The sequence below is a fragment of the Streptomyces sp. NPDC045955 genome, from assembly GCF_056430805.1.
Genome location: NZ_JBWKKY010000009.1, coordinates 1 through 401,373 on the forward strand (window position 1 = coordinate 1; position 401,373 = coordinate 401,373).

The 401,373-nt window shown below is 72.1% G+C and carries 349 protein-coding genes, 16 pseudogenes and 1 riboswitch; of the genes and pseudogenes, 162 read left to right on the forward strand and 203 right to left on the reverse strand.

The features are described 5' to 3' along the window. Both AC07F0_RS19660 and AC07F0_RS19665 read left to right on the forward strand, forming a co-directional pair. On the forward strand, positions 1-879 hold an 879-nt coding region (locus AC07F0_RS19660), incomplete at its 5' end, for a cytochrome c oxidase subunit I (protein WP_478980464.1). Next, entirely contained in the window at positions 876-1,232 is a 357-nt protein-coding gene (locus tag AC07F0_RS19665; RefSeq protein ID WP_478980466.1) for a hypothetical protein, read from the forward strand. The genes AC07F0_RS19660 and AC07F0_RS19665, both read left to right, overlap by 4 nt. Positions 1,233-1,291: 59 nt before the next feature. On the opposite strand, the gene AC07F0_RS19670 is transcribed toward AC07F0_RS19665, so the two are convergent. Beyond that, positions 1,292-2,182, reverse strand: a complete 891-nt coding sequence (locus AC07F0_RS19670; protein ID WP_478980468.1) for an NAD(P)-dependent oxidoreductase — start codon at positions 2,180-2,182, stop codon at positions 1,292-1,294. Positions 2,183-2,331: 149 nt separating this feature from the next. Between AC07F0_RS19670 and AC07F0_RS19675 the strand changes: the two genes are divergently transcribed. Continuing rightward, complete coding sequence (locus AC07F0_RS19675) at positions 2,332-3,342, forward strand: GlxA family transcriptional regulator (RefSeq protein ID WP_478981008.1); 1,011 nt, start codon at positions 2,332-2,334, stop codon at positions 3,340-3,342. Between the two features lies 1 nt (position 3,343). Here AC07F0_RS19675 and AC07F0_RS19680 read toward each other — a convergent pair whose 3' ends face one another. Then, a complete protein-coding gene (locus AC07F0_RS19680; protein ID WP_478980470.1) occupies positions 3,344-4,003 on the reverse strand; it encodes a TetR/AcrR family transcriptional regulator in 660 nt (219 codons plus the stop codon). A gap of 163 nt (positions 4,004-4,166) precedes the next feature. Between AC07F0_RS19680 and AC07F0_RS19685 the strand changes: the two genes are divergently transcribed. Next, positions 4,167-5,423, forward strand: coding sequence for a YncE family protein (locus AC07F0_RS19685; protein WP_478980472.1), 1,257 nt, complete (start codon positions 4,167-4,169; stop codon positions 5,421-5,423). On the opposite strand, the gene AC07F0_RS19690 is transcribed toward AC07F0_RS19685, so the two are convergent. Then, the gene (locus AC07F0_RS19690) at positions 5,416-7,275 is read right to left on the reverse strand and encodes a cellulase family glycosylhydrolase (RefSeq protein WP_478980473.1); all 1,860 of its coding nucleotides are present in this window, start codon (positions 7,273-7,275) and stop codon (positions 5,416-5,418) included. The genes AC07F0_RS19685 and AC07F0_RS19690 overlap by 8 nt on opposite strands. 82 nt (positions 7,276-7,357) lie before the next feature. Beyond that, entirely contained in the window at positions 7,358-9,331 is a 1,974-nt protein-coding gene (locus tag AC07F0_RS19695) for a GTP-binding protein (protein ID WP_478980475.1), read from the reverse strand. A 198-nt stretch (positions 9,332-9,529) separates the two neighbouring features. Here AC07F0_RS19695 and AC07F0_RS19700 point away from each other — a divergent pair, with 198 nt between their 5' ends. After that, positions 9,530-10,636 (forward strand): XdhC family protein, encoded by a 1,107-nt coding sequence (locus tag AC07F0_RS19700; protein ID WP_478980477.1) that lies wholly within the window; start codon positions 9,530-9,532, stop codon positions 10,634-10,636. Between the two features lies 1 nt (position 10,637). Here the strand turns inward: AC07F0_RS19700 and AC07F0_RS19705 are convergent, their stop codons facing one another. Both AC07F0_RS19705 and AC07F0_RS19710 read right to left on the reverse strand, forming a co-directional pair. Continuing rightward, positions 10,638-11,462, reverse strand: coding sequence for a class I SAM-dependent methyltransferase (locus AC07F0_RS19705; protein ID WP_478980479.1), 825 nt, complete (start codon positions 11,460-11,462; stop codon positions 10,638-10,640). 47 nt (positions 11,463-11,509) lie between these two features. Continuing rightward, on the reverse strand, positions 11,510-12,010 hold the full coding sequence (locus tag AC07F0_RS19710; protein ID WP_478980481.1) for a metallophosphoesterase family protein: 501 nt from the start codon (positions 12,008-12,010) through the stop codon (positions 11,510-11,512). A 209-nt stretch (positions 12,011-12,219) separates the two neighbouring features. Between AC07F0_RS19710 and AC07F0_RS19715 the strand changes: the two genes are divergently transcribed. Beyond that, positions 12,220-14,160, forward strand: coding sequence for a glycosyltransferase family 2 protein (locus AC07F0_RS19715; RefSeq protein ID WP_478980483.1), 1,941 nt, complete (start codon positions 12,220-12,222; stop codon positions 14,158-14,160). 4 nt (positions 14,161-14,164) lie between these two features. Then, on the forward strand, positions 14,165-14,773 hold the full coding sequence (gene rfbC / locus AC07F0_RS19720; RefSeq protein WP_478980485.1) for a dTDP-4-dehydrorhamnose 3,5-epimerase: 609 nt from the start codon (positions 14,165-14,167) through the stop codon (positions 14,771-14,773). A 655-nt stretch (positions 14,774-15,428) separates the two neighbouring features. Here rfbC and AC07F0_RS19725 read toward each other — a convergent pair. The 7 genes from AC07F0_RS19725 to AC07F0_RS19755 all read right to left on the reverse strand — a co-directional run bounded on the left by AC07F0_RS19725 (position 15,429) and on the right by AC07F0_RS19755 (position 22,574). After that, positions 15,429-16,232 carry a class I SAM-dependent methyltransferase gene (locus AC07F0_RS19725; RefSeq protein WP_478980487.1) on the reverse strand — a complete coding sequence of 268 codons (804 nt, stop codon included), beginning with the start codon at positions 16,230-16,232 and terminating at the stop codon, positions 15,429-15,431. After that, the gene (rfbD, locus tag AC07F0_RS19730) at positions 16,229-17,107 is read right to left on the reverse strand and encodes a dTDP-4-dehydrorhamnose reductase (protein WP_478980489.1); all 879 of its coding nucleotides are present in this window, start codon (positions 17,105-17,107) and stop codon (positions 16,229-16,231) included. Before rfbD ends, AC07F0_RS19725 begins: the two co-directional genes overlap by 4 nt. Beyond that, positions 17,104-18,084, reverse strand: coding sequence for a dTDP-glucose 4,6-dehydratase (gene rfbB, locus AC07F0_RS19735; RefSeq protein ID WP_478980491.1), 981 nt, complete (start codon positions 18,082-18,084; stop codon positions 17,104-17,106). The genes rfbD and rfbB overlap by 4 nt, the downstream gene beginning before the upstream one ends. Further along, positions 18,081-19,148: a glucose-1-phosphate thymidylyltransferase gene (locus AC07F0_RS19740; RefSeq protein ID WP_478980492.1), complete on the reverse strand. Its 1,068-nt coding sequence runs from the start codon at positions 19,146-19,148 to the stop codon at positions 18,081-18,083. The genes rfbB and AC07F0_RS19740 overlap by 4 nt, the downstream gene beginning before the upstream one ends. 104 nt (positions 19,149-19,252) lie before the next feature. Further along, on the reverse strand, positions 19,253-19,435 hold the full coding sequence (locus tag AC07F0_RS19745) for a hypothetical protein (protein WP_020272070.1): 183 nt from the start codon (positions 19,433-19,435) through the stop codon (positions 19,253-19,255). A 178-nt stretch (positions 19,436-19,613) separates the two neighbouring features. Continuing rightward, complete coding sequence (locus tag AC07F0_RS19750) at positions 19,614-20,033, reverse strand: CBS domain-containing protein (RefSeq protein WP_478980494.1); 420 nt, start codon at positions 20,031-20,033, stop codon at positions 19,614-19,616. Positions 20,034-20,123: 90 nt separating this feature from the next. After that, complete coding sequence (locus AC07F0_RS19755) at positions 20,124-22,574, reverse strand: SpoIIE family protein phosphatase (protein ID WP_478980496.1); 2,451 nt, start codon at positions 22,572-22,574, stop codon at positions 20,124-20,126. 186 nt (positions 22,575-22,760) lie between these two features. Between AC07F0_RS19755 and lanKC the strand changes: the two genes are divergently transcribed. From lanKC to AC07F0_RS19775, 4 genes and pseudogenes are all read left to right on the forward strand, one after another. After that, a complete protein-coding gene (gene lanKC, locus AC07F0_RS19760) occupies positions 22,761-25,397 on the forward strand; it encodes a class III lanthionine synthetase LanKC (RefSeq protein ID WP_478980498.1) in 2,637 nt (878 codons plus the stop codon). 55 nt (positions 25,398-25,452) lie between these two features. Further along, positions 25,453-25,569 carry a SapB/AmfS family lanthipeptide gene (locus AC07F0_RS19765; protein ID WP_010040504.1) on the forward strand — a complete coding sequence of 39 codons (117 nt, stop codon included), beginning with the start codon at positions 25,453-25,455 and terminating at the stop codon, positions 25,567-25,569. Positions 25,570-25,654: 85 nt separating this feature from the next. After that, positions 25,655-27,406, forward strand: coding sequence for an ABC transporter transmembrane domain-containing protein (locus tag AC07F0_RS19770; protein WP_478980500.1), 1,752 nt, complete (start codon positions 25,655-25,657; stop codon positions 27,404-27,406). A 425-nt stretch (positions 27,407-27,831) separates the two neighbouring features. Beyond that, a pseudogene (locus tag AC07F0_RS19775) lies at positions 27,832-29,127 on the forward strand (ATP-binding cassette domain-containing protein); the annotation flags it as partial. Positions 29,128-29,415: 288 nt separating this feature from the next. Here AC07F0_RS19775 and AC07F0_RS19780 read toward each other — a convergent pair. Next, positions 29,416-30,024 (reverse strand): LuxR C-terminal-related transcriptional regulator, encoded by a 609-nt coding sequence (locus AC07F0_RS19780; RefSeq protein ID WP_478980502.1) that lies wholly within the window; start codon positions 30,022-30,024, stop codon positions 29,416-29,418. Between the two features lie 320 nt (positions 30,025-30,344). On the opposite strand from AC07F0_RS19780, the gene AC07F0_RS19785 reads away from it, so the two are divergent. After that, positions 30,345-32,501: a PP2C family protein-serine/threonine phosphatase gene (locus tag AC07F0_RS19785; protein WP_478981010.1), complete on the forward strand. Its 2,157-nt coding sequence runs from the start codon at positions 30,345-30,347 to the stop codon at positions 32,499-32,501. Between the two features lie 501 nt (positions 32,502-33,002). On the opposite strand, the gene AC07F0_RS19790 is transcribed toward AC07F0_RS19785, so the two are convergent. Then, complete coding sequence (locus tag AC07F0_RS19790; RefSeq protein WP_478980503.1) at positions 33,003-34,445, reverse strand: S1 family peptidase; 1,443 nt, start codon at positions 34,443-34,445, stop codon at positions 33,003-33,005. Positions 34,446-35,189: 744 nt separating this feature from the next. On the opposite strand from AC07F0_RS19790, the gene AC07F0_RS19795 reads away from it, so the two are divergent. The 9 genes from AC07F0_RS19795 to AC07F0_RS19835 all read left to right on the forward strand — a co-directional run bounded on the left by AC07F0_RS19795 (position 35,190) and on the right by AC07F0_RS19835 (position 44,684). Continuing rightward, positions 35,190-35,405 carry a type A2 lantipeptide gene (locus tag AC07F0_RS19795; protein ID WP_086851420.1) on the forward strand — a complete coding sequence of 72 codons (216 nt, stop codon included), beginning with the start codon at positions 35,190-35,192 and terminating at the stop codon, positions 35,403-35,405. Between the two features lie 116 nt (positions 35,406-35,521). Further along, positions 35,522-36,328, forward strand: coding sequence for a biotin/lipoyl-containing protein (locus tag AC07F0_RS19800; RefSeq protein ID WP_478980504.1), 807 nt, complete (start codon positions 35,522-35,524; stop codon positions 36,326-36,328). Continuing rightward, positions 36,325-38,550, forward strand: a complete 2,226-nt coding sequence (locus AC07F0_RS19805; RefSeq protein WP_436730581.1) for an NHLP family bacteriocin export ABC transporter peptidase/permease/ATPase subunit — start codon at positions 36,325-36,327, stop codon at positions 38,548-38,550. Before AC07F0_RS19800 ends, AC07F0_RS19805 begins: the two co-directional genes overlap by 4 nt. A 1-nt stretch (position 38,551) precedes the next feature. Beyond that, complete coding sequence (locus tag AC07F0_RS19810; protein WP_478980506.1) at positions 38,552-41,374, forward strand: NHLP bacteriocin export ABC transporter permease/ATPase subunit; 2,823 nt, start codon at positions 38,552-38,554, stop codon at positions 41,372-41,374. A gap of 87 nt (positions 41,375-41,461) precedes the next feature. Beyond that, positions 41,462-42,469, forward strand: coding sequence for a Ppx/GppA family phosphatase (locus AC07F0_RS19815; protein WP_478980508.1), 1,008 nt, complete (start codon positions 41,462-41,464; stop codon positions 42,467-42,469). A 47-nt stretch (positions 42,470-42,516) separates the two neighbouring features. Beyond that, positions 42,517-42,705, forward strand: a complete 189-nt coding sequence (locus tag AC07F0_RS19820) for a hypothetical protein (protein WP_478980510.1) — start codon at positions 42,517-42,519, stop codon at positions 42,703-42,705. A gap of 103 nt (positions 42,706-42,808) precedes the next feature. Beyond that, on the forward strand, positions 42,809-43,822 hold the full coding sequence (locus AC07F0_RS19825; protein WP_478980512.1) for an iron-containing redox enzyme family protein: 1,014 nt from the start codon (positions 42,809-42,811) through the stop codon (positions 43,820-43,822). Then, entirely contained in the window at positions 43,823-44,497 is a 675-nt protein-coding gene (locus AC07F0_RS19830; protein WP_478980514.1) for a HemK2/MTQ2 family protein methyltransferase, read from the forward strand. Continuing rightward, a complete protein-coding gene (locus tag AC07F0_RS19835) occupies positions 44,478-44,684 on the forward strand; it encodes a CDGSH iron-sulfur domain-containing protein (protein ID WP_010040530.1) in 207 nt (68 codons plus the stop codon). Before AC07F0_RS19830 ends, AC07F0_RS19835 begins: the two co-directional genes overlap by 20 nt. 155 nt (positions 44,685-44,839) lie before the next feature. Here the strand turns inward: AC07F0_RS19835 and AC07F0_RS19840 are convergent, their stop codons facing one another. Further along, a complete protein-coding gene (locus AC07F0_RS19840) occupies positions 44,840-45,274 on the reverse strand; it encodes a protease inhibitor (RefSeq protein WP_478980516.1) in 435 nt (144 codons plus the stop codon). Between the two features lie 325 nt (positions 45,275-45,599). On the opposite strand from AC07F0_RS19840, the gene AC07F0_RS19845 reads away from it, so the two are divergent. Next, a complete protein-coding gene (locus AC07F0_RS19845) occupies positions 45,600-46,166 on the forward strand; it encodes a hypothetical protein (protein WP_436730574.1) in 567 nt (188 codons plus the stop codon). A 66-nt stretch (positions 46,167-46,232) separates the two neighbouring features. Beyond that, positions 46,233-47,402 (forward strand): lactate 2-monooxygenase, encoded by a 1,170-nt coding sequence (locus tag AC07F0_RS19850; RefSeq protein WP_478980517.1) that lies wholly within the window; start codon positions 46,233-46,235, stop codon positions 47,400-47,402. A gap of 59 nt (positions 47,403-47,461) precedes the next feature. Here AC07F0_RS19850 and AC07F0_RS19855 read toward each other — a convergent pair whose 3' ends face one another. The 3 genes from AC07F0_RS19855 to AC07F0_RS19865 form a co-directional block, all read right to left on the reverse strand. Then, positions 47,462-49,111, reverse strand: a complete 1,650-nt coding sequence (locus AC07F0_RS19855) for an RICIN domain-containing protein (protein ID WP_478980519.1) — start codon at positions 49,109-49,111, stop codon at positions 47,462-47,464. A gap of 288 nt (positions 49,112-49,399) precedes the next feature. Then, positions 49,400-49,777 (reverse strand): toxin Doc, encoded by a 378-nt coding sequence (locus AC07F0_RS19860; RefSeq protein ID WP_436731030.1) that lies wholly within the window; start codon positions 49,775-49,777, stop codon positions 49,400-49,402. Positions 49,778-49,780: 3 nt separating this feature from the next. Further along, on the reverse strand, positions 49,781-50,026 hold the full coding sequence (locus AC07F0_RS19865) for a hypothetical protein (RefSeq protein ID WP_029181219.1): 246 nt from the start codon (positions 50,024-50,026) through the stop codon (positions 49,781-49,783). 186 nt (positions 50,027-50,212) lie between these two features. Here AC07F0_RS19865 and AC07F0_RS19870 point away from each other — a divergent pair, with 186 nt between their 5' ends. Both AC07F0_RS19870 and qcrB read left to right on the forward strand, forming a co-directional pair. After that, positions 50,213-51,145, forward strand: a complete 933-nt coding sequence (locus tag AC07F0_RS19870; RefSeq protein WP_478980521.1) for a sigma-70 family RNA polymerase sigma factor — start codon at positions 50,213-50,215, stop codon at positions 51,143-51,145. Next, positions 51,142-52,635, forward strand: a complete 1,494-nt coding sequence (gene qcrB / locus AC07F0_RS19875; protein WP_478980523.1) for a cytochrome bc1 complex cytochrome b subunit — start codon at positions 51,142-51,144, stop codon at positions 52,633-52,635. The genes AC07F0_RS19870 and qcrB overlap by 4 nt, the downstream gene beginning before the upstream one ends. Here the strand turns inward: qcrB and AC07F0_RS19880 are convergent. The 3 genes from AC07F0_RS19880 to AC07F0_RS19890 all read right to left on the reverse strand — a co-directional run bounded on the left by AC07F0_RS19880 (position 52,595) and on the right by AC07F0_RS19890 (position 58,957). Next, the gene (locus AC07F0_RS19880; RefSeq protein WP_478980525.1) at positions 52,595-53,386 is read right to left on the reverse strand and encodes an alpha/beta fold hydrolase; all 792 of its coding nucleotides are present in this window, start codon (positions 53,384-53,386) and stop codon (positions 52,595-52,597) included. The two genes, qcrB and AC07F0_RS19880, sit on opposite strands and share 41 nt — an antisense overlap. Positions 53,387-53,463: 77 nt before the next feature. Then, the gene (locus AC07F0_RS19885) at positions 53,464-55,707 is read right to left on the reverse strand and encodes a glycoside hydrolase family 9 protein (RefSeq protein WP_478980527.1); all 2,244 of its coding nucleotides are present in this window, start codon (positions 55,705-55,707) and stop codon (positions 53,464-53,466) included. Positions 55,708-55,861: 154 nt separating this feature from the next. Then, positions 55,862-58,957 carry a glycoside hydrolase family 2 TIM barrel-domain containing protein gene (locus AC07F0_RS19890; protein ID WP_478980529.1) on the reverse strand — a complete coding sequence of 1,032 codons (3,096 nt, stop codon included), beginning with the start codon at positions 58,955-58,957 and terminating at the stop codon, positions 55,862-55,864. A gap of 258 nt (positions 58,958-59,215) precedes the next feature. Between AC07F0_RS19890 and AC07F0_RS19895 the strand changes: the two genes are divergently transcribed. After that, entirely contained in the window at positions 59,216-61,612 is a 2,397-nt protein-coding gene (locus AC07F0_RS19895) for a SpoIIE family protein phosphatase (RefSeq protein ID WP_478980531.1), read from the forward strand. A 117-nt stretch (positions 61,613-61,729) separates the two neighbouring features. Next, a complete protein-coding gene (locus AC07F0_RS19900; RefSeq protein ID WP_478980533.1) occupies positions 61,730-62,956 on the forward strand; it encodes an SLC13 family permease in 1,227 nt (408 codons plus the stop codon). Positions 62,957-62,968: 12 nt separating this feature from the next. On the opposite strand, the gene AC07F0_RS19905 is transcribed toward AC07F0_RS19900, so the two are convergent. Next, on the reverse strand, positions 62,969-65,077 hold the full coding sequence (locus AC07F0_RS19905; protein ID WP_478980535.1) for a ricin-type beta-trefoil lectin domain protein: 2,109 nt from the start codon (positions 65,075-65,077) through the stop codon (positions 62,969-62,971). 380 nt (positions 65,078-65,457) lie between these two features. Further along, positions 65,458-66,423 (reverse strand): helix-turn-helix domain-containing protein, encoded by a 966-nt coding sequence (locus AC07F0_RS19910; protein WP_478980537.1) that lies wholly within the window; start codon positions 66,421-66,423, stop codon positions 65,458-65,460. A 63-nt stretch (positions 66,424-66,486) separates the two neighbouring features. Here AC07F0_RS19910 and AC07F0_RS19915 point away from each other — a divergent pair, with 63 nt between their 5' ends. Further along, positions 66,487-67,326: a phytanoyl-CoA dioxygenase family protein gene (locus AC07F0_RS19915; protein WP_478980538.1), complete on the forward strand. Its 840-nt coding sequence runs from the start codon at positions 66,487-66,489 to the stop codon at positions 67,324-67,326. 132 nt (positions 67,327-67,458) lie between these two features. On the opposite strand, the gene AC07F0_RS19920 is transcribed toward AC07F0_RS19915, so the two are convergent. The 3 genes from AC07F0_RS19920 to AC07F0_RS19930 all read right to left on the reverse strand — a co-directional run bounded on the left by AC07F0_RS19920 (position 67,459) and on the right by AC07F0_RS19930 (position 70,025). Next, complete coding sequence (locus tag AC07F0_RS19920; protein ID WP_478980540.1) at positions 67,459-68,427, reverse strand: aldo/keto reductase; 969 nt, start codon at positions 68,425-68,427, stop codon at positions 67,459-67,461. Positions 68,428-69,001: 574 nt separating this feature from the next. After that, the gene (locus AC07F0_RS19925) at positions 69,002-69,538 is read right to left on the reverse strand and encodes a flavoprotein (RefSeq protein ID WP_478980542.1); all 537 of its coding nucleotides are present in this window, start codon (positions 69,536-69,538) and stop codon (positions 69,002-69,004) included. Positions 69,539-69,566: 28 nt separating this feature from the next. Next, positions 69,567-70,025, reverse strand: coding sequence for a nuclear transport factor 2 family protein (locus tag AC07F0_RS19930; RefSeq protein WP_478980544.1), 459 nt, complete (start codon positions 70,023-70,025; stop codon positions 69,567-69,569). Between the two features lie 74 nt (positions 70,026-70,099). On the opposite strand from AC07F0_RS19930, the gene AC07F0_RS19935 reads away from it, so the two are divergent. Then, entirely contained in the window at positions 70,100-70,264 is a 165-nt protein-coding gene (locus AC07F0_RS19935) for a hypothetical protein (RefSeq protein WP_478980546.1), read from the forward strand. A gap of 9 nt (positions 70,265-70,273) precedes the next feature. On the opposite strand, the gene AC07F0_RS19940 is transcribed toward AC07F0_RS19935, so the two are convergent. Then, entirely contained in the window at positions 70,274-70,474 is a 201-nt protein-coding gene (locus AC07F0_RS19940; RefSeq protein WP_356929129.1) for a ferredoxin, read from the reverse strand. Positions 70,475-70,486: 12 nt separating this feature from the next. After that, positions 70,487-71,683, reverse strand: a complete 1,197-nt coding sequence (locus tag AC07F0_RS19945) for a cytochrome P450 (protein WP_478980548.1) — start codon at positions 71,681-71,683, stop codon at positions 70,487-70,489. A gap of 349 nt (positions 71,684-72,032) precedes the next feature. On the opposite strand from AC07F0_RS19945, the gene AC07F0_RS19950 reads away from it, so the two are divergent. Both AC07F0_RS19950 and AC07F0_RS19955 read left to right on the forward strand, forming a co-directional pair. Continuing rightward, a complete protein-coding gene (locus tag AC07F0_RS19950) occupies positions 72,033-72,665 on the forward strand; it encodes a LysE family transporter (RefSeq protein WP_478980550.1) in 633 nt (210 codons plus the stop codon). 104 nt (positions 72,666-72,769) lie between these two features. Continuing rightward, positions 72,770-73,219 carry a nitroreductase family deazaflavin-dependent oxidoreductase gene (locus AC07F0_RS19955; protein WP_436730976.1) on the forward strand — a complete coding sequence of 150 codons (450 nt, stop codon included), beginning with the start codon at positions 72,770-72,772 and terminating at the stop codon, positions 73,217-73,219. Between the two features lie 307 nt (positions 73,220-73,526). Here the strand turns inward: AC07F0_RS19955 and AC07F0_RS19960 are convergent, their stop codons facing one another. Beyond that, positions 73,527-74,447, reverse strand: coding sequence for a cation diffusion facilitator family transporter (locus AC07F0_RS19960; protein WP_436730977.1), 921 nt, complete (start codon positions 74,445-74,447; stop codon positions 73,527-73,529). Positions 74,448-74,607: 160 nt separating this feature from the next. Between AC07F0_RS19960 and AC07F0_RS19965 the strand changes: the two genes are divergently transcribed. Further along, positions 74,608-75,633: a glutathione S-transferase family protein gene (locus AC07F0_RS19965; RefSeq protein WP_478980552.1), complete on the forward strand. Its 1,026-nt coding sequence runs from the start codon at positions 74,608-74,610 to the stop codon at positions 75,631-75,633. Between the two features lie 38 nt (positions 75,634-75,671). Continuing rightward, positions 75,672-75,968, forward strand: coding sequence for a DUF4235 domain-containing protein (locus AC07F0_RS19970; protein WP_397626100.1), 297 nt, complete (start codon positions 75,672-75,674; stop codon positions 75,966-75,968). 90 nt (positions 75,969-76,058) lie between these two features. Here AC07F0_RS19970 and AC07F0_RS19975 read toward each other — a convergent pair whose 3' ends face one another. After that, on the reverse strand, positions 76,059-76,451 hold the full coding sequence (locus AC07F0_RS19975) for a VOC family protein (protein ID WP_436726449.1): 393 nt from the start codon (positions 76,449-76,451) through the stop codon (positions 76,059-76,061). A gap of 79 nt (positions 76,452-76,530) precedes the next feature. Further along, on the reverse strand, positions 76,531-76,995 hold the full coding sequence (locus AC07F0_RS19980) for a pyridoxamine 5'-phosphate oxidase family protein (RefSeq protein ID WP_436726450.1): 465 nt from the start codon (positions 76,993-76,995) through the stop codon (positions 76,531-76,533). Positions 76,996-77,656: 661 nt separating this feature from the next. On the opposite strand from AC07F0_RS19980, the gene AC07F0_RS19985 reads away from it, so the two are divergent. Continuing rightward, entirely contained in the window at positions 77,657-79,387 is a 1,731-nt protein-coding gene (locus tag AC07F0_RS19985; RefSeq protein ID WP_478980554.1) for a hypothetical protein, read from the forward strand. 116 nt (positions 79,388-79,503) lie between these two features. Here the strand turns inward: AC07F0_RS19985 and AC07F0_RS19990 are convergent, their stop codons facing one another. From AC07F0_RS19990 to AC07F0_RS20015, 6 genes are all read right to left on the reverse strand, one after another. After that, on the reverse strand, positions 79,504-80,754 hold the full coding sequence (locus AC07F0_RS19990) for a cytochrome P450 (protein ID WP_478980556.1): 1,251 nt from the start codon (positions 80,752-80,754) through the stop codon (positions 79,504-79,506). Further along, positions 80,751-81,356 (reverse strand): GTP-binding protein, encoded by a 606-nt coding sequence (locus tag AC07F0_RS19995; RefSeq protein WP_436726453.1) that lies wholly within the window; start codon positions 81,354-81,356, stop codon positions 80,751-80,753. Before AC07F0_RS19995 ends, AC07F0_RS19990 begins: the two co-directional genes overlap by 4 nt. After that, entirely contained in the window at positions 81,337-81,708 is a 372-nt protein-coding gene (locus AC07F0_RS20000) for a DUF742 domain-containing protein (protein WP_037668707.1), read from the reverse strand. The genes AC07F0_RS19995 and AC07F0_RS20000 overlap by 20 nt, the downstream gene beginning before the upstream one ends. After that, positions 81,705-82,115: a roadblock/LC7 domain-containing protein gene (locus AC07F0_RS20005; protein ID WP_003994857.1), complete on the reverse strand. Its 411-nt coding sequence runs from the start codon at positions 82,113-82,115 to the stop codon at positions 81,705-81,707. Before AC07F0_RS20005 ends, AC07F0_RS20000 begins: the two co-directional genes overlap by 4 nt. A 5-nt stretch (positions 82,116-82,120) precedes the next feature. Beyond that, positions 82,121-83,848, reverse strand: a complete 1,728-nt coding sequence (locus AC07F0_RS20010; RefSeq protein WP_478980558.1) for a sensor histidine kinase — start codon at positions 83,846-83,848, stop codon at positions 82,121-82,123. Between the two features lie 249 nt (positions 83,849-84,097). Continuing rightward, positions 84,098-85,042: a GlxA family transcriptional regulator gene (locus AC07F0_RS20015; RefSeq protein ID WP_478980560.1), complete on the reverse strand. Its 945-nt coding sequence runs from the start codon at positions 85,040-85,042 to the stop codon at positions 84,098-84,100. Positions 85,043-85,113: 71 nt separating this feature from the next. Between AC07F0_RS20015 and AC07F0_RS20020 the strand changes: the two genes are divergently transcribed. Further along, positions 85,114-86,064, forward strand: a complete 951-nt coding sequence (locus tag AC07F0_RS20020) for an NADP-dependent oxidoreductase (protein WP_478980562.1) — start codon at positions 85,114-85,116, stop codon at positions 86,062-86,064. 283 nt (positions 86,065-86,347) lie between these two features. Here AC07F0_RS20020 and AC07F0_RS20025 read toward each other — a convergent pair whose 3' ends face one another. Then, positions 86,348-87,454, reverse strand: coding sequence for an NAD(P)-dependent alcohol dehydrogenase (locus AC07F0_RS20025; protein ID WP_478980564.1), 1,107 nt, complete (start codon positions 87,452-87,454; stop codon positions 86,348-86,350). 24 nt (positions 87,455-87,478) lie between these two features. Then, positions 87,479-88,933 carry an aldehyde dehydrogenase family protein gene (locus tag AC07F0_RS20030; protein ID WP_478980566.1) on the reverse strand — a complete coding sequence of 485 codons (1,455 nt, stop codon included), beginning with the start codon at positions 88,931-88,933 and terminating at the stop codon, positions 87,479-87,481. A gap of 103 nt (positions 88,934-89,036) precedes the next feature. Here AC07F0_RS20030 and AC07F0_RS20035 point away from each other — a divergent pair, with 103 nt between their 5' ends. The 3 genes from AC07F0_RS20035 to AC07F0_RS20045 all read left to right on the forward strand — a co-directional run bounded on the left by AC07F0_RS20035 (position 89,037) and on the right by AC07F0_RS20045 (position 90,864). Next, positions 89,037-89,474, forward strand: coding sequence for a MarR family winged helix-turn-helix transcriptional regulator (locus AC07F0_RS20035; protein ID WP_478980568.1), 438 nt, complete (start codon positions 89,037-89,039; stop codon positions 89,472-89,474). A gap of 238 nt (positions 89,475-89,712) precedes the next feature. Continuing rightward, the gene (locus tag AC07F0_RS20040) at positions 89,713-90,093 is read left to right on the forward strand and encodes an anti-sigma factor antagonist (RefSeq protein ID WP_436726461.1); all 381 of its coding nucleotides are present in this window, start codon (positions 89,713-89,715) and stop codon (positions 90,091-90,093) included. Positions 90,094-90,201: 108 nt separating this feature from the next. Beyond that, positions 90,202-90,864: a DUF4230 domain-containing protein gene (locus AC07F0_RS20045; protein WP_478980569.1), complete on the forward strand. Its 663-nt coding sequence runs from the start codon at positions 90,202-90,204 to the stop codon at positions 90,862-90,864. A gap of 3 nt (positions 90,865-90,867) precedes the next feature. On the opposite strand, the gene AC07F0_RS20050 is transcribed toward AC07F0_RS20045, so the two are convergent. The 6 genes from AC07F0_RS20050 to AC07F0_RS20075 are packed head-to-tail and all read right to left on the reverse strand — an operon-like array spanning position 90,868 to position 94,636. Continuing rightward, entirely contained in the window at positions 90,868-92,631 is a 1,764-nt protein-coding gene (locus AC07F0_RS20050) for a complex I subunit 5 family protein (RefSeq protein ID WP_478980571.1), read from the reverse strand. Next, the gene (locus AC07F0_RS20055) at positions 92,631-92,978 is read right to left on the reverse strand and encodes a sodium:proton antiporter (RefSeq protein WP_436726464.1); all 348 of its coding nucleotides are present in this window, start codon (positions 92,976-92,978) and stop codon (positions 92,631-92,633) included. Before AC07F0_RS20055 ends, AC07F0_RS20050 begins: the two co-directional genes overlap by 1 nt. Before the next feature lie 10 nt (positions 92,979-92,988). After that, entirely contained in the window at positions 92,989-93,729 is a 741-nt protein-coding gene (gene mbhE, locus AC07F0_RS20060; RefSeq protein WP_478980573.1) for a hydrogen gas-evolving membrane-bound hydrogenase subunit E, read from the reverse strand. Continuing rightward, entirely contained in the window at positions 93,726-93,980 is a 255-nt protein-coding gene (locus tag AC07F0_RS20065; RefSeq protein WP_436726466.1) for a hydrogenase subunit MbhD domain-containing protein, read from the reverse strand. Before AC07F0_RS20065 ends, mbhE begins: the two co-directional genes overlap by 4 nt. Before the next feature lie 24 nt (positions 93,981-94,004). Then, a complete protein-coding gene (locus AC07F0_RS20070; protein ID WP_478980575.1) occupies positions 94,005-94,457 on the reverse strand; it encodes a monovalent cation/H+ antiporter complex subunit F in 453 nt (150 codons plus the stop codon). Beyond that, a complete protein-coding gene (locus AC07F0_RS20075) occupies positions 94,454-94,636 on the reverse strand; it encodes a hypothetical protein (RefSeq protein WP_436726468.1) in 183 nt (60 codons plus the stop codon). The genes AC07F0_RS20070 and AC07F0_RS20075 overlap by 4 nt, the downstream gene beginning before the upstream one ends. A 207-nt stretch (positions 94,637-94,843) precedes the next feature. Between AC07F0_RS20075 and AC07F0_RS20080 the strand changes: the two genes are divergently transcribed. Beyond that, on the forward strand, positions 94,844-95,389 hold the full coding sequence (locus AC07F0_RS20080; protein ID WP_478980577.1) for a VanZ family protein: 546 nt from the start codon (positions 94,844-94,846) through the stop codon (positions 95,387-95,389). A gap of 84 nt (positions 95,390-95,473) precedes the next feature. On the opposite strand, the gene AC07F0_RS20085 is transcribed toward AC07F0_RS20080, so the two are convergent. Together AC07F0_RS20085 and AC07F0_RS20090 are read right to left on the reverse strand one after the other, a co-directional pair. Next, on the reverse strand, positions 95,474-95,710 hold the full coding sequence (locus AC07F0_RS20085) for a hypothetical protein (RefSeq protein WP_274821561.1): 237 nt from the start codon (positions 95,708-95,710) through the stop codon (positions 95,474-95,476). A gap of 67 nt (positions 95,711-95,777) precedes the next feature. Continuing rightward, on the reverse strand, positions 95,778-96,587 hold the full coding sequence (locus AC07F0_RS20090) for an SDR family oxidoreductase (RefSeq protein WP_478980579.1): 810 nt from the start codon (positions 96,585-96,587) through the stop codon (positions 95,778-95,780). Between the two features lie 144 nt (positions 96,588-96,731). On the opposite strand from AC07F0_RS20090, the gene AC07F0_RS20095 reads away from it, so the two are divergent. From AC07F0_RS20095 to AC07F0_RS20110, 4 genes are all read left to right on the forward strand, one after another. Further along, entirely contained in the window at positions 96,732-97,772 is a 1,041-nt protein-coding gene (locus tag AC07F0_RS20095) for a PHP domain-containing protein (protein WP_478980581.1), read from the forward strand. 51 nt (positions 97,773-97,823) lie between these two features. Beyond that, entirely contained in the window at positions 97,824-98,489 is a 666-nt protein-coding gene (locus AC07F0_RS20100) for an HAD family hydrolase (protein ID WP_478980583.1), read from the forward strand. A 415-nt stretch (positions 98,490-98,904) separates the two neighbouring features. Beyond that, the gene (locus AC07F0_RS20105; RefSeq protein WP_478981012.1) at positions 98,905-100,083 is read left to right on the forward strand and encodes an FUSC family protein; all 1,179 of its coding nucleotides are present in this window, start codon (positions 98,905-98,907) and stop codon (positions 100,081-100,083) included. 244 nt (positions 100,084-100,327) lie between these two features. After that, the gene (locus AC07F0_RS20110; protein ID WP_478980585.1) at positions 100,328-101,356 is read left to right on the forward strand and encodes an SDR family oxidoreductase; all 1,029 of its coding nucleotides are present in this window, start codon (positions 100,328-100,330) and stop codon (positions 101,354-101,356) included. A gap of 166 nt (positions 101,357-101,522) precedes the next feature. Here AC07F0_RS20110 and AC07F0_RS20115 read toward each other — a convergent pair whose 3' ends face one another. The 3 genes from AC07F0_RS20115 to AC07F0_RS20125 all read right to left on the reverse strand — a co-directional run bounded on the left by AC07F0_RS20115 (position 101,523) and on the right by AC07F0_RS20125 (position 106,159). Beyond that, on the reverse strand, positions 101,523-101,819 hold the full coding sequence (locus tag AC07F0_RS20115) for a hypothetical protein (protein ID WP_478980587.1): 297 nt from the start codon (positions 101,817-101,819) through the stop codon (positions 101,523-101,525). Between the two features lie 152 nt (positions 101,820-101,971). Next, positions 101,972-102,946 (reverse strand): phosphotransferase family protein, encoded by a 975-nt coding sequence (locus AC07F0_RS20120; RefSeq protein ID WP_478980589.1) that lies wholly within the window; start codon positions 102,944-102,946, stop codon positions 101,972-101,974. Between the two features lie 30 nt (positions 102,947-102,976). Next, positions 102,977-106,159: a cytochrome P450 gene (locus AC07F0_RS20125; RefSeq protein WP_478980591.1), complete on the reverse strand. Its 3,183-nt coding sequence runs from the start codon at positions 106,157-106,159 to the stop codon at positions 102,977-102,979. 151 nt (positions 106,160-106,310) lie between these two features. Here AC07F0_RS20125 and AC07F0_RS20130 point away from each other — a divergent pair, with 151 nt between their 5' ends. Further along, positions 106,311-106,955 carry a PAS domain S-box protein gene (locus AC07F0_RS20130; RefSeq protein WP_478980593.1) on the forward strand — a complete coding sequence of 215 codons (645 nt, stop codon included), beginning with the start codon at positions 106,311-106,313 and terminating at the stop codon, positions 106,953-106,955. On the opposite strand, the gene AC07F0_RS20135 is transcribed toward AC07F0_RS20130, so the two are convergent. Next, entirely contained in the window at positions 106,895-107,809 is a 915-nt protein-coding gene (locus tag AC07F0_RS20135) for a DUF3626 domain-containing protein (RefSeq protein ID WP_478980595.1), read from the reverse strand. The genes AC07F0_RS20130 and AC07F0_RS20135 overlap by 61 nt on opposite strands. An 84-nt stretch (positions 107,810-107,893) precedes the next feature. Between AC07F0_RS20135 and AC07F0_RS20140 the strand changes: the two genes are divergently transcribed. From AC07F0_RS20140 to AC07F0_RS20150, 3 genes are all read left to right on the forward strand, one after another. After that, positions 107,894-108,388, forward strand: coding sequence for an FBP domain-containing protein (locus AC07F0_RS20140; protein ID WP_478980597.1), 495 nt, complete (start codon positions 107,894-107,896; stop codon positions 108,386-108,388). 86 nt (positions 108,389-108,474) lie between these two features. After that, positions 108,475-109,728: an FUSC family protein gene (locus tag AC07F0_RS20145; RefSeq protein WP_478980599.1), complete on the forward strand. Its 1,254-nt coding sequence runs from the start codon at positions 108,475-108,477 to the stop codon at positions 109,726-109,728. A 117-nt stretch (positions 109,729-109,845) separates the two neighbouring features. Further along, a complete protein-coding gene (locus AC07F0_RS20150) occupies positions 109,846-111,042 on the forward strand; it encodes a lactonase family protein (RefSeq protein WP_478981013.1) in 1,197 nt (398 codons plus the stop codon). On the opposite strand, the gene AC07F0_RS20155 is transcribed toward AC07F0_RS20150, so the two are convergent. Continuing rightward, positions 111,010-111,753, reverse strand: coding sequence for a DUF2470 domain-containing protein (locus AC07F0_RS20155; RefSeq protein ID WP_478980601.1), 744 nt, complete (start codon positions 111,751-111,753; stop codon positions 111,010-111,012). The two genes, AC07F0_RS20150 and AC07F0_RS20155, sit on opposite strands and share 33 nt — an antisense overlap. 85 nt (positions 111,754-111,838) lie before the next feature. After that, positions 111,839-112,447: a TetR/AcrR family transcriptional regulator gene (locus AC07F0_RS20160; protein WP_478980603.1), complete on the reverse strand. Its 609-nt coding sequence runs from the start codon at positions 112,445-112,447 to the stop codon at positions 111,839-111,841. Between the two features lie 109 nt (positions 112,448-112,556). Here AC07F0_RS20160 and AC07F0_RS20165 point away from each other — a divergent pair, with 109 nt between their 5' ends. After that, entirely contained in the window at positions 112,557-114,053 is a 1,497-nt protein-coding gene (locus AC07F0_RS20165) for a cytochrome P450 (protein WP_478980605.1), read from the forward strand. Here the strand turns inward: AC07F0_RS20165 and AC07F0_RS20170 are convergent. From AC07F0_RS20170 to AC07F0_RS20220, 11 genes are all read right to left on the reverse strand, one after another. Then, complete coding sequence (locus tag AC07F0_RS20170; RefSeq protein WP_478980607.1) at positions 114,015-114,857, reverse strand: pentapeptide repeat-containing protein; 843 nt, start codon at positions 114,855-114,857, stop codon at positions 114,015-114,017. The two genes, AC07F0_RS20165 and AC07F0_RS20170, sit on opposite strands and share 39 nt — an antisense overlap. Positions 114,858-114,894: 37 nt before the next feature. Continuing rightward, positions 114,895-115,788 (reverse strand): RNA polymerase sigma factor SigJ, encoded by an 894-nt coding sequence (gene sigJ, locus AC07F0_RS20175; RefSeq protein ID WP_478980609.1) that lies wholly within the window; start codon positions 115,786-115,788, stop codon positions 114,895-114,897. 29 nt (positions 115,789-115,817) lie between these two features. After that, the gene (locus AC07F0_RS20180; RefSeq protein WP_478980611.1) at positions 115,818-116,552 is read right to left on the reverse strand and encodes a PIG-L deacetylase family protein; all 735 of its coding nucleotides are present in this window, start codon (positions 116,550-116,552) and stop codon (positions 115,818-115,820) included. A 52-nt stretch (positions 116,553-116,604) separates the two neighbouring features. Beyond that, positions 116,605-117,906, reverse strand: a complete 1,302-nt coding sequence (locus AC07F0_RS20185; RefSeq protein WP_478980613.1) for an alpha/beta fold hydrolase — start codon at positions 117,904-117,906, stop codon at positions 116,605-116,607. Positions 117,907-118,015: 109 nt separating this feature from the next. Further along, a complete protein-coding gene (locus AC07F0_RS20190; protein ID WP_354742973.1) occupies positions 118,016-119,041 on the reverse strand; it encodes a LacI family DNA-binding transcriptional regulator in 1,026 nt (341 codons plus the stop codon). 88 nt (positions 119,042-119,129) lie between these two features. Further along, positions 119,130-120,554, reverse strand: coding sequence for a BNR repeat-containing protein (locus tag AC07F0_RS20195; protein WP_478980615.1), 1,425 nt, complete (start codon positions 120,552-120,554; stop codon positions 119,130-119,132). 17 nt (positions 120,555-120,571) lie between these two features. Continuing rightward, entirely contained in the window at positions 120,572-120,892 is a 321-nt protein-coding gene (locus tag AC07F0_RS20200; protein ID WP_020272132.1) for an L-rhamnose mutarotase, read from the reverse strand. A gap of 17 nt (positions 120,893-120,909) precedes the next feature. Further along, positions 120,910-121,995: a rhamnose ABC transporter substrate-binding protein gene (rhaS, locus tag AC07F0_RS20205; RefSeq protein WP_086846005.1), complete on the reverse strand. Its 1,086-nt coding sequence runs from the start codon at positions 121,993-121,995 to the stop codon at positions 120,910-120,912. 30 nt (positions 121,996-122,025) lie between these two features. Continuing rightward, entirely contained in the window at positions 122,026-123,018 is a 993-nt protein-coding gene (locus AC07F0_RS20210; RefSeq protein WP_478980617.1) for an ABC transporter permease, read from the reverse strand. Then, complete coding sequence (locus AC07F0_RS20215; protein WP_478980619.1) at positions 123,011-124,051, reverse strand: ABC transporter permease; 1,041 nt, start codon at positions 124,049-124,051, stop codon at positions 123,011-123,013. Before AC07F0_RS20215 ends, AC07F0_RS20210 begins: the two co-directional genes overlap by 8 nt. Continuing rightward, positions 124,048-125,565 (reverse strand): sugar ABC transporter ATP-binding protein, encoded by a 1,518-nt coding sequence (locus tag AC07F0_RS20220; protein ID WP_478980621.1) that lies wholly within the window; start codon positions 125,563-125,565, stop codon positions 124,048-124,050. The genes AC07F0_RS20215 and AC07F0_RS20220 overlap by 4 nt, the downstream gene beginning before the upstream one ends. A gap of 270 nt (positions 125,566-125,835) precedes the next feature. Between AC07F0_RS20220 and rhaI the strand changes: the two genes are divergently transcribed. The 6 genes from rhaI to AC07F0_RS20250 all read left to right on the forward strand — a co-directional run bounded on the left by rhaI (position 125,836) and on the right by AC07F0_RS20250 (position 133,573). Then, a complete protein-coding gene (gene rhaI, locus AC07F0_RS20225) occupies positions 125,836-126,996 on the forward strand; it encodes an L-rhamnose isomerase (protein WP_478980622.1) in 1,161 nt (386 codons plus the stop codon). Between the two features lie 113 nt (positions 126,997-127,109). After that, complete coding sequence (locus AC07F0_RS20230; protein ID WP_478980624.1) at positions 127,110-129,149, forward strand: bifunctional aldolase/short-chain dehydrogenase; 2,040 nt, start codon at positions 127,110-127,112, stop codon at positions 129,147-129,149. Next, entirely contained in the window at positions 129,146-130,594 is a 1,449-nt protein-coding gene (locus tag AC07F0_RS20235; protein WP_478980625.1) for a rhamnulokinase, read from the forward strand. The genes AC07F0_RS20230 and AC07F0_RS20235 overlap by 4 nt, the downstream gene beginning before the upstream one ends. A gap of 71 nt (positions 130,595-130,665) precedes the next feature. Then, a complete protein-coding gene (locus tag AC07F0_RS20240; RefSeq protein ID WP_478980627.1) occupies positions 130,666-131,421 on the forward strand; it encodes a (Fe-S)-binding protein in 756 nt (251 codons plus the stop codon). Next, positions 131,418-132,929, forward strand: coding sequence for a LutB/LldF family L-lactate oxidation iron-sulfur protein (locus AC07F0_RS20245; RefSeq protein ID WP_478980629.1), 1,512 nt, complete (start codon positions 131,418-131,420; stop codon positions 132,927-132,929). The genes AC07F0_RS20240 and AC07F0_RS20245 overlap by 4 nt, the downstream gene beginning before the upstream one ends. Beyond that, entirely contained in the window at positions 132,926-133,573 is a 648-nt protein-coding gene (locus AC07F0_RS20250) for a LutC/YkgG family protein (protein ID WP_478980631.1), read from the forward strand. Before AC07F0_RS20245 ends, AC07F0_RS20250 begins: the two co-directional genes overlap by 4 nt. Here AC07F0_RS20250 and AC07F0_RS20255 read toward each other — a convergent pair. Beyond that, a pseudogene (locus AC07F0_RS20255) lies at positions 133,531-133,748 on the reverse strand (oxidoreductase); the annotation flags it as partial. The gene AC07F0_RS20250 and the pseudogene AC07F0_RS20255 overlap by 43 nt on opposite strands. Positions 133,749-133,909: 161 nt before the next feature. On the opposite strand from AC07F0_RS20255, the gene AC07F0_RS20260 reads away from it, so the two are divergent. Continuing rightward, positions 133,910-134,767: an AAA family ATPase gene (locus AC07F0_RS20260; RefSeq protein WP_478980632.1), complete on the forward strand. Its 858-nt coding sequence runs from the start codon at positions 133,910-133,912 to the stop codon at positions 134,765-134,767. Then, positions 134,764-136,122, forward strand: coding sequence for a vWA domain-containing protein (locus AC07F0_RS20265; RefSeq protein ID WP_478980634.1), 1,359 nt, complete (start codon positions 134,764-134,766; stop codon positions 136,120-136,122). Before AC07F0_RS20260 ends, AC07F0_RS20265 begins: the two co-directional genes overlap by 4 nt. 45 nt (positions 136,123-136,167) lie before the next feature. Here AC07F0_RS20265 and AC07F0_RS20270 read toward each other — a convergent pair whose 3' ends face one another. Genes AC07F0_RS20270 through AC07F0_RS20280 form a run of 3 tightly spaced genes read right to left on the reverse strand, consistent with a single transcriptional unit; the run spans position 136,168 to position 138,257 of the window. Continuing rightward, entirely contained in the window at positions 136,168-136,527 is a 360-nt protein-coding gene (locus AC07F0_RS20270) for a cupin domain-containing protein (RefSeq protein WP_478980636.1), read from the reverse strand. Positions 136,528-136,587: 60 nt separating this feature from the next. Beyond that, positions 136,588-137,568 carry a pyridoxal-phosphate dependent enzyme gene (locus AC07F0_RS20275; protein ID WP_478980638.1) on the reverse strand — a complete coding sequence of 327 codons (981 nt, stop codon included), beginning with the start codon at positions 137,566-137,568 and terminating at the stop codon, positions 136,588-136,590. After that, positions 137,565-138,257, reverse strand: a complete 693-nt coding sequence (locus AC07F0_RS20280) for a helix-turn-helix transcriptional regulator (protein ID WP_478980640.1) — start codon at positions 138,255-138,257, stop codon at positions 137,565-137,567. Before AC07F0_RS20280 ends, AC07F0_RS20275 begins: the two co-directional genes overlap by 4 nt. A gap of 173 nt (positions 138,258-138,430) precedes the next feature. On the opposite strand from AC07F0_RS20280, the gene AC07F0_RS20285 reads away from it, so the two are divergent. Genes AC07F0_RS20285 through AC07F0_RS20295 form a run of 3 tightly spaced genes read left to right on the forward strand, consistent with a single transcriptional unit; the run spans position 138,431 to position 141,077 of the window. Further along, a complete protein-coding gene (locus AC07F0_RS20285; RefSeq protein ID WP_478980642.1) occupies positions 138,431-139,351 on the forward strand; it encodes a metal ABC transporter solute-binding protein, Zn/Mn family in 921 nt (306 codons plus the stop codon). After that, positions 139,348-140,199, forward strand: coding sequence for a metal ABC transporter ATP-binding protein (locus tag AC07F0_RS20290; RefSeq protein WP_478980644.1), 852 nt, complete (start codon positions 139,348-139,350; stop codon positions 140,197-140,199). The genes AC07F0_RS20285 and AC07F0_RS20290 overlap by 4 nt, the downstream gene beginning before the upstream one ends. Then, positions 140,196-141,077: a metal ABC transporter permease gene (locus AC07F0_RS20295; RefSeq protein ID WP_478980646.1), complete on the forward strand. Its 882-nt coding sequence runs from the start codon at positions 140,196-140,198 to the stop codon at positions 141,075-141,077. The genes AC07F0_RS20290 and AC07F0_RS20295 overlap by 4 nt, the downstream gene beginning before the upstream one ends. Positions 141,078-141,097: 20 nt before the next feature. On the opposite strand, the gene AC07F0_RS20300 is transcribed toward AC07F0_RS20295, so the two are convergent. From AC07F0_RS20300 to AC07F0_RS20310, 3 genes and pseudogenes are all read right to left on the reverse strand, one after another. Then, entirely contained in the window at positions 141,098-141,313 is a 216-nt protein-coding gene (locus tag AC07F0_RS20300) for an amidohydrolase family protein (RefSeq protein WP_478980648.1), read from the reverse strand. 86 nt (positions 141,314-141,399) lie between these two features. Then, positions 141,400-141,828 (reverse strand): annotated as a pseudogene (locus tag AC07F0_RS20305) (amidohydrolase family protein); the annotation flags it as partial. Next, entirely contained in the window at positions 141,711-141,992 is a 282-nt protein-coding gene (locus tag AC07F0_RS20310; protein ID WP_478980650.1) for a hypothetical protein, read from the reverse strand. The pseudogene AC07F0_RS20305 and the gene AC07F0_RS20310, both read right to left, overlap by 118 nt. Between AC07F0_RS20310 and AC07F0_RS20315 the strand changes: the two genes are divergently transcribed. Together AC07F0_RS20315 and AC07F0_RS20320 are read left to right on the forward strand one after the other, a co-directional pair. Beyond that, positions 141,979-142,689, forward strand: a complete 711-nt coding sequence (locus tag AC07F0_RS20315) for a helix-turn-helix transcriptional regulator (RefSeq protein ID WP_478980652.1) — start codon at positions 141,979-141,981, stop codon at positions 142,687-142,689. The two genes, AC07F0_RS20310 and AC07F0_RS20315, sit on opposite strands and share 14 nt — an antisense overlap. 117 nt (positions 142,690-142,806) lie before the next feature. Further along, positions 142,807-143,379, forward strand: a complete 573-nt coding sequence (locus tag AC07F0_RS20320) for a MarR family winged helix-turn-helix transcriptional regulator (protein WP_478980654.1) — start codon at positions 142,807-142,809, stop codon at positions 143,377-143,379. Between the two features lie 152 nt (positions 143,380-143,531). On the opposite strand, the gene AC07F0_RS20325 is transcribed toward AC07F0_RS20320, so the two are convergent. Next, entirely contained in the window at positions 143,532-144,167 is a 636-nt protein-coding gene (locus AC07F0_RS20325; protein WP_478980656.1) for a sigma-70 family RNA polymerase sigma factor, read from the reverse strand. A gap of 177 nt (positions 144,168-144,344) precedes the next feature. Next, complete coding sequence (locus AC07F0_RS20330) at positions 144,345-145,013, reverse strand: hypothetical protein (RefSeq protein WP_478980658.1); 669 nt, start codon at positions 145,011-145,013, stop codon at positions 144,345-144,347. 160 nt (positions 145,014-145,173) lie between these two features. Between AC07F0_RS20330 and AC07F0_RS20335 the strand changes: the two genes are divergently transcribed. Beyond that, entirely contained in the window at positions 145,174-145,971 is a 798-nt protein-coding gene (locus AC07F0_RS20335; RefSeq protein WP_478980660.1) for an SDR family NAD(P)-dependent oxidoreductase, read from the forward strand. A 27-nt stretch (positions 145,972-145,998) separates the two neighbouring features. Here AC07F0_RS20335 and AC07F0_RS20340 read toward each other — a convergent pair whose 3' ends face one another. Next, entirely contained in the window at positions 145,999-146,844 is an 846-nt protein-coding gene (locus AC07F0_RS20340; protein ID WP_478981015.1) for a class I SAM-dependent methyltransferase, read from the reverse strand. Positions 146,845-147,036: 192 nt separating this feature from the next. Between AC07F0_RS20340 and AC07F0_RS20345 the strand changes: the two genes are divergently transcribed. From AC07F0_RS20345 to AC07F0_RS20385, 9 genes are all read left to right on the forward strand, one after another. Next, entirely contained in the window at positions 147,037-147,834 is a 798-nt protein-coding gene (locus AC07F0_RS20345; RefSeq protein ID WP_478980662.1) for a VOC family protein, read from the forward strand. A 54-nt stretch (positions 147,835-147,888) separates the two neighbouring features. Then, positions 147,889-148,425: a GNAT family N-acetyltransferase gene (locus tag AC07F0_RS20350; RefSeq protein ID WP_478980664.1), complete on the forward strand. Its 537-nt coding sequence runs from the start codon at positions 147,889-147,891 to the stop codon at positions 148,423-148,425. Positions 148,426-148,523: 98 nt separating this feature from the next. Next, a complete protein-coding gene (locus AC07F0_RS20355; protein WP_478981017.1) occupies positions 148,524-150,332 on the forward strand; it encodes an ABC transporter permease subunit in 1,809 nt (602 codons plus the stop codon). After that, positions 150,329-151,657: an MDR family MFS transporter gene (locus tag AC07F0_RS20360; RefSeq protein WP_478980666.1), complete on the forward strand. Its 1,329-nt coding sequence runs from the start codon at positions 150,329-150,331 to the stop codon at positions 151,655-151,657. Before AC07F0_RS20355 ends, AC07F0_RS20360 begins: the two co-directional genes overlap by 4 nt. A gap of 190 nt (positions 151,658-151,847) precedes the next feature. After that, positions 151,848-153,320, forward strand: coding sequence for a serine/threonine-protein kinase (locus AC07F0_RS20365; RefSeq protein WP_478980668.1), 1,473 nt, complete (start codon positions 151,848-151,850; stop codon positions 153,318-153,320). A gap of 89 nt (positions 153,321-153,409) precedes the next feature. After that, positions 153,410-153,594, forward strand: a riboswitch (cobalamin riboswitch). A gap of 30 nt (positions 153,595-153,624) precedes the next feature. Next, positions 153,625-154,326 carry an energy-coupling factor ABC transporter permease gene (locus AC07F0_RS20370; RefSeq protein ID WP_478980670.1) on the forward strand — a complete coding sequence of 234 codons (702 nt, stop codon included), beginning with the start codon at positions 153,625-153,627 and terminating at the stop codon, positions 154,324-154,326. Continuing rightward, positions 154,323-154,697 carry an energy-coupling factor ABC transporter substrate-binding protein gene (locus tag AC07F0_RS20375; protein WP_478980672.1) on the forward strand — a complete coding sequence of 125 codons (375 nt, stop codon included), beginning with the start codon at positions 154,323-154,325 and terminating at the stop codon, positions 154,695-154,697. Before AC07F0_RS20370 ends, AC07F0_RS20375 begins: the two co-directional genes overlap by 4 nt. A 5-nt stretch (positions 154,698-154,702) precedes the next feature. After that, positions 154,703-155,452 (forward strand): cobalt ECF transporter T component CbiQ, encoded by a 750-nt coding sequence (gene cbiQ / locus AC07F0_RS20380; protein ID WP_436726524.1) that lies wholly within the window; start codon positions 154,703-154,705, stop codon positions 155,450-155,452. Continuing rightward, positions 155,449-156,303, forward strand: coding sequence for an energy-coupling factor ABC transporter ATP-binding protein (locus AC07F0_RS20385; RefSeq protein ID WP_478980674.1), 855 nt, complete (start codon positions 155,449-155,451; stop codon positions 156,301-156,303). Before cbiQ ends, AC07F0_RS20385 begins: the two co-directional genes overlap by 4 nt. Positions 156,304-156,549: 246 nt before the next feature. Here AC07F0_RS20385 and AC07F0_RS20390 read toward each other — a convergent pair. Then, positions 156,550-156,690 (reverse strand): annotated as a pseudogene (locus tag AC07F0_RS20390) (FAD-dependent oxidoreductase); the annotation flags it as partial. A gap of 99 nt (positions 156,691-156,789) precedes the next feature. Then, on the reverse strand, positions 156,790-157,926 hold the full coding sequence (locus tag AC07F0_RS20395) for an amidinotransferase (RefSeq protein ID WP_478980676.1): 1,137 nt from the start codon (positions 157,924-157,926) through the stop codon (positions 156,790-156,792). Positions 157,927-158,100: 174 nt separating this feature from the next. On the opposite strand from AC07F0_RS20395, the gene AC07F0_RS20400 reads away from it, so the two are divergent. Both AC07F0_RS20400 and AC07F0_RS20405 read left to right on the forward strand, forming a co-directional pair. Then, positions 158,101-158,757 carry a maleylpyruvate isomerase N-terminal domain-containing protein gene (locus AC07F0_RS20400; protein ID WP_478980678.1) on the forward strand — a complete coding sequence of 219 codons (657 nt, stop codon included), beginning with the start codon at positions 158,101-158,103 and terminating at the stop codon, positions 158,755-158,757. A 374-nt stretch (positions 158,758-159,131) separates the two neighbouring features. Further along, the gene (locus AC07F0_RS20405) at positions 159,132-160,946 is read left to right on the forward strand and encodes an ABC transporter ATP-binding protein (RefSeq protein WP_478980680.1); all 1,815 of its coding nucleotides are present in this window, start codon (positions 159,132-159,134) and stop codon (positions 160,944-160,946) included. Between the two features lie 118 nt (positions 160,947-161,064). On the opposite strand, the gene AC07F0_RS20410 is transcribed toward AC07F0_RS20405, so the two are convergent. Continuing rightward, on the reverse strand, positions 161,065-161,259 hold the full coding sequence (locus tag AC07F0_RS20410; RefSeq protein WP_478980682.1) for an acyl carrier protein: 195 nt from the start codon (positions 161,257-161,259) through the stop codon (positions 161,065-161,067). A 154-nt stretch (positions 161,260-161,413) separates the two neighbouring features. Next, positions 161,414-161,500 (reverse strand): annotated as a pseudogene (locus tag AC07F0_RS20415) (hypothetical protein); the annotation flags it as partial. A 693-nt stretch (positions 161,501-162,193) separates the two neighbouring features. Here AC07F0_RS20415 and AC07F0_RS20420 point away from each other — a divergent pair. After that, the gene (locus AC07F0_RS20420) at positions 162,194-162,640 is read left to right on the forward strand and encodes an SRPBCC family protein (protein WP_478980684.1); all 447 of its coding nucleotides are present in this window, start codon (positions 162,194-162,196) and stop codon (positions 162,638-162,640) included. A gap of 403 nt (positions 162,641-163,043) precedes the next feature. Here the strand turns inward: AC07F0_RS20420 and AC07F0_RS20425 are convergent, their stop codons facing one another. Next, entirely contained in the window at positions 163,044-164,165 is a 1,122-nt protein-coding gene (locus AC07F0_RS20425; RefSeq protein ID WP_478980686.1) for a PP2C family protein-serine/threonine phosphatase, read from the reverse strand. A gap of 201 nt (positions 164,166-164,366) precedes the next feature. On the opposite strand from AC07F0_RS20425, the gene AC07F0_RS20430 reads away from it, so the two are divergent. After that, the gene (locus tag AC07F0_RS20430) at positions 164,367-167,114 is read left to right on the forward strand and encodes a SpoIIE family protein phosphatase (protein ID WP_478980688.1); all 2,748 of its coding nucleotides are present in this window, start codon (positions 164,367-164,369) and stop codon (positions 167,112-167,114) included. A gap of 133 nt (positions 167,115-167,247) precedes the next feature. Here the strand turns inward: AC07F0_RS20430 and AC07F0_RS20435 are convergent, their stop codons facing one another. The 3 genes from AC07F0_RS20435 to AC07F0_RS20445 all read right to left on the reverse strand — a co-directional run bounded on the left by AC07F0_RS20435 (position 167,248) and on the right by AC07F0_RS20445 (position 170,028). Next, positions 167,248-168,966 carry an acyl-CoA dehydrogenase family protein gene (locus tag AC07F0_RS20435; protein WP_478980690.1) on the reverse strand — a complete coding sequence of 573 codons (1,719 nt, stop codon included), beginning with the start codon at positions 168,964-168,966 and terminating at the stop codon, positions 167,248-167,250. Positions 168,967-169,046: 80 nt separating this feature from the next. Beyond that, entirely contained in the window at positions 169,047-169,613 is a 567-nt protein-coding gene (locus AC07F0_RS20440; RefSeq protein ID WP_478980692.1) for a PadR family transcriptional regulator, read from the reverse strand. A gap of 175 nt (positions 169,614-169,788) precedes the next feature. Then, positions 169,789-170,028, reverse strand: a complete 240-nt coding sequence (locus tag AC07F0_RS20445) for a hypothetical protein (protein ID WP_478980694.1) — start codon at positions 170,026-170,028, stop codon at positions 169,789-169,791. Between AC07F0_RS20445 and AC07F0_RS20450 the strand changes: the two are divergent. Continuing rightward, positions 170,021-170,164: pseudogene (locus tag AC07F0_RS20450) on the forward strand (substrate-binding domain-containing protein); the annotation flags it as partial. The gene AC07F0_RS20445 and the pseudogene AC07F0_RS20450 overlap by 8 nt on opposite strands. A gap of 100 nt (positions 170,165-170,264) precedes the next feature. Here the strand turns inward: AC07F0_RS20450 and AC07F0_RS20455 are convergent. The 7 genes from AC07F0_RS20455 to AC07F0_RS20485 form a co-directional block, all read right to left on the reverse strand. Then, positions 170,265-171,200, reverse strand: a complete 936-nt coding sequence (locus AC07F0_RS20455) for a D-alanyl-D-alanine carboxypeptidase family protein (RefSeq protein WP_478980695.1) — start codon at positions 171,198-171,200, stop codon at positions 170,265-170,267. Positions 171,201-171,644: 444 nt separating this feature from the next. After that, a complete protein-coding gene (locus tag AC07F0_RS20460; protein ID WP_478980697.1) occupies positions 171,645-172,328 on the reverse strand; it encodes a TetR/AcrR family transcriptional regulator in 684 nt (227 codons plus the stop codon). Between the two features lie 68 nt (positions 172,329-172,396). Beyond that, entirely contained in the window at positions 172,397-174,106 is a 1,710-nt protein-coding gene (locus AC07F0_RS20465; protein WP_478980699.1) for an allophanate hydrolase, read from the reverse strand. Further along, positions 174,103-177,699: an urea carboxylase gene (uca, locus tag AC07F0_RS20470; protein WP_478980701.1), complete on the reverse strand. Its 3,597-nt coding sequence runs from the start codon at positions 177,697-177,699 to the stop codon at positions 174,103-174,105. The genes AC07F0_RS20465 and uca overlap by 4 nt, the downstream gene beginning before the upstream one ends. Beyond that, on the reverse strand, positions 177,696-178,508 hold the full coding sequence (locus tag AC07F0_RS20475; protein WP_478980702.1) for an urea amidolyase associated protein UAAP2: 813 nt from the start codon (positions 178,506-178,508) through the stop codon (positions 177,696-177,698). The genes uca and AC07F0_RS20475 overlap by 4 nt, the downstream gene beginning before the upstream one ends. A 1-nt stretch (position 178,509) precedes the next feature. After that, a complete protein-coding gene (locus tag AC07F0_RS20480; protein WP_478980704.1) occupies positions 178,510-179,460 on the reverse strand; it encodes an urea amidolyase associated protein UAAP1 in 951 nt (316 codons plus the stop codon). A gap of 85 nt (positions 179,461-179,545) precedes the next feature. Beyond that, positions 179,546-181,144, reverse strand: a complete 1,599-nt coding sequence (locus AC07F0_RS20485) for an amino acid permease (RefSeq protein WP_478980706.1) — start codon at positions 181,142-181,144, stop codon at positions 179,546-179,548. 271 nt (positions 181,145-181,415) lie between these two features. Here AC07F0_RS20485 and AC07F0_RS20490 point away from each other — a divergent pair, with 271 nt between their 5' ends. Then, a complete protein-coding gene (locus tag AC07F0_RS20490; RefSeq protein WP_478980708.1) occupies positions 181,416-181,808 on the forward strand; it encodes a VOC family protein in 393 nt (130 codons plus the stop codon). A gap of 467 nt (positions 181,809-182,275) precedes the next feature. Here AC07F0_RS20490 and AC07F0_RS20495 read toward each other — a convergent pair whose 3' ends face one another. Further along, positions 182,276-183,916: a cytochrome P450 gene (locus AC07F0_RS20495; protein WP_478980710.1), complete on the reverse strand. Its 1,641-nt coding sequence runs from the start codon at positions 183,914-183,916 to the stop codon at positions 182,276-182,278. A gap of 194 nt (positions 183,917-184,110) precedes the next feature. Between AC07F0_RS20495 and AC07F0_RS20500 the strand changes: the two genes are divergently transcribed. Next, entirely contained in the window at positions 184,111-185,496 is a 1,386-nt protein-coding gene (locus tag AC07F0_RS20500; RefSeq protein ID WP_478980712.1) for an MFS transporter, read from the forward strand. 60 nt (positions 185,497-185,556) lie between these two features. Here the strand turns inward: AC07F0_RS20500 and AC07F0_RS20505 are convergent, their stop codons facing one another. The 4 genes from AC07F0_RS20505 to lnt all read right to left on the reverse strand — a co-directional run bounded on the left by AC07F0_RS20505 (position 185,557) and on the right by lnt (position 190,595). Beyond that, positions 185,557-187,503: a helix-turn-helix domain-containing protein gene (locus tag AC07F0_RS20505; protein ID WP_478980714.1), complete on the reverse strand. Its 1,947-nt coding sequence runs from the start codon at positions 187,501-187,503 to the stop codon at positions 185,557-185,559. Positions 187,504-187,576: 73 nt separating this feature from the next. Continuing rightward, on the reverse strand, positions 187,577-188,377 hold the full coding sequence (locus AC07F0_RS20510; protein ID WP_478980716.1) for a 3-hydroxybutyrate dehydrogenase: 801 nt from the start codon (positions 188,375-188,377) through the stop codon (positions 187,577-187,579). Between the two features lie 54 nt (positions 188,378-188,431). Next, positions 188,432-188,911 carry an NUDIX hydrolase gene (locus AC07F0_RS20515; RefSeq protein WP_478980718.1) on the reverse strand — a complete coding sequence of 160 codons (480 nt, stop codon included), beginning with the start codon at positions 188,909-188,911 and terminating at the stop codon, positions 188,432-188,434. A 67-nt stretch (positions 188,912-188,978) separates the two neighbouring features. Then, on the reverse strand, positions 188,979-190,595 hold the full coding sequence (lnt, locus tag AC07F0_RS20520) for an apolipoprotein N-acyltransferase (RefSeq protein WP_478980720.1): 1,617 nt from the start codon (positions 190,593-190,595) through the stop codon (positions 188,979-188,981). A 298-nt stretch (positions 190,596-190,893) separates the two neighbouring features. Between lnt and AC07F0_RS20525 the strand changes: the two genes are divergently transcribed. After that, complete coding sequence (locus tag AC07F0_RS20525) at positions 190,894-191,919, forward strand: O-antigen ligase family protein (protein WP_478981019.1); 1,026 nt, start codon at positions 190,894-190,896, stop codon at positions 191,917-191,919. A 12-nt stretch (positions 191,920-191,931) separates the two neighbouring features. On the opposite strand, the gene AC07F0_RS20530 is transcribed toward AC07F0_RS20525, so the two are convergent. Together AC07F0_RS20530 and AC07F0_RS20535 are read right to left on the reverse strand one after the other, a co-directional pair. Beyond that, the gene (locus tag AC07F0_RS20530) at positions 191,932-192,486 is read right to left on the reverse strand and encodes a hypothetical protein (protein WP_436728331.1); all 555 of its coding nucleotides are present in this window, start codon (positions 192,484-192,486) and stop codon (positions 191,932-191,934) included. Between the two features lie 73 nt (positions 192,487-192,559). Then, the gene (locus AC07F0_RS20535) at positions 192,560-193,345 is read right to left on the reverse strand and encodes a glutamate racemase (RefSeq protein WP_478980722.1); all 786 of its coding nucleotides are present in this window, start codon (positions 193,343-193,345) and stop codon (positions 192,560-192,562) included. Between the two features lie 39 nt (positions 193,346-193,384). Here AC07F0_RS20535 and AC07F0_RS20540 point away from each other — a divergent pair, with 39 nt between their 5' ends. Next, positions 193,385-194,578: a glycosyltransferase gene (locus tag AC07F0_RS20540; RefSeq protein ID WP_478980724.1), complete on the forward strand. Its 1,194-nt coding sequence runs from the start codon at positions 193,385-193,387 to the stop codon at positions 194,576-194,578. A 28-nt stretch (positions 194,579-194,606) separates the two neighbouring features. Here the strand turns inward: AC07F0_RS20540 and AC07F0_RS20545 are convergent, their stop codons facing one another. Beyond that, a complete protein-coding gene (locus tag AC07F0_RS20545; RefSeq protein ID WP_478981021.1) occupies positions 194,607-195,905 on the reverse strand; it encodes a TerD family protein in 1,299 nt (432 codons plus the stop codon). Positions 195,906-196,202: 297 nt separating this feature from the next. Between AC07F0_RS20545 and AC07F0_RS20550 the strand changes: the two genes are divergently transcribed. From AC07F0_RS20550 to AC07F0_RS20565, 4 genes are all read left to right on the forward strand, one after another. Beyond that, on the forward strand, positions 196,203-196,631 hold the full coding sequence (locus AC07F0_RS20550) for a DUF6643 family protein (RefSeq protein ID WP_356929377.1): 429 nt from the start codon (positions 196,203-196,205) through the stop codon (positions 196,629-196,631). Between the two features lie 45 nt (positions 196,632-196,676). Further along, positions 196,677-197,504: an MOSC domain-containing protein gene (locus AC07F0_RS20555; protein ID WP_478980726.1), complete on the forward strand. Its 828-nt coding sequence runs from the start codon at positions 196,677-196,679 to the stop codon at positions 197,502-197,504. 192 nt (positions 197,505-197,696) lie between these two features. Then, positions 197,697-198,302 carry an Rv1733c family protein gene (locus AC07F0_RS20560; RefSeq protein WP_356929378.1) on the forward strand — a complete coding sequence of 202 codons (606 nt, stop codon included), beginning with the start codon at positions 197,697-197,699 and terminating at the stop codon, positions 198,300-198,302. 228 nt (positions 198,303-198,530) lie between these two features. Then, positions 198,531-200,972, forward strand: a complete 2,442-nt coding sequence (locus AC07F0_RS20565) for a right-handed parallel beta-helix repeat-containing protein (RefSeq protein ID WP_478980728.1) — start codon at positions 198,531-198,533, stop codon at positions 200,970-200,972. On the opposite strand, the gene AC07F0_RS20570 is transcribed toward AC07F0_RS20565, so the two are convergent. Then, positions 200,942-203,335, reverse strand: coding sequence for a hypothetical protein (locus AC07F0_RS20570; RefSeq protein WP_478980729.1), 2,394 nt, complete (start codon positions 203,333-203,335; stop codon positions 200,942-200,944). The two genes, AC07F0_RS20565 and AC07F0_RS20570, sit on opposite strands and share 31 nt — an antisense overlap. A 282-nt stretch (positions 203,336-203,617) precedes the next feature. Here AC07F0_RS20570 and AC07F0_RS20575 point away from each other — a divergent pair, with 282 nt between their 5' ends. Further along, positions 203,618-204,448, forward strand: coding sequence for a DeoR/GlpR family DNA-binding transcription regulator (locus AC07F0_RS20575; protein WP_478980731.1), 831 nt, complete (start codon positions 203,618-203,620; stop codon positions 204,446-204,448). A 76-nt stretch (positions 204,449-204,524) separates the two neighbouring features. After that, entirely contained in the window at positions 204,525-204,992 is a 468-nt protein-coding gene (locus tag AC07F0_RS20580) for an SRPBCC family protein (protein WP_478980733.1), read from the forward strand. Positions 204,993-205,014: 22 nt separating this feature from the next. On the opposite strand, the gene cds1 is transcribed toward AC07F0_RS20580, so the two are convergent. After that, entirely contained in the window at positions 205,015-206,139 is a 1,125-nt protein-coding gene (cds1, locus tag AC07F0_RS20585; protein ID WP_478980735.1) for an L-cysteine desulfhydrase Cds1, read from the reverse strand. A 402-nt stretch (positions 206,140-206,541) separates the two neighbouring features. Between cds1 and AC07F0_RS20590 the strand changes: the two genes are divergently transcribed. After that, positions 206,542-206,865 (forward strand): hypothetical protein, encoded by a 324-nt coding sequence (locus tag AC07F0_RS20590; RefSeq protein ID WP_261682162.1) that lies wholly within the window; start codon positions 206,542-206,544, stop codon positions 206,863-206,865. Between the two features lie 183 nt (positions 206,866-207,048). Beyond that, positions 207,049-207,591: an ATP-binding protein gene (locus AC07F0_RS20595; RefSeq protein ID WP_478980737.1), complete on the forward strand. Its 543-nt coding sequence runs from the start codon at positions 207,049-207,051 to the stop codon at positions 207,589-207,591. 53 nt (positions 207,592-207,644) lie between these two features. On the opposite strand, the pseudogene AC07F0_RS20600 reads toward AC07F0_RS20595, so the two are convergent. From AC07F0_RS20600 to AC07F0_RS20610, 3 genes and pseudogenes are all read right to left on the reverse strand, one after another. Beyond that, positions 207,645-207,880 (reverse strand): annotated as a pseudogene (locus AC07F0_RS20600) (hypothetical protein); the annotation flags it as partial. 119 nt (positions 207,881-207,999) lie between these two features. Then, positions 208,000-208,777, reverse strand: a pseudogene (locus tag AC07F0_RS20605) (ABC transporter ATP-binding protein). Next, a complete protein-coding gene (locus AC07F0_RS20610) occupies positions 208,774-209,055 on the reverse strand; it encodes an SHOCT domain-containing protein (protein ID WP_478980739.1) in 282 nt (93 codons plus the stop codon). The pseudogene AC07F0_RS20605 and the gene AC07F0_RS20610 overlap by 4 nt, the downstream one beginning before the upstream one ends. A 187-nt stretch (positions 209,056-209,242) precedes the next feature. Between AC07F0_RS20610 and AC07F0_RS20615 the strand changes: the two are divergent. The 3 genes and pseudogenes from AC07F0_RS20615 to AC07F0_RS20625 form a co-directional block, all read left to right on the forward strand. Next, a pseudogene (locus AC07F0_RS20615) lies at positions 209,243-209,483 on the forward strand (TetR/AcrR family transcriptional regulator); the annotation flags it as partial. Between the two features lie 90 nt (positions 209,484-209,573). Continuing rightward, positions 209,574-210,121 (forward strand): annotated as a pseudogene (locus AC07F0_RS20620) (TetR family transcriptional regulator C-terminal domain-containing protein). A gap of 10 nt (positions 210,122-210,131) precedes the next feature. Beyond that, positions 210,132-210,359: a DUF4865 family protein gene (locus AC07F0_RS20625; protein ID WP_478980741.1), complete on the forward strand. Its 228-nt coding sequence runs from the start codon at positions 210,132-210,134 to the stop codon at positions 210,357-210,359. Between the two features lie 232 nt (positions 210,360-210,591). Here the strand turns inward: AC07F0_RS20625 and AC07F0_RS20630 are convergent, their stop codons facing one another. The 4 genes from AC07F0_RS20630 to AC07F0_RS20645 form a co-directional block, all read right to left on the reverse strand. Then, positions 210,592-211,014: a PPOX class F420-dependent oxidoreductase gene (locus AC07F0_RS20630; protein ID WP_478980743.1), complete on the reverse strand. Its 423-nt coding sequence runs from the start codon at positions 211,012-211,014 to the stop codon at positions 210,592-210,594. A gap of 18 nt (positions 211,015-211,032) precedes the next feature. After that, the gene (locus AC07F0_RS20635) at positions 211,033-211,923 is read right to left on the reverse strand and encodes an NAD(P)-dependent oxidoreductase (RefSeq protein ID WP_478980745.1); all 891 of its coding nucleotides are present in this window, start codon (positions 211,921-211,923) and stop codon (positions 211,033-211,035) included. A gap of 213 nt (positions 211,924-212,136) precedes the next feature. Further along, on the reverse strand, positions 212,137-213,378 hold the full coding sequence (locus tag AC07F0_RS20640; protein ID WP_478980747.1) for an ROK family protein: 1,242 nt from the start codon (positions 213,376-213,378) through the stop codon (positions 212,137-212,139). A 36-nt stretch (positions 213,379-213,414) separates the two neighbouring features. Beyond that, the gene (locus tag AC07F0_RS20645; RefSeq protein ID WP_478981022.1) at positions 213,415-214,056 is read right to left on the reverse strand and encodes an alpha-ketoglutarate-dependent dioxygenase AlkB family protein; all 642 of its coding nucleotides are present in this window, start codon (positions 214,054-214,056) and stop codon (positions 213,415-213,417) included. Positions 214,057-214,134: 78 nt separating this feature from the next. On the opposite strand from AC07F0_RS20645, the gene AC07F0_RS20650 reads away from it, so the two are divergent. Further along, positions 214,135-215,268: a methyltransferase gene (locus AC07F0_RS20650; protein ID WP_478981024.1), complete on the forward strand. Its 1,134-nt coding sequence runs from the start codon at positions 214,135-214,137 to the stop codon at positions 215,266-215,268. Here the strand turns inward: AC07F0_RS20650 and AC07F0_RS20655 are convergent. Then, a complete protein-coding gene (locus tag AC07F0_RS20655; protein WP_478980749.1) occupies positions 215,258-216,118 on the reverse strand; it encodes a class II fructose-bisphosphate aldolase in 861 nt (286 codons plus the stop codon). The two genes, AC07F0_RS20650 and AC07F0_RS20655, sit on opposite strands and share 11 nt — an antisense overlap. Before the next feature lie 13 nt (positions 216,119-216,131). Then, positions 216,132-217,013: an SIS domain-containing protein gene (locus AC07F0_RS20660; protein WP_478980751.1), complete on the reverse strand. Its 882-nt coding sequence runs from the start codon at positions 217,011-217,013 to the stop codon at positions 216,132-216,134. Positions 217,014-217,324: 311 nt separating this feature from the next. On the opposite strand from AC07F0_RS20660, the gene AC07F0_RS20665 reads away from it, so the two are divergent. Further along, positions 217,325-219,160 (forward strand): glycoside hydrolase family 15 protein, encoded by a 1,836-nt coding sequence (locus AC07F0_RS20665; protein WP_478980753.1) that lies wholly within the window; start codon positions 217,325-217,327, stop codon positions 219,158-219,160. Positions 219,161-219,201: 41 nt separating this feature from the next. Here the strand turns inward: AC07F0_RS20665 and AC07F0_RS20670 are convergent, their stop codons facing one another. After that, a complete protein-coding gene (locus AC07F0_RS20670; protein ID WP_478980755.1) occupies positions 219,202-220,161 on the reverse strand; it encodes a hypothetical protein in 960 nt (319 codons plus the stop codon). Positions 220,162-220,357: 196 nt separating this feature from the next. On the opposite strand from AC07F0_RS20670, the gene AC07F0_RS20675 reads away from it, so the two are divergent. Continuing rightward, positions 220,358-220,570: a heavy-metal-associated domain-containing protein gene (locus tag AC07F0_RS20675; RefSeq protein ID WP_478980757.1), complete on the forward strand. Its 213-nt coding sequence runs from the start codon at positions 220,358-220,360 to the stop codon at positions 220,568-220,570. Positions 220,571-220,792: 222 nt separating this feature from the next. Here AC07F0_RS20675 and AC07F0_RS20680 read toward each other — a convergent pair whose 3' ends face one another. Beyond that, a complete protein-coding gene (locus AC07F0_RS20680; protein ID WP_478980759.1) occupies positions 220,793-221,449 on the reverse strand; it encodes a class I SAM-dependent methyltransferase in 657 nt (218 codons plus the stop codon). 130 nt (positions 221,450-221,579) lie between these two features. Here AC07F0_RS20680 and AC07F0_RS20685 point away from each other — a divergent pair, with 130 nt between their 5' ends. Beyond that, the gene (locus tag AC07F0_RS20685) at positions 221,580-222,287 is read left to right on the forward strand and encodes a phosphatase PAP2 family protein (RefSeq protein WP_436728353.1); all 708 of its coding nucleotides are present in this window, start codon (positions 221,580-221,582) and stop codon (positions 222,285-222,287) included. A gap of 140 nt (positions 222,288-222,427) precedes the next feature. Here the strand turns inward: AC07F0_RS20685 and AC07F0_RS20690 are convergent, their stop codons facing one another. The 7 genes from AC07F0_RS20690 to AC07F0_RS20720 all read right to left on the reverse strand — a co-directional run bounded on the left by AC07F0_RS20690 (position 222,428) and on the right by AC07F0_RS20720 (position 228,957). Then, positions 222,428-223,021, reverse strand: coding sequence for a hypothetical protein (locus tag AC07F0_RS20690; protein WP_478980761.1), 594 nt, complete (start codon positions 223,019-223,021; stop codon positions 222,428-222,430). A gap of 5 nt (positions 223,022-223,026) precedes the next feature. Beyond that, the gene (locus AC07F0_RS20695) at positions 223,027-223,887 is read right to left on the reverse strand and encodes a carbohydrate ABC transporter permease (protein WP_478980763.1); all 861 of its coding nucleotides are present in this window, start codon (positions 223,885-223,887) and stop codon (positions 223,027-223,029) included. Beyond that, a complete protein-coding gene (locus AC07F0_RS20700) occupies positions 223,884-224,822 on the reverse strand; it encodes a carbohydrate ABC transporter permease (RefSeq protein ID WP_478980765.1) in 939 nt (312 codons plus the stop codon). The genes AC07F0_RS20695 and AC07F0_RS20700 overlap by 4 nt, the downstream gene beginning before the upstream one ends. After that, positions 224,819-226,102, reverse strand: coding sequence for an ABC transporter substrate-binding protein (locus tag AC07F0_RS20705; protein WP_478980767.1), 1,284 nt, complete (start codon positions 226,100-226,102; stop codon positions 224,819-224,821). Before AC07F0_RS20705 ends, AC07F0_RS20700 begins: the two co-directional genes overlap by 4 nt. 61 nt (positions 226,103-226,163) lie before the next feature. Beyond that, on the reverse strand, positions 226,164-226,925 hold the full coding sequence (locus AC07F0_RS20710; protein WP_478980768.1) for a cupin domain-containing protein: 762 nt from the start codon (positions 226,923-226,925) through the stop codon (positions 226,164-226,166). Next, entirely contained in the window at positions 226,919-227,845 is a 927-nt protein-coding gene (locus AC07F0_RS20715) for a DUF6807 domain-containing protein (RefSeq protein WP_478980770.1), read from the reverse strand. The genes AC07F0_RS20710 and AC07F0_RS20715 overlap by 7 nt, the downstream gene beginning before the upstream one ends. Continuing rightward, a complete protein-coding gene (locus AC07F0_RS20720; protein ID WP_478980772.1) occupies positions 227,842-228,957 on the reverse strand; it encodes a Gfo/Idh/MocA family protein in 1,116 nt (371 codons plus the stop codon). The genes AC07F0_RS20715 and AC07F0_RS20720 overlap by 4 nt, the downstream gene beginning before the upstream one ends. A 339-nt stretch (positions 228,958-229,296) precedes the next feature. Between AC07F0_RS20720 and AC07F0_RS20725 the strand changes: the two genes are divergently transcribed. The 4 genes from AC07F0_RS20725 to AC07F0_RS20740 all read left to right on the forward strand — a co-directional run bounded on the left by AC07F0_RS20725 (position 229,297) and on the right by AC07F0_RS20740 (position 233,570). Then, positions 229,297-230,361, forward strand: coding sequence for an alpha/beta hydrolase (locus AC07F0_RS20725; RefSeq protein WP_478980774.1), 1,065 nt, complete (start codon positions 229,297-229,299; stop codon positions 230,359-230,361). A 194-nt stretch (positions 230,362-230,555) separates the two neighbouring features. Continuing rightward, the gene (locus AC07F0_RS20730; RefSeq protein ID WP_436728368.1) at positions 230,556-231,539 is read left to right on the forward strand and encodes a Bug family tripartite tricarboxylate transporter substrate binding protein; all 984 of its coding nucleotides are present in this window, start codon (positions 230,556-230,558) and stop codon (positions 231,537-231,539) included. After that, positions 231,536-232,075, forward strand: coding sequence for a tripartite tricarboxylate transporter TctB family protein (locus AC07F0_RS20735; protein WP_478980776.1), 540 nt, complete (start codon positions 231,536-231,538; stop codon positions 232,073-232,075). Before AC07F0_RS20730 ends, AC07F0_RS20735 begins: the two co-directional genes overlap by 4 nt. Before the next feature lies 1 nt (position 232,076). Then, entirely contained in the window at positions 232,077-233,570 is a 1,494-nt protein-coding gene (locus AC07F0_RS20740) for a tripartite tricarboxylate transporter permease (protein WP_478980778.1), read from the forward strand. A gap of 5 nt (positions 233,571-233,575) precedes the next feature. On the opposite strand, the gene AC07F0_RS20745 is transcribed toward AC07F0_RS20740, so the two are convergent. The 9 genes from AC07F0_RS20745 to AC07F0_RS20785 all read right to left on the reverse strand — a co-directional run bounded on the left by AC07F0_RS20745 (position 233,576) and on the right by AC07F0_RS20785 (position 245,108). Next, positions 233,576-235,513: a DUF2264 domain-containing protein gene (locus tag AC07F0_RS20745; RefSeq protein ID WP_478980780.1), complete on the reverse strand. Its 1,938-nt coding sequence runs from the start codon at positions 235,511-235,513 to the stop codon at positions 233,576-233,578. 22 nt (positions 235,514-235,535) lie between these two features. Further along, positions 235,536-236,603, reverse strand: a complete 1,068-nt coding sequence (locus AC07F0_RS20750; protein WP_478980782.1) for a LacI family DNA-binding transcriptional regulator — start codon at positions 236,601-236,603, stop codon at positions 235,536-235,538. A gap of 31 nt (positions 236,604-236,634) precedes the next feature. Then, entirely contained in the window at positions 236,635-238,284 is a 1,650-nt protein-coding gene (locus AC07F0_RS20755; RefSeq protein WP_478980783.1) for an extracellular solute-binding protein, read from the reverse strand. A gap of 27 nt (positions 238,285-238,311) precedes the next feature. Continuing rightward, positions 238,312-239,199 carry a carbohydrate ABC transporter permease gene (locus tag AC07F0_RS20760; RefSeq protein WP_478980785.1) on the reverse strand — a complete coding sequence of 296 codons (888 nt, stop codon included), beginning with the start codon at positions 239,197-239,199 and terminating at the stop codon, positions 238,312-238,314. Then, entirely contained in the window at positions 239,196-240,050 is an 855-nt protein-coding gene (locus AC07F0_RS20765) for an ABC transporter permease (RefSeq protein ID WP_478980787.1), read from the reverse strand. The genes AC07F0_RS20760 and AC07F0_RS20765 overlap by 4 nt, the downstream gene beginning before the upstream one ends. A gap of 221 nt (positions 240,051-240,271) precedes the next feature. Next, complete coding sequence (gene efeB, locus AC07F0_RS20770; protein WP_478981026.1) at positions 240,272-241,543, reverse strand: iron uptake transporter deferrochelatase/peroxidase subunit; 1,272 nt, start codon at positions 241,541-241,543, stop codon at positions 240,272-240,274. A 50-nt stretch (positions 241,544-241,593) separates the two neighbouring features. Beyond that, a complete protein-coding gene (gene efeU, locus AC07F0_RS20775; RefSeq protein ID WP_478980789.1) occupies positions 241,594-243,642 on the reverse strand; it encodes an iron uptake transporter permease EfeU in 2,049 nt (682 codons plus the stop codon). A 210-nt stretch (positions 243,643-243,852) separates the two neighbouring features. Further along, positions 243,853-244,359, reverse strand: a complete 507-nt coding sequence (locus tag AC07F0_RS20780) for a MarR family winged helix-turn-helix transcriptional regulator (protein WP_478980791.1) — start codon at positions 244,357-244,359, stop codon at positions 243,853-243,855. A 143-nt stretch (positions 244,360-244,502) separates the two neighbouring features. Continuing rightward, on the reverse strand, positions 244,503-245,108 hold the full coding sequence (locus AC07F0_RS20785; protein WP_478980793.1) for a maleylpyruvate isomerase family mycothiol-dependent enzyme: 606 nt from the start codon (positions 245,106-245,108) through the stop codon (positions 244,503-244,505). A 71-nt stretch (positions 245,109-245,179) separates the two neighbouring features. Between AC07F0_RS20785 and AC07F0_RS20790 the strand changes: the two genes are divergently transcribed. The 4 genes from AC07F0_RS20790 (at position 245,180) to AC07F0_RS20805 (ending at position 250,413) form a co-directional block, all read left to right on the forward strand. Then, entirely contained in the window at positions 245,180-246,127 is a 948-nt protein-coding gene (locus AC07F0_RS20790; protein WP_478980794.1) for a LysR family transcriptional regulator, read from the forward strand. Positions 246,128-246,222: 95 nt separating this feature from the next. Further along, a complete protein-coding gene (locus AC07F0_RS20795) occupies positions 246,223-247,320 on the forward strand; it encodes a GDSL-type esterase/lipase family protein (RefSeq protein WP_478980795.1) in 1,098 nt (365 codons plus the stop codon). Between the two features lie 128 nt (positions 247,321-247,448). Continuing rightward, the gene (locus AC07F0_RS20800) at positions 247,449-249,083 is read left to right on the forward strand and encodes a cellulase family glycosylhydrolase (protein ID WP_478980796.1); all 1,635 of its coding nucleotides are present in this window, start codon (positions 247,449-247,451) and stop codon (positions 249,081-249,083) included. Between the two features lie 175 nt (positions 249,084-249,258). Then, a complete protein-coding gene (locus AC07F0_RS20805) occupies positions 249,259-250,413 on the forward strand; it encodes an acyltransferase family protein (protein WP_478980798.1) in 1,155 nt (384 codons plus the stop codon). Positions 250,414-250,426: 13 nt separating this feature from the next. Here AC07F0_RS20805 and AC07F0_RS20810 read toward each other — a convergent pair whose 3' ends face one another. Continuing rightward, on the reverse strand, positions 250,427-252,532 hold the full coding sequence (locus AC07F0_RS20810; protein ID WP_478981028.1) for a glycoside hydrolase family 36 protein: 2,106 nt from the start codon (positions 252,530-252,532) through the stop codon (positions 250,427-250,429). Positions 252,533-252,665: 133 nt separating this feature from the next. Between AC07F0_RS20810 and AC07F0_RS20815 the strand changes: the two genes are divergently transcribed. From AC07F0_RS20815 to AC07F0_RS20840, 6 genes and pseudogenes are all read left to right on the forward strand, one after another. Further along, positions 252,666-253,703, forward strand: coding sequence for a LacI family DNA-binding transcriptional regulator (locus tag AC07F0_RS20815; protein WP_478980800.1), 1,038 nt, complete (start codon positions 252,666-252,668; stop codon positions 253,701-253,703). Between the two features lie 86 nt (positions 253,704-253,789). Continuing rightward, entirely contained in the window at positions 253,790-255,121 is a 1,332-nt protein-coding gene (locus AC07F0_RS20820) for an ABC transporter substrate-binding protein (RefSeq protein ID WP_478980802.1), read from the forward strand. A gap of 2 nt (positions 255,122-255,123) precedes the next feature. Then, on the forward strand, positions 255,124-256,047 hold the full coding sequence (locus AC07F0_RS20825) for a carbohydrate ABC transporter permease (RefSeq protein ID WP_436730412.1): 924 nt from the start codon (positions 255,124-255,126) through the stop codon (positions 256,045-256,047). Beyond that, the gene (locus AC07F0_RS20830; protein WP_086851056.1) at positions 256,044-256,868 is read left to right on the forward strand and encodes a carbohydrate ABC transporter permease; all 825 of its coding nucleotides are present in this window, start codon (positions 256,044-256,046) and stop codon (positions 256,866-256,868) included. Before AC07F0_RS20825 ends, AC07F0_RS20830 begins: the two co-directional genes overlap by 4 nt. A 100-nt stretch (positions 256,869-256,968) precedes the next feature. Further along, positions 256,969-259,434: a CBM35 domain-containing protein gene (locus tag AC07F0_RS20835; protein ID WP_478980804.1), complete on the forward strand. Its 2,466-nt coding sequence runs from the start codon at positions 256,969-256,971 to the stop codon at positions 259,432-259,434. 143 nt (positions 259,435-259,577) lie between these two features. After that, positions 259,578-259,830 (forward strand): annotated as a pseudogene (locus tag AC07F0_RS20840) (sporulation protein); the annotation flags it as partial. A gap of 7 nt (positions 259,831-259,837) precedes the next feature. On the opposite strand, the gene AC07F0_RS20845 reads toward AC07F0_RS20840, so the two are convergent. Next, positions 259,838-260,224 (reverse strand): BlaI/MecI/CopY family transcriptional regulator, encoded by a 387-nt coding sequence (locus AC07F0_RS20845; RefSeq protein ID WP_478980806.1) that lies wholly within the window; start codon positions 260,222-260,224, stop codon positions 259,838-259,840. A gap of 142 nt (positions 260,225-260,366) precedes the next feature. Here AC07F0_RS20845 and AC07F0_RS20850 point away from each other — a divergent pair, with 142 nt between their 5' ends. Then, positions 260,367-261,020, forward strand: a complete 654-nt coding sequence (locus tag AC07F0_RS20850) for a hypothetical protein (RefSeq protein WP_478980808.1) — start codon at positions 260,367-260,369, stop codon at positions 261,018-261,020. Further along, complete coding sequence (locus AC07F0_RS20855; protein ID WP_478980809.1) at positions 261,008-261,259, forward strand: twin-arginine translocase TatA/TatE family subunit; 252 nt, start codon at positions 261,008-261,010, stop codon at positions 261,257-261,259. Before AC07F0_RS20850 ends, AC07F0_RS20855 begins: the two co-directional genes overlap by 13 nt. Positions 261,260-261,271: 12 nt before the next feature. Here AC07F0_RS20855 and htpG read toward each other — a convergent pair whose 3' ends face one another. The 7 genes and pseudogenes from htpG to AC07F0_RS20890 all read right to left on the reverse strand — a co-directional run bounded on the left by htpG (position 261,272) and on the right by AC07F0_RS20890 (position 269,260). Next, on the reverse strand, positions 261,272-263,170 hold the full coding sequence (htpG, locus tag AC07F0_RS20860; protein WP_478980811.1) for a molecular chaperone HtpG: 1,899 nt from the start codon (positions 263,168-263,170) through the stop codon (positions 261,272-261,274). 86 nt (positions 263,171-263,256) lie between these two features. Beyond that, a complete protein-coding gene (locus AC07F0_RS20865; RefSeq protein WP_478980812.1) occupies positions 263,257-263,988 on the reverse strand; it encodes a class F sortase in 732 nt (243 codons plus the stop codon). A 132-nt stretch (positions 263,989-264,120) separates the two neighbouring features. Further along, positions 264,121-264,840 carry a hypothetical protein gene (locus AC07F0_RS20870; protein WP_478980814.1) on the reverse strand — a complete coding sequence of 240 codons (720 nt, stop codon included), beginning with the start codon at positions 264,838-264,840 and terminating at the stop codon, positions 264,121-264,123. Between the two features lie 443 nt (positions 264,841-265,283). After that, a pseudogene (locus tag AC07F0_RS20875) lies at positions 265,284-265,436 on the reverse strand (IS5/IS1182 family transposase); the annotation flags it as partial. A 221-nt stretch (positions 265,437-265,657) separates the two neighbouring features. Then, positions 265,658-265,939: a DUF3040 domain-containing protein gene (locus AC07F0_RS20880; protein ID WP_478980815.1), complete on the reverse strand. Its 282-nt coding sequence runs from the start codon at positions 265,937-265,939 to the stop codon at positions 265,658-265,660. 567 nt (positions 265,940-266,506) lie between these two features. Continuing rightward, complete coding sequence (locus tag AC07F0_RS20885) at positions 266,507-267,970, reverse strand: arabinose isomerase (RefSeq protein ID WP_478980816.1); 1,464 nt, start codon at positions 267,968-267,970, stop codon at positions 266,507-266,509. A 30-nt stretch (positions 267,971-268,000) separates the two neighbouring features. After that, positions 268,001-269,260: an MFS transporter gene (locus tag AC07F0_RS20890; protein ID WP_478980818.1), complete on the reverse strand. Its 1,260-nt coding sequence runs from the start codon at positions 269,258-269,260 to the stop codon at positions 268,001-268,003. A gap of 208 nt (positions 269,261-269,468) precedes the next feature. On the opposite strand from AC07F0_RS20890, the gene AC07F0_RS20895 reads away from it, so the two are divergent. Next, complete coding sequence (locus AC07F0_RS20895; RefSeq protein ID WP_478980820.1) at positions 269,469-273,461, forward strand: glycosyl hydrolase; 3,993 nt, start codon at positions 269,469-269,471, stop codon at positions 273,459-273,461. Between the two features lie 176 nt (positions 273,462-273,637). On the opposite strand, the gene AC07F0_RS20900 is transcribed toward AC07F0_RS20895, so the two are convergent. The 4 genes from AC07F0_RS20900 to AC07F0_RS20915 form a co-directional block, all read right to left on the reverse strand. Beyond that, the gene (locus tag AC07F0_RS20900; protein ID WP_478980822.1) at positions 273,638-274,657 is read right to left on the reverse strand and encodes a LacI family DNA-binding transcriptional regulator; all 1,020 of its coding nucleotides are present in this window, start codon (positions 274,655-274,657) and stop codon (positions 273,638-273,640) included. 113 nt (positions 274,658-274,770) lie between these two features. Further along, a complete protein-coding gene (locus AC07F0_RS20905; RefSeq protein WP_478980824.1) occupies positions 274,771-275,547 on the reverse strand; it encodes a carbonic anhydrase in 777 nt (258 codons plus the stop codon). Positions 275,548-275,669: 122 nt separating this feature from the next. Next, positions 275,670-276,161, reverse strand: coding sequence for a pyridoxamine 5'-phosphate oxidase family protein (locus AC07F0_RS20910; RefSeq protein WP_478980826.1), 492 nt, complete (start codon positions 276,159-276,161; stop codon positions 275,670-275,672). Between the two features lie 234 nt (positions 276,162-276,395). Further along, positions 276,396-276,905 (reverse strand): helix-turn-helix domain-containing protein, encoded by a 510-nt coding sequence (locus AC07F0_RS20915; protein ID WP_478980828.1) that lies wholly within the window; start codon positions 276,903-276,905, stop codon positions 276,396-276,398. A 77-nt stretch (positions 276,906-276,982) separates the two neighbouring features. Here AC07F0_RS20915 and AC07F0_RS20920 point away from each other — a divergent pair, with 77 nt between their 5' ends. Genes AC07F0_RS20920 through AC07F0_RS20930 form a run of 3 tightly spaced genes read left to right on the forward strand, consistent with a single transcriptional unit; the run spans position 276,983 to position 279,696 of the window. Continuing rightward, positions 276,983-277,843, forward strand: a complete 861-nt coding sequence (locus tag AC07F0_RS20920; protein WP_478980830.1) for a class I SAM-dependent methyltransferase — start codon at positions 276,983-276,985, stop codon at positions 277,841-277,843. A gap of 51 nt (positions 277,844-277,894) precedes the next feature. Beyond that, the gene (locus tag AC07F0_RS20925; RefSeq protein WP_478980832.1) at positions 277,895-278,605 is read left to right on the forward strand and encodes a ThuA domain-containing protein; all 711 of its coding nucleotides are present in this window, start codon (positions 277,895-277,897) and stop codon (positions 278,603-278,605) included. Beyond that, positions 278,575-279,696 (forward strand): Gfo/Idh/MocA family protein, encoded by a 1,122-nt coding sequence (locus AC07F0_RS20930; RefSeq protein WP_478980834.1) that lies wholly within the window; start codon positions 278,575-278,577, stop codon positions 279,694-279,696. Before AC07F0_RS20925 ends, AC07F0_RS20930 begins: the two co-directional genes overlap by 31 nt. A gap of 19 nt (positions 279,697-279,715) precedes the next feature. Here the strand turns inward: AC07F0_RS20930 and AC07F0_RS20935 are convergent, their stop codons facing one another. Continuing rightward, positions 279,716-281,194, reverse strand: a complete 1,479-nt coding sequence (locus tag AC07F0_RS20935; RefSeq protein ID WP_478980836.1) for a glutamate-cysteine ligase family protein — start codon at positions 281,192-281,194, stop codon at positions 279,716-279,718. A 142-nt stretch (positions 281,195-281,336) separates the two neighbouring features. Here AC07F0_RS20935 and AC07F0_RS20940 point away from each other — a divergent pair, with 142 nt between their 5' ends. The 3 genes from AC07F0_RS20940 (at position 281,337) to AC07F0_RS20950 (ending at position 284,518) form a co-directional block, all read left to right on the forward strand. Further along, the gene (locus tag AC07F0_RS20940) at positions 281,337-282,506 is read left to right on the forward strand and encodes an MFS transporter (RefSeq protein WP_478980838.1); all 1,170 of its coding nucleotides are present in this window, start codon (positions 281,337-281,339) and stop codon (positions 282,504-282,506) included. A gap of 138 nt (positions 282,507-282,644) precedes the next feature. Next, positions 282,645-283,523 (forward strand): SDR family oxidoreductase, encoded by an 879-nt coding sequence (locus AC07F0_RS20945; RefSeq protein WP_436728141.1) that lies wholly within the window; start codon positions 282,645-282,647, stop codon positions 283,521-283,523. Between the two features lie 266 nt (positions 283,524-283,789). Then, positions 283,790-284,518, forward strand: a complete 729-nt coding sequence (locus AC07F0_RS20950; RefSeq protein WP_478980840.1) for a maleylpyruvate isomerase family mycothiol-dependent enzyme — start codon at positions 283,790-283,792, stop codon at positions 284,516-284,518. A 21-nt stretch (positions 284,519-284,539) separates the two neighbouring features. On the opposite strand, the gene AC07F0_RS20955 is transcribed toward AC07F0_RS20950, so the two are convergent. After that, entirely contained in the window at positions 284,540-284,935 is a 396-nt protein-coding gene (locus AC07F0_RS20955; RefSeq protein WP_478980842.1) for a MarR family winged helix-turn-helix transcriptional regulator, read from the reverse strand. An 86-nt stretch (positions 284,936-285,021) separates the two neighbouring features. On the opposite strand from AC07F0_RS20955, the gene AC07F0_RS20960 reads away from it, so the two are divergent. Next, entirely contained in the window at positions 285,022-286,503 is a 1,482-nt protein-coding gene (locus tag AC07F0_RS20960; protein WP_478980843.1) for an MFS transporter, read from the forward strand. A gap of 209 nt (positions 286,504-286,712) precedes the next feature. Then, positions 286,713-287,960, forward strand: coding sequence for an ABC transporter substrate-binding protein (locus tag AC07F0_RS20965; RefSeq protein ID WP_478980845.1), 1,248 nt, complete (start codon positions 286,713-286,715; stop codon positions 287,958-287,960). Positions 287,961-287,985: 25 nt separating this feature from the next. Here AC07F0_RS20965 and AC07F0_RS20970 read toward each other — a convergent pair whose 3' ends face one another. The 4 genes from AC07F0_RS20970 to AC07F0_RS20985 are packed head-to-tail and all read right to left on the reverse strand — an operon-like array spanning position 287,986 to position 291,581. Next, positions 287,986-288,726 (reverse strand): ABC transporter ATP-binding protein, encoded by a 741-nt coding sequence (locus AC07F0_RS20970; protein ID WP_478980847.1) that lies wholly within the window; start codon positions 288,724-288,726, stop codon positions 287,986-287,988. Positions 288,727-288,729: 3 nt separating this feature from the next. Then, positions 288,730-289,593 carry an ABC transporter ATP-binding protein gene (locus tag AC07F0_RS20975; RefSeq protein ID WP_478980849.1) on the reverse strand — a complete coding sequence of 288 codons (864 nt, stop codon included), beginning with the start codon at positions 289,591-289,593 and terminating at the stop codon, positions 288,730-288,732. Continuing rightward, complete coding sequence (locus AC07F0_RS20980; protein WP_478980851.1) at positions 289,583-290,575, reverse strand: branched-chain amino acid ABC transporter permease; 993 nt, start codon at positions 290,573-290,575, stop codon at positions 289,583-289,585. The genes AC07F0_RS20975 and AC07F0_RS20980 overlap by 11 nt, the downstream gene beginning before the upstream one ends. A 10-nt stretch (positions 290,576-290,585) precedes the next feature. Further along, on the reverse strand, positions 290,586-291,581 hold the full coding sequence (locus AC07F0_RS20985) for a branched-chain amino acid ABC transporter permease (RefSeq protein WP_478980853.1): 996 nt from the start codon (positions 291,579-291,581) through the stop codon (positions 290,586-290,588). Positions 291,582-291,695: 114 nt separating this feature from the next. Between AC07F0_RS20985 and AC07F0_RS20990 the strand changes: the two genes are divergently transcribed. Together AC07F0_RS20990 and AC07F0_RS20995 are read left to right on the forward strand one after the other, a co-directional pair. Beyond that, a complete protein-coding gene (locus AC07F0_RS20990) occupies positions 291,696-292,607 on the forward strand; it encodes an SAM-dependent methyltransferase (RefSeq protein ID WP_478980855.1) in 912 nt (303 codons plus the stop codon). A gap of 47 nt (positions 292,608-292,654) precedes the next feature. Then, the gene (locus tag AC07F0_RS20995) at positions 292,655-292,939 is read left to right on the forward strand and encodes a DUF6332 family protein (protein WP_478980857.1); all 285 of its coding nucleotides are present in this window, start codon (positions 292,655-292,657) and stop codon (positions 292,937-292,939) included. On the opposite strand, the gene AC07F0_RS21000 is transcribed toward AC07F0_RS20995, so the two are convergent. Together AC07F0_RS21000 and AC07F0_RS21005 are read right to left on the reverse strand one after the other, a co-directional pair. Then, positions 292,900-293,565 (reverse strand): response regulator, encoded by a 666-nt coding sequence (locus tag AC07F0_RS21000; protein WP_478980859.1) that lies wholly within the window; start codon positions 293,563-293,565, stop codon positions 292,900-292,902. The genes AC07F0_RS20995 and AC07F0_RS21000 overlap by 40 nt on opposite strands. 42 nt (positions 293,566-293,607) lie before the next feature. Continuing rightward, positions 293,608-294,831 (reverse strand): sensor histidine kinase, encoded by a 1,224-nt coding sequence (locus AC07F0_RS21005; RefSeq protein WP_478980861.1) that lies wholly within the window; start codon positions 294,829-294,831, stop codon positions 293,608-293,610. Positions 294,832-294,915: 84 nt separating this feature from the next. Between AC07F0_RS21005 and AC07F0_RS21010 the strand changes: the two are divergent. Then, positions 294,916-295,011: pseudogene (locus AC07F0_RS21010) on the forward strand (deazaflavin-dependent nitroreductase); the annotation flags it as partial. On the opposite strand, the gene AC07F0_RS21015 reads toward AC07F0_RS21010, so the two are convergent. After that, on the reverse strand, positions 294,995-296,239 hold the full coding sequence (locus AC07F0_RS21015; protein WP_478980863.1) for a geranylgeranyl reductase family protein: 1,245 nt from the start codon (positions 296,237-296,239) through the stop codon (positions 294,995-294,997). The pseudogene AC07F0_RS21010 and the gene AC07F0_RS21015 sit on opposite strands and share 17 nt — an antisense overlap. Positions 296,240-296,373: 134 nt before the next feature. On the opposite strand from AC07F0_RS21015, the gene AC07F0_RS21020 reads away from it, so the two are divergent. Then, entirely contained in the window at positions 296,374-297,729 is a 1,356-nt protein-coding gene (locus AC07F0_RS21020) for a M20/M25/M40 family metallo-hydrolase (RefSeq protein ID WP_478980865.1), read from the forward strand. Positions 297,730-297,790: 61 nt separating this feature from the next. Further along, a pseudogene (locus AC07F0_RS21025) lies at positions 297,791-297,997 on the forward strand (MBL fold metallo-hydrolase); the annotation flags it as partial. A gap of 173 nt (positions 297,998-298,170) precedes the next feature. On the opposite strand, the gene AC07F0_RS21030 reads toward AC07F0_RS21025, so the two are convergent. The 14 genes and pseudogenes from AC07F0_RS21030 to AC07F0_RS21095 all read right to left on the reverse strand — a co-directional run bounded on the left by AC07F0_RS21030 (position 298,171) and on the right by AC07F0_RS21095 (position 311,714). Continuing rightward, positions 298,171-299,256, reverse strand: coding sequence for an ABC transporter ATP-binding protein (locus AC07F0_RS21030; RefSeq protein ID WP_478980867.1), 1,086 nt, complete (start codon positions 299,254-299,256; stop codon positions 298,171-298,173). 26 nt (positions 299,257-299,282) lie between these two features. After that, on the reverse strand, positions 299,283-300,383 hold the full coding sequence (locus tag AC07F0_RS21035; RefSeq protein WP_478980869.1) for an ABC transporter ATP-binding protein: 1,101 nt from the start codon (positions 300,381-300,383) through the stop codon (positions 299,283-299,285). A 27-nt stretch (positions 300,384-300,410) separates the two neighbouring features. Next, complete coding sequence (locus AC07F0_RS21040; RefSeq protein WP_436728122.1) at positions 300,411-301,403, reverse strand: ABC transporter permease; 993 nt, start codon at positions 301,401-301,403, stop codon at positions 300,411-300,413. A 74-nt stretch (positions 301,404-301,477) separates the two neighbouring features. Beyond that, the gene (locus tag AC07F0_RS21045) at positions 301,478-303,154 is read right to left on the reverse strand and encodes an ABC transporter substrate-binding protein (protein ID WP_478980871.1); all 1,677 of its coding nucleotides are present in this window, start codon (positions 303,152-303,154) and stop codon (positions 301,478-301,480) included. Positions 303,155-303,232: 78 nt separating this feature from the next. After that, complete coding sequence (locus AC07F0_RS21050) at positions 303,233-304,264, reverse strand: ABC transporter permease (protein ID WP_436728120.1); 1,032 nt, start codon at positions 304,262-304,264, stop codon at positions 303,233-303,235. Between the two features lie 304 nt (positions 304,265-304,568). Then, positions 304,569-305,612: an NUDIX hydrolase gene (locus tag AC07F0_RS21055; protein WP_478980873.1), complete on the reverse strand. Its 1,044-nt coding sequence runs from the start codon at positions 305,610-305,612 to the stop codon at positions 304,569-304,571. Between the two features lie 143 nt (positions 305,613-305,755). Further along, on the reverse strand, positions 305,756-305,956 hold the full coding sequence (locus AC07F0_RS21060) for a hypothetical protein (protein WP_478980875.1): 201 nt from the start codon (positions 305,954-305,956) through the stop codon (positions 305,756-305,758). A gap of 67 nt (positions 305,957-306,023) precedes the next feature. Next, positions 306,024-306,260, reverse strand: coding sequence for a hypothetical protein (locus AC07F0_RS21065; RefSeq protein WP_436728117.1), 237 nt, complete (start codon positions 306,258-306,260; stop codon positions 306,024-306,026). 50 nt (positions 306,261-306,310) lie between these two features. Next, positions 306,311-306,585, reverse strand: a pseudogene (locus tag AC07F0_RS21070) (hypothetical protein). 139 nt (positions 306,586-306,724) lie between these two features. Then, positions 306,725-309,118 carry an ATP-binding cassette domain-containing protein gene (locus AC07F0_RS21075; protein WP_478980877.1) on the reverse strand — a complete coding sequence of 798 codons (2,394 nt, stop codon included), beginning with the start codon at positions 309,116-309,118 and terminating at the stop codon, positions 306,725-306,727. A 118-nt stretch (positions 309,119-309,236) separates the two neighbouring features. Further along, entirely contained in the window at positions 309,237-309,650 is a 414-nt protein-coding gene (locus tag AC07F0_RS21080) for a VOC family protein (RefSeq protein ID WP_478980879.1), read from the reverse strand. 10 nt (positions 309,651-309,660) lie between these two features. Then, positions 309,661-310,104 (reverse strand): helix-turn-helix transcriptional regulator, encoded by a 444-nt coding sequence (locus AC07F0_RS21085; RefSeq protein ID WP_478980881.1) that lies wholly within the window; start codon positions 310,102-310,104, stop codon positions 309,661-309,663. A 75-nt stretch (positions 310,105-310,179) separates the two neighbouring features. Further along, positions 310,180-310,647, reverse strand: a complete 468-nt coding sequence (locus AC07F0_RS21090; protein ID WP_478980883.1) for a hypothetical protein — start codon at positions 310,645-310,647, stop codon at positions 310,180-310,182. A 113-nt stretch (positions 310,648-310,760) separates the two neighbouring features. Further along, a complete protein-coding gene (locus AC07F0_RS21095) occupies positions 310,761-311,714 on the reverse strand; it encodes an ROK family protein (RefSeq protein WP_478980885.1) in 954 nt (317 codons plus the stop codon). A gap of 160 nt (positions 311,715-311,874) precedes the next feature. On the opposite strand from AC07F0_RS21095, the gene AC07F0_RS21100 reads away from it, so the two are divergent. Continuing rightward, positions 311,875-312,939, forward strand: coding sequence for a LacI family DNA-binding transcriptional regulator (locus tag AC07F0_RS21100; RefSeq protein WP_478980886.1), 1,065 nt, complete (start codon positions 311,875-311,877; stop codon positions 312,937-312,939). Between the two features lie 7 nt (positions 312,940-312,946). Further along, entirely contained in the window at positions 312,947-313,792 is an 846-nt protein-coding gene (locus AC07F0_RS21105) for a hypothetical protein (RefSeq protein ID WP_478980887.1), read from the forward strand. Here AC07F0_RS21105 and AC07F0_RS21110 read toward each other — a convergent pair. Both AC07F0_RS21110 and AC07F0_RS21115 read right to left on the reverse strand, forming a co-directional pair. Then, entirely contained in the window at positions 313,738-315,774 is a 2,037-nt protein-coding gene (locus AC07F0_RS21110) for a serine/threonine-protein kinase (RefSeq protein WP_478981030.1), read from the reverse strand. The two genes, AC07F0_RS21105 and AC07F0_RS21110, sit on opposite strands and share 55 nt — an antisense overlap. A 143-nt stretch (positions 315,775-315,917) precedes the next feature. Further along, complete coding sequence (locus tag AC07F0_RS21115) at positions 315,918-317,219, reverse strand: DUF6986 family protein (protein ID WP_478980889.1); 1,302 nt, start codon at positions 317,217-317,219, stop codon at positions 315,918-315,920. 194 nt (positions 317,220-317,413) lie between these two features. Here AC07F0_RS21115 and AC07F0_RS21120 point away from each other — a divergent pair, with 194 nt between their 5' ends. Further along, positions 317,414-318,319, forward strand: coding sequence for an endonuclease/exonuclease/phosphatase family protein (locus tag AC07F0_RS21120; protein WP_478980891.1), 906 nt, complete (start codon positions 317,414-317,416; stop codon positions 318,317-318,319). A 57-nt stretch (positions 318,320-318,376) separates the two neighbouring features. On the opposite strand, the gene AC07F0_RS21125 is transcribed toward AC07F0_RS21120, so the two are convergent. The 4 genes from AC07F0_RS21125 to AC07F0_RS21140 all read right to left on the reverse strand — a co-directional run bounded on the left by AC07F0_RS21125 (position 318,377) and on the right by AC07F0_RS21140 (position 321,389). Beyond that, the gene (locus AC07F0_RS21125) at positions 318,377-319,339 is read right to left on the reverse strand and encodes an electron transfer flavoprotein subunit alpha/FixB family protein (RefSeq protein WP_478980893.1); all 963 of its coding nucleotides are present in this window, start codon (positions 319,337-319,339) and stop codon (positions 318,377-318,379) included. A gap of 55 nt (positions 319,340-319,394) precedes the next feature. Beyond that, positions 319,395-320,183, reverse strand: coding sequence for an electron transfer flavoprotein subunit beta/FixA family protein (locus tag AC07F0_RS21130; RefSeq protein ID WP_436727811.1), 789 nt, complete (start codon positions 320,181-320,183; stop codon positions 319,395-319,397). A 217-nt stretch (positions 320,184-320,400) separates the two neighbouring features. Then, positions 320,401-320,892, reverse strand: a complete 492-nt coding sequence (locus AC07F0_RS21135; protein WP_478980895.1) for a flavin reductase family protein — start codon at positions 320,890-320,892, stop codon at positions 320,401-320,403. Between the two features lie 83 nt (positions 320,893-320,975). After that, positions 320,976-321,389: a TlpA family protein disulfide reductase gene (locus tag AC07F0_RS21140; protein ID WP_478981032.1), complete on the reverse strand. Its 414-nt coding sequence runs from the start codon at positions 321,387-321,389 to the stop codon at positions 320,976-320,978. Positions 321,390-321,467: 78 nt separating this feature from the next. On the opposite strand from AC07F0_RS21140, the gene AC07F0_RS21145 reads away from it, so the two are divergent. Continuing rightward, positions 321,468-321,884: a DUF4395 domain-containing protein gene (locus AC07F0_RS21145; protein WP_478980897.1), complete on the forward strand. Its 417-nt coding sequence runs from the start codon at positions 321,468-321,470 to the stop codon at positions 321,882-321,884. 185 nt (positions 321,885-322,069) lie between these two features. After that, a complete protein-coding gene (locus tag AC07F0_RS21150; RefSeq protein WP_020271694.1) occupies positions 322,070-322,798 on the forward strand; it encodes a lysophospholipid acyltransferase family protein in 729 nt (242 codons plus the stop codon). Positions 322,799-322,834: 36 nt separating this feature from the next. Here the strand turns inward: AC07F0_RS21150 and AC07F0_RS21155 are convergent, their stop codons facing one another. Next, complete coding sequence (locus AC07F0_RS21155; protein WP_478980898.1) at positions 322,835-323,407, reverse strand: transglutaminase domain-containing protein; 573 nt, start codon at positions 323,405-323,407, stop codon at positions 322,835-322,837. Between the two features lie 170 nt (positions 323,408-323,577). Here AC07F0_RS21155 and AC07F0_RS21160 point away from each other — a divergent pair, with 170 nt between their 5' ends. Further along, positions 323,578-324,948: a hypothetical protein gene (locus tag AC07F0_RS21160; RefSeq protein ID WP_478980900.1), complete on the forward strand. Its 1,371-nt coding sequence runs from the start codon at positions 323,578-323,580 to the stop codon at positions 324,946-324,948. A gap of 24 nt (positions 324,949-324,972) precedes the next feature. Here AC07F0_RS21160 and AC07F0_RS21165 read toward each other — a convergent pair whose 3' ends face one another. The 3 genes from AC07F0_RS21165 to AC07F0_RS21175 are packed head-to-tail and all read right to left on the reverse strand — an operon-like array spanning position 324,973 to position 328,228. Beyond that, the gene (locus AC07F0_RS21165; RefSeq protein WP_478981034.1) at positions 324,973-326,043 is read right to left on the reverse strand and encodes a threonine aldolase family protein; all 1,071 of its coding nucleotides are present in this window, start codon (positions 326,041-326,043) and stop codon (positions 324,973-324,975) included. Further along, a complete protein-coding gene (locus AC07F0_RS21170; RefSeq protein WP_436727818.1) occupies positions 326,040-326,789 on the reverse strand; it encodes an SDR family NAD(P)-dependent oxidoreductase in 750 nt (249 codons plus the stop codon). Before AC07F0_RS21170 ends, AC07F0_RS21165 begins: the two co-directional genes overlap by 4 nt. Positions 326,790-326,830: 41 nt before the next feature. Next, a complete protein-coding gene (locus AC07F0_RS21175; protein WP_478980902.1) occupies positions 326,831-328,228 on the reverse strand; it encodes a DUF6421 family protein in 1,398 nt (465 codons plus the stop codon). Between the two features lie 249 nt (positions 328,229-328,477). Between AC07F0_RS21175 and AC07F0_RS21180 the strand changes: the two genes are divergently transcribed. Then, entirely contained in the window at positions 328,478-329,161 is a 684-nt protein-coding gene (locus AC07F0_RS21180) for a glycerophosphodiester phosphodiesterase (protein ID WP_478980903.1), read from the forward strand. Here the strand turns inward: AC07F0_RS21180 and AC07F0_RS21185 are convergent. Next, positions 329,151-329,717, reverse strand: a complete 567-nt coding sequence (locus tag AC07F0_RS21185) for a GNAT family N-acetyltransferase (RefSeq protein WP_478980905.1) — start codon at positions 329,715-329,717, stop codon at positions 329,151-329,153. The two genes, AC07F0_RS21180 and AC07F0_RS21185, sit on opposite strands and share 11 nt — an antisense overlap. 281 nt (positions 329,718-329,998) lie before the next feature. Here AC07F0_RS21185 and AC07F0_RS21190 point away from each other — a divergent pair, with 281 nt between their 5' ends. Beyond that, the gene (locus AC07F0_RS21190; protein ID WP_478980907.1) at positions 329,999-330,391 is read left to right on the forward strand and encodes a VOC family protein; all 393 of its coding nucleotides are present in this window, start codon (positions 329,999-330,001) and stop codon (positions 330,389-330,391) included. A 2-nt stretch (positions 330,392-330,393) separates the two neighbouring features. On the opposite strand, the gene AC07F0_RS21195 is transcribed toward AC07F0_RS21190, so the two are convergent. Beyond that, positions 330,394-331,308: an N-acetyltransferase gene (locus tag AC07F0_RS21195; RefSeq protein ID WP_478980908.1), complete on the reverse strand. Its 915-nt coding sequence runs from the start codon at positions 331,306-331,308 to the stop codon at positions 330,394-330,396. 172 nt (positions 331,309-331,480) lie between these two features. On the opposite strand from AC07F0_RS21195, the gene AC07F0_RS21200 reads away from it, so the two are divergent. Continuing rightward, positions 331,481-332,239, forward strand: a complete 759-nt coding sequence (locus AC07F0_RS21200) for a VOC family protein (RefSeq protein ID WP_478980910.1) — start codon at positions 331,481-331,483, stop codon at positions 332,237-332,239. A 111-nt stretch (positions 332,240-332,350) separates the two neighbouring features. Next, the gene (locus AC07F0_RS21205; RefSeq protein WP_478980912.1) at positions 332,351-333,403 is read left to right on the forward strand and encodes an aldo/keto reductase; all 1,053 of its coding nucleotides are present in this window, start codon (positions 332,351-332,353) and stop codon (positions 333,401-333,403) included. 27 nt (positions 333,404-333,430) lie between these two features. Here the strand turns inward: AC07F0_RS21205 and AC07F0_RS21210 are convergent, their stop codons facing one another. Beyond that, the gene (locus tag AC07F0_RS21210) at positions 333,431-333,949 is read right to left on the reverse strand and encodes a MarR family winged helix-turn-helix transcriptional regulator (RefSeq protein ID WP_436727817.1); all 519 of its coding nucleotides are present in this window, start codon (positions 333,947-333,949) and stop codon (positions 333,431-333,433) included. Here AC07F0_RS21210 and AC07F0_RS21215 point away from each other — a divergent pair. Further along, positions 333,887-334,105, forward strand: coding sequence for a hypothetical protein (locus AC07F0_RS21215; RefSeq protein WP_478981038.1), 219 nt, complete (start codon positions 333,887-333,889; stop codon positions 334,103-334,105). The two genes, AC07F0_RS21210 and AC07F0_RS21215, sit on opposite strands and share 63 nt — an antisense overlap. Positions 334,106-334,215: 110 nt before the next feature. On the opposite strand, the gene AC07F0_RS21220 is transcribed toward AC07F0_RS21215, so the two are convergent. Beyond that, a complete protein-coding gene (locus AC07F0_RS21220; RefSeq protein WP_478980914.1) occupies positions 334,216-335,874 on the reverse strand; it encodes an FUSC family protein in 1,659 nt (552 codons plus the stop codon). 202 nt (positions 335,875-336,076) lie between these two features. Here AC07F0_RS21220 and AC07F0_RS21225 point away from each other — a divergent pair, with 202 nt between their 5' ends. The 5 genes from AC07F0_RS21225 (at position 336,077) to AC07F0_RS21245 (ending at position 340,057) form a co-directional block, all read left to right on the forward strand. Beyond that, the gene (locus AC07F0_RS21225) at positions 336,077-336,637 is read left to right on the forward strand and encodes a DUF5134 domain-containing protein (protein ID WP_478980916.1); all 561 of its coding nucleotides are present in this window, start codon (positions 336,077-336,079) and stop codon (positions 336,635-336,637) included. A gap of 99 nt (positions 336,638-336,736) precedes the next feature. Continuing rightward, positions 336,737-337,672 (forward strand): M56 family metallopeptidase, encoded by a 936-nt coding sequence (locus AC07F0_RS21230; RefSeq protein WP_478980918.1) that lies wholly within the window; start codon positions 336,737-336,739, stop codon positions 337,670-337,672. A gap of 147 nt (positions 337,673-337,819) precedes the next feature. Continuing rightward, positions 337,820-338,515 carry a phosphatase PAP2 family protein gene (locus AC07F0_RS21235; protein ID WP_478980920.1) on the forward strand — a complete coding sequence of 232 codons (696 nt, stop codon included), beginning with the start codon at positions 337,820-337,822 and terminating at the stop codon, positions 338,513-338,515. A gap of 9 nt (positions 338,516-338,524) precedes the next feature. Continuing rightward, positions 338,525-339,214 carry an HAD family hydrolase gene (locus tag AC07F0_RS21240; protein WP_478980922.1) on the forward strand — a complete coding sequence of 230 codons (690 nt, stop codon included), beginning with the start codon at positions 338,525-338,527 and terminating at the stop codon, positions 339,212-339,214. 156 nt (positions 339,215-339,370) lie between these two features. Continuing rightward, positions 339,371-340,057, forward strand: coding sequence for a TetR/AcrR family transcriptional regulator (locus tag AC07F0_RS21245; protein WP_478980924.1), 687 nt, complete (start codon positions 339,371-339,373; stop codon positions 340,055-340,057). On the opposite strand, the gene AC07F0_RS21250 is transcribed toward AC07F0_RS21245, so the two are convergent. After that, positions 340,045-341,547 carry an LVIVD repeat-containing protein gene (locus AC07F0_RS21250; protein WP_478980926.1) on the reverse strand — a complete coding sequence of 501 codons (1,503 nt, stop codon included), beginning with the start codon at positions 341,545-341,547 and terminating at the stop codon, positions 340,045-340,047. The two genes, AC07F0_RS21245 and AC07F0_RS21250, sit on opposite strands and share 13 nt — an antisense overlap. A gap of 174 nt (positions 341,548-341,721) precedes the next feature. Between AC07F0_RS21250 and AC07F0_RS21255 the strand changes: the two genes are divergently transcribed. Further along, a complete protein-coding gene (locus AC07F0_RS21255) occupies positions 341,722-342,375 on the forward strand; it encodes a DUF305 domain-containing protein (protein ID WP_478980928.1) in 654 nt (217 codons plus the stop codon). A 49-nt stretch (positions 342,376-342,424) separates the two neighbouring features. Here AC07F0_RS21255 and AC07F0_RS21260 read toward each other — a convergent pair whose 3' ends face one another. Beyond that, positions 342,425-342,889 (reverse strand): DUF6214 family protein, encoded by a 465-nt coding sequence (locus AC07F0_RS21260; protein WP_478980930.1) that lies wholly within the window; start codon positions 342,887-342,889, stop codon positions 342,425-342,427. Positions 342,890-343,098: 209 nt separating this feature from the next. Here AC07F0_RS21260 and AC07F0_RS21265 point away from each other — a divergent pair, with 209 nt between their 5' ends. After that, positions 343,099-344,442, forward strand: coding sequence for an FAD-dependent oxidoreductase (locus AC07F0_RS21265; RefSeq protein WP_478980932.1), 1,344 nt, complete (start codon positions 343,099-343,101; stop codon positions 344,440-344,442). Positions 344,443-344,496: 54 nt separating this feature from the next. On the opposite strand, the gene AC07F0_RS21270 is transcribed toward AC07F0_RS21265, so the two are convergent. Further along, positions 344,497-344,844, reverse strand: coding sequence for an ArsR/SmtB family transcription factor (locus AC07F0_RS21270; RefSeq protein WP_478980934.1), 348 nt, complete (start codon positions 344,842-344,844; stop codon positions 344,497-344,499). A gap of 119 nt (positions 344,845-344,963) precedes the next feature. Between AC07F0_RS21270 and AC07F0_RS21275 the strand changes: the two genes are divergently transcribed. Next, positions 344,964-346,043 (forward strand): NADH:flavin oxidoreductase/NADH oxidase, encoded by a 1,080-nt coding sequence (locus AC07F0_RS21275; protein ID WP_478980936.1) that lies wholly within the window; start codon positions 344,964-344,966, stop codon positions 346,041-346,043. 34 nt (positions 346,044-346,077) lie between these two features. On the opposite strand, the gene AC07F0_RS21280 is transcribed toward AC07F0_RS21275, so the two are convergent. After that, entirely contained in the window at positions 346,078-347,418 is a 1,341-nt protein-coding gene (locus AC07F0_RS21280; RefSeq protein ID WP_478980938.1) for an extracellular catalytic domain type 1 short-chain-length polyhydroxyalkanoate depolymerase, read from the reverse strand. A 468-nt stretch (positions 347,419-347,886) separates the two neighbouring features. On the opposite strand from AC07F0_RS21280, the gene AC07F0_RS21285 reads away from it, so the two are divergent. Then, entirely contained in the window at positions 347,887-348,867 is a 981-nt protein-coding gene (locus AC07F0_RS21285; RefSeq protein ID WP_478980940.1) for a pectate lyase family protein, read from the forward strand. Between the two features lie 56 nt (positions 348,868-348,923). Beyond that, positions 348,924-349,712, forward strand: coding sequence for a pectate lyase (locus AC07F0_RS21290; protein WP_478980942.1), 789 nt, complete (start codon positions 348,924-348,926; stop codon positions 349,710-349,712). Positions 349,713-349,792: 80 nt separating this feature from the next. Here the strand turns inward: AC07F0_RS21290 and AC07F0_RS21295 are convergent, their stop codons facing one another. Beyond that, positions 349,793-350,551 carry a PaaX family transcriptional regulator C-terminal domain-containing protein gene (locus AC07F0_RS21295; protein ID WP_478980944.1) on the reverse strand — a complete coding sequence of 253 codons (759 nt, stop codon included), beginning with the start codon at positions 350,549-350,551 and terminating at the stop codon, positions 349,793-349,795. 75 nt (positions 350,552-350,626) lie between these two features. Here AC07F0_RS21295 and AC07F0_RS21300 point away from each other — a divergent pair, with 75 nt between their 5' ends. Then, a complete protein-coding gene (locus AC07F0_RS21300) occupies positions 350,627-352,294 on the forward strand; it encodes an acyl-CoA dehydrogenase family protein (protein ID WP_478980946.1) in 1,668 nt (555 codons plus the stop codon). A gap of 116 nt (positions 352,295-352,410) precedes the next feature. Further along, positions 352,411-354,460 (forward strand): annotated as a pseudogene (locus tag AC07F0_RS21305) (HEAT repeat domain-containing protein). 134 nt (positions 354,461-354,594) lie between these two features. Here AC07F0_RS21305 and AC07F0_RS21310 read toward each other — a convergent pair. Beyond that, complete coding sequence (locus tag AC07F0_RS21310) at positions 354,595-355,179, reverse strand: Rv1733c family protein (protein WP_478980948.1); 585 nt, start codon at positions 355,177-355,179, stop codon at positions 354,595-354,597. 262 nt (positions 355,180-355,441) lie between these two features. Here AC07F0_RS21310 and AC07F0_RS21315 point away from each other — a divergent pair, with 262 nt between their 5' ends. The 4 genes from AC07F0_RS21315 to AC07F0_RS21330 all read left to right on the forward strand — a co-directional run bounded on the left by AC07F0_RS21315 (position 355,442) and on the right by AC07F0_RS21330 (position 359,416). Next, complete coding sequence (locus tag AC07F0_RS21315; RefSeq protein WP_478980950.1) at positions 355,442-356,539, forward strand: WD40/YVTN/BNR-like repeat-containing protein; 1,098 nt, start codon at positions 355,442-355,444, stop codon at positions 356,537-356,539. A 119-nt stretch (positions 356,540-356,658) separates the two neighbouring features. Beyond that, on the forward strand, positions 356,659-357,336 hold the full coding sequence (locus AC07F0_RS21320) for a uracil-DNA glycosylase (RefSeq protein WP_478980952.1): 678 nt from the start codon (positions 356,659-356,661) through the stop codon (positions 357,334-357,336). Then, positions 357,333-358,349, forward strand: a complete 1,017-nt coding sequence (locus tag AC07F0_RS21325) for an N-acetylglucosamine kinase (RefSeq protein WP_478980954.1) — start codon at positions 357,333-357,335, stop codon at positions 358,347-358,349. The genes AC07F0_RS21320 and AC07F0_RS21325 overlap by 4 nt, the downstream gene beginning before the upstream one ends. Positions 358,350-358,492: 143 nt before the next feature. After that, the gene (locus AC07F0_RS21330; RefSeq protein WP_356929170.1) at positions 358,493-359,416 is read left to right on the forward strand and encodes a sirohydrochlorin chelatase; all 924 of its coding nucleotides are present in this window, start codon (positions 358,493-358,495) and stop codon (positions 359,414-359,416) included. A 114-nt stretch (positions 359,417-359,530) separates the two neighbouring features. On the opposite strand, the gene AC07F0_RS21335 is transcribed toward AC07F0_RS21330, so the two are convergent. Then, a complete protein-coding gene (locus AC07F0_RS21335) occupies positions 359,531-360,556 on the reverse strand; it encodes a lactonase family protein (RefSeq protein ID WP_478980956.1) in 1,026 nt (341 codons plus the stop codon). Between the two features lie 190 nt (positions 360,557-360,746). Beyond that, the gene (locus AC07F0_RS21340; RefSeq protein ID WP_478981036.1) at positions 360,747-362,225 is read right to left on the reverse strand and encodes an FUSC family protein; all 1,479 of its coding nucleotides are present in this window, start codon (positions 362,223-362,225) and stop codon (positions 360,747-360,749) included. Positions 362,226-362,620: 395 nt separating this feature from the next. Between AC07F0_RS21340 and AC07F0_RS21345 the strand changes: the two genes are divergently transcribed. From AC07F0_RS21345 to AC07F0_RS21360, 4 genes are all read left to right on the forward strand, one after another. Next, positions 362,621-363,097 (forward strand): Lrp/AsnC family transcriptional regulator, encoded by a 477-nt coding sequence (locus tag AC07F0_RS21345; protein WP_478980958.1) that lies wholly within the window; start codon positions 362,621-362,623, stop codon positions 363,095-363,097. Between the two features lie 44 nt (positions 363,098-363,141). Then, entirely contained in the window at positions 363,142-363,837 is a 696-nt protein-coding gene (locus AC07F0_RS21350; RefSeq protein ID WP_478980960.1) for an HAD family hydrolase, read from the forward strand. A 121-nt stretch (positions 363,838-363,958) separates the two neighbouring features. Next, complete coding sequence (locus AC07F0_RS21355; RefSeq protein ID WP_478980962.1) at positions 363,959-366,790, forward strand: beta-L-arabinofuranosidase domain-containing protein; 2,832 nt, start codon at positions 363,959-363,961, stop codon at positions 366,788-366,790. Between the two features lie 142 nt (positions 366,791-366,932). Beyond that, complete coding sequence (locus AC07F0_RS21360; RefSeq protein WP_478980964.1) at positions 366,933-367,697, forward strand: DUF4142 domain-containing protein; 765 nt, start codon at positions 366,933-366,935, stop codon at positions 367,695-367,697. Positions 367,698-367,741: 44 nt separating this feature from the next. Here AC07F0_RS21360 and AC07F0_RS21365 read toward each other — a convergent pair whose 3' ends face one another. After that, the gene (locus AC07F0_RS21365; protein ID WP_478980966.1) at positions 367,742-368,533 is read right to left on the reverse strand and encodes a LysR family transcriptional regulator substrate-binding protein; all 792 of its coding nucleotides are present in this window, start codon (positions 368,531-368,533) and stop codon (positions 367,742-367,744) included. An 84-nt stretch (positions 368,534-368,617) separates the two neighbouring features. Between AC07F0_RS21365 and AC07F0_RS21370 the strand changes: the two genes are divergently transcribed. The 6 genes from AC07F0_RS21370 (at position 368,618) to AC07F0_RS21395 (ending at position 374,574) form a co-directional block, all read left to right on the forward strand. Then, positions 368,618-369,010 (forward strand): DUF5997 family protein, encoded by a 393-nt coding sequence (locus AC07F0_RS21370; RefSeq protein WP_478980967.1) that lies wholly within the window; start codon positions 368,618-368,620, stop codon positions 369,008-369,010. A 210-nt stretch (positions 369,011-369,220) separates the two neighbouring features. Further along, positions 369,221-370,540, forward strand: a complete 1,320-nt coding sequence (locus AC07F0_RS21375) for a sugar ABC transporter substrate-binding protein (RefSeq protein ID WP_478980969.1) — start codon at positions 369,221-369,223, stop codon at positions 370,538-370,540. Next, positions 370,537-371,448, forward strand: a complete 912-nt coding sequence (locus AC07F0_RS21380) for a carbohydrate ABC transporter permease (RefSeq protein ID WP_478980971.1) — start codon at positions 370,537-370,539, stop codon at positions 371,446-371,448. The genes AC07F0_RS21375 and AC07F0_RS21380 overlap by 4 nt, the downstream gene beginning before the upstream one ends. Beyond that, positions 371,445-372,389 carry a carbohydrate ABC transporter permease gene (locus AC07F0_RS21385; RefSeq protein WP_478980973.1) on the forward strand — a complete coding sequence of 315 codons (945 nt, stop codon included), beginning with the start codon at positions 371,445-371,447 and terminating at the stop codon, positions 372,387-372,389. Before AC07F0_RS21380 ends, AC07F0_RS21385 begins: the two co-directional genes overlap by 4 nt. A gap of 29 nt (positions 372,390-372,418) precedes the next feature. After that, positions 372,419-373,327, forward strand: coding sequence for a 5-dehydro-4-deoxyglucarate dehydratase (locus tag AC07F0_RS21390; RefSeq protein ID WP_478980975.1), 909 nt, complete (start codon positions 372,419-372,421; stop codon positions 373,325-373,327). Continuing rightward, complete coding sequence (locus tag AC07F0_RS21395; RefSeq protein WP_478980977.1) at positions 373,324-374,574, forward strand: glucarate dehydratase family protein; 1,251 nt, start codon at positions 373,324-373,326, stop codon at positions 374,572-374,574. Before AC07F0_RS21390 ends, AC07F0_RS21395 begins: the two co-directional genes overlap by 4 nt. A gap of 38 nt (positions 374,575-374,612) precedes the next feature. Here the strand turns inward: AC07F0_RS21395 and AC07F0_RS21400 are convergent, their stop codons facing one another. The 17 genes from AC07F0_RS21400 to AC07F0_RS21480 form a co-directional block, all read right to left on the reverse strand. Next, positions 374,613-375,506 (reverse strand): peptidoglycan-binding protein, encoded by an 894-nt coding sequence (locus tag AC07F0_RS21400; protein WP_436729454.1) that lies wholly within the window; start codon positions 375,504-375,506, stop codon positions 374,613-374,615. Beyond that, positions 375,506-377,050 carry a DUF6519 domain-containing protein gene (locus AC07F0_RS21405; RefSeq protein WP_478980978.1) on the reverse strand — a complete coding sequence of 515 codons (1,545 nt, stop codon included), beginning with the start codon at positions 377,048-377,050 and terminating at the stop codon, positions 375,506-375,508. The genes AC07F0_RS21400 and AC07F0_RS21405 overlap by 1 nt, the downstream gene beginning before the upstream one ends. A 60-nt stretch (positions 377,051-377,110) precedes the next feature. Beyond that, positions 377,111-379,273 (reverse strand): hypothetical protein, encoded by a 2,163-nt coding sequence (locus AC07F0_RS21410; RefSeq protein ID WP_478980980.1) that lies wholly within the window; start codon positions 379,271-379,273, stop codon positions 377,111-377,113. Continuing rightward, a complete protein-coding gene (locus tag AC07F0_RS21415) occupies positions 379,273-383,121 on the reverse strand; it encodes a putative baseplate assembly protein (RefSeq protein WP_478980982.1) in 3,849 nt (1,282 codons plus the stop codon). The genes AC07F0_RS21410 and AC07F0_RS21415 overlap by 1 nt, the downstream gene beginning before the upstream one ends. Continuing rightward, positions 383,118-386,228: a putative baseplate assembly protein gene (locus tag AC07F0_RS21420; RefSeq protein ID WP_478980983.1), complete on the reverse strand. Its 3,111-nt coding sequence runs from the start codon at positions 386,226-386,228 to the stop codon at positions 383,118-383,120. Before AC07F0_RS21420 ends, AC07F0_RS21415 begins: the two co-directional genes overlap by 4 nt. After that, positions 386,225-386,629, reverse strand: a complete 405-nt coding sequence (locus AC07F0_RS21425) for a GPW/gp25 family protein (RefSeq protein WP_478980985.1) — start codon at positions 386,627-386,629, stop codon at positions 386,225-386,227. The genes AC07F0_RS21420 and AC07F0_RS21425 overlap by 4 nt, the downstream gene beginning before the upstream one ends. After that, entirely contained in the window at positions 386,626-386,961 is a 336-nt protein-coding gene (locus tag AC07F0_RS21430) for a hypothetical protein (RefSeq protein ID WP_478980987.1), read from the reverse strand. The genes AC07F0_RS21425 and AC07F0_RS21430 overlap by 4 nt, the downstream gene beginning before the upstream one ends. Before the next feature lie 16 nt (positions 386,962-386,977). After that, positions 386,978-387,514, reverse strand: a complete 537-nt coding sequence (locus AC07F0_RS21435) for a phage baseplate assembly protein V (protein WP_478980989.1) — start codon at positions 387,512-387,514, stop codon at positions 386,978-386,980. A 41-nt stretch (positions 387,515-387,555) separates the two neighbouring features. Continuing rightward, positions 387,556-388,695, reverse strand: a complete 1,140-nt coding sequence (locus AC07F0_RS21440) for a hypothetical protein (RefSeq protein WP_478980991.1) — start codon at positions 388,693-388,695, stop codon at positions 387,556-387,558. Then, positions 388,688-389,053, reverse strand: coding sequence for a hypothetical protein (locus AC07F0_RS21445; protein ID WP_478980993.1), 366 nt, complete (start codon positions 389,051-389,053; stop codon positions 388,688-388,690). Before AC07F0_RS21445 ends, AC07F0_RS21440 begins: the two co-directional genes overlap by 8 nt. A gap of 7 nt (positions 389,054-389,060) precedes the next feature. After that, on the reverse strand, positions 389,061-389,747 hold the full coding sequence (locus tag AC07F0_RS21450; RefSeq protein ID WP_478980994.1) for a hypothetical protein: 687 nt from the start codon (positions 389,745-389,747) through the stop codon (positions 389,061-389,063). Continuing rightward, on the reverse strand, positions 389,744-390,436 hold the full coding sequence (locus tag AC07F0_RS21455) for a hypothetical protein (protein ID WP_478980996.1): 693 nt from the start codon (positions 390,434-390,436) through the stop codon (positions 389,744-389,746). Before AC07F0_RS21455 ends, AC07F0_RS21450 begins: the two co-directional genes overlap by 4 nt. 13 nt (positions 390,437-390,449) lie before the next feature. After that, complete coding sequence (locus tag AC07F0_RS21460; protein ID WP_478980998.1) at positions 390,450-397,247, reverse strand: eCIS core domain-containing protein; 6,798 nt, start codon at positions 397,245-397,247, stop codon at positions 390,450-390,452. Beyond that, a complete protein-coding gene (locus AC07F0_RS21465) occupies positions 397,220-397,498 on the reverse strand; it encodes a hypothetical protein (RefSeq protein ID WP_478981000.1) in 279 nt (92 codons plus the stop codon). Before AC07F0_RS21465 ends, AC07F0_RS21460 begins: the two co-directional genes overlap by 28 nt. Positions 397,499-397,575: 77 nt before the next feature. Further along, positions 397,576-399,402, reverse strand: coding sequence for an ATP-binding protein (locus tag AC07F0_RS21470; protein ID WP_478981002.1), 1,827 nt, complete (start codon positions 399,400-399,402; stop codon positions 397,576-397,578). A 653-nt stretch (positions 399,403-400,055) separates the two neighbouring features. Beyond that, positions 400,056-400,952, reverse strand: coding sequence for a Pvc16 family protein (locus AC07F0_RS21475; protein WP_478981004.1), 897 nt, complete (start codon positions 400,950-400,952; stop codon positions 400,056-400,058). Positions 400,953-401,021: 69 nt separating this feature from the next. Then, positions 401,022-401,261, reverse strand: a complete 240-nt coding sequence (locus AC07F0_RS21480; protein ID WP_478981006.1) for a hypothetical protein — start codon at positions 401,259-401,261, stop codon at positions 401,022-401,024. Between the last annotated feature and the right edge of the window lie 112 nt (positions 401,262-401,373).

A 401,373-nucleotide genomic window follows, 5' to 3' on the forward strand; every position in this document is an offset into this window, starting at 1 on the left:
ATCATCGCGCTACCGTTCTTCGGCATCATCTCCGAGGTCATCCCGGTCTTCTCCCGCAAGCCGATGTTCGGTTACACGGGTCTGATCGGCGCGACCATCGCGATCGCGGGTCTGTCCGTGACGGTGTGGGCGCACCACATGTACGTCACCGGCGGTGTGCTGCTGCCGTTCTTCTCCTTCATGACCTTCCTGATCGCGGTCCCGACCGGTGTGAAGTTCTTCAACTGGATCGGCACCATGTGGCGCGGAAGCCTCTCGTTCGAGACGCCCATGCTGTGGGCGACCGGCTTCCTCATCACGTTCGTGTTCGGCGGGCTCACGGGCGTGCTGCTGGCCTCGCCGCCCATTGACTTCCACGTCTCCGACTCGTACTTCGTCGTGGCCCACTTCCACTACGTCGTCTTCGGGACGGTCGTGTTCGCGATGTTCTCCGGCTTCCACTTCTGGTGGCCGAAGATCACCGGCAAGATGCTGGACGAGCGCCTCGGCAAGATCACCTTCTGGACGCTGTTCATCGGCTTCCACGGCACGTTCCTGGTCCAGCACTGGCTGGGCGCCCAGGGCATGCAGCGGCGCATCCCCGACTATCTGGCGGTGGAGGGCCTGACGACGCTCAACACGGTGTCGACGGTCAGCTCGTTCCTGCTCGGCATGTCGATGCTGCCGTTCTTCTACAACGTCTGGAAGACGGCGAAGTACGGCGAGCGGGTCACGGCCGACGACCCGTGGGGCTACGGCCGTTCCCTGGAGTGGGCGACCTCCTGCCCACCGCCGCGGCACAACTTCATCACCCTCCCCCGGATCCGCAGCGAGTCCCCGGCGTTCGACCTGCACCATGCGGACGTCGCGGCGGCGGAGCGGGAGCTGACGCTCCGATGACCGCGATGGAGGGTCTGCCCGCGGACGTGGACCTGCGGGCGTTCCACAACGAGGTCGAGGGTCATCTGCTCGCCGCCGCCGCGCACGAGGAGGCCCGCGCCGCCGCCGCACGTTTCGCTGCCCGGCTCGAACGGCTGCCGGAGGCCGAACGGGAGGAGGTGGAGCGGCTGTTCGCGGCCGAGCACCTCGCCCTCGCCCGGGCCTCGTGGCAGCGCACGGCGCGGCGCGGGCAGGAACTGCGCGGCGAGTACGAGGCGGTGTACCGCAGGCTCCGCGCACGGCTGCTGGCCGGCCTGCTGCTGGGATGCGCGCTGCTGGTGGCAGTGGATCTCGTGGTGCTGGTGTCGGTCTAGCCGGCGCCGGGCCCGCTGCCGGCCGGCCGGTGTCAGGCCCCGCTGCAGGCCAGGCGGTATCAGGCCTCGCTGCCGACGGGATTTCTCAGGACCTCGATCAAGCTGGCGTAACTGTCCTGTCCGTGGCCGGTGGCGGCGGCCTTCTCCATGGCGGACTTCAGGAGCTCGGGCAGCGCGTTGTCGACGCCGCGGGCCGCCGCCGCGTGGATGAGGTGGTCGATGGCCGCGATCTGCACGTCGACCGTGGCGTCGTCACCCGGGTAACGGCCCGCGTCCACCTGGGGCGCGTACGTGGTGAGGAAGCCCGCCACCGCGCTCAGCCAGCGGATCGCCACCGGGGTGAACGCGGTGGCGGACGTCCCCTCGGCGCCGACCAGCGCGGTGCCGTGCAGCCAGCCCGTCATGGTGGACCACATCAGTCCGAGCAGGGCGGCGTCGTAGAGGGAGGCGAGGCCAGGGTCGGTGCCCAGGTGGAGGGGGTCACCGAGAGACGCCAGGGTGGAGCGGTGGGCGTCGAAGACCTCCTGGGAGCCGCTGTAGAGGAACATCATGGCGGGGTCGCCGACACCGGGCGGGGTGGTCATGATGGCGCCGTCGAGGTAACCGGCCCCGTGGGAGTCGGCCCACTTGACCGCTTCCTGGGCCTGTTCGGGGGACCCGGAGGTGAGGTTGACCAGGGTTCTGCCCGCCAGTTCGCCGGCGGCCGGGTCGAGGACGGCGTACAGCGCCTCGTAGTCCAGCACGCAGGCGATGGTCAGCGGGGAGGCGGCGACCGCCTCCTGCGGTGTGCCGGCCAGGCGGGCGCCGCGGCCGACCAGGGGGTGAGCCTTGTCCGGGGTCCGGTTCCAGACGGTGGTCGGGTGGCCCCGGTCCAGCAGCGCGGCGGCCAGTGCCGAGCCCATCGAGCCCAGTCCGACGACGGTGACCGGCCGGCGATGTCCTGCGTTCATGCCCAACTCCTCGTGTTGCCTTGCCGAGTGACGTGTCATCACGTACGGCCACGCTCGCAGGGCACGAAGATCGGGGACAGTGACAGCAGTGACGGCCTCCACCAAATTCCTGCCATAGGCTGCGGAGCATGAGTGCCGGTTCTGTCGCCGTGGTCGTGACCGAGGAGATCGGGGTCCCCTCGTGGGATCTGTACGAACTGAGCATCCCGTGCACCGTGTTCGGCAAGCCGCAGCCCGATCTGGCCGACCCCTGGTACGACCTGCGGCTGTGCGGGACCGGAGCCGGGCCGGCGGAGGCGGACGGTGCGGCGGACGGCCACGGGCTGAGCCTGCGCACCCGCTACGGCCTGGACGACCTGGTCGGTGCCGACACGGTGATCGTGCCCTCGGTGCCCGACCCGTGCGTCGAGGAGGGCAGGCCGCTGCCCGAGGAACTGATCGCCGCCCTGCGCCGGGCTCATGAGGCGGGTGCCCGCATGGTCTCCCTGTGTACGGGTGCCTTCGCGCTGGCCGAGGCGGGGCTGCTCGACGGGCGGAGCGCCACCGCCCACTGGATGCACACCGCACAGCTGGCCGAGCGCTACCCGAAGGTGCACGTCGACGCGTCGGTGCTGTACGTGGACGACGGTGACGTGCTCACCAGCGCGGGACTGACCGCCGGACTCGACCTGTGCCTGCATCTGGTGCGGCGCGATCTCGGCGCGCATGTCGCCAACCAGTTGGCGCGCCGCATGGTGGTGCCCGCCCACCGGCCGGGCGGGCAGGCGCAGTTCATCGAGTTGCCCGTGCCGGCCGGCGACGACGGGGGGCTGGCGCCCGTCCTCGAATGGGCGAGGGCCAACCTGGACCGGCCACTGACCGTCGCCGACCTGGCGCGGCGGGCCGCGATGAGCCCGCGTACGTTCTACCGGCGGCTCCAGGCCGTCACCGGGACGACCCCGCTCCAGTGGCTTCTCGACCAGCGGCTCGGGCGCGCCCGGTCACTGCTGGAGTCGACGGACCTGCCCATCGAGAAGGTCGGAGAGCTCAGCGGCCTCGGCACGGCCAACAATCTCCGCCACCACTTCCTCAGGCACCTCGGGGTGTCGCCCGGTGACTACCGGCGGGCCTTCCCCGGAGCCCGGGCGAACGGCACCGGACGTACTCGTACACGGGTCTGAGTCATCTCCCCGGGCTCCACCCCGGCGGCCGCAGGATCCCCAGCAGCTGCCGGACGAGTTCGTCGACGACCTCGTCCAGGGTCGCGTCGACCCAGCCGGCGCTCCAGTCGTGCAGCAGGCCGTTGACGCTGCCGATGAAACCCGTCGCCGCGAGGTGGTAGTCGCGGGGTGCCGCCTCCCCGCGCGCGGCGGCCGCCCGGGCCTGGGCGCAGATGAGGTCGACCCAGCCGGCCCGGCGAGCGAGCCGCTGTTCCTCCAGGCGCGGGCTGACACCGATGATCTCGACGAAGGTGATGCGGATCCTGCGCGGATCGGCGGTGACGTTCCCGGCGTAGGCGCGGAAGACGGCGGTCGCGCGCTCGACGAGCGGCAGGTCCGCCGCACCTGCTGCCGCCTCCAGCACCGCCGCCTCGGCCCAGTCGTTGACCTGGAGGTGCAGGGCCGCGAGCACGTCCTCCAGGGTGCGGAACTCCTCGTAGAACTGACGGGTGGACAGCCCGGCCGCCTCGCTGAGCGCCGCGACGGTGGTGGCGCGGAAGCCGGGGGTGTCGCCGAACAGTTGGAGCGCGGCCTCCAGGAACCGCCGGCGCCGCTCGGCCTGCCGCTCCTCGGCGGTCTTGCCGCCGTAGCGGCCGGTCGGCGCTCTGAGTCTGCCCGGCACCGGCTCCCCCTCCGTCACTCGCACACCCGTCTTCGCCCTGAGGCGATTTTGTCGTGGCCGCGGTCTTGTAAAGAAGGCCGCCCCTTCCTTACTTTGCAGTAAGTTAACTCTGAAAGCACGCGTGTTCAGATTCCTCACCCCACCCGCAGAGGAGGGATCAGCCATGCCCGTCTTCCGACGACGGCACCTGTGCTCCCTGACCGCCGCCCTGGCGCTGACCGCCACCGTTCCCGCGACCGCCGCCCACGCGGACGCGCCCGACGCCTCCGCCGCGCTGCGCCAGGTGCTGTTCGTGGGCAACAACTGGGACGGCACCGCCGAAGTCATCAAGTCCACCGGGGACTTCGCGAAGATCGGCCGGATCAACGTCGTCCCCGACAAGGACGAGCGGATGGCGGAGATCAACGCCGATCCGATCAGATGGATCGCCTTCATGACGATCCGCAACAGCGTCGGCGAGGGACACGACCAGTTCGTCGACGACATGTACTCCACGCCGGACGGGAAGTCGGTGGTCGTCTCCCGGCCCAGCTTCGCCGACGTCGTGTCGATCGACCTCGCCTCCGGGCGGATCAACTGGCGCTTCCCGGTGTCCGGATTCCGCGCCGACCACATGGCCGTCTCCCCCGACGGCAAACAGGTCGCCGTGTCGGCGTCCACCGGCAACACCGTGCACGTCCTGGACATCGAGACCGGCAAGCAGCTCGGCAAGGCCACCACGGGTGACAAGCCGCACGAGAACATCTTCACCAAGGACGGCAAGTACATCTACAACATGTCGATCGGCGACGTGAACACGCAGACCGACGCGCCCTGGCTGGACTGGACGAAGGGCGACCGGCGCATCACCGTCATCGACGCGACCACGTATCAGCAGGTCAAGGTCATCGACATGCGCTCGCGCCTGGACGCGATCGGCCTGAAGGACTTCTCCGACGCGGTCCGGCCGGCGGTGTTCTCGCCGGACGAGTCGAAGCTGTACTTCCAGGTGTCGTTCTTCAACGGCTTCTTCGAGTACGACATGGCCTCCGACAAGATCACCCGCACGAAGACCCTGCCGAAGAACCCGGCGACCAGCGACGACCGCACCAGCTTCGTCAACGACTCCCGCCACCACGGCCTTTCGATGAGCCCGGACGGCAAGAAGCTGTGCGTCGCGGGGACCATGGACGACTACGCCACGGTCGTCGACCGCGGCACCCTCCAGGAGGGCCCGCTCGTCACCGCCGCCAAGCCCTACTGGGCCACGGTCAGCGGTGACGGCAAGAGCTGCGTCGTCTCCGAGAGCGGCTCCGACCAGGTCACGGCCATCGACTTCACCACCGGGAAGAAGACCGCGTCCGTGCCGGTCGGGGACCACCCGCAGCGCGTCCGGCTCGGTCATGTGGAGACCGGCTGGACGAGCCCGTCCGCTAGCTGACCTCCTTCGCCGCCCACGCCGCCAGCTCGGAGCGGGCCGTGTTCAGCAGATCCGCCGAGGGAGCCGTCGACCCGTTGGTCACCAGCGCGTAGTGCAGGACGCCCGAGTCCGGCGCGGTGAGCAGCAGGCGGCGGCTTCCCGTGCCGCCGGGCTCCTGGGCCACACCGATCGGGGTCGTCGAGGTGTACGCGGGCGGGGCGTGGGACGTGCCCAGGTCGGAGACGACCGTTGTGGAGGCGGTCGGGAAGCTCGCCGGCAGGTGCAGTTCAGTGGGTGCCCGGCCGCCGTCCGAGCGCCACAGCAGCAGCCCGTACTGTCCGGAGCCCACCAGCCGCTTCACGTTCGGCAGTGAGTCCGGCACCGGGTTCCAGGTCAGGGTCGTCGAACCGTCCCGGGAGCGGTCCTCGTAGGTGAAGCCGACGGTCTTCCCGGCCGTGGCGCTCGGGTAGAGGCGGTCCAGGAGCCGGGCGTCCTGGCGCAGCACCGGCTTGCCCGAGTCGTCGAGGCGTACGGCGGACAGGTCCTCGTCGTTCCAGGCGTCACCGGCGGTGAGCACCTTGCCGGGGTTGCCGTTCATCAGCTCGCGGTGGCGGCCGTTGTAGATGTCCCACTGCCATTGCGAGCCGGAGAGCACCGGCCCCGAGGCGGCGGGGTCGGACCACCAGTCGGCGCCCTTGAGGCGGGAGTCGAGCGCCTGGTACATCGCCTTGAGGACGGTGGGCGCCTTGTCGGAGACGTTGCCCGCCAGGGGATGGCCGAACTCGCTGACGACGGCGGCGGTCTGCGCGGCGGCCGCCCGGTCGCGGACCGTGCGGAAGTCGCCCGCGTACTGGCCGTCGGCCGCCTTGCCCCACATGAAGACGCCGGAGATGGCCTTCTGGTCGTAGAAGTGGGTGTTGAAGACGTAGCGCGGGCCGAGCTTTCCGGCGTCGAGCAGGCCGCCCTCCTGCTTCTGGAATTCGAGGTTGGCGTTCCAGAAGAGGTTCGGTTCCACGAAGGCGGGCTTGTCGCGCCAGCCGGCCGCGTCCATGCGGGCCCGGAACTTCTCGAAGAACGGCCACAGCACGTCCTTCTCCCAGGCGCGGCTGGTCTGCCCGGAGTCGTAGACGCCCGCATGCGGCTCGTTGTAGGGGTCGAAGCCGACGACGCCCTTGAACTGGTCGGCGTCCAGGTGCTGTTCGACGTACGCCATGGTCTTCTCGGCGGTGGCGAGGAAGGCGTCCTGCACACCGTGCGCGTTGTGCCAGAAGTCGTACGTGGCATGCTTCACGGCCTCGTTCTGGGTGATGTTCTGCCCCCAGAAGAGGCAGATCCCGCAGGACTCGTCCGGGTAGTTCCCGGCGTCCACCGCCCACTTGGGCGCGCCGTCGCCGGTGTACCAGCTGTCGGCGTCGAACAGGTGCCGGGAGTAGAGGTCCTGGTGGAAGTCGGGGTAGACGCGGATGCCGGCGTCGAGGAACGCCTTCATCTGGTCGGTGGCGGCGGCCAGGTAGGCGGTGTCCACCGTGCCGCGCTCGGGCTCGGCGTAGGCCCAGGAGAGCAGGAAGCGGACGGTGTTGCCGCCGCCGAGGGCGCGCAGGGCGGTCGCCGACGTGCGGGCGTCCGCAATGGAGGCGAAGGGCAGGCCCTTGTTCTCCGCCAGCTTGGTCTCACCGGAGACGTTGTAGCCGCGCAGGACGACCTCGCGGCCGGAGGCGTCGGTGAAGCGGCCGTTCTTCACGGTGACGGTCGGGTCGTCGAACCAGAGCGATCCGGGAGGGGGCGCGGCGGTGGCGGGCGGGACGCCCGCCACCGACAGGGAACCGAAGAGGACAGCCAGGACAACCAGCAGACGTACTCGGATAGTCGGCATGTCCACCACAGTCCGGTGATATCAGGACACCGTCAACACCCCTGACTCTGGAGTAAGTTCCCTCTCGGCCAGCGCGCACACCTCAACCGCCCACCCTTCGTGTCACGTTCAACAAGTACTCCTTCCTGTTCAGCGGGTTGTGGTCGGTGCGCGGACGCTCGGGAATCGTGCCGTGCATGACTGGCGCATAGTGGTCGAAGGCGCTCTCCAGTTCTCCCTCGCCGCGTGTCAGCCCCGGCAGTAGGTGTCCGAGGGCGTGCACCCGCGCCGCCGGCACGGTGCCTTCGAGGACGCACAGATCACCCCGGTTCCGTGTGGTCTCCGGTACGGCCGCGAGCCCGGCGAGGGCCGGCAGCAGGGCGCCGAGGGTGTCGGCCGGGGCCTCGATACGGAAGCGGTGCATCGGCTCGTGGACCCGTGTCCCGGCCCGCCGCAGCGCCTGGACGAGCACCAGCGGGGTGACCCCGCGGAAGTCGGCTCCGGTGCTCGACATGCTCTTGTCGAAGCCCTGGTGGGCGTGGCTCTGGCGGGGCGAGTAGCCGCTGTGGGTCATGGTGACCGTGCAGTCGGCGACCTGCCAGCCGTGCAGCCCCTGGCCGAGGGTCTCGCGCACGGTGTCCTCGACGGCCTTGAAGAAGGCGTACGGCATGGAGCCGAGCTCCACCTCCAGCCGGAAGCCGACGCCCGAGCCGGCCGGTGCGGGCTCGACGCGCAGGCCGACCGTCGCGAGGAACGGGTTCGCGTCCTTCTTGTTGAACTCCACGGCATGCCCGGTGCAAATGAGCCGTTCGACGCACAGCGGGGTGGTCTCGCGGAAGGTGACGTGGAGACCGTACTCGTCGGCCAGGGTCGCCTGGACGACCTCCTTCTGCACCTCGCCGTAGAGGGAGACGGAGGTCTCCTGCCGGCGTTCGTCGTGGCGCAGGCCGATCAGCGGGTCCTGCTCGGCGAGCTGGGTGAGCGCGAGGTGCAGTGCGCCTGTGTGCACATCGGGGCCGGGGACCACGACCGTCTCCAGGGTGGGCGGGGCGAAGACGTGCTCGTACGCCTTGCGGGGTTCGCCGATCGCGTCGCCGATCCTGATGCCGGCGAGACCCCACAGCCGGGCGATCTGCCCGGCGGCGACGGCGTCCGCACGGGTGTCCGTGCCGTGGCCGAAGACGCTGATCCCGGTGATCCGGCCTTCGGCGCCGTCCGCTCCGCAGGGGATCCGGTCGCGGGTGCGCAGCGTGCCGGAGAACATCCGGGCGTAGGCGACCTTCTCCCCCGCCGGGCCCCGCTCGATCTTGAACACGGTGCCCGAGACCGGCCCGTCCGCGTCCCCGTCGGCGGCCGGCAGCAGTTCCTCGATGCCGGCCAGGAGCGTGTCCACGCCCGCACCCGTCGCGGCGGAGCCGAAGTAGACCGGGTGGACCAGGGCCTCCCGGGTCTGCGCGACGAGTGATCCGCGCAGGAGGGCGTCCGTCACGGTGTCCTCGACGTAGGCGGACAGCAGGGTGTCGTCGTGCTCGGTCAGGACGTCCAGGGCGGCGGCCGGGCCGGGCCCCGACGTGAAGGTGGCCGCGCGCGTGCCGAGGCCGGTGGCCCTTCCCATCGGCACGATCGCGGGTGTCAGGCGAGCCGCGATCGACCGCAACACCTCCTCGTCCCGCGCCCCGCGCCGGTCGATCTTGTTGACGAAGAGCAGGGTCGGGATGCGCAGCCGCTGGAGGGTCCGCATCAGCACCCGCGTCTGCGCCTGCACGCCTTCGACGGCGGAGATCACGAGGACGGCGCCGTCCAGCACGCCGAGCACGCGCTCCACCTCGGCGATGAAGTCCGGGTGACCGGGTGTGTCGATGAGGTTGACCGTCACACCGTCGAGCGGGAACGAGACGACGGCGGACTTGATGGTGATGCCACGCTGCCGCTCCAGCGCGAGGGTGTCGGTACGGGTGTTCCCGTCATCGACGCGGCCGACCTCGTCGATCACCCCGGCCGAATGGAGCAGCCGCTCGGTCAGGCTGGTCTTACCTGCGTCGACATGGGCGAGAATTCCAAGGTTGAGCAACTGCACGAAGCGTCATGTCCTTCGGAGAGAGAGCCGTTCCTGTCTGGGGGGACATGGACGCAGTGCGCATCTGGGCTCCTCGGGACTCGGTGACGTCGTCGAATCGTCGACCCGTGCAGTGCAGCAGACCGGGCCGGTGCGTCACAACGGAATTAACCGCTGCCGGGGTACCCGGCGGGGGGCACGGAAGGAGAGGAGCCGGTCGTGCGTGACATCCTCCCGGTGCTCGGCCGCTGGTACGCGGCCGGGCTCCCGTTCGGGCTCGCGACGGTCGTCGAGGTCAGCCGCAGTGCGCCGCGCGACCCGGGCGCGGCGATGGCGGTGGGACCTGACGGGGAGGTCGTGGGCAGTGTGTCCGGGGGTTGTGTCGAAGGCGCGGTGTTCGAGCTGGCGCGGGAGGTCGCGGCGAGCGGTGAGGCCCGGCTGGAGACCTTCGGCTACAGCGACGAGGACGCCTTCGAAGTCGGTCTGACCTGCGGCGGTGAGATCACGCTGCTAGTGCGTCCCGTGACGCCCGTGCTGGATCCCGCCTTCGGCGTGGTCGTGGAGTGCGTCGCGGCCGGAGAGCCGGTGACGATGGCGACGGTGACCGACGGCCCCGCGCCGCGCGGGGCGGCGCTCGCCGTCCGGCCGGACCGGGTGTCGGGCACGCTGGGCGCGGCCGGCCTGGACGCGGCCGTCACCGCCGACGCGCGCGGCGAGCTTGCTCTCGGTGCCACCGGCCTGCGGCACTACGGGCCTCAGGGACAGCGCCGCGAGGACTCCGTCAGCGTGTTCCTGCAGTCTTTCGCGCCGCCGCCGCGGATGCTGGTGTTCGGCGCGATCGACTACGCGGCGGCCGTGGCCCGCATCGGGGACTTCCTCGGCTACCGGGTCACGGTCTGTGACGCCCGCCCCGTCTTCGCCACGCCCCGGCGCTTCCCCGAGGGCGTCGAGGTGGTCACCGAGTGGCCGCACCGGTACCTGAGGGACACGGACACCGACGAGCGCACCGTCGTCTGTGTCCTCACCCACGACCCCAAGTTCGACGTGCCGCTGCTGCTGGAGGCGCTGCGCCGGCCCGCCGCCTACATCGGGGCGATGGGCAGCCGCCGTACCCACGCCGACCGGGCGCAGCGGCTGGCCGAGGCCGGGCTCACCGAGCGGGAGCTGTCCCGGCTGCGCTCACCGGTCGGGCTCGACCTCGGGGCCCGTACGCCGGAGGAGGTGGCGGTGTCCGTCGCCGCCGAGATCGTCGCACTGCGCTGGGGCGGCACGGGGGCTCCGCTGACCGCGACGGAGGGAGCGGTGCATCCACCCCGCCCCCGGTGAGTCAGGGCCGGGGGCCGTCGCCGGCGGGCCGTCGGCCCCAGGCCGAGATCATCGGTGAGGTGGCGAGGTCGAGGCGCCCGGCCTCCACGTTGGCGAGGTGCCGCTCGATCTCCTCGTCCGTGGCGAGTCCCTCGGCGACCAGCTTCTCCCTCACCTGCCGGACGGTGGCCGCCTCCAGGACGTCGCACGCGGGCGAGGTGATCGGGAAGTAGGCATCGGCCTCGACGTCGGTGAGTCCGGCCTCGCGCAGCAGTCGCGGCAGCCTGCGTCCGTAGGAGAGGTCGGCGCCACGCTGTCGCAGCAGCTCACGGAAGCCGGTGCGGAGCCGGTTGGCCAGCTCCTGCTCGGGGCCGTACTCGTCGGGGCAGATCAGCGGCTGGAGCGCGGGGTCGGCGTCCTCCACCAGCAGCCGGCCGCCGGGGCGCAAGGCCTGGATCATGGTGCGCAGCGCGGCGTCGCGCTCGGACACGTGGACCAGGACGAGGCGGGCGTGGATCAGGTCGAAGGGACCGGCCGGGGGATCGTCGCGGCCGACGTCGTGGCGGAGCACCTCGACTCCCTCGGTGGCGGCCGCCTCGGTCCAGGACACGTCGATGTCGGTGGCGAGCACCCGCCCGCGTGGCCCGACGCGCTCGCGCAGCCAGGCGGCGACGCTCGGCCCGCCGGCCCCGACCTCCCAGCACCGCCATCCCTCGGCGATCCCGACCTGCTCGAAGTGCCGGAACGTCGAGGCGTCGAAGAGGGCGGCCAGCGCGTCGAAGCGCGTACCGGCCTCGGCCTGCCGGTTGTCCAGGAGGTAGCCCTTGTCCCGCTTGTCCCGCGCCATGCGCCGATCATGTCACGGCGGGGTTGCGGCGGTCGGGCCGGTTCGGGTCAGCGGGGCGGCAGCCGGTGCAGTTCGACGTCGGTGAGCCGGCCGTCGGCGACGGTGGCGGTCAGGTACGTGCAGTGCGGCTGGCGGCGGCGGTCCGTCGGGGAGCCCGGGTTGAGCAGGCGCAGGCCGGTGGGAGCCGTGGTGTCCCAGGGGATGTGGCTGTGGCCGAAGACCAGCACGTCGAGGTCGGGGAAGCGGGCCGCGCAGCGCTTCTCCCGGCCCTGGGCGGGGCCCGTCTCGTGGATCACGCCGAAGCGCAGCCCGCCCAGGTCCACGTACGCCACCTCGGGCAGCCGGGCGCGCAGGTCCGGTCCGTCGTTGTTGCCGTACACGCCGACGAGCCTGCGGCAGCGGTCCTCCAGCAGGTCGAGGGTGGCCGTGTCGACCCAGTCGCCGGCGTGGAACACGACGTCCGCGTGCGGGAGTTCGGCCAGCAGCGGGGCGGGCAGGGCCCTGGCCCGCTTGGGCAGGTGAGTATCGGACATGAAAAGCAGGCGCACGTCCTCACCCTAGAGGCTTCGCGCCGCCTTTCCCGGGAACCCGGCCGATCTTCGAACAAGCTGACTCCGCAGCTCAGTTGCCGGTGGCCGGAGATGATCACGGCCCGGTCTCGAAAGGTGAGGCGGCATCGCCGACCGGGTTAGCATCGGGCATCACGCAAGACAACAGGACGTCTACGGCAAGCGACCCGAAGGGGCCCGGAAACCCGATGCCGGTCAAGGTCAGCGTCATCGTCCCCGTGTACAACCCGGGGATCTACATCGAGGACTGCATCGCCTCGCTCCAGAGGCAGTCGCTGCCTCCCGAAGAGTACGAGGTGATCTTCGTCGACGACGGCTCGACCGACGAGACACCGGACCGGCTCGACGCGCTCGCGGCCGAGGACTCCCGGATGAAGGTCATCCACCAGGAGAACTCCGGCTGGTCGGGCAAGCCCCGCAACGTCGGCATCGAAGCCTCCCGCGGCGAGTTCGTCATGTTCGTCGACAACGACGACTACCTGGGCGACGAGGCCCTGGAGCGGATGTACGACTACGGCGTCGCCAACGGCGCCGATGTCATCGTGGGCAAGATGGCCGGCAAGGGCCGAGGGGTGCCGGTGGAGCTGTTCCGCCGCAACCATCCGCGCGCCACGGTCGAGAACGCCCCGCTCATCGACAGCCTCACCCCGCACAAGATGTTCCGCCGTGCCTTCCTGGACCGCATCGGCCTGCGCTTCCCCGAGGGCCGGCGGCGCCTGGAGGACCACGTCTTCATCGCCGAGGCGTATCTGCGCGCGGAGAACGTCTCCGTGCTCAGCGACTACGTCTGCTACTACCACCTCCGGCGCGACGACGGCTCCAACGCCGGTTTCGAACGATTCGATCCGGTCGGCTACTTCAGGAACCTCCGCGAGGCCCTCGACGTCGTCGAGCGGTACACCGAGCCGGGACCGGTGCGCGACAAGCTCTTCCGGCGTTGGCTGCGCGTGGAGATGGTCGAGCGGCTGCGGGCCCGGCGCTTGCTGAAGCTGCCGGACGACTACCGCAGGGAGCTCTTCACCGAGATCCACGAGGTCGTCGTCGAACGGTTCGGTCCGGGCGTCGCGGCCGGGCTCCAGCCGACGCAGCAGGTCGTCGCGGCGCTGACCGCGGCCGACCGGTACGACGACGTCGTGTCCTTCGCCCAGTGGGAGGCGGGTGTCGCCCCCAAGGCGTCCCCCGGGCACGTGGAGTGGCAAGGCGGCTCCCTCAGCATCGGCTTCACGGCCGAGTACACCTCCGGCGGCGAGCCGATGACCTTCCCCGCCGGCGCCGAGGCGACACCGCTGGACGACGCGCCCAAGGACGTCACGGAGGCGGTGGAGTGGGTGGCCGCGCAGACCGCCGCGCGCTTCGGCCAGGCCACCGCCGACCTGCTGCTGCGGGAGCGGTCCAGTGCCGCGCAGTACTTCCAGCCCGTGCGGTTCACCCGCGAGACCGTGCCCGTCGGCGACGGCGAGGAGGTCCGGCTGGTGCTGCGGGCGACCGCCACCGTCGATCCGGCCGACCTGCCGCGGGACGGCGTCTGGGACGCGCTCGTCCGGGTCAAGCTGGGCGGCTGGACCAAGGAATGCCGGCTCGGCCCGGCGCCGATGGCGAGTCGGCCCACGCCGGACGCCGGGGTCGTCGGTGGCCGTGCGGCGCTGCCGTACTGGACGGAACCGCACGGCAACCTCTCCCTGGAGCTCGGCCCGCGGGGCAAGCGCCTCGGGCTGGGCCGCGCACAGCAGTCCGCCGTCACCGTCACCGAGGACCAGGTGCGGGCGCGGCTTCCGCTGTACGTCCCTGGCGACACGGAGGTGCGGCTGCGGTTCGTCTCCGCCCAGCAGATCTTCGAGGCGCCCGGCACGCTCTCCCCCGCCGCGGGCGGGACGGGCGCGGTGCTGGCGGCGGCGCTGCCCGCGGAGAGCCGCTCGTGCGGGGTCTGGCGGGTGGCCCTGTGCCTGGCCCCGGACGCCGCCCGGCCGCTGTACACCGGGCTGCCGTTCGCGCTGCGCGCCGCGGGTGGGCGTGTGCAGGTGGCGCCCGTGCCGCAGCCGGGTGTCGCACTGCGGTTGGCGCGCCGTGCGCGGCGCGTGCTCGGTGCCGCGCGCCGGAAGGTTTCCCGTCTCAGGATCGGAGGGCAGTGACAGCATGCGACCACTGGGGATAGAGGGCGCCTGGGTTCTGGAGCCCAAGGTCTTCCCCGACGACCGGGGCAGCTTCCACGAGTGGTACCGGGGTGCGGAGTTCCGTGAGGCCACGGGCTACGACCTGTCCCTGGCCCAGGCCAACTGCTCGGTCTCCCGGCGGGGCGTGCTGCGCGGTGTGCACTTCGCGGATGTGCCGCCCAGCCAGGCCAAGTACGTGACGTGTGTGCGCGGTGCCGTCCTGGACGTGGTGATCGACATCCGCGTGGGCTCCCCCACCTACCGGCAGTGGGAGGCCGTACGGCTCGACGAGGACACCCGGCACGCGGTGTTCCTCGCGGAGGGGCTGGGCCACGCGTTCATGGCCCTGACCGACGACGCGACGGTGGTGTACCTGTGCTCGGCGGGCTACGCCCCGGAACGCGAACACGGCATCCACCCGCTCGACCCGGCCCTGGGCATCGAGTGGCCCGACGGAATCGAGCCGCTCCTGTCCCCCAAGGACGAGCAGGCGCCGACCCTGGCCGAGGCGGAACGCGAGGGCCTGCTGCCGTCGTACGAGGCCTGCCTGGCGTATTACGAGGAGCTGCGGGGGCGGCAGCGGGACGGCTGACGTCCACGTCCACGGCACCCCTCGGGGCGTCGCCACCCGGACCGGGCGCGACGCCCCGAGGGGGGTCCCGGGACGGGCCGGACAAGAGTCGGGACGCCCGAGGGTGACCCGGCCCGGGCCGGACCGGGCGCGTGCCGGGTCCCGGCGCGGGCCAGTTCCCGGCGCGGGCGCGCGCTGAACCCGCCCCGCCCCTGCGGACACCCCCGGCGGAGAACCGGGGCGGCCTCGTCCTGGTGCAGCGTGCAGTGCCCGAGGCCGAGCCGGACGGTCTGCGGTGTGTGCGGGCCGGGCGGCATGCGGTTCTTGAGACCGGCGCCCGCCGCAGCACGGAGAGGCTCACTTCGCCGACACGCCGTGAGGCCGGGCCGCGCAGCGCACGCGACACGCCGCCGGGCCAGTCCGCGTGGCACCCACATCACGTCGTAGGACCGGCCCGCCCGACGCCCGGACACGCCCCAAGGGGCCGGGCCGCGCGCCGCACGGGACACGCTGGGGGCTGCGCGGGCACTGCTGGGCTCGGAGCCCGGGGCCGGCAGCCGGTCCGGACGAGGCTGGTTCGGCAGGGCTCGGTCCGGTCCTCCCCGAAGGCCCGGGCGCGCGCAGCGCCCGGGCCCGGATCCGCAAGGCGTCGGGAAGGCCGACGGCGCCGGAGGGGTCAGCGGCTGACGCCCACCTGTTCCAGGGCCTTGCGCAGAGGCTCCCAGCCGATGGAGCGGGGCAGGCCGCGGTTGCGGGCCTGGACGAGGGGGCGCCAGAAACCTGCTTCCACGAGGGCCTCGGGGCGCACCGCACCGGCCCGTTCCAGGATCGCCTCGGGGACCTTCTGGGGGTCGGGGACCTTGTACTCGGCCATGATCTCGTCGTACTTGTCGTGCAGGACCCGGTTGTTCGGGTCGGCGCCGAAGACGACGAGCTGGCCGGTGGGCGCGGTGTCCACCTGGACCGTCACCAGGTCGGGGCGGTAACGCGCCAGCACCTCGGTGATCTTGAAGACGTCGCCGGTCCAGGCGTTGGTGTGCCGGTCCCGGGCCGCCTCGTCGATGCTGCGCGGCAGCATGTCGTCGAGGACGATCACGCTGGACCAGTCCGAGTACTTCTCGACGTTCATGAAGTCGCGCAGGGCGAACTCGAACAGGTGCATGCCGTCGATGAACGACAGGTCCAGCGTCGTCTTGCGCCAGTAGCCGATCGGGCTGCGGCCGCGGCGCAGGTTGCGCAGCGGGTGACGGCCGCCCTTGAGGTGCTGGAGGGGGTTGTCGCGGGCGAAGAAGTCGTCGCTGGTGGCCTTCACCAGGTGGACGTCGCACCTCAGCTCCGAGACCACCTTGAAGGCGGGGTCGATCGCGATGCTGGGGACGCGGGACAACGTCAGGCTGCGGCCGTCGTTGACGCCGATCTCCAGGTAGTTGCGATTGGCGCTGACCTTGTGCAGTTCCCGGAGGAACTCATGGCGTTTCACGAAGGGGGACCTTCCTTGCGGATACGGGGCAGTGCTTCGTGCAGGGCGGAGCGCCAGTCACGCGGCAGCGGCAGGCCGATCTCCTGCCACCGGCGGTGCGCGAGGGCGCTGTACGCCGGGCGGGGCGCGGGCCGGGGGAAGGCCGCGCTGCTGGTGGGGCGGACCCGGTCGGGGTCGGCGCCGATGAGGGAGAACACCTCGCGGGCCAGCTCGTACCAGGTGGCCTCGCCGGAACTGGTGGCGTGGAAGACGCCGTGCGCGTCGGGGCCGAGCCGTATGCCGAGGTCGGCGATCCGTTCGGCGACGTCCGCGCTCCAGGTGGGCTGCCCGCGCTGGTCGTCGACGACGTCGAGGGTGTCGCGGCGGGCTTCGAGACCGATCATGGTCCGCACGAAGTTAGCGCCGTGGACCCCGTAGAGCCAAGCCGCGCGCACGATCGCGCTCGCCCCGGGCAGTTCCTCCAGTACGGCCCGCTCCCCGGCCAGCTTGGTGCGGCCGTAGGCGGTGCGCGGACCCGTCGGGTGATCCTCCGGGTAGGGGGTCGTGCGGGCCTCGCCGGAGAAGACGTAGTCCGTGGAGACGTGGATCATGCGGGCGCCGTGCGCGGCGCAGGCCCGGGCCAGCAGGCGCGGTCCCTCCCCGTTGATCTCCAGGGCGCGGGCCTCGTCGCTCTCGGCGTCGTCGACGGCCGTGTACGCGGCGCAGTTCACGACCAGGTCGGGCCGGTGGTCACGGACAGCCATGTCGACGGCCGCGGGCCGGGTGATGTCCAGGGCCGCCCGGTCCAGGCCCACCACGTCCTCGCCGCGCCCGGAGAGTTCCTCGACCACGTCATGGCCGAGCATGCCGCCCGCCCCGGTGACCAGCCACCTCATGCCCGCTCCTGGGCGACGCGCTGCTTGAGGGGCTCCCACCAGGCACGGTTGTCGCGGTACCAGGCGACGGTCTCGGCGAGGCCGGTGGTGAAGTCGTGGCGGGGGCTGTAACCGAGTTCGTCGCGGGCCTTGGACCAGTCGACGGAGTAGCGCAGGTCGTGGCCCTTGCGGTCCTCGACGTACTCCACCCGGTCCCAGTCCGCACCGCAGGCCTGAAGGAGCAGGCCGGTGAGTTCCTTGTTGGTGAGCTCGGTGCCGCCGCCGATGTTGTAGACCTCGCCGGGCCGGCCCTTGGTGCGGACGAGGTCGATCCCCTGGCAGTGGTCGTCCACGTGCAGCCAGTCCCGGACGTTGCGGCCCTCGCCGTACAGCGGCACCTTGTGGCCGTCCAGGAGGTTGGTGACGAACAGCGGGATGACCTTCTCGGGGAACTGGTGCGGGCCGTAGTTGTTGGAGCAGCGGGTGACGCGCACGTCCAGGCCGTGAGTGCGGTGGTAGGCCAGGGCGAGCAGGTCGGAGGAGGCCTTGGAGGCCGAGTACGGGGAGTTGGGTTGCAGGGGGTGGTCCTCCGGCCACGAGCCGGTCTCGATGGAGCCGTAGACCTCGTCGGTGGAGACGTGCACGAAGTGCCCCACGGCGTGGCGCAGGGCGGCGTCCAGCAGGGTCTGGGTGCCCAGCACGTTGGTGCGGACGAAGTCGGCCGCGCCGGTGATCGAGCGGTCCACATGCGACTCGGCGGCGAAGTGCACGACCTGGTCCGCGTCGGCCATGAGCTTGTCGACCAGTTCGGCGTCGCAGATGTCGCCCTGCACGAACTCCAGCCGGGGGTGGCCGAGTTCGAGGTTGTCGAGGGTGCCGGCGTAGGTGAGCTTGTCCAGCACGGTGATGCGCGGCGCGTCGGGCGCGTCCGAGGCGAGCAGGGCGCGGACGTAGCGGGAGCCGATGAACCCGGCTGCGCCGGTGACAAGGAGGTTCATGAAGTGATCTGTACCTTGCTGTGGTCTCCGAGGACGAAGCGGTGGGCGCTGGGGACACTGGGGGCCGGAGTCACCTCGACGTGGCGGCCTATCAGCGAGGCCTCGATCCGGCCGACGCCCTGGATCGAGGAGTCCCGCAGCACGATGGAGAACTCGACTTCACTGTCGGTGATCCGGCAGTTCTCCGCGATGGAGGTGAAGGGACCCACGTAGGAGTTGCTGATGACGGTTCCGGAACCGATGACGGCGGGGCCGACGATGCGGGAGTTGACGATCCGCGCGCCCTCCTCCACCACCACGCGACCGATGGTCTCCGACGCGGTGTCCACGTCGCCGTCGATCCGGCGGTCCACGCCCTCGAGAACCATGCGGTTCACCTCGAGCATGTCGCCGACGTTGCCGGTGTCCTTCCAGTAGCCCGTGATGACCGTGGAGCGCACGTCGGCGCGGGAGTCGATCAGGTGCTGGATGGCGTGGGTGATCTCCAGTTCGCCGCGCCAGGACGGTTCGATGGCGCGGACCGCTTCGTGGATCAGGGGGGTGAACAGGTAGACGCCGACCAGCGCCAGATCGCTCTTGGGCCGGTCGGGTTTCTCCTCCAAGCCGATGACCTGGCCGGAGTGGTCGAGTTCGGCGACACCGAAGGCGCGTGGGTCGGCCACGCGCGTGAGCAGGATCTGGGCGTCGGGCCGGTTGCCGCGGAACTCGTCGACGAGGTCGGTGATGCCGCCGACGATGAAGTTGTCGCCGAGATACATCACGAAGTCGTCGTCGCCCAGGTAGTCCCGGGCGATCAGTACCGCGTGGGCCAGCCCCAGGGGCCGCTCCTGGGGGATGTAAGTGACCTTGAGGCCGAACTGCGACCCGTCGCCCACCGCTTCCTCGATCTCCGCGGCAGTGTCCCCGACGATCATGCCCACGTCGGTGATGCCGGCCTCGGCGATCGACTCCAACCCATAGAAAAGCACGGCCTTGTTGGCCACTGGCACCAGTTGCTTGGCCGACGTGTGTGTGATCGGCCTCAGTCTTGTTCCTGCGCCGCCGGACAGCACGAGAGCCTTCATTCGGTTCACCTTAGTCGTGATCCGGCGGATGTGAACATCACTTCTTTTAGTTGTCGATGCGCGGAGTTACGCCCCTCGTCACCGCGCGGCCCCCCGGGGAGCGGTCAGTCCTCGCCCCTGACGATGTTCCAGTCCGGCTCGGAGCGCGCGGTCCGGGTGGTGGCCCGGTCCTCCACGGCGGGGAGGCAGGTCCGCAGCGCGGCCTTTCCGCGCAGGCGGCGTGCCTTCGACCAGCCGGTCTCGGGCCGACGGGCGAGGGGCTTGTCACTGGTCTCCATGGTCGTCACGGCTCATCATCTTCCTTCTGCGTTCCGCTGCTGTCCGAGTCCCCATGAACAGTGCGGACAAACACGAGTCGTGACGTCTCGGCCGCGCCGTGAAGTCCCGTGCGGCTCAAGGCTGTTGTCCCGACCTGCGGCGGTCCCGCGCAGCGTGCGCGCGGGACCGGCCGGCCGGGTGCTGTGATCAGGTGTTGGGGCGAGCGGCGCTGATGTCGCCCAGCGCCGAGTCCGGGTCGCGCTCCATGGCCATGTCGCCCAGGGAGACGATGCCCACGGGGTGGCCGTGGTCGACGACCGGGATGCGGCGCACGGAGTGCTCGCGCATCAGCTCCACCGCTTGGTCCAGATCGTCGTCGGGGCTGACGGTGACCAGGTCGTCACTGCACGCGCCGGCCACGGTGATCTGCTCCGGGTCACCGCCCTGGCTGATCGACCGGACCACCAGGTCACGGTCGGTGACCACGCCGCGCAGATCGTCGCCGTCCGTCACCAGGACGACGCCGAGGTCCTCGTCGCGCATGATGCGGGCCACCTCGGCGACGGAGGTCTGCGGCTCGACCGTGGCCGGATCGCTGGTCATGATGTCGCGGACATGCTGAGCCATGACGTTCCTCTTCCTTCGGCTCGGGTTCTCCGTCTTGCGCCGCCCGGGTACCCGGCGAACCGGCCCGGTCACAGGTGATCGTGGAGGTGTTCACCGCCCGAGCACGATCTCCGCCCACACCTGCTTGCCGCCGCTGACCGGCAGGGTCCCCCACGTCGCCGACAGGGCCTCGACGAGGAGGATGCCCCGGCCGCCCGTGGCCTCCCAGCCGATGCTGGTCGGCCGGACCGGGCTGCGCGGCGAGGCGTCGGCGATGGCGACGCGCAGGCGGTTGCTGATGAGGGTGAGGTCCATGCGGACCTGGCCGTCGGTGTGGACGAGGGCGTTGGTGACGAGTTCGGAGACGATGAGCAGGACGGCGTCGATGTCCTCGGTGACGCCCCAGGAGCGCAGGGTGCGCCGGGCGAAGCGGCGGGCGTGCCCGACCGCCTGCGGGACGCGCCACACCGTCCAGCTCTCCCGCAGCGGGCGCAGGTCCATGCCGTCGTAGCGCAGGAGGAGCAGGGCGACGTCGTCGCTGCGCGGGGCGTTGCCGAGGAGGGCGTCGGCGAGGAGCCCCAGGTCGGCGGGGGAGGCTTCGGCCAGCCGGCCGGCGAGGCGGTCCATGCCCTCGTCGATGTCGGTGCCGGGCGTCTCGACGAGCCCGTCCGTGGCCAGGGCGACCACGGTGCCGGGCGGGAGGCGCAGCGGGCTCATGGGGAAGTCGGCCCGGTTGATCACCCCGAGGGGCGGGCCGCCCTCGGCCTCCGCGATCTCGGTCCGGCCGTCCGGGTGGCGCAGCACCGGCGGCAGGTGCCCGGCGCGCACGCACCAGGCGGAGCCCTCTTCCAGGTCGACGTCGACGTAGGCGCAGGTGGCGAAGAGGTCGCTCTCCATGTCCATGAGCAGCCGATTGGCGTGCGCGACCACCACGTCGGGCGGATGCCCCTCGACGGCGTAGGCGCGCAGGGCGGTGCGCATCTGGCCCATGAGGGTGGCGGCGCCCGCGCTGTGGCCCTGGACGTCGCCGATGATCAGGGCGACGTGGTTGTCGGGCAGCGGGATGACGTCGTACCAGTCGCCGCCGAGTTCGAGTCCGGCCGTGCTGGGCAGGTAGCGGGCGACGGCCACCGCGCCGGGCAGCCGGGGCAGGCGGCGCGGCAGCAGCTGGCGCTGGAGCATGCCGACGAGTTCGTGCTCGGCGTCGAAGGCCCGGGCCCGTACCAGGGCCTGTCCGGCGAGGCCGGCGCAGGCGGTGAGCAGCGCGCGCTCGTCGGTGCCGAAGTCGTGCGGGGTGTCCCAGCCGATCAGACAGGCTCCGGCCATGCGGTTCCCGGCGGGCAGCGGCAGGACGGCGAGGCCGCCGGGGCCGACCTCGGCCAGGGCGCGTTCCAGGGGGCTGCCGGCGGGCCAGATCCGGGCGCGGCCCTCGCGCAGCGCGGCGGCGAGGGTGGGCATGGCGCGCACGGGCGCGTCGGGCCACTCGCCGCGCCACTCGGTGCGCCACAGCTCGGGCCAGACCTCCGGTTCGGGCGGGTCGAGGACGGTGACGACGAGCCGGTCGCTCTCCAGCTCGGCGAGTGCGATCCGGTCGGCCCTGAGCGGCCGGCGCAGCGCGGCGACCACGGCGTTGCCGACGTCGCGGACGGTGACGGCGGTGGCCAGCGCGGTGGCCAGGCGCTGGACACGCGCCACGTCGGTGACGTCGGAGCGCAGGGTGGAGGCGTCGGCGACGGTGCCCACGAGCCGAGCGGGGTGGCCCTCGCCGCCGGGCAGGAGACGCCCGCTGAGCCGGAGCCACTTCGGCGGTCCGGTGGGCTGGAGCACGCGGAACTCCAGCTCACGGTCGCCGATGGACATGTGGTCCGCCTCCACGACGGACATCAGCGAGGGCAGGTCCTCCGGCACGGTCAGGCCGAGCAGGGTCTCGACCCGGCCGTCGAACTCCCCGGGGTCCAGTCCGAACAGGTCCAGCAGATCGTCGCCGACCCGGACGCGTCCGGTGTCCATGGCGAGGCTGAAGGCGCCCGGCGGCAGTTCACCGCCCTCGGCGAGCGCGGCCGGCGCGGTGAGGGCGACCGCCTCGGAGATGAGTTCCAGGCACTTGCGGTCGTCGGTGTCGAACCCGGCGGGGCGCTCGCTCACGGCGAGCAGGCAGCCGCCGCCGTCGCCGTGCACGGGCAGGGCCATCAGATGGAAGTCCCGGGACGGCACGCGCCGCGCCTGGGCGTGCTCGGCGAGTTCGCCCGGGCCCATCGAGACCGGCCGTCCACCGCGGTACGCCTCCGCGACCGGGGACCGCCCGGCACGCGGGTAGCTGTCGCGCAGGCCGTACAGCGTCCTGGGCACCCCGGCCGACTCGGCGAGGCAGAGCAGTTCGCCGTCCTGACCGGGCGCGTACACGGCGACGAACGCGGCGCCGGCGAAGACGAGTGCCTGTTCGAGGGTGCGGTGCACCCGTGCGGGTGACTCCTGATCGGCCGCGATCGCTTTGAGGGCACCTTCGGCACGCAGCGTTCGCGTTCCGCGCTCTTCGGCGCCCTCACTGACCACGTTGGCCATTACAGCGCTTATGAGACACCTGCGCAGCCCCTGTGAGCATTCCGTGGAGCCGGACCGGTGCGGGCGCTCGAAAGCCACCGAACATGTCTTGACCCATGCGTTCCGCACGGAGTTCTCGTGACAGGCGTGACTGTCGGGGCCCACCGCGTGGCTGGAAGGCTCGGTGCCCGTCACGGAGGGGGACGCATGGACAAGCGGTACGAGGTGTACGCGCTCGCCGACCGGCATTTCTACGAGACGCCGGACCGGCTGGCGCGGGGCGGGCAGGATGCCGCGCAGGGGGCGGCCGCGCACCTCTACGGGACGGCCCGCCGGCCGGTGCCCCAGGGCTGGGAGGCGGCGCGGATCGGCGACTGGCTGACGATGACGCCGCTCGGCGCGGACGGCGAGCCGGTGCAGGGGCCGGCGCAGGGCTGGAAAATCCACGCCTCGGCGACCCGGGCGAACGCGGAGCAGATCGCCGGGATCGTCTGGGACTACTGCGTCGAGCGGCGGATCCCCTTCAAGTTCGTGCCGGGACCGCACCTGCTGCACCTGCGCAACACCAAGTACGCGCCGCGCGACGGCAGCGGAAAGTTCGGCACCGTCTATCCGGCCGGCGAGGAGCAGCTGCACGAGGTGCTGCGCGAGCTGGGGGCGCTGCTGGAGGGGTTCGAGGGGCCGTACATCCTGACCGACCTGCGGTGGGGCGAGGGTCCGCTGTACGTCCGGTACGGCGCCTTCGCGCGCTCGTTCGTCGTGGACGAGCGGGGCTCGCTGGTGCCGGCGGTGCGGGACGGCGAGGGGCGGCTGGTGCCGGACCGGCGGGCGCCGTCCTTCCAGGTGCCGGAGTGGGTGACGCTGCCGGAGTTCCTCAAGCCCCATCTGGACGCGCGCAACAACACGACGACGGGCGACCTGCCGTACCGCATCGAGAAGGCGCTGCACTTTTCCAACGGCGGCGGCGTGTACGCCGGCACCGACACGCGCGACGGGCGCAAGGTCGTGCTGAAGGAGGGCCGGCCGCACGCCGGGCTGGCCTCGGACGGTGCCGACGCGATCGCCCGGCTGGAGCGGGAGAAGCGGGCGCTGGAGCAGGTCGCGGGCACGGGTGTGGTCCCGGAGGTGCGCGACTGGTTCGAGCTCGGCGGCCACCGTTTCCTGGTGATGGACTTCCTCGAGGGCCGTCCGCTCAACTCGTTCTTCGCCGAGCGGCATCCGCTGCTCGCCCACGATCCCGAGCCGGAGGCCGTCGCCTCCTACACCGCGTGGGCGCTGCGCATCCACCGCAGAGTGGAGGAAGCCGTGGCGGCGGTGCACGCGCGCGGCATCGTCTTCAACGACCTTCACGTCTTCAACATCATGGTCGCGCCGGACGAGGAGACGGTCTTCCTCCTCGACTTCGAGGCGGCGGCCCCGGCCGGGGAGAACGGCCGCCAGGTCGTCGCCCACCCGGGCTTCTTCGCGCCGCCGGACCGGCGGGGCGCGGACGTCGACCGCTACGCCCTGGCCTGTCTGCGGCTTGCCCTGTTCCTGCCCGTGACCACGCTGTTCGTGGTCGACCGCGGCAAGGCGGCACATCTGGCCGAGGTGATCGCGCAGCAGTTCCCGGACGTGCCGCGGGAGTTCCTCGACGAGGCGGTCGCCGAGATCACGCGGGAGGCGTCCGGCCGCACGGTGGCCGCTCCGTCCCCTCCGGTGGACCCCGGTGACTGGCCGTACAGCCGCGACTCGATGGTCAAGGCGATCCTCGCCTCGGCCACCCCGGAGCGCGACGACCGGCTCTTCCCGGGCGATGTCGCCCAGTTCTCCGACGGCGGCGGGCTGGGGATCGCCCACGGCGCGGCCGGGGTGCTGTACGCGCTGGACGCGATCGGCGCCGAGCGGTACGAGGAGGGCGAGCGCTGGCTGCTGGCCCGGACGGCCCCGGCCCCGGTCGGCACGCCGCTCGGCCTCTACGACGGGCTCGCGGGCGTGGCCCTGGTCCTGGACCGGCTCGGGCACCGGCAGCGGGCGCTGGACCTGGTCGAGGGCATCCTCGCGGAGCGGTGGCAGAACCTCTCCTCCGACCTGCACGGCGGACTGGCCGGACTCGGCCTCGTCCTGGGCCACTTGGCGCACACCACCGGGGAAGCGGAGCTGCGCGCGCGGGCCGACGAGGCCGCCCGGATCCTCGTGCGACGGCTCGCCGAGCCGCTCCCGGCCACGCCCCGGCCGCGCGCCGGACTGCTGCGGGGCGCGACCGGTCCGGCGCTCCTGCTGCTGCGGCAGTACGAGTGGACCGGCCGGACCGCTTGGCTGGAGGCGGCGGCCGTGGCACTGCGCCGGGACCTGGAGTCCTGTGTGACCCGCGAGGGCGGTGCGCTGGAGGTCGACGAGGGCTGGCGGACCCTGCCCTACCTCGGCGACGGCAGCGCGGGAATCGGCATGGTCCTCGACGACCTCGTGGCCCATGTCCCGCACCTGGCCGGGGAGTTCGGCCCGGCCCGCTCCGGGGTGCTCACCGCGGCCACCTCACGCTTCTACGCGCAGCCCGGGCTGTTCCAGGGCCGCGCCGGAATGATCCTCCACCTCGGCCGCACCACCGAACCGGGCGCGACCGCGGACCGGCTGGCCGCCCAGATCGCCGGACTCGGCTGGTTCGCGATGGCCTACGAGGGCCAACTCGCCTTCCCCGGCCACCAGATGATGCGGCTGTCCATGGACCTCGCCACCGGAACGGCAGGGTGCCTGCTGGCGCTCGGCGCGGCCCTCGACCCGGCGACCGACGCCCACCTGCCGTTCCTCCCGCCGCCGCACCGGCGGCCCACCGATACGCGGCTCCGCGATCCCGCGGAGTCGTGACACCACCCCGTCCCCACGGATGACCACGGACGGACACCCAACGGAAGGACACACCATGGCACTTCTCGACCTGCAGACCATCGAGTCCGAGGAGCGGACGGACGGTGGCGGCGCCAGCACGGTGAGCCTGCTCTCCTGCATCAGCGCGGCGAGCGTCCTGCTCTGTCTCTGACCGACGGTCCGCGGCATGGCTCCGGGCGGCCCTCTCCCTTCGGGGAGGGGCCGCCCGGGGTCCTCCCGTTTCCCGAAAGGCCCGTATGACCACGCGTGGTGACGACGACCCGGCGACCGGACACGCCCGCGCGCTGCTGCGTACGGCCACCCGGTACAGCGGGGCCCGCTGTGCGGCGCTGTGTCTGGTCAGCACCGCAGCGACCGGTGCCGGACTGCTGCTGCCGACCGCGCTGGGCCGGGCCCTCGATCTTCTGCTGGCGCAGTCCCCGGCGACCCGCTGGGTGCTGTACTGCGCCGGCCTCGTGCTGCTGCTCGCCCTGCTCGACGCGGCCCAGACCGTCCTGACCGGGACCGTCGACGCCCGCAGCACCGCGTGGCTGCGCCGCCGGCTGACCGGGCACGTCCTGGGCGCCGGCCCGCGGGCCGCCGACCGCTTCGGCTCCGGTGACCTCGTCGCCCGCCTGATCGGCAACGCCGCCGAGGCGGGGACCACTCCGGCGGCCCGTGCGGCGCTGCTCGCCGCCCTCGCGGGTCCCCTCGGGGGTGTGGTCGCGCTCGGCCTGATCGACTGGCGGCTCGCGGCCGTCTTCCTCGCCGGAGCGCCCGTACTGACCTTCCTGCTGCGTGCCGTCGCCCGGGACACCACGCAGAGCGCGACGCGTTACCAACGGGCCCAGGGCCGGATCGCCGCCGCGCTGGCCGAGGCCGTCGAGGGCTTCCGCACCGTCCGGGCGGCGGGTACGGAGGACAGGGAGACGGCCCGTGTGCTGCGGCCGCTGCCCGGCCTGTCCGAGGCCGGGTACCGCATGTGGGGGGTGCAGGGGCGCGCCGCCGCACAGGCGGTCGCCGTGGCTCCGCTGCTCCAGCTCGGGGTCGTCGCCGTGGCCGGTGTGCTGCTCACCCGGGACCTGCTGTCGGTGGGCGAAGTACTCGCGGCCTCGCGGTACGCCGTGCTCGCGACGGGCGTCGGCGTCCTGGTCGGCCGGCTCGCGGGCCTGGCCCGGGCCCGGGCGGCGGCCCGGCGCCTCGGCGAGATCCGGGCCGAGCCCGTCATCGCCTTCGGCGCACGGCGGCTGCCCGACGGGCCCGGGCGGCTGGAGCTGCGCGGCGTGACGGCCCGGCGCGGCGGACGCCCCGTCCTCGACGGAGTCGACCTCGTCGTACCGGGCGGCACGACGCTGGCCGTGGTCGGCCGGTCGGGCGCGGGCAAGTCGCTGCTGGCCGCGCTCGCGGGGCGGCTGGCCGACCCGGACGCCGGCGAAGTGCTCCTCGACGGGGTGCCGCTGCGCGAGCTGCCGCACGACGCCCTGCGGAGCGCCGTCGGATACGCCTTCGCCCGTCCGGCCCTCCTCGGCGGCACGGTCGAGCAGGCGATCGGACTCGGCCTGGCGTCCCCCTCCCCCGGCCGCATCCGCGAGGCGGCCCGCACGGCCCTCGCCGACGACTTCGTCCGCCGCCTCCCCGCGGGATACGGCACGCCCGTCGCCGACGCCCCGCGCTCCGGAGGCGAATCCCAACGGCTGGGTCTCGCCCGGGCGTTCGCCCACGGCGGCCGGCTGCTGATCCTCGACGACGCCCTCTCCAGTCTGGACACGGTGACGGAACGCCACATCACCGACGCCCTCCTGGGCGACGGCCCGGCCGGAACCCGGCTCCTGGTCGCCCACCGCGCCGCCACGGCCGCGTGCGCCGACGCGGTGGCCTGGCTGGACGGGGGGCGGGTGCGGGCGGTGGGGCGGCACGAGGAGCTGTGGCGACTCGCGGCATACCGGGCGGTGTTCGGGGAGGGGGCGGAATGGGCGCTCGCCGGAGCCGGGAGCGAGGCAGAGGCATGACGGACAGCCCCGTACGCACGGACAGCGGTACGCCCCCGCCGGCGCGGGGCGGCCTGCCCGCACGGGGCCTGCGCTTCCTGCTCGCCCGGTGGCGGGTCCTGCTGCGGCTCACTGCCTGGTCGGTGCTGGAGACCGGGCAGACCTTCCTCATCGGGTACGGACCCGCCCGCGCCCTGGACGACGGGTTCCTGCGGGGACGACCGGATGCCGGACTGGTCTGGCTGGCGGTGGCCGGGCTCGGTGTCCTGGCCGGGGCGTACGGGACAGGACGGGTGTACGCCGCCGTCGCCGCGCTGGTCGAACCGTTCCGGGACCGGCTCGTGGAGCGGGTGGTGGCCCGAGGGGTGCGGACCGGTGACGCGAGCTCCCTGTCGGGGCTCACCCAACAGGTGGAGATCGCGCGGGACACCTTCGCCGGGCTGGTCATGGTCTCCCGCTCCTTCGTGTTCACCGCCGCCGGTGCCCTGGCCGGGCTGTTCACGCTCGCCCCGCCGCTCCTGCTGGCCGTCGGGCCGCCCCTGGCCGCGGGGGTGGCGCTGTTCGCGGCGACACTGCGGCCGCTCGCCCGGCGGCAGGAGGCCTTCCTCGTCGCCGACGAGGCCCTCGCGGGACACCTGGGCACCGTCTGCCCGGGCCTGCGGGACATCACGGCGACCGGCGCCGAGACGCATATCGCCGTCGGCGCCGCCGACCGGGTCGAGGCGGAACTGCGGGCGGCGCGCGCCCTGGCCCATTGGGGCGTACTGCGCGTGGCGTCCCTGGCGGTCGGCGGCCAGCTGCCGATCGTGCTGCTGCTCGCCACCGCCCCCTGGCTCCTCGCCCACGGCGTCACCACGGGCGCCCTGGTCGGTGCCCTCGCCTACGTCACCCAGTCCCTGCTGCCCGCCCTGCGCAACCTGGTCCACGGCCTCGGCACCAGCGGCTCCCGCCTGACGGTGGTGCTGCGCAGGCTGACCGCGGCGGGTTCCGTCGGGACCGAGGGAACGGGCGGCGACGTGACGCGGCCGCGGCCGGACCGGGGCGTGGAACCCCACCCCGCGGACGCGACACAGCAGCACGAGGGGCGACGCCCCGCCCCCGGCGCCCGCGCCGACGGGCCCCGCGGCGCGATCCCGGAAGCGGTAGAGGCCGCCGACGGCACACGCCGCACGCCCACCGTCGCCGACGGCACACACGGCACGCCCACCGTCACCGAGGGCACCGACGGCACCCGCCGCACGCCCACCGCCACCGCCACCGGCCGGACCGACCCCGCCGCCCCCTCACCCTCGCCCTCACCCGCCCCCTCTCCCCCGGCCCTGTCCCTCTCCTCCGTCACCTTCGCCTACGGGCCCGCCAGCGCCCCCGTCGTCGACGGGCTCGACCTCACCCTCCCGGTCGGCTCGCACCTGGCCGTCGTAGGGCCCAGCGGCGCCGGGAAGTCCACGCTCACCGCCCTCGTGGCCGGGCTGCTCACACCGGACGAGGGCACCGTCACGGTGAGCGGACACCCCGTGCCCGGGCCGGAGGCGGCCGCCGCGCGGGTGCTCATCCCGCAGGAGGCGTACGTCTTCTGCGGCACTCTGGCCGAGAACCTCGCGTACCTGCGTCCGCACCCGGTGCCCGAGGAGGAGCTGCGGGCCGCGGCCGAGGCGGTCGGACTCACCCCGCTGGCCGGCCGGCTCGGCGGCCTCGATGCCCGGGTCGATCCGGCCGCCCTGTCGGCCGGCGAACGGCAACTGGTCGCGCTGGCCCGGGCCTACCTCTCGTACGCCCCGCTCGCCCTGCTCGACGAGGCGACCTGCCATCTGGACGCCGAGACGGAGGAGCGCGCGGAGCGGGCCTTCGCCGCGCGGCCGGGCGGGACCCTGGTGGTCGTCGCCCACCGCATCAGCTCCGCCCGCCGTGCCGAACGTGTGCTGGTCATGGACGGCCGGAGCACGGCCTGCGGCGGCCATGAGGAGCTGATGCGGTCCTCGGCGCTGTACCGGGACCTCGTCGGGAGCTGGACGCCGGCCCCGGCCCGGCGGTCAGAGCCATCCCTGGCCCTGCGAGATGCGGATCGCGTCGACGCGGTTGCGGGCCCCGGTCTTGCGGGTGATGGCCGCCATGTAGTTCCGCACGGTCCCGTGGGACAGGTGCAGGTTCCCGGCGATCTCCGCGATGGAGGCTCCCTCGGCCGCGAGGGATAACACGCTCAGTTCTCTTCGGGTCAGCGGCATCTCGGCAGCCTTGAGGAAACCGAAGCCCAGCGAATCGTTGACGAAACGTTCCCCCTCGGCGACCCGGCGGATCCCGCGCAGCAGGTTCTGCGGCGAACCCTCCTTGTCGACATAGCCGAGCGCCCCCGCCTCGGCCGCCCGTTTCAGCAGTCCGGGCCGGTTCGCCGTGGCGAGCACGAGCAGGCGCGGGCGCGTCCGGTCCGGGCCCGGCCGGCACAGCTCGCCCAGTGGAGGGATGCCGTAGGAATCCGCGCACTCCAGGTCCGCCGCGCACACGTCCGGCCGTACGGACGGCAGCAGTCTGGAAGCGCCCCGCCACGACGTGTCGTGCACCACCAGGTCGGACTCCCCCCGCAGCCACTCCGCCAGCACCGATCGCACCAGACACTCGTCGTGCACCAGAAGCACCCGGATCACTGCCACCCCCCGGCTCGCCGTACGCCTGCCTCGTCGTCGTGTTGAGCGCGTGCCCCATTGTTCGGGACCGTGACACTGCGTGGGCGCGACGATCCAGCCATCAGGGTGCGTGGGGGCGCACGCGCGGCGCCCGTACACCCTGACGCGCTTCGACTTCGGCGGCATGGGACGCGGCAGTCGGGGTACGCGGGCGCCTGCAGCGGGGCCCCGTGAGTGTGACCGACGGTAACCAGGTCTGTCCCCCGGGCCGCTCGTCGTGCGCGACGGGCCGCCAGGGAGGACATTTGTTCCTGAGTCCGGTCGCGCGGCCGTGCGAGGAGGTGGTCGGCGTGTCCGACGTGCAGTCGTCCGCGCAGGCGCCGGCAGCCGCCAGGACGCCGGTCGGCCGTCCCCTGCTCTCCCTGGCGCTGGCCTCGATGATGGACGAGGTACACGCCCACTCCGGCGCGGTGTACCTGCTGGGGCGGGACCAGCCGGTTCTGGAGATGGCGGTGATGGCGGGGCTGCCCCGGGCGTTCGCGGCGCCCTGGGAGCGGGTGGGGCTGAGCGCGCCGATCCCGGTCGCCGACGCGGCACGCGAGCGCAGGCTGGTGTGGGTCGGCGGCGAGGAGGAGATGGCCCGCCGCTACCCGCGGATCGCCATGGTGCTGCCGTACCCGTTCGCCCTGGCCGCCGTGCCGTTGGCCACCGAGTCCACCGTGTACGGCGCGGTGTTCGTGACCTGGCCGGGCGGGCATCCGCAGGAGCTGTCCGACCGGGAGCGCGAGCATCTGACGGCGGCCTGCGGGCGGCTGGCCGTCCGGCTGGAGCGGGCCGCCGAGCACAGCATCCCGCCGCATCCCGAGACGGATCTGGTCGCCTCGCCCCTGGTGGGCGGGATGGCCGGCACGCTCGGCACGGTCGAGGCGGCCCGGATGGTGAGCCGGCTGCCGTACGGGCTGGTCTCGCTGGATCTGCACGGGCGGATCGGCTTCGTCAACGCGGCGGCGGCCGAGCTGCTGAACGTCCCGGTCAGCCGGCTGCTCGGCACACAGCTGTGGGCGTCGGTGCCGTGGCTCAACGACCCGGTGTACGAGGACCGTTACCGGGCCGCGCTGATGAGCCAGCACACCGCCTCCTTCGTGGCGCTGCGGCCGCCCGGCGAGTGGCTGTCGTTCCGGCTGTACCCGAGCACGACCGGCCTCAGCGTCCGGATCACCAGGGCCCGGGCCGTGGCGGAGATGAACCGGACCGCACCGCCGCCCGACGGGACGCCGACCCGGCTGGTCACCATCACGCAGGTGCTGAACCTGGCCAGTGCGCTCACCGAGGCGGTGGGCGTGCAGGACGTGGTGCAGCTGGTCGCGGACGAGATCGCCCCGGCCGTGGGCAGCCAGGCCCTGGTTCTGCTGGGCTCGCGGGCCAACCGGCTGCGGGTGCTCGGGCATCGCGGGTACCGGGACGCGAACGTGGTGGAACGGTTCGACGGGATGCCGCTGACCGAGCCGACCCCCGGCACACATGTGCTGCGGACGGGCGTGCCCGCGTTCTTCGAGTCGCAGGAGCAGCTGGAGCGCCTCTACCCGGCGCGGGGCGCGACGCCCGACGGGTTCGCGGCCTGGGCGTATCTGCCGCTGATCGCCCAGGGCCGGCCGGTGGGGACGTGCGTGCTCTCCTACACCGAGCCGCACCCCTTCCCGACGGAGGAACGGGCGGTGATGACGAGCCTGGCCGGGCTGATCGCCCAAGCGCTGGAGCGGGCGCTGCTCTACGACGCCAAGCACCGGCTGGCGCACGGCCTCCAGGAGGCGCTGCTGCCGCACTCCCTGCCGTCGCTGCCCGGTATCGAGGCGGCCGCCCGCTATCTGCCGGCCACGCAGGGCATGGACATCGGCGGCGACTTCTACGACCTGGTGCGCAGCCAGGGCAGGGCGGCGGCGGTGATCGGGGACGTGCAGGGCCACAACGTCACGGCGGCCGGGCTGATGGGGCAGGTCCGCACCGCGGTCCGCGCGTACACGGCCGTGGGCCAGGCGCCCGAGGAGGTCATGCGCAGCACCAATCGGCTGCTGCTGGACCTGGGGGCCGACCTGTTCGCCAGCTGCCTGTACCTGCGGCTCGACCCGGCGCGCGGCCGGGCCGTGATGTCGCGGGCGGGTCATCCGCCGCCGCTGCTGAGACGCCCGGACGGGCGGGTGCGCGTGCTCGACCTGGCCGGCGGCCCGCTGCTGGGCATCGACGCCGCCGCGGTGTACCCGACGACGGAGGTCGCCTTCGCCCCGGGCTCCCTGCTCGTCCTCTACACCGACGGGCTGGTCGAGTCCCCCGGCACCGACTTCGAGGAGGCCCTCGCGGCCCTGGGCCGTCGCCTGACCGACGCCGGGGACCAGCCTCTGGACGAACTGGCCGACAGCCTCGTCCGCCCGGAGCGCCACCACACGGACGGTGAGGAACGGCTCGACGACATCGCCCTGTTGCTGCTCAGGGCCGTCGGGTAGGCCCCCGGGACGTTCCCGCTCTCCTGCGGAACTCCGCTGACACGCGGACGGGTCGGTCCTCCCGCCGGAGGACCGACCCGGTCCACCTCCGACCGAAACCGCGAAAGCGCGGCGTCAGGCCGATCGGTGGCTTCACACGCCGGTGCACGCCGCCGGCCCCGGAACCGCGGCTCGGCCCTGTCCGACTTCGCCGCCGTAGCCGAGCTGTCCGCCCAGGACCACGGCCGGCGACCGGGAACGCCCCCGAGCGCCACCGACCCAGCCGCCCGAGCATGCCTCAAGCCACCCGACGACCGGGAACGCCGGTGGACACCGCCGACCCCGAACCCCGGCTCGGCCCGGTCGGCGACCGGGAACGCCGACAGGCGCCCTGGCCCCACAACGGCTCAAGCACGCCTCAAGCATTTCGACGGCCGGAAACGCCGGTGAGCCGGCCCGGTTCCGCCAGGGAGGTGGCGGAACCAGGCCGGCATCGTCGGACCGGCTGCCGACGTCTTCGGGTCAGCGGGACTCGGTCAGACCGGAGTGGTCCTCGGCACCCTGGCCCGCGTCCTGACCGGCGCCCGCACCGGCGCCCGCTTCCTCGCCGCCGGCCTGCTCACCGGCACCAGCGCCAGCCCCGGCCTCTTCACCGGCACCGGCTTCCTCACCGGCACCAGCGTCGCCGCCTGCACCGGCCTCCTCGCCGGCTCCGGCCTCCTCACCGGCGCCCGCTTCCTCACCGGCACCGGCACCAGCGCCGGCGTCGTCGCCCGCACCGGCTTCCTCGCCCGCACCGGCTTCCTCGCCCGCGCCGGCCTCTCCACCCGCGCCGCCGGCCGCGCCGCCCGCGCCGAGAGTCGCGCCGACCGCCTCCAGGGCGGTGGTCACCGGCTGGAAGAACGTCTCGCCGCCGGCCGTGCAGTCACCGCTGCCGCCCGAGGTCAGGCCGATCGCGAGACCGTCCTGGGTGAACAGGGAGCCGCCGCTGTCGCCGGGCTCGGCGCAGACGTTGGTCTGGATGAGGCCGGTGACCGTGCCCTCCGGGTAGTTCACCGTGGCGTCGAGGCCGAGGACCTGGCCGTCGTTGAGCCCGGTCGTGCTGCCCATCCGGAAGACCTCCTGTCCGACGGTCGCCTCCGCGGCCTCGGTGATCTGGACGGTCTGGTCGCCGGTGTTGACCTCGCTGGGCGCCTCGGTCGCCGGGTCGTCGTACTTCACGAGCGCGAAGTCGCCGTCGCCGGGGAAGGTCGACTGGTCGACGGTGGCGATCGGCTGGCCGCCCTGCGTGTCCGACCACTCGTTGCCGCCGAGGGTGCAGTGACCGGCCGTCAGGAAGGCCGGCGAGCCGTCGCCCGCGGTGACGTTGAAGCCGAGGGAGCAGCGCGAGCCGCCCGCGAAGATGGCGTCACCGCCCGAGACGAACGGCTTGAAGGTGCCCGAGGACTTCTTGAGGGTCGCCATGCCGGAGCCGAGGCTCTGCACGGTGGACTCCAGTCTGTCCCACTTGGCACCGGTCACGGTGCTGTCGGCCGTCACCAGGAGCTTGTTGGTGACCGGGTCGATCGACCACGAGGTGCCCGCGATGGTCGCGTCCGACTTCAGGGTCTGCGCCCCGCTCTTCAGCTCCGACCAGCTGTTGTCGACCTCGCGGACCTTCGCACCCGCCGCCTTCGCCTGCACGATCACGTTGTTGTTGTCGCCCGGTACGACGTTGACGACGAGCTGCTGGCTGTCGCTGTCGTAGTAGGAGCCGCCGAACGCCTCACCGAGGAGCCCGGACAGCTGCGAGGCGAGATCCGAGGCGTCGCCCGCCTTCAGGGTCTTCGGCGCGGCCGCCGCGCCGTCGGACGAACCGTCCTGCGAGGCATTGGCGTTGGGGAGCAGGATCGCGGCCGCGCCGAGCGCCACCACGCTGCCCGCCGCTATCGCGGCCTTGCGCTTCGGAATTCGCTTGTGACTCAAACTTCTCTCCTCCTGGGGAACGGAGTAGGTGCCGCCGTCCGGCAGCTTTGGGGGGCGCCTGGATGGCTGTTGGTACGCACGGGCTTCCTGGGGCGTTCAATTCCGTTTGCAAGTGATCCGTTCGCACCGCGGAATCAGCCAACTCCCGCCGCCCGCACACCGAACCGCACGCTCTGCGTCCGTCCTGGTCACAGCGGCACGTCGGAGAAGGGGAGGTGCGACGGCCCACGACCGCCCATGGCCGGATGACGATGTTTCAGCCACAGCCCCGGTGACGACCCGTCGAACCGACACGGTCCGTGTCCGACTGGGAACGATCTGTTGTGATCGCCGAGTCGAATCCCGCCTTCAGTGAATCTGCACATCGAATGCTCAACCCGGTCACCGAGTCGAGGGTTGTCCGCGCACCGGCCGCGTCGGTCATGCCTTTGGGGCGGGAGTGCCGGATTCGCCGTTCCGCAGTACAAGGGGCCGGATGAGCCGATGCCGTGCCCCATGTGAAGAAGTCGCCACGAAGGCGTGCCCACACCTGCACGCTTCGGTGCGACTGGTGCGCAAGTTGCCTGGTGAGACGGCTGGTTGATTGGAAGCCCGCGCCCGCAGCGTGCTTTGATCCATCGCACCGCGGGGGCCGCACAGGGCACTCGGAAACGAGAGTCAGGCACTCGCGGTCGCGGCCGTCATCTGTCCCCAGAGGGGGCCGCTCCCCCCTTGTGAGATATCCATACGAAGGGAAGTTCCATCATGAACTCCACCCCCCAGGTTGAGACCGTCGAGATCGCTGACGCCGAGCTCGACGCCGTCTCCGGCGGCCTGTCCGTGAACGCCGTGAACACCGTCACCGACACGGTCGACGGCATCGCCCCGGTTTCCGGCCTGGTCAACACGGCCGTCGGCACCGTCGAGGGCGCCACCGGCCTGAACACGGCCCCGGTCACCAACCTGGTCGCCGGTCTCTGATCGAGCCCCAGTGCCGTTGACTCCCGGAGCCGCAGCCGGCGGTTCCGGGATCTTCGGGTGCCGTAACAGCCTCTGCTGCGGCCGTAACAACCTCTTCTACGGGTGAGGGAAGTTCCTTGCAGTTCCGCCAACAGGCCCTCGCCAAGCTCCAGTCACCCGAGGAACTCGACCTGCCGGTGCGTTTCGCCCGCCCGCAGGGCTGGCTGGTGCTCTCGGTGACGGTCGTCGCGATGGCGGCCGCCTCGGTGTGGGCGGTGACCGGCTCGGTGGCCTCCACCGTCAGCGCACCCGCCATCCTCACGCACGGGCAGGGCAGTTACCTCCTGCAGAGCCCCGTCGCGGGTCAGGTCACCGCGGTACTCGCGAAGCAGGGCCAGACGTTGCCCGCGAACTCCCCGGTGCTCAAGGTCCGTACGCCGAAGGGCGAGACCGTCGTCCGCACGCTCGACGCGGGCCGTGTCTCCGCGCTCGCCGCGACCGTCGGGCAGATCATCCAGACCGGCGCGAACGTCGCCTCCGTCGAGAGGGTCGCCCACGCCAAGGACCCGCTGTACGCGACGGTCTACGTCCCCGCCGAGAACGCCGCCTCCATCCCCGACGACGCCGCCGTCGACCTGACCGTGCAGTCGGTGCCGACGCAGGAGTACGGCGTGCTGCGCGGCCATGTGAAGTCGGTGGACCGCTCGGCCCAGTCTCCGCAAGCGATCGCCGCGTTCCTCGGGGACAGCCAGCTGGGCGAGCAGTTCACGAAGAAGGGCAGGCCGGTGGCCGTGACGGTCCGGCTGGACAAGTCGTCCGCCACGAAGAGCGGTTACAAGTGGTCGTCCGCGGACGGGCCGCCGTTCAAGCTGAACTCCATGACGCTGGCCTCGGGGTCGATCCGGCTGGCCGACCAGCGTCCCGTCGACTGGCTGCTGCCGTGACCGCGACCGCACCGGACACCCGGGGCCGGCGCCGCGCCGCCCCGCCCAAGCGCAAGGTGCCCAAGGCCGCGGCGAAGACCGTCCGCACGCCCACCGTGCTCCAGATGGAGGCCGTGGAGTGCGGCGCCGCCTCGCTGGCGATGGTGCTCGGCCACTACGGCAAGCACGTCCCGCTGGAGGAGCTGCGCATCGCCTGCGGCGTCTCCCGCGACGGCTCGCGCGCCAGCAACCTCCTCAAGGCCGCCCGTAGTTACGGCCTGACGGCCAAGGGCATGCAGATGGACCTGGCCGCCCTCGCCGAGGTGAAGTCGCCGGCCATCCTGTTCTGGGAGTTCAACCACTACGTCGTCTACGACGGCATGGGCCGCCGCTTCGGCCGCCGTGGCGTCTACATCAACGACCCCGGCAAGGGCCGCCGTTTTGTCCCCATGGAGGACTTCGACGGCAGCTTCACCGGTGTCGTGCTGGTCATGGAGCCCGGCGAGGACTTCACCCGGGGCGGCCGCAAGCCCGGCATCCTGGGCGCCATGCCCGCGCGGCTGCGCGGCACCGCGGGCACGATGCCGGCCGCCGTCCTGTCGAGCCTGCTGCTGGTGGCGGTCGGCGCGGCGGTGCCCGCGCTCAGCCGGACCTACATCGACGAGTTCCTGATCGGGAACCAGACCTCACTGCTGGGCGTGCTGTTCGCGTCGATGGCGGCGTGCGTGCTGCTCACGGTCGTGCTCACCTGGCTCCAGCAGGCCAACCTGCTGCACGGCCGCATCATCTCCTCGACCCTGTCCAGCGCCCGCTTCCTGCGCCATCTGCTGCGGCTTCCGGTGACGTTCTTCTCCCAGCGCAGCCCGGCCGACCTGGTGCAGCGGCTGCAGTCCAACGACGCGGTCGCCGAGACCCTGTCCCGCGACCTCGCGGCGGCGGGCGTGGACGCGGTCGTCGTCGTCCTGTACGCGGTGCTGCTCTACACGTACGACCCGCAGCTGACGTTCGTCGGCATCGGCGTGGCGCTGCTGAACATCGTGGCCATGCGGGTGGTCATCCGGTTGCGGGCCACGCGCACGGCGAAGCTGCGCGCCGACACGGCACGGCTGACCAACACCGCCTACAGCGGTCTTCAGCTGATCGAGACGATGAAGGCGACCGGCGGCGAGGACGGCTACTTCCGCAAGTGGGCCGGGCAGCACGCCACCACGCTGGAGGAGCAGCAGCGGCTCGGTGTGCCGAGCGCCTGGCTGGGCGTGGTAGCGCCGACGCTGGCCACCCTCAACAGCGCGCTGATCCTCTGGATCGGCGGCATGCGGGCGGTCGAGGGCCACATCTCGGTCGGTCTGCTGGTCGCCTTCCAGGCCCTGGTCACCCGGTTCACGGCCCCGCTGACCCGGCTCAACGGCGTCGCGGGCCGCATCCAGGACTTCGCGGCCGACGTGGCGCGGCTGAAGGACGTGGAGAACTTCAAGGCGGATCCGCTCTACGGCCGCCCCGAGTCCGGCGAGTCGACGCGCCGTCTCCAGGGCCACGTCGAGCTGGAGAACATCACCTTCGGCTACAGCCCGCTCGACAAGCCCCTGCTCACCGGCTTCGACCTGACGGTCGGCCCCGGGCAGCAGGTCGCGCTGGTCGGCGGGTCCGGCAGCGGCAAGTCCACGGTGTCGAGGCTGATCTCCGGCCTGTACGCGCCGTGGGAGGGCGTGATCCGCATCGACGGGCAGCGCATCGAGGACATTCCGCGCGGGGCGCTGGCCGCCTCCGTCTCCTTCGTCGACCAGGACGTGTTCCTCTTCGAGGGCACGGTCCGCGACAACGTGGCGCTGTGGGACCCGTCGATCCCGGACGAGGCGGTGGAGGACGCGCTGCGCGACGCCGCCCTGTACGACGTGATCACGCGGCGTCCGGGCGGCATCCACAGCAAGGTCGAGCAGGACGGGCGCAACTTCTCCGGCGGGCAGCGCCAGCGCCTGGAGATCGCGCGGGCGCTGGTGCGCCGGCCGAGCATCCTGGTCCTCGACGAGGTGACGAGCGCGCTGGACGCGGAGACCGAGCTGGTCGTGATGGACAACCTGCGCAGGCGCGGCTGTGCCTGTGTGGTGATCGCGCACCGGCTCAGCACCGTCCGCGACAGCGACGAGATCGTCGTCCTCCAGCACGGCACGATCGTGGAGCGGGGACGGCACGAGGACCTGGTGGCGCGCGGCGGAGCGTACGCGGCACTGGTCAGGGAGCGGTGAGATGACGGCCGTTCAGGGACACGAGGGTGACCTCGTCCTCAACGCGTTCGGGCAGATGGGCCAGCGCATCGACTGCGCCGGGTTCAACCGCCTGGACCTGGAGGGCCCGCAGGTGCTGTGGCTGGTCGCGTCGGGTGCCGTCGACCTGTTCGCGGTGGACGCCGGCGGGCAGGGCCACTGGCACCACCTCGGCCGGCTGGAGGCGGGCTCGCTGGTGCTCGGGCCGGTGCCGGGACCCCAGCACACGCTGGTGGCCCGCCCGCTGCGGGACTGCGTGGTGCACCGCATCGGCCTGCGCGAGCTGTACCAGCCCGCCAACACCGCGACCTGGTCGTACGACGCGTACGGCAACCCGCAGTACGTGCCGCCGACGACGAGCCCGCTGGAGTACGCCCTCGCCCTGGGCGTCGGCCGCAGCCTGTCGATCCTCTTCCAGGCGCCGATGGCGACCGAACGGGCCGCCGCGCCCACCGACGACGACGTGTTCTGGATGCAGGTGCCGCCCGGCAGCGTCCAGTACGGCTCGCTGTACGGCGCGGAGGCCGCCGCCGACCTGCTGATGGACCCGGCGCTGTGGCAGTCGATGGTCGACCAGCAGTACCGGCTGCTGACCACGCTGGACCGCTGGATCGAGCAGTTGGAGCGCACGCACGAGTCGCGCACGGCCGAGGGCATCAAGGCCGGTGAGGCGGTGCGCGCCCAGGCCGACCAGACCCTGCTGGCCTCCATCGGGAAGCGGTCGTCGAAGCGGACCACCGCGGCCGACGCCGACGCCACGTACGCGGCGTGCAGGCTCGTCGCGCAGGCGGCCGGGATCAGTCTCACCGAGCCCACCCAGAAGGGCACCGGCGGCGACCGCCTCGACCCGGTCGAGCAGGTCGCCCTGGCCTCCCGCGTCCGCACCCGGGCCGTGCGCCTGGACGGCCGCTGGTGGCGGGACAACGTCGGGCCGCTGGTCGGTCACCGGGCGCTGTCCGGCGCGCCGGTGGCGCTGCTGTGGCGGCGGGGCGGATACGTCGCCGTCCATCCGTCCACCGGTCGTGAGACACCGGTCGAGAAGGCCAACGCCGACGAGTTCGAGCCGCGCGCGGTGATGTTCTACCGCCCGCTGCCCGAGCGGGGGCTCAGTCCGCTGAGGCTGCTGCGGTTCTGCATGCGGGGCACGCGCGGCGACCTGACGGGGCTGCTGCTCAGCGGACTGGTCACGGTGGCGATCGGCGCCCTGGTGCCCATCGCGACCGGCAAGGTGCTCGGCGAGTTCGTGCCGAAGGCGCAGACGGACCTCATCGTGCAGGTGTGTCTGGCGGTGATGCTCACCAGCGTGGTGTCGGCGGCCTTCATGCTGTTGCAGAACCTGACCATCCTGCGGCTGGAGGGCCGCGTCGAGGCGACGCTCCAGCCGGCCGTGTGGGACCGGCTGCTGAGGCTGCCGACGAGGTTCTTCACCGAGCGTTCCACCGGCGAGTTGGCCAGCGCGGCCATGGGCATCAGCTCGATCCGCAGGCTGCTGGCGGGAGTCGGGCCGACGGTCGCCCAGTCGGTGACGGTCGGGGCGATGAACCTCGGGCTGCTGCTGTGGTTCAGCGTGCCGATGGCGATGGCCGCGATCGCCATGCTCGTGGTCATCGCGGCCGTGTTCCTGGGGCTCGGGCTGTGGCAGGTGCGCTGGCAGCGGCGGCTGGTCGTGCTCAGCAACAAGCTGAACAACCAGGCCTTCCAGACCCTGCGCGGGCTGCCCAAGCTGCGGGTGGCCGCCGCCGAGAACTACGCGTACGCCGCGTGGGCGTCCCAGTTCGCGCGCAGCCGTGAGCTCCAGCAGAAGGTCGGCCGCATCAAGAACCTCACGTCGGTGCTGGGCGCGGTGTATCTGCCGCTGTGCACGCTGCTGATGTTCATGCTGCTGGCGGGTCCGGCCCGGGGCTCGATGTCGGCGGCCGCGTTCCTCACCTTCAACACGTCGGTGACGATGGTGCTGACCTCCGTGACCCAGCTGACCAACGCCTTCGTCTCGGCCGTGGCCGCGCTGCCGCTGTTCGAAGAGATCAAGCCGGTGTTGGACGCGACGCCGGAGGTGCGGACGGCGAGCACGCGTCCGGGCCCGCTGTCCGGGGCGATCGAGGCGCGGCGGCTGTCCTTCCGCTACTCGGACGACGGTCCGCTGGTGCTGGACGACGTGTCGTTCGAGGTGCGGCCGGGCGAGTTCGTCGCGGTCGTCGGTCCGAGCGGCTGCGGCAAGTCGACGCTGCTGCGCCTGCTGATCGGCTTCGACCGCCCGGTGTCGGGCAGCGTCCTCTACGACGGCCAGGACCTGGCAGCGCTCGACCAGTCGGCGGTGCGCCGCCAGTGCGGTGTGGTGCTCCAGCACGCGCAGCCGTTCACCGGCTCGGTCCTGGACGTCATCTGCGGCACCGAGCCGTACACGCCGGAGGAGGCGATGGCGGCGGCGGAGATGGCCGGGCTCGCCGAGGACATCAAGCGCATGCCGATGGGCCTGCACACCATCGTCTCGGGCAGCGGTGCCGTCTCCGGAGGCCAGCGCCAGCGCCTGATGATCGCCCAGGCGCTGATCCGCCGGCCGCGCATCCTCTTCTTCGACGAGGCGACCAGTGCCCTCGACAACGCGACCCAGCGCACCGTCATCGAGAGCACCAAGGCCCTCAACGCCACCCGGATCGTCATCGCCCACCGCCTGTCGACCGTGCTGGACGCCGACCGGGTCGTGGTGATGGAGGACGGCAAGGTCGTCCAGCAGGGCCCGCCCGCCCAGCTGCTCGCCGACACCGGCGGCCGGCTGCACGAGCTGGTCCGGCGCCAGATGGCGTGAGGATGCCCGGTCCGTCCGGTGGCGTGTCTTCGCCGTACTACGGGGCGCCGACCGTTGGGTTCTCCCGGAAGTGGGTACCCACGGCCCATGCGAATCAGCGTGGTGGACGTGGGATCGAACACGGTCAGACTGGTGGTAGCGGACGCGGACGGTGGCGTACCGCTTCCGGTGCACACCGCCAAGTGGCGGCTCAGGCTGTCCGAGCAGGTCACACCTGGGGGGCCCATCCCTGAGCAGGCCGTCGAACAGCTGGTGCGCGCGGTCGCCGACGCGAGCCGGACCGCCGCCCGGTGGGGCGCTGCGGCCCCACTGGCGTTCGCGACCGCCGTGGTGCGCGGCGCGTCGAACCGGCACGAGGTGCTGCACGCCGTCCGGACCCGTACCGGCGTGGACCTGTGCACCCTGCCGGGCGAGGTCGAGGCGGAGCTGACGTTCCTCGGGGCCCGGCGCTGGATGGGCTGGCGGTCGGGTCCGCTCGCCCTGCTCGACATCGGCGGCGGCTCGCTCGAAGTCGCCTTCGGACGCGGCCGGTTGCCCGATTTCGTGGCCTCACTGCCGCTGGGCGCCGGGCGGCTCACCCACGAGTTCTTCGAGGACGAGGACCCGCCGTCGCCGGAGCGGGTGCGGGCACTGCGCCGCAAGGTCCGCCACCAGCTGCGGGACGTGGCGGCGCGGATCCGCTGGGAGGGCCCGCGCACCGCGGTCGCCACCTCGCGCACCTTCCAGCAGCTGGGACGGCTGTGCGGTACGGCGCCCGGACGCCACGGTCCGTTCGTGGACCGGCGGTTGCACCGCGCGGCGCTGCGGGAGGCGATCCCGCGGCTGGCCGCCCTGCCCGCCGCCGAACGCGCGCAACTGCCCGGCATCTCCGCCCCGCGGGCCGCACAGAGCCTGGCCGGGGCGGTGGTCGCGCACACCGCGATGAAGCTGACCGGCCTCAGGACCGTCACGGTGTGCCCCTGGGCGATCCGCGAGGGCGTGCTGCTGCGGCACATCGAGGACGGCCCGGCCTGGTGGACGGAGGTCACCCGCCGCACCGAGGCGGCGGCCCCTCCCGACCCGGTGCCGCTGCGCATCGCCACCGCCTCCACCTGATCGCCGGCAGACGACAACGACGCACCCAACGCAGGAGGGAGGACCCCGTGTCCCAGGACAACAAGCACGACGGCTCCGGCAAGAACCCCGAGACGGCGCTGGAGGAGGTTCTGCGCGAGATCGAAGAGGTTGAGAACCGCACCCAGGACTCCGCCGAGCAGCGACGCCACCGGGGGGAGGCCGGAGAGGCCATCACCCCCAACACGCGCGCCCAGGAGGAGTCCCACGGGGACTGAGCGATGGGGCCGGGCCGGGCCCTGCACGGCGTGCCGGAGTCCCTCTGCGCGCGGGAGCTACGCGGGTAGGTGACTCCGGACGCCGGCGGGGTACCCGGCGCTCATGGAGCATGACCGTGGAGCACCAGGACTGCCCGCCTCGCGCGGCCCGGTGAGCGGGGGCGTCGAGGCATACCTGCGGGGCGCGGGCCGACTGCCCCGCCTGGAGGACGTCGCCCGGGCCGCGGTGTACGGCGGGGACCTCCAGCTGGCCCTGTACCTGTGCTACGAGCTGCACTACCGCGGGTTCGCGGGGGTGTCCCCCGACCACGAGTGGGACCCCGAGCTGCTGCGCACCCGGGCGGCCCTGGAGCACCGCTTCCTGTCCGCCCTGCGCTCCGACGCCCGGGTCCACGAGAGCGTGGACGAAGCGCTTGCGGACCTCCTGGTGGAGCCCGTCGACGGCACGGGCGTCAGCCACTTCCTGCGCGACGAGGGCGAGCTGTGGCAGCTGCGCGAGTACGCGGCCCAGCGCTCCCTGTACCACCTCAAGGAGGCGGACCCGCACGCCTGGGTGCTGCCGCGGCTGTGGGGCCGGGCGAAGGCCGGGATGGCGGCGGTGGAGTTCGACGAGTGGGGCGGCGGCCGGGCCGACCGGGTGCACGCCCGGCTGTTCGCCGATCTGATGACGGACCTGGGCCTGGACACCACCTATGGCCGCTACCTCGACGCGGCGTGCGCCGAGGCCCTGGTCACGGTGAACCTCATGTCCCTCTTCGGCCTGCACCGGGCCCTCAGGGGCGCCCTGGTCGGCCACTTCGCGACGGTCGAGATCACCTCGTCGCCGGGTTCGCGGCGGCTCGCCGAGGCGATGCGCCGCACCGGCGCCGGGCCGGCGGCCGAGCACTTCTACGACGAGCACGTCGAGGCCGACGCGGTCCACGAGCAGGTGGTGCGTCACGACGTCATCGGAGGTCTGCTGGCGGAGGAGCCGCACCTGGCCGCGGATGTCGCGTTCGGGATCGACGCCACCGGGTTCGTCGAGGACCGCTTCGGCGCCCGGCTGCTCGCCGACTGGCGCGCATCACGCTCATCACTGCGCGCCCCGCTTGCCCCTGAAGCCGCCCATATCTCCTGAATGACCGGGTACCCGAGCGCCGTGAACCCACTGGTACCCCCGGGCGTGTACGCCCCACAGGAAGACACCGAGCTGCTGGCCGGAGCCCTGTTCGACGAGCCGTTGCCGCCGGGCGCGGAGGTCCTGGACGTCGGCACCGGCACCGGTGCCCTGGCCCTGGAGGCCGCGCGCCGGGGCTTTCGCGTCACCGCCGTGGACGTGTCGCGGAGGGCGGTGTGGGCCGCACGCCTGAACGCCGTGCGGGCGGGGCTCCCCCTGCGCATCCGGCACGGCAATCTCTTCGATCCGGTGCGCGGTGAGTCGTTCGACCTGATCCTGGCCAATCCGCCGTACGTGCCGGCGCCGGACGGCACCCGACGGCCGCGGGGCGCGGCCCGCGCCTGGGACGCGGGCGACGACGGGCGGCTGGTCGTGGACCGGATCTGCCGGGAGGCACCTGACCTGCTGCGTCCGGGCGGGGTGCTGCTGCTGGTGCAGTCCGCGCTCAGCGGCCCGGACCTGACCGTCGGGTGCCTTCGCTCGTCGGGCCTGAAGGCCGCGGTGACGCGCCGGCGGCGGATCGCGTTCGGTCCGGTGCTGCGCGGCCGGGAACGCTGGCTGCGGGAACGGGGGCTGCTGCCCGCCGCCGAGGACAAGGAAGAGCTGGTGGTCGTCCGTGCCGAACTCCCCGTCTGACCGGTCCGCGGCGCCGCGCCGCGTCACGGTCCAGCGCAAGGGCCCGCTGCTGATGGAGGGCCCCGTCGAAGTGGAGCTGGAGGACGGTTCCGTCGTCACCTCGGACCGCTTCCGCGTGGCCCTGTGCACCTGTCGCCGCAGCCGCCGCTATCCGTGGTGCGACACGAGCCACCGCGACCGGGCCTGAGCCCGGTGCGCGGTGGCCGGTGAGCCCAGGGGCCGGCAGGCGGCCCCACTCCGCCCGCCGGCCCCCTTGTGCGGGATCACAGGTTCCCGCGACAGCGGCCCGGCTCCCCAGCCTCGAACCGCTGTTCCTCACGGGAACAGCGCGATCCCGGTCCCTCAGAACGCGAAGACGCCGGAACCGTAGGCGTTCTTCACGCACTCGTTGGAGAACGTGCGCTCGTACGAGACCCTCTGGCCCTGCCAGACGCCGTCGACGGTGACGACGACCGGGTCGTACTGCTTGGTGCACATCACGCCGCCCGTCGCGGTCAGGGCGTGGATGTCGCCGCCGACACCGCGCAGCTCCGCGCAGGCGGAGCCGGCGACCGGGTGCGTGCCGGAGGGCGTCGGGGCACAGGTCAGGGTGACCGCGCGTTCCGGAGTCGCTTCGGCCGCGCTCTCACCGTGGCCCACCGTGAGAACGAGGGCCGACGGGGCGTAGAGCGCGGTGGGGGCCTGACCCGGAGTGGCGAGCGCGGACCCGGTGAGGGGTCCGCAGACGGCGGTGGCCGTCAAGCCGACAGTCATGGCCCAGCGCGCGGTGTTCCGCATTGTGTGCATCCTTCCGCTCGATTACAGGGTGTGCCGGCCCGCGCTCGGTCGGTGCCCGGGACGGCGAACGCGAGTCTGCCGAGTCCGTCGCCGAAGCACACATCGACCCCACGGGTTTCAGTAACCTTGCGTGTTGAATCAGTGGCGCGAAGTCACGGAATCCGCCCGCGTGAAGCCCGGAACCGCACGGCTTCCGGGGACGCGAAGCGGCCAGATGGCCGATTCCCACGCTTTCGTTAATAGGCCTGAAACATTCCGATTCCGCTCTCGGCCGACTGCTTCGCCACCCCTTGTGTTCATGCTCTGGCCGAGTAATCGTCATTACATGATTACGACAGAGCAGCGAGACAAACTGCGCGGCTGGTTCGCCGGCCGCCTTCCCGACGACCTCTTCGAGGAGCTGACCGAGATCACGGTCGACCGCGAGGAGATCACTGTCATCGGCCGCATCCCCGCACCCCGGCTGGCCGAGGACGCCCCGGCCGCCGAGCGGGAGGCGGCCCTGGAGAGCCGGGTGCAGGAGTTCCGGGAACGCACGCGCGAGGACCGGATGGCCGTGGCCCGGGAGGCCGAGCACCGGTTCCGCCGGAAGGTGTCCTGGGGTGTGGAGTGCGGCGGGCGGCGATCGCTCTTCACACACGTGGCCGCGCCCGTCATGACGCGGCTGCGCCAGCCGGAGCGCCAGGTCCTCGACACCCTGATCGCCGGCGGCGTCGCCCGCAGCCGCAGTGACGCGCTGGCCTGGTGCGTGCGCCTGGTCCAGCGCCACACCGACGACTGGCTCGCGGAGTTGCGCGACTCCCTCGAACACGTGCAGCGGGTCCGGGCCCAGGGGCCGGACGCCGAGCCGGATCAAGCGGATCACGCCGAGCACACGGATGACGAGGAGTGACCGCTCGGTATCGTCGGCCGTGAAGCACGGTCTCGACAAGGAGACGACGAGAGGCGGCTGCATACGGTGGGCAAGCACTGGGCGGACTTCCAGTACGAGATCTATCTGAACGGGATGACGGGTGCCGTACCCCGGCTGCCCACCGATCTGACGCGGCTGGAGGAGCTGACCGAGCAGCGGCTCGGGCCCGGCCCGGTCGGCTATGTGGCGGGCAGCGCGGGCAACGGCAGCACGGCCCGCGCCAACCGGGCCGCCCTGGAGCGTCGCCGGATCGTGCCGCGCATGCTGCGGGACGTGCACGAGCGGGACCTGTCGGTCGAGGTGCTGGGCCGTGCCCTGCCGGCCCCGCTGGCGCTGGCCCCGGTCGGCGTGCTGTCGATCATGCACCCGGACGCCGAGTCCGCCGCGGCCCGGGCCGCCGCCGCGCAGGGCGTGCCGTTCGTCCTGTCGTCCGCGTCGAGCACGCCCATGGAGCAGGTCGCGGAGGCGATGGGCGACGCCGAGCGGTGGTTCCAGCTGTACTGGCCCAGGGACCCGGAGGTGGCCCGTAGTTTCCTGAACCGGGCGCGGGCGGCCGGGTTCAGCGTCCTCGTCGTCACTCTGGACACGCCGCTGCTGGCGTGGCGGCCCCGTGATCTCGACCAGGCGTATCTGCCGTTCCTGCACGGCGTCGGCACGGCCAACTACTTCTCGGACCCGGCCTTCCAGGCGGGTCTGGCCAAGCCGGTGCACGAGGATCCGAACGCGGCCGTGATGCACTTCGTCGGGATGTTCGCCGATCCGGCGAAGTCCTGGCCGGACCTGGCGTTCCTGCGGGACAACTGGGACGGCCCGATCGTCCTCAAGGGCGTTCTCCACCCGGACGACGCCCGGCAGGCCGCGCAGGCGGGTATGGACGGCGTCGTCGTCTCCAACCACGGCGGGCGCCAGGTGGCCGGGTCCGTCGCGGCGGCCGACGCGCTGCCCCACGTCGTACAGGCCGTCGGCGACCGGCTCACGGTCCTCTTCGACAGCGGCGTCCGCACCGGCGACGACATCTTCAAGGCGCTCGCCCTCGGCGCCCGCGCCGTCCTCGTCGGCCGCCCGTACGTCTACGGTCTCGGCCTCGACGGCCGATCGGGCGTCGAACACGTCATCCGCTGTCTGCTGGCCGAACTCGACCTGACCCTCGCCCTGTCGGGCCATGCCACGCCGGGCACGATCGGTCCGGCCGACCTCGTCGGGGACCCGGCCTGAGAAGCGGGGCCGCGCGACGCGTGCGCCGCGCGGCCCCGCTCAGGCGCCTGGGCCCGTGCTCACGCCGTCCGGCCCTGGGGCACGGTCACCTGCCGGGCCGCCGGACCCTGCTGCTCCTCGATCGACAGGGAACCCGCCGTCGTCGGCACGGGCTCGGCCTGCCAGCGCTGTACGTCGGAGCGGTCGCGGACCTTGACGACGATGTCGGCACCGGGGTCGTCATGGGTGGCGGCCAGGGCGAGCTGCTCGTCCCAGCGGGGCAGCAACTGCCCCTGCACGGTGAGGTCGTAACGCACGTCGTCGGTCCGCTCGGCGTCCTCCTCGACGCAGGTGCCGAGGACGACGACGCCGGCGTCCTTGTGCGAGTCCAGGCACAGTCCGGGATCGGCGACGCTGCGCAGCAGCCCGTCGTTCTCGTACGTCCACTGCTGGGTCCATGCCGCCGAGCACTTGGCCAGCTCGGTCCCCGCGCCCTCCTTCGGCAGGTCCCGGACGTCGAGGCACAGGTCGGCGCCGGCGTTGCGCAGCCGTGCCACGCCCGGTGCCGTGGGAAGCCCGGCCGTGCCGGGCGGGGTCACGGTCCTTGCGCCGTTGCCGCCGGCGGCACTGTTGGAGCCGGCCGGGTCGGCCTGGCCGCCGTCGTAGGACGACGCGCTGATGATGAGCACGGTCGCCAGCACCCCGGCCGACACCGCGCCGACGCCCGAGAGCAGCGCCCGTGAGGAGCGCAAGGCGTCCGGGATGCGCACGCCCTGGACCCGGCGGACCTGCACGGGGATCCGGGACAGCAGGCGGTGGCGTCCGCCCCCGGGCCGCCCGTCACCGCGCCCTGCGCCGCGCCGGCCCGCGCGTCCGCCCCGCGTGCCGTGCGAGGTCCGGCCCGGGCGGGAGTCGAGGTAGCGGCGGGCGCCCCAGCCGAGGACCGCTTCGGCGATCAGCAGGCCCAGCCCACCCTCGAAATGGCTCAGTTGTTCGGCCGCGTCGCGGCAGTAGCGGCACTCCGCGAGATGCTCCTGGACGTCCGGCAGCAGTGCGCCGCCCCGGCGGATCGGCACGTCGAGGAGGCGGTTGTAGAAGCGGCAATCCTGCGTCGGCGCGAGTTCACTATGGGCATGTACACAACCCTCGCGAAATTTATCACGCGCTTGTTCGACCGCAGCCGACGCGAGGTCCGTATCCATGCCCAGGAGACCGGCCGGGACGCTTAAAGGATCGGCCTCGACCTCGACATGCCAGAGCAAACAGCGCGCGGCTGCGGGAAGTGCCTGAAATGCCCGCTCCGCGAGGACGCGATTTTCGGGCGTCATGGACGTCGCCGCGCGCAGCCCGCGCCCTCCGGCCGGTTTCTGCAGCGCCGGCAGTACGGCGGATATTCGATCGTCGCCGGACCACTCGCGGATCGTGTCGCGCACGGTCACCAGAAGCGCCGGGCGCAGCGCGACGGCCGACTCACCGAAGGCGAGGCGGTTCAGGGTCCGGTGGAAGGCGGTCCCGGTGACCATCTCGGCGACCTGCGCCGACGAGGCGAGACAGATGACCGCGTACTCGTACACCGGCTGCCAGTGCCGCGCCATCAGCAGTGCGACGGAATGGGCGGCGACGCCGCCCTCCGGACTGCCTCTCAGCGGGGCGGCGAGAGATTCGTCGGATTCCCCTGGATCCCCGCCGGGCGGGGGATACGGAGGGCGAGGGGGGTGGGGGGTGGGCACTGAGACGGTTCCTTCCCACGCGCATGTGGCACCAGAAGTCCTGCCGCCGAAAAAGGAGCCCGGTTGGTGCGTACCTTTTTGACGGGGCGCGGGAGGTGCGAATTCACCGACGGCGAATCGGACCCGGTCTACAAAACGCGTGCGACACCCGGCCATTCCCCCCGCACGTGTGTTTCACTCTTCCACAACCCCCACACGGCCAACAAGGCGCCGGTGCAACATCAAGCCCATTGACAGAAAGTCAGAAATGGGAACACGCACACGCCTTTCGTACCGGTTTTCGACCCTTCAGATCTGCCAGGACCGCAGCCGGTCCGCCGCACCGTAGACGTCGGTCGTGCCGGATATCAGGTCGCGGGCGAGGTCGACGAGCGCGCCGTAGGGCGGGTCGATGCCGACGCCGCTGACGAACATGTACGCCACGGCCGTCGCACATGCGAAGCGGGCATTGGCCGACGGGAGCGGCCGCAGCAGGGTGATGGTGTGCAGCAGCGCGGCGGCTCGCCAGGCCGGGTCGGAGTTGACGCCGAGGCGGGGCGGGTCGACACGGTGCCGGGCGACAGCGGCCACCAACGCGGAGAAGTCGTTGATGGTGGGCTGGTCCGGCAGGACCTCTTCGTGGCGCTGGAGCAGCCAGGGCACGTCGATATGGAGGACGGGTGCCATCGGTCAGGCAGCCCGCCCCTCGCCCTTGGCGCGCGGTTCGTCGTCCGGGAAGGCGGCGGCGAACTCGTCGGCGTGGGTCGCGAAGAACCTGCGGAAGGCCTCCGCGCCCTCCTGCAGCGCCCGGTGGCGGGCTATGTCGGCGGCGGCCGCCTCCCGCACGAGCGCCTTCATGGACGTACCGCGCTCCTTGGCGATCTGCCGCAGGTCCTCAAGTTCGCGGTCGCTGAACTCCACGTTGAGAGCTGGCATGCCTTCACGGTACCGCTCGGGTACTGACTCGTAAATAAACCCAGGTCAGAGGGTTGAGCCGATGGTACCGAAGGCGGTGCGTCACGAGTCATCCCCTGAGATCTGCATCACATCACACCGTGCGATGTCACATTCCGGGTCCCCACGCGGCTCGCAGTAGTGAGCGCGTCTCTGGGAGGACCACGCATGACCGAGATCCCCGTACCCGGCATCGCCGCCCCGCTCGACGAGGCGACCGGGGTGTTCGTCGACCACCGCGAACTGCTGTTCGGCGTCGTCTACAACATGCTGGGCAGTGTCGCCGACACCGAGGACGTCCTGCAGGAGACATGGCTGTCCTGGACCGCCCGCGGCGGGGGCGCTCCCCTGGCCGGCGTCGACAATCCCCGGGCCTATCTCGTCCGGGTGGCGGTCAACCACGCGCTGCGGCGCCGCGCCGTGATCAGCCGCAGGCAGGAGACGTACGTGGGCTCCTGGCTGCCCGAGCCCCTGGTCGCCGACGAGGGCGCCGAGACCGCCGACGGCCCGGCCCTGCGCTCGGAGTCGGTGTCGCTGGCGATGCTGGTGGTCCTGGAGTCGCTCACCCCGCTGGAGCGGGCCGTGTTCGTGCTGGGTGAGGTGTTCGGCTACCCGCACGCCGAGATAGCCGAGATCATCGACCGCTCCCCCGCCGCCGTACGGCAGTTGGCGCACCGGGCCCGGGAGCACGTGAACGCGCGGCGGCCCCGGTACGAGGCGCATCCGCGGGTGCGGCGGGAGGCGACCGAGCGGTTCGTGCGGGCGGCGCTCGGCGGGGACATCGCCGAGCTGATGGAGGTCCTCGCGCCGGATGTCACGGCCTGGACGGACGCCGGCGGCAAGCGCAGGCCGGCGAGCCTGCGACCGGTGCACGGCCGGGACAAGGTGGCCCGTCTGCTCACCTCCGGGCGGGGCGGCCCGAGCAACCCCGTGTTCCGCTACCGGCGCGTCAACGGCGACGACGCGGCGGTGCTGTTCGACGGCGACGCACCGTACGCCGTCCTGGTCCTGGATCTCACCCCGGAGGGCGACCGGGTGCGCGGCATCTACGTCGTGGCCAACCCGGACAAGCTCGCCCACCTGCCCAGGGAGACGGCGTGAGCGCGGTCGGGCGACCCGGGAGGGGCGAGCGTCTCGCCGACTGGTTCGACGGCCGGCTCGGCACCCACACGCTCGGCCGGAAGTACCTGCGCAAGGTGTTCCCCGACCACTGGTCCTTCCTGCTCGGTGAGATCTGCCTGTACAGCTTCGTCGTGCTGGTCCTCACCGGCGTGTATCTGACGCTGTTCTTCCATCCGTCGATGAACGAGGTGACCTACCAGGGCAGTTACACACCGCTGAACGGCGTGCGCATGTCCGAGGCGTACGCCTCCACGCTGGACATCAGCTTCGACGTGCGCGGCGGGCTGCTGATCCGGCAGTTGCACCACTGGGCGGCGCTGGTCTTCGTCGCCGGGATGCTGACGCACATGATGCGGCACTTCTTCACCGGCTCGTTCCGCAAGCCGCGGGAGGTCAACTGGCTGTTCGGCTGGCTGCTGCTCTTCCTCGGCCTGTTCGAGGGCCTGTTCGGCTACTCGCTGCCGGACGACCTGCTGTCGGGCACGGGCCTGAGGTTCGTGCACGGCGCGCTGCTGTCGGTGCCGATCGTGGGGACGTACCTGGCGATGTTCCTGTTCGGCGGCGAGTTCCCCGGCGACGACATCGTGGCCCGGTTCTACTCGCTGCACGTCCTGCTGATCCCCGGGGTGATGGCGGCGCTGATCGTCGTCCATGTGCTGCTGGTCGTCTACCACAAGCACACCCAGTTCGCGGGCCCCGGGCGCACCGAACGCAATGTCGTGGGCGCGCCGTTCATGCCGGTGTACCTCGCGAAGGCGGGCGGCTTCTTCTTCCTCGTGTTCGGGGTGCTCGCGCTGATGGCCGCGGTGGCGACGATCAACCCGGTGTGGTCGTACGGCCCCTACCGTGCCGACCAGGTCTCCACGGGCGCCCAGCCCGACTGGTACCTCGGCTTCGCCGAGGGGCTGGTGCGGATCATGCCGGGCTGGGAGATCACGCTGTGGGGCCACACACTGGTGCTGGGCGTGTTCATCCCGATCGTGGTGTTCCCGCTGCTGCTGCTCTTCATCGGCGTGTACCCGTTCCTGGAGGCGAGGTTCACGGGCGACCGGCACGAGCACCATCTGCTGGACCGGCCGCGCAACCGCCCGGTCCGCACGGCGATCGGGGCCGCCTGGATCAGCCTCTACCTGGTGCTGCTGGCGGGCGGCGGCAACGACATCGTGGCGACCCGCCTCCACCTGTCGATCAACACGGTGACGTGGGCGGTGCGGGTCGCGATGTTCGCCGTCCCGGCGGCCGTCTTCGTCGTCACCCGGTGGATCTGTCTGGGGCTCCAGCTGCGCGACCGGGAGCTGGTGCTGCACGGCCGGGAGACCGGCGTGATCAAGCGGCTGCCGCACGGCGAGTACGTCGAGGTGCACGAGCCGCTCGACCGGGCCCGGCTGCACACCCTGACCGCACACGAGCGGCCGGGGGAACTCGTGCTCAGGAATGCGCCCGGCAGAACTCCCGGACAGTCCGGTTGAACGGCTCCGGGGCCTCGAGGTTGCTGAAGTGCCCGGCGCCGGGCAGCACGACCAGAGTGGCCACCGGGATCGCCTCCAGGAGAGGACGGGCGACGAGATCCACCGGCGAGCGCGTGTCGAGCTCGCCCCACAGCAGCAGGGTCGGCACCGTGATCCCGGGCAGCAGGTCACGCTGGTCGGCCTCGGCCATGACGGTGAGCTCCGTCCGCATGCTCCGGGGCCGGGTGTCGGCGGACATCACGGACAGCAGACGGACGGCTTCGGCCGGTGGCCGCCCGGCGAACAGGCCGGGCATGGTCGGTGCGAACTCCTCGTCCGGGACCGCGAGCATCCGCTCCGCCCCCGCGACCCGCTTTCGCACCTCGGCCGCGGGCAGCGAGCCCTTCCAGCCCGCGTAGGTGTCCACGAGGAGCAGGGTCCGGACCAGCTCGGCGTGGTGCCGGTAGAGCTCCAGCACCACGGTCCCGCCCCACGACAGGCCGAGGACGTGCGCCGGACCGAGGTCCACGTCCTCGATGACGGCCGCCAGGCAGCGGGCGTAGTCCGCCAGGACGAAGGAGGGCGGTACGTCGGAGGAGCGGCCGGCTCCGGGTTCGTCCCAGGCGACGACGGTGAACTCGTCGGACAGGTCCGCGAGCTGCGGACGCCACAGGCGGGCGTCGGTGGTGGCACCGTGCACGAGCACCAGGGGCGGGCCCCGGCCCACCCGGTCGTAGGCGACCTCGATGCCGTCTACCCGCACCGCGTGCATGACACCAGGCTACGCGCGGGTGCCGGAGGACGTCCTGTCGGCGGACTCCCCCGGCACCCGGTGCGCCGGGGCGGTCCCTATCCCTGGTCCGCCACGAAGGCGGCCATCCGGGTCAGGGCGGCGTTCCAGTTGATCGTGTGCTCGTTGGTCGACCAGGACTGGATGTCGTCGATGTAGCAGAACTGACCCACGCAGCCCTGGAGTTTGCTCTGTGCGTAGGGGTCCTGGATGCTTGAGTTCGGCCCGCCCGCGAGGGTGCCCTCCGGCGGGTTCGGCAGGCTCGGGTCGAGCTGGCGGGCGTACCAGCGGCTGTGCTGGTTGTGGGCGCTGACCTCGCCGTAGCCGGTGACGTAGGAGAGGTTCAGGGCGTTGCGGCCCAGGATGTAGTCCATGCTCTGGAGCGCGCCGTCGCGGTACTTCGAGGCGCCGGTGATGTCGTACGCGGTGGCGAGGACGACGGCGTTGTTGAGGACCTGGTGGCTGGAGCCCCAGTCGTACTTGTTGCCGTCCGGGGCGTACGGCATGCCGTAGGGGTGTGCCTTCAGGGTGGCCAGGTAGCGGTCGGCGCCCTTGACGACGGACTGGCGGACCTTGTCCCCGCCGGGCAGCCTGTTCGGCACCGTGGCGAGGTCGAGCCGTCCCGCCGCGCCGGTGCGGGCCCAGTCGAAGCCGACGGGGGTGAAGATGTCGGCCGTGTGGACCGGCGACTTCAGCAGATGGTCCTGGAACTGCTTCTCCCCCGTGCTGAGGTACAGCTCGGCCGCCGCCCAGTAGAAGTCGTCGGTGACGTCACTGTCGGCGTAGGCGCCGCCGCCGACGCCGTCGCTCTCCGAGGCGTAGCGGCCGGGGTGGGCGAGCGCCGCCGTCCAGGCCTTGCGGGCGGCAGTCAGCGCCCGGTGGGCGAAGGCCTTGTCGTAGGGCCGGTAGAGGCGGGCCGCCTGTGCGGCCGTGGCGGCCAGGTTCAGGGTCGCGGCCGTGGACGGCGGGTGCAGTTCGCGCTTCTGCGGGTCGTCGCTGGGCAGCAGCGGCAGTCCGGTCCACTGCTCGTCGTGCATCTTGTGATGGGCCATGCCGGCCAGCGGCTTGCCGTCGGGTACCTGCATCCTGAGCAGGAACTCCAGTTCCCAGCGGGCCTCGTCGAGGATGTCGGGGACCTTGTTGCCGCTCTCGGGGATGGCGAGCGTGCCGTCGCCGAGCTTTCGGGGGTCGCCGGTGCGGGCGTGCAGCGCGCGTTCGTGGGTGCTCAGCACCTCCCAGGTGGAGATGCCGCCGTTGACGACGTACTTGCCGTGGTCGCCGGCGTCGTACCAGCCGCCGCTGACGTCCAGGGTGTAGTCGCAGACGCCGGGCTGGCACGGGACGTCGGTGTCGCCCTTGTTGGGGGCCACGCCCAGGTGGCCGGCCGGGCGGCCGTAGCCGGGTCGCAGGTCGTCGCGTATCGCGATGCCGCTGCGCTGGGTGTAGTAGTACTTCGCCGAGTCCAGCCGGAGCCGCTCATAGGCGCTCGCGTCGATGTCGAAGGGACGGCTGGTCTCGCCGTCGGCGACGAGCGTGAGGCCGTTGCCCTGCTTGCGGTACGCGCCGAAGTCGATCGAGTGGACGTTCTGCCCGGAGGAGGCGTCGACGCCGCGCGGCACGGTCGTGCCCCGGGCGACCGTCTTCCCGCCGGAGGTCCTCAGCTCCCAGGGCAGCTTCGCCGTGGCGTCGGTGACGAGGGTGGCGTTCTTCGGCCCGGCGGGCAGATAGGCGACCTGGTTGACGCGGACCCGGGGCCCGGTGTCGGGCTCGTACGGCTCCGGCGTCACCCCGCCGAGCAGGGAGACGTCGTCCATACAGAAGCGCCAGGGATCCGCGCTGCCGCCGAGCTGGAAGCCGACCTGGCCCTGGGCGGTGTCGGCGGGTGCGGTGAAGGTGTAGGAGTAGGTGTCACCGGAGACGCTGAGCTGCGGTGTCACCTCGTGGTAGGTGTCGTAGGGCGACACCGACAGGCCCACGATCGCCCGCACGACGTGCCCGGCGGGCGTGCCGGTCGCGCTGAAGGAGAAGCGGTACGACTCCCCCTTCACGAGGGTGATGTCGTTCTGCCCCACGGCGGCGTCCCAGCGGTTGGTGGTGCCGCCGGGGACGTCGGCGCAGAGCCGGCCGTCGGACACCCCCGCGGTCACGTTGCTGGTGGCCCACCACGGGTCCATGGTCGTGTCGAAGGTGCCGTTCCTGACCTGCTCGACCTCCTCGGCCCCGGCCGGTGCGGAGGGCAGCGCGGTGAGCGCGGTCGCCAGCAGGGCCGTCAGGGACAGCAGGGCGGTTCTGCGTCGTTTCACGTCCGGGCTCCTCTGGAGAGGTGCGGGTGGCGCTCGACGTGGGAGCGCTCCCAGATGTGGATGCCCGCCATGGTTGTGGCTGATGTGACGCCTCGTCAACGGTCCGGACAGGACTGGCTGTTCGCCGCCCGTCCGGACCGTCGTGCCCGAGATGTCAGGCGGCCGGGGTCTCCAGCCTGCTGATGCGGAGGGCGCCCCGGGCCTCGTCGGGGTGGCGGCTCGTCATCGTGAGCCGGATCCGGGAGCCGCGGACGGCCTTGAAGGTGATCACGGTCGCGGCGTCGGAGGCGGTGGCCCAGTCGATCGCCGTGTCCTGCACGGCCCGCCATGCCCGGCCGTCCCACACCGCCACCTCGATCGCCGCGGGCAGGCTGTGCGTGGCGTCGACGGTGAAGGAGACGTCCACCCGGTCGAAGCCGCGGATACGTCCGTGGTCGACCGTGACCCAGTCCTCGGTGCGGGCGCCGTCGAAGGCGGGCAGCAGGGCCGTGGCCTGCTTGTAGAAGCCGTTGGACCAGCCCGTGGCCGGGTCGCCGTCGAGCATGGCGGCGGGCAGGGTGTCCGGACGGCCGGAGTAACTGGCGTCCGCGTGCGGGTGGTCGACGGGCGCCGGGTGCTCCGGCCGGAAGGCGGGCGGGGCGGTCCCGGCCCGGTCCGCCGCCCGGGTGGCGCGTACGGTCGTCGTGCCGGTGCGCAGGCCGTCGGCGCGGGCGGTCACCCTCAGGGTTCCCGCCTTCGGGCCGGAGCGGACGATGGCGAGGGCCTTGCCGTGGAAGGCGGTGCGGGTGCTCGCCTGGTAGCGCTCGGCGCTCTCCTGGCGGCCGTTGTCGAGCCCGGCGAGGGAGCCGCCCGCCACCTCGAAGGAGAGCAGGTGCTCCGCGTCGGGCACCACCACCCCGCGCCGGTCGACCACCTCGGCGGTCACGAAGACCAGGGAACGCCCGTCGGCGGCGACGGAGTCGCGGTCCGGCGTCAGGCGTATCGCGTGCGGGGCGCCGGCGGTGCGCAGCACGTCGGTGGCGACCATCTTGCCGTCCCGCCGCGCGACGGCCTTCAGCTGACCCGGCGCGTAGGGCACTTTCCAGGTCAGGTGGAGTTTGCCGGCGCTGCCGTTGGGGCTGGTGTAGCTGCCGGGGTAGGGGCCGTCGGTGAAGGTCTTGTCGTCGCCGGTCGCCTCGGTCGTCTCCAGGTACGTGCGGCCGTCGACGGTCTTCTTGGTGTCGAACCGCCGTACGCCCAGGGACCTTCCGTTGAGGAACAGCTCGACGGTGTCGACGTTCGAGTACGCCCAGACCTCGACCGTGTCGCCCTCGGCGTGGTTCCAGGTCATCGGCAGCAGATGGACCATCGGCTTCTCGGTCCACTGGCTCCGGAACAGGTGGTACATGTCCTTGGGGAAGCCCGCGGTGTCGACCGCGCCGAAGAAGGAGGCCTTGACCGGGAAGACGTCGTACGGCGTGGGCTCGCCGATGTAGTCGATGCCCGACCACAGGAACTGCCCGGCGAACCACTTGCGGTCCCGGTCCTTCTTGTGGCCGTACTCGCCGCTCATGGTCCAGGAGGCGAGATTGTTGTCGTAGGAGGAGGTCCCGCGCCTTCCGGGGGTGTGGTTCTCGCCGGTGTTGAGGTGCTCGGGCTCCTGGTACTCGCCCCGCGTCGAGGTCTCCGAGGAGGACTCGGACTCGAAGAGGAAGAGGTGCGGGTAGGCCGCGTGCAGCTGGTCCACCGACTTGGCGGTGTTGTAGTTGAGGCCGAGGCCGTCCAGCTTGGCCAGCATCAGGTCGGCCGCGGAGCCCTTGGCGGGGAGGCGGCGGTACTTGTCGGAGCCGATGACCAGCGGGCGGGTGTCGTCGGCGGCCCTGATCGCGGCGATGATCCGGTCGGCCATGGCGAGACCGGCGGTGGAGGTGGAGTCGGGGACCTCGTTGCCGATGGACCACATCAGCACGGCGGGCGAGTTGCGGGCCGCCAGCACCATCTCGGTGGCGTCCTTCTCGCACCACTCGTCGAAGAACCGGCCGTAGTCGTACCGGTTCTTTCCGGTGCGCCAGCAGTCGAACGCCTCCGCCAGCATGACGATGCCCAGCTCCTCGCAGACCTGGATCACCTCGGGCGCGGGCGGGTTGTGGGAGGTGCGCAGGGCGTTGACGCCCATGGACCGCATGATCTCCAGCTGGCGGCGGACGGCGTCGACGCTGACCGCGGCGCCGAGCGCGCCCAGGTCGTGGTGGAGGTCGACGCCCTTGATCTTGTGGTGGGTGCCGTTGAGGAAGAAGCCCTCGTCCGGGTCGAACCGGAAGGTGCGGATGCCGAAGACCGTGCGGTAGGTGTCGGTGGTCCTGCCGCCGACCCGCAGCTCGGTGTGCAGCGTGTAGCGGTGCGGAGCCGCGATGTCCCACAGCTGGGGGTGCCGGACCGTGAGCTCGTGGGTCTCGGTCCTCTCGTCGGTGACGGCGGCCGTGGTGGAGGTGCGGGCGACCGTCCTGCCCTTCGGGTCGACGATCCGGGAGACGACCTCCACGTCGGCGCCCGCGCCCGACGCGTTGACGACCGACGTGTCGATCCGGACGACGGCCCGTCCGGCGGAGATCTCGGGTGTGGTGACGCGGGTGCCCCAGCGGGCCACGTGCACCGGCTCGGTGATCACCAGGCGGGCCTCGCGGTAGATGCCGCTGCCCGAGTACCAGCGGCTGCTGGGCAGCCGGTTCTGGACCTTGACCGCGAGCACGTTCTCGGTGGTGCCGTCGGTGTGCACCAGGTCGCTCAGGTCGAAGGCGAAGCCGGTGTAGCCGTAGGGGTGGCGGCCGGCCTCCTTGCCGTTGCAGTGGACGGAGGAGTCCATGTAGACGCCGTCGAACTCCACCGAGATCCGCTTGCCGGCGAGGGCGGGCGGCAGAGTGAAGGCGAGGCGGTACCAGCCGAGGCCGCCGGGGAGGAAGCCGGTGCCGCTGGTGGTGCCGTGCTCGGTGGTGGGGGCCTGCTCGATGCTCCAGTCGTGCGGGACCGCGACCTCACGCCACTCCGAGTCGTCGTAGCCGGGCAGGGCCGCGTCGGCGAAGGCGCCGGTCGGGTCGGTGATCCCGCCCGGGTTGACCAGCGCGAAGCGCCAGCCGTCGCGCAGCGCGACGGTACGGCGGCCGGACGTCCGGCGCGGCGCGTCGGCGGCCCACGCCTCCGGAGCACCCAGCAGTGTTCCGGCAGCGGGCGCGGCGGCGGAGGCGAGCAGGACCGATCTGCGCGTGACCGACATGGCAGCTTCTCCCTCATGAAGACCCAGAAGTACTCACAACTGATCGCGAACAAACAGATTCTGTCGAGGTGTCACACTGGGCCGTCAAGGGTGCGGCAGCGCCGTTCTGCCCCGGGGGTCACATCGGCCGGAATTGCGCCTTGACCGTGGGCGGCCGGGCGGCACAGGGGTTACCGGGCCACGTCGGGCGTCCACGGTCTAGTCTGGAACTCAAGCGACCTCCCTGATCACTGTGAGTGTCCGTATGGAGTGGCGACGATGAGCCCGGACGAGCCGTTCGACGATGCCATGGCCGCCCGTGCCGTCATCGCCGCCGACGGCACCCTCACCGAGTGGAGCGAGGGCGCCCACCGTCTCCTGGGCCACACGGCCGCCGAGGTCCTCGGCCGCCCGGCCGCCGAACTGCTGGCCGACGGAGCGGCACCGCCGTCCGTGCCCGCCGACGCCCGCTGGAACGGGGTGCTCACGCTGCGTCACCGCGATGGGCACGCGGTCTCCGCGTGGGTGCTCGCCCACCGCAGACCGCCGGACGGCCCGGAGGCGACCGAGTGGCTCGCCGTCTCCCCTCCTCAGGCCCCCGGCCCGGAGCCGACGGACGACCCGTTGGTGCGGGCGGCCCTGACGCAGTCGCCCTGCGCCACGATGATCTTCGACGAAGAGCTGCGGCTGCGCGGCGTCAACGACGCCATGGCGGACCTCCTCGGACTGCCCGCCGACCGGCTGCGCGGCCTGCGGCCCACCGAAGTCGGCAGCCGGCCGCAGAACACGGAGCTCGAAGAGAATCTGCGCCGCGTGCTGAGCACCGGCAGGCGGCAGGACATGCAGACGTACATGAAGGCCAGCGGCGAGAACCGGGGGGCGCACGCCTGGCTGGCCCGGCTCGCACCGCTCACCGACGACTCGGGCCGGGTGCGGGGCGTGTGCGTGACGGCCCACGACTTCAGCGACCAGTACCGGGCACGGGAGCGGCTCCAGCTGGTCAACGAGGCGAGCGTGCGCATCGGCACCACCCTCGACGTCGCCCGTACGGCCCAGGAGCTGGCGGACGTGTGCGTCCCGGTGCTCGCCGACTTCGTCAGCGTCGACCTGCTCGACGCATGCGACAACGGCGGCGAGTCCGCCGGCCCGCCGACCCCTCCGAAACCACCGGTGAGCCTGCGCCGGGCCGCCCACCAGTCGGTCAACTCGGGCAGCCCCGAGGCCGTGGCCAAGCCCGGGCAGGTGGACGTCTATCCGGAGACCTCCCCGCAGGCCGCCTCGCTCATCGCGGGGCGCACGGTCGTGGCGCCCGGAACCGACGGCAGCGACCTCGAGAAGTGGCTGGCCTGGGACCCGGTCCGGTTCCGGCGGATCCGCGAGTACGGCATCCACTCGACGATGTCCGTGCCGCTCCAGGCCAGGGGCTCGACCCTCGGGGTCGCGGTCTTCACCCGCTTCCGGCGCCCGGAGCCCTTCACCGACGACGACGTGCTGCTGGCCGAGGAGGTCACGGCCCGCGCCGCCGTCTGCATCGACAACGCCCGCCGTTACTCACGCGAGCGCGAGACGACGCTCACCCTGCAACGCAGCCTGCTGCCCCGCAAGCTGCCGCGCACGGCCGCCGTGGAGGCGGCCTCCCGCTATCTGCCCGCCACCCGCTCCGGCGTGGGCGGCGACTGGTTCGACGTGATCCCGCTGTCCGGGATGCGCGTCGCGATGGTCGTCGGCGACGTGGTCGGGCACGGCATCCAGGCCTCGGCCACCATGGGCCGGCTGCGCACTGCCGTCCGCACCCTCGCCGACATCGACCTGGCCCCCGACGAGCTGCTCACCCACCTCGACGACCTGGTCGTCCGGCTGTCCCAGGAGTCCGGTGTCGACGCCGGCACCGGGGAGGTGGGCGCGACCTGCCTGTACGCCGTGTACGACCCCGTGTCGCGGCGCTGCACCCTGGCCCGGGCCGGGCACCCGCAGCCCATGCTGGTGCCGCCGGACGGCCCGGCCCGGCAGCTCGATCTGCCCTCCGGTCCCCCGCTCGGTGTCGGGGGGCTGCCGTTCGAGAGCGCCGAGGTGGAGCTGCGGGAGGGCAGTGTCCTGGCGTTCCACACGGACGGGCTGGTCGCGAGCCGCGAGCGGGACGTCGACGCGAGCCACCGGATGCTGCGCGAGGCGCTGTCGGCTCCCTCCGACTCCCTGGACGAGATCTGCGACCGCGTGCTGCACGCCCTGCTCCCGCCGAGCGGCTCCGCGGACGACGTGGCCCTGCTGCTGGCCCGCACCAGGGGCCTGCCGTCCTCCCAGGTGGCGACCTGGGACATCCCCGCCGACCCGGCGCTGGTGGCCCCCATCCGCAAGCAGGTCGTCGACCAGCTCGACCGCTGGGGGCTGACCGAGGCCACGTTCACCGGGGAACTGGTGGTGAGCGAGCTGGTCACCAACGCCATCCGCTACGGCGCCCAGCCCATCCGGCTGCGGCTGATCCACGACGCGTCCACGCTGACCTGCGAAGTGTCCGACACCAACCACACGGCGCCGCACCTGCGCCGCGCCAAGACCTGGGACGAGGGGGGCCGCGGTCTGCTCCTGGTCGCCCAGCTCACCCAGCGCTGGGGCAGCAGGCACACCGCCGAGGGCAAGACGATCTGGGCGGAGCTGGCCCTGCTCGACGAGCTGTGACAGCGGACTTCCCGGTCTCGTAGCTCTCTTACCAACCCCTGGTTTCATGGGCGGGCACGCTGTGATCACGCCCCGGAGGACTCCGCCCTGAACACCCCGCTCGCCGAAGTCCTGTCCGTGGCGCTGCTGGCCGCCGTGCTCGTCTGGGCCGTACTCCGTCCGCGGGGGCTGCCCGAGGCCGTGGTCGCGGTTCCGGCCGCCGGGATCGCGGTCGCCGCCGGAGTGATCTCGCCTGACCACGCGTGGGAGGAGATCCAGCGGCTGGGACCCGTGGTCGGCTTCCTCGCGGCCGTGCTGGTGCTCGCGCACTTCTGCGACGTCGAGGGGCTGTTCACGGCCTGCGGGGCGTGGATGGCCCGCTGGGCGGCGGGGCGTCCCGCGCGGCTGCTGACCGCGGTGTTCTCGCTGGCCTCCGTCATCACGGCCGTGCTCAGTCTGGACGCCACCGTCGTCCTGCTCACCCCGGTGGTGCTCGCCACCGCCACCCGGATGGGCGTCCGGGCCCGGCCGCACCTGTACGCGTGCGCCCATCTGTCGAACACCGCCTCGCTGCTGCTTCCGGTCTCCAACCTGACCAACCTGCTGGCCTTCACGGCGAGCGGGCTGAGCTTCACCCGGTTCGCGGCGCTGATGGCGCTGCCCTGGCTGGTGGCGATCGGCGCGGAGTACCTGGTGTTCCGGCGCTTCTTCGACGAGGAACTGACCGCGCCTGTCCCCTCGCCCGACCCCGCGCGGCCCCCCGAGCTGCCCCTGTTCGCCCTGGTGACCGTGGGCTGCACATTGGCCGGGTTCGTCGTGGCCTCCGCCCTCGGGATCGCACCGGCCTGGGCCGCCCTGGCCGGGGCGCTCGTGCTGGCGGTACGGGCGCTGCTGCGGCGGCGGGCCACCCCGCTGACCGTGGCGCGGTGCGCGGCGCCGGCGTTCCTGGCGTTCGTGCTCGCCCTGGGCGTCGTGGTGCGGGCGGTCGTCGACCACGGGCTCGCCGACGCGCTCCACCGGGTGCTGCCCACCGGCACGGGCCTGCTCACCCTGCTGGGCGTGGCCGCGCTGGCCGCCGTCCTGGCGAACCTCATCAACAACCTGCCCGCGGTCCTGGTGCTGCTGCCGCTGACCGCGGGGGCCGGCCCCGGTGCCGTGCTGGCGGTGCTGCTCGGGGTGAACATCGGCCCCAACCTGACCTACGCCGGATCGCTGGCGACCCTGCTGTGGCGGCGGATCGTGCAGCAGCACGGACACCGGGTCGAGGCCGGGGAGTTCACCCGGCTCGGGCTGCTCGCGGTACCGGCCGCGCTGGTGCCGGCCGTGGTGGCGCTGTGGCTGTCGCTGCGCGTCGCCGGGAGCTGAGCGCGCACCCGGTCAGCGGCGGCCGCCTCCATAACCGCCGTAACCGTAGCCGCCGTAGCCGTAGCCGTAGCCGGGGTACCCATAACCGGGGTAGCCGTAGCCGGGGTAGCCGTCCTGGCCGTCCCCGTCGCAGGGGTAGCCGTCGTGGTAGCAGGCCGAGTCGGTGGGGGCCGGGCCGGTCGGTGCCGGCCGCTGTGCCGACGGGGTGGCGGACGGGGTCGGGATCGGGGTCGCCGTGGGGGTCTTCGAGGGCGTGGGGGTGGGTGTCGGGGTGGGGCGCGGCGCGGGGGCGGCGGCGTGCCAGTTGACGGCCTCCATCTGGAGGTCAGCCTTGGAGGTGTCGATCGCCCACCGCTGATCCTCGTCGTCGCCACGGGCCTTGAGGACCAGGGATCCCGAGCCGTCGGTCGCGGCCGGAGCCAGGGCGAGGTCCTGGTTCCAGCGGGGCACCAGGGCGCCCTGAAGGGTGAAGTCGTAGCGGATTTTCTTGGCGTCCTGCTGGGACGCTCCCGCGCAGGGGGCCAGCCGCACCGAGTAGCCGAGGCGCGAGTCCAGGCACAGGTCCGGGGCGGCGCCGTTGCGCAGCAGGCCGTCGGTCTCGTACGTCCACTGCCGGGCGGCGGCCGAGGAGCAGGGGGTGAGTTCGGCCTCCGCGCCCTCGACGGCCTTGTCGTCCTCGACGCCGACGCACAGTCCCGAGCCCACGTTGTGCAGCCGGCCGCGCAGGGCACCCTTCTCGGCGTCGCCCGACCCGATCCAGGACGGGTCGCCCGTCGGCTCTCCCGCACCCGAGCCGGGCGTCTCGGAGGGCCGCCCCGCACCGGCCTGCTGGGGGCCCTCGCCGGAGCTGCCCAGGGACCACAGGACCAGCGGGATGACGACCAGGCCGCTGACGGTCAGGATGCTCACGGAGAGGTTGCGGCGGCGGGCCGAACGGCGGGCCGACTTGTGGGCGGATCTGCGCGCCGCGGCGCGGGGGCCTGCCGCACGCCGGCCGGGACGGGAACCCGCGGCACGCCGGCCGGGAGTGGCTCCACCGGCCGGCGGGACGTCGGGCGGGGCCGGGAAGCCGTCGTGGGCGTGAGCTCGCGCCGCGTCCCCCCTCGCGGGGACGGCCGGCGCGGCCGGCGTGCCGACGGGGTCGGTGAACGACTCCCCGGCCATGCCCGCGAGGACGACGGGGTCGGGGAAGGCGTCCCCACCGGCCACACCTGCGGGGAGTCCGGTCCCCGCGGCGGCGGCCGTCTCCGCGCCGGGCCCCCGGGCGTCCGTCACGTCGCTCTCCGCGACGCCGCTCGGTCTGCTCTCCGCGTACTCCAGGCCGCCCCAGCCGAGCACCGCCTCGGCCAGGGCGGGACCGAGCCCGTGGTTGAACCGGCCGAGCTGGTCCGCGGCAGCGGCGCAGTGCCCGCAGCCCTGGATATGCGCGCGTAGATCCGGGTCGATGCCGTGGCCGCCACGCCGGTACGTCACGTCGAGCAGGCGGAGATAGCGCCGGCACTCCTCGTCGGGCGCGAGTTCGCGGTGCAGTTGGAGGCTCTCCTCGCGCAGCCGGTCGCGGGCCCGGTCCAGTTCGACGCGGGCGCCCTCCTCGTCCAGGCCGAGCAGCCCGGCGGGGACGGCGAGCGGTTCGGCCTCGACCTCGACGTGCCACAGCAGACAGCGCGCCGACTGGGGTAGTCGCTGGAAGGCGCCGGACAGCAGCCGCCGGTGCTGCTGCGGCAGCAGACGGGCGGCCACTCGCTCCCCCTCACCGGACCCGGACAGCAGCTCCGGGTGGAGCATGTCGCGTCTGTGGTCGGTGGCCCACTCGGCGGCGATACGCCGCACGATGACGAGCAGATGGGGGCGCCACGCGGAGGTGGGGCCGTTCTGGCGCAGGGTCTCGCCGAAGATCCGGGTGAAGGCGGCAGTCGTGAGTATTCCGGCGGAACGCGGCCCGTCGGTGCACAGCCGTGCGTAGGCGGAGGCCGCCTCCCAGTGCCGGTCCAGCAGTTCGCCGACGGGGTGAAGTGCGGGGGTCGCCCCGGTCCACTTCCTGAGCTCGGCGCTCAGTTGCTCGTCCGTCGCGCCGATCCTGCGGGCCGGACCCGGAGAATTCGACGGGCCTGCGTCGTTCACGGCTGCATTCCTCTCAAGGACATGCGGAATAAAGTCCATACCAAGGGGTATGTCGACCCGGTGGCCTCGCGCATGCGAAGAAAGGCGTGTTGTCCGGACGCCGACAAGGCACACCTTTGCACAGGTCAGCGACAGGGAACAAGTGATCTCACCGTTTCGTGCATTACGTAGGCGGGCAGCACCTTTTGACAAAACGTCAGTGTGCGGTGCGAAAGGGATTTCCGCACTGTCCGTTCTGCTTTTTCCGGCGCGTTTTCGCCCGGCTCCGGGCGTCGCCCCAAAACCATTGGACTGCCGCCTGCACAGCAGCTCACACCCTCGGACCTTCCCGGCACGGCCCTTTCGGGGACTCCTGCCGCAACCAATGACCACACCGCTGCTCAGCCGCGCGGACCGCCGTGAGCGGCGTTCCGGTACGCCCCGGGAGGTGTTCCGTAGCGCTCACGGAAGACGCGGTTGAAGTGGAACGGACTGGCGAAACCCGAGGCCGCGGCGACGCGTTCCACGGGCAGGTCGGTGCCCTCCAGCAGGCGGGCGGCATGACGCAGCCGCGCCTCGCGCACGGCGCGCATGGGCGGCCGGCCGAGCTGGCGGCTGAAGAGATGGGCGAAGCGGGACGGCGACAGGGAGACCTGCCCGGCCAGCGAGCGGACGGTGTGCGGGGCGCCCGGATCGGCGTCGATCAGCTCCCGGGCCCGTTGGATCCGCGCGTCGAGACCGGGCCGGGGTGCCGCCGGCCGGGCACCGGCGGTGGTGAGGAGGACGATCTCCTCCATGGCGCACAGGGCCAGTTCGCGGGCGGCGCCGCCGTGCGCGACGGCGATCTGACCGTCCTGGGCCGCAGTGTCATCCGCGGCATCCCCCGGGGCCACCGCCTCGGGCGGTGGTAGCCCGGCCCCTGGCCGGCGGGCGTCGGCGTGCATCCGCCGGAACGCCGCCTCGACACGGCCGTGCACTCCGGCCGGGGCGGACGTGACCACGTAGACCCCGTCACCGGCCTCGTACGGCCGCAGCCACGCGGCCCACGACGGGCGGGCCTGGCAGTGCGCCCACCAGAACCGCCAGCGCCGGGCGCCGGGCTCGACCGCGTAGCGGTGCGGGGCACCCGGGGCGAGCACCACCAGGTGGCCCGCGCCGGCCGAGGTCTCCACCCCGCCCTGCCGGAGCCGCCCGCCGCCTGCCATGGTCCAGGTGAACAGCCAACTCGCGGACCCGCGCGGCCGATTGACGCCGTATCCGGGCATCTGGTCGAAGTGGCCGACCACGACCAGACCGGGCGGCGGTGCGGGGTCCCCGCCGGGCTCGTGCTCAGCAGTGCCGGGCAATCCGTCAGCACGCACGGGCATCCCCCTCGGCAGCTCGGTGGCCTAGCGTGTCGTGCCGGGGACACCTGACCGAGGAGTGCGCTCATGACAGTCACGGGCAATGGCGCCGCCGGCGCTCCCATCCTGGACCCTGCCGCGCTCGGGCGGTATCGGGAGGGGTTCGAGGAGGACGGTTTCACGATCGTGCGCGGGCTCTTCGGGGCCGGCGAGACCGAGCGGCTGTGCGACGAGTTCACGGCGCTGCGCGCGGCCGGACCGGTTCCCGGGCATTTCGAGCCGCGCGCGTCCGGGCCGGGCGCCGATCCGCTGCACGTCTGGCCGCGGGTGATGCACCCGCACGAGATCAACGACCTCGCTCGCGACGTCCTGCTGGACGCCCGGCTGCGGACGGTGCTGGAGGTGCTCCTCGGGGAGGAGGTCCTGGCCGCGCAGAGCATGTTCTACTTCAAGCCGCCGGGTGCCCGGGGGCAGGCGCTGCACCAGGACAACTTCTATCTGCGGGTGGAACCGGGCACGTGTGTGGCGGCGTGGCTGGCCTGCGACGTGATCGACCGGGAGAACGGCGGGCTGGAGGTCGTGCCGGGCACGCACCGGATGGACCTGTTCTGCCCGGAGGAGGCGGACGCGGGGGTGTCCTTCGCGCGGGAGTACGTTCCGCCGCCGCCCGGTCTGGCCGCCGTGCCCGTGGACATGGAGCCCGGGGACGTTCTGTTCTTCAACGGCAGTCTGGTGCACGGGTCGCAGCCGAACCGTTCGGGTGATCGGTTCCGGCGGTCGTTCATCGGGCACTATGCGGGGCGTTCGGCCGAGCGGATCGGGGGGTTCTACCGGACGTTGACGATGAGCGGGGCGAGGGTGGCGCTGCCGGAGAGCGAGGGGGCGGGGCCCTGCGGGACGGAGTTCGCGCCGCAGGGGCCCCACTAAAGGGTGTTGCAGAAGGCTCGGTGGCAGCACGTCTGGGGTGATGGCTGACCTGTTGTTTCACCCGACCAGGGCGAGGTTGTGCATGGTAGCGACGGCCTGGCCGCGCCGTTCCCGCGCCCCTATGAGGCGCTTTCAGTGACCGGCGATCGGATGCGGTGTGTAGGGCCGCTCCAGTTCCTCGAGTTCCTTGTCGCCGAGCTCCAGCTCCACCGCTGCCACCGCGTCCTGGAGGTGCTGCGGCTTGGACGCTCCGACGATCGGGGCCGTCACCGTGTCCTGGTGGAGCAACCAGGCGAGCGCGACCCGGGCCCGGGGCACGTCCCGCTCCAAGGCGATGCGGGTGACCGCCTCGACGATGGTGCGGTCGCCCTCCTGGTACAGGTTGCTGCCGAAGGTGTCGGTGGCGCTGCGCTCGGTCGTGGTGTCCCAGTCGCGGGTGAGACGGCCGCGGGCGAGCGGGCTCCACGGCAGCACGCCGACGCCCTGGTCCGCGCACAGGGGCAGCATCTCGCGCTCCTCCTCGCGGTAGAGGAGGTTGTAGTGGTTCTGCATGGAGACGAAACGGGTCCAGCCGTTCAGCCGGGCGGTGTACTGGGCCTTGGAGAACTGCCAGGCGTACATCGAACTCGCCCCGATGTAGCGAACCTTGCCGGCCTTGACGACGTCGTGCAGGGCCTCCATCGTCTCCTCGACGGGGGTGTGCGGGTCGAAGCGGTGGATCTGGTAGAGGTCGACGTAGTCGGTGCCGAGGCGGGTGAGGCTCTGATCGAGCTCGGTGATGATGGCCTTGCGGGACAGTCCGCCGCCGTTGGGCCCGGGCCGCATCCGGCCGTGCACCTTCGTGGCGAGCACGATCTCGTCGCGGCGGGCGAAGTCGCGCAGGGCCCGGCCGACGATCTCCTCGCTGGTGCCGTCGGAGTAGACGTTGGCCGTGTCGAAGAAATTGATCCCCGCCTCGACCGCCTGCCGGATCAGCGGGCGCGAGGCCTCCTCGTCGAGGGTCCACTCGTGCCGGCCCCGGTCCGGCAGGCCGTAGGTCATGCACCCCAGACAGATCCGCGAGACGTCCAGGCCCGTCGAACCGAGCTTCACGTACTGCATCGTTGCTGCTCCTGCCTTCGGGAGGTGTTCCAGGGGGAGCGTACGTGCTCGTGTGCACTCGAAGCCGTCGCGGGCGCACCGGCTGACGGGCCGTCATCGTTGCTGCTCCCAGGCGACCGATCGGCGTGGGACCGGCCGGCGCCCGGGCCGCTGCCGCATCCGCGGCGCAGGTGACCGGCGTCCGGCCGGTCGGGTGCGTACGGGAGGACGCGGTGGCGGCACGACGGAGGAGCTCAGGGTGCTGACCGGGACGACCGCGGCGTCCCTGGCTCCCGCCTCGACCGCGTGGAGCCGGCCGGTCCCGCCGCGGCCCGAGGCCCGGCCGAGGCAGCAAAGGCGGCCAGGCCCGCGCATCGGCAGCCATCCGTCGAAGGCCCGGCTGACGCACTCCGTGGACTGCGCGCTCACCGATCTCCAGCCGGGGCGTGAGGCGACCGCGCGGGTACGGGTCACGTCGGCGTCGGCCTGCTCGGCGGTCGTTTCGAAGCCGGGTTCCGGATGCCGCGCGGGCGGCGCTGCACACCGGCGGCATGGTGGAGGGACGCACGGTCGGGTGCGGCCGACCGGCCGACCGTCAGCCGCGTTCGACCAGGTCCAGGGCCCGTTCCCAGCCGAACTCCGGCCGTTTGCCGTCCTCACCGGATTCTCCGGTGTACGGCTGCCCGAACCGCACGCCCATTGCCCGCAGCCGTTCGAGACTGTCCCGGTACGCGGGGTGGGAGGCCAGCGCGTCGGCCACGCACGGCAGGACGGCGACCGGCACACAGAGCCCCGCGACCTCGCACAGGGTGCCCAGGGCGAGGGTGTCGGCGATGCCGGCCGCCCACTTGTTGACGGTGTTGAAGGTGGCGGGCGCGACGACCACGGCGTCGGGCGCCGGGAACGGGCGCGGCTCGCCCGGGGTGCGCCAGGCGGACCGGATCGGGCGCCCCGTCTGCGCCTCGACGGCCGCGGTGTCGAAGAAGCCGTTCATGGCGACGGGCGTCGCGATGACACCGACCTCCCAGTCGCGTTCCTGCGCGGCGGTGATCAGTTTGCTGACGTCCGCGGCGATTCCAGCGGCGCAGACGACGACGTAGAGGAAGGGCTTCCGGGCGGACTGTTCGGTCATCCCGGAAACCCTAGCGACTCCCCCGGGCTCACCGGACGGGGAACGTGGCTCCGCGCTCGCGCTCCGGCCGCGGGCCGAAGATGCGGCGCTCCCGCTCCTCGATCGGCACGTCGTTGATGCTCGCCTCACGGCGGGTCATCAGGCCGTGCTCGTCGAACTCCCACAGTTCGTTGCCGTAGGAGCGCCACCACCGGCCCTCCGCGTCCCGGCACTCGTACTGGAAGCGGACCGCGATGCGGTTGCCGTCGAAGGCCCACAGGTCCTTGCGCAGCGCGTACTCCCGCTCGCGCTCCCACTTGCCGGTCAGGAAGTCGACGATCTCGGCGCGTCCGGTGAGGAAGGTGTCGCGGTTGCGCCAGACGGAGTCCTCCGAGTAGGCGAGGGCGACCTTGTGCGGGTCGCGGGTGTTCCAGGCGTCCTCGGCGGCCTGTACCTTCTGCGCGGCGGTGTCCCGGCTGAAGGGCGGCAGCGGCGGGCGGTCGGTCATGGATTCTCCTCGGTCGGCTGTGGAGACCGGCGTGACGCGCGCTGGCGCGGCCAACTGGGCGAGGGCGTCGAGCAGTGCGCGGAGCCTCGCCTCCCGACGCGGCGGGGCTGCCCGGCGCGCCGGCCGGGCAGCTGTTTCCGCTCGTCGAGGGTGCCATGGTCGCGGCCGGTGTCACCAGGAGCGCCGGGCCCGCTGCCGAGGCGCGGGAGGCCGTCCGGCTGCTCCTGCAAAGGGCGTGAGGCCCGGCCTCAGCTCACTTTCTCCGAGACGGTGATGGCGCTCACCGGGCAGGCCCGGGCCGCCTCCCGTACCAGGGGGCTGCCGCCGCCGTCCTCCTGGCCGGGCAGCAGGGCACTGTAGCCGTCGTCGTCCTGGGTGAACACGTCCGGGGCGGTCAGGGCGCACTGGCCCGCGCCGATGCAGACGTCCTTGTCGATGTCGATGTGCATGTGGGAAGCCTCTTACCAGATCACGGGGAGTTCCAGCATCCCCTGGATCGTGTCGCCCGGTTTGAAGGGGATCTCCTCCGCCGGGGCGGCCAGCCGCAGCGTGGGCAGCCGGTCGAAGAGGGTGTGCAGGGCGATCTCGAGCTCGGCGCGGGCGAGGTTCTGGCCGAGGCACTGGTGGATGCCGAAGCCGAAGGCGACGTGATGCCGGGCCGGGCGGCTCCAGTCGAGCGTGTCCGGCTCGGGGTAGACCGTCTCGTCGCGGTTGATGACGGAGGTCGCGAAGACCACGCCGTCACCCTTGCGGATCGTCGTCCCGGCCACCTCGATGTCCTCGACGGCCAGGCGCAGCAGGCCGTCGGCGATCGACAGCATCCGCATCAGCTCCTCGACCGCGGCCGGCAGCAGCCGCGGGTCGGCGCGCAGTTCGCCCAGCCGTTCGGGGTGCTGGAGCAGGGTGAAGGTGCCGAGCGAGATCATGTTGGCGGTCGTCTCGTGGCCGGCGACCAGCAGGATGAGCGCCATGGCGATCAGGCCCTCGCGGTCGAGCGCGCCCTCGCGCAGCTGCCGCTGGACCAAGTCGTCGAGCAGGCCGGTGCCGGGGTCTTGCTGCTTGCGGTCGATCAGCTCGCCGAAGTACGCCTCCAGCCGGTCGCGGGCGTCCTCGACGTCCGCCGTCTCCGGGCCGCGCAGCAGCCGGCGTGACTGGGCTTCGAAGAAGTCGTGGTCGGCGTACGGGACACCGAGCAGGGCGCAGATCACCATGGACGGCACGGGCAGCGCGAACGTGCTCACCAGGTCCGCGGGCGGGCCCTGGGCGATCATCGCGTCGAGCCGTTCGTCCACGATCTGCTGGATCCGTGGCCGGAGTTCGACGGCTCGCTTGAGGGTGAAGTCGCCGACGACCATCCGCCGCTGGGCGCGGTGCTCGGGGTCGTCGACTCCGAGCAGGGCCGTTCTGCGGTTCGTGATCCCGGCGAATCGCCGGGTCGGGGCGGGGAAGCCTGGGCGGCTGCGGTTGGAGGACAGCCGCGGGTCGGCCAGCAGCGCGCGGGCGGTCGCGTGCCCGCTGACCAGCCACGCCTCACTGCCGTCGAAGAGGGTGATGCGGGTCAGGGGGCGCTCGTCGCGCAGCGAGTCGTAGGCGGCGGGCGGCTGGTAGGGGCAGGTCCGGTTCTGGGGGAAGGCGACGGGTGCGGTCGTTTCCGTCATGAAGACCTCGCAGACGAAGTGTGCGTCGTGCCGATCTTCATTAGATGCCCCAGGCACCTATGGAGCGACGCGAAGTTCGGCCAGATCGGTGGTGGCGGCAACATGGCCGAGGAACGCCGTCTTCCCGTTCGAACACCGGGTGTCGAGGGCCGGGTTGCGGGAGCCGGGCCCTTGCCGAAGCGGCGGTGCGCCGGTGCCGGTGGGAAAACCGGTTGTCGGCGGGGCGGGGCAGGCCCCAGGATCCAGCCATGTCTGCCTTCGCCGTCCTGCTGCCGCCGTCCGCCGCCGCTCCTGCCGCGCGCCGACAGCAGCGGTCCGGCCGCCGTGGAGGGCCGACGCCGCCGCTCTCATGACGGCCGCGCTCGTCGCGGGGCTGCTCGCCGGGTACGGCATCGCCGTCCCCGTCGGCGCCGTCGGGACGTACCTCGTCTCCCTCACCGCCCGGACGTCCCTGCGCACCGGTGTCTGCGCCGCGCTCGGCGTCGCCACCGCCGACGGGCTGTACGCCCTCGCGGCCACGCTCGGGGGCGCGGCCCTGGCCGACGCGCTGCGGCCGGTGCTCGGGCCGCTGCGGTGGGCTTGCGTCCTGGTGCTGCTCGCGCTGGCGGGGTGGGGCGCGGTCACGGCCGTGCGCGATTACCGCGGCCACCGGCTCGCCACGCGGACGGCGCCCGCACCGCCGGGTCCCGCCCGGGCCTACCTGGGGCTGCTCGGCGTCACCCTCCTGAACCCCACGACCGTGATCTACTTCGCGGCACTCGTGCTCGGCTCCCGGGCAGCGGGCCCGACCGGCCCCCCGGAACAGGGCGTCTTCGTGCTCGCCGCCTTCGCCGCCTCGGCGAGCTGGCAGGTGCTGCTCGCCGGGGGCGGAGCCCTGCTGGGGCGGGCGCTGACCGGTCACCGGGGCCGGCTGGTGACGGCGCTGGTGGCGAGCGGGGTGATGACGGTCCTGGCCGTGCGGACGGCGGTGACGCCGGGGTGAGACGCGCGGCCGGCCCGGATGTGCCGCGGTGCGGATGATTCGCGGGCGTACCGGTGTTGAAGGCGGATGCCGGTCAGCCGTGACACGACGATGGGACGGATGCCATGCCTCTCCAGGGCGAGTACGAACCCAGCCCGACGCAGTGGGTGCGCAAGCAGGTGGAACTGTACGAGAGCTCCGGGGGCACGCAGGGCACGACCCTCCAGGGCTCGAAGATGCCGGTGGTCGTCCTCACCTCACGGGGTGCCAGGAGCGGCAAGCTGCGCAAGACACCGGTGATGCGAGTGGAGCACGAAGGGCGTTACGCCGCGGTCGCCTCCCTCGGCGGCTCGCCCAAGCACCCGGTCTGGTACTTCAACATCAAGGCCGATCCGCACGTGGAGCTCCAGGACGGTCCGGTGAAGCGGGACATGGTCGCCCGTGAGGTCACGGGCCAGGAGAAGGCCGAGTGGTGGGAACGCGCCGTCGCGGCGTATCCGCCCTACGCCGACTACCAGAAGAAGACGGAACGGGAGATCCCGGTGTTCGTGCTGGAGCCGGCCGACGGCGGGTGACGCGGGAGGCCTTCGGCGCCCCGGGCGGACATGCGCGCAGGGTGAGGTCGGGCCCTTCCGGGCGGATCGGCAGTGGTCGGCCGCCCAGGGGGTCCTGTTCCCGGCCGCGGGCGGGGCGAAGCGGCCATCGCCCGCCCGGTCGGCATCCGGGGCGCCGGGCACGCCCCCGGCAGGTGCTCCCTCCGGACCCGCCCGGAACGACGACCGCGCCGAGCGGGCCGCAGAAGCCGACCGCCCGGTCCGGGGCGGTCGGCGAAAAACTTCTCCGGGGGCGTGCATGAACCCTCGGCGACGGGGCAAGCGTGGGTCAGGCCCCGCCGCGTTCCCCCGTCGCGGCGGGGCTTTCCGCTGCCTCCCGCGCGCGATGGTCGGTGACGTCGAGGAAGATCTGGTCGGCCTCGGGGACCGTCCGGGCGATGGAGCGCTTGATGCGGACGGCGACGTCCTCGACGCGCTCGCTGTCCAGGCCGGGCACGAGGTCGACGCGGGCGGCGACGAGGGCCGTGTCGAGGCCCGTCTTCATGGTGAACAGCGCCTCCACGCTGTCGATCTCGGGCTGTGCCCGCAGCAACTCCCGGATCTTCCCGCTCGACTCCCGGTCGGCGGCCTCGCCGATCAGTTGGTCGCGGGCGTCCCGGCCCAGCCGGTAGGCGACGTAGACCAGCAGTGCGCCGATCGCCAGGGATGCCGACGCCTCCCACACCACCTGGCCCGTGACCATGTGCAGCGCCATACCGGCGATGGCGAGCGTGACGCCGAGCACCGCCGTGCCGTCCTCGGCGACGACCGTACGCAGGGCCGGGTCGCGCAGCCCGGCGCCCGTGCCGCCCTGCCGGCGCACCTGGTACAGCGCCCGCAGCAAGGAGGCGCCCTCCGCGAGGAGGGCGATACCGAGCACGATCAGGCCGGCCACATAGCCGCCGGTGTCCTCCTCCGCTCCCCCCGCCAGGGCCTCGAAGCCCTGGAAGAAGGAGAAGCAGCCGCCCATGACGAAGATCCCGACGGCCGCGAGGAGCGACCAGAAGAACCGCTCCTTGCCGTAGCCGAAGGGGTGCCGCCGGTCGGCGGGGCGGCGGCTGCGGCGCAGTGCCGCCAGTAAGAACACCTCGTTCAGGCTGTCGGCCACCGAGTGGGCCGCCTCCGACAGCAGTGCCGGCGATCCCGCGGCCAGGCCGCCGACCGCCTTGGCCGCCGCGATGACGAGATTGGCAGCGAGCGCCACCAGCACGGTGACGCGTGTCCTCCGATCAGATCCTTCTGCAGTCACCCACGCCGATTGCCCCGGTCGGCGGTGCTCACACCGTGCCGTCGGCGGAAAAAGGGGAACGCGTTCACCAGGGCACACGCACGACAAGCAGGCCACACGTACGCCGAAGGAGGTCATCCCCATGAGCCGCGACGACGGCGACGACGGCAACAGCGCCTACGGAAGGAGCACGTTCAAGCGGTCCAAGGCGCATTTCACGGACCGGATCACCGCCGATGGCCGGGACGGCTGGCCGGTGGAGGCCGGCCGCTACCGTCTGATCGTCAGCCGCGCCTGCCCGTGGGCGAGCCGGTCGCTGGTCTCCCGGCGGCTGCTCGGCCTGGAGGACGCGCTGTCCCTGGCCGTCGCCGACCCGATCCAGGACGACCGCAGCTGGCGCTTCACGCTGGACGAGGACGGCCGCGACCCGGTCCTTGGCATCCGCTATCTGAGTGAGGCGTACGACCGCCGGGAGACGGACCACCCCGGAGGTGTCAGCGTGCCGGCGATCGTGGACGTGCCCAGCGGCAAGCTGGTCACCAACGACTACCAGCAGCTGACGCTCGACCTCGCGACCGAATGGACGGCCCTGCACCGGCAGGGCGCGCCCGACCTGTACCCGGACAAGCTGCGTGACGAGATCGACGAGGTGATGGCGGACGTCTACGAGGACGTCAACAACGGCGTGTACCGGGCGGGTTTCGCCACCGAGCAGGAGGAGTACGAGACCGCCTGCGCGGGCGTGTTCCGGAGGCTGGAGCTGCTCGCCGACCGCCTGGAACGGCAGCGGTACCTCGTCGGCGACACCATCACCGAGGCGGACATCCGGCTGTTCACCACGCTGGTCCGCTTCGACGCGGTCTACCACGGCCACTTCAAGTGCAACCGCTGGAAGCTGACGGAGAACCGGGTGCTGTGGGGATACGTCCGGGACCTCTACCAGACGCCCGGCTTCGGCGACACCGTCGACTTCGACCACATCAAGCGCCACTACTACCAGGTGCACACGGGCATCAACCCGACGCGCATCGTGCCGCAGGGCCCGGACCTGTCCGGCTGGCTGACCCCGCACCACCGCGAGGAGCTGGGCGGCCGGCCGTTCGGCGACGGTACGCCGCCCGGGCCGGTCCGCGCCGAGGAGCGGGTCCCGGCCGCCCACACCCCCTGACCACTTCCGTCCACCCCTCACCGATCAAGGAGATTCACGTGGCCAAGAAGAAGAAGCTGCCCCTCGCCTACCAGCCCCTCGGGTTCGTGCTGGGCTGGTCGAGCGGCTGGCTGGCCGGGCTGGCCTTCCGCAAGACATGGATGGCGATCCGTAACGAGGAGGACGCGCCTGACGCGCTGGACAAGGACCGCGGCTGGGGGGAGATCCTGCTGGCCGCCGCGGTCCAGGGCGCCATCTTCGCCGTGGTGCGCAGCGCCGTGGACCGCGCGGGCGCCAAGGCCATCGAGCGTTCCACCGGCACCTGGCCGGCCGGGGAGAAGGGCGGCCGCGACTGAGAACGACACGGCCCCCGTCCGCCGGTGCGGCGGACGGGGGCCGGCCCGGCCCGCGCGAGGGCCGCGCGCGCCGCGCCCCCGCAGCCCCGTTCAGCCCTGCTTGGGTGCGGTCGGCGGGGTGCGGCGCAGAGTGAAGGAGTGGCCTGCCGGGTCGGCGTAGCCGCGTTCCTCCAGGGGGCCCGAGGGCTCCTTGGCCTCCAGGGGGCGGCCGCCGAGGGCGACGACCCGGCGTTCCACCGCGTCGAGGTCGTCCACCACGAACTCCAGGTGCGCCTGGAGGGAGTTCTCGGGGCGGGGCCAGCTGGGCGGGGTCGCGTTGACGTCCCGGCGCAGCGCGATGCGGAAGCCGTCGGCGCCCTTGATCTCCACGCGGTTGGCGGTCGCCTCCGCCTCCTCCCCCTCCAGCAGCTCCTTGTAGAACACGGCGAGCTTCTCGGGCTCGGCACAGTCGAGCACCAGGACACCCGCTTTCACCAGTGCCATGTCTCCTCCGCAGGATTCCGGCCGCGGGGCGGGCGTGCCCCGCGGCCCCGTACCTTGCGGTTATCCCGGCCGGGCCGATTCAGTCGGCCGTCAACCACCGTCCCTCGCGCATCAGTTCGCGGCCGTCCAGTTCGTCGGCCTCCCGCCAGGCCTGTACCCGCTGCGGCACGACGCGGAAGTAGAGGTACGGCGTGGCCAGCCGGCGGGGGTCGAACCCGGTTTTGGCGGCGAAGAGTTCGGCGTCCTGCTCGGTCAGCTCGGCGGGCTGGACGGTCTCGACGGTGCCGTCGACCATGACGACGTCACGCGTCGGCCCGATTCCGACACGGGCCCGGCCGGTCGCGGCGAGGTTCCGTCCGGTGGGGCTCGACGCGGGGGTGGCGAACAGCAGGTACGAGCCGTTCCAGAGGAACGACAGCGGGACGAGGTACGGCGTCCCCGACGTGCCGTCGGCCGTGGCGACCCAGGCGTCCACGTCGTGTTCGAGACGGTGCAGGGTGTCCTTCGTGCGCTGCTCAGCGCTGCGTGCGGGTGCGGACGTCATCGTCGGTGCGCCTCCTGGAGAGTCGTCGAACGGACTCCGACCAGTGTGGCGTTCCGGGCCTCCGGAGGCTCGGCGGACAAGCCGGTACCGAGTGAGGGACGAGGGAGTATACGCAGCTCATGCGCTTCGGGCAGTAACGGAGATCACGGCGGGGTCACGGAATGGCTTATTCACGCCGTGGGCAGCCTCGTACCGCTTCTCGGTTCAACTTTCGGACCGCGAAGCCCAGTTCGAGTATGCGGGCGGTCACGGCACCGTCCGTTCGCAGGGGTGGGGGGACTCTGCGGTCCGTCTCCCGAAAGGAAGCACATGCCTCAGGACGTCCGGTTCGACCTGCCCTTCGACCTCCCTGTCAGCTACCCACACGCCTCGGGCGAAGTGGCACATCTCGGATCCAGTGGTCGCGCCACGCCTGACGGTGCCGCGCGTGCTTCCTGATCAACACAGCTGAGGGGGCGATGCAGGTGCTCGCGTTGCAGCAGGAGTGCCGTCAACGCAGCAGTCGTGCCCCTCGCGGTCGTAGCAGGAGCCAAAGCCGGTCGCGTGAGTCCGGCTGTCCGGCGAGGCCGTCGCGGAAAGTACAGAAGATTCCCGGACGGCCGGTCAACGACCACGGTCGATCGATTCCGTTGCCAGGACCACAGCTTATGGGGAGACCGGTGTGAAATCTCGAGTCGCAGGTGCTGTTCCGAAGGCGTCCGCCGACAGCTCGATCCCGGCGCAGCCAAGCGCCCAGCTCCAGCCCACGGATGCGGGGAACACCCTGGCCCGCCTCCTGGTGAAACACATCAATGGGAGCACGGAGCAGTACCGAAGGTCCCAGAACGCCGCTCAGCAGCGGCTGAACGCATTCGGCTCCCCCCTCTCCAGCGCCACGCTGCAGGTGGAGGGAGCCCTCCATCTGGCGCGGCCCGCGTTCCTCCCGCCCGACGAGGAGGGCTACGCCAGGTTGAGGCACCTCGACACCAGCCTGCGCATGATCGAAGCAGCCTTCCCCCAAGTCAGCACCGACATCGAGGTCTGCAGACTGACCTGCACGATGCTGGAAGGGGCCTGGCGGAGCCGGGCACTCACCCCGCCGCGCGAGGAGGAGCAGACAACCGTCTGCGCCTGCCCTCTGTGCCGTCGGCTGCCCACGCCCCCCGCACGCACGCTGGACGACTACCGCTGGCGGCAGAGCGCCGGTCGTCCCCTCACCGTCAAGACCTGGCCATACCGCCGGGAACTCGACAGCGTCCTGACCGGTGGATGGTCCTGGACCCGGCAGATGAACGACCTCGAACGAGACCTCGGCCACCGCCACCGCTTCGAGGACGACATCCTCGTCTTCCACGAATACAAACGCGTGCTCGACACCATCGACACAACGCGCCTCACCCAACACGTCGAAGGCCGCCTGGCCGAGAACTTCAGCACCAACAGCGCGCGGGCCCTGGTCTCCGGGCTCTTCGCAGCCCACAAGCGATCCGTCGACGAGTACTGGCTCCAACAGCACGACGCGGGCAGCGTCATGCTCCCTCAGACCAACCCGCTCAACCAGAGCGCCTACTCAGCCCTGCAGATGCTGGACTGCCTGTTCTGGCACGTCGCCCCCGACACCGAACTCTGGCAGGAAGAAAACCTCGCCTCCCTGCTGCTGTGCCGCGTCATCGACGACATGGCCGATGTCCGAGCCGACGCCCTCACCGGCGAGATCAGCAACTTCTGGCTCGCCGACATGCCCACCCACACCAAGGCGCTCTATGCCGCCTGCGCGATATCCCTCGTCAAGTACGGCTGCATGCCCGAGGCCCACAGCCCGATGTGGAACACCTGGCTGATGACCACCACCATCGTCTGGATGGGGCTCACGGGCCGCCACGCCCTGTGGTTCGACGGCATCACCCAGGGCCTCCCCCCGGCCGAGGAGTGCCCGCTGTGCGACCTGCAGCCCAACCCATGCACCGGCATCCTCACCCATGGCACCACCCTCACCATCGCCCCGCGGCCCACCGCACCGGCACTGAGCACCCGGACCGCCGAGCTGTCCGCACGCTGTCGAGCCGAACACCCTCGGGCATGGCCCCTCTTCGACGCCGAGCTCCATGCCTTCGAAGCACTGCACGGCCCGTGGTACGGCAACACGGACAACACATGGGAGATCTTGCGCCGCACCTACATCGCCGCCGTGGAGGCATCCAGCGCCGCACCATCGCCGGACCGCGCCCGTCATGTCCAACAAGACGCCGGCGTAGTCGGATCCGAGAGGTTCCACACCCTGCACGACCCTCGGACCGGGAGGGAAGACACCGCACTGCTCGCCTACATGTTCGGCTGTGCCCACCCGCATTTCCTCTGGAACGCCACGGGATACCGTCCCACGGGCGTCGCGGGCGACTGGCTCGACGGCTGACGCCTCGATCGTGAAGGCTCGGGCCGCTGCTCGTCCCCCACCGCGAACGCCCCGAACGGCGCACGCACGGCGTTGCCCGGCCGGAAACCGGCCGGGCATCGGTCCGCCGACGTGGCCTAGACGGTGAACTCGACCGGCAGGCTGTCCAGCCGGGACTCCCACGTGGAGGCGGTCGAGGTGAGTTCTTCCGGCGGTACGGCCAGGCGCAGGTCCGGCAGCCGGTGCAGCAGGACGTCCACGCCGATCTCGATGATGGACTGGCCGATGTTCTGCCCCGGACACTCGTGCGGTCCGGCGCTGAACGCCAGGTGCGACTGGTTGCCCTGCACGGCGACGGCCGGGTCGGGCCGTACCTCCGGGTCGAGGTTGCCGGCGGCCAGGCCCAGGATGAGCAGTTCTCCCTCCTGGACGTGATGGCCTCCGAGCTCCAGGTCGGCGGTTGCGAACCGGCCCGGCAGCACGGACAGCGGCGGGGTGTCCCACATGACCTCTTCCACCACTGAGGAGATGTTCAGCTCCCCGCTGACCAGACCGGACAGCCGGGCGGCGTCGGTGAGGACCCGTTGCAGGACCCGGGCCAGCAGGTTGCTGGTGGTGGTGTGCGCGGCGATCAGCACCAGGCGCAGATGGCTGACGACCTCGTCGTGGTCGAGGCAGGCCGGGTGCTCCAGCAGGGCCGTGGCGAAGTCGGAGCCCGGCTCGGCCCGCTTGCGCTCGGCGAGTTCCGCGAGGATCTCCATGATCCGGTCGTTGTGCTCGAGGGCGCCCTCGCCGCCCTTGAAGACCTGGGCGCACGACTCGATCAGGCGTAGCCCGTCCGCCGCGGGAAGGCCCAGCATCCTGGTGAGCACGAGCATCGGCAGTTGCTCGGCGTAGTCGGCCACGAGGTCGGCGCGCCCGGCGTCGGCGAACGCGTCGATCTGCTTGTTCGCGAAGTGCGTGACGTGCCGCCGGATGCCCCGGACGGCCGCCGCCTGCAGCCCGTCGGTGACGGCGCCGCGCAGCCTGCGGTGCGGTTCGCCGTCCTGGGACACGCAGTCGGGGCGCCAGCCGACCATCGGCATGATCGGCGAGGTCTCCTCGATCCGGCCCTCCCGCCAGTCCCGCCAGATCCGCGCGTCGCGGCTGAACTGGCGGGGGTTGTCGAGCACGCGCCGGTTGTCGCGGTAGCCCAGCACCAGCCAGGCGGGTACGTCGCCCTCCAGCAGGACCGGCGCGACGGAGCCGTGCTCCTTGCGCAGCCGCTCGTAGATGCCCGCGGGGTCGGTCGCCGCCTCCGGTCCGTACAGCCGGGTCAGATCGGCCCCGTGGTGGGCGACGGGGCAGCCCCGACCGGCCTGGAGGGTGTGGTCGGTCGAATCGTTCATCGGGGCTCCAAGGCCACGGCCGAGCGTTCCTTCAGGTGGTGGATCAGGGCGACGAGGACGTCACGGCTGGAGGCCCGGTCTCGGGCGTCGAAGGCCACGACCGGGGTGTGCTCGGGGATGTCCAGGGCGTCCCGTATCTCCTCGACCGGGTAGTTCCGGGAGTCGGGGAAGACGTTCAGCGCGACGACGAACGGGACGTCCTGCCGCTCCATCTCCTCGATCGCCCGGAAACTGGATTCCAGACGGCGCGTGTCCACCAGGACGATCGCGCCGAGCGCCCCCTTGAACAGCCCGTTCCACAGGAACCAGAACCGCTCCTGGCCCGGCGTGCCGAACAGGTACAGCACCAGGCTCTCGTTGATGCCGATCTTGCCGAAGTCCAGGCTGACGGTGGTCTGCGTCTTGTCGGCGACGCCGATGAGACGGTCGACGTCGACGCTGGCCTGGGTGAGGGTCTCCTCGGTGGTGAGCGGCTTGATGTCGCTGACCGACCGGACCATCGTGGTCTTCCCGGTGCCGAACCCGCCGGCGATCATCACCTTCACCGAGCGGGTGTCCCCGGCCGCCCGCCCTCCGGGTTGGTCAAAGCCTTTCAAGTCCACTGAGTACCTCCTCAAGGAGCGCGAGGTCGGGCCCGCGGCCGGCGTCGTGCGCCGGGATGGGATCACGGGCTTCGACCCGACCTGCGTCCAGCAGGTCCGACAGCAGCACCGCGAGAATGTTGAAGGGCAGCCCGAGGTGGGCGCCGAGTTCGGCGACCGACAGCGGATCGCGGCAGCGCCGGAGGATCTCCTCGTGTTCGTGCTGCATGCCCGGTAAGGGGGCGGCGCGGGAAACGACGAGAGTCGCCACGTCGAGGCTCGACGCCGAACCGCCCGGTCCGCTGCGCCCTCCCGTGAGGACGTAGTAACGCTCGAGACCGGACGGGTCCGACGGCCTGCGGGGAGCACTCATCCAGAGTGCTCCTCCAGGCGCGGAGTGGTGCCGAGGAGCTCACCCATCCTGCGGGCCAGGTCCCTCATCTGGTGCCCGAGCAGGCCCTGGTCGAGGCCCTCCCTGGCAAGGACACCGAGGTACGTCTCCACACCGGCGCGGACGACGAAGAGGTGCCCGCCGTCGACCTCGATCATCGCGAGGCGCAACTGCCCGGCGTACTTGGGGAACTGCTCGGCGACCGGCTGGGCCAGTGCCTGCAGACCGGCCACCACGGCGGCGAAGCGGTCGACGTCGTCGGGGTCTTCGGCGCCGTAGGAGGTGATGGCCTTGCCGTCGCTGGAGGCCACGAGGGCGAAGCGGATCTCCTGGATGCTCTCGACGAGATCGCGGAGCGCCCAGCTCACATCTGTTCCTTGCTGCGTCATGAGGACTAGTCGCTCTCTTCGGTGCGGTGCTCGGTGGACTCGCGTCCGGCGGGAGTCTCGCGGTCGTCGGCCGCCCGGGACGCCTCGGCGGCGTCGCGTCCGGCGGTGGCGAAGGCCGCGAGACCGGAGAAGGAGGCGTCCGGCGGGACGGCGGAGACGGCCGTGCTCCGGTCGCTCCACTCGGCCTGCCGGGACCCGTCCGCCTCGGTCCGCTTGCTGCGGCGCCGGGGCAGTCCGCCGGGCGTGGTCTCCACGCTTTCCGTCTGCGCGGCCGCTGCCGGTGCGGTGACCGTCTCACGGGCCGGGGCGGGCGCGGCGGGGAGGGCCTCGGGGGCGGGCGCGGCCTGGGTGGTCGCGGCCGCGGGCAGCGGGCTGAAGTACTTGTGCGGCACCACGACCACCACGGAGGTGCCGAGCCAGGGCGAGTCCGCGAAGGTGACCCGGATGCCGTAGCGGCGGGCGAGGGCGCCGACGACGCGCAGGCCGATGCTCGCGTCCTCGGTGATGCCACCGAGGCCCGCGCCGGGCGCGGTGCCCGCGAGGGCGTGCTCGGCCTCGCGCTTCGTCTCCTCGCTCAGGCCCTTGCCGGAGTCCTGGATCTCGATACCGACGCCGTTGGGGACCTCCTTGCCGGAGATGAGCACCGGCTCGGTGGGCGGCGAGTAGCGGGCCGCGTTGTCCAGGAGATGGGCGAAGATCAGCGTCAGGTGGTCCACCAGGCCGCCGTCGACGCCGAGTTCGGGCAGGTGGCGCACCTGGACGCGGTGGAAGTCCTTGATCCGGCCGATGCCGCCGCGCACCACGCTCAACAGCCGCTGTGGTTCCTGCCACTGGCGTCCCGGACGGTCCGAGCCGCCGAGCACACCGATGCTCGCGGCGAGCGAGTCGGCGGGGCCGAGTTCCTGGTCGAGCTCCATCAGGCCGCGGGCGACGGCCGGGAGCCTGCCGTGCTCGCCCTGCATCTCGTGCAGCCGGCCGCGGAGCTTGCTGGTCAGGACGTGGATGCGGTTGCCGATGCTGATCACGGCCTGCTCGGCGGTGGTGGAGCGGTCGAACTCCGCCTCCAGGCCGATCAGGGCGGTGCGCAGCAGCTTGCGCAGTTCCGCCTGGAGGTCGGCGCTGACCTTCGCGCACTGGTTGACGGTCGGCAGGATGTCGTCGATGGCCTCGCCCGAGCGCAGCTTCTCCATGGCGTCGGGCAGCTGCTCGTCGGCGAGCCGGGCGACCGCGGCGAGCTGGTGGGAGAGCTGCTCCTGCCAGACCTCGGCCTGGTCGGCGAGCTGGGCCTCGTAGGACCTGACCTGCTCGGCCAGCCGTTCCTCGTAGGCCCGGGACTGGTCGGCGAGCTGTGTTTCGTAGGTGGCGCTCTGCTCGGCGAGGCGCCGCTCGTACGAGGCGTTCTGCTCGGTGAGCCGGGACTCCAGGGTGGCGCGCTCGGCGGAGAACTTCCGTTCCAGGCCCGCGACATGCTGCTGCCACTGCTGGTTGTGCTCGGCCTGCGTGGTGCGGAAGGAGCCCTCCGCCCGGTGGAGTTGAGCGCGGGTGCGCAGCAGCAGGCGTACGCACACGGCGCTGGCCGCAGTCGCCGCGACACCGGCGACGGCCGTGGTTAGTCGCTCCGAGCTCATGAACGTGGCGGCAACCGCCCCGCCTCCCAAGCCCAGCGGCATCAACCACCAGCTGTACCAGGCGACAGGGGCCCGCGCCGCCGGTGGCGGAGTGGCGAGTTCCATCTGCATCCTTCGAAGCAACACGATCGAACAGGGGGGTGGACCGCACTCATGAGTACGCACTGCGAGTCGGCTGGACGCGATCGCGCCAACTCGCGGCGCCGATGGGAACCTTATCGGGTTTACACCTGACAGGATCAACCTCGTCCCCCCGCTGGACGTGAGGGTTCCGTCACGCTCCGACAGAAGGCAACAGGTCGACAAATGGCTTTGCTGCCCGTCCAGTTGAGCGGACGCCAGGTCGTGGCCCGGTCAGCGGGCGGTCTGGAACGTGCGGCGGTAGGCCTGCGGGGTCACCCCGATGGCCGCGCTCAGGTGCTGACGCAGGGAGGCTCCGGTCGCGAAGCCGACCCGGCCGGCGATCTGGTCGACGGTGAGGTCGCTGGTCTCCAGCAGATGCCGGGCCCGGGCCACCCGCTGCTGGATCAGCCAGCGGCCGGGGCTGAGGCCCACCTCGTCGTGGAAGCGGCGGGCGAAGGTGCGCAGGCTCATCCGGGCGTGGCCCGCGAGATCGGCCAGGGTGAGGGGTTCGCCGAGGCGTTCCAGGGCCCAGGTGCGGGTGGCCGCGGTGCTCGCGGCACCCTGTTCCGGGACGGGCTGCTCGATGTACTGGGCCTGGCCGCCGTCCCGGAACGGCGGGACCACGCAGCGGCGGGCGACGGTGTTGGCCAGGCGGCTGCCGTGGTCCTTGCGGACCAGGTGCAGGCAGACGTCCACGCCGGAGGCGGCTCCGGCGGAGGTGAGGACCGGGTGGTCGTCGACGAACAGCACGTCCGGGTCGAGGTCGACGTGCGGGAACATGCGGCGGAAGCGGTCGGCGACCTGCCAGTGCGTGGTCGCCCTGCGCCCGTCGAGGAGCCCGGCCGCGGCGAGGACGAAGGCGCCGGTGCAGATGGAGACGATGCGCGTCCCGGGGCGGATGAGCGCGAGCGCGGCCAGGACGTTGCCGGGCACCTCGTCGATCAGGTGGGCGGGGGCGACGGGCGCGATCACCACGGTGTCGGCGGTGGCCAGGACCTCGCGGCCATGCTCCACGGTGACGCCGAAGTCCGCGTTCGTACGCACCGGACCGCCGTCGACCGAGCAGGTCAGCACCTCGTACCGGCCGTCGGCCGCGCCCAGGATCCGGCTGGGGATGCCCAGTTCGAACGGGTACACGCCGTCCAGGGCCAGGACCACCACTCGCTCACGTCGCATGGCACGATCCTATCGAAGGTTGGCCATCCTGCCATTGGCGGGCCGGGCGCGGGCAGGCACGCTGGATGACCATGAGCACACAGAACACGATGCGAGTCATCAGCCAGGACGTCCTCGGCGGTCCCGAGGTCCTGAGGGAAGTGGAAGTCGAGCGCCCGGCACCCCGGCCGAACGAGGTGCTGGTCCGGGTGCGGGCCGCCGGGGTCAATCCGACCGACTGGAAACACCGCGCCACGGGCGGCTTCCTGGGCGAGCCGCCCTTCGTCCTCGGCTGGGACGTCTCCGGGGTGGTGGAGGCGGTCGGCATCGGCGTCGCGGCGTTCACGCCCGGTGACGAGGTCTTCGGCATGCTGCCGTATCCGTTCGGGCACGGCTCGCACGCCGAGTACGTCATCGCCCCGGTGCGGGCCCTGACCCGCAAACCGGCCGGGATCGACCACGTCCAGGCGGGCGCGCTGCCGCTGGTGTCGCTGACCGCGTGGCAGGCCCTCGTCGAGCACGCGGACCTGAAGTCCGGGCAGCGGGTGCTGATCCACGCCGCGGCGGGCGGGGTCGGGCATGTGGCGGTGCAGATCGCGAAGGCGCGCGGCGCGTACGTGATCGGCACGGCGAGCGCGGGCAAGCACGAGTTCCTGCGCGGGATCGGCGTGGACGAGGCGGTGGACTACCGGGAGACGGACTTCACCGAGGCCGTGAAGGACGCCGACGTCGTCCTGGACACGATCGGCGGCGACACCGCCCTGCGCTCACTGCGCGTGCTGCGCCCGGGCGGCGTCGTGGTGTCGATCCTGCCGGGCGGTTCGGACGACTTCTACCGGGAGGCCGAGCGGCTCGGTGTACGCGCGGTCCGGATGCTGGTCGACGCCGACCGCGCCGGCATGGAGACGATCGCGGAACTCGCCGGGACGGGCAGGCTGCGCGCCACGATCGCCGGAACCTTCCCCCTGGCCGCCGCCGCGGAGGCCCACGCCACGGGCGACACGGGCCGGACGACGGGGAAGCTGGTCCTGGTGAACGACTGAGGCGAGCGGCCGGGTGGTCCGTCCCGGCCGGTCCTTCCATGCCGCACGGCCGCGCTCGACCGGCCGTGCCGGGCCTCCCGGCCGACGACGCACGCCGGATCGGCGCTGCCCGGCCGGACGACAGTGCCCCAAAGGGGCGCGGGGAACTGCGCGACACGCCACGGCAACGCCGCACACGCCGGTCCACCGCACCCCAGCTCTCAGGCGAACCGGCCACGAGCGTGCCGGGCGCCGCGGGGCAGCCGACGGTCCGCACACCCCCCGGACCCGACGCCCGGGCGCCTCAGAACACCAGAACCGGCTTGATCGTCTTGCCCGACCTCATGTCCTGGACCGCCCGGTCGATGTCCCCGAAGGGATACGTACCGATCAGCCGGTGCAGCGGCAGCCGGCCGTCCTTCACCAGGCGGACCAGCGCGGGGATCATGGTCTGGGTCTCACTGTCGCCGAGGGTGAGACCCACGATCCGTTTGCCGCCGAGCAGGCCGTTGACGTCCAGGGCGACCTCGGTGCCGAAGGGCGGGGCGCCGACCACGACCAGCGTGCCGCGGGCGGCGAGCGCGTCGACGCCCTGGCGCAGGACGCCGACGTTGCCCGTGGTCTCCACGACACCGTCCGCGCCCTGGCCGCCGGTGATCTCGGCGAGGGCCGGGGCGAGGTCCGTCCCGCTCGTGTCGACGGTGTGCGTGGCGCCCAGCTCCGTCGCCAGGGAGAGGCGTTCGGCGACCCGGTCGACGGCGACGATCCGGGTGGCCGGGGTGAGGGCAGCCGCCATCACGGCCGACAGGCCGACCGCTCCGGCGCCCAGGACGACGACCGTGCTGCCCGTGTCCGGCTTCAGCACGTTCCAGACGGCGCCGACCCCGGTCTGTACGCCGCAGCCCAGCGGGGCGATGGACTCCAGCGGCACGTCCGGGTCGACCTTGACGAGGCTGCGCTCGTCGGCCAGGGCCCGCTCGGCGAAGGATGACTGGCCGAAGAAGTGACCGCCCAGGGCCTGACCCGCGCGGCTGATGGTGCTCGTGCCGTCGGCCCGGCTGCCACCGAGCAGGTTCAGCGGCAGCCAGGTCGCGCAGTACGCCGGGTGCCCGCCGCGGCAGTTGCGGCAGTCGCCGCAGGAGGTGAAGGAGAGCAGGACGTGGTCTCCGGGCGTGACGCCGGTGACGGCGGAGCCGACGGCCTCGACGACGCCCGCACCCTCGTGGCCGAGGACCCCGGGCAGCGGGAAGGGCAGTCCGCCGCTCGCGACACCGAGGTCGGTGTGGCACAGCCCGGTGGCGACCATGCGGACCAGCGCCTCGTGCGGGCCGGGTTCGTCCAGGACGACGTCGGAGAGGGTGAAGGGCGCGCCGCCGGACTCGACGACCGCGGCACGGGTGGTGGTGGGCATCGCAAGAGCTCCTTGACGACTGTCTCAGTCGAGTGAGACGACGACGGACTTGACCTTGGTGTAACCGGCGAGGGCTTCGGGCCCGTACTCGCGGCCGTAGCCGGAGTCCTTCACGCCGCCGAAGGGCACCGCGGGGTCGAGCATCGCCCAGTCGTTGACCCAGACGATGCCGGCCTGGAGCCGGCCGGCGACCCGGTGCGCGCGGGCGAGGTTGGTGGTCTGGACCCCCGAGGCCAGGCCGTAGGGGGTGGAGTTGGCGAGGGCGACGGCCTCGTCCTCGTCGTCGAAGGGCTGCACGGTGAGGACCGGGCCGAAGATCTCCTCCTGGACCACACGGGAGTCGTTCGACAGGTCGGCGATGACGGTGGGCTTGTAGTAGTAGCCGCCGTCCAGGTCGAGCCGCTCGCCGCCGCAGACGATGCGGGCGCCCTCCTTGCGGGCCAGGGCGACGTACTCCTCGACCTTCTTCAGGTGCTTCTCGGCCGCCATCGGGCCGACGACGGTGGCCGGGTCGCGCGGGTCGCCGACCGGCACACCGGGCACGGCATCGGCCAGGATGCCGAGGAGGGTGGGGTACACCGAGCGGGCCACCAGCAGGCGCGGGCCGCCCATGCAGAACTGGCCGGTGTTGAAGACGAAGCCCTTGATGACCGCGCCCACCGCCTTCTCCAGGTCGGCGTCCTCGAAGACGAGGTGGGCCGCGTTCCCGCCGAGCTCCATCGTGACGGGCTTGAGGGCCTCACCGGCGACGCTCGCCACGTGCCGGCCGATCGCCGTGGAGCCGGTGAAGGCGACCTTGTCGACACCGCGGTGCCGCAGCAGGGCCTCGCCGGCCACCGGTCCGCTGCCGGTGACGACGTTGACCACGCCGTCGGGCACCCCCGCCTCCTGGAACAGCCGGGCCATGTACAGGGCGCTCAGCGGGGTCTCGTCGGCGGGCTTGTGGACGACCGTGTTGCCGGCCGCCAGCGCGGGGCCGAGCTTGCTGCCGGCGAGGATCAGCGGGAAGTTGAACGGGGTGATCGCGGCGACCACGCCGAGCGGCTCGCGCCGGGTGTAGGCGAGGGCGTTCATCGGGGTGTCGCGCAGGGCGCCGTCCTGGCTCTGGGCGAGGTTGGCGAAGTACTCGTAGTCGTTGGCCGCGTTCGTCACGTCGACCGCGCCGCACAACGTGATCGGCTTGCCGACGTCGAGGCTCTCCAGGGCGGCGATCTCGTCGGCGTTCTCGCGGATCAGCTGGGCGACGCGGTGCAGCACCCGGCCCCGCTCGCGGCCGCTCAGACCGGACCAGGCGCCGTCGTCGTAGGCCTCGCGGGCGGCCCGTACGGCCGCGTCGACGTCGGCCGGGCCCGCCTCCGCGACGGTGGTGACGACCGCGCCCCGGGACGGGTCGACCACCTCGGTGCGCGCCCCGTCGGCGGCCTCGCGCCACTGTCCCCCGATGAACAGCTGTCCGGGTTCCCTCTCGAAGGTGGTCATCGCCGCTCCTCAGCGTCGTCGCCAAGATTTCAACAAACAGGATTCCTGTTGGTCCGCAGTCTCATTACAGACAGGTTTCCTGTCAATGGTCTAGCCTGCATCCATGCTCGAAGCACAGGTGACCAAGGCGCCCCCTTCCCTGCTCTACATGGTCAAGCAGGTGGAGCTCGTCGTACGCTCTCACCTGGACGACCTGGTCAGACCCTCCGGGATCACTGCTCTGCAGTACACCGCGCTGACCGTGCTGGAGCGGCACGACGGACTGTCGGCGGCCCAGCTGGCACGCGACTCCTTCGTCACCGCGCAGTCCATCGCCGACCTCGTCCGCTCCCTGGAAGGCCGCGGGCTGGTGCGCCGGGAGCGCAACCCCCGCAACCGCCGCGAGCTGCTGATCCTTCTCACCGACGCCGGACGGGAGCTCCTCTCACAGTACGTCGGGCCCGTCCGGGAGCTGGAGGAGCGGATGGTGCGCGACCTCACCGCGCACCAGACCGAGCAGTTCCGCCAAGCCCTGATCAAAGCCTGGCACGCGTTGTCGTAGCCCGAGGCACCCCGTCGCCACCCGAGGCGCACGCCGGGAATCGCGCCCGCGCTCACGCCCGCGCACGCCACCGCGCCCACCCTCGCGCGAACCTCGGCCAACCCGGCCGCAATTCAGAGACATATGTCAATCGAACATGCTCAAATTCACCCGTTGGAGGGTAACTTGCAGGGCGGGGAACGGTTCTGAGGACCGCGGCCCCTCCCCACGCACGGAGCAGGCTGGAGGCGATCTCGTCGTGCGGCAGGAACGTGCACCGCTCACCCGGCATCTGCGCGTCCGCCAGGAACGGGGCCACACGGTGCTGGAGTTCCGTGGGGAGATCGACCTCGCCGCGGCCACGGAGATCGCCCCGCACCTGGACCGGGAGACGAACCGCCGCGCCGCCCGGGTCGTGATCGACCTCAGCGGGATCGAGTTCTTCGACTGCTCGGGCCTGCGGCTGCTGTACCGGGCCAGGAGCCGGGTGCTCGACCGGGAGGGACAGCTGCTCCTCGTCTGCGCCCACCCCCTGACGCTGCGCGTCCTGCGGATCACCGGCCTGTCCCGGCTGCTGCCCCCGCAGCCGACGCTGGACGCGGCCCTGGAGCAGCCGGAGGCGGCCTCCGGCCCGGTGTGACGCCCGAGTGCGCCCTTGCGTGCTTCCGCTGACGTCCTCCTGTCCTCAACCGCCCGGTCTGGCACGGCCCGTGGCGGGCATCCGGACAGTAGGAAGGAGGGCCGTCGCATGACGACTCCCGTCAAGCGTCTCCCCCGGCGCGTGCCCGGCTGGGCGAAGGTGGTGGGCGCCCTCGTGCTGGTGCTCGTCGTGTTCTTCGCCGGGATCCGGCTGAGCGTGATCCCGGGCCTGAAGGACCTGTTCGGTACCGAGACCCACGACCGGTCCGGCCCCGCGCTGCTGAAGTCCATCCAGGACCTCAGCCGTTACGACGCCGCCTCCGGCAACTTCCAGGTCGTCGTGGACCTGGAGAAGGACGCCAAGTTCCTCCCCGACGCGATCCGCGGCACCCGCACCCTGTACGTCGGTGCGGGCACCGTCGACGCCTACGTCGACCTGGGCAAGGTCGGCGACGACGACGTGCAGGTCAACGGCGACCGCACGTCCGCCACGCTCCGGCTGCCGCATGCGCGACTGGGCAAGCCGGCCCTGGACCCCGACCGTTCCTACGCGGTCTCCAAGCAGCGCGGTCTCCTCGACCGCCTCGGCGACCTCTTCTCGGACAATCCGGGCGGCGAGCAGGCCGTGCAGAAACTCGCGGTACGGCACATCGGCGACGCCGCGAAGGAGAGCGAGCTGACCGCCCGCGCCGAGACCAACACCAGGGGGATGCTCGAAGGCCTGCTGCGGTCCCTGGGCTTCAAGGAGGTGCGCGTCTCGTACGGGAACTGATCCTCAGCTCCCGAGGACCCCGGGCAGGGCCAGCGCGCCCAGCAGCGTGGTGCCCACCAGCAGCCACGCGACGTAGTCCCCGACGTGCCCGGACTGCAGGCGCCGCAGCGGCAGCGCCCGGTCCGGCGCGGCGAGCAGCCGCGGCCGGGTGACGGCCACCGCCGCCAGGGCGAGCGCCAGCGCGGTCGAGGCGAGGCCCAGCAGGACGCCGAGCGGGGTCCAGTGGACCGAGACGTGCACCAGGCCGCCGGTTCCCGCCTCCTGCACGGCGTGCCCCACCGCGGCGCCGAAGCCCGGGACCACACCGACGGCGAGGGACCCGGCGAGCAGCACCGCCGGGACCGCCGTCATGGTGTCCGGGACCCGGCTCAGCCGGTGCCGGGTCTCGGGCTCCTCGCCGGAGCCGGTCGTCTCGTACGCGTCCCCTTCCTCCGGCCGCCGGCCGAGGCCGAGGAACACGCGCGCGGCGACCCGCAGGACCGCCCCGGCGGTCACCGCGCTCGCCAGGACGTACAGCACGGTGAGCGGGCCGCCCACGGCCTCCTCCGTGACCGACTTGCCGAGCGCCGTGCCGAAGGGCGGCAGTCCTGCGAGGCCGAGCCCGCCCGCGACGAACAGGACGGCGACCGAGCGCAGTCGCCGGGCCCGGCCGTGCAGCGCGTGCTCGTCGACCGAGCCGTACCGATCGAGGAGGATGCCCGTGCAGGCGAACAGCGCGGCCTTCACACCGGCGTGTCCCAGGACGTACAGGGCGACCCCGTCGTCCGCCTCCGGGGTGAGGGTGCCGATGCCGGTGAGGAACAGCCCCATGTGGGCGACGGTCGAATAGGCCAGGAGCCGTTTGATGTGCCGCTGGTACCAGCACATGACCGCGCCGATGACCGCCGTCAGCACGCCGAGCGACACCAGGGCCCGCTCCACGTCGGCGGCGGGCAGCCCGCCCGGCCCGGAGAAGACGGTGTCGTGGACCCGCCACACGCCGAAGGCGCCGAGCTCCACCATGACGCCCGACAGCAGCATGCAGACGGGGGTGGGGGCCACCGCGTGCGCGTCCGGCAGCCAGAAGTGGAACGGGACGGCCGCGCCCTTGACCAGCAGCCCGGTCAGGACCAGGACGAAGCCCGCGAGGACCAGCGCGTCGGGCGGACCGTGCGCGTCCAGCTCCTGCCCGATCCGCGTCATGCCCAGCTCGCCGGTGCGGGCGTACAGCAGCCCGATGCCCATCAGCATCGCGTACGCGCCCAGCGAGTTGACGACGCCGAAGGTCAGCGCGCCCTGCACGGCCCGGGCCTCCTCGACCCGGTGGCCGGTCAGCGCGTAGGCGACGACACTCATCAGCTCGAACCACACGAACGCGTTGAACAGGTCGCCCGCGATCGAGAAACCGCACATGCCCGCCTGGAAGAGCAGCAGCAGCGCCGGGAACGATCCGGAGTGCCCGCGCGGCGGTTCGTCGAAGTAGTGCCAGGAGTACACCAGGGCGGCCAGGGTCAGCGTCGAGGCGAGCGCGGCCATGCCGAGCCCCGGCCCGTCCCCCACCAGGACGATCCCGACGCTCTCGCCGCGCACGGGCACCCAGCCGCCCACCCACTCCGTCCGCGGGGGCGAGGAGTCGAGCAGCAGCACGACCGCGAGCACCGCGGTTCCGGCGGAGACCGCGCAGCCGGCGGACTCGGCGGCGGCCCGGGGCACGCGGCGGCCGCCTGCGGCCAGCAGGGCGGCCCCGAGCAGGGGGACGGCGACGAGGAGCGGCAGCAGGTGGTGCATCAGCCGCGCAGCTCGGACAGTTCGTCGGGGTCGACGGTGCCGTGCCGCTTGGAGACCTGCACGACGAGGGCGAGGAGCAGTGCGGTGACGGTGGCGCCGACGACGACATCGGTGAGGGCCAGGGCCTGTACGACCGGGTCGACGACCGGACGTGCGCCGGGTTCCAGGTCGGAATAGACGGGTGCGGTGGCCCCGTCCCGGTAACCGACGGCCAGCAGCAGCACATAGGTGGCGGACTGGCACACCGACAGACAGCCGACGGCGTGGATGAGATCGCGGCTGGTGGCCAGGCCGTAGCAGCCGGCCAGGAAGACCCACGCGGCGACCAGGTAGGCGAACACGTCCATCACAGCGGCCTCACGTTCCGCTCTCCTCCTCGATCTCGACGGCCTGGTCCAGGAAGCGGGCGAGCAGCACGACGACGGCGCAGGCGACCTCCATGCCGACGGCCGCGTTGAGCAGCGGGACGGTGCCGCCGGAGGACAGCGTGTTGAACGTGCCGTGCGGCAGCAGCGTGTTGGCGAGGAAGGCGGCTCCGCCGAGCAGTGCCGCGACGCCCGTGACGAGGTAGGCGCCTACGGCGACCCCGTCGCCCACCTCGTACAGTGCGACCGGCCGGACGCGTTCCAGGGCACGGTAGTCGGCGCCCAGGTACAGCAGGTGCAGGGCCGTCGCGGCGGCCACGCCGCCCTGGAAGCCGCCGCCGGGGCTGAGCTGCCCGTGTGCGATGACGTAGAGGCCGGTGAGCAGGGCGACGGGCAGCACGAGCAGGGCGTAGCGGCGTACGGGCGGGGTGACCTCGGCGGGTTCGGGCCGGGCGCGGTGCTCGTCGCGGGTCCGGCGCAGCAGGACGACGCAGCCGAGCACGGCCGCGAACAGGATCGTCAGCTCGCCGAGGGTGTCGAAGGCGCGCTGGTCGAAGTTGACGGAGGCGACGGTGTTGGCGGTGCGGTGCGCCAGGGACGCCTCGACGGCGCGGTCGCCGTAGGGATGACGGTCGCCGCCGAAGGCCGGCAGGCCGAGACAGGCCCCGACGAGCAGCGCGGCGACGCCCGCGCCGCCCACGACGACCAGCCACAGCCGCGTGCGGGGGCTCACTTCCCGCTCCCCTCGCGTCGCCGTCTCACCGTGCGGACCGTCAGCAGCAGCAACAGCGGCGTCAGCGCCGAGCCGACCGCGAGCTGCGACAGTCCCACGTCGGGGGCCTGGAGCACGGTGAACAGCACGGCGAGCACGACACCGAGGACGGACAGCACGAGAGCCTGGCGGACGGGGTCGCGGGTGGCCACGGCCACGGTCGCGCAGGCGGCCACCAGCACCAGCGCGACGGCGATCACGACTTCGTCCACGGCTGCCCTCTCCCCTGCCCGTCGCTATCCACGGCGTGTCCCTCCGGCCGCGTCGGTCAGCGCCCGCGAGGCGACGAGGTTGCCGCCGATCAGCAGGGCGCCGGTCACCAGGAGCTTCGCCATCGCCCGGCCCGGCCCGGTGACCGCGCACAGCGCCAGCACGACCACGGCTCCGAGGCAGGCCGCCGCCCAGGTCACGCCCCGGGCGCGGGGCGGGTCACCGGCCAGTTCCGCGGCGAGCAGCCGGGCGAAGACGAGCGTGCCGACCGGGCCGAGCAGGGCGAGAACGAGGGCGAGATCGACGTAGGAGGGGCGGTCGTAGCCCTGGGCGAGGAGCAACAGGCCCGGGCAGGCCACCGCCGTGGACAGGTTCTGGGCGACGACCCGGCGCCGCAGCGGTCCGGTGGCGACGCCCCACAGGGCCGCCGCCAGGCCTGCGGCGAGGGTGAGCGTCGCGGCCAGGATCCAGCCGTTCACCGTCCGGTCACCGCCCGTCGCGCGGCCCGCGCCGCGAGTGCCCCGAGGAGGGCCGCGACCGCGCCGACCGCGAGCTCCAGCGGGTCGACGGTGGTGACGAACACCAGCCACAGCGCGGTGAGAGCGGCCCACCACAGCGGTACCTCGGCCACGGCGAGGAGCGTCGTACGCCGGTTCACACGCCACCTCCACGGGCGCTGATCGTTGTGGCGGTCATCCAAGCACCGCCCCGGCTGCGGGACGTGACGGCGCGCGGCGGCTCCCAGGGCGGAGTGCCCCGGCAGGCGGCGGGGAAACCGTGGCCGGGAACGGCCCCCGGCGGCATCGTCGGTGCGCCCGTGGGTAACCGCCTTATCACCCTGGGAAGTTGGAGACTGGAGGAACCAATGGCCGGTGCAGCCTCACGTCCCCGTACGGTCGGCTCCGGCCGCGAGCGACGCCAGTTGCCGCTGCCCGTGCGGCTGCTGGCGATGCTGTGCGCCTTCACGTTCATGGTGGCCTTCGCCGTGGTGCTGGCCCGGCTCACGCTCCAGCCCTCGCCCGCGTCGGAGGCGCTGACCCACACCAATCTTCATCCGGGCCGCTCGCTGAAGGCCTATCTCGACCAGCCGGAACTGCGGGACGCCGTCCGGCAGATCGGCGGCAACATCCTGCTGGGCCTCCCCTTCGGCGTCCTCGTGCCCGTCGTCGCCCCGCGCACCCGCGGCATCCTGCGCGTGCTGCTGCTGACCGCCGTGGTGATGCTGCTGGTGGAGTTCGCCCAGGGCGCGCTGGTCACCGGCCGCGCCTTCGACATCGACGACGTCATCCTGAACACCGGGGGCGCGCTGATCGGTTATCTGCTCCTGGGCCGCCGGCTGAGCGGCGCGGTCCACGCGCGCGGACGGCGCGGGGGCCGGGCGGGGAGGAAGCCGGCGACCGAGAAATCCTAGGGCACCGTCAGGCACAGTGTGACGCCGACAGGCCCAGTGCACGGCCAGGCCCCGTGCACGGTCAGGCCTAGTGCACGGTCAGGCCTAGTGCACGGTCCAGGTGAACTTGTCGCCGCCGACCCAGCGGACCACGTCCGGATCGTCCAGGTCGTGGACCGTGATGCCGAACGCGGCGGCGGCCGCCAGCACGTCGGTGACGGCCTTGGCCTCCCCGACCACCTGGCCGTCGATCTCCACGATCCGGAACGGCGGTGTGCCCGGCTGCACCCCGAGCACCATGATCCGAGGGTGAGATATGTACGGGCTCGCGCTTTCGGTCATGCATCGAGCGTAGAGGGCAACCGGCGGTAGTGCCGGGTCCAGTCGCCGACCGGGTCGGCCGGACCGCTCAGGGGCGGCGCCAGTCGTCGCTCGTCAGGTGCGAGCCGGCCTGCGGGCCCATGCGGAGCATGCCGCCGTCGACGCTCCAGGAGGCGCCGGTGACGTACGAGGCGTCCGGCCCGGCGAGGAAGGCGATGACGGCGGCGACCTCGCGGGCGTCGCCGGGCCGTCCCAGCGGCACGCCGGGACGGCTCTCGGTGTGCGGGTCGGCGTCCTCCTGCCCGGTCATGGGCGTGGAGATCTCGCCGGGAGCGACGGCGTTGACGGTGATGCGGTACTCCGCGAGCTCGAGCGCCATGACCTGCGTGAGCAGGCCGAGACCGCCCTTGGCGGCGCAGTACGGGGCCGCGCCCACGCGCGGCTGGTGCTCGTGGACGGACGTGACGTTGACGATCCGCCCGCCGTCGCCCTGCCGGATCATGTGCCGGGCGGCCTTCTGCCCGCACAGGAAGGGCCCGACCAGATCGACGTCGAGAACCTCGCGCACGTCGGACAGCTCCAGGTCGAGGAAGGGCGTCATGGTGCCGGTGCCTGCGTTGTTGACCAGCACGTCGAGACGGCCGAGACGCTCGCACAGCTCGTCGACGGTGTCGGCGGCGTCGGGCAGCCGGGTGAGGTCCATCCGGGCGACCTCGGCACGCCGCCCGTGCGCCCGGACCTCCTCGGCCGTCTCCTCCGCTCCCTTGTGGTCGCTGTGCCAGGTGATGCCGACGTCCATGTCCGCCTGGGCGAGCCGTACGGCGGTGGCCCTGCCGATGCCGGAGTCTGCGCCGGTGACCACGGCGACCTTGCCGGGGGACGCGGTGGAATCGGACATGGCGGGGCCTCCTCGTCGGCGCGTTCGGGACGAGGCATCGCAGTACCCGGGTGCGTACCGGGCAAACCGCGCGCCCGTCGTGCGGCCCGCCGGGCGCTGCGGAACCCTTGAGGTGGCTGGGGAACCCTTGAGGTGGAGGTGACGATGGATCCCGTCGAGGCACTGGACCGGATCGCCTTCCTGCTGGAGCGGTCCCTGGCACCGACGTACCGCGTGCGGGCCTTCCGTACGGCGTCCCGGGTGCTGAAGGAGCTGGGCGAGGACGAGGTGCGCCGGCGGGCGGACGCCGGGTCGCTGGAGTCGCTCAAGGGGGTCGGTCCGAAGACCGCGCAGGTGGTGCGGGAGGCACTGGCCGGTGAGGTGCCCGGCTATCTGCGGAAACTGGAGGGCGAGGCGAAGGAACCGCCGGCCGTACGGGGCGGTGAGAAGCTGCGGGCGCTGCTGCGCGGCGACTGCCATCTGCACTCCGACTGGTCGGACGGCGGCAGCCCGATCGAGGAGATGGGCCGGGCCGCGGCGGCGCTGGGGCACGAGTGGGCGGCGCTGACCGACCACTCGCCGCGCCTGACGGTGGCCCGGGGGCTGTCGGCCGAGCGGCTGCGGAAGCAACTGGACGTGGTGACGGCGCTGAACGAGACCTGGGCGCCGTTCCGGCTGCTGACCGGCATCGAGTGCGACATCCTCGAGGACGGCTCGCTCGACCAGGAGCCGGAGCTGCTGGACCGGCTCGACGTCGTGGTCGTGTCGGTGCACTCCAAGCTGCGCATGGACTCCCGGTCGATGACCCGGCGGATGGTGGCCGCGGTCCGTGACCCGCACTCGGACGTGCTGGGGCACTGCACGGGGCGGCTGCTGACCGGGCGGGGGCGGCCCGAGTCGGAGTTCGACGCGGACGCGGTGTTCGCGGCCTGCGCGCAGACGGGCACGGCCCTGGAGATCAACAGCCGGCCGGAGCGGCTCGACCCGCCGCGGCGGCTGCTGCGCCGGGCCGTGGACGCGGGGGTGCTGTTCTCCGTCGACACCGACGCGCACGCGCCGGGGCAGCTGGACTGGCAGATCAACGGGTGCGCGCGGGCGGAGGAGTGCGGGGTGCCGCCCGAGCGGGTGGTGACGACGTGGTCCCTGGACGAGCTGCTGGCCTGGACCCGTGAGCGGCGGGTGCCGTCGGGCGTGGCGGGCGGCTGAGGTGGTACCCGGGCGGGCCGGAGAGCGGGCCGAGAGGAAGGGATCACACGCATGGCGAAGGCGGGACGGGCGGCCGTGTTCGACGTCGACGGCACGCTGGTCGACACCAACCACCTGCACGTCGTGACCTGGTGGGAGGCCTTCCGGCAGGCGGGCCACGACGTGCCGATGCACGCCATTCACCGGGCCGTGGGCCTGGCCTCCACCGACCTCGTCGCGCACCTGCTCGGCGAGGACCGGGACACGGACCAGGACGCGGCGATCAGCGCCGCGCACAAGGCGCTGTACGGGCAGTACTTCGACCGGCTGCCCGCGCTGCCCGAGGCGGGGGCGCTGCTGCGGCGGCTGCACCGGGACGGCTGGGCGGTGGTGCTGGCCACGTCTGCCGGCGGCGCCGAGCTGAGCGCGCTGCGGCGGGCGATCGACGCGGACGAGGCCATCACCGCCACGGCCAGCGCCGACGACGTGGACGCGGGCAAGCCCGCGCCGGAACCGGTCGAGCACGCCCTGGAGCTGGCCGGGGTGCCGGCGGAGCGGGCGGTCTTCGTCGGCGACACCGTGTGGGACATGCGGGCGGGCAGCCGCGCCGGAGTGCGCTGTGTGGGCGTCCTGTGCGGCGGCATCCCCCGCACCGACCTGGAGAAGTCCGGCGCGGACGCGGTCTACGCCGACCCCGCGCACCTTTTGTCGTCCCTGCGGGACGGTCCGCTTGCATGAGGCGGCGTGAAACCCCTCACGCGGATACCCGCAGCGCATGACGCGTGTGACGAGTGTGGTTCGACGGGCGGCTCACGCCTTCGGCCGCCGGAAGGACGAATCCGCAACGGCGAACGACACCGGCCCCTCCGGGGGGCCGACCAGGGGGGCGGGACACGACGAGGCGACAGACAGCCGGACGGCCCTGGGGACGGGACCTGATGAGGCGACGGACAACCGGACGCGCCCGGAGACACGGCCCCGGAAGGCGACGGACACGCCGACCGCCCGAGAGGCACCGTCCGGCAAGGCGACGGACACGCACACCGCCCAAGAGACACCATCCGGCAAGGCGACGGACAACCCGTCGGTCCGGGAGGACCGGGCGCGCAAGGCGGTGGACAGCCGGGTCGCCGCCGAGGCGTTGCGGGAGCGTATGGAGGAACTCGGGCAGGGAGCGCGCTCCGCGCGGCCACTGGACGCCGTGCGGCGGGAGGCGCGGCGGGCCGTGGAGGCCGTGCGGGCCGCCTGGCGTGGGCCCGGGCGGGAGCGGGACCTGGTCGTCCAGTCGTTGAAGGCCGCCGCGGCGGCGGTGATCGCCTGGCTGGTGGGCGGCGTCTGGATGGGCGACCCGCTGGCCCTGATGGCGCCGTGGGTCGCGCTGGTGCTGGTGCAGGCCACCGTCTACAGCTCCCTGGTGCAGGGCGCTCGGCAGTTCGGGGCGATCTGCGTCGGCACCGTGCTGGCCTCGGCGACACTGGCCCTCACCGGAGACACGACGGGCGCGCTCGCCCTGTCCGTCCCGGTGCTGATGCTGCTCTCGAACTGGCCCCGCTTCGGCGACCAGGGCATCTACGCCGCGACCACGGCCCTGTTCACCCTCACCTCGGGCATGGCCGGCCTGGCCGGTGTCGGGCACCGGGTGGGGCAGGCGGCACTCGGCGCGGTCATCGGCGTCGCCGTCAACGCGCTCGTGCTGCCCCCGATCCATCTGCGGGACGTCCGGGAGAACCTGGCGACCCTCGCCCGGGAATCGGGCGACGTGCTGCGCTCCGTCGCCGCGGACCTGCATGAGGGCGACTGGGACGCACAGACCGCCGCCGGCTGGCTCAACGCCTCGGCACGGCTGGAGCACCATCTGGAGGCGTTGCGCTCGGCGCGCCGCTGGAGCCAGGAGAGCCTGCGTCTGACGTACGGCCCGCTGCGCGCCCTGCACCGCGTTCCGCACAAGCCCCTGCCGCCGCCGGACGAGGACGACCGCCTCAGCCGTGTCACCGGGCACGTCACCGCCCTGACCCGGGCGCTCGCGGTGACCGTGGACGGCAACCGCACGCCCGTCCCGCCGGAGGGCGCGGCTCTTCGCTCGTACGCGGATCTGCTGGACATGATCGGGGAGGTCTGCGACGCGGAGGCCGACCGCCTGCTCGACGGCAGCGTGGGTCCCCACCCGGACGACGAGAGGGAGCAGAGGATGCGGGAGCTGCACCGGTACTTGCAGGACAGGCTGCGGGAGCACGCCGGGCTGGGTGCCGAGCACACGGCGGTCCTCGGCACGCTGCTGCTCCAGGCCGAGAACCTGTGGGCCGAGATCCTCCCGGAGCACGAGGAGCGGTGACACACATCACCGGGAACCAGGTTCACGCCCGGAACACCCAGAGGTAGTTCACCGTTGAACAATACGTGGGTGCGGAGGGGACGGTGTCCCCGGGCCGTACATCCACCCCGTGAGCCGCCCCGGCCGTGATTCCCCCGTCCGGCCGGGGCTTTCCTCTGCCCACGCGTTCGGCTGCCCTGGTGCGTTCGCCCCGACCCGGGTACTCGGTCAGCTCCGAGGACGGTCGCGCCGAGAGGAGCGGATGGTGAGCAGCGGAACAGGCATGAGGGTCGTCGTCACGGGCGCCACCGGCAACGTGGGCACCAGCGTCGTGCGCCTCCTCTCGGAGGATCCGGAGGTCACCTCCGTGCTGGGCCTGGCCCGGCGGATCCCCGACTGGTCGCCGCCGAAGACGGACTGGTCGGCGGTCGACCTGGCTTCCGAGGAGTCCGATCTGGTCGAGCAGTTCCAGGGTGCCGCCGCGGTGGTCCATCTGGCCTGGGCGTTCCAGCCGACGCACGACCCGGCGGCGACCTGGCGCACCAATGTGCTCGGCAGCATGCGGGTGTTCGAGGCGGTGGCCGAAGCGGGCGTGCCGGCACTGGTGCACGCCTCGTCGGTCGGCGCGTACTCGCCGGGCCCGAAGGACCGGGCGGTGGACGAGTCATGGCCGACGCACGGCTGGCCGGACGCCGCGTACTGCCGGGAGAAGGCCTATCTGGAGCGCGCGCTGGACACGTTCGAGCGCGACCACCCCGAGACGCGGGTGGTGCGGATGCGGCCCGCCTTCCTCTTCAAGCGGGCGTCCGCGAGCGAGCAGCGCCGGATCTTCGGCGGGCGTTTCCTGCCCGGCCCGCTGGCCCGCCCGGAGCTGCTGCCCTTCCTGCCCGACATCCCGGGGCTGCGGGTGCAGGCGCTGCACACGGACGACGCGGCCAACGCGTACCGGCTGGCCGTGCACTCCGACGCCCGGGGCGCCTTCAACCTGGCGGCCGAGCAGTCGGTCGACGCCCAGGTGCTGGGCGAGATGCTCGGTGCGCGCCCGGTGCGGCTGCCGCGCACCGCGGCCCGCTCGGCGATCGCCGCCGCCTGGGGCCTGCACCTGCTGCCCGCCTCCCCGCACCTGTTCGACGCGGTGCTGCGGCTGCCCCTGATGGACTGCACGCGTGCGCGCGCGGAGCTCGGCTGGCGGCCCGAGCGCACGGCGACGGAGGTGCTGGAGGAGTTCCTCCAGGGCCTTCAGCAGGGCGCGGGCGCACGTACGGAACCGTTGCGGGGACGCAAGGTGGGCTGACCCCAGGCCCCCACCGGCCCCCACTGAGCAGGTCCCCACCGAGGGCCCCCACTGAGCAGGTCCCCACCGAGACGACCGATGGCCGCAGCCGGCCCCCACAGTCGGCTGCGGCCATCGGCGCTCACGCCGCCGGAGCGCGCAACAGCGCTCCGGCGGAGGATCAGGATCAGGCGGAGGACTCGTCCGGCACCGGATGCTCGGGGTGGACGGTCCCCGAGCGGGGTTCTCCCTGCCGCCCCGTCCCGGCTTCGTCGGTGTCGGGGACATCGCCGGCGGGCTCGTCGGTCCCGCTCCCGGCGCCGTCCTCGGCCTCGTCCTCCTCGGCCTTGCGGTCCTCGCCGGTGCCCGTGAAGCGCGGGGCGACCTCCCAGGGGTCCTCGCCGGCGTCGGCCTGCTGGTCCGGCATGTCCCGCGGCACGGGATCACCGTTCTCGCCGGGTCCCTCGAGGCGGTGGTCGGTCACGGCGTGCTCCCTTCACTGGTCCGGGCGCCACGCGAGTACCTCCGCGGTGACCTGAGAAACCTCAGCACGGTGCCCGCTCCTGAAGCGCCGTGCGCCAGGCGGGGAGCGGACTGTCCGGTGCCGGATCGGGGCGCCGGCCGCCGCGGGCGGAGCTAACCGGGGCGCCGGGAGGTCTCCTCGATCGCGTCCAGAGCCGCGAGCAGTTCCGGAGCGACCGCCTCCTGCACCCAGCGCTCGTGTTCCTCTCCGACCGCGCGCGGAATCGTCTCGGTGAGCATGATCAGGTACAGGTACGCGCGGTACAGGGCCAGCCGGAGGCGCGCGGGTGCGTCGAAGCGGGCCCGGCCGCCGGCCTCCCGGTAGCCCGCCAGGAACGCCTCGTCCCGCTCGATGTCGCCCAGGAGCGCCAGGGAGACGAAATCGGCCAGGGGGTCGCCCCAGAACATGCGCTCCCCGTCGATGAGGCCGCCGATGCGGGCGCCGCCGGCCGAGCGGTCGACCAGGATGTTGCCCCGCCACAGGTCGAAGTGCACGAGGCACGGGACGGTGACCTCGTCGAGGGCGCCGTACGCGGACCGGGCGGTACGGGCCACCGCGTCGACGGGGCGGGGCAGCCGCGCCCCGTAGCGCCGGGCGTCGTCGAGGACGGCGTCGAACATCGTCGTGAACGCGGTCCGCCAGTCGGGGGCGAGCGGGCCGAGGGCGCCGGAGGGATAGCCGAAGCCAGGGCCCGTCACGCGGTGCAGCCGGGCCGTCTGGCGTCCCAGCTCCCTGCGCAGTGCGGTCTGTTCCGCGTCGGTGAGCGAGCCGTCCCAGGAGTCGCCCGGGCAGGCCGTCATCAGCAGGAAGTCGTCGCCCATGGACACGAGGTGCGGTGCGGCGACTCCGGCGCGGGCGGCCGAGCGGTAGAACTCGGCCTCCGAGACGAGGAGCCGGCGCTCGTGGCGGAGGCCGGGGGTGGCGGCCGCAGGCGGGATCTTCAGCACGTAGCGGGTGCCGTCGGTGAGGCGGAGTTCCTCGACCGTGTTGTACGTGCCGCCGGTCAGCGGGGCGAGGTGGGCGAGGCGGCCGGGGTCCAGGCCCGCCACCTCCAGGATGTGCCGGGCCCGTTCCCAGGAGTCCACCACCGTGCGCCCACCCCTTCCCTTCGCCCTCGGTCAGCCGGCCGCGTACACGTCCTCGACGTAACGCCCGTCCGCGACCAGCCCGTCGAGCCACTGCTCGGCGGCCGTCTCGTCGGCGCCCGGCGTGTGCTTGCGGTACAGCGTACGGAACGCCTCCCGCACGCCGGGCGCCATCCGCGAACCGTCCCCGCAGACGTACACCCGCGCCCCGGCGGCCAGCAGGGCCCAGACCTCCTCGGCCTCGGCGGCGATGCGGTGCTGCACGAACCGCACCTCGCCCTCGGGGGCCTCACTGAAGGCGGGGCGCAGCAAGACGGCTCCGGCGGTCTCGGCGGCGCGCAGTTCACCGGCGTGCAGGAAGTCGGCGTCGGGCGTGTCACAGCCGAAGTAGCAGACGGCCGGGGCGAGTTCGGCTCCTGTGGCGAGGGCGGCCGCACGGTCGGCGATGGCGCCGCGGAACGGGGCGAGGCCGGTGCCCGCCGCGATCATGACGACCGGCGCCGATCCGCCGGTGGCGCCGATGCGGAAGGCCTCCCGGCACGGCTGCACGCGCGCGTACACCGTGTCGCCGGGCTCGACGCCGGCCAGGTAGCCGGATCCGGTGCCGCGGTAGACGCCACGGCCCGAGCGAGCCGGTGCCTCCAGCAGCGACACCATCAGGTCCACGTGAGCGGGGTCCACGGCGGGCGAGGAGGAGATGGAGTAGTGGCGGGGGCGCAGCGGGGTGAGAAGGTCGAGGAGCTGCGGCCAGTCCAGGGCGCCGCGCAGGGCCGGGTGGTCCTCGAGGATCTCCACGAGGGTGCGCGGGTCGTCGGCGAGGGCGGCCAGGGCCGTGCGCTCCGGCGGGCACGGGTTGGCGGCGGCTAGCGCGGCCAGCTGACCGGCGCTCGGGCGCTCCTGCAACTCCACGTGGTGGGTGAGGAGGTGACGTACCGTCACGGGCCGGTCGATGGCGATCGAGTCGCGGCGCGGGTGGGTGGCGCGGATGTCCAGGACTGTGTCGAGGTCGGCGCCGAGCGCGGCGGCGGCGCGGGTGACGAGGTCCGGGTGGTTGGCGGGCAGCACGGTGAGGTGATCGGCCGTGCGGTAGGTGAGGCCGTCCGGGAGCGCGACGCGGAGGAACCGCTTGCGGCGTGCGTAGCCGGGCGCGGTGAGGTCGTAGGCCTCGGTGACCCGCATGGGGACCAGCTCGTGCCGCTCGGCGAGGGCGTCCAGCGGGCCGCCGGTCAGGGTGCGGACCTCGTAGGCCGCGGTGGGCTGGGGGTCCGGGGTCGTGGCGTCCGGGTCGCCGTACCGCTCCAGCAGGGCGACGCGAAGGGCCGCCGTGAACTCCCGGACCGTGCCGGTGAGGTCGCCGGAGGCGTCGGCGGCGGCGCGGTCGAGCAGCCGGGTGGCGCCGGACTCGGCGAGCCGCTCGTCGATCCGGGTGGGGACGTGCTGGTAGGTGGCGGCCCAGTTGCGGTCGCCGACACCGAGCACCGCGTACGTCACGCCGGACAGGTCGTGGGTCTCCTCCAGCCGGGCGGCGAAGGCGGTGGCGTCGTCGGTGGGGCGGCCGTTGTAGGAGGCGGCCGTGATGACGACGGGCCGGTCGGTGGGCAGGCCGCCCGCGTAGGCGTCCAGGGGCCTCACGTGGGTCTCGCAGCCGATGGCGGCGGCCTCGTCGGCGATTTGGGCCGCGAAGTCGCGGCAGGTGCCGTAGTTGCTGCCGTGCAGGAAGAGGGCGGCGGTGCCGGGACGGACGCGCGCGGGCAGGCCCTGCGGTTCGGCCGACCGGGAGTCCCGGGCCGGGACGGCGCCGGGCAGCGGCGTATGGACTCGGTCGGCGGTCGTGCGCGGGGTGAGCGTGAGGGTGAAGCCCTCGGGCTTGAGGGTGAGGGTCTCCTTGACGTGGAGCCGGTAGTCGGCGTGGTCGCTCAGCCGGTAGCGGTGGACGAGCATGGCCAGGAGCATGGTCGCCTCGTGCAGGGCGAACTGCCGCCCGATGCAGGCGCGCTCACCGGTGCCGAACGGCTTGAAGGCGTGCACCGGGCGCTCCGCCTCCGCCTCGGCCGTGAAGCGGGACGGGTCGAACAGCTCGGGGTTGTCGCCCCAGACGGGCTGCCGGTGCAGCATCGGTGTGAGCACCAGGGCGGACTGCCCGGCGCGCAGCGGGATGCGGCCACCGAGCAGTGTGTCCTCGCGGGCCTCCCGGGCGAAGACGGCGGCCGTGGGCCACAGCCGGAGCGCCTCGTTGAGGACCTGACGCGTGTAAGTCAGCCGCCCGATCTCGTCGTACGTCGGCTCGACGTCCGCCGCGTCGCCCCACAGCTCGTCGACCTCGCGCTGCACCAGCTGGAGCGCGGTCGGGTGCTTGGCAAGGTAGTACAGCGCGAAGGACATGGCGCCGGAGGTGGTCTCGTGGCCGGCGATGAGGAAGGTGATGACCTGGTTGCGGATGTTGGCGGCGTCGAGCGTGCTGCCGTCGGCGGGGTGTTCGGCGGTGAGCATGAGGCCGAGCAGGTCGTCGGCCTGACTCTGGTCGGTGCCGGTGCGGGCGGCGATGACGTCGTCGACGACCCGGGCGAGATAGGCGGAGTCGTCGCGGAAGGCCGCGTCCTGCGCCGAGTGGTCCTGGCCCGGGACGCGGGCGAGGCGGGTCATGCTCCACTCCAGGCAGCGGACCATCGACTCGACGAAGGGGTGCGGCTCGGAGCGCTCGAAGGAGCCGAAGTCGTAGCCGAACCCGGCCAGTCCGATGGTGTCGAGCGTCATACGGGTCATGTCGCCGGGCACGTCGACGGGGTGTCCGGCACGGGCGTCGCGGTCCCAGGAGTCGATGAGCCTGCGGGCCACCTTCAGCATCACGGGGTGGTAGGTCCGCATGGAGCCGAGCGCGAAGGCGGGCATGAGGATGTCGTGCGCCTTGGCCCAGTTGGGCTCGTCGTTGTACGCGGTGAACAGGCCGTCGGCGGCGAACTCGCGAACGTTCTCCAGGCCGGGCCCGATGTGCTTGGCGAACCGCTGCTCGTCCGCGAGTTCGGCCACGAGGTCCAGATCGCCCACGAACAGGGTGTCGCGTCCGTACAGCCGCCGCACGAACACGGGCCCGTGCCGGCGCATCAGATCCATGGCCTGCTGGACGGGTGCGGCGCCCGGGCCGGTGCCGGAGATGTCGGCGACGGGGACGCCGGGGAGGCCGTCTGCGGGCCGGGGGGTCTGTGCGGTGGGGCGCATGACGGGGCAACTGCCTTTCGCGGTACGGACGTACTGCGTTCCAGCGTGATCCACGGGGCCCGGCGGGCCGTGCCGCGCGCCTACATGATTGTGTAGTACAAGCAGATGCGTCGCTCTTGCGCGGGGCGACCCGGCATGGCAGGAGAAGCTCGTGGACCAGGCCCGGCAGGAGGCCGTGACATGGCGCAACCGCGCCCTGCTCCTCTTCGACCGGGTCGCGATGCCGGTCGCGGTGTGCGATGTGTACGGCGCGGTGCTGCTGGCCAATCCGGCGATGGCCGCGGAGTGCGGTACGACGCCGGGGCGGCTGCGCGGCCGTGACGTTCTGGACCTGTTCAGCCCGCGGGAGGCCACGCAGGTGGAGCGCATCGCCCAGGCCCTGCGCCTGCGGCACCGCTCGCGCTACCAGGTGTCGGTGCGCTGGCGGGCAGCCGGCGGCGCGGAGCGGTACGGGGAGCTGACGGCGGACCCGGTGAGCGACACGGTGGAGGACACACCGGCGCTGCTGGTGATGCTGCGCGTGGAGGGCGAGCGCACCCCCTCCCCCGCCCCGCCCGCCGAACAGGCCCGGGTCACCCCCATGGAGGCCCGCATCCTGGCCCTGCTGGCCGCCGGCGCCACCACGGCCCGGGCGGCCCGCGAGACCGGCCTCACCACCGACGGCGTCACCTACCACCTGCGCCGTCTGTCCGCCCGCTGGCACGCCGCCAACCGCACCGAACTGGTGGCCCGCGCCTATGCGCTGGGGGTGCTCACCCCAGGGGTCTGGCCACCGCTGGCCCCGGCCGCGGAGTAGGCGGTGCCCGCTCCCTCCGGCGCGCCGAAGCGGGCGAGGGTGTGCCACACCTTCTTCAGGTCCTGCAGGTCGTACCGCCCCGTCCGGGCGGCGTCGCCGATGGCCCGCGGGTCGACCAGGCCGTCCCGGGCGATCCGCGCGCCGAGTTCGGCGTACTCCCGGCCGCGGTAGTCGGCGTGGCGGAGCAGTGCGGCCACCGTGATCCGGTAGCCGAGGTGCCACTCGACGGGGCAGGGCAGACGCCGGGCCGCGGCCTCGACCGGTGTGCCGCGGTAGCAGGCGTCCAGCACCAGTGCCTCCACGTCCCGGGCGAGATCGACGCCGCCGTGCACATGCGCCTCGATGTAGTCGTCGAGGGCGTCCCGCTCGTCCGCCTCGGCCAGCGCGATGAGCGACATGCCGGCCGCCACGCCGAAGTCGGCCGGCTCCGCGGCGCTGTCGGGGTAGCAGAACGTGGCACGGTTCAGGACGCCGGGGCGCAGCCGGAAGTGCGAGGAGCCGAAGCGCGGCGCCGCGCCGACCACTTGCCGGCGGAAGTTCAGGGCGCCGTACACGGGCCGCTCCTGGGCGGCCGCCTCGTCGTACGCCCCGCCGAAGATCCGGCTCTCCCAGCGCCACCGGTCGCCGCCGGGCCGCGCCGTGAGGCCGCCGTTGCTGGTGCCGGTGACGAACTGCGAGTGGTAGGCGCCGTCCCGGGCGAGCGCCACGAGGACGGGCACCTCGCCCGCCGACCGGTCCGGATGGAAGTTCAGCGTGATCCGCGTCTGCGGATCGACGGCGGGTCCTGACGAGCCGCCCGCCACATGGCGCAGCGCCGCCCGGGCCCGATCCGAGGCGACCTCACGAAAATCCACTGGCTCCCCCTTCGCCGATGCTTCTAACCTGAACCCGAAACCTAGGGCCCCTAGGTTTCCGCGACCACGACCAGGAGCCCTCCCATGAGATCACTCACCGAACACGACATCCGCAACTCGTTTGTCAACTGCTCCAAGGGAGAGGCCAGACGTCTGACCGTCCCACGGGACCTCGCCGAGCGGCCCTGGGACGATCTCGACTTCCTCGGGTGGCGGGATCCGGGAGCGCCCGACCGGAGTTATCTGGTCGCCGAGCGCGAGGGACGGCTCATCGGGCTGGCGATGCGGTTCCAGTCCGCACAGCGGGGCTTTCTGCAGCGCAGCATGTGTTCGCTGTGCCTGACGACGCACCCCCGGGGCGGTGTGTCGCTGATGACCGCGCGCAAGGCGGGAGCGGCCGGACGCGAGGGCAACTCCGTCGGGGCGTACATGTGCACCGACCTGGCCTGCTCGCTGTACCTGCGCGGGAAGAAGCTGCCGGAGAACGGGACCCGTTTCGAGGAGAGCCTCACCCTGCAGGAGCAGATCGAGCGGACCCGGGGCCACCTGGCCGCCTTCCTCGACAAGGTGTACGCCTGAGGCCCTCGGTCGCCCGTGGTTTCCCCCCGCGTTAACGTCCTTCATGAACGCGTTCGATGCGCCAGGGGAAGGGGAACAGCCTCAGGATGCGAGAGGTACGTGAGTGGACGGCGCACGCCAGGCGGATCCTGCACAAGCGCCGGGACCCGGTGGTCGTCCAGACGGTGCGGTCCGCGACCGCGGCGACGATCGCGTACGTCATCGCGCTGCGGCTGAGCCCCGAGGCGGCACCGCTCACCGCTCCCCTGACGGCGCTGCTGGTCGTCCAGGTGACCCTGTACGCCACGCTCACCAACGGCTTCCGGCGGGTGAACGCCGTGGTGACCGGTGTCCTCGTCGCCATCGCGTTCAGCCTTCTGGTGGGCCTGACCTGGTGGAGCCTGGCGCTGCTCCTCGTGGCCTCACTGGCCGTGGGACGGCTGGTCCGGGTGGAGGAGTACGTACCCGAGGTCGCGATCAGCGCGATGCTGGTGCTCGGGGTCACCACCGTCGGGGACACCGCCTGGGCCCGGGTGGTGGAGACGCTGATCGGCGCGGTCGTCGGGCTCGGCTGCAATCTGCTGCTGGCACCGCCGGTGTGGGTGGAGGAGGCGGGCGAGTCGATCGAGGGTCTGGCGCGCCGGCTGCGGCAGCTGATGCTGCGCATGGGCGAGGAGGCCGCCGGCGGTACGCCCCCGGACCAGGCGGCGGAGCGGCTGCACGAGGCGCGGCGCCTGGACCACGACATCGTCGAGGTGGACGCGGCGCTCCGGCAGGCGGAGGACAGCCTGCGGCTCAACCCGCGCGTGCGGGAGGGCCTGCTGCACCGGGTGGTGCTGCGCACCGGCCTGGACACGCTGGAGATCTGCACGGTCGTCCTGCGCGTGCTCGCCCGCTCCTTCACCGACCTCGCGAAGGAGCGCGAGCCGGAGCCGCTGTTCGAGGCCGAGACGGGCGCCGCGCTGCAGCAGCTGCTGTCCGAGATCGCCGACGCCGTGGTGAGCTTCGCGGTGTTGGTGACCACTCACCTCAGTGCGAGCGCCGAGTCGGCGGAGGAGCGTCTCACCGCGGAACTGCGCACCGCGGCGGGCACCCGCGACAAGCTGGCCCTGCTGCTGCGCGACGAGGCCGAGCGTGAGACGCGGCACTGGCAGTTGCTCGGCGCCGTCCTGACGGAGGTCAACCGGATCCTCGACGAGCTCGACACCGAGCACCGCACCCGGCGCCTGTTCGAGGAACTGGACCGGGTGTCGCGGGAGCAGCGCGTGCGGCTGCCGCGCCTGACGCGGCTGCGGGAGCGCCTCGGCGTACAGGAGCAGATGTGGCGGAACCGTACGGGGGTCGGCGGGCGTTATCACTGAGCGGCCAACTGAAGCAGTTGCATCCTGCGCAACGCCCGGTGCCGTTGTTGCACGTGGTGGGTGATCCACGCCAAGGTGGCTGTCGCGGCGGGGACGAGGGACGACCTGAGGGGCGACATGGGCAGTGGTGGCTGGAGCAGGCGCCGGTTCGTCGGCGCACTGGCGGGCGGAGCCGCCGCGGCGGCACTGCCCTCCTGTGACGACGCGCCCGCGCCGGCGCCCGCGACGAGTCCGACGACCCCCGGGGCGAGCGTGAGCCCGTCCCGCGAGGCCCGGCGCCCGTCCGGCCCGCGCCCCCTCTACCTCGGCACGTACACCTCCGTCGAGGGCGGCGGCAAGGGCATCGGCCTGGCCACGTACGACGCGGCGACGGGCCGGATCAGCGGCACCGGCACGGTCACCGGGGTCGGCAACCCGTCGTACCTCGCGATCCACCCGGACCGCCACACGCTGTACGCGGTGAACGAGCGCGACGACGGCGCCGTGACCGCCGTCCGGCTGTCCGACCGGAAGATCCTGGGCAGCCGCGGCACCGGCGGCGCCGGCCCCTGCCATCTGTCCGTCCATCCGGGCGGGCGCTGGCTGTTCAGCGCGAACTACGGCTCCGGCAGTGTGGCCGTGCACCCGATCGGCGCCTCGGGCGCCCTCGGCGAGCGGACCGGCCTCGTCCGGCACTCCGGTCCGGCACCGGGACCGGGCCAGGACGGTCCCCACGCCCACCAGATCTTCACCAGCCCCGACGGCGGGCATGTCCTCGCCGTGGACCTGGGCACGGACACCGTCTACACGTACCGGCTCGACGACAAGGCCGGCACGCTCACGGAGGTCGCGCAGGCGCGGACCCGGCCCGGTGCGGGCCCGCGTCATCTGACGTTCCACCCCGCGGGCCGGTACGCCTACCTGGCGAACGAGGTCGACAACACGGTGGCGGTCTGCGCGTACGACCCCGCCTCCGGCCGCGTCACGGTCGGTGAGCCGCAGTCCACGGGCACCGGTCCGGGCACCAACTACCCGGCGCAGTTCCAGGTGACCCCGAACGGCCGTTTCGCCTTTCTCGCCAACCGCGGCGACAACAGCCTCACGCGTTACGCCGTCGAGTCGGACGGCGCCCGGCTCAAGCTGCTGGACACCGTGCCGGTGGGCGGGGACTTCCCGCGCCAGATCGCCCTCTCGCCGGAGGGGACGCTGCTGTTCGCGGCGAACCAGAAGTCCGGCTCGGTGACCGTCTTCCGTGTCGACGGTGAAAGCGGCGCGCTGCGGCGCGCCGGTGAACCGTTTCCGTCACCGGTCGCCGTCTGTGCGCTGCCGCTGTAGGGCCCGAGGGCAGGCCGCGGCGGCCGCCTGGCCGAGCAGGACGTGCATGCGCTCGGTGAGCTGCGCGACGTCGTCGGCGGGTGCGTGGAAGGCGAGCCGTACGTCACCGTGGGCACGGGCGCGTTCGATGCGCAGGGTCAGTCCGTGCCGGTCGACGGCGAGCGGCTGGACGCGGACCGCGCCGTGCAGGCTGTCGGCGTCGACGAGCCGGGTGAGCCGCTCGACCGCGTCCGCGTGGCAGTCGGCGAGGTGCGTCAGCAGCCGGGCCTCGGCCGTGGTGAGCGGGTCGGGCGTGGCGGCGGCGAAGTCGTCGAGGTCCACGACCACCGCCCCGGACGGCTGCCGCAGCACCACGCGCGTGGCCCGGAAGGCCAGCCGGCTCTCCCCCTCCACGGTGAACCAGCCCGCGAGCCACAACCGGGCGCGGATCCGGCTGCGCACGGGGACGGGCGCCACGTCGGCGAACTCCAGTACCGCGGACGGCTCGCCGCGGGGCGCGCAGATCGCGGCCCCGAGCAGGGCGCTGTCCCCGGGCACGTCCACCAGCACCCGGCCGTCCTCGGTCACCGTGTGCGCGCCGACCAGCTCCTCCCGCGTGCCCTCCGCGGTCACCGAGCAGGACCACGCTGCGGCGAGCACCGAGCGCGCCCGCTCCGCGGCGGCAGGGGCCGCCGTCCAGCTGTGGCTGTCGTCGTGGCTGTCGTCACCCATCCCAGACCTCCTTAGGTAAGCCTTGCCTAACCTACCGAAGATCTGAGTGTGAGCCAACCACGTCACGTGATCTTTACGAGGTCTGTCAGGGAGTGAGGACACCCAGCAGGGCGCGGGCGCACAGCTCACGCACCTGATCCCGGCTCAACTCCGTGCCGCGCAGCCACTCCAGACAGACGGACGTCGTGAACGCCAGCCAGCCGCGCACCGCGAGCCGCACCTCCGGCCGCTCCTGGAAGGCCGGGCCGAACTCGGGATCCGCGGCGAGCGCCGCGAGGATCTGCCGCTCCTGTGCGGCCAGGGCCCGCTGGTAGACGCGGCGTACCGCCTGGTCCCCGGCCGCGTCGGCGCGGTGGAAGGCGCGGTAGCCGTGGGCGTGGGCCCGGACGTACTCCAGGAACGTGTCGAGGCCGCCCGCGAGTTGCTCGCGCACCGGGACCCCGGGCACCGCCGCCGTCATGCGCAGCATCCGCTCACTCTCGCGCTCGACGACCGCTGCGAAGAAGTCCCGCTTGGTCCGGAAGTAGTGGTACAGCAGCCCGCGCGACACCCCGGCGATCTCGGCGACCTGCTCGATCCACACGTCGTCGTACGGACTCTCCGAGAACAGCCGCGCCCCGACCGACAGAAGCTGCTCCCGGCGCTCCTCGGTGCTGAGCCGGCGGCGCGTGCGCCCGCTCTGGTTCGCGGCCATGCCCGCACTTTACTTGACGCCGGTTCAACAACCGGACCACACTGAAACCCGCTATTGAACCCACGTACAACACGTGCCAACCCACCGCTGGATCAAGGGAGATAGCGTCATGACGGAGGCGCCGACACGGGACGGGCTGCCCAGGGGGTTCCGGAGTGCCGAGCTGGGCTGGCCGGAGCTGGACCGCATTCCGCATCCCCCGCACCGGATCCCGCTGCTCGGCGACGTGGTGGGCGTGAACCGGCGCACTCCCCTGCAGGACACGCTGCGGTACGCCCGCGACCTGGGTCCGGTCTTCCGCCGGAAGGCCTTCGGCAAGGAGTTCGTGTTCGTGTGGGGTGCCCGATACGCGGCCGACCTCGCGGACGAGTCGCGGTTCGCCAAGCACGTGGGGCTCGGCATAGCGAATCTGCGGCCGGTTGCCGGGGACGGCCTGTTCACGGCGTACAACCACGAGTCCAACTGGCAGCTGGCACACGACGTGCTCGCTCCGGGGTTCAGCCGCGAGGCCATGGCCGGCTACCACCCGATGATGCTGGCCGTCGCACGGCAGCTGACGGAACACTGGGACCGCGCGGTGGCCACGGGCCGGGCGGTGGACGTGCCCGGCGACATGACCAAGCTGACCCTGGAGACGATCGCGCGCACCGGCTTCGGCCGCGACTTCGGGTCATTCGAACGCGCCCGGCCGCATCCCTTCGTCACCGCGATGGTCGGCACGCTGACGTACGCGCAGCGGCTCAACACGGTGCCCTTCCCGCTGGCCCCGCTGCTGCTGCGGAGCGCGAGCCGCCGCAACGCGGCCGACATCGCCTGTCTCAACCGCACGGTCGACGAGCTGATCCGGGACCGGCGCGCCACCGGCAGCGGGGACGGGGACCTGCTCGACCGGATGCTGGAGACGGCTCACCCCGAGACCGGGGAGCGGCTGGAGCTCCGGAACGTCCGCCGCCAGGTCATCACCTTCCTCGTCGCCGGCCACGAGACGACGTCCGGGGCGCTGTCCTTCGCGCTGCACTACCTCTCCCGCCACCCCGAGGTCGCGGCCCGGGCCCGCGCCGAGGTGGACCGCGTCTGGGGCGACGCGGCGGAACCGGCCTACGACCAGGTGGCAAGGCTGCGCTACGTCCGCCGGGTGCTGGACGAGTCGCTGCGGCTGTGGCCCACCGCACCCGCCTTCGCCCGGGAGGCACGGGAGGACACCGTGCTGGCCGGGGAGCATCCCATGCGGCGCGGGGCGTGGGCGCTGGTGCTGACGCCGATGCTGCACCGGGACCGGGAGGTGTGGGGTGCGGACGCCGAGCGGTTCGACCCCGACCGCTTCCAGGCGCAGGCGGTACGGTCCCGGGCCCCGCACACCTTCAAACCGTTCGGGACCGGGGCGCGAGCTTGCATCGGGCGCCAGTTCGCCCTGCACGAGGCGACGCTGGTGCTCGGCCTGCTGCTGCGTCGCTACGAGCTGCGGCCCGACCCGGCGTACCGGCTGCGCGTGACCGAGCGGTTGACGCTGATGCCGGAGGGGCTGCGGCTGCACCCGGAGCGCCGGACACCGGTGCGGGAGCCGGCCTCAGCCCTGCGCTGTCCAGTGCCCGGGGCGGGTGACTGACGCGGGCAACCGGGTCCCGGCACTGCCCCGGGCCGCGTTCAGCTGCGGCTGGGTGAGGAAGAACGCCCCGGTCAGGTCGGCGTCCGTGAGGTCCGCGTCGCGCAGGTCGGCACCGATCAGGTCCGCGCCCCGCAGGTCCGCACCTGTGAGGTCGGCGGCGATGAGGTAGGCGCCGCGCAGGTCGGCACCGCGCAGGTCGGCGCCCTTGAGGCGGGCGCCCATCAGGTCCGCGCCCCGGCGGTTCTTCTTACGCCCCTTGATGCCGGCCCTGGCCAGCTCGCTCGTCCTCAGCAGCAGGACGTTGACCTCCTGGCGGTGCGCCGCCACGTCCAGCCCGGCGAGTTCCTCGGGCGTAAGCCCGGTCAGCTCCTCGGTCTTCTCCAGAACCTTGCGCAGATCGGCGTGGACCGGCCGGGCCGCGGGCAGGGAGAGCGCCTCGGTCAGGTACCACAGAAGCTCGTGCAACTGGCGCACGACCGGGAAGACGTCGAACATGCGGCGGGCGTGCTCCGGCGGCCCGGACCGCCAGTCCTGGCCGCCGAAGGTGATCTGCGAGACCTGCTGTCCGGCGCCGAAGCAGTCGTAGACCGTGCAGCCGGTGAACCCTTTCTGCCGCAGCCTGGCGTGGATGCCGCAGCGATGGTCGCTCTGAAGATTGCGGCAGGGGGTGCCGGCGTCCTTGTCGACGGCGAAGCCGGCCGAGGCCGCGAACGGCAGGGCGACGCAGCACAGCCCGAAGCACCGCTCGCAGTCGCCGCGCAGTTCCGCCCGCGCGGCCTTGTGATCTCGCATGACGTTCAGCATACGAAATGACAACTCGCCGGGCTGACCGCCGCCTGGGTCAGCCCGCCAGGCCGGATGCCTCCAGGCGCTCCAGCCGCTCGGGGTCGGCCAGGATGTACATGCCGGTGATCCGGCCGTCGGCGATCGTGACCCCCATGACCGACTGCGCGTGTCCCCCGGGCGCGTTGACGACCCCGACCGAGCCGTTGACCAGCACCAGCTCCGCCGACTGCGCGAACCGGGCGAACATGAGCGCCTGCTCCGCCACCGCCTTCGCCCCCTGGAGAGCCTTGGACACGGCCGCGCCGCGCACCAGGACACCCGAGTCGGCCCGCAGCACCACGTCCGGGTGCAGGAGCGCGAGCAGCGCCTCGAAGTCCCCGCCGCGCGAGGCGGCCAGGAAGGCGTCGAGGACCTCCTTCTGCCGGCCGAGGTCCGGCTCGGCCGCGGGGGTGGCGCCGCGCACCCGGCGCCGGGCGCGGCTCGCCAGCTGCCGGGTCGCGGCCGGGCTGCGCTCCACGATCGGCGCGATGTCGTCGAACGGCACGGCGAACATGTCGTGCAGCACGAAGGCGAGCCGCTCGGCGGGCTCCAGGTTCTCCAGGACCACCAGCAGGGCCAGGCCCACCTCGTCGGCGTGCAGCACCTCCTGCTCAGGGTCGATGTGGGACAAGGGCCTGAGCACCGGGTCCGGGACGAAGGTGTCGTCCATGGGCTCCTCGCGGCGCCCGGCGCGCGAGCGCAGGAGGTCCAGGCACACCCGGCCGGTCACCGTGGTGAGCCAGCCGCCGAGGTTGTGGATGTCGTCCGCGTCGGTGCGGCCGAGCTTCAGCCAGGCCTCCTGGACGGCGTCCTCCGCCTCGGCGAGCGATCCGAGCATGCGGTAGGCGACGGCCTTCAGCCGCCCCCGGTGCTCCTCGAACCGGTCGGCCAGCTCCTTGCTGTCTGTCATGGTCTCCCCCGTCTCCCCCGTCTTCCGCGTCATCTGCCGAACAGTTCGAACGCCACCGCAGGCTTGCCCCCGAACCGCTCCCCGGTGGCCTCGGCGTGCTGGGTGAGGAAGCCGCGGACGTAGGTCTCCGGGTCCTCGTCGGTCAGGGCCTCGATGTAGGTGCGGTGTTCCAGCAGTGAGCGCACCGCGCGTTCCATGCCGGACGTCGCGTCGACCGCGTGCGTGGGGGTGCTGGAACCGGCGACGGCGACCCAGCGCACGCCGTCCCAGGGCTGCAGGCCCTGCTCGGTGAGCTCCGGGAAGATCCACCGGTTGCCGGCGTCGCCGGCCGCGTCGAGCGTGGCCCGGCCGACCGCCACGTGGTCCGGGGTGTTCCAGGCGACGCCGCCCCAGGTGTCCCGGTGGTTGAGCGTGATGACCAGCTCGGGCCGGTGACGGCGGATCGCGGCGGCGATGTCGCGGCGCAGGGCGGTGCCGTACTCGATGACACCGTCCCTGTGGTCGAGGAACTCCACGGCCGACACGCCGACCACCGCCGCGCTGGCCCGCTGTTCCCGCTCCCGCAGCGGACCGCAGCGCTCGGGGTCCAGTGTGTCGATGCCCGCCTCGCCCCGGGTCGCCAGCACATAGGCGACCTCGCGGCCCTCGTCGGTCCAGGCCGCGATCGCCGCCGAGCAGCCGTACTCCAGGTCGTCGGGGTGGGCCACGACCGCGAGGGCACGCCGCCAGTCGCCGGGCATGGGCTGGAGTTGAGTGGTCGTCATGTCGGCAGACTAATCCGCGCCACCGGCATCGCCACGTGTTTCCGGCACGGCATCACGCCTCGTTCCGCACCAGCGCCAGCAGCCGGTCCAGGACCCGCTGGCCGCCGGTCCGTACGCCGTCGTGCTCGAACTCGTCCGTGACCCAGGTGCGCAGGCCCCGGATGGCGCGGGCGGTGCGCAGGGAGTGGGCCGTGTCGACGTACATGTCGTCGTGGTAGACGGCGGCGACGACCGGTACGTCGTTCGCGGCGAGGCGGGCCGGGTCGTACAGGGGGGTCCAGTCGGTGCGGGCGGCGAGCAGGTCGGCGGTCTCGCGCAGGGGGCGCAGCGCCGGGTCGCAGTCGAACATCCAGGGGTGGATCGACTCGCCGGTGAACAGCAGCGGTTCGTCTCCCGCGAGGGCCTTCGCGGCGTCGAACCGCGGGAACTCGGCGCGGACCCGCTCGGCCGACCAGGCGGTGGGCCGGGCGTCCTGGCCGTAGATCGACTCGTGGATCAGGGCGTACAGCGGGTGGCGGGCGTAGGACAGCATGCCCTGCGCCTGCTCCTGGAACGCGTCGGAGAGCGCGAGGCCCTGCGGGGTGCGGACGAAGGCGTTCTCGAGGAGGTAGTGCAGGCGGTGGGTGCCGTCGCCGGTGCCGAGGACGATGCCGAGGGACTGGAAGGCCTCGACGGTGAGCCGGTAGCCGTTCGGCAGGACCACGTCGTGCGTCAGGAGGTGGTCGGCGATCCGGCGGGCGCGTTCGGCGTCCTGCGGGTAGCGCGCGTAGTGCGCGGTGACCTTGCGTTCGACGCGCGGGAAGGCGGCCCGGTAGACGTCGTCGGCGTGGGTGTCCAGGGAGGGCAGTCCGCCCGTGATCACGGCGGTGGCCAGGCCCTCGGGCGCGAGGCACAGGTAGGTGGTCAGGCAGAAGCCGCCGAAGCTCTGGCCGAGGACGGTCCAGGGGGCGCCGCCGGTGACCTGCGCGCGGATGGCCTCGCAGTCGCGGACGATCGAGTCGGCCCGGAAGTGTGTGAGGTACTCGGCCTGCTCGGCGGGGCCGCCGCGCAGCGGGAGCGTCTGCCGGTTGGCGGGCGTGCTGTGGCCGGTGCCGCGCTGGTCGAGGAGGAGCACGCGGTACTCCTTCAGCGCGCGGCCGAGCCAGCCGGGCCTGCCGACGGAGCGGTCCGCGCCGAAGCCGGGCCCGCCCTGGAGGTAGAGCAGCCACGGCAGGTCCTGCTGCGCCTTGTCGGTCGCGACGACCTCGCGGGCGTACAGCTCGATCGTCTCGCCCTCGGGGCGGCCGTGGTCGAGGGGGACGGAGAAGCGGCGGTCGGTGAGGACGACTCCGGGCTGGCGGTAGCTGAGGGTCAACAGGGCTCCCGGGACGGACGGATTTTCGGACCGCGTCCCAGTTCATCACAGCGGGCGTCCGCGGGTGGCCCCTTCGGATCATGAAATCTTCCTGAACGACCGTTCAGGTTCAGCGGGCGGACAGGCTGGAGCGGCGGACCACCAGCTCGGGCTGGAGTACGACCCGCCGGTGCTCGTGCGGCCGGGCCGGGCCCTCCTCCTCCGTCTCCTCCAGGAGCAGGTCGGCCGCCATGGCGCCCATGGTGACGGCGGGCTGGCGTACCGACGTGAGAGGGACGGCGGCGGCGGCCGCGAACTCGATGTCGTCGTAGCCGACGATGGCGAGGTCGTCCGGGACGCCGACACCGGCCGCGTACATGGCCTGGAGGACGCCGAGCGCCAGCAGGTCGTTGGCGCAGAACACGGCGGTCGGCCGGTCGGCGAGGCCCAGCAGGCGGGCGCCGGCGTCGCGGCCCGCGGCGACGTCGAGCCGTTCGGTGGGCAGCTCGCGCAGCGCGTCGGGCCCGAGCCCGGCCTCCGAGAGCGCTTCGAGGGCGCCCGTACGCCGGTCGCGGACCTGGTTGAGGCCGGGCGGGCCGCTGACGTAGGCGATGGAGCGGTGCCCGGCGTCGACGAGATGGCGTACGGCCAGGGCGCCGCCCGCGACGTCGTCGACGGAGACCGAGCACTCGGTGGTTCCCTCGGCGACCCGGTCGACCAGGACGAACGGGATGCCGTGCCGGCGGAACGCCTCGATGTTGCGGCCCGTGGCGTCGGCCGGGGTGAGCAGCACACCGCGCACGCGCTGCTCGGCGAAGAGCGACAGGTACTCGGCCTCCTCGCCCGGGTTCTGGGCGCTGTTGCAGACCATCACGCCGAGCCCGGCCTGCCGTGCGGCGCGTTCGGCGCCGCGGGCCACGTCGACGAAGAAGGGGTTGCCCATGTCGAGGACGAGCAGCCCCATGATGCGGCTGCGGCCCGCGCGCAGCTGGCGCGCGGACTCGCTGCGGACGTAGCCGAGCCGGTCTATCGCGGACAGCACGCGGGCCCGGGTCTCGGTGGCGACCGTGTCCGGGCGGTTGATCACGTTCGACACCGTGCCGACGGAGACTCCGGCGGCGCGGGCGACATCCTTGATACCCACCGACTGGGCCATCGGGCAGGGACCTCCAGGGGAAGACGAGGGGGGCGGCGGCCGGGGCGGCTTCACACTACCGGCACGCCGCCCCGGGAACCGGGCGCGGTCAGGCGGGCAGCCGGAAGTCGACGACGTGCAGCGCCGAGGGCGTCGTACCGCTGGACTTCTCCTGGTACATGAAGGACAGCACTCCGTCCTGCGCGACGCGCATCTCGTCGACGACGACCTCGCCGAAGGCATTGAGGCCGCTGCCGTCGAACAGGATCTTCCAGTCGGTGTAGCCGGAGGCCGCCGAGGCGCCGGCGATCCGCCCGAAGGGGAAGATCGCGTAGGCGTTGTCGTACTTGTCCAGGATCAGCTTGGTGCGCTGGCTGGAGTTCAGCGGGACCGGGATCTCGGTCTTCTGCCAGGAGCCCGAGGCGTTCTTGCGGACGTGGAAGGCGCGTCCGTTTGCCGTGCGGTCGGCCACGTAGTTCGTGGTGCACTGGCCGAAGCGGCCGGGGACGTAGGAGATGATCGCGTGCGGCCGGCCCGCCGAGTCGGTGGACTGGCTCTCCTGGTTCATCAGGGAGTGGTCCGGATTGAGCGGGTCGACGACCAGGCCGGTGTCGGTCACGGACACCTTGTCGGAGCCGCCGGTGACGCCGACGACAGTGCCGGCGTTGTTGCGCCAAGTGCGGCCGAGGTCGTCGGAGTAGACGTAGCCGGTGTCGTGATTGGTGATGCCGCCGCTGTTGCACATCACGGCGCCGTTCTGCTCGCGCCAGGTGAAGAAGGAGTGCAGCCGGCCGCTGCGGTCGTAATCGATGCCGTGCAGGTACATGTTGCGGGCGGTCGAGGAGCCGTGCTCGCTGGTGTACGTGCCGGTGGAGCTGGACCACTCCCCCAGGTTGGTCCACTTGGTGCCGTCGTACTCGGCGAGCGCGTTGCGTCCGTTGCCGGAGACGGCGACGCGGTAGCTCAGCTGGAGCTTGCCGTCGGGCGTCGATATGAACTGCGGGTAGGTGAACTGCGAGGTCAGCGCGAGGCCGTCCAGGGTGGACTGGGGTGCGCCGAAGCGGCTCGTGGTCCAGCTCAGCCCGCCGGGGTCGTCCATGAGCCCGGCGACCGACTTGACGTAGGTGAAGCCGTCGCTGTGGGAGTCCATGTTGAGGTGCAGCCGGCCGTCGGCCTTGGAGACGCCCATGGAGATGACGTTGTGGGAGTCGTCGTACCGCAGGGTGTGCCCGACCTTCACGGTCGACCAGGTGCTGCCGCCGAGTACCCGTCGTCCGACGACGGCGTTGCGGTCGGCGGTGTACCAGACGGCGTACTGGTAGCCCTTGTAGGTCAGCAGGCCGTTCTTCTGGAACGAGTTGTTGTTGACCAGGCCGTCGTACGACACGAAGAAGATGGCCTGGCTGTCGAGGGTCGTGGTGCCCGTCCGGGTGACGGAGGGCCCGGGGTCGGCGGCCCGCGCGGTGCCGGAGGCGAGGGCGGGGGTCACCACGGCTCCGGCGAAGGCCGCGGCCAGCAACGTACGTCTGCGCATCTCATGAACTCCATTGTTCAGGCGAGGTGGAACACTTCCGTGAGCGGTTTCATGGCCTCGTCGGGCCGGGCGCCGTCCAGTGACTCGAAGAACGGCGCCATCTCCGCCTGCCAGCGGGCGTTGACGTCGGTGGCTTCCATACCGGCCTGGGCGGCCGCGAAGTCCTCGGTCTCCAGGTAGCCGACGAGCAGTCCGTCCTCGCGCAGGAAGAGCGAGTAGTTGTGCCAGCCGGTCGCCTTCAGGGCGTCGAGCATCTCGGGCCACACGGCGGCGTGCCGCTCGCGGTACTCGTCGAGGCGGTCCGCCCGGACCTTCAGCAGGAAGCACACGCGCTGCATCAACAACCCTCCGGGAATCAGAAGTTGAACTGGTCGATGTTCTTGGCGTCGAACACGGTCGGCTTGCCGAGGCTGATCACGCCGTCCTTGCCGATGGTGTACTCGCCCATGGAGCCGGCCTTGAAGGTCTCGCCCTCCTTGCCGGTGATCTGCCCGGAGGACAGGGCGACGGCGGTACGGGCGGCCAGCTCGCCGAGCTTCGCCGGGTCCCACAGCTCGAACGCCTCGACGGTGCCGTTCTTGACGTACTTGCGCATGTCGTTCGGGGTGCCGAGGCCGGTCAGCTTGACCTTGCCCTTGTACTTGGAGCCCGACAGGTACTGGGCGGCGGCCTTGATGCCGACGGTGGTCGGGGAGATGATCCCCTTCAGGTTCGGGTACTCCTGGAGCAGGCCCTGGGTCTGCTGGAAGGACTGCTGGGCGTCGTCGTTGCCGTACGCGGTCTTCACCAGCTTCATGTTCTTGTACTCGGGCTTCTTCAGCTCGTCCTTCATGAAGTCGATCCAGGTGTTCTGGTTCGTCGCGGTCTGCGCGGCGGACAGGATCGCGATCTCGCCCTTGTAGCCGATCTGCTTGGCGAGCAGCTGCACCTCGGTACGGCCCAGGTCCTCGGCGGAGGCCTGCGAGACGAAGGCGTTGCGGCAGTCGGGCGTGGTGTCCGAGTCGTAGGTGACGACCTTGATGCCGTTCTTCATGGCCTGCTTGAGCGCGGTGCACAGGGCGCCGGGGTCCTGCGCGGAGACGGCCATCGCGTCGACCTGCTGCTGGGTGAGCGTGTTGACGTAGGAGACCTGGCCGGAGGTGTCCGTGGCGCTGGAGGGACCGACCTCCTTGTAGCTGGAGCCGAGTTCCTTCAGCGCCTTCTCGCCGCCCTTGTCGGCGGAGGTGAAGTACGGGTTGTTGACCTGCTTGGGCAGGAACCCGACGGTCAGGCCCTTCTTCAGCTCGGCGTTCGGGTCGGCCTTGCCGGCCGCGGCAGCGGAGCCGCCCTCGCTCTGCACGTCCTTCTTGGTGGTGCCGCCACCGCAGGCGGTGAGCGCCAGGGCGAGAGAGGTGGCGGTGGCGAGCGCCGCGCAGCTGCGGCGGAGGGTTGACTTACGCATGACGATGGTCCTTTACGAGGAAGGGCTGAGTTACGAGGTCGGAGTCGAGGCGGCTCTGCGGCCCGCCCTCGCTACGGAGATCTGCCGTGCGACCCTGGGGCCGAGCACGGAGAGGACGAGCAGAACGCCGGTGACGACGATCTGCGACTGGGCGGAGACGTCCTGGAGGCTCATCACGTTCTGCAATGCCCCCAGCAGGAACACCCCGGCGATGGCGCCGCCGAGCGTGCCCTTGCCACCGTCGAAGTCGATACCGCCGAGCAGTACGGCGGCCACGACGGACAGTTCGAGGCCGGTGGCGTTGTCGTAGCGGGCGCTGGCGTAGTGCAGCGCCCAGAAGATCCCGGTGAGAGAGGCCATCAGGCCCGTCACCGTGAACAGGATCAGCTTCTGCCGCTTGACCCGGATGCCGGCGAACCGCGCGGCCTCCTCATTCGCCCCGATCGCGAACAGCGACCGCCCGAACGGCGTGGCGTGCAGTGCGACCACGGCGATGGCGAGCAGGACGAGGAACGGCAGGAAGGCGTCCGGGATGAACGTGTCGCCGATGCGCCCGGCCGCGAATTCCAGGTACTGGGTGGGGAAGTCGGTCACCGCGTCCGACCCGAGCACGATCTGCGCGACACCCCGGTACGCGGCGAGCGTGCCGATGGTGACGGCGAGGGACGGCAGCCCCAGCCTGGTCACCAGCAGGCCGTTGATCAGCCCGCACACGACTCCCAGCAGCAGGCAGATCGGGATGATCGTCTCGATGGCCATGCCCTGGTTCCACAGGGCGCCCATCACGGCACCGGACAGACCCGCCGTGGACGCCACCGACAGGTCGATCTCCCCGGAGACGACCAGCAGGGTCATCGGCAACGCGATCAGCGCGATCGGCAGCGTGTTGCCGATGAGGAACGACAGGTTGAGCGCATTGCCGAACCCGTCGACGAAGCCGAAGGAGAACAGCAGCACCACGATCAGCAGGGCGCCGACGACCGTGTCCCAGCGGACCGCTCGGCTCAGGGAGATGTCAGCCATGGCGGGCGTTCCTCTTCTTCAGGGCGGAGGCCACGCGCAGCGCGACGATCCGGTCGACCGCGATGGCGAGGATGAGCAGGACGCCGTTGATGGCGAGCACCCAGACGGAGCTGACGCCGAGGGCGGGCAGCACGCTGTTGATCGACGTCAGCAGCAGCGCGCCGAGGGCCGCGCCGTAGACGCTGCCGGAGCCGCCGGTGAAGACGACGCCGCCGACCACGACCGCGCTGACCACGGTGAGTTCGTAGCCGTTGCCGGTGCCGGAGTCGACGTTGCCGAACCGGGCGAGGTACATGGCTCCGGCGAGTCCGGCGAGGGCGCCGCAGAAGGTGTACGCGGCGAGGATCCGCTTGCGCACGGGGATGCCGGCGAGGCGGGCGGCCTCGGGGTTGGAGCCCAGCGCGTACAGCTCGCGGCCGCTGGCGAAGTGCTTGAGGTAGTAGGCGGTTGCGACAAGGACCGCCAGGGCGATCAGCGCCAGGTACGGCACCGCCGAGATGCCTCCGGAGCCGAAGTCGACGAAACCGCCGGGCAGATCGGCCGCGGTGATCTGGCTGGAGCCGACCCAGATGGAGTCGATGCCGCGGATGATGTAGAGCGTGCCGAGGGTGACGACGAGCGCGGGCACCTGGCCGAGGCTGACGAGCAGGCCGTTGAGCAGTCCGAAGCCGATGCCGAGCAGCACGGCCAGGGCGATCGCCACGACCGGGTTGCCGCCGCCCTGGAGATACGTTCCGGCGGCGAAGGCGCTGATGCCGAGCGTGGATCCGACGGACAGGTCGACGTTGCGGGTGATGACGACGAGGGACTGGCCGGTGGCGACGAGCACGAGGATCGTCGCGTTCAGCAGCAGGTCCTTGATGCCCTGTTCGGACAGGAACTGGCTGTTGCCGGCCTGAGTGACGGCGATCATCACCAGGAAGACGACGAGGATGGCGAGTTCGCGCATCTTGAAGACGCGGTCGACCAGCCGGGTGCCGCTCGACTTGGGCACGTCGGCCACGGGGGCCTCTTGTGGGGTGACGACCGTCATGCGGCGGCCCTCCCGGTGGCTGCGGCCATCACGGTTTCCTCGGTGGCGTCGGAGCGTGGGATCTCGGCGGTGAGTCGGCCCTCGTGCATCACCAGCACGCGGTCGGCCATGCCGAGGATCTCGGGCAGGTCGGAGGAGATCATCAGGACGGCCACGCCGTCGGCGGCGAGCTGGGACAGCAGCCGGTGCACCTCGGCCTTGGTGCCGACGTCGATGCCGCGGGTCGGCTCGTCGACGATCAGCACCCTGGGCGCGGTGGCGAGCCACTTGGCGAGCACGACCTTCTGCTGGTTGCCGCCCGAGAGAGTGTTGACGGTGTCGGCGATCCGGGCGTACTTGACCTGGAGCTTGACGGCCCAGTCGAGGGAGCGGCTGCGCTCGGCGCCGCGGTCCATCAGCCCCGCCTTCACCGTCGTGCGCAGCCCGGTGAGCCCGATGTTCCGCTCGATCGACATGTCCATCACCAGGCCCTGAGCGCGCCGGTCCTCGGGGACCAGGGCGAGCCCGGCGGACATCGCGGTGGACGGGGCGCCGTTGACCAGGGGCTTGCCGTCGACGGAGACCTCGCCGGCGTCCCAGCGGTCGATGCCGAACACGGCCCGTGCGACCTCCGTACGCCCGGCGCCGACGAGTCCGGCGAGACCGACGATCTCGCCGTGCCGGACCTCGAAGGAGACGTCGGTGAACACGCCCTCGCGGGTCAGCCGGCGCACGCTCAGGGCGACTTCGCCCGGCCGCACGTCCTGCTTGGGGTAGAGCTCGTCGAGGTCACGGCCGACCATGCGGCGCACAAGGTCGTCCTCCGTCATGCCCTCCAGTGGCTCGCTGCCGACCAGGGCGCCGTCGCGCAGGGTGGTGACCCGCCGGCAGATCTCGAAGATCTCCTCCAGCCGGTGGGAGATGAACAGCACGGCGGCGCCCTGGTCGCGCAAGGTGCGTACGACGCCGAAGAGGCGGGCGACCTCGCTGCCGGTGAGCGCGGCGGTCGGCTCGTCCATGATCAGGACACGGGCGTCGAAGGAGAGGGCCTTGGCGATCTCGACGATCTGCTGGTCGGCGATGGACAGGCCGCGGGCGGGCCGGTCGGGGTCGAGTTCGACTCCGAGGCGCTCCATGAGGGCGGCGGTCGCGTTGTGCGTGGCCTTGTGGTCGATCCGGCCGAGGGCGCGCCGGGGCTGGCGGCCCATGTAGATGTTCTCGGCGATCGACAGGTCGGGGAAGAGCGTGGGCTCCTGGTAGATCACGGCGATGCCGGCGTCGCGGGCGTCGCCGGGGCCGTGGAAGGTGACGGGCGCACCGTCGAGCAGCACCTGGCCGGCGTCCGGCCGGTGCACTCCGGCGAGTGCCTTGATGAGGGTGGACTTGCCGGCACCGTTCTCACCGGCGAGCGCGTGCACCTCCCCGGGGAACAGCTCCAGGGAGACGTCCCGCAGTGCGCGGACCGCACCGAAGGACTTGGAGACGTCCTTCAGTGCCAGAACCGGGGCCGGACCCGTGGTGGACGGGTGGGTCATGGGGGCTCCTCGACGACGCCGGCGGGACCGCCTCTCGGCGTCGTGGGCGTCGTGAAAGGTTTCAACTGGGTTGCCGGGACGTTAGGCGGGTCACGCATGTCACGTCAATGGGTTCCGGTCGAAAATGTTTCGAGGACAGAAGGTCACGCCCTGATCACGAGTAACTGTGTCGACCGGAGGGGTTGACACCCCTTCGGGGGGCCCATAACTTCGCGTCCTGAATCGTTTCATTCAGTGGTCGTCACGACCCGATGCCTCAGGAGCCCTGACGTGACCGAGCTCGCCGCGGTGAAGGCCGCTCTCAAGACCCAGGCAGTCGAGACGCCGTCGTGGGCGTACGGGAACTCGGGCACGCGCTTCAAGGTGTTCGCGCAAGCGGGTGTGCCGCGCAATCCGTACGAGAAACTGGACGACGCGGCGAAGGTGCACGAGTTCACGGGGGTCGCCCCGACGGTCGCCCTGCACATTCCGTGGGACAAGGTCGACGACTACGCGGCGCTGGCGAAGCACGCCGAGGAGCGTGGTGTGAAGCTCGGCGCGATCAACTCCAACACGTTCCAGGACGACGACTACAAGCTCGGGAGCATCTGCCACCCGGAGGCTTCTGTGCGCCGCAAGGCCGTCGATCATCTGCTGGAGTGCGTCGACATCATGGATGCGACGGGTTCGACGGACCTGAAGCTGTGGTTCGCCGACGGGACGAACTATCCCGGGCAGGACGACATCCGGGCCCGGCAGGACCGGCTCGCCGAGGGGCTCGCGGAGGTCTACGAGCGGCTGGGCGACGGGCAGCGGATGCTGCTGGAGTACAAGTTCTTCGAGCCGGCCTTCTACTCGACGGATGTGCCGGACTGGGGCACGGCGTACGCCCACTGCCTGAAGTTGGGGCCTAAGGCGCAGGTCGTGGTCGACACGGGGCATCACGCGCCGGGGACCAACATCGAGTTCATCGTGGCGACGCTCTTGCGGGAGGGGAAGCTCGGGGGGTTCGACTTCAACTCGCGGTTCTACGCGGATGACGACCTGATGGTGGGTGCGGCCGACCCCTTCCAGCTGTTCCGGATCATGTACGAGGTCGTGCGGGGCGGGGGGTTCTCGCCCGAGGTCGCGTTCATGCTCGACCAGTGCCACAACATCGAGGCGAAGATCCCGGCGATCATCCGTTCTGTGATGAATGTGCAGGAGGCCACGGCCAAGGCGTTGCTGGTGGACGGTGACGCGTTGGGTGCGGCGCAGCGCAGCGGGGATGTGCTGGAGGCGAATGCCGTGCTGATGGATGCCTACAACACGGATGTGCGGCCGTTGCTGCGGGAGGTGCGGGAGGAGATGGGGTTGGACCCCGAGCCGCTTGCGGCGTACCGGCGATGTGGGTGGGGCGAGAAGATCGTTGCCGAGCGGGTCGGTGGGGAGCAGGCGGGGTGGGGTGCGTAAGCGTCTGCCGAGATCCGTTGTCTGCGGGGTGCGGGTTGTTTCCGGTTGATCGCGCAGTTCCCCGCGCCCCCAAGAAGGAACCTCACCCCACTCTCCTCTGAAAAGGAACTGTCATGGCAACCCATCCCGAAGCCGCCGCTCTCCTGGCCCGTTCCCACCGGCTCGGCTCCGATCCCCGTAACACCAACTACGCGGGAGGCAACGCCTCCGCCAAGGGCACCGAGACCGACCCCGTCACCGGCGGCGATGTCGAGCTGATGTGGGTCAAGGGGTCGGGAGGTGACCTCGGTACGCTCACGGAGGCGGGACTGGCCGTGCTCCGGCTGGACCGGATGCGGGCGCTCGTCGATGTCTATCCGGGGGTGGAGCGCGAGGACGAGATGGTCGCCGCGTTCGACTACTGCCTGCACGGGAAGGGCGGGGCGGCGCCGTCCATCGACACCGCCATGCACGGACTGGTCGAGGCCGCCCACGTCGATCACCTCCACCCGGACTCCGGGATCGCGCTCGCCTGCGCCGCAGACGGGGAGAAGCTGACCGCCGAGTGTTTCGGGGACAGTGTGGTGTGGGTGCCGTGGCGGCGGCCCGGATTCCAGCTGGGGCTGGACATCGCGGCCGTGAAGCAGGCCAATCCGCAGGCCATCGGGTGCGTTCTGGGCGGGCACGGGATCACCGCCTGGGGTGACACGTCCGAGGAGTGCGAGCGGAACTCGCTGCACATCATCCGGACCGCGGAGAAGTTCCTCGCCGAGCGCGGCAGGGACGAGCCCTTCGGGCCGGTGATCGAGGGGTACGCCGCGCTGAGTGCCGCGGAGCGCCGGGAGCGGGCCGCCGCCCTCGCGCCGCACGTCCGTGCCCTCGCTTCCCAGGACCGGCCCCAGGTCGGGCACTTCAACGACTCCGAGGTGGTCCTCGACTTCCTGGCGAGCGCCGAGCATCCGCGGCTGGCCGCGCTGGGCACCTCCTGCCCGGACCACTTCCTGCGGACCAAGGTGCGGCCGCTGGTCCTCGACCTGCCGCCGACGGCTCCGCTCGACGAGGCCGTCGCCCGGCTGAAGGAGCTGCACGCGGAGTACCGCGAGGAGTACGCCGCCTACTACCGGCGGCACGCCGAGCCCGACTCCCCCGCCATGCGCGGCGCCGACCCGGCGATCGTGCTGGTCCCGGGCGTGGGCATGTTCAGCTTCGGCAAGGACAAGCAGACCGCGCGGGTGGCCGGCGAGTTCTACGTCAACGCCATCAATGTGATGCGCGGGGCGGAGGCCGTGTCCACGTACGCGCCCATCGAGGAGTCGGAGAAGTTCCGTATCGAGTACTGGGCGCTGGAGGAGGCCAAGCTCCAGCGGATGCCGAAGCCCAAGGCGCTCGCGACGCGGGTCGCGCTGGTCACGGGTGCGGGCAGCGGCATCGGGAAGGCGATCGCGCACCGGCTGGCCGCCGAGGGCGCCTGTGTCGTCGTGGCCGATCTGAACGGTGAGAACGCGGCCGCGGTCGCCGAGGAGCTGGGCGGTCCGGACAAGGCCGTCGCCGTGACCGTGGACGTGACGTCCGAGGAGCAGATCGCCGAGGCGTTCCGGGCGGCCGTGCTGGCGTTCGGCGGTGTCGATCTCGTCGTCAACAACGCCGGCATCTCGATCTCCAAGCCCCTGCTGGAGACGTCGGCGAAGGACTGGGACCTCCAGCACGACATCATGGCGCGCGGATCCTTCCTCGTGTCGCGCGAAGCGGCGCGGGTGATGATCGCGCAGGAGCTGGGCGGCGACATCGTCTACATCGCGTCGAAGAACGCCGTGTTCGCCGGGCCCAACAACATCGCCTACTCGGCCACCAAGGCCGACCAGGCCCACCAGGTGCGGCTGCTCGCCGCCGAGTTGGGCGAGCACGGCATCCGGGTCAACGGAGTCAATCCGGACGGTGTCGTGCGGGGCTCCGGGATCTTCGCCGGCGGGTGGGGGGCCCAGCGGGCCGCCGTGTACGGGGTCGAGGAGGAGAAGCTCGGCGAGTTCTACGCCCAGCGGACCATCCTCAAGCGTGAGGTGCTGCCCGAGCATGTCGCGAACGCGGTCTTCGCCCTCACCGGCGGCGACCTGACCCACACCACCGGGCTGCACGTCCCGGTCGACGCCGGCGTCGCGGCCGCCTTCCTGCGGTGAGCGCGGCCGTGAAGTCGTACGCCGCGGTCGACCTCGGCGCGTCCAGCGGGCGCGTGATGGTGGGCCGTGTCGGCCCCGACAGCCTGGAGCTGACCGAGGCACACCGCTTCCCGAACCGGCCCGTGCGCGTGCCCGAGGGGCTGCGGTGGGACGTCCTGGGTCTGTACGCGGGGGTGCTGGAGGGGCTGAAGGCGGCCGGGCAGGTCGACTCCGTCGGGATCGACAGCTGGGCCGTGGACTACGGGCTGCTCGACGCGGACGGGGCGCTGCTCGGCAATCCCGTGCACTACCGGGACGCCCGGACGGAGGGGATCGCGGAGAAGGTGTGGGCGACCGTCCCGGCGGAGGAGCTGTACGCGGCGACCGGGTTGCAGTACGCGCCCTTCAACACCCTGTACCAGCTGACGGCGGCCCGGTCCTCGGCCCAGCTGTCCTCCGCCCGGCGGCTGTTGCTCATCCCCGACCTGCTGACGTACTGGCTCACCGGCGAGCAGGGCACCGAGCTCACCAACGCCTCGACGACCCAGCTGATCGATCCCCGGACCCGCGACTGGGCGTACGACATCGGCTCACGGCTGGGGATCGACCTGAGCCTGTTCGCGCCGCTGCGGCAGCCCGGTGATCCGGCGGGTGTGCTGCGGGACGCGGTGCTGGAGGAGACCGGGCTGACCGGGCCCGTGCCCGTGACGGCGGTCGGGTCGCACGACACCGCGTCGGCGGTGGCCGCCGTACCCGCAGGGCAGGAGCGGTTCGCGTACATCTGCACCGGCACCTGGTCCCTGGCCGGACTGGAGCTGGACGCGCCGGTGCTGACCGAGGAGAGCCGGGCCGCCAACTTCACCAACGAGCTGGGCCTGGACGGCACGGTCCGGTATCTGCGCAACATCATGGGGCTGTGGCTGCTCCAGGAGTGCGTGCGGGCCTGGGGCGACCCGGACCTCGGCGTGCTGCTGCTGGAGGCGTCCAAGGTGGAGGCGCTGCGGTCGGTCGTGGACGCCGGTGACGCGGCGTTTCTCGCGCCGGGGCGGATGCCGGAGCGGATCGCAGAGGCGTGCCGGGCCTCGGGGCAGCCCGTGCCCGAGTCGCCGGCCGAGGTGACGCGCTGCATCCTCGACTCCCTCGCCCTCGCCCACCGCAAGGCCGTCCAGGACGCGCAGCGGCTCGCCGGGCATCCGGTCGACGTGGTGCACGTGGTGGGCGGCGGTACGCGCAACGCGCTGCTGTGCCAGCTGACCGCCGACGCCTGCGGGCTGCCCGTGGTGGCGGGGCCGACGGAGGCGGCCGCCCTGGGGAACGTGCTCGTGCAGGCCCGGGCCCACGGGCTGGCCGGTGACCTGGCGGGGATGCGGCGGCTGCTCGTCCGCACCCAGCCGCTCACGCGGTACGAGCCGCGCGGCGGGACCGAGCGGTGGCGCGCCGCGCAGGACCGGCTCGCCGGGGACTGACGGGGTCTCCCCCGGGCCCCGTTCCCCCACTACGCTGCAACTCATCCGATGATCGACCACTAGGAGCCGCGATGCGTGTCGCCCTGTTCCTGACCTGCGTCAACGACACGCTCTATCCGGACACCGGGCGCGCCGTCGTGAAACTGCTGACCAGACTGGGCGTCGACGTCGACTTCCCGATGGCGCAGACCTGCTGCGGCCAGGCGCACTACAACACCGGATACCGTCACGAGGCCGAACCACTCGCCCGGCACTTCTCCGATGTCTTCGGCGAGTACGAGGCGATCGTGACGCCGTCCGGTTCGTGCGGGGCGATGGTGCGCGAGCTCTATCCGCGGATGGGCGAGCGGGCCCTGGCCGAGGGGCGCGGGGACACCCTCGCGGCCACGCTGGCGCCGGTGGTGCCGAAGACGTACGAGCTCACCGAGTTCCTCGTGGACGTGCTGGGCGTGACGGACGTCGGGGCGTACTACCCGCACAAGGTGACCTACCACCCGACCTGTCACGGCCTGCGCGGACTGGGGCTCGGCGACCGGCCGCGGCGGCTGCTCCAGGCCGTGAAAGGGCTGGAGCTGGTCGAGCTGCCGGGGGCCGACGAGTGCTGCGGGTTCGGCGGCACCTTCGCGCTGAAGAACGCCGACGTCTCGGCGGCCATGGGCACCGACAAGGTGCGCAACGCCGAGTCGACGGGCGCCGAGGTGTTGTGCGCGGCCGACAACTCCTGCCTCATGCACATCGGCGGCACGATGACCCGGCTGCGGACCGCCATGCGGCCGGTGCACATCGCGGAGATCCTGGCGAGCACGGAGGAGGAACCGGCCGTATGAGCGGAACGTTCGTCGGGATGCCTGCATTTCCCCCACCCGCCCACCCAGCGTTCCCGGAGGCCGCGCGGGAGGCCGTGGGCAACGCGACCCTGCGCGGGAATCTGCGGCACGCCACGCACACCATCCGCGCCAAGCGGGCCAAGGCCGTGACGGAGGTGTCCGACTGGGCCGAGCTGCGCGAGGCGGGCAAGCGGATCAAGGACCACACGCTGCGCCATCTCGACCGCTATCTCGAGCAGTTGGAGGAGGCGGTGACGGCGGCCGGCGGCATCGTCCACTGGGCCGCCGACGCGGCCGAGGCCAACGAGATCGTCACCCGGCTCGTGAAGATGACCGGCGAGTCGGAGGTCGTCAAGGTCAAGTCGATGGCCACCCAGGAGATCGGGCTCAACGAGGCGCTTCAGGCCGAGGGCATCCGCGCCTACGAGACCGATCTCGCCGAGCTGATCGTGCAGTTGGGCAAGGACCGCCCCTCGCACATCCTCGTCCCGGCCATCCACCGCAACCGCGGCGAGATCCGCGACATCTTCTCCCGGGAGATGAGCGAATGGGGCCGCCCGGCCCCCGAGGGCCTCACCGACACGCCCGCCGAACTCGCCGAAGCGGCCCGGCTGCACCTGCGGGAGAAGTTCCTGCGCGCCAAGGTCGGCATCTCCGGCGCCAACTTCATGGTCGCCGAGACGGGCACGCTGGTGGTCGTGGAGTCCGAGGGCAACGGCCGGATGTGCCTGACGCTGCCCGAGACGCTGATCTCGGTCGTCGGCATCGAGAAGATCGTGCCGACGTGGCGGGACCTGGAGGTGTTCCTGCAGACCCTCCCCCGCTCCTCGACGGCGGAGCGCATGAACCCGTACACGTCGACGTGGACCGGCACGACGGACTCCGAGACGGCTGACGGGCCGAGCACCTTCCACCTGGTGCTGCTGGACAACGGCCGCACCGACACCCTCGCCGACGAGGTCGGCCGGCAGGCGCTGCGCTGCATCCGCTGCTCGGCGTGTCTCAACGTGTGCCCGGTGTACGAACGGGCCGGCGGCCACGCCTACGGCTCGGTGTACCCGGGGCCGATCGGCGCGATCCTCAGCCCCCAACTGCGGGGCACGGGCAGTGAGATCGACGCCTCGCTGCCGTACGCGTCCTCGCTGTGCGGCGCGTGTTACGAGGTGTGCCCGGTCGCCATCGACATCCCCGAGGTGCTGGTGCATTTGCGGGAACGGGTCGTGGAGGGCGGGGAGGTCACCCGCGAGGGCAACAAGGTGGTGCTGCGGCCCGCGAAGGGACATGCCGCCGAGCGGGCGGCGATGCGCGCGGCCCGCTGGGCGTTCACGCACCCGGGCGCGCTGCGCACCGGCCAGCGCGCCGCCTCCCGGACCCGGCGCTTCCATCCCCGTACGCTGCCCGGCCCCGGGCGGGCCTGGAGCGGGACCCGGGATCTGCCGCAGGTGCCCGCCGAGCCGTTCCGGGACTGGTGGCAGCGCACGCGCGGCGGGAAGGACGGTGCCAGGTGAACAGCAGGGAGCGGATTCTCGGACGGGTGCGGCGCGCCCTGGCGGACGTGCCACGCGATGACGTGCCGTACGAGCAGGCCGTCGCGCGCGACTATCTGCGGGAGCACGGGGACCGGAGCGTCTCGGAGACGGTGGAGTTGCTCGCCGAGAACCTGGCGGACTACCGGGCGATCGTGCACCGTTCGGACGTCGAGGGGCTGGCGGGGCTGATCGCGGGGCTCCTGGAGAAGCGGGGGTCGGCGTCGGTGCTCGTGCCGCCCGGGCTGGACGAGGAGTGGCTGGCGGCGACCGGTGTGACACGGGTGGCGGACCGGGCGGACAGCACGCCGCAGGAACTCGACCGGGTGGACAGCGTGGTGACGGCCTGTGCGGTCGCGATCGCGGAGACGGGGACGATCGTGCTGGACGGCTCGCCCGACCAGGGCCGACGCCGGATCACCCTCGTCCCGGACCACCACATCTGTGTCGTGCGCGTCCCCGGCCAGGTCGTGTCGTCCGTGCCGCAGGGTCTGGAACGCCTCGACCCGGCGCGGCCGTTGACGTGGATCTCCGGGCCGTCGGCGACCAGTGACATCGAGCTGGACCGGGTCGAGGGGGTGCACGGTCCGCGCACGCTGGAGGTGATCCTGGTGGACGGCGCCTGACGGGCGGAGCGCCGGCTCACCGCGAGCAGGGCGGTCTTCGACATGCCGTAGTGGATCATCTCGGCGGGGTGACGACCGCCGAGTCGCCGGAGATGTACTGGACGCGGCCCCAGCCGCGTTCGGTCGCGCCGGGCAGGACGAGGCGGGTGAGGCCCACGGCGGACGGGACGTTCACCACGGCTGGCCTCGCGCGGCCGGTGCGGTCCCGTATCGCGGGGTGTCGCCCAGCACACCCCGCGATACGGGTTCTGCGCGCGGGGCCCTCGTGACATCATCGGTGAGCAAGCGCTTGGACACCCTGCTGCCCTGCCCACTGCCGCCGACCTGGAGGCCCCGTTGTTCACATCCGTCGACGACGTCTCCGCGCGTCTGGCCGAGACCGGCTATCTCGCCTCGCCCGCCGTCGCCACGACCGTCTTCCTCGCCGACCGCCTCGGCAAGCCGCTGCTGGTGGAGGGCCCGGCGGGTGTCGGCAAGACGGAACTCGCCAAGGCTGTCGCCGAGGTGGCGGGGGCGCGCCTGGTGCGCCTCCAGTGCTACGAGGGGGTCGACGAGTCCCGCGCGCTGTACGAGTGGAACCACGCCAAGCAGCTCCTGCGCATCAGCGCCGGCCGCGACGAGACGTGGGACGAGACGCGCACGGACATCTTCAGCGAGGAGTTCCTGCTCACGCGGCCGCTGCTGACCGCCATCCGGGGTGACGACCCGAAGGTGCTGCTGATCGACGAGACCGACAAGGCGGACGTCGAGGTGGAGGGCCTGCTCCTGGAGGTGCTCAGCGACTTCCAGGTGACCGTACCGGAGCTGGGCACCATCGCCGCGACGCGGCGCCCCTTCGTCGTCCTCACGTCCAACGCGAGCCGCGAGCTGTCCGAGGCGCTGCGCCGCCGCTGTCTCTTCCTCCACATCGGCTTTCCCCACGAGGAGTTGGAGCGCCGCATCGTACGGCTGAAGGTGCCGGGGCTCGACGAGGCGCTGGCCCGCTCGGTCGTCCGGGTCGTGGGAGCGCTGCGGGCGATGGACCTGCGCAAGGTGCCGTCGGTCGCCGAGACGATCGACTGGGCGCGCACGCTGCTCGCCCTCGGCGCGGACACCCTGGACGAGACGGTGGTGCGGGCCACGCTCGGTGTGCTCCTCAAGCACCAGGACGACGTGCTCAAGGCGAGCGCCAAGCTCGACCTGGACGCCCTGTGACCACGCCGGCGGGCGTCGCGGAGCGACTGACCTCCTTCGTCGGGGCGCTACGCGCGCACGGCCTGCGGATCGGCACCGGCGAGACGGTCGACGCGGCGCGGGCGGTCGAGGCGCTCGGCCTGGCGGACCGGGAGCTGCTGCGCGAGGGGCTCTCGGCGACGCTGCTGCACGGCACCGGCGGGCGGCAGGTGTTCGACCCGGTCTTCGACCTGTACTTCCCCCGTGGTGTCGGCGGCCCGGAGGAGAAGGCCGCGGGCCGGGACGATCTGCGCGACCGGCTGGCGGCCGCGCTCGCCGCCGACGACCAGGCGCTGCTGTCCCGGCTGGCGGTCGAGGCGGTCGACGGTTTCGGCGGTTACGGTTCCGGGCCGGAGTCGGACGGCTGGTCGTCGTACCAGACGCTGGAACGGCTGCGTCCGCAGACCCTGCTCGCCCGGGTCCGCGACGACGTGCGCGGCCGGGGCGGGAGCGAGGGGTTCACGGACCGGCTGCTGGAGGACGAGATCCGGCGGCGCCTCCAGAGCTTCCGCGCGCTGGTGGCGGCGGAGGCGCGGCGCCGGGTCGCCGAGCGGCGCGGCCGGGACGAGATCGCCCGGCGGGCGGTGGCCCCCACCGCCGACCAGGTCGAGTTCCTGTTCGCCGGCAAGGCACGGCTGGCCGAGTTGCGCCGGACGGTTCAGCCGCTCGCCCGCAAGCTCGCGACCCGGCTCGCGGCCCGCCGCCGCCGTGCCTCCCGGGGCACGATCGACCTGCGGCGGACCCTGCGCGGTTCGCTGTCGACGGGCGGGGTGCCGATGAGGCCGGTGCTGCGCAAGCGCCGTCCCGTCCGTCCCGAACTGGTGCTGCTGTGCGATGTGTCGGGGTCGGTGTCGGGCTTCTCCGACTTCACGATGCTGCTGGTGCAGGCCTTGCACGACCAGTTCAGCAAGGTGCGGGTGTTCGCCTTCGTCAACCGGATCGACGAGGTGACCGGACTCCTCCGGCACGGCACCGCGGACCCGGAGGGGCTCAGCGCCCGCATTCAGGCGGAGGCCACGCTCACGGGCTGGCACGGCAGCAGCGACTACGGCATGGCGCTGGGCGAGTTCGCGGAGCGCTACGGCGACGCGGTCGGCCCGCGCACGACCGTGTTCGTCCTCGGTGACGCCCGCACGAACATGAGCGACCCGAACCTGCCGGCCGTACGGCAGATCGCCGAACATGCCCGCCGCGTCTACTGGTTGAACCCCGAGCAGCGCTCACGCTGGGGCACGGGCGATTCGGCCGCACCCGCCTACGCCGAACTGGTCGAGATGCACGAGTGCCGCACCGTCCGGCAGCTGAGCACCCTGGTGGGACGGCTGCTGCCGGTGTGATCAGGCGGCCCCGTACGAAGCACGGTGGGGCTTTCACAACACCCCCTAGTCCTTCTTGGCGTACTCCTTGGCCATGCTGCCCGCGAAGTCGTAGACCACGCACTGCTCGTCGCCGACGACCCAGGCGTCGTGGCCGGGCGGGCAGACGAACACGTCGCCGGGCCCTACTTCGCCTTCCGCTCCGTCGTCCATGCGGATGCGCAGACGGCCCGAGACCACATAGCCGTTGTGGTGGATCTGACAGCTGTCGGTCCCGGCGATCGGAGCCACGGACTCGGACCAGCGCCACCCTGGCTCGAACGTGGCCACGGCGAAGTCCAGTCCCGTCATGTGGACGGCTTCCAGATGGCCTCGGGGGTAGTCGCGCCGCTCGTCCGGCTTGTCGAGCGTCTTCACTTCGAACATGACGCTCCTCCTCCGTGAGGGTGTGCTTCCATCGTCCGCCCTTGGAGCGGGCCGCGCCATTCAGCGGGTGCCGGTGCCGCAGAGCCGGGCGAAGCGTTCGGCGTCGATGTTGCCGCCGGAGAGGATGACGCCGACACGGCGCGGGAGAGCGCCCGCGCGGCCGGTGAGCAGGGCGGCCAGCGGAGTGGCGCCGCTCGGCTCGATGACGATCTTCAGGCGTTCGAAGGCGAACCGCATCGCGTCGCGGATCTCGTCGTCGGTGACCAGGACGATGTCGTCGACGAGACGCCGGTTGACGGAGAAGGTGAGTTCGCCGGGGGTGTGCAGGGCCTGCCCGTCGGCGATGGTGTGCGGCACCGGGATGCTGATGCGCCGGCCCGCCTCCAGTGAGCGCTTGGTGTCGTCCCCGGCCTCCGGCTCCACGCCGATCATGCGGATGGCCGGGTGCAGGCCCTTGGCCACCGTGGCACTGCCGGCCATCAGCCCGCCGCCGCCGACCGGTGTCAGCAGTGCCCCCAACTCCCCCGCTTCTTCGAGGAGTTCCAGTGCGGCCGTGCCCTGCCCGGCCATGATGTGCGGATGCTCGTACGGCGGGATGACGGCGAGACCCCGCTCGGCGGCCAGGGCCTCGGCGATGGCGACGCGGTCGCCGGTGTAGCGGTCGTAGGTGACGATCTCGGCGCCGTAGCCGGCGGTGGCCGCCCGCTTCGACGGCGGGGCGTCCTCCGGCATGACGATCACGGCGGTGGTGCCGAGCTCGCGGGCGGCCAGGGCGACGGCCTGGGCGTGGTTGCCGGAGGAGTAGGCGGCGATGCCCCGGGACAGCTGGTCGGGGGTGAGGCGGGAGGCGGCGTTGTAGGCGCCACGGAACTTGAAGGCGCCGACGCGCTGGAAGTTCTCGCACTTGAGGTGGATCTCGGCGCCGGCGAGTGCGTCGAGAGTGCGGGAGCGCAGGACGGGCGTGCGGTGGGCGACGCCCCGGAGTCGAGCGGCGGCGTCCCGGACGTCGTCGAGGGTGACCGGTGGGGTGGTGGTCGTCACGCGGATCCTCCAGCGGATGTGCCGGACGCCGCACTGCGGGCGGCCCGGGCCTGGGAGAGATAGTTGTAGGCGGAAGCGCGGGAGATGCCGAGCCGGGAGGCGACCTGTTCGACCGCGCCGCGCACGGCGAAGACCCCGCGCGTGTCGAGCCCGCCGAACAGTTCCAGGCGCTCGGCACGGTCGAGCTCCGCCCAGCTGCCCCGCTGTTTCGACTGGTGGGCGTCGACGAGGGCGTCGACGACGGAGTCGATGTCGTTGCCGAAGGTGGTGGTCGGCAGCTCCGCGGGGACCGCGCCGACTCCGGCGAGGGCGCCGAGCAGGTCGTGGACCTGGCTGACGGCGCTGATGTCCACGTTGACGCAGAGCGCGCCGAAGACGGCTCCCGCGGAGTCCCGCAGGACCATCGTGGAGGACTTCACCAGTGTCCCGTTCCGGGTGCGGGTGACGTAGTTCAGTTCGTCGGCCGCCTCGTCCCCGCGGGAGAGCACGCGCATGCCGATCTCGCTCATCGCGCCGCCCACCGTCCGCCCGGTCACCGATCCGGCCACGGCGACGACCGACTGCTCCGGGCTCCGGTAGTCGTGCAGCACGACTTCGCAGAGCGGCCCGAAGGTCGCGGCGATCCCGTCGACGACAGGCTTCAGCGCGGCGAGGATCGCGTCCCGTTCCGCGGTCAGGGTCTCTCGCATGAATCTAGACTACAGATCCAATCACTGGACCACTAGTCCAGACGTTCCCCAACAATGGGCAATGGTTTTCACATGGCTTCGGCCAGAACCCGCTCTTGACATTCATTCCCATCTAGCGTTGCGCCTGCCGAGCACCCCGGCAGCCCCCTCTGCACATCCGCCATGGAGGAGCCATGCCCCTGTCCACGTCCCGCCGCCTGGCGCTGCTGACCAGCGCGTCACTGGCCCTTCTCGCGGGCTGCGGCAGCTCGTCGGACTCCGCCGACGCCAAGAGCGCCTCGGCAGAGGTGCCCGTCGTCGCCTCCACGAACGTCTACGGCGACATCGTGCGCAGCATCGGCGCCGACAAGGTCGACGTCACCTCGGTCATCAGCGACCCCGACCAGGACCCCCACTCCTACGAGGCCAGCACCCAGAACCAGCTGGCCCTGTCCAAGGCGAAGGTCGTCGTCGAGAACGGCGGCGGCTACGACGACTTCGTCGACCGCATGCTCAAGAGCGGCCACAACGACTCCGCCCAGGTGATCAACGCCGTGCGGGTGTCCGGCAAGACCGCACCGAAGGGCGGCGAGCTGAACGAGCACGTCTGGTACGACTTCCCCACCGTCGCCCGCGTCGCCGACCGCATATCCGCGGCCCTCGCCAAGGCCGACCCCGCCGACGCGGGCGCCTTCCAGAAGAACGCCACCGCTTTCAAGGCGAGACTCGCCCCGCTGGAGGCCAGGGAGGCTCAGATCAAGAAGGAGCACGGCGGCGAGGGCGTGGCCATCACCGAGCCCGTGCCGCTGTACATGACCGAGGCGAGCGGGCTGGTCGACAAGACGCCGGCGGCGTTCAGTGAGGCGATCGAGGAAGGCGACGACGTCTCCCCGCGGGTCCTCCAGGAGAGCCTGGCCCTGTTCAGCGGGAGGAAGGTCGAGGCACTCGTCTACAACGAGCAGACCTCCGGCCCGCAGACCGAGAAGTCCGAGGCGGCGGCCAAGGCGTCCGGCATCCCCGTCGTGCCCGTGACCGAGACCCTGCCGAAGGGCAAGGACTACCTCGGCTGGATGACCGGCAACGTCGACGCGCTCGCGAGCGCGCTGGCCAAGTGACCGCCGTGTCCCGGCAGGACGACGGGAGTGCCGTCGCCAGTCTGCGCGGCGCGGGCCTGTCCTACGGCGACCGCACGGTGTGGAGCGGCCTCGACCTCGACGTACGGTCCGGGGAGTTCCTGGCCGTGCTGGGGCCGAACGGAGCGGGCAAGACCAGTTTCGTACGGGCGCTGCTGGGCCGTCGGCCGCTGTCCGCCGGGACGCTGACCGTCCTCGGCCGGCCCGCTCGCGACGCCGCCCGGCACATCGGCTACGTCCCGCAGCAGGCGGCGTTGTCCGCGCAGGCCATGCTGCGCGCCCGGGACCTCGTACGGTTCGGCATCGACGGGCACCGCTTCGGGCCGCGCCGGCGCACCGGCGCGGCCCGCCGCCGGGTGGACGAGATCCTCGAGTCGGTGGGGGCCACGGCCTACGCCGACGTCCCGCTCGGCATGCTGTCCGGAGGCGAACGGCAACGTGTGCGCATCGGGCAGGCCCTGGCGACCGATCCGCGCATCCTGCTGTGCGACGAGCCGCTGCTGTCGCTCGACCTGCACCACCAGCGGGCCGTCACCGAACTGATCGACGCCCGGCGCCGCGACCACGGCACGGCGGTGGTCTTCGTGACGCACGAGATCAACCCGGTGCTGGGCATGGTCGACCGGGTGCTGTACCTGGCCCCCGGCGGCCACCGTGTCGGCACCCCGGACGAGGTGCTGACCTCCGAGTCCTTGTCCCGGCTCTACGGCACGCAGGTCGACGTGGTGCGCGTGCGGGGGCGGGTCGTCGTCGCCGGGGCCCCCGACGAGCCGACCGCGCCGCCGCACCGCCCCGGGCCGGTTCACGAGACGGACGGAGTGCGCGCATGACGCTCGCCGACGGGATCTGGCAGCAAATCTTCGACTTCACGGACTACGGCGAACTCCTGGGCCTGGTCCGCAACTCGCTCATCGCGGGCGTGGCGCTGGGGCTCGTGGGCGGGCTGGCCGGGGTCTTCGTCCTGATGCGGGACCTGCCGTTCGCGGTGCACGGCATCAGCGAGCTCTCCTTCGCGGGCGCGTCGGCCGCGCTGCTGCTGGGCGCGAACATCGTGGCGGGCTCGATCGCCGGTTCGCTCCTCGCGGCCGGGGCCATCGGGGTGCTGGGGACACGGGCCCGCGACCGCAACTCGGTGATCGGCATCCTCATGCCGTTCGGACTGGGTCTCGGGGTGCTCTTCCTCGCCCTCTACAAGGGCCGGGCGGCCAACAAGTTCGGGCTGCTCACCGGTCAGATCGTCGCCGTGGACACCCCGCAGATGTCGTGGCTGCTCGGCACGTCCGTGCTGGTGCTGATCGCCCTGGCGGTCATGTGGCGGCCGCTCGCCTTCGCCAGCACCGACCCGGACGTCGCCGAGGCACGGGGGGTGCCGGTGCGTGCGCTGTCCTTCGCGTTCATGCTGGTGCTCGGGCTCGCGGTCGCCCTCTCGGTGCAGGTCGTCGGGGCGCTGCTGGTGCTCACGCTGGTCGTCACCCCGGCCGCGGCCGCCGCCCGCGTCACCGCGTCGCCGGTGCTGCTGCCCGTGCTGAGCGTGCTGTTCGCCGTGGCCTCGATCGAGGGCGGCATCCTGCTCGCGCTGGGCAGCAGCATTCCCATCAGCCCCTACGTCACCACGATCTCGTTCGGCATCTACGCGGTGTGCCGGGTGGCCGGGAGCTACCGGACCCGGCGGTGGGGAACGCGGCGGGCGGCGGTGCGTGCGGCGTGACGCGGTGATCGCCCCTGGCCTTAGGCGGCTCGGCGTTCGAAGACCACCCTCCCGTCGAACACCGTGAGATCCACCTGGACCTCCGTGATGTCGTGCGGGTCGAGGCCCAGCAGCGGCCGGTCCAGGACGCACAGGTCCGCGCCCCTGCCCGGCTCGACGGTCCCCTTCCAGTCGTCGGCGAAGTCCTGCCAGGCCGGGGTGGCCGTGTAGGCGCGCAGGGCGTCGGCGAGCGGCACGCACTGTTCGGGGCCGCTGGCCCGGCCGCTGGCCTGACGCGCGCCCGGAGTTCGCCGCTCGCCGCGAGGTCCGCGTACGCGGTCCAGTTGTCGGTGCTCAGGCCGCCGAAGAGGGTGCCGGAGCCGCCGGGGCCGAGGCCGGGCTCGGTGTAGCTGGTGATGCCGCGGGAGTGCAGTTCGCGGATCACGTTCTGGATGGCCTGGCGGCGCTGGGCGAGGGTGGGGGCGGGCAGGGCGGCCTGGACGAGCCGCCCGGCGGCCTCGCGCAGGATGCCGGGCGGCGGGCCGTCGGGGTCGTGGTCGATGACGCCACCGGGCGGAGGTGTGGTGTCCGCGTCGATGCCGCAGCGGCGCAGCGCCTCGGAGTTGGCCCACACCATGTGCGAGGAGAAGTCGGTCAGACAGACCGGGTGGCCCGGCGCCACCGCGTCCAGGTCCCGGCGGTGCGGGAAGTGGCCGGGGTCGGCCAGGCACTCGGCGAGGTAACCGGGTTCCAGCCCAGGCCGACGATCCACGCTCCGCCCGGGGCGTCCCGTGCCGCCCGGGCCACGGCCGCGGCGATGTCGGCGATGTCGGCGAGTGATCCCACCGCCGGATGGCCGACGTCGATGGCGAACGGCGGTTTCGTCATCCCGTGGGCCGCTCCGTGCAGATGCGAGTCGTTGATGCCCGGCAGCACGGTCCGGCCGCCCAGTTCGACGATCCTGGGCGCGCCGGTCGACGCGGCCGTACCGGGTCCACTCCTGGCCGAGGAAGATGTTCTCCGCCACGGTCAGAGCGTCGACCACGCTCAGCGTCTGGAAGACGATCGCCACGCCGGCCGCGATCGACTCGCGCGGGGTGAGACGGGTGAACGACGCGCCGCCCACCTCGATCGTGCCGGCGTCGGGCGCGTAGGCGCCGCCCTGGTCACCGGCGACGGCGGGGTGATCGACCTGCCGGGCCGGGACCGGCCGCGGGTGCTGCGGGAGGCAGGCGGGTTCCGCCCGCTGCTCGACGCTTTCACGCGCACGGGCGGCCGGCGGCTGCGCCTGCTGTGGCCGGCCGGCGGCGGCTGGCAGCGGGTCGTGCTGCACCGGCACCCGGCGGGGCCCGGCCTGGCGTCCGAGGCGGTGCTGGTGCACGAGACGCCCACGGAACTGCCCTACGGGCTGAGTCCCCGGGAGTTGGACGGACTCACCCGGGCGGCCACGGGCCAGACCAACCAGGCCATCGCGCAGGCGCTGTTCCTGTCCCCGCGGACCGTGCACAGCCATGTCGAGCACCTGCTGCGCAAGACCGGGTGCGCCTCCCGTGCGCAGGCCACGGCACTCGCGCTCCGGGACGGGCTGCTGCGGCCGGACCCGGATCACCTGACCCGGTTCGTCGAGCGGTGACCGGGCCGCGGGACGGAGCCGTGCAGCCGCTGTCCGTACAATTTGAATCCGAACGACCGGACGGCCAGGACGTGCCGCCCGGGCGTGAAACGTCGCGACCAGACGAAGGAGCCGCCCGTGCCGGGCCATCGATCCATCACCGAGGCCGAGAAGCTCGCAGCGGCGAAGCTCGGCGGAGTTCCGATCCGCCGGGAGCAGATGGCGGCGGTGGCGAACATCTACCGGGCCGCTTCCGCCGTGCGGCAGCACCTGGAGAACTCGGTGCTGCGCGGCTCCGACCTGACCTGGACGGCCTTCGTCGTGCTGTGGGTGGTCTGGGTGTGGGGCGAGTCGGAGACCCGGCACGTGGCGGAGGAGGCGGGGATCTCCAAGGGCACGCTGACGGGTGTGGCGCGCACGCTGGAGTCGCGGGGGCTGTTGCGGCGGGCGGACCATCCGAGCGACGGGCGGCTGGTGCTGCTGAGCCTCACCGAGGAGGGCGACGCGTTCATGCAGCGGGTCTTCCCTGCGTTCAACGAGGAGGAAGCCTTCGTGACGGCCCGGCTCAGCGACGCGGAGTGCCGCAGCCTCGCCGAAGGGCTGCGGAGTGTCGTGCTCCAGGTCGAGGAGCGGGGTGAGGAGCGGCGGCAGTCCCTGCTGGGCGGCGCCGAGCCCGCACCGCGGCGCAGCGGGCGGCGGCCCCGGGCCTGACCCCGGCCGCGGCCCGTACCGGTGCGTCGAACAGGCGCTGCTGGGCGGTGTCCTCCGGGTGCCACTTCCTGCCCGGCGGCACCCCGGCCACCTGAACCGCCCGCGCGCGGCCCGGTGCCCGCCGGAGGGACCCGGCGGGCACCCAGGAGGTGTCAGGCCGCGGCCAGGGCGGGTGGTGACGTGGCCGGAGCCGGGTGCTCCGCCTCGGCGAGCAGAGCCATCAGCGTCGCCCGGGCGCGGGCCACGCGGGAGCGGACCGTGCCGACCGGACAGTGGCTCAGCTCGGCGGCCTCCGCGTAGGGCAGGCCCAGCATCTGGGTGAGGACGAACGCCTCACGCCGCTCCTCGGGCAGTGAGGCCAGCAGTTCCAGCAGCGCCACGCCGTCGTCGAAGCCGGGCAGGCCGCGCGGCTGGGCGAGCTCGGCCGCCGGCTGCCAGTCGGGCAGGTCGGCCGGGCGGGGGCGGACGGCGGTGTTCCGGAGGCTGTCGGCCACCGCGCGCCGGGCGATCGCCAACAGCCAGGTACGGGCCGAGGAACGGCCCTCGAACCGGTGCAGGCTGCCGAGCGCCCGCAGGAACGTGTCCTGCGCCAGATCGTCGACGGCCTGCGGATCGGCGCACAGATGGGCGACGTAGCGGATGACGTCGCGGTGCAGGGCCCGCACGAAGTGGTCGACGGCGACGGAGTCACCGCCGCGGGCGGCCAGCGCCCAGGCGGTCACCGACTCGTCGGCCGACTCCGGGGACTCTCTTCTCTCGTGCGAAAGGGGCAGGGCAGGAGTGATCACCTGGTGTCCTTCTCGGGATTCCGGGACCACGGCAGGGCGAGCACGCGGGCCTGCGTGAGGCCGGGCGTGCGCGCACGGCTGCGCGGTCCCGTGAGTGAGGGATGGGCCGGACCCGATGGGCCGGACCCGTACGGAACCGGGGCGCGCAGGGGCCGCCCCGGGGCTCACCGGCTGCCGTCAGACGGCAGCGGCCCCCATAGGTGGCCCTCGAGAGGTGATCGCGTGGACGAGAAGGAGGAGGCGCGGCGCCCGGTCCGAGGACCGCCGCCGTACGCGCACGGGCGGGGGCGGCGGTGCGGGCAGGGCGAGCAACAGCCGCAGCGGCGCGGCCAGTCGGCCGCCCACGGCACGCAGGAGCCGGAAGACGGCCCGCTCCCCGTGCCCCAGCCACAGGCCGCACAGCAGGGCGGCGAGCAGGTGGGCGGCGAGCATGCCGAGGGACGAGTCACCACCGGTGGTGTGTCCCGCATGCCCCATGTGCTCGGACATGGACATCGGCAGGGACGGGAACATGGGCATGGGCTCCGTGGATCCCATGCCGTGCCCGGTGGATCCCGTACCGCCGGCGCCCATGTCCATGGAGTCCGGCGCCCCCGGCGACGCGAGCGAGAACGCCGAGTGCAGGGCCGTCTGGACGGCCACGGCGACGGCGGCGACCAGCCGCAGTCCGCGCTCGCGGCCCGCCAGGCACCAGCCCGCCACACCCGTCACTGTCCAGCCGGCCAGCAGCGTCCCGAGGGGCACGTGGTCGCCGGACATCATGACGTGCCCCAGGGCGGCGAGCACGACACAGACGGCCGCGAACACCGCGGCCCGTATCGTGCGAGCCCACCGCCCAGCTGTCATGGCGCCTCATCCTCGCATCCGGCACCGCTGCGTCACCCATGGGTACGGACATCGCCCGGGCCGGGCACTCAATCCACGCCATGTGATCCGGAGCACTGCCGTGTGCCACGGGTCGCACGCGGCCACCGGTGCTTCCGAGAGCCGTTCTAGAGTGCTCGTCATGTCGACAGCAGCCACACCGGCCACCCAGGCCTATCTCTCCGAGTTGTTCTCCCTGCACGGCCGGACCGCGGTGGTCACGGGGGGCAGTTCCGGCATCGGCCGCGCCATCACCGGTGCCCTCGCGCGCGCCGGGGCGAGGGTGGTGGTCGTGGCCCGTGGCGAGGCCGGACTGACCGCGACGGTCGAGGAACTGACGGCGGAGGGCTGCCGCGCCGCGTGGGTCAGCGCGGACCTGAGTACGCGCGAGGGTGTGCGGACGGCCGCCGAGCGGGCCGTCGAGGCGTTCGGTGAACCGGACATCCTCGTCAACAGTGCCGGGATCAACCTGCGGCCGCCGATGGACGAACTCACCGAGGACGTCTGGGACCTCACCATGGCCGTCAACCTGGACGCGCCCTTCCTGCTGGGCCAGCGCTTCGGCCCGAGCATGGCGGAGCGCGGCTACGGGCGGATCCTGCACGTCAGTTCGCAGCAGGCGCACCGGGCCTTCGTCCAGAGCGGTGCCTACGGCGCCTCCAAGGGCGGCCTGGAGTCGCTGGCCCGGTCGCAGGCCGAGGCGTGGTCGCCGCGCGGCGTCACATGCAACGTGCTGGTGCCGGGGTTCGTCATGACACCGCTCAACGCGCGGCTGTCGTCGGATCCGGAGAAGGTGGCCGCCCTCGCCGAACGCACGCTGATCGGGCGCAACGGACTGGCCGAGGACTTCGCGGGAGCGGCGGTCTTCCTGGCGAGCCCGGCGTCCGCCTACATCACCGGGCAGGCGGTCTTCGTCGACGGCGGCATGTCGGTGCACTGATCCGGCCCGGCCCCCGGCGTCTCCCGGTCAGCGCCCGGGGTCCTTGCGCCAGACGAACACCTCCGTGCTGGGCCCGCGTTCGCAGAAGCGGCCCGACGGAGAGGCCTCCCGCAGCAGCCGGCGCAGGTCCCCTTCGAAGTCGTCCCGGCGCCCTGCGAACAGATGCGGCGCCGAGAACGACATCGAGAACACCCAGGCGACGACATCGTCGAAGGTCCGCTCCAGCGCCTGCCCGCCGGCTACGACCAGACGCCGGGGGCCGGAGAATCCCGCCCGGGCGAACACCTCGGCCTCTCCGCCCGGCGTGCCCTGCGGCAGCACTCCGCGGCCCGCTCGCCGCACGGGCCCCAGATACCGCTTGACCAGCTCGTCCACCGCCGCGTAGGGGACCGGCGGGTGCGGCAGGCCGTCGAGGGCGCGATGCTCCGTCTTCAGGTCCGAGATGTGCACCAGTGCACCGCCCGGCCGGAGCATGTCCCTGGTGGTCGCCGCGACCAGGTCGCGGTCCGTCCAGTGGAAGGACTGCGCGAAGGCGGCGACGTCGAACGTCCCGAGCCCCGCGGGCAGGTCCTCGGCCCGGGCCCGCACCCACCGGGTCTTCTCCCCCACTCCCCGGTCGGCGGCCCGGCGCCCGGCTTCGGCGATCATCCCGCGGTCGGGGTCCACGCCGACGACCTCGCCGAACAGATGCGCGAGGCTCAGGGCGATGGTCCCGGGCCCGCAGCCGACGTCCATGAGGCGCCCCGCCCCGTCGGCCCGCAGCGCCTCGGCAAGCGCGTCCGCCAGCCCCGGGGCGTACGGCAGCCGTCCCCGCTCGTAGTAGGCGGCGGTCCCCGAGAACAGCGTGTCGTCCCACTCCCAGCCGGCCACCACGCCGCCCACCACCTCACCGCACAGGTTTCCGCGATCACCCGATCGGGCGATGGCGCCGATGATCCCACGGACGTACGAGGCATCAGGGGCGGACGGCCCGGGGATCCGCCGACCGGGCCCGGCCGACGGGCGGTTGTCAGTGCCCGGTGCCACGCTGGACACACCGAATCTGCGGAAGGGAAGAGCATCGCCATGATCACCACGGAGTTCGCCCCCGGTTCCCCCTGCTGGCTCGACCTCGGCACTCCGGACGTCCGGACCGCCGCGGCCTTCTACGGCGCCGTGCTCGGGTGGGACTACGAGTCCATGGGCGGGAGCGAGGACTTCGAGGGCGGCATGTTCCGCAAGGACGGCAAGATCGTCGCCGGTCTCGGCAAGCTCACGGAGGAGGGGGCGCGCTCGGCCTGGATGCTCTACTTCAGCGTCACCGACGCGGACGCCACGACGGAGGCCGTGCAGCAGGCGGGGGGCACCGTCCGGGTGGCGCCGATGGACCTCGACGAATGGGGCCGGATGGCGCAGTACAGCGACCCGCTGGGCGGCCAGTTCGCCGTCTGGCAGCCGGGGACGAACAAGGGCGTCGACCTGGTCGACCAGCCGGGCTCGCTGTCGTGGACCGAGCTGCTCACGAGCGACGCGACGGCCGCGAAGGAGTTCTACGGCGGCCTGTTCGGCTGGCAGTTCAGCGACATGGAGCTGCCGGGCGGCGGGGGCACGTACACCCTCATCACACCCGCGGGACTGCCCGAGGAGCGCATGCACGGCGGCCTCATGGAGATGGGCAAGGAGAACCTCTCGCTGACGAACGGCCGGCCGTACTGGCACCCGGTCTTCGCCGCGGAGGACTGCGACGCCGCGGTGGCCAAGGTCATCGAGAACGGCGGCAGCGTGCAGATGGGGCCCGAGGACGCGGAGGGCGTCGGCCGGCTGGCCGTCTGCCTGGACCCGGCGAACGCGGACTTCGTGGTGCTCACCCCGGCCGGGAGCTGAGCCCTGCGCACACCCCCTTGGCAGCCGGAAAAGCTTCTTGCATATGATGTGCAAATGCACGACATCACCATTAGGGAAGCCACGCCGGAGGACCTCGACGGGGCCCGGGTGGTGATGCTCGACGCGGTGTACCGGGACTTCGGGACGGGATACGTGCCAGGCTGGCACGCCGACATCATCGATCCCGCGTCCTTCTACGTCGTACCGCCCCGGCACACGCTCCTGGTCGCCGTGGACGAGCGGGACGGGACGGTGGCGGCCACGGCGGCGCTGGACGCGCGCGGCCCGGCGCATCCGCCGAACCCGCGCTGGCTGGCCGAGCGGTTCCCCTCGGGCGAGACCGCACAGCTCCGGCGGGTGTACGTGCGCCCCGAGCACCGGCGGCGGGGTCTGGCCCGGCGGCTGGTGGAGGGTCTGCTGGACTTCGCACGGGCCGACGGTGCTTACCGGTCCGTGTATCTGCACACGTATCCGCACTCGCCGGGGGCGATGGGCCTGTGGCGGACGCTGGGCAAGGTGGTGTGCGACGAGCGGGAGGACGTGCCCGGCGGGGGCAGCGGCGTGGTGCACTTCGAGATCCCCTTCGCCTGAGCGTCACGGGGACGACGGTGAACACACCCCTGGCCAAGGGCCTGTCCGCCCTGCGCGTTCGTGCGCGCGGCGGCCTCCCGACGCTGCTGTGGCGGGCCGTGCTCGCGGCCGCCCTGGTGGGCGCGATCGGCCTGCTGCCGTGGCTGTCGCGCACCGACCCGGCGCTGACCGTGCTCAAGTCCCGCTCCGCGGACCGCGACCCGGCCCCCGAGACACTGGCCGCCATCCGCGACGAACTCGGGCTCGGTGACGGTCCGTCGGCACTGCTCGGCCGCTGGCTGGGCGGGCTGCTGCACGGGGACGCGGGCACCTCGTGGGTGTCCGGTGCCCCCCTGCTGCCCTCCGTCACGCAGGCGCTCGGAGTGTCGTTGCTCCTGGTGTCCGGCGCCCTCGTCGTCGCCGCGGTCACGGTGAGCGCCGTGTGCGCCCGTACGCTCCGGCTCGGCTCCCGGGGCCGGCTCGGCACGCGCGGCCCCGGCGGCACGGCGACCGCGGTGCTGGCCGCGCTGCCCGAGTTCCTCGTCGCCTCGGTGCTCGCCTCGGTGATCGGCGTGCAGTTGGGCTGGCTGCCGGCCCTGGGCTGGTACGGGCCGCAGTGGATGGTGCTGCCTTCGCTGGCCCTCGGCCTGCCGGCCGGCGCGGTCCTCGGGCGGATGCTGGACGATCTACTGCCCGGCGCGTTCGCCGAATCCTGGGCGCTGGCCGCCGCGGCCCGCGGTGTCCCGCCGAAGTCCGTGGCGCGGCAGGCGGTGCGCCGCTGTGTGCCCGGACTGCTGCCCAACCTGGGCCTGTTCGTGGTCGGTCTGACCGGCGGCTCGGTCGCCGTCGAGCAGGTCTTCGACATCCCCGGCCTGGGCCGGCTCACCCTGCACGCCGCGCTCGCCCAGGACCTCCCCGCCCTGCAGACCGGCACGCTCGCCCTCGTCCTGCTCGCGGCCGCCGCCGGCCTCCTCGCCCGGCTCACGGCCCGGCTGCTGATCGGGCCCGCGCTGCGCGACGGCGCCCTGCGCTCCCTGCACCGACCGGCCGCGCCCGCACCCCGCGCGCTGCCCCTGCTGTACGGGGCGCTGCTCGCCACCGTCGTCGGCCTCGGCCTGCCGCGCGACGCGCTCGCCCTGGACACCCTCGCCCGGCTGCAAGGCCCCTCCGCGGCACACCCGTTCGGGACGGACGCGCTGGGCCGGGACGTCCTCGCCCGGGTCGCCCACGGCGCGCTGAACACCCTCGGCACGGCGCTCGCGGTGAGTGCCGCCGCCCTCGTCGCCGGGCTGCTGCTGGGGCTGCTGCCGCGGTTGTCGGGGCCGCTGGTCGACACCGTCAGTGCCGTGCCGCCCGTCCTGGCCGGGCTCCTCGTCACGGGCATCACGGGCAGCGGCCCCTGGGCGCCCGCCCTCGCCGTCGGCGTCGTGGCCTGGTCCCCCCTGGCCGCGCACACGTCCTCCCTGCTGCGTCAGGAGCGTGCGACCACCCATCTGGCCGCCACCCGTGCGCTCGGCGCCGGGCGGTGGTACCTCCTCCGGCACGAACTGCTGCCCGCCGTGCTGCCACCGGTGACCCGGCACGCCCTGCTGCGGCTGCCCGGCGTGGCGCTGAGCCTCGCTGCGCTCGGCTTCCTGGGCCTGGGCGCGCAGCCGCCGTCCCCCGAGTGGGGTCTGCTGCTCGCCGAGAACCAGCCATACGCCGAGCGCGCCCCGTGGGCCGTCCTCTTCCCCGCCGCCGTACTCGCCCTGCTCGGTGCCCTCGCGGTGACGGCCGCCGGCGGCGTACGACCGCCCTGGCGGCGCGGGCGGGCCGGCAGCCCGGAGCAGCCGCCCGGCGACCGGGTCGTGCCCGCCCCGCGTCAGCGGCCGAACCATGACGACGCCCTGCTGACCCCCGCGTCCCTCTCACCGGGAGAAGAACGATGACAGGCCTCATATCCCGCGTCCTGGCCCGCCGGGCCGCCCCTGCGTCCGGCGACGGGACACCCGACGGCGCGGCGCCCAGGGCCTCGCGCCAGAGCACCTGGCGGCTCTGGCAGGAGCTGTCCCCGCTGCTGCGGCTGCTGATCCTGACCCAACTCGCCTTCAACATCGGCTTCTTCGCCGTGCTGCCGTTCCTCGCCGAGCACCTCGGCACCGCGATCGGCATGGCGGGCTGGCTGGTCGGGTTCGTGCTCGGTCTGCGCACCTTCAGCCAGCAGGGGCTGTTCGTGGTGGGCGGCGCGCTCGTCGACCGTTACGGCGTACGCCCGGTCGTGCTGGCCGGCTGCGTGCTGCGGATCGCCGGGTTCGCGTGGCTCGGGTACGCGGAGGCGAGCTGGGCCGTGATCGGGGCCGTGCTGGTGATCGGCTTCGCCGCCGCCCTCTTCTCGCCCGCCGTGGAGTCCGAGGTGGCCCGTCAGGCGGTGGTCTGGGAGGAGGAAGGACACGGCTCTCGCACCAGCCTCCTGGCCCTGTTCAGCGTGGCGGGCCAGGCCGGGGCCTTCGTCGGACCGCTGCTCGGCGCGCTGCTGCTCGCCGTCGACTTCCGCACCGCGTGCCTCGCGGGTGCCGCCGTGTTCGTGCTCGTCCTGGCCGGGCACGTGTGGCTGATGCCGCAGCACATCCCCGGCCGGGTCCGGAACCTGGAGCAGGGCGGGGCGCGCGTGCTGCTGCGCAACCGCCGCTTCCTGGCGCTGTGCTGCGCGTACGGCACGTACCTGCTCGCCTACAACCAGCTGTATCTGGCCCTGCCGGACGAGGTGCAGCGTGCGGCGGGCTCCCAGGCGCCGCTGTCCTGGCTGTTCGCCCTGTCCTCGGTGCTGGTGGTGTTCGCTCAGCTGCCCGTGACCCGCTGGGCGGGCGGCCGGCTCGACCTGCGCCGCTCCATGACCGCCGGGCTGCTGCTGATCGCGTCCGGTTTCGCGGTGGTCGCCGCGGCGCGACCCGCCGGCTGGACGGGTACCGCCGGGCTGCTGCCGGCCGCGGGCTTCGTCGTGCTGCTCACCGTGGGGCAGATGCTGGTCGTCCCCGCCGCCCGCGCCTGGGTGCCCGACCTCGCCGAGGAAGGCCGGATCGGCCTCTACATGGGTGCGCTGTCGTCGGTCTCGGGCCTGATCGTCCTCGCCGGCAGCGCGGCCACCGGCTCCCTGCTCGACGCGGGTCTCCCGGCCGCCGTGCCCTGGCTGGCCCTCGCGACCGTACCCGCCCTGGCGGTGGCGCTGCTGCCGCGCCGGGAGGAGCGGGCGCAGGGGGCGGGCGCGGCGGCCTGACGGCACGCTGAGACGCGGGGAAGCCCGATTCCGGGACCGTGCCGTCCCACGGCACCGCACCGAGTGGGAATGGCGGTCACGCGGCGCCAGTATCCTGGGTCGGCTGCGGCACCCCCCACCAACCCCCGCTCCGACGCGGAGAGTTGCGGCCTGCGGCGAGAACCTTCCCACGAACATAGGACGAGGACGAGTGCTGCTAGCGGGCCGCTACCGGCTGGACGTTGAGATCGGGCGCGGCGGAATGGGAGAGGTCTGGCGTGCGTACGACGAGACGCTCGCCAGAGCGGTGGCCGTCAAGCTGCTGCTGCCTCAGGACACCGATGCCACGGCGGCCTCCCGATTCCGTCTGGAGGCGCAGACGGCCGGTCGTCTCAACCACCCCAACGTGGTCGGGGTCCTGGACTTCGGCGAGTACGACAACCGGCTGTACCTGGTGATGGAGCTGGTCGAGGGCGACAGCCTCGCCCGGGTGCTGTCCGCCTCCGGCCCGCTCCCCGCCGAGCAGGTGGCCCGACTCGCCGCGCAGGCCGCCGCCGGACTCGCCGCCGCGCACCAGCAGGGCATCGTGCACCGGGACGTCAAACCCGCCAACCTCCTGCTGGACGCGGGCGGCACCCTCAAGATCGGCGACTTCGGCATCGCGCGCTTCCTCGACGACCCGGGCGCCGCGCTCACCGCCACCGGCCAGATCGTCGGCACCGGCCTCTACCTCGCGCCCGAACGGGCCCTGGGCCGGCCCGCGGGTCCCGCCTCCGACATGTACTCCCTGGGGTGCGTGCTCTACCAGCTCCTCAGCGGCCGCCCGCCGTTCCAGGCCGACACCGCCGTCGCGCTCCTGCACCAGCATCTCGACAACGCCCCCGTACCGCCCCGGGAACTCGGTGTCACCGGTCTGCCGCCGGCCTTCGAGAGCTACCTCCTCGCCCTGCTCGCCAAGCAGCCCGAGGACCGGCCCACGGCGCAGCAGGCCGCCGAGTGGTTCGCCGGCGGCGCCTGGCGGGGGCTGCCCGAGCCGCTGCCGGAGGCGGTGTCGCCGGTGCCGGCCTCCGGGAGCGGGCCGTACGCGGCGTCCCCGGCGCCGACCGCCGCGACCGGGCCGTACGCGGCGTCAGCGGTGCCGTCCTCCGGGCCGGGACCGTACGCGGCAGCCGACACCGGCGCCAGGGCCACGCACGCACTGCCCACGGGGTCCCGCACCGCCCCGGGCGGGCGTTCCCGGCGCGCCGCGCCCCGCAGCGGTCTCGGTCACCACCGGAGAACGGCCGCGGTGGTGGCCGCGGCGGCCGTCTTCCTCGCCGCGATGCTCGCCGGCATGCAGTGGTTCTCGCCCGACGACACCGCGAACGAGGGCACGGAACCCGACGCGTCCCCGTCCGCGAGCAGCCCGGCCGCCCCCTCGCCCGGCGACTCAGCCGACCCCGCCGACCCCCTGGCCTCCGCACCGGCGGCCGACACGACTCCGGCCGCCGGCACCGTGGCCGATGTCACCCCCTCCACCACGGCACCCGATTCCCCGGCGCCCGCCGAGGCGACGACCGGCCCCGCGAGTCCGGCGCAGGAGACGAGCAGCAGCCCGCCGGAGAAGGCGGACAAGCCCCGGCAGGAACAGCCCTCGCGGTCCGGGGAGAACGGGGAGGACGAGGGCGACGAGGGTGACGACTGAGCCCTCCCGCGCCGGTGTGCGAGCGGTCGCCCCTTCACGCGCCCCCTCGCACGCCCCTCGGCTGGCTTGTCATGGCCCTTATCTCGGCATTACTGTCACCACGCCTTGGTGAACGGGAAATCCGGTGTGATGCCGGTGCGGCCCTCGCCACTGTGATCGGGAAGTCCGGCTCCAGCCCCAGCGGGCAGCCACTGGGTCCTCACGGACCCGGGAAGGCGGAGTACGGGCGGTGGGACCCGTGAGCCAGGAGACCGGCCAAGGCACGTCAACCATCCACGAGGTGCTGGAGAGGGTCTGCTGAGCCATGCACATCGCCGAGGGTTTCCTTCCTCCGGCGCACGCCGTCGCCTGGGGCGTCGCGTCCGCGCCGTTCGTCCTCCACGGAGTCCGGTCGCTCACCCGTGAGGTGCGCGAGCACCCCGAGAGCACCCTGCTCCTGGGCGCCTCCGGCGCCTTCACGTTCGTCCTGTCCGCGCTGAAACTGCCGTCCGTCACCGGCAGTTGCTCCCATCCCACCGGCACGGGCCTGGGGGCCATCCTGTTCCGGCCGCCCGCCATGGCCGTGCTGGGCACCATCACCCTGCTGTTCCAGGCGCTGCTGCTCGCGCACGGCGGTCTGACCACGCTCGGCGCCAACGTCTTCTCCATGGCGATCGCCGGCCCCTGGGCGGGCTACGCGGTGTACCGGCTGCTGCGCCGCTACGACGTGCCGCTGATGGTGGCCGTGTTCTCCGCCGCGTTCGTCGCCGACCTGTCCACCTACTGCGTCACCAGCGTGCAGCTGGCGCTCGCGTTCCCCGACCCGGGCAGCGGGTTCCTGGGCGCGCTCGGCAAGTTCGGCTCCATCTTCGCCGTCACCCAGATCCCGCTCGCGGTGAGCGAGGGACTGCTGACGGTGCTCGTGATGCGGCTGCTGGTGCAGTCCAGCAAGGGCGAACTGACCCGGCTGGGTGTGCTCGTCGCCGACAAGCAGTCCCGGAGCGAGACCCAGGAGGTGGCCCGATGAGCAGGAACACGAAGATCAACCTCCTGCTGCTGCTCGCCGTGGCCGCGCTCGCCGTGCTGCCGCTCGCGCTCGGCCTCGGCGACCACAAGAAGGAACCGTTCACGGGCTCCGACGGCGAGGCGGAGACGGCGATCACCGAGATCGAGCCGGACTACAAGCCCTGGTTCTCGCCCCTGTACGAACCGCCGTCCGGTGAGATCGAGTCGGCGCTGTTCTCCCTCCAGGCGGCCCTCGGCTCCGGTGTCCTCGCCTACTACTTCGGACTGCGCCGGGGCAGGCGGCAGGGTGAACGACGGGCGCTGGAGCGGGAGCGGGACTCCGGGAACCCGGTGGACAGTGCCGCCGAGGAGTCCACGGCCGAAGGGGCCTGAGCCGCGTGCTGCCGATCGACGCGGCCGCGCACAGCAGTCGCTGGCGCCGCCGCCATCCCGTGGACAAGGCCGTGCTCGGGCTGGGTCTGACCCTCCTGGCGATCTCGCTGCCGCCCTGGCCGGGGGCGGCTCTGGTGCTGCTGGCCGCCCTGGTGGTGCTGCTGGGTCCGGCGGGCGTGCCCTGGCTCCGGCTGTGGCGCGCCTACCGGGTGCCGCTGGGCTTCTGCGTGACCGGCGCGCTGACGCTCCTCGTGCAGGTCGGCGGGCCGGGCGGCTTCGTCTCCCTCGCCGATGACGGGCCGGTCCGGGCCGGGGAGTTGCTGCTGCGCACCTCGGCGGCCTCCCTGGGGGTGCTGCTGTTCGCGTTCACCACGCCCATGTCCGACCTGCTGCCGCGGCTGGTCCGGGCCGGGGTGCCCGCGCCGGTCGTCGACGTGGCGCTCGTGACGTACCGGATGAGCTTCCTGCTGCTGGACTCCGTGCGCCGGGTCCGTGACGCGCAGGCCGCCCGGCTCGGGCACACCACGCGGGCCGCGGCCTGGCGGTCCCTTGGGGGTCTCGGCGCCACCGCGTTCGTCCGGGCCTTCGACCGGGCGGTCCGTCTCCAGGCCGGTCTCGCCGGGCGCGGCTACGACGGCACCCTGCGCGTCCTGGTGCCCGAGGCCCGGGTCTCCGTCCGCTTCACGACGGCCAGTTGCGTGCTCCTCGCGGCGCTGGCCGTCCTCACCTTCGTACTGGAAAGGCCGCTGACATGAGCGAGCCCGCCCTCGTCGCCCTGCGGGGCGCGTCCTTCGCCTACGAGGACGGCCCGGCCGTGCTCAGCGGCCTCGACTTCGAGATCCGCGAGGGGCGCGCGCTCGCGCTGCTCGGCCGCAACGGCAGCGGCAAGACCACGCTGATGCGGCTCCTCAGCGGCGGACTGCGGCCCCGCGAGGGCCGGCTGACGGTCGACGGGCAACCGGTGGCGTACGACCGCAAGGGCCTGACCCGGCTGCGGACGACCGTCCAGCTGGTGGTGCAGGACCCGGACGACCAGCTCTTCGCGGCATCCGTCGAACAGGACGTGTCGTTCGGGCCGCTGAACCTCGGCCTGGACGACGCGGAGGTGCGGGCGCGGGTGGCGGAGGCGCTCGCCGCCCTGGACATCACCGCCCTGGCCGACCGGCCCACCCATCTGCTCTCCTACGGGCAGCGCAAACGCACCGCCATCGCGGGCGCGGTCGCCATGCGGCCCCGTGTCCTCATCCTCGACGAACCGACGGCCGGGCTCGACCCTGACGGCCAGGAACGGCTCCTCACCACGCTCGACGAGCTCCGTGAGGCCGGCACCACCGTGGTGATGGCCACCCACGACGTCGACCTCGCGCTGCGCTGGGCCGACGACGCGGCGCTCCTCACCCCGTCCGGAGTCCGCACCGGGCCCGCTCCCGTGGCACTGGCCCGCCCCGACCTCCTCCGGGAGGCGGGCCTGCGACTGCCGTGGGGAGCCGCCGCCGCGGACCTCCTGCGCGCGCAGGGGTGGCTGACGGGCACGGAGCCGGGGCCGCGTACGCCTGCGGAACTCGCCGCCCTCGCGGCCGGACGGCTGGGCGCGCCTGGTCTCTGAGGGGTGCCAGGCGCTGAGGGACGCGGGAGCCCGCCGGGCGCCCGGCGGCTGACGGGCGCCCGGCTGCTGACGGGCGCCCGGCTGCTGAGGGACGCCCTGCGATTGAGGGGCCTCGGAGGCTGAGGGGCCCCGGAGGCTGAGGGACGCCCTGCGATTGAGGGGTCCCAGAGGCTGAGGGCCCCGAGGCCGAGGGGCGTCGGGGACTGAGAGGCACCGGAGGCTGAAGCGGCCCTCTTCGTCGTGCCGTCAGCGCAGGGCAGGTGGTGTCCAGTCGGCATGCCTCAGGATGGTGCGGACGGTCGCGCGGGAGAGGGCCGGCCGGAGAGCGGTGTTCCGCGCGGCGACGGCCAGGGGGTGCGTCAGTTGTTGCCCCATCCGGCCGGCCTGGGCGGGCGGCGGATCCGTGTCGGACCAGGAGATCCGTCCACTGGTGGCGGCGGCGCTCTCCTACAGCCCGCACAGCATGAGTCGGCGGAGTGGCCTCGGTCAGTCGAAGTAGGACTCGAGTGAGCCGCGGCGCCGGATGTCGAGCGTCGCGCAGTGGAACGAGCCGCCGAACGGCGCGTAGTGCAGCAGGTCGCACGGGATCGGCTCGAAGCCCCACTTCTCCAGGGCGCGCAGCATGCCGGTGTGGTGCCGCTCCGCGATCACCCGCCGTTCGTCGATCATGAGCACGTTCATGCTGAGCCACTTGCCGCACATCGACGTGACCTTGAGCAGCGTCTCGTCGATCGGGTCGGGCTCGGGGGCGACCAGGACGTCCCAGGAGCTCAGGATGCCGGGCAGCCGGTCGACGTCGATGTACTCGGGGTTGACCAGCACCTTTCCGGGCGCGAGCAGGACGAACGTCGTGTCGATGTGCATGGGCGTGCGGCAGCGGCTCTCGACCTCGTGGATGCGGTACCCCGGCCCGAGATGGCGGCGCAGCCAGTCGATGCCCATCCGGTTGGTGACGTTGCTGCGCGTGACGAACAGGTCCCGCCCGGCCCGTACGAAGTCCGCCGCGTCGAAGACCGGCTCGAACTCGGTGAGGATGTACCGCATGGGCTCGCCGTCCTTCGGGACCTGGAAGTCCGGATCGAACAGTTCGTCAGTGAGTTGCGGCTTGGGTGCCGCCGTCCAGCGTGCGCCACGGCGGAAGTAGTCCTTGAGGAGCGGACGGTAGGAGTGGGTCTCGAAGTACCGGCACGGCCAGGCCATCGGCGTTTCGATGATCTCGTCGCCGATCACGAGCATGCTGTCGCGCGGACAGGAGTTGCAAAAGCCCCGGGAGGACCAGTCGGGGGTGCCGAAGCGGCGCCGGTGGTCGACCACGTCCGGCCGCCTGACCGTGACGCCGAGGGACTCCAGCAGGGCGACGAACCCGTCGATCTCCTGCTGCGCCTCCTCGACGAGCACGCGCGGATACCGGAAGCCGGCGGCAAGTCCCTGCAACCGCCCGGCCCAGAGCGGCACGTTGCAGCTCACCACCGGGTGGTCCGAGGGGATCGTCGCGCCCTCGAGACGCCCGACGACGATCTCCTCCAGCGGACCCCACTCGGTGTGCGAGTTGACCGGCGAGACGAGGCGCTCCACGGACTCGCCCGTCGTGGCCGGCGTTCCGGGCCTCCCCATGACGGCCATGCTCACCACCTTCGGATCCCAGGCTTCGGTGATGCACCGCGCTTACCGCGTTACTCACCGTGGCGCGCCGGCCGGGCCGGCGTCAACAGTCGTGCCGGACGGCGCTGCCGCGCGGGCGGTCCCGCCGTCCGCAATACGCTTGTCCGCCCGCGCGGCACGGCCTACGTTGCCGGTGTGGATCTCTTCTCAAGCTCCTGGACGGCCTTGCGCGCGGCGGTCGCCGGCCTGTCCGACGAGGACTTCGCACGGCCGTCCGGCTGTACCGGCTGGCTGGTGCGGGACCTGGTGTGCCATCTGGTCATCGACGCGCAGGACGTCCTGATCACCCTCGCCACCCCCGCCGACGGGGAACCGACCCGTGACGCGCTGACCTACTGGGAGATCTCCGACGCGCCGCCGACCGGAGACGACCCGCTCGACGCGCTGACCGTCCGGCTGGCCGCCGCGTACGGGGAACCGCATCTGCTCAAGTTCCACCTGGACGACATCGGCTCCGCCGCGGGCCGTGCGGCGGAGCTCGCCGACCCCGGTCTCAGGGTCGGCACCCGCGACGAGGTTCTCACCGTGGGCGACTACCTCTCCACGTACGTCATGGAGTGGACGCTGCACCACCTCGACCTGATCGCCCACCTCCCCGACGCCGCGCCGCCGCCCGCGCAGGGACTCGCCCGGTCCCGCGAGATGCTGGAGCAGATCGCCGGGAGCGCGTTCCCCCCGTCGTTCTCCGACGCTGACGCGCTGCTGGTGGGCACGGGACGGCGGGCTCCGAGCGACGCGGAGCAGGCCGAACTGGGCGATCTGGCCCCGAAGGTGCCGATCTACCTGGGCTGAGCGGGAAGAACATGTCGGATCGATCGCGCGGTCGGCGGCGATGACCGCGCCGGCCTCCAGCCCACTGGAGACCAGGGTGACCGACGCGTAGACCAGCTTGATGCGGGGGTGGCGTTACCGGCACACCCCCGCGCACACACGTCCTGAACCGCCCGGCGGGCCCCGCACCGCCGCCCCGACCGCCCCGAGTCCGCCGACCGTGCCTCTTGGCGCTCCCTGCGCACCACCGCCCGGCCGGAAAACGCTTGGACGCCGCGGTCGCCGTCGCGGGAGACTTCCGGACTCGACCCGAATCTCCACACATCCGTTGCGGCGATGGCCCCTGCCCGCACATGCGCGCGTGGCGGGCGGCCACAGAACGACACAGGGGTGGGATGGATACGCCTGGATCGCGCAGGGTTCAGCCGGGCAAACGCTCGGTACTTCTCGCACTTCGTTACTACGGACGGGAGTTGTCCCGGCTCCGCCGGCTGACGGCACCCGCCATGCTGCTCATGGCGCTGGGCAACATCGGAATCAACTACGTCGCGCCGCTGATCGTCGCCAAGCTCGTCGGCGGCATCGCCGACGACAGGGACGTCACGGTCGACTCGGCACTGCCGTACGTCCTCGGCTTCGTCGGGGTCCTGCTGTTCGCCGAGGCACTGTGGCGCGTGGCTCTGCACTGCCTCAACCGCCTCGACGCCCTCGGCATCGAGCATCTGTACGTGATCGGGATGGACGAGCTGTTCGCCAAGGACGCCGCGTTCTTCCACGACAACTTCGCCGGTTCGCTGACCAAGCGCGTCCTGAGCTTCGCTTCGCGTTTCGAGCAGTTCGTGGACACGCTGACGTTCCAGATCGTGGGCAGCTTCGTGCCGCTGGCGTTCGGGGCCGTGGTGCTGTGGCGCTACGAACCCCTCCTCGTGGTCGGACTGCTGGTGATGATCGCGCTGACCGGGGCGCTGGTCGTGCCTCTGATCCGGCGCCGCCAGGCGCTGGTCGACCTGCGTGAGGAGGCGATCGCCCGGGTGTCGGGCCACGTCGCCGACAGCCTGATGAACATGGACACGGTGCGGGCGTTCGCCGCGGAGGAGCGCGAGGCCGCCGAGCACCGCTCCCGGGTCGCCACGTCGCGCCGGCTCACGCTGCGGTCGTGGGACTACGGCAACCTCCGCATCGACACGCTGGTCGCGCCGATGTCGGTGCTGACCAACGCCATGGGTCTGCTGCTCGCGGTCACGCTCGCCGGGAGCGGCAACGGTGTGGAGGCGATCGTGGTCGCCTTCACCTACTACAGCAACGCGACCCGGATCATGTTCGAGTTCAACCAGATCTACCGCCGCCTGGAGAGTTCGATGACGGAGGCCGCGCAGTTCACCGAGCTGCTCCTGACGCCTCCCACCGTGCTCGATCCGCCGTCGCCGGAGCCGCTGCGGCCCCGGTCCGCCGGCATCCGCTTCGAGAAGGTGACCTTCGCCCACCGGGGCGGCAGGCCGCTCTTCGAGGGTCTCGACCTGGACGTGCCGAGCGGGGCGAGGGTCGGCCTGGTCGGCCGGTCCGGCGGCGGCAAGACCTCCCTCACACGGCTGTTGTTGCGGATGACGGACATCGACGGCGGCCGCATCCTCGTGGGCGGTCAGGACATCAGCCGGCTGCGCCAGGCCGACCTGCGCGGCCAGATCGCGTACGTGCCGCAGGACCCGGCGATGTTCCACCGCACCCTGCGGGACAACATCGCGTTCGCCCGGCCGGACGCCACCGAGGCCGAGATCCGCCGCGCGGCCGAGGCGGCCCACGTCACGGAGTTCGCCGACGCGCTGCCGGACGGCTTCGACACCCTGGTGGGCGAGCGCGGCATCAAGCTGTCCGGCGGTCAGCGCCAGCGCGTCGCTCTCGCCCGTGCGATCCTGCGCGACGCGCCGATCCTGCTGCTCGACGAGGCGACCAGCGCCCTGGACTCGGAGAGCGAACTCCTCGTGCAGGAGGCGCTGTGGCGGCTCATGGACGGGCGGACCGCGCTGGTGGTGGCGCACCGGCTGAGCACGGTCGCCTCCATGGACCAGCTCGTCGTCCTCGACCGCGGACGGATCGTCGAGCAGGGCACGCACCAGGAACTGCTCGCGACCGACGGCGCCTACGCCAAGCTGTGGCAGCACCAGTCGGGCGGGTTCCTCGACGACACCACGGGGCGGGCCGAGGTGCTCTGAAGGCGACGCGGGCCGTCTCCTCGCCCTCGGGGAGACGGCCCGCGCGGACACCCCTCAGGGGAGTTCCAGCCTGCCGTGCACCAGTGGTGCGAAGTAGTCAGCGTGCGGTCACCTCCCATCATTCGGTGGCCGCCAGGCGGACGTCGAAGTGCTCGCCGGCGCGCACCAGGAACTCGGTGCTCAGCAGCGAGTCGAGGCCGAAGTCGGTCACGGGCCGGGCGGGGTCCAGCTCCTCGGGGTCGCTGTGCAGGACGGCGGCGAGCAGCCGGGTCACGGTCCCGGTGATCGCGGCCCGGGCCTCGTCGGGGGGCATAGCGGCCAGTTCACGCAGCAGGTCCGCGCGGCCTTCCGGGACCGGCGTCGGCCGGTACGAGACGGGTGATATGGGCGATGACCAGGGCGGACAGCAGACGGCGGGCGCGGCTCCAGCGGCAGCGGCCGACGCCCGCCACGTCGGTGCCCGGCCGGAGCAGGACCTTGAGCAGGCCCGCCATGCCCACGGCGGGTTCCAGATGCCCCAGGCTGGACTTCACCGAGCCGACGGGCAGCGGGCCCGTCGTCATGGACGCGCAGCGCGACCCGTGCCCCTGCGGGCGTCACGTAACCGTCGTCCTTCCAGCGCGGGGACATCCCGGTGACGGTGAGCGTCCCACCGAGCCGCTTGCCGTCCTTGGTGACGCGCTCCTCCTCGTAGCCGAGCCGCAGCAGGGCCGTCCGCACCGTCGCCGGGTCCCACTTCCGTTGCTCCCACAGCCGCTCGAGCACCGGCCGGATGCGCCTGGCCTCCCGCTCGGCGTCCTTCGCGTGGGCGGGAGCCATCTCGCGCGATCGACGGTACGCGTTGTTCTCGTTGTAGTGCGGTGCCCCGTCACCGGCCCCCGGCTCCACGTACGGCGAGGCCCCGAAGGACGCACTGGGAGCGGTGGCCCGGGCCGTCACCTCCGGGGCGTGCAGGTCATCGCATGCGGAGAGGGCGGCGACGAGAACCAGGGCGACAGCGGCAAGCGGCCCTTGGCGGACGGGTGTTGAGGCGGACATGAAGGGACCCTCCCACGGCGGCCGACCGCAGGAACCGGCGGCCGCGCGGGCACGACTGAGTACGCGTACGCACGACGGTGGGGCTCCGGACGCTGCCCTCGATCGAACCGCGTCCGGCCTGCCCGTCGGGCGCCCACCTCCGCCACCGAGGATCCTGGAGACAGCGGCGGGCCCCGGACCCGGCAGGCCAAGGACAAGGCGGCAGCGCGATGACGATCGACGTGTCCGTGGAGCGCGTGATCCCGCTCCCGCCCGAACGGGTGGCCGAGTACGCCATGGACTGGCGCCATGACGCCGAGTGGACCCAGGGCATCCGCACCGCGGAGCTGACCCGGGAGGCGGATGCGGGTGGCTTCGGCGTGGACGCCGAGATCACCCGGACGGCCTTCTTCCTCGGCCGGCGCATCGACTACGTCCTGCGGGTGGCCGCGTACGAACCGCCCCACCTGCTGGACATGATCTCCGTGGCCGGCCCGATGCCCATGCACGTGACGTACGCCTTCGAGCCGGACGCACGGGGCACACGCGCCCGCATTCGCGTCCGCGGCGGCGAAGGCGGCTTCTACCGGCTGGCCGCGCCGCTCGTGGCCCGCCAGGTCCGCTCCTCCCTCCGCAAGGACCTGCGCGACCTCGAACAGCGGCTCATCGGACGGTAGAGGCGCCCCTCCCGGCGCACGCTCCGCTCGTGCCCTCCGTGCGCGACGAGCCGCAGACAGAGGCATCGATTCACCCAGGGCCGTCGGCCTCGGTGGTGACGTCACCTCTCCGGGTGGGGAGGCGGACTCACACAGACCGGACCGTCGCACGAGGGGCGGGACCCCGCCAGAAAGTCCCGCCCCGCCTTCAATGGGTCGTGCGGCCATGGGTCATGCGGCCATGGGTCATGCGGCCATGGGCCGTGCGACCGGGCTCAGAAACGGTCCGGGGCGCGCTCCGGGAGCGGAGAGCCGGGGAGCACGTCCCGCTTCTGGTTCTTCCGTGCCTCCGCGTTCGAGTCGGCCGTCGCCTCGCAGGTCACGTCCTTCGCCAGCAGTTTTCCGGCATGCGGACACGAAGGGCTCAGCCCTCGATGCCGACGGTTCCCCGGTCCCGCGCGTCGGAGGACCTCAGCGCGAGGGCCGCGATGTCGTCGTCGAGTCTTCCGCCGCTGTGCTGCAGCAGAGCCCGGTGCAGTTGGTCGAGCAGCTCGCGGGGCTGTTCCAGGCCCTGCCGCCGCATCCAGTCCGGCAGCGGGAAGAACTCGCCCGCGTGGTCCCGGGCCTCCGATACGCCGTCCGTGTAGAGCAGCAGCTGGTCCCCCGGGGCGAAGGCGACGACGTCGACCCAGTAACGGTCACCGATGAGCCCTGCGAGGTTGAGGGGCGGGGAGGCGATGGTCGGGACCAGGATCCGGACCTTCCCCTGATGCGCGATCAGCGGCGGGGGATGCCCGCAGTTGAGAAGTCGTACGCAGCCGCCGTCGTGCGGGATCTCGGCGAGGAGAGCAGTGGCGAAGTGCTCGGGCTGGTCCGGGGCCGGAAACGCAGTGCTGTGGCGCGTGACGGCGGTCTCGAGGCGGTGGATGATGCCCTGCAGGTCGGGCTCGTCGTAAGCGGCTTCTCTGAAGCAACCGATCACCGCCGAGGCCGCCCCCACTGCGGACAGGCCCTTTCCCCGTACGTCGCCGATGAGCAGCCGGACCCCGTGCGGTGTACCGATCGCCTCATAGAAGTCGCCGCCGATCCGGGCCTGCTCCTGGGCCGCCAGGTACAGCGACTCGATCTCGACGCCCTCGATGCGGCGTGGCAGCGGGCGCAGCAGCACCTTCTGGGCTGCGTCGGCGACGAGCCGGATCTGGAAGAGCATTTCCTCACGCTGAAGTCGGACATGACTCCCGTATGCGGCCGCCAGGGTGACCGCGACGATCGCGGCCGCCGTGTACTGCGTCCCCAGATCGGTGTGGAAGAAGCTGAGGACGATCATGAGCAGCAGGCAGAGCGCCCCCAACAGGATCGTGGGGAGCACGGGCCACATCGCGGCGGCAAGGGCGGGCGCGGCGGGCAGGAGGCGGCTGAAGGCGATCTCCCTGGGCGTGGAGAACGCCAGGCCGGCGATGAGGGCGGTCAGGATGAGGGGTGACAGCCGGGCGGCTTCCCATCGACCGCTGTAGGCGGGGCGACGGCGCCACAACCGTGCAGACATGATCACAAAGTGCATCATATCGGCCTAATTAGACATCGAGCACGGAAGGATCACGCGCCGTACACGGGAAGCGCGCGCCGGACGGCCACGCCCGGAGGAGCCGAGGCCATGCAGCGCATGCCGCCCGGGCAGCCCGAGGTCAGCCGGGCGCGGATCGGCCCAGCCCTGGTCACGTGGGATCACCGATGTTAAAAAGGTCGCATGGCGAATCCTTTCGCCCGTTTTCGACACCCATCAGTCAAGCGCCTCCTCAGCAAGGGCACGCGGAGCGTGGCCGGGCAGGTGCTGGTTTTCCAGGTGGCTCTGGTAGTGCTGCTCGTGACCTGCGGCGTCTTCGCTCTCATCCTGCAGTCGGAGCGGGACTCCAGTGCCGAGGCCAGGCGACGCTCCACGGCCGTGGCACAGACCTACGCGCACTCACCAGGCGTCCTGGCGGCATTGCAGACCCCGGATCCGAGCAAGATTCTCCAGCCGCTCACCGAGGCGGCACGACGGGCCGCCGGCGTCGACTTCATCGTGGTCATGGACACCGAGGGCATCCGGTACACGCACCCCCTGCCGGACCGAATCGGAAAGCGGTTCGTGGGCGAGATCGGGCCGCCGCTTGCGGGGAAGGTCTACGTGGAGAGCGTCGACGGCCCGCTCGGTCGCGAGGTGCAGGCCACGGTGCCGATCGAGAACACCGACCGCCAGGTGGTGGCCCTGGTCTCGGCCGGGATGAAGGTCGAGAACGTCGAAAGTCAGTTGGCCCGGCAACTGCCGATCATCCTGGGCGCCGGGGCCGTGGCGCTCGCGCTGTCCATCGGTGTGACGGCGCTGGTGGGCAAGCGGCTGCGACGCCAGACACACAGCCTGGCTCCGGACGAGATGACCCTGATGTACGAGCACCACGACACGGTGCTCCACTCCGTTCGCGAAGGGGTACTGATCGTGGCCGCCGACGGGCAGCTGATGCTGGCGAACGACGAGGCCAGACGCCTGCTGGAGCTGCCCCCCGACGTCGAGGGGCAGCGCGTCTCGGAGCTGCCGGGCCTCGATCCCGAGACGAAGGCGCTGCTCGCCTCCGGACGCGAGGCCACCGACGAGGTGCACCTCGCGGGCGAGCGGCTGCTCGCCATCAACCAGCGGCCCACGGGCTTCGGGGGAGGCCCCGAGGGAACGGTGGTGACACTGCGCGACTCCACCGAGCTGCAGGCGGTGACCGGCAGGGCGGAGGTGGCACGCGAGCGGCTCAGGCTGCTGTACGACGCCGGACTCCGCATCGGTACCACCCTGGACGTGCTGCGCACCGCCGACGAGTTGGCGCAGGTCCCGATCCCTCGCTTCGCGGACTTCGTCACCGTGGACCTGGCCGACGCCGTCCTGCACGGCGAGGAGCCGGCCCTCACGGCGACGGACATGCGACGCGCGGCCGTGTGCGGCATTCAGGACGACCATCCGCTCTCCGAACAGGGCCGGCTTTTCGACTACCTTCCCTCCACGCCCCAGGCGCGCGGCTACGGCAGCGGCCGCTCCCAGTTGGTGAGCGATCTGCCGACCGCCACGGGCTGGCGCGTGCAGGACCCCGAGCGCGCCAAGGCGATCATCGACCACGGCATCCACTCCCTCATCAGCGCCCCCATCCAGGCCCGTGGCGTCGTGCTGGGCATGGCCAATTTCTGGCGCGCGCACCCGCATGAGCCCTTCGACGAAGAGGATCTGTCGCTGGCGGAGGAGCTGGTGGCCCGTGCCGCGATAAGCATCGACAATGCCCGCCGTTACACCCGCGAGCACGCTCTGGCCGTCACCCTCCAGCGCAGCCTGCTGCCCCAGGCCATGCCGGAGCAGAACGCCCTCGACATCGCCTACCGCTACCTCCCCGCCCAGTCGGGCGTGGGCGGAGACTGGTTCGACGTGATTCCCCTGCCGGGGAGCCGGGTGGCACTGGCCGTCGGCGATGTGGTCGGCCACGGCCTGCACGCCGCCGCCACGATGGGACGGCTGCGCACCGCGGTGCACAACTTCTCCGCCCTCGATCTGCCACCCGACGAGCTGCTGAGCCATCTGGACGACCTGGTCGGGCGCATCGACCAGAACGAGACGGCAGAGAGCGCGGCGGGCGTCGTGGGCGCCACCTGCCTGTACGGGATCTACGACCCCGTGACGCGCCACTACGTCATGGCGCGTGCGGGGCATCTGGCGCCCGCGCTGGTCCAGCCCGACGGAACCGTCACCTTCCCGGACGTGCCGGCCGGTCCGCCCCTGGGCCTCGGCGGCATGCCGTTCCGGACCGCGGAGCTGTGCCTCGCGGAGGGGACCCAGCTCGTCCTGTACACCGACGGACTCATCGAGGACCGCAGACGCGACGTGGACGTGGGAATGGACATTCTGCGCGACACGCTGACGGGGCACTCCGGCCGGCCGCCCGAGGAGACCTGCCAGGACGTGCTGGACAGCCTGCTCCCCGATCGTCCCAAGGACGACGTCGCCCTGCTCGTCGCCCGCACTCGGGTACTGCCCCGCGACCGCATCGCCGACTGGGACGTACCAGCGGACCCGGCCGCCGTCTCGGGTATGCGCGACGCCGTGTCCCGACGGCTCGAAGCATGGGGCCTGTCAGAGTTCGGCTTCACCATGGAGCTGATCCTGAGCGAGCTCATCACCAACGCCATCCGCTACAGCGCCGGGCCGATCCACGTGCGGCTGATCCGCGACCGCACGCTGATCTGCGAGGTGGCCGACGGCAGCAGCACCTCACCGCATCTGCGGTACGCCGCGACGACGGACGAGGGAGGCCGGGGCCTGTTCCTGGTGTCGCAGATGGCTGAGCGCTGGGGCACCCGGTACACCCCGCAGGGCAAGGTGATCTGGGCCGAACAGGCCCTGCCCGAGGTCAGCCGGCAGCCCGTCCCGGCACCGGCCGACGCGGACACGCCGCCGGACGAAGAGGCAGCCGACCCGAAACCCTGACATAAAGGCGTCGGCGATCAGGTGCTGACGTGTGGCCCTCCGCGCGGCAGGGCGCGCAGAAGGCCACGGTGCGAGCGTCACTGCTCCCGGGGGCCCTGACCGTCACATGTCGACGAACCCTCTGGGCGGACTGTCACGGCGCCATCTCGTACGCCCCGGACAGCGCCTCCACACGCTCCCAGACGCGCCCCGAACGCGCTTCGTCGACGACGGGACGCCGGACGGCACCGAGCGCCCAGCGCTGCTGATCCGCAGTGGCGGAGTCCTTGCCGTGCAGTTCGACGGCGAAGGCCGAGAAGTCGCGGACGAGGACGGAGAACAGCTCGTCGAGCACATCCTCGTCCAGGTCCGTCAGGCGGGCCTGCTCCAGGATCAGCTGGCCGTGCACCACCAGCGCGAAAAGCTGGCCGACGGCGAGAAGAAGATCGAGGTCACGGCTCTGCTCCTCGTCGGGGGCCGCGGTGGCGACGAACTCGCACAGGGCGTCGGCCTGCTCCCGGAAGCGGGCGACGTTCGGCACGCCGGCGTATGCGTCGTAGGCCGGGCGCCAGTCGTGGAAGCGTACGGAGCCGAGGCCACGGGCCGGTCCCTGCTCGAAGAGGAACGTGTCGTCGGCCGCGTCAAGGCGGGTCGGTACGGCCGCGAACTCGGCCGGACGCAGGAGGTGGTTGCGCATGAACTTGAGGATCAGCGCGAGGTTGACGTGGACCGTGCCCTCGAGCTTGGGCAGCCCCCGGATCTCGACGGCGGCCTGGGCGAAATAGGTGTCCTTCTCGAAGCCCTTGGCGGCGATCACGTCCCACATCAGGTCGATGACCTTCTCGCCCTCCGTGGTCACCTTCATCTTCGTCATCGGGTTGAAGAGCAGGTAACGGCGGTCGTCCGGCGAGGCGGAGCGGAAGTAGTCGACGGCGCGGTCGCTGAACAGCTTCATGCCGACCAGGCGGACGTACGCGTCGGCCAGCTCGCGGCGCACGTGCGGGAAGGCGGTGACGGGGCGGCCGTACAGGATGCGATGCTGCGCGTGGGTCACCGCCTCGTACATCGCGTGCTCGCAGATGCCGATCGAGGCGGTGCAGAGGTTGAACTTGCCGACGTTGACGGTGTTGAGGGCGGCGTCGAAGGCGGCGCGGCCCGTGTGTAGGACGTCGTCCGGGCCCACCGGGTAGTCCTCGAGGCGGAACTCGCTGACGTACTTCGAGGAGTCCACGACGTTCTTGACAAGGTGATAGGCCGGGTGGCGACTGTCGACGGCGAAGAAGACGTAGCCGTCCGGGCCCTCGATGTCGGCGCGTCGGCCGAAGACCGAGACGAGCCCGGCGGCATTGCCGTTGCCGATGTAGTACTTGGAACCCGTCGCCCTGAAGCCGCCGTTGCCGTCCGGCGTCAGCAGCATGTCGGTGGAGTAGATGTCGGCGCCATGGGTCTTCTCGGAGAGACCGAAGGCGAACACCTCACCCTGGGCGAGGAGTTCCGCCGCGCGGGTACGCGCCACGGCGTTGTCGCTCTGCCAGACCGGTCCGAGGCCGAGGATGGTGACCTGCCATGCGTACCAGTAGTCGAGACCGTAGAACCCGAGGATCTCGTTGAGGGCGGCGATCCGGGCCGTGTCCCAGCGCTGGTCCTTGTGTCCGGCGGCGGACGCCGGGGTGAGGAAGGTGGCGAACAGCCCCTCCTTGGCTGCGAACGCGAGGAAGTCCGCCAGCCAGGCGCGGGAGCGGTAGTCCTCGATGAGCCTGCGCTTGCCGCGGTCCTCGAACCAGTCGACGGTGGCACGCAGCAACCTGCGGGTCTCGGGGTCGAACTGCGCCGGGTCGTAGGTACGGGGGTTGAAGAGGAGAGGGTCCGCCATGGGGGGGCCGCCTTCCGAGGGTTGAGGGTGGAGGGTGCAGGTCTGAAAGTCGCGGGGTGCGGGCGGCGGTGGCCGCCAGGTCAGGCGTGCGGGGGTGCCGTGCCGAGCCGGCGGAGGGTGGCGAGTACGTCGTCGAGCCAGGCGATCGTCATCCGCTCGTACGCGATGCCGCCGCGCAGCACGACATGCTGCAGTTCCTGACCGGCGTCGAGCGGGGCGGGAGCCGCCGGGCCGGTGAAATCGCGCAGCTCCCCGGCCAGATAGTGCGCGAGCCGGTCGATGTGCACCTGGCGGTGCCGTTCGACCTCACGGATCAGCACAGACGGGTCGTCGAAGGCCGCACCGCGGATCTTCACGGCGAGCTCGTGCCGCATGCTCTCGGGTTGGATCGATTCGTGCAGCCACTGAGAGAGGGCGGCGCGGCCGGGGCCGACGACGGAGTACTCCTTCTTGTCCGGTCGGCTCTGCTGCGACAGCTCACGGACGGCGAGCAGTCCCTCGCTCTCCATGCGCTTGAGAACGCGGTAGATCTGCTGGTGCGTGGCGGTCCAGAAGTGTCCGATGGACCGCTCGAACCGCCGGGCCAGCTCATAACCGGAGCCCGGCTTCTCCAGCAGGGAGACGAGGATCGCGTGCTCGAGCGCCATGCCTCGATCCTCATATGCAACTCGTTGCATAGCCAAGTGGCGCTGCCCAGGTGAGACAGGGCTCACGCGGGGCCCTGGCATCGCCCACCTCATCGCTCGGGCCGGCTCCGGCGTACGAGGCGGCGCACACAGCGAGCCGTACGCCTCCGGCTCGGGCGACTGGGGGCGTTCACGTTCAGGGCGCCACGGCCGCTTCGGCCCGGGCCAGGGCGACTTCCAGTACGACCAGCAGCGCGTCGCGGACCGAGCCCGTCTTCCGTGCGTCGAAGACGATCAGCGGATCGTGCTCGGCGATGTCCAGTGCCCACCGCACCTCGTCGAGGTCGTGCTCGACCTGCCCGTCGAAGGCGTTGACGGGGAGCTTGAGCGTCGGGTCGATGGTGATGCGGCCGAAGCCCATGGCGACCGAGTTCAACCGTTCCTTCGCCGGCAAGCCGGCCAGCGGATACATCGCCCCCGTCCACGTCACCACCGCCGCAACCAGCGGCGGCGCACTGTCCTGGGACTCGGAGGGCTGCCGCGAGGCTTACCGCAGGATCTGGGAGAAGTAGACACTCAGCAGACCGGCGACCGGCCGGCCTCGTTCACCGTGGGGGCCGGCCCCCACGGTGAACACTGCCGCGCGTTCGTTCGAGTGCGCGTCAGCCCAGGTCAGTCTCTCTGTGCGCCCGTCGGCAGGGTGCGCAGCCGCATGGTGCTCGCCGAGCTGGTGCCGAAGGCGTAGTCCAGCAACTTGGCGGCGTCCGTGTAGCGGTACTGGTCGTTGAGGAGCACGCCGATGACCGTCTTCTCGTTGCGGGTCGCGGCGAAGACGAGGCACGGGCCGGACGGCGTGTTGGTACCCGTCTTCACCCCGATCGCGCCGCTGTACGAGCCCAGCAGCTGGTTGGTGTTGTACCAGGTGTACGTGCGGGTGCCGCCGGTGCTGGTCGTCGCGTACTGGACCGTCTTGGGCTTCTTCACGATGCCCGCGAACGTCGAGTACTTCATCGCGCTGCGCGCGAGCTTGGCGAGGTCGCGCGGCGTCGTGTAGTTCGTGTTCTGCGTCGAGTTGCCGTCGAACGAGTCGAAGTGCGTGTTGGTCAGGCCGAGGGTGTCCGCCTTGGCGTTCATCTTGCTGATGAACGACTTGGTCCGCGCCGAGATGGTCGTACCGGTGCCGAACGTGTCCGCGAGGGCCATCGCGGCGTCGCAGCCGGACGGCAGCAGCATCGCATGGAGCAACTGGCGGATGGTGACCTTGTCACCGGTCTTGAGATCCGCGGTGCTCGCACCCTTGGCAGTGACGTAGTCCCGGTAAGCCTGCTTGATGGTGACCTTCCGGTCGAGGTTCAGGTCGGCGGTGCTCAGCACGACGCGAGCCGTCATGATCTTGGTAGTGCTCGCCATGGGCCGCTTGGTGTCGGCGTACTTGCTGTAGAGCGTGGAGCCCGTCGCGCTGTTGAGCATGAACGCGCCTTTGGCGCTGACCGAGGGCGCGGTCGCCGCTTGCGCGGGCGCGGTCAGGGCGCCGCCCGCGAGCAGCGCGCCGCCTGTGGCGACAGCTGCGGCTCTGCGGATACGTACGCCGTTGATGCCGGTTATCACTATGAACGCTCCGAGTGTGCCAAATGCCGGATGGCATTTGCGAAATGAAGCGGGGGGAGGCTCTAGGGAGACTCACGGGGGACACCGAGGGTTGTAGGGCGGGCGGAAGTAATCAGGGAGACCTGCGAGCCGCCGCTGCGACGGGGGCCACCCGGACACAGATGGACGCGTCCCGGATCAGCACGCAGAACGCGCGGCACTCCGACAAGGCGGTCGGCGTCGCGCACGGTTGAACGTGGACCGCATGCCGACGGCGGGGCGGCGCGCGGGCGTCGACCGACGTCGACGGCCATGCAGTACGCGCGGCCCGGAGACGCCCGTAGCTGTACATCCAGCTCGGCGCAGACGTGGACCGCGGGCCCCGTGGCGGCTCAGCTGAGCAGCCGCTTCAGCATCACTTCCTGCGCGAGTCTCACCGTGCTGGTGCGCCCGGTGCGCCGCCGGTCATTCCAGGCGGCTCAGCAGGACCTGTGACTCATCCCTGGCGGCGGCCACCTCCGACTCGCCGAGCCCGCACAGCCGCAGGCACGACGACGCGATGCCCTCCGTGTCGGCCGCTTCCGGCTCACGGGAACGCCGTATCTGGATGACGACCTCCACCAACTGGATCAGCAGTTCGCCGAGCCGCTCGGCGGGCAGGGTGCGGGCGACACCCTCGGCTGCCGCCAGGGCGCCGAGCGCGCCGTAACTCTCCTGCAGCCGGCCCCGCTCGGCGCGGAAGGCGTCGAACCGCTCGGTCCGTACCTCCGGGAGCAGATAGAGGCTGCCGATGTTGTACGGAGTGCGGCTGAGGGTGCGTACGTCCATCGCGGCCACCGCGTAGAGCGCCGCGGCCGGAGTCGCCGGCTCGGGCACCAGTGCCTGGATCCGCTCCACCATCTGCAGACTGGGCCGCACGGAGGTGGCCAGCAGCTCGGCGAGGATCTCCTCCTTGGTGGCGAAGTGGTAGTAGAGCGAGGCCTGTCTGATGCCCACCCGCTCGGCGATCATCCGGGTGCTGGTACTGGCGATCCCGCGTTCGACGAAGAGCGCCCCGGCGGCGTCGAGGATCTGTTCCCGGGCCGAGGTGCCAGGGTCGGACGGCGGCGTGTGCCGGGGCCTGCCCTGGCGGGGACGCGTGATCGACATGGCCCCATCCTGCCACCCTGGTGGCGGACCTCTGCCGTGCTCGGCACCAGGGCCCTCTCGCCCTACGGTCACGCGGACGCGGCGTAGGCCCGCCAGCCGCCGAAGCGGGTGATGTCGGGCGCGCCCTCGACGGCGTACGGCTCCACGAGGAAGCCGCAGACCTGCTGCCCGTCGGCCAGCTCGACGGTGCCGATGGTCATCGGCGCGGGAACGGCGGCGGTGAACGTCCCGAACCCCGAAGCCGGCAGCCGCCAGATCTCGCCCTCGATACCGCTTGCCGCCCCGCCGCCCACGGGGCCCCGGCCCGGCCCGGTGCCGGCGCCCGGACCGCCCTCGGGCACCCGGACCAGGCCCGGCTTGGGCGGTTCGGTGGCCAGGGCGTACAGCCGATAGCCGCCGGCGGTGCGCGCCGGGCCCACCAGCGTGCCGCCGGCCTGCACCAACTGCGAGTTGAGCGGCTGCCCCGTGAGGTGGGCGCCCACCACGAACAGATCGACCCCTGGGGTGGCGAGCCGCTCGGCCAGGGCGGCCAGGGCGCGGTCGGAGAACGCCGGGCCGGTGAACATCACGCCGAACGGCAGGCCGTCCACGAACCCGGCGGGAACGGCGAGCGAGGCGTGGTCCAGCAGGTTGGCGAAGTTGGTGAAGCGCCCCATCCGGGCATTGGCGCCGACCGGATCGGCCGCCACCTCGTCGAGGGTGGGATGCCAGGTGGTGGTCGGGGTCAGGAGCGCGGCGCAGCCGTCGAGGGCCGCGCGTCCGGCGGCGCCGAGAGCGGCGAGCCGGGCGGTGTCCGCGACCCAGTCGGCGGCGGTCTTCTCCCGGCCGGCCAGCACGATGGAGGCGACGGTGGGGTCGAGGTCCGTACCGATCAGGTCGTGGTGCTTCTCCAGGTGCTCGCCCACGGCGGCGTACCGCGCGGCGACGAACGCGCCGCCGTACAGCAGTTCTGCGGCCTGAAGCAGTGGGGTGATGTCGGCCTCGACGATCTCCGTCCCGGTGCTCGCCAGGCGGGCGACCGCGGCGCCGAAGGCCTCGCGCCAGCCTTCGGCCATACCTTCCAGGTGCTCTTGGGCCGGGACGGCGACCTTGGGGCGCGCGGGTGGCGGCGGGAGTTGGGGGCCGGTGCGGGAAAGCGGGTCGGCCGGGTCGGGGCCCTCGGCGATCTCCGCGGCGAGGCGGGCGAGCCGCAGGTCGCGGGCGAAGACGGTCACGCAGTCGAGGGTGTGGCAGGCCGGGACCACCCCGGTCACGGGCACCAGACCCTTGGTGGGCTTGACCCCGACGATGCCGTTGAGGGCGGCGGGCACCCGTCCGGAGCCGGCCGTGTCGGTGCCGAGCGCGAGGTCGGCGATGCCCAGAGCGACCGCGACTGCGGAGCCTGAGGACGACCCGCCGGAGATGCGGGCCGTGTCCCAGGCGTTGCGGACCGCGCCGTAGGGGCTGCGGGTGCCGACCAGGCCGGTGGCGAACTGGTCCAGGTTGGTCTTCCCGAGCACCACGGCGCCGGCCGCGCGCAGCCGCGCCACCGCGGGCGCGTCGGCCCCCGGCCGGTAGGCGTACGAGGGGGCGCCCGCGGTCGTGGGCAGGCCGGCCACGTCGATGTTGTCCTTGACGGCCGCCACCAGGCCGGCCAGCGGCAGCGCCGGGTCGATCCCGGCCGCCTCGGCGAGCACCTCGTCGCGGGGCCTGAGGTGGATCCAGATCTCGGGCCGGCCGGCGCTCTCGATGCGGTCGTAGGCGGCCTCGACGCGTGCGGCCGGTGTCACGGCACTCATGCCCTCACCGCCGCGAGGACCTGGCCGGGGGCGACCTGTTCGCCGGGCTTCACGTAGATCTCCAGCAGTGTGCCGGCGGCGGGGGCGCTCACCTTCGACTCCATCTTCATCGCCTCCAGGGAGAGGATCGGGTCACCCTCGGCGACGACGGCGCCCGGCTCGGCGACGGTCTGCCAGACGGTGGCGGTGAACGGCGCGGTGACCGGGACCGCGCCGTCCGGGACGGTGACCGCGACGGCACTCGCGGCCGCGGCTCCGGGGTCGTCCTCCCGGTCGAACTCGCCGGCGGCCCGCCAGCGCTCCTTCTCCGCCTCGAACGCGGCGCTCTGCCGCTTCCGGAACGCGGCGATCGAGTCGGCCTCGGCGGACAGGAAGGCGTTGTACTCGGCGATCGAGAAAACCCCCTCCTCGGTCGGGAAGGCGCCGCGGCCGGCGTCGGTCTCGGCGCGCAGTTCGAGCAGTTCCTCCGCGGTGACGGGGTACCACTCGATGCGGTCGAAGAAGCGCAGCGCCCACGGCGAGTCCTCGAACAGTCCCCCCTTGCGGAACCGGTTCCAGATCTGCACCGTGCGGCCGACGAACTGGTAGCCGCCGGGCCCCTCCATGCCGTAGATGCACAGATAGGCCCCGCCGATGCCCACGGAGTTCTCCGCGGTCCAGGTGCGTGCCGGGTTGTACTTGGTGGTCACCAGGCGGTGCCGCGGGTCGAGCGGGGTGGCGACGGGGGCGCCGAGGTAGACGTCGCCGAGGCCGAGCACCAGGTAGGAGGCGTCGAAGACGGTGCGGTAGACGTCGTCGGCGGTCTCCAGGCCGTTGACGCGGCGGATGAACTCGATGTTCCACGGGCACCACGGGGCGTCGTCGCGCACCCCCGCCATGTACCGCTCGATGGCGAGCCGGGTCGCAGGATCGTCCCAGCTCAGTGGCAGCCGCACCGTGCGGGAGGGGACCACCAGCTCGTTCGTGGGCGCGACTTCGTCCTCCAGCTCGCGCAGCAGGACGGTGAGGTCGCCGGCCTTCAGCCGGCGGGCGTCGGTGTGGATCTGCAGTGAGCGGATGCCCGGGGTGACGTCGACGATGCCGTCGGGCGCGTGCGCGGCGAGCGCCTCCTGCAGGGCGTGCACGCGCATCCGCAGGCCGAGATCGAGCACCATGGGGCCGTATTCGACGAGGACGTTGTCGTCGCCGGCCCGGCGGTAGGTGACGCTGGGGCGGTCGTCGGTGGCCTCCAGGCGGCCGAGTATGCCGTCGTCACCGTCTCCGCCCGCGCTGATCAGCGCGGGTGAGGCACGGCGGGCGTCCAGGGCGGCGGCCTCGGCTTCCCTGACCGGTACGAAGCGGACGGTGTCGCCGGGGCGGAGCTGACCGAGCTTCCACAGTTCGCCGCTGGCGACCACCGCGGGGCAGACGAACCCGCCGAGGGACGGCCCGTCGGGGCCCAGGATGATCGGCGTGTCGCCGGTGAAGTCGAGGGCGCCCACCGCGTACGGCGTGTCGTGGATGTTGGAGGGGTGCAACCCGGCTTCGCCACCGTCTTGGCGGGCCCACTGGGGTCTGGGCCCGATCAGGCGGATGCCGGTGCGGGCCGAGTTGTGGTGCACCCGGTAGTCGGTGGCGTAGAGGGTGTCGATGTCCTCGCGGGTGAAGAACTCGGGCGCCGCGTGCGGGCCTTCGGTGACACCGATCCGCCAGTGGGAGGGGATCGCGGGCCGGCGCTCGGGCGGCGTCGGGCCACCCCCGGCGGTCGCGGCGGCCCCGGGCCGCAGGACGTCTCCGGCGAGCAGGGCACGCCCGCCGTGCCCGCCGAAGCCGCCGAGGGTGAAGGTCGAGGCGCTGCCCAGGTATGCGGGTACGTCGAGGCCGCCCCGGACGGCCACGTAGCTGCGCAGGCCGGGGCCGTGGCAGGCGCCGAGGACCAGGGTGCCGCCGGCCGGGACCGGCACCGGCTCCCACAGGGCCGCCGCGGTGCCGTCCACGGTGACCGGGACGGGGGCGCCGGTGACGGCGACCACGCAGGCGGCCGAGAAGCGCAGGGTCAGCCCGCCCGCGGTGACCTCGAGCGCGGGCGCATCGGCCGGGTTGCCGACGGCCAGGTTGGCCTCGGCGAAGGAGACGGGATCGATGGGCCCGCTCGGTGGCACGCCGACATGCCAGTGGCCGAGCCGGCCGGGAAGGTCCTGGACGGTGGTCATCGCTCCCGGCACCAGGACGTCGATGCGCGGCTCGGGGTCGGCGGTGGTGGCGAGGGTGCTGGTGCTGTGCACGGCCCCGCGCACCTCGTCCCGCACGGTCAGCGAGCGCAGCAGGCCGAGGTTGGTGACGACGCCGTCGACCCGGCTGGCGGCCAGGGCCCGGCCGAGCACGTCGAACGCGGTGTCGCGGTCGGGGCCCTTGGCGATCACCTTGGCGAGCATGGGGTCGTAGTACGGCGACACCTCCAGGCCGGTCTCGGCGTAGCCGTCGACGCGGACGCCGGGCATCTCGTCGGCGCCCTGGCCGGGGAAGGCCGCCCGGGTGATCAGGCCCGGGGAGGGCGCCGAGTCCTTGCCGGGATCCTCGGCGTAGACACGGGCCTCCACGGCATGTCCGGTGGGCGTCCACTCCCGCTCGAACACCACGTCGTCGACCCCGCCGTCGCGGGCCAGGGTGAGCATGAGTGCGACGAGGTCGACGCCGTACGCCTCCTCGGTCACCGGGTGCTCGACCTGGAGCCGGGTGTTGACCTCCAGGAAGGCGGCCTCCTCACGCACCGGGTCGTAGACGAACTCCACGGTCCCCGCGCCGCGGTAGCCGATCGAGGCGAGGAGCCGGTGCGACGAGTCCCGCAGCAACTCGCGGACATGGCCGGGCAGGGCCGGGGCCGGGGCCTCCTCGATCACCTTCTGGTTGCGGCGCTGCAGCGAGCAGTCGCGGTCGCCGAACACGGCGATCCGGCCGGTGCCGTCGCCGAAGACCTGCACCTCGACATGGCGGGCCGGGCGCACCAGGCGCTCCAGGAACACCCCGGCCGACCCGAAGTTGGACGCGGCGAGCGCCGCCACGGCGGCGAAGGCCTCGCGCACCTCGTCGGTGGTGGCGCAGGCCCGCATGCCGATGCCGCCGCCACCGCCGGTGGCCTTGACCATCACGGGCAGCCCGATCGACTCGGCCGCGGCGACGGCCTCCTCGGCGCTCCCGAGCAACTCCGTCCCGGCCAGCAGCGGAACTCCGGCCGCCTTGGCGAGGGCGCGGGCGGAGTGCTTCTCGCCGAAGGCGGTGATCTGGTCGGCGGTCGGGCCCGCGAAACGCAGGCCGGCCTCCTCGACGGCGCGAGCGAAGGCGGCGTTCTCGGAGAGGAAGCCGTAGCCCGGGTGAATGATTCCGGCGCCATGGGTGAGCGCCGCCTCGATGATCGCGTCGCCGCGCAGATACGACTCGCGCGCGGGCGCCGGACCCAGGTGGACGGCGTGGTCGGCCTCGCGGACGTGCGGGGCGGCCCGGTCGGCGTCCGAGAAGACGGCGACGGTGCCCAGGTCCATCTTCCTGGCGGTACGGATGACACGGCGGGCTATCTCACCGCGGTTGGCGACGAGGACAGCGGTGGGGCGACTCACGCGGCGCCCTCCGGGGTGGTCGCGGACCCGGGGGTTTCCGCGACGGGGCTCGCCGGGCTCTCGGCGCCCTGCGGGTCCACGACGATCATCCGCAGCGGGGTCGGGTTGAAGTCGTTGCACGGGTTGTTCATCTGCGGGCAGTTGGACACCATCACCAGAACGTCCGTCTCGGCGCGCACCGCTACCCGGCGGCCGGGCGCCGACATGCCGTCCACGATGCCCAGCGCGCCGTCCGCCTCGACGGGCACGTTCATGAACCAGTTGAGGTTGGAGACGATGTCCCGCACCCCCAGGCCGCGCCGCCCTGCCTCGGCGAGGAAGTTCTCGCGGCACCCGTGGTGGAACATCACGTGGTGGCCGTAGCGCAGGGTGTTGGACTCCTTGCCGCAGGCGCCGCCGATGGTGTCCTGCCGGTCGATCTCGTTGGCGACGACGGTCATCAGCGGGCGGCCCTCGTTGCTGCGCAGCACGGTGCCCGTGCGCACATAGGCGTTGCCCTGCCAGGCCAGGGTGTCGGGGACGCTGTAGCGCTCCTCGGGGTCGTCGGCGTTGTAGAGCAGGCAGTCGGCCGACTGGTTGCCGCCGACGTCGACGATGGTCAGGACCTGTCCCTCCTTCACCACCGCCGACCAGGGCGCGTTGGGGGCCACCTTCTCGTCACGGACGACGGCGCCCTCGACCAGGGTCGCTCCCCAGTCCAGGGGGGAGCTCTCGGCGTACACCGCGCCGACCGGGACGGTGGAGGCGAGGGTGCCGCCCGAGGTGGTCGGGTGAGTGGTCGACGTGCTCTCGGTCTGCGTGGTCGCCATGTCACAACCCCCGGGCTTCGCAGTAGTCGACGGTGTTGAGGTACGCCCGGTGCAGCTCGGGCGTGGCGGTGAACCGCGGATCGTCCGGGCCGGTGGCGGCGGACCGCCAGGCGTGCACGCGCAGCGGGCCGACGACGTAGCCAGGGCGTGGGTCCAGCGGATGCGCGACGTTGGCGACCAGCACCAACAGGGGCATTTCCGCGAGGAGTTCGACATGCGTGCCGGGACCGGCGCTGCCCCGCCAGGCGAGGGCGCCGTCCGTCTCGACGCGTACGCCCTGGAAGAAGGAGAGGCTGGGCGGCAGGTCGCGCCGGCTCAGGCCGTGCTTGGCGGCCGCCTTGAGGAAGAGTCCGCGGCCGGACGGGGACGGCCCGTGGGGGCGGGCGTCACCGTACTTGCGTTCGTTCCAGGCGTCGGTGGTGGTGCCGCAGAAGGCGTCGTGCCGGCCGGAGGAGTCACCGGTGATCACGGCGAGGATCCGGCCGTCGCCGGACAGCAGCGGGTGGTTCTCGCCCAGGTAGGCCTGCCACGGGATCTTCTGGGTGTCGGCGACGTTGAGCCGCTCGACCGGTTCCACGGCGTTGAAGAGCAGTAGGTGCGCACAGGCGTCACCGGTCGGGTCGTCGAAGCGCAGCCGGGTGCCGCGGGCGAGGAGCTTGTGGGTGTAGCCGCCGGGTGCCACCGTCTCCGCCCACACCAGGGCGGCCGGGTCCACGCCCGGCGGGCAGTGCGGGCTGCTGGACGCCGGAAGGTACGGCATCCACTCGCTCGCCTGCCCACCCTGGGCCCGGGCGTCGTCCTGGGCACTTCGGACACTGTCGGTCAGGTGCAGATCACGGACTCCGGCGGAGGGCCGCCCGGTGACGTCCTGGGCGGTGACGTCTCCGGACGGCTGCCCGGTGGGGTCCTGGTCGTGCGGTGCGGTGGCCGTCGGCTCTTCGGCTGTGGTCATGGATGTCCCGTCATCCCTTCGTGGTTACGTCGTCGGTGCGTCCGGTCGCGTCGGCTGGGCCGCCGCCGCAGGGCCGCCGAGTGGCTCAGGCGGGCTCGGCGACGGCTGCGGGCTCCTGGGCGGGCGGCTCGACGTGCGTGTGGGGTACGTGCCTCAACTCGATGCGGCGGTGCAGCCGGCGGGCGAGGAAGTAGGCGGCGCCGACGGCGAGGCTGAGCCCGATGAAGAGCAGGGCGCTCCACCGCAGCCACCACGTGCCGTCGGTCAGGTCGTAGATCTCCGGACGGGGCCAGATCAGATTGACCGTCATGCCGGCCTGGTAGAGCACGGCGAGCGTGTTGACCGCCAGGCCCCAGCGCCCCAGCGAGAACAGCGGCCGGCCCGTCTCGTCGACGCCCGCGGGGAGCCCCCGGTGCCGGATCCGGGCGACCAACTGCGGCAGCGTCACGCCCAGATAGGCCAAGTACAGCATGGCGATGCAGAGGCTGGCGAGGGCGGTGAAGATCGCCGACTGGCGGAGGTTGACCACGAGCGCGATCGCGGCACCCACGCCCACCACGACCGACGTGGTGATCGGCGTACCGGTACGGGCCGACACCTTGCCGAGGTACCGGTGGAACGGCAGGGCGCCCTCGCGGGCCATGGAGTAGATCATCCGCGCGCCGGAGGTCTGCACGGCGAGGGTGCAGGCGAACACCGCCACCGCGACACAGCACAGCAGCAGCCGGCCCAGGACGTCTCCGAGCCGGTCGGTGAGCACCCAGGAGAGACCGCCGGTGGCGAGGTTCCCGTCGGTCAGGCTGCTCGCCGCCATCAGTCCCGAGAGGATCAGCAGCGCACCGCCGACGCCCGAGAGGACCAGTGCCCGCAGGATCGTCCGGGGAGTGGTCCGGCGCGGGCTGTGTGTCTCCTCCGCCAGTTCGCCCGCCGAGTCGAAGCCGACCATGACGTACGCCGCCATCAGCGAGGACGCGAGGAAGGCCCCGAAGTAGCCGCCGTCTCCGGCCCAGCCGGTGGTGTGGGCCACCGCCTCCGGGCCCCGCTCGGGCAGGAAGAAGAGCACCAGCACCAGTGCGATCACGCCGACGATCTCGACCGCCACGCCGATGCTGGTGGCGGCGGCCATCTGGCGGATGCCGAGGATGTTCACCACAGTGGTGATCACCAGCAGGAGGCAGCCCAGGAGGACGGCGTTCTGCGCGCCGGTCGGGGAGCCGACCGACGGATCGGCGCCCGACCCGCCGACGATCTGGAAGCCGGACCAGATGCCCGGCAGCACCGCCTGCGCCGCGATCGCGGCCGCCGCGACGGTGAGGATCTGACCGATGATCATGATCCAGCCGACGAACCAGCCCGCCGTGGTGCCCGCCAGCCGGCTCGACCACTGGTAGATCGCCCCGGAGATGGGCCAGCGTGCCGCCAGTTCGGCGAAACAGAGAGCGACCAGCAGCTGGCCCGCGAAGACCAGCGGCCAGGTCCAGAAGAACGCCGCCCCACCGAGGCCGAAGCCGAGGCCGAACAGCTGGAAGACGGTGGTGAGGATCGACACGAAGGAGAAGCCCGCGGCGAACGACGCGAAGCTGCCCACCCCCCGGCGAAGTTCCTGCTGGTAGCCGACGGAAGCGGGACTGCTCGTGACGCCACCGTAGGGGCCCTGCTCAGGGGCGAGTTCAGGCCGGCCCATCGCGGCACCTCCGATCGATCAGGGGTTACCTGTCGAGTGACAGGTATTGCGATGGTGGGGTGGACGGGTCTCACGCCCGCGTCCCGGGAGTTAACTTCGTGTATCCGGCGCCACATGGGATGGCAGGGCGCCCTTGCCGTGGCGGCTGGAGGTTTCGGGGGTGAAGGGGGGCGACCATCCGGACGCTGTCTGCGTGGCGTGCGCACGGCTGGGGCGCCCGTGGTGTGCCCTGAAGTGTCAGGACGGCTCACGCACGAAGGAGACACACGGCATGTTCGGACAGTCCCAGGCTTTCAGCGGCTTCGCGGTCGACGACCTCGGCGAAGCCCGCCGGTTCTATGGTGAGACGCTCGGTCTCCAGGTGGAGGAGGCCGGGGAGGGGGACATGCGGATGCTGACGATCAAGCTCGGCAGCGGCGCGCGGGTCTTCGTCTACCCCAAGGAGACGCACACCCCTGCCACGTTCACGATCCTCAACTTCCCCGTGGACGACATCGAGGCCGCCGTCGACGAGCTGGAACGGCGCGGCGTGACCATGGAGCGCTACTCGGGATTCGATCACGACACGAAGGGCATCGTCCGGGTCGGCAACGGCGGCCCTGCCGCGATCGCGTGGTTCACCGACCCCGCCGGGAACGTCCTCTCCGTGCTCCAGGAGAACTGACCGGCCGCCCGGCCGGAGGCCGGTGACAGTTCGAGAACGGTGTCAGTGCCGAGGCCGCACCTTCTTGCCGGCATTTCCGAGCGCTACGCTGCCGCCGCACTGTCGGCCGCGATGCCCCGCCGGGCGATGTGCGCGTGCTTCTCCCGCGTCATGGGAACCGGCGCCACCATCGACTGCTGAACGCGCCGAACAGTGCGGCAGCACCCGCGGCTACGCGGGAACGCCCGCACGCCCACCCTCCCCCGTAGCCTGAGGTGCGGCAGGTCCTGCTCCGCCCAGACGCGTTTGCCGTCGCGGAGGTAGCGGACGCCCCAGCGCCGGGACATCGCGGCGACGAGTTGCGGGCCGCGTCCGCCTTCGTCGGGATGACTCGCGCGGCGGATCCCGGGGCACGCAGGTCAACGGCCGCTGCCCGGCGTTGGCACAGGGAGGGCCGCCCCGCGCATGCGGGTTGCTCGACCGACCCGTCAGCCGGCCGAGTCCGAATGGAACTCCATGGCCAAGGCGTCGGGTTTTACCGTGATGACGGCCTGGGCACGCGGTGGACGGGAGGTCACCTTGAACCGGGGCCAGATCTGGAGGACGGTCGCGAGGATGATGTGCAGCTCAACCCACGCGAAGTTCTCTCCGATGCACTTGCGGCGGCCGTCGCCGAAGGCGAGAAAGGACCCTCGGGTGGCCGCGACGCGGTCTGCCTCCCAACGGTCCGGATCGAAGGTGTCCGGGTCGGGGAAACAGGATGAGTCGTGCTGGTGCAGATAGGGACTCCACACGACATCGGCGCCCTCGGGTATGAGATGTCCGCCGAGGACGATGTCCCGGGCGGCGGTCCGCGTCACCATCCAGGACGGTCCGTATTTTCTGATGGCCTCCTGCAGAACCCGTCGGGCGTACGGGAGTTGGTCGATGTCGTCGTAGCGCAGCGGCCGGTCCTCGCACACCGAGGCCAGTTCCTCGCGAAGACGTCGTTCGACGGCGGGATTGCCGGCGATCTCGTACAGCGCCCAGGCGAGTGTGGTGCCGGTGGTCTCGATCGCGCCGGCCAGGAGGGTGATGGCCTCGTCCTGGAGTTGCCGGCGGCCGAGTTGGTCCTCGACACCGAGCAGGGTCTCGAACAGACCCTTCTGCTCCCGGCGCGCCTCGGACGCATGCGGGCATGCCTCGGCGCCGGACGCACCGTCCGCCGAAGCGGATCCGGGCGCGGTGACGTCGATGTGATGGTCGATGGCCTGGTCGATGAGGGCGCGCAGGCGGGCGACACGGTCGGCGTGCGCGCGGTTGGCGGGCAGCGGTAGCCGCGTGATCCAGGGCGGAAGGATGACCTGCCGAATCGTTCCTTTCATGATCTCGGGCATGAGGGCGGTGAACTCGCCCTCCAGGTGTGCGGGCAGGTCCGCGCCGAACACGGCGACGAGGAACGTAGCCAGGGTGATCTCGTTCATGCCGGCGAACATGTCGCGCGGCTCGGCCGCGGGCCAGGCGCCGACCATGGTCCGCACCTGATCGATCATGGCGTTGCCGCGCTCGGCGATATGCGCCCTGCTGAACATGGGCTGCATCAGACGTCGGTTGCGCAGATGAGTGTCGCCGTCGGCGACGGTCGCGACTCCATCACCGAGGAAGACCCGCAGCGCGTCGTAGTACCTGCCGCCCTTGGGGAAGTGGGCGGCGTCGGTCACCAGGACATGGCGGGTCAGTGCGGGGTCCGTGACCACGTAGGCGGGTGTGGGGCCGATGCGTATGCGCACGACCCTGCCGTATTCACGCAGCGAGGTGATGAACGGCAGGGGGTCGCGGACGAGGCGGAGTCCGTGCCCGATCAGCGGCAGTCCGCCGGGGGCCGTGGGGGTGGGGATGGGTGCCGTGGTGGGGGCGCTCATCACGCGCTCACTCCTCGTGGGGGAGGGATCAAACGCCCGAATACATGCCCATGACAGATTCTCCCGATGCACCGAGACGACGATCCGTGCGTCACATACCGGTTCTCCCTGCTCCCACACCACGACAGAAGGGGTGATCGGCGGCGTCACCGGCTCGCCGGCCTCGCCGACCACGCTCCTGCCGGCCCGGGACGACGCAGTGGGCCGCTTGCGGCTGATCGCCCGCACGACTCGGAAGAGACCACCCAGGGCATCTGGGCCGCCCGCGCCAGCAGGGCCGCGGGGACCGCGAGCCGGCATGGTGGCCACGGGCATAGCCAACCCCCGAACTATGTTGCCCCACCACATGTGCGCCTGACCTGCAAGTTTCTACCGTGTGCCGACACGTACCCGTCCCCACCGCACACGAGGAAGTGGCGCACATGGCCTCCGCAACCACCGCTCCCCCACCCTCCGCCAGCCTCAAACGCATCGTCGCTGCCAGCCTCATCGGCACCACCATCGAGTGGTACGACTTCTTCCTGTACGGCTCCGCCGCCGCGCTCGTGTTCAACAAGCTGTTCTTCCCCGACTCCGACCCGCTCGTCGGCACGCTGCTGTCGTTCCTGACATACGCGGTGGGGTTCGCAGCCCGGCCTCTCGGTGCGCTGGTGTTCGGGCACTACGGTGACCGGCTGGGGCGCAAGAAGCTGCTGGTGCTGAGTCTGCTGCTGATGGGCGGGGCCACTTTCGCGATCGGGCTGCTGCCCACGCACGCCACCATCGGGACGGCCGCGCCGGTCCTGCTCACCGTGCTCCGGCTGGTCCAGGGGTTCGCGCTCGGCGGCGAGTGGGGCGGTGCCGTGCTGCTGGTGTCGGAGCACGGGGACGCGCGGCGGCGTGGGTTCTGGGCCTCGTGGCCGCAGACGGGCGCACCGGCGGGACAACTCCTCGCGACGGGTGTGCTGTCCGTGCTGACCGCCGTGCTGTCGGACGCCGCGTTCGGCAGCTGGGGCTGGCGGATCCCGTTCCTGCTCTCCGGAGTGCTGGTGATCGTCGGTCTGTGGATTCGTCTGTCTGTCGATGAATCGCCCGTCTTCAAGCAGGCGTTGGCCCAGGCCGAGGCGCGCAAGGCGGACCGGGCCGCGGAGGCCGAGAAGCTGCCGCTGGTCGCCGTGCTGCGGCATCACTGGCGTGACGTGCTGGTCGCGATGGGGGCGCGCATGGCGGAGAACATCAGCTACTACGTCATCACGGCGTTCATCCTCGTCTACGCCACCACCTCGGCCGGCGTCTCCAAGCAGACCGCGCTCAACGCCGTACTGATCGCCTCGGCCGTGCACTTCGCCGCCATCCCGGCGTGGGGCGCGCTCTCCGACCGGATAGGCCGCCGCCCGGTGTATCTGATGGGTGCGGTCGGGGTCGGGCTGTGGATGTTCCCGTTCTTCTCGCTGATCGATACCGGCGGCTTCGGCAGCCTGCTCCTCGCCGTCACGGTGGGGCTGGTCCTGCACGGGGCGATGTACGCGCCCCAGGCCGCGTTCTTCTCCGAGATGTTCGCGACGCGGATGCGCTACTCCGGCGCGTCGATCGGCGCCCAGTTCGCCTCGGTCGCGGCGGGTGCGCCCGCGCCGCTGATCGCCACCGCGCTGCTGTCCGACTACGGCAGCTCCACGCCGATCGCCCTGTACGTCATCGCCGCCTCCGTACTCACGGTCGTCGCCGTGGCGGCGGCCAAGGAGACCCGCCACCGGGATCTGTCCGACGTCGCACCTCCCGCCGGCACGGACCGAGCCACGGTACCGGCGGCGGACGCCCGGACCCCCTGAGAAGTCCCGGCACCGGCCCCCGTGCGTGCGTCCCCGCCCGCGGGGGCCCGTCCGCGGGGGTCAGTGCTGTGCCGGCGCCGACAACCGGTGCAGCCGCAGGGCGAGTTGGATCTCCAGGGCGCGGGCCGGGCTCTGCCAGTCGTCACCGAGGAGGCGGCCGACGCGTTCCAGGCGCTGGGCGACCGTGTTCACATGGACGTGCAGTTCGTCCTTGGTGCGGGCCGGGCTCATGCCGCAGGCGAAGTACGCGTCGAGGGTGCGCAGCAGTTCGGTGCCGCGTCGCCGGTCGTACGCGACGACCTGGCCGATGGTGCGGTCGACGAAGCCGGGGATGTCGCGGTCGCCGGCCAGGAGCAGCCCCAGGAAGCCGAAGTCCTCGGCGGCTGCTCCGTCCCCGCAGCGGCCGAGGAGCCGCAGGGCGTCGAGGCAGCGCCGGGCCTCGGCGTAGGCCGTGGCCACGGCGTCGGGGCGGGTGGCGAGGTCGCCGGCGGGTGCGGAGGCGCCGACGGTGACCGGTGCGTGGACCGCTGTGCCCAGGTGCCGGGCGGCGCGGCGGGCCAGTTCGGTGGCGGTGCCGCCGGGTCCGAGGGGCAGCAGCAGGACGGTGCCGCCGTCGCGCGCGGCGGCCAGGCCCTGCCGGGTCGCGGCGAGGTGGGACGCGGCGGCGGCGAGGCGTCTGCGGGCGTCCGCCTCCTGGCCGGCGTCGGGCGCGTCGCCCTCCAGACGCGCGGCCAGCACGACATGGACCGCGTCGAGGTCGGCGTGCAGGCGGGCCGCGCGCTCCCGCAGCAGGCGCGGGTCGCGGTCGCGGGCGTCGAGCAGGTCGTCCAGGAGCTCGCCGCGGACGCGTTGTTCGGCCTCGGCGGCGGACCGGCGGGCCAGGAGCAGCAGGGAGGTGACCATGGCGGCGCGCTCCAGGGTGCGCTGGTCGACGGGGTCGAGCCCCGGGTGGCCACGCAGCACGAGCGCGCCGAGCAGTTCGCCGCCGGCGGCGACGGCCGCGATCCAGTCGTCCTCGTGCCGCACCGCGTGGCCCTCGGCACGGGACGCCTCCAGGGCCTGCCCAGGGGCCGCGGCGGCTTCGGTGAACTCGACCGTGCCGTCGAGGACTTCGGAGACGGCGGCGGCCACGTCGTGGACCCCGCCGCCGCGCAGGACGAGCTCGGCGAGCCGGTCGTGCACGTCGGAGGCGCGTTCGATGACGCCGCTGCGGTCCTGGATGATCTCGTTGGCCCGCTCCAGACCGGCGAGGGCCGACCTGGTCTCGGCGAGCAGGTTGGCGGTGTCGATGGCGGCCGCGGCGAGGGCGGCGAAGGAGCCGAGCAGGGCGATCTGCTCCCGCTCGAAGACCCGGGCGCGGCGGTCCGCGGCGAACAGCACACCGATGACGTGGTGCCCGAGCGTGAGCGGCACACCGAGGATGGCCACGAGCCCCTCGTCCCGCACGCCGGCGTCGATGGTGAGGGTGTGCTGGAACCGGTCGTCCTTGAAGTAGTCGTCGGTGACATAAGGGCGTGCGGTCTGTGCGACCAGGCCGCCGAGCCCCTCCCCCATGCCGAGCCGCAGCTGCTGGAACCGGGCCGCGACCGAGCCCTCGGTGACCCGCATGTAGGTGTCGCCCCGCGCCGGGTCGTTCAGGCTGAGGTAGGCGACGTCGGTGCCCAGCAGCGAGCGGGCGCGCTGCACGATCGCCTGGAGTACGGCGTCCAGATCGCGCAGCCCGGCCAGGTCGTGGGCGGTCTCGAACAGCGCGGACAGCTCGGCCTCGCGGCGGCGTCGCCCCTCCAGTTCCTCGCGCACGCGCAGGGCGAGCGGCTTGGCCTGCTGCAGTGCGGCGATCCACTCCGCCGGGCGCCCTTCGGCGCGGGCGAGCAGCACCGGCTGCTCGTAGGCGTCGGCGGACGCGCCGCGGGCCAGGAGCTCGAGATACGGCGTCTCCGCGGCGGCCGGTGGCGGTGGGGCGAGGCCGGCGGAGCGCTCGGCCGGCTGCACGTGATCGCTGGGCATGCTCACAGGATTCACCATGACCGGGCCGTCCCGTCAGCCCTGTGGACAACTCCGGACCGACGAGGCCACAGGCTCAGTGGGCGGTCCAGCCGCCGTCGAGCAGGAGTGAGGTACCGGTCACGAAGGACGCCTGCGGACCGCACAGATACGCCACGGCCTCGGCGACCTCCTCCGGCTCGATGAGCCGCTTGACGGCACTGTCCTGGAGCAGCACCTCGGACAGGACACGCTCCTCGGGGATGCCGTGCGCCCGGGCCTGGTCGGCGAGCTGTTTCTCGACCAGTGGGGTGCGCACATAGGCGGGGTTCACACAGTTCGAGGTGACACCGTGGGACGCGCCTTCGAGGGCGGTGGTTTTGGAGAGTCCCTCCAGCCCGTGTTTGGCGGCCACATAGGCCGACTTGTAGGCCGAGGCGCGCAGCCCATGGACGGACGACACGTTCACGATGCGGCCCCAGCCCTGTCCGTACATGTGGGGCAGGGCGCCGCGGATGAGCCGGAAGGGTGCCTCCAGCATCACGGTGAGCACCGTGTGGAAGACATCGGGCGGGAACTCCTCGATGGGGCGTACGAGCTGGAGCCCGGCGTTGTTGACGAGGACGTCGGTGCCCGCGGCGGCGAGTTCGGCGGCGTCCAGGTCGGTGAGGTCGAGGACGTACGGTTCGACGGTGCCCGCGAGGTCGCGGCCCTGGCCGGCGAGCGCCTCCAGTCCCGCGGCGTCCCGGTCGACCGCTCTGACCTTCGCCCCGGCGGCCGCGAGCCGCAGCGCGCAGGCGCGGCCGATGCCGCCGGCGGCGCCGGTGACGAGCGCGGTGCGGCCGCCGAGGTCGAGCGGCAAGGCGTGGAGTGCCGGAAGGAGAGGGGTCGCGGTCATGCCTCGACCCTAGGCAGCACGACTGCCGCGCCCCATGTGGTCACGCCCTACAGTTCAGCTGGATGCAGTGGGGTCGAACCATGTGGGGGCGTCCGACAGGGCCTGCTTGATCCGGAACAGCCCGAACTCGTTCAGCTCGGGCAGGGCGTCGATGTCGAACCAGCCCACGTCCAGCGACTCGTCGTCGTTGACCTGTGCCTCGCCGTCGACGGCCCGGCAGCGGATGGTGATGTCCATGTACTGGCAGATGTCGCCGTTGTCGTAGGTGACGGGATCCAGGGCCTGGACGAGGACGACCCGTTCGGCGACACAGTGCACGGCCGTCTCCTCGTGGACCTCCCGCACGGCGCAGGCCGCGGGCTGCTCCCCCGGGTCCGGGATGCCCCCGATCACGGACCACTTGCGCGTGTCGGCCCGGCGGTTGAGCAGCACTCTGCCCTCGTCGTCGAAGACGAGGGCGGTGACACCGGGAAGCCAGAGCAACTGGTGACCGGCCGAGGCGCGGAGGGTGCGGATGAAGTCGGGAGTAGCCATGGCCCGACCCTAATCGGCGAGTTGCGGCGCCCCGGCGGGTTTCAGGACGTGTGCGACCGGCGTACGGCTACACGTCACCGGCACGTCGCCCGCGCAGACCGGCGCCGACGGCCCAGCCCAGTCCGCCGGCCGCGACCAGCACGAGGGCGATCTCCGGCAGGACGCCGAGCTGGGTGGCGGGCGTCTGCGAGGAGCGCAGCGGCACCTTCTGCACCAGTGAGTCGGGGACGAACATGCCGGTCTTCTGCGTGATCCTGCCGTCGGGCATGATGAAGGCGCTGACACCGCTGGTCACCGGCACCACCACGGTCCGGCTGTGCTCGACCGCGCGGACGCGGGACATGGCGAGCTGCTGGTAGGTCATCTCGCTGCGGTCGAAGGTGGCGTTGTTGCTCGGCACGGAGATCATCTGGGCGCCGTCGGTGACCTCGGAGCGCACGGTCCAGTCGAAGGCGGCCTCGTAGCAGGTGACGAGGCCGACCTTGGCGCCGTCCATGGTGAACACACCCGGCTTGGTGCCCCGGCTGAAGTCCTGGCGGGCCATCTCCGTCCAGTCCTTGTTGATCGCCCCGACGAGCCCGCGCAGGGGGAGGTACTCGCCGAACGGCTGGATCTGCCGCTTGTCGTAGGTGTCGACGGGGCCCTTCGCCGGGTCCCACAGGATCTGTTCGTTGTAGAGCTTGCCGTCCCGCTCCACGACGCCGCCGACCGAGATGGGCACGCCGACGGCCTTGGCCGCCGTGTCGATCACGGCGCGGGCGTCGGGGTTGGCGAACGGATCGACGTCGGAGGAGTTCTCCGGCCACAGCACGAAGTCGGGCCGTGCGACCTTGCCGGCCTTGACCTTCGCGGCCAGGCGTTCCGTCTCGCGCGCGTGGTTGTCGAGCACGGCCCGCCGCTGGGCGTTGAACTCCAGCCCCGCCCGCGGCACGTTGCCCTGGATCGCCGCGACGGTCACGCTGCCGTCCTCGGCCTTGTCGCTGACCAGCGGGCGGGCCGCCACGGCCGCCACGACCGGCACGGCCAGGCTCACCAGGCCCATGGCCGCCGCGGCCCGGCGCACGGTTCCGGTGCGCCGCCACACCACGGCCAGGCGGACGACCTCGTACAGTCCGAAGCCGCACAGGACCACCGCGAAGCCGAGCACCGGGGTGCCGCCCACCGCGGCGAGCGGCAGGAACACACCGTCCGCCTGCCCGAACGCGATCTTTCCCCAGGGGAAGCCCTCGAACGGCACGCGCGCGCGTGCCGCCTCACCGGCGATCCACACAGCGGCCGCCCACACCGGCCATCCGGGCAGCTTCGACACGGCGGCGACACCGGCACCGACCAGCGCGACGAAGATCGCCTCGATCGCCACGAGGGCGAGCCAGGGGCCCGGTCCGACCTCCACTCCGGTCCACACCAGCAGCGGCAGCAGGAAGCCGAGGCCGAAGAGGTAGCCGAGGCCGAACCCCGCCTTCCAACCGCGGCCGCGCAGCACCCAGCCGAAGATCGCGAAGGCCGGCAGGGCCAGCCACCACAGGGTGCGGGGCGGGAAGCTGACGTAGAGGAGCAGGCCGGAGAGCGCGGCTGCGGCGGCCGGGAGGAGGCGTATGAGCCGCCGGGCCCAGGTCCGCGCCTCAGGCGCGATCTGCGGCTCCAGCTGGTCCGACTCGCCGACGGAGGTTGCGGTGACGGTCACTCCCGGAGTGTAAGGCGAGCGACCTTGACACCGACAGCGCGGTCCACGAGGCGGCGGCGGTCACAGCGTCACCGGGTATCTGCCGCAACGTTCCTTCTCATTTCGTCACGACACATCCACAAACCGTCCACCAGCGGCTACGGTGTGCCGAAACCTCAGTCGTGCGGCCGGTGGCGGCCCGCGCGGCCGGGGTCTTCACAGGTCGGGGGCGACGTGGCACGGGGGGCGGGGCGGGGTGGGATCCAGTGGGCTGACGTCCGCGTCCGGGCAGGACACGGACGGTGAGAGACGAATCGTCGTGGACGGGGCCGGCGTCGTGGTGCTGGGAGCCTGCGCCGGCTGGTCCCTGGTCACGGCTGCGCTGCACGACGGCCGCCCGGAGGGCGTGCTGCTCGCGGTGCTGGCCGTGGCGGCCGGGTACGCCGCCGGGCGGATCGGCGGGGCGTTGCTGCCGGTCGGCGCACCCGGCGCCGGATCCCTGGCCGGTCTCGGGCTGACCGTGGCAATTCCGCACCTCGCGCCGGGGCCGCAGATCACCACACCTCTGGGGCATGCCGGGGCGACGGCTGCCGTGCTGACGCTGTCGGCCGGTGCCGCGTGCTGCGCGGCCTGGGCCGCTCGCGTTCCGGCCGTGCGGTTCGCCCTGCGGCTGCAGGCCGCCGGTGCCGCGGTGCTGGCGGCCGTGCTCGGCTCGGGCACCGGATGCGTCGCCTGTGTCGCGGTGCTGTTGTGCTCGCTGGCCGCCGGCCGCACCCGTCGCCGCGGCGCGGGCCTCGCGGCACTGGGCGCGGTCGCCGTCCTGGTGACCGGTCTGACGTGGGCGGTCGCGGCGCGGGCCGTACCGGGTGGGCTGATGGCCGCCCTCGAAGAGCGGCTGACACCGCACCGCGTGCGGCTCTGGCAGGACGCCTGGCATCTGCTGCGCGACGACACCGCCCTGGGCCTCGGCCCGGGGCGCTTCGGGGAGCTGGGCGCGACGTCCGCGCAGTCACTGCTGTCCGACGGCAAGCCCCATTCGGCATCCCTCCAGCAGGCGGCCGAACAGGGAATGGTGGGTGTGGCCCTGCTGGCGGCGGCGTTCGGCTGGGTGCTGTACGCGCTGTGGCGCAGCCCGCGCCCGACTCCGGTGGCGCTCACCGCGGGCGCGGCCCTGACGGCGCTCGCGGTCATCGCCGCGTTCGGCAACGCGCTCAGCTTCACCGCGGTGTCGGTGGGTGCGGGCCTGCTGGCGGGCATGGCCACGGCACGGCCGCTCACCGACGACCTCTCGAGCCGCACACCGGAAGCACGTTCCCAGGGCGCCGGACGCACCCCGGCGTGGTGACCGGACGCCTGCTCAGTGCGCGGGGGCGCCCGGCTTGGTCCGCCCCAGCCGCGCCTTGATCACCTGTACGGCCGCCTCCGCGTCGTCCACGGTGATCGTGAAGGTGTGTCCGTCCCACAGCTCCAGCACGACGCCCTCACCCCGCCGCACGACCACCGCGGTGCCCTTCTCCGGCCGCCATCGATAGCCCCAGCCGCCCCAGTGGCGGGGAGTGACGTGCGAGATGTACGTGGCGCCCGCCACCTGGGAGAGCGGGATACGGCGACGGGGCAGTCCGATGTGGCCGCAGCGCACTTCGAGGTGCTCCTCGTCGACCCGCAGGGCGACGTGCACGAAGGCGAGTGTTCCGAACAGGACCAGCAGCCCGGCGGCGATGCAGCCGACCACGGCCATGGCCAGCGGGGCGATGCCGGACGTCCAGGCCGAGTCGACGGCCAGTTCGATGCCCAGCGCCATGCAGGCGGCGCCGATGAGCGCAAGCAGCCACTGGACGCGGTTGGTGGCCCGGCCGGTCCAGACGTCGGTGTGCGCGTGGGGAGCGTGCTCGCCGTGGAGGTGGTCCCTCATGCCTATGAGGTTACTCAGGTTTCGCTCCGCTGGTACCTCGTGGCGGAGCGTTACTGCGCCGGCCGGGCGGTGGTCAGCCGGCCGGTGTGACCGCCTGCAGCAGCCGCCCTTCGGCGTAGGCCAGGGCGGGTGCGGGCAGCGCACCCTCGCGTCCGCTCAGCAGGACGGTCAGGGTGCCGTGGGGCGCGGCCCCCGGCGCGGGCTGCTCACCGAGTCGGCGCAGGGCCTGCGCGGCCACGGCGCCCGCGGAGCCGTGCAGGACGAGGGGCGGCCGGCCCGGGCGCTGGACGGCGGCCCGGATGCGCTCGGCGACCAGCTCATAGTGAGTGCAGCCCAGGACGACGGTGGTCACCGTGTCGGGGGTCAGTGCGGCGGCCGCGGACACGGCGGCGTCGATCGCGGCCTCGTCCGCGCGTTCGACGGCCTCGGCGAGGCCCCAGCAGGGCACCTCGGTGACGGGGACCCCGTCGGCGAAGTCCCGGATCAGGGTCCGCTGGTACGTGCTGCCGGTCGTGGCCGGGGTGGCCCAGATGGCGAGGTGTCCGCCGCCGGCCGCGGCCGGCTTGATCGCCGGGACGGTACCGATGACCGGAAGTCCCGGCTCGAGGCGGGCGCGCAGGGCGGTGAGCGCGTGCACGGTCGCGGTGTTGCAGCCGACGATCAGGGCGTCGGGGCGGCGCGCGGCTGCCGCCTCGGCGACGGCCAGGGCGCGCTCGGTCAGGTCTTGCGAGGTCCGCGGGCCCCACGGCATGCCGTCGGGGTCCAGGGAGAGTACGAGATCGGCGTCGGGGCGCAGCCGCCGCACCGCGGCGGTGGCCGCCAGCAGACCGATTCCGGAGTCCATGAGCGCGATCTTCACCCGATCACGATAGACGATGAGCGGTCCCGGGCCGTTCCGGTGGGGCAGACTGCGCGCGTGAGCGCCATTGTGTGGACTGCCGCTGGATCGCTTCTCGCCTGGCTGTGGCTGCTGCTCTGTCAGGGCTTCTTCTGGCGCACGGATGTGCGACTGCCGTCGCGCCGGGAACCGGACGCCTGGCCGTCCGTGTGCGTCGTCGTCCCGGCCCGCGACGAGGCGGCGGTGCTGCCCGACGCGCTGCCGTCGCTGCTCGGGCAGGACTATCCGGGGCGGGCGGAGATCTTCCTCGTCGACGACGGCAGTACGGACGGCACCGGTGACCTGGCGCGTGAACTGGCGCGCCGGCACGGCGGGCTGCCCCTGACGGTGGGCTCGCCGGGCGAGCCGCCCAGCGGCTGGACCGGCAAGCTGTGGGCGGTGCGGCACGGCATCGGCCTGGCACGCGCGCGTGACCCCGAGTACCTGTTGCTGACGGACGCCGACATCGCGCACGCGCCGGACAGCCTGCGGGAGCTGGTGGCGGCGGCCGGTGCGGGTGGGTTCGACGTCGTCTCGCAGATGGCCCGGCTGCGCGTGGAGAGCGCGTGGGAGCGGCTCGTCGTGCCGGCCTTCGTCTATTTCTTCGCGCAGCTCTACCCCTTCCGCCGGATCGGCAAGGAGGGGACCCGGACGGCGGCCGCGGCCGGTGGCTGCGTCCTGCTGCGGGCGGAGGCCGCCGGACGGGCGCGGATCCCGGACGCGATCCGGCACGCCGTGATCGACGACGTGGCCCTCGCGCGGGCGGTGAAGGGCAGCGGCGGCCGTGTCTGGCTGGGGCTGGCCGACCGGGTGGACAGCGTCCGGCCGTATCCGCGGCTGGGCGACCTGTGGCGGATGGTGTCGCGCAGCGCCTATGCCCAGCTGCGGCACAACCCTCTGCTGCTGGCCGGGACGGTCGCCGGGCTGGCGCTGGTGTATCTGGTGCCGCCCGTGGCGCTCATGGCCGGGCTGGCGACGGGGAACGCGGCGGCAGCGGTCACCGGAGCGTCGGCCTGGCTCGTGATGACGGGGACGTACGTCCCGATGCTGCGCTACTACCGGCAGCCGCTGTGGCTCGCTCCCCTGCTGCCGTTCACCGCGTTCCTCTATCTCCTCATGACGGCCGACTCGGCGGTGCAGCACTACCGGGGACGCGGCGCGGCCTGGAAGGGCCGCACCTACGCCCGTCCGGACGCCGTGCCCGAGGAGGGCTGACGGCCGCGGTCACGGCCGCCGGGGTGAGTCACTTCCTGCCGGGGGTCCAGTTCATGCCCCACCCGTAGGCGTAGTCGACGGTCCGCTGCGGGCTCACCCCGCGCTCGGGCACGAGGTAGCGCGCCTCGCGCTGTACGACGAGGTCGGTGCCCGTGTTGGTGATGAGGGCGAGCGCACACACCGGCGAGGGGACGGTGCACTCGTCGAGGAAGAACTCGACGGGGGCGCCGTGCTGCGGCTGGAGGGTGACGGTGGCGTTCAGGTCGGCGAACGAGCGGGCGCCTTCGTAGATGGTGACGAAGACGAGGATGCGCCGGAAGGCGTTCTTGTGGTCGAGATTGACGGTGAGGTTCTCGCCGGTCGACACGGCGCCGGTGCGGTCGTCGCCGTCGAGGTGGATGTACGGGGGCTGGTGCAGCGCCCCGAAGGCGTTGCCGAGGGCCTGTACGACGCCCTTGCTGCCGTCGGTGAGTTCGTACAGCGCGCACAGGTCGAGGTCGAGGTCGGAGTGCATCGCGGCCGGGCGGCCGAACTTGCTGCTCCAGCCCGAGAACTGCTTGCGCACCTGCCAGTTGAGGTTCACGTGCAGGGCGCCGGAGGTGCCGCCCTGCTTGGTGAGCGACACGGAGGGGGCGGCCTTGGTGAGCGTCACCTTGGTGAGACGGACGGGTGCGGGCGGGGCCGCCGGGGGCGCGGCCGGCGGAGGCGGGGCCGCCGGCCGGGTGGGCGGCGGGGGCGTGTACGCCGAGGGCGCGGCCACGGGCGGCACGGGAGCCGGAGTCGGTGTCGCTGTCGGGGCCGCCTGCTGAGGTTCGTCGACCGTGATGCCGTAGTCCGTGGCCAGTCCTTCGAGTCCGCTGCTGTAGCCCTGGCCGACGGCGCGGAACTTCCAGGCGCCCTGGCGGCGGTAGAACTCGCCCAGTACGAAAGCGGTTTCGGTGGTGGCGCCCGGGTTGTCGAAACGGGCGACCGGCGTTCCCCGCGTGATGTCCTGGACCTCGATGTACAGCCCCGGGACCTGCCCGAACGCACCGCCGTCGGACGAGGCAGCGAGGACGATCGTCTCGATCTCGGGCTCCACGCGCGTGAGGTCGACGAGGAGCGTGTCGGTCACCCGGCCCTCGGCGGTCCGCTTGCCCTCGTGCCGGATCGCGCCGGAGGAGTGCGCGGGCTGGTTGTAGAAGACGAAGTCCGCGTCCGAGCGGACCTTTCCGCTTACCAGCAGCAAAGCTGAGGCGTCGGCGTCGGGCACCCCCGGGCCGGCCCGCCAGCCCAATTCCACGCGCAGCGCCGAGGTGGGCACCGGAGTATTTGAACCTTTCAACATTTGCATGTCCGCCCCCATTTGCGTGTCACCGCGCCAGGGCCATCCCGGCCGTCCGTCGAGTTCCGTCCGCACAACCTATTCCTCCCCGCGGCGAACTCCCATGCACCGCCACCGGCAGACCGGTGGCCAACTCCTGGTAACCCGCCCGGAACTCGGCCTTTACACGATCGGAGCCTTGTTCGACGCCCCTTTTTGCCACGTTCGCTCGCATTGGGGATACCGGGTCACTGCGGACACGGAAAACAACCCTCTTATCGGTCTCCCCAATCAGCACATCGTGGGCTTAACTTATGTGCCATGACCTCCCCCCGCTCCACCTATGGCGGCGGCTACTACTCCGCCTCCTTCCCGGACACCCCGATCTACGACAAGCTCGTCGCCGAGCGGGGCACCCCGCAGATCGCCCCGATCCGGGTCCCCGCTCAGTACGACACGCCGGGCGGCAGCCTGCCCGCCCTCCCGTCGGCGCTGCCCGCTCTTCCGGCAGCCCCGTCGCAGCCCGCCTACGGTTATCCGCAGGCACAGCAACCCGCCCCGCTCCAGCAGGCGCCCGCGGCGTACATCCCGCAGCAGGCCACCGCACCGCGCGGTTACCCCGGCCCCCAGCCGCAGCAGCCGCGCCCGGCGGCACCCGCGGGCTACGAGGCGATGCGCCCCGCGGCTCCCCGGCCCGCCCAGGCTCCCTATCAGGACCCGTACAACAACCAGCAGTACCGCGGCTACTGATCCGCCCGCCCGGGGGCTGTCGGTGCCGGCTGGCACGATGGCCCCATGGGGAACGCACATCTGCACTCGATCCACGTCCATCCGGTCAAAGCGGTCCGGGGCCTCGCGCCCCGGGAGGCCGCCGTGGAGCCCTGGGGGCTGGCCGGAGACCGGCGCTGGGTGCTGATCGACGACGGGGGAAAGGTCCTCACGCAGCGTCGGGAGCCGCGCCTCGCACTGGCCGCCGCCGAGCTTCTGCCGGACGGCGGCGTCCGGCTGTCCGCACCCGGCATGGAGCCCCTGACGGTGAGCGTCCCACAGTCGTCGGGCACGGTGCCGGTGGAGATCTTCCGCGACAAGGTCGACGCGGTCCCCGCCGAGGACGAGGCCGCGCACGCCTGGTGCAGCGCCTATCTCGGCATCGGCGTGCGCGTCGCGTACATGGACGACCCGGCCACGCGCCGGCCCGTCGACCCGGAGTACGCGCGTCCCGGCGAGACCGTCTCCTTCGCCGACGGCTTTCCGCTGCTGCTCACCACCACGGCCTCCCTCGACGCCCTCAACGCCCTTGTCGCGCAAGGTGACCACGCGGACGAGGGCCCGCTGCCCATGAACCGTTTCCGGCCGAGCGTGGTCGTGGCGGGCACCACCGCCTGGGCCGAGGACGACTGGTCGCGTCTCGCCATCGGGGAGGTGTCCTTCCGCGTCGCCAAGACCTGCGGCCGGTGCGTGGTGACCACCACCGACCAGGGCACGGGCGAGCGCGGCCGGGAGCCCCTGTACAGCCTGGGACGGCATCGGCGGCTCGACGGCAAGCTGGTCTTCGGGCAGAACCTGGTGCCCCTGTCCCGGGGCACGATCCGGGTCGGCGATCCGGTCACCGTCCTCGAGTAGCCGGGGGCGGCCATCGCCGCCCCCGAGCGGGAACCGCCCCCGAGCGGGAACCGCCCCAGACGCCCAGGCGTTGGGCTTGTGTGAGAAGTTCATGAGAGTCGCCGGTGAGAGGTGATTTCGCTCTCTCTTCGCCCGGTCGGCGCGTGGACGGCTCCGCCGGGGGTTATCACGGAGCGGAAGGGGGTGCAGGCGGTGCGAGCGATCAGCGGACTCTGGCGCTGGCGGCGCAACCCGCTGTGCCGCGCCACCGATCTGGCCGAGGCCTGGGTGGCGCTGGCGGCCCTGGTGCTGATCCTGCTGGCCGCCCCGGTGGCCGGTTCCCTCGTCGGGGGCGCCGCCCAGGACGCCCTTCAGCGCTCCGTCCGCGAGCAGCACCAAGCGCGGCACCTGGTGACGGCCACAGTGGTCCGCAAGCTCGACCGCTCCCCGCTGGACGCCGACCCGGAGACGTCCACGGGCCGGGATCTGCGCACCCGCGTCCTCGCCGACTGGACGGCACCGGACGGCACCGCGCGCCACGGCTCGGTGCTGGCGAGCCTCAAGGACCCGCAGCAGGGCGACGAGTTCCGGATATGGACCGACCGGCACGGCCGGATGGTGGCCCGTCCCCTCGACTCCGCGACGGCGTCGACGCACGCGGTCCTCGCCGGTTTCGGCGCGGCCCTGGCGGCCGGAGGTCTCATAGAGGGCGGCAGACGGCTGATCGTCTGGCGCATGGTCCGCCGCCGGTACGCCCGTTGGGACCAGGCATGGGACAAGGCGGGCCCGGACTGGGGCAGGACGGGCACCGGCAGCTGACAGCCTTCCGGCTCTGGTCAACCCACCACCCGCGCGCACGCTACGGTGGTCCGGCCGAACCGTTCGGCACAACCCGCGCGCGAGCGAGCAGGAAGGGCGCGCCGGTCTCGATGCCGCGTGCGCGCGCAGGCCCCTGGGGCCCGGCACGGTCGCGGTCCCGACACCGGCGGGAGCGTCCCGAAGGCGAACGAGCCATCAGTACGACCGAGGTGGGGGCACAGCTACACCATGGCACAGGGCACGGTCCAGGTGACGCACACCGGCACGTCGCGGTGGCGGCGCCGCACGGGTGAGTACGCATCGCTCGCCGCTGCCCTGGAGGCCGCGGCCGACGGAGACGTCCTCACGGTCGCCCCCGGCACCTACCGGGAGAACCTCGTCGTGCAGCGCGCGGTGACGCTGCGTGGCCCCGAGGGCTCCCCCGGCTCGGTGCGGATCGCACCGGTGGACGGCGTGCCGCTGACCGTGCGCGCCTCGGCGGTGGTCCAGGACCTGCACGTGGAGGGTCAGGACGCGGCGGCCCCCGCCGTGCTGGTGGAGGAGGGCACGCCGGAGCTGAGCAACATACGGGTGGTCACCCGGTCGGCGGCCGGGATCGAGGTGCGCGGCAGCGCCCGGCCCACCGTCCGGCGCTGCGCGGTCGACAACCCGGCGGGCATCGGCATCGCCGTACTCGACGGTGCGGGCGGGGTGTTCGAGGAGTGCGAGGTCGTCGCGGCCGGCCAGGCGGGGGTGGCGGTGCGCGGCGGTGCCCACCCCCGTCTGGAGCGCTGCCGGGTGCACCACACCTCGGGCTCGGGTCTGTCGGCGACCGGGGAGAACTCGGCGCTGGAGGCGGTGGGCTGCGAGATCTACGAGGTACGGGGCAGCGGTGTGCAGATCACCGGCCGGGCCACGGCGCACCTCACCGACTGCGATGTGCACCGCACGACGGCCGACGGAGTCACGCTCGACACGGACGCGGTGCTGACCCTCGCCGACTGCCGTATCCACGACATCCCGGAGAACGCGGTCGACCTGCGTTCCCGCTCCGTCCTCACGCTGACCCGCACGACGGTGCGGCAGTTCGGGCGCAACGGCCTGTCGGTGTGGGACCCGGGCACGCGCGTGGACGCCAACCAGTGCGAGATCTTCGACAGCACGGGCGACTACCCGGCGGTGTGGGTGAGCGACGGCGCCACGGCAGTGCTCGACTCGTGCCGGGTGCACGACGTGCCGGACGCCCTGTTCGTCCTCGACCGCGGCTCGCGCGCCGACGTCGTGGACAGCGACCTGTCGCAGGTGCGCAACACGGCCGTGTCGGTGAGCGACGGGGCGACCGCGCAGCTCGACGACTGCCGGATCCGGGACGCGGCGACGGGCGCCTGGTTCCGTGACCACGGCAGCGGCGGCACCCTCAGCAACTGCACGCTGGACGGCACCCAGACCGGTGTCATCGTCACCAAGGGCGCCGACCCCACGGTGGAGCGCTGCACGATCGACTCCCCCGCGGAGGCGGGGGTGTACGTCTCGGCCGGTGGCCGCGGCAGCTTCCAGAACTGCCGCGTGACGGGCAGCGGCGGCTACGGCTTCCATGTGATCGACGGCAGCCGTACGAGCTTGCGGAAGTGCCGCACGGAACGGTGCGCGCGCGGTGGTTACGAGTTCGCGGACAGCGGCGCGGACGCGGCGTCCGGGGCGGGCCCCCTGGTCGAGGACTGCACCAGCGACGAGAGCGCGGGGCTGCGGGCACCGGCGGCGCGGGAGACGGCCGTGCAGACGGTGAGCCACTCCCCCGGTCTGCTGGGCGCGGTCCCGGGGCAGCGCACCGAACCGGAGCCGCCGGCCCCGGCCCCGGTCGCGGAGCCCGAGCAGTCGGCCCGAAGCTCCAAGGACGTCCTCGGTGAACTGGACGCGCTGGTCGGCCTGGAGAGCGTCAAGCGCGAGGTGCGCGCCCTCACCGACATGATCGAGGTGGGCCGGCGCCGGCAGCAGGCGGGTCTGAAGGCGGCGTCGGTCAAACGGCACCTGGTCTTCACCGGCTCCCCCGGCACGGGCAAGACGACGGTCGCGCGGCTGTACGGCGAGATCCTCGCGTCGCTCGGTGTGCTGGAGAAGGGCCACCTGGTCGAGGTGTCCCGGGTCGACCTGGTGGGCGAGCACATCGGCTCGACCGCGATCCGCACGCAGGAAGCCTTCGAGAAGGCCCGCGGCGGTGTGCTGTTCATCGACGAGGCGTACGCGCTGTCCCCGGAGGACGCGGGCCGCGACTTCGGCAAGGAGGCCATCGACACGCTGGTGAAGCTGATGGAGGACCACCGGGACGCGGTCGTGGTGATCGTCGCGGGCTACACGGCCGAGATGGAGCGCTTCCTGTCGGTCAACCCCGGGGTGGCGTCCCGGTTCTCGCGGACCATCACCTTCAGCGACTACGGTCCCGAGGACCTGCTGCGGATCGTGGAGCAGCAGGCCGAGGAGCACGAGTACCGGCTGGCCGAGGGCGCGGCGCAGGCCCTGCGCACGTACTTCGCAAAGATCCCGAAGGGCCCGGCGTTCGGCAACGGCCGTACCGCCCGGCAGACCTTCGAGGCGATGGTGGAGCGGCACGCGAGCCGGGTCGCCCAGCTCCCCGAGCCGAGCACGGACGACCTGACACTGCTCTACGCGGAGGACCTGCCCGAGCTGCTCTGAGGATCCGCATCCGGATCCGGGCAGGGCTGCTCGGCCGTGTGACGAGGTGCCGGCAGGCCCGGCCGCAGCCGGGCCAGCAGCTTGCGGCGCTCCTCGGCGAACACCGGGTCCGCCTGGTAGTCGGAGTGGCCGAGGATCGGCGCCGGCAGCGGGTGCAGCTCGGTGCGGCCGTAGGAGAGGGGGTCCATCAGCGGCACGTGGTCGACCCCGAGGTCGTGGTTGCCGGGCAGGCGCACCGGGCCGCCGATGGGGTCGGTGAGCCGGTACAGATTGCGCCAGCAGTCCACCTCCCGGTGCAGGGAGCTGAGCGCGGCGGGGCCGAAGTGCGCCGGGAACCAGCGTCCGTAGAGCCGCTCCAGCGGGGAGCCGTACGTCAGCAGCGCGACGCGGCTGCGGGTGGACGGGGAGAGCTGCCAGGCCGCGGCGGCGGCGAGCACGCTGCCCTGCGAGTGCCCCGAGATGACCAGCCGTCCGCCGGTGGCGCGGGTCCAGGTCGCGATCCGCCAGGTCAGGTCGGGCACCGCGCGCTCGGCGTAGCAGGGCGGGGCGAAGGGGTGGGCGGCGCGCGGCCAGAAGGTGCCGACGTCCCACAGGATGCCGATGGTGCGGCGGGCGGCGGCGTCCTTGTAGGCGCGCCTGCCCCACGTGACGAACAGTATGAAGCCGAGGCCGATCAGCCAGGAGCCGAGGGCCTGGGCGGTCTCGGCGGCGCCGTGGACGACGGGGTAGGTGCCCTGTGCCGCCTCGCCCGGCGTCTCGTCGGTGGTCAGGGCGCCGACGAGGGCTCCGGTGCCGAGCAGCAGGGTGACGCCGGAGGTGACGGCGACGACGCGGGGCCCCCGGTCGGTGAGGGAGGCCATCGCGCGGGTGTAGGCGATACGGCGGGTGCGGGCGCGGTCCTGGGCCTCGTCCGGGTAGTCGCGGGCCACCGCCTCCCGTTCGGCGCGGGCGAGCTGCCAGGCGCGGTGGGCCAGCCAGCCGAAGAGCACCAGCAGCACCACGATCAGGGGCGGGATCACGGACGCCTGCCAGGTCAGCAGGACCGGCGGGCCGTCGATCGACGTCCCGGTGCCGTCCAGCCAGTCGGACACGCGCTGCGACACACCGCCGGACATCACCCCGCCCAGGGCGCAGGCCAGCATCGCGACGGCCGGTCCGCCGAGCCCTCGCAGCACGGCCCGCCGGTCGGGGTCGGTGCGGTGCAGTGCGTACGCGACGCCGGCGAGGACGGTCACGAGCAGGCCCTGGGCCAGGGCGAGACCGCCGAAGGTGGCATCACCCGGCAGCCGGCCGGCCGACTCCCAGCCGGGGCGCTCCCAGCCCGCGTACAGCAGGGCGAGGGCGAGCAGGACGAGGGCGGCGAGCGGCAGGCGTCGTACGAAGCGCTCGTCGAGCTCCCGGTCGATGCGTCTCTCGCTGCGGCCCCGGCGGCACACCACCCACACCACGGCGACGGTGCAGGCCGCGAGGGCCGCCTGAAGGAGCAGGCCCAGGATGTTCAGTACGGCGTGGCCGCCGGGTTCCCGGTCGTGCCGGGCGGCGGCGCCGGCGACCGCGGCGGCGACCGTGACCAGTCCGGCGGCGGTGTGCGCGGCGCGCAGCCGGGCCACCAGCCGGCGTCCGTACCAGAAGCCGGGCCGGCCCAGCGCGGTCGGGCCGTCGCCGTCCGCGTCGGGCTCGGGGTCGCGGGCCGGCGGCTGCTGGGACTCGTAGTCGCTCCAGGTGCGCCGGGACAGGTACCACAGCAGGACGGTCAGGGCGGTCGGGACGAAGGACGCCAGGGCGAGCCTGCGGCCGGGGCTGCTCCACCAGCCGCCGTCCGAGACGGTGGGCGAGAGGAACCCCAGCCAGGAGTGGCGGTCGGCGCACGCGCGCGTGCCCGCGCACTGCCAGGCCGCCAGGTCGAGGGCGACCTCGCAGGCCGCCGCGACGAGCAGCACCGTCAGGGTGAGCCCTGTGAGCCGCACCAGGAGGCCGTACAGGCGCACGGTGCGGCGGCGGCCCCGGGCGCTGGGGCGCATCCAGTGGGCGAGGTTGACGACCATGAACGGCAGCAGCAACAGCCACAGGGCGCGGGTGCCGTTGCCGGAGGTGAGGTTGCACCAGACGTAGGCCTCGGGCACCGGCCGGTCGCGGCGGCGGTCGTCGGGGCCGGCCTCCGCGTCGACGTCGTCGGCGCGCCGGAAGACGGCCGCGATGTCGTCGCCGGTGATCCGCACCGTGCGCGGATCGTCGAGCATCTCCTGCGGTGTGGTGCCGCCCACGCCGTGGACCAGGAGTTCCAGCGCGGTCCCCGTCTCACCGGGCCGCGGGGCGGGCTGGTCCGGCCCGCGGGTCGAGGCCTGTTCCTGCGCACGTTCCACTGATTCGCACTTCCCCCGTGACACGCCGTCGGCTCTGCCCGTGCGGGCACAAGGATCTCCACTTCCGCGGCGCCGCACACCTGCTGTCACGGAATCTCCCCGATCCGTGACCGTGCGGAGAGCCGCTGGTGACATGCGCGCGGCGAGCAGTCGGTGGCGCCGCCGGCTCCGCGACATGCGAGGATGAGGCGTCCGCGCACCGGAGCCGGGGGAGAATGTCCTGGTTGGGGCAGGTGTGATGGGCCTGACGGACGGCATTGAGGCGAAAGGACCGGAGCGTACGTGAGCGAGAATCAGAACCTCCTCGCGGAGCAGCGGCGATCCCTGATCCTCGACGAGGTCCGCCGCCGGGGCGGTGTCCGGGTCAACGAACTGACCCGCAAGCTCGGCGTGTCGGACATGACGGTCCGCCGCGACCTCGACGCGCTCGCCCGCCAGGGCATGCTGGAGAAGGTCCACGGCGGCGCGGTCCCGGTGGTCGAGGCGAGTACGCACGAACCGGGCTTCGAGGCGAAGTCGGGGCTGGAGCTGACCGCCAAGGAGGACATCGCACGGGCGGCGGCCAAGCTGGTCGCACCGGGCGCGGCGATCGCCCTGTCCGGCGGTACGACGACGTACGCGCTGGCGCAGCAGCTGCTGGACGTGCCGGACCTGACGGTGGTCACCAACTCGGTGCGGGTGGCCGACGTCTTCCACGCGGCGCAGCGCACCTCGGGCCCGCGGCAGGGCGCGGCGACGGTCGTGCTGACCGGCGGTGTGCGCACCCCGTCCGACTCACTGGTCGGGCCGGTCGCCGACCAGGCGATCGCGGCGCTCCACTTCGACCTGCTGTTCCTCGGGGTGCACGGCATATCGGTCGAGGCCGGCCTGTCGACGCCGAACCTCGCGGAGGCGGAGACGAACCGGCGGCTCGTGCAGTCGGCCCGGCGGGTCGTGGTGGTCGCCGACCACACCAAGTGGGGCAAGGTGGGGCTGAGTTCGTTCGCCTCGCTGGAGCAGATCGACACGCTCGTGACGGACTCCGGCCTGCCGGACGAGGCGCGAGCTGTGGTCGTGGAACATCTGCGGCGGCTGGTGGTGGCCGGGGAGCCCGAAGAAGAGGCAGAAAGCTGACGGGATTCCAGGTCGGACACGGCCTAGGGTGACGCTGCCGGTCATCGTCCGCTCCCCTGCCAGGAGGGCTTCGTCCATGGCTCACCGTCTGCGCCCCGTGGGACTCGACTTCGTCGGGACCGCGCCCGTACGGCATGTCTCCGAGCGGGAGATCTCCGCTCCGGTGGAGGCGGTCTACCGGGCTCTGGAGGACGTGCCCGGCTGGGCCGACTGGTTTCCCCAGGTGACGGCCGCCCGTCCGATCGACGGCGGAAAGGGGCGCGATATCCGGCTCAGGGGAGGCGTCCGGTTCCGGGAGTCGATCATCGCGGCGACGCAACCCGAGGTGTACGCCTATCGCATCGACGTCACCAACGTGCCCGGGGTGCGTGCGATCGCCGAGGAGTGGCGGCTCGCCCCGGCCGGTACGGGGACCCGGGTGCGGTGGACGTTCGCGACCGACGGGACGGCGGCGTACCGGCTCGCCATGAAGCCGGTACGGGCGGCTCAGGCCAAGGCCTTCCGGGACGCCGTGACGGCGCTGGACCGGAGGCTGACGGCGTAGCGCGCCAGCCCGGGGCGTCCTCTCAGCCGGGCCAGACGCCCGTCTCCAGCAGCGAGTCGATCGCGGCCGCGTACGGCTCGATGTCCAGTCCCTGGGCGGCCAGCCAGGTGTCCGAGTAGTACTTGTCGAGATACCGGTCCCCCGGGTCGCACAGCAGGGTCACGACGCTCCCCTGCCGTCCCTCGGACACCATCTCCGCGACGATCTTCAGGGCGCTCCACAGGCCCGTACCGGTCGAGCCGCCCGCCTTGCGGCCGATGGCGCGCTCCAGTGCCCGTACCGCGGCGACGCTGGCCGCGTCGGGCACCTTCATCATCCGGTCGATCGCGCCGGGCACGAAGCTCGGTTCCATCCGGGGCCGGCCGATGCCCTCGATCCGGGAGCCGCAGTCGCAGGTGACGTCCGGATCGCCGGTGGTCCAGCCCTCGAAGAAGCACGAGTTCTCGGGGTCGGCCACGCAGACGCGTGTGTCGTACTGCATGTAGTGCACGTAGCGCGCGAGGGTCGCCGAAGTGCCGCCCGTGCCCGCCGTGGCGACGATCCACGCCGGCTCGGGGAACCGCTCCCGGCGCAGCTGCCGGAAGATGGACTCGGCGATGTTGTTGTTGCCCCGCCAGTCCGTGGCCCGTTCGGCGTAGGTGAACTGGTCCATGTAGTGGCCGCCGGTCTCTGCCGCGAGGCGGGCGGACTCCTCGTACATCGTGCGGGGGTCGTCCACGAAGTGGCACCGGCCGGCGTGGAACTCGATGAGGCGGATCTTCTCGGCGCTCGTCGTGCGGGGCATGACGGCGATGAAGGGCACGCCGACGAGCTTCGCGAAGTACGCCTCGGAGACGGCCGTCGAGCCGCTGGAGGCCTCGATCACCGGGCGACCCGGCCGGATCCAGCCGTTGCAGAGGCCGTAGAGGAAGAGGGAGCGGGCGAGCCGGTGCTTGAGGCTGCCGGTGGGATGGGTGGACTCGTCCTTCAGGTACAGGTCGACGCCCCACCGCTCGGGCAGGGGGAACTGGAGGAGGTGCGTGTCGGCCGAGCGGTTGGCGTCGGCCTGGACTCTGCGGACGGCTTCTTTCAGCCATGCGCGGTAGGCGGTGTCGCTGTGATCGACGTCCAGGGTGACGCCGGTCCGGGTCTGCTGGGGGGTGCTCACGAGGGGGCTCCTAACGCTGCGCGCCGACGACGCGTCGCGCGGCCGACACCTCGATCATAAGCACCTGCAGCACGCTTCTCACCTGCATAAACGCACCTTTGAGCCCCCCAAAGCGCCCCCTGGGGCAGAGCCGGTGCAAGGGGGCGCGCGGTCCAGGGGGCGCACTTGCCTGTGTGCTCCGGGCGCCCCCTGGAGAGGGGGTCTGCTGTACTGGTGCTCGACGCCGGGTGGGGGCAGACTTCACCGCGGGACCGGAGCCCCGGACGGGGTACCGGCAGGGGTAGGGCGCACCACCGGAGCAGGCCCTCCGGTCGGGGGCACACTGGATCGGGACACGAGCCTGTGCCGGGTACCGCGCAGAGGGCGGGCCGGCGCACCGACGCGCACAAGGGGGCGGGTGGCATGGCGGAGCCGGAGTTCAGGGCCACGGGCGTGCGGATCGGGAAGCGGCTGCGTTCGCTCACCCGGGCCGGCCAGGTCCGGATCAGCGACGGCCGGCTCGAGCTGCTGACCAGCTACGGCAGCGAGATCGACAGCGCGCCGGTGCAGGCGGTGCGTGCCTCCAAGCCCTGGTTCGGCCCCGATGACCGGGCCACGGCGGATCTCAACGGCAACCGGTACCTGCTGACCCTCGGCGATCACGACCCCGCTCCGGGCGAACCGGGACCGCCGGCCGCACGGCGCTTCATCGAGGCCGTGCGCCGGGCGGCGGGGCGCGGCGACTGAGATGTCCGCGAGTTGCGGTCCCCCACCCCCTGCGTCACTCTGGTCTCACGTCACTCTGGGTTTACCGGCGATAACGCTGCGAACCAGCCCGCCGGCCACGACAGCGGGCGACAGCGTCACGAAGGCGCCCTGCTGGATCCGAACTCCGTGTTCTTCCGGACCTCACGTCGGGGAGTCGCAGCCGTGATCAGTTACCCAAGCAGGCACTGCACGGTGGAGCTCCAAGCCCTGCCGTCGCGGATCGGCCAGGTCCGCAGAATCGTCTCTGCGCAGTTGCGCTACTGGCATCTGGACGCTCTGATCGACCGGGCCTCGCTCGGTGTGACGGAGCTGTTGTCCAACGTTCACCGGCATGCCCAGCCCGACAAGACGTGCACCGTGGAGATAGAGCTGCTGCTCGACCGGCTCACGGTCTCGGTGCGCGACCACGACCCGCGGATGCCCGTGGTGGAGGACCCTCACGACATCGCGCCGCTGGCGACCTGCGGGCGCGGGCTGGCGATGGTGGCCGCCATGAGCGAGAGCTGGGGCGTCCGGCCGGACGGCGAGTCGGGCAAGGTCGTCTGGTTCACCCTCCCGACGTCCTCCGCCGCGGTCGCCGCGCCGTCGCGCCGGGCACGGCGCACGGTCCTGGAGAAACCCGCGCGCAGGTTCGCGGAGGTCGGGCACGCCGCCGACGGGCTGCTGCCCGAACACGCTCCCGCCCGGTCCGCCGTTGCCGGTTGACCGGGCGGTGACCACCGTTCGCACGGGGGCCGCGGGAGCGGACACCTCCTGGGTCACTCGGTGGCGATGGCGCGCAGCACGTCCAGGCGGGCCGCGCGCCGGCCGGGCGCAGCCCCGCGAGGGCGCCGGCCGCGAGACCCACGAGGGCCACGACCGCGAGCTGCGCGGGCGGCACGGTGAAGGCGAAGTCGCTGTCGCTGCTGCCGTCCGAGGCCCTGACGAGGACCCAGCCGAGGAAGGCGCCGAGGGCGAGCCCGCCGGCCGTGCCGAAGGCGGCGACCAGGACGGCGAAACCGGCGCGCAGTGTGTCGCCCATGACGAGCGTCCCGGCCAGGAACGCCACGCCCAGGAGCACGGCGAGGAACGTACCGGCGAAGCGCCGCCGGTGGGCGCGCAGGGAGGACACGCTCAGGCGTACGGAGGCGTTCCTGAGGGCACCTCGAAGGCCTTCATCCGGTCCAGGACCCGGTCAGCGGTCGGGGACTCCATGCGGTCGACCAGGCGTCCGTCGGCGAGGAAGACGACCTCGTCGGCGTGCGCGGCGGCCACGGGGTCGTGGGTGACCATGACGACCGTGCGCCGCGTCCGGCGTACGGCGCGGCCGAGCAGGCCGAGCACCTCCTCGCCGGAGCGCGAGTCGAGGTTGCCGGTCGGCTCGTCGGCGAAGACGACGTCCGGCTGTCCGGCGAACGCCCGGGCCACGGCCACGCGTTGCTGCTGTCCGCCGGAGAGTTCGGCGGGCCGGTGGTGGAGCCGGTCACGCAGTCCGACCACGTCGATCAGCGTCTCGATCCACTCCGGGTCGCCCCGGCCGCCCGCCAGGTCCAGGGGCAGCCTGATGTTCTCGGCGACGGTGAGGGCCGGCACCAGGTTGTACGCCTGGAACACGAAGCCCACGCGGTCGCGGCGCAGGAGCGTGAGCCGGCGGTCGTCGAGGCCAGCCCAGGTCGGTGTCGCCGATGCGGGCGGTGCCCGAGGTGAGCGTGTCCAGACCGGCCGCGCAGTGCATCAGGGTGGACTTGCCGGAGCCCGAGGGCCCCATGATCGCGGTGAAACGGCCGGCCGGGAAGCTCACGGGCACGCCGTCCAGGGCGCGTACGGCGGTGTCGCCACCGCCGTACACCTTCACCGCGTCGACGACCCGGGCGGCGGGCCGCGTGGTCGTCGTGGCGGTCGTCGTGGTCATGCCGCACCTCCCTTGCGACCGAACTCCTCGTTCAGCACGGAAAGCCGGCGCCAGTACTCGTCCTCGTCGATCTCGCCGGAGGCGAAGCGGTGCCCGAGGACGGCGATGGGCGAGTCGTTCCCGGCCGGGGGCTGCCGCCAGGGGCCGCCGCGACGGCCGCGCCACGCCGTGCGGCGCAGCAGCGCGATGCCGCCGCCGACGACCAGGGCCCAGATCACCGGGAAGAGCAGGATCCAGGGGCCGGGGCCGCCGTCACCGAAGTTCGCCAGGGTCTGCATGTCGTTCAACTCCTCGGACGCGTTGCTGCGATGTCCTGTCTGTCGCTTCCGAGCGTCGCCCCGCGCGGGTCCCCGGTCGTCGTACGGCCAGCGGCAGTGCGCGTACCTCGCGGGGAGTAGACGGGCGCGGCCGGGGTGCTTCCCCTGGCACTCGACTTCTGTACCTCCTGGTGTGTACAGCGCGGCCATGAGCGCCTCGGAGCGGTTGATCGAGTCCACGCGCGCGCTGCTGTGGGAGCGCGGTTACGTGGGCACGAGCCCCAAGGCGATCCTGGAGCGCGCGGGCGCCGGGCAGGGCAGCATGTACCACCACTTCAAGGGCAAGCCCGACCTCGCGCCGGCCGCGATCCGGCGAACGGCCGAGGAGATGCGGGCTACCGCCGCGGGAGTACTCGACGGCCCGGGAACGCCGTACGAGCCTGATCGAGGACACCGGCTGGTTCTTCGACACGGAGATGCTGGTGCTCGCCGAGCGCGCGGGCCTCAGGATCCACGAGGTGCCGGTCGAGCGTCTGGCGGTGATCGACTGGGAACTCGCCCTGTACGGCGACCCGTTGCACGATTGGTGCCGCGGACGGCCTGGGCGACCAGGAGAAGTACAACGGCGAGGCGGGCCGCGCCTTCATCGAGGAGCTGCCGGACCTGGCGCGGTCTGGAGGGCGCCGGTGCCGTCACCGGCGCTCCGGATCTGCCATCCCATGCCGTTCCTGTCGGCGGCGCAACGCCGCGCGGGCATGGATGCGTATCTGCGGCGCGAGCGGGACGTGCTGCGGGGCTGCCCGATCGGCCGGCAGACCATGGACCCGGACGTGATCGCCGGCGCCGAGCTGCGCGCCCCGGTCGACGAGACGCTCGACGGGATCCGGGAGCGGATCGCCGGGATCGTCGAGGAAGGCGAGGAACAGGGGCAGTTCGCGCCCTCGCTGGACGGCGGGGGGGATCGCCGCGGCGCTCGTCGCGACGGTACAGGGCGGATACGTCCTGGACCCGCGCCTCCGGCTCCCCCGCCGCGTTCGACGCCGGCCTACAGGGGCTGCTGTCCCTGCTGGCACCCCGTCCCGCCTGAGGAGGCCCACATGACGGCTGGAACGGGCTCGGATTCAAGGCCTGCCCGACGCGCGAGCGCGGCCTGCGCGGCTCGCCGGGCCCTGCTCGCCGCGGCCGCCGTCGACACGAGCCGCTGGGAGCTGGTGCACTGCTCCCTCTGGGAGCACGACACCCCGAAGGCCGACGGTGATCTGTTCGAGGTGCCCCACCTGTCGGCGCCCGGCCGGGACCGGCTGCCCCGGGGGCGCCGGCGGTGAGCGCGGTCCGCACGATGCTGGGGGACGTGCCGCCCGCGGAACCATCTGGCCATTGCTGGCCCGTCGCACGCCCACCACGCCATCAACGGGTGGATGCCGGACGCCGGACGAGCGCTCGCCGAGGGCGGGTTCGGCGAACGGCTGCTGCTGGGCGCGCACACCCTGACGGACGCCGGCCGCTCGGTGCGCGGCGGCCCCGGGATGCCGTATCCGGCGGTGTGGCCTGCCGGTCTCAGCCCATGGCCTGGTCGTTGTCCTTCATCTCGCCCCAGCCGTGCCAGCGGTCGACCTCGATCCAGGCGCTGACCCGGGGCCGGACGCGGTTCGGGTAGGGCTTGCCGCCGTAGTGCCGGGAGAGCAGGTCGATGTCGGCGAGGTCCTCGTCGTCGTACATCTCGGTGACGCGGCCGATGAGGGTGATGTGGGTGTACCAGTTGTCGTCGGCGAGGACGGTGAGCGTCACGCGCGGGTCGCGGCGCAGATGCTTCAGACGGACCCGGCCCGCGTCGAGGTTGATCAGCACCCGGCCGTCCTTCCACGCGTACCACGTGGCGGTGGAGACCGGTGTGCCGTCGGAGCGCACGGTGGCCATGACGCACGGGTTGGGCCGGCTCAGCAGGGCTTCGGCCTCGGGCGGCAGCGGCGGCTTGGACATGGGGAACCTCCTGGGTCATCAGGCGGACGGGTTTTCGTCGAAACTCGCGAAGTAGGCGGCGGCCATGTCCTCGTCGCCGTGGCCCTGGGCGGCGGCGCGCTCCATGCGGGCGGCGGCGGCTTCGGCCACGTCCAGGCGGACGCCGTGGTCCGCACCGGCCTCGACGATGAGGCGGGCGTCCTTGGCGGCGGTGGTCACCGCGAACTGGGGCGGGGTGAGCCGGTCTTCGAGGACCAGGCCGGACTTGGCGTGCAGATAGCCCATGTCGAGCGGGCCGCCGGCGATGAGGTCGAGGAAACCGCGCGGGTCGACGTCGAGGGCCTTCGCCAGTGCCAGGGCCTCACCGGCGGCGGCCGTCACGGCGAGGACCCAGCTGTTGGCGACCAGCTTCAGCCGGGTGGCGCCCCCGGCCGCCCCGTCCTCGCCGGCCCACACGGTACGGGCGCCGACCGCGTCGAAGACGGGCGTCACCGTGTCCCGGCCCTCGACGGGACCGGCGGCGAGCACGGTCAGCTGCCCGTCCTCGGCGGGCCGGCGGGTGCCCAGGACGGGCGCGTCGTAGAAGACCAGGCCGTGCTCGCGGGCGAAGGCCGCGAGGTCGCCGATGGCCTCGACGCCGGCGGTCGTGGACTGCACCCAGGCGGTGCCCGGGCGCAGGGCGGGGGCGGCCTCCCGCATCGTCTCCAGGGCGGCGGGGCCGTCGTAGAGCATGGTCAGCACGACGTCGCTGTCCCGGACCGCCTCCGCGGGAGTGCCGGCGATGCGCACGCCTTCGGCGGCCAGCGGTTCGGCCTTGGCGCGGGTGCGGTTCCAGGCGTGGACGGCGTGCCCGGCGCGGGCCAGGTTGCGGGCCATCGCGGCGCCCATGATCCCGGTGCCCAGGACGCTCACGGTGAGCTTGTCGGTCATGACGTCAACTTCCTCGTTCGTACCGGTGCGGGCGAGCCGCCTGCGGTCCAGCCTTGCCCGCTCAGGCGCGAGCCTTCCCGGAAGCGGCGCGGACAAGCCCGTCGAGCGGTGCCCGATCGCCGATGAGCTCGTCCGGCCGGACACTCTGTTCCTCGTCCAGCCGGGGCCTGTCGTGGATCGGCCGCAGGAACGCGACCGCGCGTGGGACCCGCGCTAGGTCAGCGCTCCCAGAGGATCATCCAGTACCGGCTGCCACGCCAGCTCCGCGGCGCCGACCAGGCTGTTGTGGTCGAGGGTGCACGCCAGGATGGGGACGCCGCCGCTCTGGCCCCACAGGCTGCGGTCGGCGACGACCGCGCGGAGCCGGACGGGATCGGCGTCCAGGAGGGTGCGGTGCAGGCCGCCGAGGATGATGCGGTCCGGGTTGAGGATGTTGACGAGACCGGCGAGTCCGAGGCCGAGCCGGTCGATGAGGGTCTCGGTGGCGGTGCGCACGCCCGGGTCGTCGTAGTGGTGGCGGACCAGGTCGATGGACTGCTGGAGCAGGGACACCTCGGGGCCCGGTTCGCGGCCCGCCGCCGTGAGGAAGGCCAGCGGGTCGGTCTCCACGTCCAGGCAGCCGCGGCTGCCGCAGTGGCAGGGGCGGCCCTCGGGGTGCACGGTGAGGTGGCCGACCTCCAGCGCGAGTCCCGAACTGCCCCGGTGGAGGCGGCCGTCGAGGACGAGCGCACCGCCGACGCCCCGGTGGCCGGTGGCCACGCACAGCAGGTCGCGGGCGCCGCGTCCGGCACCGTGCCGGTGCTCGGCGAGCGCGGCGAGGTTGACGTCGTTCGCGGCGAACGCCGGTCCGTCGAGGCCGGCCGCGCGCACCTGCTCGGCGAAGATGTCCCGGACGGGCGCGCCCGCGGGCCAGGCCAGGTGCAGCGGGTTGAGCGCCAGGCCCTCCGGTTCGGCGACCGCGGACGGTACGGCGAGTCCCGCGCCCACGCACCGGCGCCCGGTCTCCCGCAGCAGCTCGGCGCCCGCCGTGACGACGGATGCGAGCACCTTCGCCGGGTCGGCGTCGACGACCTCGCAGCCCGGCGCGGTGGCGACGATCCGGCCGCCCAGCCCGACCAGCGCCGCCCGGAACCCGTCGGCGTGCACCTGCGCGGCGAGCGCGACGGGCCCGTCCTCGGCGACGGCCAGCCTGTGCGAGGGCCGGCCCTGCGAGCCCGCTGCCGCGCCGGGCCGGGCGTCGACCCGGATCAGCCCGAGCGCCTCCAGTTCCGCGGCGACCGCTCCGGCCGTCGCCCGTGTCACCCCGAGCTCGGCGGTGAGTACGGCCCGGGTCGGCGCGCGTCCGGTGTGCACGAGCTCCAGCGCGGGTCCGAGTGCTCCGCGCCCCCGGTCCAGCCGCGTCCTCGTCGAGGTGCTCCCATCCCCCGCCGGCCGGGGGTCCGCCTTCCCGCTCATGTGGGCGAGTCTCCCATGATCCGTAGGGTCGGCGGCCTACCGGCCGCTGACCCGGAGCGTGACGTTGAGCCGTCCGGTCAGGCCGAGACCGGGCGGTGCCGTGCCTCCGTGTACCCGGGGGACTCCGTGGTGGGCGAGGCGCGACGGGCCGCCGAAGACGAACAGGTCGCCGCTGCGCAGCTCGACGTCGGTCCAGGGCCTGGCGCGGGTCTCGGTGTTGCCGAAGCGGAACACGCAGGTGTCGCCGAGGCTCAGCGACACCACCGGCGCGTCCGACTTCTCGTCGCTGTCGCGGTGCATGCCCATCCGGGCGTCGGCGTCGTAGAAGTTGATCAGGGCGATGTCGTAGGCCGGTGCCGGTCCCCCGAGGGTTTCTCCGACCGCCCGGCGGCCCAGGTCGCCCAGCCACGCGGGGAACGGCTTCACCGGGGCGCCGTCGCCGTCGACGACCGTGCGGGCGTAGCCGTACGGGTACCAGTGCCGCCCGAGGCAGACCTGCCGGGCGGTCATGGTGCCGCCGCCGGGGGTGCGGACCGTGCGCAGCCCGGCCGGGGGGCGTGCCCAGTCGCGGCAGGCCTGCAGCAGCTCGCGCTGCTCCTCGGGATCCAGCCAGTCCGGGACGTGCACCGCGCCCGGCGCCACCTGCGTACGGGCTCGGGAGAACAGTTCGCCGTTCATGCCTCCCATCTTCTCCTCTCCTCCCCGACCTGGGCTGAGCTGCGGCTCGGCTAGCCTGGACGCACGATGAACGACCGTATGACGACGCCCTGGGGCGAGCTCGCGCTGACCCGTTTCCCCGAGGACCCGCGCGACAGGCTGCGCGCCTGGGACGCCTCCGACGAGTACCTGCTGAGGTACCTGGCGCAGGAGGGGATCGCTCTGTCGGGCACGGTCGTGGTGGTCGGGGACCGCTGGGGTGCCCTGGTCACGGCGCTCGCGGAGCACCGGCCGACGCAGATCACGGACTCCCACCTGACTCAGGAGGCGACCCGGGCCAATCTCGCGCGGCACGGCGTCGAGCCCGGCGCGGTCCGGCTGCTCACCACGCAGGATCCGCCGCCGGGCCGCGTCGACGTTCTCCTCGTGCGGGTGCCGAAGAGTCTGGCGCTGCTGGAGGACCAGTTGCTGCGGCTGGCGCCGTCCGTGCACGCGGGGACGGTCGTCGTGGGCACGGGCATGGCGAAGGAGATCCACACCTCGACGCTGCGGCTGTTCGAGCGGATCCTCGGCCCGACCCGCACCTCGCTCGCCGAGAGGAAGGCCCGGCTGATCTTCTGCACGCCGGATCCCGCGCTGGAGCGGCCCGCCAGTCCGTGGCCGTACGTCTACAGGCTCCCGGACGGCATCGGGCCGGCGTCGGGGAGCACGGTCGTGAACCACGCGGGTGTCTTCTGCGCCGACCGGCTCGACATCGGCACGCGGTTCTTCCTGGAACATCTGCCGAGCGGCGGGGGCGGCCGGCGGGTGGTGGACCTGGGGTGCGGCAACGGCGTGGTCGGTACGGCGGTGGCGCTGGGCGACCCGGCGGCCGAGGTGCTGTTCGTCGACGAGTCGTTCCAGGCCGTGGCCTCGGCGGAGGCGACGTACAAGGCGAACGGGGTGCCGGGGCACGCCGAGTTCCGGGTCGGGGACGGGCTGGCGGGCGTGCCGTCGGGCAGTGTCGATCTGGTTCTGAACAATCCGCCGTTCCACTCCCACCAGGCGACGACGGACGCCACGGCCTGGCGGATGTTCACCGGGGCGCGGCGTGCGCTGCGTCCGGGCGGTGAGCTGTGGGTGATCGGCAACCGGCATCTGGGCTACCACGTCAAGCTGCGGAAGCTGTTCGGCAACAGCCGGCTGGTGGCGAGCGATCCGAAGTTCGTGGTGCTGAAGGCCGTCAAGCGGTAGCCGCGCACAGGGTCTGGAGGGTCCGCGTCACTGTCCGGGTCATGGCCTCCCGGGCGACCGTCAGGTAGCCGCGCGGGTCGACCGCCTCGGGCCGGTCGGCGAGGAACTCCCGGATCGCGCGGGTCAGCGCGATGTTCAGGGCCGTGCCGATGTTGACCTTGGCGATGCCGCCGGCGACCGCCGCCGTGAGTTCGCCGTCCGGGACGCCGGAGGAGCCGTGCAGGACGAGCGGGACGTCCAGCGCGGCCGACAGTTGTTTGAGCAGGGCGTGGTCGAGGGTGGCGGTGCGGGTCGTCATGGCGTGGGCGCTGCCGATGGCGACGGCCAGGGCGTCCACACCCGAGTCGGCGACGAAGGCCCGGGCCTCGTCGGGGTCGGTGCGCGCGCCCGGGGCGTGCGCGTCCAGCGGGGGTCTGCCGTTCTTGCCCCCGATTTGCCCCAACTCGGCCTCGATCCAGAGGCCTTGGGCGTGTGCCCAGCCGACCGCCGCCCGGGTGGCGGCCAGGTTCTCCGCGTAGGGCAGCCGGGCCGCGTCGTACATCACGGAACTGAAGCCGGCCTCGGCGGCCTGGTGCAGCAGGGTCTCGCTCCGCACGTGGTCGAGGTGCAACGCGACGGGTACGGCGGCCCGTTCGGCCGCGGCGACGGCCGCGCGGGCGAGCGGGAACAGCTGCCCGCCGTGGAACGTGACCGCGTTCTCACTGACCTGGAGCACGACGGGGGCGGGGACGGACTCGGCGCCCGCGAGGACGGCCTCGACGTGTTCCAGCGTGATGACGTTGAAGGAGGCGACGGCCGAACGGGCTGCGGCGGCGCGGGTGACGAGCTCGCCGGTGGTGGTCAGGGGCACGGTGCCTCCAGGGTCAGCGGGTGAGGATCACCGAGCGGGTGAGGTGGCGGGGCCGGTCCGGGTCGAGGCCGCGGGCGGCGGCGACGGCGACCGCGAGGCGCTGGGCCCGGACGAGTTCGGCCAGGGGGTCGAGCCGGCCCTCGATCCACAGCCCGCCGGTGGAGCGCACCTGGTCGGCCAGCCCTTCGGGTGCCTCGCCGAACATCCAGGTCGCGGTGCCGCTCGTGGTGACGCTGATGGGCCCGTGCCGGTATTCCATCGCCGGGTAGGCCTCCGCCCAGGACAGCGACGCCTCGCGCATCTTCAGTGCGGCCTCGTTGGCCAGGCCGGCGGTCCAGCCGCGCCCCAGGAAGGTGAACTGGGCGCAGTCGGCGAGGCCTTCGGGCAGGGGTTCCGCCAGGGCCGTGCGCGCGTCGGTGACAGCGGTGTCGGGGTGCAGGCCGAGGTGGGCGCGCAGGAGGGTGAGGGCCGTGGTGGCGAACCGGGTCTGTACGACGGAGCGTTCGTCCGCGAAGTCCAGGACGGCGAGCCGGTCGGCGGCCGTCCGCACGGGCGCGTCCGGATCGGCGGTGATCGCGGTGGTGCGGGTACGGCCCTTCAGCCTGCCCAGCAGATCGAGGACCTCGGTCGTGGTGCCGGAGCGGGTGAGGGCGACGACCCGGTCGTAGGCGCGGCCGTACGGGAACTCCGAGGCGGCGAACGCGTCGGTCTCGCCCTGGGCCGCGTCCTCGCGCAGGGCGGCGGCCGCCTGCGCCATGAAGTACGAGGTGCCGCAGCCGACGATCGCGACCCGCTCCCCCGGCGCCGGCAGCACCTCCGCGCACCCGGCCGCCCGTGCCGCGGCGCCTGCCCAGCACTCGGGCTGGCTGGCGAGCTCGTCCTCGACATGCGTCATGCCGCATCCTCCGCTTTGTTTGTTCCTGCAAGATATCGCCAGCTTTCGAGCAGCATCAAGCATGCGGGGGGGATCGTTCCCCGCCCGTCCTGAGGGCCGCCCGCCTAAGGGGTCCTTTCACTATGAGCGTCCGATCAGGGCGCGTGGTCTGGTGCCGTGCATCGCAAGGCGCCGGGAAGCCCTCGTAGCGGAGCTACCAGGGCTCTTCGGCAACGCGGCGAGGTGCGGTGCCAGACCGCGCGCCCCGGACGGGCATAGTGAAAAGGACCCCTAAGCTGGGGCTGAGACGCATGCCGGGCCAGGGAGGCGTCATGGGCGGACCAGAGCGCGACCACGACGTGCCGGGCGGCCGGCGGTATCTGCCGATCGCCGAGCACGGGCTGATCGGGGACCTGCGCAGCGTGGCCCTGGTGGGGACCGACGGCACGATCGACTGGTACTGCTGCCCGGCCTTCGACGCGCCGAGTGTCTTCGCCTCGATCCTGGACGCGGAGCGCGGCGGCTGCTTCGAACTGGCGGCGGCGGTGCCGGCGCGGACCAAGCAGTTCTACTTCCCCGACACCAACGTCCTGATCACCCGGTTCTTCACCGAGGACGGCGTCGGCGAGGTGCAGGACTTCATGCCGCTCGACGGCGAGCCCGCCGAGGCCGAACGGCACCGGCTGATCCGCCGGGTGGTGTGCGTACGCGGCTCGATCCCGTTCCGCACCCGCGTCGCTCCCCGGTTCGACTACGGCACCCGGCCGCACACCGTCCGGCTGACCGGCGACACGGCGCTCTTCGAGTCCGAGAGGCTGTCGCTCGCGCTGACCGCGACCGTGCCGCTGGAGACGGACGGGCCGGACGTACGCGGCGACTTCAAGCTCGCCGAGGGCGAGTCGGCGGTGTTCGCGCTGGACAAGGTGGGCGGCGACGTGGCGCCCCGCCGGTGTGCGCGCACGGAGGCGGAGGAGCAGTTCGCGGCGACGGTGGCGTACTGGCGGCGCTGGCTGTCCGCCTCCAAGTACCGGGGCCGCTGGCGGGAGATGGTGCACCGCTCGGCGCTGACGCTGAAGCTGCTGACCTACGCGCCGACCGGGGCGATCGTGGCCGCGCCGACCACGAGTCTGCCCGAGCGGCTCGGCGGCGAACGCAACTGGGACTACCGGTACGTGTGGGTGCGCGACGCCGCTTTCTGCGTCTACGCCCTGCTGCGGCTGGGCTTCACCGGCGAGGCCGAGAAGTTCATGGACTTCGTGACCCTGCACATCAGCCCGGGCGACGGCAAGCCCTCCGGCCCCTTGCAGATCATGTACGGCATCGACGGGCGCACCGAGCTGCCCGAGACGACACTCGGCCATCTGGAGGGCCACGAGGGTTCCGCGCCGGTACGGGTCGGCAACGCGGCGGCCGACCAGCTCCAGCTCGACATCTACGGCGCGCTGATCGACTCCATCTACCTCTACGACAAGTGGGCCAAGCCCATCTCCAGCGGTCAGTGGGACGACGTGTGCGCGCTGGTGGACTGGGTGTGCGAGAACTGGGACCAGCCCGACGAGGGGGTCTGGGAGACCCGGGGCGGGCGCAAGAACTTCCTGTACTCGCGGCTGATGTGCTGGGTGGCGATCGAGCGGGCCGTCCGGATGGCCACCCGGCGCGGCCTGCCCGCCGACCTGCTCCACTGGCGGGGGTGCCGCGACACGATCTACCGGCGGATCATGAGCCGCGGCTGGTCCGAGGCGCGCGGGGCCTTCGTCCAGCACGAGGACGGCGACGTGCTGGACGCGGCCGTGCTGATGATGCCGCTGACGAAGTTCATCGCCCCGACCGATCCGAAGTGGCTGTCGACGCTGGACGCGCTCACCCAGGAACTGGTCTCCGACTCGCTGGTCTACCGCTACGACCCGCAGTCCAGCCCGGACGGGCTGCGCGGCGACGAAGGCACGTTCTCCATCTGCTCGTTCTGGTACGTCGAGGCCATGGTGCACGCGGGCCGGATCGACGAGGCGCGCCTCGCCTTCGAGAAGATGCTGACGTACGCCAACCATCTCGGCCTGTACGCCGAGGAGATCAGCCACACCGGGGAGCAGCAGGGCAACTTCCCGCAGGCGTTCACGCATCTCGCGCTGATCAGCGCGGCCTTCAATCTGGACCGGGCGCTCGGCTGACGCTCAGCTTGCGCGAAGGGGAGACACGGCGACCCCGGGACTCAGTGGCCGTGACCGTCCTTCGCATCCCCCTCGGGGGTACCGGAACCTGCTGCCGCTCCCCCGGTCCTGACGGTGAACGCCGCCGTGTGGACCTTGCCGTCGTGCTTGAAGTCGAGGAACAGGCGGTAGGAGCCGGCGCTGGGGGCCGTGGCCGTGAAGGAGATGTCCGGGCCGGGCCTGGTCCTTCCGTCGCCGGGTTCGCCGTTCGGGTGGACGTGGAGGTAGGCGAGATCGCCCGAGCGCAGGGCGACGAGGTGGCCGTACGCGCCGAGGTAGGGCTGGAGGTCGGTGACGGGCCGGCCGGCACGGTAGACCTTGAGCTTCAGTTCGCCCGCCCTGCCGGGGCGCAGGGCGCCGGACAGCTTCACTTCGTAGCCGTTGGTCCTGGCCGTGGTGGCCGGTGCGGGCAGTTCCTTCGGCTGGTACGGGCCGGAGGCGGCGAGGTCCGCGCCGAGGGTGAGGTTCCGGACGTCCTTCTTCGCCGGGGTGAAGTCGGCGAAGACGCGGTAGCCGCCCGCGCGGGGCAGGTCGACGGGGGTGCTCCAGGTGCCGTCGGCGGCCCGGGTGGGGTGCAGATGGCGGTAGGTGACCAGGTCGCGTGAGGCCACGATGAGGTGGAGTTCCTTGTCGTGTTCGCGCTGATAGGCGGTGACGGCACGACCGCTGTCGTCCCTGACCGTGAAGCGCAGGTCGGCCCGCTGCCCGGCGGTGACGCTCGGGGTCTGGAGGTCGAGGGTGTAGCCGTCCTCGGAGATCTGGAGCCCGCCGGCCGGGGGCGTGTCGTGCCCGGCGTGGCCGCCGGCCTGCTCGGACGGGGGTGCCGGCCGGGTGTGCTCGTCCTTGTGTTGCGGCGGGCTGTCGGCGACGACCGGGTCGATGCCCTGGCCGACGCCGTAGGCCGTGCCGAAGGTCGCCGCGAGAACGGCGGCGAAGGTCGTGATCTTCAGTCCGGTGTTCATGGCCGACATCTCCTTCTGAACCGGGCTTCCCGCTCCCGTGCGGGGCCTTCCATAGAGTTCACGATACCCCCAGGGGGTATCGAGTCAAGCGCCGATCCCGCTTGCATCTTATACCCCTCGGGGGTATAGAAGAGCTTGGCGGGGAAATACCCCCGCCCCGTATTCGGGATATCTGATCGCCCTCAGGAGGCACGCCATGACCGCCACTACCTACGCCGTCTCCGGAATGTCCTGCGGCCACTGCGAGGCCACCCTGACCAAGGCCATCGGCGAGCTGGACGGTGTCGACGGCGTCGACGTCGATCTCGAGAGGGGGCACGTCACCGTCACCAGTGCCGCGGAGCCCGATGACGCCCTGATCGCGGAGACCGTCGACGAGGCCGGCTACGAGCTGACCGGGCGGGTGTGAGCCATCACTGCCCAGGGCCGCTCCGCCCACCGGGCAGACCGAGCAGCAGCGCCGGGGCCAGGGGGCGTTCGGTCGCCATGGTCGGCGGCGGCGTCAACGACGCGGCGGCTCTCGGCCAGGGCGATGTCGGTCTGGCTACGGCGCTGCCGGCGGCGGCCGGCCTGGTCACGCCGCTGGCCCGTCGCTGGCCCGTCGCTGGCCCGTCGCTGGAACGGTGGCGGGTCAGCGGCGGTGCCACACCAGCGTGTGGCGCCAGAACAGGCGGCGGCGCAGGCGGGCGCCGGGCAGGACGGTCCGGGTCTCGCGGACGATCTCCGGGAAGGTCATGGCCGCCGGACGCGTGCGGGCCGTCATGGAGACGGGCTGAGACACCGGGCGGCCCCGGTTCTTGAGCAGGGCCATGACGATGTTGAGCGGGATCGACGCGAAGCCGAGGAGGTGGTCGACGGGTGTCCGCTCCCGGGAGACACCGACGATCACCAGGGTGCCGCCGGGGGCCAGACGGTCACGGAAGGCCTGGAGAGCCTGGGCGAACGGCAGGTGGTGGGCGACGGCGACGCAGGTGATGACGTCGTACGGGCCGGCGGGCAGCCCGGCCGGCGCGTCGGCCACTAGGTACGTCACCGGGACCGCCGCGGGGGTCAGCTCCCGCGCCCGGGCGATGATCGCCGGGTCGGCGTCGACACCGTGCACCCGCTCGGCCCGGCCGGCCAGCAGCCGCGCGAGGTCGCCGCTGCCGCACCCCACGTCCAGGGCCCTCCCGACCCGTCTGGGGAGCTGCCGCAGGATCCAGCGGTGGAAGTGGGCGTTGTGATCCCAGGGACGGGCGGCGTGGAATCGTTCCAGGGCGCGCAGGACCCGGCGCGGCAGAGACGTCATGCCCTCAGTTCAGCAGACGGGTTCAGACTCCCGACGTGGGCACTCGGGAGGTACCGGCTCGCAGGGGCGCCAAGTGTGCGCCCCGCGTGAGCCGGTACCTTGCTGGGAAGGCCACTGCGGGGAGAAGCACATGACCGATCCGACGACCACAGACGAGGACGCCCTTCGTCCGCTCCCGGAGGACGGGAAGCCCGCGGGCGGGCTCGGCCGGCTCCTGGGCGCCGTCATGGGCGATCTCAGGGCCGTGGACGGCGCGCTGTACGCGGCGGTGGCCGCCACTCCCACGCCCACGCTCGACCGGACGCTGCGCCATCTGTCGCACGCGGCCGACCACTCCAAGATCTCGTTCGCCATCGCCGCGGCCCTGGCGCTGGGCGGGAAGCGGCCGAGGAGGGCCGCGTTCGCCGGCGTCGGAGCGATCGCCGTGGCCTCGGCCTCCGCGAATCTGCTCGGCAAGCGCCTGGTGCGCCGGGCCCGGCCGGACCGGGAGGCGGCCCGCGTGACGGTGGACCGGCACGTTCCGATGCCGACGTCGGCCTCGTTCCCGTCCGGGCACACGGCGTCGGCGGTCGCGTTCGCCACCGCCGTCGGCGTGGTCCTGCCGCCCGCCGCGGTGCCGCTCGGGGCGCTGGCGAGCGCTGTCGGCTACTCCCGTATCCACACGGGCGTGCACTATCCGGGCGACGTGGCCGCGGGCGCGGTCCTCGGCATCGCGAGCGCCGCCGCGGCACTGGCGGCAGCAGCGGCGGCGGCCACTCCGTCGGAGCGGACGCAGGCGCTCCTCGCCGCCGCCCGTTCGTGGCCGCGGATCGGCATCGGCGCCGCCGTACGACAGTAAGGCGTAAGGCCGCGGGCTCGCCGCCGTACGGCAGTGAACCCGCGGGCTCGTTCAGCGGCCCCCGGCTCCCGGCTCCCGGCTCCCGGCTCCCGGCTCCCGGCTCCCGGCTCCCGGCCAGTCCATCGGCCCCTCGGCCCCGGCTAGTCCAGGAGCACAGCAGCGGACCGGCGTACGTCGACGGCGGTGAGCGCCAGGGCCAGCGGCCCCGGGGCCAGGAAGGCCAGGGGCAGCAGCATCCAGGCGCACAGCGCGGCCGTCGCCACGGCGAGCAGGACCAGTCCGCTGCCGCCCGCGTCCGCCACGGCGTCCCGGGCGGCCCCGCGCACCGCCGCCCGCCAGTCGGTGAGCGACTCGGGGCGGGCGCAGGCCCGCAGACCGACGACGGCCGCGCAGGCGCCGATGACGGCTGCGATCACGGCGAACAGCGGCGCCCCGGGCAGCCCGGCCCCGGCCAGCGCCAGGTCGGCCGCGAGCAGCAGCAGACCCGCCAGGGCGACGGCACCCGCCAGCAGGTCACCGGCCCGCAGCCGTTGCCGCAGCAGGACCAGGTACCGCCCGGCCGTGACGGGACGGTCTTGTCCGGTGCCTCGGAGTACGGCGCAGGCCGTAGACAGCGCGGCCGGTGCGGTCACCAGCGGCAGGCAGGCCACCGACGTGATGAGGCCGACGCTCAGCACGTCCGCGAACAGCGTCATGCGCGGCCCGAACACCTCACCGGCCTCACGTGCCCGCATCCCGCTCACCCCTTCAGTCCCGAGCTGGCCATGCCCTCCACCAGGAACCGCTGGAAGGCGAGGAAGAACAGCACGATCGGCAGCAGCGCGATCACCGACATCGCGAACATCGGGCCGAACGCCGAGGTGCTGGAGGCGTCCACGAAGGAGCGCAGCGCGAGGGTCAGCGTGAACTTGTCCGGGTCGAACAGGTAGATGAGCTGGGTGAAGAAGTCGTTCCAGGTCCAGATGAAGGTGAAGATGGCGGTGGTGATCAGGGCCGGCCGGGTGAGCGGAAGCACGACCTGGAAGAAGCTGCGGAAGGGTCCGCAGCCGTCGATCCGGGCCGCTTCCTCCAGTTCGCGCGGCAGGCCGCGCATGAACTGCACGATGAGGAAGACGAAGAAGGCCTCGGTGGCGAGGAACTTCGGCAGGATCAGCGGCCAGTAGGTGTTCACCAGGCCGAGCTGGTTGAAGATGATGTACTGCGGGATCAGCACGGCGTGGTGCGGCAGCATGATCGTGGCGATCATGAAGGCGAACAGCGGCCCGCGCAGCCGGAACCTGAGGCGGGCGAAGGCGTAGGCGGCGAGCGAGCAGCTGGCGACGTTGCCGAGGACCGCGCCGCCGGCGATCAGCAGGGAGTTGCCGAGCAGCCGCCAGATGGAGACGTCGTTGACGCCCTCCATGGCGGTGGAGTAGTTCGACCATTCCAGATGCCTGGGCAGCAGGTTGAGGCTCGCGATGACCTCGTCGGCGGGCTTGAGCGAGGTGGCCAGCAGCCATGCCAGCGGGTACAGCATGACCAGCAGGGCGGCCAGGCAGCCCAGGTGGACGGCGACCCGCCCCCAGCGGACGGGCTTGTGGGAAGCGGCGGTCGAGGTCATCGGTCCCCCTCGGAGGCGTAGAAGACCCAGGAGCGGGAGGTGCGGAACAGCACCGCCGTGACCACACCGATCACGAGGAGCAGCACCCAGGCCATGGCGGAGGCGTAGCCCATGTGGGAGGCGACGAAGCCGCGGTCGTAGAGGTACATGGTGTAGACGAGGGTCGAGTCGGCGGGCCCGCCCTTGCCCGCGCTGACCGCGAAGGCGGGCGTGAACACCTGGAAGGCCTGGATGGTCTGCAGGACCAGGTTGAAGAAGAGCACCGGGGACAGCATCGGCACGGTGACGGACAGGAACTGCCGCCATTTCCCGGCTCCGTCGACGGCCGCCGCCTCGTACAGCTCGGCCGGTATCTGCTGGAGACCGGCGAGGAAGATGACCATCGGCGCGCCGAACTGCCACACCGTCAGCAGGGCCACGGCGAGCAGCGACCAGCCGGGCTTGTTGACCCAGCCGCCGGTGCCGAACAGGTTGTCCACCGTGCCGCCGTCGTTGAAGACCGCCCGCCAGACCAGGGCGATGGACATCGACGCGCCGAGCAGCGAGGGCGCGTAGAAGGCGGAGCGGTAGAAGGCCTTGCCGCGTTGCATGCCCTTCAGCGCGAGGGCCACGACGAGGGCGAGCGCGAGTTGCAGGGGCACGGCGATGACGACGTACGTCACCGTCGTCACGACCGAGCGCCAGTAGCGCGGGTCCTCGGTGAACATCTGCACGTAGTTGCGCAGGCCCACCCACTTCGGCGGGTTGAACAGGTCGTAGTCGGTGAACGACAGGTACAGCGACACGGCCATCGGCAGCAGCGTCAGGACGATCGCGCCGAGGACCCAGGGCGAGAGGAACACCCAGGCGGCGCCCTCGCGTTCGCGCTTGGGGCGGCGCTTCGGGGCGGTGGCGGTGACGCGTTTCGTCTGCGTGGGGATCGCGGTGGTGGTCATGACCTCAGCTCCGCCTTCGCCTCGGTGACGTAGTTCTCGGCCGCCTCGCGGGGCGACATGCGCGCGTAGGACACCTGGTCGTAGTCGCGCTGGAAGGTGCTCTGGAGGGCGTTGTCGCCCGAGGGCGGTGCCTGGGGCGGGTCCTTGAGCTTGCCCTCCAGGGACGCCTGGAAGTCGGCGATGGTCTTGTCGAAGTCCTTGAGTTGCGGGCCGATCTCGTCGCGGACGGTCTCGTTGACGGGAATGCCCCGGCTCGCGCCGAGGATCTTCGCGGCATGCCGGTCGTTGACCAGGAAGTCGACGAGCTGTGCCGCCTCCTTCGGATGGGCGGTGTTCGCGGAGACTCCGACGAACATGGAGGGCTTGAAGTACTGGCCGGGTGTGCCGTCCTCGCCGGACGGCATGGGGGCGAGCGCGACGCCGCCCTTGACGAGGGCGAGGAAGCCGCTGGCCGGGGCGTCCCAGTTGGCGTCGGAGACGGACTTGCCGCGTCCCAGCGGGGTGTTCTCGACGGAGCCGTCGAGCTGGGTGGTCTGTTCGGCGGGCGAGACGGCGCCCTCGCGGCGCAGCTTGTCGGTGAAGGTCCACCAGCGGGTGAGGTCGTCGGCGGTGAAGCCGAGCCCGCCGTCCTCGGTGTAGAGGGCCTTGCCCTGCCCGCGCAGCCAGACCTCGAAGGCGTCCTCGCTCTGGCCGGGGTCGGTCGCCCCGGGCCTGCCGGTCTTCTTCGCCAGGGCGCGCATGGTGTCGGCCCACTGGCTCCAGGTCCAGCTCCTGCCGGGGAGGGGCACGCCCGACTTCTTCCAGGTCCCGACGTCGTAGGCGACGGTCTCGGTGCCTCGGCCCTGCGGGATCGCGTACTGGACGTCGTCCACGCGGCCGGTGGCGAGCAGGCCCTGGTCGATCTCGGAGGTGCGCAGGACGGACTTCTGCTTCGCCAGGTCGAGCAGGACGCCGCCGGAGGCGTACTGGTCGATCTGGCGGTAGTCCAGCTGCATCACGTCCGGCGCGTCACCGCCGGCGGCCTGGGTGGCGAGCTTCTGCTTGTAGGCGTCGTAGCCGGAGAACGACGTCGTCACGTCGACGTCGGGATGCTGTTTCTCGAACAGCGCGACGGCCTGCTCGGTGCGTTCCGCGCGGTCGGGGTTGCCCCACCACGTGTAGCGCAGCACGACCTTGCCGCCGCCGGCCGATTCCCCGGATCCTCCGCAGCCCGCCAGCACGGCACACAGTGCCAGTGCGACGGCCGACGCGCAGAACCCCGTTGTCCTGTGTCGCGGCATGCCGAGGTCACCTCTTCCTTTCCTCGGACTCTCTCGGCCCCCCTTCGCCCCCCCTGCTTCGTTACTCCCCCTGGTACGGCAGCGTCGTCCCGGGCAGGTTGTACTCGTCCCGCCGGCCGCACATGCCGAAGCCGCCGAGCCGGGTGGGCGCGGCCTCGTAGGCGGTGGCCTCGCCGAGGTAGGCGGGTTCGCCGTCGGCCAGCGCGTCGAGCTGGGCGCCGGTGCGTTCGGCGGTGGCCAGGGCGCCCGCCCGCCACAGGGCGCGCCAGGTGGGCACCTTGTCGCGCACGATCCGGGCGGCGGCCCGCTGGAACTCCAGGTACGGGCCGTTGTCGCCGGCGACGAGCGCCTCGCGCAGGGTGAGGTAGCCCTCGACGGCCAGGTCCCGGCGGCGCTGGGCGGCGGCCGCCGTCTCCGGTCCCGTGCCGGGCGGCAGGGCCGCCGCGGCGGCGTACTTCTCCGGGTCGGCGAGCACCTCGGGCGGGAAGGTGAACACGGCGTCCCCGGCCTCGGGCAGGCCGCTGTTCTGCATCAGCACGGTGATACGCAGATCGCCGCCCTGCACCATGCGGTGCACGGTGCCCGGCGTGAACCAGGCGATGGACCCGGCTTCGAGGGGGATGTCCCGGTAGCCGTCGGGGCTCAGCGTCTGGACCGCGCCCCGGCCGCCGGTGACGACGTACGCCTCGGTGCAGACCAGGTGCAGATGGGGGCTGCCACCGCAGACGCCGTCGGCGGCCTCCCAGTCGTAGGCGCTCAGATGGGACAGGCCGATCGCGCCGGGCAGCGGGTGCGGCAGGGCGGGCTTGGCGTCGTTCACCACGGCAGGCCCTCCAGGTGCGTGCCGACCCGGTCGCGGTCCCAGGCGCCGTCGGCGACCACGAGCCGGTAACGGAAGGCGAAGGACTCGCCCGGCGGGAGCTCGAACTCCTCGAAAAACGCCCAGGAGAAGGCGACCGTCGGGAAGGGCTCGGAGCGGACGAACCAGTGCGACTCGTGGATCGCGGACGTCTCGTCGAGGTTCTCGGGCGCGTGCGCGAAGACGAGGGTGGAGTGGCCGTCGACGTCGTCGTGCTCGGTGGTGAAGGCGAGCCAGGGGCCCTGGGTGCCCATCAGCTTGCCCGCGTCGGCGTCGGTGTCCGGGGCGAAGACCGTACCGCCGGTGAAGTCCCGCGGGCCGCGCCACTGGAGTCCGGTGTACCCGGCCATCTCCCGGCCGGCGGTGGTCGGGGAACCGAAGGCCAACGGCTCGGAACGGACGTTGGTGAGGCGGATCGACCAGTCCAGGGCCCAGGCGCCGGCCTGCTCGTCCACCGAGTGCACGGTCAGCCCCCGCACCTCGCGCGCCCACTCCTCGCCGCCGTTCTCGACCCAGGTGAGCTCCTCGGTGAAGGCGAGGCGGTCGTCCTCGACCGTGAACTCCGGGAAGCCGTCGTGCCGCATGGAGCCGACGCGCTCGGGCAGGCGCAGATAGCCCTGGCCGTGGACGTAACAGTTGCCGCCCCAGAAGTTCTGGCCGGACAGATGGCTGGCGGTCATCTGCAGGCCCTTGTGCCAGCGGTGGTCGTTCGGGCGGTAGCCGGTGACCGTGCGGCCGGACAGGGTGCGCACCGGGTGGGCGTACGGCTTGCGGGACTCGAAGGGATCCGGGTCGGGGCGGTAGACGTAGCGGAGGATCTCCGTGCCGTTCGCCGCCGTGACGGCGATGTCCTCGCCGTGGGTGTGGGTGACGCGGATGCTCATGCGCGCTCCTTGGGGGCCCAGTCGGGGTACTCGCCGTGCATGGCCTCGTAGAAGGGGTCGCCGGGGCCGATCTCTCCCGCGTGCACGGAGCCGCCGGTGAACGCCGCCTTGTACAGGGCGGCGGCGAACTCCAGGGTGGCGCGGGCGTCCTGGCCGCTGCCCGGTGGCCGGGTGCCGTTGTCGTAGGCGTCGAGGAGGGCGCCCAGCTGAGCGGTGTGCGAGCTGGGCACGTCGTTCGAGGGGGTCCGCCAGGCGATGGCGCGGTCGGAGGCGACGTGCGGGGCCGGGGTGTAGACCCAGCTGTCGTTGGTGTGGCCGTACAGGTGGGTGAGTTCGACCGTGGCGTCCGCGCAGTCGATGCGGATACGGCTCACCTCGTCCGGGGAGAGCACGCTGTTGACGACGGTGGCGAGGGCGCCGCTCCGGAAACGCACCAGCGCGGTGGAGACGTCCTCGCTCTCGGTGTCGTGGACGAGCCGGGCGGCCATGGCGCGGATCTCCTCCCACTCGCCGAGCAGGTGCAGCAGCAGGTCGTACTGGTGGATGCCGTGGCCCATGGTCGGCCCGCCGCCCTCGCTGGCCCACTTCCCGCGCCACGGCACGGCGTAGTACGCGGCGTCCCGGTGCCAGGTGGTCTGGCAGTGCGCGACCAGCGGGGCGCCCAGCTCGCCGCCGGTGATCAGCTCGCGGGCGTGCACCGCGCCGGATCCGTAGCGGTGCTGGAAGACGACCGCCGCGTACGCCCCGGAGGCCTCCTCGGCGGCGGCGATCTCGTCGTACTCGGCGAGCGACAGGGTGAGCGGCTTCTCGCACAGCACCCAGGCACCGGCCTTGAGCGCGGCCACCGTCTGGTCGCGGTGCAGGGAGGGCGGCGTCCCGATGAGGACCAGATCGGGGCGGACGGCGTCCAGCATCGCGTCCACCGAGGTGTACCCGGCGACCTGGTCTCCGGCCAGCTCTCGGAAGGCGTCGAGGCGCTCCTGGTCGACGTCGACGGCGGCGACCAGTTCCACCCGGTCGGAGTGGGCGCGCAGCGCCGGCAGATGGCTGCCGCTGACGATCGCACCGGTGCCGACGACGGCCACGCGGCGGCGGGCTGGGGACAAGGACATGCGGCGCTCTCCTCGGACGGCCGGCGGACACACGCTGGGACAGCACCTGGAAAGCGCTTGCACCCGGAAGCCGACCCTAGGCGTGAGCGAATGTCTGGACAACCCCCCTGCAGCGACCTGCACAAGGTCTGTCCTGGCGTTCTCCCAGCTCGGGGGTGAGATTCGGGTTGCTGTCACCACCATGGACGCTGGTGCTGACCCCACCAGGAACCGGGTTGCCAGCCGGAGTGATCGGACCGCGGCCCGTCCCTAGCGTTCTGTCGCACCGAGCGCTCGTCTCCGGCATGTCCCTGCCATTCCCGAGGGGGCATCGGCGACAGAAGGGACACCCACCCACCCGTGTTATCCCGCTTCCCGGGAACCGCGCGACGAGCCACCCTCGCCCTGACGGCCGCCGCCCTCGCCCTCACCGCACCGCCCGCCACGGCCGGGGCGAGCCCCGGCTCCGACCACCTCGCCCGCCACCACCACCAGCGCCTGACCTGGAAGAGCTGCGTCCTCGGACCGCACGACACCACCGGCAAGGAACTGGAGCAGGCGGGTGCCCGCTGCGCCGACGTGACCGTCCCGCTGGACTACTCGGACCCCGGCGGCCGCACGATCACCGTCGCGATCTCCCGGATCCCCGCCACCGACACCGACCGCCGCGTCGGCCCGCTGCTGCTCAACGGCGGCGGACCCGGCGGGCAGACCCTCGGCGACCCGCCGTGGGTGCGCAAGGCGATGAAGGACGTCGGCGCCCGGTACGACGTGGTCGGCGTGGACCCCCGCTTCGCCGGCCGCAGCACACCCCTCGACTGCCACTGGCCGACCGGCTCGGCGTGGCGCGGGGCGGGTGAGGACCGGGCCGGCTTCGACCGCATGGCCGCGTTCTCGAAGGACCTCGCCGAGCGCTGCCGCACCCACGCGGGCGATGTCCTCCCCCACGCCACCACCCGCAACACCGCCCGTGACATGGACGTCGTCCGGGCCGCGCTCGGCGAACGGCGGATCTCCTGCCTGGGCTACTCGTACGGCAGTGACGGAGCCGCTCCGCGTGACCCGGAGATCTACTGGCGCGACGTCCAGCGCACCCGCGCGCAGGACCCGCTCTTCGCGCCCGTGACCAACAACCTCAACCCGTGCGCCTTCTGGGACCGGCCGCGCGAGCGCCCGACCACGATCCGGGACGACCTGCCGGCCCTGCTGGTCAACGCGACCGGGGACCCGCGCACCTACTACGACGGCGCCCAGGCGGTCCGCGGCATGTGGCCCTCCTCGCGGCTGATCACCGTGACCGGCGCCGACCAGCACGCGGTGTACGGCGTCCACGACGTGCCGTGCGTCGACGACACGGTCAACGCGTACCTGACCACGGGGCGCCTGCCGGACCGGGACGTGCGCTGCGCCGCGCCCGCCCGGTGAGCCGGGGGCCGCGCGGCGTTCGTGCCGCGCACCGCCCGACCTTCCCTTCGGTCCGGTGACCACAAAGACCAAAACCTCCGTTGGTTCCGCAAGAGAGACAGCCCGTCGGCGCCGGTGCACCATGTGGCCCACGTCACCCTCCCCCACAGGGCCTTTACCTACCCGCAACGACGTACCGACAGGTGGTGGCACTCGTGCGCCTGCGCACCCCCCTCGCCCTGCTCGGGGCCGCCGTGCTCGTGCTCGTCGGACCACCGCTGCTGACCACCGGCAGCGGCTCCGAGACCGGCACACAGATCCCGGGGCTGCGTTTCATGGTCCCCAACACGCCCGGCGGCGGCTACGACATCACGGCCCGCACGGCCGCGAAGAACGCCGAGGACGCCGAACTGACCCACAACATCGAAGTGTTCAACCTGCCCGGCGCCGGCGGCACCGTCGGGCTGAGCCGGCTGGTGAGCGAGCACGGCAACGGCAAGCTCGCCATGTCCATGGGCCTCGGGGTCGTGGGTGCCGTCCGCTCCAACAACGCGCCGAAGACGCTCGGCGACACCACGCCGATCGCCCGGCTCACCGAGGAGCAGGACGTCGTCGTGGTCGCCAAGGACTCGCCGTACAAGACGATCGACGACCTCATCGGCGCCTGGAAGGAGAACCCGGGCAAGCTCCCGGTGGGCGGCGGCTCCTCGCCCGGCGGGCCCGACCACCTCGCGCCGATGCTGATGGCCCGCGCCGCCGGGATTCCCCCGAAGCGGGTCAACTACATCCCGTTCGACGGCGGCGGCGAGCTGCTCGCGTCGATCCTCGGCAACAAGGTCGCCTTCGGTGTGTCCGGCGTCGGCGAGTACCTGGACCAGATCAAGGCGGGCGAACTGCGTCTCCTCGCGGTCACCGGCCCCGAGCGCGTCGAGGGGCTGGACGCGCCCACCTTGAAGGAGGCCGGCTACGACGTGAACTTCACCAACTGGCGCGGCATCGTCGCGCCGCCCGGCCTGTCCGACGGGGAGCGCGGCAAGCTCGTGCGGCTGCTCGAGGAACTGCACGGCTCGGACGAATGGCGCAAGTCCCTGGAGCAGAACGGCTGGGACGACGCCTTCCTCACCGGGGAGAAGTTCGGCGCGTTCCTCGACGCCGAGGACAAGCGCGTGGTGTCGGTGCTGAAGGAGCTGGGACTGTGACGACGCAGACCACCGGGATTCCCCCCGCGGAGCAGGGCGAGCGGCGCTCGTGGCTGCGGGAGCACTCCGAACTCGGCGTGTGCGCACTGCTGCTGGTGCTGGGCGTGCTCGTCCTGGCCGACACGCTCACCATGGACGTCGACATCGCACAGCGCGGGCCGGTGGGCCCCAGGACGGTGCCGGTCGTGGTCGGCGCCGGCCTGCTGGTGATCGCCGCGCTGCTCGCCGTGGACGTGCTGCGCGGCGGCCGGGGCCAGGCCGAGGGCGGTGAGGACATCGACCTGTCCGAGCCCGCCGACTGGCGCACGGTGCTGCTGCTCGCCGGGGTGTTCCTCGGCTCGGCTGTCCTGATCGAGCCGCTCGGCTTTCCCGTCGCGGGCGCGCTGCTGTTCTGGGGTGCGGCGTTCGCGCTCGGCAGCCGCCGGATCGACCGCGATCCGCTCATCGCGGCCGGGCTGTCCCTCGTCACCTACGTCGTCTTCAACAACCTGCTCGGCGTGCCCCTGCCCGGCGGTCCGCTGATGGGAGTGCTGTGACATGGATGCCTTCAACTCCCTTCTGGACGGCTTCGGTACGGCCCTCACCCCGGTCAATCTGCTATGGGCCGCGATCGGTGTGCTGCTCGGCACGGCGATCGGCGTGCTGCCCGGCATCGGCCCGGCGATGGCGGTCGCGCTGCTGCTGCCGGTGACATACGGGCTCCAGCCGACCGGCGCGTTCATCATGTTCGCCGGCATCTACTACGGCGCGATGTTCGGCGGCTCGACCACCTCCATCCTGCTCAACACGCCCGGCGAGAGCGCGGCGGTGGTGGCGGCCATGGAGGGCAACCCCATGGCCAAGTCCGGGCGCGGCGCGCAGGCCCTCGCGGCGGCCGCCGTCGGGCACTTCGCGGGCGGCCTGATCGGCACGATGCTGCTGGTGGCGCTCGCGCCGACGGTCGCCGAGCTGGCCGTGGACATCGGCGCGCCGGACTACTTCGCCATCATGGTGCTGGCGTTCATCGCGGTGACGTCGGTGCTGGGCTCGTCCCGCATCCGGGGCCTCGCCTCCCTGCTGATCGGCCTCACCCTGGGCCTGGTGGGCCTGGACCAGATGACCGGCCAGCAGCGCCTGACCTTCGGCTCGCTGCAGCTGGCCGACGGCATCGACGTGGTGATCGTCGCGGTCGGTCTGTTCGCGATCGGCGAGGCCCTGTGGGTGGCGGCGCATCTGCGGCGCAGGCCGCCGGAGCCGATCCCGGTGGGGCGGCCATGGCTGGGGCGCGGGGATGTGAACCGGACCTGGAAGTCATGGCTGCGCGGCCCGGTCATCGGTTTCCCGTTCGGCGCGATCCCGGCGGGCGGCGCGGAGATCCCGACCTTCCTGTCGTACGTGACGGAGAAGCGTCTGTCGAAGCACAAGGACGAGTGGGGCAAGGGCGCCATCGAGGGTGTGGCCGGCCCGGAGTCGGCGGCGTCGGCCTCGGCGGCGGGCACCCTGGTGTCGATGCTGACCCTGGGCCTGCCGACCACGGCGGTCGCGGCCGTGATGCTGGCGGCCTTCCAGCAGTACGGCATCCAGCCCGGCCCGCTGCTCTTCGAGCGGGAACCCGACCTGGTGTGGGGCCTGATCGCCTCGCTCTTCGTCGGCATGGTGCTGCTGCTCGCGCTCAACCTGCCGCTGGCGCCGGTGTGGGCGAAGCTGCTGCGCGTTCCGCGGCCGTACCTGTACGCCGGGATCATGTTCTTCGCGGCGGTCGGCGCGTACGCGGTCGGCGGTGAGGTGATCGACCTGGTGATCCTGCTGATCATCGGCCTGATCGGCTTCGGCATGCGCCGCTACGGCCTGCCGGTGCTGCCCGCCGTCATCGGCGTGATCCTCGGGCCGAACGCCGAGCAGCAGTTGCGGCGCGCGCTGCAGATCAGCGACGGCAGTGTCACGGGGCTGTTCAACACGCCGTTCGCGGTGACGGTGTACGCGGTGATCGTCCTGCTGCTGGCCTGGCCGCTGGTGAGGAAGGCGGTGACGCGGGGCCGCGCCGCGGCCTGACCCGGTCATCGCCGCACCCGTTCCCGGGTGCCGTCCGGGAAGCGGATCTCCACCTCGCCGGTCGCGGCGACCCGTACGCGCGGTCCTGAACGCCACGCGTCCGGGTCGCCGTTCGTCTCCGGGTCGGCGCTCAGCACGATGAGGGTCACCAGGAGGCTGGTGCCGCCCGGGTGGGCGGGCAGGGTGAGGTACGGGGTCGCCGAGTGGTGGCCGCAGGCATTGGTGCCGACCGCGTGTGCCACCGCCGCTCCGGCGTCCTGCCACCCGTGCAGGCCGGCGACCGTGCTGGTGAGCCCGTCCGCGCGCCGGGCCAGTGCCCAGCCGGGGCCGGTCCGGGCGGCCGGTGGCACGGTGTCGTCGGCGACGGCCCAGCCCCCTTCGCGCACGGGAGTGCCGGGCGGCGCGTCGACGTGGTGCACGCGGACCTCCCAGGGGCCGTGCACCACACTGACCGTCTCGATGCGGTGTCCTTCGCCGTCGCCCGGGAGCTGGGCCCGGTGCCAGGAGGCGGCCCGCCTGCCCTCGACGCCGAGGGGGTGGATACGGCCGCGCGGGGTGGGTGTGCCGTCGGGGGCGAGCAGGGCGATGTGGTTGTCAGGAGCTCGGTCCGCCGGAGTCTCGGGCGCCGTCGCACTGGAGTAGGCGAACCGGGCGTAGTGCGGGCTGTCCTCGGCCGTTGCCGGCGGGGGCGGGAGGCGGTCGCTGCCGTGGTTGACGAGCCGGACGATCCCGTCGGCGGCGGTGGAGTGCAGCAGCCAGCCCGGCGCCGGTAACGCGAGGCGCGCGTCGGCCGTCTCCACCGGGCCGGGTTCCTCGGGCGCCGTCCACACGGGGTGGTCGGCGGGCAGGAGCAGGCCGAGGAAGGCCTTGCTCGCCCAGTACGGGGAGGCCGGGCCCGAGTACCGCTGGGTGACGGGGAGGAAGGGCCCGTACCAGCCGAGCGTGAGCAGCCCCTGCGCGTCGGGCACACCGCGCTCGGCGAAGTGTTTCAGCGCCCCGGAGGCGAGGCGGCGGGTGCGGCCGGGCGGCAGCGGGGTGGCGGCGGCGAGGACGCCCGCCCACAGCGGGGCCGTCGTCGCGAACCGGTAGATGAGGGAGCGGCCCTGGTGCACGGGGGCGCCGTCGGCGCCGAAGAAGTGCTGATGGGCGTGGAGGAACGACCGCAGGCGCGTGCGGTGTTCCGCCACCAGCCGGGGGTCGGCGCGCGGCCCCGCGATACGGGCCCACAGGACCGGATAGAGGTGCAGCGCCCAGGCGTTGTAGTAGTCGAACTTGCGGCCGTCGCCGTCGGTGTACCAGCCGTCGCCCCGGTACCAGTCCTCCAGGCGTGCGAGGCCGGCGTCGATCTCCGTGCGGCTGTGCGGGGCGCCGACGGAGGCGAGGAACTCCTCGGTGATGACCTGGAACAGCCGCCAGTTGGAGTCGTTGACCACGGCTCCGACGAAGCCGCCGAGCCAGTCGGCGACCCGCTGCCGTATCCGGTCGTCGAGCCGGTCCCAGATCCACGGGCGGGTCTCGTGCAGGGCGATGGCGAGGGACGCGGCCTCGACCATGGGCTGGGACCGGTCGGTGATGGGCGGCCAGCGGTCGGGGCCGCGCGGGTCGGTGCCGGCCGTGAGCCCGGCCGCGTACCGCTCGATCAGGCCGGACACGCCCTGCCCGCCCGAACCGGCGACGCGGAACGCGGCCAGCAGGAAGGAGCGGGCGAACCCTTCGAGACCGTCCGACCAGGGCCCGGAGTGGCTGGGCGGGCCGGGCAGCCGGTACTGGGCCAGGCCCGGGGTGGCGTAGGGCGTCAGGGCGTCGAGGAGGCGGTCGGCGATCGCCTCCCAGTGGGCGCGGGTCCAGCCGGTGAGGGGCGAGGTCAGCGGATCGGGGGGTGGCAGGTGGGGCAGGTTGGGGAAGTGCGTCGGGTCGGGGAGCGACACGTGCGGCGCGCTCATGCGGGTGCGGTTCCTCCGTTGGTCACAGGGCGCGCCCGGGCGGGGGCGCGCCGACGCTGTCGCGTACGACGATGTGGGTGCCGAGCAGATGGTGCGCCCCGGCGGCGTGCTCGGGGTCGCGCAGCGCGATGCGCACGGCGGCGCGGCCGAGTTCCTCCGCGGGGGTGCGGACGGTGGTGAGGGGCGGGTTGAAGTCCTCCGCGAGTGGGATGTCGTTGTAGCCGACGACGGAGATGTCGCCGGGGACGCGCAGTCCGGTGTCGGCGATGGCGCGCAGCGCGCCGGCGGCGACCATGTCGTCCCCGGCGAAGACGGCGGTGAACTCCGTTGTCGATTTGAGGAGTTCGGTCATGGCGCGGTGGCCGGCGGCCCGGCCGAGGCCGCAGTCGACGACGTGTGCGGCTTCCGGTGGCAGCCCGTGCTCGGCGAGGGCGGCCCGGTAGCCGGCGACGCGGGCGTCGAGGGCGGTGTTGCCGGGCAGTCCGCCGAGGAAGACGATCCTGCGGTGGCCGGCCGACAGCAGGTGGGCGGTGACGGCGCGGGCCCCGGCCTCGTTGTCGAACTCGACGACGAGCGCCGGGATGTCCGGGTCGGGCGCGGGCCGGCCGCAGAGCACCAGCCGGGCTCCGGAGGAGTCGAGGGCGTGGGCGTAGTGGGCGACGCGCTCGCGGTAGGCGTCGTCCTCGACGACCCCGCCGACCAGGATCACCAGCCGGGCGCCCTCCTCCCGCATGAGCTGCACGAACTCCATCTCGCGCTGCGCGTCGCCGCCGGTGGCGCCGACGACGCAGAGCCAGCCCCGGTCGGCGGCCTCCGCCTCCACGCCCTCGGCGACCTGGGCGTAGAAGGGGCTGGTGACCTGGCGGACCACGACGGCGGCCATCTTGCGGCCGCCGCCGACCAGGGCGCGGGCGTGCGCGTTCGCCACATAGTCGAGGTCGCGGGCCGCGCGCAGGACCCGGGCCCGGGTCGCCGGGGGCACCGGGTGGTTGCCGCTGAGCGCGCGGGAGGCGGTGGCCGTCGACACGCCCGCCCGCTCGGCGACCTCGCGGATCGTGACCCGTCCCTTGGACACCATGTCGTTCCCCATCCCCCGCGTCTCCTCTTCGGCCCACCGCTGCTCAGGTGTTGGCCGCGTAGTCCTTGGCGTACTCCTCGGCCATTCTGTCGCCGCCCCGGCTCCGCCACTTCTTCACGGCCGCGTCCCACTCGGACATGGGCAGGCGCCCGGCGATGATCCCGGTGATCGTGTCGTCCAGGAACGCCTTGAGGGTGGCGCCCTGGGAGTTGTTCGTCGCGGACTGGAGCCCGAAGGAGGCGTCGCGGATGGCGTGCGGTACGACCTCGAGCTGCCAGGCGTGCAGGGCGCGCACGGCGTCGGGCATGCCGGGCACGAACAGCACCTGGGGGCCTTCGGCGAGGTACTTCAGCGGCAGGTTGGTGTTGTTCTCGACCTCGCCGAGCTTGGTGAACTCGGGCGACCCGTCCTTGGCGCGGGTGAAGTGGACGCCCTCGACGCCGTAGTGGACGAGTTCCCACTCCTGACTGCCGAAGGGCGCGGCGAGGTAGTCGAGGATGCGCAGCAGCAGCTCGATGCGCTCCTTCTTCGCCTGCTTCAGGACGGTGTAGCCGAAGGAGCGGCGGGCGGCGACGATGCCGCCGGGCTCGCCGCCGACGCTGTACGGCAGGGCCGCGGCGGGGCTCATCTTGCCCTTGGATTCCCGGTACTTGGGCAGGTAGGCGCCGAATCCGTCCTGCATGGAGCCGACGGTGCCGTTGTAGTAGAGGGTCGTCAGGTCGATCTGGGAGATGGACGTGGCGTCGGGGTGGTAGGAGCCGTTCTTGCGCAGCTGGGCCTGGAAGGCGATGGACGCCTTGTAGCGCTCGTCGGCGGCGGCCGGCAGGAAGGTGCCGTCCTTGGTGACGGCCCAGCGCTGGGGGGCGTTGTGGGCGGCGGAGTGGAAGCCGTTGCCGAACAGGGAGCCGTTGGCGGCGCCGAGCATGTAGGTCCTGCCGCGGGTGCCCCGCCGGGCCACCGCGGTGAAGTCCTCGGCGGTCCAGCCCTCCTTCATGCCCGCGTCGGCGAACATGTCCCGGTTGATCCAGAGGGTCGAGCCGGGCAGCGGGCGTTCCAGCGGGATGCCGTAGATGCGGCCGCCGATGCGGCCCATGTCGCGCCAGGCGTGGGTGGGGATGTTGGCGAGGTTGGGGTAGTCGGTGATCGCGTCGCCCGACAGGTACGGCGTGAGGTCCTGGGCGCGGCGCTGCACGAACTGCGCCTCTCGGGGCAGCGTGAAGCCGGCGAACATGTTGATGATGTCGGGCAGGGCGTCGGCGTCGCCGGCCATGACCGTGGCCATCTTCTTCTGGTAGTCCGCCTGGGAGATGATCGTGTACTCGATCTTCACGCCGAGGGCCTTCTCGACGGCCGCCCAGAAGCGGTTCTGCGAGGCGGGCTTGGGCGGGGTGCCGAAGGAGACGGTCATGACGCGGACGGTGGAGCCGTCGCCCGGGGCGCGGGAGACGGACTTGACCAGGTCGGACGGGTAGGAGGTGTAGCCGGACTGGACGCCTTCCTCGGTGGGGACGAGGTCCGGCTTCGGCCCGGTCGCCGGGCGGTAGGCGGGCCAGGGGGCGAGTTTCCTGCCGGCGTTGGAGACGTCGCCGTCGCCGGAGTCCGAGGAGCAGGCGGTCAGCAGACCGGGGGCGGAGACGGCGGCACCGCCCACTGCCATGGAGCGCAGGAGGGTGCGTCGGGACATGCGGGGCATGGGTGAATCACCTCGTGTCGGCTTGGGTCAGCTCTTGATGGCGCCGGTGAGCACGCCCTTGGTGAAGTACTTCTGCAGGAAGGGGTAGACGAGCAGGATCGGCACGGTGGCGATCACGAGCACCGCCATCTGCACGGTCTGCGGAGCGGTGATGGTGGCCTCGCCGGTGGTGGCGTCGGTGAGTCCGGCACCGGCCACCACATAGGTGCGCAGCACCTGCTGGAGCGGCCAGTGGTCGCTCTCCAGATACAGCGAGGCGTAGAACCAGGAGTTCCAGTAGGCCACGGCGTAGAACAGGCCGACGACGGCGAGCGCGGCCTTGGACAGCGGCAGCACCACCGACACCAGCACCCGCCAGTCCCCCGCCCCGTCCAGCCGGGCCGACTCGTACAGCTCCTCGGGGATCGACTGGAAGAAGCCGCGCAGGACGACCAGGTTGAACACGTTGACCAGGACCGGCAGGACGAGCGAGGCGTACGAGTCGAGCAGGCCGAGTTCCTTGACGAGCAGGAAGCTCGGGATCATGCCGGGCGGGAAGAGGAACGTGAACAGCACCAGCAGCAGGACGGGTTTGCCGCCGAAGACGCCCGGGCGGGACAGCGCGTAGGCCAGGGTCACCGTGCAGGCGAGGCTGAGCAGGGTGCCGACGGTCGTGACACCGGCGCTGACGCCGAGGGCGTGGGTGACGATGCCACCGTCGAAGATGTCGCGGTAGGCGTCGAGCGAGGGCTCGGTGGGCCACAGCACCCAGCCGCCGTTGTCGACGACCTCCCGGGTGGACGCCAGCGAGGTCGACACGATCACCAGGAACGGCACGCACACCAGCAGCACGACCGCGGCGAGGGCGAGGGCCTTGGCGGTCTGGGTGAGCGGCCGGGGTTTCTCCATCCAGCCGGGCCGTGCGGACGCGCTCACTTGTAGACCCCCTGTTCGCCGAGGCGGTGGGCGACCTTGTTGGCCGCGTAGACGAGGAGGGCGCCGACGACACCCTTGAACAGGCCCGCTGCGGCCGCGAATCCGTAGTCGCCGCCGACGATGCCCTGGTAGTAGACGAAGGTGTCGATGACCTCGGCGGTCTCCGGTCCGACCGCGTCGCGTTGCAGCAGCATCTGCTCGAAGCCGACGGAGAGGATGTCGCCGAGCCGCATGATGAGCAGCAGCACGACCACCGGGCGGATGGCGGGCAGGGTGACGTGCCAGAAGCGCCGCCAGGGTCCGGCGCCGTCGAGGGCGGCGGCCTCGTACTGCTGCTCGTCGACCTGGGCGAGCGCGGCGAGGAAGATGATCGTGCCCCAGCCGGCGTCCTTCCAGATGACCTGGGCGACGACGAGCGGCTGGAACGCGTCCGGGTTGCCGATGATGTCGACGGTGTGCAGACCGGCCCCGCTCAGGCCGCTGTTGAGCAGGCCGGTGTCCCCCAGCACCTGCTGGAACAGCGCGACGACGATCACCCACGAGATGAAGTGCGGCAGATACGCCACGGACTGCACGAACCGGCGCACCGAGCTCCAGGTGAGGGTGTGCAGCAGCAGGGCGAGACCGAGCGGCACCGGGAAGTAGAAGACCAGCTGGAGGACGGCGATCCAGAGGGTGTTGAGGACCGAGTCCCAGAACGCCGCGTCCTCGAACATGCGCTGGAAGTTGCCCAGCCCCACCCAGGGGCTGCCCCACAGGCCGTCGAACGGCACGTACTCCTTGAACGCGATGACGTTGCCGACGAGTGCGCCGTAGTGGAACAGCAGGAAGTAGGCGACGCCGGGCAGCATGAGCAGGAACAATGTCCGGCTCTGAAAACCTTTACGCTCGTGCTTCACCCCGTTGGGATCGCCTCGACCCGGGTCAACACCCGTTGTGCCTGCTCGTTCCCGTAAGGCAGTTGCCACGGCTCCCCCTCACCTCGGCGCATCCGGTGAAGGGAAGCTAAAACGTTTACACAGCCCGGTCAACACCTCTGACACAGACGGGACTTCACGCCTGGAGACGGGCCTCAGGCCGAGAGCAGTCCCCGGCCGAACCAGTCGGAGGGCGAGCGCACGCCGGGCAGGGCGAAGAAGTATCCGCCGCCGGTCGGGGAGATGTAGTCCACGAGGGGTTCGTCGATCAGGCGGGTCTGCGTGGCCTCGAACTGGCGCCGCACGTCCTGCTGGTAGCAGCAGAAGACCAGGCCCATGTCGAGGTTTCCGACGCTGTCGACGCCCCGGTCGTAGTTGTAACCCCGGCGCAGGATGCGGGAGTCGTCGGTCGCAGTGGTGCGCGGGTTCGCGAGGCGGATGTGGGCGTCGAGCGGGATGGCGGTGCCGTGCGGGTCCTTGGCGTAGTTCGGGCTGTCGGTCTCCCTGGCGCCGTCCAGCGGAGCACCGGTGTCCTTGCGCCGGCCGAACATCTGCTCCTGCTCGGTCAGCGAGACGCGGTCCCAGAACTCCACGAGCATCCGGATGATCCGGACGACCTGGTAACTGCCCCCGGTCGCCCAGCCGGGTTCGCCCTGCCCTTGGCCGACCCAGACGAGGTGGTCCATCTCGCGGGACGACGCGACGTCCGGGTTGGCTATGCCGTCCTTGAAGCCCAGCAGGTTGCGCGGGGCGCCGCTGGGCCGGGGCGCGTTCTGGAAGCCGTCGACGCGCCAGCGGATCTGCATCGCGCCCCGGGTGTGCTTGGCGATGTCGCGCAGCGCGTGCAGCACGGTGTCCTGCCGGGCCGCGCAGATCTGGAGGGACAGGTCGCCGTGGCACTCGGCGGGGTTCAGGTTGTCGTTGGGGAAGGTGCGCATGGGCGTGAGCCGGCGCGGCTTCGCCCCGGCGAGTCCGTAGCGGTCGTCGAAGAGGGAGGCGCCGACGCCGACGGTCACCGTGAGCGCGTCGGCCGGGACGACCGGACCGAGGATGCCGTTGTCCGAGGGCGGGGCGCCGACACCCAGGTCGGCCGGGGTGCCGCCGGCGGTGAGGAAACGGACCCGCTGGGTCAGGGTCCGCAGCAGGTCGGCCAGTTCCGCGCGATCGCCGGCGATGACGTCGAAGGAGACGAAGGCGGCGGCCTTCTGCTGGGGGGTGAGGATCCCGGCCTGGTGAAGTCCGTGGAAGGGCACGACGGCGTCCGTCCCGTCGGCGGCCCGGACAGTGCCGTCACCGCTTTCGGCGAGGGCGGACCCGCCCCCGGCCAGTACGGCTCCCGCGGCTCCGGCGCCCAGGGCCGTCCTGACGAAGGAACGACGGCCGGCGTGGGCGGGGCAGTCCCGCTGAGGCGTGTCGGCGGACGGCATGAGGGTGTTCCCTTCGGCGTGTTCGTCGTGCTGGCGGCGGTGGCCGGTGCTCACGCGGACTTCCTGATCTCGAGCAGGTCCGGCACCGGCGACAGGTCTTCCAGGAGCTGCCCCGTGGCCCCGTCGATCCGATCCTTCGCGGTCCGGCCGAGCCGGCTGACGGGAGTCCAACGGCCGTCGCGGTGCTGGGCGTCGAGCAGCGTCCGGAGCCGTGCGAGGTCCGTGTCCACGGTCGGCAGCAGATGCGGTGCCCGGGTGGTGAGCAACGGCCGCAGCACGGTGAGCAGTTCGCGGGTACCGGCGAGGTTGGCGTCGGCCGTGGCCAGTGCGGTGCCGCTGCCCTGGTCGGTGTCGCCGGTCAGTTCGAACTGGAGGGTGTTCTCCAGGATCTCGTGGGCCCGCAGGGGCAGGTCCGAGGGGTCGAAGTCCTGATGCGGGAAGGCCTTCCACAACCCCTCCGCATCGGCTGCGAGCCGACCCGCCGGGCCCTTGAGCTCACCGGCCGACCGGCCGTGCCACAGCCCGTACTCGATCCGGTGGAAGCCGGTGAAGTCCTTGTCGTGGATCCCGCCCACCAGACCGTCGGGCCGACCGTTGATCTTCCGGTCGAAGTCCTCGAAGGTGCCGTAGGCGGCGCCGAGGGAGGCGTAGGTGCGGTGCGCGGTCAGCCAGTCGACGCGCGCCCTGTCCAGATGCCCGCCGCGGATGTCGTCGCTGAGGGTCCGCGTCTCGGTGACGAGGGTGGCCAGGCCCCGGTTCACGTACGCCTTGTACGCCCGCAGCGGTCCCGCGAGGTCCCGCGCGGAGACGGGGACGACGGCCCCGGCACCGGCGGCGCCGCCGACCCGGACCGCCTTGGAGGTGACGGCCTTGCCGTCGGCGGGGACGCAACGCCAGGCGTACGTACCGCCTGCCACGGTGGCGACGAGGTCCCGGGTGGTGCCGGGGGCCAGGCCCTCGATCTCACCGTAGATCGCCTGGGTGGCCGGGTCGATGAGATACACCTCGGACGTCTGGTCCCCGGTGTTGCGCATCTGGAAGGTCTGCCGCCCCGGAGCGGGGGCGGTGAAGCCCTGACCGCAGTCCTTGGCGGAGACGGCGACCGTCTCGCCCCCGGCGGGCTTGGGGCGTGCCAGGGCGACGACGAGTCCGGCCAGGACCGTGGGCACGGCGACCACGGCGACGGGGACGAGCCAGGCGGTGCGGCGGCGAGTGGGCTCGGGTCTGGGGCTGGAGTTGGGGCTGGGGCTGGGGCTCGGGCTCGGGCTCGGGCTCGGGCTGGGAGCAACTCCCCGCACACCCCTCACGAACAGCGTCATCACCACGCCGAGATACCCGACGTACCCGGCCACCTGAAGCCACGTCATCGTCGGCGTCAGGTTGAGCACGCCCTGGAGCAGGGTGCTGTACCAGGACCCTGCGTCGACGCTGCCGCCGAGGTCGAGCACGTAGGCCGTCCCGCCGGGCAGGACCCCGCCCTCCTGGAGGTCGCGCAGCCCGTAGCCGAGCACGCCCGCGGCGATCACGATGAGGACGGCACCGGTAGCGGTGAAGAAGCGGGTGAGGTTGATGGAGAGCACCCGGCGGTAGAGCCCCCAGCACAGCACCGCCGCCAGAACGAGGCCGATACCCGCGCCGGTCAGCGGCCCGGCCGACTCGTTAGCCGCGCGGGCCGTGGTCCACAGGAACAGGGCGGTTTCCAGGCCCTCGCGCCCCACCGCCAGGAAGGAGGTGAGGACGAGCACGCCGGCGTCCATGGTCAGCGCCCCGGTGACCTTCTCCTTGATCTCGCCCGCCAGGCTGCGTGCGGAGCGGCGCATCCAGAACACCATCGCGGTCACGAAGGCGACGGCCACGATGCTCAGCGTGCCGCCGAAGGCCTCCTGGGCGGCGGTGGAGAGAGAGGCCGCGGTGAACGTCAGGACCGCTCCGAAGCTCATCGAGAGCGCGATCGCGGCCAGTACGCCGGTCCACACCTGCGGCAGACGGGACTTGGCGTCCGCCCGCACGAGGGTGGCGACCAGCACGGAGACGATGAGACCGGCTTCCAGCCCTTCCCTCAGCCCGATCAGGAAGCTGGGAAACGCGTCGTCCCACATGTGCTGCGGCCCTCCCGGCCCTCCGCCCCGGCCACCGCGCGAACGAGTTAGCCAAGGCATGCCTTACCGACGCCGACCATCATGACCTCGGCTCTCTGGGCATCAGGTCACGAATGCCTCATGGCATGGCAAAGGTACGGAGTCCGATCCGCCCAGCCATAAGCGGGATCGTCTGCTCATGACGCAAGGGCTTAAGGGCCTGCCGCAAAATCACCGATGCGGCATAACACCGGCCTCTCCCGGCAGGTGGCGCGGTCGATCATCAGCCCGGAGACACGTCTCCCCCGCGTTGCGCATCATGCGCTGCAGTACCTTCAGGGTGATCAGGTATTCCTCGTCCGGGACACCGGCATGCACTTGCGCCCGGCTGGCGCGCTGAGTCTCGGCGGCGCGCTGGTGCAGCGCCCTACCTCCGTCGGTGATCTGGAGGCGGCCGGTCCCATCCAGGACGAGCAGCTTCCGCTCCACCAGCAGGTCGATGTCGGGGGTTAAGCCGGCGCCGACGTCCAGGTTGGCCTGCTGGGCACGCATCACCTCGTCCCGGGTGGCGCCGGTCTCGCTGTGGAGCACCTGGTGCAGCACCCACCACTGGGGCTGTGTGATTCCGATGGCCGCGAGCCGCCCCCTGACGTACGCCGTAAGCGTCTTGTTCGCGGCCCACGTCCAGTACCCGATCGGCTGGTTCACCAGTTCATCGTCGTCGTGCGAGTACTCCATCACGCCACCTTCCCTCAACCGGTTCGCCCGCGCGCCGTCCGAGCGGCCATGCCACGCGGAATCGCCGGGCGCCTTGTTCACGTCGGCCGTCGACAACTGTCAGATCTCAAGTGCGGTACAGCTCAAGTGCGATGGCGCCGGCATCAGTCCTCCGCGCGCGCCGCTGGGAGCTTGCGCCCATACGCGAGCAGCAGAAGCTCCTGAGCGGGGCGCGCCACCTGGGTGCCCGTGCCGTACGACCACTCCAGGTCGGTGGCCCGCAGCTCGACATCCCCCAGGTTCGCCTTGAAGAAGCGGAGCGTACTCGGCCTGACGGTTCCCAGCACGATCCGCAGGCGATCCTCGGGGACTTGCCGCCCGAGCCCGAGCGCGACGGTGATGTCCAATCCGTGGATGACGTCGTGCCCGAGTGCCGCTGCCAGTCCGCCCACCGGCGGCCTCCAGGGATGACGGGCGTTGTCCCGCAGTGCTGTGGCGAGTTCGTGCGGGCTGAGGGCAGCGGCGTCGCGGCGCGCGGTACGGTCCGTCATCCGGTGCAGGTTGCCTCCCGCCCGGGCGAGCTCCAGCGCCGTCCTGCCAGCCGAGTACCTGAATCCCGTGCTCATGTGCGCGGCGACCTCCCGCACCCGCCACCCGCTGCACAAGGTCGGCGAATCCCACTGGCCATCGGTCAGCCCATCCAGCACGTCCGCCAGTTCGCGCCGCTCGGCCGCGATCGCGGCACGGACATCCATCGCTGCAGTCTCCATGATCACCAGCGTCTCGGACCCTCCGTCAGAAGTCCAAGAGACAGCAATTCTCACAACTAGCATCTCTGCTTATGGAGCTCCGCCAGCTGCAGTACTTCCTCGCCGTCGTCGAAGAAGCCAACTTCACCCGCGCCGCCGCCCGCCTGCATGTCGCGCAACCGGGAGTGAGTGCCCAGATCCGGCAGCTGGAGCGGGAGCTCGGGCAGCCGCTGCTGGACCGGTCCGGCCGGAGGGTGACCACGACCGAAGCGGGCGAGGCTGTCCTTCCCTATGCGCGGGCAGCACTTGCGGCCATCGAGGGGATGCGGCAGACGGTGGACGAGTTCACCGGCCTGGTTCGAGGACATGTCACCATCGGCGTGGTCTCAGGCGCGGCCACCGACGAGTACGACCTGGCCACCTTGCTCGCCGACTTTCACGACGAGCACCCACAGGTGGAGATTTCCCTTACCGAGGACACTTCGGCACGCATGCTCACCGCCCTGCGTCGCGGCGAACTCGACCTCGCCATCGTCGGCATCACCGACGACGATCCCCCGCCGGGCACCAGCCTCCAAGTCGTGATCGACACCCCACTGGTCGCCGCCATGACCCCGGAGGATCCCCTGCTCCTCCCCGCCGGCCGCACAGCGCTCCCACTGACCGCGCTCGCCGACCGCCCGCTCATCAGCCTTCCACGCGGCACTGGCATACGCGGCGTACTCGAACGCGCTTGCCGACAGGCCGGGTTCCAGCCACGCATCGCCTTCGAGGCCGCCTCGCCGAGCCTGCTGACACGCTTCGCCGCCTGCGGCCTCGGGGTTGCCATCCTCCCGGAGGTCCCGCCCGAAGCCGCAGCCGCTCTCGGCCTTCGCACCCTCCCCCTGACCTCCCCCCACCTCCGCGGCCGGGTTGCTCTCGCATGGCCGACGGACGGCCCCGCCACTCCGGCGGCAAAGGCCCTCCTCATCCGCATGCAAAAAGCCCTCCCGCGGCCAAACCCTGAGCCGCCACCCCGACTAGGAACTGTCATCAAATGATCTTCGGCTGGGACCCCGCCCCTCTTGACGCGTTAATGACAACAATGGCTTTATGCATGGGAGCGCTCCCACCTCATCCAGGGAAGGGAATCCCCATGCGCAGAACCCGCCACTCGTCCTCGCACTTACGCATCGTCCCCGTACTCGGCCTCCTCGCCGCCCTGCTCCTCCCCCTCGGCATCACCTTCGCGCCCCGCGCCACGGCCGCACCCGCGGCGGACCCCGTCCGCGTCATGCCGCTCGGAGATTCGATCACCGGCTCGCCGGGCTGCTGGCGGGCGGTGCTCTGGAACCGACTGCTGAACAGCGGGTACAAGGACATCGACTTCGTCGGCACCCTCCCGCCGCAGGGCTGCGGGCAGGCGCACGACGGTGACAACGAGGGCCACGGCGGTGAGCTGGTGACCAACGTGGCCGATCAGAACCTACTGCCGGGCAGGCTCGCGGCCACGCGCCCGGACATCGTTGTCATGCACTTCGGCACGAACGACGTGTGGAGCAGTATCTCCCCGGACCGCATCCTCGCCGCCTACACCAAGCTCGTGACACAGATGAGGGCCTCGAATCCGGACATGCGGATCCTCGTGGCGCAGCTCATCCCCCTGAACCCGGCCACTTGCGCCGCCTGCGCCCAGCGTGTCGTGGACTTCAACGCACGGATCCCCGACTGGGCCCGGGCCACCGGCACCAAGCGCTCCCCGATCACCGTGGTCGACCAGTGGACGGGCTTCAGCACCGCCACGGACACCTACGACGGAGTCCACCCCAACGCCTCCGGTGATGACAAGATCGCCGCCCGCTGGTTCCCGGCCCTGGCGGCGGTCCTCGACGCGGGCGTCCCGGAGAACCCCGGCGGCCCGGGTGAACCCGCGGCCTGCACCGCCCGCTTCCGGGCTGTCTCCACGTGGCAGGGCGGCTACCAGGGAGAGGTGACCGTCACGAACACGTCCGCCTCCGCCGCCTCGGGCTGGACCGCGACGGTCGTACCGGCGGACGGCGCGCGCATCGGCCAGCTCTGGAACGGCACCCTCACCACGGCGGCTGACGGTACGGCCACCGTCACGAACGCGGCGTGGAACGGGGCGCTGTCGCCCGGCGCGAGCGCCACCTTCGGCTTCGTCGCCACCACCCCGGCAACGGCCGGCGCCCCGGCGGCGACCGTCACGTGCACGGCGAAGAGTTCCACCGACTGACACCCGGCCCGGACCAGGAACCAGGACCAGCCCGGCAGCACACTCACCGCACTCACCGCTGCCTCCCCGGGACCGGACGCGACCCGGAACAGGCCCCATCCACCCCCACCCCCACCTCTGGAGCCGCCATGAGACCCCGCACCGCCCCCACCCCGCGCGTGGCCACCGTGGCCGTCGCCCTCCTCGGCCTCCTGCTCTCCTTCCTCTCCCTCGGCACACCGGCGCACGCCGCCCCCACCGGCTTCCGCATCGACAAAGGCCGGTTGCTGGAGGCGTCCGGCAACGACTTCGTGATGCGCGGCGTCAACCACGCCCACACCTGGTTCCCGAACCGGATCAGCTCCCTCGCGCACATCAAGGCCAAGGGCGCCAACACCGTCCGCGTGGTCCTCTCCAGCGGTGACCGCTGGACCCGCAACGACACCGCCGACGTGGCGAACGTCGTCTCCCAGTGCAAGCAGAACCGGCTGATCTGTGTGCTGGAGGTGCACGACACCACCGGGTACGGCGAGCAGAGCGGAGCCGTCACGCTCTCCCGTGCCGCCGACTACTGGATCAGCGTGCAGGGCGCGCTGACCGGTCAGGAGGACTACGTCATCGTCAACATCGGCAACGAGCCGCACGGCAACACCGGCTACACGGCCTGGACGGCCGACACCAAGGCGGCCATCCAGAAGCTGCGCAACGCCGGGTTCGACCACACGATCATGGTCGACGCGCCCAACTGGGGCCAGGACTGGGCCTTCACGATGCGCGACAACGCCGCCTCCGTCTTCGCCGCAGACCCGGACGCCAACACGATCTTCTCGATCCACATGTACGGCGTCTTCGACACGGCAGCCGAGATCACGGACTATCTGAACCGGTTCGTGACTGCGAAACTCCCCATCGTCGTCGGCGAGTTCGGCCACGACCACTCGGACGGCAACCCCGACGAGGACACCATCCTGGCCGTCGCCCAGCAGCTCCACCTGGGCTACCTCGGCTGGTCCTGGAGCGGCAACGGCGGCGGGGTCGAGTACCTGGACATGGTCACGAACTTCGACCCGGACCAGCTCACCAGCTGGGGCCGGCGGCTTTTCAACGGCGCGAACGGCATCGCCGCCACCGCCAAGGAGGCCGCGATCTATTCCTCGGGCGGTGGTGACACCACTGCCCCGACGGCTCCCGGTGCCCCCACCGCCACGGGGGTGACCTCCTCGTCCGCCACCCTGAAGTGGGGCGCCGCCAGCGACGCGACCGGCGTCACGGGTTACGACGTGGTCAGGGTCAGCGGGGGCGGCGAGACGGTCGCCACCAGCACGGCCACCACGTCCGCCACCCTGACCGGCCTGTCCCCCGACACGTCCTACACGTTCGCCGTCTACGCCCGCGACGCCGCCGGCAACCGTTCGCCCCGCTCGGCCACGGTGACGTTCACGACGTCCTCCGGCGGTTCGTCGGCGTCCTGCGGCGTCGGCTACCGGGTCACGGGCAGCTGGCCCGGCGGCTTCCAGGGCGAGATCACCCTGCGCAACACCGGCACGTCGGCGATCAACGGCTGGACACTGCGCTGGACCTTCCCGGACAGCCAGCGCATCACCAACCTGTGGGGCGGAACGGCGACGCAGAGCGGCTCCGAGGTCAGCGTCGCGGCCGCCTCGTACACCGCGACGATCCCCGCGGCGGGCTCGGTCACCCTCGGCTTCACGGCCTCCCGCGCGACGGCGAACCCCAGCCCGACGGCCTTCACGCTGAACGGCGCGGCCTGCTCGGTGAGCTGACCGGGCGGTATCACCCACCTGGGTGTGATCCGCGCAACATCCACACCAGAAAGCGGTTTACGCCAGGCCGGAGTGGTGAGGCGGCGGGGATGTCGCACCGGCACCCCACCGCCGTCACTCCGGCCAGACGTGTACCCGCCCGTCCGTGCCCTCCGCGTCGTGCGCGGGAGGTGCGATGAGCGAGGACACCCTGCGCATACGGGCCGTGGCGACCAGGAGCGGCGAGACCGGGGCAAGTACCTCACGCGCCGCCGCCCCGCCGAAGCAGACCGGGCAGCGCGACGCGTTCTTCGACAACGCCAAGTACCTGGCGATCGTGCTGGTGGCGGTCGGGCACGCCTGGGAGCCGTTGCGGGACGGCAGCAGGACCGTCAGCGCGCTCTACATGGTCGTCTACGCCTTCCACATGCCGGCGTTCATCGTCATCTCCGGCTACTTCTCGCGCTCCTTCGACGCGAGCCCGGGGCGGGTCAGGCGTCTGGTCACCGGGCTCGCCGTGCCGTACGTCGTCTTCGAGACGGCGTACACGCTGTTCACGCGATGGACGGACCAGGAGCCCGACCGGCCCGTCAGCCTGCTGGATCCGCTGTATCTGACGTGGTTCCTGGCGGCGCTGTTCCTCTGGCGGCTGACCACGCCGGTGTGGCGGCACGTGCGGTGGCCGCTGCCGGTCGCCCTCGTCATCGCGATGCTGGCGACGCTCTCGTCGTCCGTCGGCAACGATCTCGACCTGCAACGCACCCTTCAGTTCCTGCCGTACTTCGTCCTCGGTCTGCTGCTGAAGCCGGAGCACTTCCGGCTGGTGCGCCGCCGCTCGGCGCGGGTGCTGGCCGTGCCGGTCTTCGCCGCCGCGGTCGTCGTGGCCTACTGGGCGGTCCCGCGGATGACCGGCGCCTGGTTCTACCACCGCGACAGCGCCGAGGAACTGGCCGCGCCCGCCTGGTACGGGCCCGTGATGACGCTGGTGACCTTCGGCTGTTCGCTGGTCCTGGTCGCTTGCTTCCTCGCGTGGGTGCCCGGGCGCCGCGCCTGGTTCACGGTGCTGGGTGGGGGGACGCTGTACGGCTACCTGCTGCACGGCTTCGTCGCCCAGGGGTCCAAGTTCTGGGGCTGGTACGAGCCGGCGTGGGTCCACGGGCCCGTGGGCGTGGCCGTGGTGACGGTCTTCGCCGCGGTGCTCGTGACCGCGCTGTGCACGCCGCCGGTGCGGCGGGTGTTCCGCTGGGTCATGGAGCCCGACATGGCGTGGGCGTTCCGCCGGGACGCGCATCGGCAGGCACGGGAACGGAATGCCGTCCGCGAGGGGAGCGGGAGCACGGTACGCGGCTGACGCGGGCGCCCGCCTACCCGTCCCGCGTGAGCCGGATCAGCAGCGCGCCGGGCGTGCGCGGCACGGACACCGTCAGCCCGTCCCCGTCCCAGACGGCCCGGCCCGCCTCCGCGGAGGACGGGTGCAGGACGTCCGCACGGACGGTCCGGCCCGCCATGTGCCGGACGGGCACGCGCAGTTCGGCCGGTCCGCCGCGCCGCCACACCGACAGGTACGCCGTGCGGTCTCCGGGGACTTTCAGCCCCAGGGCGAGCCACTCGTCCGTCCAGCCGGGCAGGCCGAGCGGCCAGAACGGCAGGGCCCGCGCGAGGTCGCCGCGGATCGACTTGTAGGCCGCGACGGCATCCCGCACGAGGGCCAGCTGGTGGTCCGACATGCGGTCGAGATGGCCAGAGAGGTGGATGCGGCCGAGCAGTGCCCCGCCGAGGGTCGTGGTGATCAGGTCGTCGTCGAAGCCGGGCTGCGGATAGGCCCAGACGGCACCCTGTTCGGGCGGGACCGCGGTCGGCGCGGCGGCGGCGATGGGCGGGTAGCGCAGCGGGTCCTGCTGGTCGCTGGTGGACTGCAGCTGGGCGACGGCCAGGGTGGCGCCGTCCATGCGCATACCGCCCGAGGCGCAGTTCTCCACGACGAGTCCGGGGTGGCGGTCCAGTACGCCGGACAGCCAGTCCAGATAGGCGTGGGCGTGCCCCAGCAGCCCGGCTCCCGGTGCGAGGTCGCCGGGGCCCTGGGTGCCGGGGTCGACCACGATGTTGTAGTCCAGCTTGAGGTAGCCCACGCCCCAGTCGCCTACGATGCGGTCCACGGTCTTGTCGAGGTGGGCGCGGGCGGCCGGGTGCCGCAGGTCGAGCTGGTGGCGGCCCTGTTCGGCCAGGCGCACGCCGTCGCGCTGGAAGAACGCCTCGTCGGGCAGTTCCGCCGCGACGGGGCTGCGCACCCCGACGACCTCCGGCTCCAGCCACAGCCCGGGGACCATCCCGCGCTCCCGGATCCGGTCCAGGACGGCCTGGATGCCGCCGTCGGGGAAGCGGCGCGGCGAGGGCTGCCAGGCGCCGACGCTGTCCCACCAGCCCCGGGTGTCGTCGTCGTACCAGCCCGAGTCGATGCAGAAGTACTCGGCGCCGGCGTCCGCGGCGGCGTCGATCAGCGGCCGCAGCTTGGCCGTGGTCGGGTCGCCCATCAGGGTGTTCATGTAGTCGTTGAAGACGACGGGGAGGGCGGTGTGGTCCGGGTGCGGGCGGCGGACGGCCCGGCGGTAGGAGGTGAGGGCGCCGATCGCCGTGTCGAGACCGGACCCGAGCGCCACGGCCCCGTACACGGTGGTGAACTCCTCGCCCGGGGCGAGCCGGACCCGCCACTGGTGTTCCGCGTCGGTGGGGCCGTTCAGCGCCAGGTAGGTGCCGTGCGCGCGTTCGCCCACGTCCCAGCGCCAGCCGGCCGGGGACTCTACCTGCCAGACCCAGGCCCGGCCACCACCGCGCTCCGTCAGCGCGCCCATGGCCAGATGCCCGTCGGTGGGCCAGCTGCCGCGCCCGGTGAGGGCGAGGGCGGCCCGGCTGTCGTGCTGGTGGACGTCGACGTGGATGTCGGCGACGGCGGCACGCAGCGGCTCGGCGTACCAACGGCACTCGGCGAGCCAGTCGTTGCGGGCCCGGTGGACGTCGAGGGCGTCCGGGGCGGGCAGGCCGCCCAGCAGGAGGCTGCTGACGGACTGGACGATCAGGGGCGCACTGCCCTCGTTGCGGAGGCGGACGCGGGAGCGGAGGACGGACACTCCGGTGGGTGAGGCGAGTTCGACGAACGCCGTCAACCCGGTCGCCGGGTCGTGGAGTTCGACGGTCAGCCACTCCCAGCCGTCACGTCTCTCCGTCCGATGAGTCCGGTAGGCGAGCCGGGCGCCGAAGGCCGTGCCGGTGAAACGGGGACCGGACCAGCCGCTGCCGTGGCCGAGGGCGGTGAGCTCCACGAGCGGCAGCGCGGAGTGCGGGGCTGCGGGGAGGTCGTCGTCGGGGTGGGCCAGCCGGACCAGCCGCAGGGTCGCGTCGGCGGCGACGGCGAACCCGGCCCGGAGAGTTTCATGCCCCCAAGTGAACTCGTCCTGCCGCTGGTTGGAGGCCATGCGCGCCGCATCCGCCGTGCCGGTCAAGGTGCTCCCCCTCCTGACCCCGTCCCGCCCTCGGGGAGCGGAGGTCCGCGTGAATCCCTCGTTACGGTCTCTTGACGACCCAAGTGTGACCGGTCACAATCCTCGCATGAATGTGACCGGTCACACAAGGCGCCCGGCGAGCATCAGGGACGTCGCGACCGCCGCGGGGGTCTCGTACCAGACGGTCTCGCGCGTGATCAACGGCCATCCCAGCGTCCGGCCGTCCACCCGGGAGCGGGTGCTCGCCGCCATCGAGGAGCTGGGCTTCCGCCGCAACGCGACCGCCCTCGCCCTGGCCAGCGGGCGCAGCCGGGCCGTGACCGTGCTCACCGCGAACACCACCCACTACGGCTACGCCTCGATCCTCCAGGGCATCGAGGAGGCCGCCCGCGCGGCGTCGTACGCGGTCGGGATCGGGGTGCTGGAGTCGGCCGAGGACGCGGCCGTCGCCGCCGAGGTGCAGCGCGCGGCGGACGCGGGCGGCGGGATCGTCGTGATCGCGTACGATCCGGCCGGTGTCCGGGCGCTGGAAGCCGTGCCCGCCGGGCTGCCGGTGGTGGGCGTGGTCGAGACCCCCGCGAGCCCGCCCGGCGGCGACCGCCCGTGGGTGTGGGCCGACGACCGCGAGGCCGCCTACCAGGCGACCCGCCATCTGCTCGCCCTCGGCCACAAGACCGTGCACTACGTGGCCATCCCGTCCAGCACCCGCCGCACCAGCGCCCGCACCAGCGGCTGGCGGCAGGCGCTGAAGGAGGCCGGCGCCCCGGAACCCCGCCCCGTGCAGAGCAGTTGGGGGCCGGCGGGCGGGCACGCGGCCGGGCTGAAGCTGGCGAAGGACCAGTCCGTCACCGCGATCCTGTGCGGCAACGACGATCTCGCGCTCGGCGTGCTGCGCGCCCTGCACGAGTCCGGCCGCTCGGTGCCGGGCGAGGTCAGCGTGGCCGGCTTCGACGACGCCCCGCACTCCGCGTTCCTCACCCCGGCGCTGACGACCGTACGCCTGGACTTCACCGGCCTCGGGCGGTCCGCGTTCGCCCTGCTGCACGGCGCGCTGGAGGAGTCCGCGCCGGTCGCCCCGCATCCCGTGTCCGTGCCGGAACTGGTGGTGCGGGAGAGCTCGGGGCCACCGCCCACCGGCGCCTGAACCACCGATGCCTGAACAGCCCGCACAGGCCCAGCAGTTGTGAGTCCCGCTTTGTGAATCGAACCGCCTGCTCCGAAAGGCACGAGATGAAGACAAGAGCTCTCCCCGCCCTGGCGCTGATATGTGCCGTCGGCCTGGCCGCCACCGCGTGCAGCGACCCGACCGCCGGGGACTCCGGCTCGGACGGTTCGGACGCCAAGCGGACGGCGGTGAATCCGACCGCCCGGCTGGACGGCGTGAAGCTGACCATGTGGACGGCGCAGAACACGGTGAACGCGCCCAAGCAGGTCATCGACGCCTTCGAGAAGGCCACCGGCGCCAAGGTCGACACCCAGGCGATCCCGGACCTCTACGAGCAGAACGTGCCGACGAAGCTGGCCTCCGGCGACCGCCCCGACCTGATGTTCTGGCAGCCGTCCATCTCCACGCTGCCGTTCGTCCAGCCGAAGCAGAACCTGCTCACGCTCGACGGGGAGCCGTGGGAGGCCAAGCTCGGCGACACCGAGAGGTCCCTCGGCGTCATCGACGGCAAGCGGTACGCGGCGATCGTCACCAGCCCCGCCATGCTCGGCGTCTACTACAACAAGGACGTCTTCAGGCAGGCCGGGCTGAGCGAGAAGGACTTCCCCAAGTCCTACGACGACCTGCTCGCCCTCGGCCGCAAGGTCGTGGACAAGACCGATGCGGCCGCCTTCTACGAGGCCGGCGGCGACAAGTGGCCGCTGCAGTGGCAGATGCAGGTCCAGCTCACCGACCTCGACCGGCAGTGGTGGGCCGATCTGAACGCCGGCAGGAAGAAGTGGACCGACCCGGTCGTCGTCGGCGCGATCAAGAAGTACAAGGAGAAGCTGCTCGACGCCGGGCTCGCCCAGAAGAACTACCGGACGGGCACCTTCACCGGGCAGGCCGACGCGCTGTGGAAGGGTGACGCCGGCATGGTCCTCAACGTCACGTCCTTCCAGAGCCAGTTGCAGGCCAAGTACTCCACCGCCGAGCTCGACAAGAAGATCGGCTGGTTCCCGGTCGCCAACTCCTCGGCCACCGGCCTGTACTCCCCCGACCAGACCAACGGTGTCGTCGCCTTCAAGACCGGTGACGACAAGCGGCAGAACGCCGCCCGGCAGTTCCTCGCCTTCTGGCTCGGCCCGGACTACCCGGACTACATCAAGACGATGAAGATCCCGTCCGTGCAGCCGTCCGTGCCCACCCCCGACGGACTGCCCGAGGCGTCCAAGGCCCAGGTCGCGGCCCTGCCGAAGGCCATCGGCGTCTTCCAGGCCAAGGCGATCGTCGCCCCCGACACCCACCTCTACCTGGCCGACATGATCTTCGGCAAGAAGAGCCCGCAGCAGGTCGCGCAGGCGATCCAGGACCAGTTCGCGCAGGTGGCCAAGGCCCAGGGCGCCCCCGGGTTCTGACCATGGCGGACACGGTCGTACGTACGCGCAAGCAGCCGACTGCACAAGGCGCACCGAAGGGCGTGGGACGGCTCCCGCGCGCCGCCGTGCACCACCCCTGGTGGTTCGCGCTCCCCGCGATCGTCGTCTTCGCGGGCTTCTTCCTGGTGCCGAACCTGCTGAACTTCTACTACCCGTTCACCAACTGGTCCTCGTACCACGCGGACATCGCCTTCACGGGCCTGGACAACTTCAGGACCATCGCCGAGGACGGTTCGCTGCTGCGGGCGATCCGCACGACCCTGGTCTACGCGCTGCTGGCGGCGCTGTTCCAGAACGGCTTCGGGCTCGTGCTGGCGCTGCTGCTGGAGGACGACAGCCGCTTCAACCGGTTCTTCCGTGCCGTCTTCTTCCTGCCGGTGCTGATCTCGGCGCTGGCGACCGGTTACGTCTTCCAGGCGCTGCTCGACCAGGACGGGGCCGTCAACTCCGTTCTCGGGACGGACGTTCCGTGGCTGGGCTCGACGACCTGGACGCTGGTGATCGTCACGCTCATCCACGGCTGGAAGTGGATGGGCCTGTCGATGCTCATCTACCTGGCCGGGCTCAAGGGCATTCCCGGCGAGATGCTGGAGGCCGCGAAGTGCGACGGCGCGGGGCCCTGGCGGACCTTCTGGTCGGTGCGCTGGCCGATGCTCGCCCCGGCCGTCACCTTCAACGTCACCACCGCGCTGATCGGTTCGATGAACACCTTCGACATCGTGCAGGCCACGACCGGCGGCGGTCCCGCGGCCTCCACGGAGGTCTTCAACATCTACATGTTCCGGATCTTCGGGCAGGGCCTGTACGCGCAGGCGTCCGCGATGAGCCTCGTCCTGTTCCTGGTGGTGGTCGCCGTGGCGATCCCGCTGGTCGTGGGGCTCCGGCGAAGGGAGCAGCTGCTGTGACCGCGGTGTGGCGGTACGGCCGCCCCTCCCTTGTCGTCCTGCTCGCCGCGCTGGCCGTGGGTGTGCCGCTGTGGCTGGTCGCCGTCACCTCGGCCAAGCCGCAGGCCGAGGCGATCAAGCCGAATCTGGACCTGCCCCGGCAGTGGCAGCCCGCGAGCAACTACGCGGACGCCGTCAGCCAGGGAGAGATGCTGCGCGGCTTCCTCAACTCGCTTCTGGTCGTGGTGCCTTCGGTGGTCCTGGTGCTCATCCTGGGCGCGGGCGCCGCCTGGGTCTTCGCGCGCCGCAAGTCGAAGCTGGTCTCGGCGGCGTACGCCCTGTGCATCAGCGGACTGCTGCTGCCGCCCGCCGTCATCACCATCGTGATGGAGCTGCGGCAACTGGGCCTTTCCAACACCCGCCCCGGCATGATCGCCGTCTACACCGGGATGTACCTGTCGACGTCGATCTTCTTCATGACCGGCTTCATCCGCGCCATCCCCATGGAGCTGGAGGAGGCGGCCCGGATGGACGGGGCGAGCCCGTCCCGCATCTTCTGGCGGATCGTCCTGCCGCTGCTCCGGCCGGTGATCGCCACCGCGACGATCATGGTGATGCTCTACGCCTGGAGCGACATCTTCTACGCGTTCTTCGTCCTCGGCGGCGGAGACCGGGCGACCCTGCCGCTCAACCTCTACCAGGTCGCCAGCGCCCAGCTCTACCTCAACAACTGGCATCTCGTCTTCGCGTACGTCGTGGTGATGAGCCTGCCCATGGTCGCCGTGTTCCTCGTCGGCCAGCGAAAGATCGTGTCCGGAATCACCAGTGGAGCCGTGAAGTGACTGGAGGTCCAGCAGCGTGATCACCCCCGCCCGCACGAGAGCCGGTACGAGGTCCCGTACCAGAACCGCCTTGATCACAGCACTACTTGGAGCAGCCGCCATGGCAGGCACCCTCCCCGCGGCCGGTCCGGCCGCCGCGGCCGATCCACAGCGCCTCACCGTCGACCTCAAAGCCTCCGAGGGCCCGGTGATGCTCGGCGCCAACGGCTCGCTGTACGGACTCAGCGACGACGGCGTTCCCAGCGACGCCGCGATGGAGCCGCTGAAGATCACCAGCATCTCGCAGAAGCCGGAGGGCGGCGCCCAGCACCCCAACGGCGACGCGCTCACCGTCTCCAAGTCGTTCTTCCGCAACGGCGGCGGCGAGATCAACGTGATGATGCAGGACATCTACGCCAAGTGGCCTTACGAGGACCTCGGCATCGACGACTACCTCCCCAAGGTCGACAAGATCGTCAAGGAGGTCTCGGCCGACCCGAACAGCGAGCGCTTCGTCTACATCCCGTTCAACGAGCCGGACCAGATCTGGTACAAGCTCGATGTCGCCGACCAGGCCCAGTACGAGAAGAACCGCGACCGGTTCTTCAAGGACTGGAAGACGGTGTACCAGCGGATCCGCGCGATCGACCCGGACGCGAGGATCGCCGGTCCCAACGAAGCCGCGTACCACACCCGCCTGTTGAAGGACTTCCTGGCCTTCGCCAAGCGCGAGAACGTGCTGCCCCAGGTGATGACCTGGCACGAGCTGGGCTCCGGCTCGCTGCGCGACTTCCAGGCGCACTACGACGACTACCGCAAGCTGGAGCGCGAGGCGGGAATAGCCCCGCTGAAGATCAACATCGACGAGTACGCCAACCGCCGCGACCTGTCCGTGCCCGGACAGCTCGTGCAGTGGGTCTCGATGTTCGAGCGCAACAAGGTGTACGCCAACATGGCCTACTGGGACGCCGCCGGCAACCTCAGCGGCCACGTCGTGCGCTCCAACATCCCCAACGGTGGCTGGTGGCTGTTCCGCTGGTACGCGGGCATGACCGGCAACACCGTGAAGGTGACGCCGCCGCAGCCCGACACCATCGACACGCTCCAGGGGCTGGCCTCCCTCGACACCTCCCGCCGCCAGGCGCAGATCCTGCTCGGCGGCTCGGCGGGCGACTCGGACGTGGTCGTGCGCGATGTCCCCCGGTCGGTGTTCGGCCGTACGGTCACCGCGACCGTGGCCGAGGCGGCCTGGTCCGGATACGAGGGGCAGCACGCGGCGCCGCGGGTCCTCGCGCGCACCAAGGTGAAGGTGGCCGACGACGGTTCGGTGACCGTCCCGCTGCGCGGCCTGCACAAGATGTCGGCGTACCGGGTCGTCCTCACCCCCGGCGGCTCGGGCACCCCGTCCGCCGTCTCCGTGCCGTGGTCGGCGTCGTACGAGGCCGAGGACGCGGCCATCATCGACGGCAAGGTCTACACGCAGGGCACGGTCCAGAACGCCAACGGCTACGCGGCCTCCGGCACCAAGGACGTCGGCTCCCTCAACCAGCCCGGCAGCAAGGTCGCCTTCTCGGTGAAGGTACCTAAGGACGGCACGTACGACCTGGCGATCCTGTACGGCAACCAGTCGGGCGGCCCCGCCACGCAGAAGCTGTCGGTCGACGGCGGCGACCCGGTGACGGTCACCTACCCCTCCACGGAGAACTGGACGTACCGCGCCAAGAAGGACGTCCGTGTCCAACTCGAGGCGGGCACGCACCAGCTGACCCTGTCCAAGGGCGACGCCGAGGTCACCCTGGACCGGATCGACCTGACCGCGCGGACGGGCGCGCTCTCCGCCTCCTACGAGGCAACGCTGGCGGACATCAGCGGCAAGCCGTCGTACGACTACACCTCGTCGGCCGGTGTGGGCACGGGCTCCCTGGTGCTGCGCTCCGGTGACAAGGCCGTGTTCGACGTCTACGCCCCGCGCGACGGCTACTACACGGTGGTGCCGCGGACCTCGGCCGCGGTGAGGCTCTCGCTGCACGGGGAGACGGTCACGGCCGCGCCCGGTCGCCCGCTGCGGCTCTACCTGGTCGCGGGCAACAACCGGATCGCGGTGACGTCGGGCCACTCCGCCGTCCGCTCCCTCGACGTCTCCGGCGACGGCTCGGCCGCCGGCACCCTCTCCTACGAGGGCGCCAAGGCCACGCTCGCCGGCGGGGCCAAGCTCGTCGACTCCCCGCATGCGTCCGCCGGCTCGTACATCGGCTGGCTCGGCAACAGCCCCTCCAGCACCGCCGAGTTCACGGTGGACGCGCCCCGGTCCGGCCGCTACCTGCTGGTCGTCCACTACGCGCACAACGACCGCCGCGACAACGGCCACGCCTACAACACGGACATCATGTCCCGTACGGCGGACATCACGGTCGGGACCGCGGACCCGGTGAAGGTCACCTTCAAGAACACCTGGAGCTGGGACGACTACTGGACCGTCGGCGTCCCGGTCGAACTGGCGAAGGGCGCGAACAAGGTGACGTTCGGCAACGCGAGCGCCTGGGCGCCGAACATCGACCGGATCGAACTGGGCCGGGTCGTGGGCTGAATCGCACGATGACGGGTGCGGTTGCGGAGGAGTGAGCTGTTCTCCTCCGCAACCGACGCGCGAGATCACGTTCGTTGCGCATCCCCTACGCTTCTACATGCTTGTAGAACGTCCGTACACGCATGTGAGGAGTAGACGCCACCATGGTGTTCAAACGACTGCTCGGCACGCTCGGTGTGGGCGGCCCCACGGTCGACACGGTCCTCGGCCCGGCTCCCGTCCGGCCCGGCGGCACACTCACCGGTTGTCCGACTGGGGGGCGGCAAAGCCGACTTCGACATCGAGCACATCACCCTGGAGCTGGTGGCCCGGGTCGAGGCCGAGCATCAGGGCGGCGAGAGCGAGGGCTTCGTCGCCTTCGGCCGCTTCACCGTCGGCGGCGGCTTCCGGCTCGCCGAGTGCTTCAGCCTTCCTCCTCGCCGTGGGCCTGATCCAGCAGGTCGCGCAGCAGCCGTTCGTCGTCCGGTCCGAGGCCGGTGAGGAAGCTCGCCAGCACGGCCTCGCGGTCGCTCTCGGCGTCCAGCACCTTGCGCATCTTCCGGGCGGCCAGGCCCGCTTGGTCCGAGGCGGGCGTCCAGGCGAAGGACCGGCCCACTCGCGCCCGGGTGACCGCGCCCTTGCCCAGCAGCCGGGTCAGGATCGTGATCACCGTCGTGTACGCGAGGTCGCCGCCGAGGCGTTCCTGCACCCAGCCGGCCGTCGCCGGACCGTCCGCCTCCCGCAGCGCCGACAGCACCAGCGCCTCCAGCTCGCCCTGCCCCCGCCGGGGCCGCTGCCGGGGATCCGTCACCGCCCTGCCTCCCTTCGCCGCCCTGCCGTGCCCGTGCGGACATCGTATAGATCTGCGGGACCCACACCTGCCCACTTCTACAGTTCTGTAGATTTAAATGCGTTGTATCAACGCCCGACACAGCAACCGGCAAGGAGACCTTGTGGCCGATCCGCCCCGCCTCCGCCCCGAGGACCGCGCGGACTTCGAAGCGGTACTGGACCAGGCGCTGCGCACCGCGGACATCCATGGCGCCGTGCGCGCCGACCCGACCGGCCGGACGGCCGCGCACCTGCGTGCCCACGCACTCGCCCACGCCGACGACATCACGGCGGCGGCCGGCGAGCCGTACCGCGCCTACCTCGCCGTACGAACGGCCGCCCGCCAGGACGCGCGGCGCCCGCCCGCCGCCGGCAGTCTGCTGCCCGCCCTCGCGGTGCTCACGCCGCTCGTGGCGGGGGCGTCCGCCGGGGCCCTGCTGCTGCTCGGCTGCCTGCTCCAGGTCGCCGGCGCGCCGGGCCCGTTGCCCGGCTCGCTCGTCGCGGCCGGCTGGACCCTGGCACTCGTCGCGGCCGTGACCGGCCTCCTCGCCCTGGGCGCGCCGCTGTGCTCGGCCCTGGGCCGGCGGGCCGACCGCGTGGAGCACGCCCGGCTCGCCTGGCGGCAGGCCCTGCTCGACCGCGGCATGCCGCCCCATCTGCTCCGGCATCCGGCGGGCGCCCCCACCGAGGCGGGGGTCACACCGGGCTCCGCGCCCGATACGCTCGCGCCGTGCCCGGCCCGGGCGAGAAAGGACAGGACACCATGTTCGGACTGAGCGAGCTCGCGATCATCCTCATCGTCGTCATAGCCGTGATCGGGGCGAGGAAGCTGCCCGAACTGGCCCGGTCGGCCGGCAAGTCCGCCCGCATCCTCAAGGCCGAGGCCCGTGCCGCGAGGGACGAGGAGGCCGGGACGGCCCCCGCGCCGCGGGTGGTCCAGGGCGAGATCGTCCGGCCGGGCACCGGCCCGACCCCGCCCGGCGCGCGGGCCGCGGACGCCCCGGGCCCCCGCTGATCCTCCCCCTGCCTACAGCGTGCGCTCCAGGCGGTCGGCCACGAGCTTGACGAAGCGAGCCGGGTCCTTGGGCTGACCGCCCTCGGCGAGCACCGCCAGCGTGTGGAGCAGCTCGGCGGACTCGACGAGGCCCGAGCGGTCCTCGCGCTCCTTGTACGCCTGGTTCAGGTTCTTCACCAGCAGGTGGTCGGGGTTGAGCTCGAGGATCCGCTTGGTGCGCGGCACCTCCTGGCCCATCGCCCGGTACATGTTCTCCAGGGCCGGGGTCAGGTCGTGCGCGTCCGAGACGACGCAGGCCGGGGAGACGGTGAGGCGGGAGGACAGGCGCACTTCCTTGATGTCCTCCTCCAGCTGCTCCCCCATCCAGCCGAGCAGACCGGCGTACTCCTCGGCCTGCTTCTCCCGCTCCCCGCCGGCCTTGTCGTCCTTCTCGCCGTCGAGGTCGATCTCACCCTTGGCGACGGAGCGCAGCTTCTTGCCCTCGTACTCGCCGACGGTGTCGACCCACACCTCGTCGACCGCGTCGGTGAGCAGCAGGACCTCGATGCCCTTGTCCCGGAACGCCTCCATGTGCGGGGAGTTCTCGATGCTCTGCCGGGACTCGCCGGTGATGTAGTAGATGTCCTCCTGGCCGTCCTTCATCCGCTCCACGTACTGCGCGAGCGTGGTCGGCTCGTCCTCGCCGTGCGTGGTCGCGAACGACGCGACGGCGAGGATGGCGTCCCGGTTCTCGGAGTCGGTGACCAGGCCCTCCTTCAGGACGGTGCCGAACTCGCGCCAGAACGTGGCGTAGCGGTCGGCGTCCTTGGTCTTGATCTCCTTGACCGTGGAGAGGACCTTCTTCGTCAGCCGGCGCTGCATCATCCGGATGTGCCGGTCCTGCTGGAGGATCTCGCGGGAGACATTGAGCGAGAGGTCCTGCGCGTCGACGACGCCCTTGACGAAGCGGAGGTAGGGCGGCAGCAGCGCCTCGCAGTCGTCCATGATGAAGACGCGCTTCACATACAGCTGGACGCCGCGCTTGAAGTCCCGCGTGAACAGGTCGTGCGGGGCGTGCGAGGGCACGAAGAGCAGGGCCTGGTACTCGAAGGTGCCCTCGGCCTGGAGCCGGATCGTCTCCAGCGGCTCGCGCCAGTCGTGGCTGATGTGCTTGTACAGCTCGTGGTACTCGTCGTCGGACACCTCGTCGCGCGACCGCGCCCACAGGGCCTTCATCGAGTTCAGCGTCTCGGGCTCGGGCGTGTCCTCGCCGTCGCCCTTCTCCGGGACCATCCGGATGGGCCAGGTGATGAAGTCCGAGTACCGCTTGACGATCTCCCGGATCGTCCACGGCGACGTGTAGTCGTGGAGCTGGTTCTCCGGGTCGGCGGGCTTGAGGTGGAGCGTCACGGAGGTGCCCTGCGGGGCGTCGTCGACCTTCTCCAGCGTGTACGTGGACTCGCCGCGCGACGTCCAGCGGGTCCCCTGGCTCTCGCCGGCTCGCCGGGTCACCAGCGTCACCTCGTCCGCCACCATGAAGCCGGAGTAGAAGCCGACACCGAACTGGCCGATGAGTCCCTCGGCGCCGGCCGCGTCCTGAGCTTCCCGCAGTTCCTTCAGGAAACCGGCCGTGCCCGAGTTGGCGATGGTGCCGATGAGCTGTCCTACCTCGTCGTACGACATCCCGATGCCGTTGTCCCGCACCGTGAGGGTCCGGGCCTCCTTGTCGACGTCGATCTCGATGTGCAGGTCGGACACGTCGGCGTCGAGCGAGTCGTCCCGCAGCTTCTCCAGGCGCAGCTTGTCCAGCGCGTCGGAGGCGTTGGAGACGAGCTCCCGCAGGAAGACATCCTTGTTCGAGTAGACCGAGTGAATCATCAGCTGGAGCAGCTGACGTGCCTCTACCTGGAACTCAAACGTTTCGGTCGTCATGGTTCGCGAATACCTCACAGGTCCCACAGTCGCCTGAACTGGTGGCAGTCACTTTAAAACACCACGTCAGGCCGGAGGCCCGGAAGTCAGACGAGGTGGGCGAACACGACCAGGTTCTCGGTGTAGTCCCGGGCCTGACGGTCGTAGGCACCCGCGCACGTGATGAGCCGGACCTGGGCGTCGGGGGTGTCGCCGTACACGCGCTCGCTGGGGAAGTCGTCCTTGTCGAAGGACTGCGCGTCGTCGACCACGAAGGTCGCCCTGCTGCCGTCGGCTCGCGCCACGTGGAACCGGTCGCCCTTCCTCAGTTCGCTGAGCCGGGCGAACACGGCCGGGGAGGTCGCGGTGTCCACGTGCCCCGCGACGATCGCGGTTCCGGCCTCGCCGGGCGAGGCGCCCTTGGCGTACCAGCCGACGAGGTTGGTGTCGTGGGCCGGAGGCGGTTCGAGTTGACCCGAACGGCCGATGACGAGGTCGGTGAAGGGCGCGTTCACCGAGATCTTGGGGATGTGCAGGCGGACCGGCCGGGACCGCGGCAGCTGGGGTCCTGCCCCGGACGCGGCGGTCCGGTGGGGCGCCGCGGACGAGGGCGGCGCGTCGGGCGCGGCGGAGGCGGCGGGCGCGGCCGTGGGGACGGCCGGCGGGGCGTGCGGCGGACCGCCGGGGTCGGACGACGACTCGCCACGGCCAGCGACCATGCTCACGGTCAGGACCAGAGCGGCGAGACACCAGAAGAACGTCACGACGGTACGGAATCGCCGCTTCGACGGCGTGGGACCGGGCTCGGCAGGGGACGGGGGGCTGGGGCTGGCTGCCATCGGAGACCACCTCATTCGGGCACGGCAGGGGAACGGACAAGGCAGCGGACAGGGCACGCGGGAGGACGAGCCGGGCCGCCGCGACGCGAGGAGCACGTGCGGCGGCCACGGCGCTATGGGTTCATGCCTCGGTCATGCCGTGCCCTGGGAGGCCTTCTGGCGCCGCAGTGCGTACAGGCCGGTGCCGGCCACCGCCAGCACCGCGAGACCGCCGGCCGTCACGCCCGGCCCGGCGGCCAGTGCGCCGCCACCGGTGTGCACCCCGCCGCGCGGCTTGTGGTGCTTGTCGCCGTGCCAGGAGCCCTTGTCGTGGTCCTCGTGCTTGCCGTGCTTGTCGCCCCAGGGGTCCTCGTCCTGCTTGCCGCCCCAGGAGTCGTCGCCCTCGCCGTCCTTGAGGGCGTCCCGGTCGTGCTTGGGGTTGTCCCAGTCGTCGTCCGCGTTCACCACGGTCAGGGCTCCGCCGCCCGTGTGCACCCCGCCGCGCGGCTTGTGGTGCTTGTCGCCGTGCCAGGAGTCCTTGCCGTGCTCCTCGTGCTTGCCGTGCTCCTCGTGCTTGCCGTGCTCCTCGTGCTTGCCGTGCTCCTCGTGCTTGCCGTGCTCCTCGTGCTTGCCGTGCTCGCCGTCCTTGCTGTGGTCCTGGTCGTGGTCCGCGGTCACCCCGGTCAGGGCTCCGCCACCCGTGTGCATCCCGCCGTGCGGCTTGTGGTGTTTGCCGTCCTTGTGGTGCTCCTTGCTGTAGGAAGTGGTGTCGTGGTCCCAGTCACCCATCGCCTCGGCGTAGGCGGCGGGTGCGGCGATCGCGAGGGCGGCCGTGGCCGTGGCCGTCGCGAGCAGCATGCGGGCAGAGCGCATCGGTGAGTCCTTCCGTCGCGGGCCGGGCGCTGACGCCTCGCCAGCTCACGAGACCCGGCCTCGACGTGCACCACCGTCAGTCATGTCGGGCCGTCCCACCATCCAGGGCGTTCACACGGGTTACGACCCCACCCTGACGGCGGAACCGGCCCGGGTCGACCCTCCCGGTCGTCAGTCCGCATCGGTTCCCACACGGCCACTGGAGACTGCGGCCTCGCGAGCGCGGGGCCCCTTCTGGACTTCACACGCAGGGCCTCTGACCTGTGCGCTGGATCTTCGGTTGTGGTCCGGGGCGTCCGTCATGATGGCCCCGACGAAGGCCCGCGCCGGACTCGTACGCGGGCCGGCAGCGGGGGGACGGCGAGCGCGGCCGCGGGGTCGGAGTCGGGCAGCCGGTCGACAGCTGCCCGCTCGTCCTTGCCCAGGGAGTTCCCCGCAGGCCGGTGGCCGTGGGGGTGTGCAGCAGGGCGTGGCGCAGGCTTGCGGCGGGGACGGCCGACCCGGCCGCGGACTGGCGGGATGGCGTCGAGCAGCGGCAGCGGCTGGGTAACGCCATTGCGGTTGCCTCCGGTGAGGACGACCGCGAGCGGAGTGCCGCGCCCCCTCGTGTCGCCGGAGTCTCGGCGTCCTCCGCCAGCAGACACGCGGTCTCGTCCACGATCAGCACTCCGTCGATGCCGCGGATTCCGTCTGTCCTTCGGGTCCTCTCACGGTGGGTCCGGCGGCTCCGGGGCGCGTCGCCCGGACGTACCCCGTCGGTGGTGTTCACGGCGGCGAACTCACTCGGCTCGCGGCCGTAGCGCTTCACCACCGGCACTCACCATCGCCTCTGCCGGCCCAGGCGGCTCGGGTCCGGGTCGACCAGCTGGGCCGCCATGCCGACGAGGACCAGCCCGGTCGCGATGAGCAGCCCTTGTGCCAGGACGATGCCGCAGCCCAGGACGGCCACGCCGAGGGCCAGGGCCCACCAGGCTCCGGCACGCCGGTACTCCCGGGGCCGGGCCGGGCGGCCGGCTCTCATGGCCCGGGTGAACCTGGGGTCCTCCCGCTCGAGTCGTGCTTCGAGGTCGACGAGGCGTGCGTCTTCGGACTGGGGCACGGCTTCTCCTTCCCGGAACCCGACAGCGCTTCGAGGCAGGGCACGGCCGAGGCCATGGCAAGTCCTGGGGTGTCGGGCCCGCGTGACGGTGCGGAGGGAGACGGCCCGCCGACGCGCGGTGCGGCGCTGCCGGTCTCGCCAGGGCTTCGGCTTCTCCCCCCTCCAGCGGCGTCCGCCATGGGGCCCACACCTCATCCTTCCCGGTGGCCGCCCCGGACGAACGCCGTGTCGTAAGGCAGATGTTCGCCCTTCAGCGGCGCGGGGAACTGCGTGACGAGCCCCCGACGAAAGCCGCGCGTACGGGTGCGCGAACCTCTCCTGCTCGTCGGCGTGGCCCTACCGCTCGGCCTCGGCCGGCACAGCGGCGGAAGCGGACGACGGGGTGCTGTCGTCCTGGGGACGGGGCTCGGTGTCGTACGACGGGGCCGTGCGGTATGACACCCCTCGCGGAGGCGACAGCCGTCGCGGAGCGGCACTCATCGCGACGGCGCGCCCCGTGGCGGGAGCCCCCGTCGCGGGAGCCGCACCGCCCCCGTCTCCCCGACTCCTCGTCTCCCCGTCTCCCCGTCACACCTGACGATGGTCGATGCCCAGCAGGCTCGCCGCCGCCCTGAAGTCGGCCGCGTGGTGGCCGACCGCGAGGGACCAGTGGTGGCCGACACCCGTGGCGCTCCACGCGTCCACCCATTCGCCGGGATCGCGGCCGAAGTCGACGCGGCTGGTGGTGTTGCCGATCTCCAGCAGGGGTCCCGGTACGACGGTGCCCTCGGAGGTGACGAAGGACAGGCTGCCGTCGGCGTCCTGGCCCAGGCCGAGCAGGGTGACGGGCCCGTGCTGGACGTCGAACTCGACGCTCACGCCCCAGCCGCGTTTGCCGTGGTAGACGCCGAGCCCGCGCAGCAGCGGGTCGCGGGCGCTGACCGCGAGGTGCGCGGGTCCGTCGTGGCCCATCTCCACGACGCCGTCCTCGAAGTTCAGTGCCTGGATCTCGGTGAAGGAGCCTCCGGCGCCGACGCTCTGGGAGGCGAGCTGGGCGACGCTGGTGCGCAGTTCGTACTCCCCGGCCGCCGGCACGCCCCGGGCTGTGAGCAGGGAGGCGCCCAGGATCATGCCGGCACCGAGCCGCTCGTGCAGCTCCCCGTCGAGGCCCCGGTGGTAGTACGCGAGGCTGTCGAGCTGGAAGTCCGCCACGAGCCGGTCCAGGGCGACCGACACGGTCGCGCCCCAGGCGAAGTCCTCCTCCACCACGCTGTCGTCGAGGGTGAAGACCTGCCGGGCGAGCGCCATCCGCTCCCTGGTCTCCTCCTCGGTGACGCGCTCCACCCGGTGCCGCAGATCGTCGAACTCCAGCACCTCCACGTGCGAGCCGAACGTCGAGGACAGCAGCGTCGGATCCGTCTGCACGTCGAGCATGCCCGGGTACACGTGCCCCATGAGGCCGTGCCGGGCGTGCCGGAGCGCGGCGCGGATGTGCGCGGCCCGGATCCACTGTTCGATGCGCCGCCAGGCGGACTCCTGCCGCAGCCAGCCCGAGACCGAACGGAAGGGGATGCCGGCGCGCCGGAAGACGTTGCCGACCTCGGGGACGGGGCACTGGCCGCAGTAGGCCAGCCAGGCCCCGGTGTCGAAGGAGGCGTGGTCCATCTTCTCGGTCGGCTGGAGGTCGATGACCAGGACCGGCGTCTGCGTGCGCTGTGCGATCGGCAGCACCATCGAGGAGGTGAGGTACGTCGTCAGGAACAGCACGATGAGGTCGCAGTCGGCCTTGCGCAACTGCTCGGCGGCGCGCGCTCCCTCCCGGGCGTCGGAGACGAACCCGGCGTCGGTCACCTCCGCGTCCATCCCCCGGAAGCGCTCGGCGACATAGGCGGCCGACTCCTTCAGCTGCGGGAGCAGCCCGGGGAACTGCGGCCAGTACGTGCCGAGTCCGCCGGCGACCAGTCCGATCCGGGTGCGGCGCCGGGTGACCGGCGGGAGCAGGTCGTGCAGGGCGGCGGCCCGTACGGCGGTGCGGTCCGCGGTCGTTGCCATGGTCGGTGCTCCTTGTCGGTCTGCTGCGGCTCAGGTGCTCGGGACGCGCAGGTCCGCTCTGTCCTGTGCGGCGCCGGCGGTACGGGGGACGAGGACGCGGATGATGAACACCCCGGCGAAGGCTGCCACCGTCATACAGGCGGTGATCGTCCAGAGGAGGACGGACGGGCTGTAGTCGGCCAGGGCGGGAGTGAAGAACGCGGCGACCGCGAAGACCCCGCGGGACAGGGCGTAGGTGAGGCCCTGGGTGGTGCCGCGGGTGTCCGCGGGCAGCGTGAGCTGCGACCACACCTTGTAGTTCGCCTCTCCGGCGAAGGGGTTGGAGAGCTGGTAGAGCACGAAGAAGACGAGCATGCCGACGAGCGCGCCCGCGGTCAGGGACGCGATGACGAAGGCGAGGATCTGCACCACCGCGGCCACGTGGAACAGCCGGTCGCGCCAGGGACTGTCGGCGACCCGGACGAAGGCGAAGGTCAGCAGCACCCCGATCGGGATGAAGGCCAGGTTGACCCCGGTGGCCAGGCTCTGTGAGGCGTCGCTGACGGTGACGAGCAGGTAGGTGCCGAACTGGCCGAAGGTGTTGGCCCCCAGGCCCCAGGTGACGTAGAAGACGAACGTCGCCGTCATGGGCAGCAGGGCGGCGCGCGTCCAGACGTTCTTCAGGGCGACCCGCTGGGGGGCGGCCTCCGTCCCGGACTCGGCCGTGTCGTGCTCGGACAGTTTCAGGCGGGAGCGGAGGGCCCAGGTGACGAGTGCGGCGACGGCGAGCTGTCCGGTGATGAGCCGGGCCCCGGTCATGCCCGTGGTGGACAGGACGAAGCCGAGGAAGATGGCGACGGTGATGCCCAGCATCCACATGACCTGCGTGAAGGCGACGAGCCTGCCGCGGGCCCAGGGGGGCGCGGCGTCCGAGACCACGGCCAGGGACGTCGGCAGGTCGGCGCCGGCCGCGAGGCCCGCGACGAGGACGCCGATCAGCAGCGTGATGTCGTCGGGCGCCAGCGTGATGACGATCGCCCCGAGGGCGAAGCAGAAGATGTCCCAGTTGTAGACGCGGCGGCGGCCGAAGAGGTCGGCGAGCCGGCCGCCGACGAGTGAGCCGACGGCGATGCAGCCGGTGACGATCGCGCTGATCGCACCGGCCATCCACACGCCCATGTCGTAACTGTCGCGGTAGATGGCCAGGTTGACGGAGATGCTGACGATCAGCCCGGCGTCGAGGTAGGAGGCCATGCCCGACAGGGCGGCGGCCTTCCAGAGCGGTTTGGGGATGGGGCGGGTACCGGCCATGATGCGACTCCGTCGTCTGGTGACATCGCGGTTCCGGGGGCCTGGTCGCAGCGAATATAGGGCGGGAAAAACGTTGCAACAAGGTGTCGCGCAGACATCGGCGGCAGCGTGTCGCGGTCCGCCGTGTCGTCCGGGGTTATGGCGTGACTGTTCCAGGTCGCCTACGGTGAAGGTGGCCTAAAAACGTTTTAGGGGAAGGACCGCGTCCGTGATCTCCCCCGCGCTCCGGCAGCTGTTCGACCATCCGCCCCGCGATTTCGGCCCCGCTCCCCTGTGGTGGTGGTCGGGCGCGAAGGTCACCCGCGAGCGACTCGCCTGGCAGATGCGGGCGTTCGCCGAGGGTGGTGTCCACAACCTCGTCGTGATCAACCTGGCCCCGGCCGGCCCGACGTTCGGGACCCGGGCGGACGATCCGGCGTGGTTCGGCGAGGAGTGGTGGGCGCGCTTCACCGACGCCTGCGAGATCGCCGCGGAGTTGGGCACACGCCTGTGGTTCTACGACCAGATCGGGTTCTCCGGCGCCAATGTGCAAGGCGGCGTGACACAGCGTCACCCCGAGGCCCGGGGTTGTGCGCTGCGCTGCCGTGACGTCACCGTCACCCGGGGAACGGTGGCCCTGCGGGACGCCGAGACCCCGCTGGCCGCCTACTCGCCGCGGGGCCGGCGCCTCGACGTCGCCGTGGACGGCCCGGGCACCCTGGTGGTCGACGCCGCCGAAGGGGCCGGCGTGCGGCTCGTCACCGCCGTCCCCACGGCGTTCGACTATCTGGACCCGCACGCCGTCGGGCTGTTGATGGACGCCGTGCACCACGAGTACGACCGCCGTGTGCCCGGGTACCTGGGCACGGTCATCGCGGGCAGCTTCCAGGACGAACTGCCGGGCACGAACGCCTGGAGCCACCGCTTCGCCGACGCGTTCCGCGCCCGGCGCGGCTACGACCTGCTCGACCACCTGCCGGCCCTGTTCGGCACGGACGCCACCGTCCCGGAGACGAAGATCCGTGCCGACTACTACGCGGTCCGCGCGGAACTCACCGAAGAGGCGCTCTTCCGACCGCTGTCCGCGTGGCACAGTGAGCGCGGGATGCTGCTGGGCAGCGACCAGAGCCACCCCGCCCGCGCCGGCTACCCGGCCCAGTCGACGCAGATCTACACCGACTACTTCCGCACTCACCGCTGGTACGGCGCGGCCGGCAGCGACCATCACGGCGACGCCAAGGTGCACTCCTCCATGGCCCACCTCTACGGCCACGAGCGAGTCTGGATCGAGGCGTTCCACTCCTCCGGCTGGGGCGGCACGCTGGAGGACACCTACCACTGGCTGCTGCCGTTCCTGCGTAGCGGCGCCAACCTGTACAACCCGCACGCCAGTTACTTCGGCACCGCGGGCGGCTGGTTCGAGTGGGCGCCGCCGTCCACCGACTGGCGCCAGCCGTACTGGAAGCAGTATCCGCCGTTCTCCCGGGCCGTGGCCCGGATCTGCTCGATCATGTCCTGGGGCGGTTACGCGGCCGACGTTGCGGTCCTGCACCCGACCGCCACCATGCAGGCCCTCGTCCCCCTGGACGCGCCCGTCCGGCACTTCGGCGACGGCCGGCTGGGCGACGGCCACGTCGACGAGACGCAGCGCCACTACCTCGACCTGTGCGGCACGAACAACTGGCTCGCCCCGCATGCCGGCGCCCTGGACCGGCGCGGCATCTCCTTCGACGTCGTCGACGACGACTCGGTGCAGCGCGCCAAGGCCGCCGACGGCGCCCTGCGGATCAGGGACCTGGCGTACCGCGTGGTGCTGCTGCCCTCGGCGAGTGTGCTTGAGGAGGTGACGGCACGGCGGCTGACCGAACTGCTCGACGCGGGCGGACGCGTCGTCGTCGTGGGCCGCCCTCCTGCCACGGCCGCCGGCCGGTCCGGTGACGACGCGGTGGTGGCGGCCCTGCTGGCGCATCCCCGGCTGGAGCGGGTGCGCGACCCGGAGGCCGGTGCGGAGGCCGTGACCGACGCGGCCGGTCACGCCACGGGCGAGGTGCCACTGCTCGTCCGGCGGACGGGGAACGAGGCGGTGGCACTGGTGACGGCGGCCTTCCCCGAGATCGGCGCGCATCCGCTGCGGGCCGGGTCCTCCCCGTCGGGAGACGCCGCCGGCAACTCGTCCGTCACCGTGCGGGCCGCCGTCGCCGAGGCCGAGGTCTGGAACCCGGCGACCGGTACCCGCGCCCCCGCGCACGTCACCGTCTCCGGTGACGGCGACGGCGACGGCGACGGCGACGTCTCGACCATCGAGGTGCCGCTGGACGGCGCCCCCGCGGTCCTGGTCGTGTGGCGCGAAGGCCGGCCGGCGCCCACGCGTCCCCGACCGGAGACGCGGAAGACACCCGCCCGGGTGATCGACGTCTCGACCGGCTGGCACGGCCGTCTGGTCCCCACCATGGACAACACCTGGGGCGATCTGGCGCTGCCCCCGGGTGCGCCGGTGGACGAGCCGCAGATCTGGACCATGGAGTGGGCCGAGGGCGGTACTTGGGAGCGGACGCGGGTCACGTACGGCAACCGGGTCCGTGTCCTGCCGCCGGTGCCGCTCGCTCAGGTGCCGGAACCGCTGGACGCCCTGTCCGTGGAGCGGGTTCTGGCCGGTGAGGTGCCGCTCGTGCCACCCGGCGCCGGGTGGGAGGTCGCCGTGTACTCGTCGAGCCGGGGCGTCCCGGATCCGGGCGGGCTGCTGGGCCTCAAGGGGCTGGTGAACGAGGAGTTCGTACGGGTGCCGGTGCCGGTCGGTGCAACGGCCGCCCGGGTGCGGGCGATCGTGGAGACCGGCCACCGGGGGACCGCCGAACTGCATGTCGGCGCGGAGTGCGTCAAGCGCGTGTGGTGGAACGGGGAGCCGCTGGAACCGGACGGGGGCGGCTATCTGGCCTCCGCCCGGGTCACGGTGACCCGGGACCGCAATGTGCTCGAGTACGAACTGTCCGGCGCCCAGAGCCGCCCCTCGACGATCGCGGCCGCCGACGGCACCCCGCTGGGCAGCTTCTTCTGTCTGTCGGAGCCGGGCGGGCTCGGGCCGCGTCCGCGGTTCATGCGGCTTCCGGACGGAGTACGGCCAGACGGCCGCGTGACCTACCGGGCGCGGCTGCGGGTGCCGGGCGACGATGCCCGGGCGGTGCTCGTCGTGGGTGCCGCCTCGGCGGTCACCGTGCTGCTCGACGGGGAGGTCGTGGCGCGGCAGGAGAAGGTGGAGTACTACGAGGCGGACTGGGGCGCCGTGCCGATGTTCTTCCGGCACGAACGGGGGCTCGGGTCGGGCGAGCACACGCTGGAGGTCGTGGCCGACGGTACCGACGCCCGGGACGCGGTGTTCGTCGACCTGGTGGTGCGGTCCGGGGCCGGGGTGACGGCCCTGGTCAGCGGTGCCGGCTGGGAAGCTGCGACGGGTGACTGGCGGGGGCCGACAGTGGAGGACGAGCGCAGGCGGGGCGAGGTGCAGCACTGCCACGCGGTGGTACGGCCGCATCCGCTGCCGGACACCGGGTGGCTCACCGGCCGGCCGGTGCTCGGCGGCACCGTATGGCCGTCGCGGTCCACCGACGAAGTCGGCGACATGCCGCAGCGCTTCCGGTTCACCGTGCCGGCGGGCACGGTGTCGCTGGGTCTGCCGTTGGCGCTCCGCGCGCGTGTACGCGTCGGAGAAGGGCCGGAACTCCCCCTGGAAGACGATCGACTGACACTCGGTCAGCCGCTGGCGAAGCCCACACCGGTCGAGGTGGTCACCGAGCCGACGGCGGTCCTGCGGGGCGGCTCCGCCTGGCGGGGGCCGGTGCGGGTGCGGGCCGTACCGGCGCCGCTGCCCCTCGGGGACTGGCGGGAGCTGGGGCTGGGCAGTTGGAGCGGAGGCGTGACGTACGCGCGGGTCCTGGATGTGCCGTCGGGGCCCGACCCCGTGCTGGATCTCGGGCGGGTGCGGGGCAGTGTGGAGGTGTCGGTCGACGGGGAGCCGGCCGGTGAGGCGTTCTGCGCGCCGTACCGTTTCCCGTTGCGCGGTGCCTCCGGGCGCAGCGTGCGACTGGAGGTGACCGTCCGGGGCACGCTGGCGCCGTATCTCGCGGAGGCCACTCCGACGGCCTGGGCGTTCGACTCCCAGCTGTCCTCGGGCTTGTGGGGACCGGTGACGCTGCGGGTCCCGTCCGCCTCGGAGTGCGGGGGCTAGCCTGTCGTTTGGTCAGGTCGCAGGAAAGCGACCGTGCTGTTCAGCGCCGGTGCGGGGTCTGGTGCGTGGAGCTGCAAGGCGGAGGAGGGCGTCGACGAGGAGCGTCGGCAACCGACACAACGCGGCAGATGCGCGCACCAGACCCCGCGTCTGCGGCGTGATCCGAAGGACAGGCCCTAGCCGTCGGCGGGCGGTCGGGTGGAGTCGCGTACGACGAGGCCGGGGGCGAAGACGCGGGTCTCGTGGACGTGGTCCGCGCGGGCCTCGATCTCGTCGAGGAGCATCTCCACGGCGGCCCGGCCGAGGTCCTCGACCGGCTGCCGGACCGTCGTGAGGGTGGTGGCGCCGAAGGTCGCGACGTCGAGGTCGCCGTAGCCGACCACCTGGACCTCCTCGGGGACGCGCACGCCCCGGTCGGTCAGCCCACGGCACAAGCCCGCGGCGAGGAAGTCGTTGGTGCAGAAGACCCCGTCGGGCAGCTCCCGGAGTCCGTGCGCGATCTGTGTGCCGTACGCGACGGTCATCCGCTCGGCGACGACCTGGTCCAGCCGTGCCTCGCGCCGGCTGCGCACGGCCTGCCGGGCGCCCTGGTAGCGGTCGGCGCACTGGCGTATGCCGCGCTCGCCGTTGACGACGAGGATGTCGCGAGCCCCGCGGTCGAGGAGGTGCTGCACGGCGAGGCGGCCGCCGGCGATGTCGTCGACGGAGGCCGAGCAGCCCTCCCGGTCGGGCATCGCGCGGTCGGCCAGGACGAGCGGGATGCCCCGCTCGCGCAGCCGGGCGAGCCGGCCCGGATCGGCGCTGAGCGGCACGACGACGACGCCGACGGCCCGCTGCTCGACGAGCATGCTGAAGTAGCCCTGCTCCCGTTCCGGGTCGTCTCCGCTGTGGCAGAGGACGAGGGAGTAGCCGTGGTCGTAGGCCGCGTCCGCGGCGCCCCGGGCGATGCGCGCGTAGAAGGAGTTGGTCACGTCGGGCAGCACCAGGCCGATGGCCGAGGCGCGCCCGGTGCGCAGTCCGGCGGCTCCGGGGTGCGGGACGTAGTCGAGCGCGGCGACGGCGACGCGGACGCGCTCGGCGGTCTGTGCGGTGACGCGCTCGGGCCGGTTGAGGACGTTCGAGACGGTGGACACCGAGACGCCGGCGGCGGCCGCGACGTCCTGGATGCGGGCGGGGCGTGCCGGAACGGCGTCCACCCCCTCGCTGTTGCAGCCGTGCGACCAGGCACGACCGTGGTCTTCTTGGGCGCCGCAAGTATAACGTGACCGGGCGTGGAACGTTTTTCCCGCCCGGTCGTCGCTGTTCCGGGTCAGGCGGCGGGCGCGCCGGTGAGGACTTCCACGCGGCCGGTGTCGAGCGAGTAGTAGGCGCTGACGACGGCCAGGTCGCCCTTCTTCACGAGCGGGGCGAGGTCCCGGTTGGTCCGCAGCTCGGCGGCGGTCTGCTTGATGTGGATCCGCACCATGGCGTCGACCGGATCGGCGTGCTTCCCCCTGGCGGTCTCCCGGTAGGCCGGCCGCAGGGCGTCGGAGATCGCCTGGAGGTTGCCGGGGAGCTTCTTGCCGTCGCGCATCGCCTCGTAGGCCGCCTTGACGGCTCCGCAGCGCTGGTGCCCGAGGACCACGATGAGCGGGGTGCCGGACGTCATCGGCCCGTACTCCACGGAGCCGACGACCACCGGTCCCACGACCTGCCCGCCGGTGCGCATCACGAACAGGTCGCCGAGGCCGGTGTCGAAAACAAGCTCCGGCGGGACGCGGGAGTCGATGCAGGAGAGGATGACGCCGTAGGGGTTCTGTGCCTCGGCGACGAACTCGCGCCGCTCCGGGTCACGGTCGGGGTGCTGGAGCTTTCCGTCCACCCAGCGCTTGTTGCCGTCCATCAGCCGGGCGAACGCCGCCCAGGGCGAGTCCGGCCGGGGGCCCGCCGCGGGTGAGGGTGAAGGGGTCTTCGCCGCGCCCACGGCCGAGGTCTTCCCCTCGTTCGTGCTGTCCGAGCTCGACGAGCAGGCGGTGAGCATGGCTGCGGTGGCAGCCAGCCCGCCGGTGAGTATGGCCCTGCGCTGCGGTGTCCTGGCGGTACCCATGTGGCCGTCCCTTTCGGTCTCCGTTCTCCCTGTGGGGAGCGGTGATCCAACTGTCGTGGGCGACCGGTTAGCGCTCGTACAACGCTGATGCAGTGCAGGAGAAGTGCTGTTCCAAGACTCGGTCACAGGACGACTGTGGTGCGGTGCTCGTAATCCAGCCCGTGTTCGGCGCACTGCCCCGCACCGCGGGGGCAGATCATCGAGTACTCGCTGACCCGGGCCCGGTACACCCGCCACGGGGCGGGCGGGCGGACCTCCTCCGGGGCGAGGGGGCGGCCGCCGCGGCCGGCGGGGCGGGGAATCACCCGCAGGCCCTCCAGGGCCGCCTCCCCGCGGAGTTCCTCCGCCGTGGCCTTCAGGTACAGGGCGAGGGGGCTCGCCGTGCCTACCGGGGCCCGGGAGTCGTGGAGGACGATGCCGATCCGGGGTTCGTGGGCGATGTTGCGGGAGTGCGTGACCTCGGGGGACGAGACCCAATACAAGTCCCGTCCGTCCTCGGTGGAGTAGAAGACGGGCGAGGCCCAGGGGGCGCCGTCCGCGCCGACGGTGGCCAGCACCATGTACAGGTTCCGGTCGATGATCGCGCGTGCCGCGCTGCGGGTGTCCTCACCCATGCGTTCCCCCTCTTTCCCGTGCTTCCGGTGCTTCCGGTGCCCGTCACTCTAGGAGGGAGGGTGGACAAGTCTTGATCAGCAGCTCGTCGATCTCGGGCAGCAGGGTGCCCGCGAGTCGGCCGCCCCCGCACGTCAGTTTTAGACCTAGGCAGGCGGCACCGGGAATCGGGCAAAGCACGAACCACGATTGGACCAAGAGCACCGACGGTCCTCGGGGATGTTTCGAAGGTCCCCCTAGCGTCCCGGAACCCGCCTTCGCGGCGCGGCGACAGCGCCGGAGGCCGCGGCATCGAGGAGGCGGCGGAAGGTCGGGCACTCCATGTGGCTGGGCGCGGGGCACGCGGCGGCATGCCGCAGGGAGTCGCGCAGGACGCCCAGTTCGCGGATCCTGTGGTCGAGTTCGTCCGCCTTGGCCGCCAGCATCCGCCGGTCGATCCGCGGCCGCCCGTCCGGCGCGAGCATGTCCGCGATCTCGTCGAGCGAGAACCCGGCCGTCCGCCCCAGCGCGATCAGCGCCAGCCGCTCCAGTACGCCGGGGTCGTACTGCCGGCGCAGGCCGCGCCGGCCCGTCGAGGAGATCAGCCCTTTCTCCTCGTAGTAGCGCAGGGTCGATGCCGGAACCCCGGCGCGGTGCGACACTTCGGCGATGTCCAGCTCTGCCGTTTCTGTCGCGTCTGCCGTTTCTGTCGCGTCTGCCGTTTCTGTCGCGTCTGCTGTTTCTGTCGTTTCTGTCATGTCCGTCATTGCCTTGACTTCAAGTCGACTTGAAGTAGAACGCTGTCATCCCGGTACGCCGAGGGCAACCAGAAGGAGAGAAAGCCATGGACGCTGAGCGCAGGGCCGACGAGGAGCAGGCAGCCCGCTGGAAGGGGCGCGCCGGTCATGCCTGGGGCGATCTGAAGGGCGTGCTGGACGGGATGTTCAGGCCCTTCGAGGAGCTTCTCGTCGAAGCCGTCGCCGCCGAAGGGGCGCGGCACGTGCTCGAGGTCGGCTGCGGTACGGGCGGCGTCACGCTGGCCGTCGCGCGACGGCTCGGCCCGGCCGGTCGCTGTGTCGGCGTCGACATCTCGGACGCGATGATCACCACCGCCCGGGAGTACGCCGGACAGGAGGACGCACCGGTGTCCTTCCTCTGCGCCGACGCACAGGACCACGCCTTCGAACGGGGCACCTTCGACGCTGTCATCTCGCGGTTCGGCGTCATGTTCTTCAGCGATCCCGTCCGGGCCTTCGCCAACCTCCGGCACGCGGCCCGGGACGAGGCCGCGCTGCGGTTCGTCGTCTGGCGCGATCCGGCCGAGAACCCGTTCATGACGACCGCCCAGCGCGCCGCGTCACCACTGCTCCCGGACCTGCCCGTCCACAGGCCGGACGAACCGGGGCAGTTCGCCTTCGCGGACCCGGACAAGGTCCGGCGCATCCTGACCGAGAGCGGCTGGGCCGGGATCGACATCCAGCCGGTCGACGTCGTCTGCACCCTGCCCGAGAAGGAACTGGTCCGCTACTTCACCCGGCTCGGTCCGGTCGGCATGCACCTGCCCGAGGTGGACGAGGAGACCCGCGGCCGGGTCGTCGCGACGGTCCGGGCCGCCTTCGACCCCTTCGTGCACGGCTCGGAAGTCCGTTTCACCGCGGCCTGTTGGACGGTCGGGGCCCGGGCCTCGACAGCGAAATTTTCGTGAGGCCCTGCCCTCTTTCGTGAGCGCGGAGGCCCGCCGCATAGTGAGATCACGATGACGCAGAAGAGAGCACTGGTGGTCCGCGGCGGCTGGGAGGGGCACCAGCCGGTCGAGGCGACGGAACTGTTCCTGCCCTTCCTGCGGAGCAACGGATACGCCGTCCGGGTCGAGGAGTCGACCGACGTCTACGCCGACGCCGCCGAGTTGGCCGGCACGGACCTGATCGTGCAGTGCGTCACGATGTCGGAGATCACGCGCGAGCAACTCGCGGGGCTCAGCTCGGCGGTCGTGGCGGGCACCGGGTTCACCGGCTGGCATGGTGGCATCGCCGACTCGTTCCGCGCCTCCTCCGACTATCTCCACCTGGTGGGAGGGCAGTTCGCCACACACCCGGGCAAGGAGCCGTGCGAGCGCCGGGGCGGGCCGGAGGACAACTTCCTGCCGCACACCATCACCCTCACCGAGGCCGGCCGCGAGCACCCCGTCACCGCGGGCATCGAGGACTTCGAGCTGCACACCGAGCAGTACTGGGTGCTCCACGACGACCTCATCGACGTCCTGGCCACCACCACGCACCCCACGCGGCCGTGGGAGCCCTGGCACCGGCCGGTCACCTCGCCGGCGGTCTGGACCCGCCGGTGGGGTGCCGGACGGATCGTGGTGACGACACCGGGGCACAGCGTCGACGTGCTCGAGAATCCCAGCGTCCGCGCCATCATCGAGAGGGGCATGCTGTGGGCGACGCGCACCGCGTCGGCGTCGTAGGGCTCGGCGTCATCTCCCGCGCGTACCTGGACACGCTCGCCGGCCGTTCCGCGGTGCGGGTGACGGCGGTCGCCGACCTCGACGCCTCCCGGTCGGCCGCGGTCGCCGCCGAGCTGCCCGGCGTCCGGGCGCTGACCGTCGAGGAGCTGCTGAGCAGCCCGGACGTGGACACGGTGCTGAACCTCACCACCCCCGGGGCGCACGCCGCGATCGCCCTCGGGGCCATCGGCCACGGCAAGAACGTCTACGGGGAGAAACCGCTCGCCGCCACGCTCGCCGACGCCCACGCCGTCATGGCGGCCGCCGCGCGGGCGGGCGTCGGTGTGGGGTGCGCGCCGGACACCGTGCTGGGCACGGGGGTCCAGACGGCGCGGGCGGCCGTGGCAGCGGGCCGCATCGGACGCCCGATGTTCGCCTCGGCCGTGATGGTCACCGCGGGCCACGAACGCTGGCATCCGCATCCCGACTTCTACTACACCGAGGGCGGCGGACCCCTGCTGGACATGGGTCCGTACTACCTCGCCTCCCTGATTCACCTGCTGGGTCCGGTGCGGGCCGTGACGGGGGCGTCCAGCCGGCTGCGCGCCGAGCGGGTCATCGGTTCGGGTCCGCGTGCGGGCGAGCGGATACCGGTGGAGGTGGACAGCCATGTCTCCGGTGTGCTGGAGCACGTGGGCGGGACGCTGACGACGATCACGACGAGCTTCGACGGCGTGGCCACCACGGCGTCACCGATCGAGGTCCACGGCGAGAGGGGAACCCTCGCCGTACCGGACCCGAACCGCTTCGACGGCGACGTACGGCTCTTCGGACTCGGCGACACCCAGTGGCGCACGCTCCCGCCGTCGGCGGGCTACGTCGACGGCGCGCGGGGCGTCGGGCTGCTGGACTTCGTCGCCGTCGACGGCCGGCGCGCACCGCGTGCGAACGGCGAACTCGCCCTGCACGTGCTGGAGACGATGACCGCGCTCCTGCGTTCGTCGGCCGAGGGACGGCGGATCGAGCTGACGACGTCGGCGGAGCCGCCCGTTCCCGTCCCGCTGACGGCCGCCGAGGAGTGGGGAGGCCAGGCCGCCCCCAGCCCCGCGTGAGACGGCGATGTCAGGACGGTCAGTCCACGGGCCAGGTGTGCGCGGGCGCGTTCATGTGCATGTAGTCCATGTACGTGGCGGTCATCTGCCGCAGAGCCTCACGCCGGTCGGAGACGCCGGCCTTCTCCAGATGATGGACCATCTCCGCCTGCCACAGGGCGCCGTTGCGGGCGGTGACACAGCGCTGCTCCACGATGCCCAGCAGGGGTTCACGCCAGGCCGCGTCCATGCCGGCCAGCTCCAGACCCCGGTGGGCCAGCGGCAGCAGACGCCGCAACACCAGTTCCGTGACCGGCGCTTCGCCCACGCCGGGCCAGAACAGGCGGGCGTCGATGCCGTCTCGGGCCGCGGTGTGCAGGTTCTCCTCGGCGACCGCGAAGGACATCCGCGTCCACACCGGCCGGTCCTCGTCGACGAGGGCGCGGGTGAGGCCGTAGTAGAAGGCGCCGTTGGCGATGATGTCGGCCACGGTGGGGCCGGCGGGCAGCACCCGGTTCTCGATGCGCAGATGCGGGCCGCTCTCGGTGACGGCGTAGACGGGGCGGTTCCAGCGGTAGATCGTGCCGTTGTGCAGGGTCAGTTCGCCCAGTTGCGGAACGCCGCCGCGGTCGAGCTCCTGCTGCGGGTCCTCGTCCTCGCACAGCGGCAGCAGGGCGGGGAAGTAGCGCACGTTCTCCTCGAAGAGGTCGAAGACGCTGGTGATCCACCGCTCCCCGAACCACACGCGGGGCCGTACGCCCTGGGCCTTGATCTCCTCCGGGCGGGTGTCGGTGGCCTGCTCGAACAGGGGGATGCGGGTCTCGCGCCACAGCTCCTTGCCGAACAGGAAGGGCGAGTTCGCCGCGAGGGCGATCTGCACGCCCGCGATGGCCTGGGCCGCGTTCCAGTAGTCCGCGAACTGCTTGGGGGCGACCTGGAGATGGAACTGGGTGCTGGTGCAGGCGGCCTCGGGGGTGATGGTGTCGGCGTACGTCGACAGGCGCTCCACGCCGTCGACCCTGATCCGCAGGTCCTCGCCGCGTGCCGCGAAGATCTGCTCGTTGAGCAGCCGGTAGCGCGGGTCGCCGGACAGGGCGGACTCGCTGACGTCCGCCTCGTCCAGGGTGGGCAGGATGCCGACCATGATGAGATGGGCGCCCACGGCCGCGGCGCGGTCCTCGGCGTGGTTCAGGGCGTCCCGGATCGTCTCCTCCCAGGCGCCGGGGCCGCCGGTCGTCAGCTCCCGCGGCGGGATGTCGATCTCCAGGTTGAAGCGGCCCAGTTCGCTGGACCAGGCGGGGTCGGCGATGGCCTGGAGGACGTCGGTGCTGCGCATCGCGGGCAGCCCCTGGTCGTCCACCAGGTTGAGCTCGATCTCGAGCCCGACCCGGGGGCGCTCGCTCTCGAAGCTGGACTCGCGCAGCATGCGGGCCAGCACTTCCAGGCCGGTCTGCATCTTGGCCCGGTACCGACGGCGGTCCTCCCGCGTGAACACCAGGGCCGGCACGTCACGTCCCATGTACGCTCCCGAGGTCCCTCGGCGGATGGCTCTCGTCCCAGCGTCGCACCTTCTCGCCCCGGCGTCGCACCTTGTCGCGGTGCCCGCACCCACCTAGCCTGAGTTTGTGCCGCAAATAAACAAACCCCGAACGCACAGTGCCGTGCCGGGCGACGGCAACCCCCTCACCCGACTCCGTACGGCGATCACCGTCTTCTTCGCCCTCGACGGCTTCGTCTTCGCCGGCTGGGTCGTACGCATCCCCGCCATCAAGGAACAGACCGACGCCTCCGCCAGCGCCCTCGGCCTCGCCCTCCTGGGCGTCTCCGCCGGAGCCGTCGTCACCATGGTCCTCACCGGCCGCCTGTGCCGCCGCTTCGGCAACCACCGGGTCACGGTCGCCTGCGCCGTCCTGCTCTCCCTCAGCGTGGCCCTGCCGCCGCTGACCCACTCGGCCCTCGCGCTCGGCCTCGTCCTGCTGGTCTTCGGCGCCGCGTACGGCGGGATCAACGTCGCCTTCAACAGCGCCGCCGTGGATCTCGTGGCCGCGATGCGGCGGCCGATCATGCCGAGCTTCCACGCCGCGTTCAGCCTGGGCGGCATGGTCGGCGCCGGGCTGGGCGCCCTGGTCGCGGGGTCCCTCTCCCCCACCCGGCACCTGCTGCTGCTCACCGTCACCGGACTGCTCGTGACCGCCGTGGCGGGCCCCGTACTGCTCCGGCACGAGCCGCCGGCGCCGCCGGAACCGGAGCGTCCCGCGCAGGACTCCCCGCGCCGCTTGGACGGCCGCACCCGCGGTCTCGTGCTCGTCTTCGGCCTGATCGCGGGCTGTACCGCGTACGGCGAGGGCGCGCTGGCCGACTGGGGCGCCCTGCACCTGGAAGAGGACCTGGCCGCCTCGCCGGGGGCCGCGGCCATCGGCTACTCCTGCTTCGCGCTCGCCATGACGGTGGGCCGCCTGACCGGCACCACGCTCCTGGAGCGCCTGGGGCGGACCCGGACCGTCGTGGCGGGCGGCGCCACGGCGGCGGCCGGGATGCTGCTCGGCTCGCTCGCCCCCGCCCTGTGGGCGGCCCTGCTCGGGTACGCGGTCACGGGCATCGGCCTCGCGAACCTCTTCCCCGTGGCCGTGGAACGCGCGGGCGCGCTCGCCGGTCCCGGCGGAGTCGCCACGGCCTCCACGCTGGGCTACGGCGGCATGCTGCTGGGGCCGCCCGCCATCGGGTTCATGGCGGACTGGTTCTCCCTCCCGGCCGCGCTCACCAGCGTGGCGGTCCTGGCCGCCGTGGCCGCGCTCATCGGTGTCGCGACGCGACGCGCGGCGGCGGGCTGACCCGGAGGACCGGCCTGCTGGACGTCCGGACTCACCCACGGACGAACGACCCGGTGATCGGCACCCCGCCATCGGGGTACCCGGGGCCTCGCCCGTTGTGATCACCGGGCCGTACGCCATGGACAAGGAGGCAGACCCGTGACCGATCAACAGCACCCAGGCGACCAGCACCCCACCCCGGAGTTTCCCTCCCAGGACCAGCCGCACCCGGGCTGGACCGGCCCCATGGACCCGCCCCCGGACCACGGTGAGAAGTCCTACCGGGGCAGCGGCCGGCTGGACGGACGCAAGGCCGTGATCACCGGCGGGGACTCCGGGATCGGCCGCGCGGTCGCCCTGGCGTTCGCCCGGGAGGGAGCCGACGTGCTCTTCACCCACCTGGACGACGAGAAGGACGACGCCGCCGAGACCGCCCGGCTGGTCGAGGACGCCGGGCGGCGTGCCGTGCCCGTCTCGTGCGACGTACGGGAGGAGGGGAACTGCCGCGCGCTGATCGACCGTGCCGTCGCGGAGTTCGGCCGGATCGACGTCCTGGTGAACAACGCGGCGTACCAGATGTCGCAGCCCGACGGCATCGAGGCGATCTCCACCGAGCAGTTCGACCGGGTGCTGCGCACCAACCTGTACGGCATGTTCTGGCTTTGCAAGATGGCCCTGCCGCACATTCCGGAGGGCGGCAGCATCATCAACTCCACGTCGGTGCAGGCCTACAAGCCCAGCCCGCATCTGCTGGACTACGCGACGACCAAGGGCGCGATCGTCACCTTCACGCAGGGGCTGGCGCAGATGGTGATCGACAAGGGCGTCCGCGTCAACGCCGTGGCGCCCGGCCCGGTGTGGACGCCGCTGATCCCGGCGACCATGCCGGACACCCGGAAGTTCGGCAAGCAGGCGCCCATCGGGCGGCCCGCGCAGCCGGCCGAGATGGCACCGGCGTACGTCTTCCTCGCCTCCCAGGAGGCGTCCTACATCACCGCCGAGATCGTCAACGCCACGGGCGGCACACCGCTGCCCTAGGCCGTGTCCGCAAAGTCCCGTCGTCCGCCCGGAGGGCGAGCCCCGCGGCCTCTGGAGCGTGCTCTCGGTGCACCGGACGGAGTCCCTCGTACTGGATGTACTCGGGGCTTCGTCCGGTGCGGCGAGTGGGGGCACCTCCCGCGCCCTTACGGCAGCGGGGGAGCCCGCCAGGCGTCGCGGGGCAGGCGGGACTTGCGGACACGGCCTAGCGCCCCCCCGCGGAAATTCCGGCGCCCGGAGTACGCCCCGTACGGCAGACTCGCGGCATGGAGACCGCCGAGTTCCTTCAAGCGCTGGAGACAGAGGGCCGTTTGCTGGCCACGGCCGCCGAGGAGGCGGGGACCGACGCCAAGGTGCCGACGTGCCCGCAGTGGCACGTGCGCGATCTGCTGCGGCACACGGGCGCGGTGCACCGCTGGGCCACGTCGTACGTCGCCGAGGGGTACAGCGAGCGCCGTCCGCTGGGCGAGGTCCCGGACCTCGACGGCGCGGAACTCGTGGCCTGGTACCGCGACAGCCACCGCCGTCTCGTCGACACGCTGGCCGCCGCCGCACCGGATGTGGACTGCTGGTTCTTCCTGCCCGCGCCGTCCCCGCTGGCCTTCTGGACCCGGCGGCAGGCGCACGAGACGGCGGTGCACCGGGTCGACGCGGAGTCCGCGCGCGGGGCCGGCATCACCGCCGTCGCCCCGGACTTCGCGACCGACGGCATCGACGAACTGCTGCGCGGCTTCCACGCCCGCTCCAGGAGCCGGGTGCGCACCCCCGAGCCGCGCGTCCTGCGCGTGCGCGCCGAAGACACCGGCGCGGTGTGGACCGTACGGCTGTCATCCGAGCCGCCCGTGACCACGCCGGGCGCCTCCGGGGACGCCAATTGCGAACTGTCCGGCCCGGCCGAGCAGTTGTACCTGGCGCTGTGGAACCGGGCTCCCCTCCCGTCGGTCACGGGAGACCGGGCGCTCGCCGAGCTGTGGCGTGAAACCTCGGGAATCTGACCCGACTCGGGACAACCGGACTCAGTCGTCCGCCAGCATCCGCGCCAGCACCGCACGCTGCACGGGCAGCACCTCGCCGTGCAGCGTGCGCCCCTTCGCCGTGAGGGCGACGCGAACACCCCGCCGGTCCTCCGGACACATGCAGCGCTCGACCAGTCCGTCCTTCTCCAGCCGGGCGACCAGCCGCGACAGCGCGCTCTGGCTCAGGTGGACCCGCTCGGAGATCTCCTGGACGCGGTAGGAGGGCGTGCCCTTCGCCGCCCGGCACCCGGCGAGGACGTCGAGCACCTCGAAATCACTGGCGCACAGGCCGTGTTCATGCAGAACCCGGTCGAGTTCGCACTGTGTTCGCGCATGCAGCGCCAGCATGCCGCGCCACTGTTCCACGAGCGCCTGCTCGGCCTGCTTCGCCGCCATGCGCCGCACCGTAACAGAGAACCGAGATTGTTGCACCTGACTTTAATGCGCTTGCATCTCATGCATACGCATGTAATCTCTCGGGCATGACCTCTCCGCTCACCTCCCCCACGTCCGACGGGCGTTGGACTCCCCGGCTCTGGGGCACCCTGCTGGTGCTCTGTGCCGCGATGTTCCTGGACGCCCTGGACGTGTCCATGGTCGGCGTCGCGCTGCCCTCCATCGGAGCCGACCTCGGCCTGTCGACCTCGGCGCTGCAATGGATCGTCAGCGGCTACATCCTGGGCTACGGCGGCCTGCTGCTCCTCGGCGGACGCGCCGCCGACCTGCTGGGCCGACGCCAGGTCTTCCTGGTGGCACTGGGCGTCTTCGCGCTGGCCTCGCTGCTCGGCGGCCTCGTCGACTCGGGCCCGCTGCTCATCGCCAGCCGCTTCATCAAGGGCCTGAGCGCGGCCTTCACGGCCCCCGCCGGCCTGTCGATCATCACCACGACGTTCCCCGAAGGCCCGTTGCGCAACCGCGCCCTGGCCATCTACACCACCTGCGGCGCCACCGGCTACTCGATGGGCCTGGTCTTCTCCGGCCTGCTCACTCAGGCCAGCTGGCGGCTCACGATGCTGCTGCCCGCCCCCATCGCGCTGATCGCCCTGCTCGTGGGCCTGAAGCTGCTGCCGCGCACGGAGCGCGAGCGCGGCCGGGGCGGCTACGACATCCCCGGCGCCGTCCTCGGCACCGCCTCGATGCTGCTGCTCGTCTACACCGTCGTCGAGGCGCCCGAGGTGGGCTGGGGGTCGGCGCGGACCGTCCTGTCCTTCGCCGCCGTCGCCGTCCTGCTGGCGGCCTTCGTCGCCGTCGAGCGGCGCAGCCCCAGCCCGCTGATCCGGCTCGGCGTGCTGCGCTCGGGGCCGCAAGTGCGGGCGCAGCTGGGCGCGTTGACGTTCGTCGGCAGCTACATCGGCTTCCAGTTCCTGGTGACCCTCTACATGCAGCAGCTGCTCGGCTGGTCGGCGCTGCACACGGCCCTGGCCTTCCTGCCGGCGGGCGCGCTGGTGGCGCTGTCCGCGACGAAGGTGGGGGCCGTCATCGACCGGTTCGGCACGGCCCGGCTGATGGTGCTGGGCTTCGTCCTGATGGTGACCGGCTACGTGCTGTTCCTGCGCATCGACCTCGACCCGGTCTACGCGGCGGCGATCCTGCCGACGATGCTGCTGGTCGGCTCCGGCTTCGCGCTGACCTTCCCGTCCCTCAACGTCCAGGCCACCAACGGCGTCGACGAGCACGAGCAGGGCATGGTCTCCGGGCTGCTCAACACCTCGGTCCAGGTGGGCGGCGCGATCTTCCTCGCCGTGGTGACGGCGGTGGTGACCGCGAACGCCCCCGAGCCGGGCAACGCCTCCCCGCAGGCCGTCCTCGACAGCTACCGGCCCGGCCTGCTGGTCGTGACGCTCATCGCCCTCGCCGGCCTGCTGATCACCCTCACGGGCCTGCGGACCCGCCGGGAGCAGCCGTCCGTCGTGGTCGCCAAGTCCACCCCGAGGGAGACGGAGCGCGTCGCCGTGCGCGATTAGGGAGCGTTTCCGGATGTGACCAAAGGGCCCTGTGTGACCCCTGTGTGACCTATGGAGGGAACGCAGGGCCCAGGCGAGCGCACCACCAGCCGAAAATGTGTACGTTTCAGATCTTTTCCGGATTCCGTGAGAGTTCTACGCTCATGTACAGATGGCGGGCGGAGGGCCGGCCAGTCGACCTCCGTCGCCTGTAATGAGCGGAGGCGGAGATGAAAGCGTCGATACGGCGGTCCGCGGTCTTCGCAAGCGCGGCCGCTCTCGTGATTGCCGTCTGCGGTGCGACGGGCACTGCCCAGGCCGAGCCGGGCGATGGCGAGCTCCAGTTCGGCTACGTCCTGCCGGAGACGGGACAGCTCGCCTACCTCGGCCCACCCCAGATCGAATCGCTGAAGTTCGCGATACAGAAGATCAACGACGCCGGCGGAGTCCTGGGCAAGCCGGTGCCGAGCGTGGTCTCCAGTGACGAGGCGGGCCAGGAGGCCGTTGCCGCGCAGTCGGCGGACCGGGTCCTCGCGGCAGGCGTGGACGCGGTCATCGGCGCCGCGGCTTCCGGCATGTCGCTGGCGTTCATCGACCGGGTGACCGGAGCGGGCGTCGTGCAGTGTTCGGGGTCGAACACCGCTCCCACCTTCACCGACTACGAGGATGACGGCTTCTATTTCCGCACCGTCCCGAGCGACGTGCTGCAGGGGCCCATCCTGGCGGACGTCGTCCGCGACGACGGCCACGACCGGGTGGCCCTGGTCGCACGGGCGGACGACTACGGGCGCGGCCTGATGGAGGCAACCCGCAAGTCGCTGGAGGACCGTGGCGCGACGGTGACGCTCGCCGAGACCTACGACCCGAAGGCGACCAACTTCGACCAGGTCGCCCAGCAGATCGAGAACTCCAGGCCGGACGCCGCCGTGGTGATCGCCTTCGAGGAGGGCACCCAGATCCTGCAGGGCATGATCGAGTCCGGACTCGGGCCCGACCGGATCGGCGTCTACGGCGCCGACGGACTGCGCAGTGAGGAACTGCCCTCGCTGGTCGCCCCCGGCCAGCCCGAGAGGCTCTCCGGGATGAAGGGAACCGCGCCGGCATCGGCGGAGAACGCGCAGTACGTGAAGGACCTCAAGAAATTCGCGCCGGATCTGAAGGAGCTGCAGTTCGCGCCGCAGGTGTTCGACTGCGCGACGACGATCGCCCTCGCCGCCGAGAAGGCGGAGTCCGACGACCCGGGCGAGTACGCGAAGGAGATGAACGGGATCACCAAGGACGGCGAGAAGTGCAACTCGTTCGCCGCCTGCAAGGAGCTGCTCGCCGACGGCAGGGACATCGACTACGACGGTGTGAGCGGTCCGCTCGACTTCACCGACAAGGGCGAACCCGGCCAGGCGACGATCGAGGTGTACGGCTACAACGACGAAGGAAAGCTGCAGACCCTGCGTACCGAGACCAGCAAGGCCCAGGACTGAACGGGAGGACCGACAGGGACGGCAGTCAACGGACGCGGGCGAGCGTGCCGAGGTAGAGCTCGATCACCTTCTCGTCGTGCAGCAGGGCCGTACCCGTGCCGGTGTACGCGTTGCGGCCCTGGTCGAGGACGTAACCGCGGTCGCAGAGCTGCAGGCACCTGCGGGCGTTCTGCTCGACCATGAGCACGGCGACGCCCGCGCTGTTGATCATTCTGCACCGGTCGAAGACGTGGTCCTGATGGAGCGGTGACAGGCCGGCCGACGGCTCGTCGAGCAACAGCAGCTGCGGCTCCATCATCAGGGCACGGGCCATCGCGAGCATCTGGCGTTCGCCGCCGGACATCGCGCCGGCCTTCTGCCTGCGGCGGTCGGCGAGCACGGGGAAGAGCTCCTCGACCGCCGCGACCCGCCGCGCGTGGTCCTTGGGCCGCAGGTAGACCCCCATCCGCAGGTTCTCCTCGACGGTCAGGGTGGGGAACACGTTCTGCAACTGCGGCACGTAGCCCACGCCCCGCCGGACCAGTTCGTGCGCGGGGCGGTTCGTGACGTCCTCGCCGCGCAGCCGCACGGTCCCGCCGCGCACCCGCAGCAATCCGAAGACGGCCTTGACCAGCGTCGACTTGCCGGCCCCGTTGGGGCCGATCACCCCGACCACCTCGCCCGGCCGCACCTCGACGCTGCATCCGCGCAGCACGTCGACACCGGGGACGTAACCGGCGACGACGTCGTCGGCCGCCAGCACCGGTGCCTGCTCCTCGGCGGTCATCCTTCACTCCTTCCCCTCGGTCGTCCCCGGTTCGTCGTGCCGCTTGCCCAGATAGGCGTCCACGACGGCGGCGTTCCGGCCGATCGTGTGCGGTGGGCCCTCGGCCACCAGGTGGCCGTCGGCCATGACGGCCACCCAGTCGCTGATGCCCATCACCACGTCCATGTCGTGCTCGACGAAGCACACCGTGAGCCCCTCGTCCCGCAACTGCGTGATGTGTCCGAGCAGCGACTGGGTCAGCGCGGGGTTCACCCCGGCCATCGGCTCGTCGAGCAGGAGCATGACCGGCCGGGCCATCAGCGCGCGGGCCAGTTCCAGCAGTTTGCGCTGCCCCCCGGAGAGCGTGCCGGCGTGGTCGTCGCGCAGCGGCCCGAGCCGGAACCGGTCCAGCAGTTCGTCGGCCCGCCGCTCGGACTCCCGCTCCTGCCCGCGCCACACGGGTCGCAGCAGCGCGGGCAGCGCCCGCTCGCCTCGTTGCCCGGGCGCGGCGAGCAGCATGTTCTCCAGCACGGTGAGCCTGGCGAGCGTCCTGGTGAGCTGGAAGGTACGGACCATTCCGCGCCGCGCCACCCGGTGCGCCGGGGAGCCGGTGAGCGGCTGTCCGTCGAACGACCACCGGCCGCCGTCGGCCCGGTCGAAGCCGCTCACCACGTTGAACAGGGTGGTCTTGCCGGCGCCGTTGGGCCCGATGAGCGCGGTGATGGCCCCGCGCTGTACCTCCAGGTGCTCGACCCGCACGGCCACGAGACCGCCGAAGGTACGGGTCACCTGGTCCAGGACCAGCAGGGGATCGGGCTTGCGCACCCCCGGCTCGGGATCGGTCGCGGCGAGCCGGCCGGTGCCGGATGCGTGGGTGTCAGCGGCCACTGAGCAGCATCTCCTTCCGGCTGCCGAGGATGCCCTGCGGCCGGAACGCGACCAGCAGGATCAGCGCGATGCCGACCAGCGCGAAGCGCACCGCGCCGACCTCCGACGTGCTGATGAGGTCCGGCGAGATGTACTCGGCGTCGATGGCCTGGCGGAGCGCGCTGTCGAGGAAGCTGAGGACGAACCAGAACAGGATCGAGCCGACGACCGGCCCGAGGATCCGCCCGGCACCCCCGAGGACGAGCAGCGTGTACAGGAAGAACGTGACGCCCGGATCGTAGTTGTCCGGGTTCACGGACTGCACCTGGATCGCCTGCATCATGCCCGCGACCGCCCCGATGACGCCGCCGAGCACGAGGCTCTGCATCTTGTACGCGTAGACGTTCTTGCCGAGGCTGCGCGCGGCGACCTCGTCCTCACGGATCGACCGGATGACCCGGCCCCAGGGGCTGTGGATCAGCAGGGCCAGCAGCCCTCCGACCACGAGCACCAGGGCCCATCCGACGATCATCACCCAGAGGTCGCGGGAGCTGAACCGCACGAGCCACACGCCATAGGTGCCGGGATCGATGGGATTCAGGTCGTAGAAGTCGTTCGCGAATCTCTGCAGCCCGAACACCCCACCGGTGACCGGCTCGGCCCAGCTGGACCGGTAGAACAGCCGGAGCGTCTCCCCCGCTGCGATCGTGGTGATCGCGAGGTAGTCGGCGCGCAGCCGCAGGGTGGGCAGGCCGAGGAGCAGTGCCAGCACGATCGCGCAGGCCATTCCGCCGAGGACGCCGAGCCACATCGGACCGTCGTACGTCGACACGGTGATGGCGAGCCCGTAGCCGCCGACCAGCATGAAACCGACCTGGCCGAAGTTCAGCAGCCCCGTGTAACCGAAATGCAGGTTCAGCCCCATCGCGGCGAGCGCGTAGACGGCGGCGATGGGGCCGATTCCCGAACGCAGGGCGTCGGAGACGATGGCCGAGAAGTCCATGGCGCACCCCTCACCCGACGCGTTCGGCCCGGCCGAGGATGCCCTGCGGCCGGACGAGGAGGACGAGGATGAGGACGAGCAGCGCCCAGGCGTACTGCAGGTCGACCGGGAACCACAGGGTGGACATCTGGGCGACGACGCCGATGACGAGGCTGCCGACCATCGCACCGTAGGCGGATCCTAGGCCGCCCAGGATGATCCCCGCGAACATGAGCAGCAGGAGCTTGAAGCCCATGTCCCAGGTGACGATCTCCACCAGGCCGAAGAAGACCCCGCCGAGCGCGGCCAGCCCGCCGGCGAGCATCCACACGAACAGCACCACCCGCTGCACGTCGATGCCCGACGCCTCCGCGAGGTCACGGTTGGCGGAGACGGCCCGCACGGCCGTGCCGATCCGCGTCTTCTGCAGGAGCGCGGCGACACCGAGCAGCACCAGCACGGCGAGCAGGGTGACGGTGAGGTCCCGCGGGGTGATGCCGGCCGGGCCCAGGTCGATCGTGTTCTGGATGTCGTACTGCGCGTAGGAGGCGGGCCGGGTTCCGTACAGCACGAGGACGACGTGGCGCAGCAGCAGCGAGAGCCCGATGGTGACGATGAACATGTTGATCAACCCGGTGCCGCGCGCTCGCAGCGGGCGCCAGATGCCGCGTTCGACCGCGCCGCCCAGCAGGGCGCCGAAGACCACCGCGGCGAGGGCGGCGGGGATCAGGTGCCAGCCCGGACCGGCCGCGGAGACGTTGAGGAAGAAGGCGAAGGTGGCGCCGATCGTCACGAACTCACCGTGCGCGAAGTTGATCAGATGGATGGTGCCGAAGATCAGCGAGAGCCCGACCGAGGTGATCGCGATGATCACCCCGAACTGGATGCCGTCGATCAGCGCCTGCAGAGCGCGTGCGGCGAAGGTGGGGCCGTGCGGAACTTCCCCACCCTGTGCCCGGGCTGAGAGCGCGGGCACTGTCAAGAGGACCAGGGCGAGGGCCGGTGCGAGCATTCGCTGAGAGCGCACGGCGATTCCGGTACGTCACGAACGTCCCTTATGGGCCCAGTGTAAGCGCAGGTCGAGGCGGTGACACGGACAGTGGGCCCGGTATGAGTGCCCTCGGAGAGGGGAGGATGCGGGATGGGTGGCAGCGGGGACCTCGCGAGTGCGTACAACGACGACAGCGTGCTCTTCCGGGTGCTGCGGCACCTCGGCTGGGACAGCCTGGTCGACATCGGCTACTTCACGCTGCCCACCCTGCCGCTCGTGGCCCTGGCCGGGCCGGTGCCCTTTCAGCGCCGGCTGGCTCGCCGGTCGCTGGCGCTGCTGGACACCCGGCCGGGACAGCTCGTCCTGGACGCCGGATGCGGTCGCGGTGACACCACCGCGCGGTTGGGCGCCGCGGGATGCCGGGCGCTGGGCGTGGACATCCAGCCCGAGCAGATCGACCAGGCACGTCGCCGCTTCGGCGGCCTTTCCAGCGTGCGTTTCGCCGTCGCCGACGCCACGGCTCTGCCGCGGCAGGCGGCGCGGATCCCGCTGACGGATGGTTCCTTCGACCGGGTGCACTGCCTGGAGGCCGCCTTCCACTTCGGCCATGAGGGCCGCAGGTCGTTCCTGAGCGAGAGCTTCCGGCTGCTCCGTCCCGGAGGCCGGCTCGTCCTCGTGGATGTCACGTCCCGTACGGACCAGCCGCTCGGAACCCTCGACCCGGACGGCCTCGTACGCGGGACCTGGCGCTTCGACGACATCGAACCCTGCGAGCGGTACCCGCTGATGGCGTCCGCCGCCGGCTTCACCACGCGCCGGATCCTCGACTGGACCACTCCCGTACTCCACAGGGCGGCCCAACTCTGCGCCCTGTTCGCCGCCACAGCGTCCACCCGGGCCGGCCGACAGGCCCTGTGCCTGCGGTGGCCGGGCCTCAGGACACTCGACGCACAGGACTGGGACGAGGTCATCGCCGTCGTCCGGGCCCACCGGGCCATCGGGCGCGTCACGCGCTACACGGCCTACGTCCTCGACAAACCAGAGGGAGGTGTTGACCCCTAGCCCTTGGGGCGCTTGCCCACCGGGTGTCCTCCTGTTTGACTCGCCGTATGACCAGTCACGGGGGACGCCGCACGCAGGCCGAACGGGATGCCGTCACCGTCGAGATCGGGTATGCGCTGTGCAGTGCGGCGTTCGCGGCGGCGGTGGTCTTCGGGGCTGTGGCCGGTCCCGCGCTGCTCTTCGACCTCCCGGACACGCCGGAGCGTCTGCTGCCGCGCGCCGGGCTGGTGCTCGCGCCCGTCCTCTTCGCCGCCCGGGTCGTCAGTGTGCTGGTCCGGTTCCGCTCGGCGGATCAGCCCAGCCAGCCCGGCCGCACCAGCCCGGACTCGTAGGCGAGTACGACCAGTTGGGCCCGGTCGCGGGCGCCCAGCTTCACCATCGTGCGACTGACGTGCGTCTTCGCGGTGAGCGGGCTGACGACCAGGCGGCGGGCGATCTCCTCGTTGGACAGGCCGATGCCGACCAGGGCCATCACCTCCCGCTCCCGCTCGGTGAGCCCGGCCAGCGCGCCGACCGCCGCGGGTTCCTTGGAGCGGACCGCGAACTCGGCGATCAGGCGGCGCGTCACCCCGGGCGAGAGCAGCGCGTCGCCCACGACCACCGCCCTCACGGCACGCAGGAGTTCGTCCGGCTCGGTGTCCTTGACCAGGAAGCCGGAGGCGCCCGAACGGATCGCCTCGAAGACGTACTCGTCGAGTTCGAAGGTGGTGAGCATGACCACCTTGACGTCCTTCAGGTCCCGGTCCTCGGTGACCCGGCGAGTCGCGGCCAGGCCGTCCAGCACGGGCATGCGGATGTCCATCAGCACGACGTCGGGCCGCAGTTCGCGGATCCCCCGCACGGCCTCCTCCCCGTCGGCGGCCTCCGCGGCCACCTCGATGTCGGGCTGCGCGTCGAGCAGCGCCCGGAACCCGGCCCGGACCAGTGACTGGTCGTCGGCGAGCAGTACGCGGATCACCGGTCCTCCTTCGGCACTTCTCTGGTTCCGTTCACGTGCGGCTCAGGTCCCGGCGGAAGCCGTCAGGGGCAGTACGGCGAGCACCCGGAAACCGCCGTCCGGGCGGGGTCCCGCCTCGATGGTGCCACCCAGCGCGGCGGCCCGCTCCCGCATGCCGGCCAGCCCGTTGCCGCTGCCGCCCGCATCGGCACCGGTCGCGGGCCCGTCGTCGTCGACCCGCAGCCGCAGCACGTTCGCGTCGTGCGCGAGGTGCACGCGCGCGTGCCGCGAGCCCGAGTGCCGTACGACGTTGGTCAGGGCCTCCTGGACGATCCGGAAGGCGGCGAGGTCCGTGCCGGGAGCGAGCCGGGGCGGCTCCCCCTCGACCTCCACCGTGAGACCCGCCCTCGCGGCCTGTTCCACCAGCTCGGGCAGCCGGTCCAGCCCGGGCGCGGGCGCGCGCGGCGCGTCACCGGGCGCGCGCAGTGTGTCGAGCACCTGGCGCACCTCGCCGAGCGCCTCCTTGCTCTGGGCCTTGATCGTGGTGAGCGCGGTACGGGCCTGTTCGGGATCGGAGTCGAGGAGCGCGAGGCCGACACCCGCCTGCACGTTGATCACGGAAATGCTGTGGGCGAGCACGTCGTGCAGCTCCTGCGCGATCCGCAGCCGCTCCTCATCGGCCCGCCGCCGCGCGGCCTCGGCGCGCTCGGCCCGCTCGCGGGCCCACTGCTCGCGCCGGACCCGGACCAGCTCCGACACCGCCGCGATCGCCACCACCCAGGTGGCGACCACCAGTTCCTCGCCCCAGGAGGCGGCGGAGTCCCCCGACGGCGGAAGCCACTGGTACAGCCAGTGCGCCACCAGGAGGTGCCCGGCCCAGAGCGTGCCCATCGCCGCCCATGCCACCCGGCGATCCCCGGCGACGATCGCGCTGAAGCACGCCAGAGCGACGGTGAGGAGCACCGGCCCGTACGGATACCCGGCTCCCAGGTAGACCATGACGGCACCCGCGGTGCCGAAGACCACGGCCACCGGATACCGCTTGCGCCACAGCAGCAGCGCCCCGGCCACCACCAGCAGCACCCGCGCGAACGGGTCCACGGCCGCCCGCTCGCCCTCCTGGCCATGAGCGGCGAAGTTCGAGCCGACCAGCACGAAGACCGTGACGGCGACGGTGGACCGCCAGGGCCACCGGGACGCACGCTCCCCCTCGCCCCACCGGTCCCACCAGGGAGGTCCGTGCCGCCACCACTGCGGCGGACCGCCCCGCACCCGCTGCCCGTCCATACCGGCCACGCTAGACGCCGCCGAGCCGCGGCGGCGTCACCAGGCGTGGTGATCAGGCGTACTCCCCGGGAAGTACGGCGCCCGGTCTTCTTCAACGGCGTCGGCCCCGACTCCCCGGACGACCAGCTGCGCCGGATCGCCCCCGATCACCCGATCTTCGAGATCACTCTGAAGGGCTGATCTCCTCGCGCGTCGCGGCGGGACGGCGGTCCAGCGCGGTCAGGGCCCGCTGGGCCACCGGATACGTGCGGACGATCTCGCCCAGCGACGTCGAGCCCTGCGTGATCTCCTTGAACGCCCGCCAGGCCGGACGGAAGCTCGTCAGCGCCGCGTGGAACAGGCCGGGGCGGCGCTCGAACACGGTCAGCAGCCGCTTGCCGACGCTCATCTCCACACCGAGCCCGGCCTTGACCGCGAAGGCGTAGTTGAGGGCCTGCCGGCGCGTGTCCACGGCGTCATGCGCCTCGGCGATCCGCACCGCCCACTCCCCCGCGAGCCGCCCGGACCGCAGCGCGAAGGAGATGCCCTCGCGGGTCCACGGCTCCAGCAGCCCCGCCGCGTCGCCGCACACCAGCACCCGCCCGCGCGAGAGCGGCGAGTCGTCGGCGCGGCAGCGGGTCAAGTGCCCGGAGGAGATGCTCGGTTCGAAGCCGGCGAGACCCAGCCGCCCGACGAACTCCTCCAAGTACCGCTTCGTCGCGGCGCCTTCGCCCCGCGCAGAGATCACCCCCACCGTCAGGGTGTCGCCCTTGGGGAAGACCCAGCCGTAACTGCCGGGCATGGGGCCCCAGTCGAGGAGCACCCGCCCCTTCCAGTCCTCGGCGACGGTCTCCGGCACCGGGATCTCCACTTCCAGGCCGAGGTCCACCTGGTCGACCTTGACGCCGACATGCGCCCCTATGCGGCTGGCACTGCCGTCCGCGCCGACCACGGCCCGCGCGAGCAGGACCTCGCCGCCCTGGAGGATCACGGCGACCGTGCGCCGGTCGGGCACCGCCGAGCCGTGCTGCTCGACCCGCTGGACCGTGACACCGGTGCGCAGCTCGGCGCCCGCCTTCTGCGCGTGCTCGACGAGCTGCTGGTCGAACTCGGGCCGGTTGATCAGCCCGAACAGCATCTGCTTGGACCGGCGGGTGCGCGTGAAGCGGCCGTTGTTGGAGAACGTCACCGCGTGCACCCGGTCCCTGAGCGGCAGCTCGAAGCCGGGCGGGAGGGCGTCGCGCGAGGGGCCGATGATGCCGCCGCCGCACGTCTTGTACCGCGGCAGCTCCGCCTTCTCCAGCAACAGCACGCGTCTGCCGGCGACCGCCGCCGCGTACGCGGCCGAAGCACCCGCGGGTCCCGCGCCCACCACGACGACGTCCCACACCTGTCGCACGTCGTCCGCCGAAGAGTTCTCGCTGCTCACGATGGTCTACTGCTCCCGATCAAGCCGCCTGCCCCTGCTGTCTCCCGCATCCTACGGCGGACCTGGCCACAGGCCGCTGTGGGAGGATCTACGGCACTCACCGCTACAACGTCGCACCCACGAGGAGCGTGCCCATGTCGTCGCATCCGGTCGCCGAGACCGTCGCCGCCCTGATGCCCAGGGCGAAGGAGGAGCTCACCGAACTGGTGGCCTTCCGGTCGGTGGCGGACTTCGACCAGTTCCCCAGGAGCGAGAGCGAGGGCGCCGCCCGCTGGGTCGCGGACGCGCTGGCCGCCGAGGGGTTCCGGGACGTGGCCCTGCTCGACACCCCCGACGGCACGCAGTCGGTCTACGGCTACCTGCCCGGCCCCGAGGGCGCGAAGACGGTCCTGCTGTACGCGCACTACGACGTGCAGCCGCCGCTGGACGAGGCCGGCTGGGCGACGCCGCCGTTCGAACTGACCGAGCGGGACGGTCGCTGGTACGGGCGCGGGGCCGCCGACTGCAAGGGCGGTGTCATCATGCACCTGCTGGCACTGCGCGCGCTGAAGGCGAACGGCGGTGTCCCGGTCCACGTGAAGGTGATCGCCGAGGGCTCGGAGGAGCAGGGCACGGGCGGCCTGGAGCGGTACGCGGAGGCGCACCCGGATCTGCTGGAGGCCGACACGATCGTCATCGGCGACGCGGGCAACTTCCGGGTCGGGCTGCCGACCGTCACCTCCACCCTGCGCGGTATGACGCTCGTCCGCGTGCGGATCGACACGCTCGCCGGCAATCTGCACTCGGGCCAGTTCGGCGGTGCCGCGCCCGATGCGCTGGCCGCCCTGATCCGGGTCCTGGACTCGCTGCGCGCCGAGGACGGTTCGACGACCGTCGACGGACTCACCGGGGACTCGGCCTGGGAGGGGCTCCAGTACGACGAGGAGCGGTTCCGGCAGGACGCCAAGGTGCTGGACGGCGTGGAGCTGATCGGCTCGGGGACGGTCGCCGACCGCATCTGGGCGCGCCCGGCCGTGACGGTCCTCGGCATCGACTGCCCGCCCGTCGTCGGCGCCACCCCGTCCGTGCAGGCCAGCGCCCGGGCACTGATCAGCCTGCGGGTGCCGCCGGGCGTGGACGCGGCCGAGGCGACCAAGCTGCTCCAGGCACACCTGGAGGCGCACACGCCCTGGGGTGCCCGGGTGAGCACCGAGCAGATCGGCCAGGGCCAGGCCTTCCGCGCGGACACCACCAGCCCGGCGTACCAGGCCATGGCGGACGCGATGGCGGTGGCGTACCCGGGGCAGGAGATGCAGTACGCGGGACAGGGCGGCTCCATCCCGCTGTGCAACACGCTGGCCGCGCTGTATCCGCGTGCGGAGATCCTGCTCATCGGGCTGAGCGAGCCGGAGGCCCAGATCCACGCGGTGAACGAGAGCGTGTCCCCCGAGGAGCTGGAGCGGCTGTCGGTGGCGGAGGCGCTGTTCCTGCGCAACTACGCGGCGAGCTGACCGCTCTGCCCTCGGCAGAAGGCCCTCGCCCGCGGGCGGGGGCCTTTTCTACGGTCGTCCCATGGACGTCGTAGAGCTCCTCCCCCGCCTCCACCTGCTGCGCTTCCCGGTCGGCCAGGCCTACCTGTGGCGCGACGGCGACGACCACGCCGAGCTGACGCTGATCGACGCCGGGCCGCCCGGCTCCGGCGCCCCGATCGCCGAGGCCGTGACAGCGCTCGGCCGTGATCCGCGGGACGTACGGCGGATCGTGCTCACCCACTTCCACCGGGCCACACACCGGGCGGCATCGCGCTCCATCTCCCGGAGCACGGCGTGCTGTTCACGCCGATGCTCTGCATCGACGCCCTCCTCCGCCTTGCAACTGCACGCACCAGACCCCGCTCACCGGCGCCGAAGAGGTGCCGCCGATTCCCTGCGACCTGATCCGAACGACAGACCCTAGCCGAGCGCCGGATCGAGGACGATGTCCTCCTCGCGCGGTGCGACCGTCGGCTCCTCGGGGAAGTGGCAGGCGGTGAGATGGCCCGAGAGGCTGCCCGCGGCCCGTACCAGCCGCGGTTCCTCGGTGGCGCACTTGTCCTGGGCCTTCCAGCAGCGGGTGCGGAAGCGGCAGCCGGAGGGCGGGTCGATCGGTGAGGGCACGTCGCCGGCCAGCCGGATGCGCTCGCGTCGCTCGGTGGCGTCCGGGTCGGCCTCGGGCACGGCGGACAGCAGCGCGTGCGTGTAGGGGTGCCGTGGCCGGGTGTAGAGCGACTCCCGGTCGGCGACCTCCACGATCTTGCCGAGGTACATCACGGCGACGCGTTCGGAGAAGTGCCGTACGACGGCGAGGTCGTGGGCGATGAAGACGAAGGCGATGCCGAACTCCCGCTGGAGGTCCTGGAGCAGGTTGACGACCTGCGCCTGGATGGACACGTCCAGCGCGGAGACGGGTTCGTCGGCCACGATCAGCTTGGGCCGCAGGGCGAGGGCGCGGGCGATGCCGATGCGCTGGCGCTGGCCGCCGGAGAACTCGTTCGGGTAGCGGTTGTAGTGCTCGGGGTTGAGCCCGACCGTCTCCAGGAGTTCCTGGGCGCGGCGCTTGTGGCCCTGGGGCGGGTTGATGCCGTTGAGCCGCATCGGCGTCTCGATGATGGTGCCGACGGTGTGCCGGGGGTTCAGCGAGGAGTACGGATCCTGGAAGATCATCTGAAGGTTGCGGCGGGCCTGGAGCATCCGTCCGGGGGGCCGGTGGGTGATGTCCTCGCCGTCGAACACGACGGAGCCGCCGGTGGGTTCGAGCAGCCGAGTGATCAGGCGGCCGGTGGTCGACTTGCCGCACCCGGACTCGCCGACCAGGCCCAGCGACTCGGCCGGTCCGACCGAAAAGTCGATGCCGTCGACGGCTCGTACGGCCCCGATCTGCCGCTGGAAGATGATGCCCTGCCGGAGGGCGAAGTGCTTCTGCAGACCGCGCACTTCGAGGAGGTTCTCGCCGGTGGGCCGGTCGGTGGTGCGCCCGGTGAGGGGCTGGGTGGTGCTCACGGCATGCTCCCTTTCGTCCGCCGCCGTCACTGCGCGGCCCGTGCGGCTGCGGCGCCGCGGTCGTCCGGGCCGGTCCCGCCGAGGATCTCCTGTTTGGCCTCGTCGCTGAGATGGCACGCGGCGAGGTGCCCTGCGGTGCCGGAGACGAGGCGCAGCTCGGGCCGCTCCACGGTGCAACGGCCCTCCGGGACCCAGCCCTTGTAGGCGCAGCGCGGGTGGAAGGCGCAGCCGTCCGGCAGGTTGATCAGGCTCGGCGGGGTGCCGGGGATCGGGTCGAGCCGTTCGCCGACGTCGCCGGTGAGGTGCGGCATGGACTGCAACAGGCCCCAGGTGTACGGGTGCTGGGGCTGCTTGAGGACCTCGCGGGTGGTGCCGTACTCGATGCGGCGGCCGCCGTACATCACCAGGATGTCGTCGGCGATGTCGCAGACCACGCCGAGGTCGTGCGTGATGATGACCACGGCGGAGCCGAACTCCTCCTGGAGATCGCGGATCAGGTCGAGGATCTGCGCCTGGACGGTGACGTCCAGGGCGGTGGTGGGCTCGTCGGCGATGAGCAGGGCGGGGTCGCAGACCAGGGACATGGCGATCATGGCGCGTTGGCGCATGCCGCCGGAGAACTGGTGCGGGTAGTCCCTGACCCGGCGCTCGGGCTGCGGGATGCCGACCCGCTTCAGCATCTCCACCGCGCGGTCCTTGGCCTCCTTCTTGGAGACCTTGTGGTGGACGCGGTAGGCCTCGGCGATCTGGGAGCCGACGGTGAAGAAGGGGTGCAGCGCGGACAGCGGGTCCTGGAAGATCATGGAGACCGTGCGGCCGCGCAGTGCGCGCATGTCGGGCTCGGGCAGGGCGACGAGTTCCCTGCCCTCCAGCCAGATCTCGCCGCTGACCTGGGCGCGGGTGCCCTTGTGCAGTCCGAGCAGGGCCAGCGAGGTCACCGACTTGCCGGAGCCGGACTCGCCGACGATGCCGAGGGTGCTGCCCTTCTCCAGGGTGAAGGAGACGCCGTCGACGGACTTGACGAGGCCGTCCTCGGTCGGGAAGTGCACCCTCAGGTCGCGTACGTCGAGGAAGGGTGCGGGCGCGGGGGTGACGTCCGCGGGCTGCGGTGAGGTCTGAACGGACACGGGTGTTCCTAAGGACGGAAGCGGGGCTCAGGCGAGGCGCACGCGCGGGTCGACGAGGCCGTACACCAGGTCGACGACCACGTTGGCGAGGACGACGAACGTCGCGGCGAAGAGGGTGGTGCCGAGGATGACCGGCAGGTCGGAGTTCTGGACGGAGTCGACCGCGAGCTTGCCGATGCCGTTGATGCCGAACACGGACTCGGTGATGACCGCGGAGCCGCCGATCAGGGAGCCGACGTCCATGCCGAAGATGGTGATGATCGGGGTGATGGCGGCCCGCAGTCCGTGCTTGAGGACGACGGTGGCGGCCGGCAGGCCCTTGGCGCGGGCGGTGCGCATGTAGTCCTCGGCGAAGACCTCCAGCATGGAGGAGCGGGTGAGCCGGGTGTACATCGCGAGGTAGACGATGACCAGGGTGGCCCACGGCAGGATCAGGCCCTTGAACCAGCCTGCCGGGTCCTCGGTGATCGAGGTGTAGCCGGAGGTCGGCAGGATCTGGAACTTGTCGACGAAGAGGTACAGCAGGAGCAGACCGATGAAGTAGATCTGCACCGACACACCGAACAGGGCCAGTCCGACCGCCGCCTTGTCGGCGGCCTTGCCCCTGCGGACCGCGGCGACGGTGCCGAGGCCCACGCCCAGGACGAGGAACGCCACCGCGGCGCCGAGACCGAGGGAGAGGTCCGCCGGGAAGTCCTGGAGGAGCGTCGTCAGCACGGGGGTGTCGGTCTGGAAGGAGATGCCGAGGCAGGGCGCCGCGCAGTGGATGCGGACGCTCTGGTCGCCGTAGTCGCGGCCCGCCACCAGTCCCTTGACGAACTCCCAGTACTGCGTCAGATAGCTCTGGTCCAGGCCCAGCGAGTGCTTGATCTCCGCGAGACGGGAGGGCGAGCAGGTCTTTCCGCAGGCCAGGAGCGCGGGGTTGGACGGCAGCGCGAAGAAGATGAAGAAGGTGATCGTCGTGATCACCAGCATGATCACGGCCGCTGCCAGCAGGCGTCTGATGAGGTAACGAAACATGGGGTGCCGGGACCTGACGTGAGTGGGGTGCCCGCCGGCGGACCGGGCCGCCGGCGGGGTTCAGAGGGGATGCGTCACTGCTTGATGTAGGCGTGCACCAGGCTGGGTTCGGCCATGATCGAGTCGTCGATGACACCGCCGACCTTCGAGCCGCTCACCTCGCTGAAGTTCATGTACATCAGCGGGACCACGGCGGCGTCCTTCAGGATCTGCTCGTCCAGCTCCCCGTAAGCGACGTTGCGCTGCTTGATGTCGGTCATCTTGCCGATCTTGTCGATCTGGGCGTTGACCTTCGGGTCGTTCAGGTACGAGATGTCGTTGTTGGACTGCGGGAGCTTCTTGATCTGGCGCCCGTCGAAGAGGGTGGGCAGCACGGTGGAGGCGTTGGGCCAGTCCGCGATCCAGTCGCCCCACGTCAGGTCGTACTGGTTCTTCACGTTGTCCACGGTGCTGAAGTAGTTGTTCTTGTCGATCGGGGTGATGTTCACCGTGATGCCGATCTTCGCCAGCGCGGTCTTCACGGCGTCGGCGAAGTGCTCGTGCGTGGGGATGTTCTCCACCGCGAGCGACATCGTCGGCTTGGGGTTGCCGGCCTGCTTCATGAGGGCCTTGGCCTTGGTGAGGTCACCCGCGGGGTTGCTGCTGTAGAGGTTGAAGTCCTTGTGGCCGTCGATACCGGGGGCGAGCATCGTGGTGGCGTAGTTGCCGTAGGCGGAACCGCCGAAGGCGCCGCGTACGGTGGTCTTGTCGACGGCGTACTCGATGGCCTCTCGGACCTTGATGTCCTTGACGCGGTTCATGTTGATCGCCATGTAGTTGATGCCCGGGGCCGGGATCTTGTAGTAGCGCGACTTGAGCGACGGGTCGCTCGCCATGGCTGTCAGGTCGGAGCCGGCGATCGGCGTCTGGGTGATCGCCGTCTGGGCGGAGCCGCCGTCGGACTTGATCTGCTGGTCGATGGCGGCCTGGTCCTGCCCGAACTTCGCGTCGATCTCGTCGAGGTTCTGCTGACGGATCGGGTCGGTCGGCTGGCTCCAGTTCTTGTTCCGGACGAGGACCATTTCCTTGTTCTTGGCGTACGACTTGATCATGTAGGGCCCGTCGGACCAGACGTGCGTGTCGTATGTGGCGCCGGTGTCATGGGCCTTGGGTACCGCCGACCACCCGGTCATGGTGGTCGTCTCGTTGAAGTCGGCGACGGGCTGGTTGAGATGGAAGACGAGGGTGTACTTGTCCGGTGTCTGGATCGAGGCCAGCTGCTTGCCCTGGTACGGGCCCTTGTAGGAGTCGCCACCGACCAGCCACTGACTGGCGTACGGCGGGCCGCCGTTGATGTCCGGGGAGAAGGCCCGCTCGACGCCGTACTTGACGTCCTGCGCGGTGACCTCCGTCCCGTCCTGCCACTTGACGCCGTGGCGCAGGTGGAACGTCCACACCGTGGCGCCCTTGCTCGGCGTTCCCGTATCGGTGGCCAGGTCGCCGACCAGCTTGGGCGCGGACCCGGTCTCGTTCCATCCGGTCAGGGTGCGGACCAGTTCGTAGTCCATGCTCGAACCCTCGGTGGTGTACGTCCGCTGGGGGTCGATGTGGTTGAAGTCGGCGTCGTCGAGGATCGTCAGCGTGCCGCCCTTGGACGGGGAGCCGCCGGCGCTGTTGCCGGAGGACCCTCCGCATGCGGTGGCCCCCAGGGCGATCACCACGGCGGAGGCCGTGAGAGCGACCGTGCGCGATCTGCGCGTGCTGCGCGTCATTGAGGAAACTCCGTTTCTTGCTACGGGCTCGGCGGCCGTTCGTGGGGCCGCCGGGCCGACACTCGGGGGGGTGGCTTGTCAGCCGCGCCGGGCGCGGGGATCCAGGGCGTCCCGGACGCCGTCCCCGAGGAGATTGAGCGCCAGGACCAGGAGGAAGAGCAGGACACCGGGCACGAAGAGGTACATCGGGTCCTGGAGGAAGAACTGGGAGGCGTCCGACAGCAGGGATCCCCAGTCGGGGTTGGGCGGGATGACGCCGACGCCCAGGTACGACAGGGCCGCCTCGGTGGTGATGTTCTGCGGGACGGCGAGGGCGAAGGAGATCAGGATCGGCGCCCACAGGTTGGGCAGCAGCTGCCGGAAGAGGATGTGCCGCCGACCGGCGCTCATCAGCCGCGCGGCGTCGACGAACTCCCGCTCGCGCAGGGACAGCACCTGTCCGCGCACCAGCCGGGCGGTGTACGCCCAGGCGAAGACGGCGATGTTGAGGACGAGGACGAGCAGCCGGAGGTTCTCGTCGGTGCCGCCGTGGCTGTTGGTCTGCAGGGCGTTCTGGATCACCGGGGTGAGCGCGATGATGAACAGCAGCTGCGGGAAGGCCAGCATGACGTCCATGACCCGTGACAGCAGGGAGTCGACCCAGCCGCCGAAGTAGCCGGCGGCGAGCCCCGCCACGACACCGACCGCGGTGGACAGCACGGCCGAGGCGAAACCCACGTAGAGGGAGGTGCGCAGGCCGTAGACGATGCGGGCGAACAGGTCGTAGCCGGTGCCCGGTTCGACGCCGAGGAGGTGCTGGGCGCTGATGCCGCCCAGCGATCCGTAGGGGAAGTTGCCCGTGTCGGGGTTGATCGCCTTGTTGTCGGGGGTGATCGGTCCCCAGCTGGTCAGTGCGGTGAGGACCGGCGCGAGCAGTGCGACCGCGATGAACAGGAGGGTGGCCGCCAGGGCGGCCGTGGTGACCTTGTCCCGCCTGATCCGCTTCCAGGCCATGCGGGCCGGTGAGCGGCCGGCGACGACCGTGTCGGCGGGTCGGGGGTCCTGCGTCGACGGCTCGGCGAGCAGGGCGGTGCCGCCGCCGGCGTCGGCCGGCTGGTGTTGCGTGGTCATCGTACGGACATCCCGGATCTGCCCCTGAGGCAAGGAAATTGAGTGGCGGCCGAAAGCGCCGCCGTGAGACTCTGCGGACTTTCGCAATGGCGTGCGAGTCCGGTCAAGCCGAGCAGGGGCCGGAAAAGGGATTGTTTGCGGTCATGGAACAGTGTTGACGAGCACGGGGAATGTGATTACCCGCCACGTGAGGGAGTGCGGGAGATTCCTTGGGCAGCGGTTGACAGTGGCTCCGTGGACGTTTCCTTTTGCTTTTCCCTCGGAATCCCCCGCGCCGGGTAAAAGGCGAGCGGAAAGCTCGGCGTCAGCCGACCGGCACCCCGGCTTCCAGATAGAACGCCGCTCCGCGTTCGCGGGCCCGCAGGGCCCAGCGCAGCCGCTCGTAGCGCACCGGTGGCAGCAGGTCGGCGGCCTCCTGTTCGGTGACGAACCGCCAGTCACGCAGCTCCGGCCCGGGCAGCAGCAGCCGCCCGGCCTCGGCGGAGTCGAGGAGGCCGCCGTCGAAGAGGAGCCGCAGTCCGCCGAATCCGGGGGGTGAGGGACGTTCCCAGTCGACGACGAGGAGGCTCGGTACCTCGTCGAGGTGGATGCCGGTCTCCTCGGCGACCTCCCGCACTCCGGCGCGCGCGGGCGCCTCACCGGGTTCGACGACCCCGCCGGGGAACTCCCAGCCGGCCTTGTAGGTGGGGTCGACGAGCAGCACCCGGTCCTGTTCGTCGAAGAGGAGCACTCCGGCGGCGAGCGTCTCGGCGGTGGGCTCGGGCGTCTGCACGATGTCGCAGGCGGGCACGGACCCGCTGGTGACGGCCTCGGCTATCCGGGCGGCTGTCTCGCGGGGCGTGAGGTCGCTGCTGTCGACGAGGTGGGCGTCGGCGGTGAGCCAGGAGGCGAGGGCGGCGCGGTACGGCTCGATGTGGTCGAAGGACCACCGGCGTATTCGCATCTCGCCGTCGGGCAGGTCCGGCGGAACCTCGCGACCCGCTATCCGCTCCCGCAGTATCGTTTCGGCCGGAGCGAGCAGGATGTGGCTGACCGGAATCCTGCGGGCGGCCAGGCCGCCGAAGATCTCGTCGCGGTACTCCTGGCGCAGCAGGGTCATGGGAACCACCAGGGTCCCGCCGAGCTCGGCGAGCATCGCGGCTGCCGTGTCGATCACGAGCCGTCGCCAGATCGGCAGGTCCTGGAAGTCGCCGACCTCGGCGAGGTGTTTGGGCGGCAGCAGGTACCGGAGCGCTCCGCCGATGACCTCGGGGTCGAAGAGCGTGCTGTTCGGGATCAGTTCGATCAGTTCCTGTGCGGTGGTGGTCTTCCCCGCACCGAACGCGCCGTTGATCCAGACGACGGTCACAGGTCCCCCTCTTCTGTTGGCCCCCTGAGGCTTGCCCGCTCCACCCTGCCACGGAAACCAGCCGCAGTTGAGTGCGCATCACGACGGCGCCGACGCCCCCTCCTCGGGTGCGCCGGCGCCGTGGGCCGGGAACGGGCAGGCCGTCAGCCCTTCTCCTGCTCTTGGGCGGCGTCCTCCCTGTCCAGGGACAGGCCGTCCTTGGCGACGTTGTCGGGGACGGTACGGAGGGTCTCGTCCACGTTGAGAGGGCCGAGGCTCTCTCCGAGGGCGTGCGACGGGGTGACCGCCGCGACGACGAACCCGGTGGCCAGGGAGGCGATGGCGAGCATGCTGCGCTTCTTCATGCCCGGCTCAACTGCCGGACACGCCGCGCGGTCACGCACCCGGACCCGACCGGTCGAAGCCGGGGCGTCACGCCAGGTCGTCATCCGGGGCCGTGCCCCACGCGGTGGGGCCGCCGCCACGCCACTCGATCAGCCCGGACGCCGCCACGTACGCCTCGTCCGCGTCCTCGATCCCCGCCCGCCGCAGGAACTCGGCGACGTCCAGCAGCCCGTAGGCGATCCCGAGGAACTGGTCGTCCACGCGCACCCGCCGGCCACCGTCAGTAGCGGGCGGGTAGACAACGACGGGTTTCACGGACGCCATGGCACCAGCGTGCGCGGGAACGGCGCCGGGCGCTCGCCGGAGTGGGCCGTTCAGCCCGCCTTCTGCGTCTGGCGGAACTCGTGGACGTCGGCGGTGAGCGTGCCGTCCTGCTGCTCGTGGTGGGACAGGGCGAGTCCGAGACCGAAGAAGGTGGGCGCCCATTCACCGACGAAGATCCCCCAGCGGTCGGCGCGGGCGACGTTGACGCCGGGTTCCAGCTTCACGGAGCCCACCCAGGCGGCGACACGAGGCCGATGGACGCCATGGCGGCCATGCAGGCGTGCTCGCTGCGGACGCCCATCTCGTGCATCTTCTTGATGATCATCAGCGGCTCCGTTCTGTGGGAGGTCAGGGACGGAGCGCCTTCCAAGGGTGCCGATATCCACACTTTCGCCGCTTATGTCCAAAAAGGTAGGCCGTGAGACGAGCTCGGTGTGCTCGCCTCACAGCCCCGCAGAACGTCGTCAGGCGCCCACGTACGCCGCCAGGTGCTCCCCGGTCAGGGTGGAGCGGGCCGCCACGAGGTCGGCCGGTGTGCCCTCGAAGACGATCCGGCCGCCGTCGTGGCCGGCGCCGGGGCCGAGGTCGATGATCCAGTCGGCGTGGGCCATGACCGCCTGGTGGTGCTCGATGACGACGACCGACTTGCCGGAGTCCACGAGCCGGTCGAGCAGGCCGAGCAGCTGCTCCACGTCCGCGAGGTGGAGGCCGGTGGTCGGCTCGTCGAGGACGTAGATGCCGCCCTTCTCCGCCATGTGCGTGGCCAGCTTGAGGCGCTGCCGCTCGCCGCCGGAGAGGGTGGTGAGCGGCTGGCCGAGGGTGAGGTAGCCGAGCCCGACGTCGGCGAGCCGCTCCAGGATCTTGTGCGCGGCCGGGGTGCGAGCCTCCCCCGCGCCGAAGAACTCCTCGGCCTCGGCCACCGACATCGCCAGCACCTCGCTGATGTCCCGGCCGCCGAGGTGGTACTCCAGCACCGAGGCCTGGAACCGCTTGCCCTCGCAGTCCTCGCAGGGAGTGTCGACGCCGGCCATCATGCCGAGGTCGAGGTAGATGACGCCGGCGCCGTTGCAGGTGGGGCAGGCACCCTCGGAGTTGGCGCTGAACAGGGCCGGCTTCACGCCGTTGACCTTGGCGAAGGCCTTGCGGATCGGGTCGAGCAGCCCGGTGTAGGTCGCGGGGTTGCTGCGCCGGGAACCCTTGATCGGGCTCTGGTCCACCGAGACGACCCCCGCGTCGGCCGGGATGGACCCGTGCAGCAGGGAGCTCTTGCCGGAGCCGGCGACACCGGTGACGACGGTGAGCACTCCGAGCGGGATGTCGACGTCGACGTCCCGGAGGTTGTTCGCCGAGGCGCCCCGGATCTCCAGCGCGCCGGTGGCCTTGCGGACCGTCTCTTTGAGGGTGGCCCGGTCGTCGAGATGACGGCCGGTGACGGTGTCCGCGGCCCGCAGTCCCTCGACCGTGCCCTCGAAGCAGACGGTGCCGCCCGCCGTGCCGGCGCCGGGACCGAGGTCGACGACGTGGTCGGCGATCGCGATCGCCTCCGGCTTGTGCTCCACGACGAGCACCGTGTTGCCCTTGTCCCGCAGTCGCAGCAGCAGGTTGTTCATCCGCTGGATGTCATGCGGGTGCAGGCCGATGGTCGGCTCGTCGAAGACGTAGGTGACGTCCGTGAGCGAGGAGCCGAGGTGGCGGATCATCTTCACGCGCTGCGCCTCGCCACCCGACAGCGTGCCGGCCGCGCGGTCGAGCGAGAGATAGCCCAGGCCGATCTCCACGAACGAGTCGAGCGTGCCCTGCAACGCGGTGAGCAGCGGCGCCACGGACGGCTCCGAGAGCTTCCGGACCCACTCGGCCAGATCCCTGATCTCCATCGCGCAGGCGTCGGCGATGCTGATGTCGCCGATCTTCGAGGATCTGGCGCCCTCGCTCAGCCGGGTGCCGTCGCACTCGGGACAGACGGTGAACGTGACCGCCCGCTCCACGAACGCCCGGATGTGCGGCTGCATCGCCTCCTTGTCCTTGGACAGGAAGGACTTCTGGATCTTGGGGATCAGTCCCTCGTAGGTGAGGTTGATGCCGTTGACCTTGATCTTGACCGGTTCCCCGTAGAGGAAGGCGTGCAGCTCCTTCTTGGTGTACTCGCGGATCGGCTTGTCCGGGTCGACGAAGCCCGACTGGGCGTAGAGCTGCACGGTCCACTGGCTGTCCGACTTCCAGCCGGGGATGGTGAACGCGCCCTCGGACAGCGACTTGGAGTCGTCGTAGAGCTGGGTGAGGTCGATGTCGGAAACCTTGCCGCGGCCCTCGCAGCGGTTGCACATGCCGCCAGTGCGCTCGAAGGTCGCCTTCTGGGCCTTGGTCCTGGCGCCGCGCTCGACGGTGATCGCGCCGCTCGCCCGGACCGAGGCGGTGTTGAAGGAGTAGGCGCTGGGCGGGCCGATGTGCGGCTTGCCGAGCCGGCTGAAGAGGATGCGCAGCATCGCGTTGGCGTCGGTGGCGGTGCCGACCGTGGAGCGGGGGTCGCCGCCCATCCGCTGCTGGTCCACGGCGATCGCGGTCGTCAGCCCGTCGAGCACGTCGACCTCGGGCCGGGCCCGGTTGGGCATGAAGCCCTGCAGGAAGGCGCTGTAGGTCTCGTTGATCAGCCGCTGCGACTCCGCCGCGATCGTGTCGAACACCAGCGAGCTCTTGCCCGAGCCGGACACGCCGGTGAACACCGTCAGCCGGCGCTTGGGGATCTCGATGCTGATGTCCTTGAGGTTGTTCTCGCGCGCGCCGTGCACACGGATCACATCGTGGCTGTCGGCGACGTGCGGTCCGGACGACTCCGTGTCCGTCCTCGTGGCCATGCTCATCGGTCTCCCTCTGTCGGGCGGCGCTGCCGCGGTCGGGCGATCTGGTCTCCCCGCGCCGCTCCGGAGGCGCGGCGCGGGGGTGTTGCGCGTGGATCCGTGGGCCGGCGCTACCGGGTCGTCACGGCTTGAGCTGCTGGATGCGGACCATGTTGCCCGCGGGGTCGCGGAAGGCGCAGTCGCGAACGCCGTACGGCTGGTCCACGGGCTCCTGGACCACCTCGGCGTCGCCCGCCTGCACCCGTTCGAAGACGGCGTCGACGTCGCGAGTGGCCAGCACGATGCCGGCGTAGGTGCCCTTGGCCATCATCTCGGCGATGGTCTTGCGCTCGTCCTCGGTGACGCCGGGGTCGGCGGCCGGCGGATGCAGCACGATGTTCGTGCCGGGCTGGCCGACGGGTCCGACCGTGATCCAGCGCATGCCCTGGTATCCGACGTCGCCCCGGACTTCGAAACCGAGGGTGTCGCGGTAGAACGCCAGGGCGGCGTCCGGGTCGTCGTGCGGAAGGAAGCTGGCGTGAATGGTGAGATCCATGGCCATCACGCTAGTTTCGGCCCGGGGCGGGCGCTTCTCGATTCCTGATCGGTCTGGTCACCTGTTTCGCCACGCACGACGGAATGCCCGCGGTGGCGAGGACCGCCTGGCGCCGGAAAGCGCTGGGCGGCATGCCGACCAGTTCCGTGAAGCGGGTGCTGAACGTGCCCAGCGACGAGCAGCCGACTTCGAAACACACCTCGGTCACGCTGAGGTCTCCGCGACGCAGCAGCGCCATGGCGCGCTCGATGCGGCGCGTCATGAGATAGCTGTACGGCGACTCGCCGTAGGCGCGCTTGAACTCGCGGCTGAGATGCCCGGCCGACATGTGCACACCCCGGGCCAGCGCCTCGACGTCCAGCGGCCGTGCGTACTCCCGGTCGATCCGGTCCTTGACCCGGCGCAGGAGGGCGAGGTCGCGCAGGTGCTGCGCCGGGGCGGGTCTGCTGCTCACAGGCGCGATCGTGCCACATCGCACGGACGTTCGGTCGCTTTTCCGAGAAAATCCCGGTATCCCGGACCGCGCCCGTCAGGAGTAGTAGGTGTCGAACGATGCGATCCACCATGCGGCGAGTGGCAGGAGGCACACCTGCACGCAGGCCGTGATCCAGCACCGGCCGAGGACCGCGATCCCGAAGGTCCACCACGCCGTGGCGCGCAGCGCGCTCACCACTCCGGCCTGGTACCCCTGCCCGGTGGGGTCCATCATGCCGGGATAGCCCATCCAGTCCTCGGTGAAGACGCCGTCCGCCCCGAACACGATGGCCGTCGACACGAGCCACAGGTCGGCCAGAAGGGCCGTCACGGCGAGCGCCACGTCGAAGCGCAGATACGCGGGCGCCGGCACCAGCAGCCGCACCGCGGGGTGTCCGTGGCGCCGCATCCACTCCTCCGGCCAGACACGGACGAGCGTGACGACGGCGTACACCAGCGCACCGGCCGCCGCGGCCCATGCGCCCATGAAGGCGAGCCCGAAGAAGAGGATTCCGACACCCACGCCGGGCCAGATGCCGCCCGCGACGGAGCGGTTCCCTCCGCATCAGGAACATGCCGCGGTCAGAAACATGCCGAGTCTCCGGAGATCCCCCGCATGAACGTTCCTGCCCGGTCTCACACCCCCGCCGCGGCCGCGTCCGTCCGCTTCGCCAGCGCTGCCGCCGCCGCGCCCACCAGCCCGGCGTCGGTGCCCATCTGGGCCGGGGCGACGGTCAGATGCCGGACGAAGGACAGCGTCGCGTAGGCGCTCAGGGCCTTGCGCAGGGGGGCGAACAGGACGTCACCCGCCTTGCCCACTCCCCCGCCGATCACGGCGATGTCGATCTCCACGAGGGTCGCGGTCGCGGCGATCCCGGCGGCCAGGGCCTGGGCGGCCCGCTCGAACGAGGCGACGGCGACCGGGTCGCCGGCCCGGGCCGCGGCGGCCACCGCGGCGGCGGAGGTGTCGCCGTCGGGGCCGGGCCGCCAGCCGTTCTCCAGGGCGCGGCGGGCGATGTTGGGACCGCTCGCGATGCGCTCCACACAGCCGTGCGAGCCGCACGGGCACAGATCGCCGTCGAGGTCCACGCTGATGTGGCCGATGTGGCCGGCGTTGCCGGTGGGTCCTGCGTGCAGCCGGCCGTCGAGCACCAGGCCGCCGCCGACGCCCGTGGAGACGACCATGCACAGCGCGTTGTCATGACCGCGGGCGGCGCCCTGCCAGTGTTCGGCGGCCGTGATCGCCACACCGTCGCCGATCAGCTCGACGGGCAGCTCCCCGGCTGCGGCCCGGACGCGCCCGACGAGCGGGTAGTCGCGCCAGCCGGGCACGTTCACCGGGCTCACCGTGCCCGCCGACCGGTCGACCGGACCGGCGCTGCCGATCCCCACGGCCGTGACCCGCGCCCACAGGCGCGCCCGGGTGAGTTCGCCGAGCACCTGCTCCACGGCCCGCATCACGGTGTCGCCGTCCTCCCGGGCGGGCGTCGGCCGCTGGGCGCGGACCAGGATCCGTCCCTGGCCGTCCACCAGAGCGCCGGCGATCTTGGTACCGCCGATGTCGAGCGCGGCCACGAGGTCGGTGTGCATGAGTGTCGGAACTCCCCGTCTACGGTGAAAGAAGTGGCCGGCCAGCAGCGGAACACGGTCCGGAGATTGCGGTGGACAGTCTCCCCCGAGCCTGACAACGTTGTCCAGGCTCTATGCTCGACGCCACATCCTCATACAAACCCAGGACCGACGCACCACCGTGGACGACAGGACAGGACACCGCACCGTGCCCCAGACCAACCTCCGATCCACAGCGCGCTACGGCACCCGGCCGACGATGAAGGACGTCGCGGCACGGGCCGGGGTCGGACTGAAGACGGTCTCCCGCGTCGTGAACGGTGAGCCCGGCGTGACCCCGGAGACGGAGCGGCGTGTCCAGGAGGCGATCGAGGCACTCGGTTTCCGCCGCAACGACAGCGCGCGCGTGCTGCGCAAGGGCCGGACGGCGAGCATCGGCCTGGTGCTGGAGGACCTCGCGGACCCGTTCTACGGACCGCTGAGCCGGTCCGTGGAGGAGGTGGCCCGCGCGCACGGCGCCCTGCTGATCAACGGCTCCAGCGCGGAGGACCCGGACCGCGAGCAGGAGCTGGTGCTGGCCCTGTGCGCGCGGCGGGTGGACGGGCTGGTGGTGATTCCGGCCGGTGACGACCACCGGTATCTGGAGCCGGAGCTCAAGGCGGGTGTCGCCACGGTGTTCGTGGACCGGCCGGCCGGGCACATCGACGCCGACGTGGTGCTGTCGGACAACTTCGGCGGTGCCCGGGACGGCGTCGCCCACCTCATCGCGCACGGGCACCGCCGGATCGGCTTCATCGGCGACATGCCCCGCATCCACACCGCCGCCGAGCGGCTGCGCGGCTACCGGGCGGCGATGGAGGACGCGGGCATACCGGTGGCGGACTCCTGGATGTCCCTCGGTGTCACCGACCCCGAGCGGGTGCGCAGGGCGGCCGAGGAGATGCTGTCCGGCCCGGACCCGGTCACCGCGGTCTTCGCGGCCAACAACCGGGTGACGGTCACCGTGATCCGCGTACTCGCCGAGCACCCCCGCCGCGTCGCCCTGGTCGGCTTCGACGACATCGAGCTCGCCGACCTGCTCCAGCCGGGCGTCACCGTCGTCGCCCAGGACGCGGCGGCCATCGGCCGTACCGCAGCGGAACGCCTCTTCCAGCAGTTGGACGGCACCCTCGTCGCTGCCGAACGCATCGAGCTGCCGACCCGGCTGATCACCCGCGGCTCGGGCGAGCTGCCCCCGGCGGGCTGAGCGGCCCATGGACCATCCCACGGAACATACGGAGCGCAGGGAGCACCTCTCCGATCGCACGCTGCGCGCACTCGGCCTGGCCGAGGCGCCGCGCGAGCACCCCTTGCTCTACCCGGGCGCGTGGCCCGCCGGCTCAGGGCTCCTCGACGGGGACCGCTACCTGCCGCTCGACCGGCTGGTGCACGCGGGCCGCACGCCGGTTCTCGCCATCGGCTCCAACGCCTGCCCAGGGCAACTGCGGCACAAGATGGAGGAGTCCGGGATCATGTCGCCGATCCCGATGGTGAAGGCGCGGGTCACGGGCGTCGACGCCGGTGTGTCGGCGCATGTGAGCCGCATGGGGTACGTGTCGGCCTCGCCGGTCAGCGCCCCGGACACCGTGCGGGAGTTGTTCGTCATCTGGCTCGACGCCGAGCAGCTCGCCGTGATCGACGCGAGCGAGGGCGTGCCGGTGCCGACGGGCAACTACGACCGTGCCTGGCTGCCCTCGCCCGACGTGCGCATCGACCTCGCGGACGGCACCCGCCTGCCGGGCGCGTACGCGTACGTCAACCGGCACGGCGTCCTGCACGACGGCACGGGCGTGCCGCGCACCCACCCGGGCCAGCGGGTGCTGCTCACCGAACTGCTCGTCGGCCTGCCGCGCTTCCGGGAGCTGTTCGGTGTCGTGCCCGAGGAGTTCTGCGCACGGGCCCGCTCCGACCGGCGGCTGTGCGAGCGGGGCACGCGGCTGTTCGCCGAGGAGAAGCTGGTGACGGCCTCCGGACTGGAGCGGTACGCGGCGGTGTCGCTGCGCCCTCAGCAGACCGGGAGCCCGGGGACGGGCGCGTCGTTGTCGCCGCCCTTGATGTAGACGTCGCTGACCCAGACGTCCGTGTTGCCGCTGTCGTCGTCCGTCCTGGCCCACCAGATGTTGGTCCACCGGCCGTCGGTCTCTCGCCGGCCCAGGTTCTGCTGGCAGTAGAAGTAGTTGGTGCCGGCGTCGAGGACGCCGGCCTCGGTACCGGAGGCGGTGTACGACTTGGCGGTCTTCCAGACGGTGCAGTTGTACTTGCCGCCGCCGATGGGGTCGCAGACCGGTGCGGGCGTGGTGGATCCGCCGCCTGTCGTGTCGCCGCCGGTGGTACCGCCGCCCGAGGTCCCGCCGCTCGTGTCGCCGGAGGTGCCGCCGGAGGACTTCGCCGGGGCCGGGACGGAGGGCCGGCCGGAGGACCCGGGCTTCTTGTCGTCCTCGGCCTTCCCGGAGGGGGACGTGCCCTTCTCGTCGCCCTGGGGGGTGGGCCTCTGCTCGTTCGAGCCGCCGTCGGTGCGGCCGGGCCCGGAGGAGGCTGCCGCGTCCACGCCGGCGGCGTCGGTCCGGTTGCCGGGGTCCGTGCCGTCCGAGCCTCTGAGCAGGGCGACCGTGGTGCCGGCCGCTGCGAGGACGACCGTGACGGCCGCGGCGGCGAGCAGGGCGCGGGTCTTTTTGCGGCGGGGGGCGGGGCTCGGGTTCATCGGGCCGGTCGGCGAGGTGCTGCCCGGGGCGGCCGGGCCGAAGCCCTGGGTGCCGGGGCCCGAGGCCTGGGTGCCGGGGTTCGGGCCTTGCGGTCCTGACACCTGTGAGCCGGAGCCCGGGGCCTCGTCGCCCGGGCCCGGAGCCTGCGGTCCTGACGCCTGAGGATCCGGTCCCGGGGCCTGAAGGCCGGCGTTCGGGCCCTGCGAGCCGCGGTCCCCTTGCGCCGGGTGCCCGGTGCCCGGCCCGTCAGCGCCAGGCCGCTGTCCTGCCGCTCCCGGTGCCCCAGCGGCCCCGAAGGCCGCTGCCGCCGGGCCGAACCCGGGCGTGCCCTGGCTCTCGTGCGGCCCGGCAGCGCCCGGCCGCGCCTGCTGCGGCGGCCCGAATCCCGGCGGCACCGACGGGACACCACGCTCCGTCTCCGGGCGCGAGGACGGGGCGGGCACCGGCCCTCGCAGTGATGACGTCGGCGTGTCCGCGCCGCCCATGTCCGCGACGGCCTGGAGCGTCTCGCGGGCCTGTTCCGCCTCCGGGCGGCCCTCGGGACGCTTGTCCATCATCCGCTGGAGGACGGGGGCGAGAGGTCCGGCGCGGCGGGGCTCGGGCAGCGGCTCGGTGACGATCGCGGTCAGCGTCGAGAACGTGGACGTACGGCGGAAGGGCGAGGTTCCTTCGACGGCCGCGTACAGCGTGGCGCCTAGGGCCCAGACGTCGGAGGCGGGACCCGGGTCGGCGCCCTGGGCCCGCTCGGGGGCCAGATAGTCGAGGGAGCCGACGAGTTCGCCGCTGCGGGTGAGGTGCGTGGCCGAACCGTCGCCCGGGTCGTCCATGGTGGCGATGCCGAAGTCGGTGAGGACGACCCGCCCGGAGCGGTCGAGCAGGATGTTGCCGGGCTTCACGTCGCGGTGCAGGACGCCCGCCCGATGGGCGGCGGCCAGGGCGTCCATGACCTTGGCGCCGATCCCGGCCGCCTCGCGCGCGTCCAGCGTGCCGCGCTCGCGCAGTACGTCGTCCAGGGACGGGCCGTCGACCAGCTCCATGACGATGAGGGGACGGCCGTCGACCTCGGCGATGTCGTGCACGGCGATGACGCCGGGGTGGCGCACGCGGGCCGCCGCACGCGCCTCGCGCTGCATCCGCAGGCGCAGAGCGGCCAGTTCGGGACCGGCCGTGTCGGTGTAGGTGCGCAGTTCCTTGACGGCCACCTCACGGCCGAGGACCTCGTCGACGGCCTTCCAGACGACGCCCATGCCGCCGCGCCCCAGCTGGGCCGTGACGCGATAACGGCCTGCCAGCAGCCGGCCGGTCCCGTCGGCCTGCTGCCCGTACTCCCCCGTCGACACCGCTGCCCCGTTCTCGTGACACCACTGGATCGCTGACACGTCAGTGTGTGGCGTACAGAGTACGGGGCGGCGGTGGCACGGACAGGCCGTGGTGACGGCTGTGACAGGGCCGGTACGCCGGGCGGAACCTCGGGGAGAAGCGGTCAGGCGGACGCCGTCAGGTCGCCCCGCCGGGGCACCGCGAAGCTCTCCAGGTCGGCGCGGGTCAGACCGGTCAGCCGGGCGACCTCCCCGATGTCCAGGGCGCCGCAGTCCAGGCCGCGCAGCAGGTAGCCGCTGAGGGCCTTGGCGGTGGCGGGCTCGTCCATGACGTCGCCGCCGGTGCGGTTGGCGTAGCGGGCGAGGCGGGCGGCGGCCTGCTCGAAGCCCTCGCGGTAGAAGGCGAAGACGGCCGCGTAGCGGGTGGGGATGTGGCCGGGGTGCATGTCCCAGCCCTGGTAGTAGGCGCGGGCCAGGGCGCGGCGGGTGAGGCCGTAGTGCAGGCGCCAGGCGGCGTGCACCTTCTCGGCCGGGCCGATGGGCAGGACGTTGGTGGAGCCGTCGCAGACGCGGACGCCGGTGCCGGCCGCGGCGACCTGCATAACGGCCTTGGCGTGGTCGGCGGCGGGGTGGTCGCTGGCCTGGTGGGCGGCGGAGACGCCGAGGCAGGCGCTGTAGTCGAAGGTGCCGTAGTGCAGGCCGGTGGCGCGGCCCTCGGCGGCCTGGATCATGCGGGCGACGGTGGCGGTGCCGTCGGCGGCGAGGATGGACTGGCTGGTCTCGATCTGGATCTCGAAGCCGATCCGGCCGGGCTCCAGGCCGTGCGTCTTCTCGAAGGCGTCCAGCAGCCGTGCCATGGCGGTGACCTGCTCGGCGTAGGTCACCTTCGGCAGGGTGAGCACCAGTCCGCCGGGCAGGCCGCCGGCCTCCATCAGGCCGGTGAGGAAGATGTCGAGGGTGCGGATGCCGCGGGCTCGGACGGGGGCTTCCATGCACTTCATCCGGATGCCCATGTAGGGGGCCGCAGTGCCGTCGGCGAAGGCCTCCGCGATGAGGCGGGCGGCGCGGGCGGCGGCCTGGTCCTCCTCGGCGTCGGGGCGGTTGCCGTAGCCGTCCTCGAAGTCGACGCGCAGGTCCTCGATCGGCTCGCGCTCCAGCTTGGCGCGCACGCGCGCGTGGACGGGCTCGGCGAGTTCGTCCGAGAGACCGAGGACGGCGGCGAAGGAGGCGGCGTCCGGGGCGTGTTCGTCCAGGGCGGCCAGGGCCCGGTCGCCCCAGGAGCGGAGGGTGTCGGCGGCGAAGACGTCGCCGGGGACGTAAACGGTGTGGACGGGCTGGCGGGTGCCGGGGTCTCCGGGGTAGCGGCGTTCCAGTTCGGCGTCGACCGGCGCGAGGGAGGCGCTGATCTCCTCGCTGACGGCGCCCGCGAGGCTCGTCGCCACCTTCTCCTGCTGGCCCTGACCCATTCCGCGACCCTCCTGTTTTCCGCTGTACGGAATCAACAATCCGTAGAACGAAGTTATCGGCCGGTCTTCGCCCTGGTCAACACCGTCTTGCAGTGGGATTCCCCATCCTTCATCCTCGGTCACTGCCGACCCGCCCTCATCTTCCGTATTCAGAAGGCAAGCTTCATCCTGACGTGCAAGGGGAGGGAGACCACGTGCCGAACGAGGTCGGAGTGACGCGCCGCGACGGGCTCAAGGCAGCGGCGGCAGCCGCCCTCGCGGGACCGCTGCTCACCACCGCGGGCCCCACACGGCCCGCTTCCGCCGGCGAGCACCCGGGCGCCCTGAACGTCATGACGTTCAACGTGCGCTTCGCGACCGTCGTCGACGAGACACCGCGCTGGACCGTGCGCCGACCGGTGATGCGAGAACTGCTGCGCCGCGAGCTACCACACGTCATCGGCACACAGGAAGGGCTCTACCAGCAACTGCGCATGATCGAGAAGGATCTCGGCGGGCACTACGACTGGATCGGCACCGGACGCGGGGGCGGCAGCAGGGACGAGTTCATGGCGGTCTTCTTCGACACGCGCAGGCTCGACCCGATCGAGTTCGACCACTTCTGGCTGTCCGACACCCCGTACACGATCGCCTCGAACACCTGGGGCGCTGACTGGCTGCGCATGGTGACCTGGGTCCGTTTCGCCGATCTCGCCGACGGGGGACGGGAGTTCTACGTCCTCAACACCCATCTGGACAGCGTCAGCCAGTACGCCCGGGAACGCTCGGCAGAGCTCATCGGCGAGACGATCGCCGGGTGGGACCGGTCGTTACCGGTCATCGTCACCGGCGACTTCAACGCGGCCGCCCACGACAACCGGGTGCACGACCTCATGCTGGACATCGGCCTGGTGGACGCCTGGGACGCGGCGGCCTCGCGGAGCCCGGCGTACGGGACGCACCACGGGTACCGGGATCTCCGGCCCGGCGGGCGGCGCATCGACTGGATCCTCACCACGCCCGGGGTGACCACGCACTGGGCCGGGATGAACACCTTCAGCAGGAACGGGACGTATCCGAGCGACCATCTGCCGGTGCAGGCCTCGATGACCCTGGGATGAGAAGAGGCCCCCGTGACCGTCTCCGCGGTCACGGGGGCCTTGCACAGCCGGGGCCGATCAGCCCTTGCGGGCCTTGATCTCCTCGGTGAGGGCCGGGACGACGTCGAAGAGGTCGCCGACGACGCCGTAATCGACGAGGTCGAAGATCGGGGCCTCGGCGTCCTTGTTGATCGCCACGATCGTCTTCGAGGTCTGCATACCGGCGCGGTGCTGGATCGCACCGGAGATGCCGGAGGCGATGTACAGCTGCGGCGAGACGGACTTGCCGGTCTGGCCGACCTGGTTGGTGTGCGGGTACCAGCCGGCGTCGACGGCGGCACGCGAGGCACCGACGGCCGCGCCGAGGGAGTCGGCGAGGGCCTCGATGATCGCGAAGTTCTCCGCGCCGTTGACGCCACGGCCACCGGAGACCACGATCGCGGCCTCGGTCAGCTCCGGGCGGCCCGTCGACTCACGCGGCGTACGGCCGGTGACCTTCGTGCCGGTGGCCTTGTCGGAGAAGGTCACGGACAGCGCCTCGACCGCACCGGCGACCGGAGCCGGCTCCACGGCCGCGCTGTTCGGCTTGACCGTGATGACCGGGGTGCCCTTGGAGACACGCGACTTGGTGGTGAAGGACGCGGCGAACACCGACTGCGTGGCCACCGGGCCCTCGTCGCCGGCCTCCAGGTCGACGGCGTCGGTGATGATGCCCGAGCCCAGACGCAGCGCCAGGCGGGCGGCGATCTCCTTGCCCTCGGCGGAGGAGGGGACCAGAACGGCGGCCGGGGACACGGCCTCGACCGCGGCCTGCAGGGCGTCCACCTTCGGTACGACCAGGTAGTCGGCGTACTCGGACGCCTCGTGCGTGAGCACCTTGACCGCGCCGTGCTCGGCGAGCGTGGCGGCGGTGTCACCCGCGCCGTTGCCCAGTGCGACGGCGACCGGCTCGCCGATGCGGCGGGCCAGGGTCAGCAGCTCCAGGGTGGGCTTGCGGACGGCACCGTCCACGTGGTCGACGTAGACGAGAACTTCAGCCATGGGACTTCTTCTCTCCTGCTTGCGAAAGATGAGGGGCGGTCAGCGAATACCGGGCTCAGATGAACTTCTGGCCCGCGAGGAACTCAGCGAGCTGCTTGCCGCCCTCGCCCTCGTCCTTGACGATCGTGCCCGCGGTACGGGCCGGGCGCTCGGCCGCGTTGTCGACCGTGGTGTAGGCGCCCTCCAGGCCGACCTCCTCGGCCTCGATGTCGAGGTCGGACAGGTCCCAGGACTGAACCGGCTTCTTCTTGGCCGCCATGATGCCCTTGAAGGAGGGGTAACGCGCCTCGCCGGACTGGTCGGTCACCGACACGACCGCCGGGAGGGAGGCCTCCAGGTTCTCGGAGGCGGCGTCGCCGTCGCGGCGGCCCTTGACCGTGCCGTCCTCGACCGACACCTCGGAGAGGAGGGTGACCTGCGGCACGCCCAGACGCTCGGCGAGCAGCGCGGGGACGACGCCCATGGTGCCGTCGGTGGAGGCCATGCCGGAGATCACCAGGTCGTAGCCGGCCTTCTCGATCGCCTTGGCCAGGACCAGGGAGGTGCCGATGGCGTCGGTGCCGTGAATGTCGTCGTCCTCGACGTGGATCGCCTTGTCGGCGCCCATGGACAGCGCCTTGCGCAGGGCGTCCTTGGCGTCCTCGGGGCCCACCGTCAGGACGGTGATCTCCACGTCGTCGTCGGAGTTCTCGGAGATCTGCAGCGCCTGCTCGACCGCGTACTCGTCGAGCTCGGAGAGCAGACCGTCCACGTCGTCCCGGTCGACGGTCAGGTCATCGGCGAAGTGCCGGTCGCCAGTGGCGTCGGGCACGTACTTCACAGTGACAACGATCCTCAAGCTCACGCCGGCTCTCCTACTGCATCGTCATTTCCATGCTGCCTACTTGCAGGCAGCATAGGCGCCTCAAGCGGCCGATCCCGGTCGGGGCGATCCACGCTCCGAGCGAAATATTACTCGTCAGTACACCCAGTTCATTCCCGCTAAGCAAGCGCTTTGAACTGTGACCTTCGCAACGCAGCGTAACCGGAACTCGACGGTCACGCAGCCGGGGGCGCACGGATCAGTCGCGCAGGCGGTTGTAACGCCCCTGGTGGTAGAGGAGCGGACGGCCGGTGCCCGTGTGGTCTCCGTACACGACCTCCGCGATCACGATCCGGTGGTCTCCGGCGGGCACCCGCGCGACGACCCGCCCCACCAGCCAGGCCGGCACGCCGTCGAGCACGGGGACTCCCTCGGGTCCGTCCCGCCAGGCGGTGGGCGGCGCGAAGCGGTCGGCTCCGCTGCGGGCGAAGGTGGCCGCCAGCTCCTGCTGGTGCTCGCCGAGGATGTGGACGCCGACATGGCCGGCCGTCGCGATCACGGGCCAGCTGGAGGAGCCGGTGCCGACCCCGAAGGACAGCAGGGGCGGCTCGGCGGAGACGGAGGCGAGGGAGGTGGCGGTGAAGCCCACCGGGCCGGTGTCGCCACGGGCGGTGATCACGGCAACCCCTGCCGCGTGCCGCCGGAAGACCGAGCGCAGGAGGTCGGGCGTGGCGAGAAGGTCCGCAGGCATGGGGTCAGGCTGACGATAAATGGTTGTCGCAGTCAAGTTCGTTCCCGGATGTGGGAGATGGCTCACTGACCGGGTCGCGTCCCTCACACCGCCTCCCCCAGCGCGGCGATCACATCGGCCTTGCGCGGCTGCCCCGTGGCCCGCCGCACCACCCGGCCGTCGGCGTCGAGGACCAGCACGGTCGGGGTCTTGAGGATGCCCAGCCGTCGCACGAGGTCCAGATGGGCCTCGGCGTCGATCTCGACGTGGGTCACGCCCGGGACCATGCCGGCGACCTCACCGAGGACCCGCCGGGTCGCCCGGCAGGGCGCGCAGAACGCGCTGGAGAACTGCACGAGTGTGGCCCGCTCCCCCAGGTCCGCGCCCAGCTCGCCCGCGTCCAGCCGCTTGCCGTCGTCCCGCCCGCGCACCCGCACTCTCCCGCTCCGCCGCCGCTGCAGCACTCCGAAGGCGCTCGCCGCCGCGAGCACCAGTACGCACACCACCAGTCCGGTCATCACCTGCTGCAAGCGTTCACGAGACCGCAAAGATTCCCGCCCACCCCACCGGCCCGTGGTGCGGAATGCTTGGTTCCCATGGACATCGATGCACGAGGGCCGCGTTTCGGCGCAGTGGTGACGACCGTCGTCCTGGCGGTCGTCCTGGTCACGGGGAGCACGTGGCTGCTGGCCTGGCAGACGCTGGCGTTCCTGCTGGGCGCGGCCGGCGGAGTGGCCCGGTCGCCGTACGGACTGCTGTTCGCCAAGGCCGTACGGCCGCGACTCGGGCCGCCGACCGCGTTCGAGGCGCCCGAACCGCCACGTTTCGCCCAGGCGGTGGGGCTGGTCTTCGCCGGCCTGGGGCTCGTCGGCTACGCCCTGGGACCCGGCTGGCTGGGTCTCGCGGCGACCGGCGCCGCACTCGCGGCCGCCTTCCTGAACGCCGCGTTCGGGTACTGCCTGGGGTGCGAGATGTACCTGCTCATGCGGCGGGTGACGGTACGCGCGGAGTAATGGGGGCGTAAAAGCACGAGGTGGGATCCGGCGACTACGTGACGAGAATCTCCTCCCGCGCGGGCACGGGGGCTGGCTACCCGGCCGTTCTTCGGGCACGATCTGCGACAAGCCGTAAACCTACGGCTGCGTAACTTCCACTGGGAATCCCTTCCCAGGCAGAGCAGGAAGGGTCCGGCCCGCCCATGGCAGAGCTCGTCTACCGTCCCGTCGTCGGTTTCGCCCGCACGCTGTTCAAGGCGTGGGACCTCAAGATCGACTGTCAGGGTTCGGAGAACATCCCGCGCTCGGGCGGCGCCGTGCTGGTGAGCAATCACATCAGCTACCTGGACTTCGTCTTCAACGGCCTGGCGGCACTGCCGCAGAAGCGTCTCGTGCGCTTCATGGCGAAGGAGTCCGTCTTCCGCCACAAGATCTCGGGCCCGCTGATGCGCGGGATGAAGCACATCCCGGTGGACCGCAAGCAGGGCGAGGCGGCCTACGCGCACGCCCTCGACTCACTGCGGTCGGGCGAGATCGTCGGGGTCTTCCCGGAGGCGACCATCTCGCAGTCGTTCACGCTGAAGAGCTTCAAGTCGGGTGCCGCGCGCATGGCACAGGAGGCCGGCGTCCCGCTGATCCCGATGGCGGTGTGGGGCACGCAGCGGCTGTGGACCAAGGGCCACCCCCGCAACTTCAAGCGCAGCCACATCCCCATCACGATCCGGGTCGGCGAGGCGATCGAGGCCTCCCGCGACAAGTACGCCGGCGCGATCACCCGTCAGCTGCGCGAGCGCGTCCAGGAACTCCTGGAGGCCGCCCAGCGCGCCTACCCCGTACGCCCCAAGGGGCCGGACGACACCTGGTGGATGCCGGCCCACCTCGGCGGCACGGCTCCGACGCCGGAGCAGGTGCGGGAGGCCGAGGCGCACTGACGCCCGGGCCGGGTCGGCCCGGCCTCCTGTCCCGCCTCAGAGCGCGGTGGGAAGTGTCCGCCACAGGTGGGGCCGGTCGACGGCCGACTTGAGGGTGTCGAGCACGGCCGGGTGAGGCGCGGCGTACAGAACCGGACAGTCGGTCTCGCCGAGCGCCGGATCGGGCGTGAAGGCGAGCCGCTCGCCGTCGAGGGAGAACTGCGCGTCCACCCCCGGTTTGTTGCCCCGGGGGTCCTGGCGGTGCCATGCCCCGTTGAACCGCACGGCGACCAGACCGTGCACGACGTCGAACTTCTGGTAGCACAACGCGGTCGGGATGTCCTCGGCGCGGAGCAGCGCCGCGAGCGCGTGGGCCTTGGCGTAACAGATGCCGGTGCGCTGTTCCAGGACATCGGAGGCGCGCCAGGTGACACGCGGATCGCCCGCATCCTGCGAGTGCGGGATGGCGTCGCGCACGAACTCGAAGGCCTCCTGCGCATACTCATACGAGTTCGCCACCCTCCTGGCCAGCGTGGCCGCCGTCTCGCGAACGAGCGGATGGTGATGGTCTATCGCCTCGTCGGCGGCCAAGTAGGCGGAGAGGTCGGGGTTTTCCTGGATCAGCTGCATGCACGCGGAGCATAGGGACAAGATCAGCACTCGGTCAATTTATTTTCGAGCTTCTGCATATCTATGCATCTTTGGAGAACGGCTGGACATCGCCGCAACCACTCGCCCGGTCACAACCCTTCCCCGGCACCACGGGTCGGCCTCCACAGTTCCGTGACAAGGGGGAAGACATGAAGGACCCACGGCGCCTGCTCGGTGCCGCGCTCGTGAGTGGTGCCCTGACGGCGGCCGGAGTCGGGGCCGGGCCCGCGTACGCCCAGGAGAACCAGCTGTGGATCAACGCGCCGTACGAGACGGTGCTGCCGGGCGCGGACGCGGACGGCGGCGCGCGCGAACGCGGCCTGGCCGTGGAGGTCAGCCGGGACGTCGCCGACGACCGGGTGCCGGCCGGGCGCCTGACCGTCGACGTCAGTGAGATCGCTTCTTTCGCGCGGGTCTCGTGGCCGGCGAACTGCGAACCGGAGTCGGAGGTCAGGGCGGTCTGCGCCGTCCCCGAGATGCCCGCCGGGACGGAGCGCGTGCCGGCCGCGACGTTCGGGCTGCGCGCGCTGCCGGGAGCGGACGCCGGCGCCTCCGGGTACGTGCGCTACTCGGCCGTCGCCGGAGACGCCACGTCCCACCCGGCCGAGACCAGGGTCGGCGTGGGCAACGGCCCGGACCTCGGTCTCAGCCAGGCCGACCACCAGGACGACCTCCGGCCGGGGTCGAGGACGAGCGTGCGGGCCACGGTGTCCAACAGCGGCAACCGCACGGCGGAGCGCACACTGCTGTGGCTCAACGCCTCGTACGGGCTGCGTTTCGAACAGCGGCACGCCAACTGCGAGTACCGGGATCACGACACCGGCACCTCCGCCCTGTGCGTGCTGGACGAGGCGGTGGCGCCCGGGCAGGAGTACACGCTGAACACCGGTCTCGGCGTGGGACGCAACGCCTTGTACGAGCGGTTCGACCACTCCGTCCAGCCCTACTCCGACGAGGCGCTGGCGCAGATGCGCGGCGACTGGACGTGGACCCGGGGCACGGGCGCCGAGCTGGACCTGCGTCCCGTGGCCGCCGCCCGGGCCGCGGCGGCGGACCCCGACATCGACCCGCAGGACAACTACCGGGCCGTCATGCTGAACGCCCGGAACACCGCCGACCTGAAGCTCGGCGGCAGCAGGGTGCGCGGGGCCGCCGGTGACACCGTCACCGCCCGGGTCACCGTGCACAACCGCGGTCCGGCCTGGGTGGCGTCGCTGGGCGCGGGCGCCGCCGTGGCGACGGTGCGGTTCCAGACGCCGGAGGGGACCACGGTCATGGGGCTGCCGGAAGAGGACTGCTGGACCTCCGAGGACGGCACGGCCCCGACGACCTACTCCTGCAAGACGCCGATCCACCTGCACGACAAGGCGTCGTACACCTTCGAGATCCCGTTGCGGATCGACCGGGTGGTGCGCGGGGCCCGCACCACCGTCGCCACCGTCAACGACGATCCCGAGCTGAGCATCAGGGAGTTCGACCCGAACCTGCGCAACAACAGCGCGCGGATCGTCGTCAACTGACGCGGGATCGGCGAGGAGATGGCCTCAGCAGGCCATCTCCTCCTTCAGTGCCGCGACGAACGCGTCCACGTCCTCCTCGGTCGTGTCGAACGCGCACATCCAGCGGACGTCGCCCGCGGCCTCGTCCCAGAAGTAGAAGCGGAACCGCTTCTGAAGGCGCTCGCTCACGTCGTGCGGCAGGCGGGCGAACACCGCGTTGGCCTGCACCGGGTAGAGGATCTCCACGCCGTGCACGGCGCGTACGCCCTCGGCGAGGCGCTGGGCCATCTCATTGGAGTGGCGGGCGTTGCGCAGCCACAGGTCCCGGGCGAGCAGGGCCTCGAACTGCACCGACACGAAGCGCATCTTGGAGGCCAGCTGCATGGACAGCTTGCGCAGGTGCTTCATGTGGCTGACGGCGTCCTGGTTGAGGACCACGACCGCCTCGCCGAACAGGGCGCCGTTCTTCGTGCCGCCCAGGGAGAGGATGTCGACGCCGGCGGCGTTGGTGAGCGTGCGCATCGGGACGTCCAGGGTGGCCGCGGCGTTGGCCAGCCGGGAGCCGTCCAGGTGCACCTTCATGCCGTGCCCGTGGGCGTGCTCGCACAGGGCGCGTATCTCGTCCGGCGTGTAGACCGTGCCGAGCTCGGTGGCCTGGGCGATGGAGACGACCTGGGGCATCGCCCGGTGCTCGTCGTCCCAGCCGTAGGCCTGCCGGTCGATCAGCTCGGGTGTGAGCTTGCCGTCGGGCGTGGGCACGGTGAGCAGCTTGAGGCCGCCGACCCGCTCGGGCGCCCCGCACTCGTCGACGTTGATGTGCGCGCTCTCGGCGCAGATCACCGCGCCCCAGCGGTCGGTGACCGCCTGGAGGGCGACGACGTTGGCGCCGGTGCCGTTGAAGACCGGGAACGCCTCGGCCGTGGGCCCGAAGTGGCTGCGGACCACCTGCTGGAGGTTCTCGGTGTACGCGTCCTCGCCGTAGGCGACCTGGTGCCCGCCGTTGGCCAGGGCCAGGGCGGCGAGCACCTCCGGGTGGGCGCCGGCGTAGTTGTCGCTGGCGAATCCGCGGACCTCGGGGTCGTGATGACGACGGGCGTCGGTCTTCGGCGGGTTCACGGCTTCTCGGTGAGCCACAGACGGTTTCCGTTCACTTCGGCGGCGGGCTTGTCCCAGATGCCGGTGATGGCCTCGGCCAGGTCCTTGACATCGGTGAAGCCCGCGAACTTCGCGTTGGGGCGGTCGGCACGCATGGCGTCGTGCACCAGTGCCTTCACCACCAGGATCGTGGCCGCCGAGGTCGGGCCCTCGGGGCCGCCTGCCTTGCGGAAGTAGTCGGCCATGGCCAGCGTCCACGCCTCGGCCGCCGCCTTGCCCGCGGCGTACGCGGCGTTGCCCGCGGTGGGCTTGCTGGCGCCCGCCGCGCTGATCAGCACGTACCGGCCGCGGTCGCTGCGCTGGAGCGCCTCGTGGAAGGCCAGGGACGTGTGCTGCACGGTACGCACGAGCAGCATCTCCAGGAAGTCCCAGTCGTCGAGGCTGGTCCGGGTGAAGGTCTCGCTGCCGCGCCAGCCGCCGACGAGATGGACCAGGCCGTCGACGTGACCGAAGTCCTTCTCGATGCGGGTGGCCCAGTCGCGGGTGGCCCGCAGGTCGAGCAGGTCGACCGTGTCACCGGTGACGGTGGCGCCGCCGGTCGCGTAGCTCGCCGCGTCCACCGCCTCCGCCAGCCGCTCCGGGTCGTTGTCCGAGCCGATGACGGTGGCCCCCGCCTCGGCCAGCCTGAGCAGCGCGGCCCGCCCCGCGGGTCCTCCCGCTCCGGCCACCGCGATCACCGCGCCGCTGAGCGCCCCGTTCCCCGCCATGGTCTTCGCCTCCTGAGCCGTGTTCTCGCTTCGCCGATCGCTCACGCGGCGATCCGCTCGGCGCGGTCCGCCGTGATGCCCTTGGTGGAGGCGATCACGTTCTTGAGCTTCTTGGACAGTGCCTCATAGAACATGCTCAGCGGAAACTCGTCCGGAAGCACGTCATCGACGAGTTTGCGCGGCGGCTGCGTCAGATCCAGGGCGTCCGGGCCCTTGGCCCACTTCGAGCCGGGGTGCGGCGCGAGGTAGGTGGAGACGAGCTCGTACCCGGCGAACCAGTGGACGATCTTGGGTCGGTCGATGCCGTCGCGGTACAGCTGCTCGATCTCGGCGCACAGCTGGTTGGTGACCTGCGGGGCGCGTTCCCAGTCGATGGAGAGCCTGTTGTCCCGCCAGCGGACGACGTCGTGCTTGTGCAGGTAGGCGAAGAGGAGCTGGCCGCCGAGGCCGTCGTAGTTGCGCACGCGCTCGCCGGTGACCGGGAAGCGGAACATGCGGTCGAAGAGCACCGCGACCTGCACGTCACGCGCCTGGGGCACGCCGTCCCGCTCCAGCTTCACGGCCTCCTTGAAGGCGGTGAGGTCGCAGCGCAGCTCCTCCAGGCCGTACATCCAGAACGGCTGACGCTGCTTGATCATGAACGGGTCGAACGGCAGGTCGCCGTGGCTGTGGGTGCGGTCGTGAACCATGTCCCACAGGACGAACGCCTCCTCGCAGCGCTTCTGGTCGTGGACCATCGCGGCGACGTCCTCGGGCAGCTCCAGGCCGAGGATCTCGACGGCGGCGTCGGTGACCCGGCGGAAGCGGGCGGCCTCGCGGTCGCAGAAGATGCCGCCCCAGCTGAACCGCTCCGGGGCCTCGCGCACGGCGATCGTCTCGGGGAAGAGCACCGCGGAGTTGGTGTCGTAGCCCGCCGTGAAGTCCTCGAACTTGATGCCGCAGAACAGCGGGTTGTCGTAGCGGGTGCGCTCCAGTTCGGCCAGCCAGTCCGGCCAGACCATGCGCAGCACGACCGCTTCGAGGTTGCGGTCCGGGTTGCCGTTCTGCGTGTACATCGGGAAGACGACCAGGTGCTGGAGTCCGTCCGCGCGATTGGCGGCGGGCTGGAAGGCCAGCAGCGAGTCGAGGAAGTCGGGCACCTGGAAGCCGCCGTCGGCCCACCGGGTCAGGTCCTTGGCCAGGGCCTCGTGGTAGGCGCGGTCGTGCGGGAGCAGCGGGGAGAGCTCCAGCACCGCGTCCGTGACCTGGCGGACGGCGAGCTCGGCGTCGGCCGGGCCGGGCGCGCCCTCGGCGTCGAAGTCGATCGAGCCGTCCTTGGACTGCCATGGCCGGATCCGCTCCACGGCATCCTTGAGCACGGGCCATGCCGGGTGGTCCACCACCCGGGCCACGGGAGGAACCTGCTCCTCCGAACCCACCTGCACAAGAATTTCCGTCATGTCACACCTTCCACGGGAGAATCTCGCGTACGCAGACCGTATACACACGAGGTTCCTCCCAGCAAGGGCCACCTCGGGAAAATATCCTGCCTCACCCCGCCCTGCACCGCACTTTTTCCTGCCAGTCACCCTTCTGCCCGCACGCACGCCGACCATGCCCTCGCCCTCTGCACAGGGCCCGTGCAGGCGATACGGTCAGGTGGGCCGTCAGGCCCCCAGTGCCGCCTGTCGACGGAAGAGAGTCCCGTCTTGAACTTCCTCACCATCGGTCACCGCGGAGTCATGGGTGTGGAACCCGAGAACACCCTCCGGTCCTTCGTCGCCGCGCAAGAGGCCGGTCTCGACGCCATCGAACTCGATCTGCATCTGAGCAAGGACGGCGCGCTCGTCGTCATGCACGACACGGACGTGGACCGCACCACCGACGGCACCGGGCCGATCGCCGAGAAGACCCTCGCCGAGCTGCGTGCCCTGGACGCGGGCCGGGGCGAGCGGGTGCCGGTCTTCGAGGAGGTCCTGGATGCCGTGCGGACGCCGCTCCAGGCGGAGATCAAGGACGTGCAGGCGGCGCGGGCGCTGGCCGAGGTGATGAACCGGCGCGGGCTGGCCGGCCGGGTGGAGGTGTCCTCGTTCCACGACGAGGCGATCGCCGAGATCAAGCCACTGGTGCCGGGGGTGCGCACGGCGCTGATCGCCAGCCGCTACGGCACCGACATCGTGGACCGGGCCGTCCAGGCGGGTGCCGAGACCGTCTGCCTGAACATCCGGCGGCTCACCCTGGAGATCGTGGAGCGGGCCCGCAAGGCCGACCTGAGGATCATCGGCTGGGTGGTGAACACGCAGGACCATCTGCGTCTCGTCCGCGCCTTCGGGCTGGACGGCGCGACCACGGACCAACCGGACATCAAGCGCACGGGCCGCTTCACGGCGTAGAACCGGTCCCCGGTGACGGGGCGAGCTCCTTGACCAGCAGTTCGAACTGCAGGTCGTCGCGCTGCGGGACGCCGAAGCGCTCGTCGCCGTACGGGAACGGGGTCATCCGTCCCGTACGGCGGTAGCCGCGCCGCTCGTACCAGGCGATGAGGTCGTCGCGCACGGAGATCACGGTCATGTGCATCTCCGTCGCGCTCCACGTCTCACGGGCCAGCCGCTCCGCCTCCGCGAGGATCACCTTGCCGAGTCCCGCGCCCTGGAGCCGCGGGCTGACCGCGAACATGCCGAAGTAGGCGTGGTCTCCCCGGTGCTCCAGCTGGCAGCAGGCGACGATCCGCCCCTCCCGCTCCACCGTCAGCAGCCGGCCGTCGGGCGACTTGATGACGGCCAGCACCCCCTCCGGGTCGGTCCGCTGCCCCTGGAGGATGTCCGCCTCGGTGGTCCACCCGACCCGGCTCGCGTCGCCCCGGTACGCCGACTCGATCAGCGCGACCAGCTCGTCCACATCGGCATCCGTGGCATCGCGGAAGGTCAGTCCGGTGGCGGCGGTGTCCATGGGCGTAGGTCTCCGTTTCGTAGGGCGCGCGGGCAGGGATGAGAGTAACTCCGCCACTAGGTCGTGTCCGCAAAGTCCCGTCGTCCGCCCGGAGGGCGGGCCCCGCGGCGCCTGGTGCGTGCTCTCGGCGCGCCGGGCGGAGTCCCTCCTACTGGATGTACTCGGGGCTTCGTCCGGTGCGGCGAGTGGAGGCACCTCCCACGCCCTTGAGGCAGTGGGGGGAGCGTGCCAGGCGCCGCGAGGCAGGCGGGACTTTGCGGACACGGCCTAGGCTCCGGTGCATGGTGCATGTACTCAGCAGCCGGATTCTGCTCCGTCCCACCGACCCCGAGCGCTCCCGTGCCTTCTACGGGGAACAGCTCGGGCTCGCCGTGTACCGGGAGTTCGGTTCGGGGCCGGAGCGCGGGACCGTCTACTTTCTCGGCGGGGGCTTCCTGGAGGTCTCGGGCCGGTCCGAGACCCCGCCCGTGCCGGCCACGCGGCTGTGGCTCCAGGTCGCCGACGCGGCGGCGGCGCAGGACGAGCTGCGGGCGAAGGGCGTGGAGATCGTCCGGCCGCCGGTGAAGGAGCCCTGGGGGCTGGTCGAGATGTGGATCGCGGATCCGGACGGTACGCCGATCGTGCTGGTGGAGGTCCCGGCGGACCACCCGATGCGCTACCGGCCGGGCATCTGAGGTCACCCGGGGCGGTGCTCCCAGCCGCGGTCGGTCCGGGTCAGTTCGCGAAAGCCCGCGCCCGTCAGGTGCCCGAGCATGGTGCTGTCGGCGGCGGATTCGTAGGCGACGAGCCGGTCCACGCCGCACAGCCGGAGCCAGTCGGCGGCCTGGGCGAGCAGCAAGTGCTCCAGTCCGGTGCCGTGCTGCGCCGGGTCGATGTGCAGGTTGCCGATGTCGGCCAGGCCGGCGGCGCGGGCGTGCCGTTCCGGGCGGGCCAGGGCCGTGTCGATCTCGACGAAGCCGAGGGCGCGGGTGCCGGCGCGGGCCGTGAAGCGGGTGCCGCACTCCCCCAGCGTGCGCTCGAGCGTGACATCCGGCCGGGGCTCGGGCTCCGGCAGGTCGGCCACCCGGGCGATCAGGATGACCTCGGTGTCCCCGGCGTGCTGGAAGCCCGCGCGGGCGTAGACGGCCCGGATGTGCGGCCAGTTGCGGGGCAGTCCGTAGACGAGGGGGGCGGGCAGCGCGCCGTCGGCGTACCGGACGCGGGCGTTCCAGCGGGCGAACTGTGCCAGGCACGCCCGCATCAGCAGGTCCGCGGCCTGGTCGGCGTCCGGCCAGAAGGACGCCGCCGGACGGCACACGAACCAGTGGATCTCGGCGGCGTCCCGGTAGGCCTCGCCGACCTCGGCGTCGGCGCGGTAGCGCAGCAGATGGGCCGCGGCGACGACGTACTCGCGCTGCTCGGCGACGAGCGTCGTCCGCTCGGCCACCCACGGGTCGGTGATGAACTCACCGGGCTGCCGCTCCAGGTCGCTGAGGACGGTGTTGACCGAGACCGAGACTCCGGGGACGACGGCCGCCACGTGCATGTTGACCAGGTCGGTGAGCTGGTCGCGGTCGGCTCGGCGGAAGGGGCGCACCTCGAGCGCGGGCATGGGAAACCTCCGGGCAGGGAGAAGGAGCTGGAGGCCGCCACGCGGTGCGGTACGGGGACGAGGGTATGCCGGGCCGGTGCGGCACACCAGTGGGTTTCCCCGGATGGCAGGGGGAACGGGCTGCGGCTTAGCGTGCTGGAGAGGCCCGGGGACTCCCTGCGGAAGGAACGCCATGAAGCTCGACGCACCGGTGACCGGCGGGCCCTGCTGGGCCGAGCTGGGGACCACGGACCTGGAGGCGGCCCAGCGGTTCTACACGAGGCTGTTCGGCTGGCGGCCCGAGACGGACCCGCGTCAGGAGGCGGGCGGCTACACCGTCGCGCACCTCGGGGACGCGGCCGTCGCCGCGCTCGCACCGCTGTACCAGCCGTCGCAGCCGGTCGCGTGGAACGTGTCGTTCGCGGTGACCGACGCGGACGCCGCCGTCCGTGAGGTGACCGAGGCCGGCGGGGCGGTGCTGTTCGGCCCGACGGACGTGTTCGACGCGGGCCGGTTCGCGGTCGCCGCCGACCCGGCCGGTGCCGTGTTCCAGCTGTGGCAAGCGGGCACGTTCCCGGGCGCCGGGCTGTTCAACGCGCCCGGTTCACTGGGCTGGGCGGAGCTGTACACCCGGGACCCCGAGCAGGCCGTGACCTTCTACAGCCGGGTGTTCGGCTGGACCGTCGATGCCGCGGAGCGGTACACCCAGTGGGGTGTCGACGGGGCGGACTTCGGCGGCATGGTGACGATGGACGACAAGTTCCCGCCGGAGGTTCCGGCGCACTGGCTGCCGTACTTCGCCGTGGCGGACGTGGACGCCACGACGGCCGTCGTCCAGAGGCTCGGCGACGTTCTGATGGTCCCCACCTCCCTGCCCGGCGGTCGGCGCATCGCGGTGCTGCGGGACCCGCAGGGGGCGATGTTCGGTGTGTACCGGGCGGGCACGGCCTAGGACCCCTCTCCAGGGCTTGAGCGACGGGCGTGGGAGGCCGGGGCCGTGGTTTGCGTTGAAGTGCGCTCCAGCTCATAGCGTCGTGTGGACGACCTGCCCGGAGGGAAGACCGTGCGTTACACACTGTTCGGCAAGACCGGTCTGCGCGTGAGCGAGCTGAGCCTCGGCGCCATGACCATCGGCGACGACTGGGGCTGGGGCGCCGGCAAGGAGGCCAGTGCCCGGATCGTCGACGCCTACGCGGAGGCGGGCGGCAACTTCATCGACACCGCCAACAACTACACCGACGGCAGCTCGGAGCGGATCCTGGGTGAGCTGCTCCAGGGCCGGCGCGACACGTTCGTGCTGGCCAGCAAGTACACCTGCGGGATCCGCGACGGCGACGTCAACGCCGCGGGCAACCACCGCAAGAACCTGGTCCAGTCGGTGGAGGCGAGCCTTGAGCGGCTGCGCACCGACCGGCTGGACGTGCTGTGGGTGCACGCCCGGGACAACTTCACGCCCGTCGAGGAGGTCATGCGGGCGCTGGACGACCTGGTCCGCACGGGCAAGGTGCTGTACGTCGGTGTCTCGGACTGGCCGGCCTGGGAGATCGCGCAGGCCAACACGATGGCGGAGCTGCGGGGCTGGACCGCGTTCGCCGGATCACAACTGCGCTACAGCCTGCTGGAGCGGACTCCGGAGCGCGAACTGCTGCCCCAGGCCCGGGCGTTCGACCTGGCCGTGCTGGCCTGGGCGCCGCTCGCGGCCGGGAAGCTCACCGGCAAGTACCGCAGGGGCGAGACGGGGCGGCTGGACACCACGGGCGGGGACGTCGACCCGCGTGAGGAGGCGGTGATCAGCGCCGTCCTGGAGGTCGCCGAGCAGGGCGGCTGGAGTCCGGCCCAGGTGGCGCTTGCGTGGCTGCTGGCCCGGCCGGGCAACGTGGTCCCGATCATCGCGGCGACCAAGGAGAGCCAGCTCACCGACAACCTGGGCAGTGTCGACGTCCGCCTCGACGCGGACGCCCTCGCCCGCCTCGACGAGGTGAGCGCGGTGTCGCTGGGCTTCCCGCACGACTTCGTCCGCGATCCGGCCATCACCCGGAACATCTACGGCGACCGCTGGCCGGCGATCGACGACCGCCGCTCCACACACCGCCGCACGGCGCACGATGTGCTCTGACGGTATGGGCGGGCCGTGATGGACGCCTCAGCTCCGCAGCGCGCCCAGGCGGCCTTCCAGCTGGGCGAGCAACTCCCCGAGCAGGGCTGCCAGTTCGCCCTGGTCAGGGGCGTCCAGGCCGGACAGGGCGGCGGTCTCGTAGGCGAGCTGGGCGGGCAGGATGCCGTCGACGAGTTCGCGTCCGGCGTCGGTGAGGCGGAGATGGGCGACACGGCGGTCGCGGGTGTCGCCCCGGCGTTCGACCAGGCCGCGTTCGGTCAGCTGCTTGAGGCGTTTGGTGACGGCGGCGCCCGAGGAGAAGGTCTCCCGGGCCAGTTCCCCTGGAGTCAGCTCGTGCCCGGTGCGGCGCAGCGCGCCGAGCAGATCGAACTCGGGACGGGTGAGTCCCGCCCTGCGCAGCGGCGCGTCCTCGGCCTGCTGGAGCAGGGCGGCGCAACGGTTGATCCGCCCGATGATCTCCATCGGACCGGTGTCCAGCCCGGGATGGACGGCCTGCCACTGCCGGACGACGGCGGCGACGGTATCGCCCCGCCGCTGCCCGCCCAGGTCACCACCGACCGGTGCCCGCCTGGTCGCTGGGGGCTCACCCTCCAGGCCTGCGGCGGCCGCAGGGGTTTCACCGGCCAGAGCCGCAGCTGCCTCACGGCCCGGATTCCCACCAGCCGCAGAGGCATCGCCGCCCTGGCCGGCTTCGGCGGCTGAAGCTCCGCCGCCCAGGGCGGAAACCTCCGGCCCCGGGTCCGCGGCCCCGCTCGCCGACTGGGGGCCCTCCCCCGGGCCGCCTCCGCTGGGCGATGGTCCATCCGTCGCCGTCATGGCCGTGCGTCCTCCGTCTTCGTGTCCGTGCCCCGGTCCGGGAGCAGCCCCTGGCGTCGTGCCGTCGCGGCGAGCGTACGGTGTCCGGACTGTTCGGCGAGCACGACCCGCTCCTGGGGCAGGGCGCGCTGCCACCATTCGCCGGCCGCCGCGTCGACGGTGGCGCGCAGATCGGCCAGGGCGACGGCGAGTGCGCGGCGGGCGGCCTCCAGGGCGGCGGGGTCGGGGTGCGGCTCGGCCAGGAGACGGGCGGCGCGCTCGCGGGCCCGGTCGGCGGCGGTCAGGGCGCGTTCGACCCGGTCGCCCGCCCTCCGGTTGGTGACGGCCAGGGCGGCGGCGAAGCCGACCAGGGCGCCGACGACCGTGTCCACGAGCCGCTCGGTCATCAGCTCGCCCGGCTTCTGGTACCGGGCGAACTCGGTGACGAGCAGGGCCATGGGGGTCACGCAGACGCTGCCGAGCCAGTAGTTGCGGCTGATCAGCAGCTCCGCGCCGAAGCTGAACGCGAGGCAGCACACCACGAGAGCCGCCCGGCCCAGGTGCGCGAACGGTACGACGGCCGCGAAGACGAGCACTCCGACGACGTTGCCCACCACGCGCTGGACGGCCCGGCTCCAGGTCAGGGCGATGTTCGCCTGGTAGAGCGAGGCGGCGGTGACCAGGGCCCAGTAGGGGCGGCCGATGCCGAGGGCGAGGGAGGCGTACCCAGCGAGCGCACAGCCGAGCGCGGTGCGTACCGCGAGCGGCGTCAGCGGGCCGAGCCGCGCCCAGAGGCCGCGGGCCGCGTCCACAGCGACGAGTTCGCCGGCGGCCACCCGCGGCAGCCCGGCCCGCGGGACGGGGCCGGTGCCGCGCAGTGCGTCCGCCCATGCCCGCAGCCGGCCGGCGTCCGCCTCCGTGGGTGCTGCGAGGGCCACCTCGGCACGGACGACGAGCCCTTCGAGGGCCCGCCGGGTACGGGACCGGGCGCCGGCGGACAGCAGCGACTGCCAGGCGGCCTGCACGGCGGCGTAGCCCGCGGCGCGGGCCCGGCCCTCGCCGGTGCCGCTCGTGTCGGCGTACGCGGCGGCGGCCTTCAGCGCGGTGGCGGTGGCGCGGCGCTCCGGGCCGTGCGGGCGGACCAGCGCGGACGCCATGCAGACCAGCCAGGCCCAGCCACCCGTCGCGGCGGCCAGTGCCAGATGACCGGGGACCTGGGCGAGGGTCTGCGGCGCGAACAGCGAGGCGGAGCTGACGAACGTGAGGACGACATGGCCGGGCGGTCCGATCCGGGTCGCGTCGCACAGCGCCTTCTGCGCGGCGGCCAGCAGCGCGCCGACGGTGACCAGCACCACGGCGCTGCCGGTGAGCGAGGCCGCGACCAGGGCGACGGCGAGCCCGCCGAGCATGCCGAGCACCACCCACATCAGAGCCCCGGCCCGGGCGGCGTAGGGCCGGTTGTGGGCGTACAGCGCGCACAGGGATCCGGCCATCGTGTACATCGCCAGGTCGAGCCGGCCGAGCGCCAGCAGGGTGAGGTTGGGCGGGGCGATCGCCGCGACCACGCTCAGCGCGGGCTTGAACCAGATGTCCGAGGGACGGCCGACGCGCAGCACGCCCGCCAGCGGGAGACGCCGGGCGGGCGGGGAGACGGGGGCGGGGGTCGCACTGCTCATGGACAGAAGATTAACAGGTATTTTACTCGTAAAACGATATCCCCCATCACTGGCGGATGTCACCTCCGAGGACATCCCCTCACCTGCTGTGCTCCGGCGAATGCTCCCCGTTTGCATCCTTGCGCTCGCGTGCGCGCCGCACGGCCCGGGCATCGATGGACCGACTGCCGAGCTGACCGACCGTCGAGCGGGGAGGACGCGCGTGCACGGACCGGCTACGCCCGGCTGGCTGCTGGTGGCGCTCTGCGCGGTGACCGGCGCCTACTGCCTGGTGCGGATGCGCAGCGGCGCCGGGGAGGAGCGCGGCGCCGCGGGCGGTGAGGCGCTGATGGGTTTCGGGATGGCCGCGATGGCCGTGCCGACGGCGGCGTTCACTCCACCGCCGTGGGCCTGGCTCGCCTACGCGGTGCTGTTCGGGGCGGCAGCGGTCCCCGCGCTGTGGGCGGCGCGGGGAGGCGCGCACCACCTCCACCACCTGGTGGGGGCCGGGGCCATGGTCTACATGTCCGTCGTCATGGCGGGCGCTCCCGCACACGCGCACGGACAGGGGGGATCGGGGGTCCCGCTCGTGACGGGTGCGTTGCTGCTCTACTTCGCCGGATACGTGCTGATGACCGGCGTCCGGCTGGTGCCGGTGGCCGCCCTGGCGGGCAGTGGGGCCGGGGGCGGCGGGTCCGCCGGGTGGGGCGACCGGCCGGAGCTGGCGCGGGCCTGCCGACTGTCCATGGGGATCGCGATGGTGGCGATGCTGCTGACGCTGTGAGCAGGACCGTCCCGGCCCGCCGTACGGATCCGTTGTCTGCGTCACTTCGGCGCCACAAGTCGTATCCCTGCGCGGCGCATCGCTCATAGGCTGCGCCTCATGATGCTCCCCGCGGCACTGTTGCTGCTCGGCGCCCTGATCGCAGTGGTCGCCCCCCGGCTGCTCGCCCGGGCGGACTGGCCCGATCGTGAGCCGGTCGTGGCGCTGTGGGTGTGGCAGTGCGTGGTGGCGGCCCTGCTCGTGTGCTGTGCGCTGTCGATGACGCTCAGCGCGGCAGCCGCCTGGCACGTGATCGGCGGGCCCGTCTTCGCGACGGCGCCGGGCCCGGTCGTCGAGGCCTACGCCCTCGGTACGGCGGGCCCCTGGGCGGCGGCCACCGCCGTGGCGCTGGCCGGCGGCGGGCTGTGGAGCGCTGCGATGCTGGTCCGCGAGATCGGCGGGGCACGCGCCCGGGACCGCCGCCGGCGGGCTGATCTGCTGGTCAGGGCGCCGCTGCTGCCGGGAGAGGTTGCCGTGTCGGGCCGGCTCGTCGTCCTGGAGAGCGAGCGGCCCGATGCCTGGTGGCAGCCCGGCGCTCCGCCGCAACTGGTCGTCACCACGGCCGCGTTGCGGCGGCTGAAGGGCCGCCGGCTGGACGCCGTGCTGGCCCATGAGCAGGGGCACGCGCGGGCCCGGCACGACTGGCTGCTGAACTGCTCCTCGGCACTGGCGGGCGGCTTTCCGCAGGTGCCGGTGTTCGCCGCGTTCCGCGACGAGATGCACCGCCTGGTCGAACTCGCCGCCGACGACACGGCGTCCCGCCGCTTCGGCCGCCTGACCACGGCCCTGGCCCTGGTGGAACTGAACGAGCACCGCGGCGTGTTCGGCCCCTGCCCGACGCCGCAGGCCCATGTTCCGGCGCGGGTGCGCCGGTTGCTCACTCCCCCGGACCGGCTGTCCCCGGCCCGCCGGCTGCGGCTGACGGCGGCAGGCGCCCTGGTGCCGGTGGTGCCAGTGTTCGTGGCGTTCGTACCGGGGCTGTGGGCGCTGGGATAGCCGGATGCATGTTCCGGGACACCTGTGGCTCCGTGCCGGGCTTCGCGGGCATGCGGGTGGCCTCAGGGTGGCCGAAGTGTGCGGTCCGCGTGTCGAAGATCGCCGCCGTACTGGATCCGGAGCCCCCGGTTCGGCGAGGATCGCATCATGTACACCCGGTCCGTCGACTCCCCGCCCCGCCCCCAGCACGGCACCGCCGCCCGGTCGGCCGGCGTCCTGGCCCTGTGCTCGGCTCTGCTGCTGACCCTCGTCACGGCCAGATGGAGCCCGCTGATCAGCACGGACGGGGACATCTCCGCCACCACCCACCGCTGGGCGGTCGAGGAGTCCGGCATCACGCAGGCGTGCCGCATCCTCACGGACTGGGTGTGGGACCCGTGGACCATGCGGGTGCTGTGCGCGGTCGTGGTCGTGTGGCTGGTGGTGCGCCTCGCGGCGCGCTGGACGGCGCTGTGGCTGGCGCTGACCGTCACGCTGGGCACGCTGTTCCAGCAGGCCCTCAAGGCCCTGGTGGACCGCCCCCGCCCGGTCTGGCCCGACCCCGTCGACTCGGCCCACTACTCGGCCTTCCCGTCGGGCCACGCCATGACCGCCACGGTGGTGTGCGGCCTCCTCCTGTGGCTCCTGCGCCGGCACGGCGTCGGCCGTGCCGTGTGGCGTACGGCCGTGATCGTGGCCGTCGTGTCCGTGGTCGGCGTGGGACTGACCCGAATCTGGCTGGGCGTCCACTGGCCGACGGACGTGGTGGGCGGCTGGCTGCTGGGCGCGCTGGTGGTGGCCCTTGCGGTGTGGACACACGAGCACCGGCAGCCGCGCGACCGCCCGGACACCACCGCCTCGTAGGATCGCCCCATGACGGCTGTGCTGTTCGACTTCTCAGGAACGCTGTTCCGTGTCGAGTCCACCGACTCCTGGCTGCGCGGCGTCGTCGCCGAGGCCGGAGTCCCCTTCCCCGAGCCGGAGTTGACCGCCGCCGCGCGTGCGCTGGAGGCAGCGGGGGCGCTGCCGGGCGGTGGTGATCCCGCACGCGTGCCGGCTGAACTCGCCGACAACTGGCTGATCCGCGACCGCAGCGCCGCACTGCACCGGGCCGCGTACACCGGCCTCTCCCGCCAGGTCACACTGCCCGACCCGGCGTTGCACGACGCGCTGTACGACCGCCACATGACACCGGCGGCATGGACCCCGTACCCGGACGCCGTCGAGGTGCTGGGCACGCTGCGCGAGCGGGGCATCCCCGTCGGGGTGGTCAGCAACATCGGCTGGGACCCGCGCCCGGTGTTCCGCGAGCACGGCCTGGACCGCTACGTCGACGTGTACGTCCTGTCGTACGAGCACGGCATCCAGAAGCCGGACCCGCGGCTGTTCGCCACCGCCTGCGAGGCGCTCGGCGCCGATCCGCGCCGGACGCTCATGGTCGGCGACGACCGCCGGGCGGACGGTGGGGCCACCGCCCTGGGCTGCGGGGTGCACTTCGTGGACCATCTGCCGGTGACCGAGCGGCCGGACGGGCTGCGGCCGGTCCTGGATCTGGTGAGCTGAGGCCACCAGCAGGTCCCCTGGCCGTCCGCTCGCCCGCCTCGGACGATCCCCCGTGTCGCCCGAGGCAGACGGCATCGCCGGCCCGGACCGCTCGGGTCCTGGCCGGACGCCTCTGAGTATAGTTGGCTGGCAGCCAGTCAACGCAGGAGTTACAGCATGTCCCCGCGCAGCGCCTCGGTCAATGAAGAGTTGCGGAGGCGTTCGAAGGAGCGGCTTCTGCAGGCGGCGGTCGAGCTGGTCGGCGAGCGCGGCTTCGAGGCCACGACGCTCGGCGACATCGCCGACCGGGCGGGCTCGGCCCGTGGTCTGGTCTCGTACTACTTCCCGGGCAAGCGCCAGCTCGTGCAGTCGGCCGTGCACCGGCTGATGCACCGCACGCTGGAGGAGGCGCTGGAGCGTGAGCCGCGCACCGAGGACGGCCGGGAGCGGATGGCGCGGGCCATCGACGCGATCCTGGGGCTGGCACGGGACCGGCCGGTGCTGATGCGCCAGCACATGGCCGGGCTGTTGCAGGCCGAGGGCTTCGTGCCCTGCCCGGAACAGCGGCGCCTGGCGGAGCTGCTGCGGGACACCGTCGCCCGGCACGGGTCGCGGGACGTCGACAGCGACTACCCGATGCTGCGGGCCCTGCTGATGGGCGCCGTGTACGCCGCACTGGTCCCGGGGGTGCCGATGCCGGTCCCGGTGCTGCGGGCGGAGTTGTTCAGGCGCTACCGGCTCGACTGGGAACTGGGCCTCCCGCCGGAGGCCGAGGCTTCCGGCGGGAGGAGCGACAGGGATCTGTCGCGGTTCTTCGCGACCGGGGACGCACCGGAGTGCGGCCCGCGGGGTCAGTCGAAGTAGTCCGGCTGGGTCTGCACGTTGAGCTCACGCAGGTGGACCCACCGTGCCGGGTCCGTGCGCCGGTCCTTGATCTTCAGGACGTCGAAGCCCTTGGTGATCTCGTTCGAGTAGATGTAGCCGTTGTAGTAGTACGCCGACCACGAGCCGCTCAGGATCAGCCGGTCGGTGGTCGCCGGGCCGCGCTCGAAGTAGGCGATCTCCCGGGGCTTCGAGGAGTCGGTGAACTCCCAGACGGAGACACCGCCCTGGTACCAGGCCTGGACCATCAGGTCCTTGCCCTTCACCGGGATCAGCGAGCCGTTGTGGGCGACGCAGTTCTCGGTGTCCGCCTGGTGACGGGGGATCTTGAAGTAGCTGCGGAAGACGAGCTTGCGCTCCTCGCCCTTGCCGACGATGTCGTAGATGCCGTCGGCGCCGCGGTTCGGACCGGTCGCCTCGTTGCAGGTGGCTCCGCTGCCGCCGCCCAGCTCGTCGGTGAACACGACCTTGTTCGCCTTCTGGTTGAAGGTCGCCGAGTGCCAGAACGCGAAGTTGACGTTGTCCTGCACCCGGTCGATGACCTTGGGGTGCTCCGGGTCCTTGACGGAGAACAGGATGCCGTCCCCCATGCAGGCGCCCGCGGCCAGGTCCTTCGACGGCAGCACCGTGATGTCGTGGCAGCCGGTGGTCTTGGACACACCCGGGTTGGTGGGTCCGCCCGGGTTGCCGCCACCGTCCGGCCCCTCACCGGGGAACAGCACGGGGAAGCCCACCACCGCCGCCTTCTCGGGGGCGTTGCGCGGCACCTTGATGACGGAGATGCCGTCGTGCGGCGGCTGGCAGTCGGGGTAGGCGGCGTTCGGCGAGTACGACGAGACGTACACGTAGACGTTCCGCCGCTCGGGCACCAGCGTGTGGGTGTGGGAGCCGCAGGCGGTCTCGACGGCGGCGACGTACCTCGGGTTCCGCTTGTCGCTGATGTCGAAGACCTTCATGCCCTCCCACGAGGACTTCTCGGTCGCCGGCTGTGTCGTGCTGTTGCAACTGCTGTCGCTGCGCGAGGAGTCGGTGGACAGGAACAGCAGGTTGCCGGAGACGGAGACGTCGTTCTGCGAGCCCGGGCACAGCACCTGGGCGACCGTCTTCGGTGACGTCGGGTCGCTGATGTCGAAGATGCGGAAGCCGTCGTAGTTGCCGGCGAAGGCGTACCTGCCCTGGAAGGCGAGATCCGAGTTGGTGCCCGGCAGCACGTCCTTGGGGACGTTGGCGACGTGCTCGATGTTGGCGGAGTGGACGATCTGGTCCTGGCCGGGTATCTCACCGCTTTCGATGGCCTCACGCGCCTTTGCCCGCGCGCTCTTGGAAACCTCCTTCGGCGTGGACGGCGCGTCCCCCGGGTCGGGGACGGCCCCTGCCGGCGCCGCCACGAGGAGCGCGGCCAGCACTCCGCCGGCGATCGCGCAGGCGCCCAGGCGTCTGTGGCGTGTTCTGCGGTCGTTGAACAGGATCACTGTTTTCCTCCCTGGTTCCGTTCGCTGCGGAACGGTTCACGCACCACGCAGTATCGTCCTCGCCATGCACATACCAACAGGCATCAACAGGCTCTTAAATGACCCGTGAAGGACGCCCGAAGGGTCGTCAGCATCCCGAGATGTCCGTCAACTCGCCCGTCACCGGAGGTCGTTGTGCTCTTCCGCCGCGCGTCCCGTACGTCCGTCGCCGCGACGGGGCTGGTCGCCCTGGCCGCGCTCCTGACCGGCGGCTGCGACTCCGGTCCGGACCGGAAGCCGGCCGCCGCGGACGGGCCCGCCGTGATCGCGCCGGGTGAGCCCGGCGAGCCGAACCGCACCCTGTCCGCCGAGGAAGCGGCCGGCCGGCGCTCGGAGAACGACTCCCCCAACTCGGCGGACGTCTCCTACGTCCGCATGATGATCGAACACCACGCCCAGGCCCTCGTGATGACCGAACTCGCCCCGCAGCGCGCCGAGTCGGCCAAGGTGAAACGGATCGCCGCACGGATCGCCGCCGCCCAGAAGCCGGAGATCGAGGCCATGAAAGGCTGGCTGAAGTCGCACGGCAAGCCGCTGAAGGCGGAACGGCACGAGCACGCCGTGATGCCCGGGATGGCGACCGAGGCCCAGCTGAAGAAGCTCCGCGCGGCCGACGGAAAGGCCTTCGACCAGCTCTTCCTGACGCTGATGACGACCCATCACCAGGGTGCGATCACGATGGCCACGGACGTGAAGGGGCAGGGCAACAACATCCGCATCGAGGAGATGGCAGACGAGGTGATCGCCCAGCAGACGAGCGAGATCACGCGGATGCGGGACATGCTCTAGCCGAATTCCGGTCCGGGTCGCGCCCCGGTTCGGTCCCGTTCAGCGCCGTTCAGCGCCGGGCGCGGCGCGGTGTCAGGAGCCCGGCGTCGCGGGCCTGGCCGATCAGCCTGAGGGATGTGCGGCGGCTGTGCCCCGTCGCGCACATCACGGCGAGGACCGGATCGGCACCCTGCCGCTGGGCCGCGCGGTACTCCCGGGCCACCAGCCACCGCCCCTGCGCACCGGGCGGCCAGGCCGGCCGGGCCCGCCGCCCCTGCCCTCCGCCGCCTTCGGGAGCCGTCCCGGCACCGGCACCGCACGCCTCGGCCAGCGAGTCCTCGATCCAGTCGGCGAGCACCGCCAAGTCGTCGAGGGACAGCGCGGGCTGCGCGCGTACGTCCTCCACGCCGACGCATCCCCCGGCCACGACCGCCAGCGCGTCGACGTGGGCGCCGTCCGTGAAGACCAGCCGGACGTCGAACCACCGCGTGGCGTCCTCGTTCTCCCGCACTTCCCACGCGGGCCGCACGGACACCGCGCCGTCCGCCGGAGAGCGATCAGAAAGTTTAAGAAAGGATGCTTCCAGCACACACTGAACGTAACCTAATGATCACATTCCCTATAGATCGGACACGCGCCCCGAGCGGAGCACTGCACCCTGTCAGCGGAGCCCGGCCGGTGCGATGCTGGAGGCATCAGCGCTCTCGTGAGATCCCTCGGGATCCCCGGGTAAGGAGTTCCGCCGTGCTGCGAGTCGCCGTCGTTGGCTCCGGGCCGAGCGGGTGCTACACCGCCCAGAGCCTCGTCCAGCAGGACCCCGAGGTACGCGTCGACGTGCTGGACCGGCTGCCGTGCCCGTACGGCCTGGTCCGTTACGGCGTGGCTCCGGACCACGAGAAGATCAAGTCGCTCCAGAACAACCTGCGCACGATCCTGGAGCACGACCGGGTCCGGTTCCTCGGCGGCATCCAGGCCGGCCCCGGCGGGGTGCCGGTCGCCCGGCTGCGGGAGCTCTACCACGCGGTGGTGTACTGCGTGGGCGCCGCCACCGACCGGCATCTGGGCATCCCCGGGGAGGACCTGCCGGGCAGCTGGTCGGCGACGCAGTTCGTCGCCTGGTACAGCGCCCATCCGGACGCCGTGGACGCCGGGTTCCTGCGGGACGCCCGGTCGGCCGTGGTGATCGGCGTGGGGAACGTCGCCGTGGACGTCACCCGGATGCTGGCGCGCGGCCTGGCCGAGCTCAGCCCGACCGACATGCCGCAGGCGGCCCTGACGACACTGGCGGCGAGCCGGGTGACCGAGATCCACATGGTGGGCCGGCGAGGCCCGTCCCAGGCCCGCTTCACCACCAAGGAGCTGCGCGAGCTGGGCAGCCTCCCGGACACCGACATCACCGTGGACCCGGCCGAGCTGGCCCTGGACCCCGGATACACCGACCCGTCCGCCCTGCCCGCCCCGCAGCGCCGCAACGTGGAGGTGCTGCGTGGCTGGTCCGGGACGCCACCGAGCGGCGCCCCGCGCCGGATCCGGCCGCGTTTCTTCCTCCGCCCGGTCGAACTGCTCGCCGAGCAGGGCCACGTGGGCGCGGTGCGGTTCGAGCGGACCGCCCCGGACGGGCGCGGCGGCGTGACGGGCACGGGCCGGTTCGAGGACATCGAGGCCCAGCTGGTGCTGCGCTCGGTGGGCTACCGGGGAGTGCCGCTGGAGGGGCTGCCGTTCGACGCGGACAGCGGCACGGTGCCGAATCTGGCCGGACGCGTCCTGCGCGAAGGCGTCGTCGCGCCGGGCGAGTACGTGGCCGGCTGGATCAAGCGGGGACCGACAGGCGTCATCGGCACGAACCGCCCCTGCGCCAAGGAGACGGCGACGTCCCTCCTGGAGGACGCGTCCGTCCTCCGGGCCAGGATCGTCCCCGACGACCCGCTCACGGCCCTGCGCGCGGAGGGCGCCGCCCCGGTCGAGTGGAGGGGCTGGCAGTCGATCGAGCGAGCGGAAGCGGAGCTGGGCGCATCACTGGGCCGTGGGGTGGTCAAACTCCCGGACTGGCAGTCCCTGATGAACGCCGTGCAGGGCGACAGCCTTTAAGGGCCGCGGGAACTGCGCGACCAGCCACGAAGGGCCCGCAGCAATCACGAAGACTCAGCCTCCGTGGACAGCCTGCCGAGCCGCCGCATCGAGCACCGCATCCAGCAACCCCGGAAACAGCTCATCCAGATCCCCCCGCCGCAGCCCGTTCATCTTGGCCGTCCCCCGATACACCTGCCGAATCACCCCACTCTCCCGCAACACCCGGAAGTGATGCGTGGTCGTCGACTTCGTGACCGGCAGGTCGAAGTGCGAACAGGACAACTCCCCGCTGACCGCGGCGAGCTCCCGCACGATCCGCAGCCGCATCGGATCGGAGAGCGCATGCAGCACCCCCTCCAGCCGGATCTCGTCACGCGCGGGATGCGGCAGGTCGCGGCTGCTGACGGCGGGAGAGGTCACGGCGGCTCCACTTTCCTTCGGGGATCCCATAGTACGAGAACCCTCGTAGTTTGACATCCACCGTACTACGATGCCTATCGTACGAGTCGACATCGGCCCCGTGACGAATGGAGTCCGCCGTGACCTCGCTCTTCGAGCCCTACACCCTGCGCGATGTGACGATCCCGAACCGCGTGTGGATGCCCCCGATGTGCCAGTACTCGGCCGCACCGGAGGGCCCGGAGACCGGCGCCCCCGACGACTGGCACTTCGCGCACTACGCCGCCCGTGCCACCGGCGGCACGGGCCTGATCATCGTCGAGGCCACCGCGGTGTCCCCGGAGGGCCGCATCTCGCCGTACGACCTCGGCATCTGGAACGACACCCAGGTCGAGGCGTTCCGCCGCATCACCCGCTTCCTCACCGCGCAGGGCACGGTGCCCGCGATCCAGCTGGCCCACGCCGGCCGCAAGGCGTCGACCGACCGCACCTGGAAGGGCGGCACCCCGGTCGGCCCGGAGGCCCACGGCTGGGACCCGGTGGCGCCGAGCCCGCTCGCCTTCGACGACCGGCACCCGGTCCCGGCCGAGCTGACCGTCGACCAGATCAAGGACGTGGTCGGGCACTTCGCGGACGCGGCCCGCCGCGCGCTCGCCGCCGGTTTCGAGATCGCCGAGATCCACGGCGCCCACGGCTACCTCATCAACGAGTTCCTCTCCCCGCACTCCAACCACCGCACCGACGCCTACGGCGGCTCGTACGAGAACCGCACCCGCTTCGCGCTCGAAGTCGTCGACGCCGTACGGGAGGTGTGGCCGCAGGACAAGCCGCTGTTCTTCCGGATCTCGGCGACCGAATGGCTCGACGAGGGCGGCTGGTCCGCGGACGACACCGTCCGCTTCGCCGCCGACCTGCGCGCCCACGGCGTCGACCTGCTGGACGTCTCCTCCGGTGGCAACGCCTCCGGCGTGCGCATCCCCACCGGCCCCGGCTACCAGGTGCCGTTCGCCGCCCGGGTGAAGCAGGAGACGACGCTGCCGGTGGCCGCGGTGGGGCTGATCACCGAGGTCGAGCAGGCCGAGAAGATCCTCGCCAACGGCGAGGCCGACGCGGTCCTGCTCGGCCGTGAGCTGTTGCGCAACCCTTCGTGGGCCCGGCTCGCGGCGCGGGAACTCGGTGCCGAGGTGCGGGTGCCGGACCAGTACCACCGTTCGGTCTGAGCCGGCACCCAGGCCCCGAGGCACACCGCCGACGTCAACCGGTCGCGCACGCCGTCCCGTTGAGGGTGAACGCGGCCGGAGCGGCGCTGTTGCCGCCGTGAGCGGCCTGGTAGCCGATGCTCACGCTCGCGCCCGGGGCGATGCTGCCGTTGTAGGACACGTTGGTCGCGGTCACCGACCCGGACGAGGGCGTGTAGGTGGCGCCCCAGCCGCCCGTGACCGTCTGCCCGGACGGGAGCGTGAAGCCGAGCTTCCAGCCGTTGACCGTCGTCGTGCCGGTGTTGGTGATGGTCACGGAGGCGGTCAGGCCGGTGTTCCAGGCGTTCACCGCGGCCGTCACCTTGCAGGCGCCGGGCTGGGGCTGAGGAGCCGGGCCCGACTTGTCGAGGCCGAAGAAGGTGAGCACGCGGGAGGCCATGCCGTGGGCGTACAGGTTGTGGCCGACACCCTGGAGGCTGATGGCCTCCACGGGCGCCTGGTCACCCGTGCCGCCGTAGCGGGTGCGGGTCCAGCCGGACTGGGGCGTGTCGGTGACGGCCGGCGCCTGGCTCACACCCTGTACGTTCGTCCACTGTTTGATCTGCTCGCCGAAGTTGGGGTAGCGCAGGACGTCGTCCTCGGTGCCGTGCCAGATCTGCATACGCGGACGGGGGCCGCTGTAGCCGGGGTACGCGTTCCGGACGAGGTCGCCCCACTCCTTGGGGGTGTGGGTGACCGTGCCGCCCGAGCAGTTGCTGTTCCACTCGGAGCCGTCGGTGGTGGCGAAGCAGGCGAACGGCACGCCGGAGAAGGCGGCGCCCGCCGCGAACACGTCGGGGTAGTCGCCGAGCAGGACGTTCGTCATCATGGCGCCGGAGGAGACGCCGGTGGCGAACACCCGGCCGGTGTCGGCGTCGTAGGTGCGGGTCACCCAGTCGATCATCGACTTGATGCCGACCGGGTCGCTGCCGCCGCCGCGGCGCAGCGCCTGGGGCGAGGAGACGTCGAAGCACTTGCTGCTGCGCGTGACGGACGGGTAGAGCACGATGAAGCCGTACTGGTCGGCCAGGGTGTCGTACTCGGTGCCGTTGTACATGTCCGGTCCCGAGCCGGTGCACCAGTGCACGGCGACCACGACCGCCGGGTTCGGCTTGACACTCTCCGGCACGTACAGGTACATCCGCAGGTTGCTCGGGTTCGTGCCGAAGCCCGTGACCTCGGTGAGGGCCGCGGTGGGTACGGCCTTCGCACCGGCGGCCTCTCGGGCGGGCTCGCGGGCGGCGGCCGCGGGCGCGGTGAGCGCGGTGGCCGCCAGCAACGGCAGCAGCGTGGCGAGGAGCGCCAGGAGCGTCGACCGCAGCGGTCTCCTCGTCGCGGGGTGGGGGGTGGCAGGCACGTCCGGGTCCCTTCGGTTGTGAGGCGCGGCTCGCAGTACGTCGTGCGGTGGTTCACCAGGTGGAGTTCGTCCGGATCGGCAGGGCCGGCCGTGAGTCCTCATCGACCCGCCCTCTCGTGAAGCGGAGCGTCCGATCGGCATGGTGGCATGGACATGGCCCCCATGGAAGCGCTCCCACACTGCTTCCCGCAGCACCCCCGCTCCGTCCGGGTCCGGCCGAATGTGTTCTGCGCGAGGCGTTGACTAGAAAGCGCTTGCCCCCTACGTTCCGTTCAGCAGTGTGACCGGGAAGCGCCACCGCCAGGGCGCCCGCCGGGGCCTGTCCGACCCAGGGAAGTGCACCCCTGGTGCATGGCAGGACCTCCGGACCGGCCGCACACAGCGCGCACGGTGAACAACATGGCGAACGTCATTCATGTACATGATCGACCTGGCACCATGAAGGCACCATGAAGGGACGCACCCCACATGCGTACTCATCCCCCACGTACACGGGTCCGCCGATCCACCCTGGCTCTCGCCGCCGCATCAGCCCTGGCGACCGCGGCGGTCCTGGCCGTTCCCCAGCCGGCCGGGGCCGCCGAGAGCCCGCCGGTCGGGTTCGGCGCGGGGACGACCGGCGGCGGCAGCGCCTCGGCGGTCACCGTCTCCACGCTGAGCGCCTTCAAGTCGGCCGTGACCGGCAACTCGGCCAAGGTCGTCCGGGTCAACGGCCTGATATCGCTCAGTGGCCAGGTCGACATCGGGTCCAACACGACCGTCCTGGGCGTGGGTTCGGCCTCCGGGTTCACCGGCGGCGGGCTCCGGCTGAAGAAGGTCTCGAACGTCGTCATCCGCAACCTCAACATCAGCAAGCCGCTGGCGCCCGCCGACGGCATCACCGTCGAGGCGTCGAGCAAGGTCTGGATCGACCACAACTCCTTCTCGGCCGACCGCGATCACGACAAGGACCACTACGACGGCCTGCTGGACGTCAACCACGGCGCGGACGACGTCACGGTGTCCTGGAACACCTTCAAGAACCACTTCAAGGGCTCGCTCGTCGGCCACAGCGACAACAACGCGAGCGAGGACACCGGCCGGCTGAAGGTGACGTACCACCACAACCACTTCGCCAACGTGTACTCGCGCATCCCCAGCCTGCGCTTCGGCACCGGGCACTTCTACAACAACTACGTCGAGGGCGCCGACACCGCCTGCCACTCGCGCATGGGCGCCCAGATGCTGGTCGAGAACAACGTCTTCCGCTCGACGAAGGTCGCGGTCACCACGAACCGCAGCAGCGACGTCGACGGATACGCCAACCTGCACGGCAACGACCTCGGTGGAGCCGCCACCGAGATCTCGCGGGTCGGCACCTTCACCAGCCCGCCGTACGCCTACACGGCGGAGCCGGCCTCGTCCGTCGTCACCTCGGTGACGTCGGGTGCGGGGGCCGGAAAGCTCTGACACCCCGTCCGCTCGGACACCCCCCATACGCTCCAGACGACAGAAGGAATCGGGACATGACTTCTGCGACACGTCCGCGCGCCCGCAGGCGCGCGCTGACCGGCGCGCTGGCCACCCTCGGCCTGTCGGTTGGCATGATCATGACCACCAATGCGCCGACGGCGAGCGCCGCCACCTGGCCGGCCCCCAACGGCAGCCAGGGGACCTCCACCACCATCTCCGTGTCCGGCACCAAGGACTACGGGATGAAGCGCTTCTACGGCACCGGAAGCCTGGCCGGTGACGGCCAGGAGGAGGGCCAGGACCCGATCTTCAAGCTCGCGGACGGCGCGGTGCTGAAGAACGTCATCCTCGGCGCCCCCGCGGCCGACGGCATCCACTGCGAGGGCAGCTGCACGCTCCAGAACGTCTGGTGGGAGGACGTCGGCGAGGACGCCGCCACCTTCCGCGGCGGCACCGGCGCCACGTACCACGTGATCGGCGGCGGCGCGAAGAAGGCGGCGGACAAGGTCTTCCAGCACAACGGTGGCGGCACCCTGAACATCTCCAACTTCGCGGTGCAGGAGTTCAAGACGCTCTACCGCTCCTGCGGCGACTGCTCCACGCAGTACACCCGCAAGGTCAACCTCAACACCATCGACGTGACCGGCACGGGTACCACCGCCCGGCTCGTCGGCATCAACGTCAACCGCAACGACGTGGCGACGCTGCGGGGCATCACGATCCGCAACGACTCCGGCCGCAAGGTCGTCCCCTGCCAGAAGTACAACAACAACACCGCTGTCGGATCCGGACCCGACAGCAAGAACTGCCTCTACTCCACCTCGGACATCACCTACAAGTAGCCCCTCGGGCCACCGCAACCCCCCACGGTGAAGGCGGCCGTGCGCAGCGTCCAGGCGGGCGCCGCGCACGGCCGCCCACGTCATGCGCCGCGCACACGCGCGCGTACCTCCCCGACCAGCTCGCGCTGGTAGTCGGCGTAGGCGGCGCGCAGCTCGGCTCCCGGCCAGTCGGCCGGCAGGAGTCCCGGCGGCAGGACGGGGTCGGCCAGCAGGTGCCGCACGACGGCGGCGAAGGCGGTCAGGCGGTCGGCCGGGCGAGGAGCCTCGGCGATGTGGGCGAGCAGCGCGCGGGCCGTGGTGGACCAGGCGTCCAGCGGCCACAGGCTCCCGGCCAGGTCGCGGGCCGGCCGGTCGGGGCGGGCCGTGTAGTGCTGGGCCACCCGGTCCAGGTCGCCGGGGAGGGCGCGGGCCAGGTTGGCGGGGCGGAGCCAGACGCCCTCGCGGAGTTCGGCGAGCCGGAGGGCGGTCAGCCGGGCGCGCAGGTCGGCGCGTTCGGCGGGGCCGCGTCCCGTCGCGGTGATCACGACCATCTCCCAGTCGCCGCCCCACGCGCGCGTGCGCGGGTGCACGGCGTCGTCCTGGCGGCGCTGGCGATCCAGCAGCCGGTCGCTGAGACGGTAGCCGGTGTCGGTACGCCGCAGATCACCGGCGGCCACCATCCGGCTGAGCGCCGCCCGCAGTGTGGAGCCCCCGACGCCGAAGCCCTCCACGAGCCGCAGAAGCTCCCGGACCGGCAGTTCGGGGGGATGCGTGCCGAGGAGCAGGCTCAGCACGACCGACCGCGCGGACAGCGGCCGCAGATCGAGCGCGCCGGGCCGCGCCGGGACGTTCATCGGCATGGTCACGTACTGTACGCGGCGGAATTCCTTGTTGCAGGATTGCTGCGGCCGTAGAGCAAGTGCAACACTCGACGTATGGTCTCGATACTCGACGCACAGCAGACGTACGGCGGACCCGCCACGCACGACGTCACCAACCAGGCCCCGCCGCTCGCCCCGTACGACGCCTCCGAGGACGCGGCCCTGCTGGAGGGGCTGCGGCGGGAGGGTGCCGGGTGGGCCGAGGAGGACCTGCGGCGGCTCGGCAGGCAGGCCGGCAGTGTCCAGGCGCGGGAGTGGGCCGACCTGGCCAACCGCCACGAGCCGGAGCTGCGGACGCACGACCGGTACGGCAACCGCGTCGACGAGGTCGAGTTCCATCCGAGCTGGCACCACCTGATGGGCGCCGCGATCGCCGCGGGCCTGGCCGCGTCGCCCTGGGCGGACGACCGGCCCGGGGCCCACGTCGCCCGGACCGCCGGCGGACTGGTGTGGGGGCACACCGAGGCGGGGCACGGCTGCCCGACGTCGATGACCTACGCGGCCGTCCCCGCTCTGCGCAGGCAGCCTGAGCTGGCGAAGGTCTACGAACCACTGCTGACGAGCCGGGAGTACGAGCCGGGACTCCGGGTGCCGACGGACAAGCGCGGGCTGCTGGCGGGCATGGGGATGACCGAGAAGCAGGGCGGCTCCGACGTCCGGACGAACACCACGACGGCCACGCCCACGTCCGAACCAGAGGTGTACACCCTGCGCGGGCACAAGTGGTTCACGTCGGCGCCGATGTGCGACGTGTTCCTGGTGCTGGCGCAGGCCCCGGGCGGACTGTCCTGCTTCCTGGTGCCGCGCGTGCTGCCCGACGGCACCCGCAACACCTTCCGCATCCAGCGGCTGAAGGACAAGCTGGGCAACCGGTCCAACGCCTCCTCCGAGCCCGAGTTCGACGGGACCGTCGCCTGGCTGGTGGGGCCGGAGGGGCAGGGCGTCAAGACCATCATCGAGATGGTCAACTGCACGCGGCTGGACTGCGTGATGATGTCGGCCGCGCTGATGCGCACCTCCCTCGTCGAGGCCGGGCACCACGCTCGGCACCGCAGCGCGTTCGGCGCGCGGCTGGTGGACCAGCCGCTGATGCGCAACGTTCTGGCCGATCTCGCGCTGGAGTCCGAGGCCGCCACGACACTCACCCTGCGGCTGGCCGGGGCGGCCGACCGGGCGATCCGCGGGGACGCCGAGGAGACCGCGTTCCGCCGGATCGCCACCGCCGTCGGCAAGTACTGGGTGACCAAGCGGGGCCCAGCCTTCACGGCGGAGGCCCTGGAGTGCCTCGGCGGCAACGGCTACGTCGAGGACTCGGGCATGCCCCGGCACTACCGCGAGGCTCCGCTGCTGTCGATCTGGGAGGGCTCGGGGAACGTCAACGCCCTTGACGTGCTGCGGGCGCTGAGCCGCGAACCGGGCACGGCCGAGGCCCTGTTCAGCGAGTTCGCGCTCGCCCGGGGAGCGGACGCCCGGCTGGACGCGGCCGTGACGCGGCTGAAGAACCGGCTGCCCGGGGCGTCGCAGACGACGGCCCGCCGTCTCGTGGAGGACATGGCCCTGACGCTCCAGGCCTCGCTCCTCGTCCGGTACGCACCGCCGGCGGTCGCCGACGCGTTCTGCGCGACCCGGCTCGGGGGCGACTGGGGGTACGCCTTCGGGACGCTGCCGGAGGGTGCGGACCTCGGCGCGATCGTGGAGCGAGCGCTGCCTGGCGGGAACTGAACCACGGTCAGCCAACCAGCACACGGTTCGCGCACAGTCATCGCCCGATTCCGCTTCGTTGTCAGTGCCGTGGTGCAGACTCCCCGTCAGTTGGCACTTCGCCTGGGGAGGACAACGTGTTCAGGGGGATCGACGAGGTCGACTGGACCTCGCTGCGGCATGCCGACGGCAGCGCGGAGGACGTGCCCGGGCTGCTCCGGGGACTGGCCTCCGCCGACTCGGCCGAGCGGGAGACCGCGCTCGACCGGATGTACGGCGCCGTGCACCACCAGGGAGACGTGTACGACTCGACGCTCGCCTGTGTTCCGTTTCTCCTCGCGCTCGCCGTCCGCGAGGAGGTGTGCGATCGGGCGTGGGTGGTGGAGCTCCTCGTCAGCATTGGTGGGGCCGGTGGGGAGGGGGTCGACGGGGGCGGAATCGATGATCCCGCCGCGAGGGCCCGTGCCGCCCTGAGCGCGGGTGGCGATGTGTTCGCCCGGCTGGCGGGGGACGCGGATGCCGAAGTGCGCCGGGCGGCTCCGGGGGCGCTCGTGCGGTTCCTCGACCGGCCGGCGCGTGTGCTCGCCCTGATACGGCAGCGGATCACCGTGAAGCGGGACGACCGGGTCCTGCTCGCCCTGGCCGAGGGCCTCGGCCTGTTCGCACGGCGGCACCTGACGGCCGGCGGCGCCCACGCCGTCGAGGCCGTGGACCTGCTGGCGGCTCTCAGCGGGCCGCCCCACGGCCCCGGGCTGCGGCTGGCCGCGCTCGGGCAGCTGACGCAGTGCGCACCGGAGTCGCTTCCCGTGGATCTCGTACCGACCGTGGTCCGGCTGCTCCGGGACAGGTCCGGGCAGCGTGTCCGCGGGGTGACTCGCACAGGACGGAACCGGTGTGGACACGCTCGCCGGGCGGCTGCGGCCCTCGGACGAGGAGGGCTCCCGGCTGCTGCGGACCCTGCACGCCGCGCTCGGCGGAAGGGTGGCCGACCGGGTCGCCCTGCTGTGCGGGCAGTTGACCAGCCCGGACCCCCTGGACCGGTGCAACGCCGTGTGGATGTCGGCCGGGCTGTTGCGCGAGTGGCGTGCCGGTGCGGCGGAGCCGGTCGCCCTCATAGGCGCCCAACTGGGCGCCGAGGAGGGATGGTTGCACGACGCGGCGGTCACCGTCCTGGCGGAACTCTTCGAACTGGCCCTGCCCGCGGCGGACCACCTCCACGCCCTGGTGAACTGCCGTCCCGAGATCCGCATACGTCACCGGGAGCGGGGAGCCCCGACGCTGGACGGCCCCCTCAAGGCGCTGGCCAGAACGGGGGACGCGCGGGCCACGCCGGTGCTGGCGGAGGTGCTGGCGGGCCCGGTCGTACCGCACGACCTGGGGCTGGTCATACCCCACCTGGGCCGCGCGGCCGCGCCGCTCGCGCCGGCCCTGCGGCGACGCCTCGCCCGTGTTCCGCTCGACGGCCCCGACACACACGAGCGGGCCGTTCCCCTCCTGTCGGCACTCGCGGCGCTGGGCGACGCCGAGTCCGTGCCGTCGGTGCTGCGCCTGCTGCGCGGCATGCCGGACGGGCTGCGGCTGCGGGATGCCGTCACGGGGGCGGCGGTCCGTGCGCTCGGCGCGTTCGGCGGCGCCGCGCGCGAGGCGATCCCGGATCTGCGCGGGCTGCTGCAGACCGACTGCGCCGTCGCGGCCGCGGACGCGCTGTGGTCGGTCACGGGTGAGGCGGAAACCGTCGTGCCCGTGCTGCTCCGGAGGCTTACGGGGCCCGGGAGCGGCCGGGGTCGCCCCGCGGCTGCCACGGCTGCCGCGCACGTACTCGGACCGCTGGGGCCGGCGGCCGCCACGGCCCTGCCCGGACTGCGCCGGATGACCGGCTCCGGCGACGCGTCGCAACGGGCCGCGGCGGCGTGCGCGGTGTGGCGCATCGCCGGGGAGCCGGAGCGGGTTCTTCCCGTCCTCCGCGCCGCATGGGTCGAGCACCCGCGCACCCGCACCACGATCGCCGGGTGCGTGGCAGCGCTGGGTCCCGGGGGAGCGCCCCTGCACGACCTGCTGCGAGCGGAACTCAGGTCCCCCCGACGGCATCGGGCCGGCGCCGGCGGCTACGACCGCCACGACATCCATGAGGACGAGGGGCTGCTGCGGGTGTGCCGGGTGGCGCTGGGCCGGGAGGGGCGCGGATAGGGCGTCGGGCGAGGACGGGCGGGCCCGGGCCATCCCACCCCGCCCGCAGCGGCCTGCCACCCGATCAGAAGGAACCGTGCCACCTGTGCCCGAACGCGACCGGCCATCCGCCACGATGGAACCGCCCCATCCGGTCACCCCGTCGTGCGCCCCCACAGCGGCCCGAAGCGGGACCACTCGGCGTCCCACTGGTCCATGCGGCGGCGCTCCAGGCGGCGGCGCACGACGCGGCCACCGGCGAGCGGCGCGGTCGCCGCGCAGATGCCCGCCACGCCGCCGATCAGGCAAGCGCGTATGCGGGCCTGGGACTCGGTGACGGGGCGAGCCACCTGGCGGCCCTCGCGGTCCGTCCAGACGGTGACGGGCGAACCGGCCCGGCTGCCCTCCAGGACTCGCACCTGGCCGGAGTGCGAGGAACCGTCCGCGGCGGTCCACCGTGCCTCCGCCCACACGTGCTCGGCATGGGAGACATCGCCCTTCTCGGAGGCCGTGCCGGGAGCCCGCTCGGCGAGCCGGGCCACCAGGGGGCGCCATTCGGCGCGCTCGCGGGCCAGCCCGTCCTCGACGGTCCGGCTCACCGTCAGGCCGGCGAGCACCGCGACGAACACGGTGAGCATCCACACGCCCAGCACGACCCAGGCCTCCACCCTGTCGGCGCGCCGCTTGAGCGGATTGCGCCGCCAGCGCCACAGCCACACCTTCGGACCACGTAACGCCATCGAAGGCATCCTCCTCACGAGCGCATGACCATCCCGCCGCCCTCCCCATACGGAAGAGGGCCGCTGGATGCTCACTGCACGTACCCCGGGAGGGCGCCGCGGTGGGATTGCGGCGCCTTCGGGGACGAGGCGGACGGGCGCCCGCATACGGCTTCGACACGGCCCTGACCTGCGCCGGAGTCCGCTCCGGGGGTGACTGTCAGTGGTGGGGTGCAGACTGGCCCATGTCTGAGACGAGGGCGTCGACGACGACGCCGCGGAGGTGATCGGCATGACCGAGGTACTGCTCGCCGTGGGCACGCGCAAGGGCCTGTTCATCGGGCGCCGGCGAGACGGTGGCGCCTGGCAGTTCGACGAGAGCCCCTACTTCAACGCGCAGGCCGTGTACTCGGTCGCCATCGACACCCGCACCGCGACGCCGCGGCTGCTGGCCGGCGGCGACAGCGCGCACTGGGGCCCGTCCGTGTTCCACTCCGACGACCTGGGCCGGAGCTGGACGGAACCGGCCCGGCCGGCCGTCAAGTTCCCCAAGGACACGGGGGCGTCCCTGGAGCGGGTGTGGCAGCTGCATCCGGCCGCGGCCGAGCCGGGCGTGGTGTACGCGGGCACGGAACCGGCCGCGCTGTACCGCTCGGAGGACCGCGGGGAGACCTTCGAGCTCGTCCGGCCCCTGTGGGAGCACCCCACGCGGTCGAAGTGGATGCCGGGCGGCGGCGGTGAGGGCCTGCACACCGTGCTCACCGACGCCCGCGATGCCAAGGCGGTGACGGTCGCCGTCTCGACCGCCGGCGTGTTCCGCACGCTGGACGGCGGTGCGACCTGGGCGCCGTCCAACTCGGGCGTCTCCGCGGTGTTCCTGCCCGACCCGAACCCGGAGTTCGGCCAGTGCGTGCACAAGGTGACCCGGGACGCGGCGAACCCGGACCGGCTCTACCTCCAGAACCACTGGGGTGTCTACCGCAGCGACGACGCGGGCGCGCACTGGACGGACATCGGTGAGGGCCTGCCCTCCACGTTCGGCTTCGCGGCGGCCGCCCATCCGCACAGAGCCGACACCGCGTACGTGTTCCCGATCACCGCCGACGCCGACCGGGTCCCGGCCGACCACCGGTGCCGGGTCTACCGGACCGCGGACGCGGGCAAGAGCTGGGAGCCGCTCTCGGCGGGGCTGCCCCAGGAGGACCACTACGGCACGGTCCTGCGCGACGCGATGTGCACGGACGACGCGGATCCGGCGGGCGTCTACTTCGGCAACCGCAACGGCGAGGTGTACGCCTCGGCGGACGACGGCGACAGCTGGCAGCAGCTCGCCTCGCATCTGCCGGACGTGCTGTGCGTGCGGGCCGCGGTCGTCGGCTGATCGGCTGAGGGGAGGACGAGAGCGGCGACCGGTCGGGGGACGGGGCGAGGGATGAGCTGAGGAGCGGGCCTTGGCCACCGGTTGATCCCGGCTGCCCGTACGGCAGTAGGGTGACGCCCGTGGCACCACGACCCTTGCATGAAATCGTCGAAGCGGGCTGGGCGAAGGCCCTGGAACCGGTGGCCGAACGCGTCGCCGCCATGGGGGACTTCCTCCGCGCGGAGATCGCCGCGGGACGCACCTACCTCCCGGACGGGCCGAACGTGTTGCGGGCCTTCCAGCAGCCCTTCGACGACGTACGGGTCCTGATCGTCGGTCAGGACCCGTACCCCACCCCGGGGCACGCGGTGGGACTGTCGTTCTCGGTCGCGCCCGAGGTGCGGCCGCTGCCCGGCAGCCTCATCAACATCTTCCGGGAGCTGCACGCCGATCTGGGCCTGCCGCAGCCGTCCAGCGGTGACCTCACGCCGTGGACGCGGCAGGGCGTGCTGCTGCTCAACAGGGCGCTCACCACTGCCCCGCGCAAGCCCGGTGCCCACCGGGGCAAGGGCTGGGAGGAGGTCACCGAGCAGGCGATCCGGGCCCTCGCGGCGCGCGGCAAGCCCCTGGTGTCCATCCTCTGGGGCCGTGACGCCCGCAACCTGCGCCCGCTGCTCGGCGATCTGCCCTCCGTCGAATCCGCCCACCCCTCCCCCATGTCGGCGGACCGGGGCTTCTTCGGCTCACGTCCGTTCAGCCGGGCCAACGACCTGCTGATCCGGCAGGGCGGTCAACCCGTGGACTGGCGCCTGCCGTGACCGGGGCGTCGGAGGACTCGGCGTCGGAAGGCTGGGCGTCGGCAGGTTCCGGCTTTCTCGCCGTGGACTCCGGCGGGTCCGGGCTCCGGGTGGTCGCGGGAACCGCCGAGCGCGGACCGCTCGCCCGGCGGGCTTCCGACGAGCCGGTGCGCACGGGTGACCGGGGCATCGACCCCGAGCACTTCATGGCACGGCTCGTGCCCCTGGTGCGTGCCCTGACCGCCGAGGCCGGTCCCGTGCGGCTGACCGCCGCCGTCGTCGGCGCGGCCGGGCTCGCCTCTCTCGGTGCCGGGCTGCGCGCGGAGCTGCCGGGCGCCCTGGCCCGGGAGTTCGGCGTGCGCAGGGTCGCGCTGGCCGCGGACGCGGTGACCGCGTACGCGGGTGCCCTCGGGCCCCGGCCGGGTGCCGTGATCGCCGGCGGTACGGGACTGATCGCGATCGGCACCGACCTGGCGGGCTGGCGTCGGGCGGACGGCTGGGGTCATCTGCTCGGCGACTGCGGCGGCGGCGCCTGGATCGGGCGGGCCGGGCTGGAGGCGGCGCTGCGGGCCCATGACGGGCGGGAGGGAGGCTCGGCCCGGCTGCTGGCCTGCGCCGAGGAGGTGTTCGGGCCCGTGGCGGGGTTGCCCGGCGCACTGTATCCGCGCCCGGACCGGCCCGCCGTCCTCGCCTCGTTCGCACCCCGGGTGGCCGCCTGCGCGGACGGGGACCCGGTGGCGTCGGCCATCCTGCGCGCGGCCGCCCGGCACATGGCCGACTCCGCGGCGGCCGTGTGCCCGTCCGGCGGTGAGCCGCGCGTCGCCGTCACCGGCGGCCTGTTCAGGATGGGCGACCCGCTCCTCGTCCCCCTCGACGAGGAACTGGCGCAGCGGCTCCCGCACGCGCGCCGGGTGCCGGCCGAGGGCGATCCGCTGCACGGCTCGGTGCGCCTGGCGACGGAGCTGAGCACCGGTCCGCTCACTCTGCCGGGTGACAAGGCCATGCTGAGCGTGGCAACCCCGTCGGGTGACTGATCCCGTCGGGTGACTGATCCGGTCGCGCACCATCCGCACGTCATTCCATCGGTACGTAACTCATCAGACAAAACCGGACGGATACCGCTCACCTGCCCCCTCCCCGAACAGGGGAGCCCAAGAAGCCAGTAACATGCGGCGCCATGAGTTCCCCCACTGGACCCGAGTCCGGCCTCCCAGTACGAATGCCGCGACCCCGCCAGCCCGGACGGCACCGCCGTCCGGAGCCGCTGGTGGCTCCCGAGGGCGCGCCCGCGCTCGTCCTCGCCGTGCCGGGCACGCCCAGTAGCGCCACCCGCAGCCTCGCCGAAGAGGTCGTCAGCATCGCCCGCTCCGAGCTGCCCGGCCTCGACGCCCGCATCGGGTACCTCGACGGGGACAACGCGGAGTTCCCCACGCTTCAGGCTGTGCTCACCTACACCGCCGAGGAGCGCACCGCCCGCTTCGAGCAGGCGCGTGCCGCCGGCATGGACGTCAGGGAGCCCGACGGTCCCGTCGCCGTCGTCGTGCCGCTGCTCGCCGGTCCGGACAGCGCGCTGCTGCGCCGGGTCCGCCAGGCCGTCATGGAGAGCCGGATCGCCGCCGAGCTGACCGATGTCCTCGGCCCGCACCCGCTGCTCGCCGAGGCGCTGCACGTGCGGCTCTCCGAGGCCGGTCTGGCCCGGGCGGACCGTGCCCGGCTGTTCACCGTGGCGACCGCCGCCGACGGCATCATCCTGGCGTCCGTGGGAGGTGACGAGGCCGTGCAGGCGGCCGGGATCACCGGCATGCTGCTCGCCGCGCGTCTCGCGGTGCCGGTGATGGCGGCGGCCCTGGACCAGGAGGGCTCCATCGCCTCCGTCGCCGAGCAGCTGCGCTCCTCGGGTTCGCAGCAGCTGGCCCTCGCGCCGTATCTGATCGGGCCGGAGATCGAGCCGGGGCTGGTCGAGGAGGCCGCGAAGGAGGCGGAGTGCTCCGCCGCCGAGTCGCTCGGGCCGTACCCGGCGATCGGGAAGCTGGCGCTGGCCAAGTACACGACGGCGCTGGGGATCACGCCGCAGCAGGCTCAGGGCACGCCGGTCCGCTGACGTCCCCTGGTACGACTGAGAAGGCCCGCCCCGGTCGGGGCGGGCCTTCTTCGTCGGGGCGGGCCTCCGTCGTCGGCGAGAGGCCCCCGGCACCCGGCACCCCGGCACCCCCTGTCAGCCGAGGATCACGCACGACGCCGCCGGCACCCCGATCGAGCCGGCGCGTCGCGGGATGCCCGTGCGCGGGTCGGTGGCGAACCAGGTCACGTCGCCGGAGCGTTCGTTGGCGACGTAGAGGAAGCCGCCGGAGGTGGTGAGGGCGCGTGGCCAGTGGCCGCCGCAGGGCACCGTGGCGATCAGCCGCAGTTCCTCGTCCTCGACGGCGAGCACGGACAGGACGTCCTCGCCGCGGGTGGCGGTCCACACGAAGCGGCCGTCGGGTGAGGCGACGATGCCCGAGGGGTAGGCGCCGCGCGCCGGTGCGCCCGGCAGGACCGGGGTTTCGGTCAGCGGTGTCAGCACGCCCTCGGCCGCGTCCCAGCGGCAGACGGTGACGGAGGGGGTGAGTTCGTTGACGACGTACGCGTACGACCCGTCCGGGTGGAAGGCGAGGTGCCGTGGGCCCGAGCCGGGCCGCAGGGCGGTCTCCCGGTGCAGGGCGAGGGTGCCGTCCGTCAGCGTGCAGACCCGCACGGAGTCGGTGCCGAGGTCGACGCTGACGATCCACCGGCCGCTCGGGTCGGCCTGCACGTGGTGGGCGTGCGGCCCCTGCTGGCGCGGGGTGTGCGGGCCCGAGCCGGTGTGCTGGAGCACGTGGGCGGCGGACCGGGCGAGGGTGCCGTCGGGGCGGACGCGGATCGCGGTGACGCTGCCGGAGCCGTAGTTGGCGGTCAGGAGGTGTCCGGCGAACAGGCTGAGGTGAGTCGGCCCGTCCCCGTCGACCGGCACGGGCCGCCCGGCCGGCTCGGGCTGCTCCCCGTCCACGCGGTACGCGGCCACCGCGCCCTCGGCCGTCTCACTGACCGCGTACAGGATGTCCGCGTCGGGGGACAGAGCCAGGTAGGCGGGGTCGGGGAGGGCGTCGACGCTGCTCAGGGCGGTCAGCGCGCCGCTGGCATCGACGGCCGCCGTCACGATCCCGGGGCCGCCGGCCGCCGTGAACGACCCGATGTACGCCCGCCGCCCGCCGTCGTCAGCCACGGCTGTCCCCTCTCGTCGCGCATGCGTCCCTCAACCGTCCGGAATGACGGCGCTGCCGATCATGCGCGGTCTAGACCAAACGGTCAAGGACTGAGCCGGGCCCGCTCCCGCACTGCAGAGCGGCGACCCCGACGGGATACCCCGCGGCCGAGCGAGACCGGCCGGGGCCCGTTCCGGAGGCGTGCGGCGCTCACGCCCCGACCCACGGCGAACCCGACGGTGTGCGGAGCGGACGGGCAAGTTCCGTCAGGGCCCGTTCCAGGCCGTGGAGGTGGGCCAGGGCGGGTTCCGTCGCGGCGGGGGCTTCCGCCCGCACCGAGACGTCTCCGCCGTCGGTGAGCGCCTCGACCGCAGCCTGCACGCGTTGGCAGGCCGCGGTCAGACGGGCGTCGTGCGACGCGACAGGGTCGGCGGCGACGGACACCAGACCCCGCACTTCGCGGGCACAGTCGTCGAGCAGCTCGATGACCTGGCGGGCACGGGCTTTGCGAGCACGGAAGGGAGTCAAAGGGTGCATCAACGGGGCGAGTGCCATCCGTACCCGGCCGAGCAGCAGTTCCAGTTCGGCGGCGTGCGGGGCGGGGTCGCCCTTCGGGTCTCCCGCGAGGCGAGCGGTCGCCTCGGCGGTGGCAGCGTGGACACAGTGCAGTGCCCGCTGGATCCAGGCATGGTTCGTGGCGTGCGTGGTGACCGGCAGGACGAGGACCACGGCCAGCCCGGCACACAGTGCGCCCACTCCGGTCTCCGCGAGACGGAGCCCGAGCAGGCCGGGGTCCAGCACGCCCAGCAGGCCGTAGAGCAAGCTGACCATGACCGTCACTGCCAGCATCATCCAGGAATACGACACGGCCGCGGTGTAGAAGATGCCGAAGACACAGACGGCGACCAGGGCGGCCGTCGGCACGGGCGCGCCATGCAGTGGGATGGCGACGAGCAGACCGACGGCGATACCGACCACAGTTCCGAAGACCCGGCGGAAACCGCGGACCAGGGTTTCGCCGCGGGAAGCGGTGTTGACGAAGATCCACCAAGCAGTACCGACGGCCCAGTACCAGCGCTCTTCGGAGAGCAGTTGCCCGGCCAGAAGCGCGAGAGCCGAGGCGGCCGTGGCCTGGAAGGCCTGCCGGGTGGTGGGCCGCGCCAGTCCGCTGCCGGGCAGGGCCGGCGGGGCTGCCGCGGACGGGGTGTGGCGCTCGATGGGCCAGAGCACGAAGCGCGTGGCGCCGGCCGCGAAGAGAGCTAGGCCGACGGCGGTGTACAGCTCGGGCAGCTGGGCGGGAACGGCGTGCAGGAACTGCGTGATGAAGAAGTTCATGAACGCGAAGACCCCGAGCGCGTGCCCCCGCGGGCCCCAGCGGCGGGCGTAGACCCCACAGAAGACGACAGCCAGGAACGCGGCGTCACGGGCCGGGGCGATGCCGTGCAGTGTGGTGGCGAGCGCCAGCACGGGGAATCCGGCGACGGGAAACAGCGCGGTGGTGATCCGCTGGTCACGGACGGTGGCGTCGGTGACCGTGAAGAGGGCGAGCAGTGCCGCGAGCCCTCCGGTGATCGATGCGGTGAGCGACAGCCCGCAGAGTTCGGAAACGGCGACGGCGGCGGCGACACCGACGACAGCGCGGGTCGCGTTCCGCAGCCTCAAGCGCCCCGGGTCCGGAGCCACGAACATCCTCTTCACGGCGGTGCGCCGCCCCCTCGCGGTGGTACGCGTCCCGCCCGCGGTCGTCCCGGGTGGCGGACGACAAGCAGGCAGGACGAAGGCACCGCGGTCCGGACCGGCCTCGTCGCCGTCCGGCGCTACGCGGCGCCGCAAGTGCATGGATGGGACCAGGTAACCACCTTGAGGCCCAATGGCTCAACTGTCACGCTCTTGACAGTGCCAATGGCACAACTGGCCAGCCTGGACGTGGTCCGATGGGAGGCCATTGGATCAGACTGCTGCCCAGGCCCTGCGCAGCACCTGACACACTCAGCGCACCACCATTCAGAGCACCAGGCGGCCTGACCCTGGCGGCGCGCCCCCCAGTACGGGGCGAGCAGGGCAATCGACGAGGAGGGCGTGGCATGACCGTGGACGAGCTCGACACCCGCATCCTGCGGCTGCTGCTGGAGCAGCCGCGCACGAGCGTGCGCGAGTACGCCCGGATCCTCGGTGTCGCCCGGGGCACGTTGCAGGCCCGGCTCGACCGTCTGGAACGCGACGGCGTGATCACCGGCACGGCGCCGGCCCTCTCCCCAGCCGCGCTCGGGCATCCGGTGCTCGCGTTCGTGCACATCGAGGTCACCCAGGGGCATCTCGACGAGGTGGGCGACGCGCTGGCGGCGGTGCCCGAGATCGTCGAGGCGTTCTCCATCACGGGCGGCGGGGATCTGCTCACGCGGGTCGTGGCGCGGGACAACGCGCATCTGGAGGACGTCGTCCAGAAGCTGATCAGTCTGCCCGGGGTCGTCCGCACCCGCACCGAGATCGCCCTGCGCGAGCGGGTCCCCCACCGGCTGCTGCCGCTGGTGGAGTCGATCGGCCGCGCGGCCCGGCCCTGAGCCCCCGGCAGCCTGCGGATCATGGTCTTTGACATGCTGGAACCATGAGCAATCTCGGCGACATATCGGTCATCTTCGATCTCGACGGAACTCTCGTGGACAGCGAGCCGAACTACTACGAGGCGGGCCGGCAGACCCTCGCCGAGCACGGCGTCACCGACTTCGGCTGGACGGATCACGAGCGGTACGTCGGCATCAGCACGCAGGAGACGGTCGCGGACTGGGTCGAGCGGTACGGCCTGCGGGCCTCCGCCGAGGAGCTGTTCACCGCAAAGAACCGTCGCTATCTGGAACTGGCGCGCAGGTCGACGCACGCGTACCCCGAAATGCGCACGTTCGTCGAGCTGCTGGCGGCCGAAGGCGTGCCCATGGCCGTGGCCTCGGGGTCCTCGCCCGAGGCCATCGAGGCGGTCCTGGCGGGCACGGGCCTGGATGCCCATCTGCGGACGGTCGTCTCGGCGGACGAGGTCGCGCACGGCAAGCCGGCCCCCGACGTCTTCCTGGAGGCGGCCCGCCGGCTCGGGGCGGACCCGGCGGCCTGCGTGGTGCTGGAGGACGCCGCACCGGGCGCCGCCGCCGCGCACGCGGCGGGGATGCGGTGCATCGCCCTTCCGTACGTCGCGGCTCAGGCGGACGCGCCGGAGTTCGCCACCGCGGGTCTGCTCCTGCGGGGCGGCCAGAAGGAGTTCACGGCCCGAGCCGCATACGACTGGCTCCTGAACTCGCCCGGCCTTTCCTGAACTTCACCCCTCCCGCCCCGTTGACGCTCTCCCGTCCCCTTCCTAGGGTCTGGTCGACTACTCGCACAGCGTTCGATATATCGGCATCTCCGAGCACCGTGGACCCGTGGAGGAGCAACACATGGCACGGCCTGTCTCCAGAAGGACCCTTCTTCAGGCAGCGGCGATCGCCGCTGCCGCGCCCGCGCTCTCCGAGACGACGGCCGGCCGGGCCACGGCGGCTCCCGCGGCCGCGGCCGTCGCGGCGGCAGCCCTGGACATCCCGTCCGCCTGGACCGTCCGGCCCTTCGATCCGGAGGACGTCAGTCTCGGCCGGGGCCTCTTCGCCGACAAGCGGCAGCTGATGCTGGACCACGCCCGCGGCTACGACGTGAACCGGCTGCTCCAGGTGTTCCGCGCCAACGCCGGTCTCGCCACCGGTGGCGCGGTCGCCCCCGGCGGCTGGGAGGGGCTGGACGGTGAGGCCAACGGCAACCTGCGGGGGCACTACACCGGCCACTTCCTGACCATGCTGGCGCAGGCGTACCGCGGAACGAAGGAACCGGTGTTCGCCGACCGGATCGGCACGATGGTCGGGGCCCTGACCGAGGTGCGCGCGGCGCTGCGGCGGGACCCGGCGGTGCTGAGCGTCCCCGGGAGGTTCGGGACCGGCGCGGATCAGGTGCGGGGCTCCTACCAGTACGTCGATCTGCCGGCGGCCGTGCTCGGCGGGGCTTCGGCCATCACCCTCTCCGTCTGGGTGCGTCCCACGCACGACGCCGGCTGGACCCGCGTCTTCGACTTCGGCGACGACACCACGCGTTACCTGTATCTGGCCGCCCGCAACGAGGCCGGGGTGCCGCGCTTCGCCATCACCACGTCGGGCGCCGGCGGCGAGCAGGCCCTGAACGGCACGGCAGCGCTGCCGCTGAACCAGTGGAGCCACCTGGCGGTGACGATCGCGGGCGGCACCGGCACGCTCTACGTCAACGGCGCCGCCGTCGCGCGGAACACCGCGATGAGCCTCACCCCGGCGGCCCTCGGCACCCTGAAGAACAACTGGCTGGGCCGCTCGAACTACTCCGCCGACCCGGTCTTCGCGGGCGCCTACGAGGAGTTCAACGTCTTCTCGCGGGCACTGACCGCCGCCGAGATCACCGAGCTGCAGAGCCGCCGGGCCGCCGACGCCTCGACGGGCCGGGGCGATCTGGCGTCGTACGCCTTCGACGAGACGACCGGCGGGACGTTCGCGGACGCCTCCGGCCGAGGCCTGACCGCCACCCTGCGCCGCACCTGGGGCGGACCGAGTCACCCCGGGTTCCTCGCGGCGTACCCGGAGACGCAGTTCATCGACCTGGAGTCGAGGACCAGCTCCGACTACACCAAGGTGTGGGCGCCGTACTACACCGCGCACAAGATCCTCAGGGGGCTGCTCGACGCGTACACCGCCACGGACGACGACCGGGCCCTCGACCTCGCGTCCGGCATGTGCGACTGGATGTACTCCCGGCTGTCCAAGCTGCCCGAGTCCACGCTGCAGCGCATGTGGGGGATCTTCTCCAGCGGCGAGTTCGGCGGCATCGTCGAGGCGATCTGCGACCTGCACACGATCACCGGCAAGTCCGAACACCTCGCGCTGGCCAAGCTGTTCGACCTGGACCGGCTGATCGACGCGTGTGCGGCGAACACCGACATCCTCGACGGGCTGCACGCCAACCAGCACATCCCGATCTTCACCGGGTATGTGCGGCTGTACGACGAGACGGGCGAGGAGCGCTATCTGACGGCGGCGAAGAACTTCTGGGACATGGTGGTACCGCACCGCATGTACGGCATCGGCGGCACCAGTACCGGGGAGTTCTGGAAGGCCCGGGACGTGATCGCGGGCACCATCGGCGGGGCCACCGCCGAGACGTGCTGCGCGTACAACATGCTCAAACTGAGCCGGGCCCTGTTCTTCCACGAGCAGGACCCGAAGTACATGGACTACTACGAGCGGGCCCTGTACAACCAGGTGCTCGGTTCGAAACAGGACAAGCCGGATGCGGAGAAGCCGCTCGTCACGTACTTCATCGGGCTGACGCCCGGGCATGTCCGGGACTACACGCCCAAGCAGGGCACGACCTGCTGCGAGGGCACCGGCATGGAGAGCGCCACGAAGTACCAGGACTCGGTGTACTTCGCGAAGGCCGACGGCAGCGCCCTGTACGTCAACCTGTACAGCCCGTCGACGCTGACCTGGGCCGAGAAGGGCGTCACGGTCACGCAGACCACCCGCTATCCGCAGGAGCAGGGCAGCACGCTGGCCTTCGGGGGCCGCCGGGCCTCCTTCACGCTGCGGCTGCGGGTGCCGTCATGGGCGACGGCCGGGTTCCGGGTGACCGTCAACGGGCGTGCGGTGTCCGGGACTCCGAAGCCCGGGAGCTACTTCGACGTGTCCCGGACCTGGCGGGCCGGCGACACCGTCCGCATCGCCATGCCGTTCCGGACACGGGTGGAGAAGGCCCTGGACGACCCGACCCTGCAGACCCTGTTCCACGGCCCGGTCAACCTGGTCGCCCGCGACGCCGCGACGGAGTACCTGAAGGTCGGTCTGTACAGCGACGCCGGGCTGTCCGGCGACCTGTCGCACTCCCTCACGGCGGTTCCGGGCAAGCCGCTGCACTTCAGACTGGACGGGACCGAGTGGGCACCCTTCTTCGAGGGGACGGAGGATCCGACGCACGCCTACTTCCGGCGCTCGGAGCCGAAGGTCGTCGTCGGCGGCCGGGACTCGGGCCTCGCCAACCCGGCGAAGCCGGACGGCACCACGCTGCTGGACGAGGTCTGGGCGGGGGCGCCGTTCCGGAACAAGGGGGCGCTGGTGGCACGGGTGCGGTCCACGGTGGACGCGTGGGTGACGGCCGGGCTGCTGAGCAGGACGGACGGCGACAAGGTGGTGAGCGCGGCGGGCGCGGCCTCGTTCCGCCCCTGAGCCTTTCCGACCGGGTCCGGTGCCGTACCGCCCTCGGCACCGGACCCGGTCGGTTCACCAAATTTTTTGCGGCAGCGGTGATTGTTTCGCCGCTGGCATCCGTACCTCCTGGCGTTGGGCCGTTCATATCCCAGGAGGCACGATGCGCATCTCGCGCAGCACGGCAGGAACCGCGTTCGTGGGCGGTGCGTTGATCCTTACGCTCACCGCGCTCGCCTACCCCAGCATGCTGGGCGTGGAGAACGCGGCCTCCGGTCAGGACCGCATCATCGCCAACACCCAGTGGGGTCCGCTGACCGAGGCGGACCGCGACTTCGTGGTCCGCGTGCGTGCGGCCGGACTGTGGGAGTACCCGATGGGGCAGCTGATCATGGAGCGGAGCTCGTCGAAGGAGATGCGGGAAGTCGCCGAGCATCTGCTCGTGGGTCACGGCCGGCTCGACGCGGGCTGCCGCAAGGTCTCCACGGACCTGGGAATCACCCTGCCGAACGAGCCGTCGCCGCAGCAGCAGCAGTTCGTGGCGACGGCGGAAGGCAGCACCGGCAAGGAGTTCGAGTCCACGGCCGTGACCATCATGCGAGTCGCGCACGGGGGCATCTTCCCGACGATCGCCAAGATCCGGGCGACCACCCGGAACAGCCTCGTGCGGGAGCTCGCAGATACGACCAACGACACCGTTCTCGACCACATCACGGTCCTGGAGAAGACCGGCCTGATCAACCAAGAGCAGGTCAGCTTCCAGATCACCGCCCCGCCCAAACTGCCCCAGGAGCAGACGACGCCGCCGCCGCCCCAGCAGGGTGCACCGGTCCGCGTGCTGCCGATACCCGAAGACCTGAAGGATCTGCAGACGGTCGCCCCCAACCCGTCCTACGGGCAGCCGCAACCGTCCCCGCCGGCCGGGTGAACCGGGGCGGGCCGGGAGTCGCGCTCCGGCGGCGGGCCCCCAGGCTACGAACGGCGGCGCGGTTTACCGCGCCTGCCGCCCTTGGGGGCGCCGCGCCCGCTCCGGCCGGCCGACTGCCCGCCCTTGCCGGTGGGCTTCGCAGAGGCCGACCTCCCGGCCGCCGACTCCCCGGCCACCGGCTTTCGTCGGGCGCCACCCTTGGGGTTCCCCTCCGGAAGAGCCGGCCGGCGGCCCCGGGTGCTGTTGGCCGTGCGGCCGCGGACGATGCCGATGAAGTCCTCCACCAGGTCCGTCGTCGCGTCCTCGGGCCAGGCCAGGGCAACCCCCGACTCGGGGGCGTCCTTGAGGGGACGGTGGGTGAGGTCCTTGCGGTGGTGGAGACGGGCGAGCGACAGGGGGACGATGAGCACGCCGATCCCCGCCGCGACCAGTTCGATGGCGTCGGCCGTGGTGGCGGGGCGTTCCAAGGCGGGCCGCCCGGGGAGGTTCTCCCAGTCGAGGACATCGTCGAGGGGGTGCAGCACGACGTCGTCGGACAGATCCTCCGGGGACACCTCGTCGACCGCCGTGACCAGGTGGTCCTGGGGCACGACGACGACCGTCTGCTCGGTGTAGAGGGGGATCGCGCTGAAGACCGTCCGGTCGACGGGAAGGCGTACGAGGCCCGCGTCGGCGTCCCCGCCCAGCAGCTGCCCGGCCGCCGCCCCGGCGGGCACCTGCGTCAGAGCCAGCGGGACATCGGGCTGCCGGTCGTTCCAGATGCGCACCCACTTGTCGGGCATCACCCCGGGGACGTACACGAGCCGGAACGAGGGGGATTCATCCGAGCCTGTCACCCGGCCAGGTTACCGGCCGTGGCGAGTGGCGGTGGTCAGCGGCGGTGGTCAGCGGTCGCGCACACGCTCGATACGCTGGACGGCATGACGTCGCACCAGAGCACCCAGAGCATGAAGCCCGCGACCGCGGCGAAGAAGCTGGGTGTGTACCTCGAGGCCACACCCGCCGAGTTCCGGGAGGGTGTCGTCTCGCGCGCCGAGCTCAACGAGCTCCAGGCGAATCCGCCGCAGTGGCTCCGGGACCTGCGGAGCAACGGCCCGCACCCCCGCCCGGTGGTCGCGGCGAAGCTCGGCGTCTCCATCGCGGGTCTCGCCCGCGGCGGTGTCACCGAGGCCCTCACCACCGAACAGATCGAGACGCTGAAGCAGCAGAGCCCCGAGTGGCTGAAGCGCGAGCGCGCCACCCAGGCGGAGGTCCGCAAGGAGGCGGCCCGTCTCAAGAAGAAGCACGCCGAGCGCGCCGAGCACCGCGGCTGACCTCGAACCCTCTCTCACACGGCCCCAACCGGTCCATCCGGTTGGGGCCGCTGTCGTTCCCCGCTCCGCGCACGGCCTCGTGCGGCCTCGTGCAACCTCGGTGAAATCTTTCAGCCATGTATTGACATGGTGATGAAACGATCCTAACTTGGCCGATCATTTAGATCCGTGAAGTTGGTTCACGGATATGAACTTACAACGGAGCCATCTATGCGGGATCGCCGACGCCTGGCTGCCGCGCTCGCCGTCTCGGGTCTCCTGTTCGGAACGGCCGCCTGCGGCTCCGGTTCCGGCAGCGCCCGGGCCGGCGATCCGAACACGCTGGAGGTGTGGACCCGGAGCGATCCGGACTCCGCCCAGACCTACAAGAGGGTGTTCGCCGCCTTCACCAAGAAGACCGGCATCAAGATCGACTACCAGCCGGTCATGAACTTCGACCAGCAGTTGCAGAGCCGCGCGTCCACCAAGGACCTGCCGGACGTCATGATCAACGACACGGCTCTGATGGGCAGTTACCAGGCCCAGGGGCTGCTCAAGCCCATCACTCCGGCCTCGATCGCCGGACACGACGAGATCACCGCCCAGTCCTGGTCGTCCACCGTGGGCCGCGACGGCAAGCACTACGGCATCCCCTACTCCCGTCAGGCCATGACGCTGTTCGTCCGCAAGGACTGGCGCGAGAAGCTCGGCCTGCCGCAGCCGAAGACCTGGCAGGACACGCTCGCCCTCGCCAAGGCCTTCGCCACCCGCGACCCGGACGGGGACGGCAAGGAGGACACGTACGGCATGGTCGTGCCCGGCAGCGCGCAGAACGGCTATGTCGCCTGGTGGGGCGCCAGCTGGCTGTGGCAGGGCGGCGTGCGGATCATCGAGAAGGACGGCGCCGGCTACCGGCCCGCCATGGACTCGGCGGCCGCCCTGCGCACCGTCACCTGGATGAAGAACAACCTCTTCTGCGGTGACAACGGTGTCATCCAGCCCAGCGCCCTCACCTCCGTCACCGCGAACACCACCAACTTCCAGGACGGCAACGCCGGGATGTACCTCACCGGCCCGTACAACATCTCCACGTTCGACAAGGCGCTCGGCAAGGACAAATACGAAGTCCTGCCCGCGCCGTCGGGCCCGGCCGGCAACAACGACGTGCTCGCCGACGGCGAGAACGTCTACTTCGGCGCCAAGACCGGGAAGGCCAGGCTGGAACAGACGCTCGCGGCCTTCCTGATCTCCCCCGAGGGCCAGAGGCTCGCCATGACCGGCGACCACCAGCCCGTCGTGCGCATCCCCGTCAACTCCACGCTGGACGCGGCCGAGGTGCGCGACGATCCGCGCTGGAGCGTGGTGCAGAAGGCCTACGAGACGGCCTCCGTGCAGTTCCCCAACGCCCCCGACTTCGCACCGGTCAAGCAGGACACCGCCGACGCGCTCAACGCGCTCTTCACGTACTGCGGCAGCGACGTCGAGGCCGGTCTCAAGGAACTCAACGACACCCTCGCCGGCGACCTCAAGGACCAGGACCTGTTGAAATGACCGCGACCGTGACGACACCCGGGCCGCGCAGAGCCCGGCTCCTCAGCAAGAAGGCCGTACTGCCCTGGCTGTTCCTCGTGCCGGGTCTGCTGCTCGCGCTGGTCTTCAAGTTCCTCCCCATGGGCAAGGGCGTCTGGCTGAGCTTCTTCGACGTGCGGCCCTTCCTCGGTGACCAGTGGGTCGGCCTCGACAACTACACACGGGTCCTGACCGACCACCGCTTCCAGGACGCCATCGGCCACACACTGGTCCTGGGCATCGGCATGTCCCTCGGCGGCATAGCCGCCGGCGTCCTCCTGGCCCTGCTGCTCGAAGGCCAGGCGCGCTCGCTGAGGATCATCCGGACCGCCGTCTTCCTGCCCGTCGTCACCGCCACCGCGGTGGTCGGCGAGATGTGGCGGCTGATGTACTACCCGACCTCCGACGGCCTCATCAACAGCGGTCTCGGACTGTTCGGTCTGGGGCCCGTGCCCTACCTCGACAACCCCGGCACGGCGCTGTGGGCGACCATGGCCATGGGCATCTGGATGCTCGCCCCGTACAACATGGTGATCATCCTCGCCGGGCTGGCGGGTGTCGACCGCTCGCTGTACGAGGCCGCCGCGATGGACGGGGTGTCGCTGTGGCAGCGGCTGCGGCACATCACCCTGCCCGCGATCCGCCCGGCCCTCGGCATCGTCCTCACCCTCGCCGCCATCCGCGGACTGCGTGTCTTCACCGAGGTGTACGTCCTCACCGGCGGCGGTCCGGCCGGGTCGACCGACGTCTGGATGACCCGCGCCTACACCCTCGGCTTCTCCCGCAACGACATCGGCGGCGCCTCGGCCGCCTCCGTGCTCCTGCTCTGCGTGACGCTGCTGCTCACCGTCACGGTCAACTACTTCCGCAAGAGGGGAGACGTGAGATGAGCGCGCCCGCCATCGACCCCGTCCGGACCCCGGTGACCGCCTCTCCCGCGGGGAAGTCCGCCGGGACGCAGCGCACCACCCCCGCCCGTTTCGACACCGCCCTCGGCTGGAGCGACCGGCCGGGCCTCGCCTGGGCGCTGCGCGTCCTGCTCTGCGTACTCGCCCTGGGCGTCTTCGCGGCGCCGTTCGTGACGGTCTTCTCCGGTTCGTTCAGCGAGAAGGCCAGCGGTTCCACCCTGTCGTTCCTCCCCCACCACCCGAGCCTGCTGAACTTCGAGGTGGCGGGCGAGCGCGGCATCTGGGACTACTTCGGCAACTCCCTGGTCATCGCGGGCGGCGGACTGCTGCTCCAGCTCGTCGTCTGCACGCTCGCCGCCTACGCCCTGGCCCGGCACCGGTTCCGCGGGCAGGCGCTGATCCTGACCCTGTTCATGCTGACGATGATGCTCCCCGAGGAGGTCATCGCCATCCCGCTGTCCCTGGTCCTCGGCCATGTGCCCGTGGTCGGACTCGATCTGAAGGGCACCGTCTGGGGCGTCATCCTGCCGCTCGGCGCCTGGGGCTTCTCGGTGATGGTGCTCACGGAGTTCATGAAGGACATCCCGGCCGAGATCGAGGAGGCCGCCCGTATCGACGGCGTCGGTGAGCTGCGGATGCTGTGGCAGGTCATCCTGCCGCTGTGCAAGCCCGCGCTCGGCGTGGCAGGGGTGCTGGGCTTCATCATGATCTGGGACCAGTATCTGCTGCCCCTGATCGCCGCCAAGGACCCCACCGACTACACGGTCACCGTCGCCCTGTCCATCCTGCGCACCGACCCCGAGGTCGGCTCGGGGGTGGTGCTGGCCGGTGCGGTGATCGCCCTGATCCCCAGCCTGATCGTCTATCTGCTCCTCCAGCGCTCGCTGGTCACCGGCATCGCCGCCGGTGCCACCAAGGGCTGACCACCCAACCCCCCACGTATGAGGGAGACATGAAGTTCCACGGAGTGCTGTTCTTCCCGGTCACGCCGTTCGCGGCGGACGGTTCACTGGACGAGGAACGGCTGGCCCAGCACATCGAGTCGGGTGTCGCCGCGGGCGCGGGAGGTGTGTTCGTCGCCTGCGGCACCGGCGAGTTCCACGCCCTGTCGGCCGAGGAGATCGAGCGGGCCACCCGGGTCGCGGTGCGGACGACGGCCGGGCGGGTCCCGGTCTTCGCCGCCGCCGGCGGTCCTGTGCCGGTCGCCCGGGACCAGGCCGCCCGGGTCGAGCGTGCCGGCGCCGACGGCATCCTGCTGCTGCCGCCCTACCTGGTCGGCGCCCCGCAGCGGGGTCTGGTGCGCTACGTCCGGGAGGTCACCGCGGCCACCGGGCTGCCCGTCGTCTTCTACCAGCGGGGCACCGCCCGGCTCACCGAGGACACGGCCGCCGAGATCGCCGCCCTGCCCGGGGTCGTCGGGCTCAAGGACGGCATCGGGGACATCGAGCGGATGCACCGCGTCGTCCGCGCGGTGCGTGCCGTGCCGGGCACGGAGGACTTCGAGTTCTTCAACGGCCTGCCCACCGCCGAGATGACCGCGCCCGCCTACCGGGGCATCGGCGTCGAGCTGTACTCCTCGGCGGTGTTCGCCTTCGCCCCGGAGATCGCCCTGGCCTTCCACCGGGCCCTGGCCGAGGGCGACGAGGCGCTGGTCTCGCGGCTCCTCGACGAGTTCTACGGCCCGCTGGTCGCCCTGCGCGACGAGGTTCCCGGGTACGCCGTGTCGCTCGTCAAGGCCGGGGTGACACTGCGCGGCCTGGACGTCGGCGGCGTACGGGCGCCGCTGCTGGATCCGACGCCGGAGCACATCGCCCGGCTCGCGAAACTCCTCGACCACGGACTGGAGGTGGCCGCCGCATGAGCTCCACGCGTATCCGCGAGCTGATCATCACGCCGATCGCCTTCGGTGACCCGCCGCTGCTCAACTCCAACGGGGTGCACGAGCCGCTCGCACTGCGGATCATCCTCCAACTCGTGCTGGAGGACGGCACGGTGGGCCTCGGCGAGTCCCCGGGCGGCGCCGCCCGGCTGGAGCGGCTTCAGACGGCGGCGAAGGTGGTGGCCGGCATGGACGTCTTCGACACCACCGCCGTCGCCGCCGCGATCGACGCGGCCGTGCTGCCGAACGTGCCCAGCTCCCACGAGCGGGGCTGGACCACCTCGGCGGTGGAGGTGGCCTGTCTCGACGCGCAGGGCAAACTGCTCGGCCGTCCGGTCAGCGATCTGCTGGGCGGCAGGGTCCGCGACTCGGTGCCGTTCGCCGCGTACCTGTTCTACAAGTGGGCCGAGCACCCCGCGCTCGACGGCCGTGCGGCCATCGCCGACGACTGGGGCGAGGCCCTCGACCCGGCCGGGATCGTGGAGCAGGCCCGGCTGATGCACGAGCGGTACGGCTTCAGGTCGTTCAAGCTCAAGGGCGGTGTGTTCCCGCCCGACGAGGAGATCGCCGCGATCCGGGCGCTGGCCGAAGCCTTCCCCGGGCAGCCGCTGCGACTGGACCCGAACGTGGCGTGGACGGTGGGGACGTCCAGGTATGTGGCCCGTGAACTCGACGGTGTACTGGAGTACTTGGAGGACCCGACCAAGGGCATCGAGGGCATGGCCGAGGTGGCGAAGGACTCCCCCATGCCGCTCGCGACCAACATGTGCGTGATCGCCTGGGAGCATCTGAAGCCGGCCGTGGAGCAGAACGCCATCCAGGTCCTGCTCACCGACCACCACTACTGGGGCGGGCTGCGCCGGACCCGGGAACTGGCCGCCGTGTGCGAGGCGTTCGGGCTCGCCCTGTCGATGCACTCCAACTCGCACCTGGGCATCAGCCTCGCCGCGATGACCCATGTCGCCGCGGCCATCCCCAACCTCGACCACTCCTGCGACACGCACTACCCGTGGAACTCGGCGGACGACGTGATCGTCCCCGGTGTGCTGGAACTGCGCGACGGGGAGGTGCGGGTGCCGACCGGGCCGGGGCTCGGTGTCGAACTCGACCACGACAAGCTGGAGCGGCTGCACCGGCGGTACGTCGACTCCGGGATGCGCGGCAGGGACGACACCGGCTACATGCGGCGGATCCAGCCGGAGTACGAACTGCGGCTCCCTCGCTGGTGACGGGCGTGCGCCCCTCCCGGCGGAGGGGCGCACCCGGGTCACGTGGACTTCGGCACCTTCAGCCGGTCCCAGGTGAGCTTGCCGGGGATGCCGTCGGCGTCCTTGCCGGAGAAGCCCTGCTTCTGCTGCCACAGCGCGTAGGACCGGCGGTCGGCCTCGCTCCAGTCGGGGCTCGGCCCCTCCTCGTAGCGGCTGCACCCCTCGGCGACCAGGCGGCGGCCCATCGCCGTGATGATCGGGGAGCGCTGGCCGACGTGGAAGAACGCGGCGCCGGGGAACGGCTCGTAGGACGGCTTGGGCGCAGGCTTGGGGTCCGGGGCCGGCTTGCTGCCGCCCCCGCCGCCCTTGAGCCGCTGCGCTATGCGCTTGCGCATGCCGTCCATGGTGAAGCCGCGCGGGTCGACCTTGCCCGGCTGCCACTCCTTGTGGCCGATGACGGAGCGCTCGGACCAGCCGTGGTGACGGCAGATCGCCGCTGACACCTTCTCTATGGCCTCCTTCTGCACCTCGGGCCAGGGGTCCTTGCCGTTGCCGAGGTTGATGCACTCGAAGCCGTAGAAGTGCCGGTTGCCGTCGGTGTCGGCCTCGTTGTCGTGCGGCAGCTTCGACTCGTTGATCACGGCGCGCAGGACGTCGCCGTCGCCGAGGCCGGCGTGGTTGGCGCGGCCGTTGCCGACCAGGTGGACGTGGCCCTTCTTGTCGATGACACCGTGGCACAGCGGGCCGGGCAGGCTGGAGTAGCCGTCGTAGCAGATGTCGACGGAGGCGGCGGTGCCGGAGGTGACCGTGTGGTGGATCATCACGCCGTTCACCGGGCCCCAGGGGCCCTTGCTGTTGCGGTTGTGGGTGCGCCAGCTGCGGACCTCGTGGACGGTCAGGCCTTCGGCTCTGAGGATCTCCACCAGCTTGGACGCGCTCAGCGGCTTGGCCATCAGTTGTCTCCTTCCGCGGCGGCTTCCGCCTCGGCTGTGGTCTGGGACCGCCCGTGCGAGGGGTCCTCGGCGGCCAGTTCCTCGCGGTGGGCCTGCTCCTCCGCGGCGAGCGCGGCCTCGTCCGCGGGCGGCATGCTGCTCGCCAGCGGGCCGAACGCCAGGCGCAGGTCGACGGCGCTGCCCTCGCCCTTGATCAGGGCCAGCGGGGCGAAGTGCCGGTCGATGCCCGCCGGGCCCTGGAGGAGGGGGCGGCGGGCCGCGTCCACCGGCCACTCGACGCTGCCGGTGGCGGTGCGGGCGGGGACGATCCAGTGGTCGCCCGTGCGGTACGCGCCGCCCTTGGCGAAGTACACCTCGACGCCGTCCTCCAGGGGCAGCCACTCCCCTTCCGTGACGGGGACCGCCCCGCCGCGCAGGGCGGTGGTGCGGCCCTTGCGCTTCGGGCCGCCGCGGTGGTCCCAGCGGCGCAGGTACGGGTTCAGGTGGGCGAGCCGTCCGACGCCCGGGGCGGGTTCGGCGGACAGGCGGACGCGCCGGCCCGGCAGGTCCAGTTCCTCGACCCGCAGCAGCGGCAGGGGCTCCAGGCGGGAGGCGTAGGCGGTGTCGACGAACTCCACGTGGTCGCCGACGTCCAGGTCCAGCTTGTCGTCGTGCCCGAGGGACGCCAACTGCACCCAGGTGCCGTCGAGTTCGTCGACCGGGAAGACGACGGAGCCGTTCTCCCGGGACCACTTGAAGGTGGCGTCCTTCGCCTCGCCGCCCTCATGGACCTCCACCCGGTACAGCTGGTTCTCCGGGCCGCGGTAGCGGGCGTCCGGCTTGACCAGGCACGGGTCCTCGTCGGCGTGGTCGGGCCGCTCGCTGCGGGCGGCGAGCCGGGCCGAGGGGGCCGACTGGCGCTGCGCCCAGCGGGTGAACGCGACGCGGACGACGTCCTTGGACGGGTCGGTCTCCTCGATCTCCAGCGCGGCGAGGGACAGCGGCAGCACCTGCCAGACGACCTTCGCGCGGGCGGCGGTGTCGGGCATGGCCGCGCCGAGGGCGACCTCGCGCAGCGCGGGGTCCTCGGCCGCGGTGACCGAGCGCTCCCACACGTTCAGGTAGACGACGAACGGTGTCTGGGCGGGCGAGGGCAGCCGGTCGCCGGGCTTCTCCGGGTCGCGGAAGCCGTCGGGCTGGTCCCAGTAGGTCCAGTGCGCGGGCGGCTCCGGGACCGACTCCTCGCTGTCCTCGTCGGTGACGGGGACGCCGGCGGCCGGGCGGTCGGCGTCGCACAGGATGCCGTCGACGTAGTAGCGGCCGCCGTGGATGAGGAGGGTGTCGATCTCGTGCTTGCCGCCGACGTACTCGATGCGGAAGCCGGCGGCGTAGCGCGGCCCGCCGTGCGGCCCGATCAGGTCGGCGGCGAGGCTGCGGGCCTGGTGGAGCTGGATCGCGGTCTGTTCGTTGAGGTCGGCGTCGAGCTGGACGCGGCCCTGCTGGGCGACGACCGCGGAGTAGTGCCGCTCCGGGCGGAAGGTGGAGCGGGAGAGGTCTGCGTGCATGAAGGGTGTCCCCCCTGGTTCAGAAGTGCGGGTTCACAAGGTCGGTGGCGGGTGCGCGCCTCACGTCACGAAGAAGATCCCGGCGTCGGTGCCCGCGGGCGTGTACTCGGCGAGCCGGGCCCTCAGGGCGTCCTCGCGCTGCGGCCGGTACAGGTCGTGGAAGGCGCCCATCTCGGCGCCGTCGTCCGCGCCGCGCCTTATCTCCTCGGGGCAGCTGTCCGCGAGCAGCCCGTACCAGGGGTTGCCGTAGCGCTGGGAGGTGAACAACGGCCTGATGTCCGGGGCCTGTTCGGGCTGGCAGCGGTGGCGGCGCGGGGTGCGCGAGCCGGTGGGGACGTAGGAGTGGCGCAGGCAGCCGATGCCGCGCCGGGCCACGTGGAGCCGGCCCGTGAAGACGCTGTTCTCGGCGATCTTCACCGCGTGCGTGTGGATCTCGCCGATGACGGTGGTGCGGTGCAGGTGCAGTACGGCGTGGGCGTGGCGGCAGTCCGGGGCGGACAGGGCCTCGCGGTCGTCTGCGGTGGCGTCGAGGACGCTGTCGCGGATGTGGATGTCGAGGGGGTCCTCGCTCACCTCGTCGCCGATGACCTCGATGGTGCCGAGGACGCTGTGCTCGATCTGGAGGCAGGCGGTGGTGCGGTCCAGGACGATGCTCGGCTCCTCGGGCGAGTGCGGCTCGCACTCGGGCTCCAGGGACCAGCCGGGCACGAGCGTGCTGTGCCGCAGGACGACGGCGCCCATCGCGCCCGCCACGTTGATGCCGCGCCCGGCGACGAGCAGCCCGTCGAGGACGACCCGGGGCCGCTCGTGCGGGGCGCAGTCGCCGGACACCGCGCGGATGTTGAGGGCGTCGGGGCGGTTGCTGTACCAGTCGAGGAGGCGGATGACCGGGCGGGTGCCCTCCGCCGCGCGCAGTTCGAGCCGGTCGCCGGGGTCGAGGTCGAAGTCCAGCTGCTCCTGGTAGGCGCCGCTGTGTGTGATCTCGATGATGCCGGCGGGCCCGGTGCGGTCTGCCCGGCGCTCGTGCCGCCAGGCCCGGTAGGCGTCCATGATCTGCCGGTACGGCTGACCGGGCCCGACCCGGTACACCTCGGCGTCCGGGCGCGGTTCGCGGTCGCGCTCGTACTCGCCGCCGCCCATGTCGGCGGCGAACGCGTAGTGGTAGTCGACCCACACGCCCTGCCGGGGCGCGGACCGCGAGCCGAACGCGATCCGGCCCAGCTCCGGGTCGACGGCCACCTGGCCGCGCCTCGGCCGGTAGCGCCAGTCGGACAGGTCGGCGACCACGATGTCCGAGGGCGGTACGGGGTTGTCCTCGCCGTCGCGGCGGATGACGAAGCTCTTGCCCGGGCCGTAGTAGTCGAGCAGCCGGTCGTGCAGGAGGCGGCGGGTGACGAACGCCGGCACGTTGTCGACGGTCGCGATGTGCGTCGGCGAGGGCTCCGGGAACGGCTTGGTGGCCAGGGGGGTGTCGTTGCCGAGGATCGAGAAGGTGTAGAGGTTGCGGGCCCGGTCGATGCAGTAGGCCGGGGTCCGGGTCAGCGCGTACGCCTTCAGCCGCCACACGAAGAGCGCGACGCCGGCCGGACTCCAGCCGCCCTGCCGTCTGGCGGAGTCGGCCCTGCGGACGTCGACCGTGCGGGCCGCGCCCGCGAACGGCCCGCCACCGAGGGCGAGTTCGGCTCCGTCCCGCAGGTTAACGAGACGGCCCCGCTCACCGCGCCGGGTGCCCGTGCCGTACAGCTTCACCGGCTGGGTGTGCGCCACCTGCCGGGACAGTTCGACGGCCCGGGCGGGCCAGTCGGCGACCTGCTCGGAGAGTTCCTCCAGCAGGTGCAGGGTGCCCTTGCGGCGGCGGTTGGCGACGGTGGCGGCCACGTCCCGGCGCGGGGCGACCGCCTCGGCGAGGGCGGCCCGTCCGCCGTCGTGCAGGCCGGTGGTGAGGACGCGCTCGTAGCCGGGCAGGGTGCGGTATCCGACCAGGTCGCCGAGGTACGGCAACACCCAGGGGGCCGCCGTCTCCACGAACAGGTCCTCGTAGCCCTGGTCGACACCGTCGCGGACGCGGTCGAGCTGCTCGGCGATCACGGCGAGCAGCGCGCGCAGCGGTTCGCCCTCCTCGGCGTCGCGCAGCCGGTGCCAGCGGGGCAGCAGCGCGGCGAGCCCGTCCGGTTCCCTGGGCACCACCGGGGCCGGCGTCTCCAGCCGGTTGTCCGAGGACATCACTTGACCTCCGTCAGGATCAGGGTGTCCGCGGCCCGGGGCGACAGCAGCGCGAGCTGGGCCGGGCGGATGCCGCGGAAGACGTACACCGACCGGCCCTTCGGCAGGCGCCGGGTGTCGGTGATGTCGGGGTTGAGGCGCAGGAGTTCGGCGAGCGGGATGCCGTACCGGGCGCAGATCTCCGACAGCGTCTCGCCGTTCTCGGCGCGGACCGTGTGGGTCCTCTCGTCGTACGTCGCCGGGTGCGCGGGGACGGACGCCTCGGGCGGGCCGGGCCGGGTGAGCAGCTCGGTGAGTTCCTCCAGGGTGGCAAAGGCGGGGACGCCGGTGAAGACGTCGACGTCCATGTAGTCGACGCCGGGCACGGTGTGGGCGGTGGCCAGGACCTCGGAGAGGCGGGCGGGCCGGCCCAGTTCGCGGCCCTCGAAGCCGAGGCGGCGCAGCAGGGCCTGGCGCAGGCGCGGCTCGACGTTCTGCCAGGCGTGGTCGGGGGCGACCTTCACCCGGGCGGCGAGCAGCAGCAGGACCAGCTCGCGGCCGTCCACGCGGACCGGGAGGTTCGCGTCGCCGTACTCGGTGAGGGCGCCCCGCAGGGCGCGCAGGGTGTCCGAATGGGGGGCGATCGGCACGTCGTCCGTGCCCGCGACCGTCACGTGCAGCACGCGCCTGCGTCCGTCGAAGAGTTCGCGTGCACTGGCCCGGCCGATGCCGGCGCGGGAGCGGGCGAAGTCCTCGTAGTCCGATGCGGAGACCAGCCGGTCCAGGGCCGACACGGCCAGGGGGACGGTACGGCGGGTCAGGCCCGGGCCGTCGGCGTCCGCGCCGCCGGTCGCGGGGCGCGGGTTGGTGACCGCGGTGACGCCGAGAGGGCGGGTGAGGGGCTGGGTGACCCGGTCGGCGGGTACGTTGGCGGCCTTGCCGGTGCCGAAGCGGTAGCGGGCCCGGATGTTCTCGTGCCCGGAGGGCAGGCGGGCGCCGTGCACCCCGTCGCCGAAGGTCACCGTCGTCCGGCCGTCGGCGGTGGCGCCGGTGATGTAGACCCGCTCGGTCGGGCCGCGTCCGGCGAGGCTGTCGACCTCGTGCCACAGCACGCCGTCGACCCGGATCTCCAGCACGGGTGTGGCGCCGAGGGGGTTGTCGTCGGCGAGCCAGGTCAGCGGGGACTGCCAGAGCGCGAAGGTCTGGTTGACGCGGTCGGAGTCGCCGCTGCCGATGGCCTCCTCGCGGCTCTCGCCGTGGGTGGCCTCGACGACGTTGCCGAGGATGCGGACCGTCTCGCGGCGGTAGCGGTGGGCCAGGTCCGCGGTGAGGACGAGCCGGGTGTGCACGTGGTCGCCGGGCAGCCGCGGGTCGGCGGCCGGTTCGGCGGAGGCGATCGTGACGACCTCGGTGGCCCGGACGCCGGCCGCGCCCGGGAGGTCGCCGCGCTCGCCCGCCACGATGAGCGTGCGGCCCGGCCGCAGCCCCTCGTACAGCTCGGCGAGTTCGATCTCGTTGCCGTGCACGTCCTCGCCGAGCGGCTCGTCGGCCAGGGGCAGCGGCTCGCCCGCCGCGTGCACGGTGGTGTCGCGGATGTGGGACAGCAGGACGTCGAACTCGTCCAGCCAGGGGTCGGCGAGGGTGAGTTCGGTGCCGCGGCCGGTGATGCCGTAGTTGGTGTACGCGGCCGTGCGCGCGGCGACCACCTGGGTGGTGACGAACGCCAGCTTCGGATCGCCGGGGACGCCCTTGTCCGCGCCCTTGGCGGGCCGCTGGATCGCGACCCAGCTGCCGACGGTGACGCCCTCGTGGACGGTGTCCAGCTGGAGCGTGCGGCGGTTGACGGGCTCCGGCTTGGTGGCGATGACGATCTCGACGTTGGGTTCGGCGCTGCCCACCGTGTACTTGAGGCTGACTTCGTGCTCGCCGTGTGTGAACTGCTCACTGGCGCCCGGCCGGAGGACGATCTGCTCGGAGGTGCCGTTGTGGACGCCGACGTGAACCAGGCCCTCGTCGTCGGGCCGCGACACGAACAGGGTGCGCTCGGGCAGGCCGGAGTGGAGGCGGGCCGTGACTCCGGGTTCCTGGGAGTCGGCGGGCCGCCGGTTGAGCCAGCTCAGGTCGCGGTCCTGGCCGGAGCGCACGGACAGCTCGACCTGGCCGGGACCGAGCGCGAAGGTGACCGGCTGGGTGACGGGCAGGTTCTCGGCACGCTGGTCGGAGCTGCTGCCCTCGACGTACTGGAGCTCGGCCCGGACCGGGGTCTTGCCCGCCGTGTCGTACACGACGCGCATGGTCGCCAGCACCGCTCCGGTCAGCGGCCAGTCGGCGGTACGGATGACCCGGCCCCGGTCGTCCTGGACCGGCTTGAGCGGAGCCGTGGCGCCGAAGGGGGCGGCGGTGACCCGCAGGGCGAGCAGCTCGCGCAGCAGCCGCGGGGTTCCGGGGGCGGCGGCCGTGCGCCAGGCCGGGTAAAGGCTGCCGAGGCCGGGGTCGAGGGCGGTCAGGAGGCGGGCGGTGTCGGTGCCGGGGAGCTGCCGGCCGGTGGGGCCTACCGGGGCGGGCGCGGTGGCGCGAAGGGCGGGAAGTATGGCGCCCAGGGCTTCCAAAGCGGCGGCACGCGAGTCACCCTCAAGGGGCGCGGGCCGTGTCAATATGCGGCTCCGCCGCGTGGGCGCGACCAGCCCAGACGGCGCCGCAGACGGCCGCCCACCGACCGAGGCACCCTCCTCAACCGCCTGCGTCGGCGCCAACTCCAACGCACGCTCGGCGAGTTCCGCCAACACCGCCTCCAACTGCCCGAACCACTCCGCCACGTCCTCATACGGCTCGGCCAGCACTTGAGCCTCACCGAGCCGGGCGAGAGGTTCCACGAGCCGCGCCGCGAGCCGCTCGGGGGTCTTGATGCCGTCCAGATCGCCCCGCAGCGGTTCGAGGACCTGATCCTCGAAGTCCTCGACGAGGCGGCTCACCGGCCGCGGGTTGGGCACCTCCGGCGTGGGCGCCTCCTCCCCCGGCTCCCCCGGCTGCACAGGCGGAGCCGTCCAGCGCCGCACCTCGTCGACGAGTTCCCCCGGCGTCGGCGGCGCCGACTGCGGCAGGGAGATCGCCGTGACGTCGTCGTCCCGGTCGACGCGGACCTTCGCGACCGGCAGCAGCTTGCGCTCGCCGTCGGCCTGTTCCCCGAAGACGAAGAGCAGCTGGTCGCCGGTCTGCAGCGAGTGCGCCGTGCCCTCGACGAACAGCTCCGAGCGCTTCTCGAGGTCCTGCGGGGTGAGGAGCGAGGGACGGCGGCGGCGCACCTTCAGCTCGTTGAAGTCCCAGCGGGCCGTCAGGTCCCGGCTCGTCTCGAAGGTCAGCGACTCCTCGTCTGCGGACGCGGGCACGCTGTGGCTGCGGGCGCCGCGCGGGATGAGCACGTTCTGGGCCTCGGCGCGCGGGTCGCGTTCCAGGGTGTACGCCAGGTGCGTGGCGGCCGCGACGCCGGGCCGCGGCCGGTGTCCGACGAGCCGGCCGAGCAGCACCAGGGAGCGGTGCTCGTTCGCGGTGCGGAGGTAGGCCTCGTCGGCGATCCGCTCCGAGTGGAAGGTGAGCAGGTCGCCGAGGACGGCGGTGGCGTCGAGCAGGCCGACCGCCGGGTCGTCCGGGGTGCGGACGGTGAGGCCGTTCAGGGCCGGGTAGGCGGGCGAGGCGAGCCGGTCGAGCAGGGCGGCCAGGAAGGAGCCGTACGTGCCGACGCGGTAGTCCAGCGCGGTGCGGCCGGGCGGGTTGTGGAGCGGGGCGGGCGCGAGGCGCTCGTCGTGGCCGCCGCGGCAGGCGCCGCCGCAGCCGCAGCCGTCGGTAGCGGTGACCGGGTGCGGGTCCGTCATCGGACACCTCCCAGGGATATCGCCAGCCGGCCGTTCTCCGGCCGGTCGGGGTCGTTGTCGCAGGTGGCGATCTCCAGCGGGCCGAGCCGCAGCACGCCGTCCTCCCTCTCTCCTCGGTCCTGTCCGGACAGCCGCCGCAGCCGGGTGACCTCGACACCCGCCACCCCGGGCACGGCCGCGGCGACGGCCACCAGGCGGCTGAGCCTGACGGGTTCGCCGAAGGTCAGCGCCTCGGGGTGGAAGAAGCCGAGCCGTCCGCCCGGCAACCGTCCGCTGCCCAGCACGCGGTACAGCTCGGCCAGGATCTGGCCGTGCTGGTGGCCGGGCTCGGCGCACACGGTCAGCGCGATGTCGAGCGGCACCGGCCGGGCGGGTCCCACGACGAGGTCGTGGCCGATGCGCCGGTACGCCTCCAGCGCCTGGGCGACCGAGTCGAGCAGGTCCTGCGACGGGGTGGCGGTGCCGTACGCGTCGATCGCGATGTGCGCCTCCTGGACGCTGCCGGTCCAGCGGATCTCGGCCGCCGCCCGCTGCACACCCGGCAGGTCGCTCGCGAGGGCCGCGTAGTCCTCGGCGGTCACGGCCCGCAGCCGGGTGCGGCGCAGGTCGAGGGGGGCCAGCTGGCGGACCTGCTCGACGGGTTCGGGCCGGGTGCCGCCGGTGGCGGGCAGCGGGTTGCGCACGACGGTGGCCGGCACGTCGCAGTCGCCCTGCACCACCAGGTGGTTGATGGCCTCGGCGCCGACGTTGCCGGTGGTGCCGCCGCCGAGCCGGTAGCGAATTTCCAGGCGGGTACCGGGGGCCGGCTTCGCGCCGTGCCTTCCGTCCCCGAAACGCACGGCCAGTCGGCCGTCGTCCTCCAGTTCGCCCACGAAATGCTTCTCGCGCGGCCCGCTGTCGAGCAGGTCGCGCCGCGGCACCCAGGTCTCGTCCGCCCCGTGCAGGCGTACGGCGGGCAGGGCCCGGCGCGGGTCTTGGGCGAGGGCGGCGGTCGCCGAGCCGCGCAGCACCGTCTCCTCGGGGTGGAGCCCGACCGCGTAGGCCGGGCCCCAGGCGTGCGCGACCTCCCAGGCGATGTGCCCGTCGAGGACCGTGCCCGCGCGGGCCCGGGCGGCGAGGACCTCGACGCGGCGCAGCTTGGTGTCGAGCAACTGGTCGCTGCGGTACAGCAGTTCACGCAGGGCGCGGACCGGGTGGCGGCGCAGTTCGAGGCGTTCCAGCACGTTCAGGCCGTAGATCACGGCGAGTTCGGCGATCTCCTCCCCGGCGAGCCCGTCCCGGTCGCGGGCGCTGCGCCACAGCTCGACCAGGCGCTGCCGCACCCGGCCGGGGATGGCCGCGATGCGCTCGGCCTGCCCGGCGGCGACGGTGCCCGGGTCGGGGAAGGGCACCGCCTGGGTGACGGGCGTCCGGCCGAGGACCGGGCGGAAGCGGGGCGCGATGCCCGGGTAGACAGACTGGGCGAGCAGCGTGCGCAGGGCGGCGGCCTGGGCGTACGCCGTGCCGGGTACGACCTGCTCGTGCCGCTGCCCGGCGCTCTCCAGGCCGATGCCGGCCCGGTTGACGGCCGGCTCGCCGACGACGTCGAAGAGTTCGCGGACGTCCTCGGCTGCGAGGGCCCGGCCCGTTTCGGTCTGGTCCGTCAGGGCGTTGATCAGCCGGGCGGGCGCGTTGCCCTCCTCGGTGTCGCGGCAGCCGAAGGCGGGGAGGTCGCAGGGCGCGACCACGGCGGGCACGGGCGGCACGGTGACCGTCTCGGGGAGGCCGGTCAGTGTCCTGCCGTGGTCGACGAGGACGACGTTGCCGCGGGCGAGGGTGACGTCCTCGACGGGCAGGCAGTCGCGGCCGCCGCGGGTGGTGAGGCAGAGCGGGAAGCGCAGCGCGTCCTCAGCGGCCCAGGTGACCTCCAGGACCGGCTGGTCCTCGATCCGGTCCAGGCCGGGCGTGACGGAGGTGAGGCGGACGGCCTGGCGGTGGGCGGGGTCGGCGTCGCCGGGGGTGCCGGTGCGCGGGCCCTTCACCTCCTCCAGGACGATGACGTCCCCGGGGCTGAGGTCGAGGCGGCGTTCGCGGCAGGTCTCCGGGTCCACCCAGGCGTCCCGCAGGGTGGCGGCGGTGGCGCCCTGCGGCAGGGTGCACACCTCGCCGCCCCAGGTCCACAGCCGGATCGCGTTGTGCGCGACCCGCAGCTGCAGCGGGTCGGTGGCGACGACCGGTTCGAAGACCTCCACCGAGCCGCGCTCGTCGAGGTCCGCTAGGTCGGCCTCGCCGATCACCGTGCCCGGCTCGGGGCGGTCGTGCGGGTCGAGGCTGCGCACGTCGACGGAGGCGAAGCGGAACGTGCCCGGGGCGAGCGTCCGGTCGTCCGCCGTGTGGACGGTGACGTAGGCGCGGGCGTTGCAGCCGTCGTGCATCGCGTAGTCGATGAGCCGCACGTGGCGGCGTACGGAGACGCGGCGGCGGGCGGTGTCGAGGTAGGCCTCGGTGGCGACCGCGTCCTGCTGGTAGCTGATCTGGTCGCCGGTGTACGCGAGGAGTTCGACGAGGGTGATGCCCAGGTCGGCGGGGTTGCGCTCGGCCCAGTCGGGGGTGGTGAGCGCGAGCCGGTCCAGGAGCAGCTTGCGGATGGTGTCGTAGTCGCGGGCCGTGTAGTCGACGACGGGGGCGGCGGGGAAGTCCGGCTCGGCCCGCTCCTCGTCCTTGCAGTCGAAGGGGGTCGGGCAGTCGGGCCGGAAGTGGAAGGTGGCGCTGTGGTAACGCTGGTCGAAGCCGCGGTAGGGCTCGGTGCCGGGCCGGCCGTAGGGGTCGGTCTCGACGAGGGAGAGCCGGTAGCGGGAGGTGTCTCCGGCCTTGTCGAGGGTGACGTAGAGCCGGTCGTCGAGCTCGGGGTCCTCCTCGCGTTCGACGCCGACGTCGACGGCGGTGATGCCGGTGATCCGGCGGCCGCCGTCGATGCGCACGTTCTCGGGGCCGAGGCCGTGCGGGGCCTTGCCGAGGAAGGTGACGGTGAGCAGCAGGCCGTCGTCACTCACTTCGACGTTGTCGACCCCGCCCAGTCGCGCGGCCCGCACCTTGCTGCGGCGGGACGCGCTGGTGCCTGCCGTCATGCGGCGGCCCTCCCTTCGAAGACGTCGTCACGCTGTGCGCCCGTGGCGCGTACGGCGTACGAGAGATGGACGCGGACGACGCCGTCCTCACCGCCCTCGCTGACGATGTCGAGGGCCAGTACGTCGATGAGGTCGCCGAGCCAGCGCTGCAGTGCGGCCTGCACGGAGAGTTCGAGCGTGCTGATCAGTTCGGGGCTGTCGGGCGCGAACACCAGGTCCAGCAATCCGCAGCCGAAGTCGGGGCGCATCACGCGCTCGCCGGGGCTGGTGAACAGCAGCTGCTCGATCAGGTCGTGGACGTGCTCGCCGTGGGCGGCGTGCGCGGTGCGTCCCCGACGGTCGGCGCGGAAGGGAAACGCGATATCGGATCGGGGCCGGGCGGTCCGGCTGTCGGGGCTCATCGGACGGTGACCTTTCGCTGCGCGGCCTGGACGACGGGCGGCCCCTGCGGGACGAAGGCCGCGCTGAAGCACTGGGCGGCGGAGGTGTCGAGCAGCACGGGCGCGCCGTCGACGGTGATGCCGGTGCCGTCGGCGGTCCAGCGGACCGTGGTGCACGGCGAGGGCACCCGGTCGACGGTGTGCGGGCAGCCGGTGACCACGTAGCTGTGCGCGGTCGTGGCGACGGCGGCGCCCGCGACGCGGATGCCACCGGCGGGCGGTGTGGCGGCGGTGACCCGGCCGCCGTGCGGGCAGCCGATCACGGTGCCCGCGTCGAGGAGATTCCCGGTCAAGATCTGTTTCCCCCGTCTATCGCTTGGAGAGCACGGTCAGCTGGCCCTCGTTGATCGTCACTTCGCGTCCGCGCAGCACGACCTCGGCACCCGCGCCGGTCGCGATGACCACGGCTTCCTTGGTGATGCGGATGTACGCGCCGCTCTCGGCCTGTAGGAGGATCCCCTGCTCGGCGCCGGGCGTGTCGTTCATGACGAGCTTGTGCGCCCCGGGTGTCTGCACGACGACCGGCTTGCTCGGGGCGTTCGCCGCCAGCTCCCGGCGGGCGTCGGGCGGCAGTTCCTCGGCGGCGCCGTACCAGCAGCCCGTCCACACCGGGAAGCTGGGGTCCCCCTGCTCGAACTCCACCCACACGCCCGTGCCGGGCGGCGGCACCACGAACTGCCCCGACTCCGGCCCGGTGAACGGCAGGCAGGGCAGCGCCCAGGTCGACGGCTCGTCGCCGAGCACGTCCGGGACCTCGACGGTGATGCGGCCGATGCGCAGCGGGTCGTTGTTGTCGACGACCCGGCCGCGGAACTTGCCGAGGTAGCGATTGCTGGGTGCCGCCATGGTGGAGGTGCTCCTGGGTGGTGGTCGTGGGTGCCTGCGGGTTACGGCCGGACGTGGTCGCTGCGGGCTTCGAGGCCCTCGCGGGAGAGGGTGAAGTTCTGCTGGTACGAGCCCGGCCGCAGGTTGTGGGTGACGGACTTGACGTAGTAGTCGCCGTCGTAGGCGCGTCCGGCGCCCCGGACGCCGACGAGCTGGCGCGGCTGGAGGATGTAGCCGTGCCGGTTGACGTCGAGGGAGCCGGATCCGGAGACGACGTCGGCGGAGACGGCCGCGCGGGCGAGCAGTTCCGCCTCGGCCTGCTCGCGCTGCTGCTTGGCGGTGCCGGACAGCGTCCTGCGTTTCAGGGCCGGGGTGGGGCGCCGGCCGAGGGGCGGGCGCAGCGGGCTGATCGGCGGTTGCGGCAGCAGGGTGGACTGCCTGGTCCCCGGGTCCTGCCAGCGGGCCTGCGGTTCCTCGCGGGCCGTGCCGTCATAGGCGAACGTCAGCTGGTCGACGGTGGAGTGGGCGTCCATGTTGACGTTGAGGGCGTGCTGCCGGATGCCGAGCCGGACTTCCGGGCCCCAACGAGCGGCGGACTGACCGGGGTTGGGTCCTGGTTCCAGGTAGAAGGTGTAGCCGTTGGCGCGGGCCAGCTCGGTGACGTACTGGAGGTCGGTGCCGGTCTGGTAGTGGACTCGCAGGTCCTGGTGCGGGGGCTGGGCGACCTTCTCGGTGTAGACGTCGGGGCGGATGCCGTAGTCGGAGTAGCGGCGCAGGATGCTGAGGACCCGCTCGGAGGGCGGCAGGTTGGGGTAGCGGGCGGTGCGCTCCTCCAGGTCCATCAGGAGGGTGAGGTCCTCGCCGGTGACGGTGAGGGTGGAGTGGCCGGGGCGGTTGCTGGCGCCGACCTCGTGCCGGACGATCAGGCCGTCGAAGAGGACGTCGGATGTGCCCTTGACGGTGACGGTGACGATGATCCGGGTCTTGGGGTCGAAGAAGCCCTCGGGCAGCAGTCGCCGGCTGATCAGCCCGTTCTTGGTGAGGTCGAAGGCGATCTGGAAGCCGCTGCGTTCGCCGGCGGTCGCGGTGATCTGGGCGGTGAGCAGGGCCTCGGTGACCTCCGCCGGGACCGGCCGGGTGAGCTTGGGTCCCATGAGGAGGGTGATGTGCACGGGGCCCTGCCCCACGGGCAGGTCAAACACGCCGGTCTCCTCGGGGGAGGCCACCGGCGGACGGGATGCCGATGACGCGTCCGGCCTCCTCGGTCAGCTCCCGCGGGTCCAGCACGGGGTTGGTGTCGGCGATCTGCCACCACTGGCCGGGGTCGCCGAAGCAGCGCTGGGCGAGCAGGTCGGGGCGCTCGCCGGCGCCGACGGTGTGACCCTGGGTCTCCTGCTCGTCCAGGGGCGGCAACAGCCGGCGCTTGGTGTAGCGGACCTCGGTCCCGTCGGGCCGCCGGTGGATGCCGATCTCGGCGTCGTGGTAGCGGCTGGTGCGGGGGTAGGGGTGGGCGCCGGGTATCGCGTCCAGGGCGTTCTCGTACGGTTCGATGTCGGCCATGTGCGGCTCATCCCCTCCCGGTCACGGCGTTGCTTCCGGACAGCCCCAGGGCGCCCAGCCCGGCGCCCCGCGCGGCGCCCGCCAGCCGTTCCTTCTGCGCCAGGTGCGCCATGTACAGGTCGGCACCGCGGTGCCCGGCGGGCAGGTCGCTGACGGTGAGGATCTTCATCCCGATGCTGAGCGAGGCGCGGATCGGGTTGAGGTTCACGTCGAACGCCGACTCGTTGATGGACAGTTCGGTGAGCCGCACGGGCATGACGCGCTTGCTGCCCCAGGTGAAGAGGGTGAGCGGCATCTCGATCGGGCTGATCTCGATGGCGCCCTTCTGCGACAGGCGCATCGATTCGCGCAGCTTGGCGGTGGTCGGCTGCACGAGCATCTCGAGCGTGGCGAGCTGGGGGTGGATGCCGTCGGGCGCGGCGATGTCCAGCTGGTCGGTGGCGTCGATCTCGGCGGTGAACTTCCAGGTCTCCTGAGCGGGCCCCTTCAGCCGCAGGGCCTCGTTCCGGTCCCCGCTGCCGGTGCCGCCGCCTCCGGCGTCACCGCTGTCCCCGGCCGACTGCGGGCTGACGCTGCGCTCCAGGGTGTCCGGGTTGAACTGCAGCACGATGATCCGCTGGGGGGTGCCGGTGTCGGGGTCGACGACGACGATGCCGGAGCGGATGGGTTTGGGGATGTCGGCGTAGCGGGTCACAGGCGTTCCTCGAGTCGGGCCCGCAGGTCCGTGTAGTCGTGGTCGGGAAATACCTCGGGGAAGACGTCGAGCATGGTCCGCAGGTCGTCTGCGACACTCCCGAGGCCGCTCTCCCCCAGATCCACGTCGGCGTACAGGTACTGCCACCCCAACGTCCCCTTGGTGACGAGAAGTGCGTCCAGGTACTGGGCGTAGTCGACGTCCAGTCGCACGGCCCCGTCGGAACTGTCGTAGTACCAGATCTCAGGTGAGATGGTCTCGGTCACCGCGGACGGGACCCGCAGTGCGGCGAGTGTGCCCGCCCCGGTCCGCGGCTGTTCGTCGAACACCCGGAACTCCTCGTAGAGGGCGCGAACGTCGGCGGGGAGGTCGTCGTGAACGAGCGTCTCGCCGGTGGCGAACAGAGCGGCGGGCAGGTGACGCAGCGAGAACTCGCCGTAGAGAGTCGATGCGCCTTTCGTGAGCGTCCAGTGGGCCGAGAGTCCGGCGAACCGCAGGAACGCCCGCTGGAGTTCCGGTGCGAAGCGCACCCCATGCCACTCCTCGATGAGGGCGAAGGCCTCCGGCGCCTCACCCGTGAGTTCCTCGATGTCCCCCCTCTCCTCGTAGTGGACGTCCATCCCGTCGGTCTCCTGCAGTTCGTCCAGGAGCCGGAGGTACCTGAGTTCCTGTTCCGTATAGCGCGCCATGGTCCCTTGGTTCCTAGGTGAAGCGGATGTTGTTCTTCTTGTTGATGACGGCCTTGAGCTCCTTCTCGAAGTCCTTGAGGCTGCCGGGGGACGTGGCGTTCAGCTGGGTCTTGTACGCCCTCATCCGCAGGATCAGGTGGTAGATGTCGCGATAGGGCGACTGGTCACGCAATGCTTTTGCGAAGGCCCGACTGACCTGGAATTCTTTCCTGATGGAGTCGGGCCCCTTTCCGTTGATGTCGAACCTGGAATCAGGGACATTGGGGCGCGCTATGTTGTCACGCGTGTACTCCCCCTCGGACGGGTCCTTCCGCCAGGTGTTGCCGACGGGAGAGTACTTCCCCCACTCCATGGAAATGGTCTTGGGGAAATACTCGTCGGGGCTCTCGTAGAAGGCCACGTCGTAGTCGAACCAGATCATCTGCACCTTGGGATCCTTGGTGATCGCCCTGTAGGCGGGCAGCTCGATCCGGTAGGCGAATCGGCTGTTCACGGCAGTTCCTGGAGCGGGTACCAGGTTCGACCCCGTGGCCTTCCCTCCGAACTTCTCCGTGAAAAGGTGCATGCGCACCCAGGCGGTGTCGTTTCGGAGTGTCGCGGGCACCAAGTTCCAGCCAAGCGGGATGTTGGGGTTGCCTCGCGGCTTCTCACCCTTGTGGTTCTTGATGGTCTTGTTGATGCCGGTGGCCCGGAATCCGCGGCCGCGGACCCCGTCGGTGTAGGGCGGCAGGACCATGGGCAGGAGCGGCGGGTTACTCGGATCGATCTCGCGGAGTTCGAGGAAGCGCGCGAGCCTGCCGAGCGCGGCCCGCAGGGCCCTGTACTGATATTCCCCGGTGCGGGTCGTCGTGCCCCGACGCGGCAGTGCCCGCTTGGCCTGCTCGGCCCGGGCGTGCACAAGGCGTGCGGATCGGATGGCCTCCAGTTGGCGACTTTGGCGGTCGGGGTAGTCCGTGAGCTGCTCGGCTTCCGTCTGCCATTCGTCGAGGTACTCGGTCACCGGGTCGGTCTGGCTTCGCACCACCATGTCGGCAGCCGGGCCCCGACCTTGGAACATCAGGGTGTGCGTCTGCCCGTCCTGATTGCGGAAGACCACCCTGGGCATGGCCTGCTCCCAGGTCGTTTCCCTCGGCTTGTTGTCATCGCGGCGCCGCCTGTCACGCCCCCGCGACCGGTCCCGCTCCCGTACCCGCTCCTGCCTGCGCCGCCACTGTTCCCGCAGCCGCCGCAGCCGGTCGTTCAGGCGGCCGCCGATCCGGCGGCGGGCCTTGCCGAAGAGCTTGCCGGCTGCGCGGCGGGCCCGGTTGACGGCCGACCTGATGGTCTGGCGGGCGCGGCGGAGCGGGCGGCGGGGACTGCGGTCCTGGTCGGTGTCGCGGCGGCGGTCGTCCCGGCGGTCGGTGGTCACCCGCCGGTCGTCGTCACGGCGCCGGTCGCTCGGGCGGCTGTTGCCCGGACGCGTGTTCCTGGGATCGCGGTCGTCCGTGTCACGGCGGCGGTCCGGCCGGAGGGTGCCGCGGGCCGGGCCGCGGCGTGTCGAGGTGTCCGTGCGGTCGGTCCTGGCATCGTCCTTCATGCGGCGCTCCGCGTCCCGCATGCGGCGCCTCGCCGCGTTCACCTCGCGGCCCTCGTCGCGGCGTTCGTCGTCGTCGCGGCGCTTCTTCGGGCGGGTGGTGTGGGCGGGGCGGGGCTTCTTCTCGGGGGTGGAGCGCTTGCCGGGGCGAGGCCTCGACGGCGGGCGGGAGGTCCTGTCCGGGGACGGCTTGCGAGGGCTCGGGCGGTCGGTGCGTCGGTCGGTCGGGCGGTCGGGGGACGGCGTACGGTCGTCCGTGGGTGCGGGGCGGTCGTCCTGGGGCTTGGCCGGGGCGTCCGGACTGTCGTCGGACGGGCCCGGCTGGTTCTTCTTCCTGCGAAGGCCCTTGAGCATGTCGCCGAGCCGTTCGGCCACCTTGCCCATGAAGCGGCTGACGCCCTCGATGAGGAACTCGTAGATCAGTTCAAGCAGCGCGACGACTCCCGCCGCGACCGCCTTGGCGAAGGGCAGTGCGCCGTTGCCGCTCTTGACCGACTTCAGGAAGTCCATGAACATGCCGAACGCGGCGAGGATTTCACTGAGGGCGCCCCAGGCGGTCTGGAGGGCGTCGATGATGGCCATCACCCAGCCGGCGCCGGGGATGAGCTTGGCGACGACCTTCTCGACGACCATCACGCCGATGATGACGGGGAGTTGCGGCAGGGCCTCGTCCCAGGCCATCTGGGCCATCTGCTCGACGGTGACGCCACCGGAGACCAGCTCCTGGAAGTCCTCCATCGGGATGCCGATGATCTCCTGGACCTTCTGGTCGAACCAGGCCTTGACGGCGGTCTTGACCTCCTGGAAGAGGTGCTCCTTGGCGCCGGTCTCCGCGGCCGCCCCGGCCTTGCTGATCCAGTCGCCCGGGTCGGAGACGATGTCGTTGAAGATGGCCGCCCACTCGCCGAGCGCGGCGACGGCGGCGGCACCGAACTCCAGCGCGCCGACCGTGACGGTCTCGGCGATGTCGACCGCCGCGAGCATGCCGGACTCCAGCACGTCGAGCCCGGCGAGCAGCGCGCCGCACAGGCCGTCGAGGAGCTTCCCGGCGACCTCCTTCAGCGCGTCCGCCGCCTCGTTGACCTTCTGCACGGCCCAGTCGCGGGCGCCGTCGATGGTGTTGCGCCACTTGTCGCGCATCGCCGGGTAGTCGGCGAGGAGTTCGTCGCCGAGGGCGATCAGGGCGTCGGCGAAGGTGTTGATCTGGTCGATGACCCAGTTGCGGGCGTCGTCGATGAGTTTGAAGACCTGCTGCTTGAACTTGTCGATGAGCTCGGTGACGACCTGGCGGGCCTTCTCGAAGACGCTCTTGATGGCGTTCTTGAGGTTCTCGAAGAACTCCTTCAGCTTCTCGATGGCCTCTTCGAGCCAGTTGTCGGCGTCGTCCTTGCCCTCCTCCTGCTTCTTCTCCGCCTCCTTCTCGGCGTTGGTCTGCTCGTCGTCGATCTTCTTGTTGTCGTCCTCGGTCCGCTTGTCGACGTCCTTGTCGGTGTCCTCCTCCTTCTTCTTGATGTCCTTGCGGACCTGGTCGTACTTCTTGCCCTTCTTGTCGTCGATCTCCCCGACCTTGTCGTCCTGCTCCTTGCGCCACCGGTCGCGGGAGTCGGCGATGTCGGAACGGCCCTTGTCGCGCGCGTCGGACTGCTTCTTGCCACTGGCCGTGACCTCCCTCTGGAGGTCCTGGTCGTGCTGCTTGCGGTCGTCCGCCGCCTTCTTGTCCTTGGCCTGGCGCTCCTGGCCCATCTTCTGCCGGCCCTGGGAAAAGCCCGCCTGGATCTGCGGGCCCCGGTCGTGCTCGGCGACGGCGGACGCGGACTCGATCGGCACGCCACCGCCGGACACCGACCGAGCGGCGCCGGCCTTGCCGCCCCTCTTCCCGCCGGCCACCTTGCCGGTCAGGGTCTCCTTGGGCACGTCGGGGTAGATCTGGTCCTCGCCCATCGGGCGGGCCGCGTCCTCGCGTCCCGCCTGGTGCAGCTCGTTCTTCCGCTCGTCGAGCTTCTGGCCCTGCTCGTCCGTGCGCTGCGGATCGGAGTCGTTCTCCAGCGGCAGCCGGGGGGCGTCGCCCACCTTGGCGTTCTTCAGGCCCTCGTCCTTCGTCGGGAGGCCCAGGATCGAGTCGATCAGGTCGTCGAGCGGCAGGATCTCCTTCAGCAGCTTGCCGAACAGCTGGGCGCCGATGGTGAGGGCGATGTCCCACCAGCTCGGCTCCGGTACGTTCGCGCCCGGCACCTCGCCTTCCGGCTTCTGCTCGCCTGTGATCTCGGGCGTCTTGCCCGGGGCGGCCTCCGTACGGGCGACCTTGGCGTTGGTGTACGTGCCCGGGGCCGCCGGTTTCGGACCGCCGGGAACCGTGCGCGGGGAGCCGGAGGGCCGTTGCATCTTCGGCGGCGCCTTGCGCAGGGCCGTGCGCTCTTTGTCGACCGAGCGGCCGACCGCGCTGTCGACGCCCTTGAGCGTCTCCAGGGCCTGGTGCGGCTTGAGTCCGGCGGCCGTGGACAGGCCGGACTCGGGGGTGGCGTTGGAGACGTCCGGGGGCGGGCCCTCCTTCTTGGCCGGGGCCTTCGCCTTGGAGCCGCCCGATGCGGCGGGGCGGCCGCCGGACCGGACGGGGGCGGGGGACTTACGGCCGCCGCCTCCGGCCGAGCCGCCGCTGCGGCGCGACGCGGTCTTCGCGGCTCGTCGTGCCGCCTGGCGCTTGCCGCCCGCCGGGCGGGAGCGCGAGCCCATGGGCTCGTCCGACGCCCCACCGGGTCCCGGGGACTCGGCGGCCTTGGGCGTATTGGTCTTCGGTTCCGGCCCCGCGGTCATCGGCGATGGCCCGTTGCCCGCTGCCAGTTTCGGCGTGCCCGCGGGTCCGGGGGCTGAGACCTTGTCCGGGCCGCTCGGTGGGCCGGGAGTGGTGGCCGGGCCCTTGCCTTCGGTGGCGTCCTGGCCGCCGCCGGGTTCGGTGACGTCCTTGCCGCCGCCGGGTGACGTTTCGGGCGCGGGAGCCGTGGTCCCCTGGTCCCCGGCGGTCTCGCCTCGGCCGTTCGCCCCGCCCGCGGGCTTGTCGGCCTGCTGCTCCCTGCCCTTTTCCGCCCCGGAGTCCGCTTCCTTCCCGCCGCTGCGGTCAGGAGCTCCGGCCTCCGGCTTCCTGGCGCTCTGCGCCTGGCTGCCGCCACCGTTGTCCGCGCCGGTGCCGGACGGCGAACCGGTGCCCTGCGTCCGGGCGTCCTCGCCCGCCTTCGCCAGTTGGTCGGGCGCGGCGGTCTCGCCGGACCCCGTGACCGCCCCGCTCGCAGCAGCGTCCGAGGCCCGGGCCTCCTCGTCGCGCCGCGCGGCCTCGGCGTCCTCCCTGCGTTCGTCCGACTGCTTGCGGTCCCGGTCCGTCCCGGCGGCGTCCGCCGCCGCCGCTTCCGCGCCCGGAGACGCCGAAGCGGAATCACCGCCCGTTCCGGAGGCATCGGTCTGCTGCCCGTCGGCCGTACCTCTCAGGAGGTCCGCGAAAGACTCGCTGCCGTCCTCCTCCTCAGCGCGTGACGTGGCGTCCCGGGACGTGCCGGGCTGGGTCTCCTGCGGTGCCGGGGCCGGCTCCGGAGCTCCGGTGGCGGAGGACAGGCCGGGCAGCGGGGCCGTGCCCTTCCGCCGCTCCTCGACGAGGCTCGGGTTCTTCGCCGCGTCGGTGTATCCGACGAGGTCGACGTCGGGCACGGGCTCCTGGGCGGACGCCCCGGCTGTGTCGTTGCCCGCTTCCCGTTCCGTATCGTCCTGCGCGGGCTCCGCGTCCAGCCCCAACGGCTCGTCGTCGGCGTCCTGTTGATTCTCCGGGTCGCCCAGCGTGCGCGCCGGGCCCGCGTCGCCGCCCGTGCGGGACTTCTCGCCGGGTTCGGCACCGCTGCGGTCCACACTGCCGGGGGCAGCGGCCGCACGGCCGCCCGCCTCGTCCTCGCGCTCGCGCTCGTCCTGGCGCTGCTCCTCCTCGACGGCCTGCCGCTCGGGCTCCTGGGCGGCCTCGCCCTCGTGCCCGCCCTCCTCCTCGGCGGCGCGCTCGTCCTGCTGGTCCTGGTCCCGCTGCTCGCCCTCGGTGTCCGAGGCGTCCTTGCGTTCCTCTTCGGCGTCGTTCCGGGCGTCCCGGCCGGAGGCGTCCTTGTCCTCCTGCTGATCCTGGGAGCGGTCCTGCTCGTCCTTCGCGTTCTCCTGCTGCCGCGCGGCCGAGCCGGCCTCGCCCTGGGCCGGGTCCTGAGCGCCCTCCTGGCCGGCGGCCCCGGGGCCGTCCCGGTCCCCCGCCTCCCCGTCCTTCGGTTCCCCGCCGGGCTTGCCGGTGTCGTTCCGCTCTGCGTCACGGTCCCGGGAGTCGCCCGCTCCGGGCTCGGAGTCCTCGCGTGCGCGCTCCTCGTCGATCTCCTCCGCCGCCCCGGGCACCCCCTCAGGGGCCACCGTCGCGTCCATCGGCAGCGGCCCCCGCTGCTCCGTCTCCTCGACCCCTTCGACGAGACGGTCGACGACGGGCGCGGGCAGCCGCAGCTCCAGCCGGTCCAGGACGCTGTCCTGAACCTCCGGCGCCATGCGGGCCAGTTGGAGTCGCACACGGCCCGACCGGTCCTCCGGGTCGCCGCGCAGGGAACGCAGCAGACCGTTGGCCAGGCGGTCGACGAGCGTGGCGGGGTCGAGCTGCTCCATGCGGCGGCGGTCGGCGTCGACGGTGGCGTAGCGGAGCCAGCCGGGGGTGGCCTGCCCTTCCTCGACCTCCGGGGCCGCGGCCTCCGGATCCCGCACCAGGTCCTGCGCCGCCGACTCCGCCTCCCGCTCGATGCCCTGCTGCGGCAGGCTCACCGCGCCGAGTTCCCGCCCGGCCCGCAGCGCGCCGAGGCCGTGCGGGTTCTGGACGGTGTGCAGGAGTTCGTGGGCGAGCAGGCGGCGGCCCTCGTCCGTGCCGGGCCGGTACGTGCCTTCGCGGAAGAAGATGTCCTGGCCGACGGCCACCGCGTCCGCGCCGAGCAGCTCCGTCAGCTGTCCCGCGTCACGGCCCGTGTGCAGGCGTACCCGGCTCAGGTCGTGCCCGAGGCGTTCCTCCAGCTCACGGCGCACGCCCGGGTCGAGCGGCTGGCCGGCGCCGCTGACGATGTCCTTGGGCTCCGGGGCGCGGGACTTGGCGGCACGTTCCTTGCGCTTGCGGCGGCGCTGCTCGGCGGACTGCTCGGAACGGCTGTCCTGTGTCGGGGAGTTGCTCACGAGGTCACCTCCCCGCGCCCGCACAGGCCCTCGTGCACCGCCCGTGCCAGTTCCTGGCCGAGCCGGCGCGCGGACAGCCCGGGGGGCAGCGGCGGCAAGCCGGACAGGACGTCGGCCGTCCACGGGCGGTCGGCGGGCAGCCCGCGTTCGCGGACCAGCCGGGTCAGCTCGTGCTCGAACGCGGCCGCCACCCGGTCGGGGTCCGCTCGGAAGCCGTCGAGGACGAGTTCGCCTATCTCCACGCGGATCTCGCGTGGTGTCCGCCTCCCATCCACCGGCGCACCGGTCGGCGTCGCACCCGCCCGTGTCCCACCCACCGGCGTCACACCGGACTGCGTCGCACCCGTCCGTGTCACACCCATCCGCGGACCTCCGTCGGCGTCAAGGAGCGTTCCAGCTTGAGGTATTCGGTGCGGGCCGCCGCGAGCATGTGCCGCATCTGGAGCGACTCGCCCTCCTCGGCGGCGAGGAACGCCCCGGACAGGGCGATGTTGCGGATCGAGCCGCCCGCGACGGTCAGCCGCGCGAGCAGGTGCGGGTCGATGTCCTTCACCGGGGCCTGCGGGGGCAGCACGCGGCGCCAGATCTCGGCGCGTTCGTGTTCGGCCGGGAAGGGGAAGTCGACGACGAAGCGGATGCGCCGCAGGAAGGCGTTGTCCAGGGCCTTCTTCATGTTGGTGGTGAGGATGGCGAGGCCGCGGTAGGCCTCCATCCGCATCAGCAGGTAGCTGACCTCGAGATTGGCGTACCGGTCATGGCTGTCCTTGACCTCGCTGCGCTTGCCGAACAGGGCGTCGGCCTCGTCGAAGAGCAGGAGCGCGCCGCCGCGCTCGGCGGCGTCGAAGACGCGTCGGAGGTTCTTCTCCGTCTCGCCGATGTACTTGCTGACCACCTGCGAGAGGTCGATGACGAACAGGTCGAGGCCGAGTTCCCTGGCCATCACCTCGGCGGCCAGGGTCTTGCCGGTGCCGGAGCCGCCCGCGAAGAGCGCGGTGACGCCGAGGCCGCGGCGCAGGGTCGCCGCGAAGCCCCACTCCTGGTGCACCAAGCCGCGCTGCCGTACGTGCGCGACGATCTCCCGCAGCACGCCGGTCTGGCGCTCGTGCAGGACGAGGTCGTCCCAGCCGGCCTGCGGTTCGATCCGGCGTCCGAGTTCGTCCATGCCGATCCGGGCCTCACCCAGACCGGCCCGCCAGGCCAGGGCCGCGGCGTCGAGCTCGTCCTCGTGGGGCAGTTCCCGGCGGACCGTGGCGGCGGCGGACCGGACGACGTGCGGGGGCAGCTGGAACTCGGCGACCAGTGCCCGCAGTTCGCCCTCGTCGAGGTCGGTGACGTCGCTGAACGCGTCGGACCACAGAGCCAGTTGCTCCTCGTCGTCCAGCGGCGGCACGCTCACCCGGGTGCCGTGCGGGCGGTCCGTGCGGCGCGGGTCGTCGCCGGACACGACGACCGGTACGGCGGCTCCGGCCAGGAACGCCTCCATGGCGGCCCGCTGTTCCCGGTCCGGCTCGCCGGACTCCACGAGCAGCGCGGCGGGCAGCAGGATCGCCTCGCGCTGCCACAGCCGGGCGAACCGGTCGCGCTCGGCGGGGTCGGCGGGGATGTCCTCGGCGCTCACCGCGTACAGCGCGAGCCCGGCGCGCGCGGCGGCCGCGGCGGCGATCTCGGCACGGCTGCGCAGATCGCCGCCGACCAGTTCCACCAGCAGCGGCGCGTCGGGGCGGGCGCCGTCCGTCCAGCCCGCCGCGACATCGCTCGCCGCCCGGTCGTACGACGGGGGCAGCCGGTCCGGCACGGCCGTGCGGCGCAGCTGCCCGTGCAGCCGGGCGTCGAGGTACGGCGAGCCGAGCAGGAAGTGCAGGATGCGCTCGTCGAGACGCACCCGTGAGGTCGTCAGCCGCGACTCGTCGTCCAGCTCCAGGATCCGCCAGCGGCGCAACGGCGACACGGGCAGCAGCGCGCTCCAGTGCGGTTCGTCCAGGGCGGCGAGGGCGAGCGAGAACGTCGGATACGCCCGCTCGGGGTCACCGCCGGCGGCGGCGCAGCGGGCTGCGGTCGTGGGCTCCAGCTCCTGCGCCGCGGTCAGCAGCACGAGGTCCCGCTCGAACGCGGTGAGCCCGAAGCAGGCGACGAGGGCGTCGAGGGGGGCGGTGCCGGGGCCGTCGGCGGACTCGGGCAAGGGTGCGTGGGTGTCCCGGACTTCGGTGGACCCGGGCAGGGGACCGCGGGCAGCCTCGCCGTCGGCAGACTGAGGCACGGGACCGCGGGCGCCCCCGCCGTCGGCAGACCCGGGCAGGGATGCGTGAGTGTCCCGGACTCCGGTGGACCCGAGCAAGGATGCGTGAGTGTCCCGGACTTCGGTGGACCCGGGCAGGGGACCGCGGGCAGCCTCGCCGCCGGCAGACTGAGGCACGGGACCGCGGGCGCCCCCGCCGTCGGCAGACCCGGGCAGGGATGCGTGAGTGTCCCGGACTCCGGTGGACCCGGGCAGCGGACCGCGGGCAGCCTCGCCGTCGGCAGACTGAGGCACGGGACCGCGGGCGCCCCCGCCGTCGGCAGACCCGGGCAGGGGTGCGCGGGTGTCCCGGACTTCGGTGGACCCGGGCAAGGGACCGTGAGCGTCCTCGCCATCTGCGGAGTGAGACACGGAACCGCGGGCGTCCCCACCGCCGGCCGTGCCCTCCGCGCCGCGGCGCGCATGGGCATCGACGCGGGCCAGGACACGCCGGATCTCCGCCGTCAGCGTCGTACCGCCGCCCGCTGCGCCGGCGACCGCGGCCGCCGTTCCCTGCGCTCCCATGTCCTCACCCGCCCCCGTCGCTCCCATGTGCCTCAGTTCTCCGTGTCCTCGCTGCCGTCCGCGTTCTTGGCCGTCTGCGGGGGCCGTGCGGACTTCGCGGGCTTGGCGGCCGTCTTCTTCGCGGTCCTGGCCGGCTGCGCGGTCCTGGCCGATCGCGCGGACTTGCGGCTGCCCCGGGCCGTCTTCGCCGACGCCTTCGGCTCGGTCCCGGCCACGGCTTTCGCGGGTACGCCGGCGGGCTGCGCCGCGGGCTCCGCGGCGGCCTCCTGCGGGGACACGACCGGCTCACTCGGAACGCCGCCGGGCGACGGCGCCCCCGGCGCCCCGAACGGCAGCACCCGCACCTCGGGCCGTTCCACCGGCTTCGCCGGCACCGGTGTCCCCCGGCCGTCGATGAAGACCAGCACTGCCTGGTAGGCGACCGACAGGGTGTAGGGCGTCTGGTGCAGCATCCCCCACAGCTTCGACGTCTCGTCGATGTCCATCGCCGTCGGCGTGAACCGCACCCGCTGCACCGCCTCGGCCAGGTCGCTGCCACTCAAGTGGGGTCGCTGGCCGGCGAGTTCGATGATGTCCCTGGGCAGCACGGGTATCTCGTGCAGGGTCCGCACCACCGAGCCGATCAGCCGCTGCCCGACCAGTTCGGCCTCCTCGCCGTACGCGCTGATCAGGTAGTGCAGGTCGAGCGCGGCGGCCGGCCGCCTGACCAGCGTGCCGTCGGGCGCCCGGGTCGGCAGGTCGTTGTTGCGCTGCGAGGTGTTGGGCGTGACCTGGTACAGGAAAACGGTGATGGTCGGCTCGGCCGGCGGGTCCGCCGGCGGCTTGCGCGGCTCGACCTTCACCGCGATGTCGATGTCCGGCGGCAGGTTGTCCTCGATCAGCAGGGCGAGGGCCTGGGTGACGTGGGCGAGGGCAAGTGCGTTGCTCATGGCGTCAGTTCCTCGGTCCCTCTCCTCGTCCTGGTGCTTCTCGTCGTGCGCCTGCTGCGCGGTCGCATCTCACTCGCGCCCCCTGGCCAGGTAGTCCGCCAGGCTGACGGTGGCCCGGGGGCGCTCCGCCGCCGCCCGTGGCCGGGGCCCGCCGCCGTGGGGCGATCCGCCCGCGGTGACCTCCAGTCGCCCGATCTGCACCTGCACCACCTGCTCGGCCTGGCGCCCGGGGCGCCGGGCCGCCGCCTGCCGTGCGGCGTCCCGTGCGGCCGCCGTGTCCGCCGCGCTGGGGAGCAGCGGGGCGGACACGGCGGTGGGGGGAGCGGGGTCCGCGCCCAGGGGGGGTGGGCCCGAAGCCGCGTTTGTGGGGACCCCCCACTCCGTACAGCCCCCGCCCGCCACGCGGCGAGCGGTGTTGGGG

Bases quoted from the DNA above. Each gene is read 5' to 3' on its own strand.
- AC07F0_RS20395 (WP_478980676.1), bottom strand. From the start codon at position 157,926: ATGGCCGTCATGGGGAGGCCCGGAACGCCGGCCACGACGGGCGAGTCC.
- AC07F0_RS20430 (WP_478980688.1), top strand. From the start codon at position 164,367: ATGGCGAATCCTTTCGCCCGTTTTCGACACCCATCAGTCAAGCGCCTC.
- AC07F0_RS20515 (WP_478980718.1), bottom strand. From the start codon at position 188,911: ATGGCTACTCCCGACTTCATCCGCACCCTCCGCGCCTCGGCCGGTCAC.
- AC07F0_RS20675 (WP_478980757.1), top strand. From the start codon at position 220,358: ATGACCGCCACTACCTACGCCGTCTCCGGAATGTCCTGCGGCCACTGC.
- AC07F0_RS21005 (WP_478980861.1), bottom strand. From the start codon at position 294,831: ATGGACGGGCAGCGGGTGCGGGGCGGTCCGCCGCAGTGGTGGCGGCAC.
- AC07F0_RS20485 (WP_478980706.1), bottom strand. From the start codon at position 181,144: ATGGGCCGGCCTGAACTCGCCCCTGAGCAGGGCCCCTACGGTGGCGTC.
- AC07F0_RS20000 (WP_037668707.1), bottom strand. From the start codon at position 81,708: ATGAGTGCTCCCCGCAGGCCGTCGGACCCGTCCGGTCTCGAGCGTTAC.
- AC07F0_RS20095 (WP_478980581.1), top strand. From the start codon at position 96,732: ATGGATCCCGTCGAGGCACTGGACCGGATCGCCTTCCTGCTGGAGCGG.
- AC07F0_RS19685 (WP_478980472.1), top strand. From the start codon at position 4,167: ATGCCCGTCTTCCGACGACGGCACCTGTGCTCCCTGACCGCCGCCCTG.
- AC07F0_RS20995 (WP_478980857.1), top strand. From the start codon at position 292,655: ATGACCAGTCACGGGGGACGCCGCACGCAGGCCGAACGGGATGCCGTC.
- AC07F0_RS19925 (WP_478980542.1), bottom strand. From the start codon at position 69,538: ATGACCGAACAGTCCGCCCGGAAGCCCTTCCTCTACGTCGTCGTCTGC.
- AC07F0_RS20555 (WP_478980726.1), top strand. From the start codon at position 196,677: ATGGGGAACGCACATCTGCACTCGATCCACGTCCATCCGGTCAAAGCG.
- AC07F0_RS20360 (WP_478980666.1), top strand. From the start codon at position 150,329: ATGACAGGCCTCATATCCCGCGTCCTGGCCCGCCGGGCCGCCCCTGCG.
- AC07F0_RS21385 (WP_478980973.1), top strand. From the start codon at position 371,445: ATGAGCGCGCCCGCCATCGACCCCGTCCGGACCCCGGTGACCGCCTCT.
- AC07F0_RS20410 (WP_478980682.1), bottom strand. From the start codon at position 161,259: ATGCCCCCCGACGAGGCCCGGGCCGCGATCACCGGGACCGTGACCCGG.
- AC07F0_RS20785 (WP_478980793.1), bottom strand. From the start codon at position 245,108: ATGGAGACTGCAGCGATGGATGTCCGTGCCGCGATCGCGGCCGAGCGG.
- AC07F0_RS21435 (WP_478980989.1), bottom strand. From the start codon at position 387,514: ATGGCGGCACCCAGCAATCGCTACCTCGGCAAGTTCCGCGGCCGGGTC.
- AC07F0_RS20210 (WP_478980617.1), bottom strand. From the start codon at position 123,018: ATGGCTGACATCTCCCTGAGCCGAGCGGTCCGCTGGGACACGGTCGTC.
- AC07F0_RS21455 (WP_478980996.1), bottom strand. From the start codon at position 390,436: ATGGCGCGCTATACGGAACAGGAACTCAGGTACCTCCGGCTCCTGGAC.
- AC07F0_RS21190 (WP_478980907.1), top strand. From the start codon at position 329,999: ATGGTGCATGTACTCAGCAGCCGGATTCTGCTCCGTCCCACCGACCCC.
- AC07F0_RS20970 (WP_478980847.1), bottom strand. From the start codon at position 288,726: ATGACCGCCGAGGAGCAGGCACCGGTGCTGGCGGCCGACGACGTCGTC.
- AC07F0_RS21245 (WP_478980924.1), top strand. From the start codon at position 339,371: ATGTCCCCGCGCAGCGCCTCGGTCAATGAAGAGTTGCGGAGGCGTTCG.
- AC07F0_RS19690 (WP_478980473.1), bottom strand. From the start codon at position 7,275: ATGCCGACTATCCGAGTACGTCTGCTGGTTGTCCTGGCTGTCCTCTTC.
- AC07F0_RS20295 (WP_478980646.1), top strand. From the start codon at position 140,196: ATGACGCTCGCCGACGGGATCTGGCAGCAAATCTTCGACTTCACGGAC.
- AC07F0_RS20665 (WP_478980753.1), top strand. From the start codon at position 217,325: ATGGGCGGACCAGAGCGCGACCACGACGTGCCGGGCGGCCGGCGGTAT.
- AC07F0_RS20650 (WP_478981024.1), top strand. From the start codon at position 214,135: ATGACGACGCCCTGGGGCGAGCTCGCGCTGACCCGTTTCCCCGAGGAC.
- AC07F0_RS19825 (WP_478980512.1), top strand. From the start codon at position 42,809: ATGGAGCATGACCGTGGAGCACCAGGACTGCCCGCCTCGCGCGGCCCG.
- AC07F0_RS21105 (WP_478980887.1), top strand. From the start codon at position 312,947: ATGGACCATCCCACGGAACATACGGAGCGCAGGGAGCACCTCTCCGAT.
- AC07F0_RS19940 (WP_356929129.1), bottom strand. From the start codon at position 70,474: ATGCACATCGACATCGACAAGGACGTCTGCATCGGCGCGGGCCAGTGC.
- AC07F0_RS20090 (WP_478980579.1), bottom strand. From the start codon at position 96,587: ATGTCCGATTCCACCGCGTCCCCCGGCAAGGTCGCCGTGGTCACCGGC.
- AC07F0_RS20425 (WP_478980686.1), bottom strand. From the start codon at position 164,165: ATGTCTGCACGGTTGTGGCGCCGTCGCCCCGCCTACAGCGGTCGATGG.
- AC07F0_RS20685 (WP_436728353.1), top strand. From the start codon at position 221,580: ATGACCGATCCGACGACCACAGACGAGGACGCCCTTCGTCCGCTCCCG.
- AC07F0_RS21095 (WP_478980885.1), bottom strand. From the start codon at position 311,714: ATGCACACCGACCTCGTGGCCGCGCTCGACATCGGCGGTACCAAGATC.
- AC07F0_RS21375 (WP_478980969.1), top strand. From the start codon at position 369,221: ATGCGGGATCGCCGACGCCTGGCTGCCGCGCTCGCCGTCTCGGGTCTC.
- AC07F0_RS21355 (WP_478980962.1), top strand. From the start codon at position 363,959: ATGGCACGGCCTGTCTCCAGAAGGACCCTTCTTCAGGCAGCGGCGATC.
- AC07F0_RS19990 (WP_478980556.1), bottom strand. From the start codon at position 80,754: ATGAACGATTCGACCGACCACACCCTCCAGGCCGGTCGGGGCTGCCCC.
- AC07F0_RS21415 (WP_478980982.1), bottom strand. From the start codon at position 383,121: ATGACGGACCCGCACCCGGTCACCGCTACCGACGGCTGCGGCTGCGGC.
- AC07F0_RS21170 (WP_436727818.1), bottom strand. From the start codon at position 326,789: ATGGCGGGGAACGGGGCGCTCAGCGGCGCGGTGATCGCGGTGGCCGGA.
- AC07F0_RS20545 (WP_478981021.1), bottom strand. From the start codon at position 195,905: ATGTTGAAAGGTTCAAATACTCCGGTGCCCACCTCGGCGCTGCGCGTG.
- AC07F0_RS20195 (WP_478980615.1), bottom strand. From the start codon at position 120,554: ATGCGCAGACGTACGTTGCTGGCCGCGGCCTTCGCCGGAGCCGTGGTG.
- AC07F0_RS20990 (WP_478980855.1), top strand. From the start codon at position 291,696: ATGGGTGGCAGCGGGGACCTCGCGAGTGCGTACAACGACGACAGCGTG.
- AC07F0_RS21150 (WP_020271694.1), top strand. From the start codon at position 322,070: ATGGCAGAGCTCGTCTACCGTCCCGTCGTCGGTTTCGCCCGCACGCTG.
- AC07F0_RS21295 (WP_478980944.1), bottom strand. From the start codon at position 350,551: ATGCCGATGAACGTCCCGGCGCGGCCCGGCGCGCTCGATCTGCGGCCG.
- AC07F0_RS20935 (WP_478980836.1), bottom strand. From the start codon at position 281,194: ATGGGACGTGACGTGCCGGCCCTGGTGTTCACGCGGGAGGACCGCCGT.
- AC07F0_RS20155 (WP_478980601.1), bottom strand. From the start codon at position 111,753: ATGGGTGACGACAGCCACGACGACAGCCACAGCTGGACGGCGGCCCCT.
- rfbD (WP_478980489.1), bottom strand. From the start codon at position 17,107: ATGAGGTGGCTGGTCACCGGGGCGGGCGGCATGCTCGGCCATGACGTG.
- AC07F0_RS20375 (WP_478980672.1), top strand. From the start codon at position 154,323: ATGAGCAGGAACACGAAGATCAACCTCCTGCTGCTGCTCGCCGTGGCC.
- AC07F0_RS19770 (WP_478980500.1), top strand. From the start codon at position 25,655: ATGACCACGCGTGGTGACGACGACCCGGCGACCGGACACGCCCGCGCG.
- AC07F0_RS21220 (WP_478980914.1), bottom strand. From the start codon at position 335,874: ATGAGCAGTGCGACCCCCGCCCCCGTCTCCCCGCCCGCCCGGCGTCTC.
- AC07F0_RS21405 (WP_478980978.1), bottom strand. From the start codon at position 377,050: ATGCACGCAGACCTCTCCCGCTCCACCTTCCGCCCGGAGCGGCACTAC.
- AC07F0_RS20230 (WP_478980624.1), top strand. From the start codon at position 127,110: ATGGCAACCCATCCCGAAGCCGCCGCTCTCCTGGCCCGTTCCCACCGG.
- htpG (WP_478980811.1), bottom strand. From the start codon at position 263,170: ATGACGACCGAAACGTTTGAGTTCCAGGTAGAGGCACGTCAGCTGCTC.
- AC07F0_RS21425 (WP_478980985.1), bottom strand. From the start codon at position 386,629: ATGAGCCCCGACAGCCGGACCGCCCGGCCCCGATCCGATATCGCGTTT.
- AC07F0_RS21185 (WP_478980905.1), bottom strand. From the start codon at position 329,717: ATGGACACCGCCGCCACCGGACTGACCTTCCGCGATGCCACGGATGCC.
- AC07F0_RS20910 (WP_478980826.1), bottom strand. From the start codon at position 276,161: ATGGGTGAGGACACCCGCAGCGCGGCACGCGCGATCATCGACCGGAAC.
- AC07F0_RS20080 (WP_478980577.1), top strand. From the start codon at position 94,844: ATGGCCGGTGCAGCCTCACGTCCCCGTACGGTCGGCTCCGGCCGCGAG.
- AC07F0_RS20240 (WP_478980627.1), top strand. From the start codon at position 130,666: ATGCGTGTCGCCCTGTTCCTGACCTGCGTCAACGACACGCTCTATCCG.
- AC07F0_RS19965 (WP_478980552.1), top strand. From the start codon at position 74,608: ATGAGCCGCGACGACGGCGACGACGGCAACAGCGCCTACGGAAGGAGC.
- AC07F0_RS19945 (WP_478980548.1), bottom strand. From the start codon at position 71,683: ATGACGGAAACGACCGCACCCGTCGCCTTCCCCCAGAACCGGACCTGC.
- AC07F0_RS19865 (WP_029181219.1), bottom strand. From the start codon at position 50,026: ATGCCAGCTCTCAACGTGGAGTTCAGCGACCGCGAACTTGAGGACCTG.
- AC07F0_RS20960 (WP_478980843.1), top strand. From the start codon at position 285,022: ATGACCTCTCCGCTCACCTCCCCCACGTCCGACGGGCGTTGGACTCCC.
- AC07F0_RS20050 (WP_478980571.1), bottom strand. From the start codon at position 92,631: ATGCACCACCTGCTGCCGCTCCTCGTCGCCGTCCCCCTGCTCGGGGCC.
- AC07F0_RS20405 (WP_478980680.1), top strand. From the start codon at position 159,132: ATGGATACGCCTGGATCGCGCAGGGTTCAGCCGGGCAAACGCTCGGTA.
- AC07F0_RS20055 (WP_436726464.1), bottom strand. From the start codon at position 92,978: ATGGACGTGTTCGCCTACCTGGTCGCCGCGTGGGTCTTCCTGGCCGGC.
- AC07F0_RS20625 (WP_478980741.1), top strand. From the start codon at position 210,132: ATGACGGCTGGAACGGGCTCGGATTCAAGGCCTGCCCGACGCGCGAGC.
- AC07F0_RS20920 (WP_478980830.1), top strand. From the start codon at position 276,983: ATGGACGCTGAGCGCAGGGCCGACGAGGAGCAGGCAGCCCGCTGGAAG.
- AC07F0_RS21330 (WP_356929170.1), top strand. From the start codon at position 358,493: ATGAGTTCCCCCACTGGACCCGAGTCCGGCCTCCCAGTACGAATGCCG.
- AC07F0_RS20715 (WP_478980770.1), bottom strand. From the start codon at position 227,845: ATGAGCATCCGCGTCACCCACACCCACGGCGAGGACATCGCCGTCACG.
- AC07F0_RS20420 (WP_478980684.1), top strand. From the start codon at position 162,194: ATGACGATCGACGTGTCCGTGGAGCGCGTGATCCCGCTCCCGCCCGAA.
- AC07F0_RS20610 (WP_478980739.1), bottom strand. From the start codon at position 209,055: ATGCAGACCCTGGCGAACTTCGGTGACGGCGGCCCCGGCCCCTGGATC.
- AC07F0_RS20745 (WP_478980780.1), bottom strand. From the start codon at position 235,513: ATGAGCGCGCCGCACGTGTCGCTCCCCGACCCGACGCACTTCCCCAAC.
- AC07F0_RS19845 (WP_436730574.1), top strand. From the start codon at position 45,600: ATGATTACGACAGAGCAGCGAGACAAACTGCGCGGCTGGTTCGCCGGC.
- AC07F0_RS19895 (WP_478980531.1), top strand. From the start codon at position 59,216: ATGAGCCCGGACGAGCCGTTCGACGATGCCATGGCCGCCCGTGCCGTC.
- AC07F0_RS21145 (WP_478980897.1), top strand. From the start codon at position 321,468: ATGGACATCGATGCACGAGGGCCGCGTTTCGGCGCAGTGGTGACGACC.
- AC07F0_RS21040 (WP_436728122.1), bottom strand. From the start codon at position 301,403: ATGTTTCGTTACCTCATCAGACGCCTGCTGGCAGCGGCCGTGATCATG.
- AC07F0_RS21135 (WP_478980895.1), bottom strand. From the start codon at position 320,892: ATGCCTGCGGACCTTCTCGCCACGCCCGACCTCCTGCGCTCGGTCTTC.
- AC07F0_RS20590 (WP_261682162.1), top strand. From the start codon at position 206,542: ATGGCGGAGCCGGAGTTCAGGGCCACGGGCGTGCGGATCGGGAAGCGG.
- AC07F0_RS20025 (WP_478980564.1), bottom strand. From the start codon at position 87,454: ATGCCCACCACCACCCGTGCCGCGGTCGTCGAGTCCGGCGGCGCGCCC.
- AC07F0_RS19870 (WP_478980521.1), top strand. From the start codon at position 50,213: ATGACCGAGATCCCCGTACCCGGCATCGCCGCCCCGCTCGACGAGGCG.
- AC07F0_RS19975 (WP_436726449.1), bottom strand. From the start codon at position 76,451: ATGGCACTGGTGAAAGCGGGTGTCCTGGTGCTCGACTGTGCCGAGCCC.
- efeB (WP_478981026.1), bottom strand. From the start codon at position 241,543: ATGCCGTCCGCCGACACGCCTCAGCGGGACTGCCCCGCCCACGCCGGC.
- AC07F0_RS21125 (WP_478980893.1), bottom strand. From the start codon at position 319,339: ATGGCTGAAGTTCTCGTCTACGTCGACCACGTGGACGGTGCCGTCCGC.
- AC07F0_RS20245 (WP_478980629.1), top strand. From the start codon at position 131,418: ATGAGCGGAACGTTCGTCGGGATGCCTGCATTTCCCCCACCCGCCCAC.
- AC07F0_RS20865 (WP_478980812.1), bottom strand. From the start codon at position 263,988: ATGGCAGCCAGCCCCAGCCCCCCGTCCCCTGCCGAGCCCGGTCCCACG.
- AC07F0_RS21360 (WP_478980964.1), top strand. From the start codon at position 366,933: ATGCGCATCTCGCGCAGCACGGCAGGAACCGCGTTCGTGGGCGGTGCG.
- AC07F0_RS19830 (WP_478980514.1), top strand. From the start codon at position 43,823: ATGACCGGGTACCCGAGCGCCGTGAACCCACTGGTACCCCCGGGCGTG.
- AC07F0_RS20690 (WP_478980761.1), bottom strand. From the start codon at position 223,021: ATGCGGGCACGTGAGGCCGGTGAGGTGTTCGGGCCGCGCATGACGCTG.
- AC07F0_RS20640 (WP_478980747.1), bottom strand. From the start codon at position 213,378: ATGAGCGGGAAGGCGGACCCCCGGCCGGCGGGGGATGGGAGCACCTCG.
- AC07F0_RS20180 (WP_478980611.1), bottom strand. From the start codon at position 116,552: ATGACGACCACTCAACTCCAGCCCATGCCCGGCGACTGGCGGCGTGCC.
- AC07F0_RS21200 (WP_478980910.1), top strand. From the start codon at position 331,481: ATGAAGCTCGACGCACCGGTGACCGGCGGGCCCTGCTGGGCCGAGCTG.
- AC07F0_RS20680 (WP_478980759.1), bottom strand. From the start codon at position 221,449: ATGACGTCTCTGCCGCGCCGGGTCCTGCGCGCCCTGGAACGATTCCAC.
- AC07F0_RS19980 (WP_436726450.1), bottom strand. From the start codon at position 76,995: ATGACGTCCGCACCCGCACGCAGCGCTGAGCAGCGCACGAAGGACACC.
- AC07F0_RS21390 (WP_478980975.1), top strand. From the start codon at position 372,419: ATGAAGTTCCACGGAGTGCTGTTCTTCCCGGTCACGCCGTTCGCGGCG.
- AC07F0_RS20670 (WP_478980755.1), bottom strand. From the start codon at position 220,161: ATGAACACCGGACTGAAGATCACGACCTTCGCCGCCGTTCTCGCGGCG.
- AC07F0_RS21065 (WP_436728117.1), bottom strand. From the start codon at position 306,260: ATGGCGTCCGTGAAACCCGTCGTTGTCTACCCGCCCGCTACTGACGGT.
- efeU (WP_478980789.1), bottom strand. From the start codon at position 243,642: ATGTGGGACGACGCGTTTCCCAGCTTCCTGATCGGGCTGAGGGAAGGG.
- AC07F0_RS19750 (WP_478980494.1), bottom strand. From the start codon at position 20,033: ATGGCTCAGCATGTCCGCGACATCATGACCAGCGATCCGGCCACGGTC.
- AC07F0_RS20750 (WP_478980782.1), bottom strand. From the start codon at position 236,603: ATGGGGAACGACATGGTGTCCAAGGGACGGGTCACGATCCGCGAGGTC.
- AC07F0_RS20505 (WP_478980714.1), bottom strand. From the start codon at position 187,503: ATGCCCAGCGATCACGTGCAGCCGGCCGAGCGCTCCGCCGGCCTCGCC.
- AC07F0_RS20700 (WP_478980765.1), bottom strand. From the start codon at position 224,822: ATGACCACCACCGCGATCCCCACGCAGACGAAACGCGTCACCGCCACC.
- AC07F0_RS20800 (WP_478980796.1), top strand. From the start codon at position 247,449: ATGAGACCCCGCACCGCCCCCACCCCGCGCGTGGCCACCGTGGCCGTC.
- AC07F0_RS20855 (WP_478980809.1), top strand. From the start codon at position 261,008: ATGTTCGGACTGAGCGAGCTCGCGATCATCCTCATCGTCGTCATAGCC.
- AC07F0_RS20125 (WP_478980591.1), bottom strand. From the start codon at position 106,159: ATGCGCCCCACCGCACAGACCCCCCGGCCCGCAGACGGCCTCCCCGGC.
- AC07F0_RS20705 (WP_478980767.1), bottom strand. From the start codon at position 226,102: ATGCCGCGACACAGGACAACGGGGTTCTGCGCGTCGGCCGTCGCACTG.
- AC07F0_RS19665 (WP_478980466.1), top strand. From the start codon at position 876: ATGACCGCGATGGAGGGTCTGCCCGCGGACGTGGACCTGCGGGCGTTC.
- AC07F0_RS20105 (WP_478981012.1), top strand. From the start codon at position 98,905: ATGGAGGAACTCGGGCAGGGAGCGCGCTCCGCGCGGCCACTGGACGCC.
- AC07F0_RS20440 (WP_478980692.1), bottom strand. From the start codon at position 169,613: ATGGCGCTCGAGCACGCGATCCTCGTCTCCCTGCTGGAGAAGCCGGGC.
- AC07F0_RS21340 (WP_478981036.1), bottom strand. From the start codon at position 362,225: ATGTTCGTGGCTCCGGACCCGGGGCGCTTGAGGCTGCGGAACGCGACC.
- AC07F0_RS20765 (WP_478980787.1), bottom strand. From the start codon at position 240,050: ATGCTGCCCGGCGTCGCCTACTTCCTGCTGTTCCACTACGGCGCACTC.
- AC07F0_RS21420 (WP_478980983.1), bottom strand. From the start codon at position 386,228: ATGACGGCAGGCACCAGCGCGTCCCGCCGCAGCAAGGTGCGGGCCGCG.
- AC07F0_RS20580 (WP_478980733.1), top strand. From the start codon at position 204,525: ATGGCTCACCGTCTGCGCCCCGTGGGACTCGACTTCGTCGGGACCGCG.
- rfbC (WP_478980485.1), top strand. From the start codon at position 14,165: ATGCGACCACTGGGGATAGAGGGCGCCTGGGTTCTGGAGCCCAAGGTC.
- AC07F0_RS21475 (WP_478981004.1), bottom strand. From the start codon at position 400,952: ATGAGCAACGCACTTGCCCTCGCCCACGTCACCCAGGCCCTCGCCCTG.
- AC07F0_RS20280 (WP_478980640.1), bottom strand. From the start codon at position 138,257: ATGCGAGAGACCCTGACCGCGGAACGGGACGCGATCCTCGCCGCGCTG.
- AC07F0_RS20315 (WP_478980652.1), top strand. From the start codon at position 141,979: ATGCCCGGCAGCACGGTCCGGCCGCCCAGTTCGACGATCCTGGGCGCG.
- AC07F0_RS21310 (WP_478980948.1), bottom strand. From the start codon at position 355,179: ATGGCGTTACGTGGTCCGAAGGTGTGGCTGTGGCGCTGGCGGCGCAAT.
- AC07F0_RS21410 (WP_478980980.1), bottom strand. From the start codon at position 379,273: ATGTCCTCGGACAACCGGCTGGAGACGCCGGCCCCGGTGGTGCCCAGG.
- AC07F0_RS21155 (WP_478980898.1), bottom strand. From the start codon at position 323,407: ATGCAGCTGATCCAGGAAAACCCCGACCTCTCCGCCTACTTGGCCGCC.
- AC07F0_RS21020 (WP_478980865.1), top strand. From the start codon at position 296,374: ATGTCGTCGCATCCGGTCGCCGAGACCGTCGCCGCCCTGATGCCCAGG.
- AC07F0_RS20530 (WP_436728331.1), bottom strand. From the start codon at position 192,486: ATGAGGGACCACCTCCACGGCGAGCACGCTCCCCACGCGCACACCGAC.
- AC07F0_RS20630 (WP_478980743.1), bottom strand. From the start codon at position 211,014: ATGTCCAAGCCGCCGCTGCCGCCCGAGGCCGAAGCCCTGCTGAGCCGG.
- AC07F0_RS21045 (WP_478980871.1), bottom strand. From the start codon at position 303,154: ATGACGCGCAGCACGCGCAGATCGCGCACGGTCGCTCTCACGGCCTCC.
- AC07F0_RS21195 (WP_478980908.1), bottom strand. From the start codon at position 331,308: ATGCCCGCGCTCGAGGTGCGCCCCTTCCGCCGAGCCGACCGCGACCAG.
- AC07F0_RS20215 (WP_478980619.1), bottom strand. From the start codon at position 124,051: ATGACGGTCGTCACCCCACAAGAGGCCCCCGTGGCCGACGTGCCCAAG.
- AC07F0_RS20100 (WP_478980583.1), top strand. From the start codon at position 97,824: ATGGCGAAGGCGGGACGGGCGGCCGTGTTCGACGTCGACGGCACGCTG.
- AC07F0_RS21395 (WP_478980977.1), top strand. From the start codon at position 373,324: ATGAGCTCCACGCGTATCCGCGAGCTGATCATCACGCCGATCGCCTTC.
- AC07F0_RS20905 (WP_478980824.1), bottom strand. From the start codon at position 275,547: ATGGGTACCGCCAGGACACCGCAGCGCAGGGCCATACTCACCGGCGGG.
- AC07F0_RS19950 (WP_478980550.1), top strand. From the start codon at position 72,033: ATGACGGCCGCGCTCGTCGCGGGGCTGCTCGCCGGGTACGGCATCGCC.
- AC07F0_RS20045 (WP_478980569.1), top strand. From the start codon at position 90,202: ATGACGACTCCCGTCAAGCGTCTCCCCCGGCGCGTGCCCGGCTGGGCG.
- AC07F0_RS19890 (WP_478980529.1), bottom strand. From the start codon at position 58,957: ATGTCGGTCACGCGCAGATCGGTCCTGCTCGCCTCCGCCGCCGCGCCC.
- AC07F0_RS20010 (WP_478980558.1), bottom strand. From the start codon at position 83,848: ATGGAACTCGCCACTCCGCCACCGGCGGCGCGGGCCCCTGTCGCCTGG.
- AC07F0_RS20925 (WP_478980832.1), top strand. From the start codon at position 277,895: ATGACGCAGAAGAGAGCACTGGTGGTCCGCGGCGGCTGGGAGGGGCAC.
- AC07F0_RS20790 (WP_478980794.1), top strand. From the start codon at position 245,180: ATGGAGCTCCGCCAGCTGCAGTACTTCCTCGCCGTCGTCGAAGAAGCC.
- AC07F0_RS20345 (WP_478980662.1), top strand. From the start codon at position 147,037: ATGATCACCACGGAGTTCGCCCCCGGTTCCCCCTGCTGGCTCGACCTC.
- AC07F0_RS20565 (WP_478980728.1), top strand. From the start codon at position 198,531: ATGGCACAGGGCACGGTCCAGGTGACGCACACCGGCACGTCGCGGTGG.
- AC07F0_RS20140 (WP_478980597.1), top strand. From the start codon at position 107,894: ATGAGATCACTCACCGAACACGACATCCGCAACTCGTTTGTCAACTGC.
- AC07F0_RS21050 (WP_436728120.1), bottom strand. From the start codon at position 304,264: ATGACCACGCAACACCAGCCGGCCGACGCCGGCGGCGGCACCGCCCTG.
- AC07F0_RS21445 (WP_478980993.1), bottom strand. From the start codon at position 389,053: ATGGCCGACATCGAACCGTACGAGAACGCCCTGGACGCGATACCCGGC.
- lanKC (WP_478980498.1), top strand. From the start codon at position 22,761: ATGGACAAGCGGTACGAGGTGTACGCGCTCGCCGACCGGCATTTCTAC.
- AC07F0_RS20200 (WP_020272132.1), bottom strand. From the start codon at position 120,892: ATGCAGCGCGTGTGCTTCCTGCTGAAGGTCCGGGCGGACCGCCTCGAC.
- AC07F0_RS21345 (WP_478980958.1), top strand. From the start codon at position 362,621: ATGACCGTGGACGAGCTCGACACCCGCATCCTGCGGCTGCTGCTGGAG.
- AC07F0_RS20085 (WP_274821561.1), bottom strand. From the start codon at position 95,710: ATGACCGAAAGCGCGAGCCCGTACATATCTCACCCTCGGATCATGGTG.
- AC07F0_RS19705 (WP_478980479.1), bottom strand. From the start codon at position 11,462: ATGGCGCGGGACAAGCGGGACAAGGGCTACCTCCTGGACAACCGGCAG.
- AC07F0_RS20805 (WP_478980798.1), top strand. From the start codon at position 249,259: ATGAGCGAGGACACCCTGCGCATACGGGCCGTGGCGACCAGGAGCGGC.
- AC07F0_RS19765 (WP_010040504.1), top strand. From the start codon at position 25,453: ATGGCACTTCTCGACCTGCAGACCATCGAGTCCGAGGAGCGGACGGAC.
- AC07F0_RS20660 (WP_478980751.1), bottom strand. From the start codon at position 217,013: ATGACGCATGTCGAGGACGAGCTCGCCAGCCAGCCCGAGTGCTGGGCA.
- AC07F0_RS21230 (WP_478980918.1), top strand. From the start codon at position 336,737: ATGATGCTCCCCGCGGCACTGTTGCTGCTCGGCGCCCTGATCGCAGTG.
- AC07F0_RS20500 (WP_478980712.1), top strand. From the start codon at position 184,111: ATGGCCTCCGCAACCACCGCTCCCCCACCCTCCGCCAGCCTCAAACGC.
- AC07F0_RS20955 (WP_478980842.1), bottom strand. From the start codon at position 284,935: ATGGCGGCGAAGCAGGCCGAGCAGGCGCTCGTGGAACAGTGGCGCGGC.
- AC07F0_RS20950 (WP_478980840.1), top strand. From the start codon at position 283,790: ATGGAGACCGCCGAGTTCCTTCAAGCGCTGGAGACAGAGGGCCGTTTG.
- AC07F0_RS20475 (WP_478980702.1), bottom strand. From the start codon at position 178,508: ATGGCGACCACGCAGACCGAGAGCACGTCGACCACTCACCCGACCACC.
- AC07F0_RS20160 (WP_478980603.1), bottom strand. From the start codon at position 112,447: ATGGCCGCGAACCAGAGCGGGCGCACGCGCCGCCGGCTCAGCACCGAG.
- AC07F0_RS20030 (WP_478980566.1), bottom strand. From the start codon at position 88,933: ATGACCACCTTCGAGAGGGAACCCGGACAGCTGTTCATCGGGGGACAG.
- AC07F0_RS19920 (WP_478980540.1), bottom strand. From the start codon at position 68,427: ATGCAGTACGTGAAGCTCGGTTCGACGGGCCTGGACGTCTCGCGGATC.
- AC07F0_RS21235 (WP_478980920.1), top strand. From the start codon at position 337,820: ATGTACACCCGGTCCGTCGACTCCCCGCCCCGCCCCCAGCACGGCACC.
- AC07F0_RS20820 (WP_478980802.1), top strand. From the start codon at position 253,790: ATGAAGACAAGAGCTCTCCCCGCCCTGGCGCTGATATGTGCCGTCGGC.
- AC07F0_RS21300 (WP_478980946.1), top strand. From the start codon at position 350,627: ATGGTCTCGATACTCGACGCACAGCAGACGTACGGCGGACCCGCCACG.
- AC07F0_RS20270 (WP_478980636.1), bottom strand. From the start codon at position 136,527: ATGTTCGAAGTGAAGACGCTCGACAAGCCGGACGAGCGGCGCGACTAC.
- AC07F0_RS21140 (WP_478981032.1), bottom strand. From the start codon at position 321,389: ATGACCGGACTGGTGGTGTGCGTACTGGTGCTCGCGGCGGCGAGCGCC.
- AC07F0_RS20350 (WP_478980664.1), top strand. From the start codon at position 147,889: ATGCACGACATCACCATTAGGGAAGCCACGCCGGAGGACCTCGACGGG.
- AC07F0_RS20550 (WP_356929377.1), top strand. From the start codon at position 196,203: ATGACCTCCCCCCGCTCCACCTATGGCGGCGGCTACTACTCCGCCTCC.
- rfbB (WP_478980491.1), bottom strand. From the start codon at position 18,084: ATGAACCTCCTTGTCACCGGCGCAGCCGGGTTCATCGGCTCCCGCTAC.
- AC07F0_RS20915 (WP_478980828.1), bottom strand. From the start codon at position 276,905: ATGACGGACATGACAGAAACGACAGAAACAGCAGACGCGACAGAAACG.
- AC07F0_RS21370 (WP_478980967.1), top strand. From the start codon at position 368,618: ATGACGTCGCACCAGAGCACCCAGAGCATGAAGCCCGCGACCGCGGCG.
- AC07F0_RS20740 (WP_478980778.1), top strand. From the start codon at position 232,077: ATGGATGCCTTCAACTCCCTTCTGGACGGCTTCGGTACGGCCCTCACC.
- AC07F0_RS20020 (WP_478980562.1), top strand. From the start codon at position 85,114: ATGAGCACACAGAACACGATGCGAGTCATCAGCCAGGACGTCCTCGGC.
- AC07F0_RS19915 (WP_478980538.1), top strand. From the start codon at position 66,487: ATGACAGTCACGGGCAATGGCGCCGCCGGCGCTCCCATCCTGGACCCT.
- AC07F0_RS21075 (WP_478980877.1), bottom strand. From the start codon at position 309,118: ATGAGCATGGCCACGAGGACGGACACGGAGTCGTCCGGACCGCACGTC.
- AC07F0_RS20780 (WP_478980791.1), bottom strand. From the start codon at position 244,359: ATGGAGTACTCGCACGACGACGATGAACTGGTGAACCAGCCGATCGGG.
- AC07F0_RS21080 (WP_478980879.1), bottom strand. From the start codon at position 309,650: ATGGATCTCACCATTCACGCCAGCTTCCTTCCGCACGACGACCCGGAC.
- AC07F0_RS20285 (WP_478980642.1), top strand. From the start codon at position 138,431: ATGCCCCTGTCCACGTCCCGCCGCCTGGCGCTGCTGACCAGCGCGTCA.
- AC07F0_RS20890 (WP_478980818.1), bottom strand. From the start codon at position 269,260: ATGGCCGGTACCCGCCCCATCCCCAAACCGCTCTGGAAGGCCGCCGCC.
- AC07F0_RS19955 (WP_436730976.1), top strand. From the start codon at position 72,770: ATGCCTCTCCAGGGCGAGTACGAACCCAGCCCGACGCAGTGGGTGCGC.
- AC07F0_RS21240 (WP_478980922.1), top strand. From the start codon at position 338,525: ATGACGGCTGTGCTGTTCGACTTCTCAGGAACGCTGTTCCGTGTCGAG.
- AC07F0_RS20755 (WP_478980783.1), bottom strand. From the start codon at position 238,284: ATGCCCCGCATGTCCCGACGCACCCTCCTGCGCTCCATGGCAGTGGGC.
- AC07F0_RS20490 (WP_478980708.1), top strand. From the start codon at position 181,416: ATGTTCGGACAGTCCCAGGCTTTCAGCGGCTTCGCGGTCGACGACCTC.
- AC07F0_RS21285 (WP_478980940.1), top strand. From the start codon at position 347,887: ATGCGTACTCATCCCCCACGTACACGGGTCCGCCGATCCACCCTGGCT.
- sigJ (WP_478980609.1), bottom strand. From the start codon at position 115,788: ATGACAGACAGCAAGGAGCTGGCCGACCGGTTCGAGGAGCACCGGGGG.
- AC07F0_RS20145 (WP_478980599.1), top strand. From the start codon at position 108,475: ATGCGAGAGGTACGTGAGTGGACGGCGCACGCCAGGCGGATCCTGCAC.
- AC07F0_RS20190 (WP_354742973.1), bottom strand. From the start codon at position 119,041: ATGGCCCAGTCGGTGGGTATCAAGGATGTCGCCCGCGCCGCCGGAGTC.
- AC07F0_RS20370 (WP_478980670.1), top strand. From the start codon at position 153,625: ATGCACATCGCCGAGGGTTTCCTTCCTCCGGCGCACGCCGTCGCCTGG.
- AC07F0_RS20695 (WP_478980763.1), bottom strand. From the start codon at position 223,887: ATGACCTCGACCGCCGCTTCCCACAAGCCCGTCCGCTGGGGGCGGGTC.
- AC07F0_RS20220 (WP_478980621.1), bottom strand. From the start codon at position 125,565: ATGACCCACCCGTCCACCACGGGTCCGGCCCCGGTTCTGGCACTGAAG.
- AC07F0_RS20825 (WP_436730412.1), top strand. From the start codon at position 255,124: ATGGCGGACACGGTCGTACGTACGCGCAAGCAGCCGACTGCACAAGGC.
- AC07F0_RS19740 (WP_478980492.1), bottom strand. From the start codon at position 19,148: ATGAAGGCTCTCGTGCTGTCCGGCGGCGCAGGAACAAGACTGAGGCCG.
- AC07F0_RS20870 (WP_478980814.1), bottom strand. From the start codon at position 264,840: ATGCGCTCTGCCCGCATGCTGCTCGCGACGGCCACGGCCACGGCCGCC.
- AC07F0_RS20965 (WP_478980845.1), top strand. From the start codon at position 286,713: ATGAAAGCGTCGATACGGCGGTCCGCGGTCTTCGCAAGCGCGGCCGCT.
- AC07F0_RS21215 (WP_478981038.1), top strand. From the start codon at position 333,887: ATGGACGGCCTGCCACTGCCGGACGACGGCGGCGACGGTATCGCCCCG.
- AC07F0_RS19715 (WP_478980483.1), top strand. From the start codon at position 12,220: ATGCCGGTCAAGGTCAGCGTCATCGTCCCCGTGTACAACCCGGGGATC.
- AC07F0_RS19840 (WP_478980516.1), bottom strand. From the start codon at position 45,274: ATGCGGAACACCGCGCGCTGGGCCATGACTGTCGGCTTGACGGCCACC.
- AC07F0_RS19880 (WP_478980525.1), bottom strand. From the start codon at position 53,386: ATGCACGCGGTGCGGGTAGACGGCATCGAGGTCGCCTACGACCGGGTG.
- AC07F0_RS21290 (WP_478980942.1), top strand. From the start codon at position 348,924: ATGACTTCTGCGACACGTCCGCGCGCCCGCAGGCGCGCGCTGACCGGC.
- AC07F0_RS19860 (WP_436731030.1), bottom strand. From the start codon at position 49,777: ATGGCACCCGTCCTCCATATCGACGTGCCCTGGCTGCTCCAGCGCCAC.
- AC07F0_RS20480 (WP_478980704.1), bottom strand. From the start codon at position 179,460: ATGACCACAGCCGAAGAGCCGACGGCCACCGCACCGCACGACCAGGAC.
- AC07F0_RS21160 (WP_478980900.1), top strand. From the start codon at position 323,578: ATGAAGGACCCACGGCGCCTGCTCGGTGCCGCGCTCGTGAGTGGTGCC.
- AC07F0_RS20645 (WP_478981022.1), bottom strand. From the start codon at position 214,056: ATGAACGGCGAACTGTTCTCCCGAGCCCGTACGCAGGTGGCGCCGGGC.
- AC07F0_RS20810 (WP_478981028.1), bottom strand. From the start codon at position 252,532: ATGGCCTCCAACCAGCGGCAGGACGAGTTCACTTGGGGGCATGAAACT.
- AC07F0_RS20835 (WP_478980804.1), top strand. From the start codon at position 256,969: ATGGCAGGCACCCTCCCCGCGGCCGGTCCGGCCGCCGCGGCCGATCCA.
- AC07F0_RS19810 (WP_478980506.1), top strand. From the start codon at position 38,552: ATGACGGCCGTTCAGGGACACGAGGGTGACCTCGTCCTCAACGCGTTC.
- AC07F0_RS21380 (WP_478980971.1), top strand. From the start codon at position 370,537: ATGACCGCGACCGTGACGACACCCGGGCCGCGCAGAGCCCGGCTCCTC.
- AC07F0_RS19815 (WP_478980508.1), top strand. From the start codon at position 41,462: ATGCGAATCAGCGTGGTGGACGTGGGATCGAACACGGTCAGACTGGTG.
- rhaS (WP_086846005.1), bottom strand. From the start codon at position 121,995: ATGCGTAAGTCAACCCTCCGCCGCAGCTGCGCGGCGCTCGCCACCGCC.
- AC07F0_RS20330 (WP_478980658.1), bottom strand. From the start codon at position 145,013: ATGACAGCTGGGCGGTGGGCTCGCACGATACGGGCCGCGGTGTTCGCG.
- AC07F0_RS20510 (WP_478980716.1), bottom strand. From the start codon at position 188,377: ATGACCGCGACCCCTCTCCTTCCGGCACTCCACGCCTTGCCGCTCGAC.
- AC07F0_RS19795 (WP_086851420.1), top strand. From the start codon at position 35,190: ATGAACTCCACCCCCCAGGTTGAGACCGTCGAGATCGCTGACGCCGAG.
- AC07F0_RS21060 (WP_478980875.1), bottom strand. From the start codon at position 305,956: ATGAAGAAGCGCAGCATGCTCGCCATCGCCTCCCTGGCCACCGGGTTC.
- AC07F0_RS21400 (WP_436729454.1), bottom strand. From the start codon at position 375,506: ATGGCCAAGCCGCTGAGCGCGTCCAAGCTGGTGGAGATCCTCAGAGCC.
- AC07F0_RS20720 (WP_478980772.1), bottom strand. From the start codon at position 228,957: ATGTCCTTGTCCCCAGCCCGCCGCCGCGTGGCCGTCGTCGGCACCGGT.
- AC07F0_RS20635 (WP_478980745.1), bottom strand. From the start codon at position 211,923: ATGACCGACAAGCTCACCGTGAGCGTCCTGGGCACCGGGATCATGGGC.
- AC07F0_RS21175 (WP_478980902.1), bottom strand. From the start codon at position 328,228: ATGACGGAAATTCTTGTGCAGGTGGGTTCGGAGGAGCAGGTTCCTCCC.
- AC07F0_RS20815 (WP_478980800.1), top strand. From the start codon at position 252,666: ATGAATGTGACCGGTCACACAAGGCGCCCGGCGAGCATCAGGGACGTC.
- AC07F0_RS21115 (WP_478980889.1), bottom strand. From the start codon at position 317,219: ATGGGTCAGGGCCAGCAGGAGAAGGTGGCGACGAGCCTCGCGGGCGCC.
- AC07F0_RS20005 (WP_003994857.1), bottom strand. From the start codon at position 82,115: ATGACGCAGCAAGGAACAGATGTGAGCTGGGCGCTCCGCGATCTCGTC.
- AC07F0_RS19755 (WP_478980496.1), bottom strand. From the start codon at position 22,574: ATGGCCAACGTGGTCAGTGAGGGCGCCGAAGAGCGCGGAACGCGAACG.
- AC07F0_RS20035 (WP_478980568.1), top strand. From the start codon at position 89,037: ATGCTCGAAGCACAGGTGACCAAGGCGCCCCCTTCCCTGCTCTACATG.
- AC07F0_RS20165 (WP_478980605.1), top strand. From the start codon at position 112,557: ATGACGGAGGCGCCGACACGGGACGGGCTGCCCAGGGGGTTCCGGAGT.
- AC07F0_RS20385 (WP_478980674.1), top strand. From the start codon at position 155,449: ATGAGCGAGCCCGCCCTCGTCGCCCTGCGGGGCGCGTCCTTCGCCTAC.
- AC07F0_RS20465 (WP_478980699.1), bottom strand. From the start codon at position 174,106: ATGAGTGCCGTGACACCGGCCGCACGCGTCGAGGCCGCCTACGACCGC.
- AC07F0_RS19910 (WP_478980537.1), bottom strand. From the start codon at position 66,423: ATGCCCGTGCGTGCTGACGGATTGCCCGGCACTGCTGAGCACGAGCCC.
- AC07F0_RS20460 (WP_478980697.1), bottom strand. From the start codon at position 172,328: ATGTCGATCACGCGTCCCCGCCAGGGCAGGCCCCGGCACACGCCGCCG.
- AC07F0_RS20980 (WP_478980851.1), bottom strand. From the start codon at position 290,575: ATGGACTTCTCGGCCATCGTCTCCGACGCCCTGCGTTCGGGAATCGGC.
- AC07F0_RS20435 (WP_478980690.1), bottom strand. From the start codon at position 168,966: ATGGCGGACCCTCTCCTCTTCAACCCCCGTACCTACGACCCGGCGCAG.
- AC07F0_RS19670 (WP_478980468.1), bottom strand. From the start codon at position 2,182: ATGAACGCAGGACATCGCCGGCCGGTCACCGTCGTCGGACTGGGCTCG.
- AC07F0_RS20335 (WP_478980660.1), top strand. From the start codon at position 145,174: ATGTCGACAGCAGCCACACCGGCCACCCAGGCCTATCTCTCCGAGTTG.
- AC07F0_RS20885 (WP_478980816.1), bottom strand. From the start codon at position 267,970: ATGGCAACGACCGCGGACCGCACCGCCGTACGGGCCGCCGCCCTGCAC.
- AC07F0_RS20170 (WP_478980607.1), bottom strand. From the start codon at position 114,857: ATGCTGAACGTCATGCGAGATCACAAGGCCGCGCGGGCGGAACTGCGC.
- AC07F0_RS20150 (WP_478981013.1), top strand. From the start codon at position 109,846: ATGGGCAGTGGTGGCTGGAGCAGGCGCCGGTTCGTCGGCGCACTGGCG.
- AC07F0_RS20795 (WP_478980795.1), top strand. From the start codon at position 246,223: ATGCGCAGAACCCGCCACTCGTCCTCGCACTTACGCATCGTCCCCGTA.
- AC07F0_RS19930 (WP_478980544.1), bottom strand. From the start codon at position 70,025: ATGACCGACCGCCCGCCGCTGCCGCCCTTCAGCCGGGACACCGCCGCG.
- AC07F0_RS20015 (WP_478980560.1), bottom strand. From the start codon at position 85,042: ATGCGACGTGAGCGAGTGGTGGTCCTGGCCCTGGACGGCGTGTACCCG.
- AC07F0_RS21350 (WP_478980960.1), top strand. From the start codon at position 363,142: ATGAGCAATCTCGGCGACATATCGGTCATCTTCGATCTCGACGGAACT.